Below are 455,469 nucleotides of genomic sequence, written 5' to 3'. Positions count from 1 at the left end.
CGATGTCGATATCGCTGGCCCAGCGGCCTTTGATGATCAGATCGGGGTACTGCTCGAACCAGCGGTTCCATTTTTCAAAGTTCAGAACCGTTTCGCGGAAATTCTCGTGGTACGAGATGGTGACGTGGATTGCATCCACGCGGCCTTCGCGCAATTGCCGGAAAATCTTTTCCGACCATTTGGCGTATTGCAACCCGTCAATTCTTGGGTCGGGGCGCATCAGACCGGGGTTCCTGCGCTGATATAGGCGGTTTTGACCGTGGTGTAGAATTCCGCTGCCGCCTTGCCCTGTTCCCGCGGCCCGTATGAGCTGTCGCCGCGCCCGCCGAAGGGCACGTGATAATCGGTGCCCGCAGTGGGCAGGTTGACGGTCACCACGCCGGTGCGGGCATTGCGGCGAAAATGGGTGGCGCGGGCGAGGTTTTGCGTGACGATGCCCGAGGTCAGGCCAAAGTTGGTATCATTGACCACGCGCAGCGCTTCATCATAGCTGTCGACCTTGATGACGCTGGTCAGAGGGGCAAACATCTCCTCTCGGTTGATGCGCATATCGTTGGTGGTGTTCAGGAACACGCCGGGCGACATGTAAAAGCCGTCATGTGGCATATCCAGACGCTGACCGCCACAGGCCAGCTCTGCCCCTTCGGACTGACCCAAATCAACATAGGCCAGATTTTCCTGCAACTGCTGTTCGCTGACAACCGGGCCCATCTGCGTGCCCTGTTCCAGCGCGTGCCCGACCTTTAGGGCTTGTGCGCCCGCAACCAGTTTCTCGACAAAGGCGTCGTGAATGCCCGCGTGTACCACCAGACGCGAAGAGGCGGTGCATTTCTGACCGGTGCCACCAAATGCCCCACCCAAGGCCAGCGTCACCGCCAGATCCAGATCGGCATCATCCATCACGGCCAGCGCATTCTTGGACCCCATTTCCATCTGTACCTTGGTCAGGTTCTGGATGGCCGCCGACGCGATGCCCTTGCCCACCGGGACCGACCCGGTAAAGGATATTGCATTGACCTTGGGGCTTTCGACCAGACGCTGACCAATCGAGCGGCCCGAGCCCATGACCAGACTGAACAGACCCTTGGGAATGTCCTGCCGCGCGATGATCTCGGTCAGGGCCACGGCTGATGCGGGGGTGATATTGGCGGGCTTCCAGACAACCGCATTGCCATAACACAGCGCCGGGGCGATCTTCCACGACGCGGTCGCGGTGGGAAAGTTCCACGGGCTGATGATGGCCACAACGCCCACGGCCTCGCGCCGGACGTCGATCTCAACCCCGGGACGCACACTGTCAGCATTTTCACCGATCTGGCGTAGGCATTCGGCGGCGTAATAGGTAAAGAACTGCCCCGCGCGGTAAACTTCGCCCTTGCCTTCGGCCTGCGGCTTGCCTTCTTCGCGGGCCAGCAGCGTGCCCAGTTCTTTGGCGCGCGACATCAGCTCATTTCCGATATTCATCAGCACAGCCTGCTTGCGTTCGGGGCCATACGCCTCCCACTCGGCCTGCGCGATACGCGCCTGATCCAATGTGGCGTCCAACTGATCGGCGCTGGCCTGGGCAAACATGCCGACCAGATCGCTCAGGTCCGACGGGTTGCGGTTTTCAATCTCGGATTCGCCTGCCAGCCATTCGCCAGCAATCAGGTTCAGTTTGGTCACAATGCGCCCCAGTGTGGTCATTTGGTTGGGCGCAGGATGGATTTTCCGGGGGATATCAGTCAAACTCAATTAACTTAAGAAAACTTCAGTTTTGGTGAAGTATGGCAATCAAGATCGAAACACTGCGGTGCTTTTGCACAGTTGCCCAGACCGGCAATCTGGTCGAAGCCGCTGACAGGTTGGGGCGAACGCAATCTGCCGTCTCCATGACCTTGAAACAGTTTGAGGAGCAGCTTGGCAAAAAGCTGTTCGAGGGGGAAAGAAAAAACCGCCTGTCGCCCCTGGGACGGCAAGTGTTTGATCTAGCGTTGAAACAGGTGCGCCAGTTCGATCAGACCGTCCTGAACATTCAGGCGGCGGCTGATGCCGAACACGGCCTGCTGCGGATCGTCTCGGTGCCCTCCGTCGCGGCGCTTGTGTTTCCCAAGGTGCTGAACCGCGTGAGCCAGCAATACCCCGGCCTGAAGATCGAGCTTCGAGATACCGACACCCAGCAGGTGTTGGATTCGCTGGTCGAAGGAAAGGCCGATATCGGCATCGCATCCGGGCACCATCCGTTGAATGGCGTGCAGGCGATACCGTTGTTCAAAGATCGGTTCGGGCTGGTTTGCGCTTCCGACCACGCGTTGGCCATCAAACCCGGCGCCCCCAGTATCAAAGATGTGACATCCGCGCCGTTCATTCGTAACGCGCTGTGCGACCTTATCCGGTCCGATCACTTTCACACGGCCATATCGGGGGCCGAGGTGACGGTGCACAACACGCATTCTCTGATCACGATGGTCCGCACGGGCGAGTGGGTGACGGTCCTGCCGCAGACGGTCGCAGCCTTCATTCCCGAAGCAACGACATTCAGGCCAATCGCCGACCTGCATGACCAACGCGAGGTTTACCTGTATGTCAGCGAAAGATCGCGTTTTCAGGACCTGACCTATGCGTTCAGCACCTACATTCGTTCGCTCAGCCTGGGATAGGCGCGCATTGACCGGGCCAGTGTCGTGCGCAGGTTCAGAACGCTAAATCGGAAAAAGCCGAAACTACATTGCGATAATATCACATTTATAGCTTTGTCCAACGTAGCTCTTGATGGGTGGCGCATTCGCATGCTTCAATTTTTAGGTCAATCCGGCGTGTCGAGCCGTTGGCCAATAAAACCTCGGGAAGCATCACCTTTCCGATATCATTTGCAAGGTGCACCACGACCCTCGGCGGGTAAGAAAAACAAGCGCCGCGGACGACCAACATGGAGATACCACATGAACAAATTAGCCACGTTACTGGGAGGCGCATCAATGGCGGTCGCCGGGCCAGCCCTTGCTGCGGATATTGTGATCGGCGTGCCGAACTGGCCATCAGTGAATGCCACGGCGCATATTTTGAAGGTCGCGATTGAACAGAACCTCGGGCTTGAGGTCGAACTGCAGAACGGCACCAACCCCATCGTGTTTGAGGCGATGGATTCAGGCGCAATGCATGTGCACCCAGAAGTCTGGATGCCAAACCAGCAGAACCTGCATGACACTTATGTCGACGATAAAGGCACCGTTGCGTTCAATCCCAATGGCGTCGAAGCGTTTCAGGGCATGTGCGTCGACAAGGCCACCGCGGATGCCAATGGCATCAAATCCATTGATGATCTGACGAACCCCGATATCGCCGCGCTGTTTGACAGCAACGGCGATGGTCGCGGAGAGGTCTGGATCGGCGCACCCGGCTGGGCCTCGACCAATGTCGAAAAGATCCGGGCCAAATCCTATGGCTATGATCAGGTTATGGACCTGACCGAGATTGACGAGACTGTGGCCTATGCCAACCTCGACAACGCGATCAAGGCGGGCGATGCCTGGGTCGGGTTCTGCTATACGCCGCATTATGTGTTCGAACTGCACGAGCTGCAGGTTCTGGAAGAACCAGCCTATGATGCGGCCAAGTGGAACGTATTGCAGCCCACGGATGATCCGGACTGGCTGGAAAAATCCGATGCTGGTGTCGCCTGGGATCTGGCCTATCTGCACCTGCACTATGCAAAGTCCCTTGAAGATGAATACCCCGAGGTCGCCAAATTGTTGGCCAACATGAAGCTGGACACCGACACGGTGTCGGCCATGACCTATGCGCTGGTGATCGATGGCAAAGAACCATTGGCCTATGCGCAGGAATGGGTTGGTGCGAACGAAGATGCGGTTCTGGGTTGGATGTCCGAGTGATCGAGGCCGACCGGAACTGAAACTCGGACAGGCCGTCGGGAACTGCCCGGCGGCCTGTTCTGCATCAAAGGGACAAGTATGACCGAAACAGTTGTTAAGCTGACGGATGTCTGGAAGATTTTTGGCGCACGGGCCGAAGAAGCCATGACCGCAGTGCGGAACGAAGGTATTGGCAAGCCCGAGGTTCTGGAGAGATTCAATTGCGTCGTGGGTGTGCAGGGGGCTTCGTTCGAGGTCCCACGGGGTGAGATTTTCTGTATCATGGGCCTGTCGGGTTCGGGCAAATCGACCCTTGTACGCCATATCAACCGCCTGATCGAGCCGACCGCAGGAAAGATCGAAATTCTGGGGCACGACGTTTCCAAGATTTCCGAGGCCGAACTGCGCCGCATCCGGGCGCAGCAGATCGGGATGGTGTTCCAGCATATGGCGCTGATGCCGCACCGCTCGGTCCGCGACAACGTGGCTTATCCGCTGGAAATCCGCAAAGTCTCAAAATCCAAGCGCTGGGCGGTGTCTGATCATGCTTTGGGTCTTGTGGACCTGACCGGGTACGAGGACCGCCTGCCCAAAGAGCTGTCGGGTGGTATGCAGCAGCGGGTGGGGATTGCCCGCGCGTTGGCCTCGGATCCGGAAATCCTGTTGATGGACGAACCGTTCTCGGCCCTTGACCCGCTGATCCGCCTGCAATTGCAGGATCAGTTCAAGGCGCTGGTTGCGCAGTTGCAAAAGACGACGCTGTTCATCACCCATGATCTGGACGAGGCCATCCGCATTGGCCACCGCATTGCGATCATGAAGGATGGCGTCATCGTGCAGATTGGCACGCCCGAAGACATCGTCATGAACCCGGCCGATGATTATGTGCGCGAATTCGTACAGGGCATCTCGAAACTGAAGCTGGTCAAGGCGCATTCGATCATGGAACCGCTGGACAGTTACTCCGGCCCGACCGAGGACGCACCGCGTGCTGATGAAGGTGCCGATCTGGACCAATTGATTGATCTGGCCGTGAATACGGACCTTCCGGTCATCATCACGGATTCAGGCAGCGACGTCGGCGTCGTGACAAAGCCGCGTCTGTTGCGTGGTATTCAGGGGGGCAAAAATGACTGATGCAACCACCGAAGTGAAAGTCACCGCCGCCTCGGATATCGAGGTCGACCGCGAGGCGCTGGATCGTTCGATCCATGAATTCACCGGGGTGAACGGTGATTATTATGTCAACGCGTTCCATAAAATTCATGATGCCACCAGCCCGATGCCCAACACGTTTAACCTGTGGGCGGCGGTGCTGGGGCCATTCTGGTCAGCGTCCCGCGCCATCTGGGGGATGTTCTGGACCTTTCTGATCCTTGAAATCATCGCCTGGGTTCAGATTGGACGCGGCGCATGGGGCAATCCTGGGGCCGATCTGGCTGATCGCGCCGAACGTCAGCAGGCCCGCGCAGAAGAACTGTTGGGCCGTGCGACCGACGCCACGGAAAAGGCGGATATCGACCGGTTCACCAAACTGGCGGCAAACATCCAGAAGGCCGCTGATGCCAGTTTCGAAAAAGCCGCAGCCGCACAGTCCGAGGCGGTGGGGATCATGATCACCGGCTTGCTGATGCTGCTGGTGTTCAAGCTGGCGCAGGGGTTTTATGCGGACCGGGTATATGAAAAGCAGTATTCGAAATGGCGTATTGACCCCGGTAGTACGGAAAGCGACCGATCGACGCGCAATACGGTCTTGGGTGCCGTGCTGGTCGCGGCGATTGCACCGCTGATCATCTACAAGTTCACCGCCAATGCCTCGATTGCTATGCTGGATGCGTTTCCGGAAAAAGAGGTCTCAGCGCTTATTCTGGGCGAAGGCGGCGGGACGATATTCTCAAACCTTGCAAACTGGATGGAGGCGCAGATTGATGCGGCTGCGGTTGCCGGTGGCGATGTATTCGACGGTATCGTGGGCGGTGTCAGGACGGTTCTGGATGCGCTGACGATTGCGCTGATCGGGTCGCCCTGGCCGGTTGTGATGCTGGTGATTTGCGTGACCGCATGGCGCGCGGCGGGACCGCGTGTGGCGATCTTCACCGCTTCGTCGTTGGCATACATCGCTTTGCTGGGCTATTGGGACGTGGCGATGGAGACGGTGGCGCTGGTCGGTGCGGCGGTCTTGCTGTGTGTGGTATTCGGCATCCCGCTTGGCATCTGGTTCGGCAAATCCAAACGCGCTTATCGCGCGGCAGAACCGGTGCTGGACCTGATGCAGACACTACCGGCCTTTGTCTATCTGATCCCGATCATCGCCTTTTTCGGCACCGGGAACCCGCCGGGCATTCTGGCTACGATCATCTTTGGTATGCCGCCGGTTATCCGGTTGACCGCGCTGGGTATGCGCGGGGTGCCCGACAGCATCAAAGAGGCCGCCGTGGCCTTTGGGGCATCCAAGTGGCAGTTGCTGAAGGATGTGGAAATCCCGCTGGCCCTGCCGTCGATCATGACGGGTGTGAACCAGACCATCCTGATGTGCCTGTCGATGGTGGTGATCATCTCGCTGATCGGCGGCGGCGGTCTGGGCAAGGAAATCCTTGAGGCGCTGCAATACGCCGCCAAGGGGCCGGGGCTGCTGGGCGGCTTTGCCATCCTGTTCCTGGCGATGGTCATGGACCGGATCGTGCAAGGTGCCTTCCGGCGAGAAGACGAGAAAATCTGAACACACACGCCCCCGGTTGCCGCCGGGGGCGTTTTTCTTTGACCGGGGAAGACAATGACTGACCGTTACGAACAATCCATGATGGACAACCTTTATTGGTGGGGTGTGCCCACCCTGTTCCGCTGCCCGAATGTCGGGCCCGAAGGACAGGATATCGCATTGGTTGGCGTGCCGCATTCAGCGGGCAATGGCACGACTGAGCGGGATCAGCATCTGGGCCCGCGCGCCCTGCGCCATGTTTCGGCCGTGCAGCGGCGGGTCCATTCGGTGTTCGAGATCGACCCGTGGACCAGCACACAGATTGCCGATGTGGGCGATGTGCCGTTCCCCCGCGCCAATGACAACGAAGACTGTATCGAGCGGATTACCAAATTCTACCGCGATATCGACGCGGCAGGTGCGCGCCCGGTTTCCATCGGTGGTGATCATTCGATCACCGGCGGGATCGTGCAGGCTTTGGGCCGTGGCCAGTTGGCGGGCGGAGAACCGGTCAGCTTCTTGCATCTGGACGCACATACGGATGTGTTCACCAAGGTCGACCATTTTCTGGGGGCCAAAAAGTCGGCAGCCCATTGGGGGGCATATCTGGCGGATCAGGGGCTGGTTGACCCGACGCGGTCGATGCAGATCGGGTTGCGGGGGCACCCCCGCAGTCTGGACTGGCTGCAACCCTCGTATGACTACGGCTACAACATCGTCACGATGCGCGAGTTCCGCCAGCGCGGGTTAGAGGATGTGGTGGCGCAAACGCGCGAAATTTTGGGGGATCGCCCGGTCTATATCACCTTTGATCTGGATTGCCTCGACCCGACAGTCGCTCCGGCGGTATCCAATCTTGAACCGGGCGAAAAAGGGTTCGACATCGACGAAGCGGTGGGCATTCTGCGGGCGGCGCGCGGGTTGAACATCGTGGGCGGGGATGTGGTCTGCATGATGCCCACCAAGGACAGCCCCAACAACATCACCGCCCTGACGGCTGCGGCGGTGATGTTCGAGATGATCTCGATGATCGCTGAAAACGTCGGCCCGGACTAAGGCCGCCGCGCGTCCACTGCCTGCGCCAGAATACACAGCAGTTCGAACATCAGCGAGATGCCCAGCCACGCGGTTCCTCCGTTTGCGTCGAACGGCGGTGAGACCTCGACCAGATCGGCGCCAACAAGATTGATGCCGGACATCTGGCGGATGACCTGCTGCGCCTGAAAACTGTTCGGCCCGCCAATTTCCGGGGTGCCGGTGCCGGGGGCATAGGTCGGATCGACGAAGTCTATATCATAGGTGCAATAGGTCGGCGCGGTGCCGACGATGCCACGCACTTCGGTCATGACATCGGTGATGCCCCGGTCGAACAGTTCTTCGATGCGGATTATGCGGATGCCCTGCGCCTCGCCCCATTCGACGTCTTCATTATTATAGGCGGTGCCGCGAATGCCGATCTGGACAAAGCGTTTGGGGTCGACCAGCCCCTCTTCGACCGCGCGGCGGAAGGGGGTGCCATGGGTCAGCTTGTGGCCGCCGAAATAACTGTCGAACAGATCGGTGTGACTGTCGAACTGGATCAGCCCCAGCGGACCGGACTGCGCCAGCGCCCGCAGCACCGGCAGGGTTGTCAGGTGGTCGCCTCCGGCAGTCAACGGGGCAACGCCGCGATTATGCAGATCCACGTAGAAACGGGTCACCCGGTTCAGGGTGTCCTGAATATCGACGGGATTGGGCGCGACATCCCCCAGATCGGCGCAATTGACCAACGAGAACGGCGCAACGCCGGTGACCGGGTTCATCGTCCGGATCATGGTCGAATAGTCTCGCAGCTGTCGCGGCCCATGCCGCGCACCGGGGCGGTTTGTGGTGCCGCCATCCCAGGGGATACCGACCAGACCAACCTCGACCTCGGCGATGCGCTCATGATCCGGTGTCAGGCCGGGCAGGCGCATGAAGGTGGGAATGCCGGCAAAGCGGGCAAGTTCCATTGCTGAAACCGGCTGAAAAAACGAATTGGTCATATGTGCCCCATCTTCTGCTTGTGTCCCACGCGAGCCTAGCGGCAGATTTGGAACTTGGGAATGGTTTGGCTTGCTCAGGTCAGGATGCGAAAGCGCCTGCGGATTTCTGCGTCCTGCGCCTTGGTCAGATAGGTCGGATAATGGGTGGCCAGCACCTCTTTGGCCTTGTCGCGCGCGGCGGACCAGGCGTCGGTCGCACCTGCCATTTCCCATGTGCGCGGCGCGTCCCGGTCGGCAATGGCGGGGTAGAAATAATCCCGCTCCATCGCGGCATAGGTATGGGCGCTGCCAAGGAAATGACCATCGCCCAGAACCGATTGGCAGATCGCATCGAAGCCCAGGTTTTCCTCGCTCACCTCAATCCCGCGCAGGGCGCGATAGGTGTGTGAGTGCATCTCATTGTCCAGTACGAAGGCCTCGAAACTGGCCCCCAGCAACGACGCGGTCATGCCCGAGCTTTCATAGATCAGGTTGCCCCCGGCAAGGGCGGCGGCAAGCGATGTCATGCCTTTTTCCGCACCATATTGCGCGTCAATCGCCTTGGCGTCGGTCATCGACGCAGCCACGCCCGAAGGCAGGCCCAGCCAATTGGTGATCTGCGCCGAGGCGGCGTTCAGGATGGCGGTTTCGCCACTGCCCCCGGCAAAGGAACCGGTGCGCAGATCCACGATGAAGGGCCAGTTGGAAAACACCATCGGAAATCCGGGCCGGATCGTGTTGACCATCACCAGGCTGGCCAGTGTTTCGGCCAGCGATTGCGCCAGAAATCCGGCCAATGTCGCCGGGGCGGTCGCCCCTGCCTGCGCGGCGGTAATGCAGGACATGGGGATATTGTGGGCGATGCATTCATAGACGACATCCACCGCATCCTCACCATAGCGCAGCGGAGAGATCACCGGGCTGATATGCGCCTTCAGAAAGGGGCGTTTGGAAAAGTCCCCCGGCCCTCCGGCCACGAGATCCAGCATCTCGACAATCGGGGCGACATGTTGCGCCAGCGTGAACGAGGTGGCCACCGGCTTGGTCGTGTTACGCACCAGCGCATAGACCGTGTTGACGTCCAGATCGAACACGTCGGGCAGGTCGGTGGCCACACAGCAGCGGGTGAACCAGCTGACATTGGCCAGCGTGTCCTGCAACCGGGTGAAATCATGCAGATCGATCAGCGTGGACGGGCGGTAAAGGCCAGTGTCCATATCCAACGTCTGCACGGCCGCGCCGCCGGTGCCAAAGAACACCCGGTCACCGCCCACCTGGATTGAGCGTGTCTTGTCCCGGCCGTGAAAGGTGAATGTCTGGGCGGCCGTGTGGATCGCGTGCTCTACCATCCGGCGCGGAAACAGCAGCCGATCCTGTTCACCCGGTTGTGCGCCTGCCGCCCGCAGGTCGGTTGCCAGCCGATCCGGGACATTGCCCATACCAAGCGAGTCCAGCAGGCGCAGGGCGGTTTCATAGATCTGTTCGATCTCGGGGTGGGTCAGCGGTTTGAACGCGCCGCCGGTCTGGCCGGGCGGGCAGGGGTCGATCACAGGTTTGGCTGCGCGTTGCGCGTGCCGCGCCCGCCGACCGCTTCGTTTGCCACTGTCCGAGGGCATCCCTTTCCTTTCCCGCGTATGTTTCGGGAACCGTAAGCGGCAATTCAATCCCGCGGCAAAGGCGAATTGCGAATTTCAGAATCCTCAATCGCAGTTTCGATTTTCCAATACAGTCAACACCCCTGTTGTCCGCTCAACCCGTTCTTCCGCAAGACTTGTTCCGGACCAGAGGGAGCAGAACCAATGAAGTCGCGTACCAGAGTTGTTGTGATCGGCGGCGGGATCGCCGGATGTTCAACGCTGTACCATCTGACGCAAGAGGGCTGGACAGATGTGGTTCTGGTCGAACGGGACGAGCTGACCTCGGGGACCACATGGCATTCTGCGGCGCAGGTGACGAATTTTGGGATGAACCAGACGATGGTGGGCCTGAAAACGCACTCGATCCGGCTGTATAAGGAACTGGCCGAAGATCCGGATTATCCGATCAACTACCACCACGGGGACGGCGGCATTCGTCTGGCCAACACGCAGGCACAGATGCAGGGTTACCACCATTTCACGTCGATGGCGCGCGGGATGGACGTGCATTTCGAGGTGATCGACGCCCAGGAATGCGCCCGCCGCCACCCGCTGATATCGACCGAGAACCTGATCGGCGGGCTGTGGGACCCGTTGGATGGGGATATCGACCCCGCGCAGCTGTGTCAGGCGTTGGCCCGCCGGGCGCGGAAAGCAGGGGCCGAGGTCTATCGCCATACGCCTGTCACCAACCTGACCCAGCACAGTGACGACACATGGACCGTTCACACCGAACGTGGGGACATAGATTGTGACATCGTGGTGAATGCCTGCGGGTACCGGGTGAACGAAGTGGGCGCGATGATGGGGGTGCATCACCCGGTCGCGTCGATGGAGCATCAGTATTTCCTGACCGAAGAAATTCCCGCCATTCGGGATGCCGGCCACAGGATGCCGCTGCTGCGGTGCCCGATCAGCGACTATTATTGCCGGCAGGAAAAGAACGGATTGTTGCTGGGGTTTTACGAACAGGATTGCAAGACATGGGGCATGGACGGGATCGACCCGAATTTCGTCAACGCCTTGTGCCCCGACGATCTGGACCGGGTGACCGACGTGCTGGAAGGGGCCTTTGCCCGGATGCCCGCGCTGTTGGATGTCGGGGTCCATACGGTCGTCAACGGCCCGATCACCTATACAATCGACGGCGCGCCTTTGGTCGGGCCGATCCCCGGTAAACGCAATGCCTTTTGCATCATCGGCCTGCGCGCGGGGCTGGGTGAGGGCGGCGGCCACGGCTGGCTGCTGGCCCAACAGATCGTGCATGGCGAGGCGTGTTATGACACCTGGTGCCTGGACCCGCGCCGGTTCGCAGGCCATGCGAATACAGAGCTTACGGCCCTGAAGGCGATCGAGGACTATCAGAACGAATTCCGCTTTCATTTTCCGCATGAGCACCGCCCCGCCGGACGACCGGCAAAAACGACGCCTCTGACGCCTGTTCTGGCGGCAGAGGGGGCTGAATTCACCGTGGTCAACGGGTGGGAGAGGGTAGAGTACATCAAGCCCACGCCGGATTTCTCACCCACGCTCAGTTTCGATTTTGACGGAACATTCGATGTGATCGCGGCCGAGGTGGCCAATGTGCAAACGGGTGTTGGGCTGGCCGAGGTGAATGGGTTCAACCGGATCGAGATTACGGGCGCGGATCGGCACGCTTTTCTGGACCGGATGTTTTGCGGCACCGTCGCCCGCCGCGATGGCCGGGTGGGGCTGGGTTATCTGCTGAACCATCACGGTATGGTCAAGGCCGAGGCGACCGTTGCCAACCTGCCCGCCAGTGACCGGGGGCCTGCACGCATCTGGTACGGGTCCGCTGCCGCAAGCGAGTTGCACGATATGGACTGGCTGACCCAGCATTTGCAGGCCGACGAGGATGTGCAACTGCGCAGCCTGACAAACAATCAGACCATCCTGATCCTCGCTGGGCCCAGGGCGCGCGATGTTCTGTCGGACTGTGCGCGCGGCGACTGGTCCGCCGCTGCCTTCCCGTGGCTCAGCCTGCGCGAGTGCTTCGTCGGAATCGCGCCAGCCACGGTCATGGGTGTCAGTTTCTCGGGCGAGCTGGCTTATGAAATCCATGTTCCCAACGCCTCGCTCTATGCGGCGTATCTGGCGTTGCGGCAGGCGGGTGCAGCGCATGGTTTGAAACTGTTTGGCGCGCGCGCGGTCGAATCCATGCGTATGGAAAAAAGCTTTCTGCATTGGAAAGCCGATCTGATCACCGAATTTGATCCGTTTGAAACCGGCCTTGACCGGTTTGTAACGCTGGACAAGGGCGATTTCATCGGGCGCGACGCCTTGCGGAAAAGACTGACGGATGGCCCGCGCAAAAAGCTGGTTGTGCTGCAGGTTCAGTCGGCGCAGCGACCTGCGCATCCGGGGGCCTCCTTGATGCGGGGCGGGCAGGTCGTGGGCACGATCACATCCGGCGATTGGGGCCATCGCACGGGCCTGAACCTGGCGCATGGGTTTGTGGTGCCCGACCTGGCCCATATCGCGGCAGAGATGGAGTTGGATTCCTGCGGTCAGTGCCTGCGCGCGACGGTTATTCCCCCATCCCCTTATGACCCGGAATTTGCACGAATGAAGGCGTGATTTCCGCACATCGGTTCAAATTCTCCATTGCCGCCCGTCAAAAACTTTGCTTGGTTCATTTCGAAGAAATCGAAACAATGGGTGTGCCCGGTGTCGAAATCTCTGAGCCTTCGCTGGTTAGAAGTCTTCCGGCTTGTCGCCAAGTCGGGCTCGATCCAGCAGGTCGCGTCCGAAACCGGGCTGTCGATCAGCACCGTCTCGAACCATCTGCGCAGTCTTGAGGGGGCGCTGGGCATCGAACTGGTCGATCATGGGCGTCGCCCCATGGGTCTGACGCCCGCCGGAGAGGTCTTTGCGCGCTATGTCCGAGATGGACTGACGGTATTGAAACGGGGCGAGGCCGAGATCCGGTCGGGCAACTGGCAGCACGCCACAGACCTGCGGCTGGCGCTGATTGACGATTTCGACAATCAGATCGCGCCGGACCTGTTCCGCTTTCTGGCGCAAGCCCTGCCGCGATGCAGTTTCCGGCATTACACCCGCCCCAGCCATGAGATCATAGCCAACCTGCAGGAACATAAACTGGACGCGGGCGTCGCTACCCGCCCGTCGGAACGGACCGAGGGGCTGATTGAATACCCGCTGATGCGCGACCCGTTTATCGTGATCCTGCCGAATTCGTATCAAGGCGCACCCGAAGACCTGTTGAGCCCCGATGCGGAATTGCCCCTATTGCGCTATTCGCGGGATTACATGATCGGCAAGCAGATCGAAATTCAACTGACCCGCAGCAAATACAATCTGCCCAATCGGTTCGAGATGGAGTGCAACCATTCGATTATCGGTCTGGTCGCCGAAGGCAGCGGCTGGGCTATCACAACCGCCGCCTGTTTCCACCGCGCCCAAAGGTTCCATGACAGCGTCCGGGCCATTCCGTTCCCGGGTCGAAATTTTGTGCGAACGGTGTCCCTGTTCACAACCGAAGTATACCCCGAGACGACCTCGAAGCTGATCCAGAAGGTCATGACAAAGCTGATCCGGCAGCATTTCACCGACCCGATGTGCACAAGCCATAGCTGGCTGAAAGACGATTTTCGCACCATGGACGCAGACGCCGCTTAGGCCTTGGCTGGCGGGCCAAGGGATTGACGCTCGACAATATGCGTGGCCAGCCGCGTGCCGGTGCCCTGTGTCTGATTTTCCAGCATTCCAACCAGTTCCAGCGCGGCCCGGCGGCCCATTTCCCGATGCGGCACATGTACGGTTGTCAGCGCAGGGGTGGCGATCCGGGCCAGTTCGATATCGTCAAACCCGGTGATGGATACATCATCGGGCACCCGCAACCCCATTTCCCGCGCCCGGTGCAATGCGCCTACGGCCAGCACATCGTTGCCGCACAGGATCGCCGTGGGCGGCGCGTCCTGCGACATCAGTTTTGAAAACGCCTCGGCCCCGTTTTCGATTTCATAGGGGGTTTCAAGCATCATGACATCCGACGACAACAGGCCGTTCTGCCGGGCGGCGTCCTGAATACCTTCGATCCTATGGCGGGCGCGATCATTGCCTGCGCTGACACCGGAAATCACGCCGATCCGCCTATGACCCAGTTCGATCACGCGGTGGGCCAGTTCGAACATCGCCGCGCGGTTGTCAAAGCCGACAGAGGGCACCCGCGCATCCGGCAAAAAGGACCATGCGACCAGCACCGGGATTTTGCGCCGCTCAAGGTCGTCATGGATTTTCCGGTCGCGATCATGCCCGATCAGCAGCAGACCGTCTGCGCCGCGCGCAACCAGCGTGCGGATCTGTTCTTCCTCAATCTCGGGTTTATAGGCTGAACTTGAAACCAGCAAAGTGTACCCGTGTTTGTGCAGCTCTTCCTGAAACGCCTGAAGGCCACGGGCGAAAATCGCGTTCTCCATGGTGGGAATGATTGCGCCGATCGTCGATGTCCGCTTGGCGGCCATAACGCGCGCGGCGAAATTCGGCGTGTACCCCAGCGTATCGACCGCCGACAGAACGCGTTCTCGCGTCGCGTCGACCACCCGGTCGGGGTTGTTCAGACAGCGCGACACGGTCGCCGTCGAAACGCCAGCCATTCTGGCCACATCATCCAGCGTGGGCGCGGATCGAAGTTTCGACATTATCAAACCTGTTATTTGCTTTTGCCTATAAGTCTAAACCTATCTGTGCTTCAAGGAAAGCAGCAATGTAAGCGCTTGCATTTTTCATGTAAGCGCTTACAAATGACATCGAACCGAATCTAAAAGGGGACCCAAAAGATGTTTCTGGCTGCATCCACCATCGTGTTTGTCATCTACTTTGCAAACGTGGCTTTAGGTGCATTTGCGGGCAGTGCGTTTCTTGGGGACGTAGGAGAGATGTTGGTTCTGTTCGCGGCGTCGATCCTGTTCGTTGTCGCAATTCTGAAAAAGGAAGCTGACCGCGACGCAGAAAGTGACAGCTGACTTTTTTGCTTGGGAGGGCAATTGATGAACGACGACAGACACGAACTTGCGTCAGCGGAGCGACGCAATTTTCTGAAACTCAGTGCCGGGGGTGCGTTCACCGCCGCGCTGGTTGCAGGGGCGGGGGGTGTCCTTTGGTCATCTGAGGCCGCCGCGCAGACCGCCAAGGAAGAGCGTGAGCGCGAACAGTCGGCGGATCATGTGATGACGATCGCAACAGCCTATGTGCTGGGCGCGTCGCGCAGCTATCCGATCATGCAGCTTGATCTGAAAGAGAACATCCAGAACGCCACGAACGGCAAGGTCTATGTCAAGCTGGCCCCCGGTGGTCAGCTGGGCGCGGGTGGCGCATTGGTGCAAAAGGTTCAGGGCGGTACGATTCAGGCCGCGCAGCATTCATTGTCGAATTTTGCGCCGTTTGCCTCGACCGTTGACCTGATCAACATGCCGTATCTGTGTGGCTCTAATCAGCGCTTCACCAATCTGGTGCATTCCGACACCTGGAAAAACGAAGTCCACCCCAAGGTCGAAGCCGCCGGGTTCAAGGCCCTGTTCTATGTTGTGATCGACCCGCGTGTCGTTGCCGTACGCCAGGGCGGAAACGCCATCATCACCCCGTCTGACATGAGCGGCGTCAAGTTCCGCGTGCCGGGTTCGAAGATGTTGCAGCAATATTACCGGATGGCTGGTGCGAACCCGACACCGGTGGCATGGGGTGAGACGCCGTCTGCGATCAAACAGGGTGTGGCCGATGCGCTCGACCCGTCCGTCGGCGCGCTGTATGTGTTCGGCTTCAAGGATATCCTCAGCCATGTGACCTTTACCCAGGCCGTGCCGGACAGTCAGGTCTATTCCTGTAACCTGGAATGGTTCAATTCCATGCCCGCCGACGTGCAGGAAGGCATCATGTGGGGCGCGGAAATGACCAGCCACCAGAACCTGTCCAAAGTGCCTTCGGCGCGGGCCTATGCCATGGCCGAATTGAACAAGGCCGGGGTCGAGTTCCATTCGCTCAGCGATGATCAACTGGCCGAATGGCAGGACGCCGGCGGGTACCAGAATTCTGATTGGGACCCGTTCAAAATGGAACTGGCCGGGTCGATGGACAACTTTGAGAAGCTGGTCGAAGCAGCCGGTACGCAGGGCAAATACTACGTCCACGACGCGTGATGCCGCTTTGACGGACGTTGATCCGGCGCCCGGTATTACCACTCACAGTCAGGCCTGAAAGGGCCCAATGCAGAAGGCTTTGGCCTGACTGTTCTTTCGCCGAGGGAAGTGATGACCATTTTTCAAAAAATAGACCGAAACGCTGAGCGCTGGTTGCTGCTGGTGTTCTACGTGATGCTGGTCATCACGATGGCCATCGAGGTCCTGCGGCGAGAAATCTTTGCCTTTTCCTCAATCTGGGGTGAGGAAATCGTCCGCTATTCCTTCATCTACCTTGCGTGGATCGGGGCCGCAGCGGCGGTCAAGGAACGTGCGCATATCCGCATCGACGTGATCATGCATTACCTTGGTCCACGCCCCAAGGCGCTGCTCTATATCTTTGGCGATCTGGTGATGTTCGTCGTGGCGGTCATCGCGCTTTATTGGTCCTATGAGGCGGTTCACGTCTCGGCCAAGTTCGGGTCAGTGACGGACGGGCTGCGGGTCTCCAAGGTCTGGTTCCTGATGGCGGTGCCCACCGGGTTTGCCCTGATGATCTGGCGTCTGATCCAATCGTTCATGCGTGATCTGAAATCCCTTCGTGACGGCACCCCCGTTTTCGAAGGCGACAAATTGTTTGACTGAGGAGAAACAGGATGCTCTGGGGTTCCCTCAATCAAACCGTTGAACTGGGCTGGGATTTCTATCTGCCCGTGATCATGTTTGTCGGTCTCATCGCACTGGCCGTACCGGTCTGGGCCGCGATTGGCACCGCTGCAATCGTCATGCTGGTCATGTCGGGCGACCTGCCGCTCAGCCTTGTGGGCGAAAGCCTGTTCACCGGCATCGATGCCTTTGCTCTGACTGCGGTGCCACTATTCATCCTGACGGGCGACGTTCTCGTGCGCACCGGGTTGTCGCGCAAATTTCTGGACGTGGCCGAGGCGCTGACCTGTTTCGCCAAAGGCGGGTTTGGGTCAGCCACGGTTCTCGTTTGCGGCATGTTCGCGGCCATCTCAGGCTCTGACGCGGCGGGCGCTGCTGCTGTGGGGCGCATGACCATCAACCGGCTGGTCGAAAGCGGCTATCCCCGCCCTTATGCCTGCGCGCTGGTCGCGGCGGGGGCCTGTACCGGTATCCTGATCCCGCCGTCGATCGCTTATATCATCATCGGTCTGGTGCTGGGAATTTCCGCCTCGACCTTGTTTCTGGCTGCGCTGATCCCGGGGTTGGCCATTCTGGTGTCGATCCTTGTGACCAATATCATCATGAACCGTCTCTACCACTACGAAGGTGGTGGTCTGATGAGCATGAGCGAATGGCTGGCCAATCTGGGCAAGGCGCTGAAATCCGGCTGGTACGCTTTCATCGTTCCGGGGATCATCTTTTACGGCATCTTCTCGGGCCGTCTGACCCCGACCGAGGCGGGCGCGACCGCCGTGGTCGTCACCATCGTCATGGGGTTCATCATGCGCACGCTGTCGCTGGCGGATTTCCCTTCGATGTTGGTCAGTTCGGCCAAGGTGAACGGGGTGATCCTGCCGATCATCGCATTCTCGGCCCCTCTGGCCGAGGCGCTGGCGATCATGGGCGTGCCGCAGGGATTTGTCGCGTCGATCACATCATTGACGGATGACCCCTATCTGTTGATCCTGCTGATGATCGGCATCCTGATCGCTGCGGGCTGCGTGATGGAAACGACGCCCAACATCGTGATCCTTGCCCCGATCCTGAAACCGCTGGCGGACAACATCGGCATGAATGAGATTCAGTTTTGTATCATGATGATCACTGCGCTGGGCGTGGGTTTCATCACGCCGCCGCTGGGTCTGAACCTGTTTGTCGTATCTGGCATTACCGGCGAGTCCATTCTGAAGATTGCCGCCCGCGCTGTGCCCTTCGTATTAACCATGCTGATCGTGGTCTTGTTGATCGCCTATGTTCCGGCGGTATCGACAACCCTGCTTCCTGAAATCTACCAATAGGATCTGCTGAATATGCCTCGTGAATACCTGAAAAAGGCTACGTTGACCCCGGAGACCCATGCCTCCGAAGTGCATGAGACGGTCAAGACCATCCTTGCCGACATCGAAGTGGGTGGCGATGCCAAGGCGATGGAATACGCGGTCAAATTCGACAAATACGATGGCAATGTCCTGTTGACGCAGGCCGAGATTGACGCCGCCATTGCGCTGGTTCCGGAAAAGCTGAAGGCAGATATCCGGTTCGCCCATGACAACGTGCGCCGGTTCGCGGAGACGCAAAAGGCGACCGTATCGGATGTTGAGATGGAAATTGTGCCGGGCTTTGTCGCCGGTCAGAAGGCCATCCCGGTGGATGCGGCGGGATGTTATGTGCCCGGTGGACGCTATAGCCATATCGCCAGCGCCATCATGACCGTCACGACCGCCAAGGTGGCCGGGTGCCGCCATATCACAGCCTGTTCCCCACCGCGCCCCGGCGAAGGGGTTGCGCCCGCGATTGTCTATGCGGCGCATATCTGCGGTGCTGACAGCATTCTGGCCATGGGCGGTGTGCAGGGTGTGGCCGCGATGACCTATGGCCTGTTCGGACTGCCGCGTGCGAATATTCTGGTCGGCCCCGGCAATCAATTCGTGGCCGAGGCCAAGCGTATTCTTTACGGCAAGGTCGGCATCGACATGATCGCCGGCCCCACAGACAGCCTGATCCTGGCCGATGCCTCGTCGGATGCGCATGTGGTCGCGACGGATTTGGTCAGCCAGGCGGAACACGGGTATAATTCGCCCGTCTGGCTGGTGACGGATGATCGCGCGCTGGCGCAGAAAGTTATGGAGCTGGTGCCCGCGCTGATCGACGATCTGCCCGAGCTGAACCGCGAAAACGCTTTTGCCGCCTGGCGCGACTATGCCGAGGTCATCATCTGTTCGAACCGCGAAGAAATGGCGGCCTGCTCGGACGATTACGCGCCTGAACATCTGACCGTTCAGGCCGAGGATCTGGATTGGTGGCTGGGCCGTCTGACTTGTTATGGTTCGCTGTTTCTGGGCGAGGAAACCACCGTATCCTATGGTGACAAAGCGACTGGCACCAACCATGTGCTGCCGACCTCGGGCGCGGCCAGCTATACTGGCGGGCTGAGCGTCCATAAATACATGAAGATCGTCACCTGGCAGCGCGCCACGCGGGAGGGATCGAAATCCATCGCTGTGGCCACCGCCCGCATTTCGCGGCTGGAAGGGATGGAGGGGCACGCCCGCGCTGCCGATGTACGTCTGGCCAAGTATTTCCCGGACGAACAGTTCGACCTGACCGCAGATGGATGACCCCCGGGCGCTTTTCGATCTGACGGGGCGGGTGGCCTGTATCACCGGCGCCAGTTCGGGCCTTGGCCGCCGCGCGGCTGTGGTGTTGGCCGCAGCCGGTGCGCGCGTGGTGGGTGTGGCCCGCCGGGCCGAGGCTTTGGCAGAACTGAAGGACGAGATCGGCGCGCGCGCCGACACCGTGACCGCCGATGTGGCCGACCGGTCGCATATCGGGGCGCTGGTCAATCAGGTTAATTCCAAATTTGGACCACCCGATATTGTCGTACATGCGGCCGGGGTGAACACGCGCGAGGCGGCGGATGATGTCACCGAACAGGGATGGGATGCGACGCTGGCGCTGAACCTCAGCGCGCCGTTTTTCCTCAGCCAGGCGATGGTGCCGGCGATGAAAGAGCGCGGCTGGGGCCGGATCGTGAACTTTGCGTCGTTGCAGACAACCCGCGCGTTTCCGGGTGGCATCGCCTATGGCGCGACCAAGGCCGGGATCGGCCAGTTGACCCGCGCCATGGCCGAAGCCTGGTCGCCTCATGGGATCACGGCCAACGCCATTGGCCCCGGGTTTTTCCCGACCGAGCTGACGCAGGCCGTGTTCGACGACCCCGAACGCGCCGCGCGCAATGCCGCCCAGACCTGCATACGGCGCAATGGGCGGCTCGAGGATATCGACGGACCGATCCTGTTTTTGTGCTCAAGGGCCTCGGACTACGTCACCGGGCAGGTGCTGATGGTAGACGGAGGGTTCACGGCGAAATGAAAGCTCTGGTCTATGAGGGTGTGGAACAGGTGGCGTTTCGGGATGTTCCCGAGGTCGCGCCAGATAACGCGGAACATCTGATCCGGGTCGAGGCCGCAGGCATTTGCGGCTCGGACATGCACGCCTATCTGGGTCACGACGCCCGCCGCCCGGCACCGCTGATCCTTGGGCATGAGGCGGCAGGCGCCATCGTGGGTGGGCCGCGCGACGGGACGCGCGTGACTATCAATCCTCTGGTGACCTGCGGCGCGTGCGGCGCATGTGCGTCAGGCCGCGAGAACCTGTGCCCGAGCCGTCAGATCATCTCAATGCCGCCCCGCGAAGGGGCGTTCGCTCAATATATCGCCATGCCCGACTCCAACCTGATCAAAGTGCCGGACCACGTTTCTTTTGCCCGGGCCGCATTGGCCGAACCGTTGGCCGTAAGTTGGCACGCGGTCAGGTTGGGGTTGGGCGCTTTGCATCCGGCGGCAGAGCGGCGCGCGCTGGTTCTTGGGGGCGGGGCAATCGGTTTGGCCGCGGCGCTGGCCCTGAATGCCATGGGCGTCGAGGATGTGGTGATCGTCGAGCCGAACGGCTTGCGGCTTGCGTACCTGCAAGAAACCAGCACAGTAAACGTTGTCGCGCAAACATCCGGGTCGTTCCCTTTGGTGATCGACGCAGTGGGTTATTCAACGACCCGCGCCACGGCCTCGGTACTGGTTCAGCCGGGCGGTGTGATCGCGCATGTCGGGCTGGGAGAAGACGCCGGAGGTCTGGACATACGACGCATGACCTTGCAGGAAATCACATTTATCGGCACCTATACCTATACGGCCGAAGATTTCCGCCAAACCGCGCAGGCCCTTTTTGATGGCCGTTTGGGCGGGTTGGACTGGATTGAGGAGCGGGCGCTGTCCGATGGGGCAGGGGCGTTTCGCGATTTGCGCAAAGGGGGTGTTGCCGCCCCTAAAATCATCCTCGCGCCGTGGGCATAGGCCCGGCTGAGACGGAGGTATTTATGTATAAGAAAATTCTTGTTCCCATGGCGCTGGATCACGGTATTTCGCAGCATACTTTGCAGGTGGCCCGCGCGCTGGCGGCAACAGGCAGTGAGATTGTCGCGCTGCATGTCTATGAGATGCCGCAGGGGTCGGTCAGTGCCTATCTGGACAAGGGGGTCGTTGCCGATGGCTTTCGCGCGGCGGCCAGCCTGTTGCGTGAGAAGACCGAGGGGCTTGAAGGCGTAACGCCCGAGATCATCAAGGGCCACACTGCACGTACCATTATCGACTATGCCAAAGACAACGATTGTGACTGCATCGTCATCGGCTCACACAAGCCGGGCCTCAGTGATTATTTCCTGGGATCGACGGCGTCGCGCGTGGTGCGCCATGCCGGTTGCGCCGTGCATGTGCATCGCAGGATCTGAACTTTCAATCGCGCCCCGGGCGCCCCAAACAGGACTGACAGACCGGATATGAACATAGACAAAAAGATCACGGATGATCTGGTCGCGAACGATATCTCGTTTGTGACCACCGTCCCGTGCAAGCAACTGGCCGGCGTGATCGAGGAAATCGACGCGCATGATGACATTTTCCACATCCCCTCGAACAAGGAAGACGAAGGCATGGGCCTGTGTGCCGGTGCCTGGATGGGCGGCAAGCGCCCTGCCATCATCATGCAAAACACCGCCATCGGGGTGACGATCAACACGCTGGCGACGCTGATCCAGTATTACCGCATGCCGCTGCCCATGTTGATCTCGTATCGTGGTGAGCTGCGTGAGCCCGTTGCCTGTCAGGTTGAAATGGCCGTCCATACCAAGGCGCTGTTGGCGCAGATGAGCATCCCAACCTATCACTTCCACCACCAGTCGGATGTGGAAGAACTGGATGCGATCCTGAAATACACCTTCATGTGCAACAAGCCGGTCGCCATCCTGACCGACGCCAACTTCTGGGGAGGCTACGGCGACCAATGATCCGTTCTGAAATCCTGAAAGAAATCGCCCCGATCCTGCGTGATCAACTGGTTGTCTGCAATATCGGCATCCCCAGCCAGGAACTGCATGCCATCGACGATCAGCCGACCAATTTCTACATGCTGGGCACGATGGGGCTGGCCTCGTCGATTGGTCTGGGTCTGGCGCTGTCACAGCCGAAACCGGTGATCGTGATCGACGGGGATGGCTCGATCCTGACCAATCTGGGCACCTTGCCGACCATCGCCAACAACGTGGCCGACAACTACATTCTGCTGATTGTCGACAATGGTTCCTATGGCTCGACCGGGGATCAGCCGACTTATGCGGGGCAAAAGACCTCGCTCGCAAAAATGGCCGAGGCCGCCGGGTGCGACCGCGTCATCGAATGCCAGGCCGAAGATACGGGCCGGGTGCTGCAAGAGGCGCTGGATGCCAAGCAGATGAGCATCATCGTTGCCAAGTGCGAAAGTGGTAATGCCAAGATGCCGGTCATCACCATGGACCCGGTCGTAATTCGCGACCGCTTTATGAAGGCCGTTCAGGCCTGATGGGCGCAAACGCCATTCACAGCGCTGAAGACGCACGCCGCCTTGCGCGGCGGCGTCTGCCGTGGATGGTGTTCGATTATGTCGACGGCGCTGCGGGGGCCGAGGTCGGCGCAGCCCGCAACCGCGCCGCGCTGGACGCAATGACCTTGCGCCCGCGCGTGTTGCGGGATGTCAGCAATCGGTCTTTGGCGACCACCGTGTTCGGTAAACCCACGCAGCGCCCGTTTGGTATCGCGCCAATGGGCATGTGCAATCTGTCCGCCCCTGGCGCGGACTTGATGCTGGCCCGTCTGGCCGCGCGGTATGAGGTGCCGCTGGGGGTGTCCACCGTGGCCTCGACCCCGATGGAACAGGTGATTGAGGTCGCGGAAGGCAACGCCTGGTTTCAGCTTTACTTCAGCGGCGACGGCATCGGCGCCTTCAAGCTGGTCGACCGCGCCCGCGCCGCTGGATATGAAACGCTGGTGCTGACCGTGGATGTTCCCGAAGTGGGACGCCGCCCACGAGAACTGCGCCACGGGTTCAAGATGCCCTTTCGGATCGGCCCGCGCCAGTTTGTTGATTTTGCTTTGCATCCAAGGTGGTCGCTTGCCACTTTGCTGGCCGGTAAGCCTGAGATGGCCAATTTTCTGATGGACGGATACGACTTTGACCGCACCGAAAGCCGGGCAAAGGCGACATGGGATACGTTGGCCCGCCTGCGCGATGTCTGGCCCGGCAATCTGGTGGTCAAGGGCGTGCTGGACCCGCAGGATGCGCTGGCCGTGAAATCGGCCGGAGCGGACGCCGTTCAGGTCTCAAGCCACGGTGCGCGGCAATTGGACAGCGCCCCGGCCGCCTTTGCGGCGCTGCAGGATATTCGCGCCGCAGTGGGCGCGAAATATCCGGTGTTCTACGACAGCGGGCTGCGGTCCGGCGAGGATGCGGTCAAAGCCCTGATCGCCGGTGCGGATTTCGTGTTCTTTGGCCGTGCTATGCAGTTCGCCATGGCCGCCGCAGGCGAGGCTGGCCTGCAACAGCTTTGGGATGTTCTGAGCGATGAATTCAGCATCACAATGGCCCAGATCGGTGTGACATCCGTTGATGAGTTGAAAGCGTGAGTTGCCGTTTCACCCAGCCCGTTCCAAGAGCTGCCCGAATCCCGTGATCGGTGCGCTGATCCTCAGCAGTTGCAGCGCCTGAAACAGCATTGCCTGATTTGAGCTGACCACGGGTTTCCCCACTGCGTCCTCCAGCCGCGCCAGAATCTCGACACTGCGCATGTCGGTGCAGGACAGGACCAGCGCGTCCGCCTGTGGGTGATCGGCCGCAAGCCCCAGTTGGAATACCGCCTCCGGGTCCAGCGCCCCCTGACCCTCGTTGTCCAGCGTCTTGGACACTTCGGATCGCTGGATTGTTTCCACGCCCGATGTGGCAAGGAAATCAATCGCCATATCGTTGATCGCAGGCACATAGGGCGAGGCAAATCCAATGCGACCGGCCCCCAGCGTGGTCAGGGCATGGACCAGCGCCCCGGCGGCCGTGACGGTTCCAGCCCCGCTTGTTGCCCCGATCCGCGCGGCCAGATCGCGATCAAATTCGGGGCCATGGGTCAGCGTGGCTGAGGTACAGCCATAAAAGACTACATCCGGCTTTGCTCCCATCAGCAGGCGCAGCGGTCCGTCCAGATCGGCGGCCCCCAGGTTGTGCATCTGGATTTCATCGGGAATCCCATCCTCGTCATACCCACCCATTCGCGCCACGTGCAGCGACACGCCGGGCGGGCCCATCAGCGCCAGATCGGGTTCAAGGTTGGTATTGGTGAAAGGAACCAGAACGCCGAACCGGGCGCGACCACGGGATATGTTCATGCCTGATCCTCCTTTTTCCATTGGTTCAGGGTAGTTATCGCTTTGTCCATTGCCGTCGGCGCCCCGACCGTCATGCGCAGGGTATGTGGCAGACCCGCGCCGCCCTGCGGACGCAAAAAGATACCTTGGGAACGCAGCCTCTTGTCCGCGCTTGCCGCCGCCCCGGGGCTGCCCATGTTCAACAGCAGGAAATTGGTAAAGCTGGGGTAGGGGGCGAACCCGGCTTGTTCCAGTTTCGCTGATGCCCGATCCCGCAAAGTAGCCGTCATCGCGCAAGTCTCGCGCATATAGGCATCATCCCGCACCGCCGCTGCGGCGGCGATTTGCGCGCTGGCCGGGATGTTGTTGGGGTTCATCACCTTACGCAGCTCTGCCGCGATGGCAGGGGGGAACAAGCCCCATCCAACGCGAAAGCCAGCCATGCCATAAGCCTTGGAAAACGTCCGCAAGACGACCGTGTTGCCCTCTTGAACAAGATCGAAGCATCTTTCATCCAGATGGTCGGCAAACTCTCCATAGGCTTCGTCGATCACCAGCAGGATGTCGGGCCGCAGCCCTTGCCGTAGGCGGATAAGATCGGATTTCGGGATGCGCGTACCGGTCGGGTTGCCCGGGTTTGCGACAAAGACGATCCCGGTGTCCGGCTTGACCGCCGCCAGCAAGGCATCGACGTTGACGACGGCGTCCACCTCTTGTGCCGTATCGAACCGCGCGTCGGCAAGCTGCGCCGCTGTGCGAAAGAACGGATAGGCATGGGCGGGGGCCAGCACTGCCCGTGCCGGACCCGAGAACACGCGGGCGAGGCCACCGATCAGGTCCAATGACCCGCTGCCGCATAAAATGCCTGCGGCATCAATCCGGTGCAGGTCCGACAGGGCGTGCCGCAGGTCCGTCCAATCCGGATCGGGGTAGAGCATCGACGACCCCAAAGCCCGCGCCGCAACTTCAACCGCCGTGGGGCTGGGCGGTCGCAGGCTTTCATTTTGCGACAGCGAGATCAGAGGTTTCCCCTTTGGCGCGTTAAGCTCTGCCAGCGTGTAGGGCGACATGCGCGCGATATGCGGGTGGGCGCGGGTCATTTCTGCCTCCGGTATAGGTTCTGTGCCTGTTCGTGGCTGACAAGGCCGGATTGTACGTCAGTCAGAATTGCGTCTTCTGAACGGTGCTCTGGCAATCCGAACCCACCCCCGCCCGGCGTTTCGAAACTCAATGTTTCACCGGCCCGGATGCGAACCTCGCCCTTGCCGGGCAGGTGACGGTTGCCAGGTTGCACCGTGATGCGGCCGGGTGCCCCGTCCAACCCTCCATCGCGACCACTGGCTGGGTTTTTGATCCGCTCGACCGACAGGAACAGCATCAAGTCCTGATTCTTTGTCGCGCTGAGTTCGATGTGCTGACCCAACCCGCCGCGGAAACGCCCCGCGCCGCCGGAATCCTGTCGCAGTTCGCGGCGGTGAAACAAGACCGGTGCGACAGCCTCGGTGGTTTCAATCTGGCTGCCCCAAACACCGCTGGGAAAGGCGGTGGCCGACAGACCGTCAATCCGGGGCCGGGCACCCGTTCCGCCGTTGAACACAAGCTCAAGCGCAAACTGGTCTGTCGCCTCTGGCGCGTGGCGCAGGGGCAGGTCGTACATGCAGGATGCGCCTTCGGCGGGAACCCTGTCGGGCAGGGCCTGCGACAGGCAGCCATAGACCAGATCGGGGGTCATCTGCCCCAGTGTATGCCGCATGGCGACCGGGGCGGGGGGCTGCGCATTCAGGATACAGCCCTTGGGGCCGGTGACCCGAAACGGATCGAGCGAGCCTGCGTTGTTGGGGATATCCGCCCCGATGATGCAACGCAGGGCAAAGACGGAATAGGCCGTGGCATAGTTCAGCGGCACGTTGATCCCTTTGCCCACGCAGGATGCAGTCCCGTCAAAATCCAGCAGCAGGTGGTCGTCAGCAATGGTCAGCGCAGCATGCAGCTCGATCTCGTCATCATAACCATCGACCCGCAATACGTGCCGCCATGTGCCTTTGGGAAGGGCGGCAATGGCCGCAAGCGTGCCGCGCCGAGAGGTTTCGATGATGTAATCGGACAAAGCCCGCAGGTCGGAAATGTCGAATTCCCGCATCATCTGAACCAGCCGATCAGACCCGGCCTCGCAACAGGCGATCAGGGCATAGATGTCGCCTTCGTTGGCGATGGGTTCCCGCGAATTGGCTTTGACGATCTCAAGCAGCAGCGCGTTGACTTCGCCCTGACTGACCAGCTTGCAGGGCGGGATCAGCAGCCCCTCGTCAAAGATATCCGACCCTTCTGGTCCCATGCCCAACCCGCCGAGATCGACCAGATGTGACGTGCAGGCCGTATAGCCGATGACTTGATCGCGATAGAACACCGGCATCATCAGCAGAAAGTCGTTCAGGTGACCCGAGGCGATCCACGGATCGTTGGTCATATAGATGTCGCCGGGTTTCATGTCGGATTGGGCAAAGCGCACGCACAGGGTTTTGACCGCTTCGGCCATGGTGTTGATATGGCCCGGCGTGCCGGTCACGGCCTGTGCCAGCATCCGGCCCTTTGCATCGAAGATACCGGCCGAGATATCCCCGCACTCGCGTACAATCGGGCTGAAGGCCGCGCGGATCAGTGCCTGCCCCTGTTCCTCGACCACCGCCAGAAGGCGGTTCCACATCACCTGTAATCGTGTATCGGACTGGATCATTTCTGGGCCTCCTGTTGCTGCGTCAGCCAAATGTTGCCGTGGCCATCCACGGTTGCGTTGAAATCGGCGCTGACGAAGGTGGTTGTCTGCGCCTCGACGATCAGGGCCGGGCCTGTCAGTTCGGCACCCGGCGCAAGATCGGCACGGTTGAACACATCAGCCGACCGCCAGCGCCCGGTCAAGTCACACAGAATCTGTCGGCTGCCGGTCGGAACAGCGCGGTGCAGCCTGGGCACTTCCGGACAGGTCAGATGCGCGGGCGGCGGTGAGGATACGGCCAGCCCCCAATTCAGGATCTCGATGACCATTCCCGGCACAACACGGCTGAACTGTCTGCTGTATTCAACCTCAAACGCCGCTTTCAATGCGCCCACATCCGAATGGGTCAGGGCACGGTTGGGCAGCTTGATTTCGATCTCATGGCCTTGGCCGTGATATCGCATATAGGCGACCCGGCGTTGCAATAGGGGCGCGTCGGGAGCACCGGACCGAACGACCTGTTCTGCCTCGGCCTGCATGGCGTCAAAGAACTGGTTCAGCCCTTTGGTGTCCAGGGTATCCAGCCGGGTGTGGCGTGACCGGATAACCTCATACGACACCGGGGCGTGCAGGAACCCGACCGCCGACCCGACGCCGGGATCACGAGGTATCAGGATGCGCCGCATTTGCGCCCGCCGGGCCACGCGCGTGGCGTGCAGCGGGCCGTTGCCGCCGAATGCGATCATCAGCCGGTTGCCCAGATCCTTGCCGGATTCGACCGCATGCATTCGCCCAGCCCCGGCCATGCTCTCGTCCACAATTTCGCTGATTGCGAACGCGGCCTGATCCGGCCCAAGGGCTAGCGGCCCCCCGACATCCCGGTTCAGCGCGTCATGGGCCGCATCCGGGTCGATCTTCAGCCGCCCTTCGGCAAAGCGGGCGGGTTCGATCAACCCCAGCGTCAGGTCTGCATCGGTGACCGTGGGCTTGTCGCCGCCTTTGCCAAAGGCGGCAGGGCCGGGATCGGATCCGGCGCTGTGCGGTCCGACCTGAAGACGCCCCAGACGGTCGACGCTGGCGATTGATCCACCTCCGGCGCCGATTTCGATCATCTCGATCACGGGTATGCGGACAGGCATCCCCGAGCCCCTGATAAACCGTTCGGCCCGCGAAATCTCGAACTTGCGGGCGGTTTGCGGGCGGAAATCGTCGATCAGGCACAGTTTGGCGGTTGTGCCGCCCATGTCAAAGGACAGCACGCTGGCCTCGCTTGTCGCCTCGGCGATGCGCGCAGCAAGGATTGCCCCACCTGCGGGGCCGGATTCCACCAGTCGGATCGGAAGCCGGGCGGCGGTTTCAAGCGTTGTCATACCCCCGCCGGCCGTCATCATCAGAATTGGGCACGACAGGCCCTTTTGCCGGAACCGCGTCTCAAAATCCTGAAGATAACCCGCCATGAGCGGCTGCACATAGGCGTTGGCAATCGTGGTACACAGCCGGTCGAATTCGCGGGCCTCGGGGCTGACCTCGTGGCTGAGCGAAACCACAAGATCGGGGGCGTGCAGGGCCAGCAGGTCGCGCAGCCGCAATTCATGAGCGGGATTGGCGTAGGAATGCAAAAGGCAGATGGCGACCGCTTCGACCTCTAACGCTTTTAGTTCTGTGGCCAGCGCCGCGACGTGGGCTTCGTCCAGCGGTGAAACCTCATGCCCGCTGACATCCATGCGCCCGCCGATGGTCAGCGAATGGGTGCGGGGCACGATCAGGTCGGGTTTGACAAGGTCAATGGCATACTGGCTATAGCGACGCTCATACGCGATTTCCAGAATGTCGCGGAAGCCGTGTGTCGTGATCGTTGCGGTTGCCGCGCCTCGGCGTTCGATCAGCGCGTTGGTGGCAAGGGTTGTGCCGTGGATCAACCCGGTCACATGCCGCCAGTCTGCACCCGCGTCATCCAGAACATGCGCAGCACCCGCCAGCGCGCCCAAAGCGGGGCGCTGCGGGGTTGTCGGGGTTTTCGCGGTCGCCACCACGTCGGACGCGCGGTTCAATAACACGGTGTCAGTGAACGTGCCGCCAATGTCGATTGCCAAACGCAATCCGTCTGTATGGATCATTGAAGTATCAGCCTGAAAGAGCAAAACAAACCCGAAGGCGGGTCAGATGGGGGCAGTCAATATCCCACAGGTCAGACGACCAGATTGCATCCGGTGTCACGACGCATCATCGGGTGTTGCATTCTGACTGGCACAGCTACAGTTCCCTGTCGTTTGGCTGATTCTGACATTGAGCGGGACAAGCACCTTCCGTCAACCAATCTTTACAGTCACCGCTTATGATCCGCCCGGCATTTGCCCCGGGTCAATGCGGATTTGCACAGGCAACGTGCGGTCAATATGGACAAGTTTCGTTCCTGCTGTAATGGAACGCACAAGGTCTGGCCCGTGGCACCGGAAAGCCTCGGCCCCCAGCGGCTGGACATTGGAAAGGGGAACAATGGTAACCGCTTCGACAGTTTCTGGTATCGACCCCAGGGACATCATATCCGTCTTTGCCCAAAATGGTTTCTGCAAGACGTCGATGGAAGACATCGCGCAGGCGGTGGGCCTGTCCCGTCAGTCCATCTACAAAAAGTTCGGGTCAAAAGAGGCGTGTTACAACTGGTCGCTCAAGACCTATATGACCAACGTTTACACTCGCGTTTTTGCCATCCTCGAAGAAATGGATGGCCCGCCGCAAGACATTCTGGAACGGGTGTTTGATGCGGTTGTCGGCGACGGGGTCGATCTGGCCAAGACCCCGCATGGTGTCAAATTGGTGGAAGATTCACTGGAGGTTGCGGCCTCGCAAAAAGAAAACTGGCCGGAATGTTATCGCATCAGGCTAAGTGAATTCCTGCTGAGGTCGGGTTTCGCGTCCTCGCCAGAACAGGGGCAGGACATCGCCCATCTTCTTGTGACCGCGTCCCGTGGCGCGCTTGTGGTCGCCTCATCGCGTCAGGATTTTTCGGAAGATATGCGCCGTATCATCAAAACGGTTCTTTCGGGCGCATAGCGCTTGCCCACCGGTGCGCTCATTCCCCCGAACGCCCTTGCGAACAGGCTGCCTGCCCCGCGGCGGCGCTGGTTTGGTACGGACCCGTGGATGTGGTATTACGTCGGGTAAAGCGCATTTTCACTGATATTCTGCAGGAGCTTCGCAAGGGGGGGGGAATTCCATGAAACTCAGTAGATTTGGTCAAAGCGTCCTGATCGGCGCGTGCGTGGTCGTGACCGGGCTGTCGCCAGCGCATTCGCAGGACCGCGAGGAAAGCCAGGGCATGGTGCTGCTGCGCGGGCTTCCAACACTGGACACCAATCACAGTATCGCAATTGTCGAACTGGACCCGGAATCCGACCGGTTCGGCGACATCCTGAGCGAAGTAGAACAGCCAGAGATGGAGCACCCGCTGCACCATCTTTATTACAGTCCAAACGGCAGGCTTTACGCAACCGGGCTGGATCCGGTCTGCAGTTTGGCCGAGATCGGACTGTCGCGTGATGCGGGTGGTGCGCCGGTTGTTTCGGGGTTCACATGCCTTGATACGCAGGGTCAGATTGTTGGAGAAGACATCATGTGGGCCACCTCGAACGGGCAGGAATACATGTTCGTGACGTTCATGGGGGGCACAGGTGGCGACGACGGCGGCTCTGTCGGCGTGTTCGATCCGCAGACGAATGAATCGGTCAAGGTCATCGAGGCGCGCAAAAGCCAGGTGGGTGAGGGCGAGCCTTATATCATGTATCCGCACGGCATTTCCGCCTTCGAAGACCGCATGGTCGTAACCTCGACCGTGCATCCCGATCTGGCCACCGGGGTTGGCAACGTTCTGACGATCATAGACCTGAATACGTTGGAACCCATCGAAAACATCACGGTCGAAAACGAAAAACCGCTGGATTTTCCGTCCTCTCCGGTCGAGGTTCTGTTTGCCCGGCCCAGCATTCACCCCGATATCGAACCGGCCATTCTGGCGAATACCATGTTTGGCTTTGAAACATGGAAGGTGCCTTATGACGCTGGCTCTAAAACTTTCGGAAAGCCCGAGGTCATCTATAGCGGCGTCGCAAATGAAACCGCTGTGCCGTTGGAATTCTATGGCAACGAAGACGAGCTTTTCATCTCTCACGCGCTGCCGGGTGTCGTAAAGCGTTATGAACTGGCGGCGTTGCCGGAACTTGTGTCCAGCGGGCCGGACATTGTTGCCGATCCCGGCGCGCATCACATGATCTTTTTCACATCGGCCTCGGGGCGCAAGCTGATCGCGGTTCAGAACAATCTGCTGAACCTCGGCAACGGGGCCGAAGATGATCCGACGGATGTGGACTTCATTGCCGATCTGAATGCCCATACGATCTCGGTGCATGATCTGGCGACTGGTGAACGTATCGCCACCGTCGATTTCAAAGAGCGTTACAACAAAGGGGTGGACAATATCGAAGGGCTGTTCGGCTCTGGTTTCGTTCATCACCATTAGCGACCGGGCGCGCTGTGTTTCGGGTGCTGTTGTCCCTGACCGCCGCCGCACTTGTATTTGTGGCGGCTTGGGTGGTCTGGGACCGTGCCCGGGGTCCGACCGCGACACCCATTGCTGATTTTTCGGCGCCCTTTGTGTTCGGCAGGTTTTCCGTGCCCGCAGACAACCCGCTGACCCAAGAGGCCTTTGCCCTGGGTCGCCATCTTTTCTATGACCCTATTCTTTCGGGCAACAACACGGTGTCCTGTGCAAGCTGTCACTTGCAGGCCCTGGCCTTTACCGATGGGCGCGCAAAATCCCCCGCCCTGTCGGGGGGTGTGCTGGAGTTCAGTTCGATGAGCCTTGCCAATCTGCTGTGGGGGCAAGAGAGGTTCTTTTGGGACGGGCGCGCGACCTCGTTAGAAGAACAGGCGCTGATCCCGATACAGCACCCCGACGAGATGGATCAGGATATCGACGCCCTGATGGTAGAGCTTCGCGCCTCAATCAAATACCGGCGGATGTTTCGCAGGGCCTATGGTGATGTCACTGCCGAAAACACCGCCAAGGCCCTGGCCACGTTCATGCGGATGCTGATTTCGTCAGATTCCAAATACGACAGATACCTGCGGGGCAAGGCCCGCCTGACCGCGCAAGAAGAACATGGGCGCAAGCTGTTCATGGCACATCCGGACACGAAGGTGTCGCTGCGGGGCGGCAATTGCATTGACTGCCACAGTCAGTTTCTGACGTCGGGTTTTCGCGATGCGCTGGACGGGTTTTCAAATAATGGCTTGGACCCGGATGGAACGCTGCCCGATGGATTGATGGCGGTGACGGGAAATTCGGCGCACAAGGGGTTTTTCAAGGTCCCCACGTTACGCAATATTGCGGTAACGGCCCCCTACATGCACGACGGCCGGTTCAAGACGCTGGAAGAGGTCATGGACCATTACAACGATGGGATCGTTGTGAGTGACACGCTCAGCCCATTGATCCTTGAGGCCGACAACGCGCCGGACAATGGGCCAGATACCATTGGCCTGCGCATGACCCCTGAGGAGATGGCGGCCATCATCGCCTTTTTGCACACACTGACGGATGAGGTCTTTTTGACGAACCCGCAGCTTTCCAACCCGTTTGACGGAGACACCTGATGCGGTTGTCGCATGTGACCTTGGGTATTTCGACGGCAGCGATCCTGATCTCCGCAGGATGGTTTACTCTACGTGCTTTGCCCGAAAAAAGCACCTCGATCACGCTGACGTTCCACGCCGAAATGGGGGGTGCGCCCTTGGTCTATGATCAGTTCGTCTATGACAACCCGGGCGGGCCGGGCACGTTCAGGGTGCGCGATTTCCGGTTTTACCTGAGCAATCTGTCCGTCGCGAAAGGGGCGGAAACATACTCCGAAGCAGACAGTTACCATTTGCTGCGGTTCGACAATGCAGACCGGTCGCATTCGATCACCCTGACGGATGTGCCGTTGCAATCGGTTGAAACCGTCGGGTTCCTGATTGGCGTTGATCCCGAGGCGAACAGTTCGATCCAGCCGCGTGGCGATCTGGACCCCAACAGCCAGATGGCCTGGAATTGGGAGGTGGGGTATAAGTTCGTGGTCTTCGAGGGCGCGCTGCGGATCGGCGAAACGGTGTCTCCTGTGGTCTATCACGTGGGGTTTTCCGAAAATGCCCGCCAGCAGTCATTTGCGATACCATCAGACAGTCAGGTTGATGGGGACGTTCAGGTGGACCTGACCGTGGATCTGGCAAAGCTGTTCAATGGCGCGACCCGGATCGACATGGAAACGCTGCCGTCGGTCAAGTTCGACCGCACGGATGCCAAGGATTTGGCCGACAATTATGCCGACATGATTGCGCCAAAGTTTTAAGTGCGGCCTCTGTCGGCCCTTGGCAGGCGGATGCTGTTGAACATCGGGCCGTCTGGCGACGCCGCGCGTTTGGCAAAAAGATGTATCGCAACGCCCAAAAGCAAAATGCGCCTGACGATGATCCGCGAATAAAACGCGGCAGGGAAAATGACGATCCCAATTGGAATAATTCTGGACTGTCCATGGGGGATCGGTGTTTTATCTGGGTGGTTTGTAAAACAAAAAAGAATGCTCTGTCAGGGGCATAGACCGAAGGTCGCGAAAAGTGACATAAGTTGCGGTCAGACGACCAACGAAGGGAGATGAAGATGAAAAAATTTCTAGCGGCCGCTGCGGTTTCGGCGCTATGTGCGACCGGCGCGCTGGCCGAGGTCAAGGTTGGAATGATCACCACCCTTTCGGGCGGCGGTGCCGGGCTGGGCATTGATGTGCGCGACGGCTTCATGCTGGCCATCGCTCAGTCGGGCCGCGATGACATCGAGGTCGTGATCGAAGATGACCAGCGCAAGCCGGACATCGCGGTGCAACTGTCCGACAAGATGATCCAGTCCGAGCGGGTCGATGTGATGACCGGCATCATCTGGTCCAATCTTGCCATGGCGGTTGTACCGGCGGCGGTGAACCAGAACGTGTTCTATCTGTCGCCCAACGCAGGCCCGTCGCCGCTGGCCGGGAAGGGCTGCCACCAGAACTATTTCAACGTCGCCTGGCAGAACGATAACCTGCACGAGGCCGCCGGGGCCTATGCCAACGGCGCGGGCTACAAGAACAGCTTTATCATGGCACCGAACTATCCGGCCGGTGTTGATGCGCTGACGGGCTACAAGCGGTTCTTCGACGGTGATCTGGCCGGTGAGATTTACACGGAACTTGGTCAGACCGATTACGCCGCCGAGATCGCGCAAATCCGTGCAAGTGACGCAGACAGCGTGTTTTTCTTCCTTCCGGGCGGCATGGGGATTTCCTTCCTCAAGCAATATGCCGACAGCGGGATCGAAAAACCCGTGGTCGGCCCGGCCTTCAGCTTTGATCAGGGCATCCTGCAGGCCGTTGGCGATGCGGCGCTGGGCGTGGTGAACACTTCGCAATGGAACAAGGATATCGACAATGCGACCAACGCGGCGTTTGTCGAAAGCTTTCAGGCGGAATACGGTCGCCTGCCGTCGCTTTATGCAAGTCAGGGGTTCGATACCGCCAACCTGCTGCTGTCCGCACTGGACAAGGCCGATCCATCCGATGCCGATGCCTTCCGCGAGGCGCTGCGTGCTGCCGAGTTTGACAGCACCCGTGGTGATTTCAGCTTTGGCTCCAACCACCATCCGGTTCAGACGATCTATGCGCGTGAAGTGATCAAGGAGGGCGATGTTTTCACCAACAAGACGCTGGGTGTTGCGCTGGAAAACCACGCGGATGCCTATGCGGCCGAGTGCAAGATGTAACTGACCCTGCCTGCCCCGAACACGGGGCGGGCAGAACGCCGGAGTATCCATGTCCTCGATCCTGATTATCGAGCAGATCCTGAACGGGCTGCAATTCGGCGTCATGCTGTTTTTGATGGCGGCTGGGCTGACGCTGATTTTCGGCGTGATGGGCCTGATCAATCTGGCCCATGGCTCGCTGTATATGGTCGGCGCGTTTGCTGCCGCTGCCGTTGCCGGGGCGACCGGGTCGTTCCTGCTGGCGCTTGTCGCGGCTTTGGCCGCTGCGGCCTTGGCCGGGGCGATTGTCGAGATGGTCGTGATCCGGCGGTTGTACAAAGCCCCGCATCTGGATCAGGTTCTGGCGACCTTTGCGCTGATCCTGATTTTTTCAGAAGGAACACGCTGGGTCTTTGGCTCATTCCCTTTGTTTTTGGACATCCCCGACGCGCTGTCCGGCCCCGTGACCCTGCCCGGAGGGATCGAATACCCACTGTATCGTCTGACCCTGATCGGGATCGGGTTGGCCGTGGCCGTGGGGCTTTGGGCGCTGATCGAGCGCACTCGTCTGGGCATCCGCATACGCGCCGGCGAGAACGACCGCGAGATGATCGCGGCGCTGGGTGTCGATATCTCGAAACTCTATACACTGGTTTTTGCGCTGGGCGCGGCGCTGGCCGGGCTGGCGGGGGCTTTGGTTGGCGCGATCCAGTCGGTTCAGGTGGGGATGGGAGAGCCGGTTCTGATCCTGGCCTTCGTTGTCATCGTGATCGGCGGCATCGGCTCGGTCCGTGGCGCGTTCATCGGGGCGCTGTTGGTTGGGCTGACCGACACACTGGGCGGAGTTTTCCTGCCAGAGTTGTTCAAGCTGTTCATGGACAATGGTGCGGCCCAGAAAACCGGCTCGGCGCTGGCCTCGATGGGTATCTACGTTCTGATGGGGCTGGTGCTGATCTGGCGACCCACCGGCCTATTCGGAGCCCGCGCATGAGGTTGGATGAGAGATATATCAACGGCCTGATGATTGCAGGCCTGCTGGCGCTGCCGCTGTGGGCGCTGGTTGCCGACCAGCCGTTCACGATCACCCTGATGACGCGGGCCGTCATCCTGGCACTGGCGGCAGTGGGCCTGAACATCGTGCTTGGGATCGGTGGCATGGTCAGCTTTGGCCATGCAGCGTTCTTTGGCATCGGCGGCTATGCGATGGGCATCCTTGCCTATCACGCGCAGACCTATACCGCGCTGGATTTGGGGGCTTTCACCACCGAGGGCACAAAGTTCATGCCGGTGATCTGGCTGGTAGCTATGATCACCTCGGGGCTGGCGGCGTCTTTCATCGGGCTTTTGTCGCTGCGCACATCCGGCGTTTATTTCATCATGATCACGCTGGCCTTTGGGCAGATGTTTTTCTATTTCGCCATCTCCTGGGCGCAATACGGGGGTGAGGACGGGCTGTCGATCTATGTCCGCAACGATTTTCCCGGTCTCAACACGCTAATGCCAATCCAGTTTTATGGCATCTGCTTTGCGTTGCTTTGCCTTGTGCTGGCCCTGTTTGCCCGCCTTCAGGCGTCCCCTTTCGGGCTGGCGCTGAACGCCACGCGTCAGGCGGCGGTGCGGGTTGAAACCGTGGGCCTGAACCCAATGCGGCTCAAGCTGCTGGCCTTTGTCCTTTCGGGTGCAATCACCGGGCTGGCGGGGGCGTTGTTTGCGGATTTGAACCGCTTTGTCTCGCCCACGATGTTCAGTTGGCAATTGTCGGGAGAGCTGATCGTCCTGATCGTGATCGGCGGGGTCGGGCGCCTGATGGGGCCGGTGATCGGCGCCTGTGTCTATGTCGCATTGGAACATTTTCTGGGTGAAATCACGGATTTCTGGCATGTCTACCTGGGGGTGATCCTGCTATGCATCGTCTTGTTCGGTCGCGGAGGGTTGATCGGTCTGCTGACTGGGAAAGAGGGCGCGCATGTCTGATCCCGTTCTGGCCGCGCTGAACCTGAACAAAAGCTTTGGGGCACTCAAGGCAACCGACGATGTGTCGATCGACCTTATGCCCGGGGAAATCCATGCCATCATCGGCCCGAACGGTGCGGGAAAGTCGACCCTGATCCAGCAGATTTGTGGCGGCTTGCAACCCGATTCCGGGCTGGTTCTGTTGGGCGGTCAGGATGTCTCGGGCCACAGCACGCAGGCGCGGGCGCAGGCCGGGCTGGGACGCACCTTTCAGATTTCGCAGCTTTGCATGGAAGATACCGTGTTAGAGAACGCCGTGCTGGGCGCAATGGGGGCCGGGAGATCGGCCTGGCGGTTCTGGCGCGCGGCGTTGAAACGCTCCGACCTGCGCGAAACGGCCGAGAGCGCGCTGGAACGTGTGGGCTTGAGGGAGGAGCGTGGCACACGCTGCGCCAACCTCAGCCACGGGCAGCGGCGGCAGCTTGAGGTCGCAGTGGCCCTGACCCTGTCGCCACGGGCATTTGTGATGGATGAACCGATGGCGGGCCTTGGGGCCGATGGATCGAAACGGTTGACCGGGTTTCTGGACGATCTGCGGGCTGAGGCACCGATACTGTTGGTGGAACACGACATGGACGCGGTGTTCGCGCTGGCCGACCGGATCAGCGTGCTGGTTTATGGCAAGGTGATTGCCACAGGTACGGGTGATGAGATACGCAACAACCCCGAAGTGCGCGACGCCTATCTGGGGGATGAGGCATGACGCTGTTGCGGATCGAAAACCTCACAGCAAGCTATGGTGTCAGTCAGGCATTGTTCGGCGTGGATCTTGAGATGGCACAGGGCGAGGTCACTGCCCTGATGGGTCGCAATGGGATGGGCAAGTCGACCACGGTGAAGGCGATCTGCCGGATGATCCGCTCGGAAGGAGTGCTGACGCTGGATGGTCAGGATTTGCACACGCTGCCCAGCCACAAGGTCGCCCGCAAAGGTGTGGGCCTTGTGCCCGAGGGGCGGCGATGTTTCGCGGACCTGACCGTGCGTGAGAATCTGATCGCAGCAGCGCGCTCCGGCGATTGGACATTGCGCCGGGTAACCGAGCTGCTCCCCCGATTGGGTGAGAGGCAAGGGCAGAGGGCGGCCTCGCTTTCAGGGGGTGAGCAGCAAATGCTGGCGATTGGCCGGGCGCTGATGACCAACCCGCGCCTGCTGATACTGGATGAGGCGACCGAGGGTCTGGCCCCGATTGTCCGGCAGGAAATCTGGGCCGCGCTACGTCGCCTGAAGCAAGAGACCAACGTTGCGATCCTGTTGATCGACAAATCGCTGAAAGAACTGGCCGCCGTATCAGACAGGGCCGTGATCCTTGAACGTGGGCGCACTGTCTGGTCTGGCGCGATGGGCGCGTTGACCCATGATATTACCGGAAAATACTTGGGGGTCTGAAGTAGTCCGAAAACCATCTCGGTATTGATGTCCTAACGGTTCAGTTTTTTGCCCTGTGGCTTGAAAATGATCAGCCTTGGCGTTGCGCAGCGTTTGGCCCGGCGACGCCGCCAATTACGTTGTTAGAACCGGTAGGTCGCCCCAAACACCGGCCCGGACTGGATGAACTCATAAGTATTGCCGTCGATATCGTGATCGAATGAGATATACCGATAACCACCCCGCAGCATCCACCGTTCATTGATGATGTAATCGGCCGTGACCAGGACCTGCCAGGTCTGGCTGCCGCTTCTGAACCCGCCATAGTCCAAATAGGCTGTGCTGGCCCATTTTTCTGATAGCGAAAACCGCGCCCTTGCGCCGATCACCGGGTCGACCCAACTGTCATCCGCGACATTGCGCCGTGCGGGTGCTGTGCCAGGGGTCAGTGTGAAGTCGGTCTTGGTGCTGTACCATCTGAGACCGCCCGCCAGGTCCAGTTTGACGGTCTGATCCTCATGAATGCGATATCCTGCCATGGCCGTCAGAAATTGTGTTTTGACCGAAACGTCCAGCTCTGCGTTCGCCGGGGTGGGAGAGGCATCGTCAAAGGACAGGTTCGTGTAGTTGTAATCGGCCATAAAGCTCCAGCGCCCGTTGGTTGCAGCAATGGCCCCCATGAACGCAAAGTCCAGATTTTTTAGCGCGTCAGAGAATTTGAGGGTGCCATCCACCGTGCCAAGGGGTGTTTCAAGCTTTGTCTCGGTCTCGGGGGTGAACAGATAGATGGTGGCATCGTATGACCAGTCAGATTGCTGAGCCGAGGTCATCGTAGCCGCCGATGCAATAAGCGCCGTACCAAGTGCGGCACCTTTCATTCCCGTTGCTGAAATCATTATGTCCCTCATGTAAATCAACGATAATTTGGCTATTTCGTAACTGCTAATGGCCACTCAACCGCCTTGCTGACGACCCGGCAGTATCTGGGTATCATCCCTCTATTAGCACGTATATGATTTTTCGCATATTCGTCGGACCAGAGAAGATAGCGACACGCGCGAACAGGCCCAATCGGGAACAGGATTTAGGCCATCGCCCAACGGGCTGATTGTGACGTGGTGTTTCGATTGATAATTCCGAGTAATTTAGTAGTGTATTTCACGGCTCAGTCAGATTTCTTGGAATCGCGCCCGGCCTCTCAGGATTTAATCGGCAAGCTCATGCGCGCCGCCTTTGGCGCGGGAAGGTTTGCACACACATGGAAATACGGACAATGGAACCGATGAATGCGGGTATCCGATTTCCCGCTCACGTCGCGGCGTGCGGGCCTTGGGGATATCAACCACAGGGCACCTTGCCTGAAAACCTCGCCACGGTCGTTACTGGAAGCCTGGAAAAGCAAAGGTCAATCACATGACAGCGCCTTTCCCGGTCAAGCGTCACGGCCGTATGCAATCTATTGTCAATTTTCCCTTCGACACCTTCGAAAATGGCCTTCTGGTGGTGGCGCGGCATCATTTCGACAGTCTCGCACGGCCAGAGACCCAAGCCTGGCATCTGGCCTATTCCATCGCGGCCGAGCGGTGGGGAGATCGGGTTGGCCTGTCCGCCGCGCATCTGCTGGCGCGGTTCTTGAGATACGTCGTGCAATGTCGCGACGTTGCTTTCGATCACGCCGATCCGTTTTGTGAATACAGCCGAGGCCAGTTGACAGAAGACGAAGCGACGCTGATGTACGTACTGCATTTCATGCGTCGCGATGACACAGCCGCGGCCCGCGAATCCGTTGACGCATTGACCCGGGGCAGGTTGGACCCGGACGTGATTAGATCAGGTCTGACCTTTGCAAACCGGTTTCCCGCCGGATCGACCCCACAGGCGGGCACGCACACCGCAGCCAGGCTGCGCGTGGTGTCCTGAGCGATCTGTACCGCATCGACCGGCAATCCGGATTGGTGCGACAGGGAAATCCGCTGGGCGGGTTTAACGGCGGCTCCAATACGCCGCGATGTAAGCATTGGCCGGATCGCCGCCTTTCGCCTTATATGCGGTGCGAAACCTGCGCGCGTCTGCTTTTTCACAGGCAAACCAAACATAATGTTCGGGAAACCTGTCGCGCATCTCAATTGCAATGTCAGCCAGGGAATGTCCGGTCTCGCGATCTAACCACGAAACCGACACGCCTGCCGGGGCCGTTATGGCGTACGAGCAATAAGCTTCGTGTGAGGCCAGCACTGTCACGTGACCATTGGTATCGGCGGGCAGGGTTTCCATTATGCGCGCCGTGGCGGGCAGGGCAGTTTCATCGGCAAACATCAAAATCCGATCCGTCTTGGGGATGCCACCCCCGCCGGGGCCGACAAAGGCCACCTGCGCACCTGGTGCGACGCTGCTTGCCCAATCGGTCACGCGCCCCCCTTCGTGCACGAAGACGTCAAAATCCATCACCCCTTGCGCATGGTCGATCCAGCGCGTGGTATAGACGGGTTTGTGCAGGGTTTTGGCCCCCGTAGGCCAGACGGTCGACCCGTTTTCCGAGACATGAGGCCATTCGACATCGCCCAGATCAGCAGGCGGCAGAACAATTCGGAAATGAATGGCGTCGTCCTGAAAGCTGGACAGCCCTTTTGCCTTGATCCGAACGCGAATAAAGGATGCGCCGATCCATCTGACGGACTGCACCGTGGCAAAGTGAAAATTCGGCGGCAGCCCACCGGCCTTGTCCACATCCGACCACCGCACCTGCGCGGCAGTATCCGGCGAAAACTGTTCCAACTGCCACACAAGCCCCTCTTTCAGCATGAACAGCCAGTCTTGTTGGGCGGCAAAGGCCGTGGTCCTGATGCCATCAGCTGCGTTCTTGAAGCGAAGGCAGCCGTGGTTCATTTGAATACAAACGCAAGTGTCGTTGTTTTCAATAATCGGCAAGTCGTATTCCTGCGCCTGATGCAGCATCACCATTTTCATGGCATCAAAGTTCAGGTGCCGCAGCGTGGTTTCTGCCTGCAGGGCGAAATTGGGGTGAACTGTCACAGGTGTGTCCTTTCAGGCCGGGCTAACGTGGGGGGTGCCGTGAACGGGGTCGGCGATAACGGTGCAGGGCAGGTCAAAGACCTGATCCATCGTGGCCTCGGTAATCAGATCGGCCGGGGGCCTTGGCATAGCTTCTCTCCGCACGCCAACGACCGGCGCTGGCGCAATGTGTTTTGAAACACGAAAGCACCCCCGTCTGGCCTGGGTGGGTTCACCTCAGCACGGGTTTGCTGTCCTTCAATGTATGGCTTGACGTCTGGCCGCGTGCACTGGCGGAAAGGTCTTGCTTGGGCGCGTGAACCTCACGCGCCGTAGGTCTGGTAGAATTACTGATAGTAATTGTCAAGTATGTGTGAAGGTGGGTTTTTCAATGCATTAACAAAGGACTCGGGGTTGTTTCGGACGGGGCAGTCACCGCTGTGGGGGGAGATGCCCGCGCTACTACCGCCGGGGCATCATGCGGATCATAAGTGAAAAGCGAAAGCTGTCACCGCCCAGTTCTTTCGGGGCCTTGGGAAGCTTCGGTGTGCGTTGCACGGCGCTCAGCGCGGCTTGATCCAGTTTTGCATCGCCTGAAGATTTCACCAAACGGTGGCTCATCAGCTTACCGCCGCGCGTCACAGTCAACTGAATGGTCACGTCCCCTTTGGCTCTCGATCCGCGCGGATATCGTTTGTTGCGTTCGATGCGGGCGCGGATTTTTGCGCCCCAAACGGCCTGCAGCTTTGCCGTTTGCCCGGCCGAAGCGGTGGAAACACGCGCGCTGCCGGCACCGGCCTGCGCCGCACCACCGGACCCGGCCGAGACCTGTTTGGCGACGCCTGCCGAAGTGACCTTGGCCTTGTGTCCTTGTTGTTTGGGTTTCTTCGGCGGGCGCTGTTTGGGGGCGACGTCAGGCTTGGGCTTGGCCTGCGCCTTTGGTGGGGCTGGCGGAGGCGGAGGGGTGGTGTCGATCTGCACGTCCCGGTCTTTTTGCGGCTTGGCAAGCGCGACTTTGACCTGCGCGCGTGGGGCCTGGTCAATTTTCAGATCGGGCATTGTTGGCGCTTTGGTCGCGGCTGCGCTGGGGGGCGTGATTTCGGGCCGGATGTCGGTCTGAACCGCAGGCGGACGTTCCCAGGCTTCGACCATCTCGGCCACGGTTGGGGCCGCCGCCTTGAGTGAGACCATCGCATCGCCACCGCTGCCGCCAGCCGCGATACCGGATTTCGGCGGGCTGGCGAGCACCACCAGATGCAGTGCAACCGCAAGGGTCAGGAAGGTCAGTGTTTCCAACCAACGTTTCATTTCGGGGCCACCACCAGTTCGACCCTGCCAAATCCGACGTGGGCCAATTGGTTAAGCAGACGCGCAAGTGCTACCGCTTCCAACCCGGCATCAGCGCGGATCTGGATGGTGCTGTCAGTACCGCTGATCGCGGCCAGTGCGCTTAGCGCTGCGTCGCCTTCGTTCCCCTGAAACGAAGTGCGCCCGGTCTTGTCGACATATAGCACCTGCTCAACCTCTGGCTTAGTCGTTGAAACCGACTGGGGCGGGGTGATTTCGAACGGTTCGGGCTGTGCCAGGTTCGACGTCATCAGAAAGAAGATCAGCAGCAGAAAGACCACGTTGATCATTGGAACGATGGATTCAGCGCGGGGCGGGCGGGGCGGTTCTGAGAAATCCATCGCGCTACTCCACCAAGACAACCGATGTATATCCGGCGTCACGCAGAGTTTCGGTCACGGTCACGATCCGTTGCAGGGTTGCGCCATCCTTGCCACGCAGGATCAGCATATCCGCAGGGGTCTGCATCAGGGGTGCCAGATCGCCAATAAGGTCGGCCGTCGTGGTCCCGTTCAGCGCCACCGCGTCGGGCAACACATCAATCAAGCGTGGCGGGCCGGTGTATTCCCCACCGGCAGAGGCCAGCGGCAAGGGCAGTGCCGCATCCGCACCAAACCGCGACGCCAGCATGAAAAACACCAGCAACAAAAAGACCACGTCGATCATCGGCGTAAGGCTGGGCTTGCGGCGGGGTTTGGGCGGTGGTGCGAATTGCATCGGCTTATTCCGCGGCCAGATTAAGTTCCCGCGGCTTTATGGATACGAACAGGCGTGTTGCGCCATCTTCGACGTCCCGGCGAATGCGGTCGATCACAGCCTCGAACCAGGTCAACGCCGCCGAGGCCGGGATGGCCACGGCCATACCTGCGGCGGTGGTCAAAAGCGCCTCCCAGATGCCGCCCGCCAAAAGGGCGGGGTCGGCCCGGCTGCCGGAGTGCTGAAGCGCCTGAAACGCGGCGATCATACCCAGAACGGTGCCCAACAGGCCCAGCAAAGGTGCAATTGTTGCGATCAGTTCCAACGCCCGCAAACCCGTTCCGGCGTTGGCGATCTCGCGCTTGGCAACGCGCGAAACCTCTTCGCGGGCGCGGTTCTCAGGCATGTTGTGCAGGGCGAGGATCGCATTTTCCAAAACTTTCGAACGGATGCCCCGGCGGCCCCTGACCGTGGCCAGGGCGGCTTCGGTGTTTCCGACCTCATACAAGTCGACGGCCAATCCGGCCTTGCCACGCGACCATGCACCGATCAGTGCCAACCGCCAGATTTTCCACAAAATCAGTGCAACGGTAATGACCGATAGCGCGGCGATGACCCAGATGGACGGCCCGCCGGTGCGCAGAAAATCGGTTGCCTTGGCCAAAGCACCCTGCGCTGCAGCCAAGAACCCCTCTTGCTGGGGCAATGGGGGCTGTTGGGCCAGCGGTGCGACTTCGGCCACAGTTTCGGTGGCCGGTAGGATGGCGGGTGCCTGTTCGGCAGGGTGTTCACTGCTTGAAAGTGGCGGCGTTTCAATGGCGCTGCCCGGTGCGGGCAGGTTGGGGGTCGCCTGAGAGACCTGCGGCGCGGGCTGGGGCGTCGCGTCTTGCGCAGCAAGGCCCGACGAGGTTACGACAAGTGCCGCCATGATGATCAACAGATGTTTCATGCGCGTGCCGAGGACCAAGGACGATACAAGCGATCCCGCAAAACGTGAGATCGCCACATGCTTTTCAGGCAATGCCGGAAAACCGAAATAAAGCGTCATAGCATTTCTTCTTAGGTTGGACCCGCCAGAGCCGGAGTCATATCCAATTCGTCCAATTCACATGCCGCACCTGCCGGGGTCTTTCAGACGCCACGGCACTGTCAGGACTTGTTTATTGATCGGCTTCTCTGGCTTGATTGCACGTGTTTCATCTTGCGAAACGCAATCTGGCGAATGGGCTGATTTACCCATCTTTCCAGCGACCTAGAATTCCCAACAGTTTTTGTCAACCTATCCGTTGGGTCCAAAAGGCTGCGTACTGGTACATTTATTCGGTGCTTGCATACATCAGGCGCTTGATGTTCCCCTGCCCAATCTTTGCGGCAGCATCATTGGAAATCAGTAACGTGCGCGACAAATCTCTTTCCGGCAGATCGCCGTGGGCAAGCGGCAATTTCTGATCGCAGTTGCTGGTTTCAGGCCTGCGGGCTGCACGGCGTACATCAACCCTTGGTCGACCTGTGGTTCATTTTTCATGAAATATGGCTGGGGTGGTAGGATTCGAACCTACGATACACAGTACCAAAAACTGCTGCCTTACCACTTGGCTACACCCCAACGGTGAGGCGCTGTCTACGATTGTTGGTTGGCGGGTTCAAGACCTTTCCAGCAAAAAAAGAGCAAGGTTTGACATTTTTTTTCGGGACCCGCCGCCGCGTGCATGAACTGCTTTTCTGTCGACATTATCGCTGCGGAAATTGGGTCGGTTCGGAGCCTCAAGGGCTTGATGCTTTGAACCGGGCTGCGGGGCGTGAGATTTCAATGGGGCGTTGCATCGCCGGGGTCATCTCTGTTTCGTGGGGTGACAGGGTCCGGGGCAGCGTGGCACGCTCATCCAGATACCCGTTGTGATTTGAGAAGGTTGGATATGAAAGCTCTACGCACTCCTGATGATCGGTTCGAGGGATTGGCCGATTACCCGTTCACTCCGCATTACACTCAGGTTGATGACACCGAAGGTGGAGGCTTGCGCGTTCACTATGTTGATGAGGGGCCGCGGGATGCCGATCCCGTGCTGATGATGCACGGCGAACCCAGTTGGTCGTACCTTTATCGGCATATGATCGCAGGCTTCGTGGCAAAAGGGCATCGCGCGGTTGCCCCGGATCTGATCGGTTTCGGGCGTTCGGACAAACCGACCGAGCGCGGCGATTATACCTATGAGCGTCACGTCTTGTGGATGGGAGAGTGGCTGCGCGCGGTTGATCTGCGTAACATCACGTTGTTCTGTCAGGACTGGGGTGGGCTGATCGGGCTGCGCCTGTGGGCGGAGATGCCTGACAGATTCGCACGTGTCGTCGTGGGCAATACCGCCTTGCCAACAGGTGATCAGCCATTGGGAGAGGCCTTTGAAAACTGGCAAAAGTTCAGCCAGGACGTTCCGGTGTTCCCTGCAGGGGGTATTCTGAAGGGCGGGACAACTTTGCAGCTGCCGGATGACGTTATTGCAGCCTATGACGCGCCGTTTCCGGATGAAAGCTACAAGGCGGGGGCACGACAGTTTCCGATGCTGGTGCCGGGATCGCCCGATGACCCGGCTGCGGTACCGAACCGCAAGGCCTGGGAGGTGATCCGCAATTTGCAAACCCCTGTTCTGACAGCTTTTGGGGCCGATGATATGGTTATGGCCGGGATTGACAGCGTGTTTCAAAAACTCTGCCCTGGTGCGGTGGGGCAGCCGCATGTGTTGCTGCCGAATGCGGGGCATTTTCTGCAAGAAGATGTCGGGCCTGAATTGGTCAAGGTGACCTGCGAATTCATTGCCCGCACGTCCTGAAACAATGCACTAACGGTTGAGGCGGCGCTGCCTACTCGCGGATTTCAGCGGGGTCCACACCCCAGAGGTTCGATTTCTGCGTCCATCCGCGATAGCCGCCCGCCGATATGTGGCACCATTCCAGATTGCAGGTGCCCAGCCGCGCGACAACACCGGATTCGAATTGGGCGCTGACCTGCGAATTCGGGTCCGGGGTGGTAAAGACTGGCAGCATCTCGGATTCGATCAGAACCGTGCGCACCCCTGACAGCAGGGCGTAGTGAACCCAGCCACCGGCGCCGTCACGATCCTGAACCTTGCGCCAGTTGCCGTATTCCGCCGTAATCTGCAACGGCATCCCGCGTCGTTTGAAGACCCAGTCGATTCGATGGGTCAGCGATGGCCCCCGGCGTACGTTGCCTTCGGCGGCTTTCATCGAAACATACCGTGGCAATGGCAGGTTGGTAACAGGTCCACGCTTGTCCTGCGCGCTGGCAGTCAGGGTGCCAAGTGCGATCAGAAACGCAGACATAATCGCCAAAACCCGGCGTTTTACCGTTAGAATGCCCCTCACTGAACGCCTGCTCTTGTCTCTGTTTATCGGGTTTCGAAAAAAGGTCGACTCAATGCCTTTGGGGTTCTTGTGCCCCGCCTTATCCTGCGCCACGATGCCATGACGCGCAAAGGTTTGCAAAGCAGTGGGAGTGCAAAGGTGCCAAGAGAACGTCTGAGTGTTGTCGTTACGCGACGGTTGCCTGAGGTGGTTGAAACCCGGTTGAGCGAGCTGTTCGATGTACAGCTGCGCGATGATGATACCCCCATGACACGCGAGGAACTGGTTACTGCCGTGCAAAATGCGGATGTCCTGGTGCCGACGGTAACAGATACGATTGATGGCGGCTTGCTGGGGCAGGCGGGCGAGAATCTGCGCCTGATTGCCAACTATGGGGCCGGGGTTGATAACATCGACGTCGCAACCGCCCGACAGCGCGGTATCCTTGTATCGAATACCCCAGGTGTTTTGACTGATGACACGGCCGACATTGCGATGGCGCTGATATTGGCCGTCACACGTCGGATTCCCGAAGGTCTGTCCGTCATGCAGGAAAGCGGTTGGTCCGGCTGGTCACCGAATGCCTTGCTGGGTGGCCGGATCGGTGGCCGCCGTCTTGGCATTCTGGGAATGGGACGTATCGGTCAGGCGGTGGCCCGCCGCGCCGCCGCTTTTGGAATGCAGGTGCATTACCACAATCGCCGCAAATTGCGCCCCGAGACTGAACAGGAACTGAACGCGACTTATTGGGAAAGTCTGGATCAGATGGTCGCGCGGATGGATGTCATCTCGATCAATTGCCCGTCGACCCCGTCGACGTTTCATTTGATGAATGCGCGCCGGTTGAAGCTGATGAAGCCTTCGGCCGTCGTGGTGAACACCTCTCGGGGTGAGGTTCTGGACGAAAACGCGCTGACCCGTTTGATCCGGTCGGGCGATATCGCCGGGGCTGGGCTGGACGTGTACGAACACGGCAATGACGTCAACCCGCGCCTGCGGCAATTGCCGAACGTCGTTCTGTTACCTCATATGGGATCGGCCACGTTGGAAGGCCGGATCGAGATGGGCGAGAAAGTGATCATAAACATCAAGACGTTCGACGATGGGCACCGCCCACCGGATCAGGTCGTGCCATCCATGTTGTAACGCGATCGGGTCTTTCGACCCGTTGCGGCGAAAATCAGTTGTCAGGAGGAAACTATGAAACGGAATCTGATATCGGGATTGTTATTGACAGCCCTGACCTTGGGTGGGGCGTCATTCGCACAGGAAACGGCGGATGCGGTCGCCCCCGAAGGCGCATCGCAAGGCCAGGTTCAGGGCCTGACCGAAGAGGTCATTGCCGCGCTCGAGGCGAAAATGGCCGGTCAGCCGGTCACCTCGCAGAATTGGATGATTGCCGCTGCGAACCCTCTGGCCGTTGAGGCCGGTGCCAAGGTGTTGCGGGCCGGTGGTTCGGCCGCGGATGCGATGGTGGCGGTGCAGGTCGTGCTGGGTCTGGTCGAGCCTCAGTCCTCGGGTCTGGGGGGGGGCGCGTTTCTGGTTTGGTACGATGCCGCAACCGGTAAGCTGACAACGCTGGACGGGCGGGAGACCGCCCCGGTTGAGGCCGACCACAGGCTGTTTCACGACGACAACGGCGAACCACTGAAATTCTTTGACGCGGTGGTCGGGGGGCTGTCGGTCGGCACGCCCGGCACACCTGCCTTGCTGGAAGAGGCACATCGGCGCTGGGGCCGCAGCCCGTGGCCCGGCTTGTTTCAGGACGGGATCGCGTTGGCGGACGAAGGGTTTCTTGTCTCTCCGCGCCTGGCCAACCTTGTCGAGGCGGATGCGGACCGCCTGTCCCGTTTTCCCGCAACAGCCGCGTATTTTCTGCCCGATGGTGAGCCGTTGCATCAGGGACAGCGGCTGACCAACCCGGCCTATGCCGACACCCTGCGGGTTCTGGCCAGTGAAGGGTCAGCCGGGTTCTATGGCGGCGAAATAGCAGCCGGTATCGTCAGCACGGTGCGCAATGCGCCCGACAATCCGGGCGTTCTGTCCGGTGTCGATCTGGCGCTGTATCAGGTGATCGAGCGTGAACCGGTCTGTGCAACCTATCGCACCTATGAGGTCTGCGGCATGGGCCCGCCTTCGTCCGGGGCGCTGACAGTTGGTCAGATTCTGGGCATGTTGGACGGATATGATCTGGCCGCCATGGGCCCCGAGGATGCAAATGCATGGCGTCTGATCGGCGATGCCTCACGCTTGGCCTTTGCGGATCGCGGTCGTTACATGGCCGATCATGATTTTGTCCCGATGCCAACGCAGGGTCTGGTTCATCCCGATTACCTGTCTGATCGTGGTGAGTTGTTGGGCGGCGAGGGCGCGCTGATTGAGGTTGCGCCGGGCAATCCGGAATTCGATCACGCGTCGAACTGGGCGGATGATACCTCGCTCGAGTTGCCGTCGACCTCGCATATCTCGATCGTGGATCAGTTTGGCAATGTGCTGTCGATGACCACGACGATTGAAAACGGGTTCGGGTCGCGGTTGATGACGAACGGTTTCCTTCTGAACAACGAACTGACGGATTTCTCGTTCAGAACCCACAGCGACGGGGTGCCGATTGCCAACCGGCTGGAACCGGGCAAACGCCCGCGTTCGTCGATGAGCCCGACAATTGTCATGCAGGACGGCAAGCCGGTTCTGGCCATCGGATCACCGGGTGGCAGCCGCATCATCGGCTATGTGGCCAAATCCATAATTGCCTGGGCGGATTGGGATATGGATGTGCAGCAAGCGCTGTCGCTGCCGCATCTGGTCAACCGCTTTGGCACATATGACCTTGAACAGGGCACCGCTGCCGAAGGGTTCTCGGACACGCTTATCGAACTGGGGTTCGAGGTGAACCCGCGCGATCTGACATCGGGGCTGCATGCGATAGAAATTGGTGACGCTCTGATCGGTGGTGCCGACCCACGCCGTGAAGGCATTGCGCTGGGCGAGTAAGGAGAACCCATATGGTGCAGGCCACAGCATTGCCGCGAAATGAGGTCGGGATCGAAACGGCGGTCGGCATCCTGAAACAGAAGTTCGGGGACCGCTTGCAAACCGGTCTGGCGATCCGTGAACAGCATGGTCATACGACCACCTGGATCGCCAATCAGGCCCCGGATGCGGTGGTCTTTCCCAATTCGACCGCCGAAGTGTCCGAGATCGTCAAAACCTGCGCCCGGCACAAGGTTCCGGTAATCGCCTTTGGCACAGGCACCTCGCTTGAGGGGCACGTGAATGCACCGGCTGGTGGGATCTCGGTGGATCTGAGCCAGATGGACAAGGTGCTGGCCGTCCATGCCGGGGATCTGGATTGTGTCGTGCAGCCGGGCGTGACACGCGAGGATCTGAATTCCCATCTGCGCGATCAGGGATTGTTCTTTCCCATTGATCCGGGTGCGAATGCATCGCTGGGTGGGATGGCGGCCACGCGGGCCTCGGGCACCAATGCGGTGCGGTATGGCACGATGAAGGACAACATCCTGAGCCTTGAGGCGGTGATGCCGGACGGGCAGATCATCCGCACGGGCCACCGGGCGCGCAAATCCTCGGCTGGATACGATTTGACCCGTTTGCTGATCGGGGCCGAAGGCACGTTGGGCATTATCACCGAACTTACCCTTCGGCTACAGGGTATCCCCGAGGCGATCACCTCGGCGCGGTGTTCCTTTCCGACCGTTGATGCGGCCTGTAAGGCGGTAATGATGACCATCCAGTACGGCGTACCCGTGGCCCGGATTGAGTTGTTGGATGAGCTGTCGGTCAAGGCGGCCAACGCCTATTCGGGACTTAATCTGCCGGAAACGCCACTGCTGCTGCTGGAGTTCCACGGCTCGGACGCTGGCGCGGTTGAGCAGGCGGAAACCTTTGGCCAGATCGCGGATGAGTTCGGTGGCACCGATTTCGCCGCGACCGCAACCACCGAAGAGCGTAACAAGCTGTGGCAGGCGCGGCATGACATGTATTGGGCCAGTCTACAGCTGCGCCCCGGCGCGCGGGGGATTTCCACCGATGTTTGTGTTCCGATCTCGCGTTTGGCTGAATGTGTCACGGCAACGCAGGATAAGGCCAAAGAGCTTGGGCTGATGGCACCGATTGTCGGGCATGTTGGGGATGGGAATTTCCATAGTCTGTTGCTGATCGACATGGAAAACCCCGGTGAAATCGCCGCCGCCGACAAGTTCGTAGGCTGGTTGAACGAGCTTGCGATCTCAATGGATGGGACCTGTACCGGCGAGCATGGTATCGGGCAGGGCAAACGGCCCTATCTGCTGAAAGAGCTTGGCGGCGCCGTTGATTTTATGGCGGTCATCAAACAGGCATTAGATCCCGATAACATCATGAATCCCGGGAAGGTTTTTCTGGATTTGGAGTGATCTGGCAATTTCAGGTTTTTAGAACAGCGTCATATGCCTGCCCTATTTCGGGACTAGGGAACCCCAAAAAGAGCAGTTTTTGATTCCGAGGGTATTTATGGGCGCACTTCGTCTTATCGGCTTTGCATTGATCGTGATTTTGGCTGTTGCGGGCCTCGACTATTACCAACAAGACAAAAAGAACGAAGGAACCCTGACCGCCAGCGGTTATGTGGACACGATCAAGCACCGGTTCGCAATTTTTGACCAAGGGCTGGACGCGGAAAAGGCAGAGCGCGAGCGCGCGAAACGCTGGCGGGCTGGCGGCAAACCGTATTTGCCCGATGCCGGTAACGGCTGGGTGCGCCGTGCGCTTGCGGATGGCGACTATACGCTTGATGCGCGCGAAGGCCCGGGCCTGAACAATGTCAGTGAAGCAGCCCGACCGCTGGCCAGAAATGTCGCTGTGCAGGAGGCTGAGCAGGTGGTCCGGAAGTTGGACCGCACAAGCGTGGTCTACGAAAAAGGGGAACACACGCTTTGGTTGCAGGTTTTGCTCAGGAAAAACGCCAGATCCAACACGCTGACGGGCAGCATCGCGCAATCTGTTGCCTCTTTGGGCCAAGGCGGCAGCGACTACGCCCCCGTCGGGGTGATCGGAGGAGTGGCCTATTTCCAATTCCAGGAAAGCAGATCCAGCGTGATTACGGTAAGTGACCGGGCGTTCTGGGCGATAGTCACTGCGACAATTTCGGATTTAGAGACCGAGCCTGGCTTTGATATCTACAAGGGTACCCTTGGCCTGGGTGAAGAAATCCGATTCAAGATTTACGCTGACGCACCAACCAAAGAGGTGTCAGCGTTTCTTGCCCAGCTTGATTATGATGGGCTGAACGCGCTGCTAAGCAAGCCGGTACCGGGGGTGGGGATCGGCACAATCGCCAACCCGGACAGTGAGTTGGAGCTGGCTGCGAAAATGGCTGAGCTGCGGGCAGAGTTCGTTAAGTTGAGAGGTGAGCTGGCGCGGCTGCGGCTCAACAATATCGACGGGCTGGCGCTGGTTGCTAACTCCTTGGCCAGCCAATATGCGCTGCCGGCGGACACCTTTGACCTGACGGCGAACAACATCAAATCTGCGGATGATCTGGTGCAGACCGGATATCGCCAAGGGCTGATTACACTGATGGAAGGGGAAACCGAACAAGCCAGTTCGGGCGGTGATAACATGTTTGGGCGTCTTTTTGCATCTTTCGGCAGTAAGGAGGCACCCGCTAGCGAAGCCAAGGATGCGGGGTCAGGCGGGTTTTTGGGCGGGTTGAAATCCTACTTCCAGAAAAGCGACTCCGCGCAGGCGCCTGCGGTCCGCGTCAACAAGGACGGGGTAGGTTTTTCGAGCAAATGCGCTTCAAGAGACGCCTTCAAGAAATGCACGTTGACTGGCGGCTAAAAGCTTCGCTCGCCAGATGAAAAACGACTCTCGCAGGTTTGGGGGTCGTTTTTTTCATATCACTGGTCGGATGAATGTCGCGCCGAGGGGTTCAATTGCGCCATATGGTGGCAACTGAATTCAAGGGGAGACGCCCGGTTATGAAAACCCAAGTCAAAGCATTGGTTGTTGGCGGCGGCGCCATTGGAACCTCGATCGCCTATCACCTGGCCAAGGCGGGCTGGGACGATGTGATGCTGATCGAGCGGGATGAGCTGACGTCGGGCTCGACTTGGCACGCGGCGGGTCTGTTGCCGTTGTTCAACATGTCGTATGCGACGACGCATATCCACAAATACTCGGTCGATTTCTACAAGCAGCTTGAGGACGAAACCGGCCTGAATGCGGGGTTCGCTGTGGTTGGCAACCTGCGCATGGCGCAGACGGATGAGCGTATGGACGAATATATGCTCTACGCGTCCACAGCCGAAACCTGTGGGGTGCCGTATCAGTGGCTGACCCCGGATGAGATCAAGGAACGCTGGCCCCTGATCAAGACCGAAGACCTGAAGGGTGCATTGTACCATCATACCGACGGTTACATTAACCCCGCTGACGTGACCCAGGCGATGGCTAAAGGCGCACGCCAGCACGGGGCAGAGATCGTGCGCAAGCTGCAGGCGGATGAATTCCACTGGACCGGCACCCATTGGGAGGTCACTTGCACCAAGATGGTTGAAAAAGGCGGTAACCTGATTGAAAGCGACGAAAAAATCGTGATCACCGCCGAACATGTCGTGACCGCCAGCGGCAACCACGCGCAGCGCACCGCGAAAAAGCTGGGCATCAAGATCCCCGCAATCCCGGTCGAGCACCAGTTCATCGTCACCGATGTTGACACCTCGCTGAAGGCCTGGCGCGATGAGGGCAACCCCGAACACCCGGTGATCCGTGATGCCGATGCGCAATCTTACGTTCGCGAAGAACGCGGCGGCTGGATTCTGGGTGTCTATGAAAAGAACGCGCCTGCCTGCTTTGAGCATGGCGTTCCGGACAGCTTCCGCGCCGATCTGTTCCCGCTGGATCTTGAGCGGATCGAAGACCAATATATGGCGATGATCCACCGGATGCCGTCGTGCGAAGAAAGCGGCCTGAAAGACGATTTCAACGGCCCGATCTGCTATACCCCCGACGGTAACCCGCTGGTGGGCCCGGCGCCGGGTCTGCGCAACATGTGGCTGGCCGAGGGCTTTAGCTTTGGCATTACTGCCGCGGGCGGCACCGGGTATTATCTGGCGCAGATGATGGTCGATGGCGAGGCCGAGATCGACATGGCCTCGCTGGATCCCAAGCGGTATTCCAGCAACTGGATGACGACTGAATTCGCGGCGCGCAAGAACGAGGAATGCTACGATCACGTCTACATCCTGCACCACCCGGATGAGGAACGCCCGGCAGCGCGTCCTTTGCGGACCGCACCAGCCTATGACCGTCAAAAGGCACGCGGTGCGCAATTTGGTTGGGTTAACGGGTGGGAACGCCCGAACTACTACGGCCCGCTGGACGCGCCCGAGAACTTTGACCATGACGCGCGGTCTTTCCGTCGGGGTGGCTGGTGGCAGCACGCCGTAGACGAGGCCAAAGCGATCCGTGAGGGCGTTGGCCTGATCGACGCGACAGCCTTTTCCAAACATGTCGTCAAAGGCCCCGGTGCAACCCGGTTCCTGGATTGGTTCACCTGTAACAAGCTGCCCAAGGTCGGGCGCATCAACCTGACCTATGCGCTGACCTCGCATGGCACCACCCGCACTGAATACACCATCGTCCGCAATGGCGAGAACAATTACTACCTCGTCTCGGCCGGTGCCTGGACCGAATATGACGCTGATTTCCTGCGCAAGGCGGCCGAAGACAAGATGGAGGAGTTTGGGTACATCGAGATCCAGGACGTGACCACCCAGTGGGGCGTCTTTGCCATCGCCGGACCCAAGTCGCGTGACGTTCTGAAAGAAGTCATCAAAGACGCCGATCCGGAAACCGCGCTGTCCAACAAGCGCTTCCCATGGCTCTCGGCGCGTCAGATCGAACTGGGCATGTGTCCGGTCAATGCGATCCGCGTGGCCTATACGGGTGAGCTGGGCTGGGAACTGCATCACCCGATGGAAATGCAGAATTACCTGTTCGACCTGCTGGAAAAGGCGGGTGAAAAGCACGGCATGAAACTGGTTGGCGCGCGTGCCCAGAACTGGCTGCGGCAGGAGAAATCTTATCGCGCCTTCGGCAACGAACTGGGCCGCGACGCCAACCCGCTGGAGGCTGACCTGCCGCGCTTTGTCGACCTGAACAAAGAGTTCCACGGCAAGGACAAGATGGTCGAAACCGGCGTGCGCGTGAAATGCTGCACCCTGCTGATCGACGGGCCGGACGATGCCGACCCTTGGGGCCGCGAAGTGTTGTATACTCTGGATGGCGAGCGTGTCGGGCGTCTGACTTCGGGCGGGTATTCGGTGGCTTTTGGGAAATCCATCGGCATGGGGTATGTGAAACCCGATCTGGCGGTGGAAGGCACCAAGCTGAAGGTCAAAATGCAGGACAAGTTGTGGGATGCGGTCGTGACCTGCGACAGCCCCTATGACCCGAAGAACGAGGTCATCCGCAAGGACGGCTGATACCTGTCAAAAGGGCGGCCCCAGAGACGGAGCCTCCTTGCCAAGCCTGCCTATGGCTCTTTATGCGCTGAGTTCGTCAAAACACTCCAACGCTTTGGCCGCATACATCATGGACGGCCCGCCACCCATCTGAATGGCCATGGCCAGAACGTCCGACACCTCGTCCCGGGTGGCCCCTGCTTTGATCAGGGCCTCGGTGTGCAAGGTAATGCAGGGTTCGCACCGGACAGCGATCGACATCCCCAGCGCGACGTATTCCTTGGTTTTGTAATCCAGTGTCCCGCCTTCTTTCACGGCCTTTCCCAACGCACCAAACGCGCGTGTCGTATCAGGGATCGAGCCATTGAGATTGCGCAACCCCTTGCGGGTCGCCAACAGCTTTTCTTGCCATACCATTGAGAGTTTCCTTCATCATATACAGTAAATGGAATATGAATCAGAAACCCCCTGTCCGGCTTTGATCTTGATCAGGTGGCGCGGGCCTTGGCGATGAATGCCAGATTGTTTGCAGGCATCTCAATCACCTCAATGACGTCCAGTCCCTGATCCGACATCAGGGCCGCGATGTTTTCATCGTTTTTATAACCGATCTCGGGGTCTTGAAAAACCAACGCTTCGTGGAACCGTTTGTCCCCGTCGCTGGTCAATTGCTCTGCGCGTTTGAAGGGGCCGTATAGAACAAACCTGCCGCCGGGGGACAGCGCCCTTGCGGTTTCGGACACAAGCGTGCGGGTTTCATCCCAACTGATGAGGTGGACCAGATTTATCAGGACAATCAAATCGAGCCCGCCGAACTGCCGGTGCCATCCGGCGGCAGTTGCGTCCAGGTCGGCAGCGGCTGCAACGTTGGGCAATTCCGCCGTATAGGCGTTGATGCTATCGCGCCGGTCTGGCGCGATTTCGGTTGGCTGCCATTCCAGACCGGGCAAGCGTTGGGCAAAGGCGCTGATGTGCTGCCCTGTGCCGCTGGCGATTTCAAGGGCATGGCCCGTTGGCGGGGCCCATTGGGCCAACAGATCGCACAGCGCATCCGCATTGCGGGTTGCTGCGGGGGCGATCATGCGCCCGCCCTGGCCCTCGGTCGCGACGCTGGCGTTTGACGGGAGGTTTCGTTTGCTCATGAACGCAGTCTTTCAGGTCTAAGGGCCGCAACGCTTGCGTCATCCAGATCCGGTGCCGCACCCGTTGCCAGATCGGCGACCAGTTTCGACGCAGCCGGAGCGGTTTGAAACCCGTAACCGCCCTGACCGGCGGACCAAATAAAGCTGGGATCGGCCGGATCAGGCCCCAGCACCAAAGTCCCATCCGGGGCAAAGCTGCGCAAGCCTGCCCAATTGGCCTCGACCCGCGTTACGGGTTCCGTGACCATCGCTTCGTAGCGGGCCAGCCCTTCGGCCAGCACCATGTCGTCGGCATAGGCGTCCTGCGGCGCGACCGGATCCGCCTCGGCCGGGGAAACCAGCAGCTTGCCCGCGTCGGGTTTGGCGTACCACGTTTCGCCAACGCCCAAGATCATCGGCCAGCCCCGGACATCATGCCCACCCGGTGCCGGAATACGTGCCATCGACCTGCGCCGGGGGATGATGCCTATCGGCGCGATCCCGGCCATCATCGCGATTTCATCAACCCAAGGACCTGCGGCATTCACTATGGCGCGGGCATGGTAAACGGTTCCGGCCTTGACCGTCCAATGTGTGGTCTTGCTTAGGTCGGTGACTTTATGGCCGGTCAGGACCTCTCCGCCGTTGCCGCGGATGGTGCGGGCGAAATCCTGCAACAGCCTGTCGGTGTCTATATCAAACGCCGCGTCGCTGATGGCCGCAAAGCCCACCGCATCAGGGTCAAGGATTGGAACCCGCGCAAAGGCGTCCGACTTGGGAATGACCTGCATGTCCAAGTCACGCGCGTCCTGTTCGAACTCCCGCGCCTGATCCTTGCCACCCACCAACATCAGGCCGCGAGGGGTCAGGTATCCGCCGTTTTCGGATCGCAAGTAAGCGGCGCTCGCCTGGCTTAATGCAACAACGGCGTGGGGGCCGTAACTTCCTTCGAACAGGGCAGCCGATCGCCCCGACGCATGGAACCCCAGTGCGTCTTCCGCCTCGAGAACGGTGACGGTTCCGTGGCGGGACAGGCGCGCACCCGCGCTGAGCCCGGCAATGCCGCCGCCGATGACCAGAAAATCAATCATTTAGCCCCTTACAACCGGCAAGCGGTTCATTGGTTGTTTGTGCACCAAAATGTCTCTTGGTGGCACCAGAACTTTAAGCAGGCTTGAATTTGCGCATCAACCCATCCAAACAAGAAGCAAGCAATAACAGGAGGGCAGGGTGAGTACCGCAGATCTACACCCGATGGCCACAGGACATATCCCGTCCTACGTGACCCAGGCGGACGGCAGCGATTTTCTTTTGACGTTCATGTTTGTTTTTACCGTGCTGGTGATCATTCTGATCGGGGTGGGCTATTTCACCCTGCATTCGATCCCCGAAAAGATCGCGCATGAATCCAATCACCCTCAGTTTCAGCTTGTCGGCATTCTGGCGCTGCTGGCGTTGTTCACCCACAACGGCCTGTTCTGGGTCGCCGCCGTTCTGGTGGCCGGGTTCCAGTTCCCCGACGTCGCGGCACCTTTGCGGGCCATTGCGGATGCGATCCGATCTTTGGGTAACCCCCAAGCCGCCGATCCCACCCCGGCTGAGCCGTCCGAACCCACCGCGCAGCAGGAGCAGTAAGATATGCTTGAGACATTGATGTGCGCGCTGGTGACGGTGCTGCCCGACTATCTGTACCGCCGCTTCGTGCAGGGCAAACGGATCGGGCATGAGATCACGCTGTTCACCATGTGGTACGAGTTGCGGTGGGGTCTGACCACCTGCGCCATTCTGGCGCTGACCGTGATCACCACGCTGTTCTATTTCCATCCGGCCAGCAAAACCGCCGCGTCCTATTTCCGTACCGTCACGATCCTACCCCAACTGGGCGGGCGCGTGTCCGAGGTCTATGTCAGCAACAACCAGCAGGTTGTGGCCGGGCAGCCGATTTTCCGGATCGAGGATTTCACCCAAACCGCCATGGTCGAGGCCGCACATGCCGGGATCGCACAGGTCCAGGCCTCGTTGAAAGTGGCGGAAACTGACCTGGCAGAGGCCGAGGCTGGAATTGCCGGTGCCCGCGCCGCGCTGGACCAGTCGCTTGAGGATCTGGAGCGCAACACGACCCTGCGCGACGAAGGGTCAAGCGCTGTGCGTCTGGCCGAGATCGACAGGCTTGAGAACCTGGTGGCCGAGCGCGAGGCGAAACTGGTGGCCGCGCAGTCGCAGCGGGCCGCTGTCGTGCAACAGATCGAGGAACTGATCCCCGCCCAACTGGCCAGCGCAAACGCGCAGCTGGATGCCGCCCTGACCGAGTTGGACAAGACCGTGATCAGCGCCGGTGTGACGGGGCGTGTCGAACAGTTCGGCCTGCAGGTTGGCGACTATGTCAGCCCGCTGTTGCGCCCTGCGGGGATTCTGGTGCCGTCCTCTTCGGGCCATAACCGGTTTCAGGCCGCATTCAACCAGCTGTCTGCGCAGGTCATCAAGCCCGGCATGATCGGAGAGCTGGGCTGCATGACCAAACCCTTCACCGTGATCCCGGTTGTTGTGGTGCAGGTGCAGGACGTGATCCCATCCGGGCAAATCCGCCCTACGGATGAATTGCGCGATGTGCAGACCAACAACAACCCGGGCTCGATTCTGGTGTATATGGAGCCGCTTTACAAAGGTATGGCCGATGATATCCCGCCGGGCAGCAACTGTCTGGCCAATGTCTACACCGACAATCACGAGCGGTTGGAGCATGAGGATCTGGGATTTTGGGAGGGCGCATTCCTGCACGTCGTGGACACGATTGGTGTTGTGCACGCCGCAGGCCTGCGTCTGCGTCTGATCCTGATGCCGGTGAATACACTGGTTCTGAGCGGGCATTGAAACTGCGCCACCGTATCTGTCTAAACGGTGTTGCGCAGTCGCCAAACAGATGATTTGGGGCACCCGGTACCGCCGGGTGCCGTTTTGCTTTCTTGATTAATGTTGAACCGGATTTACGCAGTGTCTGTGGTTATGCATATTCGATGCAATGCAAGGCCCGGATTTCGATCCAATTCAACAACGAACGGAGAGCAGGGACAGATGCGCGTAATTCGAAAGTTTATACTCCTGACGACCAGCCTTTTGATACTTGGGGCATTTACGCCACTGGGGGCGTCGGCGCAGGTTGCACAGTGGAACCAGGTTGTGACGGACCCCAAGTTGCAAAAATCCATGCATCGGGCAATCCGTGAAGTCGCCACCGAGTATGTAAACGAGTTGGATGAGGCCGGAATTGCCGGTGCAATTGCCTTTGTCGACACCCAGCTTGATTACCCATTGCAGTTGTCATCAACGAATTTCCGGCACTTGAACCTGAACGCGTTGCAAGCCAAAGCAGCCTACGTGATCACGTATCAGGCCAAGACCAGTGCCGGCGTAAACGTCACGGTGGCGCCCGCCGCCCCGGCGGGGATCGGTTTGACCGGAGGCTACGGCGGCCTTCCCGGACCAGGCCGTGTTCAATCCGGCGGTCACGGTGAAATTCCGGGTGATGGCGCGATGATGCTGTGTCCGATCAACAAGGCCGGGCTAGAGTTCATGTCTGGTGTCATTACCCTGGCCAGCCTTGATGAAACCGGACAGTTCCGCACGCAGCAGGATGGCACGGATATCATCAGGCTTCACGGTGAAATCCTGCGGCGAACCTATGAATATTACGGGCACAATCCTGCTGAGGGTGAATAAAGGGTTCCAAGCAATCGGGCGATAGATACAAAAAAAGGCCCGCGGTTAAGCGGGCCTTTTTCAAAAAGAAATTACTCGCGTTATTGCGGGATTTCGCCTTGCAGCCCTTCGACATAGAAGTTCATGCCCGCCAGCGTGCCGTCATCGGCGGTCTCGCCCTCGGCCAACCAGTCACTGCCGTCCTGCTTTTTCAGCGGACCGGTGAAGGGATGGTATTCACCAGCAGCCATTGCGGCCTTCATTGCCAGCGCTTCTTCCTTGATGTCGGCGGGAACAGAGTCGGAAATCTCGCCGATCTCAACCATGCCTTCCTTGATGCCGTCCCAGGTGTTCACGGTCTCCCACGACCCGTCCATGACGGCCTGGGTACGCGCGATATAGTAGGGCGCCCAGTTGTCGATGATCGAGGACACGCGCGGGAACGGAGCGTATTCGCTCATGTCCGAGGCCTGGCCGAAGGTGATGACGTTGCCTGCCTCTTGCGCAGCCGCTTGCGGCGCGGTCGAGTCGGTGTGCTGCAGGATCACATCCGCGCCCTGTTCGATCAGAACGGTGGCGGCGTCGGCCTCTTTCGCCGGGTCGAACCAAGTATAAGCCCAGATGATCTTGAACTCGACATCAGGGTTTACTTTCTTGGCGTGGACATAGGCCGAGTTGATACCACGGATCACTTCGGGGATCGGGTAGGACCCGATATATCCGATGACATTCGATTTGGTCATTTTACCGGCGATATGCCCCTGAACGGCGCGGCCTTCATAGAAGCGTGCCGAATAGACCGAAACGTTGTCGGCTGTCTTGTAGCCGGTCGCGTGCTCGAACTTTACGTTCGGGAACTTCTTGGCCACGTTGATGGTCGGATCCATGTAACCGAACGAGGTGGTAAAGATCAGATCCGCGCCTTCCAGCGCCATCTGGGTCATCACGCGTTCTGCATCCGGGCCTTCGGGTACGGATTCAACGAACACGGTCTCGACCTTGTCGCCAAACTCTTCCTCGACCGCCAGACGGCCCTTGTTGTGTTCATAGGTCCAGCCGCCATCGCCCACCGGGCCGACAAAGACGAACCCGACTTTGGTTTTGTCTTCGGCCATGGCGCTTGTCGCCAGACCCAGCGCCATGGCGGCGCTTGCCAGAAGTGAAGTGAATTTCATGTGTTACTCCCCAAGTTGGTTGTATTGGCCCCGTCTAATGCGAGGCGTGGAAAATCCGGCCCAGTGAGGCAGGCGCGCTGCTCTTGTCGGCCGAAAGGATCACAAGCACAAGGATCGTGATGATATAGGGCGACATTGCCAGATACTCGACCGGGATGGCAACGCCCGCCGCCTGCAAATTCAGCTGCAACACAGTGATACCGCCGAACAAATACGCCCCCAGCAAAGCGCGCCATGGCTTCCAGCTGGCGAACACGACCAGCGCAAGCGCGATCCAACCGACGCCGGCGGTCATACCTTCGGTCCATTGGGGCACGCGGATCAGGCTGATGTAGGCTCCGCCAAGGCCCGCGCAGGCCCCGCCGAACAGGATCGCCATGATGCGGATCTTGATGACCTTATAGCCCAGCGCGTGCGCGGCATCGTGGTTTTCACCGACCGCGCGCAGGATCAGCCCGACACGGGTGTATTTCAGCACGGCCCAGACGGTGGCGGTCAGGGCGATACCGACATAGAGGATCGGATCATGCTGGAACAGGATCGGGCCAATGACGGGAATATCGCTGATCACAGGGATGTGGATATCGCCCATGCTGGGCGGTTTGACCCCAACATAGCTTTGGCCAAGAAGGGCGCTGAAGCCCAGGCCGAACAAGGTCAGCGCCAGACCGCTGGCCACCTGATTGGCCAGCGCCACCTGTGTCAGCAAGACGAACAGCAGGGACAGAACCGCGCCACCAATGGCCGCCGCGATAAAGCCCAGCCAGGGTGATCCGGTCTCGACCGAGATCGCAAAGCCGCTGATTGCGCCGACGATCATCATGCCCTCGACACCAAGGTTCAGAACACCAGCTTTTTCGACGACCAGCTCTCCGATCGCGGCCAGCAGCAGGGGGGTTGCGGCCACCATCAATGAGGCCAGCAGAAGTACGGGATTGATTTCACCAAGGTCCATGGGTCACGCCACCTCTCTACGGGCCGCACGGATGCGGTAGTTTGTCAAAAGATCGAAAGCCAGCAGGAAGAACAGCAACATGCCCTGAAACACCTGAATGGCTGCGGCTGGCAAGCCCAGCTGGGATTGCGCGATTTCGCCACCGATATAGGTCAGCGCCATCAACCCGCCCGCCAGCAGAATGCCCACGGGATGCAGACGGCCCAGAAAGGCCACGATGATCGCGGTAAAGCCATAGCCCACGTTAAAGTCGATGCTGACTACGCCGGATGGGCCGGACACCTCGAACATACCCGCCAGCCCGGCCAGTGCGCCGGACATTCCCAGACAGAACAGGATCAGGCGCGCAGGATTGACACCCGCGAACTTCGCGGCCCGGGGGGCCTCGCCGGTCAGTCTGATGTGAAAGCCCAGCATGTGGCGGTTCAGCAGCACATAGGCAAAGATCACGGCGATCAGGGCCGTCACGACACCCCAGTGCATCCCCGAACCGGCAATCAACTCGGCATTATGCGCGCTTTCATAAGATTGCAGGTTGCGCGAGCCGGGAAAGCCGAACCCTTCGGGGTTTTTCAGCAGACCCAATGAGACCGAGGCCAGCATCTGCTCGGCCACATAGACCAGCATCAGCGAGACAAGGATTTCATTGGTGCCAAAGCGCACCTTCAGAAAGGCCGGGATCATCGCCCAGAGACAGCCGCCGATGGCCCCCGCAATCACCATGATCGGAAAGACATACCAGGCGTCCAGCGGATAAAACGCCAACCCAGCTGCGGCACCGAAAATGGCGCCCATGATGTATTGCCCCTCGGCCCCGATGTTCCAGATACCGGCGCGAAAGCCCAGCGACAGACCAATGGCGATCAGAACCAGCGGGGCCCCTTTCACCAGCAATTGCGGGCGATAGTAAAAGGCGAATTCACCGAACAGCGGCTCCCAAAAGATGGTGCCGATGGCCTGAACCGGGTTCTTGCCTAATACGGCAAACAGGATGCCGCCACACACCATTGTCGCCAGTACCGCCACCAAAGGGGTCGCATAAGACCATGCCTTTGACGGCTGAGGCCGTTTCTCCAACACAATCATCTGCTCATCCCCCTGATTTCTTCATTTTTTTGTAGGCACCCCGGCCAAAGGCAGCTCAACGGATCAAACATGCGCCACCTCCATGCCATGCGCGCCACCCATCATCAGGCCGATCTCATCGACCGTCAGACCCGTGGTTTCGCGCGGGGCGCTTAGCCGTCCTTCGTTCAGGGCGGCGAAACTGTCCGAGATTTCCATCAACTCATCCAGATCCTGGCTGATGCACACAACGGCCGTGCCTTTGGCCGCCAAATCCAGAATGGCTTGCCGGATCGAAGCGGCCGCTGCCGCATCCACACCCCAGGTTGGCTGGTTCACCACCAGCACATCGGGGTTTTGCAGCACCTCGCGGCCAATCACGAATTTCTGCAGGTTGCCGCCTGACAGCGACCGGGCCGCGTTTTCCGGCCCCGGTGTACGCACATCAAAGGATTCGATGATCTTTTTGGCAAAACTCTGTGTTTCGGCCCATTTCAGAAAGCCGTTGCTTTCCAGCCCCTCGCGCACCGATCCTGTCAACAGGGCATTCTCTGTCAGGCTCATATCCGGCGCGGCGGCGTGACCCAGCCGTTCTTCGGGGGCGGTCAGCACGCCCAATTTGCGGCGCGCGGTCGGGCCAAGCTTGCCAATGGCCTGCCCATTGAACCTGATCGCGTCGGCTGCGGTTTGAATTTCGCCGGACAACACGCCCAGCAATTCATCCTGACCGTTGCCCGCGACGCCGCCAATGCCCAGAACCTCGCCCTTGCGCACTTTCATATGCACATTCTTCAACGTCGTGCCAAAATCGGAAGGTGAGGGCACAGACAACCCGCTGACATCCAGCGCCACGTCGCCAAACTCTCGACCTGATCGTTCGGGGGTCTGCAGAATTGTCCCGACCATCATCTCGGCCATGTCCCGGGCCGAGGTCTCGGACGGGATGCATTCGCCCACATTCTTGCCCAGACGCAGGATCGTGGCGTGGTCGCACAGCGTGCGGATTTCCTCCAGCTTGTGCGAGATATACAGGATCGAGGTGCCCTCGGACCGCAGTTTGTTCAGTGTCTCGAACAGAATCTCGACTTCTTGCGGGGTCAGGACCGAGGTTGGCTCGTCCATGATCAGCAGCTTTGGGTCTTGCAGCAGGCAGCGAATGATCTCGACCCGCTGACGCTCGCCGGCGGACAGATCGCCGACGGTGCGGAACGGGTCCAGTGGCAGGCCGTAGGTCTCAGACACTTCGCGGATGCGCGAGGCCAGATCACCCATTGGCGGCGGGTTTTCCATCCCCAACGCGATGTTCTCGGCCACGTTCAGCGCGTCGAACAGCGAGAAATGCTGGAACACCATCGCGATCCCGTCTGCCCGCGCCGCGCGGGGTTCGGGGGGCGCAAAGGGTTGGCCGCGCAGCAGCATGGTGCCGCTGTCGGGTTTCACCAATCCATAGATCATTTTCACCAGCGTGGATTTCCCCGCGCCGTTTTCGCCCAGCAGGGCGTGGACTTCGCCTTCACCGATGTCAAAGGACACCTGATCATTGGCCACGACGCCGGGATAGGCTTTGGTCAGCCCCTGCAAGCTCAACAATGGAGTGGTCACGCGCTCAGGTCCTTCTTCAATTCGTTCTGCCGGGCCGGGCGCAGGATTTGCGCGGCGACGCCAACGGCGATCATTTGCGGGTGTTTGCCCAACACCGGGTCACCAATTGGGCAGGTGATCCGGCCAATCCGCTCGGGCGGATGCCCGAGGGCTGCCAGCCGCGACCGGAATCGCGCCCATTTCGTAGCCGAGCCAATCAGCCCCGCAAAGCGGAAATCGTGCGAAAGCAGCCGGTTGCACAGTTCCAGATCCAGATTGTGTGAATAGGTCAACACCAGATGCTCGGCCTCGCGGGGCGCATGACGCACCAGTTCCGCCGGTTTGGCTGCTGGAACCACTGTTACACCGGTCGGAACCGCGTCCGGAAACCGCTCTGGCCCGGTATCGACCCATGTGATTGCCAGATCGGGCAGGGGGGACAGAACATCCACCAATGCGCGCCCCACATGCCCGGCACCCCAGATCCACAGATCACGGGCCGGTTTGTGCACCGGTTCCAGCATCCAGCCGTCGACCAATCCGGGTTCCGGTGCGATCCCCTGACCGCGTGCCGCCGCCATCAACCGTTTGACTGACAGGGGCATCTGATCACCTGAAACCGCCCGTGCGACAATTGTATCGTCCAGTGTTTCCAAGGCCCGTTTGTCATAAACTTCACTCAGCAGCGAAACCGCACCACCGCAGCATTGCCCCATGTCCGGCCCAAGCGCGTGATGCGTCAGGCGGGATGGCACGGTTTGGGACCGCGCGGCCTCGGCCGCCTGAAACTCCAACGTTCCGCCGCCGATGGTGCCGCTTTGCCCGTCCTGCCAGACCAGCATCGCGGTGCCGACTTCACGCGGGGACGATCCCTTGATCCCGGCGATGACCACCCGGACCACTTTCCCGTGGGTTTTGATCGCCTCCCTCAAAGCCTCCAGATCAAATCCCATCAGATGTCTCCCTCCATCCTTTGGACACCGCGCCAGACTTCTTCGGCTGTGGCGGGTGCATCCAGCGCCGGATAGCTGTCGCCGCAGGCCGCCACCGCATTCGACAGCGCCAGCCACGCGGATATGCCCAGCATGAACGGCGGCTCACCCACCGCCTTTGAGCGATAGATCGTGTCCTCGCGGTTTGCACCGTCCCAGAGCGCGACGTTGAAAATGTCGGGCCGGTCGGAGCAAGCGGGGATTTTATAGGTCGAAGGCGCGTGCGTGCGCAGGTTACCCTTGCCGTCCCAGACCAGTTCCTCGGTCGTCAGCCAGCCAGCGCCCTGAACATAGCCACCTTCGATCTGCCCGATATCCAGTGCAGGGTTCAGCGACGCACCGGCATCATGCAGGATATCCGTGCGCAGTATCCGGTTCTCTCCGGTCAACGTATCGACAGCAACTTCGGTGATCGACGCGCCATAGGCAAAGTAGAAGAACGGGCGGCCCCGGCCCTTGATCCGGTCCCACTCGATCTTGGGCGTTTTGTAGAACCCGGTCGCTGAAAGGCTGACGCGGCCCTGATAAACCAGCGCGGCGGCCTCGGCGAAGGAATAGCGTTCTTCGCCGACCGAGACATGACCGTCCGAGAAGGTGACCGTCGAAGGGTCCGCCTGATGCCGTTCGGCCAGATAATCGGCCATCCGGTCCCGGATCGTGTCGCAAGCGGCTTTGACCGCCATACCGTTCAGATCACTGCCCGACGACGCCGCCGTGGCCGAGGTGTTGGGCACTTTGGCCGTGTCCGTTGCGGTGATCTTGACCATCTCCAACGGGATACCAAAACGCGACGCGGCAACCTGCGCCACCTTTTGAAACAGACCTTGGCCCATTTCAGTGCCGCCATGGTTCAGATGGACCGAGCCGTCCTGATACACATGCACCAGCGCGCCTGCTTGATTCAAGTGGGTCAGCGTGAAGGATATGCCAAACTTGACCGGAGAGAAGGCGATACCTTTCTTGATCACGCTGTTTTCGGCGTTCCATGTCTCAATAGCAGCACGTCGCGCCGCATAGTCGCTGGATTTCAGCAATGCGGCGGTCATGCCATGCAGTTCAAAGTCGCTGACTTCCATGCCATAGGGCGTGGTGTTGCCGCCGGCGGGCAGGGGGCGAACCGGGGCATCGCCCGTCTCGACCGCACCTCGGCTGGTCAGATCTTCATGCGGGTCGGGGTGACCCAGCGGTTTTTCTGTGCGGATGGGATCGGCCACAACATGGGCGGGCTCGTAATAGTTCCTGCGGCGCAACTCGACCGGGTCCAAGCCCAGCTCATGCGCGGCGTGATCCATCACGCGTTCTATCCCGACCATGCCCTGTGGGCCGCCGAACCCGCGATAGGCGGTGGCGGATTGGGTGTTGGTCTTCAGTCGGTGGCTTTCGATCCGCGCGTTCGGCAGCAGATAGGCGTTGTCGGAGTGCAACATGGCGCGATCAGCCACAGGCAGCGACAGGTCCTGTGCCCAGCCGCAAATGGCGTGATGCAGGAACGAGATGCCCTGAACGTGCCCATTCGCATCAAACCCGGCCTTGTACGAGATCCGGAACGCGTGGCGCTTACCGGTGATGATCATGTCATCGTCGCGGTCATAGCGCATCTTGCAGGCCTTACCGGTCGCACGCGCAGCAATGGCACAGGCGACGGCCAGCGCGTTGCCCTGACTTTCCTTACCGCCAAAGCCGCCACCCATGCGGCGGGTTTCAACCCGGACGGCGTGCATGGGAACGCCCAAAGCGTCCGCCACCTTGTGCTGAATCTCGGTCGGGTGCTGGGTTGAGGAATGCACCAGCATATCCGCACCTTCATTTGGCACCGCCAGCGCGGCCTGACCTTCCAGATAGAAATGTTCTTGCCCGCCCAGTTCAAAACCGCCTTCGATGACATGGGTCGACGTTGCAATGGCCGCATCCGCATCGCCCTTGGCATAGATGCGCGGGCCGTCCTCGAACCGGCTGTCCGCGGCAAGCGCCTCTTCGATCGTCAGGATCGGAGTTTCTTCGGCATAATCTATCTTGCCCAAACGCGCGGCCTTGCGCGCCGCCAGATGGCTGGTCGTAACCACCAGGAACACCGGCTGGCCGATATAGTGGACCGTGCCGTCCGACAGCAGCGGCTCGTCGTGGATGGAGGGCGAGACATCATTGGCGAAGGGCAAATCATCTGCCGTCATCACCATCACGACCCCATCGGCGGCTTTTACGGCCGAAAGGTCCATCGCGGTGATCTTGCCCTTGGCAATCGGGCTGACACCAAAGGCCAGATGCAGAGATCCTTTGGGGGTCGGAATGTCGTCCACATAACGCGCAGACCCCGAAACGTGCAGGGGGGCTGCGTCATGGGGCAGGGGTTTGGTCACACTCATGCCGACACCTCCAACACATTGGTGATTTCGCCCTGATCCTCAAGGAAATAGCGTTCGAGCATCGCTTTTGCAGTCTCCAACCGATAAGTGGCCGAGGCACGCATGTCGGTCATCGGCGCGTAATCTTTGGTAAAGGCCGGGATCGCGGATTGGATCGTCTCGTGCGACCATGGTTTTCCAACCAGCGCGGCCTCGACGTGCGCGGCGCGTTTCGGAATGGCGGCCATGCCGCCAAAAGCAATGCGCGCATCAGTGACGACACCATCCGATACGGTGATGTTGAAACAACCGCACACGGCCGAGATATCCTGATCGAACCGCTTGCTGAGCTTATAAGCCTTCAAACGATCGGGCTGACGCGGAAAGCTGACCGCTTCGACAAATTCTCCGGGCGCGCGGTCCTGCTTGCCGTAATCGACAAAGAACGCCTCCAACGGGACAGACCGGCGCGTGTCGCCTTTGCGCAGATGCAGGGTGGCACCCAGCGCAATCAGCGCGGGCGGGTTGTCCCCGATGGGGGAGCCATTGGCGATGTTGCCGCCGACGGTGGCCGCGTGGCGCACCTGCACGCTGGCATAGCGGCGGATCATCTCGGCGTAGGACGGATGCAGATCGGCCAGCGCCGCGCCCATGCGGTTCATATCGACCATGGCACCGAAACGGATTTCATCGTCGGTGATCGTGATTTCTTTCAGATCATCGCAACGGTTCAGGAAAATCACCGGGTCCAGATCGCGCAGCTGTTTGGTGACCCACAGGCCCACATCGGTTGCACCGGCAACCAGCGTGGCATCGGGGTGTTCGGCGTAAACGCGGGCCAATTCGTCAGATGATGCGGGCAGCATCGGCGACGCCGCGGGCGTTTCGACGGGCTTGTCCTTGACCCAGACCGGCACGGGGTGTTCCTCGGCCGCTTTTGCGGCGCGGATGATCGGTGCATAGCCGGTGCACCGACACAGGTTACCCGCAAGCTGCGTGTCGTGATCCGTCGCGCCATTGGCATGACTGGCCACCATCGACATCACAAAACCGGGGGTGCAGAAACCGCATTGCGAACCATGCAGATCGACCATGGCCTGCTGCACCGGGTGCGCCTCACCCTTCGGGCCGCTGGCCCCTTCGACCGTGCGGACCGCTTTGCCGTGCAATTGAGGCAGGAACAGGATGCAGGAATTCAGCGCCTTGGCACCGCCTTCATCCGTCACCATGACAGTGCAGGCCCCGCAATCGCCTTCGTTGCAGCCTTCCTTGGTGCCGGTCAGGCCGCGATCTTCGCGCAGCCAATCCAGCAGGGTCGCTGTCGGATTGATATCCGACAACTCCACTGTCTCTCCGTTCAGAAGAAACGTGATATTCATTCGAGAAACCCGTCGCCTTACCCGGTTGCGCCCTCAAGGTGCTCTCCTTCGATGCGACGTAGAAAGAGAAGCGGGCTGGTAGCTTGCCGTAGGATGTTAGAAACAGGGCAGGCAATCTGGCAAGAAAAACTACCTGTGCGATGCACCATTTTACACATGCGGCGATGAATTTTCGCATATGTTTAATATTCAGCCATTTGAAACTAAAGTGTTTTTTGGCAAAGGCGCGCGGCTATCTCCGAAGCACCTTCAGAAAAAGCCGAATAATGGGCGGCCTTTATTTTGATGTTTCGATGCTGAGGTTACGGCTTTTGCACCGCCTCAGGCTGCGATAGCGTGGCGAGTATGAGCAGCATCCCCCGATTCATTCACCTCCGCGTTCACACCGAATATTCCCTGCTGGAAGGCGCCGTGCGGCTGAAAAAGCTGCCCGCGCTCTGCGAGAAAGCGGGGATGCCCGCCGTGGCAGTGACGGACACCAACAGCATGTTTTCTGCTTTGGAGTTCTCGGTCACAGCGGGTGATGCAGGGGTGCAACCGATCATGGGCTGTCAGGTCGATCTGACCTATGTGCAGGCGCAGCCCGGTGAAAAGCCCAAAGTGCCTGCGCCCTTGGTTCTGCTGGCGCAATCCGAGGTCGGGTATGAGAACCTGATGAAGCTGAGTTCCTGCCTGTACGTGGACAAGGGCGGGCAGTTGCCGCAGGTCACGTTAGACGAGCTTTCCGCCAATTCCGATGGTCTGATTTGTTTGACCGGTGGGCCAGACGGCCCGGTGGGGCGGTTGTTGCAACAAGGCCAGCGCCCGGCGGCGGAGGCATTGGTGGACCGGCTGGCGACCATGTTCCCGGATCGCCTGTATATCGAATTGCAACGCCATCCGGGTGAGGATGGCCAGCCCGAAGCAGAGCGCCTGAGCGAACGCGGCCATATTGAGATGGCCTATGCCAAGAACCTGCCGCTGGTCGCCACCAATGATGTCTATTTCCCCACCTCGGACATGTATGAGGCACATGACGCGCTGATCTGTATTTCCGAAGGGGCCTATGTCGACCAGCAAGCCGGTCGCCGCCGCCTGACCGCGCAGCATTATTTCAAGTCGCAACAGGAAATGGTGACCTTGTTCGCCGATCTGCCCGAGGCCATCGAGAACACGGTCGAGATCGCCAAACGCTGCGCCTTCATGGCCTACAGGCGCGATCCGATCCTGCCGAAATTTGCCGATGACGAGGTGGCTGAACTGCGCCGCATTGCCAACGATGGCCTGCAGAAACGTCTGGCCGTGATCCCACATGCGGTGACGCCTGAAGAGTATCAGGAACGGCTGGATTTCGAGCTGGATATTATCGAGGGAATGGGCTTCCCCGGCTATTTCCTGATCGTCGCCGACTTTATCCAATGGGCCAAAGACGAAGACATTCCGGTGGGGCCGGGGCGGGGTTCCGGTGCGGGGTCACTGGTGGCCTATGCGCTGACGATCACCGACCTTGATCCGCTGCGCTATTCCCTGCTGTTCGAACGGTTCCTGAACCCCGAGCGGGTTTCGATGCCGGACTTCGATATCGACTTCTGCATGGACCGCCGCGAAGAGGTGATCCGTTACGTGCAGCAGAAATATGGGCGCGACAAGGTGGGGCAGATCATCACCTTCGGCGCACTTTTATCCAAGGCCGCCGTGCGCGATATCGGTCGGGTTCTGCAGATGCCTTATGGTCAGGTGGATCGCCTGTCCAAGATGATTCCGGTCGAAGGGGTCAAACCTGTCTCCATCGAAAAAGCGCTGAAAGACGAACCGCGCCTGCGCGAAGAGGCCCGCAACGAAGAGGTGGTGGATCGCCTGCTGACATACGGCCAGCAGGTCGAGGGGCTGTTGCGCAATGCCTCGACCCACGCGGCGGGTGTGGTGATTGGCGACCGCCCGTTGGATGCGCTGGTGCCGCTGTACCAAGACCCGCGTTCAGACATGCCAGCAACCCAGTTCAACATGAAATGGGTGGAACAGGCCGGTCTGGTCAAGTTCGACTTTCTGGGCCTGAAAACCCTGACCGTGATCCAGAATGCGATGGATCTGATCTTCAAATCCAACCGTCCATTGCACGTCGCCGCCGACGGAACCGAGCTCTATGAGCCTGCCGAAGGGGCCGAAAACCAGATCAACGCCATCCCGTTGGATGACGAGGCGACGTACAAGCTCTATTCAGCGGCCAAGACCGTGGCGGTGTTTCAGGTGGAATCCTCGGGCATGATGGACGCGCTCAAGCGGATGAAGCCGGATTGCATCGAGGATATCATCGCGCTCGTCGCGCTCTACCGTCCCGGTCCGATGGAAAACATCCCCAAGTTCTGCGAGGTCAAGAACAAGCTGAGCGAACGGGACAAGCTGCACCCGTCCATCGATCATATCCTGGACGAGACCCAAGGTATCATCGTCTATCAGGAACAGGTGATGCAGATCGCCCAGGAAATGGCGGGCTATAGTCTTGGCGGTGCGGACCTGCTGCGTCGTGCGATGGGTAAGAAAATCCAGGAGGCGATGGACGCTGAGCGGCCCAAATTCCTCAAGGGTGCCGCCGAGAACGACGTGGACGAGGCCAAGGCGACCGAGGTCTGGAACCTGTTGGATAAGTTCGCCAACTACGGCTTCAACAAATCCCACGCCGCAGCCTATGCGGTGGTCAGCTATCAGACTGGCTGGCTGAAGGCGAACCACCCGGTCGAGTTCATGGCGGGTGTCATGAACTGCGATATCCACCTGACCGACAAGTTGGCGGTCTACTTCGAAGAAGTCCGCAAAGGGCTGGAGCTGCCTTATGTGCCGCCCTGCGTGAACCGATCGCAGGCGACATTCGATGTGAGTGATGGGCATCTGGTCTACGCGCTGGGCGCGCTCAAGAACGTGGGTGTCGAGGCGATGAATCTGGTGGTCGAAGGGCGCGGCGACAAACCATTTGTCAATCTGTTCGACTTTGCCCGCCGGGTCGATCTGAAGAAGGTCGGGAAACGACCGCTTGAGATGCTGGCGCGGGCCGGGGCGTTTGATGAGTTGGACAAGAACCGCCGCCGCGTTTTCGAAAGCCTTGATCCGCTGGTGCAATATTCGGCAGCTATTCACGAGCAGAAGAACTCCAATCAGGTGTCGCTGTTCGGTGAGGCGGGCGATGATCTGCCCGAGCCGCGCCTGTCGCCGACCCCGGACTGGCTGCCCGCAGAACGTCTGAGCGAGGAATTCAAAGCCATCGGCTTTTACCTGTCGGGTCATCCATTGGACGACTATATGCCTGCGCTGAAGCGCAAGCAGGTGATGACGCTGGACGAGGTGATGGAAAAGGCGCGATCAGGCCCGCTGATTGCCAAGATGGCCGGTGTTGTTGCCGGACGGCAGGAACGCAAATCGGCCCGCGGCAACCGGTTCGCCTTTGCGCAGCTGTCCGACCCGACCGGGGCATACGAAGTCACGCTGTTTTCGGAAACGCTGGAAAAATCCCGCGAGTTTCTGGAAACCGGCGCGCAGGTTGTGCTGACGGCCGAGGCCACGATGGAGGCCGATCAGCTTAAGCTGCTGGGCCGTTCGGTCGGCCCGGTGGATTCGGTCGTGGCCGAGGCGGGTGCGACGGGACTTCGGATTTTCGTTGACGAACCGGGGGTGCTGGCAACGGTTGCCAAAGTGCTTGAGGACGCCGCGGGCGCGGCCAAACGGGCCTCGAAAGGACCGATCCATATTTGCCTGCTTGATCCCGGGCTTCCGGGGGATGTCGAGATGGACCTGGGTCAGGATTTCCCGATCAATCCGCAGATCAAGGGCGCGATCAAATCGCTGGACGGCGTTACAGAAGTCGAGGAAATCTGAGCCACCGTTTTGTTGCCACAGCGTTTTTGCGCCGTTAGGCTGAGGTCATGCCCCGTTTGGGGGCGTGTCACAGGAGGGCGCAGATATGGCATTTTCAGCTAATAGATTCAAAACCCTGACTTTTGTAGCGATCGCATCGCTGGCGATGGCATCGGCCGGGATGGCGGATGACAAAAAGAAGAACAATACAATCAAAGGCGCAGTGGTCGGCGCGGGCGTGGGTGCGCTGGTCGGCGACGGCAAGGGCGCAGCGATCGGTGGCGTGGCCGGGGCCATTATCGGACATAACTGGAAGTGATGGTGATGCGGTTTAGTGAACTCAGAATGCCCGTTTGCGCCGCAATCCTGGCAATGCCGTGTGTGGTGACTGCCGATGAGGCGGCTGATCAGATGGTACAGGATGCATTGCCCGTGATGCACTATACTTGCGCCTCAATTGCTGAGGAGGCGGATGGGGACGAAGACTTTGTTGTGACTGTTGTACAGAAGATGACGGCGCTATCGCTCTACAATCGCCAGATCAATATCGAAGATCATGCGACCACGGACGAGGAAAAGGCCCAGCTGCGTGAAGCATTCATAGCTGCGCTGGCTGAAAGCTGCGCCGCGGACAAAGATGCTCTGCTGGGCGGGGTCGTGGACAACGCGGTGAAAGCGACGCTGGGGTTATGAACCTAACGATGCCCTAGTAATGCGGCGGGCGTTCGTCACCCAGCACAATGCCGCCGGACCCTTCCTGCGCCCGCTCGCCTTCGCGGCGCATCAGCATCTCGACCCGGCGGGTCAGGTTGTCGATCTCGTCTTGCTGGCGGGTGACGATCGCGTTCAACTCGTCTACCGTGCGGGTCAGATGGGCGATCTGTTCTTCCAGATGCTGCATTGCGGGCTCCTGTTCTTGGGCCGGTCATAGCGACCCTGTGACGCCGTGACCAGAGAAAGCGCGCCTTGCCCCGCAACAGACCATGGGATAGACCGCGCGCGGAACACCAAACGCCCAAGGACGCCCCACATGGCCAAGCCAAAGAAACAGCCCCGCCCCAAGGCCGTAACGCCGAAAGGGTTCCGCGACTATTTCGGCCAGGAAGTCACGCAGCGCACCGAGATGCTGCGGGCCATTGCGGACGTCTATCATCGCTATGGGTTTGACGCGCTGGAAAGCAGCGCGGTCGAGACCGTCGAGGCGCTGGGCAAGTTCCTGCCCGACGTGGATCGCCCGAACGAAGGTGTCTTTGCGTGGCAAGAGGTTGACGAGAACGATAAGGGCGACTGGATGGCCCTGCGTTATGACCTGACCGCGCCTTTGGCCCGCGTCTTTGCGCAGCACCGCAACGACCTGCCGACGCCCTATCGCCGCTATGCGATGGGGCCGGTCTGGCGCAACGAAAAGCCCGGGCCGGGGCGGTACCGCCAGTTCTACCAGTGTGACGCGGATACGGTGGGCACGGCCTCGATGGCGGCGGACGCCGAGATTTGCGCGATGCTGTCGGATACACTGGAGACCGTGGGTATTCCACGCGGCGACTATCTGGTGCGCGTCAACAACCGCAAGGTTCTGAATGGTGTGCTTGAGGCGATGGGGCTGGGCGAAGACGCCGCTGCCCGCGACAACGTTCTGCGGACCATCGACAAATTCGACAAGGTGGGTGAGCAGGGCGTGCGCGAGTTGCTGACCAAGGGCCGTCTGGATACATCCGGCGCGTTCATCGACGGAGTGGGCCTGAGCAACGATCAGGCCGAGCCGGTGATTGCCTTCCTGACGTCCAAGGCCGCTGACACCGCGGGAACGCTGGCCAATCTGCGTGCCGCTGTCGGCGACAGCAAGATCGGTGCCGACGGTATTTCCGAGCTGGAACAGATCGGCGCCTTGCTGGATGCAGGCGCTTATGGCGCGGACCGGATCGAGATTGACCCCTCGGTCGTGCGTGGCCTGGGCTATTACACCGGACCGGTTTATGAGGCCGAACTGACCTTTGAGATTTTCGACGAAAAAGGCCGCAAGCGGCAGTTCGGGTCGGTCTCTGGCGGTGGGCGTTATGACGACCTGGTCAAACGGTTCACCGGACAGGAAGTGCCCGCAACCGGCGTCTCTATCGGTGTTGATCGCCTGCTGGCCGCCCTGCGCGAAAAGGGCCGGATCAGCGCGCAGGCCAAAGGTCCCGTGGTGGTGACGGTGATGGATCGCGACCGGATGGCCGATTATCAGACGATGGTGGCCGAACTGCGCAATGCAGGTATCCGGGCCGAGGTCTATCTGGGCAACCCCAAGAACTTTGGCAATCAGTTGAAATACGCGGATAGGCGGAACTCGCCAATTGCGGTCATCGAAGGTGGTGACGAAAAGGCGAATGGCATTGTTCAGATCAAGGACCTGATCCTGGGCGCGAAGATCGCTGAAAGCGCCACGCTGGAGGAATGGAAAGAACGCCCCAGCCAGTTCGAAGTGCCACGTGGCGATCTGGTCGCCAAGGTGCGTGAAATTCTGGACAGTCAGGACTGAGCTATGGCCAACCGTTCCCAGATACAGGCCCGCGCCGCGATGATGCGCGTCCGGTTCGAAGCCGCGGGCGCGCAGGTGGTCGACCCACCGCTGTTGCAACCGGCCGAAACGCTTTTGGATCTGTATGGCGAGGACATTCGCGCCCGCGCCTATGTGACCTCGGACGCATTGCGCGGCGAACAGATGCTGCGGCCCGATTTCACTTTGCCGGTGGTGCAGATGCACATGTCCGAAGGGGCGGAACCCGCGCGCTATACCTATTCGGGAGAGGTGTTTCGGCGGCAAGAGCATGACCCGGACCGGTCCAATGAATACATTCAGGTGGGGTATGAGGTCTTTGACCGCAATGATCCCGCCGGTGCGGACGCCGAGGTGTTTTCGCTGTTTGCGCTACAACTGCGCGGCTTGCCCCTGCGGGCGGCGACGGGGGATATCGGTCTGCTGACAGCGGCGGTCCAAGGCCTGCGGACCAGTGATCGACGCAAGGCCGCACTGATGCGGCATCTGTGGCGGCCGCGTCGGTTCCGGGTTCTGCTGGATCGTTTTGCCGGTCGCAAACCCGGCCCTGAAGGGCGCGATACGTTGCTGGATGCTGATGATCCGCTGACCGTTGACGTGCCAATGATCGGCAAGCGCCGCGCGGCCGAGATTGAGGCGCGGATCGACGCCCTGCGCGAAGATCGCGATACGCCTCCGATTTCAGACAATGAACTGGCCGGGCTGGAAACGCTGCTGAATGTGCGCGAAACCATGCCCTATGCGCTGGAGCAACTGCGCGACATTGCTGTTGACTTGCCACAGATCACTCCGGCGCTGGACCGGCTTGGCGCGCGGGTTGCCTCGCTTCAGGCGCGTGGTGTCGATGTGGAACGGTTGGATTTCGAGGCGGCCTATGGCCGGACCTCGATGGAGTATTACGACGGGTTCGTCTTTGGCTTTTATGCCGAAGGTCGCCCCGATCTGCCCCCCATTGCCACCGGTGGTCGTTATGACGCGCTGACGCGGCAATTGGGAAACGGTGCCGAAATTCCGGCGGTGGGTGGTGTGCTGCGCCCGGATCTGATGCTGGAAATCGAGGAGGACGCGCAATGAGCCTGAAACTTGGCGTACCCTCCAAGGGCCGGTTGATGGAGAAAACCTTTGCCTGGTTCGAAAAGCGTGGCATCACCCTGTCGCGCAGCGGATCGGACCGCGAATATGCGGGCAAGGTCGAAGGGATCGGGGGTATTTCGCTGATCCTGTTGTCCGCCGGGGAAATCCCGCGCGAACTGGCCGCGGGGCGCATCCATCTGGGCGTCACCGGGATTGATCTGGTCCACGAAAAGCTGCCGCGTTGGGAGCAGCAGGTCGAAGAGGTCGCACAGCTTGGGTTCGGCAAGGCCGATCTGATCATCGCGACACCCGCCTGCTGGGTGGATGTGGATACGCTGGACGATCTGGATGCGGTGGCAGCGGCGTTTCGCAAGCAACATGGACACCGGCTGCGGATTGCCACGAAATATCACCGGTTGGTGCGAGAGTTCCTGACCGATGCGGGCGTGGCCGATTACACGCTGGTCGACAGCCAGGGCGCGACCGAGGGTACAGTGATGAATGAAACGGCCGAGGCGGTCGCCGATATCACATCGACTGGCGACACGTTGCGGGCCAATCACCTGAAAATTCTTTCGGACGGGCTGATACTGCAATCGCAGGCGACGCTGTGGCGCAGCCGTGTGGCCAGTTATGAGGGCGGCAACAAGGCGGTGCTGTCCGAATTGTTGGATCGTTTGGGCTGATTAAAGCACGCCGATTTCCGCCAACGCACGGTTCAGGTCATCGGGCAGGGCATCGTCCTGCTCGCGGCCCTGCGGCAAATCGGCAGGGGTGTCTTCGGGTTTCAGGTAACGCCAGCCCTGGAACGGGCGTTTCAGCGCTGTTTGCGTCCGATGCACTTCGGGGTCCAGTACGATAGCACACCGGCGGATGCCGTCCTCGCCGCGCACCTCGTCCATTCGCAGGATGCGCTGACGGCATTGGACGACGCCTTTGACCACCCAATAGATTGATCCGCCATTCAGAATCTCAGCCTCGCGTTTGGGCCACATGCGGGTGACGTGGCGCGGGTTTCCATCCTGATACAGCGGCTTGCGACTGTCCTGCCACGCCATCAACGAGTCGACGCTTTCCGATCCGACCGAAAGTTTTATCAGGTTTACGTAGTTATCCACAGCTTTCCCACAGAGTCGTCCCAAGGCCCACCTTTATATTGTAGCTTTGTATCAGGCTTCATCAAGGTGTTGTGGTTAAGATGTGAATTGGGCTAATCTGGATACCTCTTTCAGAACAGGGAATCACCAATGAGCCGCTTTGCCGCCCCCATCGCCGAGCAGATATGGGACATGAAATACCGTTTCAAACAGGCGGATGGCACGCCCATCGACCAGACGGTCGAAGACAGTTGGCGGCGCATCGCCCGCGATCTGGCGCGGGTTGAAAGTGACCCGGCGCATTGGGAAGAGAAATTCTATGAGGCGCTGGAGGATTTCAAATACCTGCCCGCTGGCCGCATCACCGCAGGCGCGGGTACCGCGCGTCAGGTGACCCTGTTCAACTGTTTCGTCATGGGCACGGTGCCCGACAGCATGGGCGGCATCTTTGACATGCTGAAAGAGGCGGCGCTGACCATGCAGCAGGGCGGAGGGATCGGCTATGATTTCTCGACCATTCGTCCGCGTGGTGCGGATGTGCATGGGGTGGCCGCCGACGCCTCGGGGCCGCTGTCTTTCATGGACGTTTGGGATGCGATGTGCCGCACGATCATGTCTGCGGGATCACGCCGGGGCGCGATGATGGCGACCATGCGTTGTGATCATCCGGATATTGAGCATTTCATCACCGCCAAATCCGACCCCGCCCGCCTGCGCATGTTCAACATGTCGGTGCTGGTGACCGATCCGTTTATGGAGGCGGTCAAGGCCGATGGCCCGTGGGAGCTGGTGTTCGGCGACAAGGTGTATCACACGGTTCAGGCCCGTGATCTGTGGAACAAGATCATGCAGGCGACCTATGATTATGCCGAACCGGGCGTGATCTTCATCGACCGCATCAACTCGGCAAACAATCTAAGCTATGTGGAAACCATTGCGGCGACAAACCCCTGCGGCGAGCAGCCCCTGCCGCCCTACGGGGCCTGTCTGCTGGGCTCGGTCAATCTGGCGCGTCTGGTGGCCGATCCCTTCGCAGACGCCGCTCATCTGGATGAGGCGGCGTTGCAGGAACTGGTCGCCACTGCCGTTCGGATGATGGACAACGTGGTTGATGCATCGAAATTTCCCCTGCCTGAACAAGCCGCCGAAGCGCAGGCCAAGCGCCGGATTGGTTTGGGGGTAACAGGTCTGGCTGATGCACTGCTGATGCTAGGCTTGCGCTATGGGTCCGACGAGGCGGCGCGTCAAACCGAGCGCTGGTTGCAAGCGATCGCCCGCGCCGCGTATCTGGCGTCGGTGGACTTGGCGAAGGAAAAAGGGGCGTTCCCCTTGTTCGATGCCGAGAAATATCTGGCCAGCGGCACTATGCAGCAGATGGATGACGACGTGCGCGAAGCGATCCGCGAACACGGCATCCGCAACGCGCTGCTGACCTCAATCGCGCCCACGGGAACGATTTCGCTGTACGCAGGCAACGTGTCTTCGGGGATCGAGCCGGTCTTTGCCTATGCCTACACGCGTAAGGTTCTGCAAAAAGACGGCTCGCGCACCGAAGAAGAAGTGGTGGATTACGCGGTGCAGATGTGGCGTGACAAGTTTGGCGACATGGCCCTGCCGGATTACTTCGTCAACGCGCAGACCCTGTCGCCCACGGATCACGTCAAGATGCAGGCGGCAGCGCAGAAATGGATCGACAGTTCGATTTCCAAGACAATCAACTGCCCCGAAGACATCAGCTTTGACGCGTTCAAGGATGTCTACATGCAAGCCTGGGATCTGGGCTGCAAAGGCTGCACCACCTATCGCCCGAACGATGTAACCGGCTCTGTCCTGACCGTATCGGAAAGCGCGGACACTGCGCCGGGTGAAAACGCGGCGGCACCGCATGAAGTTGATGGCGGTGAGGTGGTGTATATGTCCGAGCCGCTGGATCGACCGCAATCGCTGGAAGGCTCGACCTATAAGCTGAAATGGCCGGATAGTGAGCACGCGATCTATCTGACCATCAATGATATCGTGATCGGTGGTCGCCGCCGCCCGTTCGAGGTGTTCATCAACTCCAAGAACATGGAACATTACGCCTGGACGCTGGCGCTGACCCGGATGATCTCGGCCGTGTTCCGGCGGGGCGGGGATGTGTCCTTTGTGGTCGAAGAACTGAAGGCCGTGTTCGACCCGCGTGGCGGCGCCTGGGTGCAGGGAAAGTACATCCCCTCGATTTTGGCCGCGATTGGCGGCGTGATCGAACAGCATCTGATCAATATCGGCTTTCTGGAAGGGGAAGGCATGGGTCTGAAATCCGACCCGCAGGCGCAGGTTGTCAACATGGACGCCCCCCGGGGCAAGGCCTGCCCGTCCTGTGGGCAGTTCGATATGGTGATGATCGAAGGGTGCATGACTTGCCGCAGCTGTGGGCATTCCAAATGCGGATGAAGCTCTATGTAAATTTGTGTGGAATGTGAACCGCCAGGCAATACGAACCCATTTCGGCGGTTTTGGCGCCCATAAACAAGGTCATTAGCGCCCACAACTCGCAAATCAAAGGATTTATAGGGAAACAAGGCACCGGATCGTTGATCAACGGCGTCTTGTTTTTTGCGAGATTGGGAGTGTAAGCAGAAGTCTTACGAGAATTGATGGCAACAAGCTTCAGAAAACGATGACTACTGCGACTGCCGTCAATGTCCGAGTTGCGCAGCAAACGGACTTTGCAAAGTTCTGCATGCGGACCAACACAGGCATTCACTCTCTCGTTCCTTTCTACATCGCCAAGCCGTAAGCAATGATGAAGCGATGGCTGCGTTGTCTTCGGAGAGCCCATATGCAGCACAACTTCTGAGTGTTTCGGGTGCGCTGTTTGTATCTGGTCCTGCGCAGCAGCAAATCGATCAGAACATCGACTTCCTGAACGGCTATGAGGACTACCAGAAAACCCGCTGCGGAGGCTCCGATGGTGCTTGCGCCGAAGCCTACACTGAGGCTTTCCTGACGCCTGATTTTACATCTCGGCTGCGGTGATGATGATTTCGACCTTCAACGCCTCGCGCGCCAGTTTGGCCTCGCCACAAGCGCGGGCAGGGGCGTGGCCTTCGGGAGCCCAGGCATCCCATACTGCGTTCATTTCAGCGAAATCCTGCATGTCGGCCAACCAGATGATGGCTTGTAGGATATGGGTTTTGTCCGACCCGGCCTGCTCCAGCAGCGCCTCAATGCGGGACAGGCAGTCGCGCGTTTGATCCGCGACGGTTTCACCTGCGCCCACCTGACCGCACAAATAGATTGTGCCGTTGTGCTTGACGATCTTGCTCATGCGTTGGCCGGTTTCCATGCGGGTGATGGTCATTTGTGGTTCTCCTGAATTCATGGGTCAAAGGACCTTGCGGTCGTAACGGTCGATGCGAAAGGGGCCAAGCGGAAACTGTGATCGGCCGGTCAGCACCAAATCGGCCATGACCTGACCCACCACCGGACCCATCTGGAACCCATGCGCGGAAAAGCCAAAGGCGTGAAAGGCGCGGGGTGCGTTCACCGCCGGTCCGATCACCGGCAGGTTGTCGGGCATATAGGCCTCGAATCCGGCCCACATGCGGTTGATGGCGGCGCGGCGCATGATCGGAAAGAACTCGGCCGTGGTGCGAGCGGCATCGGCCAGTTTGGCGTAATCCAACCGGGTGCTGCCTGCAGCGCGGTCGGCAAACCCCTTGGCACCACCCCCGATCAGTACGGTGCCGTTCTGAAACTGTTTAAAGCTGAGCTGGCGGCTGACTGCCCCCACAACCGGTTTGACGAAATGCGGCATCCGCGCGGTGATCATCAACATTGGCGCCGCGTGGCTGAGCGGCACATTGTCACCGATCATCAACGCGATGCGATCGGCCCAGGCCCCCGCACAATTGACAACGGTGTCGGCCTCGAACCGGGTAGATGACCCCTGCGCCAGCCAACTGCAACCGACGCGGCGCAAGCTTAGCAACTCCTCACCTTCGACAATGCGCGCGCCATGGCGTTCGGCAGCCAGACGAAAGGCGTTGGTGGATTGATACGGGATCGCATAACCATCCAGCTCCGAGATCACCCCGCCCACGCAGTTGGGATTCACATGCGGCAGGCGTTCGCGCAACTCGCCGCGGTCGATGATGCGTTCATGGGTATAACCGGTGGCCCGCATCTTTGCTTCGCGGGCGCGCAGGGTGTTCAGGTCGGTCTCGTCCACGGCAATGTTGACCAGACCCTGACGGCGAAATCCGGTGTCGTGACCCAGCTCGTCCGAGAGGGTCTGCCACATCTCCATCGACGCTTTGGACAGTGCGACCTCGGCCATGTCGCGCCCCAGCAGCCGTACACCGCCTGCATTCACGCCCGAGGCATGGCGCGCCACGTAGTCCTTTTCCAGAACGATCACCGAAGCGCCTTGTCGTGCCAGATGATAGGCGGTGGCGCAGCCTTGAATGCCGCCACCGATGATCAGAACATCCGCTTTCATTCCGTCGCCTCCGTCGGTGCCGGGATCGCGTGAAACCGGCTGAGTTCGTCGAGGGTCAGCAGGCGCTGTGGGCTGCGCAGGCGGTAATAGCCCACCGTCTCGGGCGGCTCATTGCGCCAGTCGGACAGCAGGCCGGCAACGATGTGGCCGCATTGGCGGCCCTGACAGGGCCCCATGCCGCAACGTGTCAGCATTTTGAGCGCGTTTGGATCGCGCGCGCCCTGTTCGAAACCGGTGCGCAACTGGGCCAGGGTTTGCTCCTCGCACCGGCAGACCAACGTGTCAGGGTCCCGAGGCAGGCGCAGTGCATCCGAGGGGCGGTAAAGCCGGTCGATGAATGCGCGAAACGGCGACATCGCGGCAAGGGCTGCCAGATCGGGCGCAGCGGCACGGTCCAGGCCTTCCTGTGGCAAAAGGTCCAGCCGGTGCAGGATATTAAGCGCAGCCAGACGTCCCGCCATGCGGGCCCCATCGGCGCCGATGATCCCCGCGCCGTCGCCCGCAACTGCGACATGCGGCACCGAGCTTTGGCCGAACGCATCGGTGTCGACCTGCCAGCACAGCTGATCGGCGTTCCAACGGTGCGTCAGGTCCATGGCGCGGGTCATATTCAGGTTGGGCTGCACGCCGTGGTGCAGGAACACGGTGTCTGCGGCGATGTCATGGCTGCGGCTCGCAGAAGTGAACCGCAGACCTTGGGCGCGGGTATCGCCCAGCACCTGCAAATCCGTGGCACCACGGTAAACCGGCACGCCAGAGGCGCGGATTTCCCGCAGCAGGTCCAGCCCCTTTTTCAGCATCGGCAGGTTGCGCATCGCTCGCGGCAACAGCGGCGCTGCGGCCAGATAATTCTGGCGGGGCGTGGTATCGACCATTGCGGCCACCGGCACGCCAAGGCGCAGGTATTGCGCCACGATCAGGTACAACAGCGGGCCGGACCCGGCAAAGACCGCGCCCTTGGCCACCATTGCATCGGATTTCAGCATGACCTGCGCGGCCCCTGCGGTCATCACCCCCGGCAAGGTCCAGCCGGGGATCGGCATTGGCCGTTCCATAGCGCCGGGACACAGCAGCATCTCGCGGCAGTGCAGCTCTCGTGTGTCGCCGAAATGTGAGAACAGAATGCGCCCGTCATCGCCAATATGCCAGACGTCCGCCTGCGTGATATGGGTGATATCGACGCGTTCGAATTCCGCGATCAGGGTGGCCCCGTCGGTATAGTCTGCGCCTAAAACGTGGGCATCGGGCAGGGGACTGTCTGCGCTGGCCCGGTAGATCTGACCACCGGCGCGCGAAGCCTGGTCAAGGACCGCAACGCAGGCACCGCTTTTCGCAAGCGTGATGGCCGCCGACATGCCCGCCGGTCCGGCCCCGATGATCGCGCAATCAAAGGCCTGCATTCGTGGCCTCGGTGGTTTCGGTGATTTCTTGCGTTGTAACAGCCATGCCTTCTGTGACGCGGCGCAGACAGGCTTGTTGGTTGGGCAGGCCGTCGATCTCGACCAAACACTCAAAGCAGACGCCCATGGCGCAATAGGCACTGCGGTCCTCACCCGAAAGCGCGGCGCGGCGCGTGATCGTCTGGCCGTTCAAAGCCATGGCAGACCAGACCGATTGCCCGGCGATGGCCTCGATCGGATGGCCGTTTACCGTAATCGTGACCCGGTCCCGTTCGGGTTTGCGTAGGGATTGAAACATCTGAAATCTCCGCACGGCTGGCAGGGCGGGAAAGGGGCCGGGAGGCTGCCCCTTTCCCGATGGTCAGGAAGAAGCGGCTTAATTGCCGATCTTGTCCAGAATCGATTGACCCCAATCCTGACCAACGTCTTCCAGAACTTGCGGCCAGACCTGCGCGCGCACGTGTTCGGCGGTGGCGGCAAGCTCTGCGTCGCTCAGCGACACGATGGTGGCCCCGTTATCCGCCAGCTTTTGTTCAAACGCGCCCTGATCGGCTTCGGCAGTTTCCCAGCGCTTTGCCTCGAACGCGACGGCGGCCTGTTCCAATGCGGCACGGTCTGCATCGCTCAGCTCGGCCAGGGTGCCCGAGTTGATGATCATGTACCAAACCTCAAAGTGGGTGTTCACGGGCACATAGGTGGTGGTCACATCCCGGAACGAGGCATAGTACCCTTCGGCACCAGACCCCACGACACCGTCAACAACCCCGGTCTGCACGGCGGTGAACGCCTCGGAAAACGGGATCGGGGAGGAGATGTACCCAAGCGCATCAGCGGTCAGCTGAAAGCTTTTGATGCCGGGCACGCGCACCTTGATGCCCTTGGCGGCAGCCGGGTCACCGGGGTTCACCGCGTCGGTGTTCAGCGCTACGCCACCGAAATAGACGGGATAGGCGGCCAGCATGGTGATGTCCTGCTTGGCGTACAGCTCTTTCATGGCGTCATAGATCGCGCCGCCGGGGCCATAGATGTTCTTGGCTTCGGCCCAGTTGGCCGCGACATAGGGAAAGGCCGAGATTTGCATCCGGCGGTCCACGGCGGTTGCGGCGGGCTGCACGGCCATGTCGATCGCACCGACCGAGATCCGCTCCTGCACCGATGTATAATCCCCCAGAGCAGAGGCCGGGAACAGGTTCAGTTCCAGCGAACCGTCGGTGGATGTCTTCAGCTCATCGGCAAAGGCGCGCAATTCAGTGTCGATGGTTGCGCCTTGTGGGCGGATATGGCTGATCTTCAGCGTGTCGGCTGTGGCGATGCCTGCCGTGGCCAGAACGGCTGTGGCCATTACGGTGGATTTCAGAAAGTTCATCATGGGTTTGTCTCCTCCGGGGATGATGAAGTGGGCGGCTTAGTAGCCAAAGAAGCGGGGCAGCCACATCGACAGGTCTGGCCAGAAGCTGGTCAGAAAGACGACAGGCAGATAGCCCAGCAGGATAAGGGTCATGGCGGGACGGATGACCTTGGTCACAGGCACCTGTCCGATGCGCGCGCCCAGATACAGGATCGAGGCATAGGGCGGCGTCACCCCACCCATGGCGGTGTTGACCCCCATGATCGCGGCGAATTGAATCGGGCTGACACCGATGGCCTGCATCAGCGGCAGCAGCAGCGGCGCAATCAGGATGATGGCGGTGACGTCATTGACCACCATGCCGACCAGAAACAGCAAGATGTTGATCAACACCAGCAGCAGCGCCTTGTTTTCAGTGATTGAGAAAATCGCCTGAACGATGGCTTGCGGGATGCTTTCCAGAACGAACATCTGGCTCAGGATCATCGAGAACAGGATCATCAGCATGATCGCGCCCACGGATGTTGCGGCCTCTTTCCCGGCACCAAAGAAGGTGCGCATGTCCAGCCCCTTGTAGATCAGGAACCCGACCGGGATGGCATAGATCACCGCCACGGCGGCGGCTTCGGTCGGGGTCATAATGCCCCCGTAGATGCCGCCCAGAATGATCACCGGCATCAGCAGCGCCGGGGTCGCCTTGAGACCACGGCTGGTGGCCTCGGCCACAAATGCGGCGCCTTTGGGCGGTTCATTCAGTTGCAGCGGGAACTTGCGAGCCATGCGGATATTGACGACCGAAAAGCTGGCCATGATCAGCAGCCCGGGCCCAAGCGTGGCCAGAAAGCACGCCAGGATCGAGGTATCCGTGACCCAGCCATAGACGATCATGGTGACTGACGGCGGGATCAGCAAACCCAGCAGCGAGGCATTGGCGATCAGTGCGGTGGCGTATTCACGGGGATAGCCCTGCTTCTCCATCTCGGGGATCAGCAGCGGGCCGATGGCGGCGACACCCGTCAGGCCCGAGCCGGAAATGGCCCCGATCAATGCGCAGGACACCGTGGCCACCACACCCAGGCCGCCGCGCAGATGGCCGATGAAGATATTGACAAAGTTCAGAAGGCTGGCGGCGATGCCGGAAACGCTCATGATTGTTCCGGCCAGAACGAACAGCGGGATGGCCAGCAGCACCGGATTACCCAGTTGCTGAAATCCCCAGAGCATATTGCCCTTCATCACCACGTCACCGGCAAAATACATCACCATCAAACCGGCACCAAAACAGTAAGGAAGCGGCACGCCCAGCGTCAAAAGGACGACCAGAACCAGAACCGCGAGCAGCGCGATCTCAATCATTTCAGACTTCCTTTGCGGCTGATGCCGGGGTGAAAACGGCGCGGATATGCGCAACCAGATGCCAGGCGGTGAACACCATCATCAGGACCATCCCGGCGAACAGCGCGATATCGACATAGAAGGTAGGCAGATACAGCGTCGGGCTTTCGCGCCAGACCCGGATCGAATATTTGGTGAAATCCCACGCCCACATGGTCAGCCAGAGGCCAACAATCAGGCTGATCACCTCGCCGACAATGGCCAGCACCTGATGCTGACGCTCGGTTGTTAGGAAAATCTCCAGCACGTTGGCGCGGATATGTGTGTTCTCGCGCGAGGCGTTGACCGCGCCCAGCATGTACAGCCAGAGCGTCGGGTACAGCAGACTTTCCTCAAGCCCCATGACCGGAATTTCCAGCACATAACGCGTGATGACCTGCACGAACTGACCCAGCGCCACCAGGCAGATCAACACCGTCAATATGATACTCGAAGCCCTGTCCATTTCCCCCTCCGATTTCCGGGATGCCGGTGATGCATCCGTGGCAGGGAACTTTGCGGGCGCGGGTCATTAAGTCAAAACGATTAAATTGATTAAAGAATAGAGTTACTTTATGGATGGCTTAAAAGCCAAAGGAAATCAGCATCCCATGAACCTGAGCTTTCGCCAATTGCAGGCTTTTCGCGAAGTAATGCGCACCGGATCGGTGTCAGAGGCGGCGCGAATCCTAGGTCGCACGCAGCCTGCGGTCAGCGCATTGATCGTGAACCTCGAGACGGAATTGGGCATTGCCCTGTTCCAGCGTCAGCGCGGAAAAATGGTACCCACGCCCGAGGCACGCTATTTCTTTGGCGAGGCCGAGGCGATTTTGGACAGGCTGGCGCTGTCCACCCGCACCATGCACGAAATCGGCGCCATGTCGCAGGGGCGGCTTAACATCGCCTGTATGCCAGCGGCTGCGCTGGTTGTGATGCCGCAACTGGTCGCGCGGTTCCTGAAGGACAAGCCGGATGTGAAAGTGTCCCTGATGATGCGCGGATCATCGGTGATCGAGGAATGGATTGCATCGCAGCAATATGACATCGGCGTAACCGAAACCCCGGCCATATCCAAAGGCACAAAAAGCGAGGACTTCGAGCTGGCTTGCGTCTGTGCGCTGCCTGCCTCGGACCCGCTGGCCGCAAAACCGCAGATCACCGCCAAGGATCTGGACAACGCCCCAATGGCGGCACTGCCCGCGGGACACCCGAACCTGATCGACACGCAGGCCGCATTCAACGCGCAAGATGCGCGGTTCAATCAAAGGTTCGAATTGCGAAACTTCCACCCCGCGCTGACATTGGTGGAAAACGGCCTGTGCTACTGTGTATGCGATCCGATCACGGCAGCGGGCCATATTGAGGCGCTGGGCAGCAAAAGCGACGTTGTGTTTCGCCCATTCTCACCGCGGGTGGTGCTTCGGGTGTCTATTTTGCAACCGGCTCATCGCCCGCCCTCGATTCTGGCGGAAAGTTTCGTGTCACTCCTGCGCACCGAGATTCAGAGAATTCTCCAGCTATTTTGACGGAATTAAGTGTCTGGAAACATGTGGTTGATTCTATCCGGCGCCAGACCGGCTGACGGCAAGCTGTCATCGAAGCCCAGACAAACCGGACAATTCGACCAGACAACTCGCCGTCTTGGCTAAAAAATCTGATTCTTTGGGGCAACAATTTCGTGATAGCTGCAATTCTGTCTCTTTTCCGCCCGATTTTGCCCTGATAAGACTTGCCCAGTAAGCAGTGAGTTGTTGAAAGGTGCAGGCGGGTACAATGAGAGCCGGTAATAGCGGTCGTATAGCCATTTTATGGAAGCAGACTGAAATCGACGGACTTGAGGCAGCGCCTCTTTCCTTCTTGAATGTCGGAGCCGCCTGGTCGTGGCGCGGACAAGCTTTTTTCCTGACAGAGGCCGAACAAATTCAGCGTGAACAATCAGGTGGAACCGGTAGGGCACCTGGTTATGCAGCGCCATTTCCGGATTTGGAAGACCAGGCCTGCGGGTCTGTTGTACTGACCAACGGCGCGCAAGAGTACAAGGCGTCATTGTTCCTGACACCGGGTGAAACGGCCCCAGTGCTTGTATTCGAAGACGGATACCCTTTGCGGGATCAGGAATTCTGGATCAGCAACTATTCCGAAATCAAACGTCACGGTGCCAAGGTCTCGCATTTGGATGACAAGGTTGTCGCCTTTCCATCCAGGTCGAAAGACGATGAAGGCCCGATCATTTTGGGTCGTCGCACTGCAGTCAACGCCCGTTCGATGGCCGACTGAAACCCAACCGGGGCCTTTCGTTCCCAAAAGAAAAATGCGCCACATCGCAAGGTGTGTTGACTCTGGCCGTTTCGCGGATATAAGCGCGGCTTCATTGGTGTTGGTGGCCCCCGCAAGGGGATTCCTGTCATGGGGGAAACCTCAAGAGGACAACGCCCTTCATAGTGGCCCGCAGGGCCTCGACCTAACGAAGGAGATCAGCCGTGACCAAACGCACGTCTGCCAAACACAAAATTGACCGCCGTATGGGCGAAAATATCTGGGGTCGTCCGAAGTCCCCGGTTAATCGTCGCGAGTATGGCCCCGGCCAGCATGGTCAGCGTCGCAAGGGCAAACTGTCGGATTTCGGTATCCAGTTGCGCGCCAAGCAGAAGCTGAAAGGCTACTATGGCGACCTGACCGAAAAACAGTTCCGCCGTATCTATTCCGAAGCTGAGCGTGTTTCGGGCGACACCGGTGAAAACCTGGTTGGTCTGCTCGAGCGTCGCCTGGACGCCGTTGTCTACCGCGCCAAGTTCGTACCGACCGTCTTTGCTGCACGTCAGTTCGTGAACCACGGCCACGTCAAAGTGAACGGCAAGCGGGTCAACATCCCCAGCTACCGTGTCAAAGAAGGCGACGTGATTGAAGTTCGTGACAAGTCCAAGCAGTTGGCTGTTGTCATTGAAGCCGCCGCTCTGGCCGAGCGTGACGTGCCGGACTACATCGACGTGGACCACTCGAAAATGACTGCGACTTTCGTGCGCGCACCTGGTCTGGGCGATGTGCCTTACCCGGTCGTCATGGAGCCGAACCTGGTCGTCGAATTCTACGCGAAGAACTAATCTTCGCCGATCCGACCCGAAATTCAAAGCCGCACCCTTGGGTGCGGCTTTTTTTGTGCGCTTAATCCAGCAAAACGATATCCGAGGCCCCGGCGCTGCGGCGCAGGGCGTGAACATCCTTTAATTCGGGGTCGTTGATCCAACCCAATGCCGCATCCCGGTCGGGAAAGGACAGTAGGACAGCCACATCCGGCAGGTTTGGCGCGCCATCCAATGCGGTTGCTTTGGTGGTGGCGTGTTCAACCTTACCGCCGTGGCGGGCAAGCGCAGCACCTGCCTTTTCACGGTAAGCGGCAAAGGTGTCGGGGTGTTTCACGGTCAGTTGGGCGTAGGCATAGATCATGGGTGCGTTCCTTGATTGTGTAAGAAACAGATAAGCCGCCTGAGGTTCAGCGAAAACGCGTGCTTTTGCATCAGGGATATGCAGAAATGCATGGATGAATATTCACTGGGATGACTATCGGGCCGTATTGGCCGTTGTGCGGAAACGTACGCTCTCTGCCGCGGCCGAGGATATTTGTGTCAACTACACCACCGTTGCCCGCCGTGTTGCCCGCGCCGAAGCCGCAACCGGCGAGGTTTTGTTCGAACGTCTGGCCGAAGGATATCGCCCGACCGAGGCAGGGCAACTGGTGGCCCAGCACGCAGCGCAGATGGAAAGCGCCGAACATGCGATGCTGCGCGGGTTGTCCGGGCGGGACACGCGGCTGGAAGGTGAGCTGACGCTGACTGCGCCGCAACTGCTGATTGCGCACGGTCTGGCCCCGGTTTTGGATGAATTTAGCAAGCAACACCCCTCGGTCACCCTGAGGATTCGCGCCGCGAACGAGATTCTGGACCTCAATCGGCGGGAGGCCGACATTGCAATCCGCATCAGCCACAATCCCGGTGATACACTAAAGGGGCTGCGGTTGACTGCGCAGCACGTTACCGGGTTCGCCTCGCCAGACTGGGCCGCGCGGATGGCTGACGATCCGATGGGGGCGGTGGATTGGCTTGTTTATGAAAAACGCCCGGAGCTGCCTGAATATGTTCGAAAAACCTATCCCGGGTCGCGTATTCGGATGCGCTTTGACGACATGGTTGCCATGTCCTCTGCCGCGCAATCCGGATTGGGCGTGGTGAGAATGCCAATGTTTCTGGGCCGGTCGCTGCCTGGGCTGGTTCAGGTGCCTTTGCTGCCGCCGAAACCTTATGCGGATATCTGGGTGGTGGCTCATCCGGATGTTTGGCCCTCGGCCAAGCTTGAGGCATTTCGTGCGATCACCGTTCCACATTTCCGCGAGAGACGCCCCATGTTTGTGGCCTGATCAGATTGGCAGGGGGCGTCCTTCGGCAATGGCTTCCATCGCGAAATAAGACGTCACACTGTCCAATTCGACTTTCTCGATCAGGCGTTGGTAAACCTTGTCGTAAGACGTCATGCCTTGCGTCACGACTTTCAGCTGATAGTCATAATCGCCGCCAATCCGGTGAAAATCGACCACTTCGGGGATGGTCAGGACGTGGCTGCGGAAGGCCTGCAACCATTCGGCTGAATGGTGCCGTGTTCGCAACATGACAAAGACCACAAGGCTCAACCCCAGTTTTTCCCGCGCAATCTGTGCGGTCGAACCGGTGATGACGCCATTCTCGTTCAAGGCTTTCAATCGCCGCCAGCAGGCATTCTGCGACAGCCCGACCCGATCTGCCAGTTCACGTTGCGACAGCGTGGCGTCAGTTTGCAATTCGCGCAGGATGCGTTTATCGATTTGATCTAATTTTCCACTCATTCCGAAGCATATGACACAAATTTCCTGATTTAAAGCCAAAGAAAGGTGAAGATTACGCGGCACTATCCAATCATATTGGTTGGTGCAATACGGAGCCTTTCACATGACCCTGTCCAAGTTTCGCGCAGATATCCAATCCACCACTCACAATTCCGCCCTGCGCGACGGGCTGATCGGAGAGAATGTTCTGATCCCGGGTCTGCAAGGGGACGTGCCGCTGGTTTATGCGGATTATGTCGCTTCGGGCCGTGCGCTGCGGCAGGTTGAGGATTTTGTCACCGAACAGGTGCTGCCTTTCTATGCCAACAGCCATACCGAAGCCTCCTATTGTGGGTCTTACATGACCCGTCTGCGCCGCGAAGCGCGCGCGGAAATTGCCCGCATCGTTGGCGCGAGGGGAGAGGACGCGGTGATCTTCACCGGGTCGGGTGCCACCGCGGGCCTGAACCGGCTGGTCAACCTACTGGGTGTGGATGCGGCTGACCAGCCGGTCGTTTTGATTGGCCCGTACGAGCATCATTCGAACATTCTGCCGTGGCGCGAGAGCAAGGCGCAGGTCATTGAAATCCCCGAAGCGCCCGAGGGCGGGGTTGATCTGTGCGCGCTTGAACGGGCGTTGGTGGCCAATGCCGCGTCCGATCTGATCATCGGATCGTTTTCTGCGGCGTCCAACGTGACCGGTATCATCACTGACCCGGACCCGATCACCCGACTGCTCAAGTCACATGGGGCGGTCGCTGTCTGGGATTATGCGGGTGGCGGGCCGTACTTGCCGATGGACATGGGGCCAGAGGACGCGCGCAAAGACGCCATCGTCGTTTCCCCGCATAAGTTTCCGGGTGGGCCGGGGGCCTCGGGCGTGCTGATCGTCAACCAAAAAACGGTGAAACGCACCTGTCCCAGTTGGCCGGGCGGCGGTACGGTCAGCTTTGTTTCACCCTGGCGACACGATTACAGCACCGATCTGGCCACGCGGGAAGAGGCAGGAACGCCCAACGTGATTGGCGACATCCGCGCGGCGCTGGCCTTTATCGTCAAGGATGTCGTGGGCACCGATGAGATCGCCCGCCGCGAAGCGCGGTACAATCGCATGGCGCTGGACGGGTGGGGCGACAACCCCAACCTGACCCTGTTGGGCGTCGACAACCCGCACCGCCTGCCAATCTATTCCTTCCTCGTGCGCGACAACTCCGGCCAGCCTGTGCACCAGCAGCTGTTCACCCGAATGCTCAGCGATATCTACGGCATTCAGGCGCGCGGGGGCTGTGCCTGTGCCGGGCCTTATGCGCATCGTCTGCTGGGGATTGACCGGGCAACCTCGGACAAATTGCACGCGGCCCTGTCTGCGGGTGAAGAAATGAAGAAACCGGGCTGGGTGCGGCTGAATTTCTCGTATCTGATGAGCGAGGATACCGTTCAGTTCATCATCGACAGCGTCAATGACCTGTCCCGCCGGACCGAGGAATTCGCGCCATTCTACAGCGCCGACCCGGCGACGGCCCGCTTCAAAGCGGCGTGACGGAATTGCCGCTTTTCTCAACGCGTTGAGACGGGTATGAGGGGCCCCAACAACGGAGCCTCTTATGAACAAGATCACCCCGCAACCCGGCATTATGGACATCGCGCTTTATCAGGGCGGCCAGTCGCATGTGGCCGGGGTGGAGCATGTGATCAAGCTCAGCTCGAACGAGAACCCGTTTGGCCCCAGCCCGAAAGCGATTGAGGCGGTGCGCGACAGCGCGGCGACCCTGCATCGTTATCCCAGCACCGATCACGCCAGCCTGCGCGCGGCGATTGGCGACCGGCACGGGCTGGACCCGGCGCGGATCGTCTGTGGTGTCGGCAGCGACGAGGTGCTGCAATTCGCGGCGCAGGCCTATGCCGGTCCGGGGGATGAGGTCATCTATACCGAACACGGGTTTTCCATGTACCCGATCATTGCCCGCATGGCCGGCGCAACGCCGGTTATGGTGCCCGAGCGGGACCGCCACGTAGACGTGGACAACATCCTGGCCGCCGTCACCGAACAGACGCGGATCGTGTTTGTGACCAACCCGGGCAACCCGACCTCGACCATGATCCCCGAGGCTGACCTGCTGCGCCTGGCCGAAGCCTTGCCGCAGACCTGTCTGATGGTGATTGACGGTGCCTATGCCGAATTCGTCGACGGGTTCGACGGTGGCGCGGCACTGGTGGATCGGTTCGAAAATGTGATCATGACCCGCACGTTTTCAAAGATTTACGGCCTTGGCGGGATGCGCGTCGGCTGGGGCTATGCCGCGCAGTCGATCATCGACGTGCTGAATCGGGTGCGCCAACCATTCAACCTGTCGCTGACCGCTTTGGCCGCAGCCGAAGCGGCGGTGAAGGACGAAGACTATCTGACGTTCTGCCATTCAGAGAACGCCCGCCTGCGGGTGTGGCTGTCGGCGGAACTGGCCAAGATCGGCGTACCTTCTGACGCGTCCTGCACCAACTTCATCCTCGTGCGGTTTGCCGACAGGGCCGAGGCCGAAGCCTGCGACGACTATCTCAAGACGCAAGGTCTGATTGTGCGTCGGGTGGCGGGCTATAACCTGCCGAACGCATTGCGCATCACGGTAGGCGATCAAGAGGCCTGCGGCCGGGTCGTCGCGGCCATAACAGTGTTCAAAGGGGGTGCGGCATGAGCCCGGTTTACGATCGTGTTGCGCTGATCGGGTTGGGTCTGATTGCTTCGTCGATGTTCTGGGCCATCAAGCGCGCGGGGCTTGCGGGCGAGGTCACCGGCTATGCCCGGTCCGAAGCCACCCGCGACACCGCCCGCCGCATTGGTCTGTGCGACCGTGTCTGCGATACGGCGCAAGAGGCGGTCGAAGGTGCGGACCTGGTGGTCCTATGCGTGCCCGTCGGCGCGATGGAGTCTGTGGCGAAGGATATCGCATCTTCCCTGAAGCCGGGCGCGACTGTGACCGATGTAGGGTCGGTCAAGCGACATGTGATTCAAGCCGTGGGTCCGCATATCCCCGAAGGTGTACACTTTATCCCCGCGCACCCGCTGGCCGGGACAGAACATTCCGGTCCGGAATCCGGCTTTGCCGAGCTGTTCGACAATCGCTGGTGCCTGCTGGTTCCGGCCGAAGGCTCGGACGTAAACGCCATTGCCGGTTTGCGGGCGTTGTGGGAAGGCATGGGCGCGAATGTCGATGAAATGGACGCGGACCATCACGATCTGGTTCTGGCCGTCACATCGCACGCGCCGCACCTGATCGCCTATACGATGGTGGGCGTGGCCGACGATCTGCGCCGGGTGACCGATAGCGAGGTTATCAAGTATTCCGCTGCCGGTTTCCGGGACTTCACCCGGATCGCCGCATCTGATCCAACCATGTGGCGCGACGTGTTCCTGACCAACAAGGACGCCACGCTGGAAATTCTGGGGCGCTTCACCGAGGAGCTTTTCGCCCTGCAACGCGCAATCCGCACCGGCGACGGCGATCAGTTGTTCGACTATTTCACCCGCACCCGCGCGATCCGGCGCGGGATCATTGACGCGGGCCAGGATACGGATGCGCCCGATTTTGGCCGGAGCAAATCGAACCCATGAAACAGGGCTGGAAAAATGCGTTGATTGGGTTGGCGGTGGTCTGTGCCTCGTCCAGTCAGGCGGCACCTCCTGAAAGCTCTCTGTTCCCCTTGGTCCGACCTGCGGTCGCAACCCAGACTGCGGCTACGCTGGCTTTTCAGGATGCCGCCTTGCCAACGATCAATGCAAACCTGCGTCCTGTGCTGCGCCCGGTTTCACCACAGGTTTTGGCTGTGGCTGCTCGTCCATCGGATTTGCCGCTGCTGGGGCCGGACACGTCCCTGATGCCCTACCTGCGCCCCAAAGCGTTAGAGCAGGAGGCGTTTTTCAAAAAGCGCCGGCTGCGCAAAGGGTCGGTTTGCGGGGATATCGCAATTCAGGGCAAGCTGGTGGGGGCCGTACCCGGCCGGATCAGTGCGTGTGGTATCAAGGACGCCGTGCAGATCACCTCGGTCTCGGGGGTGGCGCTTAGCCGTCCGTCCACGATGGATTGCGGCACGGCCATTGCGTTAAACAAATGGGTCGACAAAACGGTCAAGCCGACATTCAAACGGCGCGGGCCGGTGGTCGAATTGCAGGTCGCGGCGCATTACGCCTGCCGGACCCGTAACAACCGCAAAGGCGCGAAGATTTCAGAACACGGCAAAGGCCGGGCGATCGACATCTCGGGCTTTAAGCTGGCCAATGGTGAGGTGGTGACCGTCCTTAAGGGCTGGCGCAAGAAGCCGTCGCAAAAGCAGTTGATCAAAGTCTGGCGCGGGGCTTGCGGGCCGTTCGGCACCGTCCTGGGACCAAACGCAGACCGGTATCATCGCGATCACTTTCACCTGGATACCGCCCGCCATCGCAGCGGGCCGTACTGCCGTTAACGCAGGATCAGGCGCGGTGCCGGACCAAGGGGCAGCGGCCCCAAGGCCACAAAGCCATCTCGGAAATTCAGTTGCAGGTCCAGCGCGTTTGGATTTCCGCCCAGACCTGCCATGAAGTTCAGCGCGCGGGTGACCGGGTCAACCGCCTGATCGGGCAATGCGCCTGCGGCGTTGGCCATTGCGATCATGTCCCGCCAGTTTTCGGCCTTGATGGCGATCTCACCTGTTGGGATGCCTTGTGCGTCCACGGTCAGCTCTCCGGCCGCGAACAACCGCAGGGCGCCCCATTTCATCTCGGCCAGTCGCAGGTCAATGTTCACCGGCTGCGGTCTGCCTTGTTCCAGCGCCGAACGGTCCCAGGGTTTGGTAAACGTGGCCGTAAGGTCCAGTTCCAGCGTCTCGAACGCTTGCGGCAGGGTCGTGGCCGAGCGCATCAACTCGCGCAGCTCGTCCCCGGGGGTGAAGCCGTCAATGCGCGCGCCGATCACATAGGCCTCGGGGGTGGCGGTCTGTTCCATCACCAGAGCCAGCGTGTCGCCCCCGGCCAATGCCTCGGCGTCATCCGTGATCGACCACGCACCAGCGGTCAGCGCCATCTTTTCCAGCACAAGCGCGACGCCGGGCTGCAATTGCAACTCAGCCTGCAGATCACTGGCCTGAATTGTCGAGGTTTGGTCAAAGTAAGACACCCGCTGCGGCGTATCAGCAAAGCGCAGCACCTGCCGCCCGGGCCAGATTGCGGGGCTTTGGAATTCGATCCAGTCGGCGCTCCAGGCGGTGCCGTTGACCGGATCGGCCAGCGCCGGGTTGTTCAGCCGTGTGATGTGATGAATCGGGTAGCCCGCTGTCTTCACATCAGAAAAATCAGCCTGCCAGCCCTGCTCCTGCTGCTTTTCGAACCATGTCGTAATGGCATTGCGCAGGCCATATCCGGCGATGAACCAATAGGCGCTCCAGAGGACCGCGATAAAAATCAAGACTCGTACCAGACCGCGCATCACAGATGGCCCTTTTTCCTGCGTTGAAATTGATGTTTATAGGCGCAAACGGGCAAGGACCAGAGCTATGACGATGTGGGTTTTCGGATATGGGTCGCTGCTGTGGAATCCGGGCTTTCCGGTGGCGCGCAGTGCACACGCAACATTGCACGGCTATGCCCGATCTTTCTGCATGAGTTCGATCCACCATCGCGGCACCGAGGAACACCCCGGCCTGGTGTTGGCACTGGATGAACAGGCCGACGCCCGTTGCACGGGGCTGGCGCTTGCGGTTGAGGCTGGCCACGAAGACCGCACCCTGCATGAACTGCGCGAACGCGAGCTGATTTCCTCGGCCTATGTGGAAAAGATGCTGGATGTGCATCTGGATGATGGTGGCGTGGTGAATGCCGTGACCTATGTGATTGATCCCGATCACGTGCAGTATTGCGGCGGTATGCCGCTGGAAGAACAGGCGCAGATTATCGCCCATGCGGTTGGTGGGCGTGGGCCGAACACTGAATACCTGTATAACACTGCCGAACATCTGGCCGAGATCGACCTGCGCGATCCCGATCTTGAGTGGTTGGCGCAACGGGTTCGCAGCCTTACCGCATAAACCCTTGGCGTCACCAGCAGATTTTCGCTAGATTCGGTGCAGAGCAGGCAAACACCGGGAACCACGCGCATGGCGCAGGCACATCAGGGCGCGAGACCCCATTTCTCGCATCCCATTCGTCAGATTGTGATGATGTTGGTCGCGATCGGCCTGGCAGGGCTGGGCGTCTTCATGGCGCTACCTTACGTGTTGCCGGTGTTTCAGGCCAACCCCTATCTGAACGGCTTTATCATTCTGGTGTTTATCGTCGGTGTGTTCGCCTGTTTTTATCAGGTGACGCAGTTAATCGGGTCGGTGCGCTGGATTGAATCCTTTGTTGGTGGGGTCGTCGGTGAGGATGCCCGCACGCCGCAGCTGCTAGCTCCGCTGGCCTCGCTGCTGCGCGAACGGGGCGCACGGTCGCAGATCAGTTCCACCTCGACCCGGTCTATTCTGGATTCAGTTGCTGAGCGGGTTGAAGAAGAACGTGAGATTACGCGCTATATCACCAACGTCCTGATTTATCTGGGTCTTTTGGGTACTTTCTTTGGGTTGGCCACCACCGTTCCCGCCATTGTCGACACCATCCGCAGCCTCAACCCGCAAGAGGGCGAAGAGGGGTTGGCCGTCTTCAACCGCCTCATGGTCGGGCTGGAGGCACAATTGCAGGGCATGGGTGTGGCTTTCGGGTCCTCGCTGCTGGGCTTGGCAGGATCGCTGATTGTTGGTCTGCTGGAGCTGTTCGCGGGCCACGGGCAAAACCGGTTCTACCGCGAGCTGGAAGAATGGCTTTCGTCGATCACACGTGTCGGCTTTGCCGCCGGGGACGAGGGCGGCGCCGAGCTGGCAGTACTGACACCGGTTCTGGATGCGATGTCGGAGCAGATGGACGCGTTGCAGGATCTGTTTTCCGCGCAGGAGTCCGACCGGGCTTCGGTGTCCACCAAGCTGGGCCAGTTGGCCGATGCGATTGGTGAAATGAATTTGCGGCAGTCCGAGAATGATGGCGTGACCTCGGCCTTGGAACGCGTCGCGCTCAGCCAGGACGCGTTGCTGGATCATATGCGCGACCAAGGGGCGGGCGAGGGGATCGACGCGGAAAGCCGGATGCGCCTGCGGTCGATGGATGTGCAATTGCTGCGTATCCTCGAAGAAATCTCGGCCGGTCGGCAGGAGAGCATGAGCGAGCTGCGCAAGGACATCGAACTGCTGGTCAAGGCGCTGACGCTACCCCGAGGCGCCGTGCGCACCGCTCCGGAAGGAGAGTGATTTATGGCCCTGTCCCGTCGCACAGGTCAGCGGTTTCAGGGGTCGGTCTGGCCCGGCTTCGTGGATGCGATTACCGGGCTTTTGATGGTGCTGACCTTTGTGCTGACCATCTTCATGGTCGTTCAATTCGTGCTTCGCGAAACCATTTCGGGGCAAGAGGACGAACTGACCGCCCTGTCTGACGAGGTTGCGGCCCTGGCCGGGGCGCTGGGCCTGGAAGAACGCGAGAACAGCCGTTTGCAGGCGCGGCTGGGGGTGCTGAACTCGACGCTGAAACAGGTCGAGACCGATCTGGTGCAGGCGCAGATTCGCACTTCGGATTTCGAAGCCCAGATCGCGGCTTTGCTGATTGATCAGGAACGGGCCCAAGGTGTGATTGCCGAGTTGGAAACACAACAGGGTGAATTGCTGAGCGAACAAGACGCGCTGAACCTGGCCCTGGCGCAAAGTCGCGCCGAGATTGACGCGCAGACCGAGGCTGCCCGACTGGCCGCCGCTCGCCGTGAGGCGCTGGAGGCGCTGGTGGCGGATCTGGAACAAAGCGACGCAGCACAATCCGCGCAGATCACAGAGCTTGAGGGCCAGTTGAGCGCGGAAGAAGCCGCCAAACTGGCCGAGGCCGCCGCGGCCGAAAACTTGCGGAACCGTTTGCAGGATGCCGACACCGAATTGACGGCCATGACGCTTGCACTGGAAGCGCAGCGCAAACAGGCCGAAGAGACGCTGACTTTGCTGGCCGCGGCCCAAGCCGCCAAGGCCGAGCTTGAGCGGCAATTCGGCGAGCTGAACACCGAAGAATTGCAGGCTCAGCTACAAGCCGCCCTTGCCGAACGGACGCAGGCACAGGTTGATGCCGACGAACAGCGGTCGCTGGCTGACGAGCGCGCGGCGCTGCTTGCGGTGGCGCGCGATGCGATCTCGACCGAAAAGGCGGTGTCCGACAAGGCGCGACGCGAGACCACTTTGTTGAATCAGCAGATGGCGGCGCTGCGCGAGCAATTGGGTGGGTTGCAGGCCTTGCTGGATGATTATGAAGATCGCAACGCGGCCGCCGATATCCGCATTCAGACGTTGGGTCAGGACCTCAACGCTGCGCTGGCCCGCGCTGCATCCGAAGAACGCCGTCGCCGCCTGCTGGAAGAGGCCGAGCGGATTCGTCTGGAGGCCGAGGCCGAGGCCTTGTCCGGCCAGAACCGGGAACTGACGGCGCAGGCCGAGGATCTGCAACGGTATAGGTCCGAATTCTTTGGCCGTCTGCGCGATGTGCTGGGCGATCAGGAAGGCGTGCGGATCGAGGGCGACCGGTTCGTGTTCTCATCCGAGGTTCTGTTCGACACAGGGTCGGCGATCCTGTCCGGGGCCGGGCGGGAAGAGGTCGCCAAAGTTGCCACCATCCTGCGCAGCGTGGCGGCCGAAATTCCCGAAGGTCTGAACTGGGTGATCCGGGTCGATGGCCACACGGACAACGTGCCGTTGGCCGGGTCCGGGCGGTACCGCGACAACTGGGAGCTCAGCCAGGGTCGGGCGTTGTCGGTGGTGCGTTACATGGTCGATGCACTGGGTATCCCGCCGAGCCGGCTGGCCGCCAACGGGTTCGGCGAGTTCCAGCCCGTGAACCCAGCGGACACACCCGAAGCGCGAGCGCAGAACCGCCGGATCGAGTTGAAGCTGACCGAACGGTAACAACAATGGCAGCCCACAGTCGTACTGCTCGCTACCTGACTCACCCGCAGGTCTTGATTGATCCCCTTGTTGACGTGCCGGGCTGGTCTCTGAGTGAGGTTGGGCACGCCCGGGTCGTACAGGTGTCCCGCACCCAGAGTGAACTGAGCCGGACCACGCAAGTAATCAGCAGCTGCGAAATAAAAGCAGTCCAAACCGCCCAACCGCTGGCGACCGCAATGGGGGTCAGGGTCAAATCCCATCCTGACATGCACGAGAACGACCGAAGCGCCACGGGGTTCCTGCCACCGGAGGAATTCGAAACCGTTGCGGATCAATTCTTCGCCCAACCACAAGCCAGCGTGCGGGGGTGGGAACGGGCCGTGGATGCACAGACACGTATCGTCCGGGCAGTTATGGCCTGCGTGTCCGAAACCGACGCCGGAGACATTCTGTTCGTCGGGCACGGTGGCGTGGGAACTCTGCTTTTCTGTGCCTTATCGAATCTGCCGATTGACCGGCGGTACGATCAGGGGCCGGGTGGTGGCGGCAACTGGTTCCAGTTCCATTTGGATACAATGAAGCCGTCACATGGTTGGCGGCCCATGGAGGAGTTGGCCAGCAGCTAACCTGCTGCAATCAAGCCGAGTGAGAGAAAGCAAAAAGCCCGCCAATTCGATGGCGGGCTTTTCGATTTTGGCACCGTGGGCTTTTAATCCGCCGTCAACAGCGGCGGCTTGTCACCGGGAATGCGGCGCTGATCCGGGCCCAGGATTTCCAGATCCAGCTCACCTTTCTTGACCGAGACGCGCACCACACCACCCTTGGCCAGTTTGCCAAACAGCAACTCCTCGGCCAGAGGTTTCTTGATGTGCTCCTGGATCACTCGTCCCAGAGGACGGGCACCCATCTTGTCGTCATAACCTTTGTCGGCCAGCCATGCGGCGGCTTTTTGCGTCAGATCAATGGTCACGCCACGATCCAGCAATTGCGCCTCAAGCTGTAGGACGAATTTCTCGACCACTTGCAGGATGACCTCTTTCGGCAGCGGCGCGAATGAGATCACGGCATCCAGACGGTTGCGGAATTCTGGCGTGAACATGCGTTCGATAGCGGCGGTATCCTCACCCTCGCGGCGGTCACGGGCAAAGCCGATGGCAGCCTTGGCCTGTTCCTGTGCGCCCGCGTTCGAGGTCATGATCAGCACCACGTTGCGGAAATTCACCGTGCGGCCATTGTGATCGGTCAGCTCGCCGTGGTCCATCACCTGCAACAGGATGTTGAACACGTCCGGATGCGCTTTTTCGATCTCATCCAGCAGCAGCACACAATGCGGATGCTGGTCGACGCCGTCGGTCAGCAGACCGCCCTGATCGAACCCGACATAACCCGGAGGGGCACCGATCAAGCGGCTGACCGCGTGTTTTTCCATGTACTCGGACATGTCAAAGCGCAGCAGTTCGACACCCAGCGTATCTGCCAGTTGTTTCGCCACCTCGGTCTTGCCCACACCGGTCGGACCGGCGAACAGATAGTTGCCGATGGGTTTTTCAGGCTCGCGCAGACCAGCACGCGCCAGTTTGATTGCGCTGGACAGCGCCACGATGGCGTCATCCTGACCAAACACCACCCGTTTCAGGGATGCTTCGAGGTCTTTCAGAACCTCTGCATCGTCCTTGGTGACATTCTTGGGCGGAATGCGCGCGATCTTGGCAACTACGGCCTCAATCTCTTTGACGCCGATGGTCTTGCGACGCTTGCTTTCCGCAACCAGATGCTGTGCCGCGCCAGCCTCATCAATCACGTCGATGGCCTTGTCGGGCAGTTTGCGGTCGTTGATATAACGCGCCGACAGCTCAACCGCCGTCTTGATCGCATCCGCAGTGTATTTGATGTCGTGGTGTTTTTCGAAATACGGCTTAAGGCCGCGCAGGATTTTCACGCTGTCCTCAACCGAAGGTTCACTCACGTCGATCTTCTGGAACCGGCGACTCAGCGCGCGGTCTTTTTCGAAGTGCTGGCGGAATTCCTTGTAAGTGGTCGAGCCCATGGTGCGCAGCTTGCCGCCCTGCAAGGCAGGTTTCAGCAGGTTCGACGCATCCATTGCGCCACCCGACGTGGCGCCGGCCCCGATCACGGTATGAATCTCGTCAATGAACAGCACCGCATCTGGATGGTCTTCCAATTCGGTTACAACCGCCTTCAGCCGTTCTTCGAAATCACCGCGATAGCGGGTGCCCGCCAGCAGCGCGCCCATGTCCAGTGAATAAATCGTGGTCTCGGACAATACATCGGGTGCCTCGCCCTGAACGATCTTATAAGCCAGACCTTCGGCGATAGCGGTTTTGCCCACACCCGGATCACCCACCAGCAGCGGGTTGTTCTTGCGGCGGCGGCACAGGACCTGAATGCAGCGCTCAACCTCATCGGCGCGCCCGATCAGCGGGTCAACGTCACCGGCGCGGGACTTTGCGTTCAGATCAACACAGTATTTGCCCAAGGCGCTTTCTTTTTGTTCGCCTTCCGATACGCTGGCCTGAACCTCTTCCTCGGCGTGATCTGCACCGGAAACCGAGCGGTTTTCGCCATAGGCAGGGTCTTTGGCAACGCCATGCGCGATGAAATTTACCGCGTCATACCGGGTCATGTCCTGTTCTTGCAGGAAATAGGCAGCGTTGCTTTCGCGTTCGGCAAAGATGGCCACCAGAACATTGGCCCCGGTCACTTCGGTCCGGCCCGAGCTTTGTACATGGATCGCGGCGCGCTGTATGACACGCTGGAAGGCAGCTGTCGGCACGGCCTCGGACCCGTCGATATCGGTGACCAGATTGGACAGGTCTTCGTCAATGAATTCGACCAGAGTGCTGCGCAATTCATCCAGATCGACGCTGCATGCCTTCATGACGCGGATGGCATCAGGTTCTTCCAGCAGCGCCAGTAGCAGATGCTCTAGCGTTGCGAATTCGTGACGCCTTTCATTTGCAGCTGCCAGGGCCGCGTGAATGGCTTGTTCTAATGTGCTCGAGAATGAAGGCACGCGGGTGCTCCTCTGTCTTGGGTCGAAAGGGGGCAGGCTACGGCCCCGATCCAACCATGTCCTCATACTATTAGAGTTTGGTTGATCGTGGCCCGGCTTCAAGGGTTTTCTTTCACTTGACAGTCACATTTAACGTGACCGTGGCCGTGAAGAACGTGAAATAGTCGCTAAAAACGGTCTTTTCTAGACCTGATCTCGGCAAAAACCGCCGCCGGGTCAGCATTTTCCATACCCAGATGCGCCTGAATCGCCGGATCTGCGGCGCGCAGGAACGGATTTGTGGCCTTTTCCAGCGCCAAAGTCGACGGAACGGTGGCCTGTCCGGCGGCGCGGGCGCGGTCGATATCAGCTGCGCGCTGCTGCAGTGCGGCATTGTCCGGGTCGACTGTTACGGCAAATCTGGCGTTTGATTGTGTGTATTCGTGACCGGAACAAACCAGCGTGTCATCGGGCAGGGCGGCCAGCTTGGACAGCGAGGCCCACATCTGCGGCGGGGTCCCTTCGAACAAACGACCACAGCCCAGGGCCATCAGGCTGTCGGCCGTGAAGACGACCGCGCTGTCGGGCATGTAAAATGCGACATGTCCAACTGTGTGGCCCGAGACGTCCAATACCTGAACCGGTTCACCCCCGACTTCGAACGTGTCGCCCTCGCTGACCTGTTGGTCCAGTGGGGGCAGGCGATGTGCGTCGGCGGCGGCCCCGATGACGATGGCCGGGTGTTTTTTCAGAATGGCCCCCAGCCCATCCACATGATCCGCATGATGATGGGTCAGCAGGACATGCGACAAGGTCCAGCCGCGCCTGTCCAATTCGCCCAGAATGGGGCTGGATTCAGGGGCATCGACCAATGCGGTGTTGCCGCTAACGGCATCATGCGCCAGAAAGGCATAGTTATCGCTGAGACATGGGATGGTGACGATTTCAAGAGGCATGGTCTTTTGCCCTTTCGTTGCTAGACTGCGCTCAGCTAAGCCGATTGACCGGGTGTCCGCAATGCATCTTGATGTGCAGGATCTGAGGAATTTCTACTACCGCAGCACATTGGGTCGCGCGGCACAGGCGGCCATTCGGGGCCGACTGACCGAGTTCTGGCCCGAAGCCAAAGGGCAAACCGTTGTGGGATTCGGATTCGCCGTGCCCCTGTTGCGCCCCTATCTGGCAGATGCGCGGCGTGTGATCGGCCTGATGCCAGGGCCGCAAGGGGTAATGCCCTGGCCTGCCGGAGTGCCCAATGTGTCGGTATTGACCGAGGAAACCCTCTGGCCGATCGAAACCGGGCATGTGGACAAGCTGGTGGTGATGCATGGGCTGGAAACGTCGGTTCGACCCAGCGAACTGCTGGATGAATGCTGGCGGGTTCTTGGCCCTGGTGGGCGCGCCCTGTTCGTTGTACCAAACAGGGCAGGGCTGTGGTCGCGGACAGATCGGACACCATTTGGTTTTGGACGCCCCTATTCGGCGTCGCAATTGGAAAGCCAACTTAGGGCGCATCACTTTATTCCCGTCGGTCACTGTTCTGCCCTGTATCTGCCACCCTCGTTTCGGCGTTTCTGGCTCAAATCTGGCAGCCTGATCGAAAAAACCGGACAACGCTTGCCGACGATCATGGCTGGGGGGGTGCTGATGGTGGAGGTGACCAAACAAATCCGGCCCCCAAGCGGCAGTGTCGCCAGAGAAGCCGAACGCCGCCCGATCAAGGCGCTGGATGGTCTGTTGAAGCCCGCGTGATCCAGCGGTGCATTTTACGCAGCGTCAAACCGCGAAAACGCGGGAAAAAGGTCACAGGAATCGCAAAAACCTACACTTTGGTGACATTTTTCGCCCCTTTCAGCCGGATAAAAGGGCTGCACCCCGCCTAAGTGCCTGTAATAAAACATTTTGTGGATAAAGTAGCACCCGTTATAATATATTGCTAGCTGGGTTCGGCTCTGCTACATCCCCGGTGATTTTGATCCCCGGCCAATTGGGCGGGGTTTCTTCACGCCCCCGGGGTAGCTGCCGCAACGCGAATTCGGGGCCCAAAATATCGGAAGGGTGGACGTGTCCGAACCAGCTTCGATTTCCACAGGCATCGCCGAGCGCTATGCCACTGCGATCTTTGAGATCGCCAAAGAGAATAATGACCTTGCGGGTCTGGAATCCGGCATCAATGATCTGGCAGCCGCGTTGGGCGAAAGCGCCGAACTGCGCGACCTGATCGCCTCGCCTCTGGTTTCGCGCGCTGATCAGGAAGCCGCAATTACTGCGATTGGCGACAAGATGGGCCTGCATGCCATCCTGCGCAACACGCTGGGCCTGATGGCGCAAAAGCGTCGTCTGTTCGTTGCGCCGCAACTGGTGCAGGTTCTGCGCGACATGCTGGCCGAAGAACGCGGCGAAGTGACCGCTGATGTCGCTTCGGCCAAGGCGCTGACCAAGACCCAAATGGATAAACTGTCCAAGACGCTGTCCGAGCGTGTGGGCAAGACCGTGACAATAAATGCGACCGTTGATGAAAGCCTCATCGGCGGTCTTGTCGTTAAAGTGGGCTCGAAGATGATCGACAGTTCGATCCGCTCCAAGCTCAACTCCCTACAGAATGCAATGAAAGAGGTCGGATAAATGGGAATCCAAGCTGCAGAGATTTCTGCAATCCTGAAGGACCAGATCAAGAATTTTGGTCAAGAAGCCGAAGTGGCCGAAATCGGCCGCGTGCTGAGCGTCGGTGACGGGATTGCCCGTGTTTACGGCCTGGACAACGTGCAGGCGGGTGAAATGGTCGAATTTCCGGGGGGCATCATGGGGATGGCGCTGAACCTGGAAAGCGACAACGTTGGTGTTGTTATCTTCGGTTCCGACCGTGACATCAAAGAAGGTGACACCGTCAAGCGCACCAACTCGATCGTGGACGTTCCGATTGGTAACGGTCTGCTGGGTCGTGTTGTTGACGGCCTGGGCAATCCGCTGGACGGCAAAGGCCCCATCGAATCCACTGAGCGCGGCGTTGCTGACGTTAAAGCACCGGGCATCATCCCGCGTAAATCGGTTCACGAGCCGATGGCAACCGGCCTGAAATCGGTTGACGCGATGATCCCAATTGGCCGTGGCCAGCGAGAGCTGATCATTGGTGACCGTCAGACCGGTAAAACTGCCGTGGCTCTGGACGCGATCCTGAACCAGAAAACTGTGAACGAAGCAGCAGGCGACGACGAGTCCAAAAAGCTGTACTGCGTTTACGTGGCGATTGGTCAAAAGCGTTCGACCGTTGCGCAGCTGGTGAAGAAACTGGAAGAATCCGGTGCGATTGATTACTCGATCGTTGTGGCCGCAACCGCGTCCGACCCGGCGCCGATGCAGTTCCTGGCACCCTATGCCGCAACCGCAATGGCCGAGTTCTTCCGCGACAATGGCCGCCACGCGCTGATCATCTATGATGACCTGTCGAAACAGGCTGTGTCCTATCGTCAGATGTCGCTGCTGCTGCGTCGTCCGCCCGGACGTGAAGCCTATCCTGGCGACGTATTCTACCTCCACTCGCGCCTGCTGGAGCGTTCGGCCAAGCTGAACGACGACTTCGGTGGTGGTTCGCTGACGGCTCTGCCGGTTATCGAAACTCAGGGTGGTGACGTTTCGGCGTTTATTCCGACCAACGTGATCTCGATCACCGACGGCCAGATATTTCTGGAGACCGAACTGTTCTATCAGGGCATCCGTCCTGCTGTGAACACCGGTCTGTCGGTTTCGCGTGTGGGCTCTTCGGCTCAGACCAACTCGATGAAATCGGTTGCTGGTCCGGTGAAACTGGAACTGGCTCAGTACCGTGAAATGGCGGCCTTTGCGCAGTTTGGTTCCGACCTCGACGCCGCAACCCAGCAACTGCTGAACCGTGGTGCGCGTCTGACCGAGCTGATGAAGCAACCGCAGTATTCGCCGCTGACCAACGCGGAAATCGTCTGCGTCATCTTCGCCGGCACCAACGGTTACCTCGACAAGATCGACGTGACGGACGTTGGCCGCTATGAGGCTGGCCTGCTGGCGCATCTGCGCGGTAAGCATGCGGACCTGCTTGACTGGATCACCAACGAAGATCCAAAGATCAAGGGCGATGCTGCCGATAAGATCAAGGCTGCGCTGGACGAATACGCCGCAACCTTCGCTTAAGGGAGAGGCGGGCAAATGCCAAATCTTAAGGATCTTAAAAACAGGATCGAGTCGGTCAAATCGACCCGCAAGATCACCAAGGCCATGCAGATGGTTGCGGCTGCAAAATTGCGCCGCGCCCAGGAATCTGCCGAAGCCTCGCGCCCCTATGCCGAACGGTTCAATGCCGTGATGGCGGGGCTGGCGGCATCGGTCGGGGGCAGCGACAGCGCCCCCAAACTGCTTCGTGGTACGGGCAGTGATGATGTCCATCTGCTGGTTGTCATAACTGCTGAACGCGGCCTGTGTGGCGGCTTCAACTCGAACATCGCCAAGCTGGCCCGCGTCAAAGCATATGAGCTGAAGGCTAAGGGCAAGACGGTCAAAATTTTGACCGTCGGTAAAAAAGGCCGCGACGCGCTCAAGCGTGATTATGGCGATCTGTTCGTTGGGCATATCGACCTGAGCGAGGTCAAGCGTCTGGGTTACACCAACGCGCAGGACATCGCCAAGGACGTCCTGTCCCGTTTCGATGGGGCTGAGTTCGACGTTGCAACGATCTTCTATTCGAAGTTCGTGAACGTTGTGACCCAGATCCCGACGGCACAGCAGGTCATCCCCGCCTCGTTCGAAGAGACCGAGGATGACGACAGTGGTGCCATCTTCGATTACGAGCCCAGCGAAGAAGCCATTCTGGCCGACCTGCTGCCCAAGGGGGTTGCAACCGCGATCTTCTCGGCTCTGCTTGAAAACGGGGCCTCGGAACAAGGTGCACGGATGTCCGCAATGGACAACGCGACACGCAACGCGGGTGAAATGATCGACAAGCTGACGATCCAATACAACCGCTCGCGTCAGGCCGTGATCACCAACGAGCTGATTGAAATCATTTCCGGCGCCGAAGCGCTGTAGAGACATACCGGAGACGAAACATGGCGAATGCAAAAGGCAAAGTCACACAGATCATCGGGGCCGTCGTCGACGTGCACTTCGAAGATCAGCTGCCTGAAATTCTGAACGCGCTGGATACCACCAACAACGGCAAAAAGCTGGTTCTGGAGGTTGCACAGCACCTGGGCGAAAACACTGTCCGCACCATTGCGATGGACGCGACAGAAGGTCTGGTCCGTGGCGAAGAAGTTACTGACACCGGCGCACCAATCGCGGTTCCGGTCGGTAACGCGACTCTGGGCCGTATTCTGAACGTTGTCGGTGAGCCCATCGATGAAAAGGGTCCGGTAGAATCCACTGAAACCCGCTCGATCCATCAGCCAGCACCGGATTTCGCTGATCAGGCAACGGAGTCGGAAGTTCTGGTCACGGGCATCAAGGTCGTTGACTTGCTGGCCCCTTATGCCAAAGGCGGTAAAATCGGCCTGTTCGGCGGTGCCGGCGTTGGTAAAACCGTTCTGATCATGGAACTGATCAACAACATCGCAAAAGTGCACTCGGGCGTGTCCGTGTTCGCCGGTGTTGGTGAGCGGACCCGTGAAGGCAACGACCTGTATCACGAGATGATCGAATCCGGCGTTATCGTTCCTGAAAAGCTGGAAGATTCGAAGATCGCACTGGTTTACGGCCAGATGAACGAGCCTCCGGGTGCGCGTATGCGGATCGCTCTGTCGGGTCTTACCCTGGCGGAACAATTCCGCGATGCGACCGGTACCGACGTTCTGTTCTTTGTCGATAACATCTTCCGTTTTACGCAGGCAGGTTCCGAGGTTTCGGCTCTGCTGGGCCGTATTCCTTCGGCTGTGGGCTATCAGCCGACGCTGGCGACCGACATGGGTGCGATGCAGGAACGGATCACCTCGACCAAGTCGGGCTCGATCACCTCGGTACAGGCCGTGTACGTGCCTGCGGATGACTTGACCGACCCTGCGCCGGCTACGTCGTTTGCTCACCTGGACGCGACCACGGTTCTGAACCGTGCGATCTCGGAAAAGGGTATCTACCCGGCTGTTGACCCGCTCGACTCGACCTCGCGTCTGCTTGACCCGGCCATCGTCGGCGAAGAGCACTACACCGTTGCGACCGACGTTCAGCAGATTCTTCAGCGCTATAAGTCGCTGCAGGACATCATTGCCATCCTCGGCATGGACGAATTGTCGGAAGAGGACAAACTGACCGTGGCCCGCGCGCGTAAGATCGAGCGCTTCATGTCGCAGCCGTTCGACGTGGCGCAAGTCTTCACCGGCTCGCCCGGCGTTCAGGTTCCTCTGGATGTCACCATCGCGTCGTTCAAGGCCGTTGTGGCCGGCGAATACGATCACCTGCCCGAGGCAGCCTTCCTGATGGTTGGCGGCATCGAAGATGTGATCGCCAAAGCGGAAAAGATGGCCGCAGAAGCCGCCTAAGGAGCACACCTGATGGCAAACACGATGCAATTCGACCTCGTCAGCCCCGAGCGGAGCCTTGCTTCGCTCGCGGTTACTGCGGTCCAGATTCCCGGCGCGGACGGGGACATGACGGCAATGCCCGATCATGCCCCCACCATTACCACGCTGCGCCCCGGTCTGCTGAAGGTTGAGGCACCCGAAGGGTCCAGCGAATACCTGGTCACCGGCGGGTTTGCCCAGATCAACGGCGACGGCCTGTCGGTTCTGGCCGAAAAGGCCATTCCGGTCGCTGAAGTGACCCGGTCGCACTTGGACGACCTGATCGCCGAAGCACGGTCCTCGCACGAAGCAGCCAAGGATGGTGACGACCAGTCGGTTGTCGACGACGCCGCCAAGCTGCTGGCCGACATGGAAGCCCTTGGGACGCATATGAGCCTGTAAGGCTCACTGCATATCTATCATTGAAAACGGCCCTGCCAGCGCGGGGCCGTTTTTTGTCGTGATTTTACTGCGGCAGCAGAGTAAGCTGCGGAAATTCATAGATAAAGATGATAAAATGAAGACGTTTCAAACTCATCCTATTGGCATCGACCAGGGCGAAGAAGTGCTGTTCTCAGAATTCGCGGATGGTGGCGAGATGTGGACAGGCGAGGGCGCGCGCGAACGGCGATCCGTGGTGAGCTTTAGCCGACCGTTCAGATCCCCTCCTGTGGTGCAGATCGGCGTGTCGCTATGGGATGTGGATACGTCCTCGGCCCTGCGCGCCGAGGTTCGGGCCGAAGACATCTCAGCCGAAGGGTTCAGCGCGGTGTTCCGGACATGGTCAGACACACGTATCGCCCGGATACGGGTGACGTGGATCGCCATTGGCGAGGTCGCGCACGAGGATGATTGGAACATTTCCTAATCTAAGCGAACCCAATTGCTACAGTGACCTGCACCGTCGCAGGTCACTGAATCCGATCAGTAGTTCGAATACCTAAAGTTCACCACCGCATCGTTTTGGATTGCGCAATGGGCCTTGATATAGCTGCGCGCGTCGTTGCTATTGTTGGAACGCGCGACTTCAAGGTCGATCAGATCAATGCCATCGGAATTTGTGTCGTAGGACAGGGTCTGTTCGAAATCCACGGCATAATAGCCCTGATTGGTCATTGCCGTGTGGGTCCGGTGCATACACAGGCCCACAGCGTTTTCCTCGGGCGATAAGCTGGGGTGCTTTTGATAGTTCGACCCATGTTTGTGGTGATGCTTGGCGATGGACGCCCCCAACACTCCAAGCGCGACACCGGCGATCAGCGCGCCTGTATCTTTGGCCTGAACCGGACGTGCGGCCAGTGTTGAGACCGCAAACAAGGTGCAAACTGCCCCGATGAGGATGAACTTGGCGCGCATTGGTCATTTCCCCTGAATAGCCAGAAACCGTGGTGACCGGTCAGCAACCGATCACCCAGTAGCCTAAACCGAGGGTTGCGCCTAAATCCAGATTTTTCGAATGAAACCCGCTTGCGTGATGTTCACACAAAAAGAAGGGGCCGGGGTATTTGATGCGTCGAAAAGTGCATATCAGCCCCGACGCTGGTCCGAAGGCGCCATAGCGGCCCTCGGACCATGCGGGTCAGTCCATATGGTACAGCGACTCGTAGATCGGTGTCAGGGTCTTGTCCTCGAACAGGGACGATACGCTGGTTCCGTTCCAGATGTTCAGGATTGCCTGTGTAAAGATTGGCGCGGTGGGAACAATGCGGATGTTCTTGGCCTTGGCGATTTCCGGGGTCGGCTGGATCGTGTCGGTCAGCACCAGTGATTTCATCACCGAATTGGTCACACGTTCGACCGCCGGGCCGCTCATGACGCCGTGGGTGATGTAGGAATGCACTTCTTTCGCGCCGTTATCCAGCAGCACCTGCGCCGCTTTACACAGGGTGCCAGCCGTATCGCACATGTCGTCCACGATCAGGCAGATCTTGTCTCTGACATCACCAATCACGGTCATCTCGGCCACTTCGCCAGCCTTTTCGCGGCGCTTGTCCACGATCGACAAGGGGGCGTTGATCCGTTTGGCCAGTTCGCGTGCGCGGGCCACGCCGCCAACGTCGGGCGACACGACCATGATTTCGTCCAGGCAGTCCTTGAACTGGTTCTTCACGTCCAGCGCAAAGATCGGCGAGGCATACAGGTTGTCCACCGGGATATCAAAGAACCCCTGAATCTGGGCCGCGTGCAGGTCCATGGTCAGAACCCGTTCGATCCCCGCACCGGTCAGCATGTTGGCCACCAGCTTGGCGCTGATCGGCGTGCGCGCCTTGGTGCGGCGATCCTGACGGGCATAACCGAAATAGGGGATCACGGCGGTGATCCGCTGCGCGGAGGAGCGGCGCAGCGCATCGGCGATGATCAGCAGCTCCATCAGGTTGTCGTTGGCCGGGTTCGAGGTCGGCTGGACGATAAACATATCCTCGCCGCGCACGTTTTCGAACACTTCGACGAAAATCTCGCCGTCGTTGAACCGTTCGACCCGCGCATCGACCAGACCCTGATCGACACCGCGATACAGGCTCATGCGGCGAGCAATGGATTCGGCAAGCGGAAGATTGGCGTTCCCAGCGATAAGCTTGGGTTCGTGGAGTGTCGGCATCGGCTGAGGTCCCCGGGCAGCAAAGGCATATGTGACAGATTCGTGATGTTGACACCGCTTAGCATGGCCTTACCGTCTCGCAAAGATTTTGCAGCGGAGAAAGTGCACATGGCCGACATTGACTACTATTTTGCGACACTCTCACCTTATTCCTACCTCGCGGGGACACGGCTTGAGGAGGTCGCAGCCAAACATGGTGCAACGATCAACTACAAGCCGCTGGATATCATGGCACTGTTCGCGCGCACGGGAGGGACACCGCCCAAGGACCGGCACATCTCGCGCATTGAATATCGGACGCAGGAATTGCTGCGTCAGTCCAAAGCTCTTGGGATGGATTTCAACCTGCAACCGGCGCATTGGCCGACCAATATGGCACCATCTTCCTATGCAGTGATTGCGGCGGTTCAAGACGGCTCGGGCGATGTTGGCAAGCTGTGCCATTCCTTCCTGCGCGCCTGCTGGGCCGAGGAAAAGGACATCGCGCAGGATGACGTGATCCGCGATTGCCTGTCTCAGTCCGGTTTCAACCCGGACCTTGCTGACAGCGGTCTGCTGGTGGGGGCCGAAACCTATGCCGCCAATCTGGAAGAAGCCGTGGATCGCGGTGTCTTTGGCGCGCCGTTCTACGTTACCGAGGACGGCCAGAGGTTCTGGGGGCAGGATCGTCTGGACGATCTGGACAACCACCTGACGGGGATGAAGGGCTGAAAGCCGGGATGAACCCGTCGCCAACGGCCCATGTCCGAACTCTGGGTCAGGGCGCGCGCAAGGTTTTGGCGCTGCATTGCACCATTGCCCATTCCGGGGCCTGGGCTGGGCTGTCGGCGGCGTTGCAGGGGCAGGTAAGCCTGATCGCCCCGGATATGCTGTCGCACGGCCGCAGCCCGGACTGGGATGGGCAGGGCGATTACTTTGACCGGGTTACGGACCTGGCTGCTGCGCAGTTGGCAGGCCCGATGGATGTGATCGGCCATTCATTCGGCGCGATGATCGCATTGCGGTTGGCGGTGGATCGCCCTGAGCTTATCCGCAGCGCCGTGTTGATCGAGCCGGTATTTTTCGCGATTGCCCGTCAGGACGCGCCGGATCTGGTTGCGCAGCATGATCATGCGGCGCAACCCTATACAGATGCGCTGTCTGCCGGGGACATGGAACTGGCCGCACGCCTGTTCAACCGGATGTGGAGCACCGACGACAGCCCCCGCTGGCCGGACCTGCCAGAGCGTACGCGCGCGGCGATGGTCCGGGGGGTGCATGCCGTCCCTGCTGTGGAAGAGGCGGTGGTTCGGGATCAAAAAGGGTTGTTGAACCCCGGCGTTCTGGATCGCGCGATAATGCCGGTTCTGATCCTTAGTGGGTCAAAGACGCGCCCGGTCATGCCAGCGATAGGGCAGGGGTTGCAGCGGCGGTTACCCAATGCCTCTTGTGCCTGTGTAAAGGGCGCGGGGCATATGCTGCCGATTTCCCATCCACAGGAAACGGCCCACGTGGTGCAGCAGTTCTGGCGGGATACCTGCGACCGTTAAAGCAGCGCCAGGAACCGGTCGATTTCCTCGGCGCTGATCGACCAGTCGCACACCAGACGGCAGGCGAGGATTTCCTCGTCATCCGTCCCGTCCAGCGCGGCCCCCCACAGGTGATAGACGGCACCGGCGTCATGCAGCTGCTTGTGCCGTGCGCGCGAGAATTGCGCGAAGATCAGATTGGCCTGCGGTTCGTGCAGGAACGAGGCCCCCTTGGCCCGCAGCCCCTCGGCCAGCCGGGCGCTGTTGTCATTGGCCTGCCGGGCCAGTTGCAGCCACAGATCGTCCTGCAGATAGGCCGACATCTGGGCCGACAGATAGCGGTGCTTGGAAAACAGATGCGCCCCCCGTTTGCGGCGCAACTCAAATTCCCAGGCTTTGGATTCGTCAAAGAAGATTACCGCCTCAACCCCCATCAGCCCGTTCTTGGTGCCGCCAAAGCTGACCGCGTCCACGCCCGACTTCCACGTCATCTCGGCCGGGGAACAGTTCAGCGCCACCAGCGCGTTTGTGAAACGCGCGCCGTCCAGATGCACAGGCAGATCGTATTCCTTGGCCACACTGCACAACGCCTGCAATTCGGTCAGCGAATAGACTGACCCGCGCTCGGTCACCTGCGTGATTGACACCGGCCCGCGTTGCGGGCCGTGTACGCCGCGCGATTCTTCGGTCAGGATTGAACTGCGCAGGGCCTCGGGGTCCATCTTGTCGTCGCCGGGCACCAGCGTCAGCTTGGCACCGCTGTAGAATTCCGGCGCGTTGCATTCATCTTCGTGGATATGGGCCACGGGCGAGCAGAACACCGTCTCCCACGGCTGTGCCAGCGTCGCCAACGCCAATGAGTTCGCCGCTGTTCCGGTGGCCACCAGATACACCGCCGCGCCGGGGGCTTCAAAGATCCCGCGAATGCGGTCCCGCACCTCGTTCATCAACGTATCCGCGCCATAGGCCATCTGGAAACCTTGATTGGCTTCGTTCAGCGCGGCCATAACTTGCGGGTGAACCGGGCCGGAATTGTCAGACGCGAAATACATCAGATGGGCTCCTCGATGATATGGTCTTCCCATTCTTCGATGGGTGTTTCGAACTCGGACACCGTGCGCCCCTGAACCGAGACCCCGGCGGCATGCACGCTGTCGGGTGTACCTGATATCAAAGGATGCCAGTCGTAAAGAGGTTTCCCTTCCCACAGCAGCCGATAGGCGCAGGTCTGCGGCAGCCAATAGGCATGATCGTCGATGTTGTCGGGCGTCATCACGATACACTCCGGCACGAATTGGTGGCGGATATCGTACTGCGTGCAGCGACAGCTTTCGTCATCCAGCAAGCGGCAGGCAACGCAGGTCAGGGCGACCTCGCCGGTGTCTTCATCCTCCAGCTTGTTCAGGCAGCACTTGCCGCAGCCGTCGCACAGCGCCTCCCATTCATGCTGATTAAGCTTGGTCAGGGGCTTGCGTTCCCAGAATCGGGGGCTCAGACCTTTGCGATCAATCGGGTCAGTGGTCATAACGCCGCCAGCAAGGTGCGGGCCGCGTCGCAATCGGCATCCATCTGCGCGATCAGCCCATCCAACCCGTCAAAGGTCATTTCAGGGCGCAGGTATTCGACCAAGCCGACCGACAGGGTTGCGCCATAAAGATCGCCCGAGAAATCGAACAGGAAGGTTTCGATATTGGGCACCTCGCCGTTGAACATTGGCCGTGTCCCGACCGAGGCCGCGCCGTGATAGCTGCCCTGATGCGGGCCGTCCAACACATCGACCAGTACCGCGTAGACACCGAATTTCGGCGGGTGCAGCCCCTCGATCGACATATTCGCGGTGGGAAAGCCCAGCTCGCGCCCGCGTTGTTCGCCGCCGATCACTTTGCCTTCGATCCGGTGCCAATGCCCCAGCATGGCGGCTGCGTCGCGGGGGCGGCCTTCGGTCAGGGCCGTACGGATCGCGGTGGACGATACAACATTGTCCGACCGTTCCATCAGCGGCGCGATGGTGACGCCAAAGCCCATCTGCTGGCCAAATCGCACCATGTCATCGGCGGTGCCACTGCGGCCTTTGCCAAAACAGAAATCCGCGCCCACAACCACATGCGACAGGCCCAGCCCGTCACAAATCACATTTCGGGCAAATTCGTCCGGTGTCAGCCCGGCCAGCGCGGCGTTGAAGGGCAGCTCATACAGTTTCTGAACCCCCAGCTTTTCCAACCGATGCGCGCGCGCGTTGCCGCGCATCAGGCGAAAGGGCGGCGCATCGGGGGCAAAGTACTCACGCGGGTGCGGCTCAAAGGTCAACACACCCAGCGGGGCATCCGGTGCGGCAAGCCGCGCCAGTTCGATCACCGACTGGTGGCCAATGTGGACGCCGTCAAAATTCCCGATGGCCACGCTGGCGCCACGGTCCTGAGGCTCGGTATACTGAAAATCCCGGATGATGCGCATAGCGCCTGCCTAGCGGGACTGAAGGGCGGGTTCAAGGGCCAGAGACGTCGGGATAACCTCAGTCGAACTTGCGCGACGGGGCCAGAACCATCGCTTCGCCCACCAGCACCTTTTTGCCGTCGACTGCGCAATGGCAGTCCAGCTTTACGCGGCGCTTGGCAAAGTCGATGTCGATCACCTTGACCTCGGCATAGACCATGTCGCCGGGGCGGACGGGGGCCAGGAACTTCAGCGACTGACCCATGTAGACCGTGCCGTGTCCGGGCAGCTGTTCACCAATCACGGCCGAGATCAGCCCCGCAGTCAGCATCCCATGGGCGATGCGACCTGCAAAGATCGTGTCGCGGGCGTAATCATCGTCCAGATGCACTGGATTGCGGTCGGTCGATACTTGCGCGAACATCTCGATATCTTCGTCCGTCACCACTTTGCGCAGGTGGCGGGACATGCCCATTTCGATGTCTTCGATACAGATCGTTCCGCGCGGAAGATTGTCCAACATGTTGCCCTCACTCGAATCTTGCGGGCAACAAAACAACTAAAGTCACCCACGTTGGGTAACTTTATTACTTCGCAACTGCAGAAAATCAAGCTTTTTCTGCTTATCGCAAGCGACCTATCGTAAAGGTGGGATTGATATTTTCCCTTGCAATATAATCGGTTAGGGATTCGTGGTGTGGATGTTGCGACGTTTTGGTCTCGGCCGCGGCCAGCCCGCCGGAAATGAACAGGGAATCAATCCCCTCGCCCATGCCGCCCAGAATATCGGTGTGCGGGCCATCGCCGATCACCAGAATGTCGCCATCGGGAATGTCATGGCCCAGTTCTTGCAGCCTGCGCCGGGCCAGATCATAGATCGGCGGATGGGGTTTGCCGAAATACAGGCTTTCACCGCCCATCTCGGTATACAGTTTGGCCAGCGCGCCAGCACACCATTCACGAACCTCGCCCCGATCAACCACGATATCGGGGTTGGCGCACAGCAACTTCATGCCCTTTTGCTTGGCATACAGGAAATCCGCGCGATTGACCGACGGGTCTGCCATCGGATCGAACGGGCCACAGCAGACAATGCCTTCGGCCTGATCCAGCGGAACGCGTTCGATCTGGATCGGGTGGTGCAACAGTTTCAGCGGTTCAAAGAACCCAGCGTCCCGCTGCCATTCCCCCATGAAATATACCTTTTCGCCGACCGCGCCCCGGAACATGGCCGACCGCGCCGAATCCCCGCTGGTGGCGATGGTGTCATAAGCGTCGGCTGGCACGTTGAATTGCGCCAGTTGCTCGGCCACACCCGCGCGCGGTTTCGGAGAGTTCGTCACCAGCACCACAATCCCGCCATTCGCGCGATAGGCTTGCAGGGCGGCGACGGCCTCGGGGTAGGCAGTGATGCCGTTGTGGACGCAGCCCCAAAGGTCAACAAACAGCGCTTTGTAGCGGTCGGATACTTCGGCAAGCGTTTTGACGATCTGGGTCATGTGGCCCCCCTCGGGTCTGAAATCGCGGTTGCGACAGCTATGGCAAAGCTTTGGAACAATGACCATCCCGCAATGTATTTTGAGCACGCCTCAGTCGTCTTCGGTGATCTCTTCGACGTCTGGTGCTTGCTGGACGTTCTCAGTCCCCAGAATGATCTGCGCGCCTATTCTGGTCTGGTATCGGATGACGGCCAGATATCCAGATCCAAGTTCGCTGTGCAATACGTCGACCAGCGATGTCTCGCGCAGGGATTCAGGCAACAGCCCCGCGACAGAGGACACTTTGAATTGCGCCTCTGCCGGAAGATCGACGATTACCCAGACCTCGGCCTGTTTGCGTTTGGCGTTGACGTCGATGCGAATGATCTCGACCGACACCGGATCGGCCCAATCGCGGATGGCTTGTGCAACCTGCGCCTCGGTACGGGTTTCGAGATACCGGTTATAGGTGGATTTTCCGAGCTGAATGACCACGACGGCCAAAAAGGCCATTGTCACAAACACACTGGCGGTAAAATTCAGCTTGCGCCGGCCCTTGCTGAACAGGACCGAGCGTGCAGCGTAAACGATGTAAACGGCGCAGGCGGACAGGATGATCGCGCCCAGATTGGTGGCGAACAACAGCCCGGCCTCATAGGCCTCGGCCGGCTCGCCGAAATACAGCAGGACGCCCGAGGCTGACAGGGGCGGCACCAGCGACACGCCGATGGCCGCGCCGGGCAGCAAGCTGACCTCAGACCGGTTGATCTGAACATATGCCCCGGCAACGCCCGCAGCGAGTGCGACAATCAGATCTTCGGTTCCGGGATCGGTGCGGGCCAGTACCTGATCGGATATCAGAATGCCGCGCGGGACGTCGGCGACATAGACCAGAAACCAGGCCAGCAGCACACTTAGAAGTGCCGCGCCGCACACAATCAGGGCCAGGTTTAGCGCGCGGCCCAGCCAGCCCATGACCATGGCCGCAGCCACGCCCAGAATTGGCGTCATCAGCGGGGCCACCAGCATTGCGGCTATCACCACCGCGCTGGAATCGCGCAGCATACCCATCGTGGCAATGATCACCGACAGGGTCAGCAGCATGGCAAAGCGACGCCAATAGGCGGCTTTGTCCTTCCCCTCAAATCGCAGGATGTCCCGGGTGGTGCTGAACTTGCGCTTACTCATACGTGGGATTTATTCCGGTTTCACTGTCTTGATCAGTTTAGCAACGGATACGGTTCGCGCAAATCCCACATGAATACGAAAAAAGGCGCCCACGCGGGACGCCTTTTCCAATAGATGTTGCGAAGATCAGACCTTGAGGTTCGGAATGATCTGCTTTTTCCGGCTCATGACACCCGGCAGGACCACAGCGTCGCCGTCGACCGATGCGCCAAAGCTTTTCTCGGCCACGGCTTTGACCACATCGTTGGGCACCAGCAATGTCGCTTCTTCGTTCAGGATGTCGACCACGAACAGCAGAACCTGATCGACGCCGTCTTCGTTGGCGACGTCCACCATCGAGGTCGCCAGGCTGGCCTTGCGGTCCAGCACAACGCCCGGCGCAGTGGTTTCCAGAACCGAGACGCGGAACTTGGTGCCGTCGACCGCGTATTCCTTGCTGTCCATCCGGATCAGTTCAGCGTCCGAAAAGGACGATACATCCGATTTTGCCGCAAACATGTCTGCGGCATAGGCGGACACGTCCAGACCCAGTTCGCCAGCCAGTTTCTCGGCCACTGCGCGGTCATGCGCGGTGGTGGTGGGCGAGCGGAATTCCAGCGTGTCCGACAGGATGCAGGTCAGCGCCGCGCCTTTGATGGCGTCGGGCATCTTGGCCGCGTCGTCACCCAACAGGTCGACCATGATGGTCGCGGTGCAGGCCAGCGGGCGCACTGTGATGTCGATCGGGCCTTTGGTTTCCAGACCGCCAACCAGCTTGTGGTGGTCGATGATGGCGCGGATGTCGGCGTTGTTGATGCTGGCAGGCAATTCAGCGGGATTGTTGGTGTCGACGATGACGACGGCTGTATCCGCGTCCACATCCGCGATGATGCGCGGTTTGGGCAGGTCCCAGCGTTGCAGCATGAACGCCGCTTCGGTGTTGGGTTCGCCCAGCAGAACCGGCTCGGCCTGTTCGCCTTTGATTTCGTTCAGGTACCAGGACCACAGGATCGGCGAGCCTGTGGAATCGGTGTCGGGGGATTTGTGACCAAATACTAGGGTTGTCATGTCAGCGTCCTGCGGAAGATAGATTTGCGCGCCTTATAGGGTGGTCCGCCGGGGTTGTCACCCGGCAGAGTTTACGCGGCAGCAGTAGGTTTGCGTTGTGTCCGGTCTGATCAGAAGGGCGCGCGGGTCAGGGTGTATCCGGCCAACTGCAACTGGTTCAGCAAACCGTGTGTATCGCTCAGGTGTCCGGCACCCACGGCGATCACGGCAGTCTGGTCGCGGATGGTCAGAATCTGCTGCATCCAGCTGTTGTTGCGTTCGACCAGAAGCTGTTGCTCGAACCCACTCCATTCTTCGTTGAACACCTCAGGGGACAGGCCGGATTCCTCTTGTCCCTGCACGCGGGCAAGTTGGATGATCTCGCCGTGGCGTTCTTCCAGATAGGCGTTGGCCATGGTGGCCAGATGATCCTCGCTGGCCTCAAGCGCGCCAGCCAGACGGACCAGGGATTGCACCTGCTGTTCCAGCGGATGGCTGTCGAACAAAGCCATCAGGTCTTCGACCCGCTCTAGCGAGTGTTGGGGGATGCCGTGCTTTTCGGCCATTTCGGTCAGGCGCGCATCCATTCCGTGGTTGGCGTTTGGGTCCTGCGCCATGCAGGGGGGAATGCCCAACATGATGCTCAGAAACCAGGGGCGCATTTTTGCGGCCATCCAACCGGGAATGCCACGCTCGGCCAGGCTGACGGACAGGGCGGCCCAGTCTTCGGCGGGCATCAGGTCGATCAACGTTGGGCCAGAGGTGATCAGCACCGGGCTCAGGTCATTCGCCAGATCGTGTTCGAACGCGGTCATGTCTTTCTGCGTGACCTCAAAGTAAAACGCGTCGGCCTGGGTGAGAACCGGCGTCAGACGCTGAACAACCGCGCCCATGCGCGGGTCGTTCGTGTGCAACGTGCCGATCAAATGAAGGTAGGTGTCGTCTTTGGTCGCAAGCCAGTGGTTGCCTTCGGGAAAGAGCAGGCTGTCCAGTGCCTTGTTCAGTTCGGCCAGCACCTCGGGCGTCAGATCCGGTCTTAGATCGCGCCCTTCGCAAGCCGCGTGAACCGAGAACGGCAGAAACAGAAAGATAATGAAAATCATAAGCCGCATCAGGACCATCCCGGTGAATTCAGATTACACATATGGCGCGACCATGCCCTTGGCCTGCCGTGGGTTCAAGTCGGGTTTGTGCGGGGGCGGCCCTTTCTGTGTCTGGCATTCCACGGCAATTTGCCTAGCATAAGGCCATGAACCGCGAGCAGGACCTCTATCCCCCGATCAAGGCGTTGTTGGAACGTCAGGGCTACACCGTAAAAGGCGAAGTCGGCGCGGCTGATATCGTGGCCGTCCGGGATGGCGACGACCCGGTGATCGTTGAGCTGAAGCTGGGGTTCTCGCTGACCCTGTTTCATCAGGCCATCACCCGCCTGAATGTGACCGACCAAGTTTATGTCGGGGTGCGCAAGCCTAAGGGGCGTACGGCGCGGCGTGCTCTCAAAGATAATCTGGCGCTGTGCCGCAGGTTGGGGCTGGGCCTGATAACCGTGCGCGCCGATGGCACGGTCGAGGTGCACTGTGACCCCGGATCTTATGCGTCGCGTAAAAACAAGGCCAAAGCCGCGCGCTTGCTGCGTGAATTCGACCGCTTGCAGGGTGATCCGAACGCGGGCGGTGCTACGCGCCATGGCATTGTCACGGCCTATCGTCAGGATGCTTTGAAATGTGCGGCGCATCTGGCCGAAAGCGGTGCCGCCAAGGGGGCAGAGGTCGCCAAGGCCACCGGTGTGATCGAGGCCACCCGCCTGATGCGCGACAACCACTATGGGTGGTTCGAAAAGGTTGCGAAGGGCATCTATGATCTGTCGGACGCGGGCCGCGACGGCCTGAAACACTGGGCCTACAGCTGGGAACAGCCTGGCTGAGCCTGATTGTCAAAAAATCCAGCACGGCTTGTTGACTCGGGGTTTGCGACCCCCTAGCTATGCCTCGTTATCACTCACACACCCCGAGTGCTAACGCCTCGCCAATCGGCGAGGGGAGGATAAATAAACTTTGAGCCTAAGGAGCTGCAAAGATGGCATTGAAACCGCTTCATGACCGCGTGCTGGTTCGCCGTACCGAAAGCGACGAAAAAACCGCTGGTGGTCTGATCATTCCCGATAGCGCAAAAGAAAAGCCCAGCGAAGGCGAGGTTGTCTCGACCGGCGAAGGCGCGCGCAAGGACAGCGGCGAACTGATCGCAATGGCTGTGAAAGCTGGCGACAAGATCCTGTTCGGCAAATGGTCGGGCACCGAGGTCAACGTCGGCGGCGAAGAGCTGCTGATGATGAAAGAAAGCGACATCATGGGGATCATCGAGTAAGCCGCGCGCTTTCTCTGATCTTCATTTCCAACATATTTCTCAAGGAGAAACGACATGGCTGCTAAGGACGTCAAGTTCGACACCGATGCCCGTAACCGTATGCTGGCAGGTGTGAACATCCTGGCCGATGCTGTCAAAGTGACCCTGGGCCCCAAAGGCCGCAACGTGGTTCTGGACAAATCCTTTGGCGCACCGCGCATCACCAAAGACGGTGTATCGGTTGCCAAGGAAATCGAACTGGAAGACAAGTTCGAAAACATGGGCGCGCAGATGGTGAAAGAAGTCGCCAGCCGCACCAATGACGAAGCCGGCGACGGCACCACCACCGCAACCGTTCTGGCACAAGCAATCGTTCGCGAAGGTCTGAAGCAGGTTGCAGCGGGCCTGAACCCGATGGACCTGAAGCGCGGCATCGACCTGGCGACCGCCAAGGTTGTTGAAGGCATCAAAGACGCTTCGCGCGAAGTCAAAGACTCGGCAGAAGTTGCGCAGGTTGGCACCATCTCGGCCAACGGCGAAGCCGAAATCGGCCAGCAGATCGCAGACGCGATGCAGAAGGTTGGCAACGAAGGCGTTATCACCGTCGAAGAAAACAAAGGTCTGGAAACTGAGACCGATGTTGTCGAAGGTATGCAGTTCGACCGTGGCTACCTGTCGCCTTACTTCGTCACCAATGCTGACAAGATGATTGCAGATCTCGACGACTGCATGATCCTGCTGCACGAAAAGAAACTGTCCTCGCTGCAGCCGATGGTTCCGCTGCTCGAGCAGGTGATCCAGTCGCAAAAGCCGCTGCTGATCATTGCCGAGGATGTTGAAGGCGAAGCGCTGGCAACTCTGGTTGTCAACAAACTGCGCGGCGGCCTGAAAATTGCTGCTGTCAAAGCACCGGGCTTCGGCGATCGCCGCAAGGCCATGCTGCAGGACATCGCAATCCTGACCGGTGGCCAGGTCATCAGCGAAGATCTGGGCATGAAGCTTGAGTCCGTGACCATGGACATGCTGGGCACCGCCAAGAAAATCGAAATCACCAAAGACGAAACCACCATCGTCGATGGTGCTGGCGAGAAGGCCGAGATCGAAGCGCGTGTTACTCAGATCCGCACTCAGATCGAAGAAACCTCGTCGGATTACGACCGTGAGAAGCTGCAAGAGCGCGTTGCCAAACTGGCAGGCGGTGTTGCCGTTATCCGCGTCGGTGGCATGACCGAAGTCGAAGTGAAAGAGCGCAAAGACCGTGTGGACGATGCTCTGAACGCGACCCGCGCTGCTGTTCAGGAAGGCGTTGTCGTTGGCGGTGGCGTTTCCCTGGTTCAGGCGGGTAAAGTGCTGGAAACTCTGGAAGGCGCAAACGCTGATCAGAACGCTGGTGTCACAATCGTTCGTAAAGCAATCGAAGCGCCGCTGCGCCAGATCGCCGAGAACGCAGGCGTCGACGGCGCTGTTGTTGCTGGCAAGGTTCGCGAATCTTCGGAAGCGGCTTTTGGCTTCAACGCGCAGACCGAAGAATATGGCGACATGTTCGCATTCGGTGTGATCGACCCGGCCAAAGTGGTCCGTACCGCTCTGGAAGATGCGGCATCGGTTGCTGGTCTGCTGATCACCACCGAAGCAATGGTTGCTGACAAGCCCGCCAAAGAAGGCGCGGCTGCTGGTGGCGGCATGCCCGACATGGGCGGCATGGGCGGCATGATGTAAGCACGTCGAATTCGCCCCGGCGAATTCTGACGATCCCGACAGGCGCCTGACCCAACGGCCAGGCTGCCGATAGGGACTGCCACTTAGACAATAGACGGGGTCGCCTTTGGGCGGCCCCGTTTCTTTTTGCAGGTCGGCCGCGCAGTAAAGTGAGTGTGCAATGCCCGACGAAACCGTTATGCGGTTGATATGAAACTGTTCCTGCTGACAGCCCTGACCATGTGCGCCTTTGCGGCGAACTCGATCCTGAACCGTTTGGCCATCGACAGCGGTGCCAGCGACCCGACCGGTTTTGCCGTTGTGCGGGTAATGGCCGGCGCGGTGGTTCTGGCCGTATTGGTGGGGCTGCGGGCAGGGCATCTGCCTTTGTGCAACCGGCGCAGGATCGTGGGGGCGGGATCTTTGTCGTTGTATATGATCGGGTTCTCTATCGCTTATCTGACGCTGGATGCGGGGTTGGGCGCGCTGATCCTGTTCGGCGTCGTGCAAATTACAATGTTTGCTGTGACATCCGTATCCGGCAGCGCCCCGACCGGACGACAGGTCGCCGGTGCCGCGATTGCGCTTGCAGGGCTGGCTTATGTGCTCTGGCCGTCTGGTACTGTTCAGGTCAGCCCCGTGGGCGCTGCACTGATGACCGCCGCCGGTGTCGGTTGGGCGATCTATTCGGTGGCGGGACGGTCCGAGCCGGACGCGCTGACCGGGACAGCGGCCAATTTCATTGTGGCTCTGCCCGTCACCGCACTGGCCTTGCTGGCAACAGGGGGCGGGTGGCACATGACAGGAACGGGATACTTTCTTGCTGCCCTGTCCGGAGGTGTCACATCCGGGATGGGATACGCGCTTTGGTACCGTGTCCTGCCGCAGCTTGCGCCGACCACGGCGGCTGTGGTGCAGCTGAGCGTCCCTATCATTGCCATTGTCGGCGGCGTCACATTGCTGGGAGAAACCGCAAACCTGCGCCTGATCCTGGGGGCGGCGCTGGTTCTGGGGGGCATCGCGCTGGCAGTTGTGCGCTTGAAACCGCGCTAGGGGTTTAATCGCTCCTTGTTAGGCTTTATCTGGCGGCTATGAGATACCTGCTTGCCCTTTTTCTGTTCCTTGTTCCGGCCATGGCTCAGGCGAAATGCGTGGTGCTGTTGCATGGGCTTGCCCGGACCGAGGCGTCCTTTGCCGTTATGGATCAACTGTTCAAGGCGCATGATTACAACGTCGTGCGCCCCGGTTATCCTTCGACCGATCTGCCGATTCCGGATTTGGCCAATCAGACCTTGCCGGACGCGTTCGCGGCCTGTGGGGATGACACGGTCAACGTCGTGGCCCATTCGATGGGCGGCATTCTTTTGCGCTATTGGCTGCAGGACAATCACCCGGAAAATCTGGGGCGCGTGGTCATGCTTGGCCCGCCCAATCAGGGCAGCCAACTAGTGGATGAACTGGGCGCATGGGAGGTCTTCGGGATGCTGAACGGCCCCGCCGGTCTGGCGCTTGGCACCGGCCCCGAAGGTATTCCCCGCCATTTGCCGCCGGTCGAGTTCGATCTGGGCGTGATTGCGGGTCAGAACTCGCTTAATCCGCTGTTTTCCTCGATGATCGAGGGCAGGGATGACGGCAAGGTTTCGATCGCGACGACGCGGGTTGAAGGGATGAAAGACCACATCGTCCTGCCGGTGACGCATACTTTCATGATGAACAGCCCGCTTGTGATGGCACAGGCGCTGCATTTCATCGAATTCGGGCGGTTCGATCCGCAGATCACCTGGCTGGACGGGGTGATGGATATCATCGACGAGATTTGCATCGGACAGGATTGCTCGGAACCCGCGTCGGAACCCACACAATGACATCCCTGAACCTGACCCTGACCGGCGCAGAGGTACTGCTGCCGGATGACGGCGTGACACCGGCCGAGCTTTCGCTGGCTGAGGGTGTCATTCAGACTGACCGCACCGAGCGGCGCGTTGATCTGACCGGTTATCTTGTTCTGCCCGGCATCATCGACCTGCACGGCGATGGTTTTGAGCGCCATATCGCGCCGCGCCGCGGGGCAATGAAGCAGATGGACGAGGGCATCCTGTCGGTCGAGGCAGAGCTGGCCGCCAATGGTATCACCACCGCCGTTCTGGCCCAGTTCCACAGTTGGGAGGGCGGCGTGCGCGGCCCTGAATTCGCGGGGCAGGTGTTTGACGCCATTGCGTCGGTCAGGGACCGGGTCGTGACCGATTTGCTGCCGCAATTGCGGTTCGAGACGCATATGCTGGACGACTATGCGGACTTGCCTGATCGTATTGCCGCCTGGCAGGTGCCCTATATTGTGTTCAATGATCACCTGCCGCATGAGCGGCTGGCACAGGGGCGCACACCGCCTCGCCTGACCGGGCAGGCGCTAAAGGCGGGCCGCAGCCCTGAAAAGCACCTTGAAATGCTGAAATCCATGCACGCTCGCCGGGACGAAGTCACCCCGGCGTTGGATGCGCTTTGTGCGGCGTTGACCAAGCAAGGGGTCCGCATGGGCAGCCACGACGACGCCACCGCCCAAACCCGCGCCCAGTGGCGCGCGCGCGGGGCGCACATCGCGGAATTCCCCGAAACGCTTGAGGCCGCCGAGGCCGCCTGTGCGGCCGGGGACCGCATCATTCTGGGTTCGCCCAACGTGGTGCGCGGTGGGTCGCATAAGGGCAATGTCAGCGCGTTGGACTTGATTGCGATGGGGCTGTGCGATGCCCTGGCCTCGGACTATCACTATCCCAGTCCGCGCCGTGCCGCGCTGATGCTTGCCAAAACCGGCCTGCTGGATTTGGCAGGAGCGTGGGCGCTGGTGTCTTCGGGACCTGCGCGGGTTTTGGGGTTGCGAGACCGGGGCACACTGGCCCCCGGTCAACGCGCCGATCTGGTGATCCTGGACGCCGACACCCACCGCGTCTCCGCCACGCTGGCTGGCGGGCGGGTCAGTTACATGTCAGGTGACATCGCAGCGCGGTTCGTCGGCTAACTTAGCGCGCGATACGGTTGAAGTGACCCATCTTGCGGCCCGCTTTGACCTCGGCCTTGCCGTACAGATGCAGGGCCACGTCGCGTTCCCGCGACAGTTCCGGTACGCGGTCCATATCGTCGCCGATCAGATTTTCCATGACCACGTCGGAATGCCGCTGCCCATCTGCCAAAGACCACCCGGCCACGGCACGGATATGTTGTTCGAACTGATCCACCGCGCAGCCATTCTGCGTCCAATGACCCGAGTTATGCACGCGCGGCGCGATCTCATTCACGATCAGGCCAGCGGGTGTCACGAACAGCTCAACCCCCATGACGCCGACATAGTCCAATGCGTTAAGGATATTGGCGGCCAACAGCACAGCATCGGTGCGCTGCGCCGGGCGCAGGCGGGCAGGAACCGTGGTAGTATGCAGGATGCCGTCAAGGTGCACATTCTCACCGGGGTCGAAACAGGCCACCTGACCGTCCAGCCCGCGGGCAGCGATGATCGAAACCTCGTGGGTAAACTCAACAAACCCTTCGAGGATCGCAGGCGCGCCGGCCATATCAGCCAGCGCGGTTTCGGCATCCTCAGGCGTGCGCAGCCGCGCCTGACCTTTGCCGTCGTACCCAAAGCGGCGGGTCTTGAGGATCGCAGGCGTCCCAATCTGCGCAATTGCCGCGTTCAGGCTGTCCAGATCGGTGATATCCGCAAAGGGGGCGGTGTTCAGGCCCAAACCCTTAAGGAAATTCTTTTCGGTCAGCCGGTCCTGACTGACCCGCAGCGCCTCGCGGCCCGGACGGATCGGTCGATGCGCCTCAAGCAAATCCAGCGCTTGGGTCGGGATGTTTTCGAATTCATAGGTGATGACATCGACCGACCCCGCAAAGGCGCGCAGGGCGTCGGCATCGTCATAGGCGGCCGTGGTCACACGGTCGGCCACCTGCCCGGCAGGTGGATTGGCACCGGGTTCAAAGATATGGGTCACAAACCCCAGACGGGCCGCCGCCACCGACAGCATCCGGCCCAGTTGGCCGCCGCCCAGAATTCCGATCGTTGCGCCGGGTTGCAATGCCTCACTCATCAACGGGCTCCTCGGGGATCGAGGCCGACAGAGCTTCGCGCCACGCGTCCAGCCGCTGTGCCAGGGCGTCGTCCTGCAGGGCCAGAATTCCAGCCGCCATCAGGCCCGCATTCGCGCCCCCGGCTGCACCGATGGCCATGGTTGCCACCGGGAACCCTTTGGGCATCTGCACGATGGAATACAGCGAGTCGACACCCGACAGCGCCCGCGTCTGCACCGGAACACCGATCACCGGCACCCTCGTTTTCGAGGCCATCATGCCCGGCAGATGCGCCGCCCCGCCAGCACCCGCGATGATAACCTGCAGCCCGCGCGACACGGCGGTTTTACCATAGTCCCACAAGCGATCAGGTGTGCGATGCGCCGAGACGATGCGTTTTTCATACGCGATGCCCAGTTCGTCCAGAATATCGGCGGCTTGTTTCATCGTGGGCCAGTCCGACTGGCTGCCCATGATGATCCCCACTTTTACATCGCTCATCCGCTTGCGTCCCTGCCTTCCAGAAAGAGCGCGCACTATAGCCAAATCCGCATTTGTGGCAATGCGGTACAGGGGCGTCAGGCGATGATATCCGGGGTCAGACGGTCTTCGATCAGGCGAATGATGTCTTTCAGCCGCAGTTTCTGCTTTTTCAGCCGCTTGATCGTCAATTGATCAGACGTGCCGGTGGCTTGCAAAGCTTCGATTGCCTCGTCCAGATCACGGTGCTGGCGGCGGAAAACCTCCAGCTCAACCCGAAGTACCTCGTCTGTTTTCATCGAAAGATCGGTGGGCGCGTTCATGGGCGACTCAGTGTTTATTGTGGTGCTTTCCACACAAGATAGTGTGTCAGGCTTTATCCGGCCAGACCTTGTGGACATCTGGGTTTCTTCCCATATTCTATAACACGCGGTTGCCGAAACGGGGCCGCAAAAGACGTCGCTTTGGCAATAAAGGACGAGAATACGTGTCAAAACTTACTCTTGGCTCATACCCGCATCTTTTGGGGTTCGAGCAGTTGGAACGCCTTCTGGAACGGTCTGCAAAGGCCGGAAACGAAGGGTATCCGCCTTATAACATCGAACAGACCTCGGATTTTTCGTACCGTATCACCCTGGCTGTGGCCGGGTTCGCAGAAGAGGACCTGTCGATCACTATCGAAGATCGCCAGCTGGTGATCCGGGGCCGTCAACGCGACGACAGCGAGGGGCGCATATTTCTGCATCGCGGCATCGCGGCACGTCAGTTTCAGCGCATGTTCGTGCTGGCAGATGGGGTCGACGTGGGCGAAGCGATCATGGAAAACGGTCTGCTGCATGTGGACCTGACCCGCGCCATACCGGAAGCCGTGGTGCAAACGATCAACATAAGAAAGGGGTAAGAGCTATGAATACACCGATTGAAATCAACGCTGAAGGCGACCGCATCGTCTATGTCAAAACGGTTGAAGTCGCTGATCTGCCTCGGGAAGTGCGTGAGCAGGCCGGTGACCTGGATCAGCTTTATGCGGTGCATGATTCCGAAGGCCAACAGCTGGTGCTGGTCGCCGACCGCAAACTGGCTTTTGTTCTAGCGCGCGAGCATGATTTTTCGCCGGTGGCCGTGCACTGACACGGCCCCATCGGGCGATTTTCCCCGTGACATCTGTGACCTCAAAGGCGAGATATGCGAACCTGTAGCGGGTCGCATAACAGAGGACGCATGACATGAGCTGGTTCGATTTTGACTGGGTGGACGCGTTTAGCGACCGTGCCTTTGGCGGCAACGGCTGTGCTGTGGTTCATGGTGGGGCGGCGCTGCCCCAGGATGTCTGCATGGCATATGTGCGCGAAACCTCTTTGGTCGAATGCACGTTCACGGGCCCCTCGGACGTGGCCGACATTCGGGTGCGTTATTATCTGGCCAGCCGAGAGATTCCCTTTGCCGGCCATCCTACTATTGCCACCGTTGCCGCGATGCGGTCGCGCGGAATGATTCAGGGTGACGCGCTGACACTGGAGACCGGGGCGGGGATCGTTTCAATTCACCTCGACGGTGAGCAGATCGAGATGACGCAGGTCGCGCCGCAGTTTGGGGCGTATGTGCCCGCCGATCTGGTCGCCGCTGCGGTCAGCCTGCCTGCGGATGCGATTATCTCGCCGCCGCAAATGGTGTCTACCGGGTTGCCATTCTGCGTCACCGTTCTGCGGGACCACGACGCCCTGCGCGCCGCCAAGCTGGTTGAAGGACCGCTGCGGAAGGTTGCGGAAAAGGCCGGGTTTTCTGGTTCCGACATGGCCGAACCTTTCCTTGTCACACTGAGGGGCGCGACCGGGGCAGGGGATACGTTCTCGCGCCTGTTGCTGGCGCCGCCCAGCCCGCCCGAGGATCCGTTCACCGGCTCGGCCACCGGCGCGATGGCGGCTTATCTGTGGAAACATGGGCTTATGCCCAAGGATACATTCATCGCGGAACAGGGCCATGACATGGGCCGCCCCGGTCAGGCAACCGTTACACGGGTCGGCCCGCCCGATGCGATGACCGGCATCAAGGTTGCCGGGCGCGGCCACGTTCTGATGCGCGGTCAGGTCGATCTGCCAGAGGTCTTGCAATGACCGAACCCGCCATCGCGATCTTGCCGTATGGCCACCGCCTTGGGCCGAAACTGGCCTCGGTCCCATTGTCTGATCTGATCTGGCCCGAAGGTTGCCCCGACCGCCTGACCGGCAAGACGGTAGGTGATCTGCAGCCCACCGATCACCTGATCATGTACCCCAATTCGACCGTGCATCTGCGCCTGCGCCGGGGCACCCGTGCGCGCATTTCGCTGATGATGGGGGAACCCTCGGCGATTCATGCCAAACATGATCGGATGCTGCGGTACACGTGGCGGCGGTTCTTTCGGGTGCTGACTTTCCACGACGTACTGCTCAACAGCCTCCCAAACGCGGTGTTTCTGCCCTATGGCGTGACAATGGTGCCGGATTGGCGTGATCTGACCGTCGAGAAAACCAAATTCTGCTCGCTGATCGCATCAGCCAAGCGCGACCTTGTTGGGCACCAACTGCGCCATTCGCTTATAGATTGGGTTCGTGAAACCGGTGCCGATGTGGATATCATGGGCCGCGGTTACATGCCCTTTGAAAACAAATCCGATGGCTTGGCCCCGTATCGCTATTCCGTGGTGATCGAAAATGTGCGCGAGAGGAACTATTTCTCGGAAAAGCTGACCGATGCGATCCTGTGTTCGACGGTTCCAATTTACTGGGGCTGCCCGAATATCGGTGATTTCATGGATACGTCCGGCATGATCCTGTGCGAATCCGAGGCCGATATTCAACAGGCGATCAACGCAGCCTCGGCCCAGGACTACGCCCAGCGTCTGCCGCATTTGCAGGCCATTCAGGATCAGGCGGCTGATCTTGGCGATTTTGAGGGCAGGGCCGTGCGCACGTTGCGTGCGCAGGTGAATGGGGCCTCTGCCTAACTTACCGACTGCGCAGGTTTCATCCAATCCAGCGGTACGATGGGGTTGGCGGCCGGGTCTATCCCGTGGCGGGCGCAGAGTTGATCCAGATAAGACCCCTTGATCGGCAAACCGCGCAGCTTTGTCGCCATCTGTTTCTTTTGATGACCGTAGAAGTGGACCGAATGCACGGCGTCGCCTTCGATATCGGCGGCGCGCACGCGGGGATCATGTAATTTCCACAACGCCTGCGGGGCCAGAGGATAGAAAACGTCAGCCGCCATGGCGTGCTTGCCTTCTTCGGTCAGACGCAAAAAATGCGCAAAGGCATTGGGGCCGGAACTGCCCCAGGGCAGAGATTCAATTCCCCAGGTCTCACCCAGCCGGACACGCCGTCGATTGCGCCGGTGCAGCTTTGCGCCCCGCCATGGCTGGGTCGGATTGGCCGAGGTCACAAAGTCCAGCATCAGCTGCAACGTTTCAGAGCTGGCCGGCAGGCGCAGGACGCCGGTCGGGAAATGCCCGGAATGGGCTTGTCCGAATACAAAGGGAGATGAGAAATCGAATGGTTTCACGCAGTACGCGTCCAGATCGACCCAGATGGAATCGGTCTTTTGCAAAAGCCGCAGCCGGAAGATGTCTGAAAACACAGCGACCCCCAACCTGTCGTCAGCACGAACATCATAGGGCGCAGGCCAAAGGATTTCCGTGGCAGGCCGAACCTCGACCCCGTTTGGGATGCCTTTGACCGCGTGCGGGACATAGAGGACAAAATTGTGGCCGTGATCCAGATAGGATTGAATGCAAAGCGCCTCCATCCAGCTCAGATCAGAGCCGAACCAGAAGCTGGCGATGGTGGGCAAGGGGGATGTCATATGCGTGTCGCGCTTGTGTCAGGTTCGGGCACAGCAACAACTGGATCGTGGCTTGTCAATCATGGACACGAAAACGGCCCCCGGAGTCCGGGGGCCGCTGCGTTGATCAGGTGATCACTCGCGCTTATGACGCAGCGATCAGACCCATGCTTTCCAGCTTGAGCAGCACCTGATGGGCGCAGTTATCAACCTCGACATTTTCGGTTTCGACGCTCAGCTCTGGGTTTGCAGGCACGTCGTAAGGGTCGGAAATCCCGGTGAATTCCTTGATCTTGCCTTCACGCGCCAGCTTGTACAGGCCCTTGCGGTCGCGGCGTTCGCATTCCTCGATCGTGGTGGCAACGTGCACTTCGCAGAAGGCACCGAACTGTTCGACGTCCTCGCGAACCGCGCGGCGGGTGGTGGCATAAGGCGCGATCGGGGCGCAGATGGCGATGCCGCCATTCTTGGTGATCTCGCTGGCCACGTAACCGATGCGGCGGATGTTCAGGTCGCGGTGCTCTTTCGAAAAGCCCAGTTCCGACGACAGGTTTTTCCGCACGATGTCACCATCCAGCAGCGTCACCGGGCGACCGCCCATTTCCATCAGCTTGACCATAAGCGCGTTGGCGATGGTGGATTTGCCCGAGCCTGAGAAGCCAGTGAAGAACACGGTAAAGCCCTGCTGGCTGCGCGGCGGTTTGGTCTTGCGCAGTTCGGTCACAACCTCGGGGAAGCTGAACCATTCGGGGATTTCCAAACCTTCGGCCAGACGGCGGCGCAGTTCTGTGCCCGAGATGTTCAGGATCGTGACGTTTTCCTTGTCTGCGATCTCGTCATTCGGCTCATACTGGGCGCGTTCCTGCACATAGACCATGTGCTTGAAGTCGACCATTTCGACGCCGATCTCATCCTGGAACTGACGGAACAGGTCCTGCGCATCGTAGGGGCCATAGAAATCCTCACCGGCCGAGTTTTTGCCGGGGCCAGCATGGTCGCGACCGACGATGAAGTGTGTGCAGCCGTGGTTGGCGCGGATCAACCCATGCCAGACCGCCTCACGCGGGCCAGCCATGCGCATCGCCAGATTCAGCAGCGACATGGACGTGGTCGAGGCCGGGTATTTGTCCAGCACCGCCTCATAGCAGCGGACGCGGGTAAAGTGATCGACGTCACCCGGTTTGGTCATGCCGACAACCGGGTGGATCAGCAGGTTGGCCTGTGCCTCTTTCGCGGCGCGGAAGGTCAGCTCTTGATGTGCGCGGTGCAGCGGGTTGCGGGTTTGGAACGCGACGATACGGCGCCAGCCCAGCTTGCGGAAATAGGCGCGCAATTCGTTCGGGGTGTCGCGGCGACCGCGGAAGTCATAATGCACAGGCTGCTGGATGCCGACAATGGGACCGCCCAGATAAACCTTGCCCGCGACATTGTGCAGGTAGTTCACCGCAGGGTGCGCATCGTCATCAGCACCAAAGACCTTTTCCGCCTCGCGCGCTTTGTTCGGCGTCCAGCGGTCTGTCACGGTCATGGTGCCCAGGATCACACCTTCCTGATCGCGCAGGGCAATGTCCTGACCCAACTCAATCGTCTCGGCAAAGTCTTCGCTGACGTCCAGGGTGATGGGCATCGGCCACAGGGTGCCGTCTGCCAGTCGCATGTTTTCGACGACGTTGTCGTAGTCAGCCTCGGACAGGAACCCTTTGAGTGGGTTGAACCCGCCATTCATCAGAAGTTCCAGATCGCAGATCTGACGCGGGCTCAGGTCCCAGCTGGTCAGGTCAGCGGCCTCAACTTTCAGTTTCTGCGCCGACTCGTACGAGACAAACAGTTCAGAGATCGGTGCCAGATTGCTTAACATCGTCATTGGGATACTCTTATCGAAGTGGAATTTTGCCAGTGATTGAAAGGCGTTTAAGGGGGATTTGCCCCGACCGTTGATCGAAGTCCATATATACGCGCGAAACAAAGGACGATATGCGCGGTTTTTCCTCGGATTGGAAGGATTTTCCGAATTACCGTGATTTTCACGACTGTAATCCCTACAGTGGGCGGGAATTTGGCTGGAAAGCGTGAGTGTGTTCCTATCTGCCAATATCCGGCGTCATGTCTGTGGCGCTGGTAACCGGCAGCGCGGGAATCGGTTGTGTCACGCCGCGCAGTTGAAAGGATCGTATGTTTTCGTGATCGCCGTCCCGACCCGCTGCGTGCAACAAATCTGCTGAAACCAGCAGTTCGACCCCAAGGGCCTTGGTTTCTGCTTCAAGCCGACTGGCGACATTGACCGCGTCGCCAATGATGGTTCGCGCGGCATGTCCTGCCGCGCCAATTTCGCCCAGTACCAAATCGCCCAGGTGCAAGCCCATCCCGATGCGTATCCGGGGGCTGCCTTCGGTCTCTAACTGCTGGTTGAATCGCTGCAAGGCGCGGCTGACATCTGCGGTGGCTTTCAATCCTGCACGGGCCGAGCTTTCGGTGTCGGGCGTCTCGAATACGGCCAACAGGCCGTCGCCCATGTATTTGTCGACAACCCCGCCATCCGCAGTGATCGCCGGGACGATTGCGTCAAAGAACCGGTTCAGCAGGAACACGATGTCATAGGGTAGCTGTCCGGTGGTCCGGGACGTGAACCCGCGCATATCCAGAAACAGCACCGCCAATTGCCGCTCCTGACCCTGACTGGCATGGGCGCGGCTGCGCGCGCCATCGGGGCGGAACATGCGAAAGGCGGTGATCGGTTCGGTGGGGCGGATCTGACAGGCCAGCCGTGCACCTTCGGGGGCGCTGACGGCGGCCAGGCTGCGGGCCTCGGTCTCGCTGGGGGCGGGCAGTTGATCCGCGCCATCCTCGATAATTACGCGACAGGTGGTGCAGCGCCCCTTGCCACCGCACAGGGCGGTGTGCGGTATGCCGTTGGCCTGCGAAATCTCAAGTAGGGTCATACCCTTTTCGGCCACAACCTCGGGGCCTTCGACGTATTTTATGCGCACGGAATGCCGACGTCGCCACAGCTTGCGGATCACGAACACCGACAGAGACACCCCCAACGCCGTCCAGAACGCCATCAGGGCGTTGTCCTTTACGCTGAACATGGTCTGAAATGCCTCGGGTGAGGGCCAGTTGTAATGGTCGATGTATTGCTCACGCAGGAAGGGGTCGGCGAAATCCGACCAGATACGACGCCCTTCCGTCAGCAATCCGGCCAGCGCAAACGAAGGGATAAAAACGGCCACGCCAATCAGGTAGGGTACTGTTTTGTGCCACCAATGGGTCAACCGCAGCCACATATGCAAACCGATGCAGGCATGTATCCATACGAGCAACAGCAGAAGGCTTTGCATCCAGATCGCCGAATTGGGCCACATCAGAAGGATGATATAGCCCATCTCGTCGTTCACATCGTAGATTTCATGGGCATAGCGCGTTTGCACGATATGCGCGATCAACTGAAGCGGGATCAGCAGACCCAGAATCACCTGCAATCCAGTGCTGAACGGCATACGCAGGGTCCGGCGTTGGCTGATCGAATACAGGGCAAGTCCGGCGTGAACCAACAATGCCACGTACAAGATCGCGCTGCCGATGTCGTGACGCGTGATGGCATGGCGCCCATCCTGCATTCCGTGCAGGTAATCGGTGTGGAACAAGCCCAGCCCGATATTGATGAAGTGAAAGAAGGCAAAGGCAAACAGGATCAGCCCGCTGCCGATCCTCAGCCGGGTTGCCCACCCGCCTTGCCATAGAACGCTTTTCAATCAGACCACCCGGATTTGTCTTGCTCGCGCCCCGAGTCTGATACGCGGTTGCGAAGGGGTCAAGCTAAGGTTCCGTATATGGCGGTTCCCAGGCGGTCGCGGGATTTTCCAGACGGATGAGGGCAGGGGAAATGTTAAAAAGAACAATGTGGCTCAGATCGGGGCGCGACCGAGAGCTGTATATCAACCCATCTGCGCCATGATTGCGCGCGCGGTCGGAAAACTGCCAGGTTGGGGATGATCCGCATGTGTCGCGGATGCCCTGCCAGATGATCGAGGCTTTGGTGTGACTGCGCAGGTCAGCCAATCGCGCGCCTGAAATTCGCGCTTTCTGAATAACCCGCGGCGGGTCGCAAGCAGAAACATACCGTCTTATAGCAACCGCTGCGCCCTCGGCGCTGCGCGAAGCGTAAAGCGCAGTCTGCCCCGAATAATGAAAACGCCCCTCGGGCGCCTTTGAAGGGGCCAGAGGGGCGTTGATTTGGGATAGAAACAGAATTCTCCAGACCGGGCCGGAGAATTCCAGCATAGGATTAGTCCTGTTCCGCCAGGAACCGCTCGGCATCCAGCGCGGCCATACAGCCCATACCAGCACTGGTGACCGCCTGACGATAGATGTGGTCGGTCAGATCACCCGCCGCAAACACACCCGGCACCGAGGTTTCGGTCGAGCCGGGCTTGGTCACGACATAGCCACCCATATGGGTTTCCAGCGTGTCCTTGACCAACTCATTCGCCGGGGCGTGACCGATGGCCACAAAGACACCCTTGCAGGGGACCTCGGTGATTTCGCCGGTTTTCACGTTCTTGACGCGTACGCCCTCGACACCCAGCGGGGCATCGGTGCCGATCACTTCTTCCAGTTGATGGAACCACAGGGGTTCAATCTTTTCGTTCTTCATCAGACGATCCTGCAGGATCTTTTCTGCCCGTAGTTCATCGCGGCGGTGGATCAGGGTGACCTTGCTGGCGAAGTTTGTCAGGAACAGCGCCTCTTCGACTGCAGTGTTGCCGCCGCCGATTACCACGATCTCTTGTCCGCGATAAAAGAACCCGTCACAGGTGGCGCAGGCGGAAACGCCAAAGCCTTTGAATTTCTCTTCCGACGGCAGGCCCAGCCATTTGGCGCGCGCGCCGGTGGCCAGAATAACCGCATCTGCGGTGTAGATGGTGCCGCTGTCGCTTTTGGCGGTAAAGGGGCGCTTGCTGACATCCAGATCGCTGATGATGTCGCCGATCACCTCGCAGCCCATTGCCTTGGCGTGGTCTTGCATACGCACCATCAGATCGGGGCCTTGAACCTCGGAATCGCCGGGCCAGTTTTCAACCTCGGTTGTGGTGGTCAGCTGACCACCCGGTTCGATGCCCTGAACCAGGATCGGCTCCAGCATTGCGCGGCTTGCGTAGACGCCCGCAGTATAACCGGCCGGTCCCGATCCGATGATCAGAACCTTGGTGTGTCTTGTTTCGGCCATGGTACCCCCAACTCGATCTGCCTGATTTGGGCGCGCGGCCCCTGGGCGATGGATATAGCGACCCCTTCGCGGCGCTTAAAGCCCCTTCCTGTTTCGCGTCATCCGCGCACCCGGCGTCCGGCGTTCGAAAAAAGGACATTGAAAATAAAGAATATTGCGCAGGCACGAAAGATTATTGCGCATCCTCTGGGTGCTGATATAACAACCGAAAAATCAGGAGCATTTGATGGTCGCGACACGGCTGGACGAGATTGACCGCAAAATACTGGCAGAATTGCAGGCAGATGGTCGTATGACCAATGTTGAATTGGCAAAACGCGTTGGTATTTCAGCACCACCCTGCCTGCGGCGTGTGCGCACCCTTGAAGAATCCGGCCTGATCCGTGGATATCACGCCGAAGTGAACGCGCGCGAGTTAGGGTTCGAGGTTCAGGTCTTTGCCATGGTCGGCTTGGAAAGCCAGGCCGAATCCGAACTCAGCGCGTTCGAGGAACGGTGTCGCGACTGGCCGCTGGTTCGGGAATGCCACATGCTGAACGGCGAGGTGGATTTCATCCTGAAGTGCGTCGCACCGGACCTGAGCAGTTTTCAACAGTTTCTGACGGGCGAGTTGCTAACCACGCCGAACGTGGCCAGCGTCAAGACTTCGCTTGTCATTCGCGGCGCAAAAGATGAGCCCGGCGTTCCCTTTGACGTTCTGGAAGAACGAATGAGCCGGACGGCGTAAACATCATCCGCTTTGGCTGTGATTTTGCGGGCGGCAGGAAGGCCGCGACCGTCAAGGATAAAACCCAACTAATAAGTATCTGCATGATGCCCCCACATTGCAGTAATCGTTAAGATTCAGGCGGTAATCGCATCCACCTCTCCGTCTCCGGCGCGCGGCAGCAGCAGCGGGCCGAAATCATTCAGCGTTTCGATATGTGCAAACAGGTTCACGTAAATCGACCGCAATGAGCGGCTGACCATACGCCCGGCGTTGACCCCCGGATGGTACGATTCGAATTGCAATCCGTCGACCTTGATCACCGAATGCCGTTTCAGGCAGATATGGAACAGCTCAACCGGTGTCGGCGGCAGGGTTTCGATCACGCTCATGCCGTCCTGAAATTCGTAGACCGGGGTTAGAATCGGCGTGCTTCCGTGTAAATGGCGCAGATGCGTCGGCGTTCCCAGCAGCCGGGCAGCAGGGCCGGTGGTTACACCGGACAAGGGTTTTTGCATTCCGAACGTGTCGGCCATGATCCGTGTCAGCGGCCGGGTTCGGCCACGGGAATCTTCGCGCCCGGGGATCAGGGTGACAGATCCCTTCCAAAGCACGGTCGCGGATGTGCCATCCTGCGTCAGGACGGTGTCTCCGGGCAACAGGTCTTCGATTGCCAGCGGCCCTTGTTCGGTTTCCACCAACGAGCCACGTGTGAAGGCGCAGAAGGCGTCCTCGAACATCGGCAGAGCTGGTGCGATATGGCGCGTTTGGGCAATATCACCGTTTGCCATCAGCGTGCTGACTTCGTAGCGCCGCAACTGGGCCTTTTGTCTGACCCCTGTCGTCGGCATTTCGTGCAGCATTGATGACGTTTCAACGGCGTTTCTGGCGGCGCGCGTCAAAGAACGTGGAATAGGCATAATTATTCCGTCCCCTCCAATATCCGCGCAGGCGAACTGAACCCCCGTACAGGTCCGCCTGATCGGTTTTTATCGTTGTCCTGAATGAAACGGGCGACCACAGGGCAGCGGCCATGAAGGCCACGCATCGCGATGAAAATTCGCATATCTTTGGTCAACACATTGACCCCCCAGACAAACTCATACAATCGCAGGTGAAAAAGCCTGCGCACACACGCCCCGTAACAGTGCCGCAAGCAATGAAAGCGACACTCCACACACCGGATCGGAGCACCCCTCCGCTGTGTGTCTTGATCCCCGGAACCGGCAGCTTGGTTCCTGAAGATTTGATCGTCAGCGTCGTGTCGCCAGGCGGCGCGCGACTCTGACCGAATGACTGGATACCCTTTTCCAGGGCATCTCCAGGTCCTGCCCTCTGGTGGCCGCCACAACGGCGCTTAGAAAGCGAGATTTTAGCTTCATTTTAAGGTCCTGCTCGTTAGGGGTCTAAAGCCCCGTTTCCCTTTGAAGGCCCAATGTGGCGCGTTATTACGGCGCCGATAAGGCTGATGCGGGATGAATTCAGGACAAACGAAAGTTGGCAATTCCTCATGTTCAAAGCTGCCGCGCCGTGTTGGAGAATCGGCAGATAAACACCTGAGCGCGGTCAATAATTGTAAATTTTTAGAGACTCGAATAGACACAAAAAATGTGTCAAAAAAGCGGCGAAATCGCCACAATTGGGGCAAGGGCTATAATTTTATGGCGGAAATCAGGCGACCGTAGTCGGCCTCTTTTGCGTGTGTAGACCTGCGATACGAATAAAACCTGTCGGGATCAGAGTAGGTGCAGTGACGTATCCATTCGGCCTGACCGACCCCGGCCTGCCGCAATTTGTGCAGCCCGAACGAGGGCAGATCGAATTGCAGCCTGTCCCCATCCCCATTGGCGAAGAACCGCAGATTATCAGGGGATTCGGCCACGAAATCATCCAGAAACTCAGGCCCGACCTCATAGGCGCGTTGCGAAATCGTGGGGCCAATCACGGCCGAGGTGTCTTCGCGTTTGGCCCCCAATGCCTCCATCGCGTCCAGTGTGGCCTCAAGCACCCCGTCCAGCGCGCCCCGCCAGCCGGCATGTGCGGCACCGATCACATTTGCGTCAGGATCAGCAAACAGGACCGGCTGACAATCGGCAGTCAGAATCGTCAGGGCCAGACCTGGTGTGGCGGTCACGACGGCGTCGGCCTTGGGCTTTTCCCCTGCAAGTGGGCCGTCAACCGTCAGAACGGTTGGTGAATGAACCTGATGAACACCGACCAGCGCGTCAGGTGCAACATCCATCGCATCGGCGACGCGGCGGCGATTGACCGAGACCGCCTCGGTCTGGTCGGATGATCCATAGCCACAGTTGAGCCCCGCGAAAATTCCCGATGAGGCCCCCCCGCGTCGGCTGAAGAACCCATGGCGAACGGGGGACAGTATGTCCGAAGTCAGAATTTCCAAGGTCATGGTTCCAGTCCCGGTGGCGGCGCGGCAAGTGCCGGATACAGTCCCAGCACTTTGAACAGGTTTCCCATTTCCTCGGGGTGCGTCAACCGGCGATGTGCAGCAATCAGCCTGTCCAGCTCGGAACCGCCGAGCGGTGCGGCCAGTGCCTGCGCACGCGCGGTGATGCCCAGCCGCTCAAGAAACACGCCCTGCGGGGTCAGGCGCGTGTGCGCGCATCCAGTGGTGCGAATGGTGGTCGCCAGCGGCTCGAAATCGACATGCGCGGTCAAATCTGCCTGACCGGGTGTGGCCAGCGGATCGGTGCGATCATGCGATTGCAGGGCCTGAAGCGTGTCGCCCAGCGAATGCCAGTCCCCGTAATCCACGATCAGCCCAGCGCCGCCATGTCTGGCGATATGGCCTGCGATCACGGTCATGATCGGGATGGCTGGCGCGCAAATTTCGACCAGATCCCCGTCATTTGTGTCCTCCAACCGGCCTGCCAACGCGACCTGAGCCGCTTGCGGGCCCAGCCCGAAGGCCAGCGATTCGCTGTCGGCACCGATCAGCCGCTCGCGCCAGCCATCGCCGTGGCGCAGGAATTGGCGAATGGGCAGGGCATCGAAAAACTCATTCGCCACCAGAAACAGGGGGGCATCCGTCAGGTCGGCAACCGTGTCGATCCATTGTGGTGCGTGATCCCGTAACGTCTGGGCCTGAATGTCCCGCAGGGTGGGGGACGCGTCCAACAGTACAATATCTGCCGCGTCATGAAATCCGGCCACACCGTGCGTGGCCCGCAGGATATCGGCCATCAGCGTTCCGCGGCCCGGTCCAAGTTCGGCCAGTGTGAACCGTTCAGGTTGCCCCTGATCCAGCCAGCATTGCGCCAGCGACAGGCCGATCAACTCACCAAACATCTGGCTGATTTCCGGTGCGGTGATGAAATCCCCCTGGGCCCCCAAAGGATCGCGGGTGGAGTAATAGCCGTACTTCGGATGCAGCAGGCATTCGGCCATATAGTCGGCCACGCTCATCGGGCCATCCTGCGCGATACGCGTCAGCAGGTGGTCCTTCAGGCTCATTGCTTGGTCCGGGCGCGCAAGGCGAACCACAGGCCAAGGGCGATCATCGGCAGGGACAGCATCTGCCCCATGGTCAGACCATAACCGCCCACATGCCAGGCCAGCCCCAGCGGGTTCCCGGCCGAGATGAACTGCGCATCGGGTTGGCGGAAGAATTCGACAATGAACCGTGACGCGCCATAGCCCGCCAGAAATACGCCCATAACCAGCCCGGGTTTGTGGAACGCGCCACGACGATAGGCCAGCCACAGCACGATCGCGCCTAGCAACAGCCCCTCAAGGGCCGCTTCATACAGTTGCGAGGGGTGGCGCGCGCACATTCCGGCCACAACGCCGGGGCAATCCTGTGCCGCGGGGCCGGGGAATATGACGGCCCACGGCAGCTCACTGGGTCGCCCCCAAAGCTCGGCATTGGTGAAATTCGCCAACCGCCCCAGCAACAATCCCGGTGGCACCGCATGGGCAATCAGGTCGGCGAGGGACAGAATCGGAATCTGATGACGCCGCGCATACAGATAGGATGCGACCACGACACCCAACAGCCCGCCATGGAACGCCATGCCACCTTGCCAGACTTTCAGAATCTCCAATGGGTTCGAAAGGTAATAGGCGGGTTGATAGAACAGCACGAACCCAAGACGCCCACCCAGAATCACGCCGAGGATGATCCAGGTGATCAGATCCTCAAGCTGTTCGGGCTTCATCGGTGGCGTCTTATCGGGCCACAGGGCCGGACGGCGCAGCGCCATAACTCCCAACCGCCATGCAATCAGAATACCGGCGATATAAGCCAGCGCATACCACCTCAGGGCGAATTCGATCCCGAACAGCGAGATCGAGAATAATTCGGGCGAAAGGTCGGGGAAATTCAGAACAGCCTGCATGTGCGTCTCATTGCCCGGGGTTTGCATGGCAAGTCAACCTTGAGCCCGGGCCAATCTTTACCCATATAGAGATCAACCGCGATATCGGAGTAGAACCATGCAAACCCGCAACAAGATCCTCGACGACGTTTCCCAGCTGATGACCAATGCCATGGGCGTGGCGCAGGGCGCGCGGGAAGAAGCCGAGAACGCGATGAAGTCGATGATCGACCGCTGGTTGGCCGACCGCGATTTCGTCACCCGCGAAGAATTCGACGCCGTGCGTGCCATGGCGCAGAAAGCGCGCGAAGAAAACGCCGCGCTTGAATCGCGCATCGCCGCGCTTGAGGCGAAACTGGACAAGTAACGCCCGCGCGCTTCAATCGCATCGGGTTTTCAATGCCAGGATTTTCGGAAACAAGAAAACAGCCGCGCAATCCGGTTCGGGTTGTGCGGTGTTGTGCATTTTGACGTGTCGTTGGATTTTATCAAGACAAAGCTGCAAAAGGTGCCAATATTTTGGTGTCCGTTGCCATCTGTCCACAACTTATTGATGTTATCCCCAATAAATAGGGTTGTCAGAACCGCAACCACAGCGCACCATATTTAGTACAGGCCTATGGGGGAAGCCCGGCTTGTAGAGTAGTCAACTAGTGCTGGGGCGCTGCCCGTCCCAAAAATGCTAGAGATTAGTGAGGTGGCATTATGGCCCTTTCCGAGCAGTTTCTCGAAGAAGACCTTCATCCGATCGACATTGTTGAACATCTTGCCGAACACCACGACTGGGATTTTGACCGTATCGGGGACGATCAGATCGCCATGGCTGTCGAAGGGCAGTGGCGCACATACTCGATCACGCTGGCCTGGTCGAACTATGACGAAACGCTTCGCATGGTGTGCTCGTTCGAAATGGAACCCCCGGCCGAGCGGGAAACCGTACTGTATGAGCTGCTGAACAAAATGAACGATCAGTGCTGGGCCGGTGCATTCACTTACTGGGCCAACCAGAAACTGATGGTTTATCGTTATGGCCTGGTGCTGGCCGGTGGCCAGACGGCCAGCCCGGAACAGATCGACACGATGATCACCGCTGCCGTACTCAGCGCTGAACGCTATTACCCGGCGATCCAATTGGTCACATGGGGTAACCGCGACCCCGAAAATGCGATGCAAGTCGCCATTGCAGAGGCCTACGGCCGCGCGTAAACCTTTGCCCCAAAGCGATGACTTAGCGGAGGGGCAATCATGGACATGTCACGTGTCGCCGAACAGGGGCTGGTTCTTCTGGGATGCGGCAAGATGGGGTCGGCCATGCTTGCCGGTTGGTTAGAGCATGGCCTTCCACCGTCAGCCGTCTGGGTGATCGACCCGAACCCCTCGGACTGGCTGAAGGCGCAGGGCGTCAGTATCAACACACCTTTACCCGAGGCTCCGGCGGTGGTGCTTGTCGCCGTCAAACCGCAGATGATGGGCGCGGCCCTGCCTGCGATCACGGCGCTGGGTGGCGGCGGCAGCCTGTTTATCTCGGTCGCTGCGGGGACCTCGATTGCCACGTTTCAAGACGTGCTGGGCCAAGGCACCCCGATCATACGCGCGATGCCGAACACGCCTGCCGCGATCCGGCAGGGGATTACCGCGTTGATCGGCAATTTGGCTGCGTCCGAGGGCGACGTTGAACTGGCTGAAAACCTGTTGTCCGCCATTGGCGAAACCGTCCGGCTTGAGGATGAGGCGCAGATGGATGCCGTCACCGGCCTCAGCGGGTCGGGGCCTGCCTATGTGTTTCACCTGATTGAAACATTGGCTGCTGCCGGTCAGGCGCATGGTTTGCCGCATGATCTGGCGATGAAACTGGCAAAATCCACCGTGGCCGGGGCAGGGGCGCTGGCGCTGGCGGCGGAAGAAGATCCGGCGCAGTTGCGCATCAACGTCACATCGCCCAACGGCACCACACAGGCCGCGCTTGAGGTGCTGATGCACCAGGAGCAGGGCTTTCCCGACCTGCTGCACCGCGCTGTGAAAGCCGCAACCGAACGATCCAAGGAGCTTTCGCGTGAGTGAGATAACATTCGATGATTTTCTCAAGGTCGATGTCCGCGTGGGCAAAGTGATCCGCGCCGAACCATACCCTGAGGCCCGCAAACCCGCGATCAAGATGTGGATCGACTTTGGCGATGAGATTGGCGAGCGTAAGACCTCGGCCCAAATTACCGCGCATTACAACCCAACGACATTGGTGGGTAAGCAGGTGATGGCGGTGGTCAACTTCCCACCACGCCAGATCGGCGCGTTCATGTCCGAGGTGCTGGTGTTGGGTCTGCCCGACGAAAAGGGTGAGATCGTCCTGATCGGCCCCGACGGTGAGGTTCCCACCGGCGGACGGATGCACTGATGCGCCTGCTGATCGCCCGCCCGATGACCGCCGCTGTCGAGGCTCGCGCCTGCGCTGAATTCGACGTTGAAATCCGGGGCAGCACGACGCCTCTGACGTCTGATGACATGTTTCGGGCGCTGACCGAATTTGACGTGGTGGTGCCAACGCTGGGTGACCAGTTTTCGGCGCAGATATTTGCCGCTGTGCCCACACCCCGTTGCAAACTGTTGGCCAATTTTGGTGTTGGGTACAACCACATCGACGTCGCCGCGGCGCGCAATGTCGGCGTGGCGGTTACCAACACCCCCGGCGCGGTCACCGATGCCACAGCAGATATCGCCATGACCTTGCTGCTGTCCACAACCCGCCGCGCGGGCGAGGGCGAACGGCTGGTGCGTTCAGGGCACTGGCAGGGCTGGCATCCGACGCAAATGCTGGGCCAGCATGTGACTGGCAAACGCGTCGGGATCGTGGGTATGGGTCGCATCGGGCAAGCCATCGCCCGGCGCTGTCATTTCGGCTTTGGTATGCAGGTGGCGTATCAATCGCGCAGTCCCAAGAATGTGGATTTCCCGGCAGATTTCATCCCCGACCTAAAGGCGCTGGCCGCCCAGGTGGATTTTCTTGTGCTCGCCGTCCCCGGTGGCGCCGAAACCCGCCATCTGATTAATGCGTCGGTGCTGGAGGCCATGAACCCTTCGGGCCTGCTGATCAACATCGCCCGCGGCGAGGTCGTGGACGAAGCCGCTCTGATTGCCGCCTTGCAATCGGGTCAGATCGCCGGTGCCGGACTGGATGTTTACGAATTCGAACCAGCGGTGCCGCAGGCCCTATGTGATATGGAAAACGTCACGCTATTGCCCCATCTGGGTACCGCGACCGAGGAAGTGCGCACCGATATGGGGCATATGGCGCTGGACAACGTGGCGGCCTTTGTCGTCGGTCGTCCGCTGCCAAATCCGGTTTAACTGCCGACCGCCTCACGCCAGTGTTTGCGGCAGAGCGAGACATAAGTTTCGTTCCCACCGATCTGCACCTGCGCGCCTTCGGTGATGGCATTGCCGTTCTCGTCCTGACGAATCACCATCGTCGCCTTGCGCCCGCATTCGCAAATGGTGCGAACCTCACGCATCTCATCTGCCAGCGCCAGCAAGGCGGCCGAGCCCGGAAACAGCTGCCCCTGAAAATCCACGCGCAGCCCGTAAGCCAGTACCGGCACCCGTAGATCATCCACGGCTCGGGCCATCTGCCAGACCTGATCTTCGGTCAGAAACTGCGCCTCGTCCACGAAAACGCAGGTCACCTTGCCCCGCTTCAGGCGTCCTTCGATCATGGCAAAGACATCATCGTCGGTCCCAAACGTATCGGCATCAGCGGAGATTCCGATCCGCGATGCGATCTTACCGGCACCGGCGCGGCCATCCAATGCCGCTGTCATCAGATAGGTATCCATGCCCCGTTCGCGATAATTGTGCGAGGCCTGCAGCAATACGGTCGATTTGCCTGCATTCATGGTCGAGTAATTGAAGTAGAGCTTTGCCATAGCCCGGGTCTAAATCGCCTGATCCGCGCGGGCAAGCCATCAAACCGCGCAAAATAAGTGGCGTCGCCATTGTTGTCGCGGGAGTTGAGCGACAGCTCAATAGGGGATGGATCCCCCGCTTCTTCAACAGCGACGCCGCCGGCCAACGTACGGCCTTAACGGAGCGAGGCCAGAATAAGTGCCTCGCAATCACTCACGTCCGGCGTGAACCGCCGTCACTCACTCACAAAATCCCTGCATATCTGAGGGATAGCCAACATATGACATTTCAATTATGTATCGAGTATGGGAAATTTCTATTCCCTTTCCCCCACATTGGCAGATGTAGTGGGTGAAGCAGGCAGCAAAGGTAATAATATGGCAGATATCGGGGCCTATCTTAAAAAGCACACGGAAGCATTGGTCAAAGATGTCGGGATCGAACCGGCGTGCGAGATCACCGGAAAATCCAAGGCGACGCTGGGCCGTTACTATTCCGACAATGCCGAACACGCGGACCGGTTCATGCCAGTCGATGCCGTTGCCCGGCTTGAGGCGGTCGCGACCTTTCCGCACGTCACCTCGGCCCTGGCCGATCTCAAGAACATCACGCTGTCTTATGATGAGCGCAACACAGATAGCCCGCGCACCGGCGGGGTGAACTCAGACGTTATCGCGTTAAGCCAGCGTTTCGCGATGCTGATGACCGAATATCAGGCCGCAATCGAAGACGGCATTATCACCGTTAACGAAGCCAAGCGTCTGCTGAGGGAAACAAGCCTGCTGCAGCGGGTCCTGATCGAGATGAAGCTGCATCTGGAAGAAGAAAGCGTAAGCTGAACCACGCGGCCTGTTTTGTTGATTGTTTGTTAACCCAACCGCATCACTGTGCCCGAGGGAAATGGGTATTCCAAATCGCCCTGCGCTGCTGGTCGCGGTCCTCATAGGTTTGGATCGCGTGGGCCAGATCAGCCGTATTTAAGTCGGTTCCGGCATTGGCGATCTGGGTGATCTGCATCGTAAACCAGGCCGTAACCCCGCCTTCTGGGGGATTGTCAAAGCGTGGGAATTGCGGATTGTTCGCCTGACCTGATTGCCACTTTTGCGGAAGGTCAGGATCCAGCACAAGGGCGCGGGCAAGGCCAACGATATCGGCTTTCCCTTCAGCAATGGCGTCTTCAGCCTGTTGCTGCGTTTTGAACCCGCCAGTCACCATCAGTGGCTTGGTCGTCCGGCTTCTGGCGCGTTCGGCGAAATTAAGAAAATACGGCCCTGATCCCGCCTGATCCGAGGACGCCACAGCGCCGGGGAAATATGTGCCACCGCTGATGTCGATAAGATCAATGCCCGTCCCGTCAAGCGCTTCAATCACGGCGAGCGCCTCGTCCTGTTGGAATCCACCCTCTAGCTGATCGGTTGCATTTAGTTTGATGCCAACGGGAAAGCGCGACCCGACAGCTTTGCGGACAGCCGCCACAACTTCAAGCACCAGTCGCATTCTGTTGGCAAGAGATCCGCCATAGGCATCGGTGCGCTTGTTGAACAGAGGGGACAGGAACTGGTTCAGCAGGAACCCGTGGGCGGCGTGAATTTCGACACCGCCAAATCCCATTTTCTGCACCGTTTCTGCGGTTTGGGCAAATTCGGCAGGCAGGGCTTGAACCTCGGCCAAGGTTAACGCGCCGCATGACAGGCCGGGCAGGTCAAGGACGCTTGGACCCTTGGGTGCACTGATCAGCGGGTCCGCCATCGCGCCGGCGTGGCCAAGCTGCAGCCATAGATGCGCATCATTGCGCGCACCTTTTTCGGCCAGCGCTGCAAAGCGGTCGGCGTCCAAATCTGAACGTAAAACAAGGTTCCCAGGCTTTTCCGCAAAATCCGGCGTGCCCTGAACTTCTCCAATGATGGACAGTGCCAGGCCACCGCTGGCCCAACGCTCATACAGTCGTATCTGCGCATCCGTCGGATAGCCGCGCCCGTCGCCAAGCGAATCCGACATGGCGGATTTTGCAATCCGGTTTTTAAGGATAGCACCGCAGGGCAGTGTCAACGGCTGAGCCAGTGGCGAAGGTTCTGGTTGTGTCATGACCTGAACACTAGCGGCTTGCCCCACTGGTGTCAGCACAGATGCCGCACAATCCAGATTGACCCGGAAATCTTGCGATTCACCCGACCATTCGGCCCGGCGTTACCCGTGCCGTTTCACAATCACCGACCCCACCGAATACCCGGCGCCGAACGAACAGATCAGCCCGACATCTCCGTCAGTCAGATCGTCGGAGTATTTGGAAAACGCAATGATCGACCCGGCGGATGACGTGTTGGCATAGTCCTGCAGGATGTTGGGTTGCTCACCCGCTTCGGGCTCGCGGCCCAGAACTTTTTTGCCAATGAAATCATTCATCGTCTTGTTGGCCTGATGCAGCCACAGGCGTTTCAGGTCGCCGCTGTCCACACCCTCGGATTCCATGTGATCCGAGATATGCTTGCTGACCATCGGCAGCACTTCCTTGAACACTTTACGCCCGTTCTGCATGAACTGCATATCGCGTCGGTCGGCGACGCCGTCCGGACGCGAGCGACGTAAAAAGCCGTTGTTGTTGCGGATGTTGTTGGAAAACTGGGTCGCGCAACGGGTCGACAGGACCTCGAAATGCGGACCTGCCGCGTCTTCGATCCGTTCGATCAGTGTGGCGGTGGCCACATCACCGAAAATGAAATGACAGTCGCGGTCACACCACTCCAGATGCCCGGAACAGATTTCAGGGTTCACCACCAGCGTCGACCGGACCGAGCCCGAGCGGATCATATCGGCCGCTGCCTGAATGCCGAAGGTGGCCGAGGAACAGGCGACGTTCATGTCAAAGCCAAAGCCCTGGATGCCCAGCGCCTGCTGGACTTCGATCGCAACCGCAGGATAGGCACGTTCGTGGTTCGACGCCGCGCAGATCACCAGATCGACATCTTCGGCACGGCGGCCAGCCTGTGCCAATGCCTTTTTGCAGGCATCCACCGCCATTTCGGTCATGATGCCCGGTTCGTCATCGCTGCGCTGTCGCAGTTGCGGATGCATCACGTCAGGATCAAGTACGCCGGTCTTGTCCATCACATATCGGTTTTCGATGCCCGACGCCTTGAGGATGAACTCTTCCGACGAATGTTGCATCGGTTCCATCTCACCCGCTGCGATCGCTTCGGCGTTGCGGGCGTTCATCTTGTCAGCATAGGCGTTGAAGGCAGTGACAAGCTCAGCGTTGGTGATGACGTTTTCTGGTGTGAAAACACCGGTACCGGTTATGGCGGGCGTGTACATGATTGAACCTGAATTTTTGAGTTTTCCCAAAATGCAGGCATAAGCGAGTTAGTTCAAGAGAGATTGACCCGAGGGAACTTCAAAGTTCATGACAACTCAGTTTCAATTCTTGAATAGTTCATTTTTCGAAGTATATGGGATTTCTGTGTGCACAAAGGGCTTGAGCCATGACCTGTGACGACAATGCCCTAGTAAAAAATCTTGGCCCTGAAATGCAGGCCATGATGGGGGTGTATGCGCTTTACTGGAAGTTGGAGGAAAGCCTGGCCGCCGTCAAACAGGACCTGAGCCATCAGGAATGCCACATGATGATCAAGCTGGATCAGCCCAAGCGGATGGGCGTTCTGGCCGCAGACATGCAGTCGGTGCCGTCGACGATCACCTCAACCGCTGACGCGCTTGAACAATCAGGTTATCTGACCCGACAGCGCGACCCCGAAGATCGCCGCGCGTGGCTGTTGGTTCTGACCGACAAGGGCCTTGAGGTGCGCCAGATGCTGATTGCCGAAGCAGGCGCCCTGTTTCACCGAACTTCAGGGCTGACAGCTGCTGAAACTTCTGAATTTGCACGACTTGCCCGGAAAATCCGGGCGAATATTCAAAAAACGGGAATTCCCGAGGGATTGAAGAAATGAAGCTTTTCTCTGTTCTGAGCGTTGCTCTGACTGTACTTGCAACCTCGGCCGTGGCTCAGGATGCCGCCAAACCTGTGAAGCTGATGCAGGTTCAGGAAACCTCGCCCGGGTTTTCGCGTCAGTTCTTCGGCCGGGTTGCCGCCCGACAGACTGTCGACCTGGCCTTTCAGGTGGCCGGGCAGATCGTTGAGATGCCGGTGACCGAAGGGTTTGTTATCCCCAAGGGCGAATTGATTGCGCAACTGAATCAGGAACCGTTCCAACGCCGATATGACCGGGCAGTTCTGCAGCGGGATCAGGCGGATCGCACAGTAGCCCGGCTGGCGCGCCTACGTGGGACTTCTGCAAGCCAGGTGGCGGTGGATGACGCTGAAACTGCGGCGCAACTGGCCGATATTGCCGTGCGTGATGCGGAATACGATCTGGAACAGGCCACTCTGACCGCGCCTTTTGACGCGCTGATCTCAAGCCGGGCGGTCGAATCATTCACCACTGTGTCCGCCGGGACCCCAATTGTGCGCATCCACGACATGTCCGAGTTGCGCATCGAAGTCGATGTGCCCGAGATTCTATTTCAGCGCTCGGCGCAGCAGCATGACGTAACAATCACAGCGAAGTTTCCCACCAGTGATCAGGTGTTCCCTTTGCAGATCCGCGAATTCGATGCCGAATCTTCAAGCGTGGGGCAGACCTTCCGCATTCAGTTCGGCCTGACCCCGCCGGAGGGGCTGCAAATCCTGCCGGGCTCGTCCGTGACGGTGACCGTTCAGGTGCAGGACAATCAGACGGGCATCACCGTGCCAGCCACCGCCATCATACCGGACGCCAACGGCGCATTGGGTGTTCTGGTGTTCTCGCCCGCTGGCGCGGACGAGGGAACCGTGCGGCGTGTGCCGGTTACCATCGAACCCACGCAGAAGGGCGGCGTCAAGGTTTTGACCGGGTTGTCGGATGGTGACGAGATCGTTGTCGCCGGGGGCGGCGTCTTGACCGACGGTCAGGCCGTGCGCCGCTTTGTCGGCTTTGCGAACTGAAGGGCGGACAGATGAACATCGCACGCGCATCCATTGATCGCCCGATCTATACGTGGCTGATCATCCTTATTGCCCTGTTTGGCGGCATCTGGGGATTTCTGTCGCTGGGACGTCTCGAAGACCCGGCCTTTACCATCAAAAGCGCCGTCATCGTCACAGAGTACCCCGGTGCCACCGCGGAGCAGGTGGCTTTGGAAGTGTCCGAACCACTGGAATCCGCCATCCAGCAGATGGGCGAGATTGATACCATCACCTCGATCAACCGCCCCGGGGTTTCCCTGATCCAGGTCGAGGTCAAATCCACCCATGCCGGCAGCGAATTGCCGGGCATCTGGACCGAGCTGCGCGCCAAGGTGCGCGATGCGGGGCGTGGGCTGCCCTCGGGCGTCAGCCCGCCTTTCGTCAATGACGGGTTCGGGGATGTGTTCGGCCTGTTCTATGCTGTGACCGCCGACGGCTATTCGGATGCGGAAAAGCACGAGCTTGCGACCTTTCTCCGGCGTGAGCTGCTGACCGTTGACGGTATTGCCAACGTCGAGGTGATGGGCCTGCCCAATGAGGCCATCTTTGTAGAACCCGATCTGGCCATTTCCGTGAACCAGAACGTCCCCCTGCAGGCCATCAATCAGGCCATCGCCAATGCGGATTCGGTCAACGCGTCGGGCTCTGTCCGGTCGGGAAATGACCGCACGACGATCCTGACCGCCGAAGGGTCTGACAGTGTTTCGGCGATTGCCGGGCTGTCGGTGGGATCGCAGGGGCAGGTTATCAACCTGTTCGACATGTCGAACGTATATCGGGGCCGCCAGTCCGACCCGGATGTCATGATCCGCTTTAACGGGGCCGAGGCGTTTACGCTGGGCATCGCAGGTCTGTCGACGGAAAACATTGTCGAGGTCGGCAAACGCGCCGACGCCAAGTTTGCCCAATTGGATTCTCAGATCCCTTATGGTGTCGAAATCCTGCCCATCTACCAACAGCATGTGGTGGTCGAAGAGGCATCGAATAATTTTCTGGTGAACCTTGCATTGTCGGTGACCATCGTGGTTGCGGTTCTGGCCATTTTCATGGGCTGGCGCGCGTCTGTGGTTGTCGGATCGACGCTGTTGCTGACGGTGGTAGGGACGCTGCTGTTCATGTCGATCTTTTCCATCGAGATGGAGCGGATTTCGCTGGGGGCCCTGATCATTGCGATGGGGATGCTGGTGGACAACGCCATCGTGGTGGCCGAGGGGATGCAGATCGCCATGCAGCGCGGCAAAAACTCGCGCGATGCCGCGGACGAGGCCGCGTCTAAAACCCAGATCCCGCTGTTGGGGGCCACGGTCATTGGCATCATGGCATTTGCGGGCATCGGTTTAAGCCCTGATTCAACGGGTGAATTCCTGTTCTCTTTGTTTGCGGTAATCGGAATTTCGCTGTTGCTCAGCTGGGTGCTGGCTCTGACTGTGACGCCAATGCTGGGTCACTACTTCTTCAAACAGGGCAAAGAAGGCGCGGCGGATGCCTATAGTGGCCTCATGTTCCGTATCTACGGCAGCGTTCTGCGCTGGGCTCTGCGGTTCCGCTGGCTGGTCATCGCCGGGCTGGTGGGGGTCACGGTGGTGTGTTTCGCCGGGTTCGGCCTGGTGCGGCAGCAGTTCTTTCCGGATTCGAACACGCCGCTGTTCTTTGTGCACTACAACTTGCCGCAGGGCACGCCCATCGCCCGCACAGCGCAGGACATGACGGTATTCGAGGACTGGCTGGCCCAACGTGATGATGTTGTTTCCGTTGCCACTTTTGTCGGGCAGGGCGCGACCCGCTTCCTGCTGACCTATGACGCTGAAAAGCCAAGTTCCAGCTATGGTCACATGATCATCCGTACGGAAACCCTGGACGACATTCCAGCGTTGCAGGCAGATCTTGAGGCGTTTGGTTCCGCGCAATTCTCCGAAGGCAAGTTCCGCACCAAGCGGCTGATCTTTGGCCCTGGCGGGGGTGACCCGATTCAGGCGCGTTTCTCTGGCAGTGATCCGGCCGTTCTGCGTCAATTGGCGGATGAGGCGGTGCAGGTGATGCGCGGCGCGTCCAAGAATGCGCTGAACGTGTACCACGACTGGCGCGAACAGGAGCTGGCGGTTCAGCCGATCTATGCGACCGAGCGCGCGCAGACAGCCGGGGTAACCCGCGAGGACATCGCCGCCACGCTGCAATTTTCGACGGATGGGATCACGGGCGGCGTGCTTCGCGAACGTGACCGTCTGATTCCAATTATCCTGCGTCGTCCCGCAGACGGGGATTACTCGATCGTGGATCAGGTCGTGTATTCGAACCAGTCGGAAAATTTTGTTCCCATTGAACAGATGGTCGACGGGTTCGAATACAAATCCCTCAACACTCTGGTTCATCGCCGGGATCGTGTGCTGACCATCACCGTCGGTGCCGACATCCCGCCGGGCATGACGGCGGCACAGGTGCATTCCGAGGTGCGTCAGGCCATTGAGGAAATGGAACTGCCCCCGGGGTATCGGATGGAATGGGGGGGTGAGTTCGAAGCCTCGGGCGATGCAAACGCCAGCCTGGGACGTCAATTGCCGCTGAGCCTGTTGATCATGGTGCTGATCTCGGTGTTGATCTTTAACGCGATACGCCAGCCGATCATCATCTGGCTGTTGGTGCCGATGTCGGTGAACGGCGTGGTGATCGGCCTATTGGGCACCGGGCTGCCTTTCACGTTCACCGCGCTGCTGGGGCTGCTCAGCCTGTCGGGGATGCTGATCAAGAACGGCATTGTTCTGGTCGAAGAGATCGACCTTGTCCGCGAGACCGGCAAAGGGCTGCGCGAGTCGATTGTTGAGGCATCGGTATCCCGCCTGCGCCCGGTCATGCTGGCTGCGATCACCACCATTCTGGGTATGGCGCCGTTGTTGACGGATGCCTTTTTCAAGTCGATGGCGGTGACGATCATGGGCGGGCTGGCCTTTGCCACCATCCTGACGATGGTGGCGGCCCCGGTGTTCTATATGGTGTTCTTCCTGCCGGAAGAGCGAAGGAAGACCGCACAGCAAAGCGCTGTTTAAATGAAAAACCCCCGGTCACAGACCGGGGGTTTTGCTTTTTTTGTTCGTGTGGGGCGCATCAGCCTTGCAGCGACTTCACCTCGACATCCCCTTCGGCCTGCGCCTTGATGGCCAGCGCTGCGGCGTGGCTTGCAGCGGCCGTTGTGAAGTAGGGGATCTTGTCATAGAGCGCGATTGAGCGGATCGCCTTGCTGTCTTCGACAGCCTGCGCGCCCTCGGTCGTGTTCATCACCAGCTGCACCTGACCGTCCTTGAGCATGTCTGCCACATCCGGGCGGCCTTCATAGACCTTGTTGACCACGTCACAGGCCACGCCTTGTTCGGCCAGCCAGGATTGCGTGCCGCGTGTGGCAACAAGCGTGAAGCCTTGTGCGGTCAGAACCTGAGCGGCTTCAAGCATCGCCGCGGTCTTGTCGGCATCCTTGATCGAGATGAACGCGCAACCCTCGGAGGGTAGCACCATGCCCGCGCCCATCTGGGCCTTGAGGAAGGCGCGCGGGAAGTCGCGGTCCCAGCCCATGACCTCGCCGGTCGAGCGCATTTCCGGGCCCAGAATGGTATCGACACCGGGGAAGCGGGCGAAGGGCAGCACGGCTTCTTTCACCGAAAACCACGGCATATCCGGGTCGGCCAGCGTCATCTGGTCGGCAATTTTTGTGTCTTGACCTTCTTTGTAGGCCGGGCGCATCGGGAAGTTCGCCAGTTTTTCACCTGCCATGACGCGCGCAGCAATTGACGCAATCGCACTGTCTGTGGCTTTGGCCACAAACGGTACGGTGCGGCTGGCGCGCGGATTGACCTCGATCAGGTAGATCTCATCGTCCTTGATGGCGAATTGCACGTTCATCAGGCCAACAACGTTCAGCGCCTTGGCCAGTTTGAACGCCTGATCCTTGATCCGTTCGATGACGTCCTTGGACAGCGAATAGGGCGGCAGCGAACAGGCGCTGTCACCCGAGTGCACACCGGCCTCTTCGATATGTTGCATGATGCCTGCGACATGGACGTCGGTGCCATCGCAGATTGCGTCCACATCCAGTTCCACCGCACCGGCCAGGTAGCTGTCCAGCAGAACCGGGCTGTCGCCCGAAACCACCACGGCTTCGTTGATATAGCGCCTCAGCTGATCCATATCGCGCACGATTTCCATCGCGCGCCCACCCAGAACATAAGAGGGGCGGATCACCAGCGGAAAGCCGATGCCCTCGGCAATCTCCAGCGCCTGCTCATCGGTTGAGGCGATGCCGTTATTGGGCTGTTTCAATCCCAGATCATTGACCAGCGCCTGAAAGCGTTCGCGGTCTTCGGCCAGATCAATCGCGTCGGGCGTGGTGCCCAGAATTGGAATACCTTCCGCTTCCAGCGCGTTGGCCAGTTTCAGCGGCGTTTGGCCGCCATACTGGACGACTACGCCGTGCAGCGTGCCGTTGTCCTGTTCCTTGGTGAGGATTTCCATGACATGTTCAAAGGTCAGCGGTTCGAAATACAAACGATCCGAGGTGTCATAGTCGGTGCTGACAGTCTCGGGGTTGCAGTTGATCATGATCGTCTCATAGCCCGCCTCGGTCAGCGCAAAGCAGGCGTGACAGCAGCAATAGTCGAACTCGATCCCCTGACCGATCCGGTTGGGGCCACCGCCGAGGATGACCACCTTCTTACGATCTGATGGACGTGCTTCGCATTCCACGTCGCCCATCATTGGGGCCTCATAGGTCGAGTACATATAGGGCGTCTGCGCCTCGAACTCGGCCGCGCAGGTGTCGATGCGTTTGAACACGGCCGTAACGCCCAGATTGCGGCGAGCGCGGCGGATGTCGGTTTCGGGCGTGCCGGTCAGGTTGCCCAGACGCGCGTCGGTGAAGCCCAGCATCTTCAGTTTGCGAATGCCTTCTTCGGTCTCCGGCAGGCCGTCTTTGCGCAGCTGGCTTTCGGCTTCGATGATCTCGCGGATGCGGGCCAGAAACCACGGGTCGAACTTGGTGACACCAAAGATTTCGTCATCGGTCAAACCATGCCGCATCGCCTGCGCAACGGTGCGCAAACGGTCAGGTGTCTGCTGGCTGATCGCCTTGATTACGGCGGCCTTGTCGTCGGCCTCGTCCCAGACACCTACGTTCAGGCCGGGGATTTCGATCTCATCAAAGCCGGTCAGACCCGATTCCATCGAGGCCAGCGCCTTTTGCATCGATTCGTGGATGGTGCGGCCGATGGACATCGCCTCACCCACCGATTTCATGGCTGTGGTCAGATACGGTTCAGAACCCGGGAATTTCTCAAAGGCGAATTTCGGGATCTTGGTGACGACATAATCAATGGTCGGTTCAAAGCTGGCAGGTGTGACCTTGGTGATGTCATTGTCCAACTCGTCCAGCGTATACCCAACGGCCAGCTTGGCCGCGATCTTGGCAATCGGGAAACCGGTCGCTTTGGAGGCCAGTGCAGACGATCGCGACACCCGCGGGTTCATCTCGATCACGACCATGCGGCCATCGTCGGGGTTGATTGCCCACTGAACGTTCGATCCGCCGGTTTCCACGCCGATTTCACGCAGAACGGCGATCGAGCCGTTGCGCATGATCTGGTATTCCTTGTCGGTCAGCGTCAGCGCAGGGGCCACAGTGATCGAGTCACCGGTATGCACGCCCATCGGGTCAATGTTTTCAATGGAACAGACGATGATGGCGTTGTCCGCCTTGTCGCGAACAACCTCCATCTCAAATTCTTTCCAGCCCAACAGCGATTCATCGACAAGAATCTGGTTTACCGGCGAGGCGTCCATGCCGGTGCGGCAGAAATGGATATAATCCTCGCGGTTATAGGCCACGCCGCCGCCGGTGCCGCCCATGGTAAAGGCCGGGCGGATGATGGCGGGTAGGCCGATGCCCTCCAAATCACCCAGCGCGATCTGCACGCCTGCGTCCAGATCGGTGCTGCCGTCTTCGCGTTTGGGGGCGGTGACGATAGTGGCCTTGGGGTTTTCGATACCAAGCCGGTCCATCGCTTCGCGGAACAGTTTGCGGTCTTCGGCCATTTCGATGGCGTCGCGGGTCGCACCAATCATCTCAACGCCGAATTCCTCAAGCACGCCCATCTCTTCCAGCGCCAGCGAGGTGTTCAACCCGGTTTGCCCGCCCATGGTCGGTAGCAAGGCGTCGGGACGTTCTTTCTCGATGATCTTGGCGACAACCTCGGGCGTGATCGGTTCGATATAGGTGGCGTCGGCCAGGCCGGGGTCGGTCATGATCGTGGCGGGGTTTGAGTTCACCAGAATAACCCGGTAGCCTTCTTCCCGCAGCGCCTTGCAGGCCTGAGCGCCGGAATAGTCGAACTCGCAAGCCTGACCGATAACAATGGGTCCCGCCCCGATGATCATGATCGACTGGATGTCGGTTCTTCTCGGCATGGCCCTGTTCCTTTGGTTGTCTGCGAGTCAGGACGCCCCCATGCGCCCAAATTGTCCTGCGTTATAGGGACCGCGCGAAAAGGTTCAAGAGGTATCGGAAACGGGCGCGAATTTGCCGCTTTCCCCTCTTTCCCTTGTCGCCGTAATCTCTATACCGCGCAACACGGCAAATGAGGATGCACTTGCGTATTCGTTTCGATCAGGGGCCGGCCGGACCGGGAACCAGTTTCGACCGGCCAGACAGGGTGATCCGCGCCGACACTGCGGAGGACGTGCCCCAGGCGATGGCGGCGCTGGATGAGGCGCGCGCCCTAGGCGCATGGCTGGCGGGCTATGCCAGTTACGAGCTGGGGTTTGCCCTGGAGCCACGCCTGTCGCACCGTATGCCCAATGACCGCCGCCTGCCGCTGATGTGTTTTGGGGTCTTTGACGCGCCCATACAACGCGATCTGCCCCCAGCAGATGGTGGTGTCATAGGTTTTGCACCGCGCTGGGACGAGGCGCGCTATACCCGTGCCTTCCGTCACGTGCATGATGCCATCGGGGCAGGGGATATCTATCAGGCCAACCTGACCTTTCCGATTGACCTGACCGTCGCGGGCAACAGTGCTGCGCTTTATGCTGCGTTGGCCGCTGGTCAAACGGTGGGCCACGGCGCGCTGGTCGAACAGGACGATCTGCCCGATCTGCTCAGCCGCTCGCCAGAGCTGTTCTTTCGCACCGGCGCGGATCGCAGCATCGAAACGCGCCCCATGAAGGGGACGCAACCGCGTAGCGAGGATATGGCCGAAGACGCGCGCCGCCGGGCGTTTTTGTCGGTCGACGAAAAGAACCGGGCCGAAAACCTGATGATCGTCGACCTGTTGCGCAATGATATCAGCCGCGTCGCGCTGCCCGGGTCCGTCAAAGTGCCCGAACTGTTCAAGGTCGAAACCTATGCCACCGTGCATCAGATGATCTCGCTGGTGCAGGCACAGCTGCATCTTGGGGCGGAACTGTCCGACATCCTGACGGCGCTGTTCCCCTGCGGTTCGATCACCGGCGCGCCCAAGATCCGCGCGATGGAGGTTCTGTCCGAGCTTGAGCCTTGGTCGCGCGATATCTACTGCGGGGCCATCGGCTGGGCCGCGCCAGATGGGCGGTCGGAATTCAATGTGGCGATCCGTACCCTGATGGTTGAAGATGGCACGGCCACCTTGAACGTCGGCGGCGGCGTGGTCTGGGACAGCACGGCCCCATCCGAATATGAGGAAGCGTTATGGAAAGCCCGCTTTGCCCACCAGATGATCCTGACTTCCGCGTAATCGAAACGCTAGCCTTTCGGCCCGGGCAGGGGCTTGTGCGGCGCGACCGGCATCTGGCCCGCATGGCACGCTCGGCTGCGGCGTTGGGCTTGCCTTTCGACACAGGACAGGCCGTTGCGGCGCTGGAAGGGGTCGCCGGACCGTCACCGCTGCGGTGTCGTCTGACCCTGGCGGCGGACGGGCAGGTTGACGTGACAACCGGCCCGTTGGCCGAAAACCCACCGGTGTGGAGGGTCGCCATCGCCCAGACCCGATTGACCGCGTCGGATGTCTGGTTGCGGCACAAGACAACGCAGCGCGCCGTTTACGATCAGGCGCGTGCGGCCTTGCCAGATGGTATCGACGAGGTTTTGTTCCTGAACCACCGCAATGAACTGTGCGAAGGCACGATCACCAACCTGTTTCTGGACATGCCCGACGGGCCCCGCCTGACGCCTGCGTTGTCCTGCGGGCTGTTGCCCGGCGTTTTGCGGGAAGAACGTCTTGAAAATAAACAGGTTGCCGAGTCCGTCTTGTCCTTGACCGATCTGAAAAACGCGGAAAAACTCTATGTAGGTAATTCGTTGCGTGGTCTGATCCGGGCGGAGTTGGCGTTACAGTGAGCAAACAAACCGATTGGGCGGATCGCGCGGCACCGCATTTGCGGCTGCGTCTGGAATTCGGACTGTTCTTCATCGCCGTGCCCGTGCTGATCGCGGTCTTCTTTCCTCCGAATTGGATGTTTCCGTCGCTGTTCACCTTCACGGCGATTGGCATCGTGTTACTTCACTTCACGCCGGGCTTCGCCTGGGCCGAACTGCTGTACAACTGGCGCAGCTGGTCCTGGGGCGAAGTCGCCGCGTTTGCGATCGCGATGACACTTTTTTGTGCAACACTTGTGATGTTGACCCGCCCGGAGGCGGCGTTTTTCCTGCTGCGCAACCGGCCCGAGTTTCTGGCCGTGATCTGGCTTGGCTATCCGCTGCTGTCCGCCCTGCCGCAAGAGCTGTTGTTCCGGTCCCTGTTTTTCCGGCGCTATCACGCGATTCTGCCCAATGGTCGGGCCGCCTATCTGCTGAACGCCGCTTTGTTTTCGCTGGCCCATCTAATGTATTGGAGCTGGATCGTGGCGGCCATGACCTTTGCCGGGGGGCTGCTGTTCACATGGGCTTATCGCAAACGCGGGTCGTTTTTCTATGCGGTTCTGCTGCACGCGATAGCGGGCAATATCATCTTTGCCGCCGGTCTGGGCATCTATTTCTATTCGGGTAACGTGCAAAGACCGTTTTGACGACCTGACCTGCCTTGACTTTCCGGGCCTGACGGGGTGTATCGGCGCGACGAATTCTGCGCCCGAAGGGATATTTCCATGCACGCCTATCGCAGCCACACCTGCGCCGCTTTGACTGCCGCCAATGTTGGTGAAACCGTCCGCCTGTCTGGCTGGGTGCATCGGGTCCGTGATCACGGCGGCGTGCTGTTCATCGACCTGCGCGACCATTTCGGTGTGACACAGGTTCTGTGCGACGGCGACAGCGCCGCCTTTGCCGAGCTTGAGAAGGTGCGATCCGAATGGTGTATCCGCATCGACGGCACCGTCAAGGCGCGTGCCCCGGAGTTGGTAAACTCGAAATTGCCCACCGGCGAAATCGAGGTTTACGTGCGCGAGCTTGAGGTTCTGGGCGCAGCTGACGAACTGCCGCTGATGGTTTTTGGTGAGCAGGAATACCCCGAGGAAACGCGCCTGCGCTATCGCTATCTGGACCTGCGCCGCGAGGCGATGCAGCAGAACATGACCCTGCGCTCGGACGTGGTGTCCTCGATGCGTCGTCGCATGTGGGATCAGGGTTTCCGTGAATATCAGACGCCGATCATTACCGCCTCCTCGCCTGAAGGCGCGCGCGACTTTCTGGTGCCCTCGCGCCTGCACCCGGGAAAGTTCTACGCGCTGCCGCAGGCGCCGCAGCAGTTCAAACAGCTGATCATGGTGTCGGGCTTCGACAAATACTTTCAGATCGCGCCGTGCTTCCGCGATGAAGACCCGCGCGCCGACCGCTCGCCCACCGATTTCTATCAGCTTGACCTTGAGATGTCGTTTGTCGAGCAGCAGGACGTGTTCGACACGATCCAGCCGGTTCTAACTGGCGTGTTCGAGGAGTTCGGCGGGGGCCGCAAGGTCGATCAGGACTGGCCGCAGATTTCCTATAAGGACGCGGCGTTGTGGTATGGTTCGGACAAGCCGGACCTGCGCAATCCTATTAAAATGCAAGTGGTCTCTGACCACTTCCGCGATAGTGGCTTCGCGATTTTCGCGAAGCTGCTGGAGCAGGAAGGTACCGAAATCCGCGCCATCCCTGCGCCCACTGGTGGCAGTCGCAAGTTCTGCGACCGCATGAACGCCTTTGCCCAGAAAGAAGGCCTGCCCGGTATGGGCTACATCTTCTGGCGCGATCAGGGCAACGGCATGGAGGCCGCGGGGCCGCTGGCCAAAAACATCGGCCCCGAACGTACCGAGGCGATCCGTCAGCAGTTGGGTCTGGGCGTTGGCGATGCAGCGTTCTTCCTGGGTGGCAAGCCGAAAGCCTTTGAAAAGGTCGCTGGCAAGGCACGTGATGTGATTGGCGAAGAACTTAACCTGACCGAAAAAGACCGGTTCGCCTTTGCCTGGATCGTCGACTTCCCGATCTACGAACAGGACGAAGAAACCGGCGCAATCGACTTTGAACACAACCCGTTCTCGATGCCGCAGGGCGGGATGGACGCGCTGAACGGCAATCCGCTGGATGTGCGCGGGTATCAGTACGATCTGGCCTGTAACGGGTACGAGCTGGTTTCGGGTGCGATCCGGAACCACAAGCCAGAAATCATGTTGAAAGCCTTTGAACTGGCGGGCTATGGCGAGGATGAGGTTAAATCCCGCTTTGGTGCCCTGTTCAACGCCTTCCATTACGGCGCACCGCCACACGGCGGCTGTGCTGCGGGCATCGACCGGATCGTGATGCTGCTGGCGGATGAGGCCAACATCCGCGAGGTCATGATGTTCCCGATGAACCAGCGCGCCGAAGACCTGATGATGGACGCGCCGTCAGATCCGACGTCGGACCAGTTGATGGATCTGGGGCTGCGCATTATCCCGCAGGAATGATCAACCCGAAGAAATGATCAACCACCCGTCGCAGCCTCTGCGGCGGGTTTTTCTTTTACCCAATGCCGGGTGCCTGCTTGCTCGAATAGGGGCCGGTGCCAGTCGCCGACTGGCGAATCCAATAGACCAGATTGTGAATCGCGCGCGGTCCGGATGTTTCGGGCCGTTGTTCTTGTCTGGCAATATGCCCAGATGATCACGATGGTAGCTGTCAGAAAGTATGCTGTCGTCATCTCAGATCGCCTTACGCTGTTCCAGCCGTGTCTGAACGATACCGGCAACCTGCGCGGCCAGCGCGGTGATCGGGGTGCCTTCTGCGCGCGATTCTGCCAGCCTTTGCGCGGCATCGGCCAAAACCATGTCTTCGGCATCGCGGGCTACCCCACGCAAAAACTGGGCGGCATAGTCCAATGTTCGGTGATCATTTGGCCCGGCCAGCACATCCGCGATATGGGCCATGTCATCCTGATAGGCCATCGGGTCGGGGCGGATAACCTCGTCCCGGACAGCATGGAGGCTGTTGGGGCGGCGATCTTCGGGCAGGCTTTCCAAAATGAACCTCTGAAAGCTGGACAGCGATTTCATGGGTTTGGCCAGGAACCCGTCTGCCCCGGCCTGCAATGCAGTGTCCTGGGCGTGATCATCGCCGGACATGCCCAGAATGGCACCGATACGTGGTGTTGCATCGGTAAGTTCGGCAATCAGTTCGGCCCCGGACCCGTCCGGCAGGCCGATATCCACCAGAATGACCGAGGGGCGGTAGATCTGCAGGTGACGCCGGGCAGATGTCAGGCAATCCGCGCGTCGGATGCGCGCACCGCTGTGCAGGCACATCAGACGGATTGCGTCACAGGCATAGCGGCTGTCTTCGACAACCAGAATGGTTTGACCCAGCAGCGGCCGCATCGCGGTCGGCTGCACGGGGGAGGCGAAGGGGCTCGAATCGTCCATGGCAGAACTCCTAATCAGCAGATGCCTCACGCTAGGAACTTCTGGCTAACACAGCGTTAACGGCAATTTGGCGCACTTGTTCTTTGTCGCGGCTGCCCTCATAACCGCCGCAACGCAGAACCTAAGGAGAGTTCCATGATTGGTCGCCTGAACCACGTTGCAATTGCCGTTCCCGATCTTGAGGCCGCGTCCGAGCAGTATCGCAGCGCGTTGGGTGCCAAAGTTGGTGCCCCGCAGGACGAGCCTGATCATGGTGTGACCGTTGTGTTCATCGAACTGCCCAACACCAAGATCGAGCTGCTGTACCCGCTGGGTGACAACAGCCCGATCAACGGTTTTCTGGAAAAGAACCCCGCGGGGGGCATTCACCACGTCTGCTACGAAGTCGACGACATCATCGCCGCCCGCGATCATCTGCAGGAAACCGGGGCCCGCGTTTTGGGTTCAGGCGAGCCCAAGATCGGTGCGCACGGCAAGCCGGTGCTGTTCCTGCATCCCAAGGATTTCAACGGCTGCCTGGTCGAGCTGGAACAGGTTTAATCCAACCCCGGAGGGGTCGAAATGACAATAACTGCCGGACTGGTTCTGTTTTCCGTCATCTGGTTCATGACGCTGTTGGTGATTCTGCCGATCCGCATCAAGACGCAGGGTGATCTGGGTGACATCGTTCCGGGCACCCATGCGGGCGCGCCGGAAGTGCATCACATGAAGAAAAAGATGTGGATCACCACCGGTATTTCGGTGGTGCTGTGGGCCATCATAGCAGGGATCATTCTGTCCGGTGTGATTTCGGTTCGGGATTTTGACTGGCTGAACCAGCTGGAGCCGCGCAACTAGCCGTCAGGGCGTTGGCCCTGACAACTTGTGGAAAATATGCGTGAATGTCGCGGCCCCGAAGATCGGGATCACAAGGTTGATCAGCGGCACTGACAGGGGAATGGCCATCAGGGTGCCCGCCAGCCAGATGGTGGCCGAATGTTTGGCCCGCAGTTTGCGCGCGCCATCCCGCCCGATGCGCCGCATCGCGGCCAGTGTAAAATACTCGCGTCCTAGTAAAAACCCGTTCATTGCCCAGAAGATAAACGGCGCGAGTGGCGTGAAAATCGCATAGAGGATCAGCGCCAGCAGGTTGGCCACGATCAACACCCCCATGAACGCAAGCGCATCGCGCAACCCGTCGCTGAACGGGATGCCCGGAACGGCGGGCAGGGTGGGATAATGCTTGTCCTCGACTGCCTGCGCGACCTCTTCCAGAAACATCGACGTAATCGCCGAGGCCACAGGGACCATCAGGAACACCGGCAGGATCAGCACCACGAAGATGCCCGAATAGTTCAGTACATCATTCAGCCATGGCACCGCGCCGATCCAGGGCAATGAGATCTCATCCCCGGACAGCCTGTTGATCAGCCAGATTGCGCCCGCGCAGGCGGCAATCAACAGAATGATGGTCAGGCCAACACCGCGCAGCAGGACACCGCGAAACTTTGGGTCCCCGATCTGGCCGAGTGCCGCGAAAAACGCGTTGAGGATGATCATGCCGAAACCCATTCGGTCAGGGTCGCCACATCAGGGCGGGGGCGTTCTGGCGGGGTTGCGCCTTCGGTGGCGATATGAACCAGCCCGACAACGCGTTCATTGTCCTTCAGCCCAAAAGCTTTTTGGCAGAACCTGGGGTTATGGGTTTGCCAGCCCGACAGCCAGTTCGCCCCCCAGCCCGCCGCAAGCGCCGCGTTCAGCAAGGCCAGGCAGACCGCACCAGCGGAATAGGTCTGCTCGATCGCGGGAACTTTTTCCGACGGTTTCTGCACCTCGATCACCGCTACGGCCAGATGGCCCATATCGAACTGGCTGCGGGCCTTTGCGATTTCCTCGGGCGTTTTGCCCAATGTCGCACCGAATTCCTGCGTCAGTGCCGACAGGCGCGGCATCGCGCCTTTTTCCAGCACGATGAACCGCCACGGCTCTAGCTTGCCGTGATCCGGGCTGCGGGCTGCAGCCATCAGCAAGGGCAAAAGCTCGTCTCGGGTGGGGGCTGGGGCAACCAGGGTTTTCGCGGGACGAGACCGGCGCGTTTGCAGAAATTCCAGGGCGGCCGGGTTCTTCAAGGACATATGTTAACTTCCTTTACATGGGCAGTCTGTATCTTGGTCAGCATCTGGCAGGTTTCAAGGGCTAACGGCTGGCTTGCGTGGATCAATTTCATTCCAGCGCTAACCGTGCAAGGGTGATTACAATCAGGACGGGACAATGGCCAAACCGAAGCTGCGCAATTTGCCGGATCTAAGCGATCGGGCCATTTCCGGCGCTGGCATACAGGTCAGAGTCACGCCCAAAGCTGCAAAAAACAGGATTGATCCGCAAAGCGGCGGCATTCGTATCGACGTCACCGCAGCGCCGGAAAACGGCAAGGCAAACGAGGCCGTGCGCAGTATCCTTGCCGCAGCGATGGGGGTCGCGCCGTCAACGCTTGTCCTGAAACGCGGTCATAGCGCGCGGGACAAATTGTTCGTTTATGTGCCCTGATCTGGTGTTTCGTGAATTTGGTAGACACCTTCAGGCAAATCCAGAGCAGCGGCCAGGTCGCGCACCTGCTCGGGCGAAAGCGTGATCCTTTGAACCGTGTCCGTACGCGGGTCAAACTGTTCCAGCGTCACGCATTCGGCAAAGTTGTTGATGACCACATCCTCTTGCAAAGGCTTGGCACCTTCGTCCACCAGAGTAATCACCGTCGAGTCGAATTCATGCTCAATCGAAAACATGATGGCACAGTGCCGGGCGTTCGGTGGCATTGCAACCCGTTCAGCCATAATCGCACAGTGGCAGTCCCAACAGGACCGCGCTATGGTCTTGAAAACGGGATTGCCGTTTCAAAGGAATACGCATGCGCCGTCTGATCTGTTTGTTGCTTCCCCTGATTCTGGCGGCTTGCGGCGCTGACACGCTGCGTGTGCAGCCTGCGGCGGACTGGGCACAGGACACGTCGGATTTTCAGGTTGGGGCTGACTCTTTCCAGAAAATCAGTCGCGCGGTTGGCCGAGAAGCCCGTGCTGAGTGTCTGCGGCGGTCCAAGGTCAAGAATTGCGATTTCACGATCGTTGTTGACCTGAACCCGCGCGCGCCGGCGAATGCGTTTCAAACCCTGGACGACAAAGACCAACCGGTGATCATCTTTACCCGCGCGATGATCCAATCCGCCCAGAACGCGGATGAGCTGGCCTTTGTCATGGGGCACGAAGCCGCCCATCACGTGCTGCGCCATATTCCCCGACAAGCCGAAAACTCGCGCCAGAGCGCGGTCATCTTTGGTGAATTGGCCCGGCTGAGCGGCGCAGAAGGGGTCGCGGTTGAAGAGGCGCAAAAACTGGGGGCCCAAGTGGGTGCGCAGGTCTATGTGAAAGATTTTGAACTGGAAGCAGATCAACTGGGCACCATCATCACCCATAACGCTGGGTACAACCCTTTGATTGGCGCCAAATACTTTGACCGCATCCCCGATCCGGGCGACCGGTTTCTGGGAACGCACCCGCCCAATGCCCAGCGCGTCCAGATCGTTCTGGAAACGGCGAAGCAAGTCGGATTGACGCAATGACGTCATTGACGCGGCTTGGGGTGGTCTTGACGGACCGAGGGTCGAAATACGCGGTGTCAGGCGCAGCTGTCGGCGCGCGGGCGGATGTTGATGCGGTCTTGCGCGACCTTAAATCGGACAAAGCCTATGCCAAGGCGACGCATAACACCTGGGCTGCGATCTTGCCGACAGGTGCGCTTAAGGCGGACGATGGTGAAAGCGGGGCGGGCATGGTGATCCTGCGTATGTTGGAACGCGCCGGGCTTGAGGGGCATGTTGTCATCGTCACCCGCTGGTACGGGGGCAAAAAGCTGGGCGGTGACCGATTTCGCCGGGTTCAGGACGCCACCCGCGCCTATCTGGACCATATCAGCGCCGTGCCTTGACCTGAGTCAAAGGCCCACCTGCGGAAATGACGTACCTTTCTGAGGCGTGAGAAAGGGAGAGGATTTCCAATGCACTGCCAAGAAACACTAAAGCGGCACGCCGGTATGGTCGATCAGATGGCGACCAAGCTTGGGGTGGACCTGCAAAGCGCCGCAATTGAGGGTGAGGTTTCAATCGACCAGCTTTCCGATGCGGTCTTGCGCTGTACGGATTGCCCAAACCCCGGCCATTGTCAGAGCTTTCTGAACCGTCCCGACCCCGCGCGCCAAGCGCCGGAATACTGCCGGAATCAGGAACTGCTGACCAAATTGATCCCGTAACGCGCAAAGTGATCCCTGCGGGGATCAACAGAAAAATAGGAAATCTGATGACACGGCATGTTCTGGGGGACGTTGAAACGCACTTTTGGCTTACCCGCTCGGTTGCGCGGAGCATGAATGTTTCTCTGTCCGAGGCGATGGCGGAAGGTCGCCTCACATCCGAACACTACGCCGAGATGGTTACACGGTGCCGGGCGTCCCAATGCAACGACCGATGTGCGATCTGGCTGTCACAACAACAATCCGAAGCCCGCCTAGCCCCGGATTTTTGTGCAAACGCCCAGCTGCTGAACGGCCTGAAGCCGTAGTCAAAGCTTGGAATGCGACCCGTCACAAAGGGGCGGCGTTGCGCTGTGCTTGCAGCCGCAGAAAAAGACCTTTTTGCTGGCCTCGGCCGTGTATTTAACTGGTTCAATTCCCGTTCCCTGGTGCGACCCGTCGCAAAATGGTTGCCGCTTGGATCGACCACATGCGCACCAGAAATAGCTTCGGCCTTCGGTCACCTCGACCGGGTATGGTGCTTTTTGGGCAATTTTCGGACTGTCAGGCATGTGGCTACTCCGTTTTCGCTAATGTCCCTGCGTCAGTTTAGGGTAGTGCGCTGAAAACTGTAGGGAATACCGTGTCGGAAACGGCTGAAAATCGCTGTACCAGCGTGGATTCGCCTTTATTCACAATCGTGTGTTTGATCTTGTTGCAAATATACCATCGAGGCCCTATTCTGCAACTGGCCCCGAATTATTGGGCAATATCAGAAAATTAACAAAGGATTGTCGGACATGAAACTCAAATTTGCTGCCGTTAGCGCAATTGCCCTGGTTCTGGCTGCTTGTTCGCAGCAGGAAGAACCGACACCGGTTTATATTACACCCGAATATGACAAGTTTGGTTCGCCGAGCTGCCCGGCAGGCACTGATCTGGCCACAACCGAAGCTGGTCAGACCGTCTGTAACCCGGTCGCACAATAAGCATTCCGCGGGCGGCTTTTTCCAAGCCGTCCGCACAATTTCCCGCAGTATGGCCGCCTCTGGGCGGTTTTTTCTTGCCTGCTATATGCCGATCAGGGTTGCGTCTGATCCACTGGAAAGTCGAAAGCTCATGATCAACTTCGTTGACCGCCTCAAAGATCGCACCCGCTGGAGCTGGCAGGGTCTGACCGCCACCTGGCACGCCGAATATTCGTTTCGCGCCTGGGTCTGGGCCAATCTCATTTCCGCTGTTTTGGCGTTTTTGTTGCCACTTGGCGATGGGGTCCGCGCAGTCATTGTGGTGTTGGGCATTCTTGTATTGGTGGCTGAGTTGTTCAACACCGCGATTGAACGGGCTGTCGATCACACCTCGACCGCGCGCAGCACATTGGCAGGTCAGGCCAAGGATGCGGCCAGCGCAGCCGTGGCCTTAACCGCTGTGGCGGCTGGCATTGCGTGGGCCGTTGGGCTTTGGGGTTTGTTTTGATCTGCCCGGGAAGCCCTTAGCGACTATGCCACAAGCCCCCATGTCGGTGCTTTCGGTGCCTGATCCCATATCGCTTTGGCACGTAGAATTGTTTGTACCGTTTCTTATGGTGTTTGCGTGTCGCGCGGTGGTGTTTTTTCCGTGGCTTTACGTGATGTATTGGGGGTTTGGCCGAATGGGCCTTAACCTTGGGCGCGAAATAATACCGATTTACATGGTGTTTGCTGCGGTGGTGAATGCTCAGCGGTTTGGACCCGACGATGTCGAAGCCCCCTGAACTGCTGATGATGCCCTCGGCAATTACCGGTGCGGCATAAAGCTGGACCGCAAGAAGCACGGCCACGAATTTCGCAGCAAAAGAACGTGGATCAGACATTGTACCCTCCTTCTAACGAACCAAGGTGTCCTGTCATAATCCGGGATTCCTGCGCCCGACGCCAATAAACTCGGCTCACGCTTCTCCGATCAAAGGTGACCGGCCTGTCACGTCACAGACGTTTGCCCCACAAGTCATATTCGCCAGCTTCATCCACCTCGACGGGAATGATATCGCCGGGTTTGAGGTCTTCGAACCCTTCGTCGATGAACAGGTTGCCATCAATCTCGGGCGCATCTGCCTGCGTGCGGCAAGTGGCGGCGTCGGCGTCAACCTCGTCCACGATCACCTGAATGGTTTGCCCCACCTTGGCCACCAGTTTGGCCTCGGAAATGGCCTGGGCCTTTTCCATGAAGCGGTCCCACCGGTCCTGTTTGACTTCGGCCGGGACGTGATCGGGCAGGTCGTTCGACCGCGCGCCAGCCACGTTTTCGTATTGAAAGCAACCGACACGATCCAGCTGCGCCTCGTCCATCCAGTCCAGCAGGGTCTGAAACTCGGCTTCAGTCTCGCCGGGGTAGCCGACGATGAAGGTCGACCGCAGGGTGATGTCCGGGCAGGTCGCGCGCCAGGCGGCGATCTCGTCCAGGGTCTTGGCGGCAGCCGCCGGGCGGGCCATGCGTTTCAGAACGTCCGGGTGGGCGTGCTGAAAGGGAATATCCATATAGGGCAGGATGTTACTGCCAGCGCCCGCCATAAGGGGAATCAGATCGCGCACATGCGGATAGGGATAGACATAGTGCAGGCGCACCCACGCATCGAGCTGCCCCAATTCGCGCGCCAGATCGGTAATGTGGCTGCGAACCTCGCGGTCTTTCCACGGGTTCACGTCATATTTCCGGTCCAGCCCATAGGCCGAGGTATCCTGCGAGATTACCAGCAGCTCGCGGACGCCATTGTCGACCAGCTTTTCGGCCTCACGCAGGACGGCATGGGCCGGGCGGCTGGCCAATTTGCCGCGCATGTCGGGGATGATGCAGAACTTGCACTTGTGGTTACAGCCTTCGGAAATCTTGAGATAGCTGTAATGGCGCGGCGTCAGCTGCACGCTGCTGGCGGGCAGAAGATCGACAAACGGGTCCGGGTCGGGTGGAACAGCCTTATGGACGGCATCCAGAACCTGCTCGTACTGATGGGGTCCGGTGACGGCCATGATGCGGGGGTGGTGTTCGCGGATGTAATCCGGCTCAGCCCCCAAACAGCCGGTCACGATGACCTTGCCGTTTTCCACCAAAGCCTCACCAATGGCGTCCAGCGATTCAGCCTTGGCACTGTCAAGGAACCCGCAGGTGTTCACGATCACGGCATCGGCCCCTGAATAATCGGGGGAAATCCCATAGCCTTCGGCCCGCAGGCGGGTCAGAATCCGTTCACTATCAACCAATGCCTTGGGGCAACCCAGCGACACCATACCGATGGTGGGCTGGTTCGAACGTGGCATCTCGGGCATCCGGGCGGCAGGCGCCAGGTCGGGGCGGAGGTTTGGCGGGTTCGTGGTCATGGCGCGGCATATAGTGGGGAAAGCTTCCCCTTGCAAATGCGGTGCAGGCTTTGAATGATCTTTTCAACGCATGCCAAAAAAGCGGAGAGCAGTAAAATGAAGTGGCTGTTGCGCATTCTGTTTCTAATCCTAGCCGTGGTTGGACTGGTGATCGGCGCATTGTTGCTGATGCCGGGGGACAAGCTGGCGAGGATTCTCGCCGAGCAGGTCAAGGCTGAGACGGGTCGTGATCTGATATTGTCCGGCGACGTGAACTTGTCGTTCTGGCCCGTGCTGGGCGTGGAAACCGGCCCTGTAACCTTTGGCAACGCGTCCTGGGCCGGGCCGCAACCCATGCTCAGCGCCGAAAGTCTGGCCATTGGTGTGGAGGCAGCCGCGCTGATCAACGGAGATTTTCGGATCAAGCGCGTCATTGCAGACAATCCGGTTCTGCGCCTTGAATTATCGGACGGGCACGGAAATTGGGAGCTGGAATCCGCGGCACCACAGCCCGCAGCAGGCCAAAGCACCGGGGGCGGCGGCACACCAACGACACCCCGCCCGCGCGCTGTGACGCTGGACCGTCTGGAACTGACCGGCGCGCAGCTGATCTATGTCGAAAACGGCGCGACAAAGTTCAGCTTTTCCGACGTCGATCTGTCTGCCAGTTGGCCCGCCGCGACGGCCCCGATGGTCATGAAGGCGCAAATGGCGGTCCCGGGTGGCAAGGTCAGCGTGGACCTGACGATCCCCGACCTGCCGGCCTATGCCTCGGGGGCGGTTGCACCTTTAACGCTGGATCTGGCCGCGCCGGGGGGGAAGGTCGATTTTGACGGCCGGGTTAATCTTTCCGGTGAAATGGACGGAAAGTTGCAAGTCAAAACAACGGATACCGAACGGATGCTGGCCGCATTTGGTCAGGCCGGTGTCGGTGTGCCGCTGGGCTTGGGGCGGATCGCCGATGTGTCGGGGCAGATGACCTACACAAGTGAGGGACGGATATCGGTGCGCAACATGGTGGCGCAACTGGATCATAACCGATTGACCGGTGAGGTGGATATCGTGATCTCGGACCCGCCAAAGATCACGGCGCGATTGGACGGTGGCGATATTGACCTGTCGCGGTTCAACGAAGGGTCGGCCCCGGACAACCCAACATCAGCCCCGGCCGGTGGCGGGTCCGGTTCGGCGACAAGTGAATCCAGCGGGTGGTCCACGGCACCGATCGACGCATCGGCTCTGGCGCTGGCAAACGGGCAGATACGATTGAAAGCAAAGTCCATCGCAGTGCCGAATCTGACGCTGGGACCCAGTGATCTGACGCTCAGCCTGGACAGATCGCGGGCGGTTCTGAAGATGAACCCGGCAACCCTGTTTTCGGGCCAATTGAATGGACAGGTGGTTGCCAACAATCGAAACGGCCTGTCGGTCGGCGGCAACCTGCAAGCGACGGATATCAACATTCAGCAAGCCTTATCGGCGCTGGGGGATGTCAACCGTTTGTCCGGCTCAGGCTCTGGGTCACTGGAATTTCTGGGTGTTGGTCAATCCGAGGATCAGATCATGCGCTCGCTCAGCGGCAAGGGTAATCTGAACCTGGGGCGGGGCGTAATCAACGGGTTTGACCTGGATCGCCTGATGGGGCGCGGCGAAGGGACGGGCAGCACAACCGTGTTCAACAGTCTGACCGCCAGTTTCACGATGGATCAGGGGAATTTGTACAACGATGACCTGTTGATGTCTCTGGACAACTTCCGGGCCGATGGCACAGGTCGCGTGGGCATCGGCGCGCGTGATATCGACTATCTGTTCACGCCGGTCGCTTTGCGCGCAAACTCAGGCAAAGGCATATCCGTTCCGGTGCGCATTGTCGGACCGTGGAGCGACCCGTCGGTCAAACCGGACCTGAGCAAAGCGCTTGAGGCTGCCGCCGAAGCAAAGGTCAAAGAGCTTGAGGATGACGCCAAACAAAAGGTTCTGGAAAAAGTCAGCGACGAGTTGGGAACCACAGTAACGGAAAGCGAAGACATTGAAGACGCGCTGAAAAACAAGCTGGAAGAAGAGGCTAAAAAGGGCCTGCTCAAGCTGTTTGGGAGTGATTAGGATCTCGGGGCGCTTTGCGCGCCCCAAGATCAACATCTGCTAGATGGTCTGGTCGTAATCGCCGACGCCGGGTTCAGTACGAATGACGGCGTCGATATCCGCAAAGATCGCGCGCATTTCGTCTTCGCTGGCGCTGCTTTCGCAGACCACAACCAGATTTGGCGTGTTCGAAGACGCCCGCACCAGACCCCAACTGCCATTGTCCAGGATGACCCGTGCACCGTTGACGGTCACTACCTCTTTGATCGCGCGGCCTGCGAAGGTTTCGCCAGCTTCAGCCTTGGCGACCAGCTTGGCAACAAGACGCGTGAGAATGTCATATTTCTCGGTATCTGAGGCATAGGGCGACATGGTCGGCGTCGCCCAGGTTTTTGGCAGCGCCTTGCGCAGATCCGACATGCTTTTGTCCGGGTTGCGGTCCATCAGCTTGCAGATTTCCACTGCCACCCGCATGCCGCAGTCATACCCACGCCCGATCGGTTCGGCCAGAAAGTAGTGACCCGATTTCTCGAACCCGGCCAGCGCGTTGATTTCCTTGACCCGGCGCTTCATGTGGCTGTGGCCGGTTTTCCAGTAATCGGCCTTGATACCGTGGGCCTGCAATTCGGGATCGCTGGCAAACAGGCCGGTCGACTTCACGTCGGCCACAAAGGTCGAATTGGGATACAGCTTGGCCAGATCGCGGGCCATGATCACACCGACTTTGTCGGCGAAAATCTCTTCGCCCTCATCGTCCACAACGCCGCAGCGGTCGCCGTCGCCGTCAAACCCCAGCGCCATGTCAGCACCGCTGGATTTCACGGTGTCGGACATGTCATGCAACATCTCCATCGCTTCGGGGTTGGGGTTGTAGTTGGGGAATGTGTAATCCAGCCGGTTGTGGCTGGGCACCACTTCGACCCCCATCCGTTCAAAGATTTCGGGCGCAAAGGCCGAGGCCGTGCCGTTGCCGGTGGCGCAGACAATCTTTAGCGGTCGGGATACTTTGAAATCGCCAACGAGATCGTCGATATAAGCCTCTTTCACGCCGTCGACGAATTCGTATGACCCACCCTCATGCGCGGCACCTTCACCGTTCAGGACGATGTCGCGCAGTTCGGACATTTCGTCCGGACCATGGGTCAGCGGGCGGTCAAAGCCCATCTTGACGCCGGTCCAGCCGTTTGGATTGTGGCTGGCGGTGACCATGGCCACGGCAGGTACGTTCAGGTGAAACTGCGCGAAGTAAGCCATCGGGCTGAGCGCGGGGCCAATATCCTTGACCTGAATTCCCGCCTGCATCAGACCCAGGATCAGTGCGTTTTTGATCGCCAGAGAATAGTCGCGATAATCGTTGCCGACCGCGATCACCGGATCAATCCCGCGTTTGCGCATCTGCGTGCCCAAGCCCAGACCAAGGGCGGTCATGCCGGGCAGGTTGATCTCTTCCGGATACTTCCAGCGGGCGTCGTATTCACGAAAACCGGTGGGTTTGATCATCGGATCGCGCAGAAAGCTCCAGGTGTTCGGGGTCACCTCAGGCGTAGGTTTGGTCATAAGATTACTCTTGCTTAAATCTGAATTGGATTGGCTTTGGCCAGCGCATCAAAGCGCATCAATGTGTCAACCAGTTGGGGCATCTGATCCAGATAGATCATGTTCGGCCCGTCGCAGGGGGCGTTGTCCGGGTCTTGATGCGTCTCCATGAAAACGGCACCTGCGCCAACGGCCACAGCAGCGCGGGCCATGACCGGGGCAAATTCACGCTGACCACCGGTCGAACCGCCAAGCCCGGCCGGTTGTTGAACAGAATGGGTTGCGTCCATCACAACGGGATAGCCAGTCGCTGCCATCTGCGGCAGCGACCGCATATCGGTAACCAGCGTGTTGTAGCCAAACGAGGTTCCGCGTTCCGTCAATAGGATGTTCGTATTTCCGGTGCTTTCAATCTTAGTGACAATGTTTTCCATATCCCAAGGTGCCAAAAACTGCCCTTTTTTGACATTGATTGCCGCGCCCGTTTGGGCTGCGGCCAACACCAAATCGGTTTGCCGGCACAACAGTGCCGGGATTTGCAGCACGTCCACCGCATCGGCGGCGATGGCACATTGGGCTTCGGTGTGGACATCGGTGAGAACCGGAATGCCCATCGTTTTGCGAATGTCATCCAGAACTTTCAGTCCGGTATCAATTCCCATGCCGCGTTCACCAGACAAGGATGTCCGGTTCGCCTTGTCGTAGGATGCCTTGAAAACGTATTGGGCGCCAACGGCGTCGCAGGCCTCTTTCATTTTGCCCGCGATCATCTGGGCGTGATCGGCGGTTTCAAGCTGGCAAGGGCCGGCAATGATCGTCAGAGGCAGATCATTGCCGACCGTGAGATCGGAGATTTTTACATGTTTCATGTGTCTTACGAGGATACCTGTTCACGAAGGACCGACGCGGTAAGCGAGATCATCAGGTAGATACCAGCAAACAACAGGAAAGCCAAAATCGTATTTTCGAACTTGCGCGGATAGCTGGGTTCCTGGCTTGCGACCGGATTTACCGAAACCGTCAGGTACCGCACTTTGCGGTTCGCCTCGGTCCGTGTGGTTTCCATCTGCTCCATTGCGCTTTGCAGCATCATGTCGCGCGCCGCAAGGTCGGTCTGAGCCATCTGAATTCGCACGCTCAGACGCGCCAGCGAGTTTTCGCCTGCCGATGCGTCCAGCATTTCGGCGTTAAGCTCCTCAAGAACTGCTTCTAGCCGAACTATGTCAGCCTGGACCCCGTCCACCTTGGCCTTGTTGGGGCGAAGGTTATCCAACAGCGCAGCAAGTTGAAGCTCTTTGTCCTGAAGCAGGATTTCGATTTCGTTGATGCGGACCCGCAATCCCGCAAGAACGTTTTCGGGATCAAGAACCGCGCCCTGCAATTGCAGTTCGATCAGTTGTTCCTGGGCTTTACGCCGCTCCTCCTGCGCGGATTCGAACCCTTTCAAAGCGTCGCGCATCTGGTCCTCGCGCTTTAACTCTGTCAGCCCGTTTATGGTGTCCTCGGCATAAGAAATCAGCTTGTTTGACAGGACGACCGCAATTTCGGGTTCAGGTGCCGCGACTTCCATGCGGATGATACCGTCCGTCGGATCATAGCCGATCACGATCATCCGCGTGTACAGCTTATAGGTCTCTTCAAGGCTGGCATCCGGGGATAGCCGCTGAATCGGATCAATCCAGTCCTGTTTGAAAATCTCGGAAAACCCGATATCCCGTTCCAGCCGCTGCAAGGCGTCTTTGGATTCCAGAAACTCTTGCGTTGCGACGGAATCTTGCGCCGTGGCAAATTGCGTGCCCGACAACAGCCCGCCGATAGAGCCGCCGCCGCCATCCGCCTGCAGAATCGAAAACGCGGAATCGCTTGCGTACATCGGCGTCGCGATCCGATAAAAATACAGACCGACAATTAGCGTCGGCAGCAAAACAAATGCTGCCAACCGCGCGAACAGCGCCAGCAGCTTCCGCCTGCGGCGGCGCGCGATATCCTTTTGGATTTCGCCAATCTCAAAGTCCCGGCGTTGCGCGGGGCTTAACTCTGGGCCAGGCAGATTTTGTGGTGCCTGCTTGACCGTTTGCGGCAACTGAATCGTGATCTTGTCTTCGGCGGGGGAGTCTGCACCACTTTTTTCGGCAGCCAGTTCCAGCAGATTGGTGCGTTCAAAAGGGTCAATCCCCTTGAGACGCAGCAGCCGAACGGCTTCGTAATCCGAGGCCGCGGCCAATCCGTTCATCTGCGCCAGACGCCGGGCCACCCGTAGCTGGCGGCCAGTCAGCCCCTCCCGTTTGATGTCCTCAATTTCCGTCGCGGGCGGTGTATTCGCGGCATCGGGCGGCTGTGTCGCCTGCCTGATTCGCGAAATGGCATCCGAACGGGCGTCAGCTGTGCCGGCCCCCTGACGTTTGCGGCGCCAGTTGTACTTTCTAGCCTTGGGTTTGGTAGTCATATAACTGTTTTGCCTCTTCCAAGGTTTCGAACATGTGAAGCTGGCCGTCCAGCAGAACCGCAGCCTGGCGCGCAAAGCGTTCCAGAACGGCAGGGCTGTGCGACACGATCACCAACGTCGTCGTGCGCAGCCTTTCCTGCAGGATGTCCCCCGCCTTTCTGTTGAACTCGACATCTGTTGTCGCTGGCATCCCTTCGTCAATCAGATACATGTCGAAGTCCAGAGCCAGCATCAGCGCAAAGGTAAACCGTGCCTTCATCCCGGACGAATAGGTGGCAAGGGGCTGATTGAAGTACTCGCCCAAACCGCAGAGCCAGCTACAATACGCCTCGACGTAGTCGGGATCCATGCCATAGATCTTGGCGATATAGCGTGCGTTTTCCAACGCGGACAGCTTGCCGGAAACACCCCCGGTAAACCCCATCGGAAATGACACCCGGCAAGATTTTCGGATCACGCCTTCGTCGGGTTTCTCTAATCCAGCCATCATATTGATCAGCGTTGTCTTACCGGTCCCATTAGGGGCCAGAATGCCAATGGACCTGCCCAGTTCGACCCGAAACGAGACCTGATCCAGAATCACCTTACGGCGTGTCCCGGTCCAAAAGGACTTACTGACATTCTCGAACTCAAGCATTCATAGCCTGCTGCTTTTGTCTTGTTTGTTGCACCGACAGGGGCGGTGAAAGTGTCGTTCCATTAAGCGCCCATATTGGCCACATTATGTCGAATTATGAAACAAATGATCAATGCGTGCCGAACTGGCCTGTTGGTATTGTGACTTTTACACCGGTTGGCCCAAAGCTGCGCGTTGACTATCTTTCAGGTCGAACGTCAACCAGTTTGTTTCAGGAAACCTTGCCATCTGATGAATTCGCTTGAAAAAGAAATCCAGTCCTGCCGCCTGTGCGCGGACAGGTTCGCAGCCACCGAAACAGCGCATGAACCACGCCCCGTTGTCTGGTTCCGGCAAGGGGCGCCGATCTTAATCGCCGGGCAGGCACCGGGCGCGCGGGTTCATGCGTCGGGTCGGCCCTTCACTGACCCTTCGGGTGATCGGCTGCGGGATTGGTTGGGGATCGACGAGAGCGTGTTCTACGACCGGTCCCGCGTTTCGATCGTGCCGATGGCCTTTTGTTTCCCGGGATACGACAAGCGAAAGGCTGACCTGCCGCCACCCGTGATTTGCGGCCAAACCTGGCACGACAGGGTGATGCAGGACCTTGGTGACGTTCCTTTGACCATCCTGGTCGGCGGCCACGCCCATAAATACCACCTCAAGACCCGAACAAATGTCACTGATACCGTGCGCAACTGGCGGGACCACGCGCCGCGCATCTTTGCCTTGCCACATCCGTCGTGGCGAAATACGGCATGGATGAAGAAAAACCCGTGGTTTGAGGCTGATCTGCTGCCCGTTCTGCGGGCACGGGTGCAAGAGGTTCTGAATGACTGAGACAACGGCGCTGGACAATGCCCATGCCGCAATGGAAGCCACCCCGCAGGATGATGCCCTTCGGTTAAGGTTCTTTGAACGGCTGGCCGATAGTGAGCTGTTCCTGATGCTGACCGAAGAGGCGCAGGGCGAAAACATCTCGCCCGAGCTTTTCGATGTGGCGGACGGGCAATTCGTGCTGGCCTTTGACCGCGAGGATCGGCTTGCGCGTTTTGCTGAACGTCCTGTGCCTTATGTGGCGCTGTCGGGTCGCATCCTCGCCTCTTTGCTGACGGGGCAGGGGATCGGTCTGGGTTTGAATCTTGAGGTCGCGCCTTCGTCGATGCTGATCCCGCCCGAGGCGCTGGGCTGGCTGGCGGTCACGTTGCAGCATGGCCCAGAGGAAGTTCAGCAGCATCTGGCTGAATTCCTGTCGCCAGCGGGCCTGCCGGACGATTTGCTGACTGCGCTGGACGCAAAGCTTGCCACCGCCGTCGGTCTGGCCGAGGCCGCGTTTCTGGTGGCCACCAAGTCCCCAGAGGGTGGGACAGGGCATCTTTTGGGATTTGTGGGGGCGATTGATGGTGCGGAACCAGCATTGGCCAAGGCCGCATCCGAGGCGTTGACCTTTTCCGGGATCGAAGCCGGGGCGTTGGATGTCGGCTTTTTTCGACCTCATGACGCGGCGGCGGCATCTTTGGCGCGGGTCGGGTTGCGGTTCGATCTGCCTCAGCCCGAGGCGCGTGTCATGACGCAGATTGTCCCCGGAAGTGACCCTGAAAAACCGCCTATTCTTAAGTAGTCCCCGGAAAAAAGACCCCACAGATCTGTGGGGCCTTTCAGAGTTATTCGGCAGCCGCTTCCAGTTTGTCCTGCGTGCGGGTTTCAAAGTCGCTGGCCTCGTGGCGTTCGTGAAGCTGCGTGTGCGGTTCCCCAAACGGCCGGTTGACCATGCGGCCACGCTGAACCGCTGGCCGTTCGTCAATCGCCTTGGCCCAACGCATCACGTTTTCATAGGATTCCACATCCAGGAATTCCGCCGCGCTGTACAGACGACCCAGAACCAACTGGCCATACCAGGGCCAGATCGCCATGTCGGCAATCGTGTAATCTTCGCCCGCGATAAAGGTCTTATCCGCCAGTTCGCGATCCAGAACGTCCAACTGGCGCTTGGTTTCCATGGCGAAGCGATTGATCGGATATTCCCATTTCTCGGGCGCATAGGCGTAGAAATGGCCAAATCCGCCACCCAGATAAGGCGCGCTGCCCATCTGCCAGAACACCCAGTTCATCACTTCGGTGCGCTCGGGGCCGGATTTCGGCAGGAAGGCGTCGAATTTCTCGGCCAGATGGAACAGGATCGACGCACTTTCGAACACGCGCAAAGGTTCATCACCCGACCGGTCCCACAGCGCCGGGATTTTCGAGTTGGGATTGGCATCTACAAACCCCGAGCTGAACTGATCGCCCTCACCAATGTCGACAAGCCAGGCGTTGTATTCCGCGCCTTCATGGCCCAGCGCCAGCAGTTCCTCAAGCATCACAGTCACTTTGACACCGTTGGGGGTGGCCAGCGAATACAGCTGAATCGGATGACGCCCGACCGGCAAATCCTTGTCATGGGTGGCACCGGCAATCGGGCGATTGATATTGGCGAATTGCCCGCCGCTTTTACTGTCCCATGTCCAGACCGTTGGGGGGGTATAGGTCGATTGCTCGCTCATCGCGTCTTGCCTTTCTCAGCAAAGTTCATGTGAATTGTCCGTCCGTCACAACAGCTAATATTGCAAAGTCCAAAGTCCAACCCCGGATGAGGGCGCAATCTTGTAACAAACGGCGTCGAACCTCTCACGATTTATCATTCGACGTCACAGCGTCGCGAGGGGCACTGCGCAGCGCGCGGAAATCACCTATTGTCTGGTCAGGCCCGAAATTCGGGCGATTTCACAACCCTGAGGACAAAAGGATTGACCACATGAAACGCTTTGCCTTGACCCTAGCAACAGCCCTGACCCTTGCCCTTCCTGCCTTTGCAGGCGACCAGTATGTGGATGGCACAGGGTTTGCCGTGTCAGGTTACGACGTCGTCGCCTATCGCAACCTTGATCAGGCACCGATTGGTCAGTCCCAACCCGAAGCTGTGCGGGGGCGTGCGGATTATACTGCCGACTACAACGGTGCGACCTGGGCGTTTGCAAGCGCAGAAAACCGCGACAAGTTCCTTGAGAATCCAGCCCATTATGCCCCGCAATATGACGGGCACTGCGCATACGGCGTGTCGCGCGGCGGTAAGGTTCCGGCCAACCCGAACCTGTGGCGGATCGTTGATGACAAGCTGTATCTGAACATCACCGACGTTGTTGTCGGCTTCTTCGAAGAAGACGTTCCCGGCAACATCAATCTGGCCGAAGGCAATTGGCCCGGTATCGAATCCACCGAGGCATCCACCAGCGTGATCCCGAAATTCACCTCTGAAGGCCCGGTCACGAACTAAGGCACGAGTTAAGACAAAAAAGCCCGGCTGCATCTGGCCGGGCTTTGCTTGGTTCGGCCGGTTATCCGGCCAGCCAGAATTCATCGCGTATTTGCTTGTCGGCGTCGAACCTGATGCGAACGCTTTTGGCCCCCGGAAATTTACGCGCTGTAATCGTCTCGGGCACCACGACCTCACCGGCACCGGCATCCTTTGACTGAAAGCTGAGCACTTCGGTTTCCATGCGCCGCGCGGCCGCCAGAAACGAGGTTGGCAGGGCAACCCGATTGGCCCCCTCGCAAACCGGCGTCGAAACGAAATATGTCAGATGACGACCATAAAAACCCACTGCATCCGGCACATGATCCGAATCTGTAACGGTTTGCGCATCAGACGATGGCGCAACCCCTTCGGGATTGTGCGACAACGCCTTGTTTAACAAGATGCGGCAGGCGTCGATATCAGTATGGTCCAGATCGACAACACGCTTGCGCACTTTCGGTCGCCGGATTTTGCCGGGCGTAGCCCCTTTGCCCGCCAGACCTTCGCGGCGCAGCAGATCGTATGCCTCTTTCGCGCGGGCGAAACTGGAACAATCGCTGGTGGTGTGATCGGGATGCGCATGAAAAGCAATATGGCGCCATGCGTCCCGAATATCATCTGATCCGGCGCTTTGATCCAGGCCAAGGACTGCCAAGGCGTCGGCGCGGGCCATGATCTTGTCAACAGGCTCCATAACTCAAAACACTCTTTAAACAAACTGTACGCTCTTACTGTGAAGGGCCTCACGAATTTGTCAAATTTGTTGGTGTATTTGAGGGGTTCTCAAGACAATTGCCGCAGTTTTGCGGATATTGTTTATGCGCAGATTTATGCATCAATTGATGTGCCGCCGCAGTCATCAGCCCGGATTCAGGCAGACAATTGCAGCGGGCATGGATTTAGGCGACGTTTTGCAGCTCGGTCTTTGGGGTAATGCCCAGGGCAAAGCACACATCACGCGTCAGCTCTGGTCGGTTCAGCGTATAGAAATGCAGTTTGTCCACACCGCCTTCGATCAGGTCGGAACACAATTCCGTACACAGAGCCGTGGCCAGCAAATCCTCGCGGTCATCGCGCACAGCCTTTTCAAAGGCTTGCTCGACCCAGGCCGGGATGCGTGTTCCGCAGCGGCGGGCAAAATTACGCGCGCCTTTCCAATTCTCAATCGGCAGAATGCCCGGAACGATGGGTTTGTCTATTCCCGCCTTTTCGCAGGCATCGCGGAACCGGAAAAACGTCTCGGCCTCAAAGAAGAACTGCGTCAGGGCTTCGTCCGCGCCAGCGTCCAGTTTGGCTTTTAGCCAATCGACATCGGTGCGCGCATCCCGCGCTTCGGGGTGGATGTCAGGATAGGCACCAACGCGAATGCTGAACATTTCCGTTTCCGCCAGCGCAGAAATCAGTTCGACCGAATTCGCAAAACCATCTGGGTGTGCTTCGAACCGCTCCTGACCTTTTGGCGGATCACCACGCAGCGCCACGATGTCCTGAACGCCCGCGCGTGCAAAGGTGTCGGCAATTTCCAGCGTTTCCTGACGCGAGGCGTCAACGCAGGTCAGGTGGGCCGCGACCGGCAGGCCCGACGACTTGTGCAGCGTTGCCACCGCATCGCGGGTCAATTCGCGCGTTGTGCCACCTGCGCCGTATGTGACCGACACGAAACGCGGGTCAAGTGGCGCCAGGGTCTGAACTGTATCCCAAAGCCGGAACGAGGCCTCAAGCGTTTGCGGCGGGAAGAACTCGAATGAAATTTCTGGCTTGGTCATTGTGATCTCGTCTGTTCAGTTCGCAGCCCTTGTGCCATGTCATTCATTGTGAGACAAACTCATATTACTCAAGAACAACATGAGTCTCACTGCAATGCACATAGAATTCCGGCACCTGCGCACGATCAAGGCGATCCATGAATGTGGTGGGCTTGCCCGCGCTGCGGATCAGCTGAACATCACCCAATCTGCGCTGAGCCATCAGATCAAAGGGCTGGAGGATCAAGCCGGGGTCGAACTGTTCCTGCGCCGGTCCAAACCGATGAAACTGTCGGCGGCGGGGCTGCGACTGTTGCGTCTGGCCGAACAGATCCTGCCGCAGGTCGAGGCCACGCAGCACGAATTTACATCGCTGCGCGAAGGGCGCACCGGGCGGATGCATATTGCCATTGAATGCCATGCCTGTTTCGAATGGCTTTTCCCGGTGCTTGAAGCCTTTCGTAAATCCTGGGGCGATGTGGATGTGGATATCCGTCCGGGCCTGGCCTTTGACGCCTTGCCCGCGCTTCAGAAAGAAGAGGTCGATCTGGTCGTCTCATCCGACCCCGAAAATTTGCCGGGTGTCGAGTTCATCGAGTTGTTCGACTATGACGCGGTCTTTGTCGCGGCATCGACGCACCCGCTGGCGCAAAAGGAATTCATCGAGGCCGAGGATTTCCGGGGGCAAACCCTGATCACCTATCCCGTAGAACGCACCCGGCTGGACGTCTTCAGCCAGTTGCTAATCCCCGCGCGCGTTGAACCGGCGGCGATCCGACAGGTCGAACTGACTGCCGTGATCTTGCTGTTGGTGGCGTCGAACCGGGGAATTTCAGTGCTGCCCGACTGGGTTGTGCGCGAGGTAAAGTACAATTCGGACTATGTCACCCGCCCGCTAACCAAGGATGGGATCACCCGCAGGCTGTATGCGGCGGTGCGTACCGATGACCTTGAAAAACCCTTTGTGCAAGAGCTGATCAAGCTGGCCGAAACCGAGGCGCGCAAGCTGCAATCGCAATAGGCGCAAAACGCGGGTCTGCTATGCGCATCATTCCTCTTGGCAAGGGCGCATTGCATCAGTATACGCGCGGTTTGACCGGACAGGAGCCTTTGAACAATGGTTGGCAGTGCAAACCTCAACATCATGATCAAGGCCGCGCGCAAGGCGGGGCGTTCTTTGGTCAAGGATTTTCGTGAAGTCGAGAACCTTCAGGTGTCGATGAAAGGTGCGGGCGACTTTGTGTCCAAAGCTGATATTGCCGCCGAGGCGATCCTGAAAGAGGAACTGCTGGGCGCGCGCCCGACCTATGGCTGGCTGGCCGAAGAGGGCGGCGTGATTGAGGGCGAAGACCCGACCCGCCGCTGGATCGTGGACCCGCTGGACGGCACCACCAATTTCCTGCACGGCCTGCCGCATTGGGCGATTTCCATCGCGCTGGAGCACAAAGGCAAGATCGTTGCCGGTGTGATCTATGATGCCGCCAAGGATGAGATGTTCTTTGCCGAAAAAGGCGAGGGCGCGTGGATGAATGACATGCGCATCCGGGTTTCGGGTCGCCATCGCATGATCGAGTCGATCTTTTCGACCGGTCTGCCCTTTGGTGGTCGTTCAGATTTGCCTGCCACGTTGCAGGATCTGGCCCGTCTGATGCCCGTCTGTTCCGGTGTGCGCCGCTGGGGTGCTGCCGCGCTGGATATGGCCTATGTGGCTGCAGGACGGTACGAAGGGTTCTGGGAACGCCGCCTGAACGCCTGGGATCTGGCCGCCGGGATCATCATCGTGAAAGAGGCCGGTGGCTTTGTTCAGCCGCTGAACCCCAAAGGTAACGTGCTGGATGATGGCGAGGTGATCTGTGGGAACGAGCCGATCTTTGATCAGTTTGCCAAGGTGATCCGGGGCTGAGCCTTCCGGATATCCATCAAGCAAGCGCGCCCCGATCGAGGCGCGCTTTTTTGTGTCACAGTGCAACCCGCTGCGCCAGCCCGGCCTCATCCGCCAGACGTGCGGCAACGGACGCCACCGCAAGATCCTGTAGCCCGACGCCCGTTCCATCGAACAGGGTAATTTCATCCGCGCCCGTTCTGCCCGGATGATCGCCGTTGATCACGGCACCAATGGGGGTGATCGCGGATTCAGTCAGGGCACCAGTGCCCGCCGCGTGTTGCGCTTCGCCAATTGTCAGGGATTGGGCAACTTCATCTGTGAAAACCGTGGCCGAGGTGACCAGCTCCGGGTCGACCTCCATCTTTCCCTTCGTATCCGTGCCCATGCAGGCCAGATGCGTGCCGGGTTTGATCCAGTCTTTCATCAGCAGCGGCTCAAAAGCCGAGGTGATGGTGATGATCACATCTGCCTGTGCGCCCAGTTCCTGTTGGCTGACGGCCTCGAATTCCAGCCCGATCTCGTCGGCGACGGCCGCCAGCCGGGGCAGCATGTCGGGGTGCGGATTCCACGCGACGACTTTCTCAAAATCGCGTTGTTCAGCGGCGGCGCGCAGTTGGAACGCAGATTGATGCCCGGCCCCGACCATGCCCAGAACCTTGGCATCCTTGCGGGCAAGCTGTGCAATCGACACCGCAGATGAGGCCGCCGTGCGCACCGCCGTCAGATAATTGCCACCAACCAGTGCGGACAATTGCCCGGTATCGGGGTCGAACAGAAACACCGTCGACTGATGATTGGTCAGCCCCTTGTCGGCGTTGCCCGGCCAATAGCCGCCGGATTTGACCCCCAGAACCTGACCATCCCGATCAAACCCCGATTTAAAACCGTAAAGCGCATCGGCATAACCCAACGCCTCGCGGATGACGGGAAAGTTGCGCGCCCCACCACTGGCCATTGCGGCGAAAACGGATTGGACGGCGTCAAAAGCCTGGCTTCGACCGACCAGTTGTTCGCACAAGTCTTCGCCCACAATCAGCAGGCCGTCGGTTTGCGTATTCATGGCATCCCTCATTTCTCAATAAGCCTTTCCGCGTGCGGAGACGGGCCATAGGGTTTCAACCTTGCCGTTGCGCACACCGACATACCAGTCATGGACATTGCAGGTGGGATCACAATGACCGGGCACCAGCCGCAGCTTGTCATTAACTTTCAGAAGGCCATCCGGGTCACCGATCACCCCGTGCTCGTCCGAGCATTTGAGGTATTCCACATCGTCGCGGCCAAAGATGAAGGGCAGGCCGCTGTCGACCGACTGCGCCTTGAGGCCCGCGTCACAAATGGCTTTGTCGGCCTTGGCGTGGCTCATGACGCTGGTCAGGATGAACAGCGCGTTTTCCCATTCACCCTGGTCGATCCGCTTGCCGTCCTTATCCAGAATGCGGCCATAATCAGCATCCATAAAGGCATAGGACCCGCATTGCAGTTCGTTATAAACGCCCGAATTGCTTTCAAAATAATACGATCCGGTGCCCCCGCCCGACACCAGTTCCGGGTCCAGCCCGACAGCTTTCAAGCCTTGAACGGCATCCGCGACCATGCCGATGGCAACATCCAGCTTGGCCTTGCGGTCTTCAAAGCTGTCCATGTGCTGCATCGCGCCCTGATAGGCTTGAATGCCCAGAAACTTCAGGTTGTCTGCCGCATCAATTGCGCGGGCAATCGCAACAACATCCTGCGTGGTGGTCACACCGCAACGGCCCGCGCCGCAGTCGATTTCGATGAAAACACTCAGATCGGTGCCATGTTTGACAGCCGCAGCAGACAGATCGGCCACATTGTCGATGTCGTCCACACAGACGATGACATGGGCGTCAAACTTGGGCAGCTGCGCCAGCCGGTCGATCTTGGCCGGGTCACGCACCTGATTGGAAACGAGAATATCCTTGATGCCGCCCCGCGCGAAAACCTCGGCCTCGGACACTTTTTGGCAGCACACTCCGACCGAGCCGCCCAGCTCCTCCTGCAGCTTGGCGACATCCACCGACTTGTGCATCTTGCCATGAACGCGGTGGCGCATCCCATGCGCCTTGGCGTAATCGCCCATCTTTTTGATGTTTCGTTCAAGCGCATCCAGATCCAGGATCAGGCAGGGTGTCTGAATCTCGCTTTCATCCATGCCGATGGCGGCGGGGATGTCGTACCCAACTTCTAGGTCATTGATGTTCACAGGTTTGTTCATGTCGTTCCTCCTTGCCCTGTCAGCCAGGGCAGCTTGTCCAAATCCACATTGCCGCCGGTTATGATCACCCCGACACGCTTGCCCCGAAACACGTCGGGGGTCTTGAGAATGGTTGCCAGGGGCACCGCCGAAGACGGCTCCATCACAACGCGCAGATATTTCCAGGTCAGTTTCATCGCCTCGATGATCTCAGCCTCAGAGGCGGTGAAGATGTCGGTCACGTGGTTGGACACGAAGTGCCACGTGTTTTCCTTCAGGGGCACCAGCAGGCCATCGGCTACGGTTTTCGGCGCGTCATCGGCGATGATGTGGCCGGCTTTGAACGACCGGTACGCGTCATCCGCCTGTTCCGGTTCCGCCGCGTAGATCGCCGTATCGGGCGACAGGTTCGAGACCGTCAGGCAAGTGCCCGACACCATGCCGCCGCCGCCAATCGGGGCGATTACCGCATCCACGCCATCGGTCTGTTCCAGCAATTCAGCCGAACATGTGGCCTGACCGGCAATGACGCGCGGATCGTTATAGGGGTGTACGAACTCTCCACCCGTTTGGGCCTGCACCTCGGCAAATGTTGCCTCGCGCGACGATGTTGACGGCTCACATTCAGTGATCGTGCCGCCATAGCGGCGCACCGCATCCTTCTTGGCTTGCGGGGCCGTGCGCGGCATGACCACATTGCAGGGAATGCCCCGCCGACCTGCGGCATAAGACAGGGACAGCGCGTGGTTGCCACTGGAATGCGTACACACGCCCCGGACCGCCATGTCATCGGGCAGGCTGAACACCGCATTGCATGCGCCACGCACCTTAAAGGCACCGGCCTCTTGAAAGTTCTCGCATTTAAAGAACAGCTGCGCGCCGGTCAGTTCGTTCAGATACTCGGATTCCATGACCGGGGTGCGCCGGATATGGGGTTTGATCCGCTTATGTGCAGCGCGCATGTCGTTGACCGTAAGGTCCGAGGCGGCGACGTGATCCAACATCTTCATACTCCTCAGGCTGCGGCTTTGGCGCTGTCGGACGGCCCGCTGCGGTAATAGTCCTGCGCGGCGGCTACTCCGCTGCCCAAAACGATCGGATAGTCCAGATCGGCCATTGCCATTTCGATGGCGCCAAGACCGGACAGAACCATCACGTCCGTCAAACTGCCCAGATGGCCGATGCGGAACGCCCGGCCGTTCATCTGACCCAGACCGACGCCGAAGGACACGTCATAGGTGTTGAAGGCGTGATCGGTCAGCGCATTGCTGTCGAACCCGTCGGGCACATAGATCGCGCTGACGGTGTCGGAATACAGGTCCGGCGATTGCGCAACCAGCTTCAACCCCCAGGCATCGACCGCCCGGCGCACCCCTTCAGCCAGCCGGAAGTGGCGGGCATAGACGTTTTCCAGGCCTTCTTCGAACAACATGTTCAGGCTTTCGCGCATGCCATAGATCAGTTGCAAAGGCGGCGTGTAGGGAAACCCGCCCGAGGCGTTGGCCGCCATCATATCACCGAAATCAAAAAATGTCCGGGGCAGTTTCGCGCTTGCCATCGCCTCTTGCGCCTTGGGGCTGACACACAGGATGGCCATGCCGGTGGCCAGCATGAACCCTTTTTGCGACCCCGAGACAGCGATATCAACGCCCCAGTCGTCAAACGCAAACGGCATCGAGGCCAAAGAGCTGACGCAATCCACAAACAGCATCGCCGGGTGATCGGTAACATCCATCGCCCGCCGAACAGCGCTGATATCCGAACGGACCCCGGTTGCCGTTTCATTGTGGGTGACCAGAACCGCGCGGATTTCATGGGCGGTGTCATCGGCCAGCGCGGTCTGAAACTGATCCGCAGGCGCGCCGCTGCCCCAGGGGCATTCGATGACCTGAACATCCAGCCCGTGCCGTTCGCACAGGTCGATCCAGCGATGGCTGAACACGCCATACCGGGCGACCAGAACCTTGTCGCCGGGGCTGAGCGTATTGGTGATCGCCGCCTCCCACCCGCCGGTGCCGCTGGCCGGAAACGTCACGATCTGCCCGGTCGTGGTGCCAAAAACTTTTTTGGTCCCCTCCAGAACAGGCATGAAAGTATCGACAAAATCAGGCGCGCGGTGATCCTGGGTCTGGACATGCATGGCAAGCCGCAACCGGTCCGGGATGTTTGTCGGGCCGGGAATGAATACTGGGTTTTGGTTGGACATCTCGTGTTCCTCCGCTTTGGAGGCAAGTGTCGTAAATTGCTCCGTCAGGTGCAATTTTCTTGAAAAATATTTTCATTTTTGCGATTTAATTGCTAACGCGCTGAAATAACGAAATCTTCTGTTTTTCATTTCCGAAAGCCGAAAATGACTGACACAAAATCTCTGGCGTGCGGGTTAAGGAGGTAAGGATGGAAAACCAGAAAAGACCGCGCGGCAGGCCAAAGTCGCTGTTCAAGGAAAGCTCGGCCGGGACGATGCAGTCTTTGGATCGTGCGCTGGGCGTTTTGACGACGGTTGCGCGGCTTGAACGCGCAGCGCTGAGCGATCTGGCGCGTGAAGTGGGCGTGCCCACGGCGACGACCCATCGCATCCTGGTGACACTGCAAAAGCACGGGTTTGTCGCCTTTGATGAGGAGCGACAGGAATGGATGACCGGGATCGAGGCATACCGGACGGGTGCCTCGTTTCTGCGACGCAACAGCGTGTTGGAAATCGGACGGCCGATCCTGCGGCGTCTGATGCAGGACAGCGGCGAGACCGCCAATCTGGCAGTGCCGGATGGGGCCGAGGTAGTGTTTGTCGGACAGGTTGAAACTCTGAACCCGATCCGGGCATTTTTCCCACCGGGGGCGCGGACACCGATGTATGCCTCGGGCACGGGCAAAGCCATTCTTGCCGCGATGAGCGATGATGGCTTGGCCAGAACATTGGCAATAGCCAATCCGGTGCCCTTCACGGGCAACACGCTGGTACAGGAAAAGACGCTGCGATCGGATCTGTCCGAAACCCGCGCACGCGGCTGGTCTCATGACCGCGAAGAACGGTACGAGGGGATGTCCTGCATCGGTGCCGCGATCTTTAATGAAAGGGCCGAGCCCTGCGCCGGTATCTCGGTTTCCGGGCCGACGGTCCGCTTTGACGCGGCCCGCGCGCCCGAGTTGGGCGCGCGCGTGGTGGAGGCCGCGCAAGAGATCACCCGGCTTAGCGGGGGGCGCAATCCGAATGTGCCGGGCGATTGATGCCGGTCTACTTGCGAGATACGCGGGGAATGCGGGATTGCGAGATTTTATATGTGTGCTCGGGGTGGGGCGGATGGCCGTGCGTCCGGTTCCAGTATCCTGGGCCGCCGCGTTTCAGCCAAAGCGGGATGCACAGGATCAGGCCAACAAAGAAACCACCCGTATGCGCCCAATAGGCAACGCCGCCTTCGTCGGGGTTGCTTGCAAGGCTGCCCATGAATTGAAGGCCCAGCCAGACGCCCAGCATGATAAAGGCTGGTATGGTGAAAATCCGGAAATAGACGATCAGGATCAGCAGGATATCCACGCGGGCCTTGGGGAACAGCAATAAATAGCCTCCCATAACTCCCGCAATCGCCCCGGATGCCCCGATGGTGGGCACTATTGAACCCGGCGCGGTGGCGACATGGATCAGGCCCGCGCCGATTCCGGCGACCAGATAGAACAGCAAAAAGGGCAGGTGGCCCATCTCATCTTCGAGGTTGTCGCCGAAGATCCACAGAAACAGCATATTGCCCGCCAGATGCATCCAGCCCCCGTGCAAAAACATCGAAGTGACGAGGGTTTCAAAGGCAAACCCATCGGTGATCCGCGCCGGTATAACTGCATAATCGAAATACAGCTGATTGATCAGGCGCGCATTGTCCATCATCCCCACATAGCTAAGGAAAATCAGAATATTACCCGCCATCAAAAGATAGACGATATAAGGTGTTCGCCCCGAAGGGTTATGGTCACGGATCGGAAACATGGTGCGACGCTGGGCTTTTCACGGCCCAGCGTCAAGGCTCGCTTACGCCGCACCGCCCAGCAACGCGGCGTTACCGCCCGCCGCGGTGGTGTCGACACAGACGTGGCGTTCACCCAGAACGCGCGCCCGATCAGGCCGGCCAGGGATCAGCGGCAGAATAGGACCGTCGCGACGGGCCAGATGGCATTCGATGTCACGTCCGGTGTCATCATCGCCCCACCACAGAACGCCTGAGATATTGGCGACGTTTTCCAGCCGGTGCAGGTCCATCATCCCGCTCGCACGGATGGCGGTACCGCCCAGCGCTTCGACCGCTTCGGCCTGCGCCTGCGCGGCCTCGGGACCTGGTCCCATGCACAGCAGGGGCGCACGTGGGAATTCGCTCAGCCGGTTGGATTCGCCGGTCGGGCCGGGCAGGGATCGGGTGCGGACGGCAGCGGGCCGGCCCTGTGGGGCGGGCAGATCGCCCATGGCGCTGGTCCACTCGGCCGTGCTGATCTGACGGTCCGGTGCGCAGAAACGGGTCATGTAGTTCGGGCCACCTGCCTTGGGGCCGGTGCCTGATAGACCTTCGCCGCCAAAGGGCTGAGACCCCACAATGGCACCGATCTGATTGCGGTTCACATAGATATTGCCCGCATGAACGGCCTCGGTGATGTGTTGCACGCGGTCGTCGATACGGGTGTGCAGGCCGAAGGTCAGCCCATAGCCCGTGGCGTTGATGTCAGCGATGACCTGGTCCAGTTCCGAGGCCTTGAACCGCGCGACATGCAGAACGGGGCCAAAGATTTCGCGCTCCAGCGCCTTAATGCCCGGGACTTCGATCAGGGTCGGTGCGATGAACGTGCCCTCGGGCGGGGTGGGCACCTCTTTCAAAGCTCGCCCTTCGGCGTGGGCTTTAGCGATATGATCGGCAATGCCCTGGCGCGCGGCCTCATCAATCACGGGGCCGCAATCGGTCGACAGCAGCCAAGGGTCGCCGACCTGCAACGCCTCCATCGCGCCGGTCAGCATGGTCAGAAGATCTTCGGCGATGTCCTCCTGCACGTAAAGACAACGCAGGGCCGAGCACCTTTGTCCCGCCGATTGAAACGCGCTTTCGATGATGGATTGCACCGCCTGTTCCGGCAGGGCCGTGCTGTCCACGATCATTGCGTTCAACCCGCCGGTTTCCGCGATCAACGGTGTGCCAGGGCGCAGGTTTTCCGCCATCGCTGCGCGGATTATCAGCGCGGTGGCGGTCGAGCCGGTAAAAGCCACCCCGGACACGCGCGCGTCCGAGGTAAGCGCGGCCCCGACGGATGGCCCGCCCGGCAGCAGTTGCAGCGCGTCGCGCGGCACGCCGGCCTCATGCATCAGTTGCACGGCGCGGTGTGCGATCAATGGCGTCTGCGGTGCGGGTTTGGCCAGAACCGCGTTGCCAGTGGCCAGTGCCGCCGAAATCTGGCCGGTGAAAATCGCCAGTGGAAAGTTCCATGGGCTGATGCAGGTGAAGGTACCAGCCGGTTCAGCATCTGGAATATTTGCCGCGTAATAACGCAGGAAATCGACCGCCTCGCGCAGCTCTGCCACCGCATCGGGCAGGGATTTTCCCGCCTCGCGGGCCAGCAGGGCGAACAGTTCGCCATAGTGAACCTCATACAGATCGGCGGCTGCGTTCAGGATACGCGCACGATCTGCGGCAGATGCTTGCCACGGGCAGGCCGAGGCCAGAGCCAGTTCAACGTCACGCGCGCTGGCGGGGGCTACGGCGCCGGGCCGATCCTGCGGGTGCGCGGGGTTCACAATTGGCTCGTCTGCCTCAGGATGCGCGTCCGCAGACAACAGGGGTTGCGCGTACCAGTGGTGCGCCCGAAAGGCATCGCGGGCGGCGTCGATCCGGTCAAGCGTCGGGGTGTGCTGCAGATCGAATCCGTGCGAGTTGGGCCGCTCGGGCTGAAACAGCTCGGGGCCAGTGGGCAGGGGCAGCACGGACGCGCGGATCGCATCGAACGGGTCTGCGGCGACCTCTTCCGGGGGCACAGTGTCATCCACGATCTGGTTGACGAAGGAAGAATTCGCGCCGTTTTCCAACAGCCGCCGCACCAGATAGGCCAGAAGATCCCGGTGCGCGCCCACCGGAGCGTAAATCCGGCAGCGCGTGTTGCTTTGATCCTTGACGATCTGGTGCAGGGTCTCGCCCATGCCATGCAGGCGCTGAAACTCGAACGGTTGGGTGTCGGCCATATGCAGGATCGCGCTGACCGTATGGGCGTTGTGGGTCGCGAATTGCGGGTAGATCCGGTCGGTCATACCCAGCAGCTTGCGCGCATTGGAGATATACGAGATGTCCGTCGCCGATTTGCGTGTGAACACGGGGAACCCATCCACGCCTTCGACCTGCGCGCGCTTGATCTCGGTATCCCAATAAGCGCCTTTGACCAGCCGGACCATCAGCTTGCGGTCATGGCGTTCGGCCATGTCATAAAGCGTGTCCAGCACCAGCGCGGCGCGCGGCCCATAGGCCTGAACCACGATCCCGAACCCATCCCAACCGGCCAGCGCAGGCTCGGCCAGGACGGCCTCGATCACTTGCAGGGACAGTGACAGGCGGTCGGCCTCTTCGGCGTCGACGTTCAGACCCATCCCCGCCGATTTCGCCAACAGGGCCAGCGACCGCAGGCGGGGAACAAGGTCTTTCATCACCCGCTGTTCCTGCGCCAGTTCATAGCGAGGGTGCAGCGCCGACAGTTTCACCGAAATCCCCGGGTTGGCGCGGATGTCATCATGGTTGCAGGCATCAGCGATGGCCGCAATCGCCCGCGAATAAGACAGGTGATAGCGGGCAGCATCGGCTTCGGTGCGCGCAGCCTCGCCCAGCATGTCGTAGGAATAGGTGTACCCTTTCGCCTCCATCCCGGCGGCGCGGTCCATGGCAGACCGGATGGTTTCGCCCAAAACGAACTGACGGCCCATTTCCTTCATCGCGCGCCCGACGGCGGTGCGGATCACCGGCTCACCCAGCCGTTTGATCGCCCCGCGCAGGGCGCTGACCGGGGATGTCTTGCCTTCGTCCAGAACCTTGCCTGTCAACATCAGCGCCCAGGTGGACGCATTGACCAGCGATGACGAGGATTGCCCCAGATGTTTACCCCAGTCCGACGGCGCGATCTTATCCTCGATCAGGGCATCAATCGTGTCGGCGTCAGGTACGCGCAACAACGCCTCGGCCAGACACATCAGCGAAACGCCTTCATCGGTGGACAGGCCGTATTCAGCCAGAAACACCTCCATCATACCCGGTGAGGTGCCCGCGCGGATGTCGCGCACCAACTGTGCCGCTGCCGTGCAGATGGCAGAGCGGTCGGCGTCTGACAGATCGGCCTGTGTGGTCAGGTGATCCAGAATGCTGGACTGATCAACATAGGTCTGACCGTCGATATGGGTGCGCAGGCTGTGTGACATGTTTCCTCCGGGCTTTTGATGAGTATACAGTCGATTTTTCAGGACAATCGCCTTAAGTTTGACATTTGGTAGGTAAATGACCTGAAATAATGAGGAATCATGATGCAAAACGGCGGCCCTGACCTGGATCGGTTTGACCGGGCAATCCTGACGATTCTGGCCGAGGACGGGCGCATTTCCGTGGCCGACCTTGCGCGGCGCATCGGATTGTCAAAATCGCCAACTCAAGCACGTGTGAAAAGACTTGAAGCAGATGGTATCATCACCGGATATCGCGCTTTGCTGGACCCCATTCGCCTTGGGCTTGACCATGTCGCCTTTGTCGAGGTGCGCATGACCAACACGCGTGAGAGGGCGCTGGCCGAGTTCAACGCGGCGGTGCGCAAAGTGCCCGAGATCGAGCAAGCCCATATGATTGCATCGAATTTTGACTATCTCCTTAAAATTCGTACCGGATCAATGTCGGAATACCGCGCGGTTTTGGCCGAGAAGATCTCCTCCCTTCCACATGTGGCCAGCACATCGACCTTTGTCGCGATGGAGGCGGTGAAAGAGACGGGCGTATCTGGCGCGATTGATGGGGTGGGTTGACGAAAAGCGCGCGTGCGTCACCATTGCAGAATGAAACAGTTTGCCATTGCTTCCATCCTGCTCTTAGCAACCACCGTAGCGGCCCGGTCCGAGGATTGCCCGGTCGCGCCGGATCACAGCGCAGACGTCAGCGGCGTCATCGCGCAAATCCAACAAGCCGAGAATGAACAGGCTGCCCGCGCTTTGAACAACCAATTGTGGGAGCTTTGGACCGACGCGCCGGATGAAAGCGCGCAGGCGGTGCTGGATCGGGGCATGACGCGCCGCAACGCGTGGGATTTGCTGGGCGCGATCGAGGATTTCGACAAGCTGATAACCTATTGCCCATCTTATGCCGAAGGCTACAACCAGCGCGCCTTTGCCCATTATCTGCGGCAGGATTTTCAGGCGGCGTTGCCTGATCTGGACAAGGCTATTGAGCTGTCCCCGAACCATGTCGCGGCAATCAGCGGTCGGGCGCTGACCCTGCTGGGGCTACAGCGTGTCGATGAGGCGCGCGAGGCTTTGTCTCAGGCGTTGGAACTGAACCCCTGGCTGTCTGAGCGCCACCTTATGGCGCCCGGAGGGCCGCTGGCGCCGCCGGGCGAAGATATCTGAGACGTAAAACACCCCCGAACCACAAAGGCCGGGGGTGTTTCGATTACGCAGGCTTAACCCACCAAACCGTTGTCGGTGCGCTTGATTGCGATGACCGACGAACGTGGCGTGCCGCCATCGGGCCAGTTGCTGCCCGGATGCTGGATGCCAACAAACATCGTACGCAGATCGGCGGACCAGGCCAGACCTGTGACCTCGCACCCGTTCGGGCCGGTCATAAAGCGTACGATTTCACCGGTGACCGGATCGCCAACCAGCATCTGGTTGTTACCGTTACCGGCAAAGTCGTCCTCGTTGTCGTCATTGCCGTCGGTCTGAATCCAGATCAGCCCGGTCGTGTCGATGACCATACCGTCGGGTGAGTTGAACAGGTTGCCCTCGTTCACGTTTTCCGAACCGGCACGATCATCGGAATGCACGGTCGGGTTGCCCGCCATCACGTACAGGTCCCAATCGAAGCCTTCCGCCGCGTGATCATCATTGGCCGGGCGCCAGCGCACGATCTGACCGTATTTGTTGGCCTCACGCGGGTTGGGGCTGTTGACAGATGTATCGTCACCCCCTGCGTTTGGTTTCACGCCACGGTTTTTGTTGTTGGTCAGACAGCAGTATGCCTCGACCGCAACGGGGCTGGACGCCACCCATTCGGGGCGGTCCATGGTGGTGCCGCCAGCCTTTGACGCCGCCATACGGGTGAAGATCAGGATTTCAGCCGCATCCATACCTGTGGTTTCCGGCGTCAGGGCCAGCCATTCGCCCGTCATGTCGTCGTTGAAACGGGCGACATACAGCGTGCCATCGTTCAGCAGACCTTCGGTTTCAGCGCCGGGCTGATAGGTGCCGTTCGAGACGAATTTATACAGGTATTCCCCGCGTTCATCATCGCCCATGTAAACAACTACACGACCATCAGCGGCCAGCGTCACCTCGGCGTTTTCGTGTTTGAAACGACCCAGGCCGGTGTGTTTGACCGGGGTGCTGTCCGGGTTGGTCGGGTCGATTTCGACGATCCAGCCCACGCGGTGCGGCTCGTTCGGGGTTTTCGATGTGTCGAAACGTGGATCAAACAGCTCGTATCCGTTCCAGCTTTCGGCTTTGACGCCGTAGCGTTTGAAGCCATCCGCGACCTTCTGATCATAGCTGGTGTTTTCGTCCGACGCGCCGAAATAGCCGTTAAAATTCTCTTCACAGGTCAGGTAGGTGCCCCAGGGCGTCTTTCCCGCGCCACAGTTGTTCATTGTGCCCAGTGCGTTGGTGCCGGTCGGATCAGCCTGCGTTTTCAGCAGATCGTGACCCGCCGCAGGGCCAACGATTTTCACCGGCGTGTTGTGGTGAATGCGGCGGTTGAAGGGGCTGTCCTTGACAACTGACCAACCTTCGGGGCCTTCCTTGATTTCCATGACGGTCACGCCCTGAATGTTCTGAAGTTTCAGAACATCATCGGCGCTGGCCGGAACACCCTCTTGCGATGCCGGCAGGTTGATTTTGCGGTTCGGGTATTCGTGGTTGATCGCGATCAGCTCATGACCCTGAAAGGAAAACGTCTCCATCCCGTCGGTGTTTTCGCCAAAGATCTTGTCCGAATTCTCAACCGCGCCACCGTCAGTCAGGTCGTACCCATCCGCGTCCGCAAACAGCGGGTCACCCCAGCGGGCCAAAACCTTCCATTCATAGCCTTCCGGCACATGCACAGTGCCGTCAGTTTGCGCGGCAATCGGGGTGAACGCAAAGCGGGACGCGGCCAGCGCCTGCGCCGAGGTCGCGCCCATCAGGCCCGCGCCCATCGCGGCGGCACCTGAACCAAAAGCCACGATACCGCCCAGGAAACCACGGCGCGAGATGGCGCTTTCGACCACGCGGTCAAAGTCGTTTTCCTCGGGGCGGGGAAAGTGCAGTTCGTCCCAGTCGTCGGCGGACAGGGTGGTGGGGTCGACGTCTTTCATGGATGGCTCCTGGCTGTCTTTTGAAGTTTGATGTGCGGGATTTAGGCGGGATGTGTGACAACTGGTTAACAATCGGATTAAGGGAATTCGCCATCGCGCGAAAAAAATATATCTTCGCGTGCGGAATCCCACTGCTCCGCGGAAAAAGCGAAGTGATCAAAGGGGCTTAGTAATTATTCTGCCAATTCGATCACATTGTCGTTGATGATTGTCTGCGATGCGACGGGTCAGCGCAATCGCTGACCCGTCGCATCGAACCGATAGGCTTTGTCCGGCGCGAAAGCGAACCGCAGATCCTGACCTTCAGAGATCGCGTGCTGGCCAAACAACCTTGCGGTCACAGTGTGCTCGTCAATCTTGGCGATGACGTTGGTATCACCGCCCAGCTTTTCGACATGGCTGACGCGAACGGCAATCGGGCCTTCGTCGGACAGGAACAGATCCTCGGGGCGAATCCCGATGGTGTTTTGCCCGCCGTCCGGCAGTAATCCTTCGGGCAGGAAATTCATTGATGGTGATCCCAGAAACCCGGCAACAAATTGATTGACGGGGTTGTTGTACAATTCCATCGGGCTGCCAATCTGTTCGACTCGCCCGTCGCGCAGAACGACGATCTTGTCGGCCAGGGTCATGGCCTCGGTCTGGTCGTGGGTCACATAGATCATCGAAGCATCCAGCGCCCGGTGCAGATTGGCAATCTCGATCCTTGTGTTCATGCGCAGGGCGGCATCCAGATTTGACAGCGGTTCATCAAACAGGAACAGCTTGGGCTCGCGCACAATTGCGCGGCCAATGGCGACACGCTGGCGTTGCCCACCCGACAGCTCGGACGGGTAGCGATCCAGATAGGGTTCAAGGTTCAGCATCCGGCTGGCAACATCCACGCGCTTTTCGATCTCGGATTTGGATTGCTTTTCCTGCTTCAGCGCCAGCGTCATGTTCCCCCTGACGCTGAGATGCGGGTACAGCGCATAGCTTTGAAACACCATCGCGATCCCGCGCTTGGACGGTGGCACCAGATTGACCTGCTGACCGCCGATGCCAATTTCACCGGATGACGCATCCTCAAGCCCCGCGATCACGCGTAGCAGGGTGGATTTCCCACAGCCAGAGGGGCCGACAAAGACGACAAACTCGCCCTCATCCACTTCTAGCGTGATGTCCTTGAGGACATGCACATTGCCAAAGGATTTATTCACGTTGCTCAGCGTCAGGGCGGTCATGGCGCGGGCTCCTCAAGGGAAACGGGTTGGCCGGTGCGGATGCTTTGATCCGCGGCCAGACAAATGGCGAGGGATTGAACCGCGTCGTTCATGTGACGGGTCAGGTCGATATCGTTGGTGATGGTACGCAGCATGAATGCCTGCTCGGCGTTGCACAGGTCCTGATGGCCGGGCTCATCCGGCATCTCGATGGTTCGGTCGCCTTGCGAGGTGTGAATCGAAAGCCCGCCCACTTTGGTGTGGCCGTCGATGTCGGACGATGCACCCTTGTTCCCATCGGTGATGGAGACCGAGCCGTTTGGCGACACGATATCTTTCACAAAGAACGCGGTTTCGGACATCATCGGGCCCCAGCCCGCCTCATACCACCCGACCGAGCCGTCGGCGAATACCACCTGAAACTGGCCATAGTTATACATGTCTTCGGCGATTTCGTCCGACAGGCGCAGGCCCATTCCGTGTACGCGAACGGGCTGCGCATCGGTGATCTGGCACATCACGTCGACGTAATGCACGCCGCAATCGACAATCGGAGAAGTCGTCTGCATCAGCGCCTTGTGTGTTTCCCATTCCGCGCCCGAAGATTGCTGGTTCAGGTTCAGCCGAAACACATAAGGTCCGCCCAGATTGCGCGCCTCATCAATCAACCGCACCCATGACGGGTGGTGGCGCAGGATATAGCCGACGACCAGCTTGCGATTCAGCCGCTTGGCCGCCGCAACCACGCGGCGCGCATCAACAACATTGGTGGCCAGAGGTTTTTCGACAAAAACATGGGCACCCGCCTCCATCGCGGCACAGGCATAATCGGCATGGCTGTCGGAATAGGTGGCGATCACGACCAGATCAGGCTTGGTCTCGGCCAGCGCCGTTTCAAAGTCCGAATAGGCCGGGTAATCTGCCAGCTCCGGATGGTCTACTTGCCCGGATCGGTTCACCAGCCCAACGATCTGCGCATCGGGGTGATGGTGATGGGCCAACGCGTGGCTCAACCCCATATTGCCAAGGCCTGCGATCAGAACACGGGTCATTTCACTGCTCCGGATGTGATGCCGCGAATAAGCTGGCGCGAAAAGATGATGTACAGGATCAGGACTGGCAGGATCGCCATGGAAAGGGCAGACAGCACCGCATTCCAGTCAGTGACGAACTGACCGATGAAGACCTGGCTGCCCAGAGTCAGCGTCTTGGTCTCTTCTGCCGGGGCCAGGATCAGTGGGAACCACAGATCGTTCCAGATCGGGATCATGTTGAACACCGCCACAGTGGCCATGGCAGGGCGGACCAAAGGCAGCACTAGGCGGAAAAAGATCGTGTATTCCGACAGCCCGTCAATGCGCCCGGCGTTCTTCAGGTCGTCGCTGACTTGTCGCATGAATTCCGAAAGGATGAACACTGCCAGCGGTAAGCCTTGGGCCGTATAGACCAGGATCAATGCCCACAGGGTATTCACTAGCCCGGTCGCCACCATCATCTCGAGGATCGCCACTGTCCCGATGCGGATCGGGATCATGATGCCCAATGCCAGATACAGGCCCATCAGCAGATTGCCCCGAAACTGATATTCGGACAGCGCATAGGCAGCCATCGCGCCAAACAGCAGGATAAAGAACAGCGACGCGACCGTGACGATCATCGAGTTCTGGAAGTACAGGAAAAAATCGCCCTGCTTCATCACCGTCTGGTATCCGATCAGCGAAAAGCTGTCTGCGTTGGGCAGGGCCAGTGGTTCCCGAAAGATTGCGCGCCGTGTTTTGAAACTGTTGATCAGGATCACAAACACTGGAAACAACGCGACCAGCGTGTACAGGATCAACGCGCCGTGCATGGCGACGACGTTGAACGGGTTTTGGCGTGCTTTGTTCATCACGTGGCCCTCATAGCTGATACCGGCGCATCCGGGTCTGGATGCCAAACAGGTAGATACACACGCCCACTAGGATGATGGCGAACATCGCCCCAGCAATGGCCGATCCCATGTGCGGATCACCCAGTTGCAACTGGAAACCAAAGAACGTGCGGTACATGAACGTGCCCAAAATGTCGGTCGAGAAATCCGGGCCGGCCAGCGCGCCCTGTGACGCATAGATCAGGTCGAACGCGTTGAAATTACCCACAAAGGTCAGGATCGAGATGATGCCGATCGACGGCAGGATCAGCGGCAGCTTGATCTTCCAGAACGCCGAGGCACCGGTGATCCCGTCAATCTCACCCGCTTCCAGAATTTCTTCGGGGATGGTCAGCAGGGCCGCATAGATCAGCATCATCGGGATGCCGACAAACTGCCAGACCGAGATCAGCGCCAGCGTCGTCAGGGCATATTCCTCTTTCCCCAGCCAAGGCGCGAACAGTGATTTCAACCCGATGGCGTCCAGCATAGATGGTGCGATGCCCCAGATCGGCGACAGGATCAGTTTCCAGGCAAAGCCAACGATCACAAAGCTCAGGATGGTGGGAATGAAGATCGCCGACCGATACAGCGCGGCAAACCGCAGGCGCGGGTGGCTGAGAAGCGCGGCCAAGGCGATGCCGATGGGGTTCTGCACCAGCATATGAATCAGAAAAAACCAAAAGTTGTTCCCCAGCGCATTCCAGAATTGTTCTGACCAGATCGGATCGAAGAACAGGGTCCGAAAGTTTTGCAACCCGACAAACACGCGGGTCTGGTCAACCTCGGTGAACAGCGCCAGACGCAGCGTGTTGAACAGCGGGAAAATCATCACCGCCGTATAAACAAGAACAGCCGGTGCAAGGAACACGACGATATGCCAGCGGATGCGGGGGCGGTTCATGGGATTGCTTTCAATGGGGTGTCGGGATTATCCGGGCGATCCACGCCGCCCGGATAGGGTTCGATCAGATGATTATTGATGCGGCGCGTACCATGACGCCAGACCTTCCTGCAGTTCGGCACCCAGTTCGGCCGGGGTGCTGGTGCCCTTGATGGCCGCCACAGATGCGCCCCAGGTATCGTTTTCCAGGTTCGGCGTGCCGCGCGACAGGATCTGATAGGTCGAGCGGATGGTGGATTCACATTCGCCACGCCAGCCGACAAACTCTTTCGCCAGCGGGTCTTGCAGATCGACCGGCGTGTCAGACAGCGGGAAGAATCCGGGCAGGGCGTTGCCGAAGATCTCGGCGAATTCCGGGCTGGCGACCCAGGCCAGGAATGTCTCGGCCGCTTCGGGGTGCTCGGTTGCGGCGTTCATGCCGATGCCGATGTCAGTGTGATCCGAGATATAGCAGGTGTCGCCAGCGTTCTGCACCGGCGGCTTGAACGCGCCCATCTCAAAATCGGCCTGCGCGTTAAAGCCCGAGATTTCCCAAGACCCCGCCGGGTAGATCGCAGCGCGGCCGAGGGTAAAGATGTTCTGGCTGTCGGGATAGGTCTGTGCCTCGTACCCGTCGCCCAGATACTCGCCCCAGCGAGCCAAAGTGGCGTAGGGCGCGGTCCAGGCCTCATCTGTCAGCTTCTGTTCGCCCGCGATCAGCGCCTGGCGACCTTCTTCGCCTTTCCAGTAGTTAGGGCCAATGTTGTTGTAACCCATCGTGGCGGCTTCCCACTGGTCGTTGGTGCCCATGGCCATCGGGACATAAGTGCCGTCTTCGCGGATCTTGTCGAGCGCGGCAAAGAATTCATCCTCGGTTGTCGGGGCCTCGATACCCAATTCGGCAAAGGCGTCCTTGTTGTAGATGAAGCCATGGATCACCGAGGCCATCGGAACGCAGAAGCTGGCCGAACCATCATCGGTCTGCCAGGCCGATTTGGCCACGTCCGAGAAGTTGCCCATTGCCTCGACCCCGGACAGGTCGGTCAGATGCCCGGCCTCATACAGCGCCAATGACGCATCGAACGGGCGGCAGGTGATCAAATCGCCGGCTGAACCCGCATCCAGCTTTGAATTCAGAACGGCATTATATTCCGCCGGGGCGGACGGGGTGAAATTGATCTTGATCCCGGGGTGTTTCGCTTCGAATGCGGGGATGATCTGATCCTGCCACAGGGTCAGGTCATCGTTGCGCCAACTTTCGATCGTCAGCGTCACATCTTCGGCGTATGCGGTTGTCGCCATCAGGGTGGTGCCAAGTAAGGCCAGTTTCAGGCTTCTGCGTGTCATTTTCATTCTCCCAGTTGGTTCGTAGTTATGTCTCTGTTTCCAATGCCTTGTTCAGAATTCCCCCGGTCGCGCGCAGCCGCGCTGCCGCATCCGTCAGGGACAGGCCGCGCGCCGCGATCAGAACCGCAGGCTTCACGTCCCCGTTGGCGGCATCCAGCGCGTGTTGCGCGGCGTCCGCGTCAACATTGGCGATACGGGCGACAATGCCGGTTGCGCGGGCGCGTAGTTTTTCATTGTCAGCCCGCAGATTTACCATCATCCCGCCATGTACATGGCCAAGCTCCAGCGCCATCAGCGATGACAGCATGTTCAGGGCGATCTTCTGCGCTGTGCCCGCGCCCATGCGTGTCGACCCCGAGATTAGCTCGGGCGGGGTGGCCAGCAAGATCGGGATATCTGCGCCCAATAACAGCGGGCTGTCCGCGTTGTTGGCGATCCCGAGAATGGTTGCGCCGGATGCGCGCGCGATTTCGCTCCCGGTCAGCGTGTACGGGGTCGAGCCGCTGGCTGACACCGCAACCACCGTGTCCCGCGCCTGTAGTGAACTAAGTGCCTGGGCAAGGTCACCGGCGGCATCCTCGGCCCCGCCGGGCATTTCGACCCCGGTCGGCAGGCCGCCTGCCATGTGTATCTTTAATTGAGAGGGAGAGATTGAGAAGGTGCCACCCAGCTCTTGCGCATCCGCCGCCGCCATCAGGCCGGAAGACCCGGCCGCCACATAGTGCAGAACCCCGCCCGAGCGTATGGTGCTGGCCATCGCTTTGGCCCCATCCGCGATGGCGCCCAATGCGGCACGAACCGATGTTGCGGCGGCAATCTGCCCCTCGACCAGGGCCTGCGCCGAAGCGGTCAGATCGCTTCGGTCCAGAATGGCCGAGGCGTCATGCAGTTGTTCGGTTGACGGCAGCGTCAAAAGAATCTCCCCTCCCAGGTGTTCCCGATACAATACCTATTCAATACCACTTGTCTACAAATTTATTATACTGGTCTTGGTGGTCGTATTTTTCGTTTTAGGGCGAATTTTTTCATCAACTCTGGTGATTTCAGGCTTTCGCAGTGAGAAAAGGTATTATAATGGTATTGTCATGACTGAGTCTCGGATCAGCGCTGTAATGGCTGTGGATGGCGGTGGAACGCGCTGCCGCGTTGCCTGTAGGATTGGCGACACCTTTCATAGTGTCGAAACGGGTGCGGCCAATGTTTCGACCGATTTTGATGGCGCGCTTGTTCAGATCAAAGCTGGGATTGAAGACTTGGCCGGTGTGCTTGGCGTCAAGGTTCGGGACATGATCAAATGGCCCGCTTTCGTCGGGCTGGCCGGTGTAACCGATGCGCGGATGGCGGATCGCCTGCGGGCCGCGTTGGGGCTGACGAACGCGCGGATAGAAGATGACCGCCCTGCGGCATTGCGTGGGGCCCTTGGTGCGCAGGACGGCGTGATTGCGCATTGCGGCACCGGATCTTTCCTTGCAGCGCAGCAGGATGGTGTGATGCGGTTTGCCGGGGGCTGGGGATCGGTTCTTGGGGATGAGGCATCGGCCCAGTGGGTCGGGCGGCGCGCGTTGTCTGCGGCGCTTTGCGCATATGATGGCACGCAAGTCGACACCGGACTGACGCAGAAACTGTTGGCGGACCTGCATGGCCCGGCTGGTATCGTGCGCTTTGCGGGTGCTGCGACACCCGCCCAGTTCGGGGCGCTTGCGCCGGATGTGACTGCGGCGGCCCGGTCTGGTGATCAGGTCGCCCAGCTGATCATGCGGGCTGGGGCCGACTATATCGCGGGTATCGCAAAACAACTGGGTTGGCAGGCTGGCAAGGCGATTTGCCTGACGGGGGGCATTGCGATGCAATACGCAGATTACCTGCCTACCGATATGCAATCCGCCATCCGCCCACCCTTGGGTGAGCCGCTGACAGGGGCGCTGGCGTTGGCAGCGGAGGTCCGGCATGAGCATCACTGAATTCCTGCGCGCCGACTTGTGGCTGACACCGGAAAATGGTCCGCGATACGTCCAGTTGCGGCGTAGGTTGCAAGAGGGGATCGACACCGGTGTGCTTGCCCCAAATGCGTCGCTGCCATCGGAGCGTGAACTGGTCGAAATTACGGATCTGTCACGCGTCACGGTACGGAAGGCCATTCAGGAGCTTGTTCAGGAAGGTGTGATCGAACAGCGTCAGGGGTCGGGGTCTTTCATTCGCGAACGGATGCCGCGCGTCGAGCAATCGCTAAAGCATCTGACCTCATTCACTGAGGATATGGCGAGCCGGGGGATGCAAACCACGTCCAAATGGTTGGAGCGTGGGGTATTTGCCCCAACCGCCCAAGAGGTAAAGGCGCTGAGCCTGTCGGATGGAGAGCAGATTTCCCGCATCTACCGCTTGCGCGAGGCGAACGGCCGCCCCTTGGCGCTGGAACGCGCTGCCCTGCCGTTGGACATCCTGCCGAACCCGATCGAGGTGACCACCTCGTTGTATGAAGTTCTGGATGGTCTGGGCAGGCGTCCGGTGCGCGCGGTGCAGAAGATTTCGGCGCTTAACCTAGCGGCGCGCGAGGCCGAGCTTCTGGATGTACCAGAAGGGGCCGCCGGACTAAATATCGAGCGTGTCTCCTTCCTCAAAAACGGGCGGGTCGCCGAACTGACCCGGTCGCTATATCGCGGTGACGCCTACGATTTTGTCGCCGAATTGCGGTTGTAACCGGAAAGGCCGGAAGTTCATGACGGAACACAGTTCGAAGATGCGTCAGGAGGTCCTTGAGATACCCGATGCCGTTGAAAGATTACTGACCCAGGGTGCTGCCAACATTCAGCAGGCGGCAAGCAAGGTGCGGGACGCGGACCCGCAGTTTCTGATCTCGGTGGCGCGGGGGTCATCCGACCACGCCTGCACCTATCTGAAATACGCCAGTGAGCTGCTGATGAACCTACCCGTCGCCTCGGTCGGGCCGTCGGTCAGTTCGATCTATGGCGTTGATCTAAAGGCAAGGGGGGCCTTATGCCTTTCGGTGTCTCAGTCAGGGCAAAGCCCGGACATCGTGGGTATGACGCGATCCCTGAAATCCTCGGGCGCGGTGACGGTTGCGATTACCAACGCCACGGGGTCACCCTTGGCCGATGCCGCCGATGCGGTGTTGCCCCTGCACGCCGGGCCAGAGCTGAGTGTGGCCGCCACCAAGACCTTTGTCACCTCTCTGGTGGCCGGGCTTTGGTTGCTGGCGGAAATCAAGGGGGACGTCGAACTTAGCAAAACCCTTCATACTTTACCCAACCACCTGAAACAGGCGGCGCAATGTGACTGGTCGGCAGCGGCTGAAACGATTACCGGCAGGTCGTTGTTTACGCTAGGGCGCGGGCCGTCTTATGCGATGTCCTGCGAAGCGGCATTGAAGATCAAGGAAACCTGCCAGATTCACGCCGAAAGCTATTCGGCGGCTGAGGTTCTGCATGGGCCGGTCTCAATCGTTGAGGAAGGATTTCCAACGATTGTTTTTGCCGCCCGTGACGCCGCAGAACAGGCCACTGCCGAAGCTGCGGATGCGCTGGCGGACAAGGGCGCGACGGTGTTCGCTGCGACGGACAAGGTGGCGCGCGCGCACAGCCTGCCGGTGACGCGCACCGATCACTGGCTGACGGACCCGATCAGCGTTATCACCTCGTTCTACAGCATGATTGAGGCCGTGGCGCGCAGCCGGGGCATCGACCCGGACGCCCCTCGGCATCTGAAAAAAGTGACGGAGACCGTATGACCACAGGCACGGTAGCATTTCGGAACGGACCCGTCTTTGACGGCGCGCGTTTGCTGTATGGCCGCGCGATCCTCTTTCGCGATGGCGCATCGGCCGAAATCCTGCCTGAATCCGAGTTGCCGACCGAAGGGCGGGTGATTGACCTGAACGGGGACATCCTCAGCCCCGGTTACGTTGACCTGCAGGTCAACGGCGGCGACGGCGTCATGTTCAACGATGATCCGTCGGTTGAGACGATCCGCCGGATCACCAGCGCGCACCGCCGATTGGGGGTGGCGTCCCTGTTGCCCACGCTGATCACCGACACGGCAGAAAAAACACAGGCGGCGATAAAGGCCGCGATACAGGCGGTGCGCCAAGGCGTGCCCGGTGTGGCGGGCCTGCATCTTGAGGGGCCGCATCTGTCGGTTGCCCGCAAGGGGGCCCATGACGCGGCGCTGATCCGACCCATGGAAGATGCGGATCTGACCGCACTGATCGCGGCAGCAAGTGAACTGCCGTGCCTCAAGGTCACCATCGCCCCCGAGGCGGTTTCGGAACAGCAGGTTAAGACGCTTGCCGATGCCGGAATCCTGATTTCATTGGGGCACAGCGATGCGGACTTTGCCACCTGCCAGCGGTACGCCGAGGCAGGCGCGCGCTGTGTAACCCATCTGTTCAACGCCATGAGCCAGCTTGGAAACCGAGAGCCGGGCGTGGTCGGCGCAGCGCTTGCCAATGGCGGCTTGTCGGCGGGTTTGATCGCCGATGGCATCCACGTCCACCCCGAAGTGATGCGGGCCGCGTGGGCCGCCAAAACCCAGCCGGGGCGGATATTTTTGGTCAGCGACGCCATGGCCGTGGCGGGCACAGAGCAAACCGAATTCCGGTTGGAAGGCCGCCGGATCACCCGAACCGACGGGCGGCTAACCCTGGAAGACGGGACGCTGGCCGGGGCCGATCTTGACCTGACAACCGCGTTGCGGGTGTTGGTTCATCAGGTCGGTGTGCCGCTACAGGATGCGCTGTTTGCCGCCACAACCTATCCTGCGCAGTTGATAGGTTTGCCCGGCGCGTCACAACTCAATTTCAATTCGATGATCCGGGTGTCGGCTGACCTCCAATCATGTGCCTGGCTTTCAGCGGCCCAGTAATAAGCGTGATGCCTGGGGGCACTCGAACTGCCCTGCGTTGCCGTTTGAATGCGTCAGCAGCAGCGCGCGGCAAAATTGAATTCCGCGCGCGAACGACGCTTGACGACACCAGACGCATCGCTTAAACCGACCCCCGTTGAGCGGGCGTTGTGTAGTGGTAAGACCTTAGCCTTCCAAGCTAATGACGCGGGTTCGATTCCCGCCGCCCGCTCCAGATCATCCCCCAAATTCTGCGTCAAATGGCCCTTTCGGGCGGTGATTTCGCGCCCCGCCGCTTGACCCCGTGTGCTGCTGCCGCCAAGAAGCGATCAACAAGTCCGAATATGACGTAAGGGCCAGACATGGCAAGAACCACCTCCGCCAGCCCAGCAAGCAAACCTGCCCCCGGTGCCAGCGAAGAGCGCGCAGGTTCGAAGAAGATTGGCATTCTGTCGTCGCTGTGGCCGTTCATGAAGCCTTACCGGATGTTGATGATTGGCGCGACGATGGCGCTGACGTTGACTGCCAGCATGACCCTGACCTTGCCGCTGGCAGTGCGCCGCGTGGTAGATAATTTCCGCATCGAAGATGGTGAGCTGCTGGATTGGTACTTTCTGGCTGCGCTGGTCATTGCTGCGGTTCTGGCTGTCGGAACCGGCATCCGCTATGCGCTGGTCACCCGGCTGGGTGAACGGGTGGTGGCCGATATCCGCAAGGCCGTGTTCGACCGCGTGATCGGGATGAGCCCAGAGTTCTACGAACGCATCATGACCGGCGAAGTCCTAAGCCGGATTACCACCGACACCACCCTTATTCAGTCGGTTCTGGGATCGTCCGTGTCCATTGCCCTGCGCAATATGCTGATGTTCATCGGCGGGCTGGTTCTGATGCTGCTGACCTCGGCCAAGCTGACGGGCATGGTGTTGCTGCTGATTCCGCTGGTTGTGGTGCCCATTCTGGTGCTTGGGCGTCGCCTGCGGGTGATCAGCCGCGAAAATCAGGACTGGATCGCGGCCTCGTCCGGCAATGCGGGTGAGGCGCTGGGCGCGGTCCAGACCGTGCAGGCGTTTACCCACGAACAGGCCAGCCGCAAGCAGTTCGGTGACATGACCGAGACATCTTTTGTCGTCTCGTTGCGGCGTATTCAAACGCGCGCTGTTTTGACGGTTATCGTGATCTTTCTGGTGTTCTCGGGCATTGTCGGCGTGTTGTGGATGGGGGCAAACGATGTCCGCAACGGCGTGATGACCGAAGGGGTTCTGATCCAGTTCGTGATCTATTCGATCATCATGGCCGGTTCCGTGGCAGCCCTGTCCGAAATCTGGAGCGAGCTGCAACGCGCGGCAGGCGCGACTGAACGTCTGGTCGAATTGTTGAACGTCCAGGACACGGTGATCGACCCTGCCTCGGCAAAGGCTCTGCCAGTGCCGGTCCGGGGTGAGATCCGCTTTGACGATGTCACCTTTCGCTATCCGGCGCGCCCGGATGTGGTGGCGCTGGATCACCTGTCCTTGCGGGTCAGCCCCGGTGAAACCGTGGCCTTTGTTGGCCCCTCTGGTGCCGGTAAAACAACCGTCATCCAGATGATCCAGCGGTTCTATGACCCCGATGCGGGGCGCGTCAGCCTGGATGGTGTCGATCTGCGCGATCTGGATCGCGCCGATTTCCGCAGCCATATGGCGCTGGTTCCGCAAGACCCGACCATTTTTGCGGCCTCGGCCCGTGAAAACATCCGGTTTGGCCGATTGGACGCAACCGATGCCGAAGTCGAAGCCGCCGCTCGGGCGGCCGCCGCGCATGATTTCATCTCGGCCCTGCCCGAAGGGTATGACAGCTTTGTCGGTGAACGCGGTGTCATGTTGTCAGGCGGTCAAAAACAGCGCATCGCCATCGCCCGCGCAATCCTGCGCGATGCGCCGGTGCTGCTGCTGGACGAGGCGACCTCGGCGCTGGATGCCGAAAGCGAACGGGCGGTGCAGGGTGCGGTTGACCAGATGCGGGCCGGGCGCACCACGCTGATCGTGGCACACCGTTTGGCGACCGTGAAAAAAGCCGACCGGATAATTGTGTTGGAGGCCGGGCAGATCGTGGCGCAGGGCACCCATGATGACCTTGTGACGCAAGACGGTCTGTATGCCCGATTGGCCCGGCTTCAGTTCACCGACGGTGTCGCCGCCGAGTGACTTGACGTTTGGGCAAGCCGCGACCGCCGCTGCGTAAATCTACAAAATTACCTCTGCTGTCGCTATGCCCTTGCTTGCACATGCGCGGTTTTGCTTCCATCCTGACGTGGAAAACAAACCCGTGCATGACATGGGAGACGATAAGGGAGGAACCGCATGGCCTTTGTGGGCGTAGAAGACAAAGCGAGGATTGAGCAGGAAATGTCGTGGGAGGATCGGGATGTTCCGGTCACATTCCACCAGATGCTGTCCCGCACAACGGACAAGTTTCCGAACAATGATGCGATCAGCTTTCAGCTGATGTCGGGCCCGAAGGACAAGGCCGAAACGCTGACCTGGTCCCAACTGCTGGGCAAGGTCAATCAGGCAGCGAACCTGTTCCGCTCGTTGGGGATTGGGGAAAAGGACGTTGTTGCCTATGTGCTGCCCAATTGTAATGAAACGCTGATCACCATGATGGGCGGGGCCGTTGCCGGGATCGTCAATCCGATCAACCCGCTGCTTGAGCCCGAACAGATCGCCGCCATCCTGCGCGAAACCGGGGCCAAGGTTGTGGTGACGCTCAAGGCCTTTCCCAAAACCGATGTGGCGCAAAAGGTCGAAGAGGCGGTACGCCACGCGCCCAAGGTCAACACCATTCTTGAGATTGATCTGAACCGATATCTGACACCGCCCAAATCCTGGCTGGTGCCCTTCCTGCGCCCCAAGATGGGGGATAAGGAACACCTGGCGCACGCCGATTACAAGGATTTCAATCAGGAACTGGCCAAACAGCCCACGACGCTGACCTTTGAGGACAGCAAGGAAGACCGTGTTGCCTGTTACTTCCACACCGGCGGTACGACCGGGATGCCCAAGGTGGCGCAGCACAAGTATTCCGGCCTGATCTACAACGGCTGGCTGGGCAGTACGCTGATGTTCTCGGACGAGGATGTGATCATGTGCCCGCTGCCCATGTTCCACGTCTTTGCGGTGCATGTGATCATGATGGCCGCTGTGGCGTCCGGGGCGCATGTGGTGTTCCCGACACCTGCCGGATATCGCGGAGACGGGGTGTTCGACAATTTCTGGAAACTGATCGAACGCTGGAAAATCTCGTTCATCATCACCGTGCCCACCGCGATTTCCGCCAAGATGCAGCGTCCGGTGGATGCGGATATCTCAAGCGTGAAAACCGCGTTCTCGGGCTCGGCACCGTTGCCGGTTGAACTGTTCCGCCGCTTCGAAGAAGCCACCGGTGTCACCATCGTCGAAGGTTATGGTCTGACCGAGGCGACATGTCTGGTGTCCTGCAACCCGGTGGATGGCGAAAAGAAAATCGGGTCAATCGGGATTCCCTTCCCCTATACGGATGTCAAAATTCTGCATGACGGCCCCGATGGGCCCAAGGAATGCGCCGCTGATGAGATTGGTGAGATCTGTATCTCGAACCCCGGGGTGTATGCGGGCAACACCTATACCGAGGTGGACAAGAACACGAACCTCTATCACTTCGACAAATATCTGCGCACCGGCGATCTGGGTCGGTTTGACGAGGACGGCTATCTGTGGATCACCGGCCGCGCCAAAGACCTGATCATCCGGGGTGGTCATAACATCGACCCGGCGGAAATCGAAGAGGCCCTGCTGGGTCACGATGCGGTAGCCTTTGCTGGTGCCATCGGACAGCCGGATTCCCACGCAGGCGAGGTTCCCTGTGCCTTTGTCGAACTGGTCGATGGGGCCAGCGTGACCGAGGCGGAACTGATGGAGTTCTGCAAAGTGCACGTACATGAACGCGCAGCGCAGCCGAAACATCTGACGATCCTGTCCGAACTGCCGAAAACTGCGGTCGGTAAGGTCTTCAAGCCAGAATTGCGCAAACAGGCGATCACGCGGATCTACGACAGCGCGCTGGAAGAGGGTGGCGTTACCGCGCGGGTCTCGTCGGTCATCGACGACAAGAAGCGTGGACTTGTTGCGCAGCTTGACGCGAACGGTTCCTCCGAGGACGATGTCAACAAAGTGCTGGGATCGTTCACCCGACCGTGGGAATGGGCCGCCTGATCAGGAGGTGATATGGATTATGAACGTCTGATCGACGAAGAGACATGGGCGTTCATAAGACGAACGGCTGAAAGTTACCCCGACGATGCGGTCGATCTGTCAGTCGATGATCAGCGGCGGGTGTATGACGCAATGTGTCAGAGCTTTCGCCAACCTCGACCCGCAGGTGTGGAAACGCAGGACAGGCCCGCCGATGGCGTGCCTGTCCGGGTCTATTCTGCCGGTGATCCAACGCGGACCGTTGTCTATTTTCATGGCGGCGGTTTTGTTGTCGGGGGGCTGGACAGCCACGATGATGTCTGTGCCGAGATTTGCGCGCAGACCGGGTATCGGATCGTCTCGGTCGATTATCGTCTGTGCCCGGAACATCTGCACCCGGCACAGTTTCAGGACGCCTGGACAGCGACAACCTGGGCCGCAGTGGAATTTGGCGACCCTTTGATTCTGGCAGGCGACAGTGCTGGGGGTAACCTGGCAACTGCAGTGGCACATCACGCGCGTGGACGTCTGGATAATGTGCTGGGTCAGGTTCTGATCTATCCGGGCTTGGGCGGCGACACATCGCAGGGATCATACGTGGAACACGCCCATGCGCCGCTTTTGACACTGGATGATATCCTGTTCTATGAGAAATTGCGCAGTGGCGGCCCGGTTCCGGAAAACGATCCCAGCTTTGCGCCGCTGCACGACACGGATTTTTCCAATCTGCCGCCCACGGTTGTGGTGACGGCGGATTGCGACCCTTTGCGGGACGACGGGTCAGCCTATTGCAACAAGATCACCGCAGCAGGCGGACAGGCCCATTGGATCAATGAGCCCGGCCTTGTTCATGGCTATCTGCGCGCCCGTACGACAGTGAAACGCGCGGCCGACAGCTTTGAGAGGATCTCGGTCGGGATCGAAGCTTTGGGGCAGGGGATCTGGTCCTACGACTGACCCCCGCAACCCCTGTTACCAGGTCAGGAAAGACTTGGCTTTCATGGTCTCTGCCACCGGTGCGCCCATACGTCTGAGGATCGTGGGGGCCAGTTGCAACTGGTCGATCACGGTATCCGCGTCCGGGCCCTTGGCGTCGCCAAAGTAATACAGCGCCGTTTCCTGCTGCATCGGGCTGCGCCCACCGTGGTGGCCGCGTTCGTCCTGCCCGTGGTCGGCGGTCACGATTACCTCATAGCCCAATTGCCGCCAGCGTGTGATGAAGGGGGCCAGCATCTCGTCCATGACGAAACAGGCGTGATCCATTTCTTCGCAATCGTGGAAGAACCGGTGCCCCATACTGTCCAGCGTGCAGGTGTGCAGGATGCCGTAATCCAGCCCAAAGCGCAGACAAAGATTGGTCAGCGTGCCGAACAGGTCCACGTCGCAGGGCGTCATCTGATTGGCCTTGCCATAGCCGGTCATGCTGTGAAAACGGCCATGGTTGATGGTTTGGCTTTCGGGTTCGTCGTATTCGACATCGCGGACGTAATCGAACGGATGGCGGTTGAAAAATTGCGACCAGTAGCTGTGCGTCACAGCACCCGTGACGCCACCGCCCTCGCGCACCTGGCTGAACACGTCCTTGTGGCTTAACCGAAACACATTGCCATTGCCGGTGCAGCCATGTTCCTGCGGCGTCACACCGGTATGGATCGAGGCATAGCAACTGGCGGATGTCGACGGCAGGACCGCGCGCATCTTCCAGACCTGCGCTTCGCCGCTGTCGACCCAGCCTTCCAGGTTGCCGAACAAGCGGCGAAAGTTGCGCCAGGGGACGCCGTCCAGAACGATCAGTAGCAGTTTACGGTCCATGGTTCGATCTCGTGAAAAAATTGCGGTTTTGTCCGACCTAAGGGGATTCGTTTGCCTCCGGCCGTCAGTTCGCGCCCCCAATAGCAAAATCCCGACGCTTGTCATCATGCCAAGCGCCGGGATTTCAAAGTTTCATCAGCTTGTTACACTGCGGGGGGCAGATCAGTTTCCGGCGCTTTCCATCTTGCGGTGGGCGACGACCTCTTCCAGCCAGCCCAGATGCATCTCGGGGACCGAGCTGAGCAGCAAGTCGGTATAGTCGTCGAACGGCGGGCTCAGAACCTCGGATTTTGATCCATACCGCACCACGCGCCCCTGATACATCACCGCAATGCTGTCGCTGATTGCGCGGACCGTGGCCAGATCGTGGGTGATGAACAGATATGCCACATCCTCGATCTTTTGCAGGTCCAGAAGCAGCTTCAGGATGCCGTCCGCCACCAGTGGATCCAGCGCCGAAGTGACCTCATCGCAGATGATCAACTTGGGCTTGGCCGCCAGCGACCGGGCGATGCAGACACGCTGTTTCTGACCACCGGACAGTTCCGCCGGATAGCGATCCATGAACTTTTCGCCCAGCTCGATTTCGTCCAGCAATTCGATGATCCGCTTGCGTTTTTCAGCGCCGCGCATACCGAAGTAGAACTCCAGCGGGCGTCCGATGATCGTACCAACTGTCTGGCGCGGGTTCATCGCCACGTCAGCCATCTGATAGATCATCTGCAACTCGCGCAGGTCTTCGCGGTTGCGGCCCTTCAGATTGGGGCTGAGCTTGCGGCCGGCAAAGGTGATCTCGCCATCGCGCGGCGGCAGCAACCCGGTGATCACCCGCGCCAGTGTCGACTTGCCCGAGCCGGATTCGCCCACAACGGCCAATGTCTGCCCCGGATGAAGCTCGACATTGACGTTGTGCAACACGTCGAAGTTCAACCCCTTGTAGCGCGCGGTGATACCGTCAACGCTCAGCACCGGTTCTGGTGTGGGCTTTTTCTCTTCGTGTTCGATGGACCGAACCGAGACCAGCGCCTGGGTGTATCCCTCTTGCGGGTTGTTGATGATCTGGTCGGTGCTGCCGTATTCGACCATATCGCCCATTCGCAGGACCATGATGTCGTCGCTGACCTGCGCCACAACTGCCAGATCGTGGGTGATATACAGCGCGCCAACGCCAGTGTCGGCAATGGCCTCTTTGATCGCCATCAGGACGTCGATCTGTGTGGTCACGTCCAGTGCCGTCGTCGGTTCGTCAAACACCACCAGATCGGGTTCGGGACACAGCGCCAGCGCAGTCATGCACCGCTGCAACTGACCGCCCGAAACCTGGTGCGGATAGCGCTCGCCGATATTGTCCGGATCGGGCAGACCCAGCTTGGCAAACAGTTCGCGCGCACGACGCTCGGCCTCTTTGCGGCTGAACTTTTTCTGTTCGACCGCAGCCTCAACCACCTGATCCATGATCTTCTTGGCAGGGTTGAAGGATGCCGCCGCGGATTGCGAGACATAGGTAACCTCGCCCCCCCGCAGCTTGCGGATATCCCCGTGAGGAGATTTCAGGATGTCGCGCCCGTTGACCCAAACCTCGCCTCCGGTGATCTCGACCCCGCCCCGGCCATAGGCCATCGAGGCCAGACCGATGGTGGATTTGCCGGCCCCGGATTCTCCGATCAGCCCCAGCACCTTGCCGCGCTCAAGGTCAAAGCTGACCCCGTGCACGATCTCGATGTCATGGGGTTTCTCACCCGGCGGGTACACAGTCGCGCCGATCTTGAGGTCGCGGACCTTGAGAAGGGTATCACTCATCCCCGGCCTCCTTTCAGCGAAGTTGTACGGTTCAGGACCCAGTCAGCCACAAGGTTGACCGAGATCGCCAACGTCGCAATCGCCACGGCGGGGTACAGCGCCGCACCGATGCCATAAACGATGCCATCTTTGTTTTCCTTCACGATGCCGCCCCAATCCGCCAGCGGCGGCTGAACGCCCAGGCCCAGGAAAGACAGGGTCGAGACAAACAGAACCATGAAGATGAACCGCAGGCCCAGTTCTGCGACCAACGGTGACAGGGCGTTGGGCAGGACTTCGCGGAAGATGATCCAGGCCTGACGTTCCCCCCGCAGCTTGGCCGCCTCGACATAGTCCATCACGGCGATATCCACCGCAACCGCACGGGCCAGACGATAGACACGGGTCGCGTCCAGCAGGCCCATGACGATGATCAGCACCGGAATGGTGACCGGAACCATCGCCAGAACCACCAACGCCGAGATCAGGGTCGGGATCGACATGATCAGATCGACAAGGCGCGACATGACCTGATCAGCCCAGCCACCCAGAACGGCAGCCAGAAAGCCAAGGGTCGAGCCGGTCACAAAGCTGAGGATCGTCGCGGCAGTGGCGATGAAGATCGTCGTGCGGCCGCCATAGATCATGCGGCTCAGCAGATCGCGCCCGATATTGTCGGTTCCCAGCCAGAATTGCGAACTGGATGGCTCCCACACATCGCCGACAACTTCGGCCATACCGTAGGGGGCCAGCAGAGGGGCAAAGATGGCGATGATGAAATACAGGGCTGTAAAGGCCAGCCCGATCATTGCAGAGATTGGGATGTTCTTCATTTCGGATGCCTCAGCCTTGGGTTGGCCAGAATGGCAACGATGTCAGCAACCATGTTCAGTCCGATATAGATGGCGGCAAAAATCACACCGCAGGCCAGAACCACAGGCACGTCACGTTTGGTCACGTGATCCACCAGGTATTGTCCCATGCCGGGATAGACGAACACCACTTCAACCACGACGACACCGACAACCAGATAAGCCAGGTTCAGCATCACAACGTTGACAATGGGCGCAACCGCGTTGGGCAGCGCGTGGCGGTAGATGATCTTGAAATTGCTCAGACCCTTCAGTTCGGCCGTTTCCACATAGGCCGATTGCATCACGTTCAGGATCGCGGCCCGTGTCATGCGCATCATATGCGCCAGAACAACCAACGTCAGAACGATGACGGGCAAGGCAATGGAATTCAGCTTTTGGCCCAGTGTCATGCTGTCATTGATCATGGCCAGCGGTGAGAACATACCCAGCTTAACCGCAACGAAATAGACCAGAACATAACCGATCAGAAATTCGGGGATTGAAATGGTGGTCAGGGTCACGGCCGAGATCAGCTTGTCCGGCCAGCGGTTGCGATACCGCACGGCCAGAAGGCCCAGAAAGATGGCCAGCGGCACCGAAATGATGGCGGCCCAGAATGCCAGAAACAGCGTGTTGCCCAGACGGCCACCGACTGATTCAGCAATATCCAGTTTGTTGGTCAGGGAATGACCCAGATCACCCTGAACGATGCCTCCCAGCCACTCGAAATAGCGGGTCAGCGCGGGGCGGTCCAAGCCCATTTCTTCGCGCAGGTTTGCCAGGGCCTCAGGTGTGGCGGACTGCCCCAGGACGGCTTGCGCGGCGTCTCCGGGTAGGGCTTCGGTCAGGCCAAAAATAAGGGCCGAAGCGCCAAGCAGCAACAAGAGTCCCAGCGCAAGGCGCTGGGAAACCAATTTGATGATGGGATGCATAATCCTTGATCCGTATCAGGCGAACCACATTTTGCGCGACATCTGGCCGTTCATCAGTTCTTGGGTGGGATCTGTGCCCCATCCGGCCAACTGATTGCTGACGCCTTCAACAAAGTCGTTGAACATCGGGCAAATCAGGCCGCCCTCGTCGCGGACCATCCGGCCCATTTGGCTGTAGATACCCTTGCGCTTTTCCGGATCCAACTCGGCGCGTGCCGCAAACAGCATGTCATCGAAGGCAGGAACCTGGAACCGTGTGTCGTTCCAGTCGGAAGTCGACAGATAGGCGGTCGAATACATCTGGTCCTGCACCGGACGGCCACCCCAATACGAGGCGCAGAAGGGCTGAACATTCCATACTTCGGACCAGTAGCCATCATTCGGTTCGCGCTGGATTTCCAGCGGAATACCGGCTTGCGCTGCTGTCTGCTGGAACAGGGCTGCGGCATCCACAGCACCCGGAAAGGCGCCATCGGCGACCCGCAGGATGATCGGCGATCCATCATGCCCGGATTTTTTATAGTGTTCTGCCGCTTTCTCGGTGCTGAACTCACGCTGGGCGATCGATTCGTCAAACAGCGGATAGGCAGCGTTGATCGGCATGTCATTCCCGATCGAGCCGTAGCCGCGCAGGACTTTGTCCACCAGTTCTTCGCGGTTGACCGCGTGCTTCAGCGCCAGGCGCAGTTCGTTGTTGTCAAACGGCGCGGTGTTGCAGTGCATGATAAAGACATAGTGACCACGACCAGCCGTCGAATGCACCGTGAGATTGGGTGCGCGGCCCAGCAGGTCGGCAACCTTGGGCTCGACCCGGTTGATCGCGTGAACCTGACCGGATTGCAGCGCCGCCGTACGTGCGGTTGCATCGTTGATCACGACAACTTCGACACTGTCAAAATGACCGAAGTCACTGTTCCAGTGGTTGTCGAACTTGGTGTACACATGGCGCACGCCGGGCTCGTCCACTTCGACCTTATAGGGGCCGGTCCCAATGCCTGCACCGGGGTTGTCCATGCCGCCATCGGGCTGAATGATCAGGTGATAATCGGCCATCAGATAGGGCAGGTCGGCGTTCGGCTCTGTCAGGGTGACCTGAAAGTTGTTGCCGTCAGCCTTCATCGACTCGATGCCCTTCATGATGCCCAGGGCACCGGACTTTGAATCTTCGTTCGAGTGACGTTCCATGGTCTTCAGAACATCTTCGGTGGTCACGGTCTTGCCGTTGTGGAATTCGACCCCCGGACGCATCTTGAAAGTCCAGACCTTGGCATCCGCGCTGCCTTCGACGCTTTCGGCAAGGCGGGGTTCGATCGTGCCATCCGGCGCAACCTCGACCAGCGTGTCGCCAAACTGCTTACCGTTAACGAACGGAACCGAGCTGGCGTAGGTGGCCGGGTCAAGCGAGTTGGTGGATTCGCCGCCCTGCAGGCCAAACTTCAGTGTACCGCCCTTTTTCGGCCCGGCCGCGCGTGCCGCGTCGGCGAACATCGTGCTGGCCATAGCAGCAGATACACCCAGGGCCGCAGCTTTCCCCATAAATTCGCGGCGGGTCAGCTTTCCGGCTGTTACCTGTGTGGTCATGTGAGTGAGTTGTTCGTTCATCCAAAGATCTCCCGTTGGTGGTTATTTTGGCCCTTGGCGGGCTTTTTATTGGCGTTTGAGTCAAAGTTGGCGCATTTCGACCCGGCGGACAAGGACAAATGTCTGGCGCGGAATCGTTCGAAAGTCATATCTGATTGCGTGGAACGATGTCCTCCATATCCCTTGAATATACCAGTTTTTCGCCTTCATAGGCTTTTAGCGTGGCCTTTAGGAAAAATTCCCGGTTGTCGGACCACATCTCGCAGGACGTTTCGGTGCGCAGGTCGATATCACCCCGGATCATCTGTTGCGTCCAGCGGCACAGGCCCTTTGCCGACAAGGGGTCGTCGGGGTGAATCGACCAACATTCATAGGCCGTTCCACCGTAAACCAGGCCATGCTGGTTGTCTTTGATCAGGCCAAAATCATCCTCGATGACCAGGTGTGTTTCACCCGAGTTCATATCCGTTTCGACCCGTCGCGCGTTTTTGACGTTACGCAGCGTCGATACGTCCTGCGGGGTCTCAGAATCGGGCGGGGGAAACTGATATTCATCCGAACCCGGCGATTGCCGGTTAGGGATCGTTACGTCACCGCCCGTCAAGTGCAGCTCAACCGGTTCGGGGGATGGCCAGATCAGCGGCCAGTAAGCGCTGGAAACAGCAATCCGCAGCCGGTGCCCTTTGGGAACGCGATAGGCGATGTGATCAAGGTCCAGCGTCATGTCATACGGGGTGCCGGGTGTCAGGGGTTCTGGCCGGGCATGGTCGTCACGATGGGACAGGTTCAGCACCCCATAGGTGATCCGGGTCGTGGCCCCGTCCGGGTGGATATGGTTCAACCGGACCGCAACCTGCGCCTGCGGGCGATTGGCGCTGATGCGCAACCGGACGCGGGGTGCGCCGACGATACTCAGATCCTCGGTCAGTGGCGCGCCGTCGAAACAGGTTGACAGCGCGTCGTCGGGGCGCTGATCCCCCGGCATGTCCGGTCCCAGCCAGATGGCGCAATATTCACCGCTTTCCATGCCGCAGGTTTGCGGAGAGCTGACCCGGACATCCAGCGGCCCGGCTTGTCCAAGACCGTCATTGGATAAGCGCAGCGTCTGACAGGGCAGATGCGATGTCGCCCCCGTGTCTTCGGCGACCCACCGGCCCGGCCGTTCGCTGTACCACCGCTGCGGGCGTACACCATCCATCAGGTACGCGCGGTAATCGGGGTCTTGGTCGACGCCGGTATCCAGACCTTTCAGCCAGTGATCCCACCAGCGCAGCGCCTCTTGCAGAAAACCGATCCGGGGTTCGGGTACCGCGAAGTGGGGGTATTTGTGCACCCAGGGGCCGACGATCCCCTTGACCGGAGCGTCAAGCTGTTCAACCAGCCGCGGCACCGTGTTCTTGTACCCGTCACCCCAGCCGCCAACCGCCAGTGTCGCGGCTTGGATGGCGCTGAAATCCTCGCAGACAGACCCATGCTGCCAATAACCGTCCCGTGTCTGGTGCCGCAGCCAGACTGAAGGCAAGAAGGGTTCATTTTCTAGCCGGTCCAGCCACGCCTCACGCCAGTTCGGGCGCAGCGCCGGGTCTGGTGTGCGTGACGAATAAGACCACATGGTCGCGCCCCAGCCCAGGTTCTCGTTCAGCAGGCAACCGCCCTTGTAATGAATGTCGTCAGCATAGCGGTCGGCGGTCGAGCACAGGGTAATGATGGCCTTGAGCGGCGCGGGCTGCATCGCCGCGACTTGCAGCGCGTTGAACCCTCCCCAGCTTATGCCCATCATCCCGACATTACCCGTGCACCACGATTGCCCGGCCAGCCATTGAATTGCCGCGACCGCGTCATCTTGCTCTTGCTGGGTGTATTCGTCCTCCATCAGCCCATCGCTGTCGCCGTTGCCGCGCGTGTCAACGCGAATGCAGGCATAGCCACGTTTGGCAAACCACGGATGGGTCAAAGCATCCCGCGCCGCAGTCCCGTCGCGTTTGCGATAGGGCAGAAATTCCAAGATGGCCGGAACAGGGTTTTCCTCGGCGTCTTTGGGTCGCCAGACCCGCGCGGACAGGCGGCAGCCGTCCGGCATCTCGATACCAACGTCGGCGAGGTCGTCGATGTCACGCAGCGCGTTTGAGGGGTGGTTCATTTGCTCAATGTCCGGGTCTTGCGTTTTTGAGGTCAGGTCAAAATCGTCGGATCAGTGGCGGATTGCGACAAGAAGGTCCATTACGTTAGTCCCAGTCGGGCCTGTCACCAGCAAAGCCCCCTTGCGATCCAGATAATGACCGCTGTCCGCCCGCTGCAACGCCAGTGCTGCGCCGTCGCCCCAAGTGGTCCCGTCGACAATGCCGCCGGCGGCCTGTGTTGGACCGTCGGTGCCATCGGTTCCGCCAACGACGACCGTGATCCCCTCGCTGCCTGAAATCTCGCGGGCCAGCGCCAGCGCCAGCGCCTGATTACGCCCGCCGCGTCCCGGGTCGTCCGGCAGGACCACCGTTGGCTCGCCGCCAAAGATCATGACACCGTGGGGCATGGCGCGTGTGCGCGCACCCAGTGTTTCAGCCACCTTCAGGTAATCGTTGTGCAGGCATTCTTCGTTGGCCAGCACGGGCAGACCTTCGGTTTGGGCAAGCTGCACCGCCGCCGCGCGCGCATGGGCGTTCGAGGCCACGATCCGGGCCTCGGCCTGAAAGCCGCAATGGTCGGGAATGGCCCCGATACCCGATCCGATGACATTCAGGTCATCACCGGGCACATCCGATATCGCCAGAACGGTGACTTCCCCGCCCCGGAAATGAGACAATAATCCACCGCCCTTGATCCGCGAAAGCTTGCGGCGCTCCGTGTTCATTGCGGTGATATCCAGACCCGCTGCCAGCAACTTCTTGTTCAACAGTTCCAGATCAGACAGCGATTTGCCAGGCACTAGGTCTTCGGCCAGTGATGAGGCCCCGCCCGAGACCAGTAACAGCAGATGCGTGCCGGGTTCCATCGCCTCGACCGCCTTGCGTAGGGCTGCGCCACCCCGAAGGCTGCGGGCGTCGGGGATGGGATGCGACGCCTCGATCACCGTGACATATTCGGGCAGATCGCGCCCATGGTCGTCCTTGGTAACCACCAGCGTCGGGCGCGGCCCGAAATGTTCCAGCGCCGCACGGGCCATTGCCGCTGCGGGTTTGCCAACGGCCAGTATCTGATCGGGCTTGGCGATATCGCGCAACACTTTGCTGGTCGCCGCGTGGCCACCCACAGCCGCTACACCAGCCTGCCAGATGCGAATTGCCTGTTCGGGTCCGCCCATCAACTTTCCAGCCAAATCGTCACCGGCCCGTCGTTGACCAGTTCCACAGCCATATCCGCCCCGAACTGCCCGGTTTCGACCGGCACGCCGTGGGTCTGCAGCCGCTGGGCAAAGACCTCATACAGGTGTTTACCCACCTCCGGCGGGGCCGCTTCGGAAAAACCCGGCCTGTTCCCGCGTGACGTGTCGGCGGCCAGCGTGAATTGACTGATCACCAGCGCCGAGCCTTCGATGTCCACCACCGACCGGTTCATTTTACCAGCATCATCTTTGAAGATACGCAGTTTGGAAGCTTTGGCGGCCAGTTGATCCGCCGCTTTTTCATCATCGCCCTGCATCGCGCAGACCAGGATCATCAGACCCGGCCCGGTCTGGCCGATCACCTGACCTTCAACCGAAACTCTGGCATGAGATACACGTTGTAATACTGCGCGCAAATTCGTTCTCCGCCTGCTGCGTTTGCTATTCCAGCCAGTCGACGATCTCGCTCAGATCGGCACGCTTGGTGCGAAAACTGTTGGCTGGATGATCCTTATCCGCATAGCCGAAGGAAATCGCACATAAAACCGCCCGGTCATCGGGAATGTCGAAATACCTGCGCAGGAACGGGCTGTAGGCGGCCACCGCTGCTTGCGGGATCGTGGCCACACCCAAGGCTTGCGCGGCCAGTGAAAAGGCGGTGACGAACCCGCCGCAATCCATCGCGCCATAAGCCCCCAACTCTCTGGGGCTGGAAAGGATGGCGCAATGCGGCGCGCCAAACAGCAAGAAATTCTGCATCATCTGATGGGCCGAGCCCGCCCGGTCACCGCGTTCCACGCCCACCGCCTCGTACAAAGCCCAGCCACACGCCCGGCGGCGATCCTTGTAAATCCCGGAGTAAGACATGGGAAACGGCAGGTCCGGGGCAGGGGCGCCGGTCGCGGCCTCATTTTGCATCGCCGTGCGAAACCGGTCGGTTTCTTCGCCGCTGGTGACGGCTACATGCCAGGGTTGGGCGTTGCACCAACTGGGCACACGCGCGGCGCTGGTCAGAATTTGCGCGATCTGATCCTTTGGCACCGGATCGGGGCGAAACGCGCGGCACGAATGGCGCGCGGCCAGCAGTTGGTTCAGATCGAACAGCGTCACTCTGGCCTCCTCCCCCTTGGCGTTAACGCACGCCAGAATGGTGGCTGCCCAGCGGAAGTTCAAGCGCAGTCACTATAAATCTTCGATGCTTGGGCTTTAGGTCACCCTTGCTGGCCGGTCGCCATCAGATACCCGACGCCCGCCGCAACCAGCAGCCCCAGAACAACGGCAATGGTGATCTTGATGGCCGACCAGGGGCGCTCTCCCTGAACGCGGCCGGTGCGGCCGTTCACCACGAACCGGTATGTTTGGCCGCGGTATTTATAGGCTGCCATCCAGACCGGCAGAAGAATGTGCTTAAAGGTCACGTCTCGCACATCTGTATCAATCGCATGTATCCGCTGGCGGTCACCGCCGATGTCAAACCGCACGTCCCGTTCGATCACCCGCGCTATATACCCGCGTGCCTCGGTGTAACCTTCCTGCAGTTCTACGGTATAGGCCTCGGCCCGGAATCCGGCCAGATACTCGGGTTGATAGGGTTCCAGCGCGGGCAAATCCCAGGGTTCCAGCGCATCGGTGTACTTTTTGGGCAGCGAGCGTGATGCCAGCACCAGAACATCGTCGAAAAACCGCGCCACGCGGCCGGATTTTGGCGACCACCGCACCTTGGGCACCTGCTGCTGGACGCGCTTGCCGTCCCGCATGACGGTTCGGGTTTCATAGTAAACCGTACCACGTTCGCCGCGATAGCTGGATTGGGTGTCGGCATCGAACGTCCAATAGGGCACATAGATGCCCTGCATCTTGCGGCCTTTGCGGGCGTAATCCTTCAACCCGTTGGGCGCAAACCAGAGCCGACCCAACCAATCCCCCATCGCCTTATGCGCCGTGCGTTCATCCAGCGCAAAGGGCAAGACGCCGCGCGGTTTGATATGTCGGCTGACCCCGGTATCCGTGACCACAGGCGTGGCGCAGAACGGGCATTCCGCAGCGTGAGTGGCAGGGTCGAACTCGACCTGAGCCGCGCAGTTGGGGCAGGACAGGACACGGGTTTCCTCGATCTCGCTGTCCGGCAACTGGTCGGCGATGGCCGCGTCAAAATCCAGCTCTTTCAGGCTGGCACCGCCCCAGGGGCCAGCGCCGATGGCCTCGGAATGTCCGCAATGATCACAGGACAGGCTGCCGTCATCAGGATTGAACCGGTAATCCGCGCCGCATTGGTCGCAGGGAAATCTGTGTTCGTCGGTCATTGCTTTGCCTCGATTGGAAGGTCGTATTTTCCGGGACCGATAATCAGGCGCACGATCAAGGCCGCGAGGGTGCAGATCAGGATGAACTGGAATGAGTTCTGAACAAGTAACCACCAACCGTAATCAGTCAATAGGCCGTTTACTTCTATTGTATCTTTGCCGTCTCCATAGCTGGACTTAGTCTTGGATTCCTGTGACTTGCGCCACCCTCTGTAACGGCTGAAGGCAACCCAAACGGCCACAAGGCTGAACCCAATTCCTGCACCCCAATATGCTGCGCGGACATAGCTTGTCTTGCGTCGCATCATGATTCGCAAAAACGGTTTGACCAACAACCAACAAATGAAAAGTGAAATTGGCAGGCCAAATAATGCATACCAGAAAACAAGGGACAGCGAGTTCAGATCCAGGCCAATTCGATAGGCGTGAGAGAAAATCGGCACGCCAATAACGCCTACCCACCCCAGAAGCGCGCACAGTTTGACCGCGCACGCGATGTCGCGCTGGGAATAAGGAGCCACCCGATCGGCGTTAGTCACGGGGTTAGCTTCCGGGCGGCGGGGGCGGCAGAATTGTGAACAGCTGTGCCAGTTCCTGCACATCGCCAGCCTTTTTCCAGCCGTCCTGACCGGCAGTCCAGACATGGGTGTCACGCGTAATCTCTCCATCCGTGGCCATGCGACCCATCTTGGCCTTCGAGAACGGGCCACTTGTCTGACCATCCACCGCGATATGCCACACATGCTCGACCGGAGGCGGAGGCGGCGGGGCCGCGTGCGCTGCCGGTTGCGAGGCAGCGGGGGCGGAACCGCCCCACGGGCCGCTGGGCTGACCCGCTGCCATGTTCGACATCTGCTGTGCCATCGCCATTCCCATTCCCATGCCAAGACCCGCACCCATACCGCCACCCTGACCGGGATTATTGGCGGCTGCGGTCATGGCTTCAGCAGCGGAGTATTGGGTGAACTTGCCCAGATCACCGGCCAACCCCATGGATGTCCGCTTGTCCAGCGCCGCCTCTACCGCAGGCGGTAGCGAGATGTTTTCGATATAGAATTCCGGCATTTCCAGCCCATAGCCGTCCAGCACGGGCGAAACCTCGGCCGCGATCAGCTTACCCAGGTCGGCGGTATTGGCGGCCATGTCCAGAACCGGAATGCCTGATCCGGCGATCACGCGGCTGAATTCCTGTACGATGATATTGCGGATCTGAAAGCTGATCTCATCCATCGTGAATTCGCCGTCGGTTCCCACGATCTCGATCATGAATTTCGCCGGATCCTTTACCCGCGTGGTGTAAGAGCCAAAGGCCCGAATGCGGGTTGGGCCGAATTCCGGATCGCGCAACATGATCGGATTCTTGGTGCCCCATTTCAGGTTATTGAAGCGGGTCGTGTTGACGAAATAGATCTCGGACTTGAACGGGGACTGAAAGCCGTGGTCCCAATGCTGCAGGGTCGTCAGGATCGGCATGTTGTTGGTCTCAAGCATGTAAAGACCGGGCGTGAACACATCCGCCAGTTGCCCTTCGTGCACAAACACCGCCGCCTGTCCTTCGCGCACGGTCAGCTTGGCGCCATATTTGATCGCATGCCCTTCGCGTTCAAACCGCCAGACCATGGTGTCGCGGGTGTCGTCGACCCAGTGAATGACGTCGATGAATTCTCCGGTCAGAAAATCGAAAATACCCATTGGGGTCTCCTTTCCTAGGGCTCAGAGAGGCTGGCCCATCAATTCGCGTGCAATAATCCGTACCACAGGGCGGGCGTCTTCTGCCGACACTCCGGGTTTCAGGCGTGGGTCGTAAAGCATTGTCAGCAGCTTTTCGTCATGGCTTGTCAGCAGCGCAAATTCATCATCATCGTTGAAAATCGACGGTCGCGCCGCGGGGCTGTCATTGGACAAGCCAAGCCCCTGGGCGATTTCCTCGTGAATGCAACTGCGGCGCGTTAGATCGGGCAGTTCGGTCCGGATCAGCGTCACCGCGCGTACAAACTGAAAGGGCGCCGCCGAGGTCGGAGACGCAAATACAAGGCAATCTATATTGGCGCGCGGGTTTGCGACCAGATCCAGCGAGGGCGTGCTGATGCCGGGGATCAGTTGTTTGAGGCGCTGAACCACATAGGCGCTGTCATCTTTGCCCGCAAAGAAGACATGGAAATTGGCCTTGCGATTGACGACCGAGATCGGGTGATCTGTCAGCCGAGCCAGCCGTGCGGTAAACGCCTCAACCTCAGCGGCATCTTTCTCGCGCGCGGCGGGGGCGACCGAGGGGGCAAATTCTGCCTGCACGCGCACCGGGACCGACCAGCGGCTCAGCTGCCCATCCGTGCGCTGCGTAGGGGCCGTTACTGCGTGGTCTGGGTATTCGCTGTAAAAGGCGATGGCCTCAAAGTTACGCGCCAGATCATCGGCATCATAAGGCGTGTCGTGGTTGCCGCCGTCCACGCGCAGCATACCCCGGGTCTGCAGATCACGTTCAACCCGTTGATAAAACCGGGCCAGATCCTGACTGGCGGCGGATGCAGGGACATAGGCATTGGGCGCAGGGGCGGCGGCCACCGGGCGCGGTTTCGGAACAACCGAAGACGTCAGAGTTTCATCGCAATTGGCCAGCGCCAATAGCGATACAAATCCCAACAGGGGCTTCAGATAGACCGACAACCGCACACCCAGCCCGCCGTCAGCCCGGGACTGCCGTTCCGGCGTTGTCGCCGATCCCGTCCTTGCGCGCCTTGGCCGAGGCCAGAGTATCGCGCAGCTCGGTTTCCATCTTCTGCAACTCCTGCTCGGCGGCGGCGCGTTTGGCTTTGCCCTCATCCGCGATTGCGAGGCTTTCATTGATCGTACCGATCAGATCCGCATTGGCCTGTTTGACCGCTTCGATATCAAACACACCGCGTTCCATTTCCTCGCGGATCATCTTGTTCGACTGACGCAGATTGGCCGCGTTCGAGGTCAGCAGTTCATTCGTCAGGTCGTTGGCTTCGCGCACGGCCGAGGCGGCCTCGGCGCTGCGTTGGATGGTGACGGCCTGTGCCAGCTGGGTTTCCCACAGTGGCACGGTGTTGACCAAAGTCGAGTTGATCTTGGTCACCAGCGATTTGTCATTTTCCTGTACCAAGCGGATCGAAGGCAGCGATTGCATTGTTACTTGCCGGGTCAGTTTCAGATCATGCACGCGACGTTCCAGATCATCACGGGCGGCGCGCATGTCGCGCAGCTCCTGCGCTTTCATCACCTGTTCTTCTTCTGGCGCAGCCTGAACCTGCGCCTCTTTTTCCGGGATATCGTGGCTGTCCAGCTCGGTCAGCTTTTCCTCACCCGCCGCGATATAAAGCGCCAGTTCGTCATAAAACCCAAGTGTCTTTTCATACAGCAGGTCCAGCGACTTGATGTCTTTCAGCAAGGTATGCTCATGGCCCAGCAGATCGTCGGTGATCCTGTCGATCTGACCCTGAACGTCTTCGAATTGCGCCGTGAATTTCGCAAAAGGGGCCGCCTTGCCCAGCAGCCGTTCCCACCAGCTGCGCTCGCGGCGTACGTCCAGTTCGCTGACGGAAAAGCCCCGGATCGTGGTCACGATATTGCGCAGGCTATCCCCTGCAGGGCCGACATCCTTATTGCGCACATCCGCCAGCATGGCCTGACTGATCTCTTGCAACTCGGCCTGAGCGGACGAGCCGAACGAGACGATCGAATTGGTGTTGTCCATGTCGATCTCATCCATCCGCTTGCGGATCTCGGCGCTGACCGGGTCGTCTGCCTCTTCCAGCGAGATAATCTCGGCCGTGGGGTCGGGCAGGGCAACGGCTGTGACCTCTTGCACCAGCGTTTCCGCTTCGACCGCCTTGTTCTTGATCTCATCGGACATGGGGTAATCCTTTCTCGAAAAAATGGCCGGTCAGTCCAACCGGACGCCTTCGCGTTGCAGCCTTTCGCGCAACACGTCAATTTCGACCGTCAGATCACTGCGGTCGTCCAATAGCATCTTGCGCGTGCGCGCGGCGAAATTCTGTTCCAGATCATCCAGCAACGCCGAGTAATCGGTCAGCGCCTGCGCGTCCCGGGTGCGGGCATAGACATCGGCGAACTTCACCGTCGCATCGCGTGCGCCCTGCAAATAGACGGTCAGGTATTTTCGGGCACCGGCCAGATCACGCGGGTCCTCTTCGACGGTGCGGAACATGTCGCGGGCGGTGTCCTGAAACCGTTCGACCCGCGCTTCGATCTGACGGTCACCGGCGCGTTTGATGGCATCGGTCATATCGGTCAGGTGGTTTTCGGCGTCTTCGACCACCCGGGCGACGCGATCTTGCTGAAAGGTGTCGACCCCTTCCATGCCTTTGTCCTTCATTGGATCCAGGCCGAAGGACACAGAATGCAGGGCGGTTGCCACGACACCAAACAGAACGGGCGCCAGCAGGCTGGCTTGCGCGGCGGTTTCGGCATTCAGGTATTCGGTTCGGTATGCGGCAAGCGCGGCACCAAGACCGGTTAGCAGGCTTGCGAAAACCTTGCGTGGAAAGGCCGGGCGACGGGCGGTGCGGCGCGCATTATACGCGGCTTCGGCGCGCAAGCCTTCACGCAGCAGAAACGCGGCGGCGGTCAGCAGGCCCGCTGCGACCAGCCCGATTGTCATCCCGATGGCACCGTCGTTCAGTGACAGGAACACCAGCGGAACCGCAGGAAGAAACAGCAGGTTTACACGTGCGCCCGCAGGTTCGACCCGAGCGCGGTCAAATTGCCCCCGCGCAGGCTGCTCTGATGATGGAGAAGCGTCTTGCGGGCTGAATTTGCCGCCATACCGTTTGGCCATGCCCCTACAAGCCCCCCAATAGGCCGGTGCAGACGCCGATAAGCAGCGCCAGCAGCGCCACATAGGCCAGTTTTTGCACGCCGGTTCCGGACATGACGCCCCCTTCAGAATTCACCCTCACGGAAAATTTAGGGGATGAGGCGGCCCGGCGCTAGGGGAAAGGTTGCCTAACTCGCGTCACTTGCGAGGTTTCTTGCCGACGGTTGGCCGTTTTCTTTGTGGCCGGGCGGGTCGTTTGGGGGTGTCTTCGGTTTGGACCTCGGCATCCAACCCCAATTGATCGCGCATCACGCGGCGGCGGATCTCTTCGACTTCGCCAGGTTTCAGAGTGCCCAGCTGGAAGGGGCCGTAGGACACGCGCAGCAGCCGGTTCACAGCAAAGCCGATGTCTTCGATCGCGCGGCGGATTTCGCGGTTTTTGCCTTCGCGCAGGCCAATGGTCAGCCAGGCGTTTGCGCCCTGCTGACGGTCCAGCGTTACGGTCATCGGCTGGAAACGTTCGCCATCGACAACAAGACCCTTGCGCAGCGGTGCAAAGTCTTCGTCTTTTGGCCGCCCGTTCACGCGCACGCGGTACTTTCGCAGCCAACCGGTCGCGGGCAGTTCCAGCTTGCGCTTGATGCCGCCGTCATTGGTCAGCAGCAACAGACCTTCGGAATTCAAATCCAGCCGCCCAACGCTCATGACGCGAGGCATATCTTCGGGCAGTTTGTCGAAAATGGTCGCACGGCCTTTCTCGTCGCGGGTCGTTGTCACCAGACCAGAGGGCTTGTGATACAGCCACAGGCGTGTGGGTTCCGGTTCGGATACCGGTTTGCCATCGGCGGTGATCTTGTCTTTGGCGGTGACGTTCAGGGCCGGGCTGTCGATGACCTTGCCATTCACCGCAACGCGGCCTGCTTCGATCATGCGTTCAGCCTCGCGGCGCGAGGCGACACCCGCGCGGGCCAGCACTTTGGCGATCCGGTCGCCGGGAGGAGGGGTTTTGTTCATCCGCAGGCCATAGCGCATCCCGCGCGCTTGCGAAAGGCAGGTTTCTGATGCAGTCAGGGGCATGGAGTTCAGATCGCATATGAACCTGGCGCTGGAACAGGCCCGGGCCGCAGCGCAACGCGGAGAGGTTCCTGTGGGCGCTGTCATCGTCGCGGATGGCCGCGTCGTGGCCGCCGCCGGCAACCGCACGCGCGAGTTGAACGATCCCACTGCCCATGCCGAAATTCTTGCCCTGCGCGCCGCCTGCGCCGCAGCCGGATCAGAGCGGCTGGCCGGTCATGATCTGTATGTTACGCTGGAACCCTGCGCGATGTGCGCGGCGGCCCTGGCTGCGGCGCGTATCCGGCGCATCTATTACGGTGCTGCCGATCCGAAATCTGGCGGCGTGGCCCATGGCGCGCGGGTGTTCTCGCATAAGCAGGCGCATCATGTCCCCGAAATCTATGACGGGATCGGCGGTCAGGAAGCCGCCGATCTGTTGAGAGATTTCTTTGCCGCGCGGCGCGATCCTAAAGGCTGATCGGCTGCATAACCTGCGGCTCGATCACATCAACACCGGGTAACCCATCCACCAGCACCTGCGCCGATTGTTCCAGAATCGGGAAGGTCTGATAGTGGCAGGGAATCACGGTTTTGAAATCAAAGTACCGTTTGGCGGCATAAGCCGCGCCCTTCATATCCATGGTGAAATGGCCACCCGCCGACAGGATGCCGATGTCGGGTTTGTAGTAATCGCCCATCCAGTCCATATCGGCCATGATATCGGTATCCCCGGACACATAGACCATATGTCCCTCGGTCGCGATCATGAACCCAACCTCGCTGCCGCCGGTGCGCAGGCCATCCGGCGTCGAAAAGGTCGAACTGTGCGAGGCTGGCACCATCGACACTTTGACGCCGTTCAGATTGACCGTGCCGCCTTTGTTGAAGCCGACGGTTTCCAACCCTTCCGACTCGCTCCAGAAACCCATCAGATCATATTGACCAACCACCGGCACCTTGAGGTGCTTGGCCAGCGATACGACGTCGGCGACGTGATCGAAATGGGTGTGCGTCAAAAGGATATGCGTCGCCCCTTGCAGCGCGGCATCGTGCTGGCTTTCCGACAGGACCGGATTGCCGGTCAGCCACGGGTCGATCAGCAGAACCTGACCTTGCGTTTCTATGCGGAAACTGCCGTGGCCCAGCCAGATGATATTCATGAAATAGTCCTCCCAAACAAACTGTTGGCCTTTATCTAGTATCGGTTATGTAAAAGTTCATGGATTGGTTTCAGGAAATCAACGGATATTGCGAACGTTTGTCGCCCGCTTACTGGGCCGAGCCGGTAAACGCCCTGACCAATGCGGCGTTTCTGATCGCGGCGTTTGTCATGTGGTGGCGGGTGCGGGGGCAGGGGATGCCCTTGGCGATGGTGCTGGTGGTCATTCTGGCAGGCATCGGCGTGGGCAGTTTTCTGTTTCATACGCACGCGCAGGTCTGGGCGGCCATGGCGGACGTGGTGCCGATCCTGCTGTATATTCTTGTCTATATCTACGCGATCAATCGCGACGTCTGGGGAATGCGGCCGTTGTCCGCTGCGACCGTGACGGCCCTTTTCATTCCCTATAGCGCGGCGTTGCTGCCCCTGTTTCAGCTTGTGCCCGGGTTGGGCGGGTCAGCGGCATATGCGCCGGTCCCGTTGCTGATCCTGATCTATGCGTTTCTGCTGCGCCGCCAATGGCCGGATACGGCCCGTGGTCTGACGATCGGGGCAATGATTCTGATTGCCTCGATCAGTTTCCGCGCGATGGATCAATCACTTTGCGCGCAGCTGCCGCTGGGTACGCATTTCATGTGGCACATATTGAACGCCACCATGCTGGGTTGGATGATCGACGTGTATCGCAGGCACCTGGCCCGCACGTCTCAGCCCTGAAACGCGGCGGCCAGATGGTCCGGCAGATCGAATTCGGACAACACCCGCGCCCGGCCATCAGCCGACATCTTGCGCGCAGTTTTTTCGACAATGCGTTGGATTTTCTCGTCCGAGTGTTTGGCGGCAAATGGGGCGAAGTACCATTTCAGGAACACGAAACAGATGACGTCTTCCAGGGCTTGCACATCGGCATCGCGCTTGATGCCTTGCTTGCGCAACATGCGACCGACGGCTTCGACCTCATCCGCGCCGTAGCCGTGTTGTTCCATCAGGCCAATGACGACGTCAGCGTGATATTCGCCCTGCGCCTTGCGCCATGCCAGATACCCTGCACGCCCTTCGGGGAATTCGCTGCGCGCCAGTTTCCAGCGTTCGACATGCTGACCACGCCCAGCAATTTGCAGAATGTCCGAGGCGTCGGGAAACAGCCTGTCCATCTCGGCGCTCATCCTCTGGCCATACAGCAGGGCGGCGGGCTGGCCGTCTTCGTGATTGGGGTCTTGCCTGTTGGCTGTATCAATCGCGTCCAGTATCGCTTGCTTGCGTGCGCTCATCTTCCGCTCCGTTGGCTTGCCGGATCTGCGATGCAGTCCGGCGGATCGTTTCGGGCTATCGTAGCGGCTGGTTTCAAGAGATGCAGCAAGCAATTGCATTCCGGCCGGGCCAGTTGGGGGTTTCCGGCCCGGCCGCATTTTCCACTTATTTTCCCGGGTTGGTGGTGTCCTGCGTGACCGGTTCCGAAACAGGTTCAGGGAATGAAAGGTTGCGGGTCAAACCCTGTGTGCTGAGGCTGAACGCCAGGGCAGGCGTGCTGAGAGCAGTTGCGGTCAAAAGGGTTGCTGCGATGAGAGTTTTCATTTTGATCTCCGGGTTTCGCTGTGTCGTATATTTTGAAATGAACTGTTTAGTTTATAATTCAAGAGGCAAAGTGAACTAATCGGTTTGCTTTTTCGCATGGGGCATATGCAATTTTGAACGGCGGTCCCTGTGCGCAGGGCGAAACACGGCACATCCACGCCCGGGCGGTCTTGCGACCCGGGCATCGGACAGGTAAATGCCCCCTAACGCATATGAGGTTTTCCGATGTCGATTGACCAAAGCACTGCCGCCAAGGTGGCCAAACTGGCCCGGATCAAGGTCGAGGATGACGCGCTGCCGGCGCTGGCGTCCGAGTTCAACACCATCCTTGGGTTCATCGAGCAACTGAACGAAGTTGACGTCGAAGGGGTTGAGCCGATGGTCTCGGTCGAGCCCATGCGCCTGAAGCGTCGTGAAGACGTGGTCACCGACGGCAGCCAGCAGGATAAGGTTCTGGCCAATGCCCCCGACGCGCGCGAAGGTTTCTTCGCAGTCCCCAAAGTGGTGGAGTAAGACATGAGCGATCTGAACAAACTGGGCCTGTCCGAGGCCCGCGACGCGCTGCGCAAGGGTGACGTGACCTCGGTTGAATTGACCGAATCCTGCCTCAAGGCAATCGACGACGCTGACGCGCTGAACGCTTTTGTCCATAAAACACCCGAGATCGCGCTGGAACGTGCGCAGGCGGCGGATGTGCGGATCAAAGGCGGCGACGCTCCGTCCATGTGCGGTTTGCCGATCGGCATCAAGGATCTGTTCTGTACCAAGGGCGTGCCGTCGCAGGCGGCCTCGAAGATTCTGGAAGGGTTCAAGCCCGAATATGAATCTACCGTGTCGCAGAAATTGGCCGATTCCGGCGCGGTGATGCTGGGCAAGCTGAATATGGACGAATTCGCCATGGGCTCGTCCAATGAAACCAGCGTTTACGGCAATGCCGTCAGCCCCTGGCGGCGCGGTAATGATGATGCGCAACTAACCCCTGGCGGCTCGTCGGGCGGGTCTGCATCTGCCGTGGCCGCTGATCTGTGTCTGGCAGCAACCGGCACCGATACCGGCGGTTCGATCCGTCAGCCCGCCGCATTTGTCGGCATCACCGGCATCAAGCCGACCTATGGCCGCTGCTCGCGCTGGGGCATCGTCGCTTTTGCATCCTCGCTGGATCAGGCTGGGCCGATGACCAAGAACGTGCGCGACGCGGCCATCATGCTCGAGGCGATGTGCGGTCACGACCCCAAGGATTCCACCAGCACCGAACTCGCCGTCCCGAATTTTGAGGCGATGCTGACCGGCGACATCAAGGGCAAGAAAATCGGTATCCCCAAAGAATACCGCATGGACGGTATGCCCGCCGAGATTGAAAAGCTGTGGGCCGACGGTGCCGCGATGCTGAAGGACGCGGGTGCCGAGATCGTCGATATCTCACTGCCGCATACGAAATACGCGCTGCCCGCCTATTACGTTATTGCCCCGGCCGAGGCGTCCTCGAACCTCGCGCGTTATGACGGTGTGCGCTATGGCCGCCGCGCGCAACTGGGGCAAGGCGATGGCATCACCGAGATGTACGAAAAGACCCGCGCCGAAGGCTTCGGCCATGAAGTTCAGCGTCGTGTCATGGTCGGTACCTACGTTCTGTCGGCTGGGTTCTACGATGCCTACTACAACCGTGCCCGCAAAGTGCGGACACTGATCAAGAAAGACTTCGAAGACGTCTTTGCCGCAGGTGTCGACGCGATCCTGACCCCGGCAACGCCCTCCGCCTCTTTCGGCTTGGGTGAAATGACCGAGGCCGATCCGGTTCAGATGTATCTGAACGACGTCTTTACCGTAACAGTGAACCTGGCTGGTCTGCCGGGCATCTCGGTGCCTGCCGGACTGGACGCACAGGGTCTGCCGCTTGGCCTGCAACTGATCGGGCGTCCGTGGGACGAGGGCGATCTGCTCAACACTGCCTATGCGCTGGAAAACGCCGCCGGGTTCGTGGCCAAGCCAGGGAAATGGTGGTAATCCTAAAGGCAAACAAGACAACGTAAGACGGAGCAGCTGAATGCGCTTAACGCTTCTGATCCCCGCAATCGGACTAATGGCCGCCTGTGACACGGTGGCCCCGGTGGACGCAACGGATTTCAACACGCCGCAATATCAGGCGCAACGCGAGGCGCAGTTGGCGGGGCAGGGGTATTCAGGGAATCCTCTTGGTCCTGCTGAGGTGTCCGAGCAGCAGCTGGGCGCGCCGGGTGCTGTTGCCCCGTTGCCAACCGGCGACAATGCCGACCTCGCCTCGGCGACGGCAGCAGCGTTGGCCAGCACGCCCGGGCAAACCACAGCTGCCCCGGCTCCGGTTTCAACGACAAACAACACCACAATATCCGATGAACAGGATTTCGCAGCGGTTTCAGACCGCCGTACCATCGAATCCGACGCTGCTCTGATTCAGCAGAACCGTCAAACTTACGAGGTTGTCGCGCCGACTGCCGTGCCTCAGCGCGGCACGGATGGGCAACCCAACATCGTGCAATACGCGCTGAACACTTCAAACCCGGTCGGAACACAGTTGTACAGCCGCGCAGGCTTTAACCTGCAAGCCAAGGCGCAACGCAATTGCGCCCGCTTCCCGTCCGCCGATCAGGCCCAGATCGAGTTTCTGTCCAACGGCGGCCCTCAACGAGACCGCAAGGGTCTGGACCCGGACGGCGATGGCTATGCCTGCGGCTGGGATCCCAGCCTGTTCCGCAGTGCCGTCAACAACTGATCCACTGAACGCCATCTGGCATCCATCGCCCAATTTCGGTGCGCGTAGGGATAGGGTGAAACCATCCCTGATCGTTTTGCACTATACTGCGATGGACACGGCGCAGGCCGCGTTGGATCGGTTGTGCGATCCTGCATACGAAGTGTCAGCACATTACCTGATAGGTGCGGACGGTGCGCTATGGCGAATGGTGGAGGAAGAAAACCGTGCCTGGCACGCCGGGGCAGGGGAATGGTGCGGTCAGGGTGATGTCAATTCCCGCTCAATCGGCATCGAGCTGGACAATTTGGGAACACATCCGTTCTCGGAACCTCAGATGACCGCGCTGGAAAGTCTGTTGCAACGGATCATGGGGCGCTGGTCGATCGGCCCTCAGGGGGTGATCGGGCATTCCGATATGGCGCCGGGGCGCAAAATCGATCCCGGCCCGCGCTTTGACTGGCAGCGGCTGGAACGTCAAAATCTAGCCGCCCTCCGTAGGAAAGAAAAAGCCCCCCAGGATACGTCGGCTGATATGCTCCGGGCGCTGGCTCGTGATGCTGGTTTCACGGCCGAAACGGACGATGAAACACTTCTTGCGGCTGTGCGCCTCAGATATCGCCCGTGGGCCACCGGCCCCCTGCATCCTGACGATATCGCGCCACTGGCCGGTTAACATCTGACCCGTTCTTCATCTGGCCAAAAATATCCCGGGGATGAATTGGCCGCAGGCCAAGAAGGGGCTGGCCCCTTCATACTCCCCCGGCCCTTGACGCGGCTTCACGCTGCGCATACCCACACACAGCGCGGAGGGCCGGATGGCCGCTGGGGTGCAAGCCCGAGAGGAAAGTCCGGACTCCACAAGACAATGGTGCCGGGTAACGCCCGGGCGGGGCAACCCGACGGAAAGCGCCACAGAAATCAGACCGCCCAGGGCTTCGGTCCGGGGTAAGGGTGAAACGGTGGGGTAAGAGCCCACCGCGCCGCTGGCAACAGGGGCGGCACGGCAAGCCCCACCGGGAGCAATGCCAAATAGGGTCCCCACGCGGGCAGGTCGGCGTCAGCCGAAACCGCCGCTAAGCCTGTCTTGGCCGAGAGGGACCGGGTTGGCAGCTTGAGCCGCGCAGCAATGCACGGCCTAGAGGAATGGTCATCGAAGGGGGCAACCCTGGAACAAGATCCGGCTTACAGGCCCTCCGCGCGTATTCGCTTTAGCCGCCTGGTGGTTTATACACTCCGGCCAGCTTGGCGGCTTGTTTGGTGACGGCAACAAAATCTTTCGCCGTCCAGGCGCGTACCGTTTCCACCTTGGACACCGCGCCCGAGGCCGCAACCGCCATGCCCACCGCCACCGCATCCGTACCTTCCGGCGCTTCACTGATGACAACAACGTCATTTTCGCCGGTGGTCATATAAAACCCCAACAGCTTGCCGCCGACCTTTTTCAGCAGGGCTTTGACAGGTCCCGTGCGGTCCGCGGGTTTCTTCAGCATACCTTTGATACCCGCCCGCGAGTAAGACGCGTAGGTTATGAAAATAGGCATGTATACCTCCTGTTAATCAAGTTGGTGCAGGACCCGAGATTTGGCCGGTCCATCGGCCGGTCTGCGCGTATCAGCCTGTCGCAATCCAGAAGGTTGCGAACAGCCAGACGCCCATAATGATCAGTGCAATTCCGGTGAGGGGGACAAGCCACGTTGCCCTTGGCATCAACTTTTCCAGCGCGACATAGATGGCGATGCCCACGATCCAATACAGGTTCATCACACCGCCGACGAACAGCAACAGCATCAACGCCCAGCAACATCCCAGGCAATATGTGCCGTGCATCGCACCAATGCGAAATGCGCCGATTGCGCCGGGTCTGTTGTGATCGGCCAGAAACTGCGCTGGGTTGCGGCAGTGGCGCAAACAGGCGGATTTCAGGCTGGACAACTGGTACAGACCGGCAGCGGCCAGAACACCCCCGGCGACCGCCCGCGACCTGATCGTCATCATGGGTCCGTCGGACAATCCGATCTGTTCCAACCCCCATTGCGCCGCAGTTGCCACCGCGCTGAACAGGGCCCAGGCCAGCAGATAGCCGGCCAGAAAAATCAAGCACAGACGCGGCGCGCGCGCCTTGTCGGGGCCTATTCGTTTGATGGCCGCGTACAGCAACACCGTTGGGGCGGCGCTGGGGGTCATCATCGCGATCATCATGACCCACCACATGAGGAACACCAGAACGGCATGTGCCAGGCCCCAGCTGATTCCATCGCCCATGCGCATCGGGTCGCCAACCGACCCGGCCATGCGGGTCATTTCGACGGCCGACATGGACATGCCGATCCCTGACACCGTGTACCATGACGCCCCCAGAACAATCAGCAGAACGCAGCACAGGACGACGCTTCTGTCATGCCTCAATACCCGGTCTAACGCTCCGGGGCGCGGCGGGTTTGTGCCAGCAGTCATTGTGAACCTCGATTACCCGCCCAGAACACCGTGACCCGAGATGTTAAGATGCGCCAAATGCGCGTGGGTTGCGTCGAACGTGACGCTGATGGCCCCACCCGTCGATGTTGCCGACCCCGAGGCCGCTTCGGCGTGGCGATACTCAAACCCATTCGGAAGCTGAATGGACGCCCTATGCGGCATGCCAGAGACGATATGCGGGATCGGGCTGACCTCAAGATCGAAAACTCCGGGCACCTTGGCATAGCCTGAGCGGTCTTGCCGGTCCCATTTCAGCTCGATCGGAAGAAATAGCGTTTCGTGTTTGGTCGGGGCCATGGCACTGTAGACGTACCAAAAGGTGGCCATTTCGTCGGTGTCTTCGCCCGACATGATGGCTTGCAACGCGGCTCTCTGGTCCGCAGATGCGCTGTCGTCGATGATCAATTGCATCTGACCATTACCTTCGTGAATCGGCCCGGGCCAGTAATAGACCCCCGCCGCCCGCAGCCCGGACAGATCGGTGTCGCCATATCGACCGGCCTGAATATCGTACACGACGACCGCCTCGCAGTTGCCGTGGGTCGGCAGAACGCTGAACTGGCACGGGCATCCGAAGTTACAGTTGCAATTGGCCAGTTCTTCGCCCTGAAGTGTCCATTCCGTCATGTTAACCCCCAAAAAAACACATGCTTAAACCCTGCTGATTGCGGGCCTTGCCTGTTTTAGCGCCTCGAAGATCGAGCCTGACGTTGGCTTCTTTGTGGGATGCGAATGCGTGACCTTATCACGAAACCGTGAGCCGACCAAACCGACATGGCGGCGCGTATCGGTTGGATCGCAGGAATTGTGCGGTTGGCGGGCGGAATCTGGTTGACTCGGCTGTGCGACCGGGTAAAAGCGCACGCTCATAGGAATTCAACCGAAAGGCCCCTGCCTTTTCGGACGCAGGAGATAACCATGGCGAAGCCGACGACAATCAAGATCCGTCTGAACTCGACCGCGGGCACGGGCCACTTCTACGTGACCAAGAAAAACGCACGCACCATGACCGAGAAAATGACCATTCGTAAATACGACCCGGTTGTTCGGAAACATGTCGAGTACAAGGAAGGCAAGATTAAGTAATCTGCCGTCCAGCTTGGACAAAGTTAAAAAGGGTTCTGCATTGGCAGAGCCCTTTTTTCGTGCGCGGGGTCTTTGGGGACGCATCGGGTCGTTGCACAGGCGCATCAGCGCCAGGGTCATTCGCCTTTGCCCCGGGTTGCTTTTTTGATTGGCTTGCCACTACGGTTGAACAAACCGTTCCAAAATGTTGGCCGTCATGAAAAAAATCTTGTTATCCTCAATCACCGTATTGGCCCTGGCCGCCTGCGAGGATCCGTATAACCGCGAAGGTGTCGGGTTCACCGGAATCGACGGCGAACCGCGCACTATCTCTGATGTGCCCGGGGCATCGGCGTTCCTTCCTCCAGCGACAAATGTTCCGGCTGAACTGGCGGTCTTGCCTGCCATTCCGGTTGCCACCGATGAGACCGAGTTGGGAAAGGTTGCGCGTCTTGCAATCGACAACGGCGGACGCAGCGACCGTGACGCCGTGCTTGTAAGCGGGTCTGACACCAACTTGTTCCTAAGCACAGTCAGCGTGAATGGCACCCTGTTTGGCGTTCTGCGGACTGCAAGCAACGGCGCAAAGGTGGACAATACGATCGGTGCCAGCTTTGGCCGTAATGCAGAACAATTCACCGGCTGTCTGCCAGCGGGCGAAGTATACCGCAAAGGCTCGTCCGAGCGTAGCTCGGGCTTTGCGGTGGCGCTGAACTGCAGCTAAGATCGACGGCATAGAATGAGACAAGGCCCTTACCTGCCAGGTGAGGGCCTTTTCATTTCTGGTTGCTTTCCGATTCTGACCTGCGCTGGCAATTAGTGAAAACCGGACAAAAGAAAAGGGCGGGTCTTTTCAGGCCCGCCCTTGGAATTTTTAGGTTACCGCAGTCTTATTCGCGGTTGCCGAACAGCTGCAGCAGGAACATGAACATGTTGATAAAGTCCAGGTACAAGCTGAGCGCGCCCATGATGGCAGCTTTGCCCAGCCATTCCTGATCGCCCGAATGGGCCATCTGCAGGTAAGTCGTCTTGATTTTCTGCGTGTCATAGGCTGTCAGGCCGGCAAAGATCAGAACGCCTATAACCGAGATGGCATACATGACCGCAGGCGACTGCAGGAACATATTGACGACCATCGCAACGATCAGGCCGATCACGCCCATGATCAAGAATGTCCCCATTCCGGACAGATCCTTTTTGGTGGTATAGCCATAAAGGGACAGACCACCGAATGCGATCGACGTGATCAGGAAGACCTGAATGATCGACATGCCGGTAAAGGCAATAAAGATCCAGCTGATCGACAAGCCCATTACCGCAGCAAACGCGTAGAACACCACCTGAGCGGCCGCGGCTGACAAGCGGTTGATCCCGGCGCTAAAGCCGAAGATGAACGCAAGCGGCGCGAACATGATCACCCAACGCAGAGGCGACGTGTAAATCGCCGCGCCAAACGACGTTAGATACGTGTTTGCATTGATTTGCCCGACTGCAGCCGACGGATCGGTTGTCACTGCCAAACCGGAAATGGCCCATGCGGCCAGAAAGGTGATCAGCATGCCCACGGACATTGTGCCGTAGACTTTGTTCATGTGGGCGCGCAGGCCCTCGTCAATCTGGGCAGCGCGCGCACCGGTCGCCGTCCGGATCGTGTCGAATTGTGCCATAAAAGGGTCTCCCTTCGATTATTCTTACCGCGCCTCGCAGTTGCAAGCCGCTTTCCCCGCAAATATCGGCAAGTGCGGGCTGTGTTTCAAGGGTTTAACGGCCGAAACGGGCTAAAACATGCAACAAAAATGGCGGCCTGCCGATGCAGACCGCCAAATCTGGTGACCCAGAAGACTTTAACGTCACTTGTGCCAGAATTGGGGCGCATCCCAGACGGGGCGCTCGGCTTCTTTCTGGGCCTGTCTGCGGGTGACGCCGATATCTTCCAGCGCTCGGTCATCCAGTCTGGCCAGCGTCCGGCGCTGACGGTTCAGCGAAATCGCATCCTTCAGCACGGACAAGACTGATCGACGACGGGGTTTGCAGTGTGTGTTGATCGCAATTTGGGTCATAATTAATGTCCTTTCCGGAGTTTTTGATGAAATTTCGATGTTCCATCAAGTTCCTTGATTTATATGACGCGTTATGACACATTTTGAAAATGAATATTTATGAAGTGACTCATAAGGAATCGTGAAGATGAGAAATTTGGACATCACGACCTTGCGGTCGTTCGTGGCGGTGGCTGATCAAGGCGGTGTGACACGGGCAGCCGGGTTCCTGCACCTGACGCAATCTGCCGTCTCGATGCAGTTAAAGCGGCTTGAAGAGTTGCTGGGTCTTGAGTTGCTGGATCGCAGCGGCCGGACAATCGCGCTGACCGCGTCCGGCGAACAGCTATTGGCCTATGCCCGGCGCATGATCGCGCTGAACGATGAGGTGATTTCGAAACTGACGGATCAGGCCTTTGAAGGTGAGGTCGTCCTTGGTGTGCCGCATGACATTGTCTACCCCGCGATTCCAAGGGTTTTGCAACGGTTCAACGCGGATTTTCCGCGAGTCCGGGTTCAACTGGTGTCTTCGTACTCACTGCAACTCAAAGAGATGTTCAAACGCGGCGAATGCGACCTGATTCTCACGACCGAGGCCTCATTTGTGGACGGCGCGGAAACCATCGCCGAATTGCCACTGCGCTGGATTGGTGCCCCGGGCGGGTCGGCCTGGCGCAAAAACCCGATCCCACTGGCGCTTGGTCGACGGTGTCTGTTCCGGCCGCAGATCATCGCAGCTTTGGACGCGGCAGACATTCCGTGGGAACTGTCGGTGGAAACCGAAAATGACCGCACGATCGAGGCGACGGTCAGTGCCGATCTTGCCGTCCACGCCATGCTGGACGGAACCGAGGCCGCGCATTTGGTTCAGATCGACGCCGGTGGCGCCTTGCCCGAACTGCCTGCGCATATGATCAACCTGTACGGGGGTGAGGCCGGGCGCGGGGATGTGGTCGAGGCGCTGGCCGCGCTGGTTCGGCAGAATTTCCGCATGTTGGGCGGTGCGCCATTGAAGGCAGTGGTTGGCTAACCAGCGGTCAGGGCGTTATCACGACCTTTCCCGTCGCGGTGCGATCCCGTAGCAATTGCAGGCCCTGTTCGACCTCGCTCAAGGGCAGCACGTGGCTGATATGGGGCTTGATCCGCCCTTCGGTATGCCACTGGAACAGCGTATCAAAGCTGTTCCGCACGATCTCTGGCCGGAATGTCAGGTATCCGCCAATATAAAACCCGATCACCGTCAGGTTCTTTACCAAAAGATGATTGGCTGGGATTTGCGGCACGTCGCCGCCAGCGAACCCGATTGGCAACAGACGTCCTTCGGGGTTGGTGGCGCGAAAGGCGGCCTTGAAAACGTCGCCTCCGATCGCGTCATATACCACGTCCGCCCCACCCAGTTCCTTAACACGCGCCCGCAGATCCTCGGACGCGTCAATCAGGTGATCCGCACCCGCAGCACGCGCAACGGCCAGCTTATCTGTGCCGCGCGCATGGGCGATGACCGTGGCCCCCATCAGCTTGCCGATCTCGACCGCAGTCAATCCAACACCGCCCGCAGCGCCGGTGACCAACAGGGTTTCGCCGGACAAAAGATGGGCGCGATGAGACAGTGCAATGTGGCTGGTGCCATAGGCGATCTGAATTGCGGCGGCGGTCTCATAGTTCATGGTATCGGGCAGGGGAATCGCCCGGGTTGCATCGAACACACCGTATTCCGCCAGCCCGCCTTGCCCTGAATATACCGCGACCCGGTCGCCGGTTTTCACGTGGGTCACATCTGGCCCGACCTCATCCACGATCCCTGCGATTTCCATGCCTTGGGTAAAGGGCGCAGCCGGAGTTTCCTGATACGTCCCTTTTTGCATAAGCAGATCGGCAAAGTTCAGACCACATGCTTTTATTGTGACGCGAATCTGCCCTGTGCCGGGGTTGGGAACGTCAATGTTGCAAAGCTGCGCCGTGGCGCCTTTGGTTTGAATTCTATACGCCAGCATGGGTGTGCTCCGTGTTTTTCGGGCATAGGTTCGTGCGGATTGCGAATTGTCAATCTTTGACCGTGCGCTACACTGGGGGAGGACGCCGAAATCTGGGTTAGTTGCAAGGGGGTTGGCCCGCACGTGTGCAGGCCGGTTGCGATACAACCATAAACCATTATTGAACGAAACAGATTCAACCTTCTTGAAAAAAGTCCAAAAAGACGCAATATTGCCCTATGGTGCTGATTTGGGGCCATGTTCCAAATTGGGAAGAGGTTTGGGGCGGCTCGCTAGTGTTGTGGTAAAAAAGCATGTCGCACATCCAGGTCAGTTGTGTGTAGTAGAGGAGAATACCAATGACCCATCACGTCGATGTCCATGTGGGCAAGCGCGTAAGGCATCGCCGCTGGCTGATTGGCATGACCCAACAGCAGTTGGCGCAGCAAGTTGGTATCAAGTTTCAGCAAATTCAGAAGTATGAAACAGGTGCCAACCGGATCAGCGCGTCCCGCTTGTGGGATATCGCCGAGGCATTGGATGTGCCGGTCAGCTTTTTCTTTGAAGGTCTGGAGGAGGCCGAAAAAGAAAATGCGGGCAAAAAGTCGGTTCCTGCCGATCTGATGGGGGACAAGGAAGCGCTGGATCTGGTTCGATCCTACTATGCGATCCCTGAAAACCAGCGCCGCCGCCTGTTTGAATTGGCTCGGGTTCTCAGCGACGTCGCATGATTTGGCGGGTTGACTCTGTTGTGCGCGATCCGCACGGATAGCGCATGAAAGAGACCTCGTTCAGTGATCTTGAAGTAGCCGAAGCAATGGCCGACGCGGCGCGTGCGGTCATTCTTCCGCTGTTCAGACAGTCCAACCTTGAAACTGCCAACAAGCTGGCCGACGGATTCGACCCGGTTACAATCGCTGACCGGAACGCGGAAAAAGCGATGCGGGACGTTCTGGCCAAACATCGCCCCACCGATGGCATCTTTGGCGAGGAATTTGGCCGTGTCCAAGGCAGCAGTGGCCGGACATGGGTTCTGGACCCGATCGACGGCACGCGCGGTTTCATCAGCGGCACGCCGACTTGGGGTGTGCTGATCGCGCTAAGCACGCAAGACGGCCCGATCATGGGCGTCATTGACCAGCCCTATATCGGCGAACGTTTCGTGGGGTCGGCAGATATCGCGCAGGTGACCGGCCCGACCGGCACTATGCCGTTGAAAACCCGCCCGACGCCCAGTCTGGATCAGGCGATTCTGTTCACCACCTTCCCCGAAGTTGGCACCCCCGAAGACCGCGCCGGGTTCGAGGCCGTGGCGCAACACGTGCAACTGACCCGTTATGGCATGGACTGCTATGCTTATGCTCTGCTGGCGGCGGGGCAGGTCGATCTGGTGATCGAGGCCGGCCTGAACGCTTATGACATTCAGGCCCCGATTGCGGTGATCGAGGCTGCGGGAGGTGTCGTCACCGATTGGCAGGGCAACCCCGTGCACGAAGGGGGCCGGGCGTTGGCGGCAGCAAACGCCGATCTGCACGCGGCGGCGTTGGACCTTTTGCGCCACCACTGAAAGTGGTTGCCGGGTCATGTTCGGGCGGTTAGAATTTGCCCGGCTGGTTCTTATACCCGTTTTCCGCCAGCCCACGCTCTTCTTGCATGAAACGGGTTGATGCAAGGGGGCGATATGACCGAAATCCTTATCAAAAATGCGGACACCATCCTGACGATGGATGACACGCGCCGCGAGTTGTCCGGTGGCGATATTCTGATCCGCGACGGGCAGATCGAACAGGTCGGCCACGGGCTGCACACCACCGGAGAGGTTCATGATGCCGCCGGATGTGTGGTGACGCCGGGTCTGGTGAACACGCATCATCACCTGTACCAAACCCTGACCCGTGCGGTGCCCGGCGGGCAGGACGCGCTGTTGTTTGGCTGGCTGAAGGCGCTCTACCCCATCTGGGCCGGTTTTGGGCCCGAGGAGATGTTTGTCTCGGCCCAGATTGGTTTGGCCGAGCTGGCGCTGTCGGGCTGCACGCTCAGTTCCGATCATCTGTATCTGTATCCCAACGGTGCCCGGCTGGACGATACGATCGCCGCCGCTGCCGAGATCGGCTTGCGATTTCACCCGACACGCGGTGCGATGAGCATTGGCGAAAGCGATGGCGGGCTGCCGCCGGACGCGCTGGTGGAAGGCGAATCTGCAATTCTTGACGACATGGTCCGCGTGGTTGATGCGTTTCACGACCCGTCCGAAGGCGCGATGTGCCGGGTCGGGCTGGCCCCATGCTCGCCCTTTTCCGTCAGCCGCGATCTGATGCGGGACACGGCGATTCTGGCGCGCGACAAGGGCGTGATGTTGCACACCCATCTGGCCGAGAATGACGAGGATATCGCCTATTCGCAGGCGCAGTTCGGGTGCCGTCCGGGCCAATATGCCGAAGATCTGGGTTGGACCGGCCCGGACGTCTGGCACGCGCATTGTGTTAAACTGGACGGGGCCGAGATCGACCTGTTTGCGCGGACCCAAACCGGGGTTGCGCATTGTCCCTGTTCCAACTGTCGGCTGGGATCGGGCATCGCGCCAGTGCGCGCCATGCGGGACCGGGGGGTGCCTGTTGGATTGGGCGCAGACGGGTCGGCCAGCAACGACAATGGCAGCCTGATGCTGGAGGCGCGCCAGGCCATGCTGTTGCAACGGGTGGCCAATGGCGCGGATGCGATGTCGTCGCGCGAAGCGCTTGAGATCGCCACGCGGGGCGGCGCGGACGTTCTGAACCGGCCCGATTGCGGGCGGCTGGAACCGGGCAAACGCGCGGACATCGCCGTCTGGGATACAAACTGCATCGAAAGCGCAGGCAGCTGGGACCCGGCGGCCTTGCTGCTGGCCGGGCCGATGAAGGTCAAACACCTGTTCGTCGAGGGCCGTCAGATCGTGCGTGATGGGCATGTCACCACGTTGGACATGCCCCGCGTGATCGAACGGCAGAACCAGTTGGCACGGGCTTTGCGACCCTAGGGGCTGACGCGTTCCCCGCTGATCCGGACCTCGGCAATTGCCCGGTCGTCGCCCATCATGATGGTAGGAAAGATCGCCTCCCACAGGTCTTCGGCGCAGGCCTCGCGCTGGGCAATGGCGGGGGTCGAGGCGAGGTCGAGCACGATCAGATCCGCCTCCATCCCTGGTGCGACATTGCCGATACTGTCGTCCAGACGCAGCGCGCGGGCGGAACCGACGGTGCCCAGCCATAGCAATTGAGCAGCGTGCAGGGGCGCCCCGCGCAGTTGGCCGACCTCATAGGCCGCTGCCATCGTACGCAGCATGGAAAAGCTGGACCCGCCGCCGGTATCCGTCGCCAACCCGACCCGGTGGCCGCCACGCATCAACCCATCCATATCGAACAGGCCCGAGCCGATGAATGTGTTCGAGGTCGGGCAGTGGATCAGCGCCGCGTCCACCTCGCGCAGCCTGTCGCGTTCGCGCGCTTCCAGATGGATGACGTGCCCGTAGACACCATGCGAGCCCAGCAGGCCGAATTTTTCGTAAGTGTCCAGATAGTCGCGCGCTTCGGGGAATAGCTCACGAACCCAGGCGATCTCATCGGTTTGCTCGCTCAGGTGGGTTTGCATCAGGCAATGCGGGTGCTCTGCCCAAAGCGCGCCCATGGCCTCAAGCTGTTCGGGCGTGGATGTGGGCGAAAAGCGCGGGGTGATGGCGTAAGACAGGCGGTCGATGCCATGCCATTTCTCAAGTAGGGCGGCGGATTGATCATAGGCCGTTTGCGCGGTGTCCCGCAGCCCTTCGGGCGCGTTGCGATCCATGCAGGTTTTGCCCGCCACAACGCGCTGATTGCGCTGTTGTGCCGCCGTAAAGAAGGCATCGACGCTTTCGGGGTGAATGGTGCAGAAACTGCACATCGTCGTGGTGCCATGCGCCGCCGTCAGGTCAAGGTAACGGTTGGCGATCTCGGCGGCATAGGCGTTGTCGCCGAACTTCATCTCTTCGGGGAAGGTATAGGTGTTCAGCCAGTCGATCAGGCGTTTGCCCCAGCTGGCGATCATCGCGGTCTGGGGATAATGCACATGCGAATCCACAAATCCGGCCATGATCACATGCTGGCCGTGGTCCACCACACTGGCGTCAGGGTGGGCGGTGCGCAGGCTGTTGGCATCCGCAACTGCGACGATGCGGCCATCTTCGATCAGAACCGCCTCGTTGATGGTCACCGCGTCTGTCGGGTCACCCTCGAACGGCGATCCATCGAAACTCAGGACGCGCCCTTTCAGCAGCGTTTTATGCGCCATTTTCATCTCTCTCCGGCTGTATGGGACTGTGAAACAGCATAAGCATGGGAAAGTTGTCGGTAAATCGGCGCATTGTCATTGTTTTCCGGTAGCTGCTTCTTCTAATTAGGGGTCAATGACCAGCGAGCGGGGGCAGACATGACGACAGGCTTTGATGAACCCGTGACCGAATCCACCAATGACGATGATGTCTATGCACTGGGCCGCCGGACCGTGGCGGCGATTCTGTATGCGGTTGATGTAAGCGACCGCGACAAGCTGACCGAGTTGATGGAGCCGCTGCACGCGGCGGACATTGCGGACCTTCTGGAACAGATCAATCCCTATGACCGTGCGCGTCTGATCCGGCTGTACGACAAGGATTTCGACGGTGATATCCTGTCGGAACTGGATGAGGCTGTCCGCGAAGAAGTCATCAGCGTACTGCGCCCCGACGTTCTGGCCGAAGCTGTCCGCGACATGGAAAGCGACGACGTCGTCGACCTGCTGGAAGATCTGGAAGAGCCCCAGCAGGAAGCCATCCTTGACGCGCTGGAGGATTCCGAGCGGGTCGCGGCGGAACAGGCGCTGTCCTACCCCGAGAATTCGGCCGGGCGCCTCATGCAGCGCGAGGTTGTCATGGCGCCCGAGCACTGGGCGGTGGGCCAGGCCATCGACTTTATGCGCGCCAACGACGATCTGCCCGAACAGTTTTATCACGTCGTTCTGGTCGACCCGCGGCTGAAGCCCGTGGCGCAGGTCACGCTGGGCAAGCTGATGGCCACCCGACGCGACGTGCCGCTGCATGACATCGCCGAAGAGGAATTTCACTCCATCCCCGTGGACCAGGATGAAGAAGACGTGGCCTATGCCTTCAACCAGTACCACCTGATTTCGGCCCCTGTGGTTGATGGGGATGGGCGTCTGGTCGGGGTGGTCACCATCGACGACGCGATGGCAGTTCTGGATGAAGAATACGAAGAAGACATGCTGCGCCTTGCCGGTGTCAGCGACGAAAGCTCGCTTTCGGACAGTGTGGCCGAGACCAGCAAGCGGCGTCTGCCATGGCTGGCGGTGAACCTGTGTACGGCGATCTGCGCCTCGTTGGTGATTTCGCGATTCGAGGCGGCGATTGATCAATTGGTGGCGCTGGCCATTCTGATGCCGATCGTGGCGTCGATGGGCGGCAATGCCGGGACACAGTCGCTGACGGTTGCGGTGCGGGCGCTGGCGACACGCGACCTGACCGGTTCGAACGTGGGGCGCGTGATCCGGCGGGAATTGCTGGTTGGGATGCTGAACGGGCTGTGTTTCGCCGTCGTTTTGGGGACCGTTGGGATGTTTTGGTTCGATTCCCCGCTATTGGGGGTCGTGATCGGTTCAGCTTTGGTCGTGAACATGATCATCGCCGGGTTTGCGGGTACGGTAGTGCCGGTGGTGCTGGACCGTCTGGGCGTGGACCCGGCGCTGGCGTCGGGAACCTTTGTGACAACAACAACAGATGTCATGGGGTTCTTTATCTTTCTTGGGCTTGCCAGCGTGGTGCTACTGTGACCGATTTGACCGAAATCAAGGCCGCTGCGCGCAAGGCGGCCTTTGCGCGCCGCAAGGTCGCGTTTGACACGCGCGTGCCCGGTGCTGCGGGGCGGCTTTCCGAGGTTCTGGCGGGCCACCGGGGCGTTCCCCTGTCGGGGTACATGCCAATCCGGACCGAGATTGATCCGCTGCCCGCAATGGCCGAGGCCACAGCCTATGGTCCGGTTGGGGTGCCCGTCATTCAGGCCGCAGGGCAGGCGTTAAAGTTTTCCCGCTGGACGCCTGAAGGCGCGTTGAAAGACGGCCCGTTCGGGGCCAAAGTGCCCGAGGTCGACGGTTATTTCGACCCCGAAATCCTGATCGTTCCTCTGGTTGCCTTTGACGCGCAGGGTGGCAGGCTGGGTTATGGCGGCGGCTTCTATGATCGCACGCTGGAAGGGTTGCGCGCCAAACGTCCGACGCTGGCCATCGGGTTCGCCTTTGACGCGCAAGAGGCCGATGGGCTTCCGTTGGAGCCCACGGATCAGCCGCTGGATATGGTGATCACTGAAAGCCGGGTTCTGACCTTTTCGGCCTGATCCGGTCAGCCCGGATGGTTTTCGCGGAAGAATTCCCAGGCGTCCACTTCGCGTCCATCCGGCAGGATACAAACCCCTGACTGTCCGTTGTCGCCGTCACGAATTTCATATTTCGCACCGCGGTCGATGCAATATGTTGCTGCCGGGTTCGCCAGCTGCGCGGTGGAATCGCCTGTCGGGGTTTGATCGCAAGCCGCCAATGAAGTCAGGCCAATGGCGGTCAGAAAGATGCGAGTCATCAAGAATCTCCAGTGTAATGTGCTTTGACAGATTATGCAGGCAGCTTAATCGCTTGTGCTTGGCCATTACCACACTTAGGACAGATCGGATGAGGATACTTTTTCTGGGTGACGTCATGGGCCGCGCGGGACGCACGGCCATACAGCAGCATCTGCCGCGTTTGCGGGACGAATGGCGGCTGGATTTTGTTGTGGTCAATGGCGAGAACGCCTCGAACGGGATGGGGCTGACCGGTGATCACGCCAAACTGTTGCTGGACGCGGGGGCGGATTGCCTGACGTTGGGCGACCACGCGTTCGATCAGAAAGACATGCTGCAATTCATCGAGAGCGAGCCGCGCATCGTGCGCCCGGTGAATTTTGCCAAGGGCGCACCGGGCCGGGGGCATCGCCTGTATACCGCGCCGGGGGGGCGCAAGGTGCTGGTGGTGCAGGTGCTGGGGCAGGTCTTTATGAAGCGCCCCTTTGATGACCCGTTTTCGGCCATTGAGCCGGTTCTGAAATCGCACCCGCGCGGCGGGCAGGCGCAAGCGATCATCGTTGATATGCATTGCGAGGCGACGTCCGAGAAGATGGCCATGGGGCATTATTGCGACAAGCGGGCCAGCCTTGTCGTGGGCACGCATACGCATGTGCCGACGGGGGACGCGCAGATTCTGCCGGGCGGCACGGCCTATCTGACCGATGCGGGCATGTGCGGCGATTATGACTCGGTCATTGGGATGGACAAGGTGGAACCGATGCGTCGTTTCATCACCGGAATGCCCAAAGCCCGCTTTACCCCAGCCAATGGCGAGGCCACGCTAAGCGGTGTTTTCGTTGAAACCGATGATCGTAACGGTCAGGCGAAATCTGTGCATATGGTGCGCATTGGTGGCCGTCTGCAACAGGCAGGGCCGCAGTAAAACCACGTCAGGCTTGCTCTGCCGCGCGCAATGCGGGAAACTGCCTGTCGGGCGCGCAAGCCAGGCCAGGGTTCGGACAGAATACCAAGAATGCAATTCCTTCAACTGACAGAAATGGGCAGCGCGATACTGGCGCTGATGATTGTCGCGGGCATGTTCATCATGTTCCTGCGCGAAGTATACCCGACCGAGGTTGTCGCCATCGGGGGTGTCGCGCTGATGCTGGTGACAGGCATCCTGCCGTATCAAAGCGCGCTGGCTGTGTTGTCCAATCCGGCGCCTTGGACGATTGCTGCGATGTTTATCATCATGGGCGCGCTGGTCCGTACCGGGGCATTGGATGCGTTCACCTCAACCGCGCAGAAACAGGCGCAGGTGAACCCGCGAATTGCCATCGGCTTGCTGATGGCGTTTGTTGTTATCGCCTCGGCCGTTGTGTCGAACACCCCTGTTGTGGTGGTGATGATCCCGGTCTTTGTCCAGATCGCTCGTACGCTGAATGTCCCGGCCTCGAAACTGCTGATCCCGCTGAGCTATGCGGCCATTCTGGGCGGTACGCTGACCCTGATCGGAACCTCGACCAACCTGCTGGTGGATGGTGTGGCCCGGTCGCAAGGCATGGCCGCATTCACGATTTTCGAGGTGACACCGCTGGGTATCGCACTGGTGATCTACGGCATGTTCTACCTGCGCTTTGTCGCGCCGCGCTTGTTACCGGAACGCGACAGCATGGCCTCGTTGCTGAGTGATCGTTCGAGGATGAAGTTCTTTACCGAGGCGGTGATCCCCCCCGAAAGCAACCTGATCGGGCGCGAGGTGACGGGGGTTCAGCTGTTCAAACGTCCGGGCGTGCGCCTGATCGACGTGATCCGGGGCGACGAGTCGCTGCGGCGCAATCTGCAGGGCGTGACGCTGAATGTCGGCGACCGCGTGGTTCTGCGCACCCAGATGACAGAGCTGCTGAGCCTGCAAAGCAACAAGGAACTTAAACGGGTCGATCAGGTTTCGGCGGTTGAAACCAAAACGGTCGAGGTGCTGATCACCCCCGGCTGCCGCATGGTGGGGCGGGCGTTGGGAACGCTGCGCCTGCGCCGCCGGTATGGTGTCTATGTGCTGGCGGTGCATCGACGGAACCAGAATATCGGTCGTCAGCTGGATGAACTGGTGGTACGGGTCGGCGATACCTTGCTGCTGGAAGGTGCCCCGGGGGATATCCAAAAACTGGCTGCGGACATGGAAATGGTTGATGTCACCCAGCCCTCGGCCCGCGCGTTCCGGCGCAGCCACGCACCGATTGCGATTGGGTCGCTTGTGGGTATCGTGGCGCTGGCCGCGCTGGGTGTTGCGCCGATCCTGTTGCTGTCGGTTCTGGCGGTGGCGGTGGTTCTGATCACGCGCTGCATTGACGCTGATGAGGCGTTTTCCTTTGTCGAGGGCCGTCTTCTGGCGTTGATCTTTTCCATGCTGGCCATCGGTGCGGCGCTGGACAAATCCGGGGCGGTTTCGCTGATTGTCGAAGCCATCGCACCCGGTCTGGGAAACCTGCCGCCGTTCCTGATCATTTGGGCCGTCTACCTTTTGACCTCGGTCCTGACCGAGCTTGTATCGAATAACGCGGTGGCCGTGGTAGTAACGCCGATTGCCATCGGGCTGGCGCAGGCGGTGGGAATTGATCCGCGCCCGTTGGTGGTTGCGGTGATGGTGGCGGCCTCGGCCTCGTTCGCGACGCCGATCGGATATCAGACCAACATGATGGTTTACGGCCCGGGCGGGTATCGGTTCGTCGATTTCATGAAGGTCGGCATTCCGCTGAACCTGACCGTCGGATTTCTGGCGTCGCTGCTGATCCCGCTGATCTGGCCCCTTTAAGATCGGCGCGGAACCGCTGGTTTTTGGGCGAAGTCCTTGTAAAATCAGATGCTCATACAATGTTTTGAATAAGTGATTTTGCAAGAAGGAGCATACCCATGCTCAAGACCGGACAAGCCGCCCTGGCGGCAACTGCGCTGTCAGTGGCGCTGGGCAGCGCCGCGAGCGCAGGCACAATCGAAGGTTCAGCCACCTATCGCGAACGGATCGCGGTTCCGCCCGATGCCACGCTTTACGTGCAGTTGCAGGATGTGTCCCGTGCGGATGCATCGTCTGTGACGCTGGCCGCGCAACGATATGCGCTAAATGGGGTGCCCGCCCGATACACGCTTGCCTATGACGATGCGCTGATCCGCGACGGGATGAGCTATACGGTCAGCGCGTCGATCTATCACGATGACAAGCTGCTGTTCACGACTGATACGGCCTATCCGGTTCTGACCAATGGATCGGGAAAGATGTCCGATCTTGTTCTGGTGCAGGTTCAGGGGACAACAGTGCTGGAAAACACCAAATGGACGGCGGCCGTCTTGAATGGTGCGCCGATTGAGACGGATCGACGCCCGGAACTTGCATTCGCCCTGGATGGTGCGTTTTCCGGCAGCGGCGGCTGTAACCGGTTCAATGGTCAGGCGGACATCTCTGGTGCCAGCATCACGTTCCCGGACAATATGGCCGCCACGCTGATGGCCTGCCCTCCGGCGCTGGAAGAGGTTGAGCGGCAATTCTTTGCCGCATTGCAGGGCGTCACCACCTACGCGATGGAAGGCGATGCGCTGGCCTTTCTGGATGCCTCGGGTGAGCCGGTAATCAAATTCATACGCACCCAATAAGGCGGGGCCGTCAGGCGACGGCCCTTGAACGCCCCGCATTGCGGCCCGAGAAGATGCAGCCGCCCAGAAATGAACCTTCCAGCGCGTTGTAGCCGTGATACCCGCCGCCGCCAAACCCGGCGACCTCTCCGGCGGCGAACAGGCCGGGGACGACCTGACCGTCTGCACCGATCATCTGGCTGTCCAGATTTGTCTGCAGACCACCCAGAGTTTTGCGCGTCAGCACATGCAGTTTCACAGCGATCAGCGGGCCATTCTCCGGGTCCAGGAACTTGTGCGGTTTCGCGGTTCGGATCAAACGATCGCCGCGATAATTGCGGGCTGCCAGAATGGCCGCCATTTGCGCGTCTTTGGTGAACGGATTGTCGACCTGAGAATCCCGGGCCTCGATCTGGGCCCGCAGATGTGTTTCGTCGATCAGATCGCCGCCCATCTGGTTCATACCGCTGACCAGTTCGGTCAGCGTGTTGGCGACGATGAAATCCTCTCCGTTTTCCTTGAACGCCTCGACCGGTGCTGTGGCTTTCGAGCCGGTCAGAACACGCTGAAACAGAACCTCGCGCCAGCCGCCGTCGGTCATGTCAGGGTTCTGTTCAGACCCGGACAGGGCAAACTCTTTCTTGATGACTTTCTGCGTCAGCACGAACCAGCTGTATTCATATCCGGTTTTCAGGATTTCTTGCAGTGTGCCCAGCGTGTCGAAACCGGGCAGGCAGGGCGGTTTCAGCCGGTTGCCACGGGCATCGAACCACATCGAGCTGGGACCGGGTAGGATGCGAATCCCATGCGATGGCCAGATCGGGTCCCAATTCCGCACCCCTTCGGTGTAATGCCACATCCGGTCGCCGTTGATCACGTGACCCCCGGCCTTTTCGCTGATGCCGACCATCCGGCCATCGACGTGAAAGGGGACGCCCGCCACCATATCCTTTGGGGGCTCACCCAGCCGGTCGCGCGGCCAGTTTTTGCGCACCATTTCGAAATTGCCACCAATCCCGCCCGAAGTGACAATGATCGAGGGCGCATAGACCTCGAATTCACCGACCTCATCGCGGTTGGTCTTGGCGCCGTGCTGCGCCGCGTCGTCGGCCAGAACCTCGCCCGAGACGCCCTTGGCGCCGCCGTTCTGCATGATGATGTGGCTGACCTGATGGCGAAATCTCAGCTCGATCAGTCCGGTGCTGACATGCTCGCGCACGCGGCGGGTGAAATGTTCCAGAACACCGGGTCCGGTGCCCCATGTGATGTGAAACCGGGGGACCGAGTTTCCGTGACCATCCGCATATGACCCGCCGCGTTCCGCCCAGCCCACGATGGGAAACCAGCGCAGGCCCATGTCGTGCAGCCATGGCCGCATCTCACCGGCGGCGAATTCCACATAGGCCTCGGCCCATTTGCGGGGCCATGCGTCCTCGGCCCGGTCGAACTGCGCACTGCCCATCCAGTCGCGCAGGGCCAGTTCATGGCTGTCGCGGATGCCCATGCGGCGCTGTTCCGGTGTGTTGACCATGAACAACCCGCCCAAGCTCCAGAACGCTTGTCCGCCCAGAAAATGTGCGGGCTCTTGATCCAGTACGATCACCTTCTTGCCACGATCCCCCAGTTCGGCGGCGGCGGCCAATCCGGCCAACCCGGCCCCGACGACAATGGCATCAGCAGTGTTGTTGGTCATTTCACGTCCTTTCCGCGGCTGCGGAGCCAGGCGATAAACGGCAGCGCCACAACATACATCGTGATCCCATAAACGGCCGAGGGCAGGGCAAGCGGGCTGAACCCGCTGTCGGTTCCCGTGATCAGCGCCGCCAGGGTGATCCCCAGCGTCGAGTTCTGGATGCCGGTCTCGATTGAGATCGTCTTGCTCTCATTCCACGACAATTTGGCGGCGCGGGCCATCCCCAATCCGATTGCCAGCAACGCGATATTCAGCGTAATCAACCCGGCCCCCAAAACGCCGAGGTTGTCGACGAACAGCTGCCAGTTTCCGGCCAGCGCAGCCAGGACGATCAGGACGAACAGGACAGTTGCAATCTTGGACAGTGGCGCGTCCACCCGCTGGGCAAAGCCGGGCGCGAAATGGCGCAGGCTGACACCGATGGCCACGGGCAGGGTGGTGATCAGGAACATGGCGATGGCGAGGCCGGTGATCGAAACCTCTGGCGCGTCTTCGCCCATGAAATGGGTGATGGACCACGCCGCCAGAACGGGAACCGTGATCAGTGACAACAGGCTGATCACGGCGGTCAGGCTGACCGAAAGGGCGACATCGCCCCGGGCCAGTTTCGACAGGATGTTGCTGGTCACGCCACCGGGGCAAAAGCTGAGCAGCATGAATCCAACCGCGATCTCGGGTGGCAGGGCGAACAGTTTGACGGTGATGAATGCTGTGACGGGTAACAGCACAATCTGACACAAAGCGCCGATGGCGAACGGATTTCTTCGGCTCAGGACACGGTGGAAATCAGCGACGTGCAGGCCGATGCCCAGTGACAGCATAATTATGGCCAGTGACAGGGGCAGGCCAACATTGATTAGAAGATCCAAGAACAACTCCTCCCAAAGCCGTTCGGTTCAGCCTATGCGAGTGGTATCGGATCAGGCAACCGCGCCGTTAGGTCACCCGTAGCGTTGGGCGAATCTGCGCAAAATCTTTCCGGGCTGTGTGACGTCCGAGGCATGGCAGATATCAATCAGACGCTGGGCATCTTCGGGCGGGAAATACCCAAAATCCTTGTAGATATTGATGCGTTGTTCGAAATCCCCCGCGTCGGCCTCGGGGTGGAACTGTGTGGCATAGACGTTCTGACCCCAACGGATCATCTGAAACGGGCAGGGGTCCGAGGCCAGCAGATGCACGCACCCGTCCGGCAGGGTCTGTACCGCCTCTTTATGGCCGACGAAGGCGTCAAAGGTATCCCCCAGCCCGGCAGTCAGCGGATCGCGCGCGCCATCTTCGGTCAACTGGCAGGTCGAGGGGCCGACAGGCTCTCCGAACTGTTTCTTGCTGACATCGCCATCCAGATGCGCGGCCAGAATACCCAATCCGTAACAGCAGCCCATGAATGGATGATCATTGGCAGTGATCTGCGACATCAGACCCATGATGGCGGCTTCGACACGGGCGTCCACCTCGGATTTCGTTACCGGATCGTCGCTGACGCAGCCGGGGCCGCCACCAACGATGACACCAGCGTAATCCGTGACATCCAGACCTTCGGGCAGGTCTTCGCAGTCCAGACGGATGCGGTGGGTTTGGTCCGCGCGCAAGCCGGCCTTGTCCAGAATGGATGCAAATTCAGCGTCCGAGGCTTCGGTTTCCGGGCGCAGCTGCAGGATCAGAAAGCGTTTCATGCGGTGCCTTTACCCATCAAAGCGGCCAGAAGACAAGGATGGCAGGAATGGAAACTGCAACGATCAGTATTTCCAGCGGCAACCCCATGCGCCAATAGTCACCAAACCGATATCCACCGGGGCCCAGCACCAGCGTATTGTTCTTATGCCCAATCGGCGTCAGAAACGCGGCCGAGGCCGCAACAGCCACCGTCATCAGGAACGGATCGGGCGAGACCTCAAGCGTGCGCGCCATCTGGATGCCGACGGGTGCTGCAACAATGGCGGTGGCAGTGTTGTTCAGCACATCCGACAGGGTCATCGTGACCACCATCAAGACGGTCAGAATAGCCCATGCAGGCATACCATTGGTCAATTGCACCAGTGCATTGGCGATCAATTCGGTGCCGCCCGATGTTTCCAGCGCGCTACCCAGTGGGATCATTGACCCCAGCAACACCACCACCGGCCATTCGATATGGTTGTAGATATCGGCGATCGGCATGATCTTGGTCAGCACATAGGCGACCACGACCAGACCCAGTGCAATCGGCAGATAGATCAGCCCGACACTGGCCGCCAGCACGGCGGCGGCAAACAGACCGATGGCCAGCCATGCCTTGTCATTGGCGGTTACATTCAGCCCGCGTTGGGCCAGCGGCAAGCAGCCCAGCCATTCCGTTACATCCGCGCTGCGGTCGCGGGGACAGAGCAGCAGCAGGATGTCACCGGCCTCGACCTCGGTTTTGCGCACCTGTTCGGTGATGCGGCGACCCTGACGCGAGATACCCATCAGTACGGTGCTCTGCCGCCATGCCAGCCCCAGGCCTTGCGCGGTGCGCCCGGTGATGCGGGCGCTTTCGGGGGCGACGACTTCGATGACCTCAAGCCCGTCTCCTTCGGCGGTCAGCAGTTCCTGCCGGCGTGTGTCCGAGAAATCCAGTTTCAGCGCGGCGCGAAACTCGTCCAGGGCCTCGGGCCGGGCTTCAAGAACCAATGCGTCACCTTGTTTCAGGGTGGTGTGCGCGGACCGACCGTATCGCCGTTTTCCGTCGCGGATCAGGCCAATGATGGCCACATCCGATTTCTCGGCGGCCTCATACAATTCACTGACCCGTTTGCCGATATGGGGGGATTCGGGTGGCACGGTCAGCTCGGCGATATATTCGGCCAAAACCTCGGATGTTTCGGTTTGCGGGCCCCGGTTCGGGATCAGCCGCCAGCCGACCAGTGAGACAAATGCCAACCCCGCGATGGCGGCAATACCGCCAACAGGGGCAAAATCGAACATCCGGAACGGTTCACCCAGTGTTTCGGCCCGGATCGAGGCAATGATGATATTGGGCGGTGTACCGATCAATGTCGCCATGCCGCCCAGAATGGTGGCAAAGCTAAGCGGCATTAGCGTCAGCCCCACGGATCGCCCCGCCTTGCGCGCTGTCTGGATGTCGACCGGCATCAACAGCGCCAGAGCGGCCACGTTGTTCATAAAGGCGGACAGAACCGCCCCGATGCCGCCCATCAGTGCGATATGCGAACCCAGCCCGCGCGACGCGTCAACCAGTGTGCGCGTGATCAGGAACACCGCCCCCGACCGGACCAGCCCGGCCGATACGACCAGAACCAGCGCCACGATGATGGTGGCCGGATGCCCGAATCCGGCAAAGGCGTCATCCACGGGCACCACACCCAGAACAACCCCGATCAGCAGCGCGGAAAACGCCACAAGGTCATAGCGGAACCGCCCCCAAAGCAGCATTCCGAATACAGTGGCGAAAAGGGCGAAAAGAATAATTTGGTCAGTTGTCATGCCGTCACCATAGCCACACCCGGGGTTGTCGCAAGCCGCTCTCTTGATCCCAAGGCCCGCAAACGTCTATATGAGCGCCGAACACGCAACCACGATGACGAGGACGCAACATGGCAGGCCATTCCAAATGGGCCAACATCCAGCACCGCAAGGGGCGTCAGGACGCCGCGCGGTCCAAGCTATTTTCCAAACTGTCGAAAGAAATCACAGTCGCCGCCAAGATGGGCGATCCCGATCCCGACAAGAACCCGCGCCTGCGGCTGGCAGTGAAAGAGGCCAAGTCGAATTCGGTCCCCAAGGATGTGATCGACCGCGCCATCAAGAAATCGCAGGCGGGCGACGGCGATGAATACGAAGAAATCCGGTACGAGGGTTATGGCCCCAATGGCGTGGCGGTGATCGTCGAGACGATGACCGATAACCGCAACCGGACTGCCTCGACCGTGCGGTCGACCTTTTCCAAGAACGGCGGCAACCTGGGTGAGACCGGCTCGGTCGGGTTCATGTTTGAACGCAAGGGCGAAGTGATTTATCCTGTTTCGGTTGGCGATGCCGACACGATGTTCGAAGCGGCGATCGAGGCCGGGGCCGAAGATGTGGAAAGCTCGGACGAAGGTCACATCATCTGGTGTGCCGACACGGACCTGAACGAAGTGTCGACCGCGCTTGAGACCGCGCTGGGTGAAACGGAATCAACCAAGCTGGTCTGGAAACCCACCACCACGACCGAGTTGGGTCTTGAAGACATGCAAAAGCTGATGAAGCTGGTCGATGCGCTGGAAGATGACGACGACGTACAGCGCGTCACCACCAACTTTGAAGCAACCGACGAGGTTATGGCGCAGCTCTGAGCAGCACCGTGCTTTCTGTTTGAAAAACCCGGCCTCTGGTCGGGTTTTTTGTTTTGCGCGCGCAGAGTTCTTGGCCGGTTGCCCGGAACCCTATAAGTTTCAAAATCAAGACACGCGAAACCGGGCAGGTTTTACATCCCGGGCCGAGCAGGGAAATGACACGATTGAACACATGACGGACAGCCCATCGAATTCGGCAAAAAGAAATTTTCCGGTTCTGACCGGGCAAAGCATTCTTTCGCAGGTCGCCTGGACGCTTGGCAGCCCATCCATTGTTTTGCCATTTCTGGCAGTGTCTCTGGAGCTGCCGATGTTCATCGCCGGGGCGCTGGTATCGGTGCGCATGGTGGGCAGCATGATTTCGGATGTGTTTCTGGCACAGACAATTGCGGCCCGTGAACGTAAGAAACACGGGATTGCGGCAACCGAGTTTGCCATCGGCGTTTGCCTTCTCGTCGCATTGGCCGCTGCAGCGACTGGTGTTGTGCCGCTGATCGGTTTGGCCTTTGTTGCGACGTTCTTCCTGATTGGTCTGATCGACGAGATTCAGTCATTGATGTACACCGACCTGCTGGGCGATCAATTCCAATCCCGGTCTCGGATGATCATGCATTACTTGCAGCTTGGCATCGGAGGATTGGGCGCAATTGGGCTGGCGCTGATGGTTCATGAAATCACAAAAGAGAACCCGCCATTTTCCCGCCACTCGACGGTCATTGCCGTATCGGTGACGTTCTTTGTTCTGTCGGGCTTGTCGATTCTGGCAATGTCAGAGGCTGCCCGCCAAACCGAAAAAAAGGACAACACGCGCCCGGCACCGAAACGAAAATTCTCCGAGAATTTCACCGATATCATCGCGATGTTCGATCAGCCGTGGTTTCGTCGCTACATGATCATGCGTTTGCCGCTGGTTGTTGTGTCCCTGGCCGTCCCGTTCTTTGCGCTGATCGCAGCCGAGGCACATCACGCCTCGGCCAAGGGATTGACGGCCATGATCATCTCATCAGCGTCGGGCTATCTGGTGTCCGCGCCGTTGTGGCAGTTGGTGAACATGAAGTCACATCGCGCTGTTATGGTGGCGGGCAACTTGATGGTGGCCCTGACGGGGGCTGCATTGTTGTCGGTGCATTTTCTGGGCTTTGACCATGACGTGCATCTGCACGCTGTTGCCTTGTTCGTTGTGACCGTTGCGGTGACCGGCATCAGCAGCGCCCGAAAGCTGTATTTTCTGGACGTTGCCCCCAAAGAACAACGTGTCAAAGGGGCGGCCGCGATCAAAAGCATTTGCCGGATAGCTGCCGTTATTCTGTCTGCCGGACTGGCCGGCGTCGCCCATATGCACGAGGTCGCATGGGCAATCGTGTTTATCGTGATCGTCAGCCTGTTTGCAGCCGCCGCCTGTTATCGCGTGGTTGTCCCCAAAGGCAAAGAAGCGGTGCAAACCTGACTAGGCCCCTGGGGTTTCGGGCGGCAGAAGCTCTATGGCGGCGGCACGCTTGATTGCTGTGGTCAGCGGGGCCAGCGCCGGGGCCAGCACACGCACCACCTGCCAGGTCAGGGGCACGTCCAGATGGGCCTCGGGCAAGACCAGACACAGCCGCCCGTCCTCTAGCGCCGGTTGCGCCAACACCGTGGGGTTCATGCCCCAGCCCAATCCGGCAATGGCTGCATCCACGAACCCCTGAGATGAGGGCAGATAATGGGATGGGGGTGAAATGCGCCTGCCGGTCTGTTCGATGATCCATGATTTCTGCAACCCATCCTTCTGATTGAAGGTCAGGCAGGGGGCCTGCGCAAGCGTGGTTTCACTCACGCCGTCGGCGAACCATTTGCGCATGTATGCCGGGCTGGCTGTGGGCAGGTATCGCAGCGCGCCTAAGGCAACCGTGTCACATCCCGCAACCGAGTGTCCGCCCACGGTTATTGCGGCGCTGACCTCACCGCGTCGCAGCCATTCGGCCGAGTAATCCTGATCATCAACGACAAGGTCGAACAGCAGGTCATCGACCTGCGCCATGACGTCGATGAACCACGTGGCCAAACTGTCGGCGGGAACGGCGACGCGGACACGCGCGGGGCCTGACGTCTGGTCCAGTGTCAGATCGCGGGCCAGCTTCGCCTCAAGCAGGCCGATGTCTTCGGCATGTTGGGCGATGCGCAATCCCGCTGGCGTGGCAGTGCAGGGAGTGCCCCGGTTGATCAGGGCCGCGCCCACGCGATCCTCCAGCGCTTTGATCCGCTGTGAGATCGCCGAAGGCGTCACCGCCAGCTCGGCGGCTGCGGCGTCAAAGCTGCCGTGGCGCAAAATCGAGGACAGCGCAGACAGATGAATGGGATCCAGTTTCATTAGCCAAACTTAACTGATGTCAATTTCTTTAATTTGATAGTTCGTCGCATACGCCTTAGTCAACGTCTCCGAACACAGGAGGTATCATGCCCACAACTCTGATCGCCGGTTTCGCACTTGGGTTTAGTCTTATTCTTGCTATCGGGGCGCAGAATGCCTTTGTCCTGCGACAGGGGCTACGGCGCGAGCATGTGTTTCTGCTGTGTCTGACCTGTGCCGTCTCGGATGCCCTTCTGATCGCGGCGGGCGTTGCGGGATTCGGGTCATTGGCGCAGCTTGTGCCCTGGTTCGAAACGGTCATGCGCTATGGCGGCGCGATTTTCCTGACGTGGTACGGGCTGCGCAGCCTGCAATCGGCCTGGCGCGGCGGGGCAGTCATGGAGGTTGGCAGGGGGCAGCGGGCCAGCCTGCGTTCGGTTCTGCTGACTGTGCTGGCCTTTACCTGGCTGAACCCACACGTCTACCTGGACACGGTTGTTCTGATCGGGTCGATTTCAGCGCAGTATGAGGACCGGATGGCGTTTGCCATTGGTGCGATGTCGTCCAGCTTTGTGTTCTTCTTCTCACTGGGCTACGGGGCCAGAATTTTATCACCCGTATTCACGCGCCCCCGGGCATGGCAGGTGCTGGACGTTATTATCGGCGTGGTCATGTTGGCAATCGCTCTCAAACTTGTGGCTATGTGACGGGTTGCTCTGATCGGGGTTTCAGTGTTCAACCGTTAACATGACAACTCTTGCAGCCTCATATCGCCCGCTTGCGGGAATGTTCTTGATGTTTATCGCCGGGCTGTCCTTTGTGGTCATGACCGCGCTTGTAAAGTCGCTGGGGTCGACAATGGACCCGATCCAGGCGGCGTTCATACGGTTTGCCTTTGGGTTGGTCTTTTTGCTGCCTGCGCTGCGTCTGGTTCTGAAAACACATCTGACACGCAGACAGCTGACGCTGTTTGGGGTGCGTGGGATCGTTCACGCTTTGGCCGTGATGTTGTGGTTTTTCTCGATGACGCAGATTCCTTTGGCCGAGGTCACGGCGATGAATTACATGACCCCGGTCTACGTCACGTTGGGCGCTGCTTTGTTTCTGGGTGAAAAACTGGCCATCCGCAGGATCGCGGCGATCTGTGTTGCGCTGATTGGCGTCCTGATTATCCTGCGCCCGGGATTTCGGGAAATCTCACCGGGGCACATTACCATGTTGGGCACGGCTTTGGCGCTGGGCGGATCGTACCTGATTGCCAAGGTACTTGTTCAGGATCTTCGGCCGTCAGTCGTTGTGGCCCATATGTCGATCTGGGTGACTATCGTGCTGATCCCCTTTGCGATTGCCGTTTGGACACCGCCCAGCCTGCGTGATCTTGGAGTTTTGTTTCTGGTCGCCAGCTTTGCCACGATGGGCCACTACTTTATGACGCTGGCGTTGAAAGCAGCCCCCGTGGCCGTCACGCAGCCGGTGACGTTCCTGCAACTGATCTGGGCCACTTTGCTGGGGGCGCTGGTCTTTCATGAAGCTGTCGACGTCTGGGTTGTCGCTGGCGGTACGCTGATCCTGACCGCCGTCAGCTTTATTGCATGGCGCGAGGCGGTCCTGAACCGCAGCAGCTTGACGACACCAAGCATTGCGCCCAAGCTTTGAACGTTCGCAGCGACCACGGCCCGTTATTGATTGACGAGTCAATAAAAATACCTTAGCGTTTTCTCACTTATCGTAGTGAGGGATAGCTATGCCGAAAGTCGGAATGGAGCCAATCCGCCGTGATGCGATCGTCAGAGCGACGATTGCCGAGCTTGGATCAAAAAAATCCCTCGACGTGACGGTCAGTCAGATTGCTAAACGGGCAGGGATGTCCAGCGCCTTGGCGCATCATTACTTTGGCGGCAAAGATCAGATATTTCTGGCAGCGATGCGGCGTATTCTGACCGATTTTGGTAATGAGGCGCGCGAAGAGCTGAAAGCAACCGCGCCGCAAGAGCGGGCACAGGCCATCATCCGGTCTTGTTTTGCACCGTCCTGTTTTACCCCCGACGTGATCGCCGCATGGATGACATTCTATGTTCTGGCCCAGACCAACGATGACGCGTTGCGGCTGTGGCAGATCTATCAGGCGCGTATCCGTTCCAACCTGATTTTCGCGCTGCGCCCATTGCTCAAGGATCCTGTCGAAGCGTCCGAGAACATGATCGCGCTGATTGACGGGCTGTATATCCGCGCCGCGCTAAGCGCCCCGGAAGAGCCGCAACTGGCGGTCAACCATGCGATGCGTGTTCTCAACACCTTGATCGAGGCTGAAAAATGACAAATCCGAACATTCTGATCCTGATGGTGGATCAGCTGAACGGGACCCTCTTTCCAGACGGTCCCGCCGACTGGCTTCATGCGCCAAACCTGAAAAAGCTGGCGCAGCGGTCGACGCGTTTTGCCAATGCCTACACGGCCTCGCCGCTGTGCGCACCGGGGCGGGCCAGCTTCATGTCCGGTCAATTGCCGTCGCGCACCGGGGTCTATGACAACGCCGCCGAATTTCGCAGCGACATTCCCACTTATGCGCACCACCTGCGCCGCGCCGGGTACTATACCTGCCTGTCCGGTAAGATGCATTTCGTCGGTCCCGATCAGTTGCACGGTTTCGAAGGCCGTCTGACCACCGATATCTACCCGGCCGATTTCGGTTGGACGCCGGATTATCGCAAGCCGGGTGAGCGGATCGACTGGTGGTATCACAACATGGGTTCGGTGACGGGCGCGGGCGTGGCCGAAATTTCCAACCAGATGGAATATGATGACGAGGTCGCCTATAACGCCACAGCCAAATTGTACGATCTGGCGCGCGGAAACGATGACCGGCCATGGTGCCTGACCGTCAGCTTCACCCATCCGCATGATCCTTATGTGACCCGTCAGAAGTACTGGGGCCTTTACGAGGATTGCGAGCATCTGCTGCCCGATATCGCGGACCTTGGCTATGACAATCAGGATCCGCACTCCAAACGGATTTTCGACGCCAACGACTGGCGCAGCTTTGACATCACCGAAGAGGATATCCGCAAATCCCGCCGCGCCTATTTCGCCAACATCTCATATCTGGACGACAAGATCGGTGAGATTCTGGAGGTGCTGGAAACCACGCAGCAAGAGGCCACAATCCTCTTTGTGTCAGATCACGGCGACATGCTGGGCGAGCGTGGATTGTGGTTCAAGATGACCTTTTTCGAAGGCTCGTCACGCGTGCCTCTGATGATCTCTGCCCCTGACCTGCCTGCGGGCCGGATAGATACGCCGGTCTCGACAATCGACGTGACGCCAACGCTGGGTGCATTGGCAGGCGTCGACATGGCCGAGATCGCCCCGTGGACTGACGGCGAAGACCTTGTGCCACTGGCCAAGGGAACCGAGCGAACCGCGCCAATTGCGATGGAATACGCGGCCGAGGCGTCTTATGCGCCGCTGGTCTCGCTGCGTTATGGCAAATGGAAATACAACCGCTGCGCATTGGACCCCGATCAGTTGTTTGACCTAGAGGCTGACCCGCACGAGCTGACAAATCTGGCAGAGGCCCCGGAACACGCGGGAACATTGCAGACCTTGCGTGCCAAATCCGAGGCGCGTTGGGACCTGGACCGGTTCGATGCAGACATTCGCGCCAGCCAGGCCCGCCGTTGGGTGGTGTACGAGGCCTTGCGGCAGGGCGGCTATTACCCGTGGGATTACCAGCCGCTGCAAAAAGCATCGGAACGCTACATGCGCAATCACATGGACCTGAATACCGTTGAGGAAAGTCAACGCTTTCCACGCGGCGAATAACCCCCTCATTTTTGCAAATACCCCCGCCGGAGGCCATGAGATTTTTCGACGAAAAATCTTAGCCCGGCGGGCAAAGGAGACACGAACATGGAAGCAGATTTCGTCATCGTTGGCGCAGGGTCCGCAGGCTGCGCGATGGCTTATCGCCTGAGCGCGTCTGGGGCCTCGGTCCTGGTCATTGAACATGGCGGCACCGATGCCGGGCCTTTCATTCAGATGCCTGCCGCGCTCAGCTATCCGATGAACATGTCGCGCTATGACTGGGGTTACAGCTCTGAGCCCGAGCCGCACTTGAACAACCGTCGTCTGGCCTGTCCGCGCGGTAAGGTCATTGGTGGGTCTTCTTCGATCAATGGGATGGTCTATGTGCGTGGCCATGCCCGTGATTTTGACACCTGGGCCGATATGGGGGCCGATGGTTGGTCCTATGCGGATGTGTTGCCGTATTACAAGCGGATGGAGACCTGGCACGATGGCGGCCATGGGGGCGACGCTGCGTGGCGTGGTACGGATGGCCCCTTGCATGTTTCGCGCGGGCCTCGGGCGAACCCGTTGTACAAGGCATTTGTAGATGCCGGGCAGCAGGCGGGGTACGAGGTTACCGGTGACTATAACGGCGAAAAACAGGAAGGCTTTGGCCCGATGGAGCAGACCGTCTGGAAAGGGCGGCGCTGGTCGGCGGCAAATGCTTATCTGAAACCGGCACTGAAACGCGAGAATTGTGAAGTCGTGCGTGGCCTGGCCGCGCGTGTGGTTATGCAGAGTGGCCGCGCGACCGGGGTTGAGCTGGTGCGTGGTGGAAAGTCTGAGATCATTCGTGCCCGGCGCGAGGTGATTCTGGCAGCGTCGTCGATTAACTCTCCTAAATTGCTGATGTTGTCCGGTATTGGCGCGGCGGCACATCTGGCCGAGCATGGGATCGATGTCGTGGCCGATCGTCCCGGTGTGGGCGCGAATCTGCAGGACCATCTGGAGCTGTATATCCAGCAGGCGTCTATCCAGCCAATCACGCTTTACAAACATTGGAATCTGATCAGTAAAGGGCTGATCGGGGCGCAGTGGCTGTTCACCAAGACCGGGCTGGGTGCTTCGAACCAGTTCGAAAGCGCGGCCTTCATTCGGTCAAACCCCGGCGTGGATTATCCCGATATCCAGTATCACTTCTTGCCCATGGCCGTACGCTATGACGGGCAGGCCGCGGCCGAGGGGCATGGGTTCCAGGCGCATGTCGGGCCAATGCGGTCACCGTCGCGGGGGGCAATTACGCTGCGGTCGGACAAGCCTGAAGATGCGCCGGTGATCCGGTTCAACTATATGAGCCAGGAAAAGGATTGGGAAGATTTCCGCAAATGTATCCGACTGACCCGTGAGATTTTCGGGCAAGATGCGTTCAAGCCGTATTTGGGTAAGGAAATCCAACCGGGTTCCGATGTGCAGAGTGATGAAGAACTGAACGGATTTATCGCTGAACACGCCGAAAGCGCCTATCACCCCTGTGGCACCTGCCGCATGGGACGTGCGGATGACAAAAACGCGGTTGTTGACCCGCAGGGCCGGGTGATCGGCGTGGACGGGTTGCGTGTCGCGGACAGCTCGATCTTTCCGCAGATCACCAATGGCAATCTGAATGCGCCCTCGATCATGGTTGGTGAAAAGATGTCGGATCATCTGCTGGGCAAAGAGGCTTTGCCAAAAGCCAATGATCGCCCGTGGATTCATCCGGCATGGACGACCGCGCAGCGATGATTTGATCCGCGTCAAAGCGAGGTGTGTAAAGGGCGTATAGACCTGAATCGCAACGACATATTTTCAGGAGCGAACAGGAATGTCCCACACCCCGCATGAATTGGCCGAAGAGTTTCCGAACAAGGTCGAATTGATGAGCCAGCTCAAACAGTCGGACGCGCATTTCGCGCGGCTGGCGGATGAGTATCATGAGATCAACCGCCTTGTGCATCGGGCCGAAACCAATGTCGAACCAATGGACGATCTGGCCGAAGGTGAGATGCGCAAGAAGCGCGCCGCGCTCAAGGATGAGATCTGGGCGATTTTGTCGAAAGCATAAGGCAGGGGCGGGGGCTCTGCCCCCGTCGCGGCAGGCCGCGACTCCCCCGGGATATTTTTAGGCCAGGTGAAGATCAGGTGACTTCATAAGGCAGGGTGCCGCGGGTATGGGCATCAATTGACAGCCGACGCTCCAGCGGCGGGACCGAGCGTTGGTGGCAGGTTTGCCGCTCGCAAATACGGCAGGAAATGCCGATGGGTTCATAGGCGCTGGCGTTGTTGATGTCGAGGTTGTCGGCATAAACCAGTGCCTCGGCGTGTCGGGTTTCACACCCCAGGGCGATGGCATATCGGCGCACGGGCGCACCAAATGAACCGCCGGATTTCGATACATCCCGCGCCAGCGAGATATAGCGTACTCCGTCGGGTGTTTCCGCCAGTTGCCGCAGGAAATGGCCGGGGGTTTCGAATGCGCGGTGGACGTTCCACAAAGGGCAGGCGCCTCCGAACCGGGCGAATTGCAGGCGGGTGGCCGAGTGGCGTTTGGTTATCGTGCCGGCCTGATCCACGCGCACAAAGAAGAAGGGGATACCTTTGGCACCGGGGCGCTGCATCGTGGACAGCCTGTGCGCCACTTGTTCGATTGATGCGCCAAAGCGGTTGCTGAGCAGTTCCAGATCGTGGCGGTATTCCTGCGCTGCAGCAAGAAAAGCCCCGTAGGGCATCAGTGAAGCCCCTGCGAAGTAATTGGCCAGGCCGATCTTGGCGATGGCGCGGGCCTCGTCGCTTTGGAACTTGGCGAAATCTAGCGTTGCTTCGAGCAGTTTATCCTGACGGATTAGCGCAACCTGCAGCAGGAGCTGAAACACCTGTGTCTGCGGTGCGCTTCGGGAGGACAGCAGCAGTGTCTTGCTGTCGGCATCGTATTTTCGTGTTTCTTCGATCTCGACGAATTGCACGCGAATGCCGCGTTCAGCCAGATCGTTGATGGCAGCGGCGCGGATGCCGCCGGAGCTTTCGGCCTGGGTGGAAATCCGTTCAGCCGCGCGGTCGACCGCGTCGATGTAGTTGTCGCAATAGTGAAAGAAGTCACGCACCTCTTCCCATGGGCTGGCCTGAATCTGCGCGTCTTCGCGCCCCAGTGCTTCGTCCAGCGAGGCCAGTCGTTCATGGGTTTGCCGATAGGTTCGGTGCAGGGCGATGAACGCACGGGCCAGCGCGGGCGCGTTCGAGGCTGTCAGGCGCAGGTCGGCCAGGGGCGGCATGGCGTCGTCGAACACCGGATCGGCCAGTGCCTCGCGCATGTCTGAGACCAGACGTTCGCTGTCGCCAGTGCTCAGCTCGGTCACGTCCATGCCGAATTCCTGCGCCAGCGCCAGAACAACCGTGGTTGAAATCGGCCGGTTGTTGTTCTCCATCTGGTTCAGATAGGGCAGGGAAACGCCCAGCTTGGTGGCGAATTCCTTTTGCGTCAGGGTCAGGCGCGTGCGCATTTCGCGCAGTTTTGCGCCAGCATAAAGCTTTTGGGTGGCCATGGCGTGCCTTTGCAACTTTTCCGTTGCGGCAAGCTAACTTTGCAAACCTCGGGGTGCAAGGCGTGTCACAGGCCCAGTTTCCGTTCGCGGTAAATGACCAGGGTGATAGCGGCAATCGCCAGCACCGAGGTTGCCAGCATCAGCCACAAAAGCGGCATGGCCCCGGTTTCATGGGTCAGCAATGCCCCGGCCAGCGCGCTGAGGCCAGCGCCGCCGCCCAGCATGATCGCGCCGCTCAGGCCCGAGGCGGTGGCGGCCAGATGTGGGCGTACCGACAGGGCACCCGAGGTGGCGTTGGGGATCGTCATGCCATTGCCGATTCCTACAAAGGTCATGAACCCGAAAAAGCTGAGCACTGTCCCAAAGCCCGCCAAAAACAGGATGGCGGAGAAGACGACCCCTAACGCGTTCAACCAGCACCCCCAAAACACCATCCGGTTCACGCCAAACCGAACCGAATATCGGCCGCTGAAAAAGTTACCAAAAAAATACCCCACGGCGGGCGCGCCAAAGTAGATGCCAACTTGGGCGGCGCTAAGGCCAAACAATTCCGTTCCAATAAACGGTGCTCCGCCCAGATAGGCAAAGAAAGCCCCTGAGGACAAAGCCGAAGATAGCGAGTAACCCCAAAACCGGGGCGAACGCAGCAATTCCGGGTATTCGCGGAACTGCTGCACCAGAGTCTTGCCGCTTTTGGCCGAGGTTTCGCCAAAGTCGACAAAGGTCAGCGCCAACGCCATCACGCCCAGCCCGAAAGGCAGCCAGAAATTGGCTTTCCAGCCGAAACTTTCCTCAAGCAGCCCGCCGACGGCGGGGCCGATCATCGGCACAATGGCCATGCCCATCGTGACATAACCGATCATCGAGGCCGCCTGATCCTGATCATACAGATCCCGCACCGCCGCGCGGCTGAGCACCATGGCCACAACTACGACGGCCTGACACATCCGGAAGACCAGGAAAGCCTCGGCGTTCGGTGCATAGATGCAGCCCAGCGTGGCAATCAGAAACAGCGCCAGCCCCCATAGCATGACGGGTCGACGTCCGGCCTTATCCGCAATCGGACCGATTAGAATCTGCAGCACAGCATTGACCAGCAGATACAGCGCAATCGACAACTGCATGACCTTATAATCAGTCTGAAAATGTACGGCCATGTTGGGCAGGCTGGGCAGGAACAGGTTCAGGCTGAGCGCGGACAGCCCAGACAGAAAAACCAGTGTGACAATCGTGGGGGGCGACCTGCGTGCCCGGGGTGAACTGAACTGCATGGTTCAAAGGTATAGTGGTCGTTTCCGGGATTGCCATCCAAGATCGCGTTCCAATGTGATACTTAGCAAATTTACAGTTTTCCTGAACTGTGTTTTCAGAGATTTGCAAATTTGCCGAAAGATGCTTTGGTCCCGCTGCCTGTGCGTATAGGGTCGCGCCAAATTTCACAGGGGATTATCGCCATGAAAGACATCCTTACCGAGCTTGAAGACCGCCGCAACGACGCCCGGCTGGGTGGTGGGCAAAGACGTATCGACGCGCAGCACGGCCGCGGCAAGTTGACCGCGCGCGAGCGGATTGAACTGCTGTTGGATGAGGACAGTTTCGAAGAATTCGACATGTTCGTCAGCCACCGTTGCACCGATTTCGGGATGGAAAATCAAAAGCCTGCGGGTGATGGCGTTGTCACCGGCTGGGGCACGATCAACGGCCGGATGGTTTATGTGTTCAGCCAGGATTTCACCGTGTTCGGCGGCTCGCTTTCGGAAACACACGCGCAGAAAATCTGCAAGATCATGGATATGGCGATCCAGAATGGCGCGCCGGTGATCGGAATCAACGACTCGGGCGGGGCGCGAATCCAAGAGGGGGTCGCCTCGCTGGCAGGTTACGCCGAAGTTTTCCAACGTAACGTCATGGCCTCGGGCGTGGTGCCACAGATCAGCGTGATCATGGGTCCCTGCGCGGGTGGTGCGGTTTACAGCCCGGCGATGACCGACTTTATCTTTATGGTCAAAGACACGTCGTACATGTTCGTGACCGGCCCTGACGTGGTGAAAACCGTCACCAATGAGGTCGTCACCGCCGAGGAGTTGGGCGGGGCATCGACCCACACCAAAAAGTCATCCGTTGCCGATGGCGCGTTTGAAAACGATGTCGAGGCATTGGCCGAGGTGCGCCGTCTGGTTGACTTCCTGCCGCTCAACAATCGTGAAAAGCCGCCTGTGCGCCCGTTCTTTGATGAACCCGGTCGTCTTGAAACCTCGCTGGACACGTTGATCCCTGACAACCCGAATACGCCCTACGACATGAAAGAACTCATCACCAAAGTGGCCGATGAGGGCGATTTCTACGAGATCCAGGAAGATTACGCCAAAAACATCATCACCGGGTTCATCCGGCTTGAAGGGCAGACGGTTGGCGTCGTCGCCAACCAGCCGATGGTATTGGCCGGGTGTCTGGACATCGACAGCTCACGCAAGGCGGCGCGGTTCGTCCGGTTCTGCGACTGTTTCGAGATTCCGATCCTGACGCTGGTGGATGTTCCGGGCTTTTTGCCGGGTACGTCGCAGGAATATGGCGGTGTCATCAAACACGGTGCCAAGCTGCTGTTTGCTTATGGCGAGGCGACGGTTCCCAAAGTGACCGTGATCACCCGCAAAGCCTATGGCGGCGCATATGACGTTATGGCCTCAAAACACCTGCGCGGCGATTTCAACTATGCCTGGCCCACCGCCGAGATCGCGGTGATGGGGGCCAAAGGCGCGACCGAGATCATCCACCGCGCTGATCTGGGAGACGCCGAAAAGATTGCGGCCCACGCCAAGGATTACGAAGACCGGTTCGCCAACCCCTTTGTCGCCGCTGAGCGGGGCTTTATCGACGAGGTAATCATGCCGCAGTCCACCCGCCGCCGCGTATCACGGGCCTTTGCCAGCTTGCGCAACAAGAAGCTGAAGAACCCGTGGAAAAAACACGATAATATTCCGCTGTAAGGGATCTTGGCCTGTCGATCTGCCTGACCGTTCGTCCATTGGGATCATTCCATTCGGGTGGCCAGGGTGGGATTACCTAGGGGCAAGTTTGACTTTGGGGCCGAAACTGCTAAATGAAATGCCTTATCAGACATAGAAAAGCGCGGGCCAAAAGCCATGCGCGCGCGACCCTGGAGAGAGGAGCTCACCTTTGGTGGGTCTGGGGTCGCGCCTTTGTCCTGATCCTGTTGGGTTGGAATTCCCCCGCTGTTGCCGAAACCCTGTTGCCTGTTCCATCAGGTCAGCCCGTTCATCTGAGCGATGTCCTGCTGGACGACAATCCCGGTGAGCTATGGGTACGTTTTCGCTTTATCGCCCCAAAGATCGGCTCGACCGTCGGGCGGATCGGTTACGACGTCGCCGCCGCGGATATGGAGCATCTATGTCAGACGCTGGCCGTGGCCTATGTGGCGCAGTATCGGCTGAACCCAGCACGGGTGGTCATTTCGCTGTCTGATCGGCCGATCGAATTCGGGCGTTCCTCGCCCGACGCGACGCAGTTCTTCGAGGCCTACCGGCTGGAGCAATCCCGGTGTATCTGGGAGGGGCTTTGAGTATGAAACCAGATTTTCACACACTCAGGGCGTTTCTGAACACCAGTGCGGCTTTGGAGGTGCGCAATATGATCCCGTTCCATCCCGGGCACGAGGTTCCTGACCTTGTGAACCAAACAACCAATGAGGTGCAGGTATGCTGAAACATCGCGGGTTTCCCGGACGCCTGGCCGGAACCGATTATCAGTTTGTCATTCGCAGGGCCAATCCCAAAGGGGTAACACCCCTGACACGGCGGGAACGTTTCCGCGACCGCAAACCGGCGGACCGGCGCGCAGACGTCGCCTTTATCGAGGCCCTGTTGGAACATTTTGGCGATCAGCCGTTCGAGCGTGGCAATCTGGACGCCGGCCGCCTGAGCTGGTTGTTCGACCGCGAGGTCATTCCGGCCGAGGACCCGTTCGACCCGGCCAGCTATGACGCGCTGCTGGTGATTGATCTGGATGCGGCGCGAGCGTCTTTCCCGGATGTCTTTGGTGGAGTGGCCTGAGCTTGCGGTCAATGGCGTCGCATATCCCGGCCATTAGTGGCAAGACCCCGCCCAACGTAGGGCGGGGCCGATATGTGGCGTCAGAAGTTCAACTGGGCAGCGACCTGCACACGGTTGCCGTCAAAGGTCCGGCCAGTCGTTGCATCGTTGCGCTCACCATAGATGTATTCGGCGCTCAGCGTCAGATCTTCAGTCAACTTGTAAAAGGCGTTGACGTGGATCGTCTCAAGCTCGGTAAAGGCCAGCGTTCCGGTCGAGGTCGGCAGGTCGTAGTCTTCCTTGCCGTAGGCGATGCCAACATTCCATTTGGGGCCGATGTCCTGACGGAATTCGATGGTGTACCCATCCACATCGTTAGCCTGACCACCGACGACAGCGGCACCGACACCGATCAGATACGGACCAAGCGCCTCGCCTCTGACATAGTTGACTTGGAACAACCCGCCCTGCCACGGACGGACCGAGCCGGATACGGTGAAACCACTCTGATCAACTTCGACGCCACCAGATTCGGCTTTGCCATACAGGGCAGACGCCCGGGCGACGTACTTGCCATCGTTGTATTCAAGGGCTGCGGTCAGGACAGGATCGTCGGAATTCGAAGCGCTGACATTCTCTTCGATGGATGTCGAAAACGTTGTGTTCGAGGCAAAGCTGTTCGTATAGCGAACCTGTGGAACCCGGGCGAAGGGAATACCAACCGGACCGTTGAATTCAACCGACGTCGGATAGGTGTCCAGCGGCATGAAATTGGTCCACGTCTGACCAATCAGCCAGCTGTCACCAATCGTGATGTTGGCGTGGCGCAGGCGCAGCTCTGCGGTTCCGTTGGACGCGAACAGGTCCACTTCCAGCTGACCGCCAATATCGCCGACCGCACTGGGTGTCGTAGTGCGCAATCCGATCCGGGACTGACGGACGGTGGCACCGAACGTGCCGCTGGTTGCGTTCGCTGGTTCGCCGATGTTGTTCACGAACGCGGTGTCGCCCTGATCGAACTCGAAGTCATAGAAAAAGTCGGCCTTAACGTAGCCGTAAACGTCCAGAGTGGTGTTTCCGATCTTCAGATCCCCGGTGCCGGCCCCTGGCGTCGACGCCTCCAGCGCCTCGACCCGGGCGCGCAGGGCATCCAGTTCGGACTGGGTCTGGGCATCTTGGGCATAAACATGCGTGCTGGTCACACTAAGCGCAGAGGCAGCAAGCAGGAATGCCTTTTTTCTCTTTGTAATCATGTGGGTGGTTCCTTGTATGCGAGTGTGCACACGAAAGATTTCACGCAAATGTCAGCGATGGAAATCACGAGAATGGCAAGAAAACCATCATTTTCCTCAAGCAAAAGTGTGCAAAACCCCATGGTTTTTCACGCTTGGGTGAACAGATCGGTTAACCTTATGCCTGCGAATACAAATTTTCACAATGCTGCAAGGCCGCACTGTGATGATGCAGCCGCAGAAATGTGCGCGGGGCGTCAGATTTGTAACGGATATGTGACAGCGTCGCAGCTCGGTGTGACCGAATACATGCAGCACCGGATCGGCGCGAATCTGCGCGGCGAAATGTCGAATGGGCAGGATTCAGCCGGAAAATTAGCGGGCCGTGAATCCCAGTTTGCAGCCGCAACCGCCCCGTGCATGGTGAATAGGCTGTGCGGCTCTACTTTGCCTGCGCCGCACATGCACCTACTATTCCGTACCCCTTCCTTCCGCGGGCAGGCTTGTGTTTCCCACAAAATCCTGCCCGCGCTTTTCTTTGCGCATTATGCAGCGCAAAAGAGGCAAAAACCTGCGCATAATTCCGATACACACCAACTTTCGTTGTGTAATCCCTCTGCCTTCCGGCAACTGGCCGTCAATCAGTCAAGAATCAAAAAAGGGCAGAGAACATGCGAATTCAACGAGCTTTCCTTGCAATTGCGGTCTGCGCGGGCCTTGCCGCCTGCGGCAACTCGACCGGTGAACAGGCCCTGCTGGGCGGCGGCGCGGGGGCCGTGGGTGCGGCGGTTGTCAACGCCGACCCGCTGTTCGGCGCAGTGGTCGGCGCTGCGGGCAACGTCCTGTATTGCAAGACGCAGCACAACTGCAGGTAACGTAAATTTTGGGGCGCCTGTCGCCCCGACCGTCATCGCGCATCACGCCGTCGTGGGGATCATGCCCTGCGGCGGCGTTTTGCGTTTTCAAAACACCAAGACAAAGGACGTTCCATGTTCAACAAAATCCTGATCGCCAACCGGGGCGAGATCGCCTGCCGGGTCATCAAGACTGCGCGCAAGATGGGTATCAGCACGGTCGCCATATACTCGGACGCGGATAAGAATGCGTTGCATGTGTCGATGGCGGACGAAGCCGTCCATATCGGCCCGCCGCCCGCGAACCAGTCTTATATCGTGATCGAAAAGGTCATGGATGCGGTCCGTCAAAGCGGTGCAAAGGCGGTGCACCCCGGCTATGGTTTCCTGTCCGAGAACTCGAAATTCGCCGGGGCGCTGGACGTCGAGGGCGTGGCTTTTGTCGGCCCCCCGGTTGGTGCGATCGAAAGCATGGGTGACAAGATTACCTCGAAGAAGATCGCCCAAGAAGCAGGCGTTTCGACGGTACCCGGCTATATGGGCCTGATCGAAGACGCCGATGAGGCGGTGAAGATTTCGAACGAAGTCGGCTATCCGGTGATGATCAAGGCCAGCGCCGGGGGCGGCGGCAAGGGGATGCGGATCGCCTGGAACGACGAAGAAGCGCGCGAGGGTTTTCAATCGTCCAAGAACGAGGCTGCGAACTCGTTTGGCGATGACCGGATTTTCATCGAGAAATTCGTGACCCAGCCGCGCCATATCGAGATTCAGGTGCTGTGCGACAGCCACGGCAACGGCATCTATCTGGGCGAACGGGAATGTTCGATCCAGCGCCGGAACCAAAAAGTGGTGGAAGAGGCCCCGTCGCCGTTTCTGGACGAAGCGACGCGTAAGGCAATGGGTGAGCAGGCGGTGGCCCTGGCCAAGGCCGTGGATTACGCCAGCGCGGGTACGGTGGAATTCATCGTTGACGGCCAAAAGAACTTTTACTTCCTGGAAATGAACACCCGTTTGCAGGTGGAACATCCGGTGACCGAACTGATCACCGGCGTCGATTTGGTGGAACAGATGATCCGCATCGCGGCGGGTGAGCCGCTGTCGATCACCCAAGATGACGTGACCCTGACCGGTTGGGCCATCGAAAACCGCCTGTATGCCGAAGATCCGTATCGCAACTTCCTGCCGTCGATTGGCCGTCTGACCCGGTATCGCCCGCCGCAGGAAATCGCGGCTGGCCCGCTGCTGGTGAACGACAAATGGCAGGGTGACGCCCCCGAGGGTGAGGCCGCTGTGCGCAACGATACCGGCGTCTTTGAGGGCGGTGAGATCAGCATGTATTATGACCCGATGATCGCCAAGCTGTGTACCTGGGCCCCGACCCGTGCGCAGGCGATCGAGGCGATGCGCGTGGCGCTGGACAGTTTCGAGGTTGAAGGCATCGGTCACAATCTGCCGTTTCTGTCGGCAGTGATGGATCACCCGAAATTCATCAGTGGCGAAATGACCACCGCCTTTATCGCCGAGGAGTATCCGGACGGGTTCGACGGCGTTGAACTGCCCGAGGCTGACCTGCGCCGGATCGCGGCGTCCTGCGCGGCGATGTACCGGGTCGCCGAAATCCGCCGCACCCGCGTGTCGGGTCGGATGGACAATCACGAACGTAAGATCGGCAAAAGCTGGAATGTCGCAGTGCAGGGGCAAGAGTTCGACGTCAAAGTCGAGGCGGACAAGCAAGGCGCAACCGTGGAATTCGCAGATGGTAAAACTCTGCGTGTCGCATCGAACTGGACGCCGGGTGATCAATTGGCGGTGCTGGACGTTGATGGCAGCCCGCTGGTGATGAAGGTTGGCAAAATCTCGGGTGGGTTCCGTATCCGCAACCGGGGTGCGGACCTGAAGGTGCATGTGCGCCGCCCCCGTCAGGCAGAGCTGGCCAAGCTGATGCCAGAAAAGCTGCCGCCTGATACCTCGAAAATGCTGCTGTGCCCGATGCCCGGCCTGATCGTGAAGGTCGACGTCGAAGTGGGGCAAGAGGTTCAGGAAGGTCAGGCGCTGTGTACTGTCGAGGCGATGAAGATGGAAAACATCCTGCGCGCCGAGAAAAAGGGCGTGGTTGCCAAGATCAACGCAGGGCCTGGCGACAGCCTGGCCGTGGACGATGTGATCATCGAGTTCGAATGATCATGATTGCGTATTTGCCATATGCCCAACCAGTCCCGACGCACTGCGCCGGGGGTGGGGGGCGTGGCGAATGCGTTCAGCCGCCCCCGCGTCGTTCGCGGATCTCGCGTTCGCGCAGGGGCGTCTTGTCGATGGATCTGCCGATCTCACGCACACTCCACGGCGATGGTTTGCGCAGTTTGACGACGCCGTCCTTGTCGACGAATACCATCTGGAACCCGCGCGGGCGCAATTTCGACCGGATCGGTGACGGCGCCGTCGGATCAGTGTCGGTCAGCACGACCACATCGCGGTCGCGCATCGCCTCTTCGCCCTCAAGCAGCATGTCGATTTGTTGCTGGAATCGCGGGTCGGCGGGAGTGTCGGCAAAGACGACGATGGGTCGGCTGACCCATAGAAATTCGCTGAGCTCGCTGTCACCTGCGGGCCGGACAAATTCGTCTTCTGTCGGTGCGGACCCGTCAGCGGCCAATGCGGCCAGCGGGAATAGTGCCGAGAAAACAAAGGCAAGCGTTCGTGTCATAGGGCCTCCTGTTGAAACGAATATAGCCTCTGTTTGGATGAAAGCGACTGTCCGAATGCAGGTGGCCATCAAAAAAGTGTTCAAATCGTCATTGCGTTCCCCGACGCAGGGTCGTGTGGGGGGATAAGCACATGGAAATCATCTTGCATTTTGGTGCCCATCGCTGTGCCACAACCAGTTTTCAGGAATATATGCGCCGAAACGCGCCAGCGCTTGCCAAACAGGGTGTTGCCTTTTGGGGGCCAGAGACAACGCGGGAAACAGACCTTCGCTCGTTAAAGTCGCTGACGGATGACTCCCATGCCACGCTTCATCGTGAACTGGACCGGTTGCAGCAGCAGGGTTTCCAACGCCTGCTGGTGAGCGAAGAGAACTTTCTAGGCACGATGCGGCAAAACCTGAACAAGGGAGAGCTTTACCCCGAGGCCGACCTGCGCGCGCGCCTGGTGGCAGATGTGTTTGATGGGCGTATTTCCAAGGTTGCCCTGAACGTTCGGGCGCTGAACACCTATTGGTCTTCGGTTGTCAGCTATGCTGTGCGGAACAAGAAAGATTTTGCTGAGAATGTGCGCTGGGCCAAAATCGCCAAGCACCATCGTAGCTGGCGGGATGTCATCACGGATCTGGCGGCGGCGTTTCCCAATACACAGTTGTCTGTCCTGCCCTTCGAAGAGTTTGCGGGGCACCCGGACGCCCAGCTGGCCAAGCTGCTGGGCAGCGACGTGCCGCATCAGGCGGCCGATTTATGGCTTGGCAAGGATATCGACGAGGAACCGCAGGTCTCGAACAGCGCGCAAGAAGTGAGGCTGATGACGAAGTTTGCGGATGATTTGACGTGGCTGGCATCGGGGGCTGACGGGTTGGCCCAGCTCTGCCTGCTGCAGGAAACAATGCGCGGCGAAACCAAGCACGCGTAAGAACGAATGAACAAGAGGAAATCGAAATGACCGATACGAAGGACTGGAAAGCGCTGGCCGAGAAAGAGCTGCGCGGACGTCCCTTGGACGACCTGACCAAAGAGACGCTGGAAGGCATCGACGTCAAACCGCTCTATACGCAGGAAGACACCGCCGATCTGCCGCATATGGGAACGCTGCCGGGCTTCGGGCCATTCACCCGTGGCGTGAAGGCGACGATGTATGCGGGCCGCCCGTGGACGATCCGCCAATATGCAGGGTTTTCCACGGCTGAGGAATCCAACGCCTTCTACCGCCGCAATCTGGCCGCCGGTCAGCAGGGGGTTTCGGTCGCCTTCGATCTGGCGACGCACCGGGGGTATGACAGCGATCACCCGCGCGTCGTGGGTGATGTCGGCAAGGCGGGCGTGGCCATCGACAGCGTTGAAGACATGAAAATCCTGTTCGACGGCATTCCGCTGGACAAGGTCTCGGTCTCGATGACCATGAACGGGGCGGTCGTGCCGATCCTGGCCAGCTTCATCGTGGCGGGCGAGGAGCAGGGGCACGACAAATCCGTGCTGTCCGGCACCATTCAGAACGACATTCTGAAAGAGTTCATGGTGCGTAACACCTATATTTACCCACCGGAACCGTCGATGCGGATCATCTCGGACATCATCGATTATACCTCGAACGAGATGCCCAAGTTCAACTCGATCTCGATCTCGGGCTATCACATGCAAGAGGCCGGGGCGAACCTGGTGCAGGAACTGGCCTATACGCTGGCGGACGGGCGCGAGTATGTTCGTGCCGCGACGCAAGCGGGGATGGATGTCGACAAGTTCGCAGGGCGTCTGTCGTTCTTCTTTGCCATCGGCATGAACTTCTTCATGGAAATCGCCAAACTGCGCGCCGCGCGCACGCTGTGGCACCGGGTTATGACCGATTTCGGGGCCAAGTCTGACCGGTCAAAGATGCTGCGGACCCACTGCCAGACCTCGGGCGTGTCGTTGCAGGAACAAGACCCCTATAACAACGTGATCCGCACCGCGTATGAGGCGATGAGCGCGGTTCTGGGCGGCACACAATCGCTGCACACCAACGCGCTGGATGAGGCGATTGCGCTGCCCACCGATTTCTCGGCCCGTATCGCGCGTAACACTCAGCTGGTTTTGCAGGAAGAGACCGGCGTGACCGATGTGGTCGATCCACTTGCTGGTTCCTACTACATCGAAAGCCTGACCAATGAGCTGGTCGAAAAAGCCTGGGCCCTGATGGAAGAGGTCGAGGAGATGGGCGGTATGACCAAAGCCGTCGCCAGTGGCATGCCCAAGCTGCGCATCGAAGAAAGCGCTGCGCGTCGTCAAGCCATGATTGATCGCGGCGATGAGGTGATCGTCGGCGTCAACAAGTACCGCAAGGAACAGGAAGACCCGATCGACATTCTGGATGTCGACAATGTCGCCGTGCGCGATGCGCAAGTCGCGCGTCTGGATCGCATCCGCGCCACCCGCGACGAGGCCGCGTGTCAGGCGGCGCTGGAAACCCTGACCACCTCCGCCAAGGAAGGCGGCAACCTGCTGGCCGCTGCTGTCGAAGCCGCCCGTGCCCGCGCATCCGTAGGAGAGATCAGCATGGCAATGGAAAAAGAGTTCGGCCGCCACCGCGCCGAAGTAAAGACCTTGGCCGGTGTCTATGGCGCGGCCTATGAAGGGGACGAAGGCTTTGCCGCCATCCAGAAATCCATCGAAGAATTCGCCGAGGCCGAAGGCCGTCGGCCGCGTCTGCTGGTGGTCAAGATGGGGCAGGACGGGCACGACCGGGGGGCCAAGGTGATCGCCACGGCCTTTGCCGATATCGGCTTTGACGTGGACGTGGGCCCACTGTTCCAGACTCCGGCTGAGGCCGCTCAGGATGCGGTCGACAATGACGTGCATGTCGTGGGCATCTCCTCACAGGCGGCGGGCCACAAAACGCTGGCACCGCAGCTGGTCGAGGAGCTGAAAAAAGCCGGGGCCGAAGATATCATCGTCATCTGCGGCGGCGTCATCCCGCAGCAGGATTACCAGTTCCTGTATGATCACGGGGTCAAGGCGATCTTTGGTCCGGGCACAAACATCCCCGAGGCCGCACAAGACATCCTGCGCCTGATCGGTAACGCCGAAGGCTGACGCCCACGTTAGATTTTTCGACGAAAAATCTTGTGATCCTGCGCTATTGCGGAAAACATGCGGCCAGATCCAATTGGGTCTGGCCGCATTTCACAGGAGGGCGCGCGTGTTACTGGATCATCTGGCCGTCGCGGGCGAAACGCTCGAGGCAGCGTCCGCACATATCGAACAGGCCCTGGGTGTGCCGCTGCAGGACGGTGGCAAACACGAAAAGTTCGGAACCCATAACCGTCTGCTGGGGTTGCGGGACGGTCTGTACCTTGAGGCCATCGCAATTGACCCGCAGGCCCAGAAACCCCAAAGAACCCGTTGGTTTGATCTGGACCGTTTCGAAGGCCCGCCACGGTTGACCAACTGGATTTGCCAGGTACCTGATATAGCCGCTGCGCTAAGCGTTTTTCCCGACGGGGTTGGGCAGCCCATTGATCTGGCCCGGGGCGCGCTGCGGTGGCAAATGGCCGTTCCACCCGGTGGACGCTTGCCATTCGATAACCTGTTCCCCGCGCTTATGCAGTGGCACGGCGATCTTCACCCGGCGCGGATGCTGCAAGACAGTGGGTGTCGTCTGCGGCGTCTGGTGGTTTTCCATCCTGATGCGCTGGAACTGGCGCGATTGCTGGGTGACCTGGAGACGGTGGAATTCGACACCGGCCCTGCCGCGCTGCGGGCTGAGTTCGCGACACCTCATGGCCCGCGCGTGCTGGAATGAACATCCGGCAGGCGCAGATCGGGGACGCCGCTGCAATCGCCCGGATTACCAATGCGATCATTCGCGATACCCTTGTGACCTTTACCACCACTGAGCGCAGCGTCGAAAGCATCGCCACAGATATTGAAACCCGTGGTTCCGGCTTTCTTGTGGCGGTAAATGGCAGGCAAATTCTGGGTTTTGCCACCTATGGGCCGTTCCGCGCCGGCCCAGGCTATGCGCAATGCCGTGAACATTCGATCCAACTGCCCCCCGAGGCCCGCGGGCAGGGTACGGGGCGGGCCCTGATGTCCGCGCTTGAATCCGCTGCGCAAGCCGAAGGGGTGCATGTTCTGGTCGCCGGGATATCCTCGGCCAATCCGGACGCTGTTACCTTTCATGCCGCCCTGGGTTTTATCGAGGTTGGCCGTCTGCCCGAGGTTGGTTTCAAATGGGGCAAACGGCTGGATCTGATCCTGATGCAGAAAATTCTTGCCATGGACTGATTGGTCGCACCTGACAGTCGCGATTTGGGGCGCTAGTGTGCGCCTATGTCGATCTGGACCCGTATATCCGACGCGCTAAGCGCGCTTGCCCAAGGCGAAAGCCTGACGGCAGTATTTGAAAAATTAAGAACGCCACCGGAACGTTCGGTTGCGTTTGCAATCGCTGTGGTCGCGCTGGGCGCGAAGATGGCCAAAGCCGATGGGCAGGTAACCCGCGACGAGGTGACCGCGTTTCGCGACGTGTTTCAGATCGCCCGCGAGGACGAGGCAGGCGCCGCCCGCGTCTTTGATATGGCCCGGACGGATGTCGCCGGGTATCAGGAATATGCCGGTAAAATTGCCCGCATGTTTGCCGAGGACAGCACGACCCTTTGCGATTTGATGGAAGGTCTGTTTCACATCGCCATGGCGGACGGGTTTTATCACCCGAATGAGAATGAGTTTCTGGAAGATGTCAGCCGGATTTTCGGCCAGACGGATGCACAGTTCATGGCCCTGCGCGCGCGGTTTGTGCCCGATGCCCCCAACGATCCCTATACGGTCCTCGGCGTTTCGCGTGATATGCCGATGCCTGAGATTCGCAAGGTCTGGCGGCAGTTGGTACGTGAGACGCACCCGGATGCGATGATGGCGCGGGGCGTGCCAGAAGAAGCCATTCGCCTGGCCGAGAAAAAGATGATCGACATCAACCGCGCCTGGGACGAAATCAACGGAGCGCGGGCTTAGACCGGTGCGGTTGGCAACCTACAATATCGAATGGTTCGCCAATCTGTTTGATCGTCAGGACAAGTTGATTGTCGATGACAGCTGGTCCGGCCGTCACAATGTCACCAAAGCACGGCAGGCCGAGGCTATTGCCAAGGTGTTGACGGCTGTCGACGCCGATGCGGTGTTGATCGTCGAGGCACCGAACAGCGGGAAACAGCAGAACACCGTTCGGGCTTTGCAGACTTTTGCAGAGGCGTTTGATCTGCGCACATCGGATGCCGTGATGGGGTTTGCCAACGATACCCATCAAGAACTGGCCCTGTTGTATGACCCAAGTGTTTTGACGGCACGCCACGAACCGAGCGCCGGTGATCAGACGGCCCCGCGGTTTGATGGTGTCTTTCATATCGACCTTGATATCGACGCAACCGAAGACCACGTGCGGTTTTCCAAACCGCCTATGGAACTGGCCGTGCAGACCCGGGCTGGGGCGCAAGTCCGGCTGATCGGTGCGCACTTGAAATCCAAGGCCCCACACGGGGCCGGATCACGGGACGAGGCGATCCGCATCTCGATTGCCAACCGCCGCAAGCAGTTGGCTCAGGCCCTGTGGCTGGCCCGTCGGGTCAAGGCCTGCATAACTGCAGGGGAAAAGGTCATCCTGATGGGAGATCTGAATGACGGCCCCGGGCTTGACGAATTCGAACACTTGTTCGGGCGCTCCTCGGTCGAGATTTTGTTGCAGGCGGGTCTGTTCGACCCTCATGCAAGCGCCACGCAGGGGTCAGGGCCAGCGCCATCAACGGCCCGATTTGCCCGCCCGGACGAGGGCCGATATCTTGAGGCTCTGTTGGATTACATCATGGTCAGTGACAGTCTGCGCACCTGCCATCCGCAATGGCGTATCTGGCACCCGCTTCGGGACGCGGCCTGTCTGGCATCTGACGAGTTGCATCATGCCTTGCTGACCGCGTCCGACCATTTTCCCGTGACTTTGGATATTGACCTGTGACCTTTCAACATGCGGCTCAACGGCCTATATTTCACGTTATGAAACAGTTTATTCCGATCTGTGCGATATCCTTGGCCCTGTCTGCGCCCGCAAATGCCGAGGAAGACACTGGACAATCCTTGATGGAGCAGGGAGCCGAGCTGTTTTTCAAAGGCCTGCGTCAGGAAATGGAACCCGCGCTTGGGGATCTGCAGGGGCTGGTCAGTCAATTTGGCCCGGCGATGCAGTCATTTATCGAAGAAATGGGACCTGCATTGGCGGAGCTGGCGGGGGAAATTCAGGATTGGAGCGCGTATGAAGCGCCTGAAATTCTGCCGAATGGTGACATCATCATCCGCAAAAAACCACCCCAAGGCCCGCAGAATGTACCCGAAGAAACCGAAGACGTTCCCGAAGGCTCGACAGATATCTGATACTTAACCTTTGATAACCACGCGGGTTTCAGATTTCACTGCACTGGCCAGTGAATTCAGGCGCGCCTCAGCAACTTCGTTGAACAGCGGGCCAGCAGCTTTGGGTAGAAACAGTTCGAGTTTGCGTTTCTTGGGATAGAATCGCAGGGCCCCCATGGTGGCGTTGCTGTGCATCCACAGCATTGCGCCAAACCGCATGGCCTTGCCCAGAATTTCCGCCTGTTTCTGATCCTTCTCGTCCAGCAACTCATAAAGCGGGGCAAACCGGTTGCCTTCGCGCTTGTTGCGATAGCGGTGCTGAAGGGCGAGGCCGATGAAAATCCGTTCCGAATGTTTCAATCCGCCCAGATTGGCGCGGGTGACGTTGTCGAAACAAACCTCGGCCCGGTAATCGGGGTGCGCGCGCCAGCTGACATCATGCAGCAGGCAGGCCGCCTTGACCAGACGCACTCGGGCGGGCGGGGCCGAGCGGAACAGTGGCATGACAAATTCGTACAGATGTTTACCGAAACCGGGCAGGCGGGCATCCTTGGCCTCGGAAAACTGGCTGGCTTCGATCAACGGATCACGATCACGCAGGATTTGCGGCATCTGTTCGTACAGCAACCCTTCGCGGATACCATAGCTTGAAATCGCGATATCCTTAGGTTTGAACGTGCGGATCAGCCGCGCCAGAACATCCATCGCATAGGGGATCAGCGCCATACGCGAGCTTGAGACACCGGCCTGACTGCGCAGCTTGTCAGGGTCGCCGTTTTCGATGAACTTGATGGTTTCACGCACCTGCGTCGTGGTCATGCGGTATTCATGCAGTACGTTCAATGGGTATCCACGGCGCAGCATGTCCAGCCGTGCGAAAGCCCGCCAGCTGCCACCAACAAGGAACAGACGGTCGCGCTGTGGCCCCATCTGATCGCGCAGTTCCTCCATGGTGGTCTTGATATGGGCCTTGCGGGCACGTCGCCCGCCCTTGATATCGCGCAGTTTCAGCGGACCCAGCGCCGAGGTGACGCGCCGCCCGACATCGCCGTCGCCGATTTCGGCCAGCTCCATGGACGAGCCGCCAATATCGCAGATCAGACCATAAGCCCCCGGCCAGCCCAGCAGCACACCCTGAGCGGACAGGCGCGCCTCTTCTCCGCCGTCGATGACCGAGACCGTCAGACCAATTTCCGCCTTCACTTCTTCGCAGAACTCCGGGCCGTCCTCGGCTTCGCGCACGGCGGCAGTGGCGACCACATGCAACCCGGGCAGACCCAGATCGTCAGCCAATCGTTGAAACCGGCGCAATGCGGCAAGGGCACGGGTGCGGCCACGAGGGTTCAGGCGACCGGTTTCCGACAAACCGGCCCCCAGCTCACACATCACCTTTTCATTATAGAAATACGCCGGAGACCGGGCCGCCCCGTCAAAAATCACCATCCGGACCGAGTTTGATCCGACATCGACGACACCCACGCGCGAAAGCGCCCGGGCCTCGGGGTTGTCGAACAGCGGCTTTCCGAAGGGGTCCCAATCGGGGATTTCGGTTTCGACGGTGTGATCCATGTTCTTTCCAGATATTCCGGCAGCAGAATGCGAAATCGCCGGGGGCGGGTCAATTGTCAGATTCGATATCTTCGGGGTCCGAGTTCAAAACCCGCACTGCCAAAGCCCGGGTAATTTCCCGCTTTTCCGACAGCGCCAGCCGATCCAGCTGTGCCACGACATTTGCCGCCGTTTCAAATCGCCGGTCCATGTGTTTGACCAGATAGGCGATGACTTCGGGGGCGGGGTTGAGTTGCCGGTCCACGAACAGCTTGGCCAGAACGGCACCCAGCAACGGATCGTCGGGCGGATCAAGCGCTACGTGGTGGGCACCCTCGATGCGGCTTTGCAAATCCGGCAGCGGCAATTGCCAAAAATTCGGGGCCAACCGCCCGGTCATCAACAGGGCGTGGCCTTCGGCCAATACCAGATTATGCAGGTGAAACAGGGTCTTTTGCTGTTCCGGATCACCGGCGATCATCGGCACATCTTCGACCGCAACCGGGGTACGTGCCAGTTCGGGCACATCTTCGTGCCGCACATCCGAGGCCAGGATGATGTGGCCACCCGTTTCTGCTGCCCAGACATGGGCCAGATGCGTTTTGCCGGCACCAGCAGGGCCGCTCAACACCAGTTTGTTGCCCGGCCATGACGTGGCCGAGATCATCGCAACGGCCAGCGCATTGGCCGAAGAGACATAGAAATCCTCGCGCCCCAGCGCAGTTTTGGCCGGAAGGTCAAAGCTCAGCTGTTGGGCCATTTATTCGTCTTCCTGATCCAGCCCCTCAAGACCGGTATACAGGCGGCTGTCCAGATACATCGACGTGGCGAAACGTGCCACCACACCCAGCGCCGCCGCAACTGGCACCGCGATCAGCATACCGACAAACCCGAACAGCGCGCCGAACACCGACAGCGCCAGCAGCAGCCAGACAGGGTGCAAACCGACCGAGCTGCCGACCAGCTTGGGGGTCAGGAAATTCCCCTCGGTCACCTGACCCAAGGCAAAGATGCCTGCGACCAGCCCGATATGCGCCCAGTCGCCCCAGAACTGGAACATCGCCAGACCAATGGCCAGCGAACCGCCGATCAGCGCGCCCAAATAGGGGATGAATGTGACCAGACCGGCAATAAAGCCAACGATCAGGCCGAATTGCAGGCCAACGGCCATCAGGGCCACCGCGTAATAGGTGCCAAGGATCAGGCATACGGTTCCCATGCCGCGCACGAAAGAGGCCAGAACTTCGTTAATTTCAGACGCCAGACGTTTGATCGTGGGGGCGTGATCCCGGGGCAAAAGCTCTCCGATTCGGGCGATCATGCGGTCCCAGTCCAACAGCATGTAAACGGTCACCACCGGCACGATGACCAGCAGGACCACAACGTTAAGCGCTGATCCAAGCGATGTGAGGACCGATTGCAGCACATCCCCGGTTTTCGATTTCAGCGTCTCACCCAGCGACACAAGGAACTGGTGTGAACTGGATTGGTTATCCAAAAGCGATGGGAATTGCTGTTCGATGAAGCCGCGCAGTTGCTTGAACAGGCTGGGCATCACTTCGATCAGGTCAATCAGCTGGGTGATCAGGGCAGGCCCAACCATCAGCACCATCAGGGCAAAACCGAAAATTCCCATGACCGTGATGATCCCGGTTGCCGCCATACGCGACAAACCCAGATTCTCCAACCGATCCGCAAGGGGGTCGAGGAAATATGCGATGGCGCTGCCGATTACAAATGGCAGCAATACATCGCCAAGGGTCCAAAGCAGCAGCACGAAAACCACAGCGGCAATGCCCCAGTATCTAAGCTGATCCTTCACTGGCAAAGCCATGACTGTCCCCTTTGGTGCTGCTTTTGCACGTGTTCTTGGCTTATGCAGGCCCGCGATGCAAGCGCTTCATGCCTTTGGGGATTTAACGATCCCCATCGTGCAGCGTGCCCAGTTCGGGGGTCTTGTCGTGCGCCGTTTCATCCGCCCAGTTGGTGCGCCAAATCTCGGCTGACCAATGGCCGCAATGGACCGCCGGGCGGTCAAACCCGGGCAGGGGCGGCAACAGGGGCGCGACGACCACGTCATGGCGCGGCACCGCAAAGTAGGGAAAGGAATAGCGTTCCTTGCCGGATCGGTTGATCACCCGGTGTGGCGTCGATTTCAGCCGGCCACCGGACCAAAGCTCCAGCATGTCGCCGATGTTGACGATGAAACCGCCCGGTGGGCAATCGGGAGTGATCCAGCCGCCATCGCGGGTCTGTACTTCTAACCCGCCTACGGGGTCAGGGGCGATGATGGTCAGCGCATCGGTGTCCTTGTGGGGATGGATGCCATAGCCGCCGTCGTCGGGATTCTGAGGCGGATAATGCAGCAGGGTCATATTGGTCATCGGGTCACGGAAAGCCTGGCGCAACACATTCGCAGGCAGACCAAGACCCACCTCTAGCGCCCCAAGCAGCATATCCGCCACGCGGTCCAGTTGGGACCAGTAGTCAAGGACAACAGCGCGGGCATGGGGCACCTGATGCGGCCAGATATTGGGACCGTAAAGCGCACAGGCCCCGCGAATGGGCGCATTGCTGGCCACCTCATGATGCAGTTTGTAACCCTCGTATCTGTCCGCGTGGCCGGACCCGTCATTTGGTGTGAAAAACCCCATCGGGATAAACCCGCGATAGTTTTCGCGGGTGATCGCCTGATCCCATTTCGAACTTTCTTCGATGTCAAAGATCGCCCGCACGCAGTTGCGCATGTTCTTGACGGTTTCCTCGGGAACGCCACTTTCAGTGATCGACAGAAACCCGATCTGCGTACCGGCATCCATCACTTGCTGAACCGCCCGGCCGAATTCGGGATGAGAGGCGTCACGCAGCGGCGAAATGTCGATTGTTGGAATGCGGTCCATCAGTGAATCCTTACGCCTTGCCGATCCAGTTCGGCATGAACTGAGGCAAGGTTCAGCTCCTGCAGGTTTTGGTTGCTTTTCAGCGACAGGGCCGCCGCAATCCCGGCACCCTGACCCATGACTGCGCAGCAGGCCATATTGCGTGTTGCGGCATGGGCCACCTTATCCGCCCCGTGCGATCGTCCGGCAACCAAAAGGCCCTGAACACCCTTGGGCAGCATCGAACGATAGGGGATCTGCATATATCGGCCTGTGGTCGGCAGGATCAGAATGCCATAGCCATCGATGAATTCGGGGTAGATGCCAATCGAATCCTCGAATCGGCCCTGATGGCGCGCATCGTTTTCGGTCATGTTGTAAATCGCGTCGATCTTGCGGGTGTCGCGGATGCCGATGGTCATCCCGAAATTTCGCAGCCGCGCATTCTCGCATCCCGGCATGAACCGGCGCAGTGCCTCGATGGCCAGCATGGATTGGCGGCGGCCTTCGATCTCACCCCTTGTCAGGCTCTCGGGGTCGGTGCCGTCGACCTCGGCCAGATGGATCAGGTTCATATAGGTCAATTCACCCGTGTCATGCATCGCGCCCCAGGTGCCCGCGATGGTGTTCAGATGCGGTGGGATCAGCCCTTGATCAATCGCCTGCTGAAACGGCTTGTGCATGAAGGGCGAGAACATGTCGTCCTCTTTGCCCGAGGTCTCGATGTTCCACTCGCCACCGCCGCCCCAGTCCTTATAGGTCTGCGGGTCGGCCTTGACGCCCTCCATAAAGGCACGTTTGTCGACGCCTGCTAGATGGAACATGACCGAAGCCGCCATCATATCCTCGCGCGCCGTCTTGTGGGTTGGTGCCCCGGCGCGATGTGCCACATCGGCGTCACCCGTGGCGTCGATCACTACGTTGGCCCGGATCGCCTCGCGCCCAGCCTTGGATTCAGTGATGATGCCGGTGATCCGGTCGCCGTCCATGATCGGAGCGACAAACTGCCGGTGCAGCATCGGATGCACGCCGGCCTCTTCAACCAGCTTGTCGGCCACCAGCTTGAACCCTTCGCTGTCCAGCTCGTAACTCAGCGATTGGCTTTCGGGCACCGCCGCGCCCATGTCCTTGGCGCGGGTTTCGAACTCTGTCCCTATGCCGCCTGCCTCGACCGTCTGTTCATGGCGGTACCAGGCGAACCCTTCGACACCCACGGCGGTGATATTGCCGCCCATGCAGCCGAAACGATCGACCAGGGACACCTCGGCCCCGGCACGCGCGGCGGCCAGCGCCGCAGCCAGACCAGCCGGACCGGACCCGACAACCAATACGTCTGTCTGGTGAACAACTGGAATCTGGCGGGCAGGCTCGGTGATCGTTTGCATCGCGACCTCTTGGAATTGCAGTTCGGCCACATTTACGGTCTCTGACTGGCGGGTCAAACACAAAACCGACCGGCCCGGGGTCGCAAAAACGCCAATGCATGATTGCCCCCGGCGGGGCTTTGGCATAATCACCTTTGAAGTCGAATTCTCACCTTTGAAGGTCACACAATGCGCCTCAGCCGTTACTTTCTGCCCGTTCTCAAGGAAAACCCGTCCGAGGCTCAGATCGTCAGCCACCGGCTGATGCTGCGCGCGGGCATGATCAAGCAGGCCTCGGCCGGGATCTATTCCTGGCTGCCGCTGGGATTCAAAGTGCTGCGCAAGCTGGAAAACATCGTGCATGAGGAACAGGCGCGCGCTGGTCACATCGCCATCCAGATGCCCATCATTCAATCGGCCGACCTGTGGCGCGAATCCGGTCGTTATGACGACTACGGTCAGGAAATGCTGCGGATGAAGGACCGGCACGAACGTGACATGCTGTTCACGCCCACGGCGGAGGAACTGGTCACCGACATTTTCCGCGGCCATGTCAGCAGCTACAAAGACCTGCCGCTAACGCTCTACCAAATCCAGTGGAAATTCCGCGACGAAATCCGCCCGCGTTTCGGCGTGATGCGGGGGCGCGAATTCTACATGAAGGACGGCTACAATTTCGACCTGACCAAAGAGGACGCCCTGCACGCCTATAACCGCCACTTGGTCAGCTACCTGCGCACGTATGAACGTATGGGCCTGCAAGCCATCCCGATGCGCGCTGATTCCGGCCCGATTGGTGGTGATGACACCCATGAATTCCTTGTGCTGGCCGATACCGGTGAGTCCGAGGTTTTCTATGACAGTGCCGTCACGGACCTGACATTTGGCGATCGTCAGATTGATTATGACGACCGGGCGCAATGTCAGGCGATCCTGGAAGAGTTCACCTCGAAATACGCCCGCACGGACGAAACCCATGACGAGGCGCTGTTCAATCAGGTGCCCGAGGACCGTCGCCGTGTCGCTCGGGGCATCGAGGTTGGGCAGATTTTCTATTTCGGCACCAAATACTCGGAAGCCATGGGCGCAACCGTCCAGGGCCCCGACGGCAAGCCGACGCCAGTTCACATGGGCAGCCACGGCATCGGTGTCAGCCGTTTGATCGGCGCGATCATCGAGGCCAGCCATGACGATAAGGGCATCATCTGGCCCGAAGGTGTGACGCCGTTCCATTGCGGAATCGTCAACCTGAAACAAGGCGATGACGAGGCGGATGCGGCCTGCGAACAACTTTACAAGGCGCTGACGGCGCTGGGGCTGGACCCGCTGTATGATGACCGCAAGGAACGGGCCGGGGGCAAGTTCGCCACCATGGACCTGATCGGTCTGCCCTGGCGCATCACCGTTGGCCCGCGCGGTCTGAAAAACGGTGTCGTCGAACTGACCAGCCGTCGCACCGGCGAAAGCGAGGAACTGAGCCCTGAGGCCGCCGTTACCAAAATCGCCGAGATTTATGAGCGCATTGCCTGATCAACCAGACGCGCCGCTGATCTCGGTCATCACCGCGACGCATAACCTGCTGTCCCAGGGGCGGCAGGACAGCTTTCGCGGTGTAATCGAGTGCATGGCGCGTCAAGGTTGCGACCGAGCAGAACATATTATTCAGGACGGCGCGTCGACCGATGGTACGGTCGAATTTTTAAAGAGCCTGACTGCGGATGCGCAGCGTACCCGCGTGATCAGCGAGCCGGACACAGGTCTTTATGACGCAATGAACAAAGCGGCGCAGGTCGCACAGGGTCAGTATCTGCTGTTCCTGAACTCTGATGACTCGCTGGCGTCCGACGATATTTTGAACATCGCCGCAGATCGGCTTGAGGCGGCACAGCCCGATTTCCTGTTCGGATCGACCCTGCGCCGATATGAGGATGGAACCGAAACCCGGGAAAAGCGGATGTCCCTGCAGGCGATCCTGCAACGTATGCCGTTCTGCCACAACTCGGTCTTTCTGAAGCGGGATGTTTTTCTGGCTCTGGGCGGACACGACACGCAGTTTCGCGTTGCAGCCGACTATGACCTGATGTTGCGGCTGCTTGCTGAGGGGTATCAGGGCGCGCGCATGGATGATCCCATTTCGTTGTTCTGGGGCAGGGGGGTGACAGATGACGACACCAGCACGGGTCAGGATTATGCTCGTGTCTGGGGCAAGTACTACGCCGATTTCAAGTCTGCCCGGGATTTGACGCAAGAGGATTTCATGCGGTTCTATCGGCGCGGCCATATGCCGGCCCGCCTGATACTCGAGCAATTGTTACGCCCGGGAACTTCGGATGCCCTGAAGGCAGCCGCGCGCCACAGCCTGTGGAAGACCGTTCGTCGGTCAGCTCAGGTCTGGCGGCAGTATTAAGCGCCGCCCACCGTGGGCCGGACGGTCAATAGATCACCATCCGCCTGACTGCCACGTGCCACAACCATTGGGCGCCCCAGTCGGCGCACAAGGTCTTTGAGCTCGAACCCAAGGAACTGCAGACCGCAAACACGGTCGCCGGTCGTGCGATCGGTGATACAAAGCCGACCCTGCCGGAACGCCAGACGATATCCTTTGTCTTTCAGGATGTCGGTCAGGTTGCCCCAGCTTGCCGCGCTGGAAAACACCGGTCGGATCGCGGCGCGCAGCAAAGCTGCGGTTTCACAATCCAGTTCTGTAGAAGCGTTTCGGGCTGAAATCGTGCCCGCCTTAGCTGTTTCAAATTGAATACTCATGAGCGACCCCCGCTCTTAAAATGTATTCCCCCACTGACAGGGTGACAAAGTTTTCCAAAATAAGCAAAATACGAAATAATATTGCGTTCAAAATGTTGCATTTTGAGTTCAGTACGCCTCGCAACGCTCACATTGACTTCATAGCTGAAACAATAACGTTCTGTCTGTGAAGGCGGTCACAACTAAGGGTGTAATGGCGATCTGGGGCGATCTCCTTAAAACCGAACGGCGCAGTTTCGCCGGGTTGTACTGATTCGCTTTGCGCTAAAGTCCAGCTTGAATTGGACTGCACAAAAATTGCTGCTACACGGGCCTAAACTTCGAAAGGACCCACGGTTTGCTAAGTTTCGCAACGGTCGTTTACTCCAAAGACTATCCCTTGCTTGAACTTCAGGCGTTGTCTTTCGCCCGTTTCGTTGATCCGGCAAGCGTCGGATCGATTCACATAATCTTAAACGACGTTGAGGAAGCCCGGCTGCGCGCGAACATTGAACCTGTTCTGTCGGCTTACGGCCCATTGCGCTCCAAGGTTTCAATCCTCAGCGGGGACGACGTTCTTCTGGCTCCGGGCCATTGCGCGCGGCAACCGATGCTGGACAAAATTCTGATCGAAAACCGCTTTCGTATTCCCGCCGCCCGAAAGGGAGGGTGGCGTGGCAACAATGGCTACCGGTCGCAGCAGGTTCTGAAACTGGGCGCGGCGCGGGTTGCCGCGTCAGAGAATTTGATCATCCTGGATACCAAGAACGTCTTCCTGCGCGCCTTTGATGAATCGGAGTATTTTTCGACGTCCGGCGTGGCCCGCATTCCATTCATCGGAATAGAAAGCGATTTTCACCGAAAGTGGTTGTGCGAAAGCCTGGATGCCCTTGACGTACCACACCCGGACCTGAGCCAGTTGTTGACCACGAATTTTTCGACACCATTCCCGGTTCGCCGGTCTTTGGTTCTGGCTTTGCTGAATGAAATCAATGCGCGATACGGGTCGGTTCAGGCATTGTTTGCGTCGCGCAGGCGGCCGTCCGAATTCATGCTGATGAATGCCTTCTGTCTGAAATCCCCGGACGGCTACGCCCCGTGGTTTGAAAACACTGCGAGTGGGAACATAGGGCTATGGCCGTCGTATTCGCGCGAAATGCTGGCAACGCAGATGGCGCGCCTTGATGATCCGGCCACATTGACGATGGGCTTGCACAATCGGGCTGTGTCAAAGCTGCCCGACGATTTGCGTGACCGGGTGTTCTCCGACTTGGAAAGCCGCGGCATTTGCGACCGGTCCCGCACGGAAGATGTGTTGAAGCGAACCGCAGCCCTGACGGGCTGACAACCGGCTTGACCATCCGGCGAAATGCCGAAAGGGTCGCGCCAAACACAAAAACCGGAGCAGGCATGGCCAAAACACCCCCGCCCTTTGCGCCTTTTGAATGGAAAATCGCGTGGCGCTACCTGCGTGCGCGCCGCGCCGAAGGCGGCGTCAGTGTGATGACGTGGATTTCCCTGATCGGGATCACGCTGGCGGTTTTCGCATTGATCGCGACGTTGGCCGTTCGGTCGGGGTTCCGGTCCGAGTTCGTGGGCACCATTCTGGGGGCCAATGCGCATGTCACGGTCTATTCTGCGGGTCAGTTCGATGCGCAGGGTCGTGTGGACCGGACCATTGTGAACTATGACGATACCGCTGACCGCATCGCGCAGGTGCCTGGCGTTGAACGCGCGGCACCTTTGGTCAAAGGGCAGGTGTTGATCACCAACCGCGACCGCAGCAGCGGGGTCGAGGTTTTTGGCATCCAGCCCGATGATCTGAACGATCTGCCCGGCGTCGCCCAAAGTGAGCAGGCCGTGGGGGATCTTTCGCAGTTTCAAAATGGTGACGAGGTCATCGCCATCGGCTCGGGCGTGGCGCGCAGCATTGGGGCAACCGTGGGGGATACGGTCCGGCTGACTTCGCCCAATGGGGTGAAGACCGCCTTTGGAACCTCGCCCCGCGTAAGCGCATATCGTGTGGTCTATGTGTTCTCGGCCGGGCGGTACGATATCGACCGCACGCGCGTTTATATGCCCTTCGATCAGGCGCAGAGCTTTTTCAACCGTGAAGGCGTGGCCGATGAGATCGAGGTGATGGTCGACCGCCCCGAAGACCTGACCCCGATCCTGATTCCGATCCTTGAGGCAGCGGGCGAACGCAGCCAGATCTGGACGTGGCAGGACGCCTCGGGTGGGTTCCTGCGCGCGTTGGAGGTCGAGGACAACGTGATGTTCATCATCCTGTCGATCCTTGTGCTGATTGCGGCGATGAACATCGTTTCCGGCCTGATCATGCTGGTCAAGAACAAGGGGCGCGATATCGGTATCCTTCGCACCATCGGCCTGAGTGAAGGCTCGGTCCTGCGGGTGTTTTTCATCTGTGGCGCATTCACCGGCATTATCGGCACCGTGCTGGGCGTCGTGCTGGGCTGTTTGTTTGCGATCTATATCGACCCGATATTCTCGTTCGTGAATTATGTCATGGGCGGTGGTGTCTGGGACCCGTCCATTCGCGGTATCTATGCGCTGCCGGCCGAGCTGCATTTGTCAGATGTGCTCAAGGCGATTGGGCTGTCGCTGGGTCTTTCGTTCCTTGTCACCTATTTTCCGGCCCGCCGCGCGGCGCGGCTGAACCCGGTTGAGGCGCTGCGCTATGAATGATGTGACGATGCGGTTGAGCGGTCTGACCAAGACCTATCTGAAAGGCACGCCGGGTGAGGTTCAGGTGCTGCGTGGTGTTGATCTGGACCTGCGCGCGGGCGAGGCTGTGGCGTTGGTTGCGCCTTCTGGGGCAGGCAAGTCGACCCTGCTGCACATTGCCGGGTTGCTGGATACACCTGATGAAGGGGCGGTTGAAATTGCGGGCCAGAATGTGACCGGCAAGGGCGACCGTACCCGCACCGCGCTGCGGCGGCAGGATGTGGGGTTTGTCTATCAGTTCCACCACCTGTTGCCGGAATTCACGGCGCTGGAAAACATCACCCTGCCGCAACTGGCCAACGGTGTGCCCGAGAAGGCCGCACAAAAAAGGGCGATGTCCTTGCTGGACCGCGTTGGCGTAGCGCCGCGCGCCGATCACCGCCCGGCGGCCCTGTCCGGTGGCGAGCAGCAGCGGGTGGCCTTTTGCCGGGCGCTGGCCAACAAGCCGCGCATCCTGCTGGCGGATGAACCGACGGGTAATCTGGACCCTGAAACCTCGGACCAGGTGTTTGATGCGTTGATGGCGCTGGTCCGGGACGAGGGGCTTTCGGCGCTGATCGCCACGCATAATATGGAGCTTGCTGCGCGGATGGATCGCAAGCTGCGGCTGGACGCGGGTATGCTCAGGCCAGTTGAGTGATCGCGACTCCGGCCGCCATCACCGCGATACCACCCGCCCGTACCCATGTCAGTGGCGTGATCTGGGCGCCGAACAGGCCGAAATGGTCGATGGCTGCGGTACTGACCAACTGACCCAACAGCACAAAGAACACCGCGTTGCCGACACCGAAATGTGGGGCGACATGGGTGATCGACAGCACGTAAAAGGCGATCAGTACACCTGCCAGCAGCAGGTGTTTGGGCGCCTGCGCAACTTTGGACAGCGCCCCAATGCCCGGAAACAGCAGCATCACCAATGCTGATGCGCCAAATGCGATGGCAAACAGGACGACGGCGGCCGTGGTCGGCGATCCGATCATCCTGCCGAGGGCCGCGTTCAGCGCCGCAAGGATCGGCACGCCGATTCCAGCTGCCAGCATGATGGCTGCGTATTGTGTCATTGCCTGTATCCTCTGCGCCGGGTTCGTTGATCTGGATCATTGCGCCAAGCCACCAGTGGGGCAAGCCTGCAAATGTCAATCGTGACAGGAGGATGTGATGATCAGGCCGATGCTTGGGGCAGTTTCAGCGGCTGTGATGGGAATGGCGACACAGGGTCTTGCTCAGAACGTCGAGACGGGCGGCGAACTCTTTCAGCACTACTGCGCGACATGTCATGGGATCGACGCAACCGGGTATGGCCCGATGGCCGGTGTGCTGGTCGTTCAGCCGACGGATTTGACGAAACTGACCGGGGCGGACGGCGAATTCCCGGTCGCCCGTGTGGTCGCCCGCATCGACGGGCAAGACCCGCTGGTCAGCCACGGCAGCCCGATGCCGGTGTATGGGCCGTTTTTCAAGGGGCAGGATGCTACGTTGAAAACGCCCGCGGGCCAACCGATCCTGACCAGCCAGCCGATTGTGGATCTGGTCGCGTTTCTGAAGACGTTGCAGGGCGGCTAGCTTTACCGGCAAATGCCGTCGATCTCAGCGCCGCTCCACGGAATGATCACCGCGCGTTCGCGTTTCTGTTTCGTCAACGGGGACAGGTCGAAATGGACGCCCAGCATATCGTGCAGCCTTTGCGTACGCGGGGCGGCGGGGTCCAAAGCCCGGCAGCAGACGTATTCTTCGACGATGGCGCCCTGCTGTTCAAATCCGTAGGACAGAAAATCGGATGAGGTTTCCAGATCGAACAGGTAAGGGTCTTTGTTGCCGCCGTGTTCCGCCGCCGCGCGCAGCGGGTGGTATCCTGTCGTGCGGCGGTTCTGCCATTGCCAGACATGGGTCAGCTCATGCGACAGCAGCATCGCGGCGATCAGGTTCATCTGCTCGGGGAAATCGGACATATAGTCCTCAAGATACCACTCCTGCGTAAAGTAAACCCTGTTGAACAGGGCAACGGCCGCGGGTTTTGCTGTAACAACGCCCTCGGTCGGTGGGGGCAGAATGCGTTCGCGGCAGGCAAGGCGGGGCCGGGATTGGCGGTAGAAGGTGATCGGTGCCACCGGAGCCCCCTGAACCAACCGCACTTTGTTCGGGTCAAGCGTTTCACCCTGTATCGTTCCGGCAAACACACGTTCCTGCTCTGTCAGCGGGCGCCCGCATGAGGCGAGCAATAATAGAAAGATCATCAAAATGCGGCAGACCATGGTTCGAAGCCTACTGCGAAGCATCCACTCTGCAAGCCGTTTTCACAGGCTCATCGCCAAAACCCGGCTGATTTCCGTTAACGACCGCCCGGATTGATCCATCCATGTGTTAAAGGCCCCTTGCACGGCCGCCATGGCCTTTTTCGAAGTCACAGGTTTGTCGACCACGCCTTCGGCGATCAGCCGCGCGGTTACATCCTGTGACAGCATGAAACTGTCACGACCGACAAACCGCATGGCAAACTGGGCCGAGGCACCGCCCAGACGCGATCCGCGTTTGCCCAACATCGCCAGCAGCCCGGCGAAATCCTCTGAAGGCCAGCCACCTAAAACTTGGCCCGTACCGCCTTCTTCGCGCAGCTCCAGCAGAAATGCGGCGTTGTCGCGGACGGCGGCAATCTTGGTGCCATTGCGGACGATACGGGTGTCTTGCAGCAACGCGTCGAATTTCTCATCATCCATGAAGGCGCAGCGCCCGACGTCGAAGCCGTCGAACGCCGTTTCAAACCCGTCCCATTTATTTTCGATGACCTTCCAGTTGAAACCGGCCTGAAAGACAGTTTTGGAGATGATCGACAGCCAGCGATCATCGGGAATGGCGGCCAGTTCGGCCACAGATTTGGGTTTGACCAGCTTTGCCTCTAGGGCGTCGGGGCCGCCATGGCGGTTGGCGGCCATCTGAAAAATATCGTTGAAATGGTGCATATGCGGCGTCCTCCGTTGACACGGTCGCGCGTTGACCGGCCAGTTGCAAGGCTTTGGCGCGGGGACATGTTTCACGAGTCCGTTCCCACGGATTTCATTGTGACGCGGAAAAAAACCGGCCCAAACGCAAAAGAAATACTCGACAAAACGGCGGATTCGGGTTTGTGATTGACTCGTCAATCAATGTACCGCGCTGACATGTTGTGAAAACCCAGGGCGCGAGCGTTCCGTACGATGCAGCAGGCGGGGTCATACAGCGTGGTTCAGGGGCGAAGTTTTCCGCCTTGTGTCAAACTGTTCACTTCCCTTTTCCGGCTAATTTTGTGCATGTTGCGACATGGTATGTCGTTAGACAAACTTTCCGGCGCGCAACAACTCGCCGGGGTGGGCAAAAGCAAAACAAGACAGGGAGAATGTCGATGAAAAAACTGAGTGTAAGCCTTTTGGCTATGATGGTCGCGGGGTCCGCTTACGCCGCCGATATGGGCGCGGTGGATGAACCGATCAAACTGGCGATCAACGAATGGACCGGCCAACACATCACCACGCATGTGGCAGGTGAGATGCTGAAAGCAGCCGGGTACAACGTTGAATATGTAACCGCGGGTATGATGAACCAATTCCAGGCGGTGGCCGATGGCGACATCGACGCCACGCTTGAAATCTGGTCGTCGAACGTATCGGATGAATACGCCAAGAAGGTCGCCGAAGGCACCGTGGTTGAAATCGGTGATCTCGGCTTGAACGCCAAAGAGGGCATCGCGTATCCCGCACATGTGGCCGATCTGTGCCCAGGCTTGCCCGCATGGGAGGCGTTGAAGGAATGCGCGCAGGTCTTTGCCACTGCCGAAACACTGCCCGGCGGTCGTCTGGTCGATTATCCCGCAGATTGGGGCACACCCGGCGCGGACCGCATGACCGGGCTTGAGCTGCCGTTCAAGGCCGTTCCTGCAGGCTCCGAAGGGGCTTTGATCGCTGAACTGCGCGCCTCGACAGAGCGTAAATCGCCCCTGCTGATCACCTTTTGGCAGCCGCATTGGGCAATGTCGGCCTATGACGTGCAGTTTGTCGAACTGCCCGCAGGCGAAGACGCCTGTTTCAACGATCCGGCGTGGGGCCCGAACCCGAACGCGGTGAACGATTGTGACTTTTCGCCCTCGCGTATTTTCAAGGCCAGCTGGAGCGGCATGGAAGACAAATGGCCGGCGGCCCATGAGATCCTGACCAATTATCAACTGGCAGTTGAGGATCAGCAGCCGATGATGGGCGCGATCGACGTGGATGGCGGTTCCGTCGAAGAGGTCGTCGCGGCATGGATGTCCGAAAACGAAGGCAAGTGGCGTCCGGTTGTTGACGCGGCAACTCAGTGAGCCTGCTTAAGTGACCGACGTAAATACGCCAGCCATCGCCTGCCAGAATCTCTGGCAGGTTTTTGGCCCGGGCGCTGAAAAAGCCCTGACCGACGCGCTGTCTCGGTCAGGGAATGACGCCGAAAAAGCCGCCGCTGACCTCAGCGAAAAGGGCTTTATTCCCGCCGTTCAGGATGCCAACTTTGAGGTCAAGGATGGCGAGCTGTTCGTTATCATGGGCCTGTCCGGTTCTGGCAAATCAACATTGATCCGCTGTATCTCGCAGCTGTTGCCGGGCACGGGGGGTGAGATTCGTGTCGATGGCGAGAACGTCATCGGGGCCTCGAAGAAAGCCCTGACCGAATTGCGCCGTAAAAAGCTGGGAATGGTATTCCAACATTTCGGTCTGTTCCCGCATATGACCGTTGCCGAAAACGTGGCCTATCCGCTGCGTGTTCAGGGCATAGGCCGCAAGGAGCGCCTTGCCCGCGCGCAAGAGGTGATCTCGCTGGTTGGCCTTGAAGGGCGCGAGGACAGCTTCCCGCGCCAGCTTTCGGGTGGTCAGCGTCAGCGTGTGGGGATCGCACGCAGCCTTGCCGTGAACCCTGACATCTGGTTTCTGGACGAGCCGTTCTCGGCGCTTGATCCGCTGATCCGGCGTCAGTTGCAGGATGAGTTCCTGCGCATTCAAGCGACGCTGAAGAAATCCATCGTATTCATCACCCACGACATCGCCGAGGCGCTGAAACTGGCCGATCGCATCGCTATCATGCGCGATGGCAAGATCGTTCAGATCGGCACACCGACGGATATCGTGCTGCGCCCGGTCGATGACTATGTGCGCGAGTTCTCCAAGGATGTGGCCAAGGGGCAGCACGCCAAGGTCGCCTCGGTCATGCGGGACGAAAGTGAGTGCGGCCCGGATGATCCCGGTCTGACCACGGCGATGACGCTGGACGCCGCGTTGGCGCATTGCATGGAGCTGTATGAACCCGTGCCGGTGCGTGACGAAAGCGGCGCGGTCGTTGGAACAGTGCATCCATCTGATCTGGCCGCTGCGTTGCAGGTGGATGAATCATGACTGCCGTCACGGATACCCCTTCGCAGCAGGTGCATTTGACGGTCGGGGCCAAGGCGGCGCTGATCACGGTGATCGTTGGCGCGCTGTGTCTGGCGCTGGAAGGTGCCGCGCCCTGGTTGGTCAAATGGCCGACCGCATGGGAATTGCCCGCGACTGAGTGGGTCGGCACATTCCTCGATTGGTTCCTGAACGGGATCAAACCGGCGATGCGGTTGTTTTCCGACCTGATGACCTATCCGATGGATGCGGCCAACTATGTGTTGGGCAACACGCCGTGGCCGATCCTGATCGGGCTGGTGACGGCGCTGGGCTGGTATCTGGGCGGGTTGCCCATGGCGGCGCTGGGCTTCGTTGGCCTCAGCTTTGTGCTGGCCTCGGGGTATTGGGTCGAAAGCATGAATACGCTGGCGCTGGTGGCTGTTTCCGTTCCGGTCGCGCTGACGGTGGGCGGGGCCATCGGCATCCTCGCCAACGAAGTGCCCAAGGTGAAATCCTTTGTGCAGGCGGTGCTGGATGTCATGCAGACGGTGCCGACATTCGCTTATCTGACGCCTTTGCTGTTGCTGTTCGGCTTTGGCCCGGTGGTCGGGCTGATCGCCTCGGCCATCTATGCCGCACCGCCGATGGCGCGCAACGTGATGCTGGGGTTGGAACGGGTCGAGCCCGAGATCAAAGAGGCCGCCATCATGTCCGGCGGCACGCGGTTCCAGCAGCTGTTTCAGGTCGAAATCCCTGCGGCGGCCACACAGATCATGGTTGGTGTGAACCAATGCCTGATGGCCGCCCTGTCGATGGTGATCATCGCCGCCGTGATCGGCGGGTTCAACGATATCGGCTGGGAAGTTCTTTTGACCATGCGCAAGGCACAATTCGGCGAGGCGCTGATGGCCGGGCTGGTGATCGTTGTCTTTGCTGTGGTGATCGACCGGATGAGCGGCACGCTCGCGACTGAGCGCAAGCGCTATGACCAGCGTGTCGTCTGGGCCGTGCTGGGTTTTACCGTGCTGTTCACGGCGGCCTTCTGGGCGTGGCTGCCCAACCCGTCCGAGCTGACCATACTGGATCCGATGGCCGATGTGATTGACAGCGGCCTGACCGCGTTCACGCAGGCCAATGGACCGTGGCTGGACGCGCTCAAGAACAACTCTCTGTTCTATGTGTTGCTGCCGTTGCGGATTGGCCTTGATCAGGCGGTGCTGCCGTTTACATGGGGTTTCCAATGGACCCCGGGCATGAGCTATGGGCTTTTTGCCGTAGGTGCAGGTATCGCTGCGTTGATGGCGTGGCGCGGGCGTCTGACCGGCGGTCTGGTGGTGCTGATCCTGATTGGCATGTTGGAAACTGGTATCTCGAACCTGCCATGGCCCTTTGTCCTGACCGCCACTGCTGCGTTGGGCTGGGTTGCGGGCGGTTGGCGTCTAGCGGTGCTGTCGGTGGGGCTGCTGTGCACCATCCTCGTCTCGGGCCTGTGGGAGAGGGCGCTGCTGTCGCTCTACCTCAGCGGCGCGGCGGTGTTTTCGTGCGCCGTGGTGGGCGGTCTGATCGGTCTGGCCAGTGCGGTCTGGGGGCCGGTGTGGAAAGTGGTGCGCCCGATCTGCGACATGCTGCAGACGATCCCGCTGTTCGTCTTTCTGATCCCCGTCCTGATGGTGTTTCAGATCGGCGAGTTCTCGGCCTTCCTGGCGATTTGCGCCTATGCCATCGTCCCGATGATCCGCTACACCCGCCACGGGCTGATCAACACCCCGGAAGAGATGATGGAGGCCGCCATTTCCAGTGGCGCGACCGAGTGGCAGATCATGCGTGATGTACGCGGGCCTTATGCCGCGCCGACCATCCTGCTGGGGCTGAACCAGACCATCCTTTATGCCTTTGCCATGCTGGTGATCGCGGCGCTGATCGGGACCACCGGTCTGGGCCAGTCGATCTATCTGGCGCTGGGGCAGGCGGATGTGGGGCTGGGCATCTCGGCCGGGGCGGCAATGGCCATTCTTGCGCTGATTGCTGACCGCATGGTGCAGGGTTTTGCCGAAGAGCGGCGCAAGGCGCTGGGTCTGTGAACAACGGGCAGGGGCGGTGCAGCCGCCCCTGTTTCCTGACTTGATTTCGGACAAGGACCACCGCGTATCCAAGTCTTAAACCGGGCGCAACATGTTCGGAGATTGCCATGACCGGCTGGGGTCTTTTTCTTGCAGCACTAATCACCTTTATGCTGAGCCATGTCATCCCGACGCGCCCGACGATGCGTGGGTGGTTGATTGAATCATTGGGGCGCAGGGGGTATTTCACCGCCTATTCCGTGCTGTCCCTGCTGGTTCTGGGGTGGCTGATCATTGCAGCCGCGCACGCCCCGTATATCGAGGTCATTCCCCCGCTTCCCATCTTTCGCTGGGTCCCGGTTTTGATCATGCCAGTTGTGTGCTGGCTGGCGGTTGCGGGTCTTTCGATCCAGAACCCGTTTTCATTCGGCGGGTTGGGGCATCGCCGGTTCGATCCCGAAAACCCCGGTATCTTGCGCACCACGCGCCACCCGATCCTGGCGGCGCTGATGCTGTGGGCTTTGGCACATCTGCTGGCCAATGGCAGCCTGTCACACGTCATTCTGTTCGGCTTGTTCACAGGTTTTGCAGGGATAGGCATGACCACCATCGACCGCCGCAACATGCGCGTGATGGGCGGCGAATGGATGCGCCTGTCGCGCAACACCGCGCGCCTGTCATTGCGCGCACCTCGACCCTGGCCACGTCTCTGGGTGAGGCTGATTTCAATTATCGTTTTTGCGGTTCTGCTTCACCTGCACGCACCTGTGATCGGTCTATCACCACTTCCATAACGCGCAGGAGTGGCCGGACACCGGTATGCGTGCTATCTGGAACGTTACACTTTTGGACAATGAGGGTCTCTGGATGTATCTGGCCTATGTCACCACCACCGATCGCGGCGCAACTGACCGCCTGCTAAGCGCAGCTGCCGAGCATCTGCTGAACACGGGCGCGCGGCTGGCAGGTGTGGTGCAAACCAACACCGATTGCGTCGACAGCAGCAAATGCGACATGGACGTGCGAGTACTGCCGGAAGGCGAGACCATCCGCATTTCGCAGTCCCTGGGCACGCAGTCGCGCGGCTGTCGCCTTGATCCGGCGGCGCTAGAACAGGCGGTTGGCTATGTCACGGCTTCGCTGACTGATGCGCCTCAGTTGCTGATCATCAATAAATTCGGCAAGCATGAGGCTGACGGGCGTGGTTTCCGCCCTGTAATCGCCGAGGCGCTGACGCTGGATATCCCGGTGCTGGTCGGTGTGAACGGATTGAACAAGGAAAAATTCGAAGCCTTCACCGATGGTGCCGCCGAGCAGCTGTCGCCAGAGTTGGAAGCCATCACTGCGTGGCTTGACCGCGTAACAGCCCAACGGGCGGCTGCGGCCTAAGGGAAGCTCCCGTAGGGTAAGCCGCTGTAATCCTGACTTGTTTCAATTCCTATGTGCTGCAATCCTCAAACCCGGAGGAGAAAGCACATGTGGACCAACTGGGCCGGAAACCAGCGTGCGCAGACATTAATCACGCGCCCGTCGTCAGTTGCGGAATTGCAGCGGGTGGTGGCGCAGCCAGATAGTCTGAGAGTTGTAGGGGCGGGGCATTCGTTCACCCCAATCGTGGCCGGGGCGGATCGGATTCTTGATCTGTCGGGGTTGGACCTGCCCACGCTGGGAAAGGTCGGTGAAAACCGGGTTTGGGTGAATGCAAATGCGCGCTTGTGGGATCTCTCTCCGGCGTTGGCGGATCATGGTCTGGCATTTCGCAATCTTGGGGACATCAACGCGCAATCGCTGGCGGGTGCGGCGTCGACCGCGACGCATGGCACCGGGCGCAGCTTGCCCTGTCTTGCCGCGGAAATCACCGCCGCCAAACTGGTCGGTGCAGACGGAGATATTCTGTCCACCGACGATGTCCCGCTTGAGATGGTGCAGGTCTCGCTGGGGCTGTTGGGTGTTCTGACCGAGGCGCAGGTATCTCTGGTTCCGAAATACAATCTGCGGCGACGCGTACGGTTGGCCCGGATTGAGGACACGCTGACGCATATGCACCAGAAATGGGCAGACCATCGGAATTTCGAATTTTTCTACCTTCCGTTCACAGGCAGGGCCGTGGAAATCCAACACGAACTGACGGCGGACCCTGAAACCAAGGCACCGTTCGATCTGGATATGATCGCGGTCAAAGCGCTGAAACTTGCACGCAACGCCGGTCGGATCAGCCCTGGCCTGCGCAGAATGTTGCTGCATCTTCTGACCCTTGCGCAATCGGATGAGGATTACGTCGGCGAAAGCTGGCGTGTTCTTTGCAGCGATCGGCGTATCCGGTTCAAAGAGATGGAATATCACCTGCCGCCCGAAGTTGCAGAGGATGTTCTGCAAGAGGTTCTGACGCGCCTGCACCGGAATCATCAAGACATATATTTCCCAATCGAGGTGCGCCAGACGGCGGGCGACACCGCCTGCCTGTCGCCGTTTCAGGGCGGGCCGCGCATTTCCATTGCCATACACAGTGATGTGGATGAGGATCACGCGCCGTTCTTTGACGCCATTGAGCCGCTGCTGGTTGAGGCCGGGGGCCGACCGCATTGGGGCAAGATGCACAGTCTGACCTACAATACGCTGTCCGAGCTGTACCCTGATTTCGACCGCTTTTGCGCGTTGCGGGAACAGCTTGATCCGGCGGGTAAATTCCTGACACCCGCCCTTGCCCGACTGTTTCAGCCATGAGAGGCGCATACCTGCAATCCTTGTCGGAAACCCTGCGCGCCCATGGGGTCGACAAGCCCGTCGCTGTGGTTGATCTGGACAGGCTGGACGCCAACTGTGCGCGGGTGCTGGAGGGGGATTCGGGCCTTGATCGGCGGCTGGTCGCCAAGTCGCTGCCATGCAGGCCACTGCTGGATTACATCCGAAAGACTATCCCCACCTCTGGCCTGATGACATTCTCGGAACCGATGTTGCTGTCGCTTTTGGAGGCTGAGCCAGAGACCGATCATCTGATCGGAAAACCCTTGCCCGTAAGTTCAGCGGCGCATGTTCTGGCCAAACACCCCAACGCCGCCGCGCGTGTGCAATGGCTGATCGACACGCCGGGTCACTTGCGGGATTACCTGAAGCTGGCCGAAGAGAGGCAATCCCCCCTGCGCCTGTCGCTAGAGCTGGACATCGGCCTGCATCGCGGCGGTCTGCACCCGGATCACGTGGCCGATATCGCGCGGGCCATCACCTCGCACCCCTACGCGCGCCTATCCGGGGTGATGGGGTACGAGGCGCATCTGGCCAAACTGCCCGGCATTCTGCGCCCAAAAGCCGCGCGTTCCAGCGCCGAGGCGTTCCAGCGCGCGGTCGCCGCTTTGCCGGGCGCCGGGGCCGGGCTGTGCCTGAACACCGGCGGCAGCCTGACCTTTCAGTCCTATCTTGCGGGCGGGGCCGCCAGTGAGGTCGCCTTCGGCTCTGTCCTGGTCAAGCCCAGCGATTTCGATCACGCCGCAACCCGGAATTTTCAGCCCGCCGCGTTTATCGCGACACCGATTCTCAAGACCATGCCAGGTAACGCTTTGCCGGGCCTGGAGTTTTTGCCTCGACCAAAAACAGATATTGCGGTCTTTGGCGGCAACTTCCTTGCTAAGCCTGTATTACCGAAGGGTTTTCGGTACTCAACGGTTTTTGGCCGTTCCAGCAATCAGGAAGTCTGGACCGGTCCGCGTGCGTCTAACGTTAAGCCGGGCAACATCGCATTGCTGTGGCCAAGCCAGAGCGAGGCCGTGCTGAACCAATTTGGTCACATGCTGACCGTCCGGGGCGGGCAGGTGATTGATGAATGGTCGTGCTTGCCAAGTTAGGCTTCGTCTATCCCGCAAATAGTGCTTCGGCGGAGCGGCGCGCCTCTGGGTCGCGCTTGATCTCTTGATTATAGGGTAGCTCGGCCAGTTCGGGCACCGACTGAAGCAGGATCGCTGCGTTCAGGTCTCCGTCGCGGCGCAAGGCGGGTGAGATGCGCATGCTGCGCGACGTCAGGTAGCGATCATTGAATGGGCTGAGGGTGAAATATCTAGGCATTCCATTGAACATTATGCCCATCGAGTTGGGCAGGATATTCTCGAACCACGAAAGATCAAATGCGACGGGGCGTGTGCCGTCGGGCAGCGTGTCCATCCAGGTCATGATCTCTCTTTCCCAGAAAACGGCGGGTTGAATTCCCTCTGGTGCCCGTAACCGCAGCCGACGAACCAAATGAGCGAACCGAAACGCGTTCTGACCCTTCCATTGAAACGCTCGGTTGATGTCCATGACGTTACCACGCATTGAGATCTGGCCATCCGGCAGGAAATCTTCCGCAATCAACTCACGATGACCCATGATCGGTGAGTGGTGGCCGGTGCGCAGCGAAAACAGGTTTTCTTTACGGGAAATCTCGGGCGCAGAATCCGGAGACTCGGCCAGCGTAACCCCATCGATGAGCTTTGGTGTGAAGCCGAGCCTTTCTCCAATCTGCGCTGCTAACATGCAGTCTAGCGAGGACATATAGTTTGTACGATGTGTATAAAACGCGCTGACATGCCCAAGGTGATCCTTGGCGGAGGCGAGCAGCGCCCTGCTGTCATACCCACCCGTTACCGGAATGACGGACCGGAAGGACCGAGCAAGTGCGCCAACGGTTGCCCCCAGGCGTGTCACGATATCCGAGGCGACAGCATCAATGTCTGCATCTTCAGCAAACGGGGCCTCTGACCGAGGCCAATGACGGTATTGCTGATACCGGTCAAGATTCAGCGAATGATTGGGGCGGGCCAGCCGGATGTCGCGATCAGCAGTGAAGCCCAGCGTGAAATTGGTTGTCCCAGACAGGACGTCTTCGGTCCGAATGTATCGGCCCGGGGCGATGGGTCGGTCCAGCACCATATATGGAGATGAACCGATATGCCCCGTCTTGGGGTCATAGAAACACGGCAACTCTAGTGTCGGATCGAAATACAGCCTTTGCTCGTGCCCGAGCCTGCTGAAAATAACAAAGCGCCCGGCCAGATTTTCAAGCCAGTCTTCCAGATCGCGCCAAGTCCCAGTAGCACCAAAGTCGATCTGCGTGTCGTTTGTAACGACGGTTCCGTTGTCTACAGCGATCCCCAGTATCAACAATTCTAGCGCGTCATCAGTGCATTCGGGATGCGCCACATTCAGCCGAGGGCTGTGATGCACCTTGAACGGAGCAAAATTCTTGCATTCCCAACCTTCAGGCGTGGGTGCGTTGTCCATTCGGGCGGCATATTGATGCGGGAAAACTTCGTCAAAGGGCAGGCCCAGATTTTGCGCTTCTTGTACCGCTTGTAACATCTGCTCTCCGAGGTTTTTTGCTGAGCAATACGTTGAAATTGTTAAAAAGCGCCTGACACTTCCGAGGTTGCAAGCAAGTTAGCAGGCACGTGTTTCCAGTTCTAGAGGGAAGACCGTGGCACCGGTAATTCATGCGAGGATTTTGCTCGCCAACTGTAACACGTCGTCGCCAAAACGCACCTGGCCAAGGGACGGGCAAGCAGCGGTTTGATCGGTCATCTATCTGAGAAAAATGGTGGGCGACCCTGGAATCGAACCAGGCGTGCGTCTCCGCGAGGGAGTTACAGTCCCCTGCCACACCTTGCGGCCTGTCGCCCACTGTCAGGCGTTGCACCTGACGTGGAGGCGTGATTACTAGCGCCTTAAAGGAGCGTCAACAGGAAAATTTCGCTTTGGCGCAGGAAACCGAATTCCCGACCCGGAGGTCCAGGAAATGAAGAAACCCAAGTGGGTTGTTGAAAAGGAACAGGCGCGCAAGGCGGCGGCTGCAGAAACCGTTTGGTTGTTCGGTCTGCACGCCGTGCGCGATGCCCTGATGAACCCGAAACGACAGAAATTGCACCTGATCGTGACGCGAAATGCGCAGGATAAGCTTGCAGAAGCCATTGAATTTGCAGGGATCGAGACCGAAATGGTCGATCCGCGCAAATTTACTGCGCCGATTGATCCGGGTTCCGTCCATCAGGGCGCCGCGCTTGAGGTCAAGCCGCTGGATTGGGGTGGGCTGGCCGAGAACTGTATCGGGCGCGAACATCCGCGTGTGATTCTGCTGGACCGGGTGACCGACCCGCATAATGTTGGCGCGATTCTACGTTCGGCCGAGGTTTTGGGGGCCAGTGCCGTGATCGGCACGCGCCACCATTCCGCGCCGGAAACCGGGGCGCTGGCCAAAACCGCCAGCGGCGCGCTGGAACGTCAGCCTTATCTGCGGATGCGCAACTTGGCGGATGCGATTGTCGAGTTGCAGAACATGGGCTTTCTGGTTCTGGGGCTGGACGGTGAGGCAGAAGACACCATCGAAACCGCGTTGGCCGGAAAGCTGGACCATCCGGTGGCTCTGGTACTGGGGGCCGAGGGACCTGGACTGCGGCAAAAGACCAAGGAAACCGTTGATCAATTGGTGAAAATCGACGCATCCGGTGGGTTTGGATCGTTGAACGTCTCAAATGCTGCCGCAATTGCCCTATATGCATCCAGGCACAGATAGATAGGAGAGACCCATTTCCAGCCCGTCCAAAATCGCCACCTGCTGTTATTGTGGAACCCGCGCGGCGCTGGTTCTGAAGGGGCAGCAACGCCATGAGCTGAGTTGTTCCAGCTGCGGTGCGCCGTTGCACGACCTCAAGATGGTTCCCAAACGGAAACTGACTGAGGGAAAGTCGAAACGAAGCACCTCAAACGGAGCGGGGCAGTATAAGAAAAAGAAGCAAAAGAAGAAAAAGGGCATTTTTGCGCGGGTTCTGGATGAAGCATGGGATGTGATCGAAGACGTCTTTGATTGATGCGATGCCCCGGCGACACGTGCGATCACAACCGCGTTAATTGGGGTTTCACTTGGTGGGAAAAGTTGCATCTTGATACCCTGATCATTTTTACCTTGGCTTGATTATGCTGACCCGACGTTTCCTTTGTGGCGCGATGGCCGCCACCCTGTTTATCCCTGCTGCGAAAGCGCAGGAAATGCCCGTGTATTTTGCGACCGACGGTGCCGCAATGGCGGGGTATGATGCTGTGTCCTATTTCGATGACGGCGTGCCGTTGCGGGGGCACCCGGAATACAGGGTCGTCTGGAAAGGCGCGGAATGGTATTTCGTGTCAGCCGAAAACCGCGACGCGTTTGAACGTGATCCGCGCGCCTTTGCGCCCCAGTTCGGTGGATATTGCGCCTATGCCATGGCTCAGGGGCAGTTGATCAGCACGGACCCCACGGCCTGGCAGGTGGTTAACGGGCGTCTTTACCTGACGCACTCACCGGCGATTGAGCAGATGTGGCGCAGCGATACCGCCGAATACATCCGTATGGCCGAGGCCCATTGGCCGGGTATCCTGTACGAACAATAGGCGATTTTCCGCCTTTTGTGATCTGTCATCACAAAAATGCGCGCCACCTCTTTTTTTTCCGAAACCCATGCTTAAATGTCACAATGACCGCGGAACGGAACTGCCGCGGGTCATTTCACTGTCCCTCGTTCCAACAACTGGCGCTCAGGTTCGACCTGGGCGCTTTTTTCTTTTGTGCCCACCGCCTAGGGTGCCTGTATGACAGATTACTCGGACGCATTCCTGAAACAGATACTGCAACGCACCAAGGTTGTGGCCGTGGTCGGTGTTTCAATGAACCCGGTGCGACCCAGTTATTATGTGGCGCGCTACCTGTCGCTAAAGGGGTATTCGGTCATTCCAGTCAATCCGGGCCATGCAGGGGCCAAGCTGTTTGGTCAGACCGTGCGCGCATCGCTGTCCGATATTTCTGAACCTGTTGAGATGGTAGATATCTTCCGCCGGTCTGAAGCCGTGCCGCCAATCGTTGACGAAGCTTTGGCCGCTTTTCCAAACCTGCGTACGATCTGGATGCAGATTGGCGTCGAGCATGTCGAGGCAGCCGCCAAGGCGCAGGCACGGGGTGTCGACGTGGTGATGAACCGCTGCCCCAAGATCGAATATCAGCGGCTGTTTGGCGAACTTCGCATGGGTGGATTTGCTACCGGAGTGATCTCGTCCAAGCTTTGACAGCTCAGGTGCCGGGCAGGGGCGTTAGCCGGGCGGCTTGCTCTCGTCGGCGTTTTTCCAGAACCGTTTCGCGCGGAACCCACTCGTACCGTGTGTCATCGGGCAGTGGTGACCAATACAGCACACCGCCATAGCGCCATGGGTCCAGCACCACGCCGTCATACATCGTCTCGCCTTTGCGGCTGATGATGGCTGTGCTGTGGTCAATTCGAAACGGGTTATCCGCATTGGCAATCGCGCGATGCATGTCCAACGTCTGGAACTTTTCCTGTTTCAAGCGGCGTTCGATATCCTCGGCCCAATGCCAGCACAGGCCACGGGGCCGCAGGCCCTTGTTGACCTTGGCGTTATGGATCAGTGGCGGGTCGGTGATCTGATAGTCCTGCGCCAGCTGCGCGGTATAGGAATAGGCGATGCGGGCGGCGCGATCTGCCTCTTCGGGATCGACATCGGGGCCGAGGTTGCGGATTTCTGCCACCAAGCGTTGAACCTCATCCCCGGTCGGCGGCGGCGGTGTCGAACAGGCCCCAAGCGTCACAATCGTCAGCAATGCCAGCACAAAGGCCAAAGCTCTGGTCATTTACGCTTTCCTTGATCTGCGCCACTTCGACCCCGAACTATACAGGGCCGGGGGATCGGGTGAAACCCGCCTGCTTACCCGTTGGGGCGCGCGGCTTTCTCGACGATCCCGCTGATGCCCTGACGGCGCGCCAATTCGGCAAGCACGTCATCCAGCGCCACGTCTCGCGCAGCCAGCATGACCAGCAGATGATACAGCACATCCGCCGCCTCAGAGGTCAGTTTTTCCCGGTCGCCCTTGGCCGCTTCGATAATGGCTTCGATGGCCTCTTCGCCGAACTTCTCGGCGCATTTTTCGGGGCCTTTGGCCAGTAGCTTGGCGGTCCAGCTGGATTCCGGGTCGGTGCCTTTGCGGGCTTCGATCGTTGCGGCCAGATCGTGTAGAATGCTCATGTCAGCCTCATGGGGATACCTGCGGCGGCCATGTGTTCCTTGGCCTCGCGGATGGTGTATTCGCCGAAATGAAAGATCGAGGCCGCCAGAACGGCGCTGGCCCCGCCTTCGGTTACGCCTTCGACCAGGTGATCCAGATTGCCGACACCACCCGAGGCGATCACCGGCACATCCACCGCGTCCGAGATCGCGCGCGTCAGGGGCAGGTTGAACCCTGCCTTGGTGCCGTCGCGATCCATCGAGGTCAGCAGAATTTCCCCCGCACCCTTGGCGACGACGATTTTGGCGAATTCCACCGCGTCGATGCCGGTGGACTTACGACCGCCATGGGTAAAAATCTCCCACTTACCGGGGCTGACGGTTTTAGCGTCGATGGCGCAGACGATGCACTGGCTGCCGAATTGATCCGCCGATTCTGCGATAACATCAGGGTTAGCCACAGCGGCCGAGTTGAAGCTGACCTTATCCGCACCCGCCAGCAGCAGTGCACGCACATCATCCTTGGTGCGCACACCCCCGCCCACGGTCAGGGGCACAAAGCACTGCTCGGCCGTGCGCTGCACCACATCGAACATGGTGCCACGGTTTTCATGGGTGGCGTGGATGTCCAGAAAACAGATTTCATCCGCGCCGGCGGCATCATAGGCCTTGGCCGATTCAACCGGATCGCCCGCATCGCGCAGGCCAACGAAATTGACACCTTTGACCACGCGGCCATCGGCAACATCAAGACAGGGTATGATGCGGGTTTTCAGCATGGGACATCCTTTGTTGATGCACCTCTACCGTCAAAGCCTCAGTCTTTCCAGACGTGTTGGCAACCCGCACCCTGCCGGATCAATCCTGCAACCATTTGAGCGCTGAAAGAAGATTGGCCTTGTCATCGGTCCATGGCTCGGCCCCATCAGAAACCACGGCCTGCCATTTCCCATTTTGAACAAAACTGTCGATCCGGGCCCTCTCTGGGCTGATAATCGCAACTATCGAAGACGAGGCACCGGTTTTGAAGATGTTCGCGTCCAATTTGTCATTCTGACTGGCAGCATGTAGGCCAAGCTCATCTGCGATCCGCGCAAGCGGTCCGATCAGATCATAGTACCGATTGCTGATGTGAAAAACCAGGACCCCGTCAGGTGCCAGACGCTCTGTGTACATCCGGACGGCCTCAGTTGTGATAAGGTGCTGCGGGATTGCGTCTGAACTGTAGGCATCCAACACCAAAATATCGAATTCAAAGGTGTTCTGGGCCAAAACGATGCGCGCGTCACCAAGGTACGTTTTGGACTCTGGTGCGCATTCAGAAATGTAGGTGAATTTCGAAGGATCGCGCGCCACCCGATCGACCATGGCGTCGATTTCAAAAAAGGCCCATTCCTGAAAAGGAAGTTTATAGCAAGACAGCGCTCCGGTCCCCAAACCAACGATGCCGATACTTTCGGACTGACGCCCGAAGTCGGACGTAATGACCTGCGCCATCGGGCCGTTGGGGTGATAATAGGACAGCGGCGTTGGCCGCTTGCCAAAGTCCTCTTCGCGCTGCCAACCGTGCAACGTTGTGCCGTTTTGATAGATGCGGAAACCAGCGGTCGAATAAACAGAGTGGTTTCCAAAAAAGCTGCGATCTTGGAAAATCGCATTCTTTTTCGGGGCAAGTGCAGGCAGCATTAGCACCAGTATAAGAATGGCGACGCGCACCGGATTATGCCGAAACAGGATCAGGACGCTGACCAGCATTGCGATAGCGACGCTAGCACGCAAGGCTCCGGTTCCAAGTGGGTTGATGCTCCCGATCATGCCAAAAACTAGGAGCAACGGGAAACTTGTCACTAGGCCGATCGCTATGTTCCGCGGCGTGATCGAAGATTTACCCAGCAATAGCAGCCCGCCGGCAAGAATTAGGGTCAGCTGCGCTTCGATTTCGTGAGAGAATGCGACCGGGGCCACGATTGAATTGAACAACCCGCCCAAAGCGCCCCCCACCGACAGGGCGATGTAGAAGACGGTCAGTTGCCCTGCTGGCGGGCGCATTTCGTACAGCAGCCTGTGGGCATACAGGGCAATCACGAACAGCACGGGAACGTAGATCAGGATGATGATAGGGGCCGTGTGCTGATGAATAATATTGGACAGCAGCACCACACCAGCCGCCAATGCCAGCAGAAATGGGATGCGCAGGCCCTTTGCACTCAGATTTTTCCATTTCGCAAAGGCGAAAACAAACGACAGGATATAGGTCGCCAGTGGCACAACCCATATGAGCGGAATTGAACCAAGATCCGTGCTGACCTTGGTCGTGAATGACAGCATCGAGGATGACGGGACAAAGGCAATTGCCACCCAGATCGCGATCTGTTTCAGCCTTGGGCTGTCAGACGTGAATTCAGTCGTGACCGGTGTGGCGACACCGTGTGCACCGCGCAGTGCGATTAATCCGCTGGTGACAAGCAGGCCACCAAATACGACAAACCCCATGAACCACAGGTTGCTGGTTTCAGTGGCACCCAAAAGCGGATCGGCCACCAACGGAAAGGCCAAAAGGGCAAGCAACGAGCCGACATTACTGGCGCTATAGAGAAAATAGGGATCATCCGCAGAAGGCCCGCCCGAACGAGCATACCAAGCTTGCAGAAGTGGGGCATTCGCAGATAGGGCCGCAAACGGAAGGCCCACGCCCAAAGCAAACAATTCGAGGGTCTGCTACACGGTCGAGCCGGAGGCGTCGTAATTCCAACCCTCACTGATGGATAAGGGAAGGAACGACAAAGCAGCCAGCCAAAACGCGAAATGTGTGATGAGTTGCCACCGCAACGGCAGTAATTTTGTCAGAAAATGGGCGTAAATGTAGCCGACGATCAGGACCACCTGAAAAAACAGCATCGCCGTTGTCCACACTGCCGGAGCACCGCCGATATGTGGCAAAACCAGTTTGGCAAACAAAGGTTGCACAAAGAACAACAGGCTGGCGCTGACGAAAATAGTTGTGCAAAAACTGACAACTATCGCAATCCTGAACCAGGAGTTTCTGGAAATCTCCGTGCTCGTAACGCTCATGACTAATATTCCCTGCTCGTGTTTGTTGTCGTGACGTTAATCGCGAATTAAGGCCAGGTTGGGGCTGGTATGCGCAAAATGTCAGTCAGATCGCACTATTGTTCCTGATTTCTGCACGGTGCGCTTAGCAGCTCGACCTTAAGTTTCCTTTCAAACGGCAAAGCCCCGCCGATGCCAGACTTGTGATTGCTCAAACACGCAAAGCCGTGAAAACTGGGGTGAAATTCACGAAAGGAATTCCGATATGCGCAATCTGATACTGGCAACTATTCTGACTTTCGGAGGGACTCTGTCCGCCATGGCTGATGACATCATCAAAGTACAAACTGACAAATCCGTGACCGAGGCGCTGGACGCGCTTGAGGCGGCCGTGGGGAACGCTGGTGCGACCGTATTTGCCCGCGTGGATCACGCCGCCGGGGCGGAAAAGGTCGGGCTGACCATCCCGGCCAATCAGGTGCTGATTTTCGGAAACCCTGCGCTGGGCACGCCCGCGATGCAGATAGACCCGCGCGCGGGTTTGTTCCTGCCGCTGAAAGTGCAGGCCTACGAGGATGCCAACGGGCAAGTCTGGCTGGCGTATGAAGACCCGAAAGAGACGATGGACGAACTGGATGAGGTCGAGAAATCACCTGTCATCGAAAAAATGCGCGGCGCGCTGGCCAAACTGACGTCGGTCGCGGCGCAATAGAATTTCAGGATGCGCCTTCCGGTTGGCCGGTCGGCGCATCCTGCCTAGCGAATTTCGCTTGCCAGGCTGTGGCTCAGCTTACATCAGCCGTCGTGTGCGCCCAGAACCGCCAGCGCCTCGGCCAGATCAATTGCACCGTCATATAGCGCGCGCCCAGAGATTGCGCCGTTCAGGTCCACGCCGCAGTCACGCAAGGCGATCAGGTCGTCCAACGAACTGACACCACCCGAGGCAATCACCGGAATCGACACGGCGCGGGCCAGTGCCGCGGTGGCGTCTATATTCGGACCTTGCATTGCGCCGTCACGGTTGATGTCGGTGTAAATGATGGCAGCGACGCCGGCGTCCTCGAAGCTGCGGGCCAGATCGGTGACCTGAACGTCAGTTTCTTCAGCCCAGCCTTTGGTGGCGACCATGCCGTTGCGCGCGTCGATGCCCACGGCGACCTTGCCGGGGAATTCACGCGCGGCTTCACGCACTAGATCAGGGTTTTCCACCGCCACCGTGCCAAGGATCACGCGGGCCAGCCCCTTGCCGATCCATGTCTCGATCGTGGCCATATCGCGGATGCCGCCGCCCAACTGGGCAGGTACATCGCAGGCCTTCAAAATCGCCTCGACCGGTGCGGCATTGACCGGCTCACCGGCAAAAGCGCCGTTCAAGTCCACCAGATGCAACCACTCGCACCCGGCCTCGACAAAGGCACGTGCCTGCGCTGCGGGGTCTTCGTTGAACACGGTGGCCTTGTCCATTTCACCGCGCAGCAGGCGCACGGCCTGCCCGTCTTTAAGGTCGATGGCGGGGTAGAGGATCATGTCGGGCGGCCCTATATCAAGAATGTTCGCGCCGGATATCGCACAGGCAGGGCAGGGGATGCAACGCGACGCAAAGTCAATCTTGCCCGACGTAACGTGCCGGGTCAGACTGAACACAATTCAGGGAGGGAATAATGAAGAAATTTGCACTTGCAGCCGTCTTTGCCACCTTAGCCACAGGCGCACTGGCGGAAGATCCGGTAGATGGGCTGTGGAAAACCCAGCCGGGTGATACCGGCGGATATCTGCACGTAACCATTGCCGAATGCGGCAGCGCCATTTGCGGCACCATCGACACCGCTTTTGATGCCGAAGGCAATGAGCTGCTGAGCTATGAAAACCTGGGTAAACAGATCATCTGGGACATGGTGCCCGAGGGCGACGGTGCCTATGACAACGGCAAAATCTGGGCCCCGGATCGCGACAAGACCTATGGCTCGAAAATGTCGCTGGACGGGCAGAACAAGTTGACGGTCAAAGGCTGTGCAGTTGGTGGGCTTGTCTGCCGGGGACAGACCTGGACACGGGTTCAGTAACGCCTAAGGAGCCCAGGTCAGGAAATTTCCGATCATGCGCAAGCCCACATCCTGACTTTTTTCCGGGTGGAACTGCATCCCGACCATCGTGTCGCGGCCGATGACGGCCGTGACCTCTTGCCCGTATTCCACAAAAGCCAGCCGTTGCGCCGGATCAGTGACCCGAAAATGGTAGGAATGCACGAAATAGGCGTGATCGCCTGATTTGACACCTGCGAAAACCGGGTGCTCGCTTTCCAGAACCAGATCGTTCCATCCCATATGCGGGACCTTCAGCGCCTGATCGGATGGCTTGATCCGGACAACATCACCCGCAATCCAGCCCAGCCCGTCGGTTTCCCTGTATTCGTGGCCCGTCGAGGCCATCAACTGCATCCCCACGCAAATGCCCAGAAACGGGCGGCCTTTCTGTTCGACCGCCTCGACCATTGCGTCGTAGATGCCCTTGTGCCCGCGCAACTCGGCCGCACAGGCCGGAAAGGCACCATCACCGGGCAGAACCAGTCGGTCCGCACGCGCGACAACATCCGCGTCCGAGGTGACGATGACCTCACCCGCGTTCATCTCGCGCGCCATGCGCTGAAACGCCTTTTCAGCCGAGTGCAGATTGCCGCTTTCGTAGTCAATAATCGCCGTCAGCATTTGAGTCCTTTCTACGCGCAACGTGTCCGAGAACCGGTGCCCACATTTCGGGTTGCGCTTAAAGTGCGCCCTTGGTCGACGGAATCGCATCGGCCTTTCGCGGATCGGTCTCAACCGCCAGACGCAGGGCGCGCGCGACGGCCTTGAACGCGGCCTCGGCAATATGGTGGCTGTTGAACCCGTGCAACTGGTCGATGTGCAGGGTGATGCCGCCATGGGTGCTGAGCGCCTGAAAGAACTCGCGCACCAACTCGGTGTCGAATGTGCCGATCTTGGGGGTCGGGAGATCCACGTTCCAGATCAGAAAGGGGCGCGCCGACAGATCCAGCGCACAGCGCACCTGCGCGTCATCCATGGGCAGGTGGCATTCGCCATAGCGACGGATGCCTTTCTTGTCGCCCAACGCCTGCGTCAGCGCCTGACCCAGCGCGATGCCGGTATCCTCGACCGTGTGGTGATCGTCGATGTGGTAATCGCCCTTGGCGCGGATCGTCATGTCGATCAGCGAATGGCGCGCAAGCTGGTCCAGCATGTGATCGAAGAACCCGACGCCGGTCTGGTTGTCATAGGTGCCGGTGCCGTCCAGATTGACCTCGACCGAGATTTCGGTCTCGGCGGTTTGACGGCTGATCGTTGCGCTGCGCATGGGCGAATTCCTTTTGCTACAGGCGCGCTTATAGACGGGGATGGCCTGCCTTATCCAGACCAAGCGTGGCATTCGCCGCAAACTGTTGCAGGGGATTGCACGCACGCGCGCGCCGTGCCAGCCTGCGGGCAACTCAACCAACAAGGCCCGGCCCATGTCCACCTGCGTTTTCATCCAGATCCGCTGCAAACCCGGCACCACCTATAAAGTGGCCGAGGAAATCGCCCTGCGCGAAATCCACTCCGAGCTGTATTCGACCAGCGGTGAATTCGACCTGCTGCTAAAACTCTATATCCCCGAAACCGACGATGTAGGCCATTTCATCAACGAAAACCTGCTGGTGATCCCGAACATCGAACGGTCCCTGACAACGATGACGTTCAAGGCGTTCTGAAACGCCGTCAGATGGATTGATCGGTGGGCGGAGCAATTGCTGGTGCAACCAGCAACGCATCGTGGCGGGACTGCCGGTCTGTCGCACCAGCGATCAGAAATTGACGTAACCCAAAGATCAGCGACAGGGGCAGTGCCAGCGACACAAGGTGATTGTCCCCTACGGCCAGCGACCAGGTGATCCCGGCCGCGCAAGCACTCAATAAATACCCCGATTGAATGCGCATTTTCTTCAAGCTTTCAGCGCGATGCGCCAGAAAACCCTCTGACGTGAACACCGTCAAAATCAACCCCGTTGCAAAGACACTGCCAAGGATCAAAGTGTCCAGATTGCCCAGCATCAGCTTTGCCACCGATGCGTTGCCGGACAGGTGCAAAAGCTCGATCAGTGGCGTGATCGCGACCATGAATACGTTGATTCCCAGCAAGACGGGATGTGGACGCAAAAGCCGTTTGACATAGGCGATACAAACCATTGCGGCCAGGGCGGTGCCGATCCATCCGGCCAACCGCAGATCGTGGCTTACGCGATACAGGACCAGATAACTCAACCCCGGTAGGTTTTCGAAAAAACCGGTCAGAAATTGCTTTTGCTGATCGCTTAACATGGGTGTGTTGTCCTGTAGGGTACGGTTCTTCACCTTCGGCGCGGGCGGGTTACCCCAGTTCAAACGTTGTGACGCCGTAGATGCGGTTCAGATCAATATCGGGTTCGTGGTCGGAATACATGCGAGCGGTTTCGAACACTTTTTCCAGTCCAAGCTGCGCCGCCAGCGTAAACGCTGCCTTGTTGGGTTGTGGCATGTCGATGAAGACCTCTTGCCCAGCATGTTCCGCAGGGACGGCGGCCAGCAAACTGGCCAGCAGCGCCTGAGCAATCTTTGCATCATCGGCAAACAGTGGGCCAACCTTGTATCCGGCCTGACAGGGGCGCAGCGTGGCGTAGCCCTTGATCTGCCCATCCTCGGTATACACCCGTGAAATATGGCTGGGCGCGCTGAACCAACCGTGCAGAAAGGCATCACGCGGGGCCGGGAACAGCCTGCGGTCATACCGCCTGAGCGCATCGGTGACATCGGTCAATGCGGTCACGCCGTTGCCCAGCACCTGACCAAGCTTTGGTAAAATGTCCTGAACCGTCGCGCCAAAGCGATAGTTGTTATAGGCGAAGGTAAACCCCGATTTGCGGTAGTTGTCCTGCTGTTCAACCACGCCATCCAGACCCATATTGCGCCCCTCACAATGGGCAAAGGCCTGTTTCGCGATCTCCCATCCGTGGCCCGATCCGCGGAATTCGGGGCGGACGATGTAAAAGCCCAGAAAGGAATACGCATCATTATAGTTTACGGCGGATACTGACGCGATCATCTCGCCATTCAAAAAACCGCCCAGATAGCCATCGGGATCGGTCGTGCGGAAACAATCGGCATCATGCAGGCCGGGGTTCCATCCCTCTCGACCCGCCCAATCCACGGCGTGCTGCAGTTCGGCTGCGGTCAGCGGGCGAATGGAATAATCCGACATGAGCGTGGTCCTACAAGCTGCGACAGGGCCAGAATGGCCCAAAGTTCGCAAAAGAACCAGTATGTTCGGCAAGTTTGGTATCTGGAGCGGGCGAGGCGATTCGAACGCCCGACCCTAACCTTGGCAAGGTTATGCTCTACCCCTGAGCTACGCCCGCATCAGATACTTATGTGGTCCGAAGACCTCTCAATGGAGCGGGCGAGGCGATTCGAACGCCCGACCCTAACCTTGGCAAGGTTATGCTCTACCCCTGAGCTACGCCCGCGCCGTTGAGTGAGGAGGGATGTATAAATTCCCACGCGGGGCTGCAAGCGGAAAAACACAAAATGGCGGAAAAATCTTTCGACGGAATTCCGGGTGCCCTGCGTTCAATCCTTATAAGTTCAATAAACAAGGGGGTTCGTGAAAAGGAAATGACACATATTGCCGACATGAAGATGGCGCTGCTGGCGGCGCTGATCGTGCTGACATCTGTGGTCTGTACCCGGGATGAGGACAAGCTGGCGCAGGTCGATCCGGTCCTCAGGAATGCCCCCTTGATTGAGACGCAGCGATTGGCGGGATGAACCCCGCCAGCCAGGTCAAAGCGCCAGTACCAGGTTTGCGATGGCCGCCACCAGAATGGCCGCAAAAGTCAGCAGCATCCCGATCTGGCGCAGAATCACGACCTGAGGGCTGCGGCCGAATCCATAGGCATGCAGCACCCGCCCGGCCAGTAAAGCCATGCCCAGCAGGTTTAGCAACAGCCCGCCCGCGCCCTGCAACTCGACCATCGCGATCAGCAACAAGGCAAAAGGGGTGTATTCGACAAAGTTCGAATGCGTCCGGATAACCTTGAGCATGCCCTGATTGCCGCCATCACCATATGAAATCTTGTCATTACGGCGTTGGCTGATCACCTTGGCGCTTAGCGCGACATATAAAATCGCCAGCAATGCGGCATAGACGGGTGTGACGGACAGCATGGGCCTAAATCCTTGTTGTTGGAAAAAAGGCCGCCCGGTTCCCCGAACGGCCCTTGGTACATTAGAAGGCTAAACCGGTTATTCCAGTTCGACCAACAGGTCCTTTGCGTCAATCTGACCGCCGGGCTGTACATGCACGGCTTTAACCGTCGCATCCCGCTCGGCATGAATGCCGGTTTCCATCTTCATCGCTTCGATGGTCAGCAGCATGTCGCCTTCCTTGATCTCTTGCCCTGCGGTTACCGCAACGGTGGCCACCACGCCCGGCATCGGGGCGCCCACATGATTGGCATTGCCGACCTCGGCCTTGGGCCGTGCCTGCGTGGTCGATGTCACCATGCGGTTTGGCACCCGGATCACGCGCGGCTGACCGTTGAGTTCAAAGAACACTTTGACCTCGCCCTTTTCATCGGTCTCACCAATGGCCTGACAACGGATTTCCAGCGTCTTGCCCGGGTCGATCTCGGCGGTGATCTCCTCACCGGGTTCCATGCCGTAAAAGAAGGTGCGTGTGGGCAGGGTGCGAACCGGGCCATAGACCCGGTGGCGGCCCATGTAATCCAGAAACACCTTGGGATACATCAGATAGCCGTTCAAATCCTCATCATCGACCTCTTTGCCTTCCAACTGCTGAGACAACTCGGCGCGGGTGGCTTCCAGATCGACCGCATCGACACCTTTGCCGGGGCGATCGGTGTTCGGGGCCTCATCTTTGAGCACCTTCTTGATGATCGTGTCCGGGAACCCGCCCGGAGGCTGCCCCAGATTGCCGCGCATCATGTCCACGACCGAGTCGGGAAAGGCCACATCCGTGCCCGGGTCTTCGACATCTTCGCGGGTCAGGTTCTGACTGACCATCATCAGCGCCATGTCGCCAACAACCTTCGACGACGGTGTCACCTTTACGATGTCACCGAACATGCGGTTTACGTCGGCATACATCTGTGCCACCTCGTGCCAGCGTTCCTCCAGCCCCAGTGAACGCGCCTGCGCCTTTAGGTTGGTGAACTGGCCGCCGGGCATCTCGTGCAGATACACTTCGGATGCGGGGGCCTGAAGGCTGGATTCGAACGCCGCGTATTGGCCGCGCACCGCTTCGAAGTAATCACTGATCTCGCGGATGGCGTGCACGTCCAGCCCGGTTTCACGTTCGGTATGGCGCAGCGCTTCGACCACGGTGCCCAGCGTTGCCTGACTGGTGTTGCCGCTGAAGCTGTCCATCGCGCAATCCACCGCGTCCACGCCGGCCTCGGAAGCGGCCAGAATAGTGGCGCTGGCGATACCGGCGGTGTCGTGCGTGTGGAAGTGGATCGGCAGCCCGACCTCCTCCTTCAGCGCCCGGATCAGGATACGGGCTGAGGCCGGTTTCAACAGGCCTGCCATATCCTTGAGGCCCAGCACATGCGCACCTGCATCGCGCAGTTCTTTGGCCATGCCGACATAGTATTTCAGGTCATACTTGGCGCGATCCGGGTCCAAAATATCGCCGGTATAGCAAACGGTGCCTTCACAGATCTTGTTGTTCTCGATCACCGCATCCATGGCGACGCGCATGTTTTCAACCCAGTTCAACGAGTCGAAAACGCGGAACACGTCAATGCCGGTCGCGGCCTGACGGACAAATTCCTGCACAACGTTGTCGGGATAGTTGGTGTAGCCGACCCCGTTGGCCCCGCGCAGCAGCATCTGGGTCATCAGGTTCGGCATCGCCTCACGCAGGTCGCGCAGGCGCTGCCACGGGCATTCCTGCAAGAAACGATAGGCCACGTCAAAGGTCGCGCCGCCCCAGCATTCGACGCTGAACAGTTGCGGCAGGTTGGCGGCATAGGTCGGTGCTACCTTGATCATGTCAATCGACCGCATCCGCGTCGCCAGCAGGGACTGATGTCCGTCGCGCATGGTGGTGTCGGTGATCAGCAACTGTCGCTGCGCCTTCATCCAGTCGGCCACGGCCTGCGGGCCTTTCTGTTCCAGCAGGTTGCGGGTGCCCATCTGCGGCTCACCCTTCAGCGCGGGGGGCTTGGCCTCTTTCAGGTCGGCGCGCGGCTCGGGGCGGTCCTTGGTTTCGGGGTGCCCGTTGACGGTGATGTCCGCGATATAAGTCAGAACCTTGGTGCCCCGGTCACGGCGACGCTTGAAGGTAAACAGGTCCGGCGTCGTGTCGATGAACTTGGTGGTGTATTCATTCGACAGGAAGGTCGGGTGTTTCAGCAGGTTGATGACAAAGTCGATATTGGTGCTGACGCCGCGGATACGGAATTCCCGCAGGGCCCGGTCCATCCGGGCAATCGCAGCCTGAGGGGTCGGCGCCTTGGCCGTTACTTTGGTCAGCAGAGAGTCATAGTACCGCGTGATCACCCCGCCTGCATAAGCGGTGCCGCCGTCCAGACGAATGCCCATACCAGTGGCCGAACGATAGGCGGTGATGCGGCCATAATCGGGGATAAAGTTGTTCTGCGGGTCCTCGGTGGTGATCCGGGTTTGCAGCGCGTGGCCGGTCAGATGCACATCCGATTGGCTGGCGGCGCCGGTGGCCTCGGCCAGAGTTTTGCCTTCGGCGATCAGTATCTGCGCCTGCACGATGTCGATGCCGGTGACTTCTTCGGTGACGGTATGTTCCACCTGAACGCGGGGGTTTACTTCGATAAAATAGAATTTGCCGGTTTCCATATCCATCAGAAACTCGACCGTGCCCGCGCATTCATAGTTCACGTGTGCGCAGATCTTACGGCCCAGTTCACAAATCTCGGCGCGCTGTTCTTCGGACAGATAGGGGGCAGGGGCGCGTTCAACGACCTTCTGGTTCCGGCGCTGGACCGAGCAATCCCGTTCGTACAGGTGATAAATCTCACCATGCTTGTCGCCCAGAATCTGAACCTCGACATGGCGGGCGCGGATGATCATCTTTTCCAGATAACCCTCGCCATTGCCGAACGCTGCCTCGGCCTCGCGGCGGCCTTCCAGAACCTTTTCTTCCAGCTCATCCTCAGACTCGATCGGGCGCATACCGCGACCGCCGCCACCCCAGCTGGCTTTCAGCATCAGGGGATAACCGACTTTCTTGGCCTCGGCCCGGATCGCGTCCATGTCATCGCCCAGCACTTCGGTCGCGGGGATCACCGGAACTCCGGCCTTGATAGCAACACGGCGGGCGCTGGCCTTGTCGCCAAGGGCGCGCATGGTTTCCGCCTTGGGGCCGATAAAGGTGATGCCGTTCTGTACGCAGGCGTCCACGAAATCGGGGTTTTCTGACAGCAGGCCATAACCGGGATGGATCGCATCCGCGCCGCAGTCCTTGGCCACGCGAATGATCTCGTCAATGCTCAGATAAGCGGCGACCGGTCCCATCCCTTCGCCGATGCGATACGCCTCATCCGCCTTGAAGCGATGCAGGCCCAGCTTATCCTCTTCGGCAAAGACGGCAACGGTGCGTTTTCCCATCTCGTTGGCGGCGCGCATCACGCGAATGGCAATCTCGCCGCGGTTGGCGATCAGGATCTTGTTGAAGTCGGTCATGTCAGGTCCCGGTCCTATTTGTTTGGCCGTGTTGATAGGCGGACAATACGCGCACGTATATCAGTCGTTCTGGGTAGAACCGGCATGTTAACGCTCGCAAACGCCGTCTTATGGCGCTATTTTGTTAAATGTGCTGCGCTGCGGCATCAATGAATATTCTTTGCAGCCGGCAACTGGCCCAGCGTTTCAGCCCCAAGTTGTCCCATATTTGCGGCTAAATCCTGTCGCAGAATGTCGATAACATGTGCCGGGCCCTGCGCACCCAATGCGGCCAGACCATACAGAAACCCGCGTCCCAACATTGTGAAATCCGCGCCCAGCGCCACGGCGCGCAAGATATCCAGGCCGCCTTCGATGCCGCTGTCAAAAATCAACGGCAGGCTTGTTGCCGCGCGCACTGCAGGCAAGACATCGATGCTGGCCGGTGCGCCATCAAACTGCCGCCCCCCGTGATTTGAAACCCAAACCGCGTCAATACCGACCTGCTGCAACTTTTCTGCATCCTCGGCCCGCATCACGCCTTTGATGATCAGCGGCCCCGTCCACGCGTCCCGCAACCATTTAACATACTCCATATCCGGTGAGGCGCGCAGCAAATACCCGACATGGGCCGTTGGGGGCAGGGCGCTGTCACCGTCAATGTATTTGTCCAGCGTCCGCATTCTTGGCATCCCGCTTTGCGCCATGCCCAAAGCCCATGCGGGGCGCTGGGCAATCTGCATCATCAAACGCGGCGTCAATTTCGGAGGGTTGGTCAACCCGGATCGCGTCTGGCGTTCGCGACGGGATGCCACCGGGACATCAACCGTCAGAACAAGCGTCGAGAACCCCGCCGTTTTCACCCGATTCAGCATGTCTTGGCGGATGCCCGGGTCTTTGGGTGGGTACAGTTGAAACCACGCGTTCTGCCCAATGTGTGGTGCCAGAGTTTCCGGGCTTTGGCTGGCGACAGTCGAAAGGACATAAGGCAGGCCCGCCTCGGCAGCGGCGCGCGCCAATAGCCTTTCCGCATCCGGCCAGACAAGACCCGACATTCCAATCGGTGCAATGCCCAAAGGCAGGGGGTACTCCTGATCCAGAATGCGGACGCCCGTATCGCACTCGATTGACCCATGCAGAATCGAAGGCAGAAACCCAACGCGATCCAGCGCCTCCCGATTGCGCTGTCGAGTGGCTTCGGTGCCGGTGCCGCTGTCCAGATATTCCCAGACGAAGTGCGGTACACGACGACGGGCGCGGTGTTTCAGGTCGGCCATGCCGGGAAATATGCTGTGCAGGTCCATAACGATTGATCCGACCTGCCAGGCGATTCTGCAAGGTTTTCAAGCCGCTGGTGCCGAGGATGAGGCCCCTGAGACCCGCATCGAAATTGCCTTGGACCCGCCCGTCGCAGTAGCGGTGTTGGCAAGTTGCACCTGATTTCGACCTTTGTCCTTGGCGGCGTACAGGGCGTCATCCGCTGCGCGCATCAGGTCCTGTGGCATGGTGCCATGGACCGGGTAATGGGCAACCCCCACCGATATCGTGATGCGAGGTAAGGATTTCTCTCCGTACCGGACCGAGACGGCCTCGACCGCTTGCCTTAACTGTTCGGCGCGGGTCATCGCGTCGTCGGGCGGGTTATCCGGCAGGATCAGCATGAACTCTTCCCCGCCAATGCGGCAGGCAACCTCGTCTCTGTCACAGGCGTTCTCAAGGGCAGACCCCACAGCGCGCAAGACCATGTCGCCGGCATCATGACCATGCGTATCGTTGAACTTTTTGAAATGATCCACATCCACGGCAACCAGACTAAGCGGAGCGCCCGTCTGCTGGCTGCGGCTGATCGACTTGCGCAGCGTTTCGGTCATGTGCCGACGGTTGAACAGCCCGGTTAGCGGGTCGCGAACGGATTGGTCGTGCAGCTGATCGCGCATCCGTACATTGGCGATGGCCATGCTGATCTGTTCCGCACATAGCTGCGCCAGTTTCTTGCTGGCATGGAACTCCTCGTCGCGACCTTCATGCGCGCGCAGATGCAGCAACCCAACCGTTTCCCCATGGGCCAGAATGGGAAAACAGAAGTAAGGCCGCCCATCATGTGGTTCGGCATGTTCGCAGATAAAATCAATCTCGGACGCACCGAATTCATAGGTGCGACCCCGGCGCAGGCCCCAGCAACCTTCGGGGTGAATATGCGCCTTATGCGTGCCGTCGTTCCAGCTGGCGCACCCGTCCAGCACATCGCGCGAGTTGGAATAGACATACACGCTGCCTTCGGCGCATGGCAGGATATGGGTCATAAAGCGCGACACCATATCAAACAACTCGTCCAGCGAGCGGCTGGATTGCAGCCATTCATTCAACTCACCCAGCAAGCGTACTTCGCGGGCAAGGCGCAGTTGTTCGTCCATCAACTCCCGCTCTTTTGCGGCCCGCCCGTGCAGATTGCGTACCTGTGCCCGGTTGGTGCGATAGATCACCAACACCACCATCGCCAGGGCCAGCAGGGCGACGCTGCTGAGCACTGCCAGTGAAAACCGGACCCGCATTATGAACAGGTTACGGGTTTGTGTTATGTCCGAATAAAACTCGATCGCGCCCAGAAATTGCCCTTCGCGGATCACCGGGGTGTAAATTTCGGCGACGTGGCGGGTCTGCGGGCCTGTAGTCTCCAGCAGCTCACCCTTGAAATTGTCGACCTCGGCAATGGGTTTTTCTTCGTGTTTATAGTAAATATTGCCGTTGCCGATGATCGCGTTAAAATAGGGTTTCGTATTCCGCCCCCCGACATCGGATTTGCGCGTTGACCAGAACACCCGGCCCGCTTTGTCGAATAACTTGAAGCGGTAAATGTCCGAGGTTGCCGGCAAAAGCTCAAGAAACTCCTGATCGTGTTCATCCAGCATGCCAGTGCGAAAAGTGGCGTCGACGTCTTCGAGGTGCGAGACAACCTGCCGGTTTAATTGCGTCGCTTCCTTGCGTAGATCGGATTCCAGCATCCGATCAACCACAGGGGCCGGTATCGCGTATATTCCCCAACCCGCAAGCACCGTCAAAGCGCCCAGCGTCGTGGCGATTCCCGCCAGTTTCAGCCGGGCCATCAGCCCCGATCTGCCGTTCTTACTCATTTTTCCGCGCTCCCGGTTTCCTGCGTTCAGCATCGGAAGCAAGGTTTGACAGAGGGTTAACTCTACCTCTTGCCGCGAAGAAATGTTAATTAGAATTGACTGGAAATTGAGGTAAAAAACTGCGTGAACAAGGGGGGAACAAACTCTTTCCCTCGGCGCGTATCCGGCGTAGTTTGGACGGATGAGCAGTTTTGACGAAATGGACGCCTTTGAAGGCGCATCGCTGTCCGCGCGGGCCATGGCCGCGCGCCCAATGCCCTATCTGGATGAGCTGAACCCGGCGCAGCGCGAAGCGGTCGAACGATTGGACGGCCCTGTTCTGATGCTGGCCGGGGCGGGGACGGGCAAGACAAAGGCGCTGACCGCGCGTATCGCGCATCTGCTCAGCACCGGGCGGGCGCGCCCGAATGAGATTCTGTCGGTAACCTTCACCAACAAGGCCGCCCGCGAGATGAAACTGCGTGTGGGCCGCCTGTTGGGGCAGCCGGCGGAGGGCATGCCGTGGCTGGGCACCTTCCATTCGATCTGCGTCAAGCTGCTGCGCCGCCACGCCGAGCTGGTTGGACTGAAATCGAACTTCACCATCCTGGATACGGACGATCAACTGCGTCTGCTGAAACAGCTGATTCAGGCCACCAATATCGACGACAAACGTTGGCCTGCCCGAATGCTGGCGGGGATCATTGATGACTGGAAGAATCGCGCGCTGACACCGGATAAGGTGCCCGCGGCGGATGCCGGGGCGTACAACAACAAGGGCATCGAACTCTATGCCCAGTACCAGACCCGCTTGCGCGAGCTGAACGCCGTCGATTTCGGCGACCTGCTGCTGCATATGGTCACGATCTTTCAGACCCATCAGGATGTGCTTGAGCAATACCAGCGCTGGTTCCGCTATATTCTGGTGGATGAGTATCAGGATACCAACGTCGCCCAATATCTGTGGCTGCGGTTGCTGGCCGGGGCGCATAAGAACATCTGTTGCGTGGGCGATGACGACCAGTCGATCTATGGCTGGCGTGGGGCCGAGGTGGGCAACATCCTGCGGTTCGAAAAGGATTTCCCCGGTGCTTTTGTGGTGCGGTTGGAGCAGAACTACCGCTCGACCCCGCATATTCTGGCGGCAGCCTCCAATGTCATTCGCGGCAACGAAAACCGTCTGGGCAAGGAACTTTGGACCGACGCGGAAGAGGGCCACAAGGTCCATCTGATCGGCCATTGGGATGGCGAAGAAGAGGCGCGCTGGATCGGCGAGGAAATTGACGCGATGCAGGGCGGCACCCGTGGTATGCGGCCCATGAACCTTGACGAGGTCGCCATCCTTGTACGCGCGTCTCACCAGATGCGCGCATTCGAGGATCGGTTCCTGACCATCGGTCTGCCCTACAAGGTTATTGGTGGCCCCCGATTCTATGAGCGGATGGAGATTCGCGATGCCATGGCCTATTTCCGGCTGGTGGTCAGCCCCGAGGATGATCTGGCGTTTGAGCGGATCGTGAATACCCCCAAGCGCGGGCTTGGCGACAAGGCGCAGCAGACGATTCAGCGCACGGCGCGGGAAAATGGCGTGCCGCTGGTGGATGGCGCACGGATTGCGGTCGACAACGGGTTGATCAAAGGCAAGGGCGGCAAGGCGCTGCGCGAGTTGATTGATGGGTTGGCACGTTGGAATGCGATGACGCGCGGCCCGAGGATCGAGGTTGATGACGATTCGGTAATTGATGACGGGACCGCCCCGATGCGCTTTGGCGCGCCGGAGGTGTCGCATATCGAACTGGCTCAGATCGTGTTGGACGAATCCGGCTATACGACCCATTGGCAGAACGAAAAAACGCCCGAGGCACCGGGGCGGCTGGAAAACCTCAAAGAGTTGGTCAACCAGTTGGACAATTTCGAGAACCTGCAGGGGTTTCTGGAGCACGTCAGCCTGGTGATGGACAATGAAAAGGAATCGGACGGGGCCAAGGTCTCGATCATGACGTTGCATGCGGCCAAGGGGCTGGAGTTTCCAGCCGTGTTCCTGCCGGGGTGGGAGGACGGGTTGTTCCCCTCCCAACGCTCGATGGACGAATCCGGGATCAAAGGGTTGGAGGAGGAACGCCGTCTGGCCTATGTCGGCATCACCCGCGCCGAAGAGGTCTGCACGATTTCCTTCGCCGCCAACCGACGCGTGTTCGGACAGTGGCAGAACGCGATGCCGTCCCGGTTCGTGGACGAACTGCCCGAAGATCATGTCGAGGTGCTGACACCTCCGGGGCTTTATGGCGGTGGGCAGGCGACGGCGAGTATCGAATCCCGCGCGGCAGAGGCGAATGTTTACAACTCACCCGGTTGGAAGCGAATGCAGGCACGGCAGGGTCAATATGGCACCGCGCAACCGAAAGAGAGCCGCAATACAGTGATCGACGCCACGGCTGTGGCCAATTTCACCTTGGGGGAACGGGTGTTTCACCAAAAGTTCGGCTACGGTGGTGTGATCGGCATCGAGGGCGACAAGGTCGAAGTTGATTTCGACAAGGCCGGCACCAAAAAAGTTGTCGCCCGGTTTCTGTCAGCCAAGGACGATGTCCCGTTTTAACCAAATGGAATGTGCCTGACGGCACATGCTTGATTTTTTTGAAGGGCGCCTGGCATTGGTCGAGGCGCCTTTTTCCTGTCTGAGAGAACAAAAACGGCGGCTCCCAGGGAGGAGGAAGGGAGCCGCCGTTCTTTGCAACATCAGGGCAGGGAGGAGGAGAGCCCCGATGTATCCGAACCCGGGTCTGATCCCGGTATGTGTAAGTCGCGGCGACACCAGGGAGGAGGAGAGGTGTCGCCGCGCGCTTTCAACATCAGAGCAGGGAGGAGGAGAGCCCTGATGTATCTGCATCCGGGTTTGATCCCGGAATGGGTAAGTCGCGGCGACGTCAGGGAGGAGGAAGACGTCGCCGCGCGCTTTCAACATCAAGGCAGGGAGGAGGAAAGCCCCGATGTATCAGTTTCCGGCGTTCAGGGCCGGTATAAGGTGCGGCAACATCAGGGAGGAGGAGAGATGTTGCCGCAGAAATACAGGTTCTAAAAGGGAGGAGAAAGAACCTGATCTCGGTTATGTCGTTATGCGCTTAGTGCGCAAATTGTTCCTCGGCCGCTTGCATGGCCAGGCGACGGATCATCGAACGGTGCAGGCCCAGATCGGCCAGTTCACGGTTGGACAGTTCCGAAAGCTCATTCACCGTCTGGCGATAGACGCGATACCGTGCGAACCTGGTTTTTGCAGCTTCGAACAGCGAAGCCAGCCCGGTTACCGGTGCGCCTTTAAGCGCGGTGTGATGTGTTGCTACAGCCATTTGCGTGACCCGGTTTTTTGTGTTGCTGCCAGTGTGTTCCGGCGTTTGCTTGAGACTGAAAATAAGCAAATGCTGCAATTGCACAATAGCTGAAATGGTCAATGCTGCTATGCAGCAAACGCATGGATATCAAAGAGTTGTAAACCAAGCGGCGAACCCCCTTTGAAACAGAAGCTTTCGCCGCGTCTTTCATGGGCGCGGAAACCTCTGATCTTTTCCTGTGCTTATATAAATGCTCGCTTTTAGAGGGGGGCGGGATTGGATGGGTTTGGTTTGAGGGAGGGGGTGGGCGGATTCTGATCCAGTCCGGTTTTGTTTGTGTGGGCCATGGGAAATCATGGGCGCAGTGCGGAATGCGCAAAATCCTGAGTTTTCAGGGGTGAAATTCATGTGATTCGTATACGCTCTTGCCTCTGATGCTCGTTTTTGATGTGAGAATCCTGCCAGTCTGAAAAAAGTGTGGGAAAGCATGGGAGAGATATTGGGCGTGAGATTTCGGCATATATGGTATTAACTGGGGTTAATTTGTCTAATTGTGGTATAAATTAGCTTGTTTTCATTTATCTTTAGCTTGAATATATTACGAGAGTCGCGCTGAGTGCTCAAAGTTTTCTATTGATTTCCATGAATTCCCATGTCATCCCTAGTTCATCCGATGAGGACGAGGCACATGGGGCACCAAACGACCCCGAACCAAAAATAATCAGGTTTCATACAGGCATCTCGCTTTCATCAATCAAGAGATCCGGCGCGCGGGCGAGCAGACATCCCCCCAGGTGGCGCGCGCAGCTGGACATCCCCGCACAGCGGGCGAATGCGGCGGGTTGATCAGTGGCAGCAGATCAACCCGCCGTTTTTCATCCGGGGGAACGTGAATTTTAGGTGGGGCGCAAGCGAAAGGGACAGTCGTCTTGGCGCGCAGGTTTAGAGGTGAAAGCCACCATAAGGTGGACACGAAGGGCAGGGTCTCGATCCCGGCCTCGTTTCGCCGTGTGCTTGAAGCGTCCGATCCCAACTGGCAGCCCGGCGACAGTCCTGAACTGGTCATTGTCTATGGCGACCACCGCCGCAAATTCCTTGAATGTTATACCATGCAGGCGATCGAAGAGGTCGACACAAAGATTGATGCGTTGCCGCGCGGTTCGATGCAGCGCAAGACGTTGCAGCGCATGTTCCATGGTCAATCTTTCCCGACCACAGTGGATGAAACCGGGCGTCTTGTGTTGCCTGCCAAGCTGCGCAGCAAGATCGACCTTGAGGGTGAGGCGTTCTTTATTGCCGCCGGTGATACTTTCCAGATCTGGAAACCCGAGACATATGAAACCGAAGAACTGGCTGCGGCCGAAGAATGGCTGGACGAACAACCCGGGGACTTTGATCCTTTGGAATTTCTAGATCGCGTCGGGGACGCGTAGCGGCATGGCCGGCGCTCAGACCTCTTCCGATAAACCTCATATCCCTGTTCTGTTGCGCCCGTTGCTGGCGGCTGTGGCCCCGATTTCGGGCGTATGGCTGGACGGTACTTTCGGCGCGGGTGGGTATACGCGCGGTCTGCTAGAGGCCGGGGCCGATAAGGTCATTGGTGTGGACCGTGACCCGCTGGCGTTTAAGATGGCCGCAGGTTGGGCGGATGGCTATGGTGATCGGCTGGTGATGCAGGCGGGCGTTTTCTCGCGCATGGACGAATACGCACAGGATCTGGACGGGATCGTGCTGGACCTTGGCGTCTCATCAATGCAGTTGGATCAAGCGGAACGCGGCTTTTCTTTCATGAAAGACGGCCCACTGGACATGCGCATGAGCCAGGATGGCGAAAGCGCCGCCGATCTGGTCAACACCGCGACCGAGGCGCAGCTGGCCGATATCTTGTTCCATTTTGGCGAGGAACGCGCCAGCCGCCGCATCGCCAGGGCCATTGTCAAGGCACGGACCGAAGAGCCGATCACCACGACACTGCGTTTGGTCGGGATCATCGAATCTTGCCTGCCGCGCCCGAAGCCGGGGCAGTCGCACCCGGCAACGCGCAGCTTTCAGGGCCTGCGGATCGCGGTGAATGCGGAATATGAAGAGCTGTTTCAGGGTCTCATGGCGGCTGAACGGGCGTTGAAGCCGGGCGGGCAGCTGGCTGTCGTGACCTTTCATTCGATCGAGGACCGGATGGTCAAACGGTTCTTTCAATCACGCGCCGGCAAGACTGGCCGCGCCAATCGTTATGCACCCGAGATCGAACAGGAACTGCCGCAATTTACGCTCAAGACCCGTAAGGCAGTAGGTCCGGATGAGCAGGAGTTACAAGAAAATCCGCGTTCACGTTCGGCCAAGTTGCGTGTCGCGATCCGGACCGAGGCTCCGGCGGGGGAAATTGACGCCCGCGCCATCGGGACGCCGCAACTGGGGGGAAGGGCAAGATGAAGAGTGTATTGTATGTGTTGACTGCTCTGGCCGTGTTCGGACTGGCGCTGTGGGCGTATCAGGAAAATTACAGAACGCAGCAGGTCGTGAAGGAAACGCAGAAATTGCAGCGCGAGATCGGAATGGCGCAAGTGCGGCTGGCGGTTCTGAACGCAGAGTGGGCCTATCTGAACCGGCCTGACCGTCTGCGCGAACTCGCTGACCTGAACTTCGAACGTCTGGGTCTGTTGCCGCTGCGCGCGGAACAATTCGGCCGTGCCGATCAGATCGCTTATGCCGAAGACCCGGACCTGCCTATTGTCGACCCGATTGAATTGCAGGCCATCACCAACATTCAGGCGCTGGGCGAGGTGCAGATCCCATGACCCGCACGCCTCTGCGCCCTCTGGCTCGCATCCTTGACGCCCGCGCCCGGGGCGAAAACCCCATGGTGATCGAGCGCGAGAATATCCAGAAACGCCATGAGGATATGAAAGACCGCGCCCGCGCCCGCGCCGAAGGGCGTCTGCTGGTGCTGGGCCTGTTCTTCTTCTGCGCCTTTTCGGTGGTTGGGGCCCGCATGGGTATGCTGGCCACATCCGAGGCGCACGAGCCGCTGGCCAGCGCGCCCGGTGCCGCGATTGCCATGCAACGCGCCAACATTGTCGACCGCGAAGGGCGCATTCTGGCGACCAATCTGGACACCTATTCCGTTTACGCCCAGCCGCCATTGATGATCGACCCGAATGCGGCTGCGGATCAACTGGTGGCGATCTTCCCTGATCTGGAAAAAGAACGCCTGGTCAAGGATTTTACCGGCGATCGTAAATTCCTGTGGATCAAGAAACGCATCTCGCCCGAACAAAAGCAGGCGGTGCACGATATTGGTGATCCCGGAATCCTGTTCGGCCCCCGTGAAATGCGCCTGTACCCAAATGGCCGTCTGGCCGCGCATATCCTGGGTGGCTCGGGCTTTGGACGCGAAGGTGTCAGTGCCGCCGAAGTGATTGGCGTGGCTGGTGTGGAAAAGCAGTTCGACGATTATCTGCGTGACCCGGCAAACGGTAACAAACCGTTGCAATTGTCGCTGGACCTGACGATTCAGGCCGCAGTTGAACAGGTGCTGTTTGGCGGCATGAAGATCATGAACGCCAAGGGTGCATCCGCCGTGCTGATGAATGCCCATACGGGCGAGGTGATCTCGGCGGCGTCCCTGCCGACTTTTGATCCCAACGACCGTCCGCGCCCGCCGACTTCGGGGTTTGATCCGTCGGACAGCCCGTTGTTCAATCGCTATGTGCAGGGGGTGTATGAACTTGGGTCGGTCTTCAAGATTTTCACTGCCGCGCAGGCCGTGCAGTTGGGGTTGGTGAATTCAGATACTATCATCGACACCTCTGGCCCGATGAGGATTGGCCGCTTTCCCATTGGTGAGTTCAACGGCAAGAACTATGGCAAGATCAGTGTGGCGGACGTGATCGTCCACAGCTCGAACCGGGGCACCGGGCGGCTGGCCTTGCAGATCGGCGCCAAGCGCCAGCAGAATTTCCTGAACTCACTGGGCATGTTCGAACCCACCCCGTTCGAGATTGTCGAGGCCGCAGGCGGTGAGCCGCTCAAGCCCAAGAAGTGGGGCGAGCTGAGCACGGTGACTATTTCTTATGGGCACGGGCTGTCGACCAGCCCGATGCATTTGGCGGCCGGATATGCGGCAATTGCCAATGGCGGGCATTACGTCAGCCCGACGATCCTGCGTCGGAACGGGCCGCAATACGGCCCTCGTGTGATGTCGGAAAGCGCGGCAACCCAAGCACAAAACATGTTGCGCCGCGTTGTTACAGACGGCACTGCCAGCTTTGGCGATGTGGCCGGGTACGATGTTGCGGGTAAAACCGGTACGGCGGATAAACCCAAGCCGCGTGGCGGGTATTACGATGATAAGGTGATTGCCACCTTTGCCACGTTGTTCCCGGCTTATGATCCGAAATACGTGCTGATCGTGACGTTGGATGAACCTTCGATCCTGGCCTATGGTGAAAAGCGCCGCACAGCGGGCTGGACAGCCGTGCCGGTGGCCGCTGAACTGATTGGTCGCATCGCACCGCTTTTGGGCCTGCGCCCACGGCTTGAGCCTGAGCGGGGCGCTGCTATAACGCTGACCTCAAATTAGGCTGTCGGACAAAAGGTGGGTCATGGGCGCAAGGACAAGGAAACTCAGCCAACTGGCCCTGACCGCGCGGGGCGGCGCAAACCCTGACATTACCGGGCTGACTGTTGACAGCCGTGAGGTTCAGGATGGGTTCCTGTTTGCAGCCCTTCCCGGCACCCGCGTGCATGGAGGCGCGTTCATCCAATATGCCTTGCGCATGGGTGCGGCCGCAATTTTGACCGACACCAAAGGCGCAGAGATTGCCGCCGATGAACTGGCTGCATCCGATGCAGCGCTGATCGTCGTCGAAGACCCAAGGCAGGCGCTGGCCGGGTGTGCCGCACTGTGGTTCGGCGCGCAGCCGCAGACCATCGTGGCTGTGACCGGCACCAACGGTAAAACATCCGTGGCTACCTTTGTGCGTCAAATCTGGTCCGAATTGGGCCATGTTGCCGTCAATCTTGGCACCACCGGGGTCGAAGGCGCATGGACCGCGCCGCTGGCCCATACCACGCCCGAACCTATCACTTTGCACCGCTGTCTGGCCGAGGCCGCCGAAAATGGCGTGACCCACGCCGCGATGGAGGCATCTTCGCATGGGCTGGAACAGCGCCGCCTAGACGGTGTGCATCTGACCGCCGCCGGGTTTTCGAACTTTACGCAGGACCATCTGGATTATCACGAAACGTTCGAATCGTATTTCGCCGCCAAGGCGGGCCTGTTTGACCGAGTTTTGCCGCAGGACGGCACGGTGGTGATCAACCTCAGCGATCCCAAGGGTGCGCAAGTTCGCATGATTGCCAGAGAACGCGGTCAATCGGTTCTGACTGTTGGGTTGGGCGATGCCGATCTGTGTCTTCTCAATCAGCGGTTTGATGCAACTGGACAGGATTTGCGGTTTTCTTGGCAAGACAAGGTGTTCCAGACCCGCCTGAACCTGATCGGAGGGTTTCAGGCCGAAAACGTCCTGCTTGCCTGCGGTCTGGTCATCGCTGCCGGGGATGAGCCTGAGCACGTGTTCGAGACCCTGCCGCGATTGACGACCGTCCGGGGGCGTATGCAACTGGCTGCCACGCGCGAAAACGGCGCGGCGGTATTTGTCGACTATGCGCATACGCCGGATGCTGTGGCCACGGCCCTCAGGGCGATGCGCCCGCATGTGATGGGCCGCCTTATCGCCATTGTCGGCGCAGGTGGTGATCGTGACGCCACCAAGCGTCCGCTGATGGGCAAAGCGGCGGCTGATAACGCTGATGTGGTCTTTGTCACCGATGACAACCCCCGCAGCGAAGACCCCGCCGCCATTCGCACTGCCGTCATGCTTGGCGCGCCCGAAGCGACCGAGGTCGGCGACCGGGCCGAAGCCATCCTGCGCGGTATCGACGCCCTGCAACCCGGTGACGCGCTGCTGATCGCGGGTAAAGGCCACGAAACCGGTCAGATTGTGGGCGATCAGGTATTGCCTTTTGACGATGTGGAACAGGCCAGCATCAGCGTGGCCGCACTGGACGGGAGGGTGGCATGACGCTCTGGACTGCGGCCGACGCCGCCAATGCCACGGGCGGACGCGCCACTACAGATTGGACAGCGAACGGCGTCTCCATCGACACGCGTACCTTGCAACCCGGTGATTTGTTCGTCGCCCTCAAGGTGGCGCGGGATGGGCATGATTTCGTGGCGCAGGCGCTGGAAAAAGGCGCGGGCGCGGCGCTGGTGTCCCATATTCCCGATGGTGTTGACGACACCGCGCCGTTGCTGATCGTCGATGACGTGCAGACGAGTCTTGAGGCGCTGGGGCAAGCCGCCCGCGCCCGCACCGATGCCAAAGTGGTTGGCGTAACGGGCAGTGTCGGCAAGACATCAACCAAGGAAATGTTGGCCACGATCCTTGCGAAGCAGGGCAGAACCCATGCCAGTGTTGCCAGCTATAACAACCAATGGGGCGTGCCGCTGACACTGGCCCGGATGCCGCGCGATACCGAATTCGCCGTGATCGAGATCGGCATGAATCACCCCGGAGAGATTGCGCCTCTGACGATACAGACGCGCCCGCATGTGGCGCTGGTGACCACCGTCGCGGCCGTGCATCTTGAAGCATTCGCATCGGTGGCTGGCATCGCACAGGAAAAGGCCGCGATTTTTGATGGGTTGGTCACAGGCGGCGTGGCTATCGTCAACGCCGATATCGAACACGCCGATATATTACGCAGCTGCGCGCTGAGCAAAGGCGCGAAGACGGTCGAATTCGGCCGCAAGGGTGCGGATTTTGTGCTGACCGATGTGACGCAGCACCCCGACTCGGTTCACGCGGTGGTGACGGTTACGGGTAAACCTCTGTCTTACACCGTGCAATCCGCCGGCACGCATTTTGCCATGAACGCGCTGGGGGCTTTGGCTGCTTGTGTTGAATTGGGTGTCGATCTGGATCAGGCGATTGCCGGTTTGGGACAATGGTCGCCAGTCAAAGGGCGCGGTGTACGGGAACAGATTGCCTTGGCGGATGGTGGGCAGATTGAACTGCTGGACGACAGCTACAACGCCAATCCGACGTCGATGGAGGCGTCGCTGGATGTTCTGGCCGCGTCCCAGGGCGCGCGCCGGGTCGCATTCCTGGGTGATATGAAAGAGATGGGCCCGCAAGAGATCGCCATGCACGCCACGATGGCGGATGTTGCGGCGATGGCGCGGGTTGATCATGTGCATTGCATCGGTCCGCTGATGAAGGCGCTGCACGATGCACTGCCTGACGAAAAGCGCGGGCTGTGGTTTGAAACCAGCACCGAAATGGCCAAACACCTGCCGGAGCTGATCCGCGCGGGCGATACGGTTCTGGCCAAGGGCTCGCTGAGCATGGTGCTGTCGCATATTGTTGACGGTCTGCGGAAAATGGGGCAATTGGGCGCGCTTGACCCATGATCGCCGCGTAAGAGAGGTATTGTAATGCTCTATTGGTTGGCCGCCCTGTCGGATGGCGGGGATTTCTGGAACCTCTTCCGGTATATCACGTTTCGTGCGGGCGGGGCCTTTCTGACGGCGCTGATCTTTGGATTTATCTTTGGTAAACCCCTGATCAACGTGCTGCGGCGCAAACAGGGTAAAGGCCAGCCGATAAGGGACGACGGCCCCGAGGGGCATTTTTCCAAGGCGGGAACGCCGACCATGGGCGGGTTGCTGATCGTGGGCGCGCTGATGACGTCAACGCTGGTTTGGGCGCGATGGGACAACCCGTATGTCTGGATGGTGCTGTTCGTGACGCTGGCCTATGCCGCGATCGGCTTTGCGGATGATTATGCCAAGGTCTCAAAGCAAAACACCAAGGGCGTGTCAGGCAAGATGCGGCTGGCGCTGGGGGTGATTATCGCGGTTCTGGCCTCGCTTTGGGCAACGTTGCACCACCCCGAGGCATTGCAGAACCAGCTGGCTGTGCCGGTGTTCAAGGATACGCTGGTCAATCTTGGCGTCTTCTACATTCCCTTTGCCATTGTGGTGATCGTGGGATCGGCGAACGCCGTGAACCTGACCGATGGTCTGGACGGTCTGGCGATCATGCCTGCCATGATTGCGGCCTCGACGCTGGGGATCATCGCTTATGCGGTGGGCCGGGTCGACTTTACTGAATATCTGGACGTACACTATGTGCCCGGTACGGGTGAGATTTTCATCTTTACCTCGGCGCTGTTTGGCGCGGGTTTGGGTTTCCTGTGGTATAACGCGCCGCCTGCGGCCGTGTTCATGGGGGACACAGGTTCGCTGGCTTTGGGCGGTGCGCTGGGGGCGATTGCGGTGGCGACCAAGCACGAACTGGTGTTGGCGGTCGTCGGCGGCCTGTTCGTGGTCGAGGCGCTGAGCGTGATCATTCAGGTGCTGTATTTCAAACGCACCGGGCGCCGCGTGTTCCTGATGGCCCCGATCCACCACCACTATGAGAAAAAGGGCTGGGCGGAGCCGACAATCGTAATTCGGTTCTGGATCATCTCGCTGATTCTGGCGATGGTCGGACTGGCAACGCTGAAGGTCCGGTAACTCTCCCGCCAGGTTCGGTAGACCTGCGGTCCACCTGCCACCTGTTGGGCCCAGCTCGCGCTGCCGCGCGAGCCTGTTGCAGCCCTTGCCAATGGGGATTTCTTCGGTGCAGTGTGTCGGCGAATTCAATGTCAAAATAAGGTGGGTGGCATGATCCCGGTCAAGGGCTTTTCAGGGCAGAAGGTTGCGGTTCTGGGGCTGGGTCGGTCCGGATTGGCAGCGGCGCGTGCGCTGCGGGCGGGAAAGGCAGAGCCCATCTGTTGGGATGACAACTCCGCCGCCCGCGAAAAGGCCGAGGCCGAAGGGTTTACCTGTGCCGATCTGCGCCGCCATGGGGCGTTTGACGAAATCGCATCGCTGATAGTCTCGCCCGGCATTCCGCATCTTTATCCTGAACCGAACCCAATTGTTGCAGCCGCGCTGGAGGCGGGCGTGCCGGTGGACAACGATATCGGCCTGTTTTTCCGGTCCTTCGCCGGGGCGGAATGGAGCAACTATGACACCCCGCCGCGCGTTATTGCCGTGACCGGGTCGAACGGCAAATCCACCACGGCGGCCCTGATCCACCACATCCTGTCCGAAGCCGGGCGCGAGGCGCAGCTGGCCGGTAACATCGGCCGCGGGGTGCTGGATATTGAGCCGGGCGGGGATGGTTCGGTCGTGGTGCTTGAGCTGTCCAGCTATCAGACCGAACTGGCCCGTGCGCTGACACCGGATGTTGCGGTGTTCACCAACCTCTCTCCGGATCATCTGGATCGCCATGGCGGGATGGGCGGGTACTTTGCCGCCAAACGCCGCCTGTTTGCCGAAGGCGGCCCGGATCGCGCCATTATCGGCGTGGATGAGGACGAAGGTCGTTTTCTGGCAGGTCAGCTTTCCGAAGGTCCCGCCGATGACCGGGTCATCCGTATCTCGGTCGCGCGCAAACTGACCGGACCGGGCTGGCAGGTGTTTGCGCGCAAGGGGTTTCTGTCGGAATACCGCAAGGGTCGGCAGGCCGGCGCGATTGACCTGCGCGAGATCAAGGGCCTGCCCGGCGCGCATAACCACCAGAACGCGTGCGCGGCATACGCAGCCTGTCGCGCGCTGGGGCTGGCACCGCGCATCATCGAGGATGCGCTGCACAGCTATCCCGGCCTGCCGCACCGCAGCCAGATCATCGCCGAAGCAGATGGAGTGACCTATGTGAATGACTCCAAGGCCACCAACGTCGACAGTGCGCTCAAGGCGCTGAGCGCGTTCAAAAAGATACGCTGGATCTGCGGTGGGCTTGAGAAAGATGGCGGCTTGGCGGCGCTGAACGGGGCAGGGGACCGGGTGGTCCGGGCCTATGTCATCGGGCGCGAGGCGGCAGGTTTTGCCATGCAGCTTGACGCCGACGCGCAGGTCTGCACCTCTATGGCGGAAGCTGTCGAACAGGCCATGGCGGATGCCCGGCCGGGCGAAACCGTCCTGTTGGCGCCAGCCGCGGCCAGTTTCGACCAGTATGACAACTTTGAACAACGCGGAGAGGACTTCGTGGCGCAAGTTCAGCAGCGGCTGACACGCTAGTCATTTGCAATAGACCGCCGGTTGGACGAGGCTAAGAAGCTATCAGCTTGACGTTCCGCGATAATTGGTTTTGCTGTCCGAGAAATTTAACACGAGGTTACAACTATGTCTTACCGGAAGTTTTCCATGATCCTGCCCGCCATTCTTGTGGTTGGTGCCTGCACAAACACCGGTGCCAACTATCAGCCGATCGTCGACGGCCCGATTGGCCCGAACTACAACGTAGACCTGCAGCAATGTCAGCAGCTGGCTGCATCGCAGGCCAGCGTCGATGGCACCACCGCCGGGAACGCGGCTATTGGCGCGGCGGGTGCGGCGGCTGTCACCGGGATCGTTCAGGACAGCAGTGACAATCTGGGTCGCGCGGCCATCGCCGGTGCGCTGGTCGGGGCCGGTGCGGATGTGATCAACAAGAACCAGAACAAGGAAGTTCTGGTTCGCAACTGTATGCGCGGACGTGGCTACAACGTCGTAGGCTAAGCTTTGGTCGCGATTGCAACTCCGGCGGCGTGACCCGAGGACCACGCCCACTGGAAGTTGTAACCGCCCAGCCAGCCGGTGACATCCACCGCTTCGCCAATCGCATAGAGGCCGGGGACATCCCTGGCCTCCATCGTTTTGGACGACAGATCATCGGTGTCGATGCCACCCAATGTGACCTCGGCAGTGCGATAGCCTTCGGTGCCGGATGGGGTCAGGGGCCAGTCGGACAGGGCCGCGATCAGCTCGGTCAGCGCGGCGTCGGATTGATCTGCAAGATTGCCCTGCATCGGGATATAATGGCGCAGGAAATCGACCAGCCGTGCGGGCAGGTGGCGGGACAACTCGGTGGCCAACGCCTTGCGCCCTCCGGCTTGTCGCTGATCGCGCAGCAGATCGAACAGGGGCAGGTCGGGGATCAGGTTGACCCGGATCGCCTCACCCTCGCGCCAGTAAGATGACAGTTGCAGCACCGACGGCCCGCTGAGGCCGCGATGGGTGAACAACAGCGCCTCGTCAAAACTGGTGCGGTCGTTCGACAGCCGCGCGGGCACAGAGACGCCGGATAAATCTTTGAACTTCCCGTCCGAAAACGTGAACGGCACCAGCGCCGCGCGGGTTTCAGTCAGGGTCAGACCGAACTGACGCGCGATGTCATATGCCAGACCGGTCGCGCCCATCTTGGGGATCGACTTGCCGCCGGTGGCCAGAACCAGATTAGCGCAGGTCAGGCTGATGCGCTGCCCCTCGCGTTCGACCTCTAACGCAAAGCCGCTCTCGGTCTTGCGCAAGTCCTGAACCGAGGTCTGCACCCACAGCTCTGCCCCGGCGCGATCTATCTCGGTCAAAAGCATCTGGATGATCTGTTTCGACGACCCGTCGCAGAACAACTGCCCCAGCGTCTTTTCATGCCATGCGATGCCGTGTCGCCCGACCAGGTCAATGAAATCCCATTGCGTATACCGCGCCAGCGCCGATTTGCAGAAATGCGGGTTCTGCGACAGGAAATTGCCCGGCCCTGCATACATGTTGGTGAAATTGCAGCGGCCACCGCCCGAGATACGGATTTTCTCGCCTGCAGCCTTGGCGTGGTCGATCACGAGCGCGCGCCCACCACAATGGGCCGCACACATCAGACCGGCGGCCCCGGCGCCAAGGATGATCGTGTCATAGGTCATGTGCCGCGCATGGCGTGGATTGAGGACGAAGGCAAGTGGAAGCCGGATCCGAAACAGAACCTTCCTTGTATTTCGGGTTTGATCTCAACCTAACTTGAGGAATTACAAGGTACATGCGGCACCATTTAAACGCGGTGATTTGGGAAAGGGCAGATATGGATTTGAAGAAATACCGTGAAAGGATCGGTTATTCAGGGCCATTGCGCCCGGACCGCGCAACGCTGGACGCCCTTATTAAAGCGCAGTTGCGGATGGTTGCCTTCGAAAACCTTGACCAACAGATGGGTGTGCCGGTTTCGAACAGTCTGATCAGCACCTATGACAAAGTGGTGCTGCGACGGCGTGGCGGATGGTGTTTTGAGCTGAACACTCTTTTCCAATGGGCGTTGCGCAAAATCGGGTTCGAGGTGTCTGCGCTGGCAGGTTTTGTTGGCCAGGATAAACCCACCAAGAACCAGAAGCCCGATCACATGCTGCTGAAAGTCGATTGCGATGGGCCGTTGCTTGTCGATGTGGGTTTTGGCGGCGGCATGTCCGCTTCGGTGCCGCTGTTACCGGGGGCGATCCTGCAACAGCCATACAGGATCGCTCTCACCAACGAACGCGGCGGGTTTATTCGATACTCAGAAAGGTTGAGTGACACTGAAACCGGCTTTTGGTTCACGCTTGAAAATGTAGAAGCAAGCGTTTTTGAACCCGCCAGTCGAAATCTGCAAACAGATCCGAATTCTCCTTTCCTACGCACGCTTACGGCACAACGGCGCTATCCCGGAAAACATGTTATTCTGCGCGGTCTGGTAAAAAAGACAATTGATGCCGAAAGTATTCATGAGGAAATTCTGTCCTCCTCGCAGGCACTCGTGGATTGTTTGAAGGGTGATTTCGATCTTACCGTGCCAGAGATTGCCGCCTGTTGGACTAAACTCAAGCAGCGCCATCAGGACCTTTTCACAGGCTAAGTCGCGCGGCGACAGCCAGGTTGCCAATTTTTCAGGCGGATTGTCCCGGTTCCCCTCATTCCCCTAGCCCAAAAGCAAAAACCGCTGTAGAGTCTCAATCAGACCCCGAAAACGGGGCGTGAACGAGGCAGATAGTGGCGGTATCTCATGACTGAGATGGTGTATGGCGCGGTCCAGGACCAGCGCGGTGAACCGATTCTACCAAAGTGGTGGCGGACGATTGATCGTTGGACGATGTCCTGCGTTCTGATCCTGTTTGTCATCGGGTTGTTGCTGGGGCTGGCCTCGTCGCCGCCGCTGGCCGGGCGCAACGGGTTCGATCCGTTCCACTACGTCGAACGGCAGGCGCTGTTTGGCGGGCTGGCGCTGGTGGCGATGCTGCTGACCTCGATGATGTCGCCCACATTGGTGCGACGTCTGGCAGTGCTGGGCTTTGTGGCGTCCTTTGTGGCGTTGGCGTTTCTGCCTGTCTTTGGCACCGATTTCGGCAAAGGGGCGGTGCGCTGGTATTCGCTGGGCTTTGCCTCGCTGCAACCATCCGAGTTTCTGAAGCCCGGCTTTGTGGTTGCCGCCGCGTGGCTGCTGGCCGCGTCGCAGCAGATCAACGGCCCGCCGGGGCGGCTGTGGTCATTCGCGCTGTGCATGGCCATTGTTGGTATGCTGGTGATGCAACCCGATTTCGGTCAGGCCTGTCTGATCCTGTTTGGCTGGGGCGTGATGTATTTCGTGGCGGGCGCACCGATGCTGTTGCTGGTTGGCATGGCGGGTGCGGTCGTGATGGGGGGTATGTTTGCCTATTCCAATTCGGAACATTTTGCCCGCCGTATTGACGGCTTTCTGAACCAAGAGGTCGATCCGACCACTCAGCTTGGTTACGCAACGAATGCCATCCGCGAAGGTGGTCTGTTCGGCGTTGGCGTGGGCGAGGGGCAGGTGAAGTGGTCACTGCCCGACGCGCATACAGATTTCATCATTGCAGTGGCGGCCGAGGAATACGGGTTGATCCTGGTGCTGATCATCATCGCGCTATATTCAATCATCGTGGTGCGTTCGCTGCTGCGGCTGATGCGGGAACGCGACATGTTCATCCGTCTGGCCGGCACCGGTCTGGCCTGCATGTTCGGCGTGCAAGCGATGATCAACATGGGCGTCGCCGTGCGCCTGTTGCCTGCCAAGGGAATGACCCTGCCGTTTGTCAGCTATGGCGGTTCGTCGCTGATCGCGGGGGGTATTGCAGTTGGCATGCTTTTGGCCTTTACCCGCACCCGCCCACAGGGCGAATTAGGTGATATTCTGCGCGGACGAGGATAATGGGCAAACCCTATTTGTTGATTGCGGCTGGCGGCACCGGGGGCCACATGTTCCCGGCGCAGGCACTGGCCGAGGCGATGCTGCACAATGGCTGGCGCGTGCGCCTGTCCACCGACGCACGCGGCGCGCGCTATACTGGTGGCTTTCCGCATTCGACCGAGATTGTCGAGGCCTCCTCGGCCACTTTCGCGCGCGGCGGTCTGATGGCCAAGGCGATGGCCGGACCCAAGATTGCGGGCGGCGTCAGCAATATGGCCTTTCAGATGTTGCGCGACCGGCCCGACGTGGTGGTGGGGTTTGGGGGCTATCCTTCGATCCCGGCTTTGGGCGCGGCAACGATGCTGAAAATCCCGCGCATGATCCATGAACAGAACGGGATATTGGGCCGGGTGAACCAGTTGTTCGCGACCCGTGTATCTCAGGTGGCTTGCGGTATCTGGCCGACTGACCTGCCCGAAGGCGCCAGCGGTACCCACACCGGCAACCCGGTGCGCGCAGCCGTTCTGGAACGCACCGCTGCCCCCTATATCCCACCCGGCGATTATCCAATGTCGATCCTGGTGATGGGCGGAAGCCAGGGCGCGCGCATCCTAAGCGACATGGTGCCGGGCGCGATTGCGGCCTTGCCCGACAACCTGCGGAGCCATATCCGCGTGGCCCATCAGGCGCGCGACGAAGACGCCGAGCGGGTTACCGGTTTTTACGCCGATCACGGGATTCTGGCCGAGGTCAAACCCTTCTTTCAGGACGTCCCCCGCCGCATGTCCGAGGCACAGCTGGTCATTTCGCGATCCGGCGCGTCCAGCGTGGCCGATATCTCAGTCATTGGGCGGCCGTCGATCCTGATCCCGTTTGCCGCTGCCGCAGGGGACCATCAGACCGCCAATGCGCGCGGATTGGTACAGGCCGGGGGCGCGATCATGATCCCCGAAAACGTTCTTGACGTTGCTGCCCTGGCACAGCAAATCACCTCAGTTCTGACCAACCCCCAAGCCGCACAAAAGATGGCCCATGCCGCCCTCTCGACCGGTGCCCCCGACGCGACCGAGCGTCTGGTGCATCTTGTTGAACAGCTGGCGCAGAAGGAGACCGCATGAATCCCGCAACCAAACTGCCGCAAGACGTAGGGCCGATCCACTTTGTCGGGATCGGCGGGATCGGGATGTCAGGGATTGCCGAGGTGCTGCTGAATCTGGGCTATCGCGTGCAGGGGTCAGATTTGAAGGCATCCAAGATCACCGACCGTCTGGCCGATCTGGGTGCCGAGATATTTGTTGGCCAACGCGCCGAGAACCTTGAAAACGCCGCCGTGGTTGTCACGTCGACGGCAATCAAACCGGGCAACCCTGAGCTGGATGAGGCCCGCGCGCAGGGCCTGCCGGTGGTGCGCCGCGCCGATATGCTGGCCGAGCTGATGCGCCTGAAATCCAACATCGCCATTGCCGGTACTCACGGCAAGACCACCACAACCACCATGATGGCGGAATTGATGGTGGCGGGTGATTTCGATCCGACCGTGATCAATGGCGGCATCATCCACGCCTATGGCTCGAATGCGCGGATGGGGCAGGGCGAATGGATGGTGGTTGAGGCCGACGAATCCGACGGCTCATTCAACCGTCTGCCCGCGACCATCGCCATCGTCACCAATATCGACCCCGAGCATATGGAGCATTGGGGCGATTTCGACAAACTGCGCGACGGGTTCCACGAATTCGTGTCGAACCTGCCGTTCTACGGCCTGGCCGTCTGCTGCACCGACCATACCGAGGTGCAGGCGCTGGTGGGCCGCATCACCGACCGCCGCGTGCGCACCTATGGGTTCAACGCGCAGGCCGATGTGCGGGCGGTGAACCTGACCTACAAAGCGGGCGTCGCGCATTTCGACATCCACCTGCAATACGAAGATACGGTGATCGAGGGATGCACCCTGCCGATGCCGGGCGACCACAACGTCTCGAACGCGCTGAGCGCAGTGGCCGTTGCCCGTCATCTGGGTATGAAAGCCTCGGAAATTCGCGAGGCGCTGGCCAATTTCGGCGGCGTGAACCGACGTTTCACCAAAGTGGGTGAGGTCGACGGCGTCACCATCATCGACGATTACGGCCACCACCCGGTTGAAATCACCGCCGTTCTGAAGGCCGCCCGTCAGGCGACCGAAGGTCGCGTCATTGCCGTGCATCAGCCACATCGCTATTCGCGCCTGTCGAACCTGTTTGATGATTTCTGCACCTGCTTCAACGATGCCGACGTTGTGGCCATCGCCGATATCTTTGCCGCCGGAGAAGACCCGATCGAAGGTGCCGGGCGGGATGATCTGGTGCAGGGCCTGATCCGCCACGGCCACCGTCACGCCCGCGCCCTGCTGGATGAAAACGATCTGGAGCGTCTGGTCCGCGAACAGGCCCGCCCTGGCGATATGGTTGTCTGCCTGGGGGCCGGGACAATCAGTGCCTGGGCCAATGACCTGCCGGGTCGGTTGCAGGGGTAACGCCACGTTTGGCGCAGTCGCCGTTTTACCGAACAACTTTAGGGTGTAGTATCACCTCGTGAAATTCTGAATCTCTCCGGAGGGGAGAATGTATTTGTCTGTAATCCTGTCCGCGCTTTGGGTGATTTGCGCCACCATTGTGGCCTTTCTTCCCATGCGGTTACAATTTCCACCCGGCATTCTGCTGGTGATCTGTATGCCGGTCCTGGTCTTTTGGCTGGGGTATGACTTTGGCTGGTTCCTTTCGGTTCTGGCCTTTACGGCCTTTGTTTCGATGTTCCGTAACCCGATCCACTATTACTGGTGCAAATGGACCGGACGCGAGGTGCCCGAATGAACCTCTCCATCGCATTGGCCGCCATGTGGGGCATTGCCGCCAACGTGCTGGCCATGATCCCCAGCAAGGACAACCTCTGGACCCGGGCCTATTTCCTGATCGCGGTGGGCATTCCCATTCTTGGTTACGTGACTTTTCAGAACGGCCCATGGATTGGTCTGATCGTGCTGGCCGCAGGCATGTCGGTGCTGCGCTGGCCGGTGATTTATCTGACCCGTTGGACAAAGTCGAAAATGAAAGGCATGAAGGCGGTCGACAAATAGTTGCTCAAGCTGCAGGAGGTCCACCATGGCGGACATCGCAACATTCACTTATCTACCGCTGACCACGCTTGTTTTCGGGATACTGGCGGGCTTTGTTGCCGGGCGCTGGATTGGGCTACGCGGGCTGCTGTGGCTGATCGGATTGGCATCCGTCGTTGCTCTGGCGTTGATCGTACGACTGGCGACTGTCGGGGCGGGTGAAGAACAGCAGGCTTTTGTCCCCTTTGTCTGGCTCACCGGTGGTGTTCTGCCGTTCCTGTTCGCCGTAATCATGGGCGGTGTCGGCGGGCGCAGTCTGGCGGCCCGGGCAAACGCATGAGCGTACTGCCTGCGACGCGGGGGCGATTGTCGCCAGACCGGATCTTGTCTGATCTTACATGGCTGCGTGTCGGTGGGCCGGCAGATTATCTGTTTCAACCCGTCGATATCGAAGACCTGCAAGCCTTTTTGACGGAATTGCCTGATCGCGTTCCCGTTTTCCCGATGGGCGTCGGTTCGAACCTGATCGTCCGCGATGGGGGATTGCGTGCCGTGGTGATCCGGCTGGGGCGTGGGTTCAACGGTATTTCGGTCGATGGCGACACAGTTACCGCAGGGGCTGCGGCGCTGGATGCGCATGTGGCGCGCAAGGCGGCAGATGCAGGGGTGGATCTGACGTTCCTGCGGACTATTCCGGGCTCTATCGGTGGCGCGGTGCGGATGAATGCGGGGTGTTATGGCAGCTACACCGCAGATGTGCTGCAAAAGGCCACCATCGTCACCCGGCAGGGAGAGATTGTTGACCTGACCGCTGATGAGTTGAACTTTCGCTATCGTCAGTCGGACCTGCCCGAGGGGGCTGTGCTGATCTCGGCCACGCTGAAAGGGCCAGCAGGCGACCCGCAAGACCTGCACGCCCGCATGGATGCGCAGTTGAAAAAGCGTGATGAGACGCAGCCGACCAAAGTCCGCAGTGCCGGATCGACCTTTCGCAATCCGGCCGGGTTCTCTTCGACCGGGCAGGCGGATGATGTGCATGACCTCAAGGCGTGGAAGGTGATCGACGACGCAGGCATGCGCGGTGCCACACGGGGTGGCGCGCAGATGAGCCCGAAGCACTCGAATTTCCTGATCAACACCGGCGACGCCACCGCTGCCGACCTCGAAGGTCTGGGTGAAGAGGTGCGAAAAAAGGTTTACGAAACAAGCGGCATCACGCTAGAGTGGGAAATCATGCGGGTCGGTGATCCGCTGAAATAATAAAGCCCCGGCCGTCAGACCAATAACAGGCAAATTCAGGCGACGGATCAAAGGCATAACGCAGTACGGACCACCACATAAGGTCCGGGGACATTGAGGCGCACGAACGTGGGTATGTCGAGCAGGACAAACCCCAAAGTGGCGGTATTGATGGGCGGCCCCTCGGCTGAACGCGAGGTGTCTCTCAGCAGCGGGCGCGAATGCGCAGCCGCCCTAAGGGGAGAAGGCTTTGAAGTGGTCGAGCTGGACGCAGGTCCCGACCTTTGCGCACGCCTATTGGATATCAAACCGGATGTGGTTTTCAACGCCCTGCATGGCCGCTGGGGCGAAGATGGCTGTGTTCAGGGTCTGCTGGAATGGATGCGCATTCCTTACACGCATTCCGGCGTTCTGGCCTCGGCCCTTGCGATGGACAAACAGCGCAGCAAAGAGGCGTTTCGCGTCGTGGGTCTGCCCATCGCCGAAAGTGTGATCGTACCCAAGGTCGATGTGATGGCCGATCATGTCATGGCCGCGCCTTATGTGGTCAAACCCAACAACGAAGGCTCCAGCGTCGGTATTTATCTGGTGCAGGAGGGGGCGAATGGCCCCCCGCAATTGTCCGATGACATGCCCGAACAGGTGATGGTCGAGCAATATATCGCAGGCCGCGAACTGACCGTGACCGTAATGGGCGACCGCGCCCTGACGGTAACCGAGATCATGACCGATGGTTGGTACGATTACGACGCCAAGTACAAGCCCGGCGGCTCCTGGCATGTCCTGCCCGCCGAGATTCCGTCTGAAATTTCCGATCTGTGCCTGGATTATGCCCTGCGTGCCCATAACGTGCTGGGTTGCAAGGGCGTCAGCCGCACAGATTTCCGCTGGGATGACAGCAAGGGGGCCGATGGGCTGATCCTGCTGGAAGCCAATACACAACCGGGCATGACGCCAACCTCATTGGTGCCGGAACAGGGTGAATACCGGGGCATGACCTTTGGTCAGCTCTGCGCTTGGATGGTGGAGGATGCCTCATGCGACCGCTGAGAGCCACCCGCGCGCCAGTGATTCACCGCGCCAAGCCATTGGCCGGGCCGGATGCCGATTTCGCCTCGGGCGGGCAGCCCGAAGCCGAACCCAAACTCCGGCTGAGCGGGATAAAGCTGTTCGGCCGCAAATCGCAACGTTTCGATCCGGCACCGTCACGGTTGAGCTATCGGATGCAGCGTTGGATGTTGACGCGAGGTGTTCGGCGGGGCCTGAAATTCGGGCTGCCGGTTTTTGCAGTATTCGCCGCCGTTGGCGTCTATTTCGGATCCGAAGATCGGCGCGAGGCGGTGACCGCCTATGTGCTGGATATCAAGACATCGATTCAACAGCGCCCGGAATTTATGGTCAACCTGATGGCAATTGACGGCGCGGGCACCAGCCTGTCCGAAGATATCCGCGAGGTGCTGCCGCTGGATTTCCCAATCAGCTCCTGGGATATGGATGTGGAGCAGATGCGCGATACGATCACCGGGCTTGATCCGGTCAAATCGGCCACCGTGCGCGTACGCCCTGGTGGCGTCCTGCAAGTGGATGTGGTCGAGCGGCAGCCCGCCATCGTCTGGCGCACCCGCCGTGGGATCGAATTGCTGGATGAGACCGGGGCGCATGTGGAACGGATCGCCTCGCGCAAGGATCACGCCAACCTGCCGCTGATCGCGGGCAGGGGGGCGGACCGCCACGTGGATGAGGCACTGCGCCTTCTGGCCACAGCCCGCAGTCTGGGCGGACGGGTGCGCGGGCTTGTCCGCATCGGCGAACGCCGCTGGGATCTGGTTCTGGATCGGGGGCAGCGCATTATGTTGCCGACCGAACGCCCGGTACGCGCGCTTGAACATGTGCTGGCGGTGAACGAGGTGCAGGACCTTCTGGACCGCGACGTGGCCGCAGTGGATATGCGTCTGGGCCAACGCCCGACCATCAGAATGACCAAAGCCGCCAGCGAAGACTGGTGGAATACAAAAGTGACAGTGGGTAACGGGCAGTAACGAATATGATGACCGATCTTTATCAGTCCCAGCGGGCCATGCGGCAGATGCGCAGACAAGCGATGCAGCGGGGTGTCGTGGCCATTCTGGATGTCGGCAGTTCCAAGATTGCCTGCCTGGTGTTGCGGTTCGACGGAACCGGCCGCCTGAGCGAGGATAACAGCATCGGGTCACTGGCCGGTCAGACTGGCTTCCGCGTCATTGGCGCGGCGACCACGCGATCACGGGGCGTGCAATTCGGCGAAGTCACCGCCATGCAGGAAACCGAACGCGCCATCCGCACCGCCCTGCAAGCGGCGCAAAAGATGGCCGATATCCGCGTGGATCACGTGATTGCCAGCTTCTCGGGCGCGAACCCACGGTCGTATGGCCTGGACGCGCAGGTTGATCTGGAAGGCCAGGTCGTGACTGAGGCCGAGGTGGGCCGCGTTCTGAATGCCTGCGACGTGCCCGATTATGGGGCAGGGCGCGAGGTGCTGCACGCGCAGCCGGTGAACTTTGCACTGGATAACCGCTCTGGCCTGATCGACCCGCGTGGCCAGATGGGCCAGTCGCTGACGGTGGACATGCACATGCTGACGGTGGATGCCGTGGCGATTCAGAACATCGTGCGCTGCATTAAGCGCTGCGATCTGGAACTGGCAGGGATTGCCAACTCAGCCTACGTGTCTGGGATTTCGGCGCTGGTCGAGGATGAACAGGAACTGGGCGCAGCTTGTATCGACATGGGCGGCGGCACGACCAGCGTGTCGATTTTTATGAAAAAGCACATGATTTACGCCGATAGCGTGCGCATGGGCGGCGATCATGTGACCAGCGATATTTCGATGGGGTTGGGCGTTCCGGCAAATGTGGCCGAGCGGATCAAAACCTTCAACGGCGGCGTTCATGCCACCGGCGCAGACGACCGCGACATGATTGATATCGGTGGCGATACCGGCGACTGGGAACACGACCGCCGCACCGTCAGCCGGGCCGAGCTGATCGGCATCATGCGCCCCCGCGTCGAGGAGATTCTGGAAGAGGTCCGCGTCCGTCTGGATGCAGCCGGGTTCGAACATATGCCCAGCCAGCAGATCGTTCTGACCGGTGGCGGCAGTCAGATCATGGGTCTGGACGGGCTGGCCACACGTATCCTGGGTCAACGCGTGCGCCTGGGCCGCCCGCTGCGTGTGCATGGCCTGCCGCAATCGGCAACAGGGCCGGGGTTCTCGTCCGCTGTCGGTCTTAGCCTGTTTGCTGCGCATCCGCAGGATGAATGGTGGGATTTTGAGATTCCGGTCGACACCTATGCCGCACGCCCGTTCAAACGTGCAGTGCGTTGGTTCCGTGATAACTGGTAGGATACTGGGTTGGGGCGCGACGCTGTGCTGTGTGATGCCACTTGCTGCGCACGCCCAGACCCGGATCACGCCCGAGGCTTTTCTGGCTGCCGTTCAGGGCAAGACCGTCAGTTTCCACGAAGTTCCCAGTGGCTATCCGGTAGGCGTCGAAGAATTCCTTAGCCCGACACTGTCGGTCTGGCGCGCGGAAGGGCGCGGTTGTGTTTACGGTCGGATCACCACGCCCAACGGGCAGGTGTGTTTCCTGTATGAGGACGCGACGGATGGTCTTCCGACGTGTTGGTGGCCGTTCCTGCACGAGGGCCGTCTGTTGGTGCGGCTGGCCACATTCACCCGTGGCGAAATTCAAGAAGCGCGCAGCATCACCGAAAGCAGTTTGAATTGCCCAAGTGCCCCAATTGGCTAAAGAAACGGGTTGCAGCCTGCGCCTTTATCCCGCAAGATATCCACAAGGCCCGTCAGAGGCCCTGCGGCAGGACCAGAGCAGTTTTCCGCATCTTGAAAACCGGCAACCCTTCTCGTGACGTGCGTGTCAGCTGCGGCGCACCGGTCGCTTGTTTTGTGGTGGTTTGAGTTCTTTCCGCAACATCTGGCAATCTTTGCGAAATACCGCAGAGAACTGCCTTATTTCCTCCATATTTTGTGGTTTCGCGTGATTTTTGGCGTGACGTTTGCGGTTTCGAACGGTAGGATTGTAGGTGGATAGGTAAGAAAAACACCGCTTTGGCGGGTCAAAAAAACAGGCGGACAGAGCATGACATTGAATCTTTCGATGCCCGGGCACGACGAACTAAAGCCTCGGATAACGGTATTTGGCGTTGGCGGCGCGGGCGGCAACGCTGTAAACAACATGATTGAAAAAGAGTTGGACGGCGTCGATTTCGTGGTCGCCAACACTGACGCGCAGGCACTGCAGCAAAGCCAGTCTTCGGCGCGAGTGCAGTTGGGCGTGAAAGTCACCGAAGGCTTGGGCGCGGGCGCACGCCCGACCGTAGGCGCAGCCGCTGCCGAAGAAAGCATCGAACAGATCGTTGATCATCTTGCGGGCGCGCATATGTGCTTTATCACCGCTGGCATGGGCGGTGGCACCGGAACGGGCGCGGCCCCGATCATCGCGCAGGCAGCGCGTGAATTGGGCGTGCTGACCGTGGGCGTCGTGACCAAACCCTTTCAGTTCGAAGGTGCCAAGCGGATGCGTCAGGCCGAAGACGGCGTTGAATCGCTGCAAAAGGTCGTCGACACGCTGATCATCATTCCGAACCAGAACCTGTTCCGTCTGGCCAACGAAAAGACCACCTTTACCGAGGCATTCTCGATGGCTGATGACGTGCTGTATCAAGGCGTCAAAGGCGTGACCGACCTGATGGTGCGCCCGGGCCTGATCAACCTCGACTTTGCCGATGTTCGCGCCGTCATGGACGAGATGGGCAAAGCCATGATGGGTACAGGCGAGGCAACCGGCGAAGACCGGGCCGTGCAAGCCGCCGAGAAGGCGATTGCCAACCCGCTGCTGGACGAAATCAGCCTCAGAGGTGCCAAGGGCGTGTTGATCAACATCACCGGCAGCCACGACCTGACCTTGTTCGAACTGGACGAGGCCGCTAACCGCATCCGCGAGGAAGTGGACCCCGAGGCCAACATCATCGTCGGTTCGACGCTGGACACAGTCATGGAAGGCGGTATGCGCGTTTCGGTGGTGGCCACAGGTATCGACGCCAGCGAAAAGCAAGAGGACGTGCCAGTTGCGCGCCGCTCTATGTCGGCCCCGCTGACCCGCACCATTGCGGCAGAAGATCAGGCGCATGAAGAAGCCCCTGCCGTAGCAGCCGAACATGTCGAACCTGCGCCGCAGCCCGTTGCGCAGTCTGAGCCAAGCCGCGAACCCTCGTTGTTTGAGGCCGCCGAGGAACCTGCGCAAACGCATTTCCAACCTCAGGCCCAGCAAAACGATGACGGTCTGCCACCCCCCGCCTACCAGCCGCGCGTTGCTGAATTCGAACCGACACCCGAGCCGGTTGAAACTGCGCCGGAAAGCTTTGTTGCCCCTCAGCCAGCACATGCAGGTACGCCTTCACCCGAAGCGTTGCAGCGTTTGCAGGCCGCCGTACAGAATGTCCCCTCGGCCCAGCAGCGTCTGTCTGCGACCCGGCCTGCGGCTCCGCAGCCGGCCCCTGAACCGCAGGCAGATGCCCAGGATCGACCGCGTTTCGGCTTTAACCGGCTGATCGACCGGATGACTGGCCACGCGGCTGACACCCCGGCCCAACCGGCCCAACCGGTCCGCCATCAGCCCGCGATGCGCCAATCTGACGCGACCGCACCTGCACATGAAGAGGCCGACCCCGAGCAGGATAAGATCGAAATTCCGGCCTTCCTGCGCCGTCAGGCCAACTGATCGCGGTAACAAAATGAATGTAGGGGGTCGCCTTTTGGCGGCCCTTTTTTCTTTTTGAACAAAGCTTTACCCGGATGTAAGCAGGCTTTTGCCGATCTGTTACATTCATGTTTCATTCAGTTGCAAAGAGTGAGTTGAGCCTTGCGCCGGGCTTCCTTAACTGAGTGTCCAACACGGCCCTTAAAGGTCGGACACCACTCACCGAGGTTCACCTTGCAACATACGCTCAAATCTCCGGTCACGTTCACAGGCATCGGGCTGCACAGCGGCAAGCCTGCGACGATGGTCCTGAAACCGGCAGCCGCCGGTCACGGAATCTGGTTCAAGCGGACGGATATTGAGCTGGGCAATGCCCTTATTCCTGCAATCTACGACGTGGTCGACCGGACGCCCCTGTGCACCCGTCTGGTGAATGACGCAAAGGTGAAGGTTTCGACGGTCGAACATATCATGGCAGCCCTTGCCGGATGTGGTGTGCATAACGCACTGATCGAGATTGACGGCCCCGAAGTTCCGATCATGGATGGTTCGTCGATTGAATTCGTGCGCGGCATCATGGCCCGGGGCGTACGCCGTCAGGCCAGCCCGGTTCTGGCTTACGAAGTGCTCAAGCCTGTGACCGCATCGCGCGAAGGCGCCAGTGCTTCGATCGCTCCTGCGGACGGGCTGATCATCGACTTCCACATCGACTTTGAAGACAACGCCATCGGCAATCAGACCAAAACGCTGGACATGCGCAACGGTTCGTTCGTGCGCGAGCTCAGCGATTGCCGCACATTCTGCCGTCGCACAGACGTTGAAGCGATGCGCGAAAATGGTCTGGCCCTGGGCGGTACGCTGGAAAACGCCGTCGTTGTTCAGGGTGATGAAGTCCTGACGCCGGGTGGGTTCCGCCACACGGATGAGGCCGTGCGCCACAAGATGCTGGACGCGCTGGGGGATCTGTATCTGGCCGGTGGACCGATTCTGGGCCACTTTACCGGTGACAAGTCCGGTCACGCGATGACCAACACCCTTCTGCGCAAGCTGTTCGAAACACCTGGCGCGGTTCGTCCGGTCCTGTGTACACCGGAACAGGCCATGCGCCTGCCGGGGCAGGGCCTTGTTCTGGACGAAATCCCCGAAGTTGCCTGATTAGATCAACTCTGACGACAATTCCGCCAGCGGGCGCATAAGACGTTTTGCACCGGAATTTTATGTGCTAGACCAAGGCCCAATCCGGGGTGCGCCCCGTCAAGCAATACGACAAGGATAGGCGGAATGGTTGGCACCAAAGCGGCAGTCAGATTCGCATGCACGATTCTTCTGGCAGCAACTTTGACGGCATGCGCAAATAAAGGCGCTGACCGCAATCAGAACCTTGATGGGTTCACTCCAGAACAGATTTTTACGCGTGGCGAGTTTGAGCTTTCACAGAATCGCTCGGAAGATGCGGCGTGGTATTTTTCAGAAGTTGAACGTCTGTACCCCTATTCCGATTGGGCCAAACGCGCGTTGATCATGCAGGCGTTTTCTTTCCATGCAGACGAAAACTATGAAGAAAGCCGGGCTGCCGCGCAGCGGTATATCGACTTTTACCCAACGGATGAAGATGCGGCCTATGCGCAGTATCTTCTGGCGCTCAGCTATTATGACCAGATTGATGAGGTCGGGCGCGATCAGGGCCTGACATTTCAGGCGTTGCAAGCGTTGCGCACCGTGATCGAGGTTTATCCTGACAGCGAATACGCGACCTCTGCGGTTCTGAAGTTCGATCTGGCCTTCGACCATCTGGCTGGCAAAGAGATGGAGATCGGGCGCTACTACCTGCGTCAGGATCACTATACTGCCGCGATCAACCGATTCCGTGTTGTGGTCGAAGATTTCCAGACCACGACTCATACAGCCGAGGCGCTGTATCGTTTGATCGAAGCCTACCTGTCGCTGGGTCTGGTGGATGAGGCACAGTCGGCCGGGGCTATTCTGGGCTATAACTACCAATCAACCGAATGGTACGATGCGGGTTACGCGCTGCTGACCTCGCGCGGTCTGGCTCTCAAGAGCCGTGGCAACAACTGGCTCAGCACGATCTACCGTCAGACCCTCAAAGGTGAGTGGTTGTAATCGCCATGGTTGATGGCGTGGGACGCTAGGACCCGATGCTGCGCGCCCTTGATATCCGCGACATGCTGATCATTGACCGGCTGGAACTGACGTTTCAGCCGGGCTTGAACGCGTTGACCGGTGAAACCGGCGCGGGCAAGTCGATCCTTCTGGATTCGCTGGGCTTTGTGCTGGGCTGGCGCGGGCGGGCCGAATTGGTCCGTCAGGGGGCCGCTCAGGGCGAGGTGGTGGCCGAGTTCGAGCTGCCCGAAGATCACGCAGCCCACGCGATTCTGGCCGAGGCCGGTCTGCCCGGGGGCGGGGAGTTGATCCTGCGCCGCGTCAACACAGCCGAGGGGCGCAAGACCGCTTGGGTCAATGACCGTCGCTGCTCGGGCGAGGTGCTGCGCGCGCTGTCGGAAACTTTGGTAGAGCTGCACGGCCAGCACGACGACCGGGGGCTGCTGAACCCGCGCGGACACCGTGCGATGCTGGATGAATACGCCGGGGCAGGGAAACACCTTGCAGCCGTGCGGGCCGCATGGACGGATATGTCACGTGCGCGCAAGGCGCTGGCGGAAACTGAATCTGCCCTTGCCGTGATGCGGGCCGAGGAAGAATTCCTGCGCCACGCCGTTTCAGAGCTGGATCAGTTGGACCCGCAACCGGGTGAGGACGCCGATCTGGATGCCCGCCGCCGCATGATGCAGGGCGCGGAACGGATTCGCGACGACGTCGCCCGCGCCTTTGCCTTGCTGGGCGGTGACGGGGCCGAAGGGGCGATGTCTGACGCCGTGCGCTGGCTGGAAGGGGTTTCCGACAATGCCGGAGGTCAGCTTGAAGCCCCGGTCGCCGCACTTGGCCGTGCCCTGATCGAATTGGGTGAGGCGCAGGATGGCGTGCAAACCTGCCTTCAGGCGCTGGATTTCAACCCGGCAGAACTGGAAGCGGCCGAGGAACGCCTGTTCGCCATCCGTGCACTGGCCCGCAAACATGACGTGGCCCCGGACGATCTGGGCACGTTTGCCGACACGCTGCGGGACCGGCTGAACAAGCTTGAGGCAGGCGATGCCGATCTGGCCGACCAGCGTGCTGCCGTGGACGCCGCGCAGGTGGCCTTTGATACCGCTGCGGCCCAGCTCAGCACCCTGCGCCAACAGGCCGCCGGACAGTTGGACACGGCCGTCATGGCCGAGTTGGCGCCGCTGAAAATGGAACGTGCGGTGTTTCAGACCGAAATCACCGCCACCGAGCCGGGCCCCGAAGGTACCGATGCGGTGGCCTTTACTGTTGCGACCAATCCGGGCGCGCCTTCGGGTCCGCTGAACAAGATCGCCTCGGGTGGGGAACTCAGCCGCTTTCTGCTGGCGCTCAAGGTCTGTCTGACCGGAGATGACAGCGCCCGCACGATGATCTTTGATGAAATCGACCGTGGGGTGGGCGGTGCCACAGCGGATGCTGTCGGGCGACGTCTGGCGTCGCTGGCACAGGGCGGACAGGTCTTGGTGGTAACGCATTCCCCTCAGGTGGCTGCCCGTGCGGCACATCACTGGCGGGTGCAGAAACAGGTCACGGACGGCCAGACCCTGTCCACAGTTATCCCGCTGGCCGACCCGGACCGCGTGGATGAGATTGCGCGCATGGTCGCCGGTGACACCATTACGGACGAGGCCCGCGCCGCCGCCCGGGCGCTTCTGGGGGCGTGACCCGCTCACAGACGCGCGATCCGGCTTTTATCTGTGCGCCCCGTGGCTTACAAAAGGGTATGACATGATCCCCGAGGGCCAATGACCCAATCCACCCGCACTGTTCTGCGCAATCAGCTTAATCAGGCTTTGGCCGCGATGAAGGATGCGTGGCGGGTGATGCGGCGGCGTGGGCCCAGCCAGATTCAGTTCTGGTTTATTGCGCTGGCCATCGGTATCGCGGCGGGTTTCATGGCGCTGGGGTTTCGCAAGGCAATCGCGGCGCTTCAGGCTTATGTCTATGACACCGAAGACATTCTGCTGCTGCACAGCCATGCCGAAAAACTGCCCTGGATCGTGATCCTGATCACACCAATCATCGGTGGCCTGATTGTGGGCGTAATTCTGAACAAATTCACTGATGACGGGCGTGTGCGCTCGGTCGCGGATGTGATCGAGGGGGCCGCCGTCACCGACGGTCGGGTGGAAACCAAAGCCGGGATCGCATCCTTCTTCGCCTCGCTGGTCACTCTCAGTACGGGCGGGTCCACAGGCCGCGAAGGGCCAGTGGTTCATATGGCAGGGGTGATTTCGACCTGGGTCAGCAACCGCATCCATGCTGACGGCATCACCGGGCGTGACTTGCTGGGCTGTGCTGTGGCGGCTGCCGTTTCGGCCAGTTTCAACGCCCCCATCGCGGGCGCGTTGTTCGCGCTTGAGGTGGTGCTGCGCCATTTCGCCGTGCACGCTTTTGCGCCCATCGTCATCGCCTCGGTCGCGGGCACGGTGATCAACCGGCTGGCATATGGTGACGTTACCGAATTTGCACTGGAAACGCCGGGCTCGCTGCAATTCTATGTGGAATTGCCCGCCTTTCTGATCTTGGGTCTGATCTGCGGTCTGGTATCTTTGTTGCTGATGCGCTCGATCTTCTTTGCCGAGGATATTGGCAGCCATATCCAAAACCGTCTGTCCTTGCCGGGCTGGCTGCGCCCGGCTGTTTCGGGGGCGATGCTGGGTCTGATGGCGATCTGGTTTCCGCATATCATCGGCGTCGGGTATGAGACGACGATCCGCGCCCTGACCGGTGATCTGGTGCTGACGACCGCGATCCTGTTTGCCGTGATCAAAACAGTGGCCGTGGCCATTACCATGGGCGGGCGCATGGGGGGCGGTGTCTTTTCGCCCTCGCTGATGATCGGAGCGCTGACCGGGCTGGCCTTTGGCCTGATCGCCACCGGTCTGCTGCCGGATGTGTCGGGCACTCACACGCTTTACGCCTTCGCCGGAATGGGGGCCGTGGCCGCCGCCGTTCTGGGCGCTCCGATTTCGACCACACTGATCGTGTTCGAGCTGACCGGAGACTGGCAGATCGGGCTGGCGGTGATGGTTTCGGTTTCGATGTCCACGGCGTTGGCCTCACGCCTCGTAGACCGCTCGTTCTTCCTGACCCAGCTAGAGCGTCGCAACGTGCATCTTGCTGCGGGGCCGCAGGCCTATCTGCTGGCCATGCTACGGGCGGGGGCGGTGATGCGGCCCATCGGCGATGCGCGGTCAATCACAAAAGCCGAAGCGCAGGAGTTGATCGAACAGGGACTATGCGTTCAGGCCAGCGCCACGCTTGAAGCGGCGATGCCCTATTTTGACCGTGACGATATCCCCTGTATTCCGGTCGTGGTGATTGACAAAGACGGCTGTGAAAACCCGGTCGGCGCGCTGTATCATATCGACGCCCTTAAGGCATATAACCGCGCACTGGCGGCCACTGCCGCCGAGGAGCATTCCTAACCCGGATATACCGTGGCGGCATCGCCCAGATAATTATCCCACGCGAACCAGTATGAGATATGCCCGGCCACACGCGGCAGCTGCGTGCCATCTGGTCCAATCAGCGCCTCTTCGGTCAGGGTCCATTTCTGACCTGCCTGATCAACCAGCCCCCCTTCTGACGCGGTGAACTTGTGGGATGCCCGCTCATACGCCCGCACCGCGCGCTTGTTCGGATTGCCGATCAGAACCAAAGGCCGGTTGGCAATCGCGTCGTTGATCACGCGCGTATTGCCGAACGCCTTCAACGGCCAGGCCCGCGCAGCGCCAAATTGGCGAATGGCAAAGACGTATTCCTTTTGCTTATGCGCGGATTGATCAACCAGCGCCGGGAACATCAATTCGGGCGAGGCGAAGTATTCGCGGTAAACCACACCCGACCCATAATTCCGCCGATGCCCTGTTTTCAGCGACAGAGCCTTTGATTTCGGATGTGACGCCTTCCAGCTTTTCCAGGTGGTGATGACCACCGGACGCTGATTTAACGCGATCCCGCTGTTGACCAGGGGGCCAACAACCGGCTTGCCAGTATACTGGTTCCACAGTGAATGCGTCTCGCGGTCGAACATCAGCTTGTTGGAGCGATACAGGAATCCGGACGAGCCAAAGATCAGCGGTTTCCGCCGCCCCGCAACTTGCGTTTCAAACAGGATGCCCGACCCGCACAACGTGCAATAGGCCAGCGCCACCGGCACCCCGCCGATCACATCATTGAACATCTCGTGCCAACCCATGATCCGCAGCGGATAGGCGCGCTCGTCCCCGTTGATCGAAACGCCGAACACCAGATCATCGTCCTTGAGGTAGCTGGCGCGCGCCGCCGGGATCAGGGTCGGATCGTCCAGCGACGGGATGCCATCCTTTCGCACGCCGCCCCATGTGATCTCTTCCAGCCGGATTTTCATCTTGTCCCGCTGCAGGTATTCGGGGCGCAGAAAGTCGTCAAAGTTGCTGTCGATTCCCAGCAGAACCTCGCGCTTGAACGGGATCAGCGACGGGTGCGGAACCAGTTGCGGGTTCTTTTCCTGCCACAGCATCCAGTCGAACCAATCGGTGCCAAGGTTGTTCTGCCCGGTCAGTGTGCGCATGACCTGCGCGATCTCATCGCTGCGCCGCCGACCATAGCGCATTCCGGTCAGCAGGGCGGGCACCACGTCCGGTTTGCCGCGTTGCACCAGAAAGGCCATGCCCTGTTCGAATTCCGCATTGCTACCGTACAGGGTGGACCTGACGGCCTGTAGCACCTGATCCTGCTGCGCCCAAAGCGCACCGGGCAAACCGGCTGCGGCGGCCCCCAACATTCCAGCAAAACTGCGGCGCGTGATCGACATGGCATCCTCCGGTGGTGTCCATGTCGATATTGCACCGCTTATGGCTCACATGCATGCAACAGAGACGTGAGCAGGGTGTGAGTATCGAGACCAAAGCCGTCTTGGCGATTGGCGGTCGTTATATCTGCTCTACCTTCACCGACTCTGCCGGATAGAAGGCGACATAGCCCTTGATCTCGGCCATGGCCGGGAGCGGATCCTCATAGCTCCACGCGGCGTTTTCAGTGACCGAGGATTTGTTGACGATCGAGAAATGCGTGGCATCCCCCTTGTGCGGGCAATGGGTGACCTTGTCGGTGACGTCCAGAAACGCCATCGCAATATCCGCGCGGGGGAAATAGATTACAGGGGCCAGATCACCTTCCAGCAGTTCCAGCGCACCGGTGCTTTCGCCCAGAATCGCGCCGCCCGAACGAACGCTCCATTTGCCGGGTGCTTTGCGAATCGTGATCTCAACCATCTTTTTTCCCTCGTCCTCTTCTGGGCCTCTCGTCTGACCGGACATTGTAACAGTCCGGTATCAGATCGGCGCGGTTGCGGCATCCAACCACAGTTGCGCCTGATCGCCCAGCCTTGGGCGGATTTTTTCCGCAACGTCTCGGTGATAAGCGTTCAACCAATCACGTTCCGCCGTCGCCAGCATGTCGACCACGACCAGCCTGCGGTCGATGGGCACATAGGTCAGCGTCCGCCAGTTCAGCATCGCGCGTTCGGCGTCGCCGCCGGGTGGGGTGGGGGCGTCTTGCACAACCACCAGATTCTCGATCCGGATGCCAAAGGCCCCTTCGCGATAGTATCCAGGCTCATTCGACAGGATCATGCCAGGCTGCAAAGGCACATGGCTGACTTTGGACAAGCGTTGCGGACCTTCATGAACGCTTAGATACGCGCCAACGCCGTGGCCGACACCATGGTTGAAATCCTGCCCCGCAGCCCAAAGCGGTGCGCGTGCGATACATTCGATATCGCGCCCGGCCAGCCCAGCGGGCCAGCGCAGCATCGACAAGTTGATCATGCCCTTCAGAACCCGCGTAAAACAGGCTTTTTCCTCGTCGCCGACCTCTCCGATCGCGATGGTGCGGGTGATGTCGGTGGTGCCGTCCAGATATTGCCCGCCGCTGTCCAGCACCAGAATGTGCCCGTTCTCCAGTCGGCTGTCGGTTTCGTCGGTCACGCGGTAATGCATGATTGCACCGTTTGGCCCGGTGCCTGCAATGGTATCGAATGAGATATCCTGCAAGGCATTGTCCTTGCGCCGGTTCTCCTCCAACTGCGAGACCACCTGCGTTTCGGTCAAACTGCCGGGGGCTTGCGCGTCCAGCCAGCACAATGTCTCGATCACGGCCACTGCGTCACGCAGATGCGCCTCGGCGCTGCCAGCAATCTCGGCCGGGTTCTTGCAGGCTTTGGGCAGGGCGCAGGGATCGCCGCCATCCACCATCCGGTCCTGCAGTACATCCGCCACCACCTGCGGCAAGGATCCCGGGTCTACCTGAACTTTGCCATCCAGCCTTGCGACCGCTTCCAGAAACCCCTCGGGCGGATGGACCCGAACCGGTTCACCCAAAGGCGCAGTCAGCTTTTCGGCGGCCATGAACAGATCCACCATCCCGTCGGAATGCAGAATGGCAAAGCCATGCGCCACCGGGTTGTACCCGATGTCCGAGCCGCGAATGTTCAGCAGCCACATGATCGAATCCGGTAATGTGATCACTGCCGCCGCACAGCCTGCCTCGTGCACGGTGTCGGCCAGACGGGCAATCTTGCTGTCGGCCGTTTCCCCGGCGAAGGCAATCGGATGCGCCCTGACCGGATTCATCGGAGGGTCCGGCTGATCCGGCCACACCCAGTCCACCAGATTGTCACAGCGCACCAATTCGATCCCGCTGCCAGCCAGTTCCTTTTGCGTGCTGGCAATCTGACCCGCCGCGTGCAGCCAGGGGTCAAAGCCCACTTTTCCGCCCTCGGGCAGATGCTCTTTCAGCCAAGTGCTCAGGCTGACTTCGGGCCAGGGAACGGGCGTGAATTCGGCCGCGACCTGCGCCTTGACCTGTGTCCGATATCGCCCGTCGATAAACACGCCCGCAACATCCCTAAGCGCGGCGCAAAACCCGGCGGACCCGGTGAAGCCGGTCAGCCAGGCCAACCGTTCATCCCTTGGGGCCACATATTCACCCTGATGTGCATCCGCGCGCGGGATCAGAAACCCGTCCAACCCTTCGTCTTCCATGACGCTCCGCAACGCGGCCAACCTTGGAGGTCCCTGTTCAGGACGCGCAGTTACTTTGAAAGACTGAAACATCTCATACCTCTTGCACGCGGGGTTTGCCCCATACCTTTTTGGAAAATACTCCTGCCAGAGGCAAGACCAGCTTCAGCTGACCTTCTTCATCCCCATCACACGTGCCCGCGCGCGTGGATCGCTGTCAAACAACGCGGCAAGCTGTTCGGTCATTGCGCCCGCCAGCTGCTCGACATCCGTGATGGTTACCGCGCGGTCATAGTATCGGGTCACGTCATGACCGATCCCAATGGCTAGCAATTCAACAATCTTACGCTTTTCGACCATCGCAATCACATCGCGCAGGTGTTTTTCCAGATAATTCGCGGGGTTAACGCTGAGTGTTGAATCATCCACCGGCGCACCATCGGAAATCACCATCAGAATCTTGCGCTGCTCGCGCCGTGCCAGCATCCGCCGATGCGCCCATTCCAACGCCTCGCCGTCGATGTTTTCTTTCAGCAGGCCCTCTTTCATCATCAGCCCCAGATTGGGCCGCGCCCGTCGCCACGGCGCATCAGCGCCTTTATAGACGATATGGCGCAGATCGTTCAGACGCCCAGGTTGCTGCGGGCGGCCATCGTTCAGCCACGCCTCACGCGCCAGACCGCCTTTCCACGCCCGGGTGGTAAAACCCAGAATCTCGACCTTCACATTGCAGCGCTCCAGCGTCCGCGCCAGAACATCGGCGCAAATGGCCGCAATGGAAATCGGACGCCCACGCATCGAGCCCGAATTGTCCAAAAGCAGCGTCACCACGGTGTCGCGGAATTCGGTATCCTTCTCGACCTTAAAGCTCAGCGGTGTGGTCGGGTTCGCCACCACGCGCGCCAGACGGCCCGCATCCAGAATGCCTTCCTCAAGGTCGAACTCCCAACTGCGGTTCTGCTGCGCCTGCAACCGGCGCTGCAACTTGTTGGCCAAGCGGCTGACCGCGCCCTTAAGCGGTTCAAGCTGCTGATCCAGATAGGCGCGCAGGCGTTCCAGCTCGGCGGGTTCCGCCAAATCTTCGGCGGCGATCTCTTCGTCGTGGGTGTTCAGATAAACCTTGTAATCAGGATCGGCCTCGGATGCGGCGGGCGGGGCAGGCGGCTCCATCGGGGCCTCGCCCTCGGGCATCTCGGCCTCATCACCCATCTCGTCCTCAGCCATCTCATCCATCGAGACCTGGGCCTGAGATTGGTCCTGCTGTTCTTCCTGTGTCTGTTCAGGGGTCGCATCCGCGTCCTGTTCGTCCTGATCATCCTGTCCGGTGCTGTCAGGATCGGGCTGTTCCTCGGCGTCTTCCTCGGCCTGATCTTCCTGTTCGTCGTCCAGCTCATCGGGGTCGTCGCCCAGCTGGTCGCCGTATCCCAAATCCTTGATCATCTGCCGCGCGAACTTGGCGAATTCGGCCTGATCCGAGAGCACCTCGTCGAGGTTTTCCAGTACGCTGCCGGCCTGCTCTTCGATGAATCCGCGCCACAGGTTCATGATATTGTCAGCCGCAGGCGGCAAATCCCGGCCTGTCGCCAGATGCCGGATCAGATAACCGGCGGCCACGGACAAAGGCGCATCCGCTGGCTGCTTGCACTGGTCATAGCCGCGCCGCAATGCTTCATGCCCGATCTTGACGTCGATATTCGACGCCGTTCCGGGCATGTCGCGGGCGCCCATCGCCTCACAGCGGGCAACTTCCATCGCCTCATACAGATCGCGTGCCATATCGCCCGGCGGCGCATAACGTGAATGGGTCGCTTCGTCATGATATCTGCGCTGCAGCGCCAAAGCATCCGCCGTGCCACGAGCCAACAGAACCTCTTCGCGCGTCATACGGCGACTGACCTGAGGCAGCCGCATCGACTCGCCCGTCATACCCGACGGATCAACCGTATAGCTGACGTTCAGCTCAGGATCGTCGGCCATAACCTTGGTGGCCTCGGCCAAAGCCTTCTTGAACGGATCAGCAGGATTGTCGTTTTTCTGTGCCATATCCCTCAGAACCTTTTTCGAAGCGAACAGCGCCGTTTTTACAGACTAACCGGATTTGCCTTCATCTGGCCTAAAATATCCCCGCCGGAGGCATTGCGCCCTGTCAGGGCGCAATTACTGTAACGGTTTACCCCAAACTCACGCTTGCGGCGCTTTCGGGCAGTTCCTCATCAAAGCAGCGCTGATAGAACTCGGCAACAGTCTGGCGCTCCAGCTCGTCACATTTGTTCAGGAAAGACAGGCGGAAGGCATAGCCGACGTCGCGGAAAATCTCGACGTTTTGCGCCCAGTTGATCACCGTTCGCGGGCTCATCACCGTGGACAGGTCGCCATTCATGAAGGCGGTTCGGGTCAGGTCGGCAACGGTGACCATCTGGCTGACGGTCTTGCGGCCTTCGGCTGTGTTGTAATGCGGCGCTTTCGACAGGACGATCATCGTCTCGGCATCGTGGCTCAGGTAATTCAGGGTCGAGACCAGCGACCACCGATCCATCTGCGCCTGGTTGATCTGCTGCGTGCCATGATACAGGCCGGTGGTATCGCCCAGACCCACGGTGTTGGCGGTGGCGAACAGGCGGAAGTTTGGGTTTGGCGTGATGATCTCGTTCTGGTCCAGCAAGGTCAACTTGCCGTCATGTTCCAGCACGCGCTGGATCACAAACATCACATCGGCGCGGCCTGCGTCGTATTCATCGAACACGATGGCAACGGGGTTGCGCAGGGCCCAGGGCAGGATGCCCTCGTGAAACTCGGTGACCTGCTTACCGTCGCGCAGCTTGATCGCGTCTTTGCCGATCAGGTCGATCCGGCTGATGTGGCTATCCAGGTTTACACGCACGGCGGGCCAGTTCAGGCGGGCGGCAACCTGTTCGATGTGGGTCGATTTGCCGGTGCCGTGATAGCCTTGGATCATTACGCGGCGATTGTGGGTAAAGCCCGCCAGAATTGCCAGCGTTGTTTCGGGATCGAACTTGTAGGTCGGGTCAATGGCAGGCACACGGTCGCTGCGCTCGGCAAAACCTTTGACCGCCATGTCGCTGTCAATGCCAAACACCTCCCGGATCGAGATCTCTTCGGTGGGTTTTGCGTTGATATCGATCAATCCGTCAGCCATGTGCCCTGTCCTTATCCTTTGCCCCGTTCGCCGGGTATGAACCCGTGTGTGGTGCAACATATTGCGGGCAAGGGCAAGGGAAAGCCGCGCGGGTTAAAAGGTGACAGGAAGTTTCTTTGAAACTGGCCTTATGAAAATGGAAGGGATGGCCGACTGACGGCCGCTGTGCTTTGGAGCACTTCGAGTTAATCTAATGGTACCAAAGCGGTACCATGGCCGTGTTGGCAGCCGGGGGCAGCAGAATGATCGCGGATTTCGACACATGCAAACCTCAAAAACCTACGGTTTGCAGCGGCCGTCAATCAGGTGGACAAACTTGGGGTGATGGCAAGCTGACGCGTCATGCCTGGCGCTTGCGGCTGAGCAGACCATATTTGACGGCCCAGGACCGAAAGGAACGTCTTTTACGCCGATCCTGTTTCAGCGCCTGTTTTGATTGCGCGCCGCCTTTGCGGTTGAATTCGAACACATCGATAACCCGTTCGGCGCAGCCACATGCTTCGCCCATGCCAACCTTGGCAAAATAGAACTTTTCGAAACTTTCGGGGTTTTGCATGGTGGTCCTCCTGCGCACATTGAACTTCGCAGGACGACAGATGCCAAATCAATTCTTGTCAGATCAGGCCGAGTTCACAATTCTTTTACAGCGGCTGACGCCAGATCGCTGATACGCGAAAACATCTTACCCGTGATACAGCCCCGCTGACCTTTGTTCAAAGGGCAGGCTGGCGTCCCGGCAGCGTGGCAATCCACTGCCGGGAGCAAACAAAATCTCGTCTGATGAAACAGCCAACCCTATTTGAAACTGCGGCTGTCCTTGATCTGATCCCAGGCCCAGACGACCTCTTGCAGCTGTTCTTCCTGGCTGCGGTCGCCGCCGTTCATGTCCGGGTGCAAAACTTTGATCAGCTTCTTGTAAGCCTTGCGTATCTCGGCCTTGGACCAGCTGTCCTGCGCCTCCAGGATCTCGACGGCGCGGCGTTCGGTGGGCGGCAGGCGGCGGCCGCCTGAATTGGCGCGGCCCGGGTTCTTGGTCGCGTTCTCGCCCAGAACCTGATGCGGGTCTTCGATGCCAAGTCGGGCCCAGGCACGGGCCTCGGGGTCGCCCATGGGTTTGGTCTCGCGCTCCCACACTTTGTCCTTGGATCGCTGCGCGTTCAGTTCGGCCTCGGTGGTGCCGTCGAAGAAATTCCAGGTGTTGTTGTATTCACGAACATGCTGCTGACAGAACCAGAAAAAGTCATCCAGCACATCGGGGGCCTTGGGTGCGCGGAACTTGCCCGCCTCTTCGCACCCCTCGTGATCACAGATCCGGGTCGATGTCTCGGAAGCGCCCGACATCCCCCGTCGTCCGCGCGGGTTTTTCTTCTTGGCATTGGATACGGACATATCGAATCCAAAGGGGTCTGATTTCGTCATGCTGTGATCCTTACGAACGCATCTTTTCGACTCGGAGGCAGCAGTTTAGTCTAAGCAGCCAAAAGTAGAAGAGGGGGGGCGGCAAATAATTTGCCGCTGAGCGAAAAAATGAACGTGACCGATGAAATCCATGCCTGTCTGCAGGCCGCCTTTGATCCGCGTGAACTTGAGGTGGTCGACGACAGCGAAAGCCACCGTGGCCACGCAGGCTTTCAAGAGGGGGGCGAGAGCCATTTTAACGTCCGCATCCGCGCTGTTGCGTTTCAGGGCCAGTCCCGCGTTGCCCGCCACCGCGCGGTCCACAAGGCGCTGGGCGACATCGTGCCGCGCATTCACGCGCTGGCGCTTGATATCGCAGAGTAAGGGCGCAGGTTCTGGCAGAGAAACTTAGCTGCCGGTCCCCTAAACACGTCGGGCATAAACGTTGTTCAGATATCTGCCGTCATTCAGGCGGAAATGAGTTTCGCCAACATGTTGGAAACCCTGCTTCAAATAGAACGCGATTGCCGGATCATTCTCGGCATTGGTGGCCAGCCAGACAGACGTGACGCCCCTGTCTCGGCACTGCTGAAGCGCTGCATTCAGCAGGCGTTTGCCGATCCCTTTCCCGTGATGGCGCGGTTGAACATAGAAGGTTGAGATTTCGGTGTCCGAACACCCGCGCACGGGCGCTTTGCTTGCTGACGACAACCGGATGAACCCATCTATCCCCTCATCGTTTTCCGAAACCAACATGAACTGCGCAGGATCGGATATCAGGCCCGCAATCTTGGCAGATGTAAACTCGCGCAGGGCATATTCAGCGAAAACAGCATTTACACCGCGTTTGAGATAGGTGCCGATCCATACCTCAATCGAAATCGCGGCAATGCTGGGGGCATCAGCCTCATCTGCTTGGCGCAATGTCATAGCGGGGTCAGGCCCATTGTTCGCAGGACTGGAAAATCGGCGTTGAAGGGATGTGCGGGCCTAAGACTTCTCGGGCTGATCACTATCGTCCTCTGCGCCTTTCAACGACAGTGGCGGCTCTTTGGCCTCTTCGGCAATTGGTTCAGGTGCTTTTACCGCTTCTGGCCCCGGTATGGGTTGCGCTTGTGCGGTGTTTTCAGCGGGTTTTTCGAAGCTTTGATCCACGGCAACCGCGTCGACTGAGCGGCGAAACACCAGCACATTGCGCCAGTTCGTGGTCGAACTTGTCAGGCCAGCGCGTTCCTCGCTGGGCAGAAGTTCGGCGCGCTGGTATTCCCAGCCGTCCGCACCCATCTGGTTCAACAATTGTTCAACTGTTGCGGCAAATCGGCCTTCGGCGGTTTTCACACCTTTGGCCTTGGTGCCTTTTTGCGGGGCGGGGACGACTTTGTATTCGTAGCGCTGCATCAAATCTTCCTGGTTGCCGGTTCCGGGCAATCTAACATGTTGTAGGTTTTGGGAAAGTGGTCATCGCGTATCGGTCAAATTCCGCTGCACCTGATGCGCGAACCCGGCGTGGGGTGGGCATGACGCAAAAGAAAAGCGGCAGAGTTTTGCGCAAACCCCGCCGCTACCATTCGATACCTCGAAAGGGTTACGAGCCCAGCTTTTTGCTGACCAGTTCGTTCACCGCCTTGGGGTTGGCCTTTCCGCCGGTGGCCTTCATCACCTGACCAACAAACCAACCAGCCAGTTTCGGGTTCACCTGCGCCTTTTCGACCTGCGCCGGGTTGGCGGCGATGATCTCGTCTAGCGCGGTCTCGATCGCGCCGGTGTCGGTCACCTGCTTCATGCCGCGGTCTTCGACGATCTGCGCCGGATCGCCGCCTTCGGTATAGACAATCTCGAACAGATCCTTGGCGATTTTGCCCGAGATGGCGTCCGAGGCGATCAGGTCGATGATCCCACCCAACTGCGCGGGCGAAACCGGCGAGTCGGTGATGCCGTGGTCTTCTTTCTTCAGGCGACCGAACAGTTCGTTGATGACCCAGTTCGCGGCCAGCTTGCCGTTGCGGCCCTGGGCGACCTCTTCGAAATAGGCGGCCGATTCCACCTCGGCGGTCAGAACCGAGGCATCGTAATCAGTCAGGCTAAACTCGGTGATAAACCGCGCCTTTTTGTCGTCCGGCAGTTCCGGCAGATTGGCGGCGATGTCATCTACCCACGCCTGTTCGATTTCCAACGGCAGCAGGTCGGGGTCGGGGAAATAGCGGTAATCATGTGCCTCTTCCTTGGACCGCATCGACCGCGTCTCACCTTTGTCCGGGTCATACAGGCGGGTTTCCTGATCGACCGTGCCACCACCTTCGACGATGGCGATCTGACGGCGGGCTTCGACCTCAATCGCTTGCTGGATAAAGCGCATCGAGTTCATGTTCTTGATCTCGCAGCGGGTGCCCAGATGCGAGAAATCCTGCGTTTCCTGATATTTCTCATAAGCGCCCGGCAAACAGATCGACACGTTCACGTCCGCCCGCAGGTTGCCGTTCTGCATGTTGCCATCGCAAGTGCCCAGATAACGCAGGATCTGGCGCATTTTGGCGATATAGGCGGCGGCCTCTTCGGGGCCACGAATGTCGGGGCGACTGACAATCTCCATCAGGCAGACGCCGGTCCGGTTCAGGTCGACAAAGGACATATGCGGGTCCATGTCGTGGATCGATTTGCCTGCGTCCTGCTCCATATGGATACGTTCGATCCGCACGATCCGCGCGGTGCCATCGCCCATTTCCACAAGCACTTCGCCTTCGCCCACGATGGGGTGGTACAGCTGGGAAATCTGATAGCCCTGTGGCAGGTCGGGGTAGAAATAGTTCTTGCGGTCAAACGCCGATTTCAGGTTGATGTCCGCCTTCAGGCCCAGCCCGGTGCGCACGGCCTGTTCCACGCAATATTCGTTGATGACCGGCAGCATACCGGGCATCGCCGCGTCCACAAACGCCACGTTCGAGTTCGGCTCGGCCCCGAATTGGGTCGACGCGCCCGAGAACAGCTTGGCATTGGATGAGACCTGCGCATGCACCTCCATCCCGATCACCAGTTCCCAATCGTGCTTGGCCCCGGCAATGGTTTTGGGTGTGGGCATTTCGTATGTCAGGTCGAGCATGGCGCGCCTCATTTCCGCAGAAGTCTAAACCTGCGTATTAGGCCCGGCGGGGCCTAGGGGCAAGGGGGAATCAGTGCGAGGACAGGCGCAAACCCGAGGGGGTGAACGTCACATCCTTGCCGCTGCCCAGCTCATCACGGAACAGATCACCGATCGCCCGCAAGGCGTGGCGGTGGCCTCGGGCCGCGAACCGCTCGGCCGAGTTGATGCGAACGCTGTTGTTGAACCCGTTGGCGGCATGGGCCCAGATCAGTGGGTGCAGTTCCGTCAGGTGATCGCGGATCAGCCAGTTGGCGGCCTCGTGAATCTGGACGCGCACCTGATCGGCCTGTTCGTTCTGTCCAGCGTGGCTTTGGATTGTGGTCGCGCAATAGGCCGACAGCATGTTGACCGTTTGCTGGTCCGGGCGGCGGTGCAGGATATCGCGCAAGCCTTCCAGGAAGTATTCAACATCCAGTCTGGCGCAGGCCTCTGGGTCCAGTGTGATGGCGTCGAACTGCACCCAGGTATAACCGCCAGCGCCCCATATGTCGTGAGTGCGGGCCGCCGTGCGCAGGGCCTGAACTTCAAGCTCTTCATAGCTGCCGAACCAGCGCGGCAACAGGTGGGTTCCCATCGCGCGCATATGCCGTTGATTGTGCGGGTCCAGCGTGATCAGGCGTTCGTATTCATCTGCCACGCGAAGGTTCGTTTTGCGCTGACCTGCCAACAGGGCACAGCCCGCTGCGGCAACCAAAGCGCTTTGTGGTGCAGCCGCACGGCAAATTGGCAGGATTGTTGCCGCCCGGTCGAAATGGGCCGCGCACCGGGACCGATGTAAGGGGGGCAGCGTTGCGTCTGTTGCCGTGCCGCGCCACGCCCAGGCCAGGTCAATATGCGCCAGAGCGACCACCAAAGCGATCATCGGTTCGTTGTCGTGTGCATGCATTTCGTCTTCAAGCTCGGAAATTCCACCCAGCAAATCATATTCGGACAACGCTTTGCCATCGGACAAGGCGTGCTCAACCGCCTGAACCACATCCGAGCGCGCGCCAAATGCCAGTAGATCCGCAATGGGGGTGCCGTCGGGCGAAGTTGCACGCGCGTCGTCTGCCTTGCGCAATTGTTGCGACAGCTCGGCCCATTTGTCTTGCCTTGCCAGGTATCGGCCATGCGCAATGGTTTCATGGTTAACCAAATCTTCGGCTCGTGCATCGGCAAGTGGGATATTCAGCGTCCCCTGATCCGGCAGCGCAGACGCACCCGAGGAGTCCACAGTGCGCATTTCGGGCGTTGAATGGAGTGACAAAGATGAGGGGTGGGCGGCATGTGCCCTGAAAAACCGAAACATGGTAAAACTCGGAACCGTTGAAACACTGGCAAACTAGCTTGGTACATTGGCTGGAATTCGTCTCAAATTCAAGGCTTATGCGTTGAACTGGATGTCAGGAGTGGTCAATTGGTAAATTTAGGCGATATTGTTTCAAAAAGCGGTGAAATGATGCCGCTCTACCCGCATACCGGCTTGCTGCAAAATAGGCTCGAATTCCATGTGCGGTGGGGCTGATTCATCAGGCAGCCGTATCCGCCTGCCCGACGCCAAAACCAGCGAAACACGCACTGAAAAATCCCAGCGGGTATCGAACCGGACGTGGTCGATATCGGAAAGGGCGATCTCGGCTGTGCGGTGCCCCGTGAACCAACTCAGCTTGTCTTGGTCCAGATGCAGCCCGGCCTGCGTGTCCCGCGCGATATCCCACAACGCGGGCAGTGTTGAAAGCGACAGCAAACCGGCCAGCCACCACGCCGCGTCAAACAGAACCACCAGGGCAATCAGCGCCGCGTAGACGCAGATCAGTATTGCAACAGCTCGTGGTGACCTGTTCTGGCGGGTGAAAGTGAACGGCGTCATGCGTCAAGAATGCGGGAAACCATCTCGGTCGTGTCGCGCGACAGGTTCGGTGTTTCGGCAATGCGGGTCAGTTGGGCGCGTATCAGATCCTGACGGTCGCTGTCATAGCGTTTCCATGTCTGAAAGGCCGTGCACATCCGTGCCGTGGTCTGCGGGTTGACCGGGTCCAGTTGGATCAGCCAGTCCGCCAGCAACGCATATCCGGCCCCATCCGCGCGATGGAACCCGGCGTGGTTCATGGCCAGCGCACCCATGACCGCGCGAAAGCGGTTCGGGTTTTTCCAGTTGAAGTCGGGATGCTGGGTCAGCCTATCCGCGATATCGACCGTGGCGTCGGGCGTGGCCATCGACACCTGCAAGCCGAACCACTTGTCCATCACCAGACGGTCGTGCTGCCACTGGTCATAAAATCCCGAAAGCTCTGCGTTGCCCTTGCCCGCGCGCAGCAGGCAGGACAGGGCGGTCAGCTGAAGGGTCATGTTGCCGGCAGCCTGATATTCTTCGGCCGCCTTTGCGCCGCCGTCCAGCCGCGATGTCAGGGCAAGGGCCGCGCCGCCAAGCGCACGTTTGCCCGCCTGATCGGCATCGGGGCTAAAGGCGGCGTCGATCACAGTTTCACTGTGCAGGCGCGGCAGCAGGTCCTGAACGTGCTGTGCCGTCGCTTGCCGCAGCGTTTCGACCGCTGTCCAGATAGCGATGGGGTCGGGTGCCTCTTGCTGATCAAACAACGTCGCGGCCAGTTCCGATTGGGTTGGAAGCCCCAGCATCAGCGCGCGGTAGGCAGGGTCCAGATCGCGATCGCGCAATACGGCCAGAATGCCGTCCATATAATTGGCGCCCGGTGCCGCATCTTCGCGGATCATGCGCAGCAATGTGTCCTGCGCCAGTGACCGCCCCGCCTGCCAGCGGTTGAACGGATCGGTGTCATGCGCCAACAGAAGGGCGCGTTCGGCGTTCGAGTGGTCATGTTCCAGAATGACCGGTGCCGAGAAATCGCGCAGGATCGAGGCCAAGGGCTTGGCCGCCAGCCCAGTGAACTCAAAGCTTTGCCGGGCTTCGGTCAGTTCCAGAACCTCGGTCGCGCGCACCTCATCCCCGTTGGCGCCAAGCAATCCCACGGCCACCGGGATCACCTGCGGCAGCTTTTCAGACTGGCCCGGCGTCGGTTCCGTGTGTTGAGACAGAGTCAGGATATAGGTGCCATCTTTCCAATCCTCGGTCACATCAACGCGGGGCGTGCCGGACTGGCTGTACCAGCGCTTGAATTGGCTCAGATCGCGGCCGGTGGTTTCTTCGAATACCTTGATCCAGTCCTCGATTGTGCAGGCCTGTCCGTCGTGCCGGTCGAAATAAAGGTCCAGCGCCGTGGCATAGGCGTCATCACCGACCAACCGTTTCAGCATACCGATGACCTCGGCACCTTTCTCATAAACGGTTGCGGTGTAGAAGTTGTTGATTTCCTGAAAGCTTTCGGGCCGAACCGGATGGGACAGCGGCCCGTTATCCTCGGGGAATTGCCGTGCACGCAACTCGATAGCGTCGTGAATGCGTTTCACCGGGGCCGAGCGCATGTCGGATGTGAACTGCGCGTCGCGAAAGACAGTCAGGCCCTCTTTCAAACATAGCTGAAACCAGTCCCGGCAGGTGATCCGGTTGCCGGTCCAGTTGTGGAAATACTCATGCGCGATAATCGCCTCGATCCGTTCGAAATTGGCATCGGTCGAGGTTTCGGGGCTGGCCAGAACAGCCGAGGAGTTGAAGATGTTCAGCCCCTTGTTCTCCATCGCGCCCATGTTGAAATCATCCACGGCCACGATGTTGAACACGTCCAGATCGTATTCTCGGCCATAGACTTCCTCATCCCATTTCATCGACTTTTTCAGCGCCTCCATGCCAAAGGCGCATTTGCCCTCGTCGCCGGGGCGGACCCAGAGGTTCAGTTCGACATCACGGCCTGACATGGTGGTGAACTGGCCGGGATGGGCGATCAGGTCGCCCGCAACCAGCGCGAACAGATAGGCGGGTTTGGGCCAGGGATCTGACCATTCGGCCCAGCCATCGCCCTTGCCCGACGGGTTGCCGTTGGACAGCAGCACCGGCAAGTCGCCGTTGATGCGGACGGTAAAGGTTGACATCACGTCGGGGCGGTCGGGGTAATAGGTGATCTTGCGGAACCCTTCGGCCTCACACTGGGTGCAATACATGCCGTTCGACATATACAGCCCCTCAAGCGCCGTGTTGTTGGCCGGGTCGATCTCAACTACAGCCTCCCATATGAAAGGCGCGTCAGGAACATCAACCGTCAGGCCCTTGTCGGTGATTTCGGGCGTGACCTCGGCCCCATCGACGATTGCGCGGATCAGGGTCAGTTCCTCGCCGTGCAGGAAAAACGTGCGGTCGGTGGCGGCCGGGTTCGGGCGAAATGCGATGCGAGATGTGACGCGGGTTGCGTGGGCGGCCAGATCAAACGTCAGGTGCACACTGTCCACCAGATAGCCAAAGGGCGTGTAATCTTTCAGGTAGATCGTCGTGGGGGCGGCGTCACGCATCGGGGGCCTCGCATCGGTTCATGTCAGGCGCGACGTTATGGGTTGCGGCGATGGGCTGCAAGCGGTGCAACCTGTGTCTGCGCCGACCCGATCCAAAATTTTGGTAAAATTTTTTTACCGTGATACGGCGGGGCAAGTTGCCTATCGGAAACAATCGTCCTAAATGCAGACGGCATACAATGGCGCACATTCGCGGGAGATAGAAATCATGAACAGCAGACAGACGCACAACGGGCTTCAGGTCGACACGGTTCTGGCCAGCTTTATCGAAAGCCAGGCACTGCCGGGAACTGGGGTTGCGGCCGACGCGTTCTGGAACGGTCTGTCGCGGATGGTGTCCGAATTGGGCCCCAAAAACCAAGCGCTGCTGGCAAAGCGGGAAAAGATACAGGGCCAGATAGACGCCTGGCATCTGGATCGCAAAGGGCAGGCGCATGACGCCACTTCCTATCAGGACTTCCTGCGCGAGATCGGCTATCTGGTCGAGGAAGGCGATGCCTTCCAGATCGAAACCGCAGATGTCGACCCCGAGATTGCCTTGACCCCCGGTCCGCAACTGGTCGTGCCAATCACCAACGCGCGCTTTGCCCTGAACGCAGCCAACGCGCGCTGGGGCAGCCTTTATGATGCGCTTTACGGTACTGACGCGATGGGCGATTTACCAGCGGGTGGAGGCTATGACGCAGAGCGCGGTGCACGCGTGATTGCCTGGGCCAAGTATCATCTGGGCTTCTTTTGCACGCCAGCAATTGATGATTGGACAAGTGTCGTTGGCATTGCTGTTGAAGATGGAAACCTCGTTGCAACACTGGATGACGGTGAAAGAGCGTACATGTATGGATCGCAAATGCACGGAACGGGCCGCTTTGTGGGTTACAAAGGTGACCCGGCTTCACCAACTTCTGTCTTCTTAGAAAAGAATGGCCTTCATGCTGAAATTGTGATCGACAGATCGACACCCATCGGCGCGTCCGATCCGGCGGGTATTGCTGACGTGCATCTGGAATCCGCCCTGTCCACGATCATGGACTGCGAGGATTCGGTGGCCTGTGTCGATGCCGCCGACAAAGTGGTGGCCTATGGTAACTGGTTGGGCCTGATGAAGGGTGATCTGACCGAAGAGGTCACAAAGGGTGGCGAAACTTTCACCAGAAAACTGGCCGGGGATGTGGAATACACCACCGCTGATGGCAAACAGGCCACGCTAAAGGGCCGCTCGCTGATGTTGGTGCGCAATGTGGGCCATCTGATGACCAATCCAGCCGTTCTGGATGCCGAGGGCGATGAGATCGGCGAGGGGCTGATGGATGCGCTGTGTACAACGATGATCGCGATGCATGACATGCAGCGTGATGGCGGCAACTCGGTCACCGGATCGGTCTATGTGGTCAAGCCCAAGATGCACGGGCCGGAAGAGGTCGCGTTTTCGGTCGAAATCTTTGACATGGTCGAAGATATCCTTGGCCTGCCGCGCAATACCGTCAAACTGGGGATCATGGATGAGGAACGCCGCACCTCGGCCAACCTCAAGGAATGTATTCGCGCCGCGAAATCGCGCGTGGCCTTTATCAACACCGGCTTTCTGGACCGCACAGGGGATGAGATCCACACCTCGATCGAGGCGGGTCCGATGCTGCCCAAGGGCGACATCAAGAACACGCCGTGGATTGCGTCTTATGAGGATCGCAACGTTGATGTCGGTCTGGCTTGCGGCCTGAAGGGCAAGGCGCAGATCGGCAAAGGCATGTGGGCGATGCCTGATCGGATGGGTGATATGCTGGACGCCAAGATCGGCCATCCGCAATCCGGCGCGACCTGTGCATGGGTGCCGTCGCCAACAGCCGCGACCCTGCACGCGACGCATTACCACAAGGTCGACGTGCTGGCCCGTCAGGATGAACTGGCGGCTGCTGGTGCCCGTGGCACGCTGGATGATTTGTTGACCATCCCTTTGTTGGGTGGGCGCAACCTTAGCGATGGTGAAATCACGCGTGAGATCGAAAACAACGCGCAAGGCATTCTGGGCTATGTGGTGCGTTGGATCGATCACGGTGTTGGCTGTTCCAAGGTGCCCGACCTGAATGATATCGGTCTGATGGAGGACCGTGCGACATGCCGGATCTCCTCGCAGGCGTTGGCCAACTGGCTGCACCATAGTGTCGTTACCGAAGAACAGGTCATGGCCGCGATGCAAAAGATGGCCGCTGTGGTGGACCGCCAGAACCAGAGCGACGCGGCGTATCGCCCGATGGCGCCCGGTTTTGACGGGATTGCCTTTCAGGCGGCCTGTGATCTGGTATTCAAGGGTCGCGTGCAGCCATCGGGTTACACTGAGCCGGTATTGCACGCGCGTCGTCTGGAGCTTAAGGCAAGCCTTCTGAACTAAAAGGCTGTGCCTGCTTGGATCAAACCGGACCTTTTTTGAACGTTAGGACACGACATGGCAATTTCTCTTCGCAAGGCCCGCACGGTCATCCGCAAAACCCTTGAAAAAGGGCACGAGTTGGAGCTGAAGCCTCTTTCCGTCGTGGTGCTGGACGCGGGTGGCCACGTGATCGCCTTTGAACGCGAGGATGGCGCGGCACCGGGCCGGTTTGCGATCGCGCATGGCAAGGCTTATGGCTCGGTCATGTTGGGGATGGCCGGCACCGCGCAAATGCAGCGGGCTGAGGCGCAGGCTTATTTCATGGCGGCCGTAAACGGTGTTTACGGCGGGCAGGTTGTGCCCGTGCCGGGGGGTGTTCTGCTGCGGGATCGAAAGGGTGAAATTGTCGGTGCCGTCGGTGTGACAGGCGATACCTCGGACAATGACGCCGCCGCCGCTTTGGCCGGTATCGAAGCCGCCGGGCTGACCGGCGAGGTTTGATCGCAAGCTCTTGCAGAGAGCCTGCGTGGCTCTCTGCCCCCCAACGATGACAGTGCTGGGGTAGTTGGTGACATGTGCAGGGTTGAACAAGAGCTTGCGCTGACATGCAGGTCTTGTGCTGTTGCGCGCGGCTGACACTGTCGATAGCCTTCCTGATAGATTAGGGAATTATTCAGGAACGCAGAATGTCTCGACCTATCGTCGGTATCATCGGCAATTCGTACTTAATGAACGATCAATATCCGACCCATGCCGGTGGGACGATGAATTCGGATGCGATCGCCAATGTCTCGGGCTGTCTGCCGCTGCTGATCCCTGCCGATCCACGCTATGTCACGGTCGAAGAGTTGTTGAAGACCTGCGACGGCTTCCTGTTGACGGGTGGCCGCCCCAACGTGCACCCCGAGGAATACGGCGAGCCTGCCACCGAAGCCCATGGCGAATTCGACCGCGCCCGCGACGCGATCACCCTGCCGCTGGTGCGGGCCTGTGTTGATCGTGGGCAGCCATTCTTTGGCATCTGCCGCGGATTTCAAGAGGTCAACGTTGCGATGGGCGGGACATTGTACCCTGAAATCCGTGACTTGCCGGGGCGACTGAACCACCGGATGCCGCCTGATGGCACGCTTGAGGAAAAATTCGCCCTGCGCCATGTGGTGAAATTGTCCGAAAACGGTGTGTTCCACCGGCTGATGGGCGCGACCGAGGTGATGACGAATACGTTGCACGGGCAGGGGCTCAAGACCGTTGGGCAAAGGATTGTCATTGATGGCCATGCCCCGGATGGAACCCCCGAAGCGATCTATGTTCAGGATGCCCCCGGGTTTACCCTGTCGGTGCAATGGCACCCGGAATGGGATGCTGTGAACGATCCCGTTTCGCGCCCTTTGTTTGAGGCGTTCGGTAGGGCGGTGCAGGCCTGGGCCGCGGGCTCGGACGCCCGGCTGATCCAGCAATCCGCTTGAAACGCGCACCGACCCGGCACCGAAGGACCGGGTCCGCGCGTGGCGATCAGATCAGCAAATCAAACTGATTGATCAGCGGCAAGCTGCGGGCGCGCTGCCCGGTCAGATCGAACAGCGCATTGCCCAGTGCCGGCATCGAAGGGGGCGTGCCGGGTTCGCCAGCGCCGCCCATATGGCGGTTGGTTTCCAGCACGCGGACCTCAACCTGCGGGGCGGTGTGCATGCGGATTGCGTCATAGTCGGGAAAGTTGAATTGCTCGACCGCGCCCTCGGCAAAGGTAATCTCGCCGAAACAAGCCGCCGACAGGCCGTACATCATGCCTCCGAACATTTGCGCCTTGACGTTTTCCGGGTCCAGCGCCAGCCCCATGTCGCAGGCGATCCACGCCTTGTTGATGCGGATGGTGCCGTCTTCGTCGACCACTTCGATCACCTGCGCGACCGGGGTGCCGAAACTGTAGGTGAACGCCACGCCACGTCCCACGCCATCCGGCGTCTGGCCAGTCCAGCCTGACATGTCACGCACGGCTTCAAGGCAACCGGCCGAGGGGGCGTGTTCGCTTTTCATCAACTCCAGCCGGAATTCCAGCGGGTCGCGGCCTGCGGCATGGGCCATCTCATCCATGAAGGTTTCGTGGAAGAACCCGTTGTAGCTGTTGCCGACCGAGCGCCAGAACCCCACGGGCACCTTCAAATCGGCGATGTGGCCGCTCATGCGGTAATTCGGCACCGCATAGGGTTGATTGAAAAAGCCTTCGACCAAAACCTTGTCCGGCCCGCCGCCGGGCAGCCCGGTGTACCGCCCGACCACCTGATGGACACTGGATTGCGCGGCAACCTTGCCGTCGATCAGAACCGCCTTGCCATCTTTGACCGCGCCCCGCATCCGGGCGATCGCGCCAGGGCGGTAATAATCGTGACGCATATCTTCTTCGCGGCTCCAGGTTGTTTGAACCGGCGTGCCCGGCAGCGCCATGGCAACCTTGGTGGCAATCTCACCGAAATCCAGTTCGCCGCGCCGACCGAACCCGCCACCCAGATAGGTGGTGTGAACCTCAACCGCATCCGTATCCAGATTGGCGATACCGGCCACATGGCGCCGGATCAGCGTCGGGGCCTGATTGCCGCACCACAGATCCAGTGTCTTGCCGGTGAACAACGCGGTGGCGTTCATCGGCTCCATCGTGGCGTGGGCCAGATAGGGCACCTGATACTCGGCCGTGACCTCGGCTGCACCGTCGGGTGTGACGCTGACGTCGCCATCATCACGCATGGTCGAGTTCGGGGCGTCGTCAAAGGCCTTGGCGATCTTGGCAAAGATCGCATCGGTCTCGGGCGGATAGGGGGCGTCGCCCCAATCGACGTCAATCGCTTCGACCGCTTGATTGGCCAGCCAGGTGTTGTTGGCAACAACCGCGACCCCGTTGCCCAGATCGACGATTTTTTCGACCCCCGGCATGGATTTTGCGGCGCTGTCGTCAAAACCGTTCATCACCCCGCCCAACTTGGGGTTTATGCGAGCCGAGGCGAATTTCATGCCGGGCAGGCGGACATCGACACCGAATTCCGCTGTACCTGTCACTTTTTCAGCCATATCCAGCCGTGGCTGTGTCTGACCCAAATAGCGCCATTGCGATGGGTCGCGCAGGGGTATGTCGACCGGTTCAAGCCCGGCGGCATCCACCGCCAGATCCGTGTAAGCGATCCTGTCGCCATTGGGGGCGATGACATACCCCGAAGCGGTCTTCAGTTCCGCAGGATCAGCGCCCAGACGGCTGGCCGCCGCGCGCTTGAGTGTCTCACGCGCCGAGGCACCGGCCTGACGCATCCGTTCAAACCCATCTTTCATCGAGGTCGAACCGCCAGTGACCTGAAGGCCCAGCGTTCTGCCAAGCACACCCAGGGTTTCGCCCAGATTGTGCTGGAAATCCGAAACGTCATAACCCTTGTTGGGCAGGCCCTCGCCGATCAAGGCCGAGTTGTAATAGGCCGCAGCCGCCGGGCCGTGCAGAACGGTGATCTGATCCAGATCCACATCCAGTTCTTCGGCAATCAGCGCTGCCCAGGTTGTTTTGACCCCCTGTCCCATCTCGGCGCGGGGGGCGAAAAGCGTTACGCCGTTCTGGTCAATCAGAACAAACGGGCTGAGCGCCGCTTGCCCTTTGCCGGGTTTCAACGGGTTCGCGGCGGGACGGCTGACGTAATAGGCACCGAACGCCACACCCCCGACAATCGCGGCCGAGCCGATCAGAAACGTACGGCGAAGGATTTTACCAACAGAAGCCATCCGTTACGCCTCCTTCAGTTTGGCGGCCGCGTCATGGATCGCGGCGCGGATGCGGGGATAGGTGCCACAGCGGCACAGGTTGCCCTGCATGGCCTCGTCAATATCCGCGTCCGACGGGGCGGTGTTTTCCGCCAGCAGCGCCGCGGCCTGCATAATCTGGCCCGACTGGCAATAGCCGCATTGCGCCACCTGATGATCGGTCCAGGCCTGTTGAATGGTGGCCATCGCATCCGGTGATCCGATCCCTTCGATCGTGGTCACATCACCCCAGACATCCGAAAGCGCCACCTGACATGATCGCACCGCTTCGCCATCAATATGAACAGTGCAGGCCCCGCAGGCGGCGACGCCGCAGCCGAATTTGGTGCCGGTCAGGCCGACCTCGTCGCGCAGCACCCAAAGCAGGGGAACGTCATCGGGCAGATCCACCTGATGTTGCTTTCCGTTGATCGTTAGGGCGGTCGCCATGGCGCACCTCTCGTAGCTGTGGCTGGTTTCTGACATAATTGATGTATTTTGTCATTGTGTCAATTGACAAAATAAACAAAAAATGTCACGAGTTCAGGTATGACAGAGACTGTTGACGATTCACGGCAAAAGGCGATTTTAAGTTCGGCCTTTCAGGCCTTTGCCACATATGGTTTTCGAAAAACTTCGATGGATGACATTGCGCGGGGGGCGGGGATGTCCCGGCCTGCGGTGTATCTGCATTACAAAAACAAAGAGGCGATCGTCAGCAGGCTGACCCAAGTTTACTATACGGAAAAAAGCGCGGCAGTTGCTGCGGCGCTGGCAATGCAAGGCCCCGTGCCGGATGTTCTGGCCCGGGCGATCCGGGCCCAGACAGAAGGGATGGCTGTGATCCTGGCCTCGCCCCATGGGCTTGAGATGCTGGATGCCACCAAATCCATGTCCTCGGGGATCATCTCGGAAGGTGAGGCGCAACTGGCGGGGCTGTATGCGGATTGGTTGTCGCAGCAGGAACAGGCCGGGCGGGTGCGTCTGTTCACTGACGCCGCGGAAACCGCCCGGACGATTACCGCGACGCTCAAGGGCCTCAAGCTGAGTAGCGCAGGGGCTGATGACTATGAAAAGCGGGTCGTGCAGCTCGCCGCGTTGATCGGCGCGGGGCTAGAGGTCAGGTAACCCGCTGGCGCACCATGTATTCCGGTGCGTCCCACACGCGATCTCGCATTACATCGGCCAGTATGTCGACAGCACGTTCCACATCCTGCGCGTCGATATACAGCGGCGTAAAGCCAAAGCGCATGATTTCTGGCGCGCGGAAATCTCCGATCACTCCATGCGCGATCAGGGCCTGCATGACGGCGTAACCTTCGGCAAACCGAAACGAGACCTGGCTGCCGCGCTGCGCAGGGTCACGCGGGCTAGCCAATTGCAAATCCGGGCAGGTGGCTTCGACGCGGGCGATGAACAGCTCGGTCAGGTCGATGGATTTGGCGCGCACATCGGACATTTCGGCCATATCCCAGATATCCATCGCCGCCGACAGGGCGGTCATCTGGATGATCGGAGGGGTGCCGACCCGCATCCTCTCAACCCCACCGCCGGGGCGGTATTCCAGATCGAAGGCGAAAGGGGTCTCGTGCCCAAGCCAGCCTGACAGGGCAGGGCGCGCGCGGTCCGCCAGATGGGGAGCGACATAGATAAAGGCCGGGGCGCCGGGGCCGCCATTGAGGTACTTATATGTGCACCCAACCGCGAAATCAGCATTGCAGCCAGACAGGTCCACCGGAATCGCACCGGCGGAATGGGCCAGATCCCAGACGGTCAGGGTGCCGTTGGTATGCGCCAGTTCGGTCAGCGTCTTCATGTCGTGGATGCGACCCGAGCGATAGTCGACTTCGGTCAACATCAGAACGGCAACATCATCGGTGATATGTGCGGCCACGTCCTCGGGCGCAACAACGCGTAACTCGTAGTCCGACCCGAGAGAGCGCAGCAGGCCGTCCACCATGTAAAGATCCGAGGGAAAGTTCCCACTGTCCGACAGCACGACCTTGCGGTCCGGGCGCAGTTCAAGCGCCGAGGCGACGGCCTGATACACCTTGATCGACAGGGTATCGCCCGTCACTACGGTACCAGGGGCCGCGCCGATCAACCGGCCAATGCGATCGCCCAGCCCGGTCGGCAAGCCCATCCACCCGGCCTTGTTCCAGCCGGTAATCAGCATCTGCCCCCATTCCTGTTCCATCATATCCTTCACCCGCGCGCCCGCGGCACGCGGCAACGGGCCAAGCGAGTTGCCATCAAGGTAGATGACGCCTTTGGGCAGGTCGAACATAGCTTTGGTCGCGGCAAAGTCGGTCATGAACAACTCACTACCTTGTGTTGTGTTCCGGTGGTTCCCTTCGGCCTATCTGATCCATATGTGCCTGTCCATTGACTGTCCATTGATGCGACAACCTGAACTTTGCCAATCTGGTCCGAAAGCGGTAGGACATCGTTCAGAAACGACATGCCCACGCGTGTCGTCAATTGCGGGGATTGGGAATGCGCCGGATCGACATACCGCCCGTCTGGCTTGTTGGGTTTGCACTGCTGGCCTGGCTGCAGGCGCGATTTCTGCCGCTGGGGTTGTCGTTGGACAGCGGCTTTACCGATTTGCTGAGCGGTATTCTGATCGGGGGCGGCATTTTGTTGGCGGCTTTGGCGATTGTCGAGTTTCGCCGGCACAAGACAACGGTCATTCCCCATGAAACACCCAGCGCCATGGTGCAGTCCGGCATCTACAAGCGCAGCCGCAACCCGATTTATGTGGGCGACGTTCTGATCCTGGCCGGGTTGATTTTGCGGTTCGATGCCGTGTTGTCCCTGATCCTTATACCGGTTTTCGTCTGGGTGCTGGAACGCCGTTTTATCCTGCCCGAAGAAGACCGCCTGCGCCGCACATTCCGCGCCGATTTCGCCCGTTACGAACGCAAGACACGTAGGTGGATTTAGTATGAATGGGGCGGTGACACCACGTAACGAATGCTGCGCTTGCGAAATAATGTTGCGCAAGATACATATTTGCTTAACAAACATAACCGACCACCCACTCGGAGCGAGTCAGAATTAGGGGGATTGCCAGTGAAAATAGGCACACCAAAGGAAGTATTGGACGGTGAAAACCGGGTCGCGATGACGCCGGATTCTGCCGTGCAGTTGCAGAAACTAGGCTATGACTGCGCCATCGAAAAAGGGGCGGGCCATGCGGCCGGTTTCTCGGACGAGGCCTATGAGGCTGCAGGCGTCGAGATCGTCAAGACCGCCGCGTCGCTGTGGAAAAACTCGGACATTATTGCCAAGGTCCGGATCCCGACCGAAGCCGAGATGAAGCGCCTTACCAAAGACAAGACGCTGATTTCCTTCTTCAATCCGGCGGGCAACGCCGAGGGAATGGAACTGGCCAAGTCCAAGGGCGCCAACGTGATCGCCATGGAAATGGTGCCGCGTATTTCCCGCGCCCAGAAAATGGATGCGCTGTCGTCCATGGCCAATATCGCCGGGTATCGTGCGGTGATCGAGGCGGGTAACAACTTTGGCCGCTTTTTCACCGGTCAGGTCACAGCCGCCGGTAAGGTGCCGCCTGCCAAGGTTCTGATCGTCGGTGCCGGTGTGGCCGGTCTGGCCGCCATCGGGACCTCGACCTCGCTGGGTGCGATCACCTATGCGTTCGACGTGCGCCCCGAAGTGGCCGAACAGGTCGAATCCATGGGGGCCGAGTTCGTCTATCTGGATTTTGAAGAAGATCAGCAGGATGGTGCGGCCACCGGTGGTTATGCGTCGGTCCAGTCGGAAGAGTTCCGCAACGCACAGCTGGCCAAGTTCCGCGAACTGGCACCGGAAATCGACATCGTCATCACCACGGCGCTGATCCCCAACCGCGAGGCGCCCGAGCTTTGGACCAAGGACATGGTCGAAAGCATGAAGCCGGGCTCGGTCATCGTTGACCTTGCGGCTGAAAAAGGCGGCAACTGCAAGCTGACCGTCGCGGATGAGAAGATCGTGACCGACAATGGCGTGACCATCATCGGCTATACCGACTTTCCCAGCCGGATGGCGGCGCAGTCTTCGTCGCTGTATGCGACCAACATTCGTCACATGATGACCGACCTGACCCCGGAAAAAGACGGCCAGATCAATCACGACATGGAAGACGACGTGATCCGCGGCGCAACCGTGACCCATGAGGGCGAGATCACTTTCCCGCCGCCACCGCCCAAGATTCAGGCGATTGCAGCGCAGCCGAAGGTCGAAATCAAAGAGCTGACGCCGGAAGAAAAACGCGCGCAAGAGATTGCAGCGTTCAAGGCGCAGACCAAGCAGCAGTTCACCTTGCTGGGTGTCGGTGGCGCGCTGATGCTGTTGGTGGGGCTGGTCGCACCGGCCAGCTTCATGCAGCACTTCATCGTCTTTGTGTTGGCCATTTTCATTGGCTTCCAGGTGATCTGGGGCGTCGCGCACAGCTTGCACACCCCGCTGATGGCCATCACCAACGCGATCTCGTCGATCATCATCGTTGGGGCACTGATGCAAATTGGATCGGGATCGTTCCTCGTTATTTTGCTGGCGGCGCTTTCGGTCTTCATGGCCGGGATCAACATCGTTGGCGGCTTCCTCGTAACCCGACGCATGCTTGCCATGTTCCAGAAATCTTAAGGAGGCCGGGCACATGGAATTTGGCTTCACTACTGCCGCCTACGTTGTTGCGGCTGTCCTCTTCATCCTTTCACTCGGCGGGCTGTCGAACCAGGAAAGCGCGAAACGCGCGGTCTGGTATGGCATCGTCGGTATGGCGCTGGCGGTCTTTGCCACGCTGGTCGGCCCCGGTTCCGGTCTGTGGCTGCTGTCGCTGCTGCTGATCGTGGGCGGTGGCCTGATCGGTCAATATGTTGCACAACGCGTGCAGATGACCGAGATGCCGCAGCTGGTGGCCGCGATGCACTCGCTGGTTGGTCTGGCGGCTGTGTTCGTTGGTTTCAACGCGCATTTCGAGATCGGCAACGTGGCGCAGGTCATGGCGATTGCCGACAGCGCGAAAGAGGCGGACCTGTCCGATCTGGGCGCTTTTGCCAAGCTGATCGCCAAGAAGACCTCGGCCGAGCTGGCGATCCTGCATGTCGAACTGTTCCTGGGCATCTTCATCGGCGCGATCACCTTTACCGGTTCGGTCATTGCCTATGGCAAGCTGGCGGGCAAAGTGTCATCGGCGGCGACCAAGCTGCCCGGTGGTCACGCGCTGAACGCGGCGGCGGCGGGTTTGTCGCTGATCTGTCTGATCTGGTACGCGTCCTCGGGCGGTCTGTTCCCGCTGATCCTGATGACGCTGGCGGCGCTGTTCATCGGTTATCACCTGATCATGGGTATCGGTGGTGCGGACATGCCGGTGGTTGTGTCGATGCTGAACAGCTACTCGGGCTGGGCGGCTGCGGCCATCGGTTTCTCGATGGGCAACGACCTTCTGATTGTGGTTGGCGCGCTGGTGGGCTCGTCGGGTGCGATCCTGTCCTACATCATGTGTAAGGCGATGAACCGCCACTTTGTCAGCGTGATCCTGGGTGGCTTTGGTGGCCCGCAGGGTGAACAGATGGCTGTCGAAGGCGAACAGATTGCCATCGAAGCCGACGGTGTGGCTGCGGCTCTGAACGATGCCGACAGCGTTGTCATCATCCCCGGTTACGGCATGGCGGTGGCGCAGGCGCAGCAATCGGTGTCCGAACTGGTCCGCAAACTGCGCGCCAATGGCAAGAATGTTCGTTTCGCGATCCACCCCGTTGCGGGCCGTCTGCCGGGTCACATGAACGTGCTGCTGGCCGAGGCAAAGGTGCCGTATGACATCGTTCTGGAAATGGACGAGATCAACGACGACTTCCCCGAAACGGATGTGGCCATCGTCATCGGTTCGAACGACATCGTGAACCCTGCGGCGCAGGATGATCCCAACAGCCCCATCGCCGGTATGCCGGTTCTGGAATGCTGGAAGGCCAAGCAGGTGTTTGTTTCGAAACGTGGTCAGGGTACCGGGTATTCGGGCATCGAAAACCCGCTGTTCTTCAAAGAGAACACCCGCATGTTCTATGGCGACGCCAAACAGTCGCTGGACAAGCTGCTGCCGATGATCGACTGATCCGGTTAAGATAACACTCGAAAAGGCGCCCCATGCGGGCGCCTTTTTCGTTGTATGCTGACCGCAAAGGAGGTGACCCATGGAAAAGGTAAACGGCATAGGCGGCGTGTTCTTCCGCGCCCGCGACCCCAAGGCGCTGAGCGCCTGGTATGAAACGCATCTTGGGGTCAACCACTACGACCCGATGCCCTGGAAGCAGCGTGAAGGATACACAGTGTTTGCCCCCTTTGCGCAGGACACGGATTACTTTGGGCGGGCCGAGCAGCAATGGATGATCAACTTTCGGGTCGATGATCTGGCGGCCATGATCACTCAGCTGGAAACCGCCGGAATCACCGTTGAAACCCGCGCGGAATGGGACAGTGAGATTGGCAAGTTCGCCCGTATTCACGACCCCGAGGGCAATCCGGTCGAGCTGTGGCAGCCAAATCAATGAGATAGCGGAATTGTATACTGTTGCATTCAGCTAAGTGTATGAAATAAAATAAGAATTGATGTATTTTTGGCGTCACGTATAGTGCCTCGGATGAAACGGAGCCCTGCATGACGCCCATTGACGACCACCCGCTGCGCTATGCGCTGGCCAATGAACTGCACGCGCGGCCTTTCCCGGTGGCGGCGACGCCGTGTACTGTGGTTTTTCTGGCCATCAAAAAGCAGGAAACCGCCGTGGCGCGGGATCGGGACGAGGATCTGGCGCATCTGATCAATCTGCTGGATCGCCACGGTGCGCAGCACCCGCAACCGCAGGCAACCCACTACGCCGGGCAGATCGGTCGCCATTGGCTGAAATGGGAACAGCATACCGAATTCGTGACCTACACCGCGATCTTTCAGAACGTCAGTGATCGCCCGTTCAACCCGGCTGATTTCGAAGTCTTCCCCCCTGATTGGCTGATGGCCAGCCCGGGTCAGCGGGTCACCTCGGCCATGATCCGGGTGGTCGAGCATCAGGCGGATGACGAGATCAAGGATGCTTTGACCGATTGGTTTGAACCAGAAAGCCTTGCGGTGGCGCGGGTTCTGGACGACGCCGCCATCTGCGCCAGCGATTTCCGCATTGATCCGGCCGGTCACATGCGGTTTGCGCTGTTTGTCACCAAGGGAACAGGTCGGCGCAGGACAGGCCGCATCATTCAGCGGCTGTGTGAGATCGAAACCTATAAGGCGATGTCGATGCTGGGTTTTGCCCGCGTCAAACAGATGGCGGCGCGCATCGGCGCGTTGGACGGGAAATTGACCGAACTCATGGGCCAGATGACCGACAATTCCGCCCAACCCGACGAATTGCTGCACGAGCTGCTGTCCACCTCGATCGAGCTTGAAACCCTTTCGGCGCAATGCGCGTTCCGGTTTGGGGCCACGGGGGCCTATGAGGCCATCGTGAATCAGCGGATCGAGGTTATGCGTGAAGAACGGTTTGAGGGCCGTCAGAGCTTTGCCGATTTCATGATGCGCCGGTATGATCCGGCCATTCGAACGGTGAAATCCACCGAACGCCGCCTGCAGGCGCTGTCTGATCGGGCCATCCGCGCCGGAGAGCTGTTGCGGACACGTGTCGATGTTGAGCGCAGCGCGCAGAACCAGGCGTTGCTGGAAAACATGGACCGCCGCGCCGATCTGGCCTTACGCCTGCAACACACGGTCGAGGGGCTCTCGGTGGTTGCGATCAGCTACTATGCGGTCTCGCTGACCAGCTATCTGCTGTTTCCGTTGACCGGGGCCGGGATCAGCAAGGGGATGCTGACGGCGGCGGTCACCCTTCCGGTGGTGCTGATGGTTTGGGTCGCAATTCGAAGAATCCGCAAACGACTGGCGTAATCCGCATTTGCCAAACCGCGGCCGGCCTGTAAAACAGCGGGGTTTTACGTTGAGTGCGAAGGGATTTCCGTGATCGGGCTTGTGGCCGCGTGGCGGGCTGTTGCTGCCATGTTCATCCTTAACGGCGCATTGTTTGGGATCTGGGCGTCCCGCATTCCGGCGGTGCGCGACAGGCTGGACCTGACACATGAGGCGCTGGGTTATGGCCTGTTGTTCATGGCGGCGGGGGCAGTGTGTTCCTTTCCGATTACCGGGCGTCTGACCGACCGGTTCGGCGCGGTGGTTCTGACCCGCATCATCGCCGTGCTGTATACGCTGTCGCTGATCCTGTTGGCCATGGCGGGCGGGTTCTGGGCGCTGGCGGCCTGCCTGTTTGTGTTCGGGGCTTTCCATGGCTCAATGGATGTTGCCATGAACGCCTGGGCGGCCGAGGTTGAACAGACCTTTGACAAGCCGGTCATGTCCTCGTTCCACGCGATGTGGAGCCTTGGGGCGGGCCTTGGCGCGCTTAGTGGGTATGGAGCTGTTCAAGTGGGTTTGACGGTGGTGCAGCACTTTCTGTTGGCAGGCGGGCTTGTGGCCGGGTTTGCCCTTGCTCTGTCCTGGGTGCGCTGGACCTCGCGCCAAAGCGCGCTTGCGGCCAGATCGGGTTTTGCGTTGCCGTCGGGGGCTTTGGTCCTTGTGGGGCTGACCGCGTTGTGTGGCGCGTTAGGGGAAGGCGCGGTGGCGGATTGGAGCGCGATATTCCTGCGCGATGTCAGCGGCGCCACCGAAAGCGTCGCGGCGCTGGGGTATGCGGTCTTTTCCGTGACGATGGTGGCGTTCCGGTTGGCAGGTGGTCTGGCCATCGCCCGGTTCGGCCCGGTCGCCACGGCGCGTTTTGGCGGGGTCTGCGCGGCGCTTGGCGTGTGCTGCGTGGTGTCTGCCGCAGCGGCGGGGCTGGCATTGGCGGGGTTTGCCTTGATGGGGGTCGGCTATGCCGTGATCATGCCGCTGGCCTTCAGCAGGGCGGCCAGTGACCCGCATGTCCCACCGGGTCAGGCCATCGCCAGTGTCGCCACGCTGGGTTACGGAGGCTTGCTGATCGGCCCGCCGCTTATTGGGATTCTGGCAGAGATGCTTACATTACGACTGGCATTCACGGCTTTGCTGCCGCTGGCCGTTCTGATCGTTCTGTTATCCGCGACGTTGCGGCCTGTATCTTTGGATTAGATGTGTGGCCATCGGTTCTGATCAGGGTGCCGGGCGGCTGGTCAAGATAATGAAATGGGAGAAGAACATGCCGATCAAAAACCGCTTCGCGGAACTGCAGGGCGAAATCACCGAATGGCGGCGCGATATTCACCAGAACCCCGAAATCCTGTTTGAAACGCATCGCACCAGCGCGCTGGTGGCGGACAAGCTGAAGGCGTTTGGTTGCGATGAGGTCGTGACTGGCATTGGTCGAACAGGGGTTGTCGGCGTGATCAAGGGCAAGGTCGATACGGGCGGCAAAGTGATCGGGCTGCGGGCGGATATGGACGCCTTGCCGATACTTGAGGCCACCGGTTTGGACTATGCCTCGAAAACCGATGGTGCGATGCATGCCTGTGGCCACGACGGGCATACTGCAATGTTGTTGGGGGCCGCGAAGTATCTTGCCGAGACCAGGAATTTCGACGGCACCGCCGTGGTGATCTTTCAACCCGCCGAAGAAGGCGGCGGCGGCGGTCGCGAGATGTGCGACGATGGCATGATGGATCGCTGGGGTATTCAGGAAGTCTATGGGATGCATAACTGGCCGGGACGTCCGGTTGGCAGTTTCTCAATTCGTCCCGGTGCGTTTTTTGCAGCAACGGATCAGTACGATATCACCTTCGAGGGAAAGGGTGGCCACGCGGCAAAGCCGCATGAAACGGTGGACACAACGGTGATGGCGGCACAGGCGGTTATGGCTTTGCAGACCATCGCCGCGCGCAATGCCGACCCGGTGGATCAGGTTGTGGTTTCTGTGACGGCCTTTGAAACGTCATCTACCGCGTTCAACGTGATCCCCCAGACCGTCAAGATGAAGGGCACTGTCCGCACGATGAGCGAAGAGATGCGCGATCTTGCGGAAAAGCGCATTAGGGAAATCTGTGACGGGGTCGCCGTGACATTCGGAGGGGCGGTAGATGTGACCTATTACCGGGGTTATCCGGTGATGGTGAACAGCGACGAGCAAACCGATTTCGCCGCGGATGTTGCGCGTGCGGTATCGGGTGGGTGTGACGATGCACCCCTGATCATGGGCGGCGAGGATTTTGCCTTTATGCTGCAGGAACGGCCGGGCGCGTACATTCTGGTTGGGAATGGTGAAACGGCGGCCGTGCATCATCCAGAGTACAATTTCAACGATGAGGCCATTCCGGCCGGGTGCAGCTGGTGGGCTGAGATTGTAGAACAGCGGATGCCGGCGGGTTGAACATCCGGGCAACGCGGGGGCTCTGCCCCCGCACCCCCGGGATATTTTTAACCAGATGAAGCAGGGGTCGTGTCAGACAGGTCAAGTTGAACGCAAAGGGTGTCGACAATCGAATCCAGTGCGGATTTTTGAGTGTTGACGCAAGATTTTGCTGCTGCGCGTGCCGCATCCAGTGCTGACTGATCTGAGAGCCAAGTTGTGACCGCCTGTGTCAGTTCTGACGCGGTGCTCACCTTTAGCGCGCCACCGGCTTCGATCAATGGGGCAAAGGTTTCGGCAAAGTTGAAGTATCCCGGCCCGGTAATCACGGCAGCCCCGGCCTGTGCCGGTTCGAATGGGTTATGGCCGCCGATTTCCTTTAGTGATCCGCCCAGAAAGACAATGGGGGACAATGCATACCATGTGCCCGTTTCGCCCAGAGTGTCGGCCACATACACCTGGGTTTGCGGTGTGATCTTGTCCTGGGTTGAACGGAAAGCGGCAGTTTGACCGGCCTTGTCCAGCAATGTGGCTACTTCCGTACGACGCTCCGGGTGGCGCGGGATCAGCAGCAAGAGCAGATCGGGCCAACGGGCTTGCATTGTGGAATGCGCGGCCAGAACCGTTTCTTCTTCGCCTGCGTGGGTGGAGCTGGCGATCCAAAGAGGGCGATCGCCGATCTGCGCACGGATTTCGGACAAGCTGGTTTGATCCACGGGCAGCGGGTCGGACATGGCCTTGAGGTTGGTGCCAGGCTGGACCCGGTCGGCCTGCGCGCCCATGGCAATCAGGTTCTGGGCCGTCTTGTCGTTCTGGGTCAGGAACAGGCGGAAACGATCCAATATGAACCACGCCGTTTTCGGGCGCTTTTTCCAGCCTTCGACGGATTTATCCGACAGCCGCGCATTTAGCAGCGCCAGCGGTGCGCCTCGCGTAGCGCTTTCGACGATCAGGCGCGGCCAGATTTCGCTTTCGACAAAGACACCGGCATCCGGGTGCCAGTGATCCAGAAAGCATCGGACCGGCTTTGCGGTGTCAAGCGGTGGGTATTGGTGGCGTGTGCGAGGCGGCATACGCTTTTCGATCAGCGCAGCCGACGTCGGGGTGCCGGAAGTGATCAGGAATTCGGCCTCTGGCAAGCGGTGTCCAAGACGTTTGATCAGGCTGATGACCGAGAGGGTTTCGCCGACGCTGGCGGCGTGAAACCAGATCAATTGCCCATCTGGCCGGGGCAGGCTGGCGTGGCCAAGCCTTTCCTGCTGCCGTGCGTTGGGAACACCCGCCGCCTGCAGCTTGTTCCGCACCGTTCGCCAGGCAAACGGCGCGACGGCTGAGGTCAGACCGCAATACAAGTGGTAGAGCAGCGTCGGGCGGCCCCGCAGTTCCGCCATGTCAGCCGCCTGTGTGGCTCATGTGGCGGCTCATCTTGCCGTCGACGGCCTGGCGGGAATAATCGAAGTCGTGGCCTTTGGGTTTCAGGTGGATTGCCGCGCGGATCGCGTCTTCCAGCGGCTGTTCGGTGTCGGGGTGGTCGCGCAGGGCACCGCGCAGGTCGGCCATGTCCTCTTGGCCGAGGCACATGAACAGCTCGCCGGTGCAGGTCAGGCGCACGCGGTTGCAGCTTTCACAGAAGTTATGTGACAGCGGTGTGATGAAGCCGATCTTTTGCCCGGTTTCTTCAAGCCGCACATAGCGCGCAGGCCCGCCTGTCCGTTCGGTCAGATCGGTCACGGTGAAATGGTTTTCATATTCCTTGCGCACGTCCTTCAGCGACCAGTATTGATCCAGACGATCCTCGTTTCCGATATCGCCCATGGGCATGACCTCGATCCAGGTCAGGTCCATGTCGCGTTCAGCACACCATTTTGTGATCGTCGGCAGCTCTGGTTCGTTGAAGCCTTTCAGCGCCACGGCGTTGATTTTGATCCGCAGCCCGGCCTTTTGCGCGGCGTCGATGCCGTTCAGAACCTGCTTCAGGCGCCCCCAGCGGGTGATCTGGGCGAACTTGTCATCGTCCAGCGTGTCCAGCGAGATATTCACCCGGCGCACACCCGCAGCATACAGATCATCGGCAAAGCGATGCAACTGCGAGCCATTGGTGGTCAGCGTCAGTTCTTTCAGCGCGCCGCTGTCCAGATGCCGGGTCATCGCGTTGAAAAACGTCATGATATTGCGGCGCACCAATGGTTCGCCGCCGGTGATACGCAGTTTCTCGACCCCCATACCCACAAAGGTAGAGCACATACGGTCCAGTTCTTCCAAAGTTAGCAGGTCTTTCTTTGGCAGAAACTTCATGTCCTCGGACATGCAATAGACACAGCGAAAATCACAGCGGTCCGTGACGGAGACGCGGAGATACGTGATGGCACGTGCGAACGGATCAATAAGAGGAGCTGTCATGCGACATAGGTAAAGCTGAGAGTGGCCTGCGACAAGGGGCAACTGTGCTTTGGGCTGGTACAGATGCGCACAGAGCGATAGGAGTTTGCCATGAGATATGTGCTATTGACTTTGTGTATTCTGGTGGCGGGGTGCGACGCTGTGCGGTCGACGACAGTCCGTGTGTTGGGGGGCGACAAGACGCCTGACACAGCGGAACCGGCCGTAACAGAGGAAACAATCGAACCAGAGCCCGTAGCAGCCACCGCTGCCGGTTGGCTTGGGGCAAAAACAACGATCGCCGGATTGGGCGATCCGACAACACCGGGCCGCTGGCTTGAGACGCCGCTGGTTGATACCGAATTCACCGGCCGGGTCGTCGTGCCCAAAACCGGGGCGCAAGCCTATATCACGCTGGTCCCGGCCCAAGGGCCTGCAAGCGGTGGCAGCCGTTTGTCCCTGGATGCGATGCGGGCGCTGTTATTGCCATTCGACGAGTTGGTAGAGCTTGAGGTCTATTCCAACTGATCTTTCAGGTATTTCCCGGCTTCGCGGCGGGCAAAGGGTTTCATCGCCTCGCCATGTGCACCCAGAAAGGCGATCACGCGGGCCGAGTCATGTTTGGACAGCTCGCGCAGCCACCAGGCAATGGCTTTCTGGATGAACTAATCGCGGTCGGGCACATAGACTGCCGCCCAGCCAAGGATACGGTCGCGCCGCGCCAGATCCTCAGGCTTGGGGTGGTTTTGTTTGGTCCAGGGCAGGGTGGCCACCAGCGCCGCGCGCCGGGTCCACATGTGGTCTGATGCCGTCCAGCTTTCCACCTGTTCCAACCGCGCGGGATCGGCGGACAGGCGTTTCTGCATCGCCATGCTGGCATGATCGGCCACCGCCCATGCGTCAAAGTCAGGCAGCCAGCTTTGTAGCAGGTTCCAGACCGCCTCGTCCGGCCGAATACGCGCCTGCGTCAGCAGCTTTGCCGCAGCCAGACGGCCTTCGTGGATGTTGGTTTGCCACAGGGTATCCGCCAGATTCACGCGCGCGTTGACGTCCAGTTCCTGCCGCCACGCCTTGGTCAGGTCGTTCAGGACAGGGTTCGCGACGCCCAGATAGGGGCGGTCGATCTTGTGATAAGCCGCCATCTGTTCGGCGCGATCAGGATCGGCGTGCGCCTTTATCTGATCAAGATAGGTGTTCAGCATTTGTGGGTTTGTCATTGGCGCGGGTGGGTTTGCCGTCGATGGTCTGATGGTTCCGCTCAACCCAATAGGCCTGGATGTCATCATCGGATTTGCCATCGACCCATTTCTGCATCGTGTCGCGTTCTGACTGGTACTCCATGAACGGCACCGCGTAGCCACAGGATGTCTGGACCAGATCAATATCCAGATCGTAAATCTGCCGCGCGCTGCGGTGGTCCGGGAATAATGCCTCCAGTTTCTGCCACCCCGCATCCCCCACATGCGATGTGCGGGCCGTGCCATAGGTTCGCAGGATCAGCGGCCTTGTCGTGAACGAACACCACATCAGCGTCATGCGATTGGTTTCCAGCAAATGCCCGGCGGTTTCATTGCCGCTGCCGGTCAGGTTCATCCAGACGATCCGGTTTGGTCCCAGAACACGCAGGGAATCCATCCCCTTGGGCGAGATATTGACCCGCCCCTCAGGGCCTGCCGTTCCAACAAAGAACATGTGCTGGTCTTCGATGAATTTGCGCTGGGCGCTGTCCAGTTCCGGGAATTGCTTGGCCATCGGTCACTCCACCGTTACGGATTTCGCCAGATTGCGGGGTTGGTCCACATCCGTACCCTTGGCCACTGCGGTATGATAGGCTAGCAGCTGCGCCGGAACCGAATACAGGATCGGTGCCAGGCTGGGATGAACGTGAGGCATCCGGATGATGCTCCAGACGCCATCCTCGGCCTCGGCGATGCCATCGTCGTCCGATACCAGAATGACCTTGCCCTTGCGCGCCATCACTTCTTGCATGTTCGATACGGTCTTGTCGAAGACCGCATCGCGCGGGGCCATGACAACCACCGGCATATGTTTGTCAATCAAGGCAATGGGGCCGTGTTTCAATTCACCCGATGCATAACCTTCGGCGTGGATATAACTGATTTCCTTGAGTTTCAGCGCGCCTTCCATCGCCAACGGGTACATCAACCCCCGGCCCAGAAACAGAACATCGCGGGCCTCGGACAGGCGCTGGGCGGACTTCTTGATTTCCCGGTTTTGATCCAGTGCGCTGTTCAGGGCGGTCGGCAGACCGCGCAGCGCCGCGGCATGATCGGCCAGTTCCTCATCTGTCAGGGTGCCGCGGTCTGCCGCAGCCTTCAGGGCAAGCATCAGCAAAACGCTGAGCTGACAGGTGAACGCCTTGGTCGAGGCCACGCCAATTTCGACCCCTGCATGGATCGGCAAAGCGATATCGCTTTCGCGCGCGATCGAACTTTCGGGGACATTGATAACCGACACGATCTTATCAGCCTTGCCCTCGCAATATCGCAGGGCAGCCAGCGTGTCGGCGGTCTCGCCCGATTGACTGACAAACAGGGCCGCCGTGCGACCCGGGATCGGCGGTTCGCGATAGCGGAACTCGCTGGCGATATCGACTTCGACCGGCATTTTCGCCAGTTGTTCAAACCAGTACTTCGCCGTCAGGCAGGCATAGAAGGCGGTGCCGCAGGCGACCATGGTCAGGCGGTCCAGCTTGGTGAAATCCAGATCACCAGGAAGCACAACGTCGTCCCCGCCGGTGGGCAGATAGGACTGGATTGCCTCGGCCACTACGACGGGCTGTTCGGCGATTTCCTTGGCCATAAAGTGCTTGTGACCAGCCTTGTCAGCCTGCGCCTGATCCAGCTTGATCTGGCGTGTTTCACGGTTGGCCAGCTCTCCGGCTTCGTTGCGGATTTCCAGCGATGTTCGGGTCAGCACGGCCCGGTCACCTTCCTCAAGATAGGTGATCCGGTCGGTCAGCGGTGCCAGGGCAATGGCGTCCGAGCCCACGTACATTTCGCCATCCCCATGACCGACGGCCAGCGGCGACCCCTTGCGGGCCGCAACAATCAGGTCGTCTTGACCATCGAACAGGAAAGCCAGCGCAAAAGCCCCCTTGAGCCGGTCAATGGTCTTATAGGCGGACTCGACCGGTGACAGGCCGGATTTGAGGTAATGCTCGGCCATCAAGGCCACCGTTTCGGTATCCGTTTCGGTGACGAAGTCGACGCCATGTTCGGCCAGCTCGGCTCGCAACTCGCGATAGTTCTCGACGATACCGTTGTGCACGACGGCCACGGGACCGGCTTTGTGTGGATGTGCGTTTGTCACCGAGGGCGCGCCATGGGTGGCCCAGCGGGTATGGCCGATACCGGATTTTCCGGGCAGGGGATCATGCACCAGCAGATCGCTGAGGTTGACCAGTTTGCCCACTGCCCGCCGACGCCCCAGGGCACCGTTGTTAACCGTGGCGATACCGGCACTGTCATAACCGCGATATTCCAGCCGTTTCAGGGCTTCGACCAGAATCGGGGCGGCTTCGTGTTCACCCAGTACACCTACAATTCCACACATGGTCTCAGGCTCCTTTGTCGCGGCGAGCCTTCTTCGCCTTCAACATGTCAAACAATTTACGCGCATATCCCGGTTTGTTGTCCTGTTTGGCGCGCGCCACGGCCAATGCGTCGGATTCCACATCACGCGTCACCACGGTTCCGGTCGCCGTCATTGCGCCATCGCCCAAGGTCACCGGGGCCACAAGCATGGTGTTCGAGCCGACAAAGACATTCTCGCCAATCGTGGTCCGATGCTTCATCACGCCGTCATAGTTGCAGGTGATCGTACCCGCCCCGATATTCGAGGCCGCGCCGACCGAGGCGTCGCCGATATAGCTGAGATGGTTGACCTTGGCGCCTTCGGCGATTTCGGCGTTCTTGACCTCGACAAAGTTGCCGATGCGGGTGTTTTCAGCCAATTCCGCGCCTGGGCGCAGGCGGGCATAGGGCCCAACAATTGCGCCACGGCTGACGTGGCAACCTTCCAGATGTGAAAAGGCGCGGATCGTTGCGCCACTTTCGACTGTCACGCCGGGGCCGAAAACCACGTTGGGTTCGATCACCGTGTCGCGTCCGATCACCGTGTCAGCGGCGAGGTAAACGGTCTCGGGGGCCATCAGGGTGACGCCCAGATCCAGCAGTTCGGCGCGCGCATTGGCCTGAAACACCGCATCCGCCGCCGCCAGATCCGTGCGTGAGTTCACGCCCAGCGTTTGCGCTTCGTCACAGGCCACTGCCGTGACCTTCAGGCCGCGATTGCGGGCGATTTCGACGACGTCTGTCAGGTAAAACTCTTTGGCCGCATTGTCATTGCCCACTGCGTCGATCAGCGCAAACAGCGTTTCCGCGTCGCAGGCCAAAAGACCCGAGTTGCAGAAGGTTATCGCACGTTCCTGATCTGTCGCCTCTTTGAATTCCACGATCCGTTCAAGGCTGTCACCGTTCATCACCAACCGGCCATAGCGGGCGGGATTGGCGGCCTCGAACCCCAGAATGACCAGATCATTCTTTGCCCGCGCGGCGATCATGCGTTCCAGCGTGTCGGGCTGCAAAAACGGAGTGTCGCCATATAGAACCACGACGTCGCCTGTGAAACCGGCCAGCGCGTCGCGGGCCTGCGCCACGGCGTGTGCGGTTCCAAGTTGCTCTTCCTGCATTGCAATTTGGGCCGAGTCATCCTCGGCCGCTGCGACCTTGGCCACTGCGTCGGACCCGTGGCCGGTGACGATCACGGTGCGTTCGGGCGACAGGACAGCCCCTGCGCGCATCGCGTGAACCAGCATCGGTGCCTGGGCGATCGGGTGCAGAACTTTGGGGATATCCGAATTCATCCTGGTGCCTTTTCCGGCGGCAAGGATGACAAGGGCAGTGCTCATGAATTCGTTTTCTCTTTGTGTTTTGTTGTTGCCCGTTTTATCCGCTGAGGGCAAAGGCGCAAGCGGTTCGGCCATCAAACAACATTGCCGTTTGCAACATCTTATGGCGGGAACCTGCCGAGCAAGGAGATAATATGCGCACGGTCATCTTCGATCTGGACGGCACTTTGGCAGATACTTCCGGTGATTTGCTGGCTGCGGCCAACCATTGTTTCCGCGACATGGGGCATGGCGATGTGCTGGCCCAGGGTCAGGACGCGGGCGTTGCACTGCGCGGTGGGCGGATGATGCTGACCCACGGGTTAAAGCGGGTCGGCGCATATGACGAGCAGACCGTTCTTGCCTATTACCCGATGCTGCTTGAGGCCTATTCGCAAGCCATCGACACCCACACGCAGTTCTACCCCGGCGCGTTGGAGGCGGTTGAGGGCTTGAAAGCCGCAGGCTACGGCGTGGGTATTTGCACCAACAAGCCCGAGGCGCTGGCCCATCAGTTGCTGACCCAAATGGGCGTGCGCGACCAGTTTGCCTCGCTTGTGGGGGCCGATACGCTGCCGGTGCGCAAACCCGACCCCGAACCACTGCGTGAGGCGGCGCGCCGGGCGGGCGGGCATCCCGATCAGTGTGTGCTGATCGGCGACTCGGACACTGACCGCAACACGGCACGGGCCGCTGGCGTGCCATCTGTGCTGGTGACCTTCGGCCCGTCCGGCGATGACATGGCCGCGCTAAAGCCCGAAGCCCTGTTGCACCATTTCGACGATCTGCCCGAGTTGGTGGCCGGGCTGATCGGTGCGGTGGCGTGATCTCTTGACCCGAAACAATTGCAGCATCACAACATCCCTATGACCGAGATATTCACTGGCAGTTTCACCCAGCAAGAACCCATCCCCGACGAGGCGATCGAGGCCGCCTTGACCGTGCTGCGCCATGGGCGTTTGCACCGATACAATGTCACACCCGGAGAGTTGGGCGAAACCGCGCTGCTTGAACAGGAGTTCGCGGCGCAGATGGGGGCGAAATACTGCCTGGCGGTTTCGTCCGGCGGATACGCGCTGGCGACTGCTCTGCGTGCGGTTGGCGTGCAGCCGGGTGATGCGGTTTTGACCAACGCCTTTACGCTGGCTCCGGTGCCGGGGGCAATCGCCTCGGTCGGGGCACGGCCGGTGTTTGTTGGTGTGACCGACGGTCTGACGATTGATCTGGATGATCTTGCGGTGAAGCTGGATCAAGCGCGGGTGCTGATGCTCAGCCATATGCGCGGGCATCTGTGCGACATGGATCGGCTGATGCAGATGTGCGATGCGGCCGGTGTGATCGTGATCGAGGATTGCGCCCACACGATGGGTGCCGCCTGGAAAGGCCAGCTGTCGGGGCGTCAGGGGGCCATCGGTTGCTATTCGTGCCAGACCTATAAACACGTCAATTCCGGTGAGGGCGGCCTGCTGATCACCGATGACGAAGAACTAGCCGCCAAGGCCACGATGCTGTCGGGGTCTTACATGCTGTACGAACGTCATCTTGCGGCGCCGGGGCCTGAAGTGTTCGAGCGGATCAAATACACGACGCCCAATGTATCAGGTCGAATGGACAACCTGCGCGCCGCTATTCTGCGCCCTCAGCTGCGCGATCTGGAACGGCAGGTGCAACGTTGGAACGAACGCTATGTCGAGATCGAGACCGGCTTGCGGGGCACCCCGGGCCTGACCATCGTTGAGCGCCCAGAAGGCGAAATTTACGTGGGTTCGTCCATCCAGTTCCTGTTGCTGGACTGGTCGTCAGAGCGCATCGCCGAGGTGATCGGGCGCTGTGGTGCGCGGGGGGTTGAGCTGAAATGGTTCGGTGGGGCCGAGCCGACGGGGTTCACCTCACGTTATGACAGTTGGCGTTATGTCGACAGTACGCCATTGCCAGCTAGCGACCGTGTGCTTGCCGGAATCATGGATATGCGTGTGCCGCTGACCTTTTCGGTGGAAGATTGCCGCCTGATCGCGCGTATTATCCGGGTCGAAGTCGGCGCAGTTTTCCAGTCTTAATCCAACGGAGCGCGCCTTTGGCGCACGCTTGATTGTTGTTGCGTCGCTTGGTTCAAGCGACGCAATTCGTCATGGTCTATTGCCATGATCAGGATCGTTGACCGGTTGCGCGAAGGCTGTTATCAGTTTATTGAACAATTGTTCATTAATGCGGGGGAGGAGATCGCGTATGTTCACGTCTACCATGCAATTTGATCTGGGCGAGGACGTGAATGCCCTGCGTGAGATGGTGCACCGCTGGGCGCAAGAGCGGGTCAAGCCGATGGCGGCTGACATCGACGCCGCCAATGCGTTTCCAAATGAGCTGTGGAAAGAGATGGGTGATCTCGGGTTGCTTGGGATCACGGTGCCCGAAGAATATGGCGGGTCCGGGATGTCTTATCTGGCCCACACGGTCGCAGTGGAAGAGGTGGCGCGGGCCTCGGCCTCGGTTTCGCTGTCCTACGGGGCGCATTCGAACCTGTGCGTCAACCAGATCAAGTTGAACGGGACGGATGAACAAAGGGCCAAATACCTGCCGCGCCTGATTTCCGGGGATCATGTCGGTGCGCTGGCCATGTCCGAGGCATCAGCCGGATCCGACGTGGTGTCGATGAAGCTGCGCGCGGAAAAGCGCAACGATCACTATCGTTTGAACGGTAGCAAGTACTGGATCACCAACGGGCCGGATGCGGATACTTTGGTGGTGTACGCCAAGACTGATCCGGATGCCGGGTCCCGGGGGATCACGGCCTTTCTGATCGAAAAAGAGATGAAGGGGTTCTCGACCTCGCCCCATTTCGACAAGCTGGGGATGCGCGGGTCAAACACGGCTGAGCTGATCTTTGAAGATGTCGAGGTGCCGTTTGAAAATGTGCTGGGTGAAGAGGGCAAGGGCGTTGCCGTTCTGATGTCCGGTCTGGACTATGAGCGCGTGGTTCTGGCCGGGATCGGAACCGGGATCATTGCGGCCTGTTTGGACGAGGTCATGCCTTATCTGGCCGAACGCAAGCAATTCGGCAAACCCATCGGCAGCTTCCAACTGATGCAGGGCAAGATCGCCGACATGTATACGGCAATGAATTCCGCACGCGCCTATGTCTATGAGGTCGCCAAGGCCTGTGACCGGGGTGATGTAACCCGTCAGGACGCGGCAGCATGTTGTCTGTACGCGTCGGAACAGGGAATGGCGCAGGCGCATCAGGCGGTTCAGGCGATGGGCGGGGCCGGGTTCCTGTCGGATTCGCCGGTCAGCCGGATTTTCCGCGATGCCAAGTTGATGGAGATCGGCGCAGGCACCAGCGAGATCCGCCGGATGCTGATCGGGCGCGAAATGATGAGCGAGATGGTTTGAAGATGAAAACGCCCCACAGCCGAGGGAACTGTGGGGCGGTGTCGGAAAAGGATCAGAAGCGGTGCACGTAGGAAACGCCAATCAGCCACGGGTCGATTTTGGCTTTGCCGATATCGTTTCCGTTCAGTTTGACGTCCGAGTCGATATCGAACCAGCGCACGTTCAGACGCACGGCGCCCGCATCGGTGACCATATAGTCCAGACCGGCTTGCAGCGAGATACCGACGGAATTGTCGATGTCGAGTTTGCCAAGGGTGGATTTCGCGTCGTAGAAGACGGTGTAGTTCACGCCGGCACCGACATAGGGCAACCATGCGCTATTGGTCGGGAAGTGATAGTTCAGCGACAGGGTCGGTGGAAGCTGACGGACGCTTGCGATTTCGTTGCCGCCCAGCGAAATGTTGTGGCCAAACGGAGTCGCGGCCAGCAGTTCGATACCCAGATTGTCGCGCACAAAATATTCGGCGGTAAAGATCGGGCGCGTGCTTGCGTCGACATCAGCGTCAAGTCCAGCCAGTTTGCCATTATCGGATTTGGGCTTCAGGTAACCGACACCAACACCCACGGTCCAGTCGCCCTGAGACTGGGCAAAGGCAGGGGCAGCAAGGGCAACAAGCGCGGTCGAGAGCGTCAAAGCGGCGAGTTTTTTGGTCATATTTTTGCCTATGAATTTGTTGATGATTTGGTTTTGCATGGCCCGGATGTTGGCGACTCTGATCTGTATCAAGTTTCCGTGATCATCTGCGATTTTGCCTGTTCGGATGAATCCATAAAAATAAGGGATTTCAACCATGTATCCCACTAGGCGCATACCCGGTTTGCAACAAGATGGGGGCTGGGATGTTCCGCCACGGCTCAACATGGCGCGGCAGTGTTTGTCCCACCCACCGGACAGCCCGGCGATCATTGATCTGACCACTGCTGGGTGTGCGCGCGTCAGCTTTGGGCAACTGGGGCGCATGGCCGATGGTCTGGCCCGCGTGTTGCTCGGGCAGGTGCAGGCAGGTGACCGGGTGGGGGTCTTGCTTAGCCAGACGCCGTGGTGTGCGGCGGCGCATCTGGCGATCTGGAAGATCGGCGCGATCTCGGTGCCGTTGTTCAAGCTGTTCAAACATGACGCGATGGCCTCGCGCGTAGGGGATTCAGGGGCGCAACTGGTGGTGACGGATGCCGAGGGGGCCGATCTGCTGGGCGATCTGGCCCGGCCCTTGCTGGTGGATCAGGTTGCGCCTTCGGATGATCCGCTGCCGTTTGCCGATACCGGCCCCGAAGATCCGGCGGTGCTGATCTATACCTCGGGGACCACCGGCAGCCCCAAGGGCGCGTTGCACGGGCACCGGGTTCTGACGGGCCACCTGCCGGGCGTTTCGATCAGCCACAACCATCTGCAACCGGGCGATTGTCTGTGGACGCCCGCTGACTGGGCCTGGATCGGCGGTCTGTTCAACGTGCTGATGTCGGGGCTGGCGCTGGGCCTTCCAGTTGTCGCCGCCCGGCTGGAAAAATTCACCCCCGAGGCCTGCGCCGATGTGGTTGCGCGCGGCGGCGTGCGAAATGTGTTCTTTCCGCCTACGGCGCTGCGGATGCTCAAGGCGGCGGATCAGACGATCCCCGGCCTGCGCTCGGTTGCATCGGGGGGTGAGCCGCTGGGGGCCGAGATGTTGGCGTGGGGGCAGCAGGCGTTTGGCCTGACGATCAACGAATTTTATGGCCAGACCGAATGCAACATGGTGGCGGCGTCCTGCGCCGAGGATTTCCCCGCGCACCCCGGCTGCATTGGCAAGCCGGTTCCGGGGCATGAGGTGGCGGTGATAGATGACGACGGTGTGCCGACGGATCAGGAAGGCGACGTGGCCATCCGGCGCGGATCAGCCTCGATGCTGTTGGAATACTGGAACCGCCCCGAGGCGACGGCCGAGAAATTCCGGGGCGACTGGCTGATCACCGGCGACCGTGGCGTGTGGGAGGGGGAATACCTGCGGTTCGTGGGCCGCGATGACGACGTGATTACCTCCGCCGGATACCGCATCGGCCCCGCCGAGATCGAAGATTGCCTGCTGACCCATCCGGCGGTGGCGACGGTGGGCGTGGTCGGCAAGCCCGACCCGCTGCGCACCGAGATCGTCAAGGCGTATGTGGTGTTGAAACCGGGGGCCGAGGCCTCGGGGGCCGAGTTGCAGGAATGGGTCAAGGACCGTTTGGCGCAGTATTCTTATCCGCGTGAGGTCGCGTTTCTGGAGGAACTGCCAATGACGGTGACGGGGAAAGTGATCCGGAAGGAACTGAAGGCGCGGGCTATTGAGGAGTTGAGAGATTGATTTTTGGGAAGCGGAAATTACTGCTGGCCGTCGTAGCCAAGAGTGTCATTGTCACGCCAGCATACACACAAGCTGCCGAGCCTGAAAACTTTGACACGGTTGCGTTTTTGCAGGTTTGCACTGATCTCGTTCCGAATGTGCCTTTTGCTATTCCGATGGATGCGGAGTGCATCACGCAAGGCACCAAGATGTGTGATCTCGCTACGATGAATTCAGAACTCGAAACCTGCCTTGGAGAAGTAACGGAATGGATGAGCGAACAAATTGCAACGAATTGGTCGAAGCTTCCTGAAGACCTGAGACAGGGTCGCGAGAAACCTCCGACTGCTAAGGAACTAGCGAACGGCACTGGCATCGTCGTCAATGCCAAAAAGTTAGACAACTGTGAAACTGCTCAAATTGATGGTGTTTCGACGGAAAAAGCGTGTGCGTATTCTGATGCTTTGGCGGGTTGGCATGCGCTGAGGGTAGTGCAGCGGTCGGCCATGGAATACGATCAATAGCGGATAGGTGAAATGAAACTCAATTCCAAAGCCATGCCTGCCTCTGAAGGCTTCAAAGCAAACCGCACCGCCCATCTCGAAGCATTGGCGCATATATCCACCGCTGCCGAAGCGGCCCGTATGGGCGGGGGCGAGAAATCCCGCGCACGGCATGAATCGCGCGGCAAGATGCTGCCGCGGCGCCGGGTGGCGAACCTGTTGGATGCGGGGTCTCCGTTTCTGGAAATCGGGGCAACGGCGGCGCATGGGATGTATGGCGATGCCGCGCCTTGTGCCGGAGTTATCGCGGGTATTGGCCGGGTGCAGGGGCGCGAGGTCATGGTGGTGTGCAACGACGCCACCGTGAAGGGCGGCACCTATTATCCGATGTCGGTCAAGAAACACCTGCGCGCGCAGGAGATTGCCGAAGAAAACAACCTTCCGTGCATCTATCTGGTCGACAGCGGTGGTGCGAACCTGCCCAATCAGGATGAGGTTTTCCCCGACCGCGACCACTTTGGCCGCATCTTCTATAATCAGGCCCGGATGAGCGCGAAGGGGATCGCTCAGATTGCCGTGGTGATGGGCTCGTGTACGGCGGGCGGGGCCTATGTGCCCGCGATGTCGGATGTGACGATCATCGTGCGCGATCAGGGAACGATTTTTCTTGCAGGGCCCCCGCTGGTGAAAGCCGCGACCGGAGAGGTGGTCAGCGCCGAGGATCTGGGCGGCGGAGACGTGCATACGCGCCTGTCCGGCGTGGCCGATTACCTGGCCGAGGATGACGCCCACGCGCTGGCATTGGCGCGGCGGGCGGTCGAGTCGCTGAACCTGCGCAAGCCGCAGACCGTGGATTGGGCCAGCCCCGAAGACCCGGCCTATGACCCCGAGGAAATACTGGGCGTCGTCCCAGCGGACCTGCGTACACCCTATGACATCCGCGAGGTGATCGCGCGGCTGGTCGATGGCTCGCGCTTTGACGAATTCAAACCGCGCTTTGGCGAGACGCTGGTGACCGGGTTCGCCCATGTCAAAGGCTGCCCGGTCGGGATCATCGCCAATAACGGCGTGCTGTTTTCCGAGGCGGCGCAAAAGGGTGCGCATTTTGTAGAACTGTGCTCGCAACGCAAAATCCCGCTGGTGTTCCTGCAGAACATCACCGGCTTCATGGTCGGGCGGAAGTACGAAAACGAGGGGATCGCGCGGCACGGGGCCAAGATGGTGACGGCGGTGGCCACGACGAATGTACCCAAGATCACCATGCTGGTCGGCGGCTCATTCGGGGCCGGGAATTACGGCATGGCCGGGCGGGCCTATCAGCCGCGCTTCCTGTGGACCTGGCCGAACTCGCGGATTTCCGTGATGGGCGGTGAGCAGGCGGCAGGTGTGCTGGCCACCGTCAAACGCGACGGGATCGAGCGGCAGGGCGGTACGTGGTCGCCCGAAGAAGAGGCCGATTTCAAACGCCCCACGCTGGAGATGTTCGAGGAACAGTCGCACCCGCTTTATGCCTCCGCGCGGATGTGGGATGACGGCATCATCGACCCACGCAAAAGCCGCGAGGTGCTGGCCCTTAGCCTAAGCACCGCGCTGAACGCCCCGATTGAGGAGACACGTTTCGGCGTGTTCAGGATGTAGCGATGGCTGATCTATTTTGGTTTGAAGCCAGAAAAACGTACCGCGCTGCCTCCGACAAAATATTTGACGTCGACAGACAAGCCAACCGACCTGAGCGCCAGCAGCACCGTGCGGCCAGTTCCGAAATTACGTGTATACGCGCCGATCATCGTAAAATCCTGCGCGCCGTTCAGAAAAAACCGCTCGACCTGCGGCAAAACACCATCAAGGTAGAACCGATACAGTGGGCGAAAAGACCAACCAATTGGATCGGTCGCTTCGATCAAGGAAAAGGGTGCTCCGGGTTTCAGTATACGCTTCAACTGAGCGGCAAAAACCGCATGTTGCTGGGCATTGAATGTCTTGAGGCCAAATGTGGAAATCGCAAACTCGGCGGAGTCGCTCGGAAGGTTGGTTTCCAGCATGTTGGAGCAAAGATGGGTAATGCGGTCTTCCCGATCTTTGTGCAGCCTGTCAATTGCTTGCCGGTGCATTCCAGGGCTGATGTCAATGGCCGTGATGTTCTGCACGAGAGGAAATCTGGCAAACAAATGTGGCCACGCTTCGCCTGTTCCCGCCATCAAATCTACGCCGATAGCCGTTGTTTCAGCGGGCAGGTTAAGGCCGTTTATGCAGGCGCGCCGCCACGAACGAATGATCCCAAAAGACGCGACCGCGCTCCAGTTGCGGTAGGCACCAGAGCATCTGTCAAAGACACCTGCTACAAAATCGGGATCGTAAATGTCATCACTCATGCCTCGGAACGTGACGGGACAATTTTCGGAATGCAAGGGGTTGCCGATGTTCACTAAAATCCTGATTGCCAACCGTGGCGAAATCGCTTGCCGGGTCATGGAAACCGCGCAGCGGATGGGCGTCTCTTGCGTGGCTGTCCACTCGGACGTGGATGCCTCGGCCAAACATGTGCAGATGGCTGATGAGGCCGTGCATATCGGCAGGGCGGCCCCGGCTGAGAGCTATCTGAATGGCGCTGTGATCATTCAGGCCGCGCTTGAAACCGGCGCGCAGGCGATCCATCCCGGCTATGGTTTTCTGTCCGAAAACCCCGATTTCGTGGATGCGGTTGAGGCTGCGGGCCTGACCTTCATCGGCCCTTCGGCGGGGGCGATCCGCAAGATGGGCCTGAAAGACGCGGCGAAGGTGCTGATGGAACAGGCCGGGGTGCCCGTTGTGCCAGGCTATCACGGCGACAATCAGGACCCCGAGCATCTGGCCGGGGCCGCAGACACCATCGGCTATCCTGTTCTGATCAAGGCGGTCGCAGGGGGCGGTGGCAAAGGCATGCGGCTGGTCGAAGCGCCTGAAGATTTTGCAACCGCGCTGGACAGTGCCCGGTCCGAGGCGCGCACTGCTTTTGGCAATGATGCTGTTTTGGTCGAAAAATTCGTCTCCAAACCACGCCATATCGAAGTGCAGGTGTTTGGCGACGGCACCCATGCGGTGCATCTGTTCGAACGCGACTGCTCGTTGCAGCGGCGGCACCAGAAGGTGATCGAAGAGGCTCCGGCCCCCGGGATGACGGCCGAGATGCGGGCTGCGATGGGGCAGGCAGGCGTCCGCGCGGCTGAGGCTATTGGATACAAGGGGGCAGGGACGGTGGAATTCATCGTCGATGCCTCGGATGGGCTGCGCCCGGACCGGTTCTGGTTCATGGAGATGAACACGCGCCTGCAGGTCGAACATCCGGTGACCGAAGCGATAACGGGCGTTGATCTGGTCGAATGGCAGTTGCGCGTCGCTTCGGGTGAGACGCTGCCGATGCGTCAGGACGATCTGACCATCACCGGACATGCGTTCGAAGCCCGGCTTTATGCCGAGGACGTGCCCAAGGGGTTTCTGCCCGCCACGGGCACCCTGACGCATCTGCAATTCCCCGTTGGTTGCCGTGCCGATAGCGGCGTGCGCGCAGGCGACACAATCAGCCCGTGGTATGACCCGATGATCGCCAAGGTGACCGTACACGGCCCGACACGGGCGGTGGCATTGGAACAGTTGCACAGCGCGTTGCGTCGGACCGAGGTTGCGGGCACCGTCACCAATCTTGCCTTTCTGGGTGCGTTGACGCGGCATCCGGGATTTGCGTCAGGGGACGTTGATACGGGGCTGATCGGACGGGATATCGAAGGGTTGGCGCAGGATGTGCCGGTTTCGGCCCGGGCCTGTGTGGCTGCTGCGATGACGGCGCTTGATCTGGTCGAAGTCCGGCAAGAGACCGGATTTTCCCTGTGGGCCCCACTGCATCGGGCGGTTCAGCTGATGGCCGAGGATGTGATTGATCTGGATGTGCAGGTAGAGGGGCCGGACCGTCAGGTGTGGCAGGTCGGCACAGAGGTTATCGTCGCCGAACGTGGCGGCAATGTCTGGACCATCGGCGGCGTTGCGATGCCGCCGGTGTCGGTCTCGGGGGGGCGGATCACCGTGCTCGAACATTATGGGCAGGTGTTCGACATCGTCGATCCGCTGGACCGTGATGCTGGCGCTGCGGGTGATACCAATGTGGTCGAAGCCCCCATGCCCGGTTTGGTCAAGGCTGTGTTCGCCGCAGTGGGGCAGCCGGTGAAAGAAGGCGACCGTCTGGCCATTCTGGAGGCGATGAAGATGGAACACTCACTATTGGCCGCACGCGATGGCGTTGTGGCCGAGGTGTTGACATCAGACGGGTCGCAGGTCGAAGCCGGTGCCGCCTTGGTTCGGTTGGAGGAGGAATGACCTGTCCCGATCCCGCACAACGTGGCACAGTCAGTTTGAAAGCAGCAAACAGGGAAGGGCGCAGGCATGAATGATCGGGTCGAAATTTTTGAGGTAGGTCCGCGCGACGGGTTGCAGAATGAACAGCGCGCGATTCCGGTGGCCGAAAAGGTGGCTCTGGTCGATTGCCTGTCCCGCGCCGGGTTCAACCGGATCGAGGTGGCCAGCTTTGTCTCACCCAAATGGGTGCCGCAAATGGCTGGCAGCGCGGATGTGCTGGCCGGGATTACACGGGCCGGTGGGGTGCGCTATGGCGCGCTGACGCCGAACATGCGCGGTTATCAGGACGCCCTGACGGCCAAGGCTGATGAGATTGCCGTATTCGCGTCAGCCTCGGAAGGGTTTTCCAAGGCCAATATCAACGCGACGATTGCCGAATCCATCGAACGGTTTACCCCCATCCTTGAGGCCGCGCGCCATATTGACTTGCCGGTTCGCGGATATGTGTCCTGCGTCACCGATTGCCCCTATGACGGTCCGACATCCCCCGAAAAAGTGGCCGAGATTGCGGATCAGCTGTTCTCGCTCGGGTGTTACGAGGTCTCTTTGGGCGACACGATTGGACAAGGGACGCCGGATAAAATCGCCCATATGCTGCTGGCGGTGCGCGAGCGTGTGCCAGTGACCCGTCTGGCGGGCCATTTCCACGACACCAACGGGCGTGCCATCGACAATATCGACGCGGCGCTGGCGTTGGGGGTGCGCACCTTCGACGCGGCGGTTGGCGGTTTGGGCGGGTGCCCCTATGCGCCTGGTGCGGCCGGGAATGTCGCCACCGAGGCTGCGGTGGCGCACCTGGAGCGGCTTGGATATGAAACCGGGTTGGATCTGGCGATTGTGGAAGAAGCCGCGCAAATGGCACGGGACATGCGGGCGGACTAAGGAATGAACATGTTTCAAACGATCTCGGTGACGACGGATGCGCGCGGGGTGGCGACGCTGACCCTTGACCGCGCGGAAAAGCACAACGCCATGTCGGCTCTGATGATCGCAGAGCTGACCCAGGCGGCTGCGCAGCTGGGGGCGGACGATACGGTGCGCGCCGTGGTCCTGACTGGCGCAGGTCAGACCTTTTGCGCCGGGGGCGATCTGGGCTGGATGCGGGATCAGATGGCGGCGGACCCCGATACCCGCTTTGTCGAGGCGCGCAAGCTGGCCGAGATGTTGCAGGCTTTGAATACGCTGCCCAAACCCCTGATCGGTGCACTTCAGGGGAACGCCTTTGGGGGCGGCGTCGGGCTGGCTTCGGTTTGTGATGTGGCCATTGGTGTGGAAACCCTGAAAATGGGCCTGACCGAGACGCGGCTGGGCCTGATCCCGGCCACGATCGGGCCGTATGTCATCGCCCGTATGGGCGAGGCGCGCGCGCGGCGGGTCTTTATGTCGGCCCGATTGTTTGATGCGGGCGAAGCGGTTGGCCTTGGGCTTTTGGTGCGGGCTGTTCCGGCCAGCGATCTGGCTGATGCGGTCGAAGCCGAAGTTCTGCCGTACCTGTCCTGCGCGCCGGGGGCCGTTGCCTCGGCCAAGGGTTTGGTGCGGACGCTGGGGCCCCGCATTGACGATGCCGTGATTGATCAGACGATCCGCGCGTTGGTGAATCGTTGGGAAACTGATGAGGCCCGAGAGGGAATCGATGCCTTCTTCGACAAGCGAAAACCTGCATGGAATAGTAAGGTTTAGACGATAACCACGCCCCGGCTGCGAATGGAATCACCTTGCCGGGGCTGTGTGTCTTGGCAAGCGGAATAATAGCCCTCTGCGCGTTTGTGTTCGGTTGACCCTCTGACCCGGCGGGGATAGAGAATGTCCAGTCAACACGCCAATTGACGGCGCTCCCATTTGGGGTATGCGCAGGAAAGGAGCTATTCGTGGAAGACCTGTTGCGGGAATATCTCCCGATCCTGGTGTTTCTGGCCGTTGCTGTCGGCCTTGGAATCGTCCTGATTCTGGCGGCAGTCATACTGGCCGTCCGTAACCCCGACCCTGAAAAGGTCAGCGCATATGAATGCGGTTTCAACGCGTTCGATGATGCACGGATGAAATTCGACGTCCGGTTCTATCTGGTCGCGATTCTCTTCATCATCTTCGATCTGGAAATCGCGTTTCTGTTCCCCTGGGCCGTCGGCTTCAAGGACATCAGCGATGTGGGCTTCTGGTCCATGATTGTGTTCCTGGGCGTTCTGACCATCGGCTTTGCCTATGAATGGAAGAAGGGGGCCCTGGAATGGGAGTGATGACGGGTGCAAACACCGCCGGCGTCGACAAAGAAGTCGCCACCCAGGCCCTGAATGCCGAGTTGCAGGACAAGGGTTTCCTGCTGACCTCGACCGAGGATATCATCAACTGGGCCCGTACCGGGTCGCTGCACTGGATGACCTTTGGTCTGGCCTGCTGCGCGGTTGAGATGATGCACACCTCGATGCCGCGTTACGATGCGGAACGGTTTGGCATCGCCCCGCGCGCCTCGCCACGCCAGTCGGACGTGATGATCGTGGCGGGAACGCTGACCAACAAGATGGCCCCGGCGCTGCGCAAGGTTTACGACCAGATGCCCGAGCCGCGCTATGTGATCTCGATGGGGTCCTGCGCCAATGGTGGTGGCTATTACCACTATTCCTATTCCGTCGTCCGCGGATGTGATCGCATCGTCCCCGTCGACATCTACGTGCCCGGCTGCCCTCCGACGGCTGAGGCGCTGCTGTATGGTCTGATGCAGTTGCAGCGCAAAATCCGCCGCACCGGCACCATCGTACGCTGAGGGAGAGAGTTGATGAGCGAAGCACTCAAAGAACTCGGCGCACAGCTGGAGCTGAAGCGGGCCGATTGCGTCTTGTCCTGGGATGTCACCCTGGACGAGCTGAACGTCGATGTCGCCCCGTCAAACCTTGTGGAATTTGTCGAGTTTCTGAAATCTGATCGCAATTGCCAGTTCTCGTCCTTGGTGGACATCACCGGCGTCGACTACCCGGAACGGGCGAAACGGTTCGACGTGGTTTATCACTTCCTGTCGATGTATCAGAACCAGCGCGTCCGCCTGCGGGTGTCGATCCGCGAAGAAGATATGGTTCCCTCGCTCGTCGATGTGCACCCCTCGGCCAACTGGTTCGAGCGTGAGGTGTTCGACATGTTCGGCATCCTGTTCTCGGGCCATCCGGATTTGCGGCGCATTCTGACCGACTATGGGTTCCGTGGCTATCCGCTGCGCAAGGATTTCCCGACCACCGGCTATACCGAGGTCCGATACGACGAAGCGCAAAAGCGCGTGGTCTACGAACCTGTAAGTCTTGTGCAGGAATACCGTCAGTTTGATTTCATGTCCCCTTGGGAAGGCGCGAATTACATTCTGCCGGGGGATGAAAAGCAGGAGTCTGAGTAATGGGTGGCATCTGGTGGCTGATCCTATCTGCGCTGACCATCATTCCGATGGTGAAGATATTGCCGTTTTTCGGGATCAACAGATACTGGTGCCTTCTTTGTCTGGTCCCGTTTGGCACGATCGCGTTGCTGTGGTGGGTCGGGCTGAAGCTGCAAGAGTTGGAGCGCCGCTGAGATGATGGGTGAGTTGATCATTCTGGGCGCGCTGGGGGTGCTGCTGGCCGGGGCTGCGGCCAAGGCGCTTGAGGCGGAAAAGGTCCGGGTTCGGGCCGAAAAGAAGAAGAACGAGAGGGGACGTCGTTGACAGATCCGACAACCTTGATCCAAGCGTTCTGGAGTTTTGAGGACTTTAGTCCTTGGTTGCTCTGGGGGCTTAGCCTGAGCGGCGTTCTAGGAATGGCGTTCTGTCTGCGCGAGTTGAAGTATCCTGTTTGGATGGCATTCTTGGGGTTTATGCCGATGGTTGCCTTACCAGCGTATTGTCTGATTGCGATGTTGATGCTTCATCGAAAACGAATTGAGAGACTATGATGGACGGCTCCAAATACGATGACGGCAGCACGGACGCGCTGAGCGGAGAACAGAAGATCCGCAACTTCAACATCAACTTCGGCCCGCAACACCCTGCGGCGCACGGCGTTCTGCGTTTGGTGCTTGAGCTGGACGGTGAGATCGTCGAACGTTGCGATCCGCATATCGGCCTGCTGCACCGTGGTACCGAAAAGCTGATGGAAAGCCGGACGTATCTGCAAAACCTGCCGTATTTCGACCGTCTCGATTACGTGGCGCCGATGAATCAGGAACATGCCTGGTGTCTGGCCATCGAAAAGCTGACCGGGGTCGAGGTGCCGCGCCGGGGTTCGCTGATCCGGGTGCTGTACTCTGAGATCGGGCGCATTCTGAACCACCTGCTGAACGTGACCACGCAGGCGATGGACGTCGGCGCGTTGACCCCGCCACTGTGGGGGTTCGAGGAACGCGAAAAGCTGATGGTGTTCTATGAACGCGCTTGCGGTGCCCGCCTGCACGCGGCTTATTTCCGCCCCGGTGGCGTGCATCAGGACCTGCCGCCCGAGCTGCTGGACGATATCGAGTCTTGGAGCCACGAATTCCCGGCCGTCATGGACGACATTGACGGGCTGCTGACCGAAAACCGCATCTTCAAACAGCGTAACGCTGATATTGGTGTGGTGACCGAGGAAGACATTCAGAAATACGGTTTCTCGGGCGTGATGGTGCGCGGATCGGGTTTGGCCTGGGATTTGCGCCGCGCGCAGCCCTATGAATGCTATGATGAGTTTGAATTCCAGATTCCAGTCGGCAAGAACGGCGACTGCTATGATCGCTATCTGGTGCGCATGGAAGAGATGCGCCAGTCGCTGCATATCATCCGTCAGGCCATCGCCAAGATTCGCGACTGCCCCGGTGACGTTCTGGCCCGTGGCAAGATCACCCCGCCGAAACGCTCGGACATGAAGACCTCGATGGAAAGCCTGATCCATCACTTCAAACTGTACACCGAAGGGTTCCACGTCCCTGCCGGCGAGGTTTATGCCGCCGTCGAAGCCCCCAAGGGCGAATTCGGCGTCTATCTGGTCGCCGACGGCACCAACAAACCCTACCGCGCCAAACTGCGCGCGCCTGGGTTCCTGCACCTGCAAGCCATGGATCACGTTGCCAAGGGCCACCAGCTGGCCGACGTTGCCGCCATCATCGGCACCATGGATGTCGTATTTGGAGAGATTGACCGCTAATGCTCCGCCGTCTGCACCCAGAACAACCCGAAAGCTTTGCCTTTACCGCTGCGAACCAGCAATGGGCCCAAGCGCAGATTACCAAATTCCCCGAAGGCCGTCAGGCCAGCGCGGTTATCCCGCTGCTGTGGCGCGCGCAGGAACAAGAAGGCTGGCTGAGCCGTCCGGCGATTGAATCTGTCGCTGACATGCTGGGCATGGCCTATATCCGCGTGCTTGAAGTGGCCTCGTTCTATTTCATGTTCCAGCTGCAACCGGTTGGGTCCGTTGCGCATATTCAGGTTTGTGGCACCACGTCCTGCATGATCTGCGGCGCAGAAGACCTGATCGCGGTCTGCAAGGAAAAGATTGCCGCGAAACCCCATGCCCTTTCCGACGACGGCAAGCTGAGCTGGGAAGAGGTTGAGTGTTTGGGGTCGTGCTCCAACGCGCCGATGGCGCAAATCGGCAAGGACTATTACGAAGACCTGACGGCCGAAAGTTTCGGTAAGATCATCGACGATCTGGCGGCGGGCAAAGTACCGGTGCCCGGCCCGCAGAACGGGCGCTATGCGGCAGAGCCACTGAACGGGCTGACCAGTCTGGTCGAACATGACGCGGGAAAACCCAAATACAATGCAAGTGTCGATCTGGCGACCGATCTGGGTGATACAGTCAAGCGGATTGACGGAACCGAGGTGCCGATCCTGACCCCGTGGCTGGGTAAAGACGGCAAGGCTGCGGCCACGCAGACAGCTCCGCAGCCCCCCAAGGCCCCGGCACCCGCCAAACCCGCAGTGAAACAGGCGGAAGAGGCCAAAAAGGCCGAAGCTGGCGAAAGCCAGCCGGAAACGCTGACCAGTGCGCGGGATGGCAAGCCCGATGACCTGAAGCTGTTAAAAGGTGTTGGCCCCAAGCTAGAGCAGACGCTGAACGAGCTGGGGTTCTATCACTATGATCAAATCGCAGCCTGGGCGCCCGAAAACGTGGCCTGGGTTGATGCGCGGCTGAAGTTCAAGGGCCGGATCGAACGGGACGGCTGGCTGGAACAGGCCGCTAAACTGGCGGCAGGTGAAGAAACCGAATTCGCCAAACGTGCCAAGGAAGACGGCACTTACGAAGACTAAGAAAGATGGTGCCCATTCGGGCATCAAGGTGAGATGGACAAGGACACAGAACAGGCCATAGCCCGAAAGGGCCGACATATCGGGGTGGTCATCGCTGTGACCATGCTGATTTGGCTCGCCATGAACCTGTTTATCGGCCCCGCGTTGGAATTGTCGGCGCGCCATGCGCTGCTGTTTGATTTTGCCGCTCTGGCAGGATTCATTTATGCGGGCGTCAACATTTTTCAACTCTGGCGCATGCGCCAGGATAGCCAAAGGTAAGCTAGCGATGCTGAAGGATCAGGACCGGATCTTTACCAACATCTACGGGATGCATGAGCGCACGTTGAAAGGCGCGCAAGCCCGGGGGCATTGGGACGGCACTGCTGGCCTGATTGGAAACGGGCGCGACTGGATCATCCAGACGATGAAGGATTCGGGGCTGCGTGGTCGTGGTGGTGCGGGCTTCCCGACCGGATTGAAGTGGTCGTTCATGCCCAAGGAAAGCGACGGTCGCCCGGCGTATCTGGTGGTAAACGCAGATGAATCCGAACCCGGAACTTGCAAGGACCGCGAGATCATGCGCCATGATCCGCACACGTTGATCGAGGGTTGCCTGATCGCGTCTTTCGCGATGAATGCGCATACCTGCTATATCTACCTGCGCGGCGAGTACATCCGCGAGCGTGAGGCGCTGCAAGCCGCGATTGATGAGGCGTACGACTCGGGGCTGTTGGGTAAGAACGCGGCTGGCTCTGGCTGGGATTTCGACCTGTTCCTGCATCATGGGGCAGGGGCGTACATTTGCGGTGAAGAAACCGCGCTGATCGAAAGCCTTGAGGGCAAGAAGGGTATGCCACGCATGAAGCCGCCTTTCCCTGCGGGGGCGGGTCTTTATGGCTGTCCGACCACGGTGAACAACGTGGAATCAATCGCCGTTGTGCCGACGATCCTGCGGCGCGGGGCCGATTGGTTCGCAGGTTTTGGCCGTCAGAACAACGCGGGCACCAAGCTGTTTGCGATCTCGGGCCATGTGAACACCCCCTGCGTCGTCGAAGAGGCGATGTCGATTTCGTTCGAAGATCTGATCGAGACGCATTGCGGCGGTATTCGCGGCGGCTGGGACAACCTGCTGGCGGTGATCCCCGGTGGATCGTCGGTGCCATGCGTGCGCGGTGAAAACATGCGCGATGCGATCATGGATTTCGATTACTTGCGCAACGATCTGGGCTCGGGCCTGGGGACGGCAGCGGTGATCGTGATGGACAAATCCACCGACATCATCAAGGCGATCTGGCGGCTTTCGAAATTCTACAAGCACGAAAGCTGTGGCCAGTGTACGCCGTGCCGTGAAGGCACCGGCTGGATGATGCGGGTAATGGACCGTCTTGTGCGCGGCGAGGCGGAGCCGGAAGAGATCGACATGTTGTTCGATGTGACCAAACAGGTCGAAGGTCACACAATCTGTGCTCTTGGTGACGCGGCGGCCTGGCCGATTCAGGGCCTTATCCGCAATTTCCGCGAAGAAATCGAAGATCGCATCAAGGCCCAGAAATCGGGCCGCATGGGTGCAATGGCAGCGGAGTAAACCCAATGGACGTTTTCGCAGATTATGGCCACGCAATTGCGTCTGTGGTGATTTTCACCCTGGTCGTCCTGTTTTTGGCGCCATTCTCGGCACTGGCCAAACAGGGCAAGGGGCTGGCGCCCGGGGCGACGCCTGAACAGGACTATGCCGATAACGCCTATCGTCTGAACCGGGCCTATCTGAACGGCACAGAAACCCTGCCTGCTTATGCGGCGGTCACGGTCGCGGCAATCCTGATGGGGGTCAGCCCGTTCTGGGTGAACGTGCTGGCGTCGGTCGCTTTGGCGGCGCGTATGGTCATGTTGGTCGTCCACATCCGCGGTATCGGCAAACCCAACAGCGGCTTGCGCTCGGTGCTTTATGTGATCGGTTGGGCGTGCATGTTCGTGATGGGGATCATGGCATTGGTGGCTGCATTCTGATGATGGCACGTGGTGATAAGCGTTTGGCAAAGTTCAGACAAATGAACATTCGTATTCCTGCCGTTGGCGCACTGGTGGCGCTGTCGATTGTTGCAGGTTGCGGGACGGTTACTTCGTCGAGTGATCGGGTCAACTTTGACGGACAGTCCTTTCGGGCCAAGGCCAAAGTCGTCGACAAAAAAGTGTCGCGAACCGACTTTACGGTCGTCGTCAAAGGCGTGTCCGCATCGCTGGATGGCGCGCGCGAGGCTGGCCGGTATGAAGGGATCAAATTCTGTATCGCGAATTTCGGCTCTTCCCGAATTGTGTGGAAGGTTGGGCCCGATACTGAACCCAAAAATCTTCGTATCAGTGATGACAAACTGACATTTGCAGGCACTTGCCAACGGCCATGATGCGGGATTCGTCATATCACACAGGGGCGCGTGCGTTGTTATTGCATAGCAACGCGGCTGTCCGTCGTCTTGGGTTTCCCAAGACGAAAGGATCTATCATGTGTGGTGTGAAAACGATTGCTCTGCTGACTTGTGTGGCTTTGCCCGCAATGGCCGAAGCCAAACCGCCCTTGCGCGATGTCAAGGAGATCGACGACGAACTCTATTACATCGGCATCGCAAATGAAATTTCGGAATACTGCCCGTCGATCAGCGGGCGTCGACTGAAGGCGATCGGGGTGATGTGGGGACTGAAGTCAAAAGCAAACAAACTGGGGTATTCGGACAGTGAAATCCGGGCCTATGTGGACTCGGATGCCGAAAAGGACCGGATGCGCGCCAAGGGCGAGCAGTATCTGGGCCGCCACGGTGTCTCTTACGATGACCCCAATTCATTCTGCACGCTGGGACGGGCAGAGATTGAAAGAAACAGCGCCATAGGCGTTTATTTGAGGGCGAACTAGACCATGTCTGACCTCCGTAAGGTAAATATCGACGGGCAGGAAATCGAAGTCGATGGCGCGATGACCCTGATTCAGGCTTGTGAGCAAGCCGGGGTCGAGGTGCCGCGGTTTTGCTATCACGAACGCCTGTCGATTGCCGGAAACTGCCGGATGTGCCTGGTCGAGGTTGTTGGCGGCCCGCCGAAACCTGCGGCGTCCTGCGCCATGCAGGTGCGTGACCTGCGGCCCGGCCCCGAAGGGCAGGCCCCGGTGGTCAAGACGAACTCGCCCATGGTCAAGAAGGCCCGCGAAGGTGTGATGGAGTTTCTGCTCATCAACCACCCGCTGGATTGCCCGATCTGCGATCAGGGCGGCGAATGTGATCTGCAGGATCAGGCAATGGCCTATGGCATGTCTGGCACGCGGTTCAAGGAAGCCAAGCGCGCGGTTGACGATCTGGATCTGGGGCCGTTGGTCGGCACGGCGATGACCCGCTGCATCAGCTGTACCCGGTGCGTGCGTTTCACGACCGAAGTCGCCGGGATCACCCAGATGGGTCAGACCGGACGCGGCGAGGATGCCGAGATCACCTCATATCTGAACCAGACGCTGGATTCGAACATGCAGGGCAACATCATTGACCTGTGTCCGGTGGGTGCGCTGACCTCGAAACCTTATGCCTTTACCGCGCGCCCGTGGGAGCTGACCAAGACCGAATCCATTGATGTAATGGACGCGCTGGGGTCGAACACCCGCGTGGACACCAAGGGTCGCGAAGTGATGCGCTTTCTGCCACGCAACCACGACGGTGTGAACGAGGAATGGATCAGCGACAAGACCCGCTTTGTCTGGGACGGTCTGCGCCGTCAGCGGTTGGATAAGCCTTATGTGCGCGAAAACGGTAAGCTGCGCCCGGCCACCTGGCCCGAAGCGCTGACCAAGGCGGGCGAGGCGCTGAAGGGCGCTGAAAAACCCGCAGGGATCGTGGGTGATCTGGCCCCGGTCGAAGCGGTTTTTGCCCTGAAGCAGATGATCGAAGGGCAGGGCGGTGTTGTCGAATGCCGCACCGATGGTGCCAAGCTGCCTGCGGGCAATCGCAGCGCTTATGTCGGAACCGCCGCAATTGAAGACATCGACACAGCCGAGCGTATCCTGCTGATCGGAACCAACCCGCGCGATGAAGCGCCGGTTCTGAATGCGCGTCTGCGCCGGGCCTGGGCCAACGGGGCCGAGGTGGCATTGGTCGGTCCGTCCGTCGATCTGACCTTCGAATACCACCACATCGGTGATGACCGCGCGGCGTTGCAGCAGGTTGTCGATATGGGCGGTGATGATGAGATCAAGGCCAAACCCTCGCTGGTCATCGTCGGGCAGGGCGCGCTGCAAGAGGCGGATGGCGCCGCTGTTCTGGCGGCTGCGCAAACCATAGCCGCAAATACGGAAAGCGGGCTGATCGTTCTGCATACCGCTGCCGCACGGGTCGGTGCTTTGGACGTGGATGCCACCAACGAGAACGGCCTGGATGCCATCAATTCAGCGGATGTGATTTACTGCCTGGGCGCGGATGAGGTCGAGATCGGCGAAGGGGCCTTTGTGATCTATCAGGGCAGCCATGGTGACCGGGGCGCACACCGCGCTGACGTGATCCTGCCATCTGCTGCCTACACCGAGGAAAACGGGCTGTTCGTGAACACCGAAGGCCGTCCGCAATTGGCGATGCGTGCCGGGTTTGCCCCGGGTGAAGCCAAGGAAAACTGGGCCATCCTGCGGGCCTTGTCGGCCGAACTGGATGCCGTGCTTCCCTATGACTCGCTGGCGCAGTTGCGCACCGCGTTGATTGCGACGGTCCCGCATCTGTCCCGCATTGACAAGGTAATCGAAAACGAGGTGCAACCGCTGCCTGCAGCGCCGCTGGGCAAGGCCACTTTCCGCAACACGGTCAAGGACTTCTACCTGACGAACCCAATCGCACGCGCATCGCAACTGATGGCGGAATTGTCGGCGCAGGCTTTGGCCCGCAAGAACCAGAAGATCGCTGCGGAATGAGGCGGACCTGTCTTATAACGCACAACGACACGCGGGCTGAAATACGTGGTGCGGTCGTCGAAGAAATGCGCAAGAATCTCAATAAAAAGGGTGGCGTATGGGCGGCGGATGCTGTTTACACCAACGCGCCGACCCAGCCGCTGTTCGCGCAGGCACATGGCCTTCGTATCGCACGCGGAAAACGGAATACCCACGGTGTGAGGACCAATGGCTGATTTCTTTAACACCCCAGGCGGAATAGCCATCATCATTCTGGCGCAAGTGCTTGCAGTTGTTGCGTTTGTGATGATCTCGCTGTTGTTCCTCGTGTATGGCGACCGCAAGATTTGGGCCGCCGTTCAGATGCGGCGCGGCCCGAACGTGGTCGGCATCTATGGCCTGCTGCAGTCGGTGGCCGATGCGCTGAAATATGTGGTCAAAGAGGTGGTGATCCCTGCAGGGGCCGACCGCACGGTGTTCATCCTTGCTCCGCTGACCTCCTTTGTTTTGGCCATGATCGCTTGGGCGGTGATCCCGTTCAATGACGGCTGGGTTCTGTCCGATATCAATGTCGCCATCCTCTATGTCTTTGCCGTGTCCTCATTGGAGGTTTATGGCGTGATTATGGGCGGTTGGGCGTCGAACTCAAAGTACCCGTTCCTGGGCTCGCTACGCTCTGCCGCGCAGATGATTTCATACGAAGTCTCGATCGGGCTGATCATCGTTGGTGTCATCATCTCGACCGGGTCGATGAACTTTGGGGCGATCGTACATGCGCAGGACGGCTCGTTCGGGTTGTTCAATTGGTACTGGTTGCCGCATTTCCCGATGGTCTTTTTGTTCTTCATCTCGGCGCTGGCCGAAACCAACCGCCCGCCCTTTGACCTGCCCGAGGCGGAATCGGAACTGGTCGCAGGCTATCAGGTCGAATATTCGGCCACGCCCTTCCTGCTATTCATGGCGGGTGAATACATCGCCATCTTCCTGATGTGCGCCCTGACCACGCTGCTGTTCTTCGGCGGCTGGCTGTCACCGATCCCCGGCTTGCCGGATGGCGTCCTGTGGATGGTCGGCAAGATGGCGTTCTTCTTCTTCCTCTTCGCGATGGTCAAGGCGATCACGCCCCGCTACCGCTATGACCAGCTGATGCGACTGGGTTGGAAAGTGTTCCTGCCGTTCTCGCTGGCCTGGGTGGTATTCGTGGCCTTCGCGGCGAGGTTTGACTGGTTCTGGGGTGCGTTTGCGCGTTGGAGTGTCGGGGGATGAGGGTGCGTCTGCGAAATCTGTTGGTGGTTTTCACGATGGTTATTGCGGGCAGTGTTGCAGCCGAGGACGCGGAACCCCTGGAACAACGGAGTTTACTGGAATTGGCACGTGGGTTCTGCGGGCCAGAAGTCGAGGTTCTATCTGAATACGCTGACGAAGTTTTACAAAATCTCGCAGAGCATACAGGCGGGCTTGATCCACGGATTGATCCGGCACAGCACGCAGCGTTCGATAAATATGCAGTCGGTGTTATTGTGATGGCATGGCAGGCCGGTGACATGGCGGTTTACCGGAGTCACCTAGCCAATGGTGAACCGATTTCAAATGATATGCGGGGAAAATCCGAAGCACTTCTAAGCCTGTCCGAATGTCTTTGGCTGACACAGGAAGACCGGGCGTTTCTGCAAGCTTTCGTCGAATGGGGTATTGAATCCGGGAAGATTCCAGACACTGCGACAGTCGGTGCTTTGTTGAATACGGTTGATCTGGGCGAGTGTATTCGCCAGCGCGAATTCGATAACCGTGTACTGGCGATTGATCCCAATGCAACGGATGCTAAAGAGCAGATGATCGAGATAGCCAGCGAAATCGCGGCAGAAATCGGGGGGCGCTGTGATGAGTTGTCCAAGTTGCCATTTCAGAGGAAGTCCTAGGCCATGACCCAAATCGACTACACTCGCGCCGCCAAGTATTTTCTGCTGCAGGACTTCTGGGTCGGCATGAAGCTGGGGCTGAAGTATTTCTTCGCCCCCAAAGCCACCTTGAACTATCCGCATGAAAAGGGCCCGCTTAGCCCTCGGTTCCGCGGGGAGCACGCTCTGCGCCGTTACCCGAATGGCGAGGAGCGCTGCATCGCCTGCAAGCTGTGTGAAGCGATTTGCCCGGCGCAAGCCATCACCATCGACGCCGAACCGCGCGAAGACGGCAGCCGCCGCACCACGCGGTACGACATCGACATGACCAAATGCATCTATTGCGGTTTCTGTCAGGAGGCCTGTCCGGTCGATGCCATCGTCGAAGGTCCGAATTTTGAATTTGCCACGGAAACCCGCGAAGAGCTGTTCTACGACAAGGAAAAACTGCTGGATAACGGCGAACGCTGGGAAGCCGAGATTGCCCGCAATCTGGAAATGGACGCACCGTACAGATGAGCGACAACCCCACAAATCCCTTTGAGCAGATGCTCAAACAGGCGCAGGACATGGCCAAGGCGATGAACCCGGGGCTCGAGAATTTCTCGCCCAAAGGGTTCGAGACGCTGTGGCCCACCATGCCCAAAGAGGTCATGGAGATGATGTTCGGCAACACCGTCAACAAGGACGGTCTGGATGCCAAGACCCGCCTGCTGCTGACGCTGGCCGGGCTGACCTGTCAGGGCGCGCAGGCTGACGCCACGTTGCGTCAGACCGTACGCCACGCGCTGGAGGCTGGTGCCAAGAAACAAGAGATCGTGGAAACGATCGGTCAGATGTCGGTCTTTGCCGGCATCCCGGCCATGACCCGCGCGCTGGATCTGGCGCAAGAGGTCATGGGCGATAACGAGGATGAGGATCAATGACCGTCTTTGCCTTCTATCTGTTTGCCATTAGCGCCATCACCGGTGGGCTGTTCACGGTGATCAGCCGCCAGCCGGTACACTCGGTGCTGTGGCTGATCCTGTCTTTCCTGTCCGCGGCGGGGCTGTTCGTGTTGCTGGGGGCTGAGTTCGTGGCGATGCTGCTGATCATCGTCTATGTCGGCGCGGTCGCGGTGCTGTTCCTGTTCGTGGTGATGATGCTGGACGTGGATTTTGCCGAATTGAAGGCCGAGATGGCACGCTATATGCCGCTGGCCTTGCTGATCGGTCTGGTCATCCTGATGCAGTTCGTTATGGCCTTTGGCGCCTGGGACAGCGCGCAGGGTGCGTCGGCCAATCTGGCGCAGCCGGTGCCGGTGGATCGCCACAACACCGAAGCGTTGGGTGTCATCCTTTATGATCAATACTTCCTTCTGTTCCAACTGGCGGGTCTGATCCTGCTGGTAGCCATGATCGGAGCCATTGTGCTGACCCTGCGCCACCGCAAGGACATCAAGCGTCAGGACATCATCGGCCAGATGATGCGCGACCCGGCCAAGGCGATGGAGCTGAAAGACGTGAAACCGGGGCAGGGGTTGTGATGCGTAAAGCGATATTTGCCGTTGCCACTCTTAGTGTTGTTGCGTCGCAGGTCGGTGTCTTCGGAACGAATGCTCTCGCAGGCTCACATCCTTGGAGCGGGTCATTTGGCCCGGATGTTCCAGGGATGGACACAGAAGCTGTAGGGTCGTTCGTCGAACCACTTAATGGGTCAATATGCTCTTTTCCGTTTGGTTGCATTGACCAAAGACCCGGACTTATCCAGCTATACGAAAGCTTGCTACCATGATCGGACTTGAACACTACCTCACGGTCGCGGCGACGCTGTTCGTCATCGGCATCTTCGGTCTCTTCCTGAACCGCAAGAACGTCATCATTCTGCTGATGAGCATCGAACTGATGTTGCTGGCGGTGAATATCAACCTCGTGGCGTTCTCCAGCTTCCTTGGCGATCTGGTTGGGCAGGTGTTTACGCTGTTCGTTCTGACCGTTGCGGCGGCCGAGGCGGCGATTGGCCTGGCCATTCTGGTTTGCTTCTTCCGGATCCGCGGCACCATCGCGGTCGAAGACGTCAATATGATGAAGGGGTAAGAGACCATGGAAACCACCATCCTCTTTGCCCCGCTGGTGGGCGCAATTCTGTGCGGCTTTGGCTGGAAGTTCATTGGCGAAAAAGCCGCCATGTGGACGGCCACGGGTCTGTTGTTTCTGGCCTGTCTGCTCAGCTGGATCGTGTTCCTATCCTTCGACGGGCATACCCAGCACATCGAAATTCTGCGCTGGATCGAAAGCGGATCGCTGTCGACCAGCTGGGCCGTGCGTCTGGACCGGCTGACCGCGATCATGCTGATCGTGGTGACCACCGTTTCGGCTTTGGTGCACCTGTATTCCTTTGGCTACATGGATCACGACCCGCAATGGCGCGAAGGCGAAAGCTATAAGCCACGCTTCTTTGCCTATTTGTCCTTCTTTACCTTTGCCATGCTGATGCTGGTGACGGCGGATAACCTGGTTCAGATGTTCTTTGGCTGGGAAGGCGTGGGTGTTGCGTCCTATCTGTTGATTGGGTTCTACTATCGCAAACCGACGGCGAATGCGGCTGCGATGAAGGCCTTTATCGTCAACCGTGTCGGTGACTTCGGCTTTGCGCTGGGAATCTTTGCGCTGTTCTTCCTGACGGACAGCATCAATTTCTCGGACATCTTCGCATCGGCACCGAAACTGGCAGAAACACAGTTGCATTTCCTGTGGGGTGAGTGGAGCGCCATTGAAGTTATCTGTGTTCTTCTGTTCATCGGCGCGATGGGTAAATCGGCGCAGTTGATCCTGCACACCTGGCTGCCCGACGCGATGGAAGGCCCGACACCTGTGTCGGCGCTGATCCACGCGGCAACCATGGTGACGGCGGGTGTTTTCCTGATCTGCCGCATGTCGCCGCTGATGGAATTCGCGCCGGGTGCGACCGGATTCATCACGTTCCTTGGCGCGTCTACCGCGTTCTTTGCGGCGACCGTTGGCCTGGTGCAAACCGACATCAAACGTGTGATTGCCTATTCGACCTGTTCGCAGCTGGGCTACATGTTTGTTGCCGCAGGCGTCGGCATGTACTCGGCAGCGATGTTCCACCTGCTGACACACGCGTTCTTCAAGGCGCTGTTGTTCCTTGGGGCGGGTTCCGTGATCCACGCGATGCATCATGAGCAGGAGATGACGGAATACGGCGGTTTGCGTAAGAAAATCCCGTATACCTTTGCCGCAATGATGATCGGTACGCTGGCCATCACCGGCGTTGGTATTCCGCTGACCACATTCGGCTTTGCCGGGTTCCTGTCCAAAGACGCCATCATTGAAAGCGCCTTTGCCGGTGGGACCGGTTATGCCTTCTGGATGCTGGTGATCGCAGCGATGTTCACCTCGTTTTACAGCTGGCGTCTGATCTTCCTGACCTTCTATGGTGAGGAACGCGGCGACAAACACACGCATGATCATGCGCACGAAAGCCCGATGACCATGTTGATCCCGCTGGGGGTTCTGTCGCTGGGCGCGGTGTTTTCAGGGATGCTGTGGTATGGCAGCTTCTTTGGTCACGCGGACAAGGTCGGCAAGTTCTATGGCATTCCGGTGGCCGAAGCGTCCGAGCACGCCGAAGGTCATGATGCGGACACCCACGCGGCGCATGTCCAAGACGGCACGGCCGAGGCGCATCACGGCGATGACGCGCATGCGGATATCGGCCATGCCGACACGGCGCACGTCGATGAAGGTCACGGAGACGACACCCACGGTGAGAAAGACGCACATGGTGGCGATCATCACTATGTTTTTGCGGGTGAGCCGGGCGAGGGTGCGCTGTATATGGCACCGGACAACCATGTGCTGGACGATGCCCATGCGGCTCCGAAATGGGTCAAGGTCTCGCCTTTTGTTGCGATGGTTCTCGGCTTTATCGTGGCCTACTGGTTCTACATCGTGAACACGTCGCTGCCTGCACGTCTGGCTGCGAACCAGCGTCCGCTGTACCTGTTCCTGTTGAACAAGTGGTACTTTGACGAAATCTATAATGCGATCTTTGTCAAACCTACCATCGCGCTTGGCCGCTTTCTGTGGAAACGCGGGGATGGCAACACCATCGACGGGTTCCTGAACGGGGTGGCCATGGGCGTTGTTCCCTTCTTTACCCGCCTCGCAGGCAAGGCGCAGACGGGCTACATCTTTACTTACGCCTTCTGGATGGTTCTGGGTATCGCAGCCCTGGTCACCTGGATGTCGATCGGCGGAGGCGCTCACTAATGGATAATATCCTCTCCATCGTCACCTTCATTCCCGCTGTGGCGGCAGGCATTCTGGCCCTGTTCCTGCATGGCGAGGATGTGGCCGCACAGCGCAATGCGAAATGGGTTGCGCTGGTCGCGACCACGGTGACGTTTCTGGTCTCGATTGGCATCTACACAGGCTTTGATCCATCCAACACCGGCTTCCAGATGGTGGAAGAAGGGGAATGGCTGCTGGGTCTGAAATACAAGATGGGTGTGGACGGGATCAGCGTTCTGTTTGTGCTGCTGACCACATTCATCATGCCGTTGACCATCCTGGCCAGCTGGAACGTGACCGAGCGGGTCAAAGAATACATGATTGCCTTCCTGCTGCTGGAAACGCTGATGTTGGGCGTGTTCATGGCGCTGGATCTGGTGCTGTTCTACCTGTTCTTTGAGGCTGGCCTGATCCCGATGTTCCTGATCATCGGCATCTGGGGTGGGGCAAACCGGATTTACGCAAGCTTCAAGTTCTTTCTGTACACCTTCCTTGGCTCGGTTCTGATGCTGGTTGCCATGGTGGCGATGTATTCGGATGCGGGCACCACGGATATTGAGGCGCTGATGAGCCATCAGTTCTCCTCGGAAGGGTTCAGTATTCTGGGTGTCTATGTCGTCGGTGGGATGCAGACGCTGATGTTCCTGGCCTTTTTTGCCAGCTTTGCGGTGAAGATGCCGATGTGGCCGGTGCACACCTGGTTGCCGGATGCGCACGTCCAGGCGCCCACGGCGGGTTCTGTTGTTCTGGCGGCAATCCTGCTGAAGATGGGCGGCTATGGCTTCCTGCGCTTCAGCCTGCCGATGTTCCCCATCGGATCTGCGGTGATGACCGATGTTGTCCTTTGGATGTCGGCGATTGCCGTTGTCTACACCTCGCTGGTGGCGTTGGTGCAGGAAGATATGAAAAAGCTGATCGCTTATTCCTCGGTCGCGCATATGGGTTTTGTGACCATGGGGATCTTTGCCGCAAACCAGCAGGGGATTGATGGGGCCATCTTTCAGATGCTCAGCCACGGGTTCATCTCGGCTGCGTTGTTCCTGTGCGTTGGCGTGATCTATGACCGGATGCACACCCGCGAGATCGAAGCCTATGGTGGTCTGGTAATCCGGATGCCGGCTTATGCGCTGGTCTTCATGCTGTTCACCATGGCCAATGTGGGCCTGCCGGGTACATCCGGGTTTGTCGGTGAATTCCTGACCCTGATGGGCGCGTTCCAGGTCAACACCTGGGTGACGGCAGTGGCAGCAACCGGTGTGATCTTCTCGGCCGCTTATGCGCTTTGGCTGTATCGCCGGGTGGTCTTTGGCGATCTGATCAAGGAAAGCCTGAAAGCGATGACCGACATGAGCTCGCGCGAGCGGCTGATCTTTGCGCCGCTGATCGTGATGACGATCCTGCTGGGCGTCTACCCGTCGCTGGTGACCGATGTGATTGGCAATTCCACCGCCGCGCTGATTTCGAACTATGACACGGCTCTGGCCGCGGCTGAGGCCGTGACCCAGACTGCCGCTTCGCATTAAGGGGGCTTTGGAGACATGATCCAAGCTGATCTGACTGTAATCCTGCCGGAAATCGTACTGGCGCTCTATGCGATGGTGGCGCTGGTCGGGGCTGTCTACACGTCAAAAGACGGGTTGGCATCTGCTTTGGTCTGGACGACGGCGGGGTTGATGGCCTTGCTGGCGATCTGGATCGCGGCCAATGGCGATGGCACAAACGTCGCATTCAATGGAATGTTCGTGGATGACGGCTTTGCCCGGTTTGCCAAAGTCGCGATCCTGCTGTCGGCTGCGGCCGTTCTGGTGATGAGCCAGGAGTATATGGCGCGTCGCGACCTGCTGCGGTTTGAATACCCGCTGCTTATTGCTCTGGCGGCCGTCGGCATGATGATGATGGTCAGCGCGGGCGATCTGATGTCGCTTTACATGGGGTTGGAGCTGCAATCCCTGTCACTTTACGTTGTTGCCGCCCTGCGTCGCGACAGCGCGAAATCGACCGAAGCGGGCCTGAAATACTTTGTGCTGGGCGCGCTCAGCTCGGGCTTGCTGCTTTATGGCGCGTCGCTGATCTATGGCTTTACGGGTACCACGCTGTTCTCGGGGATCATTCAGACGGTTCACCATGGCGACGTGTCGATTGGATTGTTGTTTGGTTTGATCTTCCTGATTTCGGGTCTGGCGTTCAAAGTGTCCGCCGTGCCGTTCCACATGTGGACGCCGGATGTGTACGAAGGTTCGCCCACGCCGATCACCGCTTTCTTTGCAACCGCTCCCAAGGTTGCGGCCATGGCCCTGTTTGCCCGCGTGTTGCATGATGCGTTTGGCGGGGTGGTCAAAGATTGGCAGCAGGTCATCGTACTGTTGTCGGTCCTGTCGATGTTGTTGGGTGCTGTGGCCGCGATTGGTCAACGTGACATCAAGCGACTGATGGCGTTTTCGTCGATTGCCCATATGGGGTATGCGCTGATCGGTCTGGCCGCCGGGACCGAGATGGGCATCAAGGCGATGCTGATGTATCTGGCGATCTACGTGACCATGAATATCGGCACCTTTGCCTTTATCTTGATGATGGAGCGGGACGGAAAACCAGTCACGGATATCGACGCGCTGCGGCAGTATTCAAGGCATGAACCGGGCAAGGCGTTGGCCGTTCTTATCCTGATGTTCTCGCTAGCGGGCGTGCCGCCGATGCTGGGCTTTTTCGCCAAGTTCGGCGTCTGGCAGGCTGGCGTTGATGCGGGGCTGACGGGGCTGGTGATTGTCTCGGCGATTGCCTCGGTCATCGGTGCATTCTACTATCTGCGGATCGTGTTTTACATGTATTTCGGGGATGAAAACGAAGACCCGATTGAGACACACTCTTCGCCGGTTCTTTGGGTTGCCCTGATGGGGTCGGCGGCGCTGATGCTGGTTGGCATTTTCTATCAGTTCGGTATCGAAGGCGCGGCGGCTGCTGCCGCGGCAACACTTGTTAACTGACGCGCATTCCATCCAAATGCAGGGGCTCGGTCTTTTGACCGGGCCTTTTTGACATGACGGATTGGCCACAAGGATATGGGCTGCATGTCGTGCAGGAAGTCGACAGTACCCTGAATGAGGCGGCTCGCATCGCCCCGACGGCACAGGGTCCGGTGTGGATCATGGCCCACCACCAAACAGCGGCACGCGGGCGACGCGGGCGCGTATGGGCCAACCCCAAGGGTAATCTGGCTACGACGCTTTTGATGCGCCCCCAAGGCAATCCCGAACAAGCGGCACTGCGCAGTTTCGTGGCGGCACTGGCCCTGTTCGATGCCTGTGTCGCGGTCACAGGGCGCGCGGCTGGGTTGTCGTTGAAATGGCCCAATGATGTGTTGCTGAACGGTGGCAAATTGGCTGGTATCCTGCTGGAAAGCACCGGGCAGGGGCGTGAGCTTGCCTATCTGTCGATCGGGATCGGCGTGAACCTGTCCGAGGCACCGACACCTGGCGCGGTCGAACCGGGTGCGGTGCGGCCAGTTTCATTGCTGTCTGAGACGGGCACCGATGTATGCCCCGAGGATTTCCTGACGGAACTGGCTGCCGCCTATGCGGGCTATGAAACGCAGTTTGAGACCTATGGATTTGAACCGATCCGCACCGCCTGGCTGGCCCGCGCGGCGCGGCTGGGAGAGGTGATCACTGCCCGCACGGCCGCGTCCGAGACGGTGGGCACTTTTGAAACGGTGGACGCGGGTGGCAACCTTGTCCTAAAAACCGCCAAGGGCCGCGTGAACATACCTGCGGCGGATGTGTATTTCTGAAAGGGGCGCATATGCTTCTGGCAATCGACTGCGGTAACACGAACACCGTTTTCTCGATCTGGGATGGTGAGCAGTTTCTGTGTACCCTGCGCACCTCGACCCACCATTCCCGCACGGCGGACGCCTATTTCACCTGGTATTCCACGCTGGTGAAACACTATGGGATCGAGGCTGACATTACCGATGTCGTTATCGCCTCGACCGTGCCGCGGGTTGTGTTCAACCTGCGTATTTTTGCTGACCGTTTCTTTGGATGCAGGCCGCTTGTTGTAGGCAAGCCAGAATGCTTGTTGCCCGTGGTCCCGCGCGTTGATGAAGGGACGGTGCCCGGCCCGGATCGGCTTTCAAATGCCGTGGCGGCGTTCGACCGCCATGGCGGTGACGTTGTGGTTGTGGATTTTGGCACCGCGACCAACTTTGATGTTGTGGCGTCAGACGGGGCTTATGTCGGTGGGATCATCGCGCCGGGTGTGAACCTCAGCCTTGAGGCGTTGCATCAGGGGGCGGCGGCATTGCCCCATATTGATATTACGCGGCCCGACAAAGTGATTGGTACGAATACGGTTGGCTGCATTCAATCGGGCGTGTATTGGGGCTATTCCGGATTGATCGAGGGGCTGATTGCCCGGATCAAAGCGGAATACGGGATGCCGATGAAAGTCATCGGCACCGGGGGGCTTGCGCCTCTGTTCGATCAGGCAGATGTAGGGTTTGACGCGATCGAGGATGATCTGACGATGCACGGCCTGACCGTGATACATCGCTATAACAAGGAAAATGGCTCAACATGAGCAGTGAACGACTGATCTATCTGCCGCTGGGCGGCGCCGGTGAAATTGGGATGAATGCTTATGTCTATGGCTATGGTAAGCCAGGGCAGGAAAGGCTGATCCTTGTGGATCTGGGTGTGACGTTCCCCGACATGGACACGACGCCGGGCGTCGATCTGATCCACGCCGATATCACGTGGCTGCAGGAACGTGCCGACCGGCTTGAGGCGGTGTTCGTCACCCACGCGCACGAGGACCATGTGGGCGCTGTGGCCCATTGCTATAATGCGTTGGGCGCGCCGATCTATGCGCGCGCCTTTACGGCCAATATCGCACGCCGCAAGATGGAAGAGCACGGCCACCCCGAGGACGCGGTACAAACGCTTTCGGCATGGCCCGAACAGGTCAAGCTTGGCCCCTTTACGGTGGGCTTTTTGCCGGTTTCGCATTCGATTCCGGAAAGCGCTGCGTTGGTGATTGATACGCCTGCGGGGCGGATCGTGCATTCGGGCGACTTCAAACTGGATGCTAACCCCGTCGTGGGTGAACCCTTTGATCCCGAGCTTTGGGCCAGTGTGGCCAAGCCCGGTGTCAAAGCGTTGGTCTGTGACAGCACCAATGTGTTTTCCTCTCATCCCGGTCGGTCGGAATCCGAGGTTGGCCCCGAGATCACCAAGCTGGTGGCCAGCGCAGATGGTATGGTCGTTGCGACGACTTTTGCCTCGAATGTGGCGCGGGTAAAGACGCTGGCCGAGGCGGGCGTGCGGGCCGGGCGGTCAGTCGTTCTGTTGGGGCGGGCCATGCGGCGTATGGTCGAAGCGGCGACAGAAACCGGTATCTTGTCGGATTTTCCCAGCGTCATCAGTGCCGAGGAAGCGGTTGATCTGCCACGTCAGAACCTGATGCTGATCGTGACCGGCAGCCAGGGCGAACGTCGCGCCGCAAGCGCGCAGCTTGCACGTGGCAAGTATCGCGGGCTGGAACTGAAAGAGGGCGATCTGTTCCTGTTTTCGTCCAAAACTATCCCCGGAAACGAGCGGGGCGTGATCTTTATCATGAACCAGCTCAGCGAAAAGGGCGTCGATGTCGTGGACGACAGCGCGGGCCTGTATCACGTATCCGGCCACGCCAACCGCCCTGATCTTGAGAAAGTGCACGCGATTGTCGACCCGCAGATGGTGATCCCGATGCATGGTGAACACCGGCATCTGCGCGAACACACGAAACTGGCCGAGGCTGGTGGGCGCACAGGCATTCTGGCGATCAATGGCACCATGCTGGACCTGACAGGAAACGCCCCGCAAGTGGTTGATTATGTCGAGACCGGCCGAACGTATCTGGACGGAACGGTCAAGGTCGGCGCCCTGGATGGGGTTGTGCGTGATCGTATCCGCATGGCACTGAATGGGCATGTCACCGTGACGGTCATTCTGGACGAAGAAGACGAACCATTGGGCGAACCCTGGTGCGACACGATGGGCTTGCCTGAAACGGGAACATCCCGCGCGGCCTTGATTGACGTTCTGGAAGAAGACCTCAACCAATTCCTGATGCGGGCCGATGCCAAGACGCGGCGCGACGATGACAAACTGGAAGAGGCCATGCGCCGGATCGTGCGTCAGACCGCAAAAACCGAGATCGGCAAAAAGCCCGAAGTGACCGCGGTGATCAGTCGGCTGAAATAGGCTTCACCGGGTCAGTCCGCCTCGGGCATCGGATAACCCTTGATCTGCAGAAACAGGCTTTGTTCCTCGTTGTGCAGATAGAAGGGTACCGTTGTCGGGGGCTGCGGGTCTGTGACGCGGGCAGTGATCTCTGCCAGAACCACCTCGGTGATAAAGGGCAAGTCCAGGTCCCGCGCCTTATCCAGAGCCACCCATTGCAGGTGCGAAAGTTCGTCAGAAGCGCGGCTAAAATCGTCGAGATCGCCGTGGATCGCATCGGCGTCCACTAAAAAGAACCGCGCGTCGAAACGGCGCGGGCGACCGGGGGGCGTTACCGCCCGAAAGACAAATTGCAGGGCACTGGCCGAGGGCAGATATCCCATCCGGGCAAAGCTTTGCCAGTCTACTGGAATGTCACCGGCCCATGTACCCGGTTCACCAAGAACCAGACCGGTTTCTTCCCACAGTTCACGGATCGCTGCGACCGTCAAAGCAGTTTCCAGCCCTGGTTGCGACTGTTCAGCCAGCCGTTCGGTGCATCCACCCGGCAGGCCGCTGGCCAGCGGCACAGCCGCATCAGCCGCGTCTACGGCACCGCCGGGGAACACGAATTTGTTTGGCATGAAAGCAGCCTTCGCCCCCCTTTGACCCATCAGGATCATGGGGTTGGTCATACGGTTCCGTAGAACGATGACCGTGGCCGCATCGCGTATCGCGGTTTTGTCTATAGTCATGCGCCGCGCGACCTGCTTGCCCGGATCATTGCGCTTTTTCAAACCCATGCATGCGACGGGCCCATTGATACGCCACAACAGCGCCCTTCATCCTTGGCAAAAGAAACAGCGAAAGTGCTGTACAGCCGACGGCCAAAATCAAAAACATCGTCAACGGTTCGGGGCGCCACTGAACATAGGAAACATGCAAAGCCGGAGCCAACAGGTGACCAACAAGCAGGATGGTCAGATAGGCTGGCCCATCGTCCGCCCGGTGGTGAAACAGTTCCTGACCGCAATTGGCGCAGCCGTCATTCACCTTCAGATAGCTGTGCAGCAATTTACCCTCGCCGCATTTTGGGCACCGGCAACGGAACCCCTTGACCAGAGCTGGCCAGGTCGGGCGGTCATTCTCGGTCGTGGTGTCGATCGTCTGATCTGTCATTGTGATACTCGCGCGTTCAAATTAGCAGGATATTGCGCTTGTTTTGGCCCCCAGAAAAGGGGGGTGCGTCGCTTTGCATCGCAGGCATCTATCAGACACAGCGTATATCCGGGAGGGGTAACTTGCAAAAAAAATGCGCTTTTTGCGACGGAAGTCTGTCCGGGCCGCGTTTGAACCTATGTGAGCAGCGGCAAAGGGGCCGCAAAAACAAGGGAAAACGACATGAAAAGCGCCAAGTTTATTCCAGCCATCATCCTTTCGGCTGTTACTGTCACAGGCACCTCGGCTCTGGCCGCAGGTCCGCGTAATCACGATCCTGTGACGTTTCAGGAACTGGATGCTGATGGTGATGGTCAGATCACTCAGGACGAGATGCAGGCCCATCGCAGCCAGCGTTTCACCAATGCGGATACCGGCGGAGACGGTCAGCTGAGCGTTGAGGAAATGCAGGCCGCCGGTCAGAAAAAGGCCAATGATCGCGTGACCAAGATGTTTGAACGCCACGATGCCGATCAGGACGGCTTTCTGACGCAGGACGAGTTGCCCAAACCGCGCCGCGCTGGCAAGATGTTCGACCGTATCGACACGGATAACAGCGGTACGATCTCGGAACAGGAATTTGCCGATGCAAAGGACAAAAAGGGCCGGAAGCACAAGAAGGGCGACAAGGCTGGCTCTGACGATAGCTGATGCGGGATGGAGGACCTGACCTCCCCTTTGCACGATATTCGCGGCGTTGCAGACGCCGCGAATGGGCACGGTGACGATGCGTTGCTGCGGCAGTTCGCCGACGGCGATGCAGCGGCTGCGCGTGTGTTGACCGACCGCCTTGCGCCACGCAGTTTCTCGGTGGCTCTGCGGATGCTGGGCAATAAGGCCGAGGCCGAGGATGTAACGCAGGAGGCAATGATGCGACTGTGGCAAATGGCACCGAACTGGGTGTCCGGGCAGGCAAAGGTTTCAACCTGGCTGTATCGCGTTACGCTGAACCTTTGCGTGGATATGCGGCGCAAGAAATCGCCCGACAGGCTTGCCGACGTGCCCGAGCCAGAGGACGGTACGCGCAGCGCGGCAGAGCGAATGCAGGACGAAGCGCGCAAGGATGCGTTACAGACGGCCCTGTCGCAGTTGCCCGAGCGCCAGCGGCAAGCCGTTGTCTTGCGACATATCGAAGAATTGCCCAACCCCGAGATCGCCGGGGTCATGGGCATTTCGACAGAAGCGGTGGAAAGCCTGACCGCGCGTGGAAAGCGGGCTTTGACGGCGATACTGGCCGGACGGCGGGATGAGTTGGGGTATGACGATGGCTGAAAAAGACATGGAATTGGATCAGTTGCTGGCCCATGCGCGGCAAAACCGACCTGTGTTGCCGGATGATCTGGCCGTTCGTGTTCTGACGGATGCCGAAGCCGTTCGGCTTGAAAGGTTGCGTCCCCCACAACGCTCTCATTGGGCGCGATTGCTCGACAATGTCGCCGGTTGGCAAGGCATAAGCGGGCTGGTGGCCGCCGGCGTCGCAGGCGTCTGGATCGGCTTCGCCGCGCCGGATTTCCTGCCTGACCCGGCGACGTTTATCTATGTTCAGGACAGTGGTTATGTGGTCTCGGATCTAGGCCTGGATACAGTATTTTTGGAGGACGCGGAATGAGCGATGATCCCAAGCCAAAAGGACGTTGGATGCCGATCCTTCTGGCGGTGTCTCTGGCCCTGAATTTGTTGGTTGTGGGCGTGGCATTGGGCACGGCCTTCAGGGTCAAGGGCGGCCATCATGGCAAGGCGCCGCCCGGATTTGGATCGGCGCTGTACCGGGCCCTGCCCAAAGAGGATCGGGTGGCCCTGCGTCAGGAGTTGTCCGAACGGCATGTAAAGGGTTCAAAGCACCGATCGCAGGATTTCGACGCGCTTGGCACAGCCCTGCGGTCAGACCCTTTTGAACCGGAGGCCGTTCAGGTTCTCTTGCAGCAACAGGCGCAATCCATGGCGGATTTGCAGGTGGCCTTGCAGGAAGAATGGTTGGCCCGCATCACAGAGATGAGCGACGAAGAACGTCAGGTCTATGCCGACAGGTTAAAGGACGTGGTGCGTCGTGGCCCGCATCGGCGCAACAGGAAAAACTGATCACCTCAGGCGGCACAGGGTCTGACCCTGACCTGATTGCGGCCTGCCTTTTTTGCCGCGTAAAGCGCGTTGTCGGCTGACTTTATCAGCCCATCCAACGGTGTAGGTCGCAGCGATTGTGACGGGTCGTTGGGGTGGGATGAGATCAGCCCTATGCTGATTGTCACCGGCACCGACGCTGCACTGTCCGTCAGGTCGAACGGGCTCTGCCGGAACCGGTCGCATAGGGACTTGGCCACCCGCAAAGCGTTGGCTTGGGTGGTGTCAGATAGGCCGATCATGAATTCTTCCCCGCCGATCCGCGCGACAAAACCGGCTGAGCCGACGGCTTGTTTCATGCGCGTCGCCGCCTCGGTCAAAACCTGGTCGCCACCTGTGTGGCCGAACTTGTCGTTGATGGCCTTAAAGTGATCCAGATCGGCCAGCATGACCGCAAAACCGTGCCCGGATTGCGCAGATTGACGCAGAATCTGATCCATCGCGCGCATCGCATAGCGGCGATTGTACAGGCCGGTCAGGGGATCAACCCAGGATTCAGCAATCCCGCGCCGCAATGAGGCGCGCATCTGATCGACACGAGCCTTGCGGGCGATCTGATTTTCAAGCCGCAGCAGCGTTTCATCCGCGCAGAAACCGCCCATGCATATCGCGTCGGCCCCCCGATCCAGCGCTTCGGATGCGAGATCGGCGTTGTCATCCGCAAGCACGCCGATCAGTACCGTGCGCCTTGTGGTGCCGCGCGACTTTAGATCCGCCAATAGGTTCAGCCCCGACATATCGGCGTTGACCTCCATTACGATGGCGTCGGGGATCGGCCCGGACAACAGCCCCTGAAGGTTTGTCAGCGTATGGGCGGACAAGCGGTGCCGCGTGGTTTTCGACAGTGCCTTTTGCCACAAGGCCCCGGCGCGCGCAGACTGCGTCAGAACAGCCACATGGGCAGCTTTGGGCGCGGTGAGCAACGCCGGGGCAGGCTCCGAGAACCCGATCGGTTGCGACTCGTTCCCGACTTGCAAGTCCTGCGTATCCGCGCGAGTGCGCAACAGGCTGCGCACTCGCGCCAGCAAGAATGTGTCTTTGAAGGGATGCGCCAGAACATCGTCCAAACCATCAGCCAGCGCCTTTAATCTGGCGGCTCTGTCATTCTGCGGGGCAATGGCGACCACCGGCACGTCGATCAAGTCCGGGTCGGCCATGACCAGGCGTTTCACATCGGCGGCCGTGCCGTCTGGCAACGCCTGCGAGGTTAACACCAGATCGGGTCTGGCGCGCCGCAGCAGCCCGCCAAGACCCTGAAGTCTTTCGCCCTGAACGACGTGATACCACGCCGCTGTCAATTGCACCTTCAGCATGATGCGATTGGTCGAGGCCCCGTCGAGGACAAGGATGGTTCCCTGCACGGACATATCAGTCACCGTTGATTGCATGTGTTGTCAAAGTGTTTATGAGTCTGGTTAACAAACCCTTTCCAAGATCTGATCCGGGGCTTCTTTATGCCAATCTCCGCCCAATCCGCTGAAACTTTGGCCCTGAATGCCCTGGGGTGGCTGGTCGGGAATGAGGAATTGCTGCCGGTTTTTCTGGGATCGACCGGCGCATCAGCCGAAGACCTGCGCGACAGGGCCGCAGAATCCGAGTTTTTGGGGTCTGTGCTTGAGTTTTTGATGCTTGACGATTCGTGGGTCGTGGCCTTTTGTGACGCCAATTCTGTGCCGTACGATCTGCCGGGCCAAGCCCGCGCTGTCTTGTCCGGGGGTGCGGACGTTCACTGGACCTGATCCAATATACTAGCAGGAGCACATGATGCCCATTGACGCGATCTTGTTCGACAAGGATGGCACGCTGTTTGATTTTGCGGACACATGGGGCGCATTTGGTCGCAACTTACTGTTGCGCCTGTCACAAGGTGACCTGACGCGCGCCGCTAAGCTTGGGCATGTCATCGGCTTTGATCTGGAACAGGGCACCTATTCCGAGGACAGCATTGTCATCGCTGGCACTGTCGACGAAGTTGCTGCAGCGTTGGCTCCGCATTTTCCTGACATGCCGCGAGATGAGCTGATCGACCTGCTCAATGCGGAATCGGCCACTGCACCGCAGGCACCTGCAATACCGCTCGTGCCGTTTCTCGAACGCCTCAGGCAGTTGGGGCTAAAGCTGGGCGTGGCCACCAATGACGGGGAGATGCCCGCTTTGCAGCATCTGGAATCTGCAGGCATTCGGGATCATTTCGATTTTGTCGCAGGCTATGACAGCGGGCATGGGTTCAAGCCCGGCCCCGGTCAGCTTTTGGCTTTTGCCTCTCATGTCGGTGTCGATCCGGCGCGGGTTGCGATGGTTGGGGACAGCTTGCACGATTTACAGGCCGGTCGTGCCGCAGGAATGACCACAATCGGGGTGTTGACCGGGTTGGCACAGGCCGAAGCGCTTGCGCCCATGGCGGATGTCGTCTTGCCTGATATCGGACATATTCCCGATTGGTTGGTGAGGAATTGACCCCCTGAGGGCTGAATTCGGCGATCCGGGATAGAAAACCGACATAGCTTGTCGCAGACAGAGCGGCCAGTTACCCGACTTCGGGGCTTGCTTGGGGAAACGCAAGTTCCGGAGGGTCCAATGGCTGACACAAAATCTCGCAAACGCCGCGGCGGAGGGCGGGCCGGTGCCGCCGCGCGCAGAGGCAGCGCGGTGATCGACCAGATGCCCTGGAGCCCTCCGATCAATGTCGACCGGCCGACCGAGCCGCTGGACGAGGCCGGGATTGAGGCGATCCATGAAGGTGCCATGCGCATCCTCGAAGAAATCGGGGTCGAGTTCTATAACAAGGAAGCCATCGGAATTCTGCGAGAGGCTGGTTGTACCATCAAGGGCGACAATGTCCGGATGGGCCGCGATTTTGTCATGGAGATGGTGGCCAAGGCTCCGTCCCGGTTTTCGATCACCCCGCGCAACCCCGCGCGCAAGATCGAGATCGGGGGCAATAATATGGTCTTCGGGAACGTGTCGTCTCCGCCAAACTATTGGGACATGGAGATCGGCACCAAGGTTCCCGGCAACCGTGAAATGTGCCGGAACCTGTTGAAACTGACGCAGTATTTCAATTGCATTCACTTCGCGGGCGGCTATCCGGTCGAACCGGTCGATATTCACGCCAGCGTCCGCCATCTGGATGTTCTTTATGACAAGCTGACCCTGACCGACAAGGCGATGCATGCCTATTCGCTGGGCAAGGAGCGTGTCGAAGACGTGATGGAAATGGTGCGGATCGGGAGTGGCCTCAGCCATGACGAATTCGACGCTCATCCGCGCATGTATACCAACATCAATTCGACCTCGCCGTTGAAACATGATCACCCGATGATTGACGGGTGTTTGCGTCTGGCGCGGCGCGGGCAGGCGATTGTCGTAACGCCGTTTACGCTGGCCGGGGCCATGGCACCGGTGACGATGGCCGGGGCGGTGGCGCAATCACTGGCCGAGGCTTTGTGCGCAATAGCATTGTTCCAATACGTGCGCCCCGGGATACCCTGCGTGATCGGCACGTTTACATCGAATGTGGACATGAAATCCGGCGCACCGGCATTCGGTACACCGGAATACATGCGATCGACCCAGATGACCGGGCAAATGGCGCGGTTCTATGGCCTGCCGATGCGGTCATCAGGTGTGTGCGCCGCCAATGTGCCGGATGGGCAATCGGTGTGGGAGACGTCAAACTCCCTGTGGGCGGCAGTGCAGTCGGGCACGAATATGGTCTACCACGCTGCCGGATGGTTAGAGGGTGGCCTGATCGCCAGCCCTGAGAAATTCATCATGGATTGTGAGATACTTCAGCAAATTCAAAGATATATGCAGCCAGAGTTGACGGCCACGGGGCCTGATGAAATCGCATTGGACGCAATCCGCTCTGTCGGGAATGACGGGCATTTCTTTGGCATCCAGCACACTCAGGACCGGTACACCACAGCGTTTTACCAACCGTTCCTGAGCGATTGGAAAAACTATGAAGGTTGGGACGTGGCGGGTGGAATATGGACGGCTGAACGCGCCCATCACATGTTCAAGGAAATCATCACCAGCTTTGAACCCCCGGCGATGGATGAAGGGATCAGAGAAGAACTGGCTGAATTCGTAGCGCGCCGCAAAGCCGAAGGTGGCGCGCCGACGGATTTCTAGATTACCTCATGCGGGTTTCGCCTTGAAAATCTGCCGTTTTTTCCGTTTCGCATCGGGCATTTTGGCTTTTTGTTAAGGTTTGGTGGGCCAGACTAAGCAGGAAACCAATCTGGGGCTTTTCATGCATGGTCTGATCAACCGGGCGATACAGTCTTTTGTATGTGCGACCTATGGGCAATCTTGTTGGTTGCGCGTGACCGAGGTGGCTGAGCTTGGCTTTGTCGAGTTTGAGGCCATGCTTGTCTATGACGATGATCGAACCGCGCGGGTTTTGGATGCGCTGTGTACGCGGCTGAACCGGCCGAGGGCTGAAATACTTGAGGATCTGGGAACTTATCTGGTCTCGCATCCCAATATGGAGGATCTGCGCAGACTGCTGCGTTTCGGCGGTGTCACATATGTCGAATTCCTGCATTCCCTTGACGATCTGTCCGATCGGGTCAGGCTGGCGGTTTCGGATCTGAACCTGCCAGAACTGGAACTCAGAGAACTTACCCCAACAGAATATCAGCTGCATTGTCATCCGGGCCTGCCCGGATACTCCAGCGTTATGGTCGGGGTGCTGCGCGCCATGGCGGATGATTATGGCACTTTGGCGATCCTGTCGCATGACGGACAAAAGGGCACGGCAGAGGCTATTTCGATTGTGCTTGTGGAAAGCGCGTTTACCGAAGGGCGTCACTTTGATCTGGGGGCGCGTAAATCATGATTGAAACCAATGATCTGGCGGTTCTTCTGGAAACGTTGTGCCCCATGTTCGTGCTTGTGAACGAAGAAGGGCGCATAACATGTATTGGGCCGACATTGCAAAAGCTGCGCCCGGATCAACCGATGGCGGGCAAGTGCTTTCTGGATGTTTTCGAACTGCTGCGCCCTCGTTCCGTAACGACGATTGCGGGGCTGATGTCGTTGGCGGGGGGCAAATTACACCTGAAATTCCACGATGCGCCGCGCACGGCGCTCAAAGGTCTGATTGCCCCGTTGCCACACGGCAAGGGGGCGGTCATCAACCTGTCATTCGGCATTTCGATACTGGATGCTGTGCGCGACTATGCCCTGACCAGCGCGGATTTTTCGGGCACCGATCTGGCGATTGAACTGTTGTATCTGGTCGAAGCCAAATCCGCCGCGATGGAGGCCTCGCGGTCATTGAACCTGCGCTTGCAGGGGGCAATGTTGGCGGCCGAAGAACAAGCCTTTACCGATATATTGACCGGGTTGAAAAACCGGCGGGCGATGGATGTCTTCCTTGGGCATCTGGTCACGGGAAATTCCCCCTTTGCCCTGATGCATCTGGATCTGGATTTCTTCAAATCCGTCAATGATCGGTATGGCCATGCGGCGGGAGATTACGTTTTACAACAAGCCGCCCGCATCATGGTCGAGGAAACCCGGGGCGATGATACGGTCGCGCGTATCGGGGGGGATGAGTTTGTCATTATCTTCAAAGACCTGTCCGATGAAGCTGTCTTGTCGGCTGTTGCTGAACGTTTGATTGACAGATTGAAGACACCAATGGTGTTCGAAGGGAACAGATGCCGGATATCGGCAAGCATCGGGACCGCGCTGTCTACCCAATTCTCGCGGCCGGACCCTGCCAAAGTCCTGCACGCTGCAGATATGGCCCTGTATGAGGCCAAGAGGAAGGGGCGATCCTGTCACTGTCTTTTTTCAGCACTCGAAGGCTCGGGGCAGGAACGCACAGCCCCTGCGACGTCATCGGAATAAGGCAGCTTGGGTCATGATGCCGGGAAGTTTTCCGACCCATGCATTCGGTGCCTCAGCCCCTCAGGGTTTCCCGGGTCCTTACCTACCGGATCAAATGCCTATTGGGTTAAGACGTCTTGAAGGCCTGACACAGGGTCGCGGCTATGTGGCTTTTGACCTGCGGCAATTCTCCGACAACTGGCATCACCTTTCCGGTAAAGCCTGCCTGATTCAGGGCTTGCGGCACATCCTCAAGAACATGGCCTCCGGTGCAGGCGAAAAAGGGCAGGCAAAGCGCTTGAGCCCTGAGATCGGATGCGGCGTCGGCAATGGATGGGGGTTCCTCGACAAATCCCAGGTGCATCGAGCCGAATGTCAGGTGTTGCGCCAACGCCGTCGCGAAACCTTGAGCAACAGCCGAAGGGTTGCGGCTGCGGCCGGAACCATGGGCGGCCAGGATCAAATCCGTCGCGCTGGCGTCCCATTGGTTTTCTGCCAGCGTGTCCTGCAACGCGTCGGCAACCAATGCCGGCAATTCAACGTCGACACCCAGCGGGTCGAGAATCCGAAGCGACCGATCGCCCAGCCGTTTCGGAAGCGCACTGGTAACGAACCAGCCCTTGGCCATGAATAGCGGGTAAATCACGGTGTCACGGGGCAGTCTCTGCAAGCTGTCCTCAAGTGCGCCGGGTGAGGCCAAGGTTGCTGCGCTGACATTGATCCCATCGCATTGCACGTCGACTTCGGCGGCGTAAGCGGCCAACGCGGCCTCGGCCGGGGCCGGGGCCGAAGGTTGACCATGGGCGACAATAAGGGCGTGCGGCATTTGAACTGTCCTGTTGGTTGCCCGATAGGTGTCTTCTGACAGGTTAAAGTCAATCCATGATCTGAAAACCTTAACCTAACAAGGTCAGCCACAACCAGACCGTCAGGATAGATGCGGCTGTTCCGATCAGCACGGACGAGGCCGCAATCCGTTTGGCCCGGCCATACATGTTGGCAAAGATATAGGCATTGAAGCCCGGGGCCATTGCCGCATTCAGAACGCCCGAGCGGAACAGATCCTGCGGCAGGCCGACCGAGGTGCCAAACAGCCAGACAAGGCTGGGGTGCAGCATCAAGGACACGCAACACACAAACGCAATGGCGCGCAGGTCGCCTTCGGGTTTGTATTTGACCAGCACACCACCCAGTGCAAACAGGGCGCCGGGCAGGGCTGCGCGGGTCACAAGGCCAAGAGCCTCGTCCACAACCGCAGGCATACCAACCCCGGACAGGTTGACGATGAACCCCAGCGCGATGCCAAGGATCAGCGCGTTGCGGAACATCGCGGACAGGACCGAGCGAACCATGCGTGCCCCGCCGTGACCGCGATTTCGGATCACCTCCATCACCGTGATGCCGACGCCGTAGCAAAACGGCGAATGAAAGGCGATAATCGCATAGTTCCCAGTCAGGTTTTCGGGGCCATAGGCGCGTTCGGTAATGGGCAGGCCCAGCAGAACTGTGTTTGAGAACAGGCAGCAGAACCCGATGGCAACGCAGTCCTCCCACTCCCGTCCGAAAATCAGGCGCGCGCCGAACAACCCGGCGGTAAAGCACAATGCGGCGGCGGTATAGAAGCTGACCAGCAGCCGGGGGTCGAAACTGGCGCTCAGGTCCAGATTTGAGATTGCCAGAAATAACAGGCAGGGAATTGCGAACCCTTGGGTGAATCTCATCAGCCCGTCTATGTGATTTTCCTTGAAGTACCCCAGACGGGTCGAGGCATAGCCCGCACCGATCACAAGAAAAACCGGCAGGATGACGTCGATCAGGTTTTGCAGCATGTCAGCGCCCCGCAGGCTTTGGTATCGCATGCCGTGCGGACAGGGTCTTATACCGCCTGATGGATCACCATGCCATCATAGGCCGGGGTGATGTGGTCGTCGGTTTCGGCGTCAACCGTGGCATAGTCGAGGTCGATATGCATGTTGGTCAGAACCGCGCGTTTGGGGTGCAACTGCTCAATCCAGGCCAAGGTTTTTTCCAGATGCGCGTGCGTCGGATGCGGGGACCGGCGCAGGGCGTCGATCACCAGACAGTCCAACCCCTCTAACAGCGGCCAGGCGTCGTCATAGATTTCCGCGACATCTGGCAGATAGGCAAGTTTGCCCATCCGGAACCCCAGCGAGTCGATTGCCCCGTGATTGACCTTGAACGGATGAAACGGGATCGGGCCGCCGGGGCCGTTGATCTCGAACGGGCCGTCGATGGATTTCAGCTCAAGGATTGGCGGATAAGGCGAACCTTCGGGTTGAATGAATGCGTATCCGAACCGGCCCAGCAGGGCGTTTTGTGTGTCGCCGTCGGCCCAGACGGGCACCCGCTCTTTCATATTGAACACGATCATGCGCAGATCGTCGATCCCATGGACATGGTCGGCGTGCGAGTGGGTATAGACCACACCATCCAGCCGCCCGGTTCCGCTGTCCAGCAACTGGCTGCGCATGTCGGGCGTGGTGTCGATCAGAACCGATGTGGTGCCCTCGGGACCATCGCGTTCAACCAGCATCGAGCAGCGGCGGCGGTTATTTCTGGGATTATTCGGATCGCACGCCCCCCAATGCCTGCCCAACCGGGGCACGCCGCCAGAGGACCCGCAACCAAGGATGGTACAGCGCAATTCGGTCATGCAGCCGCCTTGTAGGTCGCGGCCTTGGTAAACAGCCGGTCGAAATTGGCCTGAGTTTGGGTGGCGAAATCGGCATAGTCCAATCCGAACACCTCAGCCCCTTTGCGGGCAGTGTGGGCGGTGTAGGCGGGCTCGTTCCTTTTGCCGCGATAGGGAGGCGGGGCCAGATAAGGCGCGTCGGTTTCCACCAGAATGCGGTCGACCGGGGCGCTGGCAAAGATATCGCGCAGGTCCTGGCTTTTGGGAAAGGCGGCGATGCCGGACATGGACAGATAAAACCCCAGATTCAGCGCCGCATTGGCCAATTCCGCAGAAGACGAAAAGCAATGCATGACACAGGAATAGGGCGCGTTGCGGTATTCTTCGGCCAGAATGCGGGCCATATCATCGTCCGCCGCGCGGGCATGGATAATCAGCGGCAGGCCGGTACGCTGGGCGGCCTCGATATGAATACGCAGCGATTGCTTCTGAACTTCGGCGCTGTCGGCGGTATAGTGATAATCCAGCCCGGTTTCACCGATGCCCACGAATTTGGGGTGCTGCGACAGGGCGATCAGCTCATCCACCGTGGCCAAAGGCTCGTCCGCGGCACTCATGGGGTGGGTGCCAGCGGCGTAGAACACGGGCGCGTGGGCCTCGGCGATGGCACGGACGGTTGGTTCGTTGCGCAAACGAGTGCAGATCGTGACCATACGGGTCACACCGGCCTCGGTGGCGCGGGAGATGATCTCGTCCAACTGCCCGTCGAAATCGGGAAAGTCCAGATGGCAATGGCTGTCGGTAATAGTGGGGGTGTCGATCATCTGCCCTGACCCGAAGTTTCCTGTATCTTGAACACCGTATCTAGGACCAGAGCGGCAGGGTCAAGATTGACCGCCTGCCCATGGCGCGCGCGCGCGGTGATCACGGCGGCGGCTTCGGCCCAGCGGCGGGCCTGCTGCGGTGATCCGGATAGACGGGTCAGGGTTTCTGCCTCGTTCGGGGCGGCCTCGGGTGACAGGGGTGCACCGGTCGCACCGGTCAGGGCAAGCCGAGACAGGGCGACGTCGATCAGGGTTAGCAGCAGCTCGAACCGCTCCGCCGCGCCGCGCTGGGCGGCGGCTTCGGCCAGTGCCAGCGCGCGTTGCCGATCCATGCGGGGCAGGGTGCCCAGAATGGCGATCAGCTCGGCATAAATCTCAAGCCCGCCCAGGTTGATCAGGCGGACGGCGTCACCTACGGACCCTGCGGCAAGGGCTGCCAGATGATCGGTTTGCGCGGGCATTTCCGCACCTGCCTGTGCCAATGCCGATTGCATATCCTCGGGGCCAAGCGGGGACAGGCGCAGGGTCCGGCACCGGGATCGGATCGTCGGCAGCAAACGCGACGGCTGATGCGACACCAGCAGCAGCGTTGTTCGGGCCGGTGGTTCTTCGAGCATCTTCAAAAGCGCGTTGGCCGCGCTGATGTTCATCTCATCCGCCGAATCCACGATGACCACCCGTCTGCCCCCATCGGCAGAAGACAAGCCAAAGAACTTTCCAAGCTTGCGGATATCATCAACAACGATTTCGCCCCGCAGCCGCCCCTGATCGTTCACCGATCTGGTAATGGCGGCAAGACCCGGTTCAGCGCCCGCCTGAATACGATGCGCGACGGGATGATCTGGGGCGATGTCCAGCGTTTCGGGCGGCGGGGGCGCACCGAACAGGCCATCATCCTCGACCGCTGGCGTCGCCAGCAAAAACCGTGCAATGCGCCAGGCCAGCGTCGCCTTGCCCACGCCACGCGGACCGGTCAGCAGCCAGCCGTGATGCAGTCTGTCTGAGGTATAGGCGCTCAGAAACGCTTGTTCGGCCGGGGGCTGTCCGAACAGGTGCGGCGTCTCGCGCGGGTGGGGTGCGCCGGGGGCCTGATCTGGGGCTGGGATGTCGTCGCTCATCGCAAAGCCTGCGTGACGATGTCTGTCACATCCCGCGCCACGCTGTCCATATCCCGGTTGCCATCAATGACCCGGAACCGATCCGCGAACTCATCGGCAAGCGTTAGAAAGCCCGCGCGCATCTTTTGTTGCAGGTCCAGGCCGAAATCCTCGAACCGTTCTTCGGTTCCCTGACGTCCCTTGGCGCGGGCCAGGCCGGTTTCCGGGTCCATGTCTATCAACACGGTCAGGTCGGGTTCGCGCCCGATCATCAGCCGGTGCAACTGGTCCACCAACCCGCGCAGATCACCGCGCGACAGGCCCTGATACATGCGGGTGCTGTCGGCGAAACGATCGCAGATCACCACTTTGCCAGCCGCCAGCGCCGGTTCGATGGTGCGCTCCAGATGATCGCGGCGCGCGGCGGTGAACAGCAGGATCTCTGTCTCGGCCGACCAGCGGTCGGGGTCGCCTTCCAATACCAGACTGCGGATTTCTTCGGCCCCGGCCGAGCCGCCGGGTTCGCGGGTCAGGACGACGTCGTGCCCCAGGTTGCGCAAGTGATCCGCCAGCAGGCGCGCCTGCGAGGATTTGCCTGATCCGTCAATGCCTTCGAAGGTCAGAAACAACCCGGGTCTTGTCACAATGCGTCCAGCGGATTGCCGATCACGTCGGTCAGAACGATACCGCCCACGGTCATCATGCGAACAACGAACCCCCCGGCGGGGACGCTTTCAGCGGCCAGCAAAGGGCGCCGTATTTCGGGCAGGCCGTCGGGCTTGATGACCAACTCGGCCAGTTGCTGCCCTTTTTCGATGGGCGCGTTGACGGGGCCGTCATAGACAACCTCGGCCTCGATATCCTTGTCGCCCAACACGGGGAACAGCAGGTTCAGGTCTTCTTCGGGCACCAGGCCTACGTTTTTTTGTGCCCCCATCCAGACCTTGGCTTGGGCTATCGGCGTGTCGGCGTTGGCAACTGTCCTCTCGACAAAATTACGAAACGACCAGTTAACCACGGCCTCAGCCTCCTCTGCGCGACGGGCGGTGCTGTCGAGCCCCGAGAGGACAAAGATCACCCGGCGATCACCCTGCTTGGCCGAGCCGACAAGGCCATACCCGGCCTCTTGCGTGTGGCCGGTTTTCAGGCCATCGGCCCCGATGCCCAGCTTCAGCAGCGGGTTGCGGTTGCGAGAGTTGGACGGCGCGCGGCCATCGAATTCAAAGACTTCCTCGGCAAACAGGGGATAGTATTCCGGAAAATCCGAGATCAGCCGGTTGGCCAGAATGGCCAGATCATGAACGGACATCATATGCCCGGCTGCGGGCCAGCCGTTAGAATTGGCGAAATTAGAATTATCCATTCCCATTTGCTGCGCGCGCTGGGTCATATAACGGGCAAATCCCGCCTCGGTCCCATCAGGGCTGAGCGCCTCGGCGACCACCACACAGGCGTCATTGCCCGACAGAACAATGATGCCCCGCAGCAAATCTTCGACCCGGACGCGATCTTGCGTGTTCAGGAACATGGTCGAGCCACCATAACTCATGGCGTGCTCTGAAACCGGTAACGTTTCATCCAGTGTCAGGCGCCCGTCGCGCAGCGCCTCGAAGGTGACATACAATGTCATGAGCTTGGACATTGACGCAGGCGGCAGCGGCTGATCCGCGTCCTTGGACAGCAGGACCGTGCCGGTCGTCTGGTCCATCACGTAAGCCGCGCGGGCGTTGGTATCAAAGGCGTGTGCGGGCAGGGCAAACAGCGCCAGCCCGAGGGTCAAAACAGATGATCGCAGTGAGGACAGCACGGGGGCCTCCTTTGTTTCAGTTTTTGACGGTGAACGCGTCGGTAAATCCAAGGTCCTTGACGTCGTTATGAATGGCGTTGCGTTCTGATCGGGTCGATGCGGGGCCTACCAAAACGCGCCAGACCAGTTTGTCATCTTTCTTCAGCTCGCGCACGTTGGCAGGTAAACCGTTTCTTCTAATCTTGTCAGCCGCGCTTTTGGCGTTGGCTTCGACATTGTAGGTTCCGACCTGCACAAAGGGTTTGCTGAGTGATGACGTGGCTGCCGCACCAGCGGCAACCGGGGTGGGTGCGGTGGCTTCGATGGCCGCCGCTGCGCCTGCTATCGGGTCAAGGGGCGTTTCGGTAATTTCGTTCCGTGGCTTCTTTTGCCACCACTTCCGCTTGGCCGGTTTTTCCGCAGGCGCTGTAACGTCAGGGTCCGACAAGGTGGGGGCAGGGGTCACGCGCGCCGCCGTTTCGGCCACGTTTTCGGCGGCTGCCTCTGCCTCTGCTACTGATGCGGTTGCGTCAGCGACCGGGGCGGTTGCCGCGACGGCTGCAGTTGCGCCAGTTGCGGCCACGGGTTTTTTCTTTTGCCACCATTTCCGCTTGGCCGGTTTTTCCGTTTCGGTCACGGGGGCATCTGCTGCATCAGTTTGTGGCTTTGCATCCACCGCCGCAGGCGTTTCGTTCTTGGCGTCCGCTACGATTTCGGGTTCCGGGGTCGCCTCAGGCTCCGCGGGCTTTTGTTCAACTTGTTTGCGCCGCAAGGCGATGACCTGAACCTTGGTTGGTGCACCTGCAAGTATGCCCAGCTTTTCAGCGGCGGCTGAGGACAATTGCAACGCGGGTCCGGGCAGGTTTCTTTCGCGGCGGAACAGCGCGCCGTTGATCGTCTTCTTGTTGGTGGTGTTCTTGATGACAACACGCTCGGGCTGTGTCACGTCCGGGTGCGCCACCCAGATGCCACCCAGCGACGGGCGACCATCCCACAATCCGGCTTCGGTGACTTCAAAGACGTCCGGCGCTTCGACCGAGGCTTGCTTGTTGTTGGAAAAATCCGGAAAAAGCTCGATCTTGCCGTCATTCCCGGCGTCATCTTGTTCGGCTTCTGCTGAAACACCATCGGGTGACAATGTTTCGTCGCAGCCTGCCAGAACTACCAACGCCACGGCCAGAACCGCCAACGATCGCGGATTCACGCGTGTCTCAGTCGCTCGTTTCATTTTGTCATCCCTTGCCTGAAGGGCCTCGTTTCCTGAGCCCTGCCGCCGATCGCCGGTTCTGTTTTGCCGGACTGCTACGGTCTTTCCCGCAGATCATAACGTGGGCAAGGTGCCATGGAAAGACCGCTGCGCATGCCTCGGCAAGATTTCCCTATTTGCTCTTGCCACCGTTTCCACTTGGCCTTAGACCCGGCCCCACGCGGGGAGGTGGCAGAGTGGTCGAATGCGGCGGTCTTGAAAACCGTTGAACGTGAGAGCGTTCCCAGGGTTCGAATCCCTGTCTCCCCGCCACTCATACCAATCGTAAATTCCGATCAGAATGCCCGCGCAAGGTCGTGCCCCGCGCCCCTCCCGTTGTCCAGGCAAGGCGCAGGCGCGCCGGATTACACCGATAGTTTCTGGGTGCTGGTGGTGGCAAGGGCTTCTGCAAAGGTTAGCAGGCGCTGATTGTTTTCGTCCCAAAGATGCAGCTTTGCACAGGCCAAGCTTTCAACAAGGGTGATGCGCTGGCAATCGTCCAGTTCGGCATAATCCCGCAGAACTTCGTTAAGCCGGTAAAAGGGAATTCGACTGGCAAGGTGATGAACGTGGTGCACGCCGATATTGCCGCTGAGCCAACGCAGAATACCGGGCAAGGCATAGTGCGAGCTGCCGTAGAATGCTGCGTTCTGAAGGTTCCACCCTTCTTCCCGTTCCCAGGTCGTGTGTTCGAATTGGTGCTGAATGTAAAACAGCCAGATGCCGATTGATGAGGCCACTGTCAGGGTCGGAACGAAGACAAACGCCAACACTTCCCAGCCGCCGACCCAGTAAATCAAGGCCGCAATCGCCACAAGCGCGGCGTTGGTTCCCATAGCGCTGATCCAGTACAGCTTGCCCGAGCGCATAAGTCCAAATGGCAGACGGTTTTGCACGAAGAACACATAGGCGGGCACAATGCCAAACAAGATTACCGGATTTCTGGTCAGCCGATATGCGGCCCGTCCAAGCCAATTTCGGTTCAGGTATTCTTTTACGGTCAGGGTGGGGATGTCGCCCATTCCGCGCCGGTCAAGGTTCCCGGTCGAGGAATGGTGGATCGCATGGGTTTGTCGCCAGACATCATAGGGGGTGATGGTCAGAACGCCCAGAACCCGGCCTGTCCAAGTACAGGCGGTGCGGCTTTTGAAGTAAGATCCGTGACCGCAGTCGTGCATGATGATGAATAGCCGTACCAGGAAAAAGCCATTCACGATGGCCAGTGGAATTGCGATCCATAGGCTGAAGGACAGCGCAAACCACGCAGCGCCCCATAGGGCAAACAATGGCACGACCGTGACAATCAATTCGAAAATACTGCGTCCGGTGTCGGGCACGCGATACTGCGCGAGCGCTCGGGTCCATTCCTGAGGTTGCACGTCAAATTTCTCCGAAGGCACTTGTATTTAGGGGGTATCACGTAAGACGGGCACCCTTGCGAGTGCCCGTATCAGGTTCAGGCGAGGGCCAGATTCGAGGCGCTTTCGCGTCCGTCACGACCGGCTTCAACGTCGAAAGTGACCTTTTGGCCGTCTTTCAGTTCGTTGATCCCGGAACGCTCAAGCGCCGAAATGTGCACGAATATGTCGCGCTTGCCATCTTCGGGCTCGATAAAGCCAAAGCCTTTGGTTGAGTTGAACCACTTTACGGTGCCATTTGCCATGGTCGTCGTCTCCTGATCTATACCACCCGCAGTATGCGGCGGTTCGGCACGGTCGGTCTGAATCGAAAGACTGAACGCCGAGTTTGGGAGACAGCAGGTCGAAAAAGAAAAACGTTAGCGGTGCCTATTTGGTCTGCTTATGCCCGTGAGACAAGCCCTGATATTGTGAAGAAGGCAAAATCTCACAATTTATTTAGGCGAAAACGTGGGGGCAAAGACAAAGCGGAGCAGGGAAACGGCCCGTGCTGTTTCGGTTTCGAAAGGGGCTGCGACCCATAACAACGGAACGGTTCAGCGGGCTTGCCCATTGTGCATCCGGGTGAAGCTCATGGAAATATGAGCCCGCTGGATAAGTGCAGCAGCGTGCATATCGCCAAGTTCCAGGGCGGCCATGATATCGTCGATCTCTCGGTCGAATACTTGAACCTCGTCGCTCAGGTCGATGACCGAGGCAAACACCGATTTCAACCAGATCCGCGTGGTCTGAAAGTACAGGCGTTCCGATATTTCGCGAAGCGGCTCGTTGTCCGTCAGTTTCAATAGCGCCAGAAAGAAATCCATGTTGAGCTGCGCAAAAGCGCGTGGTTCGGCAGCATCGAGCAGGTGTTTGGACCGCCGGGACAGGGCGCGGAAGTCATCCATGAGCCTGTCATCGGGCGCTTTCGGTGACAGCTTCCCGGTCAATTCGGCCAGTTCCATGCGCAAAAGGTAAGTTTGCGTCAGCTCCTCAATCTCGGCATCTGTCACAAACGTGCCAACGCCTTGCACCGATTGCAGCAGGCCCTCGCCCTCAAGCCGAACCAGAACCCGCCGCAACGGGGTGCGGGACACGCCGAATTCATCAGCCAGCTCAATCTCGGACAACCGCATTCCGGGGGAATAGTCCAGCAGGCAAATCCGGTTACGGATTTCGTTGTGCAAACGTTCGAACCGATCGCGGGCCTTGAAATCCGAATTGTCCGTATTGAGAGGATTCACGATATCAATCCTTGGTTTGACCCATATTGTTTTACTCAACCCGCAGCGTTGCGATACGAATAGAGAGCAGACACATCCCACACCTGTCGCGGGGTGAGCCGTGGGCTAGACAAGTTTCGCGGACAACCGCCCCAACATGTCAAGGCATTGCGCCATCTGATCGACCGAGACGTATTCGTCCGGTTTGTGCGCCTGATCAATCGAGCCGGGTCCGCAGACAACAACGCTCATACCCAGGCCCTGAAAAATACCGGCTTCGGTGCCAAAGGGCACCACATCGGCACCGTTGGCCCCGGTCAGTTCCATCACCAGATCACGGGCCGCGTTTTCGTCCATCGGCTCCAATCCGTCGACTTCACCGATCACTTCGGTCTTGATGTTTGCGTCCGCGTGAACCGCCTGCATGGCCGGGATCAGGGTATGGGCGCAATACCGGTGCATCTGGTCCTTGACGTAATCCGCATCCGTCATTTGAACCGGGCGCATTTCCCACTCGACCCGCGCCTTGCCGGGGATAACGTTATGGGCCACTCCGCCGATCAGTGCGCCGGTGTTGATCGTTGTCCAAGGGGGCTCGAACCGGCTGCTGGCTGGTGCCCGCCCTTGCAGGGCCATCTTCAACTCCAACAGTTTCGAGACATAGCGCACGGCGTATTCCACCGCGTTCACGCCTTGATCCGGGCCTGACCCGTGCCCTTCCAGCCCGGTGAAATGGGTGGTGTATTCGTAACAGCCCTTGTGCCCTTCGATGATGCGCATCGAAGTCGGCTCACCAATGATCGCAACGGCGGGCTTGATCCCCTTTTGCCGCAGGGTGTCAGCCAGCGCACGCGCGCCGAAACAGCCGATTTCTTCGTCATAGGTAAAGGCAAAATGCACCGGACGCTGCAAGTCCAGCTGCGCATACTGCCGCGCCATGACCACGGCGGCGG

At 59.5% G+C, this 455,469-nt stretch carries 450 protein-coding genes, 6 tRNA genes, 1 other RNA gene and 1 pseudogene (2 of these 458 cut by a window edge); 261 read left to right on the top strand and 197 right to left on the bottom strand.

Annotated elements, in window-relative coordinates:
• Together JT51_RS05550 and JT51_RS05545 are read right to left on the bottom strand one after the other, a co-directional pair.
• Positions 1-220: the 5' end (the start) of a membrane dipeptidase gene (locus JT51_RS05550; RefSeq protein ID WP_037308798.1), read on the bottom strand. Its footprint begins 770 nt before the window's first position; only the first 220 of its 990 coding nucleotides appear in the window; the start codon lies at positions 218-220; the stop codon falls past the left edge of the window.
• Positions 220-1,686 (bottom strand): aldehyde dehydrogenase family protein, encoded by a 1,467-nt coding sequence (locus tag JT51_RS05545; protein WP_037308796.1) that lies wholly within the window; start codon positions 1,684-1,686, stop codon positions 220-222. Before JT51_RS05545 ends, JT51_RS05550 begins: the two co-directional genes overlap by 1 nt.
• Positions 1,687-1,766: 80 nt before the next feature.
• Here JT51_RS05545 and JT51_RS05540 point away from each other — a divergent pair, with 80 nt between their 5' ends.
• The 5 genes from JT51_RS05540 to JT51_RS05520 all read left to right on the top strand — a co-directional run bounded on the left by JT51_RS05540 (position 1,767) and on the right by JT51_RS05520 (position 7,605).
• On the top strand, positions 1,767-2,639 hold the full coding sequence (locus tag JT51_RS05540) for a LysR family transcriptional regulator (protein WP_037308794.1): 873 nt from the start codon (positions 1,767-1,769) through the stop codon (positions 2,637-2,639).
• 282 nt (positions 2,640-2,921) lie between these two features.
• A complete protein-coding gene (locus JT51_RS05535; RefSeq protein WP_037308792.1) occupies positions 2,922-3,872 on the top strand; it encodes a glycine betaine ABC transporter substrate-binding protein in 951 nt (316 codons plus the stop codon).
• Between the two features lie 78 nt (positions 3,873-3,950).
• The gene (locus tag JT51_RS05530) at positions 3,951-4,988 is read left to right on the top strand and encodes a quaternary amine ABC transporter ATP-binding protein (protein ID WP_037308790.1); all 1,038 of its coding nucleotides are present in this window, start codon (positions 3,951-3,953) and stop codon (positions 4,986-4,988) included.
• Positions 4,981-6,570, top strand: a complete 1,590-nt coding sequence (locus JT51_RS05525) for an ABC transporter permease (protein WP_037308789.1) — start codon at positions 4,981-4,983, stop codon at positions 6,568-6,570. The genes JT51_RS05530 and JT51_RS05525 overlap by 8 nt, the downstream gene beginning before the upstream one ends.
• A gap of 54 nt (positions 6,571-6,624) precedes the next feature.
• Positions 6,625-7,605 carry an arginase family protein gene (locus JT51_RS05520; RefSeq protein WP_037308787.1) on the top strand — a complete coding sequence of 327 codons (981 nt, stop codon included), beginning with the start codon at positions 6,625-6,627 and terminating at the stop codon, positions 7,603-7,605.
• Here the strand turns inward: JT51_RS05520 and JT51_RS05515 are convergent.
• Both JT51_RS05515 and JT51_RS05510 read right to left on the bottom strand, forming a co-directional pair.
• The gene (locus JT51_RS05515; RefSeq protein ID WP_037308786.1) at positions 7,602-8,573 is read right to left on the bottom strand and encodes an agmatinase; all 972 of its coding nucleotides are present in this window, start codon (positions 8,571-8,573) and stop codon (positions 7,602-7,604) included. The genes JT51_RS05520 and JT51_RS05515 overlap by 4 nt on opposite strands.
• Positions 8,574-8,647: 74 nt before the next feature.
• Positions 8,648-10,168 (bottom strand): trimethylamine methyltransferase family protein, encoded by a 1,521-nt coding sequence (locus tag JT51_RS05510; RefSeq protein ID WP_037308785.1) that lies wholly within the window; start codon positions 10,166-10,168, stop codon positions 8,648-8,650.
• 183 nt (positions 10,169-10,351) lie between these two features.
• Here JT51_RS05510 and JT51_RS05505 point away from each other — a divergent pair, with 183 nt between their 5' ends.
• Positions 10,352-12,787, top strand: a complete 2,436-nt coding sequence (locus JT51_RS05505) for a GcvT family protein (RefSeq protein WP_037308784.1) — start codon at positions 10,352-10,354, stop codon at positions 12,785-12,787.
• A gap of 90 nt (positions 12,788-12,877) precedes the next feature.
• On the top strand, positions 12,878-13,849 hold the full coding sequence (locus JT51_RS05500) for a LysR family transcriptional regulator (protein WP_037309551.1): 972 nt from the start codon (positions 12,878-12,880) through the stop codon (positions 13,847-13,849).
• Here the strand turns inward: JT51_RS05500 and JT51_RS05495 are convergent.
• Positions 13,846-14,871, bottom strand: coding sequence for a LacI family DNA-binding transcriptional regulator (locus JT51_RS05495; RefSeq protein WP_037308782.1), 1,026 nt, complete (start codon positions 14,869-14,871; stop codon positions 13,846-13,848). The genes JT51_RS05500 and JT51_RS05495 overlap by 4 nt on opposite strands.
• Before the next feature lie 138 nt (positions 14,872-15,009).
• Here JT51_RS05495 and JT51_RS05490 point away from each other — a divergent pair, with 138 nt between their 5' ends.
• From JT51_RS05490 to JT51_RS05440, 11 genes are all read left to right on the top strand, one after another.
• Positions 15,010-15,195 carry a hypothetical protein gene (locus JT51_RS05490; protein ID WP_037308779.1) on the top strand — a complete coding sequence of 62 codons (186 nt, stop codon included), beginning with the start codon at positions 15,010-15,012 and terminating at the stop codon, positions 15,193-15,195.
• Between the two features lie 24 nt (positions 15,196-15,219).
• A complete protein-coding gene (locus JT51_RS05485) occupies positions 15,220-16,365 on the top strand; it encodes a TRAP transporter substrate-binding protein (protein ID WP_037308777.1) in 1,146 nt (381 codons plus the stop codon).
• Between the two features lie 111 nt (positions 16,366-16,476).
• The gene (locus JT51_RS05480) at positions 16,477-16,989 is read left to right on the top strand and encodes a TRAP transporter small permease (RefSeq protein ID WP_037308775.1); all 513 of its coding nucleotides are present in this window, start codon (positions 16,477-16,479) and stop codon (positions 16,987-16,989) included.
• A gap of 11 nt (positions 16,990-17,000) precedes the next feature.
• Complete coding sequence (locus JT51_RS05475) at positions 17,001-18,329, top strand: TRAP transporter large permease (RefSeq protein WP_037308772.1); 1,329 nt, start codon at positions 17,001-17,003, stop codon at positions 18,327-18,329.
• Positions 18,330-18,341: 12 nt separating this feature from the next.
• Positions 18,342-19,649 (top strand): histidinol dehydrogenase, encoded by a 1,308-nt coding sequence (hisD, locus tag JT51_RS05470; protein ID WP_037308770.1) that lies wholly within the window; start codon positions 18,342-18,344, stop codon positions 19,647-19,649.
• Positions 19,642-20,403 carry an SDR family NAD(P)-dependent oxidoreductase gene (locus JT51_RS05465; protein ID WP_037308768.1) on the top strand — a complete coding sequence of 254 codons (762 nt, stop codon included), beginning with the start codon at positions 19,642-19,644 and terminating at the stop codon, positions 20,401-20,403. Before hisD ends, JT51_RS05465 begins: the two co-directional genes overlap by 8 nt.
• Positions 20,400-21,380, top strand: a complete 981-nt coding sequence (locus tag JT51_RS05460) for an alcohol dehydrogenase catalytic domain-containing protein (RefSeq protein WP_037308765.1) — start codon at positions 20,400-20,402, stop codon at positions 21,378-21,380. The genes JT51_RS05465 and JT51_RS05460 overlap by 4 nt, the downstream gene beginning before the upstream one ends.
• Positions 21,381-21,403: 23 nt before the next feature.
• On the top strand, positions 21,404-21,814 hold the full coding sequence (locus JT51_RS05455; protein WP_037308763.1) for a universal stress protein: 411 nt from the start codon (positions 21,404-21,406) through the stop codon (positions 21,812-21,814).
• Between the two features lie 48 nt (positions 21,815-21,862).
• Positions 21,863-22,369 carry a sulfopyruvate decarboxylase subunit alpha gene (gene comD / locus JT51_RS05450; RefSeq protein WP_037308762.1) on the top strand — a complete coding sequence of 169 codons (507 nt, stop codon included), beginning with the start codon at positions 21,863-21,865 and terminating at the stop codon, positions 22,367-22,369.
• Positions 22,366-22,920: a sulfopyruvate decarboxylase subunit beta gene (gene comE, locus JT51_RS05445; protein WP_037308760.1), complete on the top strand. Its 555-nt coding sequence runs from the start codon at positions 22,366-22,368 to the stop codon at positions 22,918-22,920. The genes comD and comE overlap by 4 nt, the downstream gene beginning before the upstream one ends.
• Positions 22,920-24,020 carry an alpha-hydroxy acid oxidase gene (locus tag JT51_RS05440; RefSeq protein ID WP_037308757.1) on the top strand — a complete coding sequence of 367 codons (1,101 nt, stop codon included), beginning with the start codon at positions 22,920-22,922 and terminating at the stop codon, positions 24,018-24,020. Before comE ends, JT51_RS05440 begins: the two co-directional genes overlap by 1 nt.
• 9 nt (positions 24,021-24,029) lie before the next feature.
• Here the strand turns inward: JT51_RS05440 and JT51_RS05435 are convergent, their stop codons facing one another.
• From JT51_RS05435 to JT51_RS05420, 4 genes are read right to left on the bottom strand one after another with little or no spacing between them, the layout of a single operon-like run.
• On the bottom strand, positions 24,030-24,770 hold the full coding sequence (locus tag JT51_RS05435; RefSeq protein WP_037308754.1) for an Asp/Glu racemase: 741 nt from the start codon (positions 24,768-24,770) through the stop codon (positions 24,030-24,032).
• Positions 24,767-25,849: a pyridoxal phosphate-dependent aminotransferase gene (locus JT51_RS05430; protein ID WP_037308752.1), complete on the bottom strand. Its 1,083-nt coding sequence runs from the start codon at positions 25,847-25,849 to the stop codon at positions 24,767-24,769. The genes JT51_RS05435 and JT51_RS05430 overlap by 4 nt, the downstream gene beginning before the upstream one ends.
• Positions 25,846-27,483: a hydantoinase B/oxoprolinase family protein gene (locus tag JT51_RS05425; protein WP_037308750.1), complete on the bottom strand. Its 1,638-nt coding sequence runs from the start codon at positions 27,481-27,483 to the stop codon at positions 25,846-25,848. Before JT51_RS05425 ends, JT51_RS05430 begins: the two co-directional genes overlap by 4 nt.
• Entirely contained in the window at positions 27,480-29,579 is a 2,100-nt protein-coding gene (locus tag JT51_RS05420) for a hydantoinase/oxoprolinase family protein (RefSeq protein WP_037308747.1), read from the bottom strand. Before JT51_RS05420 ends, JT51_RS05425 begins: the two co-directional genes overlap by 4 nt.
• A gap of 379 nt (positions 29,580-29,958) precedes the next feature.
• Here JT51_RS05420 and JT51_RS21150 point away from each other — a divergent pair, with 379 nt between their 5' ends.
• The 9 genes from JT51_RS21150 (at position 29,959) to JT51_RS05375 (ending at position 38,665) form a co-directional block, all read left to right on the top strand.
• On the top strand, positions 29,959-30,516 hold the full coding sequence (locus JT51_RS21150; protein WP_051927406.1) for a TetR/AcrR family transcriptional regulator: 558 nt from the start codon (positions 29,959-29,961) through the stop codon (positions 30,514-30,516).
• 163 nt (positions 30,517-30,679) lie between these two features.
• Complete coding sequence (locus tag JT51_RS05410; protein ID WP_037308744.1) at positions 30,680-31,978, top strand: hypothetical protein; 1,299 nt, start codon at positions 30,680-30,682, stop codon at positions 31,976-31,978.
• A gap of 23 nt (positions 31,979-32,001) precedes the next feature.
• Positions 32,002-33,114 (top strand): cytochrome-c peroxidase, encoded by a 1,113-nt coding sequence (locus JT51_RS05405; protein WP_235216114.1) that lies wholly within the window; start codon positions 32,002-32,004, stop codon positions 33,112-33,114.
• Positions 33,114-33,848 (top strand): MbnP family protein, encoded by a 735-nt coding sequence (locus tag JT51_RS05400; RefSeq protein ID WP_037308738.1) that lies wholly within the window; start codon positions 33,114-33,116, stop codon positions 33,846-33,848. Before JT51_RS05405 ends, JT51_RS05400 begins: the two co-directional genes overlap by 1 nt.
• 308 nt (positions 33,849-34,156) lie before the next feature.
• Positions 34,157-35,287 carry an ABC transporter substrate-binding protein gene (locus JT51_RS05395; protein WP_235216113.1) on the top strand — a complete coding sequence of 377 codons (1,131 nt, stop codon included), beginning with the start codon at positions 34,157-34,159 and terminating at the stop codon, positions 35,285-35,287.
• A gap of 49 nt (positions 35,288-35,336) precedes the next feature.
• The gene (locus JT51_RS05390) at positions 35,337-36,257 is read left to right on the top strand and encodes a branched-chain amino acid ABC transporter permease (RefSeq protein WP_037308732.1); all 921 of its coding nucleotides are present in this window, start codon (positions 35,337-35,339) and stop codon (positions 36,255-36,257) included.
• A complete protein-coding gene (locus JT51_RS05385) occupies positions 36,254-37,240 on the top strand; it encodes a branched-chain amino acid ABC transporter permease (protein ID WP_037308729.1) in 987 nt (328 codons plus the stop codon). Before JT51_RS05390 ends, JT51_RS05385 begins: the two co-directional genes overlap by 4 nt.
• A complete protein-coding gene (locus JT51_RS05380; RefSeq protein ID WP_037308726.1) occupies positions 37,233-37,982 on the top strand; it encodes an ABC transporter ATP-binding protein in 750 nt (249 codons plus the stop codon). Before JT51_RS05385 ends, JT51_RS05380 begins: the two co-directional genes overlap by 8 nt.
• Complete coding sequence (locus tag JT51_RS05375; protein WP_037308724.1) at positions 37,979-38,665, top strand: ABC transporter ATP-binding protein; 687 nt, start codon at positions 37,979-37,981, stop codon at positions 38,663-38,665. Before JT51_RS05380 ends, JT51_RS05375 begins: the two co-directional genes overlap by 4 nt.
• Before the next feature lie 122 nt (positions 38,666-38,787).
• Here JT51_RS05375 and JT51_RS05370 read toward each other — a convergent pair whose 3' ends face one another.
• On the bottom strand, positions 38,788-39,540 hold the full coding sequence (locus JT51_RS05370) for an outer membrane beta-barrel protein (protein WP_152563295.1): 753 nt from the start codon (positions 39,538-39,540) through the stop codon (positions 38,788-38,790).
• Positions 39,541-40,057: 517 nt separating this feature from the next.
• Here JT51_RS05370 and JT51_RS05365 point away from each other — a divergent pair.
• Entirely contained in the window at positions 40,058-40,564 is a 507-nt protein-coding gene (locus JT51_RS05365) for a hypothetical protein (protein ID WP_152563294.1), read from the top strand.
• 63 nt (positions 40,565-40,627) lie between these two features.
• Here the strand turns inward: JT51_RS05365 and JT51_RS05360 are convergent, their stop codons facing one another.
• From JT51_RS05360 to JT51_RS05335, 6 genes are all read right to left on the bottom strand, one after another.
• On the bottom strand, positions 40,628-41,677 hold the full coding sequence (locus JT51_RS05360) for a siderophore-interacting protein (protein ID WP_037308715.1): 1,050 nt from the start codon (positions 41,675-41,677) through the stop codon (positions 40,628-40,630).
• Positions 41,678-42,118: 441 nt separating this feature from the next.
• The gene (locus JT51_RS05355) at positions 42,119-42,964 is read right to left on the bottom strand and encodes an energy transducer TonB (protein WP_037308712.1); all 846 of its coding nucleotides are present in this window, start codon (positions 42,962-42,964) and stop codon (positions 42,119-42,121) included.
• Positions 42,961-43,344: an ExbD/TolR family protein gene (locus tag JT51_RS05350; RefSeq protein WP_037308709.1), complete on the bottom strand. Its 384-nt coding sequence runs from the start codon at positions 43,342-43,344 to the stop codon at positions 42,961-42,963. The genes JT51_RS05355 and JT51_RS05350 overlap by 4 nt, the downstream gene beginning before the upstream one ends.
• A 4-nt stretch (positions 43,345-43,348) precedes the next feature.
• Positions 43,349-43,720 carry an ExbD/TolR family protein gene (locus tag JT51_RS05345; RefSeq protein ID WP_037308706.1) on the bottom strand — a complete coding sequence of 124 codons (372 nt, stop codon included), beginning with the start codon at positions 43,718-43,720 and terminating at the stop codon, positions 43,349-43,351.
• Between the two features lie 4 nt (positions 43,721-43,724).
• Positions 43,725-44,627 carry a MotA/TolQ/ExbB proton channel family protein gene (locus JT51_RS05340; RefSeq protein WP_419177299.1) on the bottom strand — a complete coding sequence of 301 codons (903 nt, stop codon included), beginning with the start codon at positions 44,625-44,627 and terminating at the stop codon, positions 43,725-43,727.
• A 603-nt stretch (positions 44,628-45,230) separates the two neighbouring features.
• Positions 45,231-45,305: transfer RNA gene (locus JT51_RS05335), tRNA-Gln, on the bottom strand.
• Positions 45,306-45,615: 310 nt separating this feature from the next.
• Here JT51_RS05335 and JT51_RS05330 point away from each other — a divergent pair.
• Positions 45,616-46,524 (top strand): haloalkane dehalogenase, encoded by a 909-nt coding sequence (locus tag JT51_RS05330; protein WP_037308703.1) that lies wholly within the window; start codon positions 45,616-45,618, stop codon positions 46,522-46,524.
• A 31-nt stretch (positions 46,525-46,555) separates the two neighbouring features.
• Here JT51_RS05330 and JT51_RS05325 read toward each other — a convergent pair whose 3' ends face one another.
• A complete protein-coding gene (locus JT51_RS05325; RefSeq protein ID WP_051927405.1) occupies positions 46,556-47,035 on the bottom strand; it encodes an SH3 domain-containing protein in 480 nt (159 codons plus the stop codon).
• Positions 47,036-47,215: 180 nt separating this feature from the next.
• Here JT51_RS05325 and JT51_RS05320 point away from each other — a divergent pair, with 180 nt between their 5' ends.
• From JT51_RS05320 to JT51_RS05300, 5 genes are all read left to right on the top strand, one after another.
• Entirely contained in the window at positions 47,216-48,202 is a 987-nt protein-coding gene (locus tag JT51_RS05320) for a 2-hydroxyacid dehydrogenase (RefSeq protein ID WP_037309539.1), read from the top strand.
• Between the two features lie 54 nt (positions 48,203-48,256).
• On the top strand, positions 48,257-50,050 hold the full coding sequence (gene ggt, locus JT51_RS05315; RefSeq protein ID WP_037308700.1) for a gamma-glutamyltransferase: 1,794 nt from the start codon (positions 48,257-48,259) through the stop codon (positions 50,048-50,050).
• A gap of 11 nt (positions 50,051-50,061) precedes the next feature.
• Positions 50,062-51,471 carry an FAD-binding oxidoreductase gene (locus JT51_RS05310; RefSeq protein WP_037308697.1) on the top strand — a complete coding sequence of 470 codons (1,410 nt, stop codon included), beginning with the start codon at positions 50,062-50,064 and terminating at the stop codon, positions 51,469-51,471.
• Positions 51,472-51,568: 97 nt separating this feature from the next.
• Positions 51,569-52,897: a hypothetical protein gene (locus JT51_RS05305; RefSeq protein WP_037308694.1), complete on the top strand. Its 1,329-nt coding sequence runs from the start codon at positions 51,569-51,571 to the stop codon at positions 52,895-52,897.
• Between the two features lie 140 nt (positions 52,898-53,037).
• Entirely contained in the window at positions 53,038-55,545 is a 2,508-nt protein-coding gene (locus JT51_RS05300) for a GcvT family protein (RefSeq protein WP_037308692.1), read from the top strand.
• 60 nt (positions 55,546-55,605) lie between these two features.
• On the opposite strand, the gene JT51_RS05295 is transcribed toward JT51_RS05300, so the two are convergent.
• The 3 genes from JT51_RS05295 to JT51_RS05285 form a co-directional block, all read right to left on the bottom strand.
• Entirely contained in the window at positions 55,606-55,941 is a 336-nt protein-coding gene (locus JT51_RS05295) for a carboxymuconolactone decarboxylase family protein (protein WP_037308690.1), read from the bottom strand.
• A gap of 71 nt (positions 55,942-56,012) precedes the next feature.
• The gene (locus JT51_RS05290) at positions 56,013-56,666 is read right to left on the bottom strand and encodes a DUF938 domain-containing protein (protein ID WP_037308688.1); all 654 of its coding nucleotides are present in this window, start codon (positions 56,664-56,666) and stop codon (positions 56,013-56,015) included.
• Positions 56,663-57,736, bottom strand: coding sequence for an NAD(P)/FAD-dependent oxidoreductase (locus tag JT51_RS05285; protein WP_037308685.1), 1,074 nt, complete (start codon positions 57,734-57,736; stop codon positions 56,663-56,665). The genes JT51_RS05290 and JT51_RS05285 overlap by 4 nt, the downstream gene beginning before the upstream one ends.
• A 139-nt stretch (positions 57,737-57,875) precedes the next feature.
• Here JT51_RS05285 and JT51_RS05280 point away from each other — a divergent pair, with 139 nt between their 5' ends.
• The 3 genes from JT51_RS05280 to JT51_RS05270 all read left to right on the top strand — a co-directional run bounded on the left by JT51_RS05280 (position 57,876) and on the right by JT51_RS05270 (position 60,362).
• The gene (locus tag JT51_RS05280) at positions 57,876-58,280 is read left to right on the top strand and encodes a hypothetical protein (RefSeq protein ID WP_235216111.1); all 405 of its coding nucleotides are present in this window, start codon (positions 57,876-57,878) and stop codon (positions 58,278-58,280) included.
• Positions 58,281-58,283: 3 nt separating this feature from the next.
• A complete protein-coding gene (locus tag JT51_RS05275) occupies positions 58,284-59,516 on the top strand; it encodes an HlyD family secretion protein (protein WP_037308679.1) in 1,233 nt (410 codons plus the stop codon).
• 201 nt (positions 59,517-59,717) lie between these two features.
• Positions 59,718-60,362: a hypothetical protein gene (locus JT51_RS05270; protein ID WP_037308676.1), complete on the top strand. Its 645-nt coding sequence runs from the start codon at positions 59,718-59,720 to the stop codon at positions 60,360-60,362.
• A gap of 80 nt (positions 60,363-60,442) precedes the next feature.
• On the opposite strand, the gene JT51_RS05265 is transcribed toward JT51_RS05270, so the two are convergent.
• The 7 genes from JT51_RS05265 to xdhA all read right to left on the bottom strand — a co-directional run bounded on the left by JT51_RS05265 (position 60,443) and on the right by xdhA (position 69,830).
• Positions 60,443-61,516, bottom strand: a complete 1,074-nt coding sequence (locus JT51_RS05265; protein WP_037308674.1) for a BMP family ABC transporter substrate-binding protein — start codon at positions 61,514-61,516, stop codon at positions 60,443-60,445.
• Between the two features lie 34 nt (positions 61,517-61,550).
• Positions 61,551-62,471, bottom strand: coding sequence for an ABC transporter permease (locus tag JT51_RS05260; RefSeq protein ID WP_037308671.1), 921 nt, complete (start codon positions 62,469-62,471; stop codon positions 61,551-61,553).
• Between the two features lie 3 nt (positions 62,472-62,474).
• A complete protein-coding gene (locus tag JT51_RS05255; protein ID WP_037308668.1) occupies positions 62,475-63,557 on the bottom strand; it encodes an ABC transporter permease in 1,083 nt (360 codons plus the stop codon).
• 63 nt (positions 63,558-63,620) lie between these two features.
• Complete coding sequence (locus tag JT51_RS05250) at positions 63,621-65,138, bottom strand: ABC transporter ATP-binding protein (protein WP_037308665.1); 1,518 nt, start codon at positions 65,136-65,138, stop codon at positions 63,621-63,623.
• Entirely contained in the window at positions 65,135-66,070 is a 936-nt protein-coding gene (xdhC, locus tag JT51_RS05245) for a xanthine dehydrogenase accessory protein XdhC (protein ID WP_037308662.1), read from the bottom strand. The genes JT51_RS05250 and xdhC overlap by 4 nt, the downstream gene beginning before the upstream one ends.
• Entirely contained in the window at positions 66,070-68,472 is a 2,403-nt protein-coding gene (xdhB, locus tag JT51_RS05240) for a xanthine dehydrogenase molybdopterin binding subunit (RefSeq protein WP_037308659.1), read from the bottom strand. Before xdhB ends, xdhC begins: the two co-directional genes overlap by 1 nt.
• The gene (xdhA, locus tag JT51_RS05235) at positions 68,469-69,830 is read right to left on the bottom strand and encodes a xanthine dehydrogenase small subunit (RefSeq protein WP_037308656.1); all 1,362 of its coding nucleotides are present in this window, start codon (positions 69,828-69,830) and stop codon (positions 68,469-68,471) included. The genes xdhB and xdhA overlap by 4 nt, the downstream gene beginning before the upstream one ends.
• Before the next feature lie 345 nt (positions 69,831-70,175).
• On the opposite strand from xdhA, the gene dnaE reads away from it, so the two are divergent.
• From dnaE to JT51_RS05220, 3 genes are all read left to right on the top strand, one after another.
• Positions 70,176-73,676, top strand: coding sequence for a DNA polymerase III subunit alpha (gene dnaE, locus JT51_RS05230; RefSeq protein WP_037308653.1), 3,501 nt, complete (start codon positions 70,176-70,178; stop codon positions 73,674-73,676).
• Positions 73,677-73,761: 85 nt separating this feature from the next.
• A complete protein-coding gene (locus JT51_RS05225) occupies positions 73,762-73,974 on the top strand; it encodes a YMGG-like glycine zipper-containing protein (RefSeq protein WP_037308650.1) in 213 nt (70 codons plus the stop codon).
• A 5-nt stretch (positions 73,975-73,979) separates the two neighbouring features.
• Entirely contained in the window at positions 73,980-74,348 is a 369-nt protein-coding gene (locus JT51_RS05220; protein WP_235216110.1) for a hypothetical protein, read from the top strand.
• 13 nt (positions 74,349-74,361) lie between these two features.
• On the opposite strand, the gene JT51_RS05215 is transcribed toward JT51_RS05220, so the two are convergent.
• A complete protein-coding gene (locus tag JT51_RS05215) occupies positions 74,362-74,556 on the bottom strand; it encodes a SlyX family protein (protein WP_037308648.1) in 195 nt (64 codons plus the stop codon).
• A gap of 129 nt (positions 74,557-74,685) precedes the next feature.
• Here JT51_RS05215 and hisS point away from each other — a divergent pair, with 129 nt between their 5' ends.
• Genes hisS through hisG form a run of 3 tightly spaced genes read left to right on the top strand, consistent with a single transcriptional unit; the run spans position 74,686 to position 77,951 of the window.
• Positions 74,686-76,173, top strand: coding sequence for a histidine--tRNA ligase (gene hisS, locus JT51_RS05210; protein ID WP_037308645.1), 1,488 nt, complete (start codon positions 74,686-74,688; stop codon positions 76,171-76,173).
• Between the two features lie 3 nt (positions 76,174-76,176).
• Positions 76,177-77,265 (top strand): ATP phosphoribosyltransferase regulatory subunit, encoded by a 1,089-nt coding sequence (locus JT51_RS05205; protein ID WP_037308642.1) that lies wholly within the window; start codon positions 76,177-76,179, stop codon positions 77,263-77,265.
• On the top strand, positions 77,262-77,951 hold the full coding sequence (hisG, locus tag JT51_RS05200) for an ATP phosphoribosyltransferase (RefSeq protein ID WP_037308640.1): 690 nt from the start codon (positions 77,262-77,264) through the stop codon (positions 77,949-77,951). The genes JT51_RS05205 and hisG overlap by 4 nt, the downstream gene beginning before the upstream one ends.
• Here hisG and JT51_RS05195 read toward each other — a convergent pair whose 3' ends face one another.
• Positions 77,952-78,383 (bottom strand): DUF1489 family protein, encoded by a 432-nt coding sequence (locus JT51_RS05195; protein WP_037308638.1) that lies wholly within the window; start codon positions 78,381-78,383, stop codon positions 77,952-77,954.
• A 129-nt stretch (positions 78,384-78,512) separates the two neighbouring features.
• Between JT51_RS05195 and JT51_RS05190 the strand changes: the two genes are divergently transcribed.
• Positions 78,513-80,795 carry an adenosylcobalamin-dependent ribonucleoside-diphosphate reductase gene (locus tag JT51_RS05190; RefSeq protein ID WP_037308635.1) on the top strand — a complete coding sequence of 761 codons (2,283 nt, stop codon included), beginning with the start codon at positions 78,513-78,515 and terminating at the stop codon, positions 80,793-80,795.
• Between the two features lie 360 nt (positions 80,796-81,155).
• Positions 81,156-81,380 (top strand): hypothetical protein, encoded by a 225-nt coding sequence (locus JT51_RS05185; protein WP_037308633.1) that lies wholly within the window; start codon positions 81,156-81,158, stop codon positions 81,378-81,380.
• Here JT51_RS05185 and JT51_RS05180 read toward each other — a convergent pair.
• The 7 genes from JT51_RS05180 to JT51_RS05150 all read right to left on the bottom strand — a co-directional run bounded on the left by JT51_RS05180 (position 81,361) and on the right by JT51_RS05150 (position 87,433).
• Entirely contained in the window at positions 81,361-81,705 is a 345-nt protein-coding gene (locus JT51_RS05180; protein ID WP_037308630.1) for a RidA family protein, read from the bottom strand. The two genes, JT51_RS05185 and JT51_RS05180, sit on opposite strands and share 20 nt — an antisense overlap.
• A gap of 24 nt (positions 81,706-81,729) precedes the next feature.
• Positions 81,730-82,845: an NAD(P)/FAD-dependent oxidoreductase gene (locus JT51_RS05175; RefSeq protein WP_037308627.1), complete on the bottom strand. Its 1,116-nt coding sequence runs from the start codon at positions 82,843-82,845 to the stop codon at positions 81,730-81,732.
• A complete protein-coding gene (locus tag JT51_RS05170) occupies positions 82,842-84,245 on the bottom strand; it encodes an NAD(P)/FAD-dependent oxidoreductase (RefSeq protein WP_037308624.1) in 1,404 nt (467 codons plus the stop codon). The genes JT51_RS05175 and JT51_RS05170 overlap by 4 nt, the downstream gene beginning before the upstream one ends.
• The gene (locus JT51_RS05165) at positions 84,232-84,543 is read right to left on the bottom strand and encodes a (2Fe-2S)-binding protein (protein WP_037308621.1); all 312 of its coding nucleotides are present in this window, start codon (positions 84,541-84,543) and stop codon (positions 84,232-84,234) included. Before JT51_RS05165 ends, JT51_RS05170 begins: the two co-directional genes overlap by 14 nt.
• 78 nt (positions 84,544-84,621) lie before the next feature.
• Positions 84,622-85,614, bottom strand: a complete 993-nt coding sequence (gene dctP, locus JT51_RS05160) for a TRAP transporter substrate-binding protein DctP (RefSeq protein WP_037308618.1) — start codon at positions 85,612-85,614, stop codon at positions 84,622-84,624.
• Positions 85,615-85,650: 36 nt separating this feature from the next.
• On the bottom strand, positions 85,651-86,949 hold the full coding sequence (locus JT51_RS05155; protein WP_037308615.1) for a TRAP transporter large permease: 1,299 nt from the start codon (positions 86,947-86,949) through the stop codon (positions 85,651-85,653).
• Between the two features lies 1 nt (position 86,950).
• Positions 86,951-87,433 (bottom strand): TRAP transporter small permease, encoded by a 483-nt coding sequence (locus JT51_RS05150; protein WP_037308612.1) that lies wholly within the window; start codon positions 87,431-87,433, stop codon positions 86,951-86,953.
• Between the two features lie 145 nt (positions 87,434-87,578).
• On the opposite strand from JT51_RS05150, the gene JT51_RS05145 reads away from it, so the two are divergent.
• The 3 genes from JT51_RS05145 to rpsD all read left to right on the top strand — a co-directional run bounded on the left by JT51_RS05145 (position 87,579) and on the right by rpsD (position 90,068).
• Entirely contained in the window at positions 87,579-88,493 is a 915-nt protein-coding gene (locus JT51_RS05145) for a LysR substrate-binding domain-containing protein (protein WP_037309534.1), read from the top strand.
• 247 nt (positions 88,494-88,740) lie between these two features.
• The gene (locus tag JT51_RS05140) at positions 88,741-89,244 is read left to right on the top strand and encodes a hypothetical protein (protein ID WP_152563293.1); all 504 of its coding nucleotides are present in this window, start codon (positions 88,741-88,743) and stop codon (positions 89,242-89,244) included.
• 203 nt (positions 89,245-89,447) lie between these two features.
• On the top strand, positions 89,448-90,068 hold the full coding sequence (gene rpsD, locus JT51_RS05135; protein ID WP_037308609.1) for a 30S ribosomal protein S4: 621 nt from the start codon (positions 89,448-89,450) through the stop codon (positions 90,066-90,068).
• A 61-nt stretch (positions 90,069-90,129) separates the two neighbouring features.
• Here rpsD and JT51_RS05130 read toward each other — a convergent pair whose 3' ends face one another.
• Complete coding sequence (locus JT51_RS05130; protein WP_037308606.1) at positions 90,130-90,411, bottom strand: DUF1330 domain-containing protein; 282 nt, start codon at positions 90,409-90,411, stop codon at positions 90,130-90,132.
• Positions 90,412-90,505: 94 nt separating this feature from the next.
• On the opposite strand from JT51_RS05130, the gene JT51_RS05125 reads away from it, so the two are divergent.
• Positions 90,506-91,378 (top strand): LysR family transcriptional regulator, encoded by an 873-nt coding sequence (locus JT51_RS05125; RefSeq protein ID WP_037308603.1) that lies wholly within the window; start codon positions 90,506-90,508, stop codon positions 91,376-91,378.
• Here the strand turns inward: JT51_RS05125 and JT51_RS05120 are convergent, their stop codons facing one another.
• On the bottom strand, positions 91,379-91,840 hold the full coding sequence (locus tag JT51_RS05120; RefSeq protein WP_037308600.1) for an Lrp/AsnC family transcriptional regulator: 462 nt from the start codon (positions 91,838-91,840) through the stop codon (positions 91,379-91,381). It abuts the gene before it with no gap.
• Between the two features lie 103 nt (positions 91,841-91,943).
• Here JT51_RS05120 and JT51_RS05115 point away from each other — a divergent pair, with 103 nt between their 5' ends.
• From JT51_RS05115 to JT51_RS05100, 4 genes are all read left to right on the top strand, one after another.
• A complete protein-coding gene (locus JT51_RS05115) occupies positions 91,944-93,359 on the top strand; it encodes an aminotransferase class V-fold PLP-dependent enzyme (RefSeq protein ID WP_037308597.1) in 1,416 nt (471 codons plus the stop codon).
• Positions 93,360-93,423: 64 nt separating this feature from the next.
• Positions 93,424-94,509: a histidinol-phosphate transaminase gene (gene hisC / locus JT51_RS05110; protein WP_037308595.1), complete on the top strand. Its 1,086-nt coding sequence runs from the start codon at positions 93,424-93,426 to the stop codon at positions 94,507-94,509.
• Positions 94,506-95,426 carry a prephenate/arogenate dehydrogenase family protein gene (locus tag JT51_RS05105; protein ID WP_037308593.1) on the top strand — a complete coding sequence of 307 codons (921 nt, stop codon included), beginning with the start codon at positions 94,506-94,508 and terminating at the stop codon, positions 95,424-95,426. The genes hisC and JT51_RS05105 overlap by 4 nt, the downstream gene beginning before the upstream one ends.
• Positions 95,423-96,274: an extensin family protein gene (locus JT51_RS05100; protein ID WP_037308590.1), complete on the top strand. Its 852-nt coding sequence runs from the start codon at positions 95,423-95,425 to the stop codon at positions 96,272-96,274. Before JT51_RS05105 ends, JT51_RS05100 begins: the two co-directional genes overlap by 4 nt.
• On the opposite strand, the gene JT51_RS05095 is transcribed toward JT51_RS05100, so the two are convergent.
• The gene (locus JT51_RS05095) at positions 96,271-97,272 is read right to left on the bottom strand and encodes a DUF2125 domain-containing protein (RefSeq protein WP_037308587.1); all 1,002 of its coding nucleotides are present in this window, start codon (positions 97,270-97,272) and stop codon (positions 96,271-96,273) included. The two genes, JT51_RS05100 and JT51_RS05095, sit on opposite strands and share 4 nt — an antisense overlap.
• 67 nt (positions 97,273-97,339) lie before the next feature.
• Here JT51_RS05095 and JT51_RS05090 point away from each other — a divergent pair, with 67 nt between their 5' ends.
• The 4 genes from JT51_RS05090 (at position 97,340) to JT51_RS05075 (ending at position 101,409) form a co-directional block, all read left to right on the top strand.
• Positions 97,340-97,870, top strand: a complete 531-nt coding sequence (locus JT51_RS05090; RefSeq protein WP_037308585.1) for a gamma-glutamylcyclotransferase — start codon at positions 97,340-97,342, stop codon at positions 97,868-97,870.
• Between the two features lie 69 nt (positions 97,871-97,939).
• Positions 97,940-99,118 (top strand): hypothetical protein, encoded by a 1,179-nt coding sequence (locus tag JT51_RS05085; protein ID WP_037308582.1) that lies wholly within the window; start codon positions 97,940-97,942, stop codon positions 99,116-99,118.
• Between the two features lie 3 nt (positions 99,119-99,121).
• Positions 99,122-100,801 (top strand): peptidoglycan -binding protein, encoded by a 1,680-nt coding sequence (locus JT51_RS05080; RefSeq protein WP_037308579.1) that lies wholly within the window; start codon positions 99,122-99,124, stop codon positions 100,799-100,801.
• Positions 100,802-100,806: 5 nt separating this feature from the next.
• Positions 100,807-101,409: a histidine phosphatase family protein gene (locus JT51_RS05075; protein ID WP_037308576.1), complete on the top strand. Its 603-nt coding sequence runs from the start codon at positions 100,807-100,809 to the stop codon at positions 101,407-101,409.
• 83 nt (positions 101,410-101,492) lie between these two features.
• On the opposite strand, the gene clpA is transcribed toward JT51_RS05075, so the two are convergent.
• A complete protein-coding gene (clpA, locus tag JT51_RS05070) occupies positions 101,493-103,817 on the bottom strand; it encodes an ATP-dependent Clp protease ATP-binding subunit ClpA (protein ID WP_037308574.1) in 2,325 nt (774 codons plus the stop codon).
• Positions 103,818-103,984: 167 nt separating this feature from the next.
• Complete coding sequence (gloB, locus tag JT51_RS05065) at positions 103,985-104,752, bottom strand: hydroxyacylglutathione hydrolase (protein WP_037308571.1); 768 nt, start codon at positions 104,750-104,752, stop codon at positions 103,985-103,987.
• Positions 104,753-104,813: 61 nt separating this feature from the next.
• Between gloB and JT51_RS05060 the strand changes: the two genes are divergently transcribed.
• From JT51_RS05060 to JT51_RS05030, 7 genes are all read left to right on the top strand, one after another.
• A complete protein-coding gene (locus JT51_RS05060) occupies positions 104,814-105,548 on the top strand; it encodes a class I SAM-dependent methyltransferase (RefSeq protein ID WP_037308568.1) in 735 nt (244 codons plus the stop codon).
• Positions 105,549-105,860: 312 nt separating this feature from the next.
• Positions 105,861-106,421, top strand: a complete 561-nt coding sequence (locus tag JT51_RS05055; RefSeq protein ID WP_037309528.1) for a F0F1 ATP synthase subunit delta — start codon at positions 105,861-105,863, stop codon at positions 106,419-106,421.
• The gene (gene atpA / locus JT51_RS05050) at positions 106,422-107,960 is read left to right on the top strand and encodes a F0F1 ATP synthase subunit alpha (RefSeq protein WP_037308565.1); all 1,539 of its coding nucleotides are present in this window, start codon (positions 106,422-106,424) and stop codon (positions 107,958-107,960) included.
• 15 nt (positions 107,961-107,975) lie between these two features.
• The gene (locus JT51_RS05045; protein WP_037308562.1) at positions 107,976-108,851 is read left to right on the top strand and encodes a F0F1 ATP synthase subunit gamma; all 876 of its coding nucleotides are present in this window, start codon (positions 107,976-107,978) and stop codon (positions 108,849-108,851) included.
• A 20-nt stretch (positions 108,852-108,871) separates the two neighbouring features.
• Complete coding sequence (gene atpD / locus JT51_RS05040) at positions 108,872-110,296, top strand: F0F1 ATP synthase subunit beta (protein WP_037308559.1); 1,425 nt, start codon at positions 108,872-108,874, stop codon at positions 110,294-110,296.
• Positions 110,297-110,308: 12 nt separating this feature from the next.
• Positions 110,309-110,719 (top strand): F0F1 ATP synthase subunit epsilon, encoded by a 411-nt coding sequence (locus JT51_RS05035; RefSeq protein ID WP_037308556.1) that lies wholly within the window; start codon positions 110,309-110,311, stop codon positions 110,717-110,719.
• Between the two features lie 115 nt (positions 110,720-110,834).
• The gene (locus JT51_RS05030) at positions 110,835-111,185 is read left to right on the top strand and encodes an H-type lectin domain-containing protein (protein WP_037308554.1); all 351 of its coding nucleotides are present in this window, start codon (positions 110,835-110,837) and stop codon (positions 111,183-111,185) included.
• A 56-nt stretch (positions 111,186-111,241) separates the two neighbouring features.
• On the opposite strand, the gene JT51_RS05025 is transcribed toward JT51_RS05030, so the two are convergent.
• A complete protein-coding gene (locus tag JT51_RS05025) occupies positions 111,242-111,673 on the bottom strand; it encodes a hypothetical protein (protein WP_037308551.1) in 432 nt (143 codons plus the stop codon).
• Between the two features lie 223 nt (positions 111,674-111,896).
• Positions 111,897-112,916: a ribose-phosphate pyrophosphokinase gene (locus JT51_RS05020; RefSeq protein WP_037308548.1), complete on the bottom strand. Its 1,020-nt coding sequence runs from the start codon at positions 112,914-112,916 to the stop codon at positions 111,897-111,899.
• Positions 112,917-113,024: 108 nt separating this feature from the next.
• Between JT51_RS05020 and JT51_RS05015 the strand changes: the two genes are divergently transcribed.
• Together JT51_RS05015 and JT51_RS05010 are read left to right on the top strand one after the other, a co-directional pair.
• Entirely contained in the window at positions 113,025-113,627 is a 603-nt protein-coding gene (locus tag JT51_RS05015) for a 2-hydroxychromene-2-carboxylate isomerase (RefSeq protein ID WP_037308545.1), read from the top strand.
• 8 nt (positions 113,628-113,635) lie between these two features.
• Entirely contained in the window at positions 113,636-114,445 is an 810-nt protein-coding gene (locus JT51_RS05010; RefSeq protein ID WP_037308542.1) for an alpha/beta fold hydrolase, read from the top strand.
• On the opposite strand, the gene JT51_RS05005 is transcribed toward JT51_RS05010, so the two are convergent.
• The 8 genes from JT51_RS05005 to JT51_RS04970 form a co-directional block, all read right to left on the bottom strand.
• Positions 114,442-115,476 (bottom strand): threonine aldolase family protein, encoded by a 1,035-nt coding sequence (locus JT51_RS05005; protein WP_037308539.1) that lies wholly within the window; start codon positions 115,474-115,476, stop codon positions 114,442-114,444. The genes JT51_RS05010 and JT51_RS05005 overlap by 4 nt on opposite strands.
• Positions 115,476-115,949: a YcgN family cysteine cluster protein gene (locus tag JT51_RS05000; protein WP_037308537.1), complete on the bottom strand. Its 474-nt coding sequence runs from the start codon at positions 115,947-115,949 to the stop codon at positions 115,476-115,478. The genes JT51_RS05005 and JT51_RS05000 overlap by 1 nt, the downstream gene beginning before the upstream one ends.
• Positions 115,946-116,878 (bottom strand): bifunctional riboflavin kinase/FAD synthetase, encoded by a 933-nt coding sequence (locus JT51_RS04995; protein WP_037308534.1) that lies wholly within the window; start codon positions 116,876-116,878, stop codon positions 115,946-115,948. The genes JT51_RS05000 and JT51_RS04995 overlap by 4 nt, the downstream gene beginning before the upstream one ends.
• 58 nt (positions 116,879-116,936) lie before the next feature.
• Positions 116,937-117,380 carry a MaoC family dehydratase gene (locus tag JT51_RS04990; protein ID WP_037308531.1) on the bottom strand — a complete coding sequence of 148 codons (444 nt, stop codon included), beginning with the start codon at positions 117,378-117,380 and terminating at the stop codon, positions 116,937-116,939.
• Between the two features lie 100 nt (positions 117,381-117,480).
• Positions 117,481-118,356, bottom strand: coding sequence for a TIGR01459 family HAD-type hydrolase (locus tag JT51_RS04985; RefSeq protein ID WP_037308528.1), 876 nt, complete (start codon positions 118,354-118,356; stop codon positions 117,481-117,483).
• A gap of 90 nt (positions 118,357-118,446) precedes the next feature.
• The gene (locus JT51_RS21145) at positions 118,447-119,523 is read right to left on the bottom strand and encodes a DUF389 domain-containing protein (protein ID WP_051927403.1); all 1,077 of its coding nucleotides are present in this window, start codon (positions 119,521-119,523) and stop codon (positions 118,447-118,449) included.
• A gap of 126 nt (positions 119,524-119,649) precedes the next feature.
• Complete coding sequence (locus JT51_RS04975; RefSeq protein ID WP_037308526.1) at positions 119,650-120,570, bottom strand: manganese-dependent inorganic pyrophosphatase; 921 nt, start codon at positions 120,568-120,570, stop codon at positions 119,650-119,652.
• A 110-nt stretch (positions 120,571-120,680) separates the two neighbouring features.
• Positions 120,681-121,661, bottom strand: a complete 981-nt coding sequence (locus JT51_RS04970) for a TraB/GumN family protein (RefSeq protein WP_037309521.1) — start codon at positions 121,659-121,661, stop codon at positions 120,681-120,683.
• A 137-nt stretch (positions 121,662-121,798) separates the two neighbouring features.
• Between JT51_RS04970 and JT51_RS04965 the strand changes: the two genes are divergently transcribed.
• The 6 genes from JT51_RS04965 (at position 121,799) to JT51_RS04940 (ending at position 127,603) form a co-directional block, all read left to right on the top strand.
• Positions 121,799-122,473 (top strand): DUF2161 domain-containing phosphodiesterase, encoded by a 675-nt coding sequence (locus JT51_RS04965; protein ID WP_037308523.1) that lies wholly within the window; start codon positions 121,799-121,801, stop codon positions 122,471-122,473.
• Positions 122,474-122,625: 152 nt separating this feature from the next.
• A complete protein-coding gene (locus JT51_RS04960; RefSeq protein WP_037308521.1) occupies positions 122,626-122,913 on the top strand; it encodes a co-chaperone GroES in 288 nt (95 codons plus the stop codon).
• A 54-nt stretch (positions 122,914-122,967) separates the two neighbouring features.
• Positions 122,968-124,611 carry a chaperonin GroEL gene (groL, locus tag JT51_RS04955; protein ID WP_037308518.1) on the top strand — a complete coding sequence of 548 codons (1,644 nt, stop codon included), beginning with the start codon at positions 122,968-122,970 and terminating at the stop codon, positions 124,609-124,611.
• A gap of 189 nt (positions 124,612-124,800) precedes the next feature.
• Positions 124,801-125,643, top strand: coding sequence for a DMT family transporter (locus JT51_RS04950; RefSeq protein WP_037308514.1), 843 nt, complete (start codon positions 124,801-124,803; stop codon positions 125,641-125,643).
• A gap of 38 nt (positions 125,644-125,681) precedes the next feature.
• The gene (locus JT51_RS04945; protein WP_037308512.1) at positions 125,682-126,455 is read left to right on the top strand and encodes an alpha/beta fold hydrolase; all 774 of its coding nucleotides are present in this window, start codon (positions 125,682-125,684) and stop codon (positions 126,453-126,455) included.
• A complete protein-coding gene (locus tag JT51_RS04940; protein ID WP_037308511.1) occupies positions 126,452-127,603 on the top strand; it encodes an alpha-D-ribose 1-methylphosphonate 5-triphosphate diphosphatase in 1,152 nt (383 codons plus the stop codon). Before JT51_RS04945 ends, JT51_RS04940 begins: the two co-directional genes overlap by 4 nt.
• A gap of 1 nt (position 127,604) precedes the next feature.
• On the opposite strand, the gene JT51_RS04935 is transcribed toward JT51_RS04940, so the two are convergent.
• The 3 genes from JT51_RS04935 to JT51_RS04925 form a co-directional block, all read right to left on the bottom strand.
• Positions 127,605-128,672 carry a 5-(carboxyamino)imidazole ribonucleotide synthase gene (locus JT51_RS04935; RefSeq protein WP_037308509.1) on the bottom strand — a complete coding sequence of 356 codons (1,068 nt, stop codon included), beginning with the start codon at positions 128,670-128,672 and terminating at the stop codon, positions 127,605-127,607.
• On the bottom strand, positions 128,665-129,153 hold the full coding sequence (purE, locus tag JT51_RS04930; RefSeq protein ID WP_037308507.1) for a 5-(carboxyamino)imidazole ribonucleotide mutase: 489 nt from the start codon (positions 129,151-129,153) through the stop codon (positions 128,665-128,667). Before purE ends, JT51_RS04935 begins: the two co-directional genes overlap by 8 nt.
• Before the next feature lie 77 nt (positions 129,154-129,230).
• Complete coding sequence (locus tag JT51_RS04925; RefSeq protein WP_037308505.1) at positions 129,231-129,455, bottom strand: YdcH family protein; 225 nt, start codon at positions 129,453-129,455, stop codon at positions 129,231-129,233.
• 164 nt (positions 129,456-129,619) lie between these two features.
• Between JT51_RS04925 and JT51_RS04920 the strand changes: the two genes are divergently transcribed.
• The 4 genes from JT51_RS04920 (at position 129,620) to JT51_RS04905 (ending at position 132,118) form a co-directional block, all read left to right on the top strand.
• Positions 129,620-130,033: an Hsp20 family protein gene (locus JT51_RS04920; RefSeq protein ID WP_037308503.1), complete on the top strand. Its 414-nt coding sequence runs from the start codon at positions 129,620-129,622 to the stop codon at positions 130,031-130,033.
• Between the two features lie 5 nt (positions 130,034-130,038).
• A complete protein-coding gene (locus JT51_RS04915) occupies positions 130,039-130,263 on the top strand; it encodes a DUF1150 family protein (RefSeq protein WP_037308501.1) in 225 nt (74 codons plus the stop codon).
• A gap of 95 nt (positions 130,264-130,358) precedes the next feature.
• A complete protein-coding gene (locus tag JT51_RS04910) occupies positions 130,359-131,246 on the top strand; it encodes a PhzF family phenazine biosynthesis protein (RefSeq protein ID WP_037308498.1) in 888 nt (295 codons plus the stop codon).
• A complete protein-coding gene (locus tag JT51_RS04905) occupies positions 131,243-132,118 on the top strand; it encodes a hypothetical protein (protein WP_037308495.1) in 876 nt (291 codons plus the stop codon). The genes JT51_RS04910 and JT51_RS04905 overlap by 4 nt, the downstream gene beginning before the upstream one ends.
• Here JT51_RS04905 and JT51_RS04900 read toward each other — a convergent pair.
• The 5 genes from JT51_RS04900 to trxB form a co-directional block, all read right to left on the bottom strand.
• Positions 132,115-132,972, bottom strand: a complete 858-nt coding sequence (locus tag JT51_RS04900; protein ID WP_037308492.1) for a hypothetical protein — start codon at positions 132,970-132,972, stop codon at positions 132,115-132,117. The genes JT51_RS04905 and JT51_RS04900 overlap by 4 nt on opposite strands.
• Positions 132,973-133,096: 124 nt before the next feature.
• Positions 133,097-134,815 (bottom strand): bifunctional sulfate adenylyltransferase/adenylylsulfate kinase, encoded by a 1,719-nt coding sequence (locus JT51_RS04895; protein WP_037308489.1) that lies wholly within the window; start codon positions 134,813-134,815, stop codon positions 133,097-133,099.
• A 217-nt stretch (positions 134,816-135,032) separates the two neighbouring features.
• The gene (locus tag JT51_RS04890) at positions 135,033-136,703 is read right to left on the bottom strand and encodes an adenylate/guanylate cyclase domain-containing protein (protein ID WP_037308487.1); all 1,671 of its coding nucleotides are present in this window, start codon (positions 136,701-136,703) and stop codon (positions 135,033-135,035) included.
• A gap of 64 nt (positions 136,704-136,767) precedes the next feature.
• Positions 136,768-137,232 (bottom strand): RES family NAD+ phosphorylase, encoded by a 465-nt coding sequence (locus JT51_RS04885; RefSeq protein ID WP_051927402.1) that lies wholly within the window; start codon positions 137,230-137,232, stop codon positions 136,768-136,770.
• 4 nt (positions 137,233-137,236) lie between these two features.
• Positions 137,237-138,178 (bottom strand): thioredoxin-disulfide reductase, encoded by a 942-nt coding sequence (trxB, locus tag JT51_RS04880; RefSeq protein WP_037308485.1) that lies wholly within the window; start codon positions 138,176-138,178, stop codon positions 137,237-137,239.
• A 226-nt stretch (positions 138,179-138,404) separates the two neighbouring features.
• Here trxB and JT51_RS04875 point away from each other — a divergent pair, with 226 nt between their 5' ends.
• Positions 138,405-138,905 (top strand): Lrp/AsnC family transcriptional regulator, encoded by a 501-nt coding sequence (locus JT51_RS04875; RefSeq protein ID WP_037308482.1) that lies wholly within the window; start codon positions 138,405-138,407, stop codon positions 138,903-138,905.
• Between the two features lie 116 nt (positions 138,906-139,021).
• On the opposite strand, the gene JT51_RS04870 is transcribed toward JT51_RS04875, so the two are convergent.
• The 4 genes from JT51_RS04870 to lgt all read right to left on the bottom strand — a co-directional run bounded on the left by JT51_RS04870 (position 139,022) and on the right by lgt (position 143,242).
• Complete coding sequence (locus tag JT51_RS04870; RefSeq protein ID WP_081894595.1) at positions 139,022-139,804, bottom strand: Hint domain-containing protein; 783 nt, start codon at positions 139,802-139,804, stop codon at positions 139,022-139,024.
• 731 nt (positions 139,805-140,535) lie between these two features.
• Positions 140,536-141,294, bottom strand: a complete 759-nt coding sequence (gene pgeF, locus JT51_RS04860) for a peptidoglycan editing factor PgeF (protein WP_037308477.1) — start codon at positions 141,292-141,294, stop codon at positions 140,536-140,538.
• Positions 141,291-142,358, bottom strand: coding sequence for a class I SAM-dependent methyltransferase (locus tag JT51_RS04855; protein ID WP_037308474.1), 1,068 nt, complete (start codon positions 142,356-142,358; stop codon positions 141,291-141,293). The genes pgeF and JT51_RS04855 overlap by 4 nt, the downstream gene beginning before the upstream one ends.
• Complete coding sequence (gene lgt, locus JT51_RS04850) at positions 142,355-143,242, bottom strand: prolipoprotein diacylglyceryl transferase (RefSeq protein ID WP_037309512.1); 888 nt, start codon at positions 143,240-143,242, stop codon at positions 142,355-142,357. Before lgt ends, JT51_RS04855 begins: the two co-directional genes overlap by 4 nt.
• A gap of 97 nt (positions 143,243-143,339) precedes the next feature.
• On the opposite strand from lgt, the gene JT51_RS04845 reads away from it, so the two are divergent.
• From JT51_RS04845 to JT51_RS04825, 5 genes are all read left to right on the top strand, one after another.
• Entirely contained in the window at positions 143,340-143,588 is a 249-nt protein-coding gene (locus JT51_RS04845) for an accessory factor UbiK family protein (protein WP_037308471.1), read from the top strand.
• A 338-nt stretch (positions 143,589-143,926) separates the two neighbouring features.
• A complete protein-coding gene (locus JT51_RS04840) occupies positions 143,927-144,427 on the top strand; it encodes a YbjN domain-containing protein (protein ID WP_037308468.1) in 501 nt (166 codons plus the stop codon).
• A gap of 39 nt (positions 144,428-144,466) precedes the next feature.
• Entirely contained in the window at positions 144,467-145,282 is an 816-nt protein-coding gene (gene proC / locus JT51_RS04835) for a pyrroline-5-carboxylate reductase (protein ID WP_037308465.1), read from the top strand.
• Positions 145,275-145,613 (top strand): tRNA-binding protein, encoded by a 339-nt coding sequence (locus tag JT51_RS04830; RefSeq protein ID WP_037308463.1) that lies wholly within the window; start codon positions 145,275-145,277, stop codon positions 145,611-145,613. The genes proC and JT51_RS04830 overlap by 8 nt, the downstream gene beginning before the upstream one ends.
• On the top strand, positions 145,613-146,563 hold the full coding sequence (locus tag JT51_RS04825; protein ID WP_037308460.1) for a 2-hydroxyacid dehydrogenase: 951 nt from the start codon (positions 145,613-145,615) through the stop codon (positions 146,561-146,563). Before JT51_RS04830 ends, JT51_RS04825 begins: the two co-directional genes overlap by 1 nt.
• On the opposite strand, the gene JT51_RS04820 is transcribed toward JT51_RS04825, so the two are convergent.
• Positions 146,560-147,138 (bottom strand): thymidine kinase, encoded by a 579-nt coding sequence (locus JT51_RS04820; RefSeq protein WP_037308458.1) that lies wholly within the window; start codon positions 147,136-147,138, stop codon positions 146,560-146,562. The genes JT51_RS04825 and JT51_RS04820 overlap by 4 nt on opposite strands.
• Positions 147,139-147,495: 357 nt before the next feature.
• Between JT51_RS04820 and JT51_RS04815 the strand changes: the two genes are divergently transcribed.
• Complete coding sequence (locus JT51_RS04815; protein WP_037309509.1) at positions 147,496-147,957, top strand: hypothetical protein; 462 nt, start codon at positions 147,496-147,498, stop codon at positions 147,955-147,957.
• A gap of 43 nt (positions 147,958-148,000) precedes the next feature.
• On the opposite strand, the gene JT51_RS04810 is transcribed toward JT51_RS04815, so the two are convergent.
• Positions 148,001-149,203 carry an NADH:flavin oxidoreductase/NADH oxidase family protein gene (locus JT51_RS04810; protein WP_037308456.1) on the bottom strand — a complete coding sequence of 401 codons (1,203 nt, stop codon included), beginning with the start codon at positions 149,201-149,203 and terminating at the stop codon, positions 148,001-148,003.
• A gap of 102 nt (positions 149,204-149,305) precedes the next feature.
• On the bottom strand, positions 149,306-150,430 hold the full coding sequence (locus JT51_RS04805; RefSeq protein ID WP_037308453.1) for a beta-ketoacyl-ACP synthase III: 1,125 nt from the start codon (positions 150,428-150,430) through the stop codon (positions 149,306-149,308).
• Positions 150,431-150,597: 167 nt separating this feature from the next.
• On the opposite strand from JT51_RS04805, the gene JT51_RS04800 reads away from it, so the two are divergent.
• The 3 genes from JT51_RS04800 to JT51_RS04790 are packed head-to-tail and all read left to right on the top strand — an operon-like array spanning position 150,598 to position 155,161.
• Entirely contained in the window at positions 150,598-151,065 is a 468-nt protein-coding gene (locus tag JT51_RS04800; protein WP_037308451.1) for a MarR family winged helix-turn-helix transcriptional regulator, read from the top strand.
• The gene (locus tag JT51_RS04795) at positions 151,062-152,099 is read left to right on the top strand and encodes an efflux RND transporter periplasmic adaptor subunit (protein WP_037308448.1); all 1,038 of its coding nucleotides are present in this window, start codon (positions 151,062-151,064) and stop codon (positions 152,097-152,099) included. Before JT51_RS04800 ends, JT51_RS04795 begins: the two co-directional genes overlap by 4 nt.
• A gap of 11 nt (positions 152,100-152,110) precedes the next feature.
• Positions 152,111-155,161: an efflux RND transporter permease subunit gene (locus JT51_RS04790; RefSeq protein WP_037308445.1), complete on the top strand. Its 3,051-nt coding sequence runs from the start codon at positions 152,111-152,113 to the stop codon at positions 155,159-155,161.
• Positions 155,162-155,219: 58 nt separating this feature from the next.
• On the opposite strand, the gene carB is transcribed toward JT51_RS04790, so the two are convergent.
• A complete protein-coding gene (gene carB, locus JT51_RS04785; protein ID WP_037308442.1) occupies positions 155,220-158,564 on the bottom strand; it encodes a carbamoyl-phosphate synthase large subunit in 3,345 nt (1,114 codons plus the stop codon).
• Positions 158,565-158,740: 176 nt separating this feature from the next.
• On the opposite strand from carB, the gene JT51_RS04780 reads away from it, so the two are divergent.
• The 4 genes from JT51_RS04780 (at position 158,741) to aspS (ending at position 162,992) form a co-directional block, all read left to right on the top strand.
• A complete protein-coding gene (locus tag JT51_RS04780; protein WP_037308439.1) occupies positions 158,741-159,868 on the top strand; it encodes an aminodeoxychorismate synthase component I in 1,128 nt (375 codons plus the stop codon).
• Positions 159,823-160,470 carry an aminotransferase class IV family protein gene (locus JT51_RS04775; RefSeq protein WP_037308436.1) on the top strand — a complete coding sequence of 216 codons (648 nt, stop codon included), beginning with the start codon at positions 159,823-159,825 and terminating at the stop codon, positions 160,468-160,470. The genes JT51_RS04780 and JT51_RS04775 overlap by 46 nt, the downstream gene beginning before the upstream one ends.
• Entirely contained in the window at positions 160,467-161,138 is a 672-nt protein-coding gene (locus JT51_RS04770) for a CPBP family intramembrane glutamic endopeptidase (RefSeq protein ID WP_037308433.1), read from the top strand. The genes JT51_RS04775 and JT51_RS04770 overlap by 4 nt, the downstream gene beginning before the upstream one ends.
• A gap of 78 nt (positions 161,139-161,216) precedes the next feature.
• The gene (aspS, locus tag JT51_RS04765; RefSeq protein WP_037308430.1) at positions 161,217-162,992 is read left to right on the top strand and encodes an aspartate--tRNA ligase; all 1,776 of its coding nucleotides are present in this window, start codon (positions 161,217-161,219) and stop codon (positions 162,990-162,992) included.
• A gap of 234 nt (positions 162,993-163,226) precedes the next feature.
• Here the strand turns inward: aspS and JT51_RS04760 are convergent, their stop codons facing one another.
• Positions 163,227-163,943, bottom strand: a complete 717-nt coding sequence (locus JT51_RS04760) for a response regulator (protein WP_037308428.1) — start codon at positions 163,941-163,943, stop codon at positions 163,227-163,229.
• A gap of 135 nt (positions 163,944-164,078) precedes the next feature.
• Here JT51_RS04760 and mce point away from each other — a divergent pair, with 135 nt between their 5' ends.
• Together mce and JT51_RS04750 are read left to right on the top strand one after the other, a co-directional pair.
• Entirely contained in the window at positions 164,079-164,483 is a 405-nt protein-coding gene (gene mce / locus JT51_RS04755; RefSeq protein ID WP_037308424.1) for a methylmalonyl-CoA epimerase, read from the top strand.
• A 21-nt stretch (positions 164,484-164,504) separates the two neighbouring features.
• Positions 164,505-164,780, top strand: coding sequence for a DUF1467 family protein (locus JT51_RS04750; protein WP_037308422.1), 276 nt, complete (start codon positions 164,505-164,507; stop codon positions 164,778-164,780).
• Between the two features lie 3 nt (positions 164,781-164,783).
• Here JT51_RS04750 and JT51_RS04745 read toward each other — a convergent pair whose 3' ends face one another.
• A complete protein-coding gene (locus tag JT51_RS04745; protein WP_200876062.1) occupies positions 164,784-165,482 on the bottom strand; it encodes an EI24 domain-containing protein in 699 nt (232 codons plus the stop codon).
• Positions 165,479-166,057, bottom strand: coding sequence for a nitroreductase family protein (locus JT51_RS04740; protein ID WP_037308419.1), 579 nt, complete (start codon positions 166,055-166,057; stop codon positions 165,479-165,481). The genes JT51_RS04745 and JT51_RS04740 overlap by 4 nt, the downstream gene beginning before the upstream one ends.
• A 136-nt stretch (positions 166,058-166,193) precedes the next feature.
• On the opposite strand from JT51_RS04740, the gene JT51_RS04735 reads away from it, so the two are divergent.
• Positions 166,194-166,469 carry a DUF167 domain-containing protein gene (locus JT51_RS04735; RefSeq protein ID WP_037308416.1) on the top strand — a complete coding sequence of 92 codons (276 nt, stop codon included), beginning with the start codon at positions 166,194-166,196 and terminating at the stop codon, positions 166,467-166,469.
• Here the strand turns inward: JT51_RS04735 and JT51_RS04730 are convergent.
• The gene (locus tag JT51_RS04730; RefSeq protein WP_037309504.1) at positions 166,457-166,705 is read right to left on the bottom strand and encodes a hypothetical protein; all 249 of its coding nucleotides are present in this window, start codon (positions 166,703-166,705) and stop codon (positions 166,457-166,459) included. The genes JT51_RS04735 and JT51_RS04730 overlap by 13 nt on opposite strands.
• 122 nt (positions 166,706-166,827) lie before the next feature.
• Between JT51_RS04730 and JT51_RS04725 the strand changes: the two genes are divergently transcribed.
• From JT51_RS04725 to JT51_RS22185, 4 genes are all read left to right on the top strand, one after another.
• The gene (locus JT51_RS04725) at positions 166,828-167,535 is read left to right on the top strand and encodes a M48 family metallopeptidase (protein ID WP_037308414.1); all 708 of its coding nucleotides are present in this window, start codon (positions 166,828-166,830) and stop codon (positions 167,533-167,535) included.
• Positions 167,532-167,900: a YigZ family protein gene (locus JT51_RS04720; protein ID WP_051927401.1), complete on the top strand. Its 369-nt coding sequence runs from the start codon at positions 167,532-167,534 to the stop codon at positions 167,898-167,900. Before JT51_RS04725 ends, JT51_RS04720 begins: the two co-directional genes overlap by 4 nt.
• 69 nt (positions 167,901-167,969) lie before the next feature.
• The gene (locus JT51_RS04715; protein ID WP_037308408.1) at positions 167,970-168,221 is read left to right on the top strand and encodes a DUF6455 family protein; all 252 of its coding nucleotides are present in this window, start codon (positions 167,970-167,972) and stop codon (positions 168,219-168,221) included.
• Positions 168,222-168,268: 47 nt separating this feature from the next.
• On the top strand, positions 168,269-168,529 hold the full coding sequence (locus JT51_RS22185) for a DUF6455 family protein (RefSeq protein ID WP_037308405.1): 261 nt from the start codon (positions 168,269-168,271) through the stop codon (positions 168,527-168,529).
• On the opposite strand, the gene JT51_RS21400 is transcribed toward JT51_RS22185, so the two are convergent.
• A complete protein-coding gene (locus tag JT51_RS21400; RefSeq protein ID WP_081894594.1) occupies positions 168,530-168,772 on the bottom strand; it encodes a CDGSH iron-sulfur domain-containing protein in 243 nt (80 codons plus the stop codon). It lies immediately after the preceding gene.
• A gap of 228 nt (positions 168,773-169,000) precedes the next feature.
• Between JT51_RS21400 and JT51_RS04705 the strand changes: the two genes are divergently transcribed.
• Positions 169,001-169,189: a hypothetical protein gene (locus JT51_RS04705; protein ID WP_037308402.1), complete on the top strand. Its 189-nt coding sequence runs from the start codon at positions 169,001-169,003 to the stop codon at positions 169,187-169,189.
• Positions 169,190-169,319: 130 nt separating this feature from the next.
• Entirely contained in the window at positions 169,320-169,676 is a 357-nt protein-coding gene (locus JT51_RS04700; protein WP_037309501.1) for a diacylglycerol kinase, read from the top strand.
• 488 nt (positions 169,677-170,164) lie between these two features.
• Here the strand turns inward: JT51_RS04700 and rimO are convergent, their stop codons facing one another.
• A complete protein-coding gene (rimO, locus tag JT51_RS04690; protein ID WP_037308396.1) occupies positions 170,165-171,553 on the bottom strand; it encodes a 30S ribosomal protein S12 methylthiotransferase RimO in 1,389 nt (462 codons plus the stop codon).
• 96 nt (positions 171,554-171,649) lie between these two features.
• On the opposite strand from rimO, the gene JT51_RS04685 reads away from it, so the two are divergent.
• Positions 171,650-173,635, top strand: coding sequence for an AsmA family protein (locus JT51_RS04685; protein WP_037309498.1), 1,986 nt, complete (start codon positions 171,650-171,652; stop codon positions 173,633-173,635).
• Between the two features lie 39 nt (positions 173,636-173,674).
• Here the strand turns inward: JT51_RS04685 and JT51_RS04680 are convergent, their stop codons facing one another.
• From JT51_RS04680 to JT51_RS04665, 4 genes are read right to left on the bottom strand one after another with little or no spacing between them, the layout of a single operon-like run.
• Positions 173,675-175,171, bottom strand: coding sequence for a phosphomannomutase/phosphoglucomutase (locus JT51_RS04680; RefSeq protein WP_037308393.1), 1,497 nt, complete (start codon positions 175,169-175,171; stop codon positions 173,675-173,677).
• Positions 175,172-175,185: 14 nt separating this feature from the next.
• On the bottom strand, positions 175,186-176,019 hold the full coding sequence (gene kdsA, locus JT51_RS04675) for a 3-deoxy-8-phosphooctulonate synthase (protein WP_037308391.1): 834 nt from the start codon (positions 176,017-176,019) through the stop codon (positions 175,186-175,188).
• A gap of 5 nt (positions 176,020-176,024) precedes the next feature.
• A complete protein-coding gene (locus JT51_RS04670) occupies positions 176,025-177,596 on the bottom strand; it encodes a capsule biosynthesis protein (protein ID WP_037308389.1) in 1,572 nt (523 codons plus the stop codon).
• Positions 177,574-178,233: an ABC transporter ATP-binding protein gene (locus JT51_RS04665; RefSeq protein ID WP_037308386.1), complete on the bottom strand. Its 660-nt coding sequence runs from the start codon at positions 178,231-178,233 to the stop codon at positions 177,574-177,576. Before JT51_RS04665 ends, JT51_RS04670 begins: the two co-directional genes overlap by 23 nt.
• Positions 178,234-178,464: 231 nt before the next feature.
• Between JT51_RS04665 and JT51_RS04660 the strand changes: the two genes are divergently transcribed.
• Both JT51_RS04660 and JT51_RS04655 read left to right on the top strand, forming a co-directional pair.
• Positions 178,465-179,052 carry a uracil-DNA glycosylase family protein gene (locus JT51_RS04660; protein ID WP_037308384.1) on the top strand — a complete coding sequence of 196 codons (588 nt, stop codon included), beginning with the start codon at positions 178,465-178,467 and terminating at the stop codon, positions 179,050-179,052.
• On the top strand, positions 179,045-179,833 hold the full coding sequence (locus JT51_RS04655) for an SseB family protein (RefSeq protein ID WP_037308381.1): 789 nt from the start codon (positions 179,045-179,047) through the stop codon (positions 179,831-179,833). Before JT51_RS04660 ends, JT51_RS04655 begins: the two co-directional genes overlap by 8 nt.
• A gap of 43 nt (positions 179,834-179,876) precedes the next feature.
• On the opposite strand, the gene yghU is transcribed toward JT51_RS04655, so the two are convergent.
• The gene (gene yghU, locus JT51_RS04650; protein ID WP_037308378.1) at positions 179,877-180,755 is read right to left on the bottom strand and encodes a glutathione-dependent disulfide-bond oxidoreductase; all 879 of its coding nucleotides are present in this window, start codon (positions 180,753-180,755) and stop codon (positions 179,877-179,879) included.
• A gap of 251 nt (positions 180,756-181,006) precedes the next feature.
• Between yghU and JT51_RS04645 the strand changes: the two genes are divergently transcribed.
• A complete protein-coding gene (locus tag JT51_RS04645) occupies positions 181,007-181,525 on the top strand; it encodes a YHS domain-containing (seleno)protein (protein ID WP_037308375.1) in 519 nt (172 codons plus the stop codon).
• 61 nt (positions 181,526-181,586) lie between these two features.
• Here the strand turns inward: JT51_RS04645 and JT51_RS04640 are convergent, their stop codons facing one another.
• Together JT51_RS04640 and metF are read right to left on the bottom strand one after the other, a co-directional pair.
• Positions 181,587-182,240, bottom strand: coding sequence for a DnaJ domain-containing protein (locus JT51_RS04640; protein ID WP_037308372.1), 654 nt, complete (start codon positions 182,238-182,240; stop codon positions 181,587-181,589).
• A gap of 205 nt (positions 182,241-182,445) precedes the next feature.
• Complete coding sequence (metF, locus tag JT51_RS04635; protein ID WP_037308370.1) at positions 182,446-183,312, bottom strand: methylenetetrahydrofolate reductase [NAD(P)H]; 867 nt, start codon at positions 183,310-183,312, stop codon at positions 182,446-182,448.
• Between the two features lie 94 nt (positions 183,313-183,406).
• Between metF and JT51_RS04630 the strand changes: the two genes are divergently transcribed.
• Together JT51_RS04630 and JT51_RS04625 are read left to right on the top strand one after the other, a co-directional pair.
• Complete coding sequence (locus JT51_RS04630) at positions 183,407-184,312, top strand: LysR family transcriptional regulator (RefSeq protein WP_037308368.1); 906 nt, start codon at positions 183,407-183,409, stop codon at positions 184,310-184,312.
• A 96-nt stretch (positions 184,313-184,408) separates the two neighbouring features.
• On the top strand, positions 184,409-185,194 hold the full coding sequence (locus JT51_RS04625) for an inositol monophosphatase family protein (RefSeq protein ID WP_037308365.1): 786 nt from the start codon (positions 184,409-184,411) through the stop codon (positions 185,192-185,194).
• A gap of 55 nt (positions 185,195-185,249) precedes the next feature.
• On the opposite strand, the gene bhcD is transcribed toward JT51_RS04625, so the two are convergent.
• The 4 genes from bhcD to bhcA are packed head-to-tail and all read right to left on the bottom strand — an operon-like array spanning position 185,250 to position 189,600.
• Entirely contained in the window at positions 185,250-186,236 is a 987-nt protein-coding gene (bhcD, locus tag JT51_RS04620) for an iminosuccinate reductase BhcD (RefSeq protein WP_200876061.1), read from the bottom strand.
• 15 nt (positions 186,237-186,251) lie between these two features.
• Positions 186,252-187,415, bottom strand: coding sequence for a 3-hydroxy-D-aspartate aldolase BhcC (gene bhcC, locus JT51_RS04615; RefSeq protein WP_037308361.1), 1,164 nt, complete (start codon positions 187,413-187,415; stop codon positions 186,252-186,254).
• Complete coding sequence (gene bhcB, locus JT51_RS04610) at positions 187,412-188,398, bottom strand: beta-hydroxyaspartate dehydratase BhcB (RefSeq protein WP_037308359.1); 987 nt, start codon at positions 188,396-188,398, stop codon at positions 187,412-187,414. The genes bhcC and bhcB overlap by 4 nt, the downstream gene beginning before the upstream one ends.
• A gap of 11 nt (positions 188,399-188,409) precedes the next feature.
• Positions 188,410-189,600, bottom strand: coding sequence for an L-aspartate--glyoxylate aminotransferase BhcA (bhcA, locus tag JT51_RS04605; RefSeq protein ID WP_037308357.1), 1,191 nt, complete (start codon positions 189,598-189,600; stop codon positions 188,410-188,412).
• 188 nt (positions 189,601-189,788) lie between these two features.
• Between bhcA and JT51_RS04600 the strand changes: the two genes are divergently transcribed.
• Positions 189,789-190,619: an IclR family transcriptional regulator gene (locus tag JT51_RS04600; RefSeq protein ID WP_037308354.1), complete on the top strand. Its 831-nt coding sequence runs from the start codon at positions 189,789-189,791 to the stop codon at positions 190,617-190,619.
• 7 nt (positions 190,620-190,626) lie between these two features.
• Here JT51_RS04600 and JT51_RS04595 read toward each other — a convergent pair whose 3' ends face one another.
• Positions 190,627-191,370, bottom strand: coding sequence for a rhomboid family intramembrane serine protease (locus JT51_RS04595; protein WP_037308351.1), 744 nt, complete (start codon positions 191,368-191,370; stop codon positions 190,627-190,629).
• A 42-nt stretch (positions 191,371-191,412) separates the two neighbouring features.
• The gene (gene putA, locus JT51_RS04590; RefSeq protein ID WP_037308347.1) at positions 191,413-194,814 is read right to left on the bottom strand and encodes a bifunctional proline dehydrogenase/L-glutamate gamma-semialdehyde dehydrogenase PutA; all 3,402 of its coding nucleotides are present in this window, start codon (positions 194,812-194,814) and stop codon (positions 191,413-191,415) included.
• A gap of 102 nt (positions 194,815-194,916) precedes the next feature.
• Here putA and JT51_RS04585 point away from each other — a divergent pair, with 102 nt between their 5' ends.
• Together JT51_RS04585 and JT51_RS04580 are read left to right on the top strand one after the other, a co-directional pair.
• A complete protein-coding gene (locus tag JT51_RS04585; RefSeq protein ID WP_037309495.1) occupies positions 194,917-195,405 on the top strand; it encodes an Lrp/AsnC family transcriptional regulator in 489 nt (162 codons plus the stop codon).
• Between the two features lie 30 nt (positions 195,406-195,435).
• On the top strand, positions 195,436-196,002 hold the full coding sequence (locus tag JT51_RS04580) for a tetratricopeptide repeat protein (protein ID WP_037308345.1): 567 nt from the start codon (positions 195,436-195,438) through the stop codon (positions 196,000-196,002).
• A 53-nt stretch (positions 196,003-196,055) separates the two neighbouring features.
• On the opposite strand, the gene JT51_RS04575 is transcribed toward JT51_RS04580, so the two are convergent.
• The 7 genes from JT51_RS04575 to JT51_RS04545 form a co-directional block, all read right to left on the bottom strand.
• Complete coding sequence (locus tag JT51_RS04575) at positions 196,056-197,945, bottom strand: PhoX family protein (RefSeq protein WP_037308344.1); 1,890 nt, start codon at positions 197,943-197,945, stop codon at positions 196,056-196,058.
• Positions 197,946-198,172: 227 nt separating this feature from the next.
• Positions 198,173-199,168, bottom strand: a complete 996-nt coding sequence (locus JT51_RS04570; protein ID WP_037308342.1) for an ABC transporter ATP-binding protein — start codon at positions 199,166-199,168, stop codon at positions 198,173-198,175.
• Positions 199,165-200,199 (bottom strand): Gfo/Idh/MocA family protein, encoded by a 1,035-nt coding sequence (locus JT51_RS04565; RefSeq protein WP_037308339.1) that lies wholly within the window; start codon positions 200,197-200,199, stop codon positions 199,165-199,167. Before JT51_RS04565 ends, JT51_RS04570 begins: the two co-directional genes overlap by 4 nt.
• Positions 200,196-201,035, bottom strand: a complete 840-nt coding sequence (locus JT51_RS04560; protein WP_037308336.1) for a carbohydrate ABC transporter permease — start codon at positions 201,033-201,035, stop codon at positions 200,196-200,198. The genes JT51_RS04565 and JT51_RS04560 overlap by 4 nt, the downstream gene beginning before the upstream one ends.
• 10 nt (positions 201,036-201,045) lie before the next feature.
• Entirely contained in the window at positions 201,046-201,960 is a 915-nt protein-coding gene (locus JT51_RS04555; RefSeq protein WP_037308333.1) for a carbohydrate ABC transporter permease, read from the bottom strand.
• Positions 201,961-202,032: 72 nt separating this feature from the next.
• Positions 202,033-203,286 carry an ABC transporter substrate-binding protein gene (locus JT51_RS04550; RefSeq protein ID WP_037309492.1) on the bottom strand — a complete coding sequence of 418 codons (1,254 nt, stop codon included), beginning with the start codon at positions 203,284-203,286 and terminating at the stop codon, positions 202,033-202,035.
• A gap of 25 nt (positions 203,287-203,311) precedes the next feature.
• Positions 203,312-204,199, bottom strand: coding sequence for an N-acetylmuramic acid 6-phosphate etherase (locus JT51_RS04545; RefSeq protein ID WP_037309489.1), 888 nt, complete (start codon positions 204,197-204,199; stop codon positions 203,312-203,314).
• Between the two features lie 172 nt (positions 204,200-204,371).
• Here JT51_RS04545 and JT51_RS04540 point away from each other — a divergent pair, with 172 nt between their 5' ends.
• From JT51_RS04540 to JT51_RS04505, 8 genes are all read left to right on the top strand, one after another.
• Positions 204,372-205,247, top strand: a complete 876-nt coding sequence (locus tag JT51_RS04540; protein ID WP_037308330.1) for a BadF/BadG/BcrA/BcrD ATPase family protein — start codon at positions 204,372-204,374, stop codon at positions 205,245-205,247.
• The gene (locus JT51_RS04535) at positions 205,234-205,983 is read left to right on the top strand and encodes a GntR family transcriptional regulator (protein WP_037308328.1); all 750 of its coding nucleotides are present in this window, start codon (positions 205,234-205,236) and stop codon (positions 205,981-205,983) included. The genes JT51_RS04540 and JT51_RS04535 overlap by 14 nt, the downstream gene beginning before the upstream one ends.
• Positions 205,984-206,002: 19 nt before the next feature.
• On the top strand, positions 206,003-207,031 hold the full coding sequence (locus JT51_RS04530; protein ID WP_037308325.1) for an SIS domain-containing protein: 1,029 nt from the start codon (positions 206,003-206,005) through the stop codon (positions 207,029-207,031).
• Positions 207,028-208,164, top strand: a complete 1,137-nt coding sequence (nagA, locus tag JT51_RS04525; protein WP_037308322.1) for an N-acetylglucosamine-6-phosphate deacetylase — start codon at positions 207,028-207,030, stop codon at positions 208,162-208,164. The genes JT51_RS04530 and nagA overlap by 4 nt, the downstream gene beginning before the upstream one ends.
• A gap of 140 nt (positions 208,165-208,304) precedes the next feature.
• Positions 208,305-208,378 (top strand) — tRNA-Gly (locus JT51_RS04520).
• Positions 208,379-208,505: 127 nt separating this feature from the next.
• Entirely contained in the window at positions 208,506-210,326 is a 1,821-nt protein-coding gene (locus JT51_RS04515) for an ABC transporter transmembrane domain-containing protein (RefSeq protein WP_037308319.1), read from the top strand.
• Positions 210,327-210,482: 156 nt separating this feature from the next.
• On the top strand, positions 210,483-212,372 hold the full coding sequence (locus tag JT51_RS04510; protein WP_037308317.1) for an acyl-CoA synthetase: 1,890 nt from the start codon (positions 210,483-210,485) through the stop codon (positions 212,370-212,372).
• A gap of 12 nt (positions 212,373-212,384) precedes the next feature.
• Positions 212,385-213,308 carry an alpha/beta hydrolase gene (locus JT51_RS04505; protein ID WP_037308315.1) on the top strand — a complete coding sequence of 308 codons (924 nt, stop codon included), beginning with the start codon at positions 212,385-212,387 and terminating at the stop codon, positions 213,306-213,308.
• Positions 213,309-213,323: 15 nt separating this feature from the next.
• Here JT51_RS04505 and JT51_RS04500 read toward each other — a convergent pair whose 3' ends face one another.
• From JT51_RS04500 to JT51_RS04425, 16 genes are all read right to left on the bottom strand, one after another.
• Positions 213,324-214,163 (bottom strand): alkaline phosphatase family protein, encoded by an 840-nt coding sequence (locus JT51_RS04500; RefSeq protein ID WP_037308311.1) that lies wholly within the window; start codon positions 214,161-214,163, stop codon positions 213,324-213,326.
• Positions 214,164-214,325: 162 nt separating this feature from the next.
• On the bottom strand, positions 214,326-215,963 hold the full coding sequence (locus tag JT51_RS04495) for an ABC transporter ATP-binding protein (RefSeq protein ID WP_037308308.1): 1,638 nt from the start codon (positions 215,961-215,963) through the stop codon (positions 214,326-214,328).
• Positions 215,960-216,775: an ABC transporter permease gene (locus tag JT51_RS04490; RefSeq protein ID WP_037308306.1), complete on the bottom strand. Its 816-nt coding sequence runs from the start codon at positions 216,773-216,775 to the stop codon at positions 215,960-215,962. Before JT51_RS04490 ends, JT51_RS04495 begins: the two co-directional genes overlap by 4 nt.
• A complete protein-coding gene (locus JT51_RS04485) occupies positions 216,772-217,728 on the bottom strand; it encodes an ABC transporter permease (protein WP_037308304.1) in 957 nt (318 codons plus the stop codon). Before JT51_RS04485 ends, JT51_RS04490 begins: the two co-directional genes overlap by 4 nt.
• 15 nt (positions 217,729-217,743) lie before the next feature.
• Positions 217,744-219,330, bottom strand: coding sequence for an ABC transporter substrate-binding protein (locus tag JT51_RS04480; protein ID WP_037308302.1), 1,587 nt, complete (start codon positions 219,328-219,330; stop codon positions 217,744-217,746).
• Positions 219,331-219,454: 124 nt separating this feature from the next.
• Entirely contained in the window at positions 219,455-221,449 is a 1,995-nt protein-coding gene (locus JT51_RS04475; RefSeq protein WP_037308300.1) for a CocE/NonD family hydrolase, read from the bottom strand.
• A 51-nt stretch (positions 221,450-221,500) separates the two neighbouring features.
• Positions 221,501-222,604 carry a glycerate kinase type-2 family protein gene (locus JT51_RS04470; protein WP_037308298.1) on the bottom strand — a complete coding sequence of 368 codons (1,104 nt, stop codon included), beginning with the start codon at positions 222,602-222,604 and terminating at the stop codon, positions 221,501-221,503.
• Positions 222,604-223,041: a D-aminoacyl-tRNA deacylase gene (gene dtd / locus JT51_RS04465; RefSeq protein WP_037308296.1), complete on the bottom strand. Its 438-nt coding sequence runs from the start codon at positions 223,039-223,041 to the stop codon at positions 222,604-222,606. Before dtd ends, JT51_RS04470 begins: the two co-directional genes overlap by 1 nt.
• 25 nt (positions 223,042-223,066) lie before the next feature.
• A complete protein-coding gene (locus JT51_RS04460; protein WP_037309486.1) occupies positions 223,067-223,735 on the bottom strand; it encodes a nitroreductase in 669 nt (222 codons plus the stop codon).
• Between the two features lie 101 nt (positions 223,736-223,836).
• Positions 223,837-224,928: a TFIIB-type zinc finger domain-containing protein gene (locus JT51_RS04455; protein ID WP_037308293.1), complete on the bottom strand. Its 1,092-nt coding sequence runs from the start codon at positions 224,926-224,928 to the stop codon at positions 223,837-223,839.
• Positions 224,925-225,467, bottom strand: a complete 543-nt coding sequence (locus JT51_RS04450; RefSeq protein ID WP_037308290.1) for a hypothetical protein — start codon at positions 225,465-225,467, stop codon at positions 224,925-224,927. The genes JT51_RS04455 and JT51_RS04450 overlap by 4 nt, the downstream gene beginning before the upstream one ends.
• Positions 225,468-225,471: 4 nt before the next feature.
• Positions 225,472-226,620 carry an SPFH domain-containing protein gene (locus JT51_RS04445; protein WP_037308287.1) on the bottom strand — a complete coding sequence of 383 codons (1,149 nt, stop codon included), beginning with the start codon at positions 226,618-226,620 and terminating at the stop codon, positions 225,472-225,474.
• Positions 226,621-226,641: 21 nt separating this feature from the next.
• The gene (locus JT51_RS04440; RefSeq protein WP_419177296.1) at positions 226,642-227,598 is read right to left on the bottom strand and encodes a DUF2927 domain-containing protein; all 957 of its coding nucleotides are present in this window, start codon (positions 227,596-227,598) and stop codon (positions 226,642-226,644) included.
• A 13-nt stretch (positions 227,599-227,611) separates the two neighbouring features.
• Complete coding sequence (locus JT51_RS04435) at positions 227,612-228,802, bottom strand: toxic anion resistance protein (RefSeq protein WP_037308285.1); 1,191 nt, start codon at positions 228,800-228,802, stop codon at positions 227,612-227,614.
• 30 nt (positions 228,803-228,832) lie between these two features.
• Positions 228,833-229,747: a 5-bromo-4-chloroindolyl phosphate hydrolysis family protein gene (locus JT51_RS04430; RefSeq protein WP_037308282.1), complete on the bottom strand. Its 915-nt coding sequence runs from the start codon at positions 229,745-229,747 to the stop codon at positions 228,833-228,835.
• Between the two features lie 177 nt (positions 229,748-229,924).
• On the bottom strand, positions 229,925-230,803 hold the full coding sequence (locus tag JT51_RS04425; protein WP_037308280.1) for a pseudouridine synthase: 879 nt from the start codon (positions 230,801-230,803) through the stop codon (positions 229,925-229,927).
• Here JT51_RS04425 and JT51_RS04420 point away from each other — a divergent pair.
• On the top strand, positions 230,802-231,260 hold the full coding sequence (locus tag JT51_RS04420; RefSeq protein WP_037308277.1) for a nucleoside deaminase: 459 nt from the start codon (positions 230,802-230,804) through the stop codon (positions 231,258-231,260). The two genes, JT51_RS04425 and JT51_RS04420, sit on opposite strands and share 2 nt — an antisense overlap.
• Here JT51_RS04420 and JT51_RS04415 read toward each other — a convergent pair.
• Positions 231,250-231,942, bottom strand: coding sequence for a metal-dependent hydrolase (locus JT51_RS04415; protein WP_037308274.1), 693 nt, complete (start codon positions 231,940-231,942; stop codon positions 231,250-231,252). The genes JT51_RS04420 and JT51_RS04415 overlap by 11 nt on opposite strands.
• A gap of 59 nt (positions 231,943-232,001) precedes the next feature.
• Here JT51_RS04415 and JT51_RS04410 point away from each other — a divergent pair, with 59 nt between their 5' ends.
• The gene (locus JT51_RS04410) at positions 232,002-232,658 is read left to right on the top strand and encodes a ceramidase domain-containing protein (RefSeq protein ID WP_037308271.1); all 657 of its coding nucleotides are present in this window, start codon (positions 232,002-232,004) and stop codon (positions 232,656-232,658) included.
• On the opposite strand, the gene JT51_RS04405 is transcribed toward JT51_RS04410, so the two are convergent.
• Together JT51_RS04405 and JT51_RS22060 are read right to left on the bottom strand one after the other, a co-directional pair.
• Complete coding sequence (locus JT51_RS04405) at positions 232,649-233,212, bottom strand: DUF4202 domain-containing protein (protein WP_037308268.1); 564 nt, start codon at positions 233,210-233,212, stop codon at positions 232,649-232,651. The genes JT51_RS04410 and JT51_RS04405 overlap by 10 nt on opposite strands.
• A 145-nt stretch (positions 233,213-233,357) precedes the next feature.
• Positions 233,358-233,516, bottom strand: coding sequence for a hypothetical protein (locus JT51_RS22060; protein ID WP_200876060.1), 159 nt, complete (start codon positions 233,514-233,516; stop codon positions 233,358-233,360).
• A gap of 225 nt (positions 233,517-233,741) precedes the next feature.
• On the opposite strand from JT51_RS22060, the gene gatC reads away from it, so the two are divergent.
• From gatC to rnpB, 5 genes are all read left to right on the top strand, one after another.
• On the top strand, positions 233,742-234,029 hold the full coding sequence (gatC, locus tag JT51_RS04400) for an Asp-tRNA(Asn)/Glu-tRNA(Gln) amidotransferase subunit GatC (protein WP_037308265.1): 288 nt from the start codon (positions 233,742-233,744) through the stop codon (positions 234,027-234,029).
• 3 nt (positions 234,030-234,032) lie between these two features.
• Positions 234,033-235,520: an Asp-tRNA(Asn)/Glu-tRNA(Gln) amidotransferase subunit GatA gene (gene gatA, locus JT51_RS04395; RefSeq protein WP_037308261.1), complete on the top strand. Its 1,488-nt coding sequence runs from the start codon at positions 234,033-234,035 to the stop codon at positions 235,518-235,520.
• Between the two features lie 40 nt (positions 235,521-235,560).
• Positions 235,561-236,265: a hypothetical protein gene (locus tag JT51_RS04390; RefSeq protein WP_037308258.1), complete on the top strand. Its 705-nt coding sequence runs from the start codon at positions 235,561-235,563 to the stop codon at positions 236,263-236,265.
• Entirely contained in the window at positions 236,216-236,920 is a 705-nt protein-coding gene (locus JT51_RS04385; RefSeq protein WP_051927400.1) for an N-acetylmuramoyl-L-alanine amidase, read from the top strand. The genes JT51_RS04390 and JT51_RS04385 overlap by 50 nt, the downstream gene beginning before the upstream one ends.
• A gap of 130 nt (positions 236,921-237,050) precedes the next feature.
• Positions 237,051-237,448, top strand: an RNA gene (rnpB, locus tag JT51_RS21190) — RNase P RNA component class A.
• Positions 237,449-237,455: 7 nt separating this feature from the next.
• Here rnpB and JT51_RS04380 read toward each other — a convergent pair.
• The 3 genes from JT51_RS04380 to JT51_RS04370 form a co-directional block, all read right to left on the bottom strand.
• Positions 237,456-237,788, bottom strand: a complete 333-nt coding sequence (locus JT51_RS04380; protein WP_037308253.1) for a GYD domain-containing protein — start codon at positions 237,786-237,788, stop codon at positions 237,456-237,458.
• A gap of 70 nt (positions 237,789-237,858) precedes the next feature.
• On the bottom strand, positions 237,859-238,701 hold the full coding sequence (locus JT51_RS04375; RefSeq protein ID WP_037308250.1) for a DUF2182 domain-containing protein: 843 nt from the start codon (positions 238,699-238,701) through the stop codon (positions 237,859-237,861).
• A 12-nt stretch (positions 238,702-238,713) separates the two neighbouring features.
• Complete coding sequence (locus tag JT51_RS04370) at positions 238,714-239,349, bottom strand: DUF1326 domain-containing protein (RefSeq protein ID WP_037308248.1); 636 nt, start codon at positions 239,347-239,349, stop codon at positions 238,714-238,716.
• A 291-nt stretch (positions 239,350-239,640) separates the two neighbouring features.
• Here JT51_RS04370 and rpmG point away from each other — a divergent pair, with 291 nt between their 5' ends.
• Complete coding sequence (gene rpmG, locus JT51_RS04365; RefSeq protein WP_037309480.1) at positions 239,641-239,808, top strand: 50S ribosomal protein L33; 168 nt, start codon at positions 239,641-239,643, stop codon at positions 239,806-239,808.
• 196 nt (positions 239,809-240,004) lie between these two features.
• Positions 240,005-240,511 carry a hypothetical protein gene (locus JT51_RS04360; protein ID WP_160175161.1) on the top strand — a complete coding sequence of 169 codons (507 nt, stop codon included), beginning with the start codon at positions 240,005-240,007 and terminating at the stop codon, positions 240,509-240,511.
• Positions 240,512-240,677: 166 nt separating this feature from the next.
• Here the strand turns inward: JT51_RS04360 and JT51_RS04355 are convergent, their stop codons facing one another.
• Together JT51_RS04355 and JT51_RS04350 are read right to left on the bottom strand one after the other, a co-directional pair.
• On the bottom strand, positions 240,678-241,454 hold the full coding sequence (locus JT51_RS04355; RefSeq protein WP_037308241.1) for a Bax inhibitor-1 family protein: 777 nt from the start codon (positions 241,452-241,454) through the stop codon (positions 240,678-240,680).
• Positions 241,455-241,637: 183 nt separating this feature from the next.
• A complete protein-coding gene (locus tag JT51_RS04350; RefSeq protein WP_037308238.1) occupies positions 241,638-241,847 on the bottom strand; it encodes a DUF1127 domain-containing protein in 210 nt (69 codons plus the stop codon).
• 127 nt (positions 241,848-241,974) lie between these two features.
• Between JT51_RS04350 and JT51_RS04345 the strand changes: the two genes are divergently transcribed.
• A complete protein-coding gene (locus JT51_RS04345; protein WP_037308236.1) occupies positions 241,975-242,856 on the top strand; it encodes a LysR family transcriptional regulator in 882 nt (293 codons plus the stop codon).
• 7 nt (positions 242,857-242,863) lie between these two features.
• On the opposite strand, the gene JT51_RS04340 is transcribed toward JT51_RS04345, so the two are convergent.
• A complete protein-coding gene (locus JT51_RS04340) occupies positions 242,864-243,820 on the bottom strand; it encodes an NADPH:quinone oxidoreductase family protein (protein WP_037308233.1) in 957 nt (318 codons plus the stop codon).
• A 338-nt stretch (positions 243,821-244,158) separates the two neighbouring features.
• On the opposite strand from JT51_RS04340, the gene JT51_RS04335 reads away from it, so the two are divergent.
• The 3 genes from JT51_RS04335 (at position 244,159) to JT51_RS04325 (ending at position 246,815) form a co-directional block, all read left to right on the top strand.
• Entirely contained in the window at positions 244,159-244,530 is a 372-nt protein-coding gene (locus tag JT51_RS04335) for a helix-turn-helix domain-containing protein (protein ID WP_037308231.1), read from the top strand.
• A gap of 44 nt (positions 244,531-244,574) precedes the next feature.
• Complete coding sequence (gene hisN / locus JT51_RS04330) at positions 244,575-245,366, top strand: histidinol-phosphatase (RefSeq protein ID WP_037308227.1); 792 nt, start codon at positions 244,575-244,577, stop codon at positions 245,364-245,366.
• A 114-nt stretch (positions 245,367-245,480) separates the two neighbouring features.
• The gene (locus JT51_RS04325) at positions 245,481-246,815 is read left to right on the top strand and encodes an 8-oxoguanine deaminase (RefSeq protein WP_037309477.1); all 1,335 of its coding nucleotides are present in this window, start codon (positions 245,481-245,483) and stop codon (positions 246,813-246,815) included.
• Here the strand turns inward: JT51_RS04325 and guaD are convergent.
• The gene (gene guaD / locus JT51_RS04320) at positions 246,812-248,101 is read right to left on the bottom strand and encodes a guanine deaminase (protein WP_037309474.1); all 1,290 of its coding nucleotides are present in this window, start codon (positions 248,099-248,101) and stop codon (positions 246,812-246,814) included. The two genes, JT51_RS04325 and guaD, sit on opposite strands and share 4 nt — an antisense overlap.
• 138 nt (positions 248,102-248,239) lie before the next feature.
• Between guaD and mgtE the strand changes: the two genes are divergently transcribed.
• Together mgtE and JT51_RS04310 are read left to right on the top strand one after the other, a co-directional pair.
• Complete coding sequence (gene mgtE, locus JT51_RS04315; protein ID WP_037308224.1) at positions 248,240-249,634, top strand: magnesium transporter; 1,395 nt, start codon at positions 248,240-248,242, stop codon at positions 249,632-249,634.
• On the top strand, positions 249,631-250,194 hold the full coding sequence (locus JT51_RS04310; protein ID WP_037308221.1) for a 5-formyltetrahydrofolate cyclo-ligase: 564 nt from the start codon (positions 249,631-249,633) through the stop codon (positions 250,192-250,194). Before mgtE ends, JT51_RS04310 begins: the two co-directional genes overlap by 4 nt.
• 5 nt (positions 250,195-250,199) lie before the next feature.
• Here JT51_RS04310 and JT51_RS04305 read toward each other — a convergent pair whose 3' ends face one another.
• The gene (locus tag JT51_RS04305; RefSeq protein ID WP_037308218.1) at positions 250,200-250,433 is read right to left on the bottom strand and encodes a DUF333 domain-containing protein; all 234 of its coding nucleotides are present in this window, start codon (positions 250,431-250,433) and stop codon (positions 250,200-250,202) included.
• Positions 250,434-250,522: 89 nt separating this feature from the next.
• On the opposite strand from JT51_RS04305, the gene JT51_RS04300 reads away from it, so the two are divergent.
• The 3 genes from JT51_RS04300 to JT51_RS04290 all read left to right on the top strand — a co-directional run bounded on the left by JT51_RS04300 (position 250,523) and on the right by JT51_RS04290 (position 254,040).
• On the top strand, positions 250,523-251,338 hold the full coding sequence (locus JT51_RS04300) for a TIGR00282 family metallophosphoesterase (protein WP_037308215.1): 816 nt from the start codon (positions 250,523-250,525) through the stop codon (positions 251,336-251,338).
• A gap of 90 nt (positions 251,339-251,428) precedes the next feature.
• The gene (locus tag JT51_RS04295) at positions 251,429-253,207 is read left to right on the top strand and encodes an SLC13 family permease (RefSeq protein WP_037308213.1); all 1,779 of its coding nucleotides are present in this window, start codon (positions 251,429-251,431) and stop codon (positions 253,205-253,207) included.
• Between the two features lie 98 nt (positions 253,208-253,305).
• Positions 253,306-254,040: a YbaY family lipoprotein gene (locus JT51_RS04290; RefSeq protein ID WP_081894593.1), complete on the top strand. Its 735-nt coding sequence runs from the start codon at positions 253,306-253,308 to the stop codon at positions 254,038-254,040.
• Positions 254,041-254,050: 10 nt separating this feature from the next.
• Here JT51_RS04290 and JT51_RS04285 read toward each other — a convergent pair whose 3' ends face one another.
• The 4 genes from JT51_RS04285 to JT51_RS04270 form a co-directional block, all read right to left on the bottom strand.
• Positions 254,051-255,712 (bottom strand): FAD-binding dehydrogenase, encoded by a 1,662-nt coding sequence (locus tag JT51_RS04285; protein ID WP_037308210.1) that lies wholly within the window; start codon positions 255,710-255,712, stop codon positions 254,051-254,053.
• Positions 255,709-256,581: a bile acid:sodium symporter family protein gene (locus tag JT51_RS04280; protein WP_037309471.1), complete on the bottom strand. Its 873-nt coding sequence runs from the start codon at positions 256,579-256,581 to the stop codon at positions 255,709-255,711. The genes JT51_RS04285 and JT51_RS04280 overlap by 4 nt, the downstream gene beginning before the upstream one ends.
• A gap of 72 nt (positions 256,582-256,653) precedes the next feature.
• Positions 256,654-257,388, bottom strand: a complete 735-nt coding sequence (locus tag JT51_RS04275) for a glutamine amidotransferase (RefSeq protein WP_037308207.1) — start codon at positions 257,386-257,388, stop codon at positions 256,654-256,656.
• A 16-nt stretch (positions 257,389-257,404) separates the two neighbouring features.
• Positions 257,405-259,177, bottom strand: a complete 1,773-nt coding sequence (locus JT51_RS04270) for an SLC13 family permease (RefSeq protein ID WP_037308204.1) — start codon at positions 259,175-259,177, stop codon at positions 257,405-257,407.
• A gap of 110 nt (positions 259,178-259,287) precedes the next feature.
• Between JT51_RS04270 and JT51_RS04265 the strand changes: the two genes are divergently transcribed.
• Together JT51_RS04265 and JT51_RS04260 are read left to right on the top strand one after the other, a co-directional pair.
• Positions 259,288-260,028 carry a YebC/PmpR family DNA-binding transcriptional regulator gene (locus JT51_RS04265; RefSeq protein ID WP_037308201.1) on the top strand — a complete coding sequence of 247 codons (741 nt, stop codon included), beginning with the start codon at positions 259,288-259,290 and terminating at the stop codon, positions 260,026-260,028.
• Between the two features lie 172 nt (positions 260,029-260,200).
• Entirely contained in the window at positions 260,201-261,475 is a 1,275-nt protein-coding gene (locus JT51_RS04260; protein ID WP_037309467.1) for an MFS transporter, read from the top strand.
• On the opposite strand, the gene JT51_RS04255 is transcribed toward JT51_RS04260, so the two are convergent.
• Positions 261,476-262,375, bottom strand: a complete 900-nt coding sequence (locus JT51_RS04255) for a LysR family transcriptional regulator ArgP (protein ID WP_037308197.1) — start codon at positions 262,373-262,375, stop codon at positions 261,476-261,478. It abuts the gene before it with no gap.
• 86 nt (positions 262,376-262,461) lie between these two features.
• Here JT51_RS04255 and JT51_RS04250 point away from each other — a divergent pair, with 86 nt between their 5' ends.
• From JT51_RS04250 to JT51_RS04225, 6 genes are all read left to right on the top strand, one after another.
• Positions 262,462-263,061, top strand: coding sequence for a LysE/ArgO family amino acid transporter (locus tag JT51_RS04250; RefSeq protein ID WP_037308194.1), 600 nt, complete (start codon positions 262,462-262,464; stop codon positions 263,059-263,061).
• 40 nt (positions 263,062-263,101) lie between these two features.
• Complete coding sequence (locus JT51_RS04245) at positions 263,102-264,010, top strand: DMT family transporter (protein WP_037308193.1); 909 nt, start codon at positions 263,102-263,104, stop codon at positions 264,008-264,010.
• A gap of 88 nt (positions 264,011-264,098) precedes the next feature.
• The gene (betI, locus tag JT51_RS04240; RefSeq protein ID WP_037308190.1) at positions 264,099-264,671 is read left to right on the top strand and encodes a choline-responsive transcriptional repressor BetI; all 573 of its coding nucleotides are present in this window, start codon (positions 264,099-264,101) and stop codon (positions 264,669-264,671) included.
• On the top strand, positions 264,668-266,176 hold the full coding sequence (gene betC, locus JT51_RS04235; RefSeq protein WP_037308187.1) for a choline-sulfatase: 1,509 nt from the start codon (positions 264,668-264,670) through the stop codon (positions 266,174-266,176). The genes betI and betC overlap by 4 nt, the downstream gene beginning before the upstream one ends.
• Positions 266,177-266,263: 87 nt before the next feature.
• The gene (betA, locus tag JT51_RS04230) at positions 266,264-267,922 is read left to right on the top strand and encodes a choline dehydrogenase (protein ID WP_037308185.1); all 1,659 of its coding nucleotides are present in this window, start codon (positions 266,264-266,266) and stop codon (positions 267,920-267,922) included.
• A 79-nt stretch (positions 267,923-268,001) separates the two neighbouring features.
• Positions 268,002-268,241 carry a YdcH family protein gene (locus tag JT51_RS04225; protein ID WP_037308182.1) on the top strand — a complete coding sequence of 80 codons (240 nt, stop codon included), beginning with the start codon at positions 268,002-268,004 and terminating at the stop codon, positions 268,239-268,241.
• A 73-nt stretch (positions 268,242-268,314) separates the two neighbouring features.
• Here the strand turns inward: JT51_RS04225 and JT51_RS04220 are convergent, their stop codons facing one another.
• Together JT51_RS04220 and JT51_RS04215 are read right to left on the bottom strand one after the other, a co-directional pair.
• The gene (locus JT51_RS04220; RefSeq protein WP_037308180.1) at positions 268,315-269,715 is read right to left on the bottom strand and encodes a helix-turn-helix domain-containing protein; all 1,401 of its coding nucleotides are present in this window, start codon (positions 269,713-269,715) and stop codon (positions 268,315-268,317) included.
• A 65-nt stretch (positions 269,716-269,780) separates the two neighbouring features.
• On the bottom strand, positions 269,781-270,986 hold the full coding sequence (locus JT51_RS04215) for a multidrug effflux MFS transporter (RefSeq protein WP_037308178.1): 1,206 nt from the start codon (positions 270,984-270,986) through the stop codon (positions 269,781-269,783).
• Between the two features lie 183 nt (positions 270,987-271,169).
• On the opposite strand from JT51_RS04215, the gene JT51_RS04210 reads away from it, so the two are divergent.
• The 3 genes from JT51_RS04210 (at position 271,170) to JT51_RS04200 (ending at position 273,785) form a co-directional block, all read left to right on the top strand.
• Positions 271,170-272,702 (top strand): acyl-CoA carboxylase subunit beta, encoded by a 1,533-nt coding sequence (locus JT51_RS04210; RefSeq protein WP_037308175.1) that lies wholly within the window; start codon positions 271,170-271,172, stop codon positions 272,700-272,702.
• A gap of 113 nt (positions 272,703-272,815) precedes the next feature.
• Positions 272,816-273,295: a DUF6497 family protein gene (locus tag JT51_RS04205; RefSeq protein WP_037308172.1), complete on the top strand. Its 480-nt coding sequence runs from the start codon at positions 272,816-272,818 to the stop codon at positions 273,293-273,295.
• Between the two features lie 136 nt (positions 273,296-273,431).
• Positions 273,432-273,785 carry a hypothetical protein gene (locus JT51_RS04200; RefSeq protein ID WP_037308169.1) on the top strand — a complete coding sequence of 118 codons (354 nt, stop codon included), beginning with the start codon at positions 273,432-273,434 and terminating at the stop codon, positions 273,783-273,785.
• 80 nt (positions 273,786-273,865) lie between these two features.
• Here the strand turns inward: JT51_RS04200 and JT51_RS04195 are convergent, their stop codons facing one another.
• Positions 273,866-275,017, bottom strand: a complete 1,152-nt coding sequence (locus JT51_RS04195; RefSeq protein WP_037308167.1) for a DcaP family trimeric outer membrane transporter — start codon at positions 275,015-275,017, stop codon at positions 273,866-273,868.
• Positions 275,018-275,667: 650 nt separating this feature from the next.
• Between JT51_RS04195 and JT51_RS04190 the strand changes: the two genes are divergently transcribed.
• Together JT51_RS04190 and JT51_RS04185 are read left to right on the top strand one after the other, a co-directional pair.
• Positions 275,668-275,871, top strand: a complete 204-nt coding sequence (locus JT51_RS04190; RefSeq protein ID WP_037308165.1) for a hypothetical protein — start codon at positions 275,668-275,670, stop codon at positions 275,869-275,871.
• A gap of 114 nt (positions 275,872-275,985) precedes the next feature.
• The gene (locus tag JT51_RS04185) at positions 275,986-278,031 is read left to right on the top strand and encodes an acetyl-CoA carboxylase biotin carboxylase subunit (RefSeq protein WP_037308162.1); all 2,046 of its coding nucleotides are present in this window, start codon (positions 275,986-275,988) and stop codon (positions 278,029-278,031) included.
• Between the two features lie 76 nt (positions 278,032-278,107).
• Here JT51_RS04185 and JT51_RS04180 read toward each other — a convergent pair whose 3' ends face one another.
• A complete protein-coding gene (locus tag JT51_RS04180; protein WP_037308161.1) occupies positions 278,108-278,554 on the bottom strand; it encodes a DUF4174 domain-containing protein in 447 nt (148 codons plus the stop codon).
• A gap of 131 nt (positions 278,555-278,685) precedes the next feature.
• Between JT51_RS04180 and JT51_RS04175 the strand changes: the two genes are divergently transcribed.
• The 7 genes from JT51_RS04175 to JT51_RS04145 all read left to right on the top strand — a co-directional run bounded on the left by JT51_RS04175 (position 278,686) and on the right by JT51_RS04145 (position 284,951).
• A complete protein-coding gene (locus JT51_RS04175) occupies positions 278,686-279,471 on the top strand; it encodes a hypothetical protein (RefSeq protein WP_037308159.1) in 786 nt (261 codons plus the stop codon).
• 20 nt (positions 279,472-279,491) lie between these two features.
• Positions 279,492-281,624, top strand: coding sequence for a methylmalonyl-CoA mutase (gene scpA, locus JT51_RS04170; RefSeq protein WP_268745980.1), 2,133 nt, complete (start codon positions 279,492-279,494; stop codon positions 281,622-281,624).
• Positions 281,625-281,730: 106 nt separating this feature from the next.
• Positions 281,731-282,333, top strand: coding sequence for a VOC family protein (locus JT51_RS04165; protein WP_037309464.1), 603 nt, complete (start codon positions 281,731-281,733; stop codon positions 282,331-282,333).
• Positions 282,330-282,818: a GNAT family N-acetyltransferase gene (locus tag JT51_RS04160; protein WP_037308156.1), complete on the top strand. Its 489-nt coding sequence runs from the start codon at positions 282,330-282,332 to the stop codon at positions 282,816-282,818. The genes JT51_RS04165 and JT51_RS04160 overlap by 4 nt, the downstream gene beginning before the upstream one ends.
• Positions 282,819-282,863: 45 nt before the next feature.
• The gene (locus JT51_RS04155; protein ID WP_037308155.1) at positions 282,864-283,544 is read left to right on the top strand and encodes a molecular chaperone DjiA; all 681 of its coding nucleotides are present in this window, start codon (positions 282,864-282,866) and stop codon (positions 283,542-283,544) included.
• A 4-nt stretch (positions 283,545-283,548) separates the two neighbouring features.
• Positions 283,549-284,538, top strand: coding sequence for an endonuclease/exonuclease/phosphatase family protein (locus tag JT51_RS04150; RefSeq protein WP_037308154.1), 990 nt, complete (start codon positions 283,549-283,551; stop codon positions 284,536-284,538).
• Positions 284,539-284,576: 38 nt separating this feature from the next.
• Positions 284,577-284,951 (top strand): hypothetical protein, encoded by a 375-nt coding sequence (locus JT51_RS04145; protein ID WP_037308153.1) that lies wholly within the window; start codon positions 284,577-284,579, stop codon positions 284,949-284,951.
• Between the two features lie 3 nt (positions 284,952-284,954).
• On the opposite strand, the gene JT51_RS04140 is transcribed toward JT51_RS04145, so the two are convergent.
• The 5 genes from JT51_RS04140 to JT51_RS04120 all read right to left on the bottom strand — a co-directional run bounded on the left by JT51_RS04140 (position 284,955) and on the right by JT51_RS04120 (position 290,742).
• A complete protein-coding gene (locus JT51_RS04140; RefSeq protein WP_037308152.1) occupies positions 284,955-286,499 on the bottom strand; it encodes a Ppx/GppA family phosphatase in 1,545 nt (514 codons plus the stop codon).
• Between the two features lie 49 nt (positions 286,500-286,548).
• Positions 286,549-287,238, bottom strand: coding sequence for an HdaA/DnaA family protein (locus tag JT51_RS04135; RefSeq protein WP_037308151.1), 690 nt, complete (start codon positions 287,236-287,238; stop codon positions 286,549-286,551).
• On the bottom strand, positions 287,239-288,312 hold the full coding sequence (locus JT51_RS04130) for an AI-2E family transporter (protein ID WP_037308150.1): 1,074 nt from the start codon (positions 288,310-288,312) through the stop codon (positions 287,239-287,241). It abuts the gene before it with no gap.
• An 82-nt stretch (positions 288,313-288,394) separates the two neighbouring features.
• A complete protein-coding gene (locus JT51_RS04125) occupies positions 288,395-289,378 on the bottom strand; it encodes an isopenicillin N synthase family dioxygenase (protein ID WP_037308149.1) in 984 nt (327 codons plus the stop codon).
• Entirely contained in the window at positions 289,378-290,742 is a 1,365-nt protein-coding gene (locus JT51_RS04120) for an FAD-dependent oxidoreductase (protein ID WP_037309461.1), read from the bottom strand. The genes JT51_RS04125 and JT51_RS04120 overlap by 1 nt, the downstream gene beginning before the upstream one ends.
• 168 nt (positions 290,743-290,910) lie before the next feature.
• On the opposite strand from JT51_RS04120, the gene proS reads away from it, so the two are divergent.
• The gene (gene proS / locus JT51_RS04115; RefSeq protein WP_037308148.1) at positions 290,911-292,251 is read left to right on the top strand and encodes a proline--tRNA ligase; all 1,341 of its coding nucleotides are present in this window, start codon (positions 290,911-290,913) and stop codon (positions 292,249-292,251) included.
• A complete protein-coding gene (locus JT51_RS04110) occupies positions 292,235-293,128 on the top strand; it encodes a glycosyltransferase family 2 protein (RefSeq protein ID WP_037308146.1) in 894 nt (297 codons plus the stop codon). The genes proS and JT51_RS04110 overlap by 17 nt, the downstream gene beginning before the upstream one ends.
• Here the strand turns inward: JT51_RS04110 and JT51_RS04105 are convergent.
• On the bottom strand, positions 293,125-293,484 hold the full coding sequence (locus JT51_RS04105) for a hypothetical protein (RefSeq protein WP_037308145.1): 360 nt from the start codon (positions 293,482-293,484) through the stop codon (positions 293,125-293,127). The genes JT51_RS04110 and JT51_RS04105 overlap by 4 nt on opposite strands.
• Before the next feature lie 337 nt (positions 293,485-293,821).
• On the opposite strand from JT51_RS04105, the gene JT51_RS04100 reads away from it, so the two are divergent.
• From JT51_RS04100 to JT51_RS04090, 3 genes are all read left to right on the top strand, one after another.
• On the top strand, positions 293,822-294,808 hold the full coding sequence (locus JT51_RS04100) for a hypothetical protein (RefSeq protein WP_152563291.1): 987 nt from the start codon (positions 293,822-293,824) through the stop codon (positions 294,806-294,808).
• 65 nt (positions 294,809-294,873) lie between these two features.
• A complete protein-coding gene (locus JT51_RS04095) occupies positions 294,874-296,169 on the top strand; it encodes a lipoprotein-releasing ABC transporter permease subunit (protein WP_037308140.1) in 1,296 nt (431 codons plus the stop codon).
• Positions 296,162-296,848 (top strand): ABC transporter ATP-binding protein, encoded by a 687-nt coding sequence (locus JT51_RS04090; protein ID WP_037308138.1) that lies wholly within the window; start codon positions 296,162-296,164, stop codon positions 296,846-296,848. The genes JT51_RS04095 and JT51_RS04090 overlap by 8 nt, the downstream gene beginning before the upstream one ends.
• On the opposite strand, the gene JT51_RS04085 is transcribed toward JT51_RS04090, so the two are convergent.
• Positions 296,832-297,269, bottom strand: coding sequence for a DMT family transporter (locus JT51_RS04085; protein WP_037308137.1), 438 nt, complete (start codon positions 297,267-297,269; stop codon positions 296,832-296,834). The genes JT51_RS04090 and JT51_RS04085 overlap by 17 nt on opposite strands.
• A gap of 97 nt (positions 297,270-297,366) precedes the next feature.
• On the opposite strand from JT51_RS04085, the gene JT51_RS04080 reads away from it, so the two are divergent.
• Positions 297,367-297,771 carry a c-type cytochrome gene (locus JT51_RS04080; RefSeq protein WP_037308135.1) on the top strand — a complete coding sequence of 135 codons (405 nt, stop codon included), beginning with the start codon at positions 297,367-297,369 and terminating at the stop codon, positions 297,769-297,771.
• A 2-nt stretch (positions 297,772-297,773) separates the two neighbouring features.
• Here JT51_RS04080 and JT51_RS04075 read toward each other — a convergent pair whose 3' ends face one another.
• Both JT51_RS04075 and JT51_RS04070 read right to left on the bottom strand, forming a co-directional pair.
• Entirely contained in the window at positions 297,774-298,460 is a 687-nt protein-coding gene (locus JT51_RS04075; RefSeq protein WP_037308133.1) for a hypothetical protein, read from the bottom strand.
• 42 nt (positions 298,461-298,502) lie between these two features.
• Positions 298,503-299,165 carry a DNA-3-methyladenine glycosylase I gene (locus JT51_RS04070; protein WP_037308130.1) on the bottom strand — a complete coding sequence of 221 codons (663 nt, stop codon included), beginning with the start codon at positions 299,163-299,165 and terminating at the stop codon, positions 298,503-298,505.
• A 419-nt stretch (positions 299,166-299,584) separates the two neighbouring features.
• Between JT51_RS04070 and JT51_RS04065 the strand changes: the two genes are divergently transcribed.
• From JT51_RS04065 to JT51_RS04035, 7 genes are all read left to right on the top strand, one after another.
• Positions 299,585-300,535 (top strand): ABC transporter substrate-binding protein, encoded by a 951-nt coding sequence (locus tag JT51_RS04065; RefSeq protein WP_037308127.1) that lies wholly within the window; start codon positions 299,585-299,587, stop codon positions 300,533-300,535.
• A gap of 10 nt (positions 300,536-300,545) precedes the next feature.
• Positions 300,546-301,595, top strand: coding sequence for a quaternary amine ABC transporter ATP-binding protein (locus JT51_RS04060; RefSeq protein WP_037308124.1), 1,050 nt, complete (start codon positions 300,546-300,548; stop codon positions 301,593-301,595).
• Complete coding sequence (locus JT51_RS04055) at positions 301,592-303,655, top strand: ABC transporter permease (RefSeq protein WP_037308121.1); 2,064 nt, start codon at positions 301,592-301,594, stop codon at positions 303,653-303,655. Before JT51_RS04060 ends, JT51_RS04055 begins: the two co-directional genes overlap by 4 nt.
• A gap of 107 nt (positions 303,656-303,762) precedes the next feature.
• Positions 303,763-304,428: an NnrU family protein gene (locus JT51_RS04050; protein ID WP_037308118.1), complete on the top strand. Its 666-nt coding sequence runs from the start codon at positions 303,763-303,765 to the stop codon at positions 304,426-304,428.
• Between the two features lie 73 nt (positions 304,429-304,501).
• On the top strand, positions 304,502-305,023 hold the full coding sequence (locus tag JT51_RS04045) for a DUF2478 domain-containing protein (RefSeq protein WP_037308115.1): 522 nt from the start codon (positions 304,502-304,504) through the stop codon (positions 305,021-305,023).
• 87 nt (positions 305,024-305,110) lie between these two features.
• On the top strand, positions 305,111-306,358 hold the full coding sequence (locus JT51_RS04040) for a D-arabinono-1,4-lactone oxidase (protein ID WP_037308113.1): 1,248 nt from the start codon (positions 305,111-305,113) through the stop codon (positions 306,356-306,358).
• The gene (locus tag JT51_RS04035; RefSeq protein WP_037308110.1) at positions 306,355-307,473 is read left to right on the top strand and encodes an alanine racemase; all 1,119 of its coding nucleotides are present in this window, start codon (positions 306,355-306,357) and stop codon (positions 307,471-307,473) included. The genes JT51_RS04040 and JT51_RS04035 overlap by 4 nt, the downstream gene beginning before the upstream one ends.
• A 7-nt stretch (positions 307,474-307,480) precedes the next feature.
• On the opposite strand, the gene JT51_RS22180 is transcribed toward JT51_RS04035, so the two are convergent.
• Complete coding sequence (locus JT51_RS22180) at positions 307,481-308,962, bottom strand: hypothetical protein (protein WP_037308107.1); 1,482 nt, start codon at positions 308,960-308,962, stop codon at positions 307,481-307,483.
• Between the two features lie 233 nt (positions 308,963-309,195).
• Positions 309,196-309,279: transfer RNA gene (locus JT51_RS21720), tRNA-Tyr, on the bottom strand.
• 116 nt (positions 309,280-309,395) lie between these two features.
• Between JT51_RS21720 and rlmB the strand changes: the two genes are divergently transcribed.
• The 4 genes from rlmB to JT51_RS04015 all read left to right on the top strand — a co-directional run bounded on the left by rlmB (position 309,396) and on the right by JT51_RS04015 (position 311,692).
• Complete coding sequence (rlmB, locus tag JT51_RS04025; protein ID WP_037308104.1) at positions 309,396-310,169, top strand: 23S rRNA (guanosine(2251)-2'-O)-methyltransferase RlmB; 774 nt, start codon at positions 309,396-309,398, stop codon at positions 310,167-310,169.
• A 13-nt stretch (positions 310,170-310,182) separates the two neighbouring features.
• Positions 310,183-310,464: a hypothetical protein gene (locus tag JT51_RS22410; protein WP_081894592.1), complete on the top strand. Its 282-nt coding sequence runs from the start codon at positions 310,183-310,185 to the stop codon at positions 310,462-310,464.
• A 106-nt stretch (positions 310,465-310,570) separates the two neighbouring features.
• The gene (locus JT51_RS04020; RefSeq protein WP_037308101.1) at positions 310,571-311,023 is read left to right on the top strand and encodes a YHS domain-containing (seleno)protein; all 453 of its coding nucleotides are present in this window, start codon (positions 310,571-310,573) and stop codon (positions 311,021-311,023) included.
• 198 nt (positions 311,024-311,221) lie between these two features.
• A complete protein-coding gene (locus JT51_RS04015) occupies positions 311,222-311,692 on the top strand; it encodes a CoA-binding protein (protein ID WP_037308096.1) in 471 nt (156 codons plus the stop codon).
• 4 nt (positions 311,693-311,696) lie between these two features.
• On the opposite strand, the gene JT51_RS04010 is transcribed toward JT51_RS04015, so the two are convergent.
• The 5 genes from JT51_RS04010 to JT51_RS22175 all read right to left on the bottom strand — a co-directional run bounded on the left by JT51_RS04010 (position 311,697) and on the right by JT51_RS22175 (position 315,715).
• Positions 311,697-312,272, bottom strand: a complete 576-nt coding sequence (locus JT51_RS04010; RefSeq protein ID WP_037308093.1) for a hypothetical protein — start codon at positions 312,270-312,272, stop codon at positions 311,697-311,699.
• A 74-nt stretch (positions 312,273-312,346) separates the two neighbouring features.
• Positions 312,347-312,664 carry a phosphoribosyl-ATP diphosphatase gene (locus tag JT51_RS04005; protein WP_037308090.1) on the bottom strand — a complete coding sequence of 106 codons (318 nt, stop codon included), beginning with the start codon at positions 312,662-312,664 and terminating at the stop codon, positions 312,347-312,349.
• Positions 312,661-313,422: an imidazole glycerol phosphate synthase subunit HisF gene (hisF, locus tag JT51_RS04000; protein WP_037308088.1), complete on the bottom strand. Its 762-nt coding sequence runs from the start codon at positions 313,420-313,422 to the stop codon at positions 312,661-312,663. Before hisF ends, JT51_RS04005 begins: the two co-directional genes overlap by 4 nt.
• Positions 313,423-313,501: 79 nt before the next feature.
• Entirely contained in the window at positions 313,502-315,211 is a 1,710-nt protein-coding gene (locus JT51_RS03995) for a fused MFS/spermidine synthase (RefSeq protein ID WP_235216107.1), read from the bottom strand.
• Positions 315,212-315,361: 150 nt separating this feature from the next.
• Positions 315,362-315,715 (bottom strand): hypothetical protein, encoded by a 354-nt coding sequence (locus JT51_RS22175; RefSeq protein ID WP_235216106.1) that lies wholly within the window; start codon positions 315,713-315,715, stop codon positions 315,362-315,364.
• Between the two features lie 244 nt (positions 315,716-315,959).
• Between JT51_RS22175 and JT51_RS03990 the strand changes: the two genes are divergently transcribed.
• Positions 315,960-316,406: a DUF302 domain-containing protein gene (locus JT51_RS03990; RefSeq protein ID WP_037308085.1), complete on the top strand. Its 447-nt coding sequence runs from the start codon at positions 315,960-315,962 to the stop codon at positions 316,404-316,406.
• A gap of 83 nt (positions 316,407-316,489) precedes the next feature.
• Here JT51_RS03990 and hisA read toward each other — a convergent pair whose 3' ends face one another.
• Positions 316,490-317,221: a 1-(5-phosphoribosyl)-5-[(5-phosphoribosylamino)methylideneamino]imidazole-4-carboxamide isomerase gene (gene hisA, locus JT51_RS03985; RefSeq protein ID WP_037308082.1), complete on the bottom strand. Its 732-nt coding sequence runs from the start codon at positions 317,219-317,221 to the stop codon at positions 316,490-316,492.
• Between the two features lie 134 nt (positions 317,222-317,355).
• Here hisA and JT51_RS03980 point away from each other — a divergent pair, with 134 nt between their 5' ends.
• On the top strand, positions 317,356-317,757 hold the full coding sequence (locus tag JT51_RS03980) for a DUF2147 domain-containing protein (protein ID WP_037308079.1): 402 nt from the start codon (positions 317,356-317,358) through the stop codon (positions 317,755-317,757).
• Positions 317,758-317,760: 3 nt separating this feature from the next.
• Here the strand turns inward: JT51_RS03980 and hisH are convergent, their stop codons facing one another.
• Together hisH and hisB are read right to left on the bottom strand one after the other, a co-directional pair.
• Positions 317,761-318,399 carry an imidazole glycerol phosphate synthase subunit HisH gene (hisH, locus tag JT51_RS03975; protein WP_037308076.1) on the bottom strand — a complete coding sequence of 213 codons (639 nt, stop codon included), beginning with the start codon at positions 318,397-318,399 and terminating at the stop codon, positions 317,761-317,763.
• A 58-nt stretch (positions 318,400-318,457) separates the two neighbouring features.
• Complete coding sequence (gene hisB, locus JT51_RS03970; protein WP_037308073.1) at positions 318,458-319,045, bottom strand: imidazoleglycerol-phosphate dehydratase HisB; 588 nt, start codon at positions 319,043-319,045, stop codon at positions 318,458-318,460.
• Between the two features lie 154 nt (positions 319,046-319,199).
• On the opposite strand from hisB, the gene JT51_RS03965 reads away from it, so the two are divergent.
• Complete coding sequence (locus JT51_RS03965; protein WP_037309458.1) at positions 319,200-319,439, top strand: Lrp/AsnC family transcriptional regulator; 240 nt, start codon at positions 319,200-319,202, stop codon at positions 319,437-319,439.
• A 7-nt stretch (positions 319,440-319,446) separates the two neighbouring features.
• Here the strand turns inward: JT51_RS03965 and JT51_RS03960 are convergent, their stop codons facing one another.
• The 4 genes from JT51_RS03960 to JT51_RS03945 all read right to left on the bottom strand — a co-directional run bounded on the left by JT51_RS03960 (position 319,447) and on the right by JT51_RS03945 (position 321,227).
• Complete coding sequence (locus JT51_RS03960; RefSeq protein WP_152563290.1) at positions 319,447-320,046, bottom strand: hypothetical protein; 600 nt, start codon at positions 320,044-320,046, stop codon at positions 319,447-319,449.
• Positions 320,047-320,095: 49 nt separating this feature from the next.
• Complete coding sequence (locus tag JT51_RS03955) at positions 320,096-320,962, bottom strand: GNAT family N-acetyltransferase (RefSeq protein WP_037308068.1); 867 nt, start codon at positions 320,960-320,962, stop codon at positions 320,096-320,098.
• 82 nt (positions 320,963-321,044) lie between these two features.
• Positions 321,045-321,119: transfer RNA gene (locus JT51_RS03950), tRNA-Gly, on the bottom strand.
• 33 nt (positions 321,120-321,152) lie between these two features.
• Positions 321,153-321,227: transfer RNA gene (locus JT51_RS03945), tRNA-Gly, on the bottom strand.
• Positions 321,228-321,375: 148 nt separating this feature from the next.
• Here JT51_RS03945 and JT51_RS21945 point away from each other — a divergent pair.
• The gene (locus JT51_RS21945) at positions 321,376-321,528 is read left to right on the top strand and encodes a hypothetical protein (RefSeq protein WP_160175160.1); all 153 of its coding nucleotides are present in this window, start codon (positions 321,376-321,378) and stop codon (positions 321,526-321,528) included.
• 15 nt (positions 321,529-321,543) lie between these two features.
• On the opposite strand, the gene JT51_RS03935 is transcribed toward JT51_RS21945, so the two are convergent.
• The 4 genes from JT51_RS03935 to JT51_RS03920 form a co-directional block, all read right to left on the bottom strand.
• Entirely contained in the window at positions 321,544-321,927 is a 384-nt protein-coding gene (locus tag JT51_RS03935; RefSeq protein ID WP_081894591.1) for an MAPEG family protein, read from the bottom strand.
• Between the two features lie 78 nt (positions 321,928-322,005).
• A complete protein-coding gene (locus JT51_RS03930; RefSeq protein WP_037308061.1) occupies positions 322,006-325,443 on the bottom strand; it encodes a pyruvate carboxylase in 3,438 nt (1,145 codons plus the stop codon).
• Between the two features lie 146 nt (positions 325,444-325,589).
• On the bottom strand, positions 325,590-326,726 hold the full coding sequence (locus tag JT51_RS03925; protein ID WP_037308059.1) for an alpha-hydroxy acid oxidase: 1,137 nt from the start codon (positions 326,724-326,726) through the stop codon (positions 325,590-325,592).
• A 39-nt stretch (positions 326,727-326,765) separates the two neighbouring features.
• Entirely contained in the window at positions 326,766-328,553 is a 1,788-nt protein-coding gene (locus JT51_RS03920) for a diguanylate cyclase (protein WP_081894618.1), read from the bottom strand.
• A gap of 181 nt (positions 328,554-328,734) precedes the next feature.
• On the opposite strand from JT51_RS03920, the gene JT51_RS03915 reads away from it, so the two are divergent.
• Positions 328,735-331,131, top strand: coding sequence for an ATP-dependent helicase (locus JT51_RS03915; protein ID WP_037308056.1), 2,397 nt, complete (start codon positions 328,735-328,737; stop codon positions 331,129-331,131).
• A gap of 279 nt (positions 331,132-331,410) precedes the next feature.
• Positions 331,411-331,611 (top strand): hypothetical protein, encoded by a 201-nt coding sequence (locus tag JT51_RS03910; RefSeq protein ID WP_037308053.1) that lies wholly within the window; start codon positions 331,411-331,413, stop codon positions 331,609-331,611.
• Between the two features lie 43 nt (positions 331,612-331,654).
• Here JT51_RS03910 and JT51_RS03905 read toward each other — a convergent pair whose 3' ends face one another.
• A complete protein-coding gene (locus JT51_RS03905; protein ID WP_037309449.1) occupies positions 331,655-331,879 on the bottom strand; it encodes a DUF1127 domain-containing protein in 225 nt (74 codons plus the stop codon).
• A 947-nt stretch (positions 331,880-332,826) separates the two neighbouring features.
• On the opposite strand from JT51_RS03905, the gene mraZ reads away from it, so the two are divergent.
• The 9 genes from mraZ (at position 332,827) to JT51_RS03860 (ending at position 342,473) form a co-directional block, all read left to right on the top strand.
• On the top strand, positions 332,827-333,294 hold the full coding sequence (mraZ, locus tag JT51_RS03900) for a division/cell wall cluster transcriptional repressor MraZ (protein ID WP_037308050.1): 468 nt from the start codon (positions 332,827-332,829) through the stop codon (positions 333,292-333,294).
• 4 nt (positions 333,295-333,298) lie between these two features.
• Positions 333,299-334,291 (top strand): 16S rRNA (cytosine(1402)-N(4))-methyltransferase RsmH, encoded by a 993-nt coding sequence (rsmH, locus tag JT51_RS03895; RefSeq protein WP_037308047.1) that lies wholly within the window; start codon positions 333,299-333,301, stop codon positions 334,289-334,291.
• A complete protein-coding gene (gene ftsL / locus JT51_RS03890) occupies positions 334,288-334,656 on the top strand; it encodes a cell division protein FtsL (RefSeq protein ID WP_037308044.1) in 369 nt (122 codons plus the stop codon). The genes rsmH and ftsL overlap by 4 nt, the downstream gene beginning before the upstream one ends.
• Positions 334,653-336,440, top strand: a complete 1,788-nt coding sequence (locus tag JT51_RS03885; RefSeq protein WP_037308040.1) for a peptidoglycan D,D-transpeptidase FtsI family protein — start codon at positions 334,653-334,655, stop codon at positions 336,438-336,440. Before ftsL ends, JT51_RS03885 begins: the two co-directional genes overlap by 4 nt.
• A gap of 22 nt (positions 336,441-336,462) precedes the next feature.
• On the top strand, positions 336,463-337,944 hold the full coding sequence (locus JT51_RS03880; protein WP_037308037.1) for a UDP-N-acetylmuramoyl-L-alanyl-D-glutamate--2,6-diaminopimelate ligase: 1,482 nt from the start codon (positions 336,463-336,465) through the stop codon (positions 337,942-337,944).
• Complete coding sequence (locus JT51_RS03875) at positions 337,941-339,335, top strand: UDP-N-acetylmuramoyl-tripeptide--D-alanyl-D-alanine ligase (protein ID WP_037308035.1); 1,395 nt, start codon at positions 337,941-337,943, stop codon at positions 339,333-339,335. The genes JT51_RS03880 and JT51_RS03875 overlap by 4 nt, the downstream gene beginning before the upstream one ends.
• A gap of 24 nt (positions 339,336-339,359) precedes the next feature.
• A complete protein-coding gene (gene mraY, locus JT51_RS03870; RefSeq protein ID WP_037308032.1) occupies positions 339,360-340,442 on the top strand; it encodes a phospho-N-acetylmuramoyl-pentapeptide-transferase in 1,083 nt (360 codons plus the stop codon).
• A gap of 150 nt (positions 340,443-340,592) precedes the next feature.
• Positions 340,593-341,993, top strand: coding sequence for a UDP-N-acetylmuramoyl-L-alanine--D-glutamate ligase (murD, locus tag JT51_RS03865; RefSeq protein WP_037308029.1), 1,401 nt, complete (start codon positions 340,593-340,595; stop codon positions 341,991-341,993).
• A 105-nt stretch (positions 341,994-342,098) separates the two neighbouring features.
• A complete protein-coding gene (locus JT51_RS03860; RefSeq protein ID WP_051927399.1) occupies positions 342,099-342,473 on the top strand; it encodes a glycine zipper family protein in 375 nt (124 codons plus the stop codon).
• Here JT51_RS03860 and JT51_RS03855 read toward each other — a convergent pair.
• Positions 342,470-343,651 carry an NAD(P)/FAD-dependent oxidoreductase gene (locus tag JT51_RS03855; protein ID WP_037308028.1) on the bottom strand — a complete coding sequence of 394 codons (1,182 nt, stop codon included), beginning with the start codon at positions 343,649-343,651 and terminating at the stop codon, positions 342,470-342,472. The genes JT51_RS03860 and JT51_RS03855 overlap by 4 nt on opposite strands.
• A 155-nt stretch (positions 343,652-343,806) precedes the next feature.
• Here JT51_RS03855 and JT51_RS21140 point away from each other — a divergent pair, with 155 nt between their 5' ends.
• The 17 genes from JT51_RS21140 (at position 343,807) to JT51_RS03770 (ending at position 361,562) form a co-directional block, all read left to right on the top strand.
• Positions 343,807-344,610, top strand: coding sequence for an arylamine N-acetyltransferase family protein (locus tag JT51_RS21140; protein WP_051927398.1), 804 nt, complete (start codon positions 343,807-343,809; stop codon positions 344,608-344,610).
• 147 nt (positions 344,611-344,757) lie between these two features.
• Complete coding sequence (gene ftsW, locus JT51_RS03845) at positions 344,758-345,921, top strand: putative lipid II flippase FtsW (RefSeq protein WP_037308027.1); 1,164 nt, start codon at positions 344,758-344,760, stop codon at positions 345,919-345,921.
• Positions 345,921-347,018, top strand: coding sequence for a UDP-N-acetylglucosamine--N-acetylmuramyl-(pentapeptide) pyrophosphoryl-undecaprenol N-acetylglucosamine transferase (locus JT51_RS03840; RefSeq protein WP_037308026.1), 1,098 nt, complete (start codon positions 345,921-345,923; stop codon positions 347,016-347,018). Before ftsW ends, JT51_RS03840 begins: the two co-directional genes overlap by 1 nt.
• A complete protein-coding gene (murC, locus tag JT51_RS03835) occupies positions 347,015-348,412 on the top strand; it encodes a UDP-N-acetylmuramate--L-alanine ligase (RefSeq protein WP_037308024.1) in 1,398 nt (465 codons plus the stop codon). The genes JT51_RS03840 and murC overlap by 4 nt, the downstream gene beginning before the upstream one ends.
• 88 nt (positions 348,413-348,500) lie before the next feature.
• Positions 348,501-348,749, top strand: coding sequence for a DUF2484 family protein (locus JT51_RS03830; protein WP_051927397.1), 249 nt, complete (start codon positions 348,501-348,503; stop codon positions 348,747-348,749).
• Positions 348,746-349,012, top strand: a complete 267-nt coding sequence (locus tag JT51_RS03825; protein WP_037308021.1) for a DUF2484 family protein — start codon at positions 348,746-348,748, stop codon at positions 349,010-349,012. Before JT51_RS03830 ends, JT51_RS03825 begins: the two co-directional genes overlap by 4 nt.
• Positions 349,013-349,037: 25 nt before the next feature.
• On the top strand, positions 349,038-349,331 hold the full coding sequence (locus JT51_RS03820) for a hypothetical protein (RefSeq protein WP_037308018.1): 294 nt from the start codon (positions 349,038-349,040) through the stop codon (positions 349,329-349,331).
• Positions 349,328-350,251, top strand: coding sequence for a UDP-N-acetylmuramate dehydrogenase (murB, locus tag JT51_RS03815; protein WP_037308014.1), 924 nt, complete (start codon positions 349,328-349,330; stop codon positions 350,249-350,251). Before JT51_RS03820 ends, murB begins: the two co-directional genes overlap by 4 nt.
• Before the next feature lie 114 nt (positions 350,252-350,365).
• Complete coding sequence (locus JT51_RS03810; RefSeq protein WP_037308012.1) at positions 350,366-351,280, top strand: D-alanine--D-alanine ligase; 915 nt, start codon at positions 350,366-350,368, stop codon at positions 351,278-351,280.
• Entirely contained in the window at positions 351,268-352,269 is a 1,002-nt protein-coding gene (locus JT51_RS03805; RefSeq protein ID WP_081894588.1) for a cell division protein FtsQ/DivIB, read from the top strand. Before JT51_RS03810 ends, JT51_RS03805 begins: the two co-directional genes overlap by 13 nt.
• Before the next feature lie 8 nt (positions 352,270-352,277).
• Positions 352,278-353,612 carry a cell division protein FtsA gene (gene ftsA, locus JT51_RS03800; protein WP_037308009.1) on the top strand — a complete coding sequence of 445 codons (1,335 nt, stop codon included), beginning with the start codon at positions 352,278-352,280 and terminating at the stop codon, positions 353,610-353,612.
• A gap of 34 nt (positions 353,613-353,646) precedes the next feature.
• Positions 353,647-354,018 carry a hypothetical protein gene (locus tag JT51_RS03795; protein ID WP_037308006.1) on the top strand — a complete coding sequence of 124 codons (372 nt, stop codon included), beginning with the start codon at positions 353,647-353,649 and terminating at the stop codon, positions 354,016-354,018.
• A 348-nt stretch (positions 354,019-354,366) separates the two neighbouring features.
• The gene (gene ftsZ, locus JT51_RS03790) at positions 354,367-356,007 is read left to right on the top strand and encodes a cell division protein FtsZ (protein ID WP_037308003.1); all 1,641 of its coding nucleotides are present in this window, start codon (positions 354,367-354,369) and stop codon (positions 356,005-356,007) included.
• Between the two features lie 213 nt (positions 356,008-356,220).
• Positions 356,221-357,141, top strand: a complete 921-nt coding sequence (gene lpxC / locus JT51_RS03785) for a UDP-3-O-acyl-N-acetylglucosamine deacetylase (protein WP_037308000.1) — start codon at positions 356,221-356,223, stop codon at positions 357,139-357,141.
• A 126-nt stretch (positions 357,142-357,267) separates the two neighbouring features.
• On the top strand, positions 357,268-358,110 hold the full coding sequence (locus JT51_RS03780) for an outer membrane protein assembly factor BamD (protein WP_037307998.1): 843 nt from the start codon (positions 357,268-357,270) through the stop codon (positions 358,108-358,110).
• 35 nt (positions 358,111-358,145) lie between these two features.
• Positions 358,146-359,795 carry a DNA repair protein RecN gene (gene recN / locus JT51_RS03775; RefSeq protein WP_037307994.1) on the top strand — a complete coding sequence of 550 codons (1,650 nt, stop codon included), beginning with the start codon at positions 358,146-358,148 and terminating at the stop codon, positions 359,793-359,795.
• 81 nt (positions 359,796-359,876) lie between these two features.
• A complete protein-coding gene (locus JT51_RS03770) occupies positions 359,877-361,562 on the top strand; it encodes a chloride channel protein (RefSeq protein WP_037307991.1) in 1,686 nt (561 codons plus the stop codon).
• Here JT51_RS03770 and JT51_RS03765 read toward each other — a convergent pair.
• The 7 genes from JT51_RS03765 to JT51_RS03735 all read right to left on the bottom strand — a co-directional run bounded on the left by JT51_RS03765 (position 361,559) and on the right by JT51_RS03735 (position 369,717).
• On the bottom strand, positions 361,559-362,932 hold the full coding sequence (locus tag JT51_RS03765) for a DUF3179 domain-containing protein (RefSeq protein ID WP_037307989.1): 1,374 nt from the start codon (positions 362,930-362,932) through the stop codon (positions 361,559-361,561). The genes JT51_RS03770 and JT51_RS03765 overlap by 4 nt on opposite strands.
• A 118-nt stretch (positions 362,933-363,050) precedes the next feature.
• Positions 363,051-363,392 (bottom strand): DUF427 domain-containing protein, encoded by a 342-nt coding sequence (locus JT51_RS03760; RefSeq protein ID WP_037309434.1) that lies wholly within the window; start codon positions 363,390-363,392, stop codon positions 363,051-363,053.
• A 60-nt stretch (positions 363,393-363,452) separates the two neighbouring features.
• Positions 363,453-365,234: an aminopeptidase P family protein gene (locus JT51_RS03755; RefSeq protein WP_037307986.1), complete on the bottom strand. Its 1,782-nt coding sequence runs from the start codon at positions 365,232-365,234 to the stop codon at positions 363,453-363,455.
• A 72-nt stretch (positions 365,235-365,306) separates the two neighbouring features.
• Positions 365,307-367,184, bottom strand: a complete 1,878-nt coding sequence (cobT, locus tag JT51_RS03750; protein WP_037307983.1) for a cobaltochelatase subunit CobT — start codon at positions 367,182-367,184, stop codon at positions 365,307-365,309.
• 127 nt (positions 367,185-367,311) lie between these two features.
• Positions 367,312-368,298 (bottom strand): cobaltochelatase subunit CobS, encoded by a 987-nt coding sequence (gene cobS, locus JT51_RS03745; RefSeq protein WP_037307980.1) that lies wholly within the window; start codon positions 368,296-368,298, stop codon positions 367,312-367,314.
• Between the two features lie 340 nt (positions 368,299-368,638).
• Complete coding sequence (locus JT51_RS03740) at positions 368,639-368,854, bottom strand: hypothetical protein (protein WP_037307977.1); 216 nt, start codon at positions 368,852-368,854, stop codon at positions 368,639-368,641.
• 239 nt (positions 368,855-369,093) lie between these two features.
• On the bottom strand, positions 369,094-369,717 hold the full coding sequence (locus tag JT51_RS03735) for a DnaJ domain-containing protein (protein WP_037307973.1): 624 nt from the start codon (positions 369,715-369,717) through the stop codon (positions 369,094-369,096).
• A gap of 108 nt (positions 369,718-369,825) precedes the next feature.
• Between JT51_RS03735 and JT51_RS03730 the strand changes: the two genes are divergently transcribed.
• Positions 369,826-370,080 carry a BolA family protein gene (locus JT51_RS03730; RefSeq protein WP_037307970.1) on the top strand — a complete coding sequence of 85 codons (255 nt, stop codon included), beginning with the start codon at positions 369,826-369,828 and terminating at the stop codon, positions 370,078-370,080.
• 39 nt (positions 370,081-370,119) lie between these two features.
• Here the strand turns inward: JT51_RS03730 and JT51_RS03725 are convergent, their stop codons facing one another.
• The 6 genes from JT51_RS03725 to pepN all read right to left on the bottom strand — a co-directional run bounded on the left by JT51_RS03725 (position 370,120) and on the right by pepN (position 377,233).
• Positions 370,120-370,626: a GNAT family N-acetyltransferase gene (locus JT51_RS03725; protein WP_037307967.1), complete on the bottom strand. Its 507-nt coding sequence runs from the start codon at positions 370,624-370,626 to the stop codon at positions 370,120-370,122.
• Positions 370,627-370,686: 60 nt separating this feature from the next.
• A complete protein-coding gene (locus JT51_RS03720) occupies positions 370,687-371,094 on the bottom strand; it encodes a DUF4177 domain-containing protein (protein WP_037309432.1) in 408 nt (135 codons plus the stop codon).
• 187 nt (positions 371,095-371,281) lie between these two features.
• On the bottom strand, positions 371,282-372,793 hold the full coding sequence (gene gatB, locus JT51_RS03715; RefSeq protein ID WP_037307964.1) for an Asp-tRNA(Asn)/Glu-tRNA(Gln) amidotransferase subunit GatB: 1,512 nt from the start codon (positions 372,791-372,793) through the stop codon (positions 371,282-371,284).
• A gap of 70 nt (positions 372,794-372,863) precedes the next feature.
• Positions 372,864-374,057, bottom strand: a complete 1,194-nt coding sequence (locus JT51_RS03710; RefSeq protein ID WP_152563288.1) for a hypothetical protein — start codon at positions 374,055-374,057, stop codon at positions 372,864-372,866.
• Between the two features lie 198 nt (positions 374,058-374,255).
• Positions 374,256-374,684 carry a hypothetical protein gene (locus JT51_RS03705; protein WP_037307958.1) on the bottom strand — a complete coding sequence of 143 codons (429 nt, stop codon included), beginning with the start codon at positions 374,682-374,684 and terminating at the stop codon, positions 374,256-374,258.
• Entirely contained in the window at positions 374,681-377,233 is a 2,553-nt protein-coding gene (pepN, locus tag JT51_RS03700; protein WP_037307955.1) for an aminopeptidase N, read from the bottom strand. Before pepN ends, JT51_RS03705 begins: the two co-directional genes overlap by 4 nt.
• 208 nt (positions 377,234-377,441) lie before the next feature.
• Between pepN and JT51_RS03695 the strand changes: the two genes are divergently transcribed.
• From JT51_RS03695 to JT51_RS03685, 3 genes are all read left to right on the top strand, one after another.
• Positions 377,442-379,619, top strand: a complete 2,178-nt coding sequence (locus tag JT51_RS03695; RefSeq protein WP_037309429.1) for a malate synthase G — start codon at positions 377,442-377,444, stop codon at positions 379,617-379,619.
• A gap of 54 nt (positions 379,620-379,673) precedes the next feature.
• Positions 379,674-380,099: a GlcG/HbpS family heme-binding protein gene (locus JT51_RS03690; protein WP_037307953.1), complete on the top strand. Its 426-nt coding sequence runs from the start codon at positions 379,674-379,676 to the stop codon at positions 380,097-380,099.
• A gap of 185 nt (positions 380,100-380,284) precedes the next feature.
• The gene (locus JT51_RS03685; protein WP_037307950.1) at positions 380,285-381,064 is read left to right on the top strand and encodes a gamma-glutamyl-gamma-aminobutyrate hydrolase family protein; all 780 of its coding nucleotides are present in this window, start codon (positions 380,285-380,287) and stop codon (positions 381,062-381,064) included.
• A 46-nt stretch (positions 381,065-381,110) separates the two neighbouring features.
• On the opposite strand, the gene JT51_RS03680 is transcribed toward JT51_RS03685, so the two are convergent.
• Positions 381,111-383,351, bottom strand: a complete 2,241-nt coding sequence (locus tag JT51_RS03680) for a xanthine dehydrogenase family protein molybdopterin-binding subunit (protein WP_037307947.1) — start codon at positions 383,349-383,351, stop codon at positions 381,111-381,113.
• 3 nt (positions 383,352-383,354) lie between these two features.
• Positions 383,355-383,819, bottom strand: a complete 465-nt coding sequence (locus tag JT51_RS03675; protein ID WP_037307944.1) for a (2Fe-2S)-binding protein — start codon at positions 383,817-383,819, stop codon at positions 383,355-383,357.
• 99 nt (positions 383,820-383,918) lie between these two features.
• Between JT51_RS03675 and JT51_RS03670 the strand changes: the two genes are divergently transcribed.
• Positions 383,919-384,497, top strand: coding sequence for a TetR/AcrR family transcriptional regulator (locus tag JT51_RS03670; protein ID WP_037307941.1), 579 nt, complete (start codon positions 383,919-383,921; stop codon positions 384,495-384,497).
• On the opposite strand, the gene kynU is transcribed toward JT51_RS03670, so the two are convergent.
• Positions 384,490-385,683, bottom strand: coding sequence for a kynureninase (gene kynU, locus JT51_RS03665; protein ID WP_037307939.1), 1,194 nt, complete (start codon positions 385,681-385,683; stop codon positions 384,490-384,492). The genes JT51_RS03670 and kynU overlap by 8 nt on opposite strands.
• A 182-nt stretch (positions 385,684-385,865) precedes the next feature.
• Here kynU and JT51_RS03660 point away from each other — a divergent pair, with 182 nt between their 5' ends.
• The 7 genes from JT51_RS03660 to JT51_RS03630 all read left to right on the top strand — a co-directional run bounded on the left by JT51_RS03660 (position 385,866) and on the right by JT51_RS03630 (position 393,748).
• Positions 385,866-386,315: a methyltransferase family protein gene (locus JT51_RS03660; RefSeq protein WP_037307936.1), complete on the top strand. Its 450-nt coding sequence runs from the start codon at positions 385,866-385,868 to the stop codon at positions 386,313-386,315.
• 129 nt (positions 386,316-386,444) lie between these two features.
• On the top strand, positions 386,445-388,016 hold the full coding sequence (locus tag JT51_RS03655) for a Re/Si-specific NAD(P)(+) transhydrogenase subunit alpha (protein ID WP_037307932.1): 1,572 nt from the start codon (positions 386,445-386,447) through the stop codon (positions 388,014-388,016).
• A 13-nt stretch (positions 388,017-388,029) separates the two neighbouring features.
• Positions 388,030-389,484 (top strand): NAD(P)(+) transhydrogenase (Re/Si-specific) subunit beta, encoded by a 1,455-nt coding sequence (locus JT51_RS03650; protein ID WP_037307929.1) that lies wholly within the window; start codon positions 388,030-388,032, stop codon positions 389,482-389,484.
• A gap of 79 nt (positions 389,485-389,563) precedes the next feature.
• Complete coding sequence (locus JT51_RS03645) at positions 389,564-389,920, top strand: VOC family protein (protein WP_037307926.1); 357 nt, start codon at positions 389,564-389,566, stop codon at positions 389,918-389,920.
• A 107-nt stretch (positions 389,921-390,027) separates the two neighbouring features.
• On the top strand, positions 390,028-391,305 hold the full coding sequence (locus JT51_RS03640; RefSeq protein ID WP_037307923.1) for a DUF3422 family protein: 1,278 nt from the start codon (positions 390,028-390,030) through the stop codon (positions 391,303-391,305).
• 69 nt (positions 391,306-391,374) lie between these two features.
• Complete coding sequence (locus JT51_RS03635) at positions 391,375-392,517, top strand: MFS transporter (protein WP_037307921.1); 1,143 nt, start codon at positions 391,375-391,377, stop codon at positions 392,515-392,517.
• Positions 392,518-392,584: 67 nt separating this feature from the next.
• Positions 392,585-393,748 (top strand): M20 aminoacylase family protein, encoded by a 1,164-nt coding sequence (locus JT51_RS03630; protein WP_037309427.1) that lies wholly within the window; start codon positions 392,585-392,587, stop codon positions 393,746-393,748.
• A 47-nt stretch (positions 393,749-393,795) separates the two neighbouring features.
• Here the strand turns inward: JT51_RS03630 and JT51_RS03625 are convergent, their stop codons facing one another.
• Positions 393,796-395,118 (bottom strand): 3-deoxy-D-manno-octulosonic acid transferase, encoded by a 1,323-nt coding sequence (locus JT51_RS03625; protein WP_037307918.1) that lies wholly within the window; start codon positions 395,116-395,118, stop codon positions 393,796-393,798.
• Between the two features lies 1 nt (position 395,119).
• Complete coding sequence (moaA, locus tag JT51_RS03620) at positions 395,120-396,127, bottom strand: GTP 3',8-cyclase MoaA (RefSeq protein ID WP_037307915.1); 1,008 nt, start codon at positions 396,125-396,127, stop codon at positions 395,120-395,122.
• Positions 396,128-396,217: 90 nt separating this feature from the next.
• Between moaA and JT51_RS03615 the strand changes: the two genes are divergently transcribed.
• Complete coding sequence (locus JT51_RS03615) at positions 396,218-396,634, top strand: hypothetical protein (RefSeq protein WP_037307912.1); 417 nt, start codon at positions 396,218-396,220, stop codon at positions 396,632-396,634.
• Here JT51_RS03615 and JT51_RS03610 read toward each other — a convergent pair.
• The 4 genes and pseudogenes from JT51_RS03610 to glmU form a co-directional block, all read right to left on the bottom strand.
• Positions 396,622-397,308, bottom strand: a pseudogene (locus JT51_RS03610) (DNA alkylation repair protein). The gene JT51_RS03615 and the pseudogene JT51_RS03610 overlap by 13 nt on opposite strands.
• Positions 397,289-397,858: a pyridoxamine 5'-phosphate oxidase family protein gene (locus tag JT51_RS03605; protein ID WP_037307909.1), complete on the bottom strand. Its 570-nt coding sequence runs from the start codon at positions 397,856-397,858 to the stop codon at positions 397,289-397,291. Before JT51_RS03605 ends, JT51_RS03610 begins: the two are co-directional and overlap by 20 nt.
• A 3-nt stretch (positions 397,859-397,861) precedes the next feature.
• On the bottom strand, positions 397,862-399,682 hold the full coding sequence (gene glmS / locus JT51_RS03600) for a glutamine--fructose-6-phosphate transaminase (isomerizing) (RefSeq protein ID WP_037307906.1): 1,821 nt from the start codon (positions 399,680-399,682) through the stop codon (positions 397,862-397,864).
• Between the two features lie 4 nt (positions 399,683-399,686).
• Positions 399,687-401,039 carry a bifunctional UDP-N-acetylglucosamine diphosphorylase/glucosamine-1-phosphate N-acetyltransferase GlmU gene (gene glmU, locus JT51_RS03595; RefSeq protein WP_037309424.1) on the bottom strand — a complete coding sequence of 451 codons (1,353 nt, stop codon included), beginning with the start codon at positions 401,037-401,039 and terminating at the stop codon, positions 399,687-399,689.
• A 134-nt stretch (positions 401,040-401,173) separates the two neighbouring features.
• On the opposite strand from glmU, the gene JT51_RS03590 reads away from it, so the two are divergent.
• The 3 genes from JT51_RS03590 to JT51_RS03580 all read left to right on the top strand — a co-directional run bounded on the left by JT51_RS03590 (position 401,174) and on the right by JT51_RS03580 (position 404,408).
• Positions 401,174-401,845 carry an HAD-IA family hydrolase gene (locus JT51_RS03590; RefSeq protein ID WP_037307903.1) on the top strand — a complete coding sequence of 224 codons (672 nt, stop codon included), beginning with the start codon at positions 401,174-401,176 and terminating at the stop codon, positions 401,843-401,845.
• Between the two features lie 39 nt (positions 401,846-401,884).
• Positions 401,885-403,075, top strand: coding sequence for a DegT/DnrJ/EryC1/StrS family aminotransferase (locus JT51_RS03585; protein WP_037307900.1), 1,191 nt, complete (start codon positions 401,885-401,887; stop codon positions 403,073-403,075).
• A gap of 169 nt (positions 403,076-403,244) precedes the next feature.
• Positions 403,245-404,408, top strand: coding sequence for an isovaleryl-CoA dehydrogenase (locus tag JT51_RS03580; RefSeq protein WP_037307897.1), 1,164 nt, complete (start codon positions 403,245-403,247; stop codon positions 404,406-404,408).
• 52 nt (positions 404,409-404,460) lie between these two features.
• On the opposite strand, the gene JT51_RS03575 is transcribed toward JT51_RS03580, so the two are convergent.
• Entirely contained in the window at positions 404,461-405,063 is a 603-nt protein-coding gene (locus JT51_RS03575; RefSeq protein ID WP_037309418.1) for an OmpW/AlkL family protein, read from the bottom strand.
• 136 nt (positions 405,064-405,199) lie between these two features.
• Here JT51_RS03575 and JT51_RS03570 point away from each other — a divergent pair, with 136 nt between their 5' ends.
• The 3 genes from JT51_RS03570 to JT51_RS03560 are packed head-to-tail and all read left to right on the top strand — an operon-like array spanning position 405,200 to position 408,846.
• Complete coding sequence (locus JT51_RS03570; protein WP_037307894.1) at positions 405,200-406,726, top strand: AMP-binding protein; 1,527 nt, start codon at positions 405,200-405,202, stop codon at positions 406,724-406,726.
• Complete coding sequence (locus JT51_RS03565) at positions 406,723-407,229, top strand: hypothetical protein (RefSeq protein ID WP_037307891.1); 507 nt, start codon at positions 406,723-406,725, stop codon at positions 407,227-407,229. Before JT51_RS03570 ends, JT51_RS03565 begins: the two co-directional genes overlap by 4 nt.
• Positions 407,230-407,241: 12 nt before the next feature.
• The gene (locus JT51_RS03560; protein ID WP_037307888.1) at positions 407,242-408,846 is read left to right on the top strand and encodes a carboxyl transferase domain-containing protein; all 1,605 of its coding nucleotides are present in this window, start codon (positions 407,242-407,244) and stop codon (positions 408,844-408,846) included.
• A gap of 11 nt (positions 408,847-408,857) precedes the next feature.
• On the opposite strand, the gene JT51_RS03555 is transcribed toward JT51_RS03560, so the two are convergent.
• The gene (locus JT51_RS03555) at positions 408,858-409,580 is read right to left on the bottom strand and encodes a class I SAM-dependent methyltransferase (RefSeq protein WP_037307886.1); all 723 of its coding nucleotides are present in this window, start codon (positions 409,578-409,580) and stop codon (positions 408,858-408,860) included.
• Between the two features lie 46 nt (positions 409,581-409,626).
• Between JT51_RS03555 and JT51_RS03550 the strand changes: the two genes are divergently transcribed.
• The 29 genes from JT51_RS03550 to JT51_RS03410 all read left to right on the top strand — a co-directional run bounded on the left by JT51_RS03550 (position 409,627) and on the right by JT51_RS03410 (position 435,152).
• On the top strand, positions 409,627-411,555 hold the full coding sequence (locus tag JT51_RS03550) for an acetyl/propionyl/methylcrotonyl-CoA carboxylase subunit alpha (RefSeq protein WP_037307884.1): 1,929 nt from the start codon (positions 409,627-409,629) through the stop codon (positions 411,553-411,555).
• A gap of 66 nt (positions 411,556-411,621) precedes the next feature.
• Positions 411,622-412,476, top strand: coding sequence for a hydroxymethylglutaryl-CoA lyase (locus tag JT51_RS03545; RefSeq protein WP_037307881.1), 855 nt, complete (start codon positions 411,622-411,624; stop codon positions 412,474-412,476).
• Positions 412,477-412,485: 9 nt separating this feature from the next.
• A complete protein-coding gene (locus tag JT51_RS03540; RefSeq protein ID WP_037309415.1) occupies positions 412,486-413,274 on the top strand; it encodes a crotonase/enoyl-CoA hydratase family protein in 789 nt (262 codons plus the stop codon).
• Between the two features lie 188 nt (positions 413,275-413,462).
• Positions 413,463-413,828: an NADH-quinone oxidoreductase subunit A gene (locus JT51_RS03535; protein WP_037307878.1), complete on the top strand. Its 366-nt coding sequence runs from the start codon at positions 413,463-413,465 to the stop codon at positions 413,826-413,828.
• The gene (locus JT51_RS03530) at positions 413,819-414,352 is read left to right on the top strand and encodes a NuoB/complex I 20 kDa subunit family protein (protein ID WP_037307875.1); all 534 of its coding nucleotides are present in this window, start codon (positions 413,819-413,821) and stop codon (positions 414,350-414,352) included. The genes JT51_RS03535 and JT51_RS03530 overlap by 10 nt, the downstream gene beginning before the upstream one ends.
• A 12-nt stretch (positions 414,353-414,364) precedes the next feature.
• Positions 414,365-414,970: an NADH-quinone oxidoreductase subunit C gene (locus tag JT51_RS03525; RefSeq protein WP_037307872.1), complete on the top strand. Its 606-nt coding sequence runs from the start codon at positions 414,365-414,367 to the stop codon at positions 414,968-414,970.
• Positions 414,970-415,143: a hypothetical protein gene (locus JT51_RS22055; protein WP_037307870.1), complete on the top strand. Its 174-nt coding sequence runs from the start codon at positions 414,970-414,972 to the stop codon at positions 415,141-415,143. Before JT51_RS03525 ends, JT51_RS22055 begins: the two co-directional genes overlap by 1 nt.
• A 1-nt stretch (position 415,144) precedes the next feature.
• Positions 415,145-415,273: a hypothetical protein gene (locus JT51_RS22335; protein ID WP_268745978.1), complete on the top strand. Its 129-nt coding sequence runs from the start codon at positions 415,145-415,147 to the stop codon at positions 415,271-415,273.
• Positions 415,270-415,500: a hypothetical protein gene (locus JT51_RS22170; protein WP_037307868.1), complete on the top strand. Its 231-nt coding sequence runs from the start codon at positions 415,270-415,272 to the stop codon at positions 415,498-415,500. Before JT51_RS22335 ends, JT51_RS22170 begins: the two co-directional genes overlap by 4 nt.
• Complete coding sequence (locus JT51_RS03510) at positions 415,500-416,723, top strand: NADH-quinone oxidoreductase subunit D (protein WP_200876059.1); 1,224 nt, start codon at positions 415,500-415,502, stop codon at positions 416,721-416,723. Before JT51_RS22170 ends, JT51_RS03510 begins: the two co-directional genes overlap by 1 nt.
• Entirely contained in the window at positions 416,723-417,829 is a 1,107-nt protein-coding gene (gene nuoE, locus JT51_RS03505; RefSeq protein ID WP_037307862.1) for an NADH-quinone oxidoreductase subunit NuoE, read from the top strand. Before JT51_RS03510 ends, nuoE begins: the two co-directional genes overlap by 1 nt.
• Positions 417,830-417,862: 33 nt before the next feature.
• Complete coding sequence (locus tag JT51_RS03500) at positions 417,863-418,090, top strand: DUF5337 domain-containing protein (RefSeq protein ID WP_037307859.1); 228 nt, start codon at positions 417,863-417,865, stop codon at positions 418,088-418,090.
• A gap of 7 nt (positions 418,091-418,097) precedes the next feature.
• Positions 418,098-419,396: an NADH-quinone oxidoreductase subunit NuoF gene (gene nuoF, locus JT51_RS03495; protein ID WP_037307856.1), complete on the top strand. Its 1,299-nt coding sequence runs from the start codon at positions 418,098-418,100 to the stop codon at positions 419,394-419,396.
• A gap of 5 nt (positions 419,397-419,401) precedes the next feature.
• On the top strand, positions 419,402-419,818 hold the full coding sequence (locus tag JT51_RS03490; RefSeq protein WP_037307854.1) for an MAPEG family protein: 417 nt from the start codon (positions 419,402-419,404) through the stop codon (positions 419,816-419,818).
• A 41-nt stretch (positions 419,819-419,859) separates the two neighbouring features.
• A complete protein-coding gene (locus JT51_RS03485) occupies positions 419,860-420,213 on the top strand; it encodes a hypothetical protein (RefSeq protein ID WP_051927433.1) in 354 nt (117 codons plus the stop codon).
• Between the two features lie 98 nt (positions 420,214-420,311).
• Positions 420,312-420,716: a DUF5333 domain-containing protein gene (locus JT51_RS03480; protein WP_081894587.1), complete on the top strand. Its 405-nt coding sequence runs from the start codon at positions 420,312-420,314 to the stop codon at positions 420,714-420,716.
• A 3-nt stretch (positions 420,717-420,719) separates the two neighbouring features.
• Positions 420,720-422,741, top strand: a complete 2,022-nt coding sequence (gene nuoG, locus JT51_RS03475; protein WP_037307850.1) for an NADH-quinone oxidoreductase subunit NuoG — start codon at positions 420,720-420,722, stop codon at positions 422,739-422,741.
• A gap of 207 nt (positions 422,742-422,948) precedes the next feature.
• Entirely contained in the window at positions 422,949-423,986 is a 1,038-nt protein-coding gene (nuoH, locus tag JT51_RS03465) for an NADH-quinone oxidoreductase subunit NuoH (protein WP_037307845.1), read from the top strand.
• A 35-nt stretch (positions 423,987-424,021) separates the two neighbouring features.
• The gene (locus JT51_RS03460; RefSeq protein WP_152563287.1) at positions 424,022-424,639 is read left to right on the top strand and encodes a hypothetical protein; all 618 of its coding nucleotides are present in this window, start codon (positions 424,022-424,024) and stop codon (positions 424,637-424,639) included.
• 3 nt (positions 424,640-424,642) lie between these two features.
• Positions 424,643-425,137, top strand: coding sequence for an NADH-quinone oxidoreductase subunit NuoI (gene nuoI / locus JT51_RS03455; RefSeq protein WP_037307839.1), 495 nt, complete (start codon positions 424,643-424,645; stop codon positions 425,135-425,137).
• The gene (locus JT51_RS03450) at positions 425,134-425,544 is read left to right on the top strand and encodes a carboxymuconolactone decarboxylase family protein (protein WP_037307836.1); all 411 of its coding nucleotides are present in this window, start codon (positions 425,134-425,136) and stop codon (positions 425,542-425,544) included. Before nuoI ends, JT51_RS03450 begins: the two co-directional genes overlap by 4 nt.
• Entirely contained in the window at positions 425,541-426,143 is a 603-nt protein-coding gene (locus JT51_RS03445; RefSeq protein ID WP_037307833.1) for an NADH-quinone oxidoreductase subunit J, read from the top strand. Before JT51_RS03450 ends, JT51_RS03445 begins: the two co-directional genes overlap by 4 nt.
• A gap of 244 nt (positions 426,144-426,387) precedes the next feature.
• Complete coding sequence (nuoK, locus tag JT51_RS03440; RefSeq protein ID WP_037307830.1) at positions 426,388-426,693, top strand: NADH-quinone oxidoreductase subunit NuoK; 306 nt, start codon at positions 426,388-426,390, stop codon at positions 426,691-426,693.
• Between the two features lie 6 nt (positions 426,694-426,699).
• Complete coding sequence (gene nuoL / locus JT51_RS03435) at positions 426,700-428,892, top strand: NADH-quinone oxidoreductase subunit L (protein WP_037307827.1); 2,193 nt, start codon at positions 426,700-426,702, stop codon at positions 428,890-428,892.
• Entirely contained in the window at positions 428,892-430,436 is a 1,545-nt protein-coding gene (locus JT51_RS03430) for an NADH-quinone oxidoreductase subunit M (RefSeq protein WP_037307825.1), read from the top strand. The genes nuoL and JT51_RS03430 overlap by 1 nt, the downstream gene beginning before the upstream one ends.
• A gap of 15 nt (positions 430,437-430,451) precedes the next feature.
• Positions 430,452-431,894, top strand: a complete 1,443-nt coding sequence (gene nuoN, locus JT51_RS03425; protein ID WP_037307822.1) for an NADH-quinone oxidoreductase subunit NuoN — start codon at positions 430,452-430,454, stop codon at positions 431,892-431,894.
• A gap of 53 nt (positions 431,895-431,947) precedes the next feature.
• Positions 431,948-432,697, top strand: coding sequence for a biotin--[acetyl-CoA-carboxylase] ligase (locus tag JT51_RS03420; RefSeq protein ID WP_037307817.1), 750 nt, complete (start codon positions 431,948-431,950; stop codon positions 432,695-432,697).
• 11 nt (positions 432,698-432,708) lie between these two features.
• Complete coding sequence (locus JT51_RS03415) at positions 432,709-433,488, top strand: type III pantothenate kinase (RefSeq protein ID WP_037307815.1); 780 nt, start codon at positions 432,709-432,711, stop codon at positions 433,486-433,488.
• Entirely contained in the window at positions 433,485-435,152 is a 1,668-nt protein-coding gene (locus JT51_RS03410; protein ID WP_037307813.1) for a ribonuclease J, read from the top strand. Before JT51_RS03415 ends, JT51_RS03410 begins: the two co-directional genes overlap by 4 nt.
• Before the next feature lie 11 nt (positions 435,153-435,163).
• On the opposite strand, the gene JT51_RS03405 is transcribed toward JT51_RS03410, so the two are convergent.
• Both JT51_RS03405 and JT51_RS03400 read right to left on the bottom strand, forming a co-directional pair.
• On the bottom strand, positions 435,164-435,865 hold the full coding sequence (locus JT51_RS03405) for an NUDIX hydrolase (protein WP_037309407.1): 702 nt from the start codon (positions 435,863-435,865) through the stop codon (positions 435,164-435,166).
• Between the two features lie 25 nt (positions 435,866-435,890).
• Positions 435,891-436,289 carry a DUF983 domain-containing protein gene (locus tag JT51_RS03400; RefSeq protein ID WP_037307810.1) on the bottom strand — a complete coding sequence of 133 codons (399 nt, stop codon included), beginning with the start codon at positions 436,287-436,289 and terminating at the stop codon, positions 435,891-435,893.
• Between the two features lie 222 nt (positions 436,290-436,511).
• On the opposite strand from JT51_RS03400, the gene JT51_RS03395 reads away from it, so the two are divergent.
• From JT51_RS03395 to JT51_RS03380, 4 genes are read left to right on the top strand one after another with little or no spacing between them, the layout of a single operon-like run.
• Positions 436,512-436,979, top strand: a complete 468-nt coding sequence (locus JT51_RS03395; RefSeq protein WP_037309404.1) for an EF-hand domain-containing protein — start codon at positions 436,512-436,514, stop codon at positions 436,977-436,979.
• A gap of 6 nt (positions 436,980-436,985) precedes the next feature.
• A complete protein-coding gene (locus JT51_RS03390; RefSeq protein WP_037307807.1) occupies positions 436,986-437,600 on the top strand; it encodes an RNA polymerase sigma factor in 615 nt (204 codons plus the stop codon).
• Positions 437,593-437,937: a hypothetical protein gene (locus JT51_RS03385; protein WP_037309401.1), complete on the top strand. Its 345-nt coding sequence runs from the start codon at positions 437,593-437,595 to the stop codon at positions 437,935-437,937. Before JT51_RS03390 ends, JT51_RS03385 begins: the two co-directional genes overlap by 8 nt.
• Entirely contained in the window at positions 437,934-438,407 is a 474-nt protein-coding gene (locus JT51_RS03380; protein WP_037307804.1) for a periplasmic heavy metal sensor, read from the top strand. The genes JT51_RS03385 and JT51_RS03380 overlap by 4 nt, the downstream gene beginning before the upstream one ends.
• 5 nt (positions 438,408-438,412) lie before the next feature.
• Here JT51_RS03380 and JT51_RS03375 read toward each other — a convergent pair whose 3' ends face one another.
• Entirely contained in the window at positions 438,413-439,813 is a 1,401-nt protein-coding gene (locus tag JT51_RS03375; RefSeq protein ID WP_051927432.1) for a diguanylate cyclase, read from the bottom strand.
• Positions 439,814-439,900: 87 nt separating this feature from the next.
• Between JT51_RS03375 and JT51_RS03370 the strand changes: the two genes are divergently transcribed.
• The 5 genes from JT51_RS03370 (at position 439,901) to JT51_RS03350 (ending at position 444,311) form a co-directional block, all read left to right on the top strand.
• Positions 439,901-440,185, top strand: coding sequence for a DUF3572 domain-containing protein (locus JT51_RS03370; RefSeq protein ID WP_037307803.1), 285 nt, complete (start codon positions 439,901-439,903; stop codon positions 440,183-440,185).
• A 25-nt stretch (positions 440,186-440,210) separates the two neighbouring features.
• Positions 440,211-440,903 (top strand): HAD family hydrolase, encoded by a 693-nt coding sequence (locus JT51_RS03365; RefSeq protein ID WP_037309395.1) that lies wholly within the window; start codon positions 440,211-440,213, stop codon positions 440,901-440,903.
• Positions 440,904-441,023: 120 nt separating this feature from the next.
• Positions 441,024-442,583 (top strand): trimethylamine methyltransferase family protein, encoded by a 1,560-nt coding sequence (locus tag JT51_RS03360; protein WP_037307802.1) that lies wholly within the window; start codon positions 441,024-441,026, stop codon positions 442,581-442,583.
• 121 nt (positions 442,584-442,704) lie between these two features.
• Positions 442,705-443,292, top strand: a complete 588-nt coding sequence (locus JT51_RS03355) for a heme NO-binding domain-containing protein (protein WP_037309392.1) — start codon at positions 442,705-442,707, stop codon at positions 443,290-443,292.
• Complete coding sequence (locus JT51_RS03350; protein WP_037307801.1) at positions 443,289-444,311, top strand: GGDEF domain-containing protein; 1,023 nt, start codon at positions 443,289-443,291, stop codon at positions 444,309-444,311. Before JT51_RS03355 ends, JT51_RS03350 begins: the two co-directional genes overlap by 4 nt.
• A 106-nt stretch (positions 444,312-444,417) precedes the next feature.
• Here the strand turns inward: JT51_RS03350 and JT51_RS03345 are convergent, their stop codons facing one another.
• The 8 genes from JT51_RS03345 to JT51_RS03310 all read right to left on the bottom strand — a co-directional run bounded on the left by JT51_RS03345 (position 444,418) and on the right by JT51_RS03310 (position 451,878).
• A complete protein-coding gene (locus JT51_RS03345; RefSeq protein ID WP_037307800.1) occupies positions 444,418-445,116 on the bottom strand; it encodes a CbiX/SirB N-terminal domain-containing protein in 699 nt (232 codons plus the stop codon).
• A gap of 70 nt (positions 445,117-445,186) precedes the next feature.
• Positions 445,187-446,119, bottom strand: a complete 933-nt coding sequence (locus JT51_RS03340) for an AEC family transporter (RefSeq protein WP_037309388.1) — start codon at positions 446,117-446,119, stop codon at positions 445,187-445,189.
• Between the two features lie 47 nt (positions 446,120-446,166).
• Positions 446,167-446,964, bottom strand: a complete 798-nt coding sequence (locus JT51_RS03335) for an MBL fold metallo-hydrolase (RefSeq protein WP_037307797.1) — start codon at positions 446,962-446,964, stop codon at positions 446,167-446,169.
• Entirely contained in the window at positions 446,961-447,767 is an 807-nt protein-coding gene (locus tag JT51_RS03330) for a TatD family hydrolase (RefSeq protein ID WP_037307794.1), read from the bottom strand. The genes JT51_RS03335 and JT51_RS03330 overlap by 4 nt, the downstream gene beginning before the upstream one ends.
• A complete protein-coding gene (locus JT51_RS03325) occupies positions 447,764-448,885 on the bottom strand; it encodes a DNA polymerase III subunit delta' (protein WP_037307792.1) in 1,122 nt (373 codons plus the stop codon). The genes JT51_RS03330 and JT51_RS03325 overlap by 4 nt, the downstream gene beginning before the upstream one ends.
• Positions 448,882-449,508: a dTMP kinase gene (tmk, locus tag JT51_RS03320; protein WP_037307790.1), complete on the bottom strand. Its 627-nt coding sequence runs from the start codon at positions 449,506-449,508 to the stop codon at positions 448,882-448,884. The genes JT51_RS03325 and tmk overlap by 4 nt, the downstream gene beginning before the upstream one ends.
• Positions 449,505-450,671 carry a D-alanyl-D-alanine carboxypeptidase family protein gene (locus tag JT51_RS03315; RefSeq protein ID WP_037307788.1) on the bottom strand — a complete coding sequence of 389 codons (1,167 nt, stop codon included), beginning with the start codon at positions 450,669-450,671 and terminating at the stop codon, positions 449,505-449,507. The genes tmk and JT51_RS03315 overlap by 4 nt, the downstream gene beginning before the upstream one ends.
• A gap of 16 nt (positions 450,672-450,687) precedes the next feature.
• A complete protein-coding gene (locus JT51_RS03310; RefSeq protein WP_037307786.1) occupies positions 450,688-451,878 on the bottom strand; it encodes an SPOR domain-containing protein in 1,191 nt (396 codons plus the stop codon).
• A gap of 201 nt (positions 451,879-452,079) precedes the next feature.
• Between JT51_RS03310 and JT51_RS03305 the strand changes: the two genes are divergently transcribed.
• A tRNA-Ser gene (locus JT51_RS03305) sits at positions 452,080-452,169 on the top strand.
• A 92-nt stretch (positions 452,170-452,261) separates the two neighbouring features.
• Here the strand turns inward: JT51_RS03305 and JT51_RS03300 are convergent.
• The 4 genes from JT51_RS03300 to argE all read right to left on the bottom strand — a co-directional run.
• Entirely contained in the window at positions 452,262-453,275 is a 1,014-nt protein-coding gene (locus tag JT51_RS03300) for a fatty acid desaturase (protein ID WP_081894585.1), read from the bottom strand.
• A gap of 77 nt (positions 453,276-453,352) precedes the next feature.
• Positions 453,353-453,559, bottom strand: coding sequence for a cold-shock protein (locus JT51_RS03295; protein WP_037307782.1), 207 nt, complete (start codon positions 453,557-453,559; stop codon positions 453,353-453,355).
• Positions 453,560-453,850: 291 nt separating this feature from the next.
• Positions 453,851-454,537, bottom strand: a complete 687-nt coding sequence (locus tag JT51_RS03290) for a GntR family transcriptional regulator (protein ID WP_037307779.1) — start codon at positions 454,535-454,537, stop codon at positions 453,851-453,853.
• A 105-nt stretch (positions 454,538-454,642) separates the two neighbouring features.
• Positions 454,643-455,469: the 3' portion of an acetylornithine deacetylase gene (gene argE / locus JT51_RS03285; protein WP_037307769.1), read on the bottom strand. Its footprint extends 331 nt past the window's final position; only the last 827 of its 1,158 coding nucleotides appear in the window; its start codon lies beyond the right edge, outside the window; it ends in the stop codon at positions 454,643-454,645.

Origin of the sequence: Ruegeria halocynthiae, from assembly GCF_000743705.1 — a bacterium.
In the GTDB taxonomy this organism is placed as follows: domain Bacteria; phylum Pseudomonadota; class Alphaproteobacteria; order Rhodobacterales; family Rhodobacteraceae; genus Ruegeria; species Ruegeria halocynthiae_B.
The sequence above is the reverse complement of the archived record's forward strand: the minus strand, read 5'-3'. Positions and strand labels throughout refer to the sequence as shown.

Bases quoted from the DNA above. Each gene is read 5' to 3' on its own strand.
- JT51_RS05545 (WP_037308796.1), bottom strand. From the start codon at position 1,686: ATGACCACACTGGGGCGCATTGTGACCAAACTGAACCTGATTGCTGGC.
- JT51_RS05540 (WP_037308794.1), top strand. From the start codon at position 1,767: ATGGCAATCAAGATCGAAACACTGCGGTGCTTTTGCACAGTTGCCCAG.
- JT51_RS05535 (WP_037308792.1), top strand. From the start codon at position 2,922: ATGAACAAATTAGCCACGTTACTGGGAGGCGCATCAATGGCGGTCGCC.
- JT51_RS05530 (WP_037308790.1), top strand. From the start codon at position 3,951: ATGACCGAAACAGTTGTTAAGCTGACGGATGTCTGGAAGATTTTTGGC.
- JT51_RS05525 (WP_037308789.1), top strand. From the start codon at position 4,981: ATGACTGATGCAACCACCGAAGTGAAAGTCACCGCCGCCTCGGATATC.
- JT51_RS05520 (WP_037308787.1), top strand. From the start codon at position 6,625: ATGACTGACCGTTACGAACAATCCATGATGGACAACCTTTATTGGTGG.
- JT51_RS05515 (WP_037308786.1), bottom strand. From the start codon at position 8,573: ATGACCAATTCGTTTTTTCAGCCGGTTTCAGCAATGGAACTTGCCCGC.
- JT51_RS05510 (WP_037308785.1), bottom strand. From the start codon at position 10,168: ATGCCCTCGGACAGTGGCAAACGAAGCGGTCGGCGGGCGCGGCACGCG.
- JT51_RS05505 (WP_037308784.1), top strand. From the start codon at position 10,352: ATGAAGTCGCGTACCAGAGTTGTTGTGATCGGCGGCGGGATCGCCGGA.
- JT51_RS05495 (WP_037308782.1), bottom strand. From the start codon at position 14,871: ATGTCGAAACTTCGATCCGCGCCCACGCTGGATGATGTGGCCAGAATG.
- JT51_RS05490 (WP_037308779.1), top strand. From the start codon at position 15,010: ATGTTTCTGGCTGCATCCACCATCGTGTTTGTCATCTACTTTGCAAAC.
- JT51_RS05485 (WP_037308777.1), top strand. From the start codon at position 15,220: ATGAACGACGACAGACACGAACTTGCGTCAGCGGAGCGACGCAATTTT.
- JT51_RS05480 (WP_037308775.1), top strand. From the start codon at position 16,477: ATGACCATTTTTCAAAAAATAGACCGAAACGCTGAGCGCTGGTTGCTG.
- JT51_RS05475 (WP_037308772.1), top strand. From the start codon at position 17,001: ATGCTCTGGGGTTCCCTCAATCAAACCGTTGAACTGGGCTGGGATTTC.
- hisD (WP_037308770.1), top strand. From the start codon at position 18,342: ATGCCTCGTGAATACCTGAAAAAGGCTACGTTGACCCCGGAGACCCAT.
- JT51_RS05465 (WP_037308768.1), top strand. From the start codon at position 19,642: ATGGATGACCCCCGGGCGCTTTTCGATCTGACGGGGCGGGTGGCCTGT.
- JT51_RS05460 (WP_037308765.1), top strand. From the start codon at position 20,400: ATGAAAGCTCTGGTCTATGAGGGTGTGGAACAGGTGGCGTTTCGGGAT.
- JT51_RS05455 (WP_037308763.1), top strand. From the start codon at position 21,404: ATGTATAAGAAAATTCTTGTTCCCATGGCGCTGGATCACGGTATTTCG.
- comD (WP_037308762.1), top strand. From the start codon at position 21,863: ATGAACATAGACAAAAAGATCACGGATGATCTGGTCGCGAACGATATC.
- comE (WP_037308760.1), top strand. From the start codon at position 22,366: ATGATCCGTTCTGAAATCCTGAAAGAAATCGCCCCGATCCTGCGTGAT.
- JT51_RS05440 (WP_037308757.1), top strand. From the start codon at position 22,920: ATGGGCGCAAACGCCATTCACAGCGCTGAAGACGCACGCCGCCTTGCG.
- JT51_RS05435 (WP_037308754.1), bottom strand. From the start codon at position 24,770: ATGAACATATCCCGTGGTCGCGCCCGGTTCGGCGTTCTGGTTCCTTTC.
- JT51_RS05430 (WP_037308752.1), bottom strand. From the start codon at position 25,849: ATGACCCGCGCCCACCCGCATATCGCGCGCATGTCGCCCTACACGCTG.
- JT51_RS05425 (WP_037308750.1), bottom strand. From the start codon at position 27,483: ATGATCCAGTCCGATACACGATTACAGGTGATGTGGAACCGCCTTCTG.
- JT51_RS05420 (WP_037308747.1), bottom strand. From the start codon at position 29,579: ATGATCCATACAGACGGATTGCGTTTGGCAATCGACATTGGCGGCACG.
- JT51_RS21150 (WP_051927406.1), top strand. From the start codon at position 29,959: ATGGTAACCGCTTCGACAGTTTCTGGTATCGACCCCAGGGACATCATA.
- JT51_RS05410 (WP_037308744.1), top strand. From the start codon at position 30,680: ATGAAACTCAGTAGATTTGGTCAAAGCGTCCTGATCGGCGCGTGCGTG.
- JT51_RS05400 (WP_037308738.1), top strand. From the start codon at position 33,114: ATGCGGTTGTCGCATGTGACCTTGGGTATTTCGACGGCAGCGATCCTG.
- JT51_RS05395 (WP_235216113.1), top strand. From the start codon at position 34,157: ATGAAAAAATTTCTAGCGGCCGCTGCGGTTTCGGCGCTATGTGCGACC.
- JT51_RS05390 (WP_037308732.1), top strand. From the start codon at position 35,337: ATGTCCTCGATCCTGATTATCGAGCAGATCCTGAACGGGCTGCAATTC.
- JT51_RS05385 (WP_037308729.1), top strand. From the start codon at position 36,254: ATGAGGTTGGATGAGAGATATATCAACGGCCTGATGATTGCAGGCCTG.
- JT51_RS05380 (WP_037308726.1), top strand. From the start codon at position 37,233: ATGTCTGATCCCGTTCTGGCCGCGCTGAACCTGAACAAAAGCTTTGGG.
- JT51_RS05375 (WP_037308724.1), top strand. From the start codon at position 37,979: ATGACGCTGTTGCGGATCGAAAACCTCACAGCAAGCTATGGTGTCAGT.
- JT51_RS05370 (WP_152563295.1), bottom strand. From the start codon at position 39,540: ATGATTTCAGCAACGGGAATGAAAGGTGCCGCACTTGGTACGGCGCTT.
- JT51_RS05365 (WP_152563294.1), top strand. From the start codon at position 40,058: ATGACAGCGCCTTTCCCGGTCAAGCGTCACGGCCGTATGCAATCTATT.
- JT51_RS05355 (WP_037308712.1), bottom strand. From the start codon at position 42,964: ATGAAACGTTGGTTGGAAACACTGACCTTCCTGACCCTTGCGGTTGCA.
- JT51_RS05350 (WP_037308709.1), bottom strand. From the start codon at position 43,344: ATGGATTTCTCAGAACCGCCCCGCCCGCCCCGCGCTGAATCCATCGTT.
- JT51_RS05345 (WP_037308706.1), bottom strand. From the start codon at position 43,720: ATGCAATTCGCACCACCGCCCAAACCCCGCCGCAAGCCCAGCCTTACG.
- JT51_RS05340 (WP_419177299.1), bottom strand. From the start codon at position 44,627: ATGGCGGCACTTGTCGTAACCTCGTCGGGCCTTGCTGCGCAAGACGCG.
- JT51_RS05330 (WP_037308703.1), top strand. From the start codon at position 45,616: ATGAAAGCTCTACGCACTCCTGATGATCGGTTCGAGGGATTGGCCGAT.
- JT51_RS05325 (WP_051927405.1), bottom strand. From the start codon at position 47,035: ATGTCTGCGTTTCTGATCGCACTTGGCACCCTGACTGCCAGCGCGCAG.
- ggt (WP_037308700.1), top strand. From the start codon at position 48,257: ATGAAACGGAATCTGATATCGGGATTGTTATTGACAGCCCTGACCTTG.
- JT51_RS05310 (WP_037308697.1), top strand. From the start codon at position 50,062: ATGGTGCAGGCCACAGCATTGCCGCGAAATGAGGTCGGGATCGAAACG.
- JT51_RS05305 (WP_037308694.1), top strand. From the start codon at position 51,569: ATGGGCGCACTTCGTCTTATCGGCTTTGCATTGATCGTGATTTTGGCT.
- JT51_RS05300 (WP_037308692.1), top strand. From the start codon at position 53,038: ATGAAAACCCAAGTCAAAGCATTGGTTGTTGGCGGCGGCGCCATTGGA.
- JT51_RS05295 (WP_037308690.1), bottom strand. From the start codon at position 55,941: ATGGTATGGCAAGAAAAGCTGTTGGCGACCCGCAAGGGGTTGCGCAAT.
- JT51_RS05290 (WP_037308688.1), bottom strand. From the start codon at position 56,666: ATGAGCAAACGAAACCTCCCGTCAAACGCCAGCGTCGCGACCGAGGGC.
- JT51_RS05285 (WP_037308685.1), bottom strand. From the start codon at position 57,736: ATGATTGATTTTCTGGTCATCGGCGGCGGCATTGCCGGGCTCAGCGCG.
- JT51_RS05275 (WP_037308679.1), top strand. From the start codon at position 58,284: ATGCTTGAGACATTGATGTGCGCGCTGGTGACGGTGCTGCCCGACTAT.
- JT51_RS05270 (WP_037308676.1), top strand. From the start codon at position 59,718: ATGCGCGTAATTCGAAAGTTTATACTCCTGACGACCAGCCTTTTGATA.
- JT51_RS05265 (WP_037308674.1), bottom strand. From the start codon at position 61,516: ATGAAATTCACTTCACTTCTGGCAAGCGCCGCCATGGCGCTGGGTCTG.
- JT51_RS05260 (WP_037308671.1), bottom strand. From the start codon at position 62,471: ATGGACCTTGGTGAAATCAATCCCGTACTTCTGCTGGCCTCATTGATG.
- JT51_RS05255 (WP_037308668.1), bottom strand. From the start codon at position 63,557: ATGATTGTGTTGGAGAAACGGCCTCAGCCGTCAAAGGCATGGTCTTAT.
- xdhC (WP_037308662.1), bottom strand. From the start codon at position 66,070: ATGGGATTTGATCTGGAGGCTTTGAGGGAGGCGATCAAAACCCACGGG.
- xdhB (WP_037308659.1), bottom strand. From the start codon at position 68,472: ATGAGTGTGACCAAACCCCTGCCCCATGACGCAGCCCCCCTGCACGTT.
- xdhA (WP_037308656.1), bottom strand. From the start codon at position 69,830: ATGAATATCACGTTTCTTCTGAACGGAGAGACAGTGGAGTTGTCGGAT.
- dnaE (WP_037308653.1), top strand. From the start codon at position 70,176: ATGAGCAGCATCCCCCGATTCATTCACCTCCGCGTTCACACCGAATAT.
- JT51_RS05225 (WP_037308650.1), top strand. From the start codon at position 73,762: ATGGCATTTTCAGCTAATAGATTCAAAACCCTGACTTTTGTAGCGATC.
- JT51_RS05220 (WP_235216110.1), top strand. From the start codon at position 73,980: ATGCGGTTTAGTGAACTCAGAATGCCCGTTTGCGCCGCAATCCTGGCA.
- JT51_RS05215 (WP_037308648.1), bottom strand. From the start codon at position 74,556: ATGCAGCATCTGGAAGAACAGATCGCCCATCTGACCCGCACGGTAGAC.
- hisS (WP_037308645.1), top strand. From the start codon at position 74,686: ATGGCCAAGCCAAAGAAACAGCCCCGCCCCAAGGCCGTAACGCCGAAA.
- JT51_RS05205 (WP_037308642.1), top strand. From the start codon at position 76,177: ATGGCCAACCGTTCCCAGATACAGGCCCGCGCCGCGATGATGCGCGTC.
- hisG (WP_037308640.1), top strand. From the start codon at position 77,262: ATGAGCCTGAAACTTGGCGTACCCTCCAAGGGCCGGTTGATGGAGAAA.
- JT51_RS05190 (WP_037308635.1), top strand. From the start codon at position 78,513: ATGAGCCGCTTTGCCGCCCCCATCGCCGAGCAGATATGGGACATGAAA.
- JT51_RS05185 (WP_037308633.1), top strand. From the start codon at position 81,156: ATGGCTGCGTTGTCTTCGGAGAGCCCATATGCAGCACAACTTCTGAGT.
- JT51_RS05180 (WP_037308630.1), bottom strand. From the start codon at position 81,705: ATGACCATCACCCGCATGGAAACCGGCCAACGCATGAGCAAGATCGTC.
- JT51_RS05175 (WP_037308627.1), bottom strand. From the start codon at position 82,845: ATGAAAGCGGATGTTCTGATCATCGGTGGCGGCATTCAAGGCTGCGCC.
- JT51_RS05170 (WP_037308624.1), bottom strand. From the start codon at position 84,245: ATGCAGGCCTTTGATTGCGCGATCATCGGGGCCGGACCGGCGGGCATG.
- JT51_RS05165 (WP_037308621.1), bottom strand. From the start codon at position 84,543: ATGTTTCAATCCCTACGCAAACCCGAACGGGACCGGGTCACGATTACG.
- dctP (WP_037308618.1), bottom strand. From the start codon at position 85,614: ATGATGAACTTTCTGAAATCCACCGTAATGGCCACAGCCGTTCTGGCC.
- JT51_RS05155 (WP_037308615.1), bottom strand. From the start codon at position 86,949: ATGATTGAGATCGCGCTGCTCGCGGTTCTGGTTCTGGTCGTCCTTTTG.
- JT51_RS05150 (WP_037308612.1), bottom strand. From the start codon at position 87,433: ATGGACAGGGCTTCGAGTATCATATTGACGGTGTTGATCTGCCTGGTG.
- JT51_RS05145 (WP_037309534.1), top strand. From the start codon at position 87,579: ATGAACCTGAGCTTTCGCCAATTGCAGGCTTTTCGCGAAGTAATGCGC.
- JT51_RS05140 (WP_152563293.1), top strand. From the start codon at position 88,741: ATGAGAGCCGGTAATAGCGGTCGTATAGCCATTTTATGGAAGCAGACT.
- JT51_RS05130 (WP_037308606.1), bottom strand. From the start codon at position 90,411: ATGATCTATGCCTACGCCCAACTGACCGTGAAACACCCCGACACCTTT.
- JT51_RS05125 (WP_037308603.1), top strand. From the start codon at position 90,506: ATGAATATTCACTGGGATGACTATCGGGCCGTATTGGCCGTTGTGCGG.
- JT51_RS05120 (WP_037308600.1), bottom strand. From the start codon at position 91,840: ATGAGTGGAAAATTAGATCAAATCGATAAACGCATCCTGCGCGAATTG.
- JT51_RS05115 (WP_037308597.1), top strand. From the start codon at position 91,944: ATGACCCTGTCCAAGTTTCGCGCAGATATCCAATCCACCACTCACAAT.
- hisC (WP_037308595.1), top strand. From the start codon at position 93,424: ATGAACAAGATCACCCCGCAACCCGGCATTATGGACATCGCGCTTTAT.
- JT51_RS05105 (WP_037308593.1), top strand. From the start codon at position 94,506: ATGAGCCCGGTTTACGATCGTGTTGCGCTGATCGGGTTGGGTCTGATT.
- JT51_RS05100 (WP_037308590.1), top strand. From the start codon at position 95,423: ATGAAACAGGGCTGGAAAAATGCGTTGATTGGGTTGGCGGTGGTCTGT.
- JT51_RS05095 (WP_037308587.1), bottom strand. From the start codon at position 97,272: ATGCGCGGTCTGGTACGAGTCTTGATTTTTATCGCGGTCCTCTGGAGC.
- JT51_RS05090 (WP_037308585.1), top strand. From the start codon at position 97,340: ATGACGATGTGGGTTTTCGGATATGGGTCGCTGCTGTGGAATCCGGGC.
- JT51_RS05085 (WP_037308582.1), top strand. From the start codon at position 97,940: ATGGCGCAGGCACATCAGGGCGCGAGACCCCATTTCTCGCATCCCATT.
- JT51_RS05080 (WP_037308579.1), top strand. From the start codon at position 99,122: ATGGCCCTGTCCCGTCGCACAGGTCAGCGGTTTCAGGGGTCGGTCTGG.
- JT51_RS05075 (WP_037308576.1), top strand. From the start codon at position 100,807: ATGGCAGCCCACAGTCGTACTGCTCGCTACCTGACTCACCCGCAGGTC.
- gloB (WP_037308571.1), bottom strand. From the start codon at position 104,752: ATGCCTCTTGAAATCGTCACCATCCCATGTCTCAGCGATAACTATGCC.
- JT51_RS05060 (WP_037308568.1), top strand. From the start codon at position 104,814: ATGCATCTTGATGTGCAGGATCTGAGGAATTTCTACTACCGCAGCACA.
- atpA (WP_037308565.1), top strand. From the start codon at position 106,422: ATGGGAATCCAAGCTGCAGAGATTTCTGCAATCCTGAAGGACCAGATC.
- JT51_RS05045 (WP_037308562.1), top strand. From the start codon at position 107,976: ATGCCAAATCTTAAGGATCTTAAAAACAGGATCGAGTCGGTCAAATCG.
- atpD (WP_037308559.1), top strand. From the start codon at position 108,872: ATGGCGAATGCAAAAGGCAAAGTCACACAGATCATCGGGGCCGTCGTC.
- JT51_RS05035 (WP_037308556.1), top strand. From the start codon at position 110,309: ATGGCAAACACGATGCAATTCGACCTCGTCAGCCCCGAGCGGAGCCTT.
- JT51_RS05030 (WP_037308554.1), top strand. From the start codon at position 110,835: ATGAAGACGTTTCAAACTCATCCTATTGGCATCGACCAGGGCGAAGAA.
- JT51_RS05025 (WP_037308551.1), bottom strand. From the start codon at position 111,673: ATGCGCGCCAAGTTCATCCTCATCGGGGCAGTTTGCACCTTGTTTGCG.
- JT51_RS05020 (WP_037308548.1), bottom strand. From the start codon at position 112,916: ATGCCGACACTCCACGAACCCAAGCTTATCGCTGGGAACGCCAATCTT.
- JT51_RS05015 (WP_037308545.1), top strand. From the start codon at position 113,025: ATGGCCGACATTGACTACTATTTTGCGACACTCTCACCTTATTCCTAC.
- JT51_RS05010 (WP_037308542.1), top strand. From the start codon at position 113,636: ATGAACCCGTCGCCAACGGCCCATGTCCGAACTCTGGGTCAGGGCGCG.
- JT51_RS05005 (WP_037308539.1), bottom strand. From the start codon at position 115,476: ATGTATTTCGCGTCTGACAATTCCGGCCCGGTTCACCCGCAAGTTATG.
- JT51_RS05000 (WP_037308537.1), bottom strand. From the start codon at position 115,949: ATGACCACTGACCCGATTGATCGCAAAGGTCTGAGCCCCCGATTCTGG.
- JT51_RS04995 (WP_037308534.1), bottom strand. From the start codon at position 116,878: ATGCGCATCATCCGGGATTTTCAGTATACCGAGCCTCAGGACCGTGGC.
- JT51_RS04990 (WP_037308531.1), bottom strand. From the start codon at position 117,380: ATGTTGGACAATCTTCCGCGCGGAACGATCTGTATCGAAGACATCGAA.
- JT51_RS04985 (WP_037308528.1), bottom strand. From the start codon at position 118,356: ATGACCCAGATCGTCAAAACGCTTGCCGAAGTATCCGACCGCTACAAA.
- JT51_RS21145 (WP_051927403.1), bottom strand. From the start codon at position 119,523: ATGAGTAAGCGCAAGTTCAGCACCACCCGGGACATCCTGCGATTTGAG.
- JT51_RS04975 (WP_037308526.1), bottom strand. From the start codon at position 120,570: ATGACAACCCTAGTATTTGGTCACAAATCCCCCGACACCGATTCCACA.
- JT51_RS04970 (WP_037309521.1), bottom strand. From the start codon at position 121,661: ATGCGGCTTATGATTTTCATTATCTTTCTGTTTCTGCCGTTCTCGGTT.
- JT51_RS04965 (WP_037308523.1), top strand. From the start codon at position 121,799: ATGAACCGCGAGCAGGACCTCTATCCCCCGATCAAGGCGTTGTTGGAA.
- JT51_RS04960 (WP_037308521.1), top strand. From the start codon at position 122,626: ATGGCATTGAAACCGCTTCATGACCGCGTGCTGGTTCGCCGTACCGAA.
- groL (WP_037308518.1), top strand. From the start codon at position 122,968: ATGGCTGCTAAGGACGTCAAGTTCGACACCGATGCCCGTAACCGTATG.
- JT51_RS04950 (WP_037308514.1), top strand. From the start codon at position 124,801: ATGAAACTGTTCCTGCTGACAGCCCTGACCATGTGCGCCTTTGCGGCG.
- JT51_RS04945 (WP_037308512.1), top strand. From the start codon at position 125,682: ATGAGATACCTGCTTGCCCTTTTTCTGTTCCTTGTTCCGGCCATGGCT.
- JT51_RS04940 (WP_037308511.1), top strand. From the start codon at position 126,452: ATGACATCCCTGAACCTGACCCTGACCGGCGCAGAGGTACTGCTGCCG.
- JT51_RS04935 (WP_037308509.1), bottom strand. From the start codon at position 128,672: ATGAGTGAGGCATTGCAACCCGGCGCAACGATCGGAATTCTGGGCGGC.
- purE (WP_037308507.1), bottom strand. From the start codon at position 129,153: ATGAGCGATGTAAAAGTGGGGATCATCATGGGCAGCCAGTCGGACTGG.
- JT51_RS04925 (WP_037308505.1), bottom strand. From the start codon at position 129,455: ATGAACGCGCCCACCGATCTTTCGATGAAAACAGACGAGGTACTTCGG.
- JT51_RS04915 (WP_037308501.1), top strand. From the start codon at position 130,039: ATGAATACACCGATTGAAATCAACGCTGAAGGCGACCGCATCGTCTAT.
- JT51_RS04910 (WP_037308498.1), top strand. From the start codon at position 130,359: ATGAGCTGGTTCGATTTTGACTGGGTGGACGCGTTTAGCGACCGTGCC.
- JT51_RS04905 (WP_037308495.1), top strand. From the start codon at position 131,243: ATGACCGAACCCGCCATCGCGATCTTGCCGTATGGCCACCGCCTTGGG.
- JT51_RS04900 (WP_037308492.1), bottom strand. From the start codon at position 132,972: ATGACATCCCCCTTGCCCACCATCGCCAGCTTCTGGTTCGGCTCTGAT.
- JT51_RS04895 (WP_037308489.1), bottom strand. From the start codon at position 134,815: ATGACGATGTTAAGCAATCTGGCACCGATCTCTGAACTGTTTGTCTCG.
- JT51_RS04885 (WP_051927402.1), bottom strand. From the start codon at position 137,232: ATGCTGGAATTCTCCGGCCCGGTCTGGAGAATTCTGTTTCTATCCCAA.
- trxB (WP_037308485.1), bottom strand. From the start codon at position 138,178: ATGGCCGAAACAAGACACACCAAGGTTCTGATCATCGGATCGGGACCG.
- JT51_RS04875 (WP_037308482.1), top strand. From the start codon at position 138,405: ATGGTCGCGACACGGCTGGACGAGATTGACCGCAAAATACTGGCAGAA.
- JT51_RS04870 (WP_081894595.1), bottom strand. From the start codon at position 139,804: ATGCCTATTCCACGTTCTTTGACGCGCGCCGCCAGAAACGCCGTTGAA.
- pgeF (WP_037308477.1), bottom strand. From the start codon at position 141,294: ATGACCTTGGAAATTCTGACTTCGGACATACTGTCCCCCGTTCGCCAT.
- JT51_RS04855 (WP_037308474.1), bottom strand. From the start codon at position 142,358: ATGAGCCTGAAGGACCACCTGCTGACGCGTATCGCGCAGGATGGCCCG.
- lgt (WP_037309512.1), bottom strand. From the start codon at position 143,242: ATGCAGGCTGTTCTGAATTTCCCCGACCTTTCGCCCGAATTATTCTCG.
- JT51_RS04845 (WP_037308471.1), top strand. From the start codon at position 143,340: ATGCAAACCCGCAACAAGATCCTCGACGACGTTTCCCAGCTGATGACC.
- JT51_RS04840 (WP_037308468.1), top strand. From the start codon at position 143,927: ATGGCCCTTTCCGAGCAGTTTCTCGAAGAAGACCTTCATCCGATCGAC.
- proC (WP_037308465.1), top strand. From the start codon at position 144,467: ATGGACATGTCACGTGTCGCCGAACAGGGGCTGGTTCTTCTGGGATGC.
- JT51_RS04825 (WP_037308460.1), top strand. From the start codon at position 145,613: ATGCGCCTGCTGATCGCCCGCCCGATGACCGCCGCTGTCGAGGCTCGC.
- JT51_RS04820 (WP_037308458.1), bottom strand. From the start codon at position 147,138: ATGGCAAAGCTCTACTTCAATTACTCGACCATGAATGCAGGCAAATCG.
- JT51_RS04815 (WP_037309509.1), top strand. From the start codon at position 147,496: ATGGCAGATATCGGGGCCTATCTTAAAAAGCACACGGAAGCATTGGTC.
- JT51_RS04810 (WP_037308456.1), bottom strand. From the start codon at position 149,203: ATGACACAACCAGAACCTTCGCCACTGGCTCAGCCGTTGACACTGCCC.
- JT51_RS04805 (WP_037308453.1), bottom strand. From the start codon at position 150,430: ATGTACACGCCCGCCATAACCGGTACCGGTGTTTTCACACCAGAAAAC.
- JT51_RS04800 (WP_037308451.1), top strand. From the start codon at position 150,598: ATGACCTGTGACGACAATGCCCTAGTAAAAAATCTTGGCCCTGAAATG.
- JT51_RS04795 (WP_037308448.1), top strand. From the start codon at position 151,062: ATGAAGCTTTTCTCTGTTCTGAGCGTTGCTCTGACTGTACTTGCAACC.
- JT51_RS04790 (WP_037308445.1), top strand. From the start codon at position 152,111: ATGAACATCGCACGCGCATCCATTGATCGCCCGATCTATACGTGGCTG.
- carB (WP_037308442.1), bottom strand. From the start codon at position 158,564: ATGCCGAGAAGAACCGACATCCAGTCGATCATGATCATCGGGGCGGGA.
- JT51_RS04780 (WP_037308439.1), top strand. From the start codon at position 158,741: ATGCACTTGCGTATTCGTTTCGATCAGGGGCCGGCCGGACCGGGAACC.
- JT51_RS04775 (WP_037308436.1), top strand. From the start codon at position 159,823: ATGGAAAGCCCGCTTTGCCCACCAGATGATCCTGACTTCCGCGTAATC.
- aspS (WP_037308430.1), top strand. From the start codon at position 161,217: ATGCACGCCTATCGCAGCCACACCTGCGCCGCTTTGACTGCCGCCAAT.
- JT51_RS04760 (WP_037308428.1), bottom strand. From the start codon at position 163,943: ATGGACGATTCGAGCCCCTTCGCCTCCCCCGTGCAGCCGACCGCGATG.
- mce (WP_037308424.1), top strand. From the start codon at position 164,079: ATGATTGGTCGCCTGAACCACGTTGCAATTGCCGTTCCCGATCTTGAG.
- JT51_RS04750 (WP_037308422.1), top strand. From the start codon at position 164,505: ATGACAATAACTGCCGGACTGGTTCTGTTTTCCGTCATCTGGTTCATG.
- JT51_RS04745 (WP_200876062.1), bottom strand. From the start codon at position 165,482: ATGATCATCCTCAACGCGTTTTTCGCGGCACTCGGCCAGATCGGGGAC.
- JT51_RS04740 (WP_037308419.1), bottom strand. From the start codon at position 166,057: ATGTCCTTGAAGAACCCGGCCGCCCTGGAATTTCTGCAAACGCGCCGG.
- JT51_RS04735 (WP_037308416.1), top strand. From the start codon at position 166,194: ATGGCCAAACCGAAGCTGCGCAATTTGCCGGATCTAAGCGATCGGGCC.
- JT51_RS04730 (WP_037309504.1), bottom strand. From the start codon at position 166,705: ATGTTTTCGATTGAGCATGAATTCGACTCGACGGTGATTACTCTGGTG.
- JT51_RS04725 (WP_037308414.1), top strand. From the start codon at position 166,828: ATGCGCCGTCTGATCTGTTTGTTGCTTCCCCTGATTCTGGCGGCTTGC.
- JT51_RS04720 (WP_051927401.1), top strand. From the start codon at position 167,532: ATGACGTCATTGACGCGGCTTGGGGTGGTCTTGACGGACCGAGGGTCG.
- JT51_RS04715 (WP_037308408.1), top strand. From the start codon at position 167,970: ATGCACTGCCAAGAAACACTAAAGCGGCACGCCGGTATGGTCGATCAG.
- JT51_RS22185 (WP_037308405.1), top strand. From the start codon at position 168,269: ATGACACGGCATGTTCTGGGGGACGTTGAAACGCACTTTTGGCTTACC.
- JT51_RS21400 (WP_081894594.1), bottom strand. From the start codon at position 168,772: ATGCCTGACAGTCCGAAAATTGCCCAAAAAGCACCATACCCGGTCGAG.
- JT51_RS04705 (WP_037308402.1), top strand. From the start codon at position 169,001: ATGAAACTCAAATTTGCTGCCGTTAGCGCAATTGCCCTGGTTCTGGCT.
- JT51_RS04700 (WP_037309501.1), top strand. From the start codon at position 169,320: ATGATCAACTTCGTTGACCGCCTCAAAGATCGCACCCGCTGGAGCTGG.
- rimO (WP_037308396.1), bottom strand. From the start codon at position 171,553: ATGACCACGAACCCGCCAAACCTCCGCCCCGACCTGGCGCCTGCCGCC.
- JT51_RS04685 (WP_037309498.1), top strand. From the start codon at position 171,650: ATGAAGTGGCTGTTGCGCATTCTGTTTCTAATCCTAGCCGTGGTTGGA.
- JT51_RS04680 (WP_037308393.1), bottom strand. From the start codon at position 175,171: ATGACCAAACCTACGCCTGAGGTGACCCCGAACACCTGGAGCTTTCTG.
- kdsA (WP_037308391.1), bottom strand. From the start codon at position 176,019: ATGAAACATGTAAAAATCTCCGATCTCACGGTCGGCAATGATCTGCCT.
- JT51_RS04670 (WP_037308389.1), bottom strand. From the start codon at position 177,596: ATGACTACCAAACCCAAGGCTAGAAAGTACAACTGGCGCCGCAAACGT.
- JT51_RS04665 (WP_037308386.1), bottom strand. From the start codon at position 178,233: ATGCTTGAGTTCGAGAATGTCAGTAAGTCCTTTTGGACCGGGACACGC.
- JT51_RS04660 (WP_037308384.1), top strand. From the start codon at position 178,465: ATGAATTCGCTTGAAAAAGAAATCCAGTCCTGCCGCCTGTGCGCGGAC.
- JT51_RS04655 (WP_037308381.1), top strand. From the start codon at position 179,045: ATGACTGAGACAACGGCGCTGGACAATGCCCATGCCGCAATGGAAGCC.
- yghU (WP_037308378.1), bottom strand. From the start codon at position 180,755: ATGAGCGAGCAATCGACCTATACCCCCCCAACGGTCTGGACATGGGAC.
- JT51_RS04645 (WP_037308375.1), top strand. From the start codon at position 181,007: ATGAAACGCTTTGCCTTGACCCTAGCAACAGCCCTGACCCTTGCCCTT.
- JT51_RS04640 (WP_037308372.1), bottom strand. From the start codon at position 182,240: ATGGAGCCTGTTGACAAGATCATGGCCCGCGCCGACGCCTTGGCAGTC.
- metF (WP_037308370.1), bottom strand. From the start codon at position 183,312: ATGACCAAGCCAGAAATTTCATTCGAGTTCTTCCCGCCGCAAACGCTT.
- JT51_RS04630 (WP_037308368.1), top strand. From the start codon at position 183,407: ATGCACATAGAATTCCGGCACCTGCGCACGATCAAGGCGATCCATGAA.
- JT51_RS04625 (WP_037308365.1), top strand. From the start codon at position 184,409: ATGGTTGGCAGTGCAAACCTCAACATCATGATCAAGGCCGCGCGCAAG.
- bhcD (WP_200876061.1), bottom strand. From the start codon at position 186,236: ATGAATACGCAAACCGACGGCCTGCTGATTGTGGGCGAAGACTTGTGC.
- bhcC (WP_037308361.1), bottom strand. From the start codon at position 187,415: ATGAACAAACCTGTGAACATCAATGACCTAGAAGTTGGGTACGACATC.
- bhcB (WP_037308359.1), bottom strand. From the start codon at position 188,398: ATGTTGGATCACGTCGCCGCCTCGGACCTTACGGTCAACGACATGCGC.
- bhcA (WP_037308357.1), bottom strand. From the start codon at position 189,600: ATGTCCAACCAAAACCCAGTATTCATTCCCGGCCCGACAAACATCCCG.
- JT51_RS04600 (WP_037308354.1), top strand. From the start codon at position 189,789: ATGGAAAACCAGAAAAGACCGCGCGGCAGGCCAAAGTCGCTGTTCAAG.
- JT51_RS04595 (WP_037308351.1), bottom strand. From the start codon at position 191,370: ATGTTTCCGATCCGTGACCATAACCCTTCGGGGCGAACACCTTATATC.
- putA (WP_037308347.1), bottom strand. From the start codon at position 194,814: ATGTCACACAGCCTGCGCACCCATATCGACGGTCAGACCTATGTTGAT.
- JT51_RS04585 (WP_037309495.1), top strand. From the start codon at position 194,917: ATGCAAAACGGCGGCCCTGACCTGGATCGGTTTGACCGGGCAATCCTG.
- JT51_RS04580 (WP_037308345.1), top strand. From the start codon at position 195,436: ATGAAACAGTTTGCCATTGCTTCCATCCTGCTCTTAGCAACCACCGTA.
- JT51_RS04575 (WP_037308344.1), bottom strand. From the start codon at position 197,945: ATGAAAGACGTCGACCCCACCACCCTGTCCGCCGACGACTGGGACGAA.
- JT51_RS04570 (WP_037308342.1), bottom strand. From the start codon at position 199,168: ATGACCGCCCTGACGCTGAGCAACGTGAATAAATCCTTTGGCAATGTG.
- JT51_RS04565 (WP_037308339.1), bottom strand. From the start codon at position 200,199: ATGACCCGTGTTCTGATCGCAGGCCTTGGCAATATGGGGTTGAGCCAC.
- JT51_RS04560 (WP_037308336.1), bottom strand. From the start codon at position 201,035: ATGAACAAAGCACGCCAAAACCCGTTCAACGTCGTCGCCATGCACGGC.
- JT51_RS04555 (WP_037308333.1), bottom strand. From the start codon at position 201,960: ATGAACCGCCCCCGCATCCGCTGGCATATCGTCGTGTTCCTTGCACCG.
- JT51_RS04550 (WP_037309492.1), bottom strand. From the start codon at position 203,286: ATGACACGCAGAAGCCTGAAACTGGCCTTACTTGGCACCACCCTGATG.
- JT51_RS04540 (WP_037308330.1), top strand. From the start codon at position 204,372: ATGACTGAGTCTCGGATCAGCGCTGTAATGGCTGTGGATGGCGGTGGA.
- JT51_RS04535 (WP_037308328.1), top strand. From the start codon at position 205,234: ATGAGCATCACTGAATTCCTGCGCGCCGACTTGTGGCTGACACCGGAA.
- JT51_RS04530 (WP_037308325.1), top strand. From the start codon at position 206,003: ATGACGGAACACAGTTCGAAGATGCGTCAGGAGGTCCTTGAGATACCC.
- nagA (WP_037308322.1), top strand. From the start codon at position 207,028: ATGACCACAGGCACGGTAGCATTTCGGAACGGACCCGTCTTTGACGGC.
- JT51_RS04515 (WP_037308319.1), top strand. From the start codon at position 208,506: ATGGCAAGAACCACCTCCGCCAGCCCAGCAAGCAAACCTGCCCCCGGT.
- JT51_RS04510 (WP_037308317.1), top strand. From the start codon at position 210,483: ATGGCCTTTGTGGGCGTAGAAGACAAAGCGAGGATTGAGCAGGAAATG.
- JT51_RS04505 (WP_037308315.1), top strand. From the start codon at position 212,385: ATGGATTATGAACGTCTGATCGACGAAGAGACATGGGCGTTCATAAGA.
- JT51_RS04500 (WP_037308311.1), bottom strand. From the start codon at position 214,163: ATGGACCGTAAACTGCTACTGATCGTTCTGGACGGCGTCCCCTGGCGC.
- JT51_RS04495 (WP_037308308.1), bottom strand. From the start codon at position 215,963: ATGAGTGATACCCTTCTCAAGGTCCGCGACCTCAAGATCGGCGCGACT.
- JT51_RS04490 (WP_037308306.1), bottom strand. From the start codon at position 216,775: ATGAAGAACATCCCAATCTCTGCAATGATCGGGCTGGCCTTTACAGCC.
- JT51_RS04485 (WP_037308304.1), bottom strand. From the start codon at position 217,728: ATGCATCCCATCATCAAATTGGTTTCCCAGCGCCTTGCGCTGGGACTC.
- JT51_RS04480 (WP_037308302.1), bottom strand. From the start codon at position 219,330: ATGAACGAACAACTCACTCACATGACCACACAGGTAACAGCCGGAAAG.
- JT51_RS04475 (WP_037308300.1), bottom strand. From the start codon at position 221,449: ATGAACCACCCCTCAAACGCGCTGCGTGACATCGACGACCTCGCCGAC.
- JT51_RS04470 (WP_037308298.1), bottom strand. From the start codon at position 222,604: ATGGGCGGACCCGAACAGGCAATTCGCATCTGGCAGGCTGGTGTAGCG.
- JT51_RS04455 (WP_037308293.1), bottom strand. From the start codon at position 224,928: ATGACCGACGAACACAGATTTCCCTGCGACCAATGCGGCGCGGATTAC.
- JT51_RS04445 (WP_037308287.1), bottom strand. From the start codon at position 226,620: ATGGGTATTTTCGATTTTCTGACCGGAGAATTCATCGACGTCATTCAC.
- JT51_RS04435 (WP_037308285.1), bottom strand. From the start codon at position 228,802: ATGTCCGATGAGATCAAGAACAAGGCGGTCGAAGCGGAAACGCTGGTG.
- JT51_RS04430 (WP_037308282.1), bottom strand. From the start codon at position 229,747: ATGGCCAAACGGTATGGCGGCAAATTCAGCCCGCAAGACGCTTCTCCA.
- JT51_RS04420 (WP_037308277.1), top strand. From the start codon at position 230,802: ATGGAGTTCAGATCGCATATGAACCTGGCGCTGGAACAGGCCCGGGCC.
- JT51_RS04425 (WP_037308280.1), bottom strand. From the start codon at position 230,803: ATGCCCCTGACTGCATCAGAAACCTGCCTTTCGCAAGCGCGCGGGATG.
- JT51_RS04415 (WP_037308274.1), bottom strand. From the start codon at position 231,942: ATGAATATCATCTGGCTGGGCCACGGCAGTTTCCGCATAGAAACGCAA.
- JT51_RS04410 (WP_037308271.1), top strand. From the start codon at position 232,002: ATGGATTGGTTTCAGGAAATCAACGGATATTGCGAACGTTTGTCGCCC.
- JT51_RS04405 (WP_037308268.1), bottom strand. From the start codon at position 233,212: ATGAGCGCACGCAAGCAAGCGATACTGGACGCGATTGATACAGCCAAC.
- JT51_RS22060 (WP_200876060.1), bottom strand. From the start codon at position 233,516: ATGAAAACTCTCATCGCAGCAACCCTTTTGACCGCAACTGCTCTCAGC.
- gatC (WP_037308265.1), top strand. From the start codon at position 233,742: ATGTCGATTGACCAAAGCACTGCCGCCAAGGTGGCCAAACTGGCCCGG.
- gatA (WP_037308261.1), top strand. From the start codon at position 234,033: ATGAGCGATCTGAACAAACTGGGCCTGTCCGAGGCCCGCGACGCGCTG.
- JT51_RS04390 (WP_037308258.1), top strand. From the start codon at position 235,561: ATGCGCTTAACGCTTCTGATCCCCGCAATCGGACTAATGGCCGCCTGT.
- JT51_RS04385 (WP_051927400.1), top strand. From the start codon at position 236,216: ATGCCTGCGGCTGGGATCCCAGCCTGTTCCGCAGTGCCGTCAACAACT.
- JT51_RS04380 (WP_037308253.1), bottom strand. From the start codon at position 237,788: ATGCCTATTTTCATAACCTACGCGTCTTACTCGCGGGCGGGTATCAAA.
- JT51_RS04375 (WP_037308250.1), bottom strand. From the start codon at position 238,701: ATGACTGCTGGCACAAACCCGCCGCGCCCCGGAGCGTTAGACCGGGTA.
- JT51_RS04370 (WP_037308248.1), bottom strand. From the start codon at position 239,349: ATGACGGAATGGACACTTCAGGGCGAAGAACTGGCCAATTGCAACTGT.
- rpmG (WP_037309480.1), top strand. From the start codon at position 239,641: ATGGCGAAGCCGACGACAATCAAGATCCGTCTGAACTCGACCGCGGGC.
- JT51_RS04360 (WP_160175161.1), top strand. From the start codon at position 240,005: ATGAAAAAAATCTTGTTATCCTCAATCACCGTATTGGCCCTGGCCGCC.
- JT51_RS04355 (WP_037308241.1), bottom strand. From the start codon at position 241,454: ATGGCACAATTCGACACGATCCGGACGGCGACCGGTGCGCGCGCTGCC.
- JT51_RS04350 (WP_037308238.1), bottom strand. From the start codon at position 241,847: ATGACCCAAATTGCGATCAACACACACTGCAAACCCCGTCGTCGATCA.
- JT51_RS04345 (WP_037308236.1), top strand. From the start codon at position 241,975: ATGAGAAATTTGGACATCACGACCTTGCGGTCGTTCGTGGCGGTGGCT.
- JT51_RS04340 (WP_037308233.1), bottom strand. From the start codon at position 243,820: ATGCTGGCGTATAGAATTCAAACCAAAGGCGCCACGGCGCAGCTTTGC.
- JT51_RS04335 (WP_037308231.1), top strand. From the start codon at position 244,159: ATGACCCATCACGTCGATGTCCATGTGGGCAAGCGCGTAAGGCATCGC.
- hisN (WP_037308227.1), top strand. From the start codon at position 244,575: ATGAAAGAGACCTCGTTCAGTGATCTTGAAGTAGCCGAAGCAATGGCC.
- JT51_RS04325 (WP_037309477.1), top strand. From the start codon at position 245,481: ATGACCGAAATCCTTATCAAAAATGCGGACACCATCCTGACGATGGAT.
- guaD (WP_037309474.1), bottom strand. From the start codon at position 248,101: ATGGCGCATAAAACGCTGCTGAAAGGGCGCGTCCTGAGTTTCGATGGA.
- mgtE (WP_037308224.1), top strand. From the start codon at position 248,240: ATGACGACAGGCTTTGATGAACCCGTGACCGAATCCACCAATGACGAT.
- JT51_RS04305 (WP_037308218.1), bottom strand. From the start codon at position 250,433: ATGACTCGCATCTTTCTGACCGCCATTGGCCTGACTTCATTGGCGGCT.
- JT51_RS04300 (WP_037308215.1), top strand. From the start codon at position 250,523: ATGAGGATACTTTTTCTGGGTGACGTCATGGGCCGCGCGGGACGCACG.
- JT51_RS04295 (WP_037308213.1), top strand. From the start codon at position 251,429: ATGCAATTCCTTCAACTGACAGAAATGGGCAGCGCGATACTGGCGCTG.
- JT51_RS04290 (WP_081894593.1), top strand. From the start codon at position 253,306: ATGCTCAAGACCGGACAAGCCGCCCTGGCGGCAACTGCGCTGTCAGTG.
- JT51_RS04285 (WP_037308210.1), bottom strand. From the start codon at position 255,712: ATGACCAACAACACTGCTGATGCCATTGTCGTCGGGGCCGGGTTGGCC.
- JT51_RS04275 (WP_037308207.1), bottom strand. From the start codon at position 257,388: ATGAAACGCTTTCTGATCCTGCAGCTGCGCCCGGAAACCGAAGCCTCG.
- JT51_RS04270 (WP_037308204.1), bottom strand. From the start codon at position 259,177: ATGACAACTGACCAAATTATTCTTTTCGCCCTTTTCGCCACTGTATTC.
- JT51_RS04265 (WP_037308201.1), top strand. From the start codon at position 259,288: ATGGCAGGCCATTCCAAATGGGCCAACATCCAGCACCGCAAGGGGCGT.
- JT51_RS04260 (WP_037309467.1), top strand. From the start codon at position 260,201: ATGACGGACAGCCCATCGAATTCGGCAAAAAGAAATTTTCCGGTTCTG.
- JT51_RS04255 (WP_037308197.1), bottom strand. From the start codon at position 262,375: ATGAAACTGGATCCCATTCATCTGTCTGCGCTGTCCTCGATTTTGCGC.
- JT51_RS04250 (WP_037308194.1), top strand. From the start codon at position 262,462: ATGCCCACAACTCTGATCGCCGGTTTCGCACTTGGGTTTAGTCTTATT.
- JT51_RS04245 (WP_037308193.1), top strand. From the start codon at position 263,102: ATGACAACTCTTGCAGCCTCATATCGCCCGCTTGCGGGAATGTTCTTG.
- betI (WP_037308190.1), top strand. From the start codon at position 264,099: ATGCCGAAAGTCGGAATGGAGCCAATCCGCCGTGATGCGATCGTCAGA.
- betC (WP_037308187.1), top strand. From the start codon at position 264,668: ATGACAAATCCGAACATTCTGATCCTGATGGTGGATCAGCTGAACGGG.
- betA (WP_037308185.1), top strand. From the start codon at position 266,264: ATGGAAGCAGATTTCGTCATCGTTGGCGCAGGGTCCGCAGGCTGCGCG.
- JT51_RS04225 (WP_037308182.1), top strand. From the start codon at position 268,002: ATGTCCCACACCCCGCATGAATTGGCCGAAGAGTTTCCGAACAAGGTC.
- JT51_RS04220 (WP_037308180.1), bottom strand. From the start codon at position 269,715: ATGGCCACCCAAAAGCTTTATGCTGGCGCAAAACTGCGCGAAATGCGC.
- JT51_RS04215 (WP_037308178.1), bottom strand. From the start codon at position 270,986: ATGCAGTTCAGTTCACCCCGGGCACGCAGGTCGCCCCCCACGATTGTC.
- JT51_RS04210 (WP_037308175.1), top strand. From the start codon at position 271,170: ATGAAAGACATCCTTACCGAGCTTGAAGACCGCCGCAACGACGCCCGG.
- JT51_RS04205 (WP_037308172.1), top strand. From the start codon at position 272,816: ATGAAATGCCTTATCAGACATAGAAAAGCGCGGGCCAAAAGCCATGCG.
- JT51_RS04200 (WP_037308169.1), top strand. From the start codon at position 273,432: ATGCTGAAACATCGCGGGTTTCCCGGACGCCTGGCCGGAACCGATTAT.
- JT51_RS04195 (WP_037308167.1), bottom strand. From the start codon at position 275,017: ATGATTACAAAGAGAAAAAAGGCATTCCTGCTTGCTGCCTCTGCGCTT.
- JT51_RS04190 (WP_037308165.1), top strand. From the start codon at position 275,668: ATGCGAATTCAACGAGCTTTCCTTGCAATTGCGGTCTGCGCGGGCCTT.
- JT51_RS04185 (WP_037308162.1), top strand. From the start codon at position 275,986: ATGTTCAACAAAATCCTGATCGCCAACCGGGGCGAGATCGCCTGCCGG.
- JT51_RS04180 (WP_037308161.1), bottom strand. From the start codon at position 278,554: ATGACACGAACGCTTGCCTTTGTTTTCTCGGCACTATTCCCGCTGGCC.
- JT51_RS04175 (WP_037308159.1), top strand. From the start codon at position 278,686: ATGGAAATCATCTTGCATTTTGGTGCCCATCGCTGTGCCACAACCAGT.
- JT51_RS04160 (WP_037308156.1), top strand. From the start codon at position 282,330: ATGAACATCCGGCAGGCGCAGATCGGGGACGCCGCTGCAATCGCCCGG.
- JT51_RS04155 (WP_037308155.1), top strand. From the start codon at position 282,864: ATGTCGATCTGGACCCGTATATCCGACGCGCTAAGCGCGCTTGCCCAA.
- JT51_RS04145 (WP_037308153.1), top strand. From the start codon at position 284,577: ATGAAACAGTTTATTCCGATCTGTGCGATATCCTTGGCCCTGTCTGCG.
- JT51_RS04140 (WP_037308152.1), bottom strand. From the start codon at position 286,499: ATGGATCACACCGTCGAAACCGAAATCCCCGATTGGGACCCCTTCGGA.
- JT51_RS04135 (WP_037308151.1), bottom strand. From the start codon at position 287,238: ATGGCCCAACAGCTGAGCTTTGACCTTCCGGCCAAAACTGCGCTGGGG.
- JT51_RS04130 (WP_037308150.1), bottom strand. From the start codon at position 288,312: ATGGCTTTGCCAGTGAAGGATCAGCTTAGATACTGGGGCATTGCCGCT.
- JT51_RS04125 (WP_037308149.1), bottom strand. From the start codon at position 289,378: ATGGACCGCATTCCAACAATCGACATTTCGCCGCTGCGTGACGCCTCT.
- JT51_RS04120 (WP_037309461.1), bottom strand. From the start codon at position 290,742: ATGCAAACGATCACCGAGCCTGCCCGCCAGATTCCAGTTGTTCACCAG.
- proS (WP_037308148.1), top strand. From the start codon at position 290,911: ATGCGCCTCAGCCGTTACTTTCTGCCCGTTCTCAAGGAAAACCCGTCC.
- JT51_RS04110 (WP_037308146.1), top strand. From the start codon at position 292,235: ATGAGCGCATTGCCTGATCAACCAGACGCGCCGCTGATCTCGGTCATC.
- JT51_RS04105 (WP_037308145.1), bottom strand. From the start codon at position 293,484: ATGAGTATTCAATTTGAAACAGCTAAGGCGGGCACGATTTCAGCCCGA.
- JT51_RS04095 (WP_037308140.1), top strand. From the start codon at position 294,874: ATGGCCAAAACACCCCCGCCCTTTGCGCCTTTTGAATGGAAAATCGCG.
- JT51_RS04090 (WP_037308138.1), top strand. From the start codon at position 296,162: ATGAATGATGTGACGATGCGGTTGAGCGGTCTGACCAAGACCTATCTG.
- JT51_RS04085 (WP_037308137.1), bottom strand. From the start codon at position 297,269: ATGACACAATACGCAGCCATCATGCTGGCAGCTGGAATCGGCGTGCCG.
- JT51_RS04080 (WP_037308135.1), top strand. From the start codon at position 297,367: ATGATCAGGCCGATGCTTGGGGCAGTTTCAGCGGCTGTGATGGGAATG.
- JT51_RS04075 (WP_037308133.1), bottom strand. From the start codon at position 298,460: ATGGTCTGCCGCATTTTGATGATCTTTCTATTATTGCTCGCCTCATGC.
- JT51_RS04070 (WP_037308130.1), bottom strand. From the start codon at position 299,165: ATGCACCATTTCAACGATATTTTTCAGATGGCCGCCAACCGCCATGGC.
- JT51_RS04065 (WP_037308127.1), top strand. From the start codon at position 299,585: ATGAAAAAACTGAGTGTAAGCCTTTTGGCTATGATGGTCGCGGGGTCC.
- JT51_RS04055 (WP_037308121.1), top strand. From the start codon at position 301,592: ATGACTGCCGTCACGGATACCCCTTCGCAGCAGGTGCATTTGACGGTC.
- JT51_RS04050 (WP_037308118.1), top strand. From the start codon at position 303,763: ATGACCGGCTGGGGTCTTTTTCTTGCAGCACTAATCACCTTTATGCTG.
- JT51_RS04045 (WP_037308115.1), top strand. From the start codon at position 304,502: ATGTATCTGGCCTATGTCACCACCACCGATCGCGGCGCAACTGACCGC.
- JT51_RS04040 (WP_037308113.1), top strand. From the start codon at position 305,111: ATGTGGACCAACTGGGCCGGAAACCAGCGTGCGCAGACATTAATCACG.
- JT51_RS04035 (WP_037308110.1), top strand. From the start codon at position 306,355: ATGAGAGGCGCATACCTGCAATCCTTGTCGGAAACCCTGCGCGCCCAT.
- JT51_RS22180 (WP_037308107.1), bottom strand. From the start codon at position 308,962: ATGTTACAAGCGGTACAAGAAGCGCAAAATCTGGGCCTGCCCTTTGAC.
- rlmB (WP_037308104.1), top strand. From the start codon at position 309,396: ATGAAGAAACCCAAGTGGGTTGTTGAAAAGGAACAGGCGCGCAAGGCG.
- JT51_RS04020 (WP_037308101.1), top strand. From the start codon at position 310,571: ATGCTGACCCGACGTTTCCTTTGTGGCGCGATGGCCGCCACCCTGTTT.
- JT51_RS04015 (WP_037308096.1), top strand. From the start codon at position 311,222: ATGACAGATTACTCGGACGCATTCCTGAAACAGATACTGCAACGCACC.
- JT51_RS04010 (WP_037308093.1), bottom strand. From the start codon at position 312,272: ATGACCAGAGCTTTGGCCTTTGTGCTGGCATTGCTGACGATTGTGACG.
- JT51_RS04005 (WP_037308090.1), bottom strand. From the start codon at position 312,664: ATGAGCATTCTACACGATCTGGCCGCAACGATCGAAGCCCGCAAAGGC.
- hisF (WP_037308088.1), bottom strand. From the start codon at position 313,422: ATGCTGAAAACCCGCATCATACCCTGTCTTGATGTTGCCGATGGCCGC.
- JT51_RS22175 (WP_235216106.1), bottom strand. From the start codon at position 315,715: ATGAGCGTTACGAGCACGGAGATTTCCAGAAACTCCTGGTTCAGGATT.
- JT51_RS03990 (WP_037308085.1), top strand. From the start codon at position 315,960: ATGCGCAATCTGATACTGGCAACTATTCTGACTTTCGGAGGGACTCTG.
- hisA (WP_037308082.1), bottom strand. From the start codon at position 317,221: ATGATCCTCTACCCCGCCATCGACCTTAAAGACGGGCAGGCCGTGCGC.
- JT51_RS03980 (WP_037308079.1), top strand. From the start codon at position 317,356: ATGAAGAAATTTGCACTTGCAGCCGTCTTTGCCACCTTAGCCACAGGC.
- hisH (WP_037308076.1), bottom strand. From the start codon at position 318,399: ATGCTGACGGCGATTATTGACTACGAAAGCGGCAATCTGCACTCGGCT.
- hisB (WP_037308073.1), bottom strand. From the start codon at position 319,045: ATGCGCAGCGCAACGATCAGCCGTCAAACCGCCGAGACCGAAATCTCG.
- JT51_RS03965 (WP_037309458.1), top strand. From the start codon at position 319,200: ATGTCCACCTGCGTTTTCATCCAGATCCGCTGCAAACCCGGCACCACC.
- JT51_RS03960 (WP_152563290.1), bottom strand. From the start codon at position 320,046: ATGTTAAGCGATCAGCAAAAGCAATTTCTGACCGGTTTTTTCGAAAAC.
- JT51_RS03955 (WP_037308068.1), bottom strand. From the start codon at position 320,962: ATGTCGGATTATTCCATTCGCCCGCTGACCGCAGCCGAACTGCAGCAC.
- JT51_RS21945 (WP_160175160.1), top strand. From the start codon at position 321,376: ATGACACATATTGCCGACATGAAGATGGCGCTGCTGGCGGCGCTGATC.
- JT51_RS03935 (WP_081894591.1), bottom strand. From the start codon at position 321,927: ATGCTGTCCGTCACACCCGTCTATGCCGCATTGCTGGCGATTTTATAT.
- JT51_RS03930 (WP_037308061.1), bottom strand. From the start codon at position 325,443: ATGACCGACTTCAACAAGATCCTGATCGCCAACCGCGGCGAGATTGCC.
- JT51_RS03925 (WP_037308059.1), bottom strand. From the start codon at position 326,726: ATGGACCTGCACAGCATATTTCCCGGCATGGCCGACCTGAAACACCGC.
- JT51_RS03920 (WP_081894618.1), bottom strand. From the start codon at position 328,553: ATGAGTAAGAACGGCAGATCGGGGCTGATGGCCCGGCTGAAACTGGCG.
- JT51_RS03915 (WP_037308056.1), top strand. From the start codon at position 328,735: ATGAGCAGTTTTGACGAAATGGACGCCTTTGAAGGCGCATCGCTGTCC.
- JT51_RS03910 (WP_037308053.1), top strand. From the start codon at position 331,411: ATGTATCTGCATCCGGGTTTGATCCCGGAATGGGTAAGTCGCGGCGAC.
- JT51_RS03905 (WP_037309449.1), bottom strand. From the start codon at position 331,879: ATGGCTGTAGCAACACATCACACCGCGCTTAAAGGCGCACCGGTAACC.
- rsmH (WP_037308047.1), top strand. From the start codon at position 333,299: ATGGCCGGCGCTCAGACCTCTTCCGATAAACCTCATATCCCTGTTCTG.
- ftsL (WP_037308044.1), top strand. From the start codon at position 334,288: ATGAAGAGTGTATTGTATGTGTTGACTGCTCTGGCCGTGTTCGGACTG.
- JT51_RS03885 (WP_037308040.1), top strand. From the start codon at position 334,653: ATGACCCGCACGCCTCTGCGCCCTCTGGCTCGCATCCTTGACGCCCGC.
- JT51_RS03880 (WP_037308037.1), top strand. From the start codon at position 336,463: ATGGGCGCAAGGACAAGGAAACTCAGCCAACTGGCCCTGACCGCGCGG.
- JT51_RS03875 (WP_037308035.1), top strand. From the start codon at position 337,941: ATGACGCTCTGGACTGCGGCCGACGCCGCCAATGCCACGGGCGGACGC.
- mraY (WP_037308032.1), top strand. From the start codon at position 339,360: ATGCTCTATTGGTTGGCCGCCCTGTCGGATGGCGGGGATTTCTGGAAC.
- murD (WP_037308029.1), top strand. From the start codon at position 340,593: ATGATCCCGGTCAAGGGCTTTTCAGGGCAGAAGGTTGCGGTTCTGGGG.
- JT51_RS03860 (WP_051927399.1), top strand. From the start codon at position 342,099: ATGTCTTACCGGAAGTTTTCCATGATCCTGCCCGCCATTCTTGTGGTT.
- JT51_RS03855 (WP_037308028.1), bottom strand. From the start codon at position 343,651: ATGACCTATGACACGATCATCCTTGGCGCCGGGGCCGCCGGTCTGATG.
- JT51_RS21140 (WP_051927398.1), top strand. From the start codon at position 343,807: ATGGATTTGAAGAAATACCGTGAAAGGATCGGTTATTCAGGGCCATTG.
- ftsW (WP_037308027.1), top strand. From the start codon at position 344,758: ATGACTGAGATGGTGTATGGCGCGGTCCAGGACCAGCGCGGTGAACCG.
- JT51_RS03840 (WP_037308026.1), top strand. From the start codon at position 345,921: ATGGGCAAACCCTATTTGTTGATTGCGGCTGGCGGCACCGGGGGCCAC.
- murC (WP_037308024.1), top strand. From the start codon at position 347,015: ATGAATCCCGCAACCAAACTGCCGCAAGACGTAGGGCCGATCCACTTT.
- JT51_RS03830 (WP_051927397.1), top strand. From the start codon at position 348,501: ATGTATTTGTCTGTAATCCTGTCCGCGCTTTGGGTGATTTGCGCCACC.
- JT51_RS03825 (WP_037308021.1), top strand. From the start codon at position 348,746: ATGAACCTCTCCATCGCATTGGCCGCCATGTGGGGCATTGCCGCCAAC.
- JT51_RS03820 (WP_037308018.1), top strand. From the start codon at position 349,038: ATGGCGGACATCGCAACATTCACTTATCTACCGCTGACCACGCTTGTT.
- murB (WP_037308014.1), top strand. From the start codon at position 349,328: ATGAGCGTACTGCCTGCGACGCGGGGGCGATTGTCGCCAGACCGGATC.
- JT51_RS03810 (WP_037308012.1), top strand. From the start codon at position 350,366: ATGTCGAGCAGGACAAACCCCAAAGTGGCGGTATTGATGGGCGGCCCC.
- JT51_RS03805 (WP_081894588.1), top strand. From the start codon at position 351,268: ATGCGACCGCTGAGAGCCACCCGCGCGCCAGTGATTCACCGCGCCAAG.
- ftsA (WP_037308009.1), top strand. From the start codon at position 352,278: ATGACCGATCTTTATCAGTCCCAGCGGGCCATGCGGCAGATGCGCAGA.
- JT51_RS03795 (WP_037308006.1), top strand. From the start codon at position 353,647: ATGCCACTTGCTGCGCACGCCCAGACCCGGATCACGCCCGAGGCTTTT.
- ftsZ (WP_037308003.1), top strand. From the start codon at position 354,367: ATGACATTGAATCTTTCGATGCCCGGGCACGACGAACTAAAGCCTCGG.
- JT51_RS03780 (WP_037307998.1), top strand. From the start codon at position 357,268: ATGGTTGGCACCAAAGCGGCAGTCAGATTCGCATGCACGATTCTTCTG.
- recN (WP_037307994.1), top strand. From the start codon at position 358,146: ATGCTGCGCGCCCTTGATATCCGCGACATGCTGATCATTGACCGGCTG.
- JT51_RS03770 (WP_037307991.1), top strand. From the start codon at position 359,877: ATGACCCAATCCACCCGCACTGTTCTGCGCAATCAGCTTAATCAGGCT.
- JT51_RS03765 (WP_037307989.1), bottom strand. From the start codon at position 362,932: ATGTCGATCACGCGCCGCAGTTTTGCTGGAATGTTGGGGGCCGCCGCA.
- JT51_RS03760 (WP_037309434.1), bottom strand. From the start codon at position 363,392: ATGGTTGAGATCACGATTCGCAAAGCACCCGGCAAATGGAGCGTTCGT.
- JT51_RS03755 (WP_037307986.1), bottom strand. From the start codon at position 365,234: ATGTTTCAGTCTTTCAAAGTAACTGCGCGTCCTGAACAGGGACCTCCA.
- cobT (WP_037307983.1), bottom strand. From the start codon at position 367,184: ATGGCACAGAAAAACGACAATCCTGCTGATCCGTTCAAGAAGGCTTTG.
- cobS (WP_037307980.1), bottom strand. From the start codon at position 368,298: ATGGCTGACGGATTGATCGATATCAACGCAAAACCCACCGAAGAGATC.
- JT51_RS03740 (WP_037307977.1), bottom strand. From the start codon at position 368,854: ATGCAAAACCCCGAAAGTTTCGAAAAGTTCTATTTTGCCAAGGTTGGC.
- JT51_RS03735 (WP_037307973.1), bottom strand. From the start codon at position 369,717: ATGACGAAATCAGACCCCTTTGGATTCGATATGTCCGTATCCAATGCC.
- JT51_RS03730 (WP_037307970.1), top strand. From the start codon at position 369,826: ATGAACGTGACCGATGAAATCCATGCCTGTCTGCAGGCCGCCTTTGAT.
- JT51_RS03725 (WP_037307967.1), bottom strand. From the start codon at position 370,626: ATGACATTGCGCCAAGCAGATGAGGCTGATGCCCCCAGCATTGCCGCG.
- JT51_RS03720 (WP_037309432.1), bottom strand. From the start codon at position 371,094: ATGCAGCGCTACGAATACAAAGTCGTCCCCGCCCCGCAAAAAGGCACC.
- gatB (WP_037307964.1), bottom strand. From the start codon at position 372,793: ATGCTCGACCTGACATACGAAATGCCCACACCCAAAACCATTGCCGGG.
- JT51_RS03710 (WP_152563288.1), bottom strand. From the start codon at position 374,057: ATGCGCACTGTGGACTCCTCGGGTGCGTCTGCGCTGCCGGATCAGGGG.
- JT51_RS03705 (WP_037307958.1), bottom strand. From the start codon at position 374,684: ATGACGCCGTTCACTTTCACCCGCCAGAACAGGTCACCACGAGCTGTT.
- pepN (WP_037307955.1), bottom strand. From the start codon at position 377,233: ATGCGTGACGCCGCCCCCACGACGATCTACCTGAAAGATTACACGCCC.
- JT51_RS03695 (WP_037309429.1), top strand. From the start codon at position 377,442: ATGAACAGCAGACAGACGCACAACGGGCTTCAGGTCGACACGGTTCTG.
- JT51_RS03690 (WP_037307953.1), top strand. From the start codon at position 379,674: ATGGCAATTTCTCTTCGCAAGGCCCGCACGGTCATCCGCAAAACCCTT.
- JT51_RS03685 (WP_037307950.1), top strand. From the start codon at position 380,285: ATGTCTCGACCTATCGTCGGTATCATCGGCAATTCGTACTTAATGAAC.
- JT51_RS03680 (WP_037307947.1), bottom strand. From the start codon at position 383,351: ATGGCTTCTGTTGGTAAAATCCTTCGCCGTACGTTTCTGATCGGCTCG.
- JT51_RS03675 (WP_037307944.1), bottom strand. From the start codon at position 383,819: ATGGCGACCGCCCTAACGATCAACGGAAAGCAACATCAGGTGGATCTG.
- JT51_RS03670 (WP_037307941.1), top strand. From the start codon at position 383,919: ATGACAGAGACTGTTGACGATTCACGGCAAAAGGCGATTTTAAGTTCG.
- kynU (WP_037307939.1), bottom strand. From the start codon at position 385,683: ATGACCGACTTTGCCGCGACCAAAGCTATGTTCGACCTGCCCAAAGGC.
- JT51_RS03660 (WP_037307936.1), top strand. From the start codon at position 385,866: ATGCGCCGGATCGACATACCGCCCGTCTGGCTTGTTGGGTTTGCACTG.
- JT51_RS03650 (WP_037307929.1), top strand. From the start codon at position 388,030: ATGGAATTTGGCTTCACTACTGCCGCCTACGTTGTTGCGGCTGTCCTC.
- JT51_RS03645 (WP_037307926.1), top strand. From the start codon at position 389,564: ATGGAAAAGGTAAACGGCATAGGCGGCGTGTTCTTCCGCGCCCGCGAC.
- JT51_RS03640 (WP_037307923.1), top strand. From the start codon at position 390,028: ATGACGCCCATTGACGACCACCCGCTGCGCTATGCGCTGGCCAATGAA.
- JT51_RS03630 (WP_037309427.1), top strand. From the start codon at position 392,585: ATGCCGATCAAAAACCGCTTCGCGGAACTGCAGGGCGAAATCACCGAA.
- JT51_RS03625 (WP_037307918.1), bottom strand. From the start codon at position 395,118: ATGGCGGAACTGCGGGGCCGCCCGACGCTGCTCTACCACTTGTATTGC.
- moaA (WP_037307915.1), bottom strand. From the start codon at position 396,127: ATGACAGCTCCTCTTATTGATCCGTTCGCACGTGCCATCACGTATCTC.
- JT51_RS03615 (WP_037307912.1), top strand. From the start codon at position 396,218: ATGAGATATGTGCTATTGACTTTGTGTATTCTGGTGGCGGGGTGCGAC.
- JT51_RS03605 (WP_037307909.1), bottom strand. From the start codon at position 397,858: ATGGCCAAGCAATTCCCGGAACTGGACAGCGCCCAGCGCAAATTCATC.
- glmS (WP_037307906.1), bottom strand. From the start codon at position 399,682: ATGTGTGGAATTGTAGGTGTACTGGGTGAACACGAAGCCGCCCCGATT.
- glmU (WP_037309424.1), bottom strand. From the start codon at position 401,039: ATGAGCACTGCCCTTGTCATCCTTGCCGCCGGAAAAGGCACCAGGATG.
- JT51_RS03590 (WP_037307903.1), top strand. From the start codon at position 401,174: ATGCGCACGGTCATCTTCGATCTGGACGGCACTTTGGCAGATACTTCC.
- JT51_RS03585 (WP_037307900.1), top strand. From the start codon at position 401,885: ATGACCGAGATATTCACTGGCAGTTTCACCCAGCAAGAACCCATCCCC.
- JT51_RS03580 (WP_037307897.1), top strand. From the start codon at position 403,245: ATGTTCACGTCTACCATGCAATTTGATCTGGGCGAGGACGTGAATGCC.
- JT51_RS03575 (WP_037309418.1), bottom strand. From the start codon at position 405,063: ATGACCAAAAAACTCGCCGCTTTGACGCTCTCGACCGCGCTTGTTGCC.
- JT51_RS03570 (WP_037307894.1), top strand. From the start codon at position 405,200: ATGTATCCCACTAGGCGCATACCCGGTTTGCAACAAGATGGGGGCTGG.
- JT51_RS03560 (WP_037307888.1), top strand. From the start codon at position 407,242: ATGAAACTCAATTCCAAAGCCATGCCTGCCTCTGAAGGCTTCAAAGCA.
- JT51_RS03555 (WP_037307886.1), bottom strand. From the start codon at position 409,580: ATGAGTGATGACATTTACGATCCCGATTTTGTAGCAGGTGTCTTTGAC.
- JT51_RS03550 (WP_037307884.1), top strand. From the start codon at position 409,627: ATGTTCACTAAAATCCTGATTGCCAACCGTGGCGAAATCGCTTGCCGG.
- JT51_RS03545 (WP_037307881.1), top strand. From the start codon at position 411,622: ATGAATGATCGGGTCGAAATTTTTGAGGTAGGTCCGCGCGACGGGTTG.
- JT51_RS03540 (WP_037309415.1), top strand. From the start codon at position 412,486: ATGTTTCAAACGATCTCGGTGACGACGGATGCGCGCGGGGTGGCGACG.
- JT51_RS03530 (WP_037307875.1), top strand. From the start codon at position 413,819: ATGGGAGTGATGACGGGTGCAAACACCGCCGGCGTCGACAAAGAAGTC.
- JT51_RS03525 (WP_037307872.1), top strand. From the start codon at position 414,365: ATGAGCGAAGCACTCAAAGAACTCGGCGCACAGCTGGAGCTGAAGCGG.
- JT51_RS22055 (WP_037307870.1), top strand. From the start codon at position 414,970: ATGGGTGGCATCTGGTGGCTGATCCTATCTGCGCTGACCATCATTCCG.
- JT51_RS22335 (WP_268745978.1), top strand. From the start codon at position 415,145: ATGATGGGTGAGTTGATCATTCTGGGCGCGCTGGGGGTGCTGCTGGCC.
- JT51_RS03510 (WP_200876059.1), top strand. From the start codon at position 415,500: ATGGACGGCTCCAAATACGATGACGGCAGCACGGACGCGCTGAGCGGA.
- nuoE (WP_037307862.1), top strand. From the start codon at position 416,723: ATGCTCCGCCGTCTGCACCCAGAACAACCCGAAAGCTTTGCCTTTACC.
- JT51_RS03500 (WP_037307859.1), top strand. From the start codon at position 417,863: ATGGACAAGGACACAGAACAGGCCATAGCCCGAAAGGGCCGACATATC.
- nuoF (WP_037307856.1), top strand. From the start codon at position 418,098: ATGCTGAAGGATCAGGACCGGATCTTTACCAACATCTACGGGATGCAT.
- JT51_RS03490 (WP_037307854.1), top strand. From the start codon at position 419,402: ATGGACGTTTTCGCAGATTATGGCCACGCAATTGCGTCTGTGGTGATT.
- JT51_RS03485 (WP_051927433.1), top strand. From the start codon at position 419,860: ATGAACATTCGTATTCCTGCCGTTGGCGCACTGGTGGCGCTGTCGATT.
- JT51_RS03480 (WP_081894587.1), top strand. From the start codon at position 420,312: ATGTGTGGTGTGAAAACGATTGCTCTGCTGACTTGTGTGGCTTTGCCC.
- nuoG (WP_037307850.1), top strand. From the start codon at position 420,720: ATGTCTGACCTCCGTAAGGTAAATATCGACGGGCAGGAAATCGAAGTC.
- nuoH (WP_037307845.1), top strand. From the start codon at position 422,949: ATGGCTGATTTCTTTAACACCCCAGGCGGAATAGCCATCATCATTCTG.
- JT51_RS03460 (WP_152563287.1), top strand. From the start codon at position 424,022: ATGGTTATTGCGGGCAGTGTTGCAGCCGAGGACGCGGAACCCCTGGAA.
- nuoI (WP_037307839.1), top strand. From the start codon at position 424,643: ATGACCCAAATCGACTACACTCGCGCCGCCAAGTATTTTCTGCTGCAG.
- JT51_RS03450 (WP_037307836.1), top strand. From the start codon at position 425,134: ATGAGCGACAACCCCACAAATCCCTTTGAGCAGATGCTCAAACAGGCG.
- JT51_RS03445 (WP_037307833.1), top strand. From the start codon at position 425,541: ATGACCGTCTTTGCCTTCTATCTGTTTGCCATTAGCGCCATCACCGGT.
- nuoK (WP_037307830.1), top strand. From the start codon at position 426,388: ATGATCGGACTTGAACACTACCTCACGGTCGCGGCGACGCTGTTCGTC.
- nuoL (WP_037307827.1), top strand. From the start codon at position 426,700: ATGGAAACCACCATCCTCTTTGCCCCGCTGGTGGGCGCAATTCTGTGC.
- JT51_RS03430 (WP_037307825.1), top strand. From the start codon at position 428,892: ATGGATAATATCCTCTCCATCGTCACCTTCATTCCCGCTGTGGCGGCA.
- nuoN (WP_037307822.1), top strand. From the start codon at position 430,452: ATGATCCAAGCTGATCTGACTGTAATCCTGCCGGAAATCGTACTGGCG.
- JT51_RS03420 (WP_037307817.1), top strand. From the start codon at position 431,948: ATGACGGATTGGCCACAAGGATATGGGCTGCATGTCGTGCAGGAAGTC.
- JT51_RS03415 (WP_037307815.1), top strand. From the start codon at position 432,709: ATGCTTCTGGCAATCGACTGCGGTAACACGAACACCGTTTTCTCGATC.
- JT51_RS03410 (WP_037307813.1), top strand. From the start codon at position 433,485: ATGAGCAGTGAACGACTGATCTATCTGCCGCTGGGCGGCGCCGGTGAA.
- JT51_RS03405 (WP_037309407.1), bottom strand. From the start codon at position 435,865: ATGACTATAGACAAAACCGCGATACGCGATGCGGCCACGGTCATCGTT.
- JT51_RS03400 (WP_037307810.1), bottom strand. From the start codon at position 436,289: ATGACAGATCAGACGATCGACACCACGACCGAGAATGACCGCCCGACC.
- JT51_RS03395 (WP_037309404.1), top strand. From the start codon at position 436,512: ATGAAAAGCGCCAAGTTTATTCCAGCCATCATCCTTTCGGCTGTTACT.
- JT51_RS03390 (WP_037307807.1), top strand. From the start codon at position 436,986: ATGGAGGACCTGACCTCCCCTTTGCACGATATTCGCGGCGTTGCAGAC.
- JT51_RS03385 (WP_037309401.1), top strand. From the start codon at position 437,593: ATGGCTGAAAAAGACATGGAATTGGATCAGTTGCTGGCCCATGCGCGG.
- JT51_RS03380 (WP_037307804.1), top strand. From the start codon at position 437,934: ATGAGCGATGATCCCAAGCCAAAAGGACGTTGGATGCCGATCCTTCTG.
- JT51_RS03375 (WP_051927432.1), bottom strand. From the start codon at position 439,813: ATGTCCGTGCAGGGAACCATCCTTGTCCTCGACGGGGCCTCGACCAAT.
- JT51_RS03370 (WP_037307803.1), top strand. From the start codon at position 439,901: ATGCCAATCTCCGCCCAATCCGCTGAAACTTTGGCCCTGAATGCCCTG.
- JT51_RS03365 (WP_037309395.1), top strand. From the start codon at position 440,211: ATGCCCATTGACGCGATCTTGTTCGACAAGGATGGCACGCTGTTTGAT.
- JT51_RS03360 (WP_037307802.1), top strand. From the start codon at position 441,024: ATGGCTGACACAAAATCTCGCAAACGCCGCGGCGGAGGGCGGGCCGGT.
- JT51_RS03355 (WP_037309392.1), top strand. From the start codon at position 442,705: ATGCATGGTCTGATCAACCGGGCGATACAGTCTTTTGTATGTGCGACC.
- JT51_RS03350 (WP_037307801.1), top strand. From the start codon at position 443,289: ATGATTGAAACCAATGATCTGGCGGTTCTTCTGGAAACGTTGTGCCCC.
- JT51_RS03345 (WP_037307800.1), bottom strand. From the start codon at position 445,116: ATGCCGCACGCCCTTATTGTCGCCCATGGTCAACCTTCGGCCCCGGCC.
- JT51_RS03340 (WP_037309388.1), bottom strand. From the start codon at position 446,119: ATGCTGCAAAACCTGATCGACGTCATCCTGCCGGTTTTTCTTGTGATC.
- JT51_RS03335 (WP_037307797.1), bottom strand. From the start codon at position 446,964: ATGACCGAATTGCGCTGTACCATCCTTGGTTGCGGGTCCTCTGGCGGC.
- JT51_RS03330 (WP_037307794.1), bottom strand. From the start codon at position 447,767: ATGATCGACACCCCCACTATTACCGACAGCCATTGCCATCTGGACTTT.
- JT51_RS03325 (WP_037307792.1), bottom strand. From the start codon at position 448,885: ATGAGCGACGACATCCCAGCCCCAGATCAGGCCCCCGGCGCACCCCAC.
- JT51_RS03310 (WP_037307786.1), bottom strand. From the start codon at position 451,878: ATGAAACGAGCGACTGAGACACGCGTGAATCCGCGATCGTTGGCGGTT.
- JT51_RS03295 (WP_037307782.1), bottom strand. From the start codon at position 453,559: ATGGCAAATGGCACCGTAAAGTGGTTCAACTCAACCAAAGGCTTTGGC.